Source organism: Sphingomonas hankookensis, assembly GCF_028551275.1.
Classification (GTDB): Bacteria; Pseudomonadota; Alphaproteobacteria; order Sphingomonadales; family Sphingomonadaceae; genus Sphingomonas; species Sphingomonas hankookensis_A.
Window position 1 is genome coordinate 847,146 of the sequence record NZ_CP117025.1, and the last position, 456,176, is coordinate 1,303,321.

General features: G+C 68.2%; 406 protein-coding genes, 6 tRNA genes and 4 pseudogenes (1 of these 416 only partly in view). 212 read left to right on the forward strand and 204 right to left on the reverse strand.

The genetic code is table 11. The features are described 5' to 3' along the window. Positions 1-354 carry the 3' portion of a hypothetical protein gene (locus tag PPZ50_RS04095; RefSeq protein WP_066688948.1) on the forward strand. Its footprint begins 30 nt before the window's first position, so only the last 354 of its 384 coding nucleotides appear in the window; its start codon lies beyond the left edge, outside the window; it ends in the stop codon at positions 352-354. 352 nt (positions 355-706) lie between these two features. On the opposite strand, the gene PPZ50_RS04100 is transcribed toward PPZ50_RS04095, so the two are convergent. Further along, positions 707-1,630: a TraB/GumN family protein gene (locus PPZ50_RS04100; RefSeq protein ID WP_241215493.1), complete on the reverse strand. Its 924-nt coding sequence runs from the start codon at positions 1,628-1,630 to the stop codon at positions 707-709. Positions 1,631-1,795: 165 nt separating this feature from the next. Between PPZ50_RS04100 and PPZ50_RS04105 the strand changes: the two genes are divergently transcribed. Both PPZ50_RS04105 and PPZ50_RS04110 read left to right on the forward strand, forming a co-directional pair. Further along, positions 1,796-4,942 carry a helicase-related protein gene (locus PPZ50_RS04105; protein WP_066688943.1) on the forward strand — a complete coding sequence of 1,049 codons (3,147 nt, stop codon included), beginning with the start codon at positions 1,796-1,798 and terminating at the stop codon, positions 4,940-4,942. 41 nt (positions 4,943-4,983) lie between these two features. Further along, positions 4,984-5,748, forward strand: coding sequence for an SDR family oxidoreductase (locus tag PPZ50_RS04110; protein WP_066689037.1), 765 nt, complete (start codon positions 4,984-4,986; stop codon positions 5,746-5,748). 116 nt (positions 5,749-5,864) lie between these two features. On the opposite strand, the gene PPZ50_RS04115 is transcribed toward PPZ50_RS04110, so the two are convergent. Continuing rightward, on the reverse strand, positions 5,865-6,152 hold the full coding sequence (locus PPZ50_RS04115) for a 4a-hydroxytetrahydrobiopterin dehydratase (RefSeq protein ID WP_056456550.1): 288 nt from the start codon (positions 6,150-6,152) through the stop codon (positions 5,865-5,867). Positions 6,153-6,199: 47 nt separating this feature from the next. Here PPZ50_RS04115 and PPZ50_RS04120 point away from each other — a divergent pair, with 47 nt between their 5' ends. From PPZ50_RS04120 to PPZ50_RS04130, 3 genes are read left to right on the forward strand one after another with little or no spacing between them, the layout of a single operon-like run. Then, entirely contained in the window at positions 6,200-6,595 is a 396-nt protein-coding gene (locus tag PPZ50_RS04120) for a metallopeptidase family protein (RefSeq protein ID WP_126014401.1), read from the forward strand. Beyond that, a complete protein-coding gene (gene ccmA, locus PPZ50_RS04125; protein WP_066688939.1) occupies positions 6,592-7,155 on the forward strand; it encodes a heme ABC exporter ATP-binding protein CcmA in 564 nt (187 codons plus the stop codon). Before PPZ50_RS04120 ends, ccmA begins: the two co-directional genes overlap by 4 nt. Next, entirely contained in the window at positions 7,152-7,787 is a 636-nt protein-coding gene (locus PPZ50_RS04130; RefSeq protein WP_066688937.1) for a heme exporter protein CcmB, read from the forward strand. The genes ccmA and PPZ50_RS04130 overlap by 4 nt, the downstream gene beginning before the upstream one ends. A 139-nt stretch (positions 7,788-7,926) precedes the next feature. Here PPZ50_RS04130 and PPZ50_RS04135 read toward each other — a convergent pair whose 3' ends face one another. The 13 genes from PPZ50_RS04135 to coxB all read right to left on the reverse strand — a co-directional run bounded on the left by PPZ50_RS04135 (position 7,927) and on the right by coxB (position 22,777). Then, complete coding sequence (locus tag PPZ50_RS04135) at positions 7,927-8,793, reverse strand: class I SAM-dependent methyltransferase (RefSeq protein ID WP_066688936.1); 867 nt, start codon at positions 8,791-8,793, stop codon at positions 7,927-7,929. After that, entirely contained in the window at positions 8,793-10,187 is a 1,395-nt protein-coding gene (thrC, locus tag PPZ50_RS04140) for a threonine synthase (RefSeq protein WP_066688934.1), read from the reverse strand. Before thrC ends, PPZ50_RS04135 begins: the two co-directional genes overlap by 1 nt. Positions 10,188-10,197: 10 nt before the next feature. Beyond that, entirely contained in the window at positions 10,198-10,806 is a 609-nt protein-coding gene (locus tag PPZ50_RS04145; protein ID WP_066688932.1) for an SURF1 family protein, read from the reverse strand. Next, positions 10,803-11,186, reverse strand: a complete 384-nt coding sequence (locus PPZ50_RS04150; RefSeq protein ID WP_066688931.1) for a DUF983 domain-containing protein — start codon at positions 11,184-11,186, stop codon at positions 10,803-10,805. Before PPZ50_RS04150 ends, PPZ50_RS04145 begins: the two co-directional genes overlap by 4 nt. Then, positions 11,186-12,100: a cytochrome c oxidase subunit 3 gene (locus PPZ50_RS04155; protein ID WP_066689035.1), complete on the reverse strand. Its 915-nt coding sequence runs from the start codon at positions 12,098-12,100 to the stop codon at positions 11,186-11,188. Before PPZ50_RS04155 ends, PPZ50_RS04150 begins: the two co-directional genes overlap by 1 nt. A gap of 52 nt (positions 12,101-12,152) precedes the next feature. Then, positions 12,153-12,635, reverse strand: a complete 483-nt coding sequence (locus PPZ50_RS04160; RefSeq protein ID WP_232307883.1) for a cytochrome c oxidase assembly protein — start codon at positions 12,633-12,635, stop codon at positions 12,153-12,155. Between the two features lie 47 nt (positions 12,636-12,682). Further along, positions 12,683-12,817 carry a hypothetical protein gene (locus PPZ50_RS04165; protein ID WP_268794971.1) on the reverse strand — a complete coding sequence of 45 codons (135 nt, stop codon included), beginning with the start codon at positions 12,815-12,817 and terminating at the stop codon, positions 12,683-12,685. After that, a complete protein-coding gene (locus PPZ50_RS04170) occupies positions 12,814-13,713 on the reverse strand; it encodes a heme o synthase (protein ID WP_066688925.1) in 900 nt (299 codons plus the stop codon). The genes PPZ50_RS04165 and PPZ50_RS04170 overlap by 4 nt, the downstream gene beginning before the upstream one ends. Positions 13,714-14,030: 317 nt before the next feature. Beyond that, a complete protein-coding gene (locus tag PPZ50_RS04175) occupies positions 14,031-16,337 on the reverse strand; it encodes a TonB-dependent receptor (protein ID WP_066688923.1) in 2,307 nt (768 codons plus the stop codon). A 169-nt stretch (positions 16,338-16,506) separates the two neighbouring features. Beyond that, a complete protein-coding gene (locus PPZ50_RS04180) occupies positions 16,507-17,898 on the reverse strand; it encodes a DUF1501 domain-containing protein (RefSeq protein ID WP_232307875.1) in 1,392 nt (463 codons plus the stop codon). After that, positions 17,895-19,664, reverse strand: a complete 1,770-nt coding sequence (locus PPZ50_RS04185) for a DUF1800 domain-containing protein (protein WP_272815718.1) — start codon at positions 19,662-19,664, stop codon at positions 17,895-17,897. The genes PPZ50_RS04180 and PPZ50_RS04185 overlap by 4 nt, the downstream gene beginning before the upstream one ends. 265 nt (positions 19,665-19,929) lie before the next feature. Then, positions 19,930-21,579: a cytochrome c oxidase subunit I gene (gene ctaD, locus PPZ50_RS04190; RefSeq protein ID WP_066688922.1), complete on the reverse strand. Its 1,650-nt coding sequence runs from the start codon at positions 21,577-21,579 to the stop codon at positions 19,930-19,932. A gap of 1 nt (position 21,580) precedes the next feature. Beyond that, positions 21,581-22,777: a cytochrome c oxidase subunit II gene (gene coxB, locus PPZ50_RS04195; protein WP_066688921.1), complete on the reverse strand. Its 1,197-nt coding sequence runs from the start codon at positions 22,775-22,777 to the stop codon at positions 21,581-21,583. A gap of 204 nt (positions 22,778-22,981) precedes the next feature. On the opposite strand from coxB, the gene pyrE reads away from it, so the two are divergent. From pyrE to PPZ50_RS04235, 8 genes are read left to right on the forward strand one after another with little or no spacing between them, the layout of a single operon-like run. Beyond that, positions 22,982-23,563 (forward strand): orotate phosphoribosyltransferase, encoded by a 582-nt coding sequence (gene pyrE / locus PPZ50_RS04200; RefSeq protein ID WP_066688920.1) that lies wholly within the window; start codon positions 22,982-22,984, stop codon positions 23,561-23,563. Further along, entirely contained in the window at positions 23,560-24,288 is a 729-nt protein-coding gene (locus PPZ50_RS04205; protein WP_066688919.1) for a pyridoxine 5'-phosphate synthase, read from the forward strand. The genes pyrE and PPZ50_RS04205 overlap by 4 nt, the downstream gene beginning before the upstream one ends. 7 nt (positions 24,289-24,295) lie before the next feature. Next, entirely contained in the window at positions 24,296-24,703 is a 408-nt protein-coding gene (acpS, locus tag PPZ50_RS04210) for a holo-ACP synthase (RefSeq protein WP_066688917.1), read from the forward strand. Between the two features lie 8 nt (positions 24,704-24,711). Continuing rightward, positions 24,712-25,665, forward strand: coding sequence for a signal peptidase I (gene lepB, locus PPZ50_RS04215; RefSeq protein WP_084401361.1), 954 nt, complete (start codon positions 24,712-24,714; stop codon positions 25,663-25,665). Continuing rightward, positions 25,662-26,300: a maleylacetoacetate isomerase gene (maiA, locus tag PPZ50_RS04220; RefSeq protein ID WP_066688915.1), complete on the forward strand. Its 639-nt coding sequence runs from the start codon at positions 25,662-25,664 to the stop codon at positions 26,298-26,300. The genes lepB and maiA overlap by 4 nt, the downstream gene beginning before the upstream one ends. Before the next feature lie 42 nt (positions 26,301-26,342). Beyond that, on the forward strand, positions 26,343-27,257 hold the full coding sequence (locus PPZ50_RS04225) for a hypothetical protein (RefSeq protein WP_066688909.1): 915 nt from the start codon (positions 26,343-26,345) through the stop codon (positions 27,255-27,257). Then, positions 27,257-27,769 (forward strand): DUF2141 domain-containing protein, encoded by a 513-nt coding sequence (locus tag PPZ50_RS04230; RefSeq protein ID WP_066689027.1) that lies wholly within the window; start codon positions 27,257-27,259, stop codon positions 27,767-27,769. The genes PPZ50_RS04225 and PPZ50_RS04230 overlap by 1 nt, the downstream gene beginning before the upstream one ends. A gap of 12 nt (positions 27,770-27,781) precedes the next feature. Continuing rightward, positions 27,782-28,975 (forward strand): glycosyltransferase, encoded by a 1,194-nt coding sequence (locus tag PPZ50_RS04235; protein WP_066688907.1) that lies wholly within the window; start codon positions 27,782-27,784, stop codon positions 28,973-28,975. A gap of 115 nt (positions 28,976-29,090) precedes the next feature. Here PPZ50_RS04235 and pepN read toward each other — a convergent pair whose 3' ends face one another. Continuing rightward, entirely contained in the window at positions 29,091-31,679 is a 2,589-nt protein-coding gene (gene pepN, locus PPZ50_RS04240) for an aminopeptidase N (protein WP_066689025.1), read from the reverse strand. A 97-nt stretch (positions 31,680-31,776) separates the two neighbouring features. Between pepN and PPZ50_RS04245 the strand changes: the two genes are divergently transcribed. From PPZ50_RS04245 to PPZ50_RS04255, 3 genes are all read left to right on the forward strand, one after another. Beyond that, a complete protein-coding gene (locus PPZ50_RS04245; protein WP_066688906.1) occupies positions 31,777-33,450 on the forward strand; it encodes a M28 family metallopeptidase in 1,674 nt (557 codons plus the stop codon). Positions 33,451-33,585: 135 nt separating this feature from the next. Then, positions 33,586-35,199, forward strand: coding sequence for a M28 family metallopeptidase (locus tag PPZ50_RS04250; RefSeq protein WP_066688904.1), 1,614 nt, complete (start codon positions 33,586-33,588; stop codon positions 35,197-35,199). Between the two features lie 120 nt (positions 35,200-35,319). Then, positions 35,320-36,147, forward strand: coding sequence for an NAD(P)-dependent oxidoreductase (locus PPZ50_RS04255; protein ID WP_066688902.1), 828 nt, complete (start codon positions 35,320-35,322; stop codon positions 36,145-36,147). Here the strand turns inward: PPZ50_RS04255 and PPZ50_RS04260 are convergent. The 4 genes from PPZ50_RS04260 to PPZ50_RS04275 all read right to left on the reverse strand — a co-directional run bounded on the left by PPZ50_RS04260 (position 36,057) and on the right by PPZ50_RS04275 (position 40,810). Continuing rightward, positions 36,057-36,968: a DMT family transporter gene (locus PPZ50_RS04260; RefSeq protein ID WP_066688898.1), complete on the reverse strand. Its 912-nt coding sequence runs from the start codon at positions 36,966-36,968 to the stop codon at positions 36,057-36,059. The two genes, PPZ50_RS04255 and PPZ50_RS04260, sit on opposite strands and share 91 nt — an antisense overlap. After that, entirely contained in the window at positions 36,965-37,966 is a 1,002-nt protein-coding gene (locus tag PPZ50_RS04265) for a threonine aldolase family protein (protein WP_066688896.1), read from the reverse strand. The genes PPZ50_RS04260 and PPZ50_RS04265 overlap by 4 nt, the downstream gene beginning before the upstream one ends. Before the next feature lie 685 nt (positions 37,967-38,651). Next, complete coding sequence (locus PPZ50_RS04270) at positions 38,652-40,574, reverse strand: transglycosylase domain-containing protein (protein WP_272815719.1); 1,923 nt, start codon at positions 40,572-40,574, stop codon at positions 38,652-38,654. Further along, positions 40,541-40,810, reverse strand: coding sequence for a hypothetical protein (locus tag PPZ50_RS04275; protein WP_272815720.1), 270 nt, complete (start codon positions 40,808-40,810; stop codon positions 40,541-40,543). Before PPZ50_RS04275 ends, PPZ50_RS04270 begins: the two co-directional genes overlap by 34 nt. Before the next feature lie 262 nt (positions 40,811-41,072). Between PPZ50_RS04275 and PPZ50_RS04280 the strand changes: the two genes are divergently transcribed. Beyond that, positions 41,073-41,435, forward strand: a complete 363-nt coding sequence (locus PPZ50_RS04280) for a DUF4440 domain-containing protein (RefSeq protein ID WP_066688891.1) — start codon at positions 41,073-41,075, stop codon at positions 41,433-41,435. Between the two features lie 27 nt (positions 41,436-41,462). On the opposite strand, the gene PPZ50_RS04285 is transcribed toward PPZ50_RS04280, so the two are convergent. After that, positions 41,463-41,909, reverse strand: a complete 447-nt coding sequence (locus PPZ50_RS04285; protein WP_066688884.1) for a DUF3291 domain-containing protein — start codon at positions 41,907-41,909, stop codon at positions 41,463-41,465. Beyond that, a complete protein-coding gene (locus PPZ50_RS04290; RefSeq protein WP_066688883.1) occupies positions 41,906-42,472 on the reverse strand; it encodes an HNH endonuclease in 567 nt (188 codons plus the stop codon). Before PPZ50_RS04290 ends, PPZ50_RS04285 begins: the two co-directional genes overlap by 4 nt. A gap of 56 nt (positions 42,473-42,528) precedes the next feature. On the opposite strand from PPZ50_RS04290, the gene gluQRS reads away from it, so the two are divergent. The 6 genes and pseudogenes from gluQRS (at position 42,529) to PPZ50_RS04320 (ending at position 47,331) form a co-directional block, all read left to right on the forward strand. Further along, entirely contained in the window at positions 42,529-43,428 is a 900-nt protein-coding gene (gluQRS, locus tag PPZ50_RS04295) for a tRNA glutamyl-Q(34) synthetase GluQRS (RefSeq protein WP_066689020.1), read from the forward strand. A gap of 9 nt (positions 43,429-43,437) precedes the next feature. Beyond that, positions 43,438-43,665, forward strand: coding sequence for a twin transmembrane helix small protein (locus PPZ50_RS04300; RefSeq protein ID WP_066688881.1), 228 nt, complete (start codon positions 43,438-43,440; stop codon positions 43,663-43,665). A gap of 8 nt (positions 43,666-43,673) precedes the next feature. Beyond that, positions 43,674-44,240: a cob(I)yrinic acid a,c-diamide adenosyltransferase gene (locus PPZ50_RS04305; RefSeq protein ID WP_066688879.1), complete on the forward strand. Its 567-nt coding sequence runs from the start codon at positions 43,674-43,676 to the stop codon at positions 44,238-44,240. A 9-nt stretch (positions 44,241-44,249) separates the two neighbouring features. Next, a pseudogene (gene egtB / locus PPZ50_RS04310) lies at positions 44,250-45,506 on the forward strand (ergothioneine biosynthesis protein EgtB). Then, positions 45,506-46,480: an L-histidine N(alpha)-methyltransferase gene (gene egtD, locus PPZ50_RS04315; protein ID WP_066688875.1), complete on the forward strand. Its 975-nt coding sequence runs from the start codon at positions 45,506-45,508 to the stop codon at positions 46,478-46,480. The pseudogene egtB and the gene egtD overlap by 1 nt, the downstream one beginning before the upstream one ends. After that, positions 46,477-47,331 (forward strand): endonuclease/exonuclease/phosphatase family protein, encoded by an 855-nt coding sequence (locus tag PPZ50_RS04320; protein ID WP_232307874.1) that lies wholly within the window; start codon positions 46,477-46,479, stop codon positions 47,329-47,331. The genes egtD and PPZ50_RS04320 overlap by 4 nt, the downstream gene beginning before the upstream one ends. 13 nt (positions 47,332-47,344) lie before the next feature. On the opposite strand, the gene PPZ50_RS04325 is transcribed toward PPZ50_RS04320, so the two are convergent. Continuing rightward, the gene (locus PPZ50_RS04325) at positions 47,345-48,403 is read right to left on the reverse strand and encodes a DUF1176 domain-containing protein (RefSeq protein ID WP_066688873.1); all 1,059 of its coding nucleotides are present in this window, start codon (positions 48,401-48,403) and stop codon (positions 47,345-47,347) included. Between the two features lie 88 nt (positions 48,404-48,491). Here PPZ50_RS04325 and PPZ50_RS04330 point away from each other — a divergent pair, with 88 nt between their 5' ends. The 3 genes from PPZ50_RS04330 to PPZ50_RS04340 all read left to right on the forward strand — a co-directional run bounded on the left by PPZ50_RS04330 (position 48,492) and on the right by PPZ50_RS04340 (position 50,033). Then, entirely contained in the window at positions 48,492-49,361 is an 870-nt protein-coding gene (locus PPZ50_RS04330) for a 3-hydroxyacyl-CoA dehydrogenase NAD-binding domain-containing protein (protein ID WP_066688872.1), read from the forward strand. A 65-nt stretch (positions 49,362-49,426) separates the two neighbouring features. Continuing rightward, positions 49,427-49,840: a hypothetical protein gene (locus PPZ50_RS04335; protein WP_066689018.1), complete on the forward strand. Its 414-nt coding sequence runs from the start codon at positions 49,427-49,429 to the stop codon at positions 49,838-49,840. Then, complete coding sequence (locus tag PPZ50_RS04340; RefSeq protein WP_066688870.1) at positions 49,833-50,033, forward strand: helix-turn-helix transcriptional regulator; 201 nt, start codon at positions 49,833-49,835, stop codon at positions 50,031-50,033. The genes PPZ50_RS04335 and PPZ50_RS04340 overlap by 8 nt, the downstream gene beginning before the upstream one ends. A 134-nt stretch (positions 50,034-50,167) precedes the next feature. On the opposite strand, the gene PPZ50_RS04345 is transcribed toward PPZ50_RS04340, so the two are convergent. From PPZ50_RS04345 to PPZ50_RS04355, 3 genes are all read right to left on the reverse strand, one after another. Then, on the reverse strand, positions 50,168-50,470 hold the full coding sequence (locus PPZ50_RS04345; protein ID WP_084401359.1) for a YggT family protein: 303 nt from the start codon (positions 50,468-50,470) through the stop codon (positions 50,168-50,170). A 126-nt stretch (positions 50,471-50,596) separates the two neighbouring features. Further along, complete coding sequence (argB, locus tag PPZ50_RS04350) at positions 50,597-51,493, reverse strand: acetylglutamate kinase (RefSeq protein WP_066688868.1); 897 nt, start codon at positions 51,491-51,493, stop codon at positions 50,597-50,599. 289 nt (positions 51,494-51,782) lie between these two features. Beyond that, the gene (locus tag PPZ50_RS04355; protein ID WP_066688867.1) at positions 51,783-52,451 is read right to left on the reverse strand and encodes a queuosine precursor transporter; all 669 of its coding nucleotides are present in this window, start codon (positions 52,449-52,451) and stop codon (positions 51,783-51,785) included. 131 nt (positions 52,452-52,582) lie between these two features. Here PPZ50_RS04355 and PPZ50_RS04360 point away from each other — a divergent pair, with 131 nt between their 5' ends. Together PPZ50_RS04360 and PPZ50_RS04365 are read left to right on the forward strand one after the other, a co-directional pair. Beyond that, positions 52,583-53,845: a NupC/NupG family nucleoside CNT transporter gene (locus PPZ50_RS04360; protein ID WP_066688866.1), complete on the forward strand. Its 1,263-nt coding sequence runs from the start codon at positions 52,583-52,585 to the stop codon at positions 53,843-53,845. A 104-nt stretch (positions 53,846-53,949) separates the two neighbouring features. Continuing rightward, positions 53,950-54,354, forward strand: a complete 405-nt coding sequence (locus PPZ50_RS04365; RefSeq protein ID WP_084401357.1) for an Hpt domain-containing protein — start codon at positions 53,950-53,952, stop codon at positions 54,352-54,354. 232 nt (positions 54,355-54,586) lie between these two features. On the opposite strand, the gene bfr is transcribed toward PPZ50_RS04365, so the two are convergent. From bfr to purL, 4 genes are all read right to left on the reverse strand, one after another. Further along, positions 54,587-55,078 carry a bacterioferritin gene (bfr, locus tag PPZ50_RS04370; RefSeq protein ID WP_066688864.1) on the reverse strand — a complete coding sequence of 164 codons (492 nt, stop codon included), beginning with the start codon at positions 55,076-55,078 and terminating at the stop codon, positions 54,587-54,589. A 102-nt stretch (positions 55,079-55,180) separates the two neighbouring features. Beyond that, a complete protein-coding gene (locus tag PPZ50_RS04375) occupies positions 55,181-55,351 on the reverse strand; it encodes a (2Fe-2S)-binding protein (protein ID WP_084401356.1) in 171 nt (56 codons plus the stop codon). A 90-nt stretch (positions 55,352-55,441) separates the two neighbouring features. Then, positions 55,442-56,668 (reverse strand): DUF418 domain-containing protein, encoded by a 1,227-nt coding sequence (locus PPZ50_RS04380; protein ID WP_066688862.1) that lies wholly within the window; start codon positions 56,666-56,668, stop codon positions 55,442-55,444. Positions 56,669-56,710: 42 nt separating this feature from the next. After that, entirely contained in the window at positions 56,711-58,933 is a 2,223-nt protein-coding gene (gene purL, locus PPZ50_RS04385) for a phosphoribosylformylglycinamidine synthase subunit PurL (protein WP_272815721.1), read from the reverse strand. A 242-nt stretch (positions 58,934-59,175) separates the two neighbouring features. Between purL and PPZ50_RS04390 the strand changes: the two genes are divergently transcribed. Then, on the forward strand, positions 59,176-59,415 hold the full coding sequence (locus PPZ50_RS04390) for a hypothetical protein (protein ID WP_066688857.1): 240 nt from the start codon (positions 59,176-59,178) through the stop codon (positions 59,413-59,415). Between the two features lie 44 nt (positions 59,416-59,459). Here the strand turns inward: PPZ50_RS04390 and PPZ50_RS04395 are convergent, their stop codons facing one another. The 6 genes from PPZ50_RS04395 to aroQ form a co-directional block, all read right to left on the reverse strand. Further along, positions 59,460-59,717: a hypothetical protein gene (locus PPZ50_RS04395; protein ID WP_272815722.1), complete on the reverse strand. Its 258-nt coding sequence runs from the start codon at positions 59,715-59,717 to the stop codon at positions 59,460-59,462. Between the two features lie 30 nt (positions 59,718-59,747). After that, positions 59,748-61,343, reverse strand: coding sequence for a phospholipase D-like domain-containing protein (locus tag PPZ50_RS04400; RefSeq protein ID WP_272815723.1), 1,596 nt, complete (start codon positions 61,341-61,343; stop codon positions 59,748-59,750). Positions 61,344-61,860: 517 nt separating this feature from the next. After that, a complete protein-coding gene (gene arsC, locus PPZ50_RS04405) occupies positions 61,861-62,196 on the reverse strand; it encodes an arsenate reductase (glutaredoxin) (protein ID WP_066688849.1) in 336 nt (111 codons plus the stop codon). A gap of 195 nt (positions 62,197-62,391) precedes the next feature. Continuing rightward, on the reverse strand, positions 62,392-63,741 hold the full coding sequence (accC, locus tag PPZ50_RS04410; RefSeq protein ID WP_066688847.1) for an acetyl-CoA carboxylase biotin carboxylase subunit: 1,350 nt from the start codon (positions 63,739-63,741) through the stop codon (positions 62,392-62,394). Position 63,742: 1 nt separating this feature from the next. Next, a complete protein-coding gene (gene accB, locus PPZ50_RS04415) occupies positions 63,743-64,264 on the reverse strand; it encodes an acetyl-CoA carboxylase biotin carboxyl carrier protein (RefSeq protein ID WP_066688845.1) in 522 nt (173 codons plus the stop codon). Between the two features lie 41 nt (positions 64,265-64,305). Then, the gene (gene aroQ / locus PPZ50_RS04420; RefSeq protein ID WP_066688843.1) at positions 64,306-64,740 is read right to left on the reverse strand and encodes a type II 3-dehydroquinate dehydratase; all 435 of its coding nucleotides are present in this window, start codon (positions 64,738-64,740) and stop codon (positions 64,306-64,308) included. 125 nt (positions 64,741-64,865) lie between these two features. Here aroQ and thiS point away from each other — a divergent pair, with 125 nt between their 5' ends. Further along, positions 64,866-65,873 (forward strand): sulfur carrier protein ThiS, encoded by a 1,008-nt coding sequence (gene thiS, locus PPZ50_RS04425; RefSeq protein ID WP_084401354.1) that lies wholly within the window; start codon positions 64,866-64,868, stop codon positions 65,871-65,873. Positions 65,874-65,962: 89 nt separating this feature from the next. Beyond that, positions 65,963-66,145, forward strand: coding sequence for a CsbD family protein (locus PPZ50_RS04430; RefSeq protein WP_066688841.1), 183 nt, complete (start codon positions 65,963-65,965; stop codon positions 66,143-66,145). Between the two features lie 86 nt (positions 66,146-66,231). On the opposite strand, the gene PPZ50_RS04435 is transcribed toward PPZ50_RS04430, so the two are convergent. Next, the gene (locus PPZ50_RS04435; protein WP_066688840.1) at positions 66,232-66,900 is read right to left on the reverse strand and encodes an outer membrane protein; all 669 of its coding nucleotides are present in this window, start codon (positions 66,898-66,900) and stop codon (positions 66,232-66,234) included. Between the two features lie 61 nt (positions 66,901-66,961). After that, positions 66,962-68,614 (reverse strand): thiamine pyrophosphate-binding protein, encoded by a 1,653-nt coding sequence (locus PPZ50_RS04440; protein ID WP_272815724.1) that lies wholly within the window; start codon positions 68,612-68,614, stop codon positions 66,962-66,964. Between the two features lie 217 nt (positions 68,615-68,831). Here PPZ50_RS04440 and PPZ50_RS04445 point away from each other — a divergent pair, with 217 nt between their 5' ends. From PPZ50_RS04445 to PPZ50_RS04455, 3 genes are all read left to right on the forward strand, one after another. Continuing rightward, positions 68,832-69,533, forward strand: a complete 702-nt coding sequence (locus PPZ50_RS04445; protein WP_066688837.1) for a CoA transferase subunit A — start codon at positions 68,832-68,834, stop codon at positions 69,531-69,533. Positions 69,534-69,604: 71 nt separating this feature from the next. After that, complete coding sequence (locus PPZ50_RS04450) at positions 69,605-70,540, forward strand: 5'-nucleotidase, lipoprotein e(P4) family (RefSeq protein ID WP_332307266.1); 936 nt, start codon at positions 69,605-69,607, stop codon at positions 70,538-70,540. 4 nt (positions 70,541-70,544) lie between these two features. Beyond that, positions 70,545-71,180, forward strand: a complete 636-nt coding sequence (locus tag PPZ50_RS04455; protein WP_066688835.1) for a CoA transferase subunit B — start codon at positions 70,545-70,547, stop codon at positions 71,178-71,180. A gap of 277 nt (positions 71,181-71,457) precedes the next feature. Here the strand turns inward: PPZ50_RS04455 and PPZ50_RS04460 are convergent, their stop codons facing one another. Continuing rightward, positions 71,458-72,696 carry an MFS transporter gene (locus PPZ50_RS04460; protein WP_084401348.1) on the reverse strand — a complete coding sequence of 413 codons (1,239 nt, stop codon included), beginning with the start codon at positions 72,694-72,696 and terminating at the stop codon, positions 71,458-71,460. Between the two features lie 142 nt (positions 72,697-72,838). On the opposite strand from PPZ50_RS04460, the gene leuC reads away from it, so the two are divergent. The 10 genes from leuC to phbB all read left to right on the forward strand — a co-directional run bounded on the left by leuC (position 72,839) and on the right by phbB (position 82,470). Further along, a complete protein-coding gene (gene leuC / locus PPZ50_RS04465; protein ID WP_066688834.1) occupies positions 72,839-74,275 on the forward strand; it encodes a 3-isopropylmalate dehydratase large subunit in 1,437 nt (478 codons plus the stop codon). A 163-nt stretch (positions 74,276-74,438) separates the two neighbouring features. Further along, a complete protein-coding gene (locus PPZ50_RS04470; protein ID WP_198158501.1) occupies positions 74,439-75,230 on the forward strand; it encodes an N-acyl homoserine lactonase family protein in 792 nt (263 codons plus the stop codon). Continuing rightward, entirely contained in the window at positions 75,230-75,859 is a 630-nt protein-coding gene (gene leuD, locus PPZ50_RS04475; RefSeq protein WP_066688833.1) for a 3-isopropylmalate dehydratase small subunit, read from the forward strand. The genes PPZ50_RS04470 and leuD overlap by 1 nt, the downstream gene beginning before the upstream one ends. Continuing rightward, a complete protein-coding gene (locus PPZ50_RS04480) occupies positions 75,822-76,817 on the forward strand; it encodes an NADPH:quinone oxidoreductase family protein (RefSeq protein WP_198158498.1) in 996 nt (331 codons plus the stop codon). Before leuD ends, PPZ50_RS04480 begins: the two co-directional genes overlap by 38 nt. A gap of 184 nt (positions 76,818-77,001) precedes the next feature. Then, positions 77,002-77,325: a DUF1476 domain-containing protein gene (locus PPZ50_RS04485; RefSeq protein WP_066688830.1), complete on the forward strand. Its 324-nt coding sequence runs from the start codon at positions 77,002-77,004 to the stop codon at positions 77,323-77,325. Position 77,326: 1 nt separating this feature from the next. Next, positions 77,327-77,563, forward strand: coding sequence for a BolA/IbaG family iron-sulfur metabolism protein (locus PPZ50_RS04490; RefSeq protein ID WP_066688828.1), 237 nt, complete (start codon positions 77,327-77,329; stop codon positions 77,561-77,563). Positions 77,564-77,594: 31 nt separating this feature from the next. After that, the gene (gene grxD, locus PPZ50_RS04495; RefSeq protein ID WP_066688826.1) at positions 77,595-77,915 is read left to right on the forward strand and encodes a Grx4 family monothiol glutaredoxin; all 321 of its coding nucleotides are present in this window, start codon (positions 77,595-77,597) and stop codon (positions 77,913-77,915) included. A 277-nt stretch (positions 77,916-78,192) separates the two neighbouring features. Next, positions 78,193-80,439 carry a xanthine dehydrogenase family protein molybdopterin-binding subunit gene (locus PPZ50_RS04500; RefSeq protein WP_272815725.1) on the forward strand — a complete coding sequence of 749 codons (2,247 nt, stop codon included), beginning with the start codon at positions 78,193-78,195 and terminating at the stop codon, positions 80,437-80,439. Positions 80,440-80,708: 269 nt separating this feature from the next. Further along, positions 80,709-81,716 carry a ferrochelatase gene (gene hemH, locus PPZ50_RS04505; RefSeq protein WP_066688822.1) on the forward strand — a complete coding sequence of 336 codons (1,008 nt, stop codon included), beginning with the start codon at positions 80,709-80,711 and terminating at the stop codon, positions 81,714-81,716. 31 nt (positions 81,717-81,747) lie between these two features. After that, a complete protein-coding gene (gene phbB / locus PPZ50_RS04510) occupies positions 81,748-82,470 on the forward strand; it encodes an acetoacetyl-CoA reductase (RefSeq protein ID WP_066688820.1) in 723 nt (240 codons plus the stop codon). A gap of 41 nt (positions 82,471-82,511) precedes the next feature. Here phbB and purU read toward each other — a convergent pair whose 3' ends face one another. From purU to dacB, 3 genes are all read right to left on the reverse strand, one after another. After that, the gene (gene purU, locus PPZ50_RS04515; protein WP_066688996.1) at positions 82,512-83,363 is read right to left on the reverse strand and encodes a formyltetrahydrofolate deformylase; all 852 of its coding nucleotides are present in this window, start codon (positions 83,361-83,363) and stop codon (positions 82,512-82,514) included. A gap of 495 nt (positions 83,364-83,858) precedes the next feature. Beyond that, positions 83,859-86,876, reverse strand: a complete 3,018-nt coding sequence (locus PPZ50_RS04520) for a TonB-dependent receptor plug domain-containing protein (protein WP_126014280.1) — start codon at positions 86,874-86,876, stop codon at positions 83,859-83,861. 164 nt (positions 86,877-87,040) lie between these two features. Then, a complete protein-coding gene (gene dacB / locus PPZ50_RS04525; RefSeq protein WP_066688813.1) occupies positions 87,041-88,444 on the reverse strand; it encodes a D-alanyl-D-alanine carboxypeptidase/D-alanyl-D-alanine endopeptidase in 1,404 nt (467 codons plus the stop codon). Positions 88,445-88,518: 74 nt separating this feature from the next. Between dacB and PPZ50_RS04530 the strand changes: the two genes are divergently transcribed. Continuing rightward, the gene (locus PPZ50_RS04530; RefSeq protein ID WP_272815726.1) at positions 88,519-90,354 is read left to right on the forward strand and encodes an amidohydrolase family protein; all 1,836 of its coding nucleotides are present in this window, start codon (positions 88,519-88,521) and stop codon (positions 90,352-90,354) included. Here PPZ50_RS04530 and fucP read toward each other — a convergent pair. The 5 genes from fucP to PPZ50_RS04555 are packed head-to-tail and all read right to left on the reverse strand — an operon-like array spanning position 90,345 to position 94,897. Further along, complete coding sequence (gene fucP / locus PPZ50_RS04535) at positions 90,345-91,655, reverse strand: L-fucose:H+ symporter permease (RefSeq protein WP_232307872.1); 1,311 nt, start codon at positions 91,653-91,655, stop codon at positions 90,345-90,347. The genes PPZ50_RS04530 and fucP overlap by 10 nt on opposite strands. Beyond that, positions 91,652-91,996, reverse strand: a complete 345-nt coding sequence (locus tag PPZ50_RS04540; RefSeq protein ID WP_066688809.1) for an L-rhamnose mutarotase — start codon at positions 91,994-91,996, stop codon at positions 91,652-91,654. Before PPZ50_RS04540 ends, fucP begins: the two co-directional genes overlap by 4 nt. Next, entirely contained in the window at positions 91,993-92,724 is a 732-nt protein-coding gene (locus PPZ50_RS04545) for an SDR family oxidoreductase (protein ID WP_066688807.1), read from the reverse strand. The genes PPZ50_RS04540 and PPZ50_RS04545 overlap by 4 nt, the downstream gene beginning before the upstream one ends. After that, positions 92,721-93,728, reverse strand: a complete 1,008-nt coding sequence (locus PPZ50_RS04550; RefSeq protein WP_084401343.1) for an aldo/keto reductase — start codon at positions 93,726-93,728, stop codon at positions 92,721-92,723. The genes PPZ50_RS04545 and PPZ50_RS04550 overlap by 4 nt, the downstream gene beginning before the upstream one ends. 59 nt (positions 93,729-93,787) lie before the next feature. Continuing rightward, a complete protein-coding gene (locus tag PPZ50_RS04555; protein ID WP_066688805.1) occupies positions 93,788-94,897 on the reverse strand; it encodes an S-(hydroxymethyl)glutathione dehydrogenase/class III alcohol dehydrogenase in 1,110 nt (369 codons plus the stop codon). A 100-nt stretch (positions 94,898-94,997) separates the two neighbouring features. On the opposite strand from PPZ50_RS04555, the gene PPZ50_RS04560 reads away from it, so the two are divergent. Together PPZ50_RS04560 and PPZ50_RS04565 are read left to right on the forward strand one after the other, a co-directional pair. Next, positions 94,998-95,465, forward strand: a complete 468-nt coding sequence (locus tag PPZ50_RS04560; RefSeq protein WP_066688804.1) for a hypothetical protein — start codon at positions 94,998-95,000, stop codon at positions 95,463-95,465. Beyond that, complete coding sequence (locus PPZ50_RS04565) at positions 95,462-96,010, forward strand: septal ring lytic transglycosylase RlpA family protein (RefSeq protein WP_066688802.1); 549 nt, start codon at positions 95,462-95,464, stop codon at positions 96,008-96,010. Before PPZ50_RS04560 ends, PPZ50_RS04565 begins: the two co-directional genes overlap by 4 nt. Positions 96,011-96,420: 410 nt before the next feature. On the opposite strand, the gene PPZ50_RS04570 is transcribed toward PPZ50_RS04565, so the two are convergent. Further along, complete coding sequence (locus PPZ50_RS04570) at positions 96,421-96,573, reverse strand: hypothetical protein (RefSeq protein WP_157092687.1); 153 nt, start codon at positions 96,571-96,573, stop codon at positions 96,421-96,423. A gap of 134 nt (positions 96,574-96,707) precedes the next feature. Continuing rightward, positions 96,708-97,319: a 30S ribosomal protein S4 gene (gene rpsD / locus PPZ50_RS04575; protein ID WP_066688799.1), complete on the reverse strand. Its 612-nt coding sequence runs from the start codon at positions 97,317-97,319 to the stop codon at positions 96,708-96,710. A 197-nt stretch (positions 97,320-97,516) separates the two neighbouring features. On the opposite strand from rpsD, the gene PPZ50_RS04580 reads away from it, so the two are divergent. Further along, the gene (locus PPZ50_RS04580; RefSeq protein ID WP_066688797.1) at positions 97,517-97,822 is read left to right on the forward strand and encodes a chorismate mutase; all 306 of its coding nucleotides are present in this window, start codon (positions 97,517-97,519) and stop codon (positions 97,820-97,822) included. 150 nt (positions 97,823-97,972) lie between these two features. On the opposite strand, the gene PPZ50_RS04585 is transcribed toward PPZ50_RS04580, so the two are convergent. From PPZ50_RS04585 to rpiB, 5 genes are all read right to left on the reverse strand, one after another. Beyond that, positions 97,973-99,031: a TrmH family RNA methyltransferase gene (locus PPZ50_RS04585; protein WP_084401341.1), complete on the reverse strand. Its 1,059-nt coding sequence runs from the start codon at positions 99,029-99,031 to the stop codon at positions 97,973-97,975. Between the two features lie 205 nt (positions 99,032-99,236). Continuing rightward, positions 99,237-99,698 carry a transcriptional regulator NrdR gene (nrdR, locus tag PPZ50_RS04590; protein ID WP_066688793.1) on the reverse strand — a complete coding sequence of 154 codons (462 nt, stop codon included), beginning with the start codon at positions 99,696-99,698 and terminating at the stop codon, positions 99,237-99,239. A 58-nt stretch (positions 99,699-99,756) separates the two neighbouring features. Then, positions 99,757-99,909 carry a hypothetical protein gene (locus PPZ50_RS04595; protein WP_164523862.1) on the reverse strand — a complete coding sequence of 51 codons (153 nt, stop codon included), beginning with the start codon at positions 99,907-99,909 and terminating at the stop codon, positions 99,757-99,759. A 12-nt stretch (positions 99,910-99,921) separates the two neighbouring features. Next, entirely contained in the window at positions 99,922-101,217 is a 1,296-nt protein-coding gene (gene glyA / locus PPZ50_RS04600; protein ID WP_066688792.1) for a serine hydroxymethyltransferase, read from the reverse strand. A 486-nt stretch (positions 101,218-101,703) separates the two neighbouring features. After that, complete coding sequence (gene rpiB, locus PPZ50_RS04605; protein ID WP_066688791.1) at positions 101,704-102,144, reverse strand: ribose 5-phosphate isomerase B; 441 nt, start codon at positions 102,142-102,144, stop codon at positions 101,704-101,706. 72 nt (positions 102,145-102,216) lie between these two features. Between rpiB and PPZ50_RS04610 the strand changes: the two genes are divergently transcribed. The 3 genes from PPZ50_RS04610 (at position 102,217) to PPZ50_RS04620 (ending at position 104,076) form a co-directional block, all read left to right on the forward strand. After that, positions 102,217-102,687, forward strand: coding sequence for a hypothetical protein (locus tag PPZ50_RS04610; protein WP_126014000.1), 471 nt, complete (start codon positions 102,217-102,219; stop codon positions 102,685-102,687). Continuing rightward, positions 102,680-103,159: a DUF3429 domain-containing protein gene (locus tag PPZ50_RS04615; RefSeq protein WP_241215468.1), complete on the forward strand. Its 480-nt coding sequence runs from the start codon at positions 102,680-102,682 to the stop codon at positions 103,157-103,159. The genes PPZ50_RS04610 and PPZ50_RS04615 overlap by 8 nt, the downstream gene beginning before the upstream one ends. 83 nt (positions 103,160-103,242) lie before the next feature. Continuing rightward, positions 103,243-104,076 carry a GGDEF domain-containing protein gene (locus PPZ50_RS04620; protein ID WP_066688785.1) on the forward strand — a complete coding sequence of 278 codons (834 nt, stop codon included), beginning with the start codon at positions 103,243-103,245 and terminating at the stop codon, positions 104,074-104,076. Positions 104,077-104,219: 143 nt separating this feature from the next. Here PPZ50_RS04620 and hemA read toward each other — a convergent pair whose 3' ends face one another. Together hemA and murI are read right to left on the reverse strand one after the other, a co-directional pair. Further along, the gene (gene hemA, locus PPZ50_RS04625) at positions 104,220-105,464 is read right to left on the reverse strand and encodes a 5-aminolevulinate synthase (protein WP_066688783.1); all 1,245 of its coding nucleotides are present in this window, start codon (positions 105,462-105,464) and stop codon (positions 104,220-104,222) included. Positions 105,465-105,666: 202 nt separating this feature from the next. Beyond that, positions 105,667-106,464 (reverse strand): glutamate racemase, encoded by a 798-nt coding sequence (murI, locus tag PPZ50_RS04630; protein ID WP_066688779.1) that lies wholly within the window; start codon positions 106,462-106,464, stop codon positions 105,667-105,669. Positions 106,465-106,524: 60 nt separating this feature from the next. Here murI and plsY point away from each other — a divergent pair, with 60 nt between their 5' ends. The 4 genes from plsY (at position 106,525) to topA (ending at position 111,662) form a co-directional block, all read left to right on the forward strand. Further along, the gene (gene plsY / locus PPZ50_RS04635; protein WP_084401340.1) at positions 106,525-107,163 is read left to right on the forward strand and encodes a glycerol-3-phosphate 1-O-acyltransferase PlsY; all 639 of its coding nucleotides are present in this window, start codon (positions 106,525-106,527) and stop codon (positions 107,161-107,163) included. Beyond that, entirely contained in the window at positions 107,156-108,280 is a 1,125-nt protein-coding gene (dprA, locus tag PPZ50_RS04640; protein ID WP_066688776.1) for a DNA-processing protein DprA, read from the forward strand. Before plsY ends, dprA begins: the two co-directional genes overlap by 8 nt. Before the next feature lie 59 nt (positions 108,281-108,339). Beyond that, the gene (locus PPZ50_RS04645) at positions 108,340-108,990 is read left to right on the forward strand and encodes a hypothetical protein (protein WP_066688773.1); all 651 of its coding nucleotides are present in this window, start codon (positions 108,340-108,342) and stop codon (positions 108,988-108,990) included. Between the two features lie 92 nt (positions 108,991-109,082). Further along, the gene (gene topA, locus PPZ50_RS04650) at positions 109,083-111,662 is read left to right on the forward strand and encodes a type I DNA topoisomerase (RefSeq protein ID WP_066688772.1); all 2,580 of its coding nucleotides are present in this window, start codon (positions 109,083-109,085) and stop codon (positions 111,660-111,662) included. A gap of 295 nt (positions 111,663-111,957) precedes the next feature. On the opposite strand, the gene PPZ50_RS04655 is transcribed toward topA, so the two are convergent. The 6 genes from PPZ50_RS04655 to PPZ50_RS04680 form a co-directional block, all read right to left on the reverse strand. After that, positions 111,958-112,251 carry an SEL1-like repeat protein gene (locus tag PPZ50_RS04655; RefSeq protein ID WP_066688985.1) on the reverse strand — a complete coding sequence of 98 codons (294 nt, stop codon included), beginning with the start codon at positions 112,249-112,251 and terminating at the stop codon, positions 111,958-111,960. A 215-nt stretch (positions 112,252-112,466) separates the two neighbouring features. Continuing rightward, positions 112,467-112,895 (reverse strand): TIGR01244 family sulfur transferase, encoded by a 429-nt coding sequence (locus PPZ50_RS04660; RefSeq protein ID WP_066688771.1) that lies wholly within the window; start codon positions 112,893-112,895, stop codon positions 112,467-112,469. A gap of 172 nt (positions 112,896-113,067) precedes the next feature. Further along, entirely contained in the window at positions 113,068-114,834 is a 1,767-nt protein-coding gene (recQ, locus tag PPZ50_RS04665; RefSeq protein ID WP_066688770.1) for a DNA helicase RecQ, read from the reverse strand. Positions 114,835-114,877: 43 nt separating this feature from the next. After that, entirely contained in the window at positions 114,878-115,684 is an 807-nt protein-coding gene (locus tag PPZ50_RS04670; RefSeq protein ID WP_066688768.1) for a class I SAM-dependent methyltransferase, read from the reverse strand. Next, entirely contained in the window at positions 115,657-116,589 is a 933-nt protein-coding gene (locus tag PPZ50_RS04675) for an alpha/beta fold hydrolase (RefSeq protein WP_066688766.1), read from the reverse strand. Before PPZ50_RS04675 ends, PPZ50_RS04670 begins: the two co-directional genes overlap by 28 nt. A gap of 72 nt (positions 116,590-116,661) precedes the next feature. After that, entirely contained in the window at positions 116,662-118,479 is a 1,818-nt protein-coding gene (locus PPZ50_RS04680) for an ABCB family ABC transporter ATP-binding protein/permease (RefSeq protein ID WP_198158497.1), read from the reverse strand. A 94-nt stretch (positions 118,480-118,573) separates the two neighbouring features. Between PPZ50_RS04680 and PPZ50_RS04685 the strand changes: the two genes are divergently transcribed. Together PPZ50_RS04685 and PPZ50_RS04690 are read left to right on the forward strand one after the other, a co-directional pair. Continuing rightward, positions 118,574-118,810, forward strand: coding sequence for a hypothetical protein (locus tag PPZ50_RS04685; RefSeq protein ID WP_066688762.1), 237 nt, complete (start codon positions 118,574-118,576; stop codon positions 118,808-118,810). A gap of 67 nt (positions 118,811-118,877) precedes the next feature. Then, entirely contained in the window at positions 118,878-119,627 is a 750-nt protein-coding gene (locus tag PPZ50_RS04690) for a Coq4 family protein (protein WP_066688761.1), read from the forward strand. A gap of 127 nt (positions 119,628-119,754) precedes the next feature. Here PPZ50_RS04690 and PPZ50_RS04695 read toward each other — a convergent pair whose 3' ends face one another. Continuing rightward, positions 119,755-120,096, reverse strand: coding sequence for a hypothetical protein (locus PPZ50_RS04695; protein ID WP_066688760.1), 342 nt, complete (start codon positions 120,094-120,096; stop codon positions 119,755-119,757). A 127-nt stretch (positions 120,097-120,223) separates the two neighbouring features. Here PPZ50_RS04695 and recF point away from each other — a divergent pair, with 127 nt between their 5' ends. Continuing rightward, the gene (gene recF, locus PPZ50_RS04700; RefSeq protein WP_066688759.1) at positions 120,224-121,291 is read left to right on the forward strand and encodes a DNA replication/repair protein RecF; all 1,068 of its coding nucleotides are present in this window, start codon (positions 120,224-120,226) and stop codon (positions 121,289-121,291) included. 174 nt (positions 121,292-121,465) lie between these two features. Here recF and PPZ50_RS04705 read toward each other — a convergent pair whose 3' ends face one another. Together PPZ50_RS04705 and PPZ50_RS04710 are read right to left on the reverse strand one after the other, a co-directional pair. Next, positions 121,466-121,870, reverse strand: coding sequence for a response regulator (locus PPZ50_RS04705; protein ID WP_066688757.1), 405 nt, complete (start codon positions 121,868-121,870; stop codon positions 121,466-121,468). After that, complete coding sequence (locus PPZ50_RS04710; RefSeq protein WP_066688755.1) at positions 121,863-122,954, reverse strand: GAF domain-containing protein; 1,092 nt, start codon at positions 122,952-122,954, stop codon at positions 121,863-121,865. The genes PPZ50_RS04705 and PPZ50_RS04710 overlap by 8 nt, the downstream gene beginning before the upstream one ends. A gap of 264 nt (positions 122,955-123,218) precedes the next feature. Between PPZ50_RS04710 and PPZ50_RS04715 the strand changes: the two genes are divergently transcribed. After that, positions 123,219-124,679 carry a DEAD/DEAH box helicase gene (locus PPZ50_RS04715; protein WP_066688751.1) on the forward strand — a complete coding sequence of 487 codons (1,461 nt, stop codon included), beginning with the start codon at positions 123,219-123,221 and terminating at the stop codon, positions 124,677-124,679. Positions 124,680-124,710: 31 nt separating this feature from the next. Here PPZ50_RS04715 and PPZ50_RS04720 read toward each other — a convergent pair whose 3' ends face one another. After that, positions 124,711-127,203: an ABC transporter permease gene (locus PPZ50_RS04720; protein WP_272815727.1), complete on the reverse strand. Its 2,493-nt coding sequence runs from the start codon at positions 127,201-127,203 to the stop codon at positions 124,711-124,713. A gap of 157 nt (positions 127,204-127,360) precedes the next feature. Then, positions 127,361-128,056: an ABC transporter ATP-binding protein gene (locus tag PPZ50_RS04725; RefSeq protein WP_066688745.1), complete on the reverse strand. Its 696-nt coding sequence runs from the start codon at positions 128,054-128,056 to the stop codon at positions 127,361-127,363. Between the two features lie 15 nt (positions 128,057-128,071). Here PPZ50_RS04725 and PPZ50_RS04730 point away from each other — a divergent pair, with 15 nt between their 5' ends. Both PPZ50_RS04730 and PPZ50_RS04735 read left to right on the forward strand, forming a co-directional pair. After that, positions 128,072-128,803 (forward strand): arylesterase, encoded by a 732-nt coding sequence (locus PPZ50_RS04730; RefSeq protein ID WP_066688983.1) that lies wholly within the window; start codon positions 128,072-128,074, stop codon positions 128,801-128,803. Between the two features lie 185 nt (positions 128,804-128,988). Beyond that, positions 128,989-129,516, forward strand: coding sequence for a putative immunity protein (locus PPZ50_RS04735; RefSeq protein WP_066688743.1), 528 nt, complete (start codon positions 128,989-128,991; stop codon positions 129,514-129,516). A gap of 61 nt (positions 129,517-129,577) precedes the next feature. Here the strand turns inward: PPZ50_RS04735 and PPZ50_RS04740 are convergent, their stop codons facing one another. After that, the gene (locus tag PPZ50_RS04740) at positions 129,578-130,759 is read right to left on the reverse strand and encodes a M24 family metallopeptidase (protein WP_066688741.1); all 1,182 of its coding nucleotides are present in this window, start codon (positions 130,757-130,759) and stop codon (positions 129,578-129,580) included. 109 nt (positions 130,760-130,868) lie between these two features. On the opposite strand from PPZ50_RS04740, the gene PPZ50_RS04745 reads away from it, so the two are divergent. After that, the gene (locus PPZ50_RS04745) at positions 130,869-132,323 is read left to right on the forward strand and encodes a glycoside hydrolase family 125 protein (RefSeq protein WP_198158496.1); all 1,455 of its coding nucleotides are present in this window, start codon (positions 130,869-130,871) and stop codon (positions 132,321-132,323) included. A 170-nt stretch (positions 132,324-132,493) separates the two neighbouring features. On the opposite strand, the gene tagH is transcribed toward PPZ50_RS04745, so the two are convergent. Beyond that, positions 132,494-133,297: a type VI secretion system-associated FHA domain protein TagH gene (gene tagH, locus PPZ50_RS04750; RefSeq protein WP_272815728.1), complete on the reverse strand. Its 804-nt coding sequence runs from the start codon at positions 133,295-133,297 to the stop codon at positions 132,494-132,496. 159 nt (positions 133,298-133,456) lie between these two features. On the opposite strand from tagH, the gene PPZ50_RS04755 reads away from it, so the two are divergent. Further along, complete coding sequence (locus tag PPZ50_RS04755; protein WP_272815729.1) at positions 133,457-133,741, forward strand: hypothetical protein; 285 nt, start codon at positions 133,457-133,459, stop codon at positions 133,739-133,741. Here PPZ50_RS04755 and PPZ50_RS18920 read toward each other — a convergent pair. Both PPZ50_RS18920 and PPZ50_RS04760 read right to left on the reverse strand, forming a co-directional pair. Continuing rightward, positions 133,687-133,908, reverse strand: a pseudogene (locus tag PPZ50_RS18920) (FHA domain-containing protein); the annotation flags it as partial. The gene PPZ50_RS04755 and the pseudogene PPZ50_RS18920 sit on opposite strands and share 55 nt — an antisense overlap. Next, positions 133,905-135,950 carry a type VI secretion system Vgr family protein gene (locus tag PPZ50_RS04760; protein ID WP_066688734.1) on the reverse strand — a complete coding sequence of 682 codons (2,046 nt, stop codon included), beginning with the start codon at positions 135,948-135,950 and terminating at the stop codon, positions 133,905-133,907. The pseudogene PPZ50_RS18920 and the gene PPZ50_RS04760, both read right to left, overlap by 4 nt. Before the next feature lie 236 nt (positions 135,951-136,186). Between PPZ50_RS04760 and PPZ50_RS04765 the strand changes: the two genes are divergently transcribed. The 20 genes from PPZ50_RS04765 to PPZ50_RS04860 all read left to right on the forward strand — a co-directional run bounded on the left by PPZ50_RS04765 (position 136,187) and on the right by PPZ50_RS04860 (position 163,884). After that, on the forward strand, positions 136,187-136,882 hold the full coding sequence (locus PPZ50_RS04765) for an OmpA family protein (RefSeq protein ID WP_084401338.1): 696 nt from the start codon (positions 136,187-136,189) through the stop codon (positions 136,880-136,882). A gap of 23 nt (positions 136,883-136,905) precedes the next feature. Continuing rightward, on the forward strand, positions 136,906-137,895 hold the full coding sequence (locus PPZ50_RS04770; RefSeq protein ID WP_066688731.1) for a type VI secretion system protein TssA: 990 nt from the start codon (positions 136,906-136,908) through the stop codon (positions 137,893-137,895). Between the two features lie 70 nt (positions 137,896-137,965). Then, complete coding sequence (gene tssB / locus PPZ50_RS04775) at positions 137,966-138,502, forward strand: type VI secretion system contractile sheath small subunit (RefSeq protein WP_066688729.1); 537 nt, start codon at positions 137,966-137,968, stop codon at positions 138,500-138,502. A gap of 26 nt (positions 138,503-138,528) precedes the next feature. Further along, positions 138,529-140,016 carry a type VI secretion system contractile sheath large subunit gene (tssC, locus tag PPZ50_RS04780; protein WP_066688728.1) on the forward strand — a complete coding sequence of 496 codons (1,488 nt, stop codon included), beginning with the start codon at positions 138,529-138,531 and terminating at the stop codon, positions 140,014-140,016. 50 nt (positions 140,017-140,066) lie between these two features. Continuing rightward, positions 140,067-140,561 (forward strand): Hcp family type VI secretion system effector, encoded by a 495-nt coding sequence (locus tag PPZ50_RS04785; RefSeq protein WP_066688726.1) that lies wholly within the window; start codon positions 140,067-140,069, stop codon positions 140,559-140,561. A 4-nt stretch (positions 140,562-140,565) separates the two neighbouring features. Beyond that, entirely contained in the window at positions 140,566-141,357 is a 792-nt protein-coding gene (locus tag PPZ50_RS04790) for a type VI secretion system accessory protein TagJ (RefSeq protein WP_066688724.1), read from the forward strand. A gap of 4 nt (positions 141,358-141,361) precedes the next feature. After that, positions 141,362-141,895 (forward strand): type VI secretion system baseplate subunit TssE, encoded by a 534-nt coding sequence (gene tssE, locus PPZ50_RS04795; RefSeq protein WP_066688722.1) that lies wholly within the window; start codon positions 141,362-141,364, stop codon positions 141,893-141,895. Positions 141,896-141,899: 4 nt separating this feature from the next. Then, positions 141,900-143,777 (forward strand): type VI secretion system baseplate subunit TssF, encoded by a 1,878-nt coding sequence (gene tssF, locus PPZ50_RS04800; protein ID WP_232307871.1) that lies wholly within the window; start codon positions 141,900-141,902, stop codon positions 143,775-143,777. Continuing rightward, the gene (gene tssG / locus PPZ50_RS04805; protein WP_084401334.1) at positions 143,741-144,781 is read left to right on the forward strand and encodes a type VI secretion system baseplate subunit TssG; all 1,041 of its coding nucleotides are present in this window, start codon (positions 143,741-143,743) and stop codon (positions 144,779-144,781) included. The genes tssF and tssG overlap by 37 nt, the downstream gene beginning before the upstream one ends. After that, complete coding sequence (locus PPZ50_RS04810; RefSeq protein WP_066688720.1) at positions 144,778-145,692, forward strand: N-acetylmuramidase domain-containing protein; 915 nt, start codon at positions 144,778-144,780, stop codon at positions 145,690-145,692. The genes tssG and PPZ50_RS04810 overlap by 4 nt, the downstream gene beginning before the upstream one ends. Positions 145,693-145,703: 11 nt before the next feature. Further along, positions 145,704-146,342, forward strand: coding sequence for a hypothetical protein (locus PPZ50_RS04815; RefSeq protein WP_066688719.1), 639 nt, complete (start codon positions 145,704-145,706; stop codon positions 146,340-146,342). A gap of 43 nt (positions 146,343-146,385) precedes the next feature. Further along, positions 146,386-149,010, forward strand: coding sequence for a type VI secretion system ATPase TssH (gene tssH, locus PPZ50_RS04820; RefSeq protein WP_066688718.1), 2,625 nt, complete (start codon positions 146,386-146,388; stop codon positions 149,008-149,010). A 54-nt stretch (positions 149,011-149,064) separates the two neighbouring features. Beyond that, complete coding sequence (locus PPZ50_RS04825; protein ID WP_066688715.1) at positions 149,065-149,556, forward strand: tlde1 domain-containing protein; 492 nt, start codon at positions 149,065-149,067, stop codon at positions 149,554-149,556. Continuing rightward, complete coding sequence (locus PPZ50_RS04830) at positions 149,556-149,780, forward strand: hypothetical protein (RefSeq protein WP_066688713.1); 225 nt, start codon at positions 149,556-149,558, stop codon at positions 149,778-149,780. The genes PPZ50_RS04825 and PPZ50_RS04830 overlap by 1 nt, the downstream gene beginning before the upstream one ends. Further along, the gene (locus PPZ50_RS04835) at positions 149,684-150,739 is read left to right on the forward strand and encodes an NlpC/P60 family protein (protein WP_084401332.1); all 1,056 of its coding nucleotides are present in this window, start codon (positions 149,684-149,686) and stop codon (positions 150,737-150,739) included. Before PPZ50_RS04830 ends, PPZ50_RS04835 begins: the two co-directional genes overlap by 97 nt. Before the next feature lie 14 nt (positions 150,740-150,753). Beyond that, positions 150,754-151,281 (forward strand): hypothetical protein, encoded by a 528-nt coding sequence (locus PPZ50_RS04840; RefSeq protein ID WP_066688709.1) that lies wholly within the window; start codon positions 150,754-150,756, stop codon positions 151,279-151,281. A 59-nt stretch (positions 151,282-151,340) separates the two neighbouring features. Further along, positions 151,341-153,074 (forward strand): ShlB/FhaC/HecB family hemolysin secretion/activation protein, encoded by a 1,734-nt coding sequence (locus PPZ50_RS04845; protein ID WP_157092684.1) that lies wholly within the window; start codon positions 151,341-151,343, stop codon positions 153,072-153,074. Between the two features lie 9 nt (positions 153,075-153,083). Beyond that, the gene (locus tag PPZ50_RS04850) at positions 153,084-160,004 is read left to right on the forward strand and encodes a two-partner secretion domain-containing protein (RefSeq protein WP_272815730.1); all 6,921 of its coding nucleotides are present in this window, start codon (positions 153,084-153,086) and stop codon (positions 160,002-160,004) included. Beyond that, positions 160,001-163,105, forward strand: a complete 3,105-nt coding sequence (locus PPZ50_RS04855) for a CHAT domain-containing protein (protein WP_157092683.1) — start codon at positions 160,001-160,003, stop codon at positions 163,103-163,105. The genes PPZ50_RS04850 and PPZ50_RS04855 overlap by 4 nt, the downstream gene beginning before the upstream one ends. 2 nt (positions 163,106-163,107) lie before the next feature. Beyond that, positions 163,108-163,884: a CPBP family glutamic-type intramembrane protease gene (locus tag PPZ50_RS04860; protein ID WP_084401330.1), complete on the forward strand. Its 777-nt coding sequence runs from the start codon at positions 163,108-163,110 to the stop codon at positions 163,882-163,884. Positions 163,885-163,886: 2 nt separating this feature from the next. On the opposite strand, the gene PPZ50_RS04865 is transcribed toward PPZ50_RS04860, so the two are convergent. Next, positions 163,887-165,194: a M23 family metallopeptidase gene (locus PPZ50_RS04865; protein ID WP_066688699.1), complete on the reverse strand. Its 1,308-nt coding sequence runs from the start codon at positions 165,192-165,194 to the stop codon at positions 163,887-163,889. Positions 165,195-165,316: 122 nt separating this feature from the next. Here PPZ50_RS04865 and tssK point away from each other — a divergent pair, with 122 nt between their 5' ends. From tssK to PPZ50_RS04895, 6 genes are read left to right on the forward strand one after another with little or no spacing between them, the layout of a single operon-like run. Then, positions 165,317-166,651 (forward strand): type VI secretion system baseplate subunit TssK, encoded by a 1,335-nt coding sequence (gene tssK, locus PPZ50_RS04870; protein ID WP_232307870.1) that lies wholly within the window; start codon positions 165,317-165,319, stop codon positions 166,649-166,651. Then, positions 166,648-168,012, forward strand: a complete 1,365-nt coding sequence (icmH, locus tag PPZ50_RS04875; protein WP_066688975.1) for a type IVB secretion system protein IcmH/DotU — start codon at positions 166,648-166,650, stop codon at positions 168,010-168,012. The genes tssK and icmH overlap by 4 nt, the downstream gene beginning before the upstream one ends. Beyond that, positions 168,009-171,506, forward strand: a complete 3,498-nt coding sequence (tssM, locus tag PPZ50_RS04880) for a type VI secretion system membrane subunit TssM (RefSeq protein ID WP_232307869.1) — start codon at positions 168,009-168,011, stop codon at positions 171,504-171,506. The genes icmH and tssM overlap by 4 nt, the downstream gene beginning before the upstream one ends. Then, positions 171,506-171,943 carry a type VI secretion system-associated protein TagF gene (gene tagF, locus PPZ50_RS04885; RefSeq protein ID WP_066688696.1) on the forward strand — a complete coding sequence of 146 codons (438 nt, stop codon included), beginning with the start codon at positions 171,506-171,508 and terminating at the stop codon, positions 171,941-171,943. The genes tssM and tagF overlap by 1 nt, the downstream gene beginning before the upstream one ends. Beyond that, positions 171,940-172,695, forward strand: coding sequence for a PP2C family protein-serine/threonine phosphatase (locus PPZ50_RS04890; RefSeq protein WP_066688694.1), 756 nt, complete (start codon positions 171,940-171,942; stop codon positions 172,693-172,695). The genes tagF and PPZ50_RS04890 overlap by 4 nt, the downstream gene beginning before the upstream one ends. Then, positions 172,692-174,497 carry a serine/threonine-protein kinase gene (locus PPZ50_RS04895; RefSeq protein ID WP_126013974.1) on the forward strand — a complete coding sequence of 602 codons (1,806 nt, stop codon included), beginning with the start codon at positions 172,692-172,694 and terminating at the stop codon, positions 174,495-174,497. The genes PPZ50_RS04890 and PPZ50_RS04895 overlap by 4 nt, the downstream gene beginning before the upstream one ends. A 45-nt stretch (positions 174,498-174,542) precedes the next feature. Here PPZ50_RS04895 and PPZ50_RS04900 read toward each other — a convergent pair. From PPZ50_RS04900 to PPZ50_RS04940, 9 genes are all read right to left on the reverse strand, one after another. Continuing rightward, positions 174,543-174,618 (reverse strand) — tRNA-Phe (locus tag PPZ50_RS04900). 29 nt (positions 174,619-174,647) lie between these two features. Then, on the reverse strand, positions 174,648-174,848 hold the full coding sequence (locus PPZ50_RS04905; protein WP_066693964.1) for a DNA gyrase inhibitor YacG: 201 nt from the start codon (positions 174,846-174,848) through the stop codon (positions 174,648-174,650). Next, complete coding sequence (locus PPZ50_RS04910) at positions 174,826-175,800, reverse strand: ribonuclease (protein ID WP_066693961.1); 975 nt, start codon at positions 175,798-175,800, stop codon at positions 174,826-174,828. Before PPZ50_RS04910 ends, PPZ50_RS04905 begins: the two co-directional genes overlap by 23 nt. Beyond that, entirely contained in the window at positions 175,793-176,362 is a 570-nt protein-coding gene (locus PPZ50_RS04915; RefSeq protein ID WP_066693959.1) for a Maf family protein, read from the reverse strand. Before PPZ50_RS04915 ends, PPZ50_RS04910 begins: the two co-directional genes overlap by 8 nt. A gap of 29 nt (positions 176,363-176,391) precedes the next feature. Next, positions 176,392-176,610: a translation initiation factor IF-1 gene (gene infA / locus PPZ50_RS04920; protein WP_003049127.1), complete on the reverse strand. Its 219-nt coding sequence runs from the start codon at positions 176,608-176,610 to the stop codon at positions 176,392-176,394. Between the two features lie 285 nt (positions 176,611-176,895). Next, a complete protein-coding gene (locus PPZ50_RS04925; protein ID WP_066693957.1) occupies positions 176,896-178,830 on the reverse strand; it encodes an alpha/beta hydrolase family protein in 1,935 nt (644 codons plus the stop codon). Positions 178,831-178,966: 136 nt separating this feature from the next. Then, positions 178,967-181,141, reverse strand: coding sequence for a sodium-translocating pyrophosphatase (locus PPZ50_RS04930; RefSeq protein ID WP_066693955.1), 2,175 nt, complete (start codon positions 181,139-181,141; stop codon positions 178,967-178,969). A 232-nt stretch (positions 181,142-181,373) separates the two neighbouring features. After that, positions 181,374-182,249, reverse strand: coding sequence for a thiamine-phosphate kinase (thiL, locus tag PPZ50_RS04935; RefSeq protein WP_066693981.1), 876 nt, complete (start codon positions 182,247-182,249; stop codon positions 181,374-181,376). Continuing rightward, entirely contained in the window at positions 182,246-183,277 is a 1,032-nt protein-coding gene (locus PPZ50_RS04940; RefSeq protein WP_066693952.1) for a DUF2332 domain-containing protein, read from the reverse strand. Before PPZ50_RS04940 ends, thiL begins: the two co-directional genes overlap by 4 nt. Positions 183,278-183,327: 50 nt before the next feature. Here PPZ50_RS04940 and hisG point away from each other — a divergent pair, with 50 nt between their 5' ends. The 3 genes from hisG (at position 183,328) to nusB (ending at position 186,055) form a co-directional block, all read left to right on the forward strand. Beyond that, positions 183,328-183,978, forward strand: a complete 651-nt coding sequence (gene hisG, locus PPZ50_RS04945; RefSeq protein ID WP_066693950.1) for an ATP phosphoribosyltransferase — start codon at positions 183,328-183,330, stop codon at positions 183,976-183,978. Next, complete coding sequence (gene hisD / locus PPZ50_RS04950; protein WP_066693944.1) at positions 183,975-185,282, forward strand: histidinol dehydrogenase; 1,308 nt, start codon at positions 183,975-183,977, stop codon at positions 185,280-185,282. Before hisG ends, hisD begins: the two co-directional genes overlap by 4 nt. 305 nt (positions 185,283-185,587) lie before the next feature. Continuing rightward, positions 185,588-186,055, forward strand: coding sequence for a transcription antitermination factor NusB (gene nusB, locus PPZ50_RS04955; RefSeq protein ID WP_066693942.1), 468 nt, complete (start codon positions 185,588-185,590; stop codon positions 186,053-186,055). A 259-nt stretch (positions 186,056-186,314) separates the two neighbouring features. On the opposite strand, the gene PPZ50_RS04960 is transcribed toward nusB, so the two are convergent. From PPZ50_RS04960 to PPZ50_RS04975, 4 genes are read right to left on the reverse strand one after another with little or no spacing between them, the layout of a single operon-like run. Then, positions 186,315-187,223: an alpha/beta fold hydrolase gene (locus PPZ50_RS04960; RefSeq protein WP_066693940.1), complete on the reverse strand. Its 909-nt coding sequence runs from the start codon at positions 187,221-187,223 to the stop codon at positions 186,315-186,317. Then, positions 187,220-188,122, reverse strand: coding sequence for a pirin family protein (locus tag PPZ50_RS04965; protein ID WP_066693935.1), 903 nt, complete (start codon positions 188,120-188,122; stop codon positions 187,220-187,222). The genes PPZ50_RS04960 and PPZ50_RS04965 overlap by 4 nt, the downstream gene beginning before the upstream one ends. Continuing rightward, positions 188,122-188,826 carry a glutathione S-transferase gene (locus PPZ50_RS04970; protein ID WP_066693933.1) on the reverse strand — a complete coding sequence of 235 codons (705 nt, stop codon included), beginning with the start codon at positions 188,824-188,826 and terminating at the stop codon, positions 188,122-188,124. Before PPZ50_RS04970 ends, PPZ50_RS04965 begins: the two co-directional genes overlap by 1 nt. Beyond that, positions 188,823-189,113, reverse strand: a complete 291-nt coding sequence (locus tag PPZ50_RS04975; RefSeq protein ID WP_066693931.1) for a BolA family protein — start codon at positions 189,111-189,113, stop codon at positions 188,823-188,825. Before PPZ50_RS04975 ends, PPZ50_RS04970 begins: the two co-directional genes overlap by 4 nt. 36 nt (positions 189,114-189,149) lie before the next feature. Between PPZ50_RS04975 and PPZ50_RS04980 the strand changes: the two genes are divergently transcribed. Continuing rightward, the gene (locus PPZ50_RS04980) at positions 189,150-189,764 is read left to right on the forward strand and encodes a J domain-containing protein (RefSeq protein WP_066693923.1); all 615 of its coding nucleotides are present in this window, start codon (positions 189,150-189,152) and stop codon (positions 189,762-189,764) included. Between the two features lie 177 nt (positions 189,765-189,941). Here PPZ50_RS04980 and PPZ50_RS04985 read toward each other — a convergent pair whose 3' ends face one another. The 5 genes from PPZ50_RS04985 to PPZ50_RS05010 are packed head-to-tail and all read right to left on the reverse strand — an operon-like array spanning position 189,942 to position 192,997. Continuing rightward, on the reverse strand, positions 189,942-190,403 hold the full coding sequence (locus tag PPZ50_RS04985; protein ID WP_126014013.1) for an SRPBCC domain-containing protein: 462 nt from the start codon (positions 190,401-190,403) through the stop codon (positions 189,942-189,944). After that, positions 190,400-191,167 carry a VOC family protein gene (locus PPZ50_RS04990; RefSeq protein ID WP_272815731.1) on the reverse strand — a complete coding sequence of 256 codons (768 nt, stop codon included), beginning with the start codon at positions 191,165-191,167 and terminating at the stop codon, positions 190,400-190,402. The genes PPZ50_RS04985 and PPZ50_RS04990 overlap by 4 nt, the downstream gene beginning before the upstream one ends. Continuing rightward, positions 191,164-191,889 (reverse strand): DUF1428 domain-containing protein, encoded by a 726-nt coding sequence (locus tag PPZ50_RS18980; protein WP_084401815.1) that lies wholly within the window; start codon positions 191,887-191,889, stop codon positions 191,164-191,166. Before PPZ50_RS18980 ends, PPZ50_RS04990 begins: the two co-directional genes overlap by 4 nt. Continuing rightward, positions 191,886-192,575 carry a glutathione S-transferase family protein gene (locus PPZ50_RS05005; protein WP_066693914.1) on the reverse strand — a complete coding sequence of 230 codons (690 nt, stop codon included), beginning with the start codon at positions 192,573-192,575 and terminating at the stop codon, positions 191,886-191,888. The genes PPZ50_RS18980 and PPZ50_RS05005 overlap by 4 nt, the downstream gene beginning before the upstream one ends. Then, positions 192,572-192,997 (reverse strand): VOC family protein, encoded by a 426-nt coding sequence (locus PPZ50_RS05010; protein WP_066693912.1) that lies wholly within the window; start codon positions 192,995-192,997, stop codon positions 192,572-192,574. The genes PPZ50_RS05005 and PPZ50_RS05010 overlap by 4 nt, the downstream gene beginning before the upstream one ends. Positions 192,998-193,067: 70 nt before the next feature. Here PPZ50_RS05010 and PPZ50_RS05015 point away from each other — a divergent pair, with 70 nt between their 5' ends. From PPZ50_RS05015 to PPZ50_RS05030, 4 genes are all read left to right on the forward strand, one after another. After that, entirely contained in the window at positions 193,068-193,745 is a 678-nt protein-coding gene (locus PPZ50_RS05015; protein ID WP_066693910.1) for a winged helix-turn-helix transcriptional regulator, read from the forward strand. A gap of 63 nt (positions 193,746-193,808) precedes the next feature. Next, positions 193,809-194,807: a cobaltochelatase subunit CobS gene (cobS, locus tag PPZ50_RS05020; protein ID WP_066693907.1), complete on the forward strand. Its 999-nt coding sequence runs from the start codon at positions 193,809-193,811 to the stop codon at positions 194,805-194,807. A gap of 211 nt (positions 194,808-195,018) precedes the next feature. Further along, entirely contained in the window at positions 195,019-195,405 is a 387-nt protein-coding gene (locus PPZ50_RS05025) for an acyl-CoA thioesterase (RefSeq protein WP_055758154.1), read from the forward strand. A 124-nt stretch (positions 195,406-195,529) separates the two neighbouring features. Further along, the gene (locus PPZ50_RS05030; RefSeq protein ID WP_066693904.1) at positions 195,530-195,823 is read left to right on the forward strand and encodes a hypothetical protein; all 294 of its coding nucleotides are present in this window, start codon (positions 195,530-195,532) and stop codon (positions 195,821-195,823) included. 59 nt (positions 195,824-195,882) lie between these two features. Here PPZ50_RS05030 and PPZ50_RS05035 read toward each other — a convergent pair whose 3' ends face one another. Together PPZ50_RS05035 and PPZ50_RS05040 are read right to left on the reverse strand one after the other, a co-directional pair. After that, on the reverse strand, positions 195,883-196,587 hold the full coding sequence (locus PPZ50_RS05035; RefSeq protein WP_066693903.1) for a GNAT family N-acetyltransferase: 705 nt from the start codon (positions 196,585-196,587) through the stop codon (positions 195,883-195,885). Continuing rightward, a complete protein-coding gene (locus PPZ50_RS05040; protein ID WP_232308061.1) occupies positions 196,584-198,401 on the reverse strand; it encodes an AcrB/AcrD/AcrF family protein in 1,818 nt (605 codons plus the stop codon). Before PPZ50_RS05040 ends, PPZ50_RS05035 begins: the two co-directional genes overlap by 4 nt. A 105-nt stretch (positions 198,402-198,506) precedes the next feature. Here PPZ50_RS05040 and PPZ50_RS05045 point away from each other — a divergent pair, with 105 nt between their 5' ends. Continuing rightward, positions 198,507-198,926, forward strand: a complete 420-nt coding sequence (locus tag PPZ50_RS05045; protein WP_232308060.1) for a GtrA family protein — start codon at positions 198,507-198,509, stop codon at positions 198,924-198,926. 1 nt (position 198,927) lies between these two features. Continuing rightward, complete coding sequence (locus tag PPZ50_RS05050; protein ID WP_066693899.1) at positions 198,928-199,650, forward strand: class I SAM-dependent methyltransferase; 723 nt, start codon at positions 198,928-198,930, stop codon at positions 199,648-199,650. Here PPZ50_RS05050 and PPZ50_RS05055 read toward each other — a convergent pair. Genes PPZ50_RS05055 through PPZ50_RS05065 form a run of 3 tightly spaced genes read right to left on the reverse strand, consistent with a single transcriptional unit; the run spans position 199,631 to position 203,119 of the window. Next, the gene (locus PPZ50_RS05055) at positions 199,631-200,956 is read right to left on the reverse strand and encodes a S41 family peptidase (RefSeq protein ID WP_066693898.1); all 1,326 of its coding nucleotides are present in this window, start codon (positions 200,954-200,956) and stop codon (positions 199,631-199,633) included. The genes PPZ50_RS05050 and PPZ50_RS05055 overlap by 20 nt on opposite strands. Positions 200,957-200,960: 4 nt before the next feature. Then, on the reverse strand, positions 200,961-202,187 hold the full coding sequence (locus PPZ50_RS05060; protein WP_066693897.1) for an ABC transporter permease: 1,227 nt from the start codon (positions 202,185-202,187) through the stop codon (positions 200,961-200,963). After that, positions 202,184-203,119 (reverse strand): ABC transporter ATP-binding protein, encoded by a 936-nt coding sequence (locus PPZ50_RS05065; protein WP_066693894.1) that lies wholly within the window; start codon positions 203,117-203,119, stop codon positions 202,184-202,186. The genes PPZ50_RS05060 and PPZ50_RS05065 overlap by 4 nt, the downstream gene beginning before the upstream one ends. Before the next feature lie 59 nt (positions 203,120-203,178). On the opposite strand from PPZ50_RS05065, the gene queG reads away from it, so the two are divergent. Continuing rightward, positions 203,179-204,234, forward strand: a complete 1,056-nt coding sequence (gene queG / locus PPZ50_RS05070; protein WP_066693892.1) for a tRNA epoxyqueuosine(34) reductase QueG — start codon at positions 203,179-203,181, stop codon at positions 204,232-204,234. On the opposite strand, the gene PPZ50_RS05075 is transcribed toward queG, so the two are convergent. The 3 genes from PPZ50_RS05075 to PPZ50_RS05085 all read right to left on the reverse strand — a co-directional run bounded on the left by PPZ50_RS05075 (position 204,214) and on the right by PPZ50_RS05085 (position 206,796). Next, on the reverse strand, positions 204,214-205,677 hold the full coding sequence (locus tag PPZ50_RS05075; RefSeq protein WP_164523863.1) for a GGDEF domain-containing protein: 1,464 nt from the start codon (positions 205,675-205,677) through the stop codon (positions 204,214-204,216). The two genes, queG and PPZ50_RS05075, sit on opposite strands and share 21 nt — an antisense overlap. Positions 205,678-205,726: 49 nt before the next feature. Then, positions 205,727-206,386, reverse strand: coding sequence for a peptidoglycan-binding protein (locus tag PPZ50_RS05080; protein WP_126014019.1), 660 nt, complete (start codon positions 206,384-206,386; stop codon positions 205,727-205,729). Between the two features lie 68 nt (positions 206,387-206,454). Continuing rightward, positions 206,455-206,796 carry a hypothetical protein gene (locus tag PPZ50_RS05085; protein WP_126014021.1) on the reverse strand — a complete coding sequence of 114 codons (342 nt, stop codon included), beginning with the start codon at positions 206,794-206,796 and terminating at the stop codon, positions 206,455-206,457. Positions 206,797-206,892: 96 nt separating this feature from the next. On the opposite strand from PPZ50_RS05085, the gene PPZ50_RS05090 reads away from it, so the two are divergent. Further along, on the forward strand, positions 206,893-207,909 hold the full coding sequence (locus PPZ50_RS05090) for a glycosyltransferase family 2 protein (RefSeq protein ID WP_126014023.1): 1,017 nt from the start codon (positions 206,893-206,895) through the stop codon (positions 207,907-207,909). A 253-nt stretch (positions 207,910-208,162) separates the two neighbouring features. Here PPZ50_RS05090 and PPZ50_RS05095 read toward each other — a convergent pair whose 3' ends face one another. Continuing rightward, entirely contained in the window at positions 208,163-208,414 is a 252-nt protein-coding gene (locus PPZ50_RS05095; protein WP_126014025.1) for a ribbon-helix-helix domain-containing protein, read from the reverse strand. After that, positions 208,411-210,243: a cobaltochelatase subunit CobT gene (gene cobT, locus PPZ50_RS05100; protein ID WP_126014027.1), complete on the reverse strand. Its 1,833-nt coding sequence runs from the start codon at positions 210,241-210,243 to the stop codon at positions 208,411-208,413. Before cobT ends, PPZ50_RS05095 begins: the two co-directional genes overlap by 4 nt. A 98-nt stretch (positions 210,244-210,341) precedes the next feature. Here cobT and PPZ50_RS05105 point away from each other — a divergent pair, with 98 nt between their 5' ends. Further along, complete coding sequence (locus PPZ50_RS05105) at positions 210,342-210,779, forward strand: hypothetical protein (protein ID WP_066693871.1); 438 nt, start codon at positions 210,342-210,344, stop codon at positions 210,777-210,779. Between the two features lie 236 nt (positions 210,780-211,015). Further along, entirely contained in the window at positions 211,016-212,374 is a 1,359-nt protein-coding gene (locus PPZ50_RS05110; protein ID WP_126014029.1) for a PepSY-associated TM helix domain-containing protein, read from the forward strand. A gap of 2 nt (positions 212,375-212,376) precedes the next feature. Here PPZ50_RS05110 and PPZ50_RS05115 read toward each other — a convergent pair whose 3' ends face one another. The 4 genes from PPZ50_RS05115 to PPZ50_RS05130 all read right to left on the reverse strand — a co-directional run bounded on the left by PPZ50_RS05115 (position 212,377) and on the right by PPZ50_RS05130 (position 219,287). After that, entirely contained in the window at positions 212,377-213,348 is a 972-nt protein-coding gene (locus PPZ50_RS05115; RefSeq protein ID WP_066693868.1) for a haloacid dehalogenase-like hydrolase, read from the reverse strand. Next, a complete protein-coding gene (locus PPZ50_RS05120) occupies positions 213,348-215,396 on the reverse strand; it encodes a phosphocholine-specific phospholipase C (RefSeq protein WP_066693865.1) in 2,049 nt (682 codons plus the stop codon). The genes PPZ50_RS05115 and PPZ50_RS05120 overlap by 1 nt, the downstream gene beginning before the upstream one ends. Before the next feature lie 122 nt (positions 215,397-215,518). Beyond that, the gene (locus PPZ50_RS05125) at positions 215,519-217,897 is read right to left on the reverse strand and encodes a TonB-dependent receptor domain-containing protein (protein WP_066693863.1); all 2,379 of its coding nucleotides are present in this window, start codon (positions 217,895-217,897) and stop codon (positions 215,519-215,521) included. Positions 217,898-218,054: 157 nt separating this feature from the next. Next, the gene (locus PPZ50_RS05130; protein WP_206432970.1) at positions 218,055-219,287 is read right to left on the reverse strand and encodes a DUF5690 family protein; all 1,233 of its coding nucleotides are present in this window, start codon (positions 219,285-219,287) and stop codon (positions 218,055-218,057) included. 122 nt (positions 219,288-219,409) lie between these two features. On the opposite strand from PPZ50_RS05130, the gene PPZ50_RS05135 reads away from it, so the two are divergent. Further along, complete coding sequence (locus PPZ50_RS05135) at positions 219,410-220,405, forward strand: ligase-associated DNA damage response exonuclease (protein WP_066693858.1); 996 nt, start codon at positions 219,410-219,412, stop codon at positions 220,403-220,405. 451 nt (positions 220,406-220,856) lie between these two features. Here the strand turns inward: PPZ50_RS05135 and PPZ50_RS05140 are convergent, their stop codons facing one another. Then, entirely contained in the window at positions 220,857-221,558 is a 702-nt protein-coding gene (locus tag PPZ50_RS05140) for a hypothetical protein (protein WP_126014038.1), read from the reverse strand. A 275-nt stretch (positions 221,559-221,833) separates the two neighbouring features. Between PPZ50_RS05140 and PPZ50_RS05145 the strand changes: the two genes are divergently transcribed. The 5 genes from PPZ50_RS05145 (at position 221,834) to PPZ50_RS05165 (ending at position 226,429) form a co-directional block, all read left to right on the forward strand. Further along, the gene (locus PPZ50_RS05145; RefSeq protein WP_066693854.1) at positions 221,834-222,268 is read left to right on the forward strand and encodes a DUF3576 domain-containing protein; all 435 of its coding nucleotides are present in this window, start codon (positions 221,834-221,836) and stop codon (positions 222,266-222,268) included. A 10-nt stretch (positions 222,269-222,278) separates the two neighbouring features. Then, positions 222,279-224,774: a leucine--tRNA ligase gene (gene leuS, locus PPZ50_RS05150; RefSeq protein WP_066693852.1), complete on the forward strand. Its 2,496-nt coding sequence runs from the start codon at positions 222,279-222,281 to the stop codon at positions 224,772-224,774. Further along, complete coding sequence (lptE, locus tag PPZ50_RS05155; RefSeq protein WP_066693850.1) at positions 224,771-225,256, forward strand: LPS assembly lipoprotein LptE; 486 nt, start codon at positions 224,771-224,773, stop codon at positions 225,254-225,256. Before leuS ends, lptE begins: the two co-directional genes overlap by 4 nt. After that, positions 225,253-226,257, forward strand: a complete 1,005-nt coding sequence (gene holA / locus PPZ50_RS05160; RefSeq protein WP_066693848.1) for a DNA polymerase III subunit delta — start codon at positions 225,253-225,255, stop codon at positions 226,255-226,257. The genes lptE and holA overlap by 4 nt, the downstream gene beginning before the upstream one ends. Positions 226,258-226,342: 85 nt before the next feature. Further along, positions 226,343-226,429 (forward strand) — tRNA-Leu (locus PPZ50_RS05165). Between the two features lie 46 nt (positions 226,430-226,475). On the opposite strand, the gene PPZ50_RS05170 is transcribed toward PPZ50_RS05165, so the two are convergent. Continuing rightward, complete coding sequence (locus PPZ50_RS05170) at positions 226,476-228,002, reverse strand: hypothetical protein (protein WP_066693845.1); 1,527 nt, start codon at positions 228,000-228,002, stop codon at positions 226,476-226,478. After that, positions 227,999-229,705 (reverse strand): Hsp70 family protein, encoded by a 1,707-nt coding sequence (locus PPZ50_RS05175; protein ID WP_272815732.1) that lies wholly within the window; start codon positions 229,703-229,705, stop codon positions 227,999-228,001. Before PPZ50_RS05175 ends, PPZ50_RS05170 begins: the two co-directional genes overlap by 4 nt. A gap of 149 nt (positions 229,706-229,854) precedes the next feature. On the opposite strand from PPZ50_RS05175, the gene PPZ50_RS05180 reads away from it, so the two are divergent. From PPZ50_RS05180 to PPZ50_RS05190, 3 genes are read left to right on the forward strand one after another with little or no spacing between them, the layout of a single operon-like run. Further along, complete coding sequence (locus PPZ50_RS05180) at positions 229,855-232,593, forward strand: TonB-dependent receptor (protein WP_066693840.1); 2,739 nt, start codon at positions 229,855-229,857, stop codon at positions 232,591-232,593. Between the two features lie 33 nt (positions 232,594-232,626). Then, complete coding sequence (locus PPZ50_RS05185) at positions 232,627-234,444, forward strand: methyl-accepting chemotaxis protein (RefSeq protein ID WP_066693837.1); 1,818 nt, start codon at positions 232,627-232,629, stop codon at positions 234,442-234,444. A 5-nt stretch (positions 234,445-234,449) separates the two neighbouring features. Further along, on the forward strand, positions 234,450-235,460 hold the full coding sequence (locus PPZ50_RS05190; protein WP_066693835.1) for a DUF2332 domain-containing protein: 1,011 nt from the start codon (positions 234,450-234,452) through the stop codon (positions 235,458-235,460). A 14-nt stretch (positions 235,461-235,474) separates the two neighbouring features. Here the strand turns inward: PPZ50_RS05190 and PPZ50_RS05195 are convergent, their stop codons facing one another. Next, on the reverse strand, positions 235,475-236,026 hold the full coding sequence (locus PPZ50_RS05195) for a phosphoribosyltransferase (RefSeq protein WP_066693833.1): 552 nt from the start codon (positions 236,024-236,026) through the stop codon (positions 235,475-235,477). 98 nt (positions 236,027-236,124) lie between these two features. Beyond that, positions 236,125-236,198 (reverse strand) — tRNA-Gln (locus PPZ50_RS05200). Positions 236,199-236,363: 165 nt separating this feature from the next. Between PPZ50_RS05200 and PPZ50_RS05205 the strand changes: the two genes are divergently transcribed. The 4 genes from PPZ50_RS05205 to PPZ50_RS05220 are packed head-to-tail and all read left to right on the forward strand — an operon-like array spanning position 236,364 to position 239,450. Continuing rightward, entirely contained in the window at positions 236,364-237,404 is a 1,041-nt protein-coding gene (locus tag PPZ50_RS05205) for a Ppx/GppA phosphatase family protein (protein WP_066693830.1), read from the forward strand. Beyond that, the gene (locus tag PPZ50_RS05210; RefSeq protein WP_066693824.1) at positions 237,401-238,102 is read left to right on the forward strand and encodes an RlmE family RNA methyltransferase; all 702 of its coding nucleotides are present in this window, start codon (positions 237,401-237,403) and stop codon (positions 238,100-238,102) included. Before PPZ50_RS05205 ends, PPZ50_RS05210 begins: the two co-directional genes overlap by 4 nt. Before the next feature lie 56 nt (positions 238,103-238,158). Further along, the gene (locus tag PPZ50_RS05215; RefSeq protein WP_066693821.1) at positions 238,159-238,665 is read left to right on the forward strand and encodes a hypothetical protein; all 507 of its coding nucleotides are present in this window, start codon (positions 238,159-238,161) and stop codon (positions 238,663-238,665) included. Beyond that, on the forward strand, positions 238,662-239,450 hold the full coding sequence (locus PPZ50_RS05220) for a hypothetical protein (protein ID WP_126012990.1): 789 nt from the start codon (positions 238,662-238,664) through the stop codon (positions 239,448-239,450). The genes PPZ50_RS05215 and PPZ50_RS05220 overlap by 4 nt, the downstream gene beginning before the upstream one ends. A 54-nt stretch (positions 239,451-239,504) precedes the next feature. On the opposite strand, the gene rpoZ is transcribed toward PPZ50_RS05220, so the two are convergent. Further along, complete coding sequence (gene rpoZ, locus PPZ50_RS05225; RefSeq protein ID WP_066693817.1) at positions 239,505-239,849, reverse strand: DNA-directed RNA polymerase subunit omega; 345 nt, start codon at positions 239,847-239,849, stop codon at positions 239,505-239,507. Positions 239,850-239,973: 124 nt separating this feature from the next. Here rpoZ and PPZ50_RS05230 point away from each other — a divergent pair, with 124 nt between their 5' ends. From PPZ50_RS05230 to PPZ50_RS05240, 3 genes are read left to right on the forward strand one after another with little or no spacing between them, the layout of a single operon-like run. Continuing rightward, positions 239,974-241,122 (forward strand): phospholipase D-like domain-containing protein, encoded by a 1,149-nt coding sequence (locus PPZ50_RS05230; RefSeq protein ID WP_157092800.1) that lies wholly within the window; start codon positions 239,974-239,976, stop codon positions 241,120-241,122. 43 nt (positions 241,123-241,165) lie between these two features. Then, a complete protein-coding gene (locus tag PPZ50_RS05235) occupies positions 241,166-241,501 on the forward strand; it encodes a hypothetical protein (protein WP_066693811.1) in 336 nt (111 codons plus the stop codon). Positions 241,502-241,535: 34 nt separating this feature from the next. Further along, positions 241,536-241,871 carry a hypothetical protein gene (locus PPZ50_RS05240; protein ID WP_066693809.1) on the forward strand — a complete coding sequence of 112 codons (336 nt, stop codon included), beginning with the start codon at positions 241,536-241,538 and terminating at the stop codon, positions 241,869-241,871. Positions 241,872-241,990: 119 nt separating this feature from the next. Here the strand turns inward: PPZ50_RS05240 and PPZ50_RS05245 are convergent, their stop codons facing one another. Next, the gene (locus tag PPZ50_RS05245) at positions 241,991-242,476 is read right to left on the reverse strand and encodes a TlpA family protein disulfide reductase (protein ID WP_332307362.1); all 486 of its coding nucleotides are present in this window, start codon (positions 242,474-242,476) and stop codon (positions 241,991-241,993) included. 121 nt (positions 242,477-242,597) lie between these two features. Here PPZ50_RS05245 and argH point away from each other — a divergent pair, with 121 nt between their 5' ends. The 5 genes from argH (at position 242,598) to PPZ50_RS05270 (ending at position 247,323) form a co-directional block, all read left to right on the forward strand. Continuing rightward, the gene (gene argH, locus PPZ50_RS05250; RefSeq protein ID WP_066693805.1) at positions 242,598-243,962 is read left to right on the forward strand and encodes an argininosuccinate lyase; all 1,365 of its coding nucleotides are present in this window, start codon (positions 242,598-242,600) and stop codon (positions 243,960-243,962) included. Then, a complete protein-coding gene (locus PPZ50_RS05255; protein WP_066693803.1) occupies positions 243,959-244,198 on the forward strand; it encodes a lipoprotein in 240 nt (79 codons plus the stop codon). Before argH ends, PPZ50_RS05255 begins: the two co-directional genes overlap by 4 nt. Positions 244,199-244,355: 157 nt before the next feature. Then, positions 244,356-245,621, forward strand: a complete 1,266-nt coding sequence (lysA, locus tag PPZ50_RS05260) for a diaminopimelate decarboxylase (protein WP_066693801.1) — start codon at positions 244,356-244,358, stop codon at positions 245,619-245,621. Beyond that, a complete protein-coding gene (locus tag PPZ50_RS05265) occupies positions 245,612-246,373 on the forward strand; it encodes a precorrin-2 dehydrogenase/sirohydrochlorin ferrochelatase family protein (protein WP_066693975.1) in 762 nt (253 codons plus the stop codon). The genes lysA and PPZ50_RS05265 overlap by 10 nt, the downstream gene beginning before the upstream one ends. Then, a complete protein-coding gene (locus PPZ50_RS05270) occupies positions 246,370-247,323 on the forward strand; it encodes a zinc transporter ZntB (protein ID WP_066693790.1) in 954 nt (317 codons plus the stop codon). Before PPZ50_RS05265 ends, PPZ50_RS05270 begins: the two co-directional genes overlap by 4 nt. A gap of 25 nt (positions 247,324-247,348) precedes the next feature. Here PPZ50_RS05270 and PPZ50_RS05275 read toward each other — a convergent pair whose 3' ends face one another. From PPZ50_RS05275 to PPZ50_RS05370, 20 genes are all read right to left on the reverse strand, one after another. Further along, a complete protein-coding gene (locus tag PPZ50_RS05275) occupies positions 247,349-247,696 on the reverse strand; it encodes a GIY-YIG nuclease family protein (protein WP_084401807.1) in 348 nt (115 codons plus the stop codon). Positions 247,697-247,759: 63 nt separating this feature from the next. Further along, complete coding sequence (locus PPZ50_RS05280) at positions 247,760-248,293, reverse strand: NADPH-dependent FMN reductase (RefSeq protein WP_066693788.1); 534 nt, start codon at positions 248,291-248,293, stop codon at positions 247,760-247,762. A gap of 200 nt (positions 248,294-248,493) precedes the next feature. Beyond that, complete coding sequence (fliS, locus tag PPZ50_RS05285; RefSeq protein ID WP_066693785.1) at positions 248,494-248,895, reverse strand: flagellar export chaperone FliS; 402 nt, start codon at positions 248,893-248,895, stop codon at positions 248,494-248,496. Beyond that, a complete protein-coding gene (gene fliD, locus PPZ50_RS05290) occupies positions 248,895-250,400 on the reverse strand; it encodes a flagellar filament capping protein FliD (protein WP_066693782.1) in 1,506 nt (501 codons plus the stop codon). Before fliD ends, fliS begins: the two co-directional genes overlap by 1 nt. 51 nt (positions 250,401-250,451) lie before the next feature. Further along, positions 250,452-251,579, reverse strand: coding sequence for an EscU/YscU/HrcU family type III secretion system export apparatus switch protein (locus tag PPZ50_RS05295; protein WP_126012997.1), 1,128 nt, complete (start codon positions 251,577-251,579; stop codon positions 250,452-250,454). Continuing rightward, on the reverse strand, positions 251,576-252,358 hold the full coding sequence (gene fliR / locus PPZ50_RS05300; protein ID WP_066693777.1) for a flagellar biosynthetic protein FliR: 783 nt from the start codon (positions 252,356-252,358) through the stop codon (positions 251,576-251,578). The genes PPZ50_RS05295 and fliR overlap by 4 nt, the downstream gene beginning before the upstream one ends. 265 nt (positions 252,359-252,623) lie before the next feature. Then, positions 252,624-252,896 carry a flagellar biosynthesis protein FliQ gene (gene fliQ, locus PPZ50_RS05305; RefSeq protein ID WP_055788675.1) on the reverse strand — a complete coding sequence of 91 codons (273 nt, stop codon included), beginning with the start codon at positions 252,894-252,896 and terminating at the stop codon, positions 252,624-252,626. 4 nt (positions 252,897-252,900) lie between these two features. Next, the gene (fliP, locus tag PPZ50_RS05310) at positions 252,901-253,752 is read right to left on the reverse strand and encodes a flagellar type III secretion system pore protein FliP (protein WP_084401817.1); all 852 of its coding nucleotides are present in this window, start codon (positions 253,750-253,752) and stop codon (positions 252,901-252,903) included. Positions 253,753-253,835: 83 nt separating this feature from the next. Continuing rightward, positions 253,836-254,090 (reverse strand): FliO/MopB family protein, encoded by a 255-nt coding sequence (locus tag PPZ50_RS05315; RefSeq protein ID WP_066693775.1) that lies wholly within the window; start codon positions 254,088-254,090, stop codon positions 253,836-253,838. Continuing rightward, on the reverse strand, positions 254,090-254,386 hold the full coding sequence (gene fliN / locus PPZ50_RS05320; protein ID WP_055758402.1) for a flagellar motor switch protein FliN: 297 nt from the start codon (positions 254,384-254,386) through the stop codon (positions 254,090-254,092). The genes PPZ50_RS05315 and fliN overlap by 1 nt, the downstream gene beginning before the upstream one ends. Next, positions 254,383-255,336 carry a flagellar motor switch protein FliM gene (locus PPZ50_RS05325; RefSeq protein WP_066693773.1) on the reverse strand — a complete coding sequence of 318 codons (954 nt, stop codon included), beginning with the start codon at positions 255,334-255,336 and terminating at the stop codon, positions 254,383-254,385. The genes fliN and PPZ50_RS05325 overlap by 4 nt, the downstream gene beginning before the upstream one ends. Before the next feature lie 6 nt (positions 255,337-255,342). Beyond that, on the reverse strand, positions 255,343-256,026 hold the full coding sequence (locus tag PPZ50_RS05330; protein WP_066693771.1) for a flagellar basal body-associated FliL family protein: 684 nt from the start codon (positions 256,024-256,026) through the stop codon (positions 255,343-255,345). An 11-nt stretch (positions 256,027-256,037) separates the two neighbouring features. Next, positions 256,038-258,617, reverse strand: coding sequence for a flagellar hook-length control protein FliK (locus PPZ50_RS05335; RefSeq protein WP_272815733.1), 2,580 nt, complete (start codon positions 258,615-258,617; stop codon positions 256,038-256,040). Positions 258,618-258,648: 31 nt separating this feature from the next. Continuing rightward, positions 258,649-259,077, reverse strand: a complete 429-nt coding sequence (locus tag PPZ50_RS05340) for a hypothetical protein (protein WP_232308057.1) — start codon at positions 259,075-259,077, stop codon at positions 258,649-258,651. Beyond that, a complete protein-coding gene (locus tag PPZ50_RS05345) occupies positions 259,070-260,398 on the reverse strand; it encodes a FliI/YscN family ATPase (protein WP_066693764.1) in 1,329 nt (442 codons plus the stop codon). The genes PPZ50_RS05340 and PPZ50_RS05345 overlap by 8 nt, the downstream gene beginning before the upstream one ends. Beyond that, a complete protein-coding gene (locus PPZ50_RS05350) occupies positions 260,398-261,159 on the reverse strand; it encodes a FliH/SctL family protein (protein WP_066693762.1) in 762 nt (253 codons plus the stop codon). Before PPZ50_RS05350 ends, PPZ50_RS05345 begins: the two co-directional genes overlap by 1 nt. Then, the gene (gene fliG / locus PPZ50_RS05355; RefSeq protein ID WP_066693760.1) at positions 261,152-262,159 is read right to left on the reverse strand and encodes a flagellar motor switch protein FliG; all 1,008 of its coding nucleotides are present in this window, start codon (positions 262,157-262,159) and stop codon (positions 261,152-261,154) included. Before fliG ends, PPZ50_RS05350 begins: the two co-directional genes overlap by 8 nt. Then, complete coding sequence (gene fliF / locus PPZ50_RS05360) at positions 262,156-263,856, reverse strand: flagellar basal-body MS-ring/collar protein FliF (RefSeq protein ID WP_066693758.1); 1,701 nt, start codon at positions 263,854-263,856, stop codon at positions 262,156-262,158. Before fliF ends, fliG begins: the two co-directional genes overlap by 4 nt. 1 nt (position 263,857) lies before the next feature. Next, positions 263,858-264,223: a flagellar hook-basal body complex protein FliE gene (fliE, locus tag PPZ50_RS05365; protein ID WP_066693756.1), complete on the reverse strand. Its 366-nt coding sequence runs from the start codon at positions 264,221-264,223 to the stop codon at positions 263,858-263,860. Next, complete coding sequence (locus PPZ50_RS05370; RefSeq protein WP_066693967.1) at positions 264,220-265,503, reverse strand: sigma 54-interacting transcriptional regulator; 1,284 nt, start codon at positions 265,501-265,503, stop codon at positions 264,220-264,222. The genes fliE and PPZ50_RS05370 overlap by 4 nt, the downstream gene beginning before the upstream one ends. Before the next feature lie 245 nt (positions 265,504-265,748). On the opposite strand from PPZ50_RS05370, the pseudogene PPZ50_RS18925 reads away from it, so the two are divergent. Together PPZ50_RS18925 and PPZ50_RS18930 are read left to right on the forward strand one after the other, a co-directional pair. Beyond that, positions 265,749-266,108 (forward strand): annotated as a pseudogene (locus PPZ50_RS18925) (flagellin N-terminal helical domain-containing protein); the annotation flags it as partial. A gap of 1,332 nt (positions 266,109-267,440) precedes the next feature. Then, a pseudogene (locus tag PPZ50_RS18930) lies at positions 267,441-267,740 on the forward strand (flagellin); the annotation flags it as partial. 675 nt (positions 267,741-268,415) lie between these two features. Here the strand turns inward: PPZ50_RS18930 and fliA are convergent. From fliA to PPZ50_RS05415, 8 genes are all read right to left on the reverse strand, one after another. Continuing rightward, positions 268,416-269,162 carry an RNA polymerase sigma factor FliA gene (gene fliA / locus PPZ50_RS05380; RefSeq protein WP_066688139.1) on the reverse strand — a complete coding sequence of 249 codons (747 nt, stop codon included), beginning with the start codon at positions 269,160-269,162 and terminating at the stop codon, positions 268,416-268,418. Continuing rightward, positions 269,159-271,255 carry a flagellar biosynthesis protein FlhA gene (flhA, locus tag PPZ50_RS05385; protein WP_198158486.1) on the reverse strand — a complete coding sequence of 699 codons (2,097 nt, stop codon included), beginning with the start codon at positions 271,253-271,255 and terminating at the stop codon, positions 269,159-269,161. The genes fliA and flhA overlap by 4 nt, the downstream gene beginning before the upstream one ends. Then, the gene (locus PPZ50_RS05390; protein WP_066688141.1) at positions 271,255-272,163 is read right to left on the reverse strand and encodes a flagellar biosynthesis protein FlgJ; all 909 of its coding nucleotides are present in this window, start codon (positions 272,161-272,163) and stop codon (positions 271,255-271,257) included. Before PPZ50_RS05390 ends, flhA begins: the two co-directional genes overlap by 1 nt. 194 nt (positions 272,164-272,357) lie before the next feature. Next, the gene (locus PPZ50_RS05395) at positions 272,358-272,696 is read right to left on the reverse strand and encodes a hypothetical protein (protein ID WP_066688143.1); all 339 of its coding nucleotides are present in this window, start codon (positions 272,694-272,696) and stop codon (positions 272,358-272,360) included. Continuing rightward, entirely contained in the window at positions 272,683-272,991 is a 309-nt protein-coding gene (flgM, locus tag PPZ50_RS05400; RefSeq protein WP_066688144.1) for a flagellar biosynthesis anti-sigma factor FlgM, read from the reverse strand. Before flgM ends, PPZ50_RS05395 begins: the two co-directional genes overlap by 14 nt. Before the next feature lie 236 nt (positions 272,992-273,227). Next, positions 273,228-273,758, reverse strand: coding sequence for a hypothetical protein (locus PPZ50_RS05405; RefSeq protein ID WP_066688146.1), 531 nt, complete (start codon positions 273,756-273,758; stop codon positions 273,228-273,230). Beyond that, positions 273,755-274,321, reverse strand: a complete 567-nt coding sequence (locus PPZ50_RS05410; RefSeq protein ID WP_066688148.1) for a hypothetical protein — start codon at positions 274,319-274,321, stop codon at positions 273,755-273,757. Before PPZ50_RS05410 ends, PPZ50_RS05405 begins: the two co-directional genes overlap by 4 nt. Next, on the reverse strand, positions 274,318-274,971 hold the full coding sequence (locus PPZ50_RS05415; protein WP_232307849.1) for a motility protein A: 654 nt from the start codon (positions 274,969-274,971) through the stop codon (positions 274,318-274,320). Before PPZ50_RS05415 ends, PPZ50_RS05410 begins: the two co-directional genes overlap by 4 nt. 191 nt (positions 274,972-275,162) lie before the next feature. Here PPZ50_RS05415 and flgB point away from each other — a divergent pair, with 191 nt between their 5' ends. The 13 genes from flgB to PPZ50_RS05480 all read left to right on the forward strand — a co-directional run bounded on the left by flgB (position 275,163) and on the right by PPZ50_RS05480 (position 286,297). Next, complete coding sequence (flgB, locus tag PPZ50_RS05420) at positions 275,163-275,513, forward strand: flagellar basal body rod protein FlgB (protein WP_066688150.1); 351 nt, start codon at positions 275,163-275,165, stop codon at positions 275,511-275,513. A gap of 4 nt (positions 275,514-275,517) precedes the next feature. Further along, the gene (gene flgC, locus PPZ50_RS05425) at positions 275,518-275,925 is read left to right on the forward strand and encodes a flagellar basal body rod protein FlgC (RefSeq protein ID WP_066688151.1); all 408 of its coding nucleotides are present in this window, start codon (positions 275,518-275,520) and stop codon (positions 275,923-275,925) included. A 2-nt stretch (positions 275,926-275,927) separates the two neighbouring features. Continuing rightward, complete coding sequence (locus PPZ50_RS05430; RefSeq protein ID WP_066688152.1) at positions 275,928-276,602, forward strand: flagellar hook assembly protein FlgD; 675 nt, start codon at positions 275,928-275,930, stop codon at positions 276,600-276,602. A 42-nt stretch (positions 276,603-276,644) separates the two neighbouring features. Then, complete coding sequence (locus PPZ50_RS05435) at positions 276,645-277,952, forward strand: flagellar hook protein FlgE (RefSeq protein WP_066688153.1); 1,308 nt, start codon at positions 276,645-276,647, stop codon at positions 277,950-277,952. 213 nt (positions 277,953-278,165) lie between these two features. Then, a complete protein-coding gene (locus PPZ50_RS05440) occupies positions 278,166-278,918 on the forward strand; it encodes a flagellar basal body rod protein FlgF (protein ID WP_066688154.1) in 753 nt (250 codons plus the stop codon). Positions 278,919-278,930: 12 nt separating this feature from the next. After that, a complete protein-coding gene (gene flgG / locus PPZ50_RS05445; RefSeq protein ID WP_066688155.1) occupies positions 278,931-279,719 on the forward strand; it encodes a flagellar basal-body rod protein FlgG in 789 nt (262 codons plus the stop codon). Continuing rightward, entirely contained in the window at positions 279,700-280,389 is a 690-nt protein-coding gene (locus PPZ50_RS05450; RefSeq protein WP_084401264.1) for a flagellar basal body L-ring protein FlgH, read from the forward strand. Before flgG ends, PPZ50_RS05450 begins: the two co-directional genes overlap by 20 nt. Before the next feature lie 8 nt (positions 280,390-280,397). After that, a complete protein-coding gene (locus PPZ50_RS05455; protein WP_066688156.1) occupies positions 280,398-281,492 on the forward strand; it encodes a flagellar basal body P-ring protein FlgI in 1,095 nt (364 codons plus the stop codon). Between the two features lie 2 nt (positions 281,493-281,494). Then, entirely contained in the window at positions 281,495-281,848 is a 354-nt protein-coding gene (locus PPZ50_RS05460; protein WP_232307850.1) for a rod-binding protein, read from the forward strand. Next, the gene (flgK, locus tag PPZ50_RS05465) at positions 281,845-283,182 is read left to right on the forward strand and encodes a flagellar hook-associated protein FlgK (protein WP_066688163.1); all 1,338 of its coding nucleotides are present in this window, start codon (positions 281,845-281,847) and stop codon (positions 283,180-283,182) included. The genes PPZ50_RS05460 and flgK overlap by 4 nt, the downstream gene beginning before the upstream one ends. Positions 283,183-283,190: 8 nt before the next feature. After that, on the forward strand, positions 283,191-284,312 hold the full coding sequence (locus PPZ50_RS05470; RefSeq protein ID WP_066688165.1) for a flagellin N-terminal helical domain-containing protein: 1,122 nt from the start codon (positions 283,191-283,193) through the stop codon (positions 284,310-284,312). A gap of 131 nt (positions 284,313-284,443) precedes the next feature. Then, positions 284,444-285,307, forward strand: a complete 864-nt coding sequence (gene motA, locus PPZ50_RS05475) for a flagellar motor stator protein MotA (protein ID WP_066688170.1) — start codon at positions 284,444-284,446, stop codon at positions 285,305-285,307. Positions 285,308-285,310: 3 nt separating this feature from the next. After that, entirely contained in the window at positions 285,311-286,297 is a 987-nt protein-coding gene (locus tag PPZ50_RS05480; protein ID WP_066688172.1) for a flagellar motor protein MotB, read from the forward strand. 153 nt (positions 286,298-286,450) lie between these two features. On the opposite strand, the gene PPZ50_RS05485 is transcribed toward PPZ50_RS05480, so the two are convergent. From PPZ50_RS05485 to PPZ50_RS05495, 3 genes are all read right to left on the reverse strand, one after another. Continuing rightward, positions 286,451-289,213 carry a TonB-dependent receptor gene (locus PPZ50_RS05485; RefSeq protein WP_272815734.1) on the reverse strand — a complete coding sequence of 921 codons (2,763 nt, stop codon included), beginning with the start codon at positions 289,211-289,213 and terminating at the stop codon, positions 286,451-286,453. A 100-nt stretch (positions 289,214-289,313) separates the two neighbouring features. Then, positions 289,314-289,691, reverse strand: coding sequence for a PaaI family thioesterase (locus PPZ50_RS05490; protein ID WP_066688176.1), 378 nt, complete (start codon positions 289,689-289,691; stop codon positions 289,314-289,316). Continuing rightward, positions 289,688-290,131, reverse strand: a complete 444-nt coding sequence (locus PPZ50_RS05495) for a PaaI family thioesterase (RefSeq protein ID WP_066688320.1) — start codon at positions 290,129-290,131, stop codon at positions 289,688-289,690. The genes PPZ50_RS05490 and PPZ50_RS05495 overlap by 4 nt, the downstream gene beginning before the upstream one ends. Positions 290,132-290,264: 133 nt before the next feature. On the opposite strand from PPZ50_RS05495, the gene PPZ50_RS05500 reads away from it, so the two are divergent. The 5 genes from PPZ50_RS05500 to PPZ50_RS05520 are packed head-to-tail and all read left to right on the forward strand — an operon-like array spanning position 290,265 to position 293,759. Continuing rightward, positions 290,265-290,420 (forward strand): hypothetical protein, encoded by a 156-nt coding sequence (locus PPZ50_RS05500; protein WP_157092671.1) that lies wholly within the window; start codon positions 290,265-290,267, stop codon positions 290,418-290,420. Between the two features lies 1 nt (position 290,421). Continuing rightward, positions 290,422-291,366, forward strand: a complete 945-nt coding sequence (locus PPZ50_RS05505; protein WP_066688178.1) for a hypothetical protein — start codon at positions 290,422-290,424, stop codon at positions 291,364-291,366. Next, entirely contained in the window at positions 291,354-292,262 is a 909-nt protein-coding gene (locus tag PPZ50_RS05510) for a hypothetical protein (RefSeq protein ID WP_066688180.1), read from the forward strand. Before PPZ50_RS05505 ends, PPZ50_RS05510 begins: the two co-directional genes overlap by 13 nt. Positions 292,263-292,294: 32 nt before the next feature. Beyond that, positions 292,295-292,948 carry a winged helix-turn-helix domain-containing protein gene (locus PPZ50_RS05515; RefSeq protein WP_066688181.1) on the forward strand — a complete coding sequence of 218 codons (654 nt, stop codon included), beginning with the start codon at positions 292,295-292,297 and terminating at the stop codon, positions 292,946-292,948. Between the two features lie 37 nt (positions 292,949-292,985). Continuing rightward, entirely contained in the window at positions 292,986-293,759 is a 774-nt protein-coding gene (locus tag PPZ50_RS05520; protein WP_066688182.1) for a crotonase/enoyl-CoA hydratase family protein, read from the forward strand. A gap of 113 nt (positions 293,760-293,872) precedes the next feature. Here the strand turns inward: PPZ50_RS05520 and aguB are convergent, their stop codons facing one another. From aguB to PPZ50_RS05535, 3 genes are read right to left on the reverse strand one after another with little or no spacing between them, the layout of a single operon-like run. Beyond that, positions 293,873-294,718 (reverse strand): N-carbamoylputrescine amidase, encoded by an 846-nt coding sequence (gene aguB, locus PPZ50_RS05525; RefSeq protein WP_066688183.1) that lies wholly within the window; start codon positions 294,716-294,718, stop codon positions 293,873-293,875. An 8-nt stretch (positions 294,719-294,726) separates the two neighbouring features. Further along, positions 294,727-295,077, reverse strand: coding sequence for a DUF3147 family protein (locus PPZ50_RS05530; protein ID WP_066688186.1), 351 nt, complete (start codon positions 295,075-295,077; stop codon positions 294,727-294,729). Continuing rightward, positions 295,074-296,042 carry an agmatine deiminase family protein gene (locus tag PPZ50_RS05535; RefSeq protein ID WP_066688191.1) on the reverse strand — a complete coding sequence of 323 codons (969 nt, stop codon included), beginning with the start codon at positions 296,040-296,042 and terminating at the stop codon, positions 295,074-295,076. Before PPZ50_RS05535 ends, PPZ50_RS05530 begins: the two co-directional genes overlap by 4 nt. Before the next feature lie 198 nt (positions 296,043-296,240). On the opposite strand from PPZ50_RS05535, the gene fsa reads away from it, so the two are divergent. Further along, the gene (gene fsa, locus PPZ50_RS05540) at positions 296,241-296,894 is read left to right on the forward strand and encodes a fructose-6-phosphate aldolase (protein WP_066688193.1); all 654 of its coding nucleotides are present in this window, start codon (positions 296,241-296,243) and stop codon (positions 296,892-296,894) included. Positions 296,895-296,937: 43 nt separating this feature from the next. Beyond that, positions 296,938-297,819 carry a tyrosine recombinase XerC gene (locus PPZ50_RS05545; RefSeq protein WP_066688195.1) on the forward strand — a complete coding sequence of 294 codons (882 nt, stop codon included), beginning with the start codon at positions 296,938-296,940 and terminating at the stop codon, positions 297,817-297,819. A gap of 223 nt (positions 297,820-298,042) precedes the next feature. Here PPZ50_RS05545 and PPZ50_RS05550 read toward each other — a convergent pair whose 3' ends face one another. The 9 genes from PPZ50_RS05550 to PPZ50_RS05590 form a co-directional block, all read right to left on the reverse strand. Then, positions 298,043-298,294: an ATP synthase F1 subunit epsilon gene (locus PPZ50_RS05550; protein WP_066688197.1), complete on the reverse strand. Its 252-nt coding sequence runs from the start codon at positions 298,292-298,294 to the stop codon at positions 298,043-298,045. 123 nt (positions 298,295-298,417) lie between these two features. Continuing rightward, positions 298,418-299,890 (reverse strand): F0F1 ATP synthase subunit beta, encoded by a 1,473-nt coding sequence (atpD, locus tag PPZ50_RS05555; RefSeq protein WP_066688199.1) that lies wholly within the window; start codon positions 299,888-299,890, stop codon positions 298,418-298,420. Continuing rightward, the gene (locus PPZ50_RS05560) at positions 299,890-300,477 is read right to left on the reverse strand and encodes a hypothetical protein (protein WP_066688201.1); all 588 of its coding nucleotides are present in this window, start codon (positions 300,475-300,477) and stop codon (positions 299,890-299,892) included. Before PPZ50_RS05560 ends, atpD begins: the two co-directional genes overlap by 1 nt. Next, positions 300,474-301,352, reverse strand: a complete 879-nt coding sequence (locus PPZ50_RS05565) for a F0F1 ATP synthase subunit gamma (protein WP_066688203.1) — start codon at positions 301,350-301,352, stop codon at positions 300,474-300,476. Before PPZ50_RS05565 ends, PPZ50_RS05560 begins: the two co-directional genes overlap by 4 nt. Before the next feature lie 122 nt (positions 301,353-301,474). After that, positions 301,475-303,004, reverse strand: a complete 1,530-nt coding sequence (gene atpA, locus PPZ50_RS05570; protein WP_066688204.1) for a F0F1 ATP synthase subunit alpha — start codon at positions 303,002-303,004, stop codon at positions 301,475-301,477. Positions 303,005-303,006: 2 nt separating this feature from the next. Then, positions 303,007-303,582 carry a F0F1 ATP synthase subunit delta gene (locus PPZ50_RS05575; RefSeq protein ID WP_066688322.1) on the reverse strand — a complete coding sequence of 192 codons (576 nt, stop codon included), beginning with the start codon at positions 303,580-303,582 and terminating at the stop codon, positions 303,007-303,009. A gap of 331 nt (positions 303,583-303,913) precedes the next feature. After that, positions 303,914-305,446 carry a S1C family serine protease gene (locus PPZ50_RS05580; RefSeq protein ID WP_066688324.1) on the reverse strand — a complete coding sequence of 511 codons (1,533 nt, stop codon included), beginning with the start codon at positions 305,444-305,446 and terminating at the stop codon, positions 303,914-303,916. Between the two features lie 170 nt (positions 305,447-305,616). Then, on the reverse strand, positions 305,617-307,782 hold the full coding sequence (locus tag PPZ50_RS05585) for a primosomal protein N' (protein ID WP_066688209.1): 2,166 nt from the start codon (positions 307,780-307,782) through the stop codon (positions 305,617-305,619). A 165-nt stretch (positions 307,783-307,947) separates the two neighbouring features. Next, positions 307,948-310,080 carry a TonB-dependent receptor gene (locus PPZ50_RS05590; protein WP_066688211.1) on the reverse strand — a complete coding sequence of 711 codons (2,133 nt, stop codon included), beginning with the start codon at positions 310,078-310,080 and terminating at the stop codon, positions 307,948-307,950. A gap of 140 nt (positions 310,081-310,220) precedes the next feature. Between PPZ50_RS05590 and PPZ50_RS05595 the strand changes: the two genes are divergently transcribed. The 5 genes from PPZ50_RS05595 to PPZ50_RS05615 all read left to right on the forward strand — a co-directional run bounded on the left by PPZ50_RS05595 (position 310,221) and on the right by PPZ50_RS05615 (position 318,865). Continuing rightward, on the forward strand, positions 310,221-311,036 hold the full coding sequence (locus tag PPZ50_RS05595; protein WP_066688326.1) for an IclR family transcriptional regulator: 816 nt from the start codon (positions 310,221-310,223) through the stop codon (positions 311,034-311,036). Positions 311,037-311,346: 310 nt separating this feature from the next. Beyond that, on the forward strand, positions 311,347-312,630 hold the full coding sequence (locus tag PPZ50_RS05600; RefSeq protein WP_066688212.1) for an L-fuconate dehydratase: 1,284 nt from the start codon (positions 311,347-311,349) through the stop codon (positions 312,628-312,630). Between the two features lie 281 nt (positions 312,631-312,911). Further along, complete coding sequence (locus PPZ50_RS05605; RefSeq protein ID WP_232307851.1) at positions 312,912-314,120, forward strand: efflux RND transporter periplasmic adaptor subunit; 1,209 nt, start codon at positions 312,912-312,914, stop codon at positions 314,118-314,120. 3 nt (positions 314,121-314,123) lie between these two features. After that, the gene (locus tag PPZ50_RS05610) at positions 314,124-317,315 is read left to right on the forward strand and encodes an efflux RND transporter permease subunit (protein ID WP_066688213.1); all 3,192 of its coding nucleotides are present in this window, start codon (positions 314,124-314,126) and stop codon (positions 317,313-317,315) included. After that, positions 317,312-318,865 carry an efflux transporter outer membrane subunit gene (locus PPZ50_RS05615; protein ID WP_066688214.1) on the forward strand — a complete coding sequence of 518 codons (1,554 nt, stop codon included), beginning with the start codon at positions 317,312-317,314 and terminating at the stop codon, positions 318,863-318,865. The genes PPZ50_RS05610 and PPZ50_RS05615 overlap by 4 nt, the downstream gene beginning before the upstream one ends. Before the next feature lie 102 nt (positions 318,866-318,967). Here PPZ50_RS05615 and PPZ50_RS05620 read toward each other — a convergent pair whose 3' ends face one another. Next, positions 318,968-319,411, reverse strand: coding sequence for a hypothetical protein (locus PPZ50_RS05620; protein WP_066688216.1), 444 nt, complete (start codon positions 319,409-319,411; stop codon positions 318,968-318,970). A 49-nt stretch (positions 319,412-319,460) separates the two neighbouring features. After that, the gene (locus PPZ50_RS05625; RefSeq protein ID WP_084401268.1) at positions 319,461-320,177 is read right to left on the reverse strand and encodes a hypothetical protein; all 717 of its coding nucleotides are present in this window, start codon (positions 320,175-320,177) and stop codon (positions 319,461-319,463) included. A 124-nt stretch (positions 320,178-320,301) separates the two neighbouring features. Between PPZ50_RS05625 and PPZ50_RS05630 the strand changes: the two genes are divergently transcribed. Both PPZ50_RS05630 and rarD read left to right on the forward strand, forming a co-directional pair. Continuing rightward, on the forward strand, positions 320,302-320,523 hold the full coding sequence (locus tag PPZ50_RS05630; RefSeq protein ID WP_066688220.1) for a hypothetical protein: 222 nt from the start codon (positions 320,302-320,304) through the stop codon (positions 320,521-320,523). 5 nt (positions 320,524-320,528) lie between these two features. Then, positions 320,529-321,431, forward strand: a complete 903-nt coding sequence (gene rarD, locus PPZ50_RS05635; protein WP_066688221.1) for an EamA family transporter RarD — start codon at positions 320,529-320,531, stop codon at positions 321,429-321,431. A gap of 4 nt (positions 321,432-321,435) precedes the next feature. Here the strand turns inward: rarD and PPZ50_RS05640 are convergent, their stop codons facing one another. Further along, on the reverse strand, positions 321,436-321,999 hold the full coding sequence (locus PPZ50_RS05640; protein ID WP_157092672.1) for a glycine zipper 2TM domain-containing protein: 564 nt from the start codon (positions 321,997-321,999) through the stop codon (positions 321,436-321,438). 92 nt (positions 322,000-322,091) lie between these two features. Beyond that, entirely contained in the window at positions 322,092-322,916 is an 825-nt protein-coding gene (locus PPZ50_RS05645; RefSeq protein ID WP_066688222.1) for a class I mannose-6-phosphate isomerase, read from the reverse strand. Positions 322,917-323,010: 94 nt separating this feature from the next. Between PPZ50_RS05645 and PPZ50_RS05650 the strand changes: the two genes are divergently transcribed. From PPZ50_RS05650 to PPZ50_RS05660, 3 genes are all read left to right on the forward strand, one after another. Further along, the gene (locus PPZ50_RS05650; protein ID WP_066688224.1) at positions 323,011-323,976 is read left to right on the forward strand and encodes an outer membrane protein assembly factor BamD; all 966 of its coding nucleotides are present in this window, start codon (positions 323,011-323,013) and stop codon (positions 323,974-323,976) included. Positions 323,977-324,280: 304 nt separating this feature from the next. Continuing rightward, positions 324,281-325,945 (forward strand): DNA repair protein RecN, encoded by a 1,665-nt coding sequence (gene recN / locus PPZ50_RS05655; protein WP_066688332.1) that lies wholly within the window; start codon positions 324,281-324,283, stop codon positions 325,943-325,945. Beyond that, positions 325,942-326,286 carry a hypothetical protein gene (locus tag PPZ50_RS05660; protein ID WP_066688226.1) on the forward strand — a complete coding sequence of 115 codons (345 nt, stop codon included), beginning with the start codon at positions 325,942-325,944 and terminating at the stop codon, positions 326,284-326,286. The genes recN and PPZ50_RS05660 overlap by 4 nt, the downstream gene beginning before the upstream one ends. 75 nt (positions 326,287-326,361) lie before the next feature. Here the strand turns inward: PPZ50_RS05660 and PPZ50_RS05665 are convergent, their stop codons facing one another. After that, positions 326,362-326,721 (reverse strand): hypothetical protein, encoded by a 360-nt coding sequence (locus PPZ50_RS05665; RefSeq protein WP_066688230.1) that lies wholly within the window; start codon positions 326,719-326,721, stop codon positions 326,362-326,364. Between the two features lie 453 nt (positions 326,722-327,174). Beyond that, positions 327,175-327,819: a DNA-3-methyladenine glycosylase family protein gene (locus PPZ50_RS05670; RefSeq protein WP_066688231.1), complete on the reverse strand. Its 645-nt coding sequence runs from the start codon at positions 327,817-327,819 to the stop codon at positions 327,175-327,177. 60 nt (positions 327,820-327,879) lie between these two features. On the opposite strand from PPZ50_RS05670, the gene PPZ50_RS05675 reads away from it, so the two are divergent. Further along, positions 327,880-328,197 carry a 2Fe-2S iron-sulfur cluster-binding protein gene (locus PPZ50_RS05675; protein WP_066688334.1) on the forward strand — a complete coding sequence of 106 codons (318 nt, stop codon included), beginning with the start codon at positions 327,880-327,882 and terminating at the stop codon, positions 328,195-328,197. Positions 328,198-328,572: 375 nt separating this feature from the next. On the opposite strand, the gene rlmB is transcribed toward PPZ50_RS05675, so the two are convergent. Further along, positions 328,573-329,322, reverse strand: coding sequence for a 23S rRNA (guanosine(2251)-2'-O)-methyltransferase RlmB (gene rlmB / locus PPZ50_RS05680; RefSeq protein ID WP_066688232.1), 750 nt, complete (start codon positions 329,320-329,322; stop codon positions 328,573-328,575). A 183-nt stretch (positions 329,323-329,505) separates the two neighbouring features. Between rlmB and PPZ50_RS05685 the strand changes: the two genes are divergently transcribed. After that, a tRNA-Tyr gene (locus PPZ50_RS05685) sits at positions 329,506-329,592 on the forward strand. 55 nt (positions 329,593-329,647) lie between these two features. Next, positions 329,648-329,956 (forward strand): YnfA family protein, encoded by a 309-nt coding sequence (locus tag PPZ50_RS05690; protein ID WP_066688234.1) that lies wholly within the window; start codon positions 329,648-329,650, stop codon positions 329,954-329,956. Positions 329,957-329,962: 6 nt separating this feature from the next. Here PPZ50_RS05690 and PPZ50_RS05695 read toward each other — a convergent pair. Then, a tRNA-Gly gene (locus PPZ50_RS05695) sits at positions 329,963-330,036 on the reverse strand. Positions 330,037-330,168: 132 nt separating this feature from the next. Between PPZ50_RS05695 and PPZ50_RS05700 the strand changes: the two genes are divergently transcribed. The 5 genes from PPZ50_RS05700 to PPZ50_RS05720 all read left to right on the forward strand — a co-directional run bounded on the left by PPZ50_RS05700 (position 330,169) and on the right by PPZ50_RS05720 (position 336,175). After that, on the forward strand, positions 330,169-331,509 hold the full coding sequence (locus tag PPZ50_RS05700; RefSeq protein ID WP_066688236.1) for a cation:proton antiporter: 1,341 nt from the start codon (positions 330,169-330,171) through the stop codon (positions 331,507-331,509). A gap of 76 nt (positions 331,510-331,585) precedes the next feature. Then, complete coding sequence (gene hisS / locus PPZ50_RS05705; protein ID WP_066688238.1) at positions 331,586-332,932, forward strand: histidine--tRNA ligase; 1,347 nt, start codon at positions 331,586-331,588, stop codon at positions 332,930-332,932. Next, complete coding sequence (gene prfA / locus PPZ50_RS05710) at positions 332,929-333,999, forward strand: peptide chain release factor 1 (RefSeq protein WP_066688239.1); 1,071 nt, start codon at positions 332,929-332,931, stop codon at positions 333,997-333,999. The genes hisS and prfA overlap by 4 nt, the downstream gene beginning before the upstream one ends. Positions 334,000-334,224: 225 nt before the next feature. Then, the gene (gene prmC, locus PPZ50_RS05715; RefSeq protein WP_066688241.1) at positions 334,225-335,043 is read left to right on the forward strand and encodes a peptide chain release factor N(5)-glutamine methyltransferase; all 819 of its coding nucleotides are present in this window, start codon (positions 334,225-334,227) and stop codon (positions 335,041-335,043) included. Between the two features lie 244 nt (positions 335,044-335,287). After that, positions 335,288-336,175 carry a DUF4167 domain-containing protein gene (locus tag PPZ50_RS05720; protein WP_198158484.1) on the forward strand — a complete coding sequence of 296 codons (888 nt, stop codon included), beginning with the start codon at positions 335,288-335,290 and terminating at the stop codon, positions 336,173-336,175. A 208-nt stretch (positions 336,176-336,383) separates the two neighbouring features. On the opposite strand, the gene PPZ50_RS05725 is transcribed toward PPZ50_RS05720, so the two are convergent. Further along, the gene (locus PPZ50_RS05725) at positions 336,384-338,105 is read right to left on the reverse strand and encodes an acyl-CoA dehydrogenase (RefSeq protein ID WP_066688247.1); all 1,722 of its coding nucleotides are present in this window, start codon (positions 338,103-338,105) and stop codon (positions 336,384-336,386) included. A 46-nt stretch (positions 338,106-338,151) separates the two neighbouring features. Between PPZ50_RS05725 and PPZ50_RS05730 the strand changes: the two genes are divergently transcribed. The 9 genes from PPZ50_RS05730 (at position 338,152) to PPZ50_RS05770 (ending at position 353,911) form a co-directional block, all read left to right on the forward strand. Continuing rightward, positions 338,152-339,111, forward strand: a complete 960-nt coding sequence (locus PPZ50_RS05730; protein WP_066688249.1) for an L-threonylcarbamoyladenylate synthase — start codon at positions 338,152-338,154, stop codon at positions 339,109-339,111. 104 nt (positions 339,112-339,215) lie between these two features. Beyond that, the gene (locus PPZ50_RS05735; protein WP_066688251.1) at positions 339,216-340,673 is read left to right on the forward strand and encodes a globin-coupled sensor protein; all 1,458 of its coding nucleotides are present in this window, start codon (positions 339,216-339,218) and stop codon (positions 340,671-340,673) included. A gap of 349 nt (positions 340,674-341,022) precedes the next feature. Then, positions 341,023-343,512, forward strand: coding sequence for a circularly permuted type 2 ATP-grasp protein (locus tag PPZ50_RS05740; RefSeq protein WP_066688255.1), 2,490 nt, complete (start codon positions 341,023-341,025; stop codon positions 343,510-343,512). Continuing rightward, positions 343,512-344,396, forward strand: coding sequence for a transglutaminase family protein (locus PPZ50_RS05745; protein WP_066688337.1), 885 nt, complete (start codon positions 343,512-343,514; stop codon positions 344,394-344,396). The genes PPZ50_RS05740 and PPZ50_RS05745 overlap by 1 nt, the downstream gene beginning before the upstream one ends. 265 nt (positions 344,397-344,661) lie before the next feature. Continuing rightward, on the forward strand, positions 344,662-345,453 hold the full coding sequence (locus PPZ50_RS05750) for an ImuA family protein (protein WP_232307852.1): 792 nt from the start codon (positions 344,662-344,664) through the stop codon (positions 345,451-345,453). Then, complete coding sequence (locus PPZ50_RS05755) at positions 345,338-346,894, forward strand: Y-family DNA polymerase (RefSeq protein ID WP_232307853.1); 1,557 nt, start codon at positions 345,338-345,340, stop codon at positions 346,892-346,894. Before PPZ50_RS05750 ends, PPZ50_RS05755 begins: the two co-directional genes overlap by 116 nt. 276 nt (positions 346,895-347,170) lie before the next feature. Further along, positions 347,171-350,494: an error-prone DNA polymerase gene (locus PPZ50_RS05760; RefSeq protein WP_272815735.1), complete on the forward strand. Its 3,324-nt coding sequence runs from the start codon at positions 347,171-347,173 to the stop codon at positions 350,492-350,494. Between the two features lie 161 nt (positions 350,495-350,655). Then, positions 350,656-353,586 (forward strand): PAS-domain containing protein, encoded by a 2,931-nt coding sequence (locus PPZ50_RS05765; protein ID WP_272815736.1) that lies wholly within the window; start codon positions 350,656-350,658, stop codon positions 353,584-353,586. Further along, complete coding sequence (locus PPZ50_RS05770; RefSeq protein WP_272815737.1) at positions 353,492-353,911, forward strand: response regulator; 420 nt, start codon at positions 353,492-353,494, stop codon at positions 353,909-353,911. Before PPZ50_RS05765 ends, PPZ50_RS05770 begins: the two co-directional genes overlap by 95 nt. Positions 353,912-354,350: 439 nt before the next feature. On the opposite strand, the gene PPZ50_RS05775 is transcribed toward PPZ50_RS05770, so the two are convergent. After that, complete coding sequence (locus tag PPZ50_RS05775; RefSeq protein WP_066688263.1) at positions 354,351-354,968, reverse strand: response regulator; 618 nt, start codon at positions 354,966-354,968, stop codon at positions 354,351-354,353. Between the two features lie 108 nt (positions 354,969-355,076). Next, positions 355,077-357,011 (reverse strand): acetate--CoA ligase, encoded by a 1,935-nt coding sequence (gene acs / locus PPZ50_RS05780; protein ID WP_066688265.1) that lies wholly within the window; start codon positions 357,009-357,011, stop codon positions 355,077-355,079. A gap of 161 nt (positions 357,012-357,172) precedes the next feature. On the opposite strand from acs, the gene PPZ50_RS05785 reads away from it, so the two are divergent. Further along, on the forward strand, positions 357,173-358,828 hold the full coding sequence (locus PPZ50_RS05785) for an MFS transporter (protein ID WP_066688267.1): 1,656 nt from the start codon (positions 357,173-357,175) through the stop codon (positions 358,826-358,828). Positions 358,829-359,088: 260 nt separating this feature from the next. On the opposite strand, the gene PPZ50_RS05790 is transcribed toward PPZ50_RS05785, so the two are convergent. Next, the gene (locus PPZ50_RS05790) at positions 359,089-359,277 is read right to left on the reverse strand and encodes a YbdD/YjiX family protein (protein ID WP_066688269.1); all 189 of its coding nucleotides are present in this window, start codon (positions 359,275-359,277) and stop codon (positions 359,089-359,091) included. Continuing rightward, positions 359,261-361,339, reverse strand: a complete 2,079-nt coding sequence (locus PPZ50_RS05795; RefSeq protein ID WP_066688271.1) for a carbon starvation CstA family protein — start codon at positions 361,337-361,339, stop codon at positions 359,261-359,263. Before PPZ50_RS05795 ends, PPZ50_RS05790 begins: the two co-directional genes overlap by 17 nt. A 211-nt stretch (positions 361,340-361,550) precedes the next feature. Here PPZ50_RS05795 and PPZ50_RS05800 point away from each other — a divergent pair, with 211 nt between their 5' ends. Beyond that, the gene (locus tag PPZ50_RS05800) at positions 361,551-362,021 is read left to right on the forward strand and encodes a low molecular weight protein-tyrosine-phosphatase (RefSeq protein WP_066688275.1); all 471 of its coding nucleotides are present in this window, start codon (positions 361,551-361,553) and stop codon (positions 362,019-362,021) included. A gap of 237 nt (positions 362,022-362,258) precedes the next feature. On the opposite strand, the gene PPZ50_RS05805 is transcribed toward PPZ50_RS05800, so the two are convergent. From PPZ50_RS05805 to PPZ50_RS05820, 4 genes are read right to left on the reverse strand one after another with little or no spacing between them, the layout of a single operon-like run. Continuing rightward, positions 362,259-362,882 carry a DUF1190 domain-containing protein gene (locus PPZ50_RS05805; RefSeq protein ID WP_066688277.1) on the reverse strand — a complete coding sequence of 208 codons (624 nt, stop codon included), beginning with the start codon at positions 362,880-362,882 and terminating at the stop codon, positions 362,259-362,261. A gap of 11 nt (positions 362,883-362,893) precedes the next feature. After that, complete coding sequence (locus PPZ50_RS05810; RefSeq protein ID WP_066688279.1) at positions 362,894-363,307, reverse strand: DUF350 domain-containing protein; 414 nt, start codon at positions 363,305-363,307, stop codon at positions 362,894-362,896. Positions 363,308-363,318: 11 nt separating this feature from the next. Further along, complete coding sequence (locus PPZ50_RS05815) at positions 363,319-363,957, reverse strand: DUF2491 family protein (RefSeq protein WP_198158485.1); 639 nt, start codon at positions 363,955-363,957, stop codon at positions 363,319-363,321. Next, on the reverse strand, positions 363,954-364,958 hold the full coding sequence (locus PPZ50_RS05820) for a potassium channel protein (protein ID WP_066688285.1): 1,005 nt from the start codon (positions 364,956-364,958) through the stop codon (positions 363,954-363,956). Before PPZ50_RS05820 ends, PPZ50_RS05815 begins: the two co-directional genes overlap by 4 nt. A gap of 95 nt (positions 364,959-365,053) precedes the next feature. Here PPZ50_RS05820 and PPZ50_RS05825 point away from each other — a divergent pair, with 95 nt between their 5' ends. Genes PPZ50_RS05825 through PPZ50_RS05835 form a run of 3 tightly spaced genes read left to right on the forward strand, consistent with a single transcriptional unit; the run spans position 365,054 to position 367,405 of the window. Then, a complete protein-coding gene (locus PPZ50_RS05825) occupies positions 365,054-365,485 on the forward strand; it encodes a YjfI family protein (protein ID WP_066688287.1) in 432 nt (143 codons plus the stop codon). A gap of 13 nt (positions 365,486-365,498) precedes the next feature. Beyond that, positions 365,499-366,242, forward strand: a complete 744-nt coding sequence (locus PPZ50_RS05830) for a PspA/IM30 family protein (protein ID WP_066688289.1) — start codon at positions 365,499-365,501, stop codon at positions 366,240-366,242. Further along, entirely contained in the window at positions 366,242-367,405 is a 1,164-nt protein-coding gene (locus tag PPZ50_RS05835) for a glutathionylspermidine synthase family protein (protein ID WP_066688290.1), read from the forward strand. Before PPZ50_RS05830 ends, PPZ50_RS05835 begins: the two co-directional genes overlap by 1 nt. Before the next feature lie 313 nt (positions 367,406-367,718). Here the strand turns inward: PPZ50_RS05835 and PPZ50_RS05840 are convergent, their stop codons facing one another. Continuing rightward, positions 367,719-368,030, reverse strand: a complete 312-nt coding sequence (locus PPZ50_RS05840) for a DUF167 domain-containing protein (protein ID WP_126014198.1) — start codon at positions 368,028-368,030, stop codon at positions 367,719-367,721. A 77-nt stretch (positions 368,031-368,107) separates the two neighbouring features. Here PPZ50_RS05840 and PPZ50_RS05845 point away from each other — a divergent pair, with 77 nt between their 5' ends. After that, complete coding sequence (locus tag PPZ50_RS05845; protein ID WP_066688293.1) at positions 368,108-369,778, forward strand: MFS transporter; 1,671 nt, start codon at positions 368,108-368,110, stop codon at positions 369,776-369,778. A 108-nt stretch (positions 369,779-369,886) separates the two neighbouring features. After that, positions 369,887-373,282, forward strand: a complete 3,396-nt coding sequence (locus tag PPZ50_RS05850) for an acyl-[ACP]--phospholipid O-acyltransferase (RefSeq protein WP_232307854.1) — start codon at positions 369,887-369,889, stop codon at positions 373,280-373,282. A 350-nt stretch (positions 373,283-373,632) separates the two neighbouring features. Here PPZ50_RS05850 and PPZ50_RS05855 read toward each other — a convergent pair whose 3' ends face one another. The 3 genes from PPZ50_RS05855 to PPZ50_RS05865 all read right to left on the reverse strand — a co-directional run bounded on the left by PPZ50_RS05855 (position 373,633) and on the right by PPZ50_RS05865 (position 379,040). After that, entirely contained in the window at positions 373,633-375,318 is a 1,686-nt protein-coding gene (locus PPZ50_RS05855; protein ID WP_157092673.1) for a DUF4139 domain-containing protein, read from the reverse strand. Positions 375,319-375,461: 143 nt separating this feature from the next. After that, the gene (locus PPZ50_RS05860; protein WP_126014194.1) at positions 375,462-376,877 is read right to left on the reverse strand and encodes a DUF4139 domain-containing protein; all 1,416 of its coding nucleotides are present in this window, start codon (positions 376,875-376,877) and stop codon (positions 375,462-375,464) included. A 372-nt stretch (positions 376,878-377,249) separates the two neighbouring features. After that, entirely contained in the window at positions 377,250-379,040 is a 1,791-nt protein-coding gene (locus PPZ50_RS05865) for an IlvD/Edd family dehydratase (protein ID WP_066688297.1), read from the reverse strand. Positions 379,041-379,260: 220 nt separating this feature from the next. Here PPZ50_RS05865 and PPZ50_RS05870 point away from each other — a divergent pair, with 220 nt between their 5' ends. Both PPZ50_RS05870 and araD1 read left to right on the forward strand, forming a co-directional pair. Next, positions 379,261-380,577, forward strand: a complete 1,317-nt coding sequence (locus PPZ50_RS05870; protein WP_066688299.1) for a sugar MFS transporter — start codon at positions 379,261-379,263, stop codon at positions 380,575-380,577. A 10-nt stretch (positions 380,578-380,587) separates the two neighbouring features. Further along, positions 380,588-381,574 carry an AraD1 family protein gene (gene araD1, locus PPZ50_RS05875; protein WP_066688304.1) on the forward strand — a complete coding sequence of 329 codons (987 nt, stop codon included), beginning with the start codon at positions 380,588-380,590 and terminating at the stop codon, positions 381,572-381,574. Positions 381,575-382,168: 594 nt separating this feature from the next. Here the strand turns inward: araD1 and PPZ50_RS05880 are convergent. After that, a complete protein-coding gene (locus PPZ50_RS05880) occupies positions 382,169-382,624 on the reverse strand; it encodes an NUDIX domain-containing protein (RefSeq protein WP_066688305.1) in 456 nt (151 codons plus the stop codon). A 135-nt stretch (positions 382,625-382,759) separates the two neighbouring features. On the opposite strand from PPZ50_RS05880, the gene PPZ50_RS05885 reads away from it, so the two are divergent. Both PPZ50_RS05885 and PPZ50_RS05890 read left to right on the forward strand, forming a co-directional pair. After that, complete coding sequence (locus PPZ50_RS05885; protein WP_066688342.1) at positions 382,760-383,350, forward strand: alpha-ketoglutarate-dependent dioxygenase AlkB; 591 nt, start codon at positions 382,760-382,762, stop codon at positions 383,348-383,350. Further along, a complete protein-coding gene (locus PPZ50_RS05890) occupies positions 383,343-383,744 on the forward strand; it encodes an HIRAN domain-containing protein (RefSeq protein WP_084401271.1) in 402 nt (133 codons plus the stop codon). Before PPZ50_RS05885 ends, PPZ50_RS05890 begins: the two co-directional genes overlap by 8 nt. 154 nt (positions 383,745-383,898) lie before the next feature. Here the strand turns inward: PPZ50_RS05890 and gspN are convergent, their stop codons facing one another. Then, complete coding sequence (gspN, locus tag PPZ50_RS05895) at positions 383,899-384,609, reverse strand: type II secretion system protein N (protein ID WP_232307856.1); 711 nt, start codon at positions 384,607-384,609, stop codon at positions 383,899-383,901. On the opposite strand from gspN, the gene PPZ50_RS05900 reads away from it, so the two are divergent. The 3 genes from PPZ50_RS05900 to PPZ50_RS05910 are packed head-to-tail and all read left to right on the forward strand — an operon-like array spanning position 384,609 to position 387,030. Beyond that, positions 384,609-385,622, forward strand: a complete 1,014-nt coding sequence (locus PPZ50_RS05900) for an ABC transporter substrate-binding protein (RefSeq protein ID WP_066688311.1) — start codon at positions 384,609-384,611, stop codon at positions 385,620-385,622. The genes gspN and PPZ50_RS05900 overlap by 1 nt on opposite strands. Then, positions 385,619-386,152, forward strand: a complete 534-nt coding sequence (locus PPZ50_RS05905; RefSeq protein WP_066688312.1) for a type II secretion system protein GspJ — start codon at positions 385,619-385,621, stop codon at positions 386,150-386,152. Before PPZ50_RS05900 ends, PPZ50_RS05905 begins: the two co-directional genes overlap by 4 nt. Next, complete coding sequence (locus PPZ50_RS05910; RefSeq protein ID WP_066688313.1) at positions 386,149-387,030, forward strand: general secretion pathway protein GspK; 882 nt, start codon at positions 386,149-386,151, stop codon at positions 387,028-387,030. Before PPZ50_RS05905 ends, PPZ50_RS05910 begins: the two co-directional genes overlap by 4 nt. A gap of 200 nt (positions 387,031-387,230) precedes the next feature. On the opposite strand, the gene PPZ50_RS05915 is transcribed toward PPZ50_RS05910, so the two are convergent. The 5 genes from PPZ50_RS05915 to PPZ50_RS05935 all read right to left on the reverse strand — a co-directional run bounded on the left by PPZ50_RS05915 (position 387,231) and on the right by PPZ50_RS05935 (position 390,027). Then, on the reverse strand, positions 387,231-387,803 hold the full coding sequence (locus PPZ50_RS05915; protein WP_126014178.1) for a hypothetical protein: 573 nt from the start codon (positions 387,801-387,803) through the stop codon (positions 387,231-387,233). After that, complete coding sequence (locus tag PPZ50_RS05920) at positions 387,788-388,171, reverse strand: YraN family protein (protein ID WP_272815738.1); 384 nt, start codon at positions 388,169-388,171, stop codon at positions 387,788-387,790. The genes PPZ50_RS05915 and PPZ50_RS05920 overlap by 16 nt, the downstream gene beginning before the upstream one ends. A gap of 39 nt (positions 388,172-388,210) precedes the next feature. Further along, positions 388,211-389,266 carry an extracellular catalytic domain type 1 short-chain-length polyhydroxyalkanoate depolymerase gene (locus tag PPZ50_RS05925; RefSeq protein ID WP_066693719.1) on the reverse strand — a complete coding sequence of 352 codons (1,056 nt, stop codon included), beginning with the start codon at positions 389,264-389,266 and terminating at the stop codon, positions 388,211-388,213. A 79-nt stretch (positions 389,267-389,345) separates the two neighbouring features. Then, positions 389,346-389,882: a GNAT family N-acetyltransferase gene (locus PPZ50_RS05930; protein WP_232308054.1), complete on the reverse strand. Its 537-nt coding sequence runs from the start codon at positions 389,880-389,882 to the stop codon at positions 389,346-389,348. Between the two features lie 68 nt (positions 389,883-389,950). After that, positions 389,951-390,027, reverse strand: a tRNA-Pro gene (locus PPZ50_RS05935). Positions 390,028-390,191: 164 nt separating this feature from the next. Here PPZ50_RS05935 and lepA point away from each other — a divergent pair. From lepA to PPZ50_RS05965, 6 genes are all read left to right on the forward strand, one after another. Continuing rightward, the gene (gene lepA, locus PPZ50_RS05940; protein ID WP_066693741.1) at positions 390,192-392,000 is read left to right on the forward strand and encodes a translation elongation factor 4; all 1,809 of its coding nucleotides are present in this window, start codon (positions 390,192-390,194) and stop codon (positions 391,998-392,000) included. A 605-nt stretch (positions 392,001-392,605) separates the two neighbouring features. Next, entirely contained in the window at positions 392,606-392,914 is a 309-nt protein-coding gene (locus PPZ50_RS05945; RefSeq protein WP_066693708.1) for a phasin family protein, read from the forward strand. A gap of 39 nt (positions 392,915-392,953) precedes the next feature. Then, the gene (modA, locus tag PPZ50_RS05950; RefSeq protein WP_066693706.1) at positions 392,954-393,712 is read left to right on the forward strand and encodes a molybdate ABC transporter substrate-binding protein; all 759 of its coding nucleotides are present in this window, start codon (positions 392,954-392,956) and stop codon (positions 393,710-393,712) included. Beyond that, positions 393,712-394,401 carry a molybdate ABC transporter permease subunit gene (modB, locus tag PPZ50_RS05955; RefSeq protein ID WP_066693703.1) on the forward strand — a complete coding sequence of 230 codons (690 nt, stop codon included), beginning with the start codon at positions 393,712-393,714 and terminating at the stop codon, positions 394,399-394,401. Before modA ends, modB begins: the two co-directional genes overlap by 1 nt. After that, on the forward strand, positions 394,391-395,011 hold the full coding sequence (locus PPZ50_RS05960) for an ATP-binding cassette domain-containing protein (RefSeq protein ID WP_066693701.1): 621 nt from the start codon (positions 394,391-394,393) through the stop codon (positions 395,009-395,011). The genes modB and PPZ50_RS05960 overlap by 11 nt, the downstream gene beginning before the upstream one ends. A gap of 56 nt (positions 395,012-395,067) precedes the next feature. Continuing rightward, positions 395,068-395,772, forward strand: coding sequence for a hypothetical protein (locus PPZ50_RS05965; RefSeq protein ID WP_272815739.1), 705 nt, complete (start codon positions 395,068-395,070; stop codon positions 395,770-395,772). On the opposite strand, the gene PPZ50_RS05970 is transcribed toward PPZ50_RS05965, so the two are convergent. The 3 genes from PPZ50_RS05970 to PPZ50_RS05980 are packed head-to-tail and all read right to left on the reverse strand — an operon-like array spanning position 395,763 to position 397,035. Further along, entirely contained in the window at positions 395,763-396,182 is a 420-nt protein-coding gene (locus PPZ50_RS05970; protein ID WP_066693694.1) for a hypothetical protein, read from the reverse strand. The genes PPZ50_RS05965 and PPZ50_RS05970 overlap by 10 nt on opposite strands. After that, positions 396,170-396,619, reverse strand: coding sequence for a hypothetical protein (locus PPZ50_RS05975; RefSeq protein WP_066693692.1), 450 nt, complete (start codon positions 396,617-396,619; stop codon positions 396,170-396,172). Before PPZ50_RS05975 ends, PPZ50_RS05970 begins: the two co-directional genes overlap by 13 nt. Then, complete coding sequence (locus PPZ50_RS05980) at positions 396,616-397,035, reverse strand: hypothetical protein (RefSeq protein ID WP_272815740.1); 420 nt, start codon at positions 397,033-397,035, stop codon at positions 396,616-396,618. The genes PPZ50_RS05975 and PPZ50_RS05980 overlap by 4 nt, the downstream gene beginning before the upstream one ends. 313 nt (positions 397,036-397,348) lie before the next feature. Here PPZ50_RS05980 and PPZ50_RS05985 point away from each other — a divergent pair, with 313 nt between their 5' ends. Then, on the forward strand, positions 397,349-399,865 hold the full coding sequence (locus PPZ50_RS05985) for a PhoX family protein (protein WP_066693688.1): 2,517 nt from the start codon (positions 397,349-397,351) through the stop codon (positions 399,863-399,865). 299 nt (positions 399,866-400,164) lie between these two features. On the opposite strand, the gene gspD is transcribed toward PPZ50_RS05985, so the two are convergent. The 5 genes from gspD to gspG all read right to left on the reverse strand — a co-directional run bounded on the left by gspD (position 400,165) and on the right by gspG (position 404,535). After that, positions 400,165-402,213 carry a type II secretion system secretin GspD gene (gene gspD, locus PPZ50_RS05990; protein WP_066693686.1) on the reverse strand — a complete coding sequence of 683 codons (2,049 nt, stop codon included), beginning with the start codon at positions 402,211-402,213 and terminating at the stop codon, positions 400,165-400,167. Positions 402,214-402,336: 123 nt separating this feature from the next. Further along, positions 402,337-403,005 carry a type II secretion system protein N gene (locus PPZ50_RS05995; protein WP_272815741.1) on the reverse strand — a complete coding sequence of 223 codons (669 nt, stop codon included), beginning with the start codon at positions 403,003-403,005 and terminating at the stop codon, positions 402,337-402,339. After that, on the reverse strand, positions 403,002-403,334 hold the full coding sequence (gene gspI / locus PPZ50_RS06000) for a type II secretion system minor pseudopilin GspI (protein WP_232308053.1): 333 nt from the start codon (positions 403,332-403,334) through the stop codon (positions 403,002-403,004). Before gspI ends, PPZ50_RS05995 begins: the two co-directional genes overlap by 4 nt. A gap of 155 nt (positions 403,335-403,489) precedes the next feature. Further along, positions 403,490-403,918, reverse strand: coding sequence for a prepilin-type N-terminal cleavage/methylation domain-containing protein (locus PPZ50_RS06005; protein WP_066693679.1), 429 nt, complete (start codon positions 403,916-403,918; stop codon positions 403,490-403,492). Positions 403,919-404,049: 131 nt separating this feature from the next. After that, complete coding sequence (gene gspG, locus PPZ50_RS06010) at positions 404,050-404,535, reverse strand: type II secretion system major pseudopilin GspG (protein WP_066693677.1); 486 nt, start codon at positions 404,533-404,535, stop codon at positions 404,050-404,052. Positions 404,536-404,569: 34 nt separating this feature from the next. Between gspG and gspL the strand changes: the two genes are divergently transcribed. From gspL to glsA, 5 genes are all read left to right on the forward strand, one after another. Next, entirely contained in the window at positions 404,570-405,655 is a 1,086-nt protein-coding gene (gene gspL / locus PPZ50_RS06015; protein ID WP_232308052.1) for a type II secretion system protein GspL, read from the forward strand. Then, positions 405,652-406,149: a type II secretion system protein GspM gene (gene gspM, locus PPZ50_RS06020; protein ID WP_066693674.1), complete on the forward strand. Its 498-nt coding sequence runs from the start codon at positions 405,652-405,654 to the stop codon at positions 406,147-406,149. Before gspL ends, gspM begins: the two co-directional genes overlap by 4 nt. Then, complete coding sequence (locus PPZ50_RS06025) at positions 406,146-407,627, forward strand: GspE/PulE family protein (RefSeq protein WP_420038517.1); 1,482 nt, start codon at positions 406,146-406,148, stop codon at positions 407,625-407,627. The genes gspM and PPZ50_RS06025 overlap by 4 nt, the downstream gene beginning before the upstream one ends. A 163-nt stretch (positions 407,628-407,790) precedes the next feature. Continuing rightward, positions 407,791-409,017: a type II secretion system F family protein gene (locus PPZ50_RS06030; RefSeq protein ID WP_066693671.1), complete on the forward strand. Its 1,227-nt coding sequence runs from the start codon at positions 407,791-407,793 to the stop codon at positions 409,015-409,017. 142 nt (positions 409,018-409,159) lie between these two features. After that, complete coding sequence (gene glsA, locus PPZ50_RS06035; protein WP_066693667.1) at positions 409,160-410,077, forward strand: glutaminase A; 918 nt, start codon at positions 409,160-409,162, stop codon at positions 410,075-410,077. A 287-nt stretch (positions 410,078-410,364) separates the two neighbouring features. Here glsA and PPZ50_RS06040 read toward each other — a convergent pair whose 3' ends face one another. Then, positions 410,365-411,693: an amidohydrolase gene (locus tag PPZ50_RS06040; RefSeq protein WP_066693663.1), complete on the reverse strand. Its 1,329-nt coding sequence runs from the start codon at positions 411,691-411,693 to the stop codon at positions 410,365-410,367. Positions 411,694-412,104: 411 nt separating this feature from the next. Here PPZ50_RS06040 and uvrB point away from each other — a divergent pair, with 411 nt between their 5' ends. The 3 genes from uvrB (at position 412,105) to PPZ50_RS06055 (ending at position 415,638) form a co-directional block, all read left to right on the forward strand. Continuing rightward, positions 412,105-414,306 (forward strand): excinuclease ABC subunit UvrB, encoded by a 2,202-nt coding sequence (uvrB, locus tag PPZ50_RS06045; protein WP_066693660.1) that lies wholly within the window; start codon positions 412,105-412,107, stop codon positions 414,304-414,306. Between the two features lie 286 nt (positions 414,307-414,592). Beyond that, the gene (locus PPZ50_RS06050; protein WP_066693654.1) at positions 414,593-415,117 is read left to right on the forward strand and encodes a hypothetical protein; all 525 of its coding nucleotides are present in this window, start codon (positions 414,593-414,595) and stop codon (positions 415,115-415,117) included. After that, on the forward strand, positions 415,105-415,638 hold the full coding sequence (locus PPZ50_RS06055) for a hypothetical protein (RefSeq protein ID WP_272815742.1): 534 nt from the start codon (positions 415,105-415,107) through the stop codon (positions 415,636-415,638). Before PPZ50_RS06050 ends, PPZ50_RS06055 begins: the two co-directional genes overlap by 13 nt. Before the next feature lie 597 nt (positions 415,639-416,235). On the opposite strand, the gene PPZ50_RS06060 is transcribed toward PPZ50_RS06055, so the two are convergent. From PPZ50_RS06060 to rpoB, 4 genes are all read right to left on the reverse strand, one after another. Next, the gene (locus PPZ50_RS06060) at positions 416,236-417,012 is read right to left on the reverse strand and encodes a formate/nitrite transporter family protein (RefSeq protein WP_066693649.1); all 777 of its coding nucleotides are present in this window, start codon (positions 417,010-417,012) and stop codon (positions 416,236-416,238) included. A gap of 57 nt (positions 417,013-417,069) precedes the next feature. Next, the gene (locus PPZ50_RS06065) at positions 417,070-418,143 is read right to left on the reverse strand and encodes a DUF5694 domain-containing protein (protein ID WP_066693646.1); all 1,074 of its coding nucleotides are present in this window, start codon (positions 418,141-418,143) and stop codon (positions 417,070-417,072) included. A gap of 243 nt (positions 418,144-418,386) precedes the next feature. Continuing rightward, entirely contained in the window at positions 418,387-422,667 is a 4,281-nt protein-coding gene (gene rpoC / locus PPZ50_RS06070) for a DNA-directed RNA polymerase subunit beta' (RefSeq protein WP_066693644.1), read from the reverse strand. A 129-nt stretch (positions 422,668-422,796) separates the two neighbouring features. After that, the gene (gene rpoB / locus PPZ50_RS06075; protein WP_066693643.1) at positions 422,797-426,942 is read right to left on the reverse strand and encodes a DNA-directed RNA polymerase subunit beta; all 4,146 of its coding nucleotides are present in this window, start codon (positions 426,940-426,942) and stop codon (positions 422,797-422,799) included. A gap of 358 nt (positions 426,943-427,300) precedes the next feature. Here rpoB and PPZ50_RS06080 point away from each other — a divergent pair, with 358 nt between their 5' ends. The 7 genes from PPZ50_RS06080 (at position 427,301) to PPZ50_RS06110 (ending at position 433,618) form a co-directional block, all read left to right on the forward strand. Then, positions 427,301-427,459: a hypothetical protein gene (locus PPZ50_RS06080; RefSeq protein WP_157092795.1), complete on the forward strand. Its 159-nt coding sequence runs from the start codon at positions 427,301-427,303 to the stop codon at positions 427,457-427,459. A gap of 370 nt (positions 427,460-427,829) precedes the next feature. Further along, complete coding sequence (locus PPZ50_RS06085; RefSeq protein WP_066693641.1) at positions 427,830-429,002, forward strand: hypothetical protein; 1,173 nt, start codon at positions 427,830-427,832, stop codon at positions 429,000-429,002. Between the two features lie 73 nt (positions 429,003-429,075). Next, positions 429,076-429,597 carry a DUF2975 domain-containing protein gene (locus PPZ50_RS06090; RefSeq protein ID WP_066693630.1) on the forward strand — a complete coding sequence of 174 codons (522 nt, stop codon included), beginning with the start codon at positions 429,076-429,078 and terminating at the stop codon, positions 429,595-429,597. Beyond that, positions 429,597-429,827, forward strand: a complete 231-nt coding sequence (locus tag PPZ50_RS06095) for a helix-turn-helix domain-containing protein (RefSeq protein ID WP_055789110.1) — start codon at positions 429,597-429,599, stop codon at positions 429,825-429,827. Before PPZ50_RS06090 ends, PPZ50_RS06095 begins: the two co-directional genes overlap by 1 nt. Positions 429,828-429,847: 20 nt before the next feature. Continuing rightward, on the forward strand, positions 429,848-431,272 hold the full coding sequence (locus tag PPZ50_RS06100) for a M16 family metallopeptidase (protein ID WP_206432973.1): 1,425 nt from the start codon (positions 429,848-429,850) through the stop codon (positions 431,270-431,272). A gap of 1 nt (position 431,273) precedes the next feature. Beyond that, the gene (locus PPZ50_RS06105) at positions 431,274-432,686 is read left to right on the forward strand and encodes a M16 family metallopeptidase (protein WP_272815743.1); all 1,413 of its coding nucleotides are present in this window, start codon (positions 431,274-431,276) and stop codon (positions 432,684-432,686) included. Next, complete coding sequence (locus PPZ50_RS06110) at positions 432,686-433,618, forward strand: alpha/beta hydrolase (protein ID WP_066693626.1); 933 nt, start codon at positions 432,686-432,688, stop codon at positions 433,616-433,618. The genes PPZ50_RS06105 and PPZ50_RS06110 overlap by 1 nt, the downstream gene beginning before the upstream one ends. 271 nt (positions 433,619-433,889) lie before the next feature. On the opposite strand, the gene rplL is transcribed toward PPZ50_RS06110, so the two are convergent. Next, entirely contained in the window at positions 433,890-434,270 is a 381-nt protein-coding gene (rplL, locus tag PPZ50_RS06115; protein ID WP_066693624.1) for a 50S ribosomal protein L7/L12, read from the reverse strand. A 49-nt stretch (positions 434,271-434,319) separates the two neighbouring features. After that, positions 434,320-434,835 (reverse strand): 50S ribosomal protein L10, encoded by a 516-nt coding sequence (gene rplJ / locus PPZ50_RS06120; RefSeq protein WP_066693622.1) that lies wholly within the window; start codon positions 434,833-434,835, stop codon positions 434,320-434,322. A gap of 380 nt (positions 434,836-435,215) precedes the next feature. Between rplJ and PPZ50_RS06125 the strand changes: the two genes are divergently transcribed. Next, the gene (locus PPZ50_RS06125; RefSeq protein ID WP_066693618.1) at positions 435,216-435,959 is read left to right on the forward strand and encodes a copper homeostasis protein CutC; all 744 of its coding nucleotides are present in this window, start codon (positions 435,216-435,218) and stop codon (positions 435,957-435,959) included. 24 nt (positions 435,960-435,983) lie between these two features. After that, positions 435,984-438,881 carry a beta-galactosidase GalA gene (galA, locus tag PPZ50_RS06130; RefSeq protein WP_336314565.1) on the forward strand — a complete coding sequence of 966 codons (2,898 nt, stop codon included), beginning with the start codon at positions 435,984-435,986 and terminating at the stop codon, positions 438,879-438,881. Positions 438,882-439,062: 181 nt separating this feature from the next. On the opposite strand, the gene PPZ50_RS06135 is transcribed toward galA, so the two are convergent. From PPZ50_RS06135 to PPZ50_RS06165, 7 genes are all read right to left on the reverse strand, one after another. Further along, positions 439,063-440,964, reverse strand: coding sequence for an alpha-L-fucosidase (locus tag PPZ50_RS06135; RefSeq protein ID WP_272815744.1), 1,902 nt, complete (start codon positions 440,962-440,964; stop codon positions 439,063-439,065). Continuing rightward, a complete protein-coding gene (locus PPZ50_RS06140) occupies positions 440,961-443,081 on the reverse strand; it encodes a hypothetical protein (protein WP_066693612.1) in 2,121 nt (706 codons plus the stop codon). The genes PPZ50_RS06135 and PPZ50_RS06140 overlap by 4 nt, the downstream gene beginning before the upstream one ends. A 374-nt stretch (positions 443,082-443,455) precedes the next feature. Next, positions 443,456-445,750, reverse strand: a complete 2,295-nt coding sequence (locus tag PPZ50_RS06145) for a GH92 family glycosyl hydrolase (RefSeq protein ID WP_066693611.1) — start codon at positions 445,748-445,750, stop codon at positions 443,456-443,458. Next, a complete protein-coding gene (locus PPZ50_RS06150; RefSeq protein WP_066693609.1) occupies positions 445,747-448,329 on the reverse strand; it encodes a glycoside hydrolase family 3 C-terminal domain-containing protein in 2,583 nt (860 codons plus the stop codon). Before PPZ50_RS06150 ends, PPZ50_RS06145 begins: the two co-directional genes overlap by 4 nt. Then, a complete protein-coding gene (locus PPZ50_RS06155; protein WP_066693607.1) occupies positions 448,326-450,938 on the reverse strand; it encodes a beta-mannosidase in 2,613 nt (870 codons plus the stop codon). The genes PPZ50_RS06150 and PPZ50_RS06155 overlap by 4 nt, the downstream gene beginning before the upstream one ends. Next, positions 450,935-453,223 carry a beta-N-acetylhexosaminidase gene (locus tag PPZ50_RS06160; protein ID WP_084401793.1) on the reverse strand — a complete coding sequence of 763 codons (2,289 nt, stop codon included), beginning with the start codon at positions 453,221-453,223 and terminating at the stop codon, positions 450,935-450,937. The genes PPZ50_RS06155 and PPZ50_RS06160 overlap by 4 nt, the downstream gene beginning before the upstream one ends. Before the next feature lie 139 nt (positions 453,224-453,362). Further along, complete coding sequence (locus PPZ50_RS06165; protein ID WP_126014120.1) at positions 453,363-456,086, reverse strand: TonB-dependent receptor; 2,724 nt, start codon at positions 456,084-456,086, stop codon at positions 453,363-453,365. Between the last annotated feature and the right edge of the window lie 90 nt (positions 456,087-456,176).

The following is a 456,176-nucleotide window of genomic DNA, read 5'->3' on the forward strand; positions in this document are numbered from 1 at the left end:
GCCGCGGCCTTCGCCCTTTCGGCCTGCGGTCAGCAGCAGCCGGAACAGCTCGACACCCGCGCGCCCGATCCGCTGGCATCGCAGCTCGCCAACCGCGCCCCCGTGGAACTTCCGCCGCCCGTCAAGGCGAGCGTGACCTTCCGCTGCAAGGACAACAGCCTCGTCTATGTCGACTTCTTCGAAGGCGACACCCAGGCGAACTTCCGCGCCAAGCAGGGCGACATGCCCGTCCGCCTGAAGGCCGAGGAAAAGGGCAAGCCCCTGACCGGCGAAGGCGGCTACAGCCTGACCGGCAGCCCCAAGAGCATCACCCTGACCCAGCCGGGCAAGGGCGCGCAGACCTGCAACGCCTGATCCGATTACCGGTGGCGGCTAGCTTCCGGGCCGCCATCGTTCGACAGACTGACGGCCGGCGGAGCGATCCGCCGGCCGTTTCTTTTTTGGTGCTGGACTTCGCCCAAAGCCACCTGTCACCCCGGGCTTGACCCGGGGTCCCGCTTTCTTGCCGTGACGGGAGAAAAAGAAGCGGGACCCCGGGTCAAGCCCGGGGTGACGGTGTGGGGGGGGAGTTTGCTGTCCTTCCCAAGGACGTCACCTCAGCCCAGGGTGAGGTCTCTCGCGGCTCCTGCCGCGCCCGATTACCGGGAGACCCCAGCCTGCGCTGGGGTGACGTATGCGGCCGGCGGGATGTGCGTGAAAGCAGCCCTCAATACTTCACCCGCGTTGCGCGAAGCTTGTAGCGCTTGAGCGCGTCCTGCACGCTGCCGCTGCCCGCCAGATGGCCGGCACCTACCGCGACGAACACCGTGCCCGGGCGCTTCATCCGCTCCTCGATCCACTTGGCCCAGCGGGCGTTGCGATCGGTGAGCAGCACGCGCTTCAACTCGGGCGAGACGGTCATCTCCTCGTTCATCGTCGCCGCCAGCGCGTCCGGGTCGCCGCGGCGCCACTGGTCGACCATCTTGTCGATCGACTGGCCGGCGGTCGGCAGTTCCTTGATCGTCTCGGTCAGGAAGGTGACCTGTGCGGCATCCGACAGCGAATCGAAAAAGCCGAACTGCTGCTCCAGCGTTTCCAGCCCGGTAACCGGCTTGCCCGCCGCCTTGGCCGCCTGCGAGATCGCCTGTTCCGCGCCGCTTGCCGGATCGTAGCCTTGTTTCTGCAGCGTCACCAGCGTCAGCGTCGACGCGGCGAACCACGGGTCGAGCTGTTCCAGCGCACCGGCGGGCAGGCCGGCATCGGCCACCGCCTTGGCATAGGCCGGGCGCTCCGCCTCGGGCAGCTTTTCGCTGAGCTTCGGGCCGGTCACGTTCACCGCCGACTTCATCACCGCCGCCTGCGCTTGTTCCTGCGTCGGCATCGGGATTTCCAGCACGACCTCGTTCGATTTGTCGAACGCGCTACGCACGGCTTCGTCGAACCACGACAGGCCGGGCTTCAGGACGTGGATCGTCCCGAACAGATAGATGGTCGTGTCCTTGTCCTTGACCACCCACAAAGCGGGATCGGCCTCGCCCGCCGGCAGGTCGGCGATCGGGGTTGTCGGCTTGGGGGCGGCCTGTCCCCAGACGGGCGCAGCGGTCAGCAAACTGAATGCGGCGGCGAAACGCAGCAGGATCGAGGACATCATCGTCTCCATGGCGCCGGCAGGGCCGGCAGTTGCACCGTCATAGCAGCGCCGCCGGGGACGCGACACAAGATTTGCCGTTCATCGATAACGCAGGAACGTCCGTGCCGCTCCCATCGTTGAGGCCGTCCATATCCCTGATTTCAGGGCCTTGCCGGGAATTCCGCGATGTCGAACGCCTCTGCCCCCGATCCGTCCGACAACAAGCCGCGGCGGGTGCCGATCGGTCCCCTCGCCGCCGCGCTGGCCAGCAAGGTCGAGGCAGCGTCGCTGCTGTTCATCGCATCGGACGAGGTGCGCGCGGCGGCGCTGGCGGACGTGCTGGCGGCTTTCGCGCCCGATGCAACGGTCGTGCACCTGCCGGCAAGCGACGCCCTGCCCGGGGACGATGCGCCGGCATCGCCCGGCAATGCCGGCGCGCGGGTCGCGGCGCTCCGCCGGCTGCGGATCGCGCATGGCGAGGGCCGCGCGGTAGCGTGCATGACTACGCCGGAGGCAACGGCGTTGCGCATCGCTGCGCCCACCGATTTCGATGCCGCGCCGCCGGTCTTACGCGTCGGCGAGGCGATCGACCTGTCCGACATGGCCGCGCGGGTGGAGGAACTGGGGTATGTCCGCGACGACCGGGTCGACGAACCGGGCGAGGTCGCGGTGCGCGGCAGCGTGATCGACATTTTTCCCGCCGATGCCGAACAGCCGATCCGCGTCACGGTGGAGGAGGATCGCATCGCATCGATCCGCAGCTATGATCCGGTGACCCAGCGCGGGCATGCCGAGCTGGGCGAGGTCACCATCGGTCGTGCGGCCGAACCGCCGGTGGGGAAGGGCGCAACGCTGCTCGACCACCTGCCGGGTGCCGCGGTGGCGATGGATGGCGATGCCGCCGGACGGCGCGAGCGCTTCCTCGACCTTGCACAGGACGCCACCCGCCGTCGTCGTCGCGATGCCGCATCGCTGGTCGATAGCGCGAGCTGGGATGCGCTGCTCGGTGAGCGGGAGCGGATCGCATTGCCCGAAGCGGTGGCTGAACCCCCTCGCTTCGTCACCGCCCGTGCCCCTGCGCGTGCGTTCGGCAAGTTCGCTCGCCAAGTACTGGAGGAACAGCGGCTCGTGTTGGCGGGCAGCCCGCGCGACCTGCGGTTCCTGCGCAAGAAGCTGGCGAAGCTCGCCCGGACCGAACCGGTGACGATTACGTCGTGGGATGAAGCGGTAGCGGCCAAGCCCGGCACCGCGATGCTGCTGACCGCGCCGCTCGATCGCGGGTTCGTGATCGACGGCGTGACCGTAGTGACGGGCGGCGACCTGCTGGGCGGACGCGCGCGCGGCGACGAACTTGCCGGTGCCGGCGCCAATCCGCTGTTTGCCGAGGCGGGCGAACTGCGCATCGGCGACGTGATCGTGCATGAGGATTTCGGCATCGGCTGCATCGCCGGGCTGGAGCAGCTGCCGGGTGAGGCGGCGGGCGACGCCATCGTGCTGACCTATGCCAAGGCCGCGCGGCGGCTGGTGCCGGTGATGGAGGCCGACCGTATCTGGCGCTATGGCGCGGACGGCGATGCGGTGACGCTCGATGCGCTGGACGGGGCGAGCTGGCAGAAGCGGCGCGGGGCGATCGACACCGCCATCGCCGACAGCGCGCGCGAACTGGCGGCCATTGCCGCGACACGGGACCAGCAGCGGGTCGCACCGATCGAGGTCGACATCGCCGCCTATGAACGCTTCGCCGCCGGATTTCCCTTTACCGAAACCCCCGATCAGGCGCGCGCCATCGCCGCCGCCCGCGCCGATCTGGCCGCCGGTCGCCCGATGGACCGGCTGGTCATCGGCGATGTCGGCTATGGCAAGACCGAGGTGGCGCTGCGCGCCGCAGCGATCGTCGCCTTGTCCGGGCGGCAGGTCGCGATTGCCGCGCCGACAACGGTGCTGGTCCGCCAGCATGTCGAAACCTTCCGCCGCCGATTCGAGGGCACGGGGATCGAGGTTGCCGGCCTGTCGCGTCTGTCCGATGCGGCGGAAAAGAAACGGGTGAAGGCCGGCCTGGCCGACGGATCGATCGGTGTGGTCGTCGGTACGCAGGCGGTGGCCGGCAAGGGTGTCACCTATCACGACCTCGCCCTCACCGTCATCGACGAGGAACAGCGATTCGGTGCGAAGGACAAGGCGCGCCTACGCGAGATGGCCGACCATGTGATGACATTGTCGGCGACGCCGATCCCCCGCACGCTGCAAAGCGCGTTGATCGGCCTGCAGCAATTGTCGGTCCTCGCGACCCCGCCGGCCCGCCGCCAGCCGATTCGTACCGCCGTCGCCGCGTTCGACGAGGTGACGGTGCGCACCGCGCTGCTGCGCGAACGCTCGCGTGGCGGGCAGAGCTTCGTCGTGGTGCCCCGGATCGAGGATATTGCCCCGCTGGAGGAACGGCTGCGCAAGCTGGTCCCCGACCTCGACCTGATCGTCGCCCATGGCAAGATGCCGGCGGCGGAGATCGACGCGGCGATGGTCGGCTTTGCCGAGGGCGAGGGCGACGTGCTGCTGGCGACCAACATTATCGAGGCGGGGCTGGACGTGCCGCGCGCCAACACGATGATCGTCCACCATGCCGACCGCTTCGGCCTGTCGCAGCTCCACCAGCTGCGCGGGCGGGTCGGGCGCGGCGGGCGGCGCGGGCAGATATTGCTGCTGACCGATCCGGACCAGTCGATCGCGGACGCCACCCTGAAACGACTCCGCACCTTGCAGGCGTTCGACCGGCTGGGCGCGGGCTTTGCCATCAGCGCGCGCGACCTCGACCTGCGCGGCGCGGGCGACCTGGTGGGTGAGGCGCAGGCCGGGCACATGAAGCTGATCGGCATCGACCTGTACCAATATCTGCTCGGCCGCGCGCTCCGGGCCGAACGCGGCGAGAATGTCGACCGGGTCGTGCCTGAACTCCATGTCGGGATCGCCGGTCGCCTGCCGGAGCATTGGATACCCGAGGCCGAAGTGCGGCTGATGCTCTATGGCCGGCTGGCGCGGATCGAGGAGGAAGGTGCGCTCGATGCGTTCGAAGAAGAGTTGGAGGACCGGTTCGGTGCGCTGCCCGACGAGGCGCGGCTGCTGATCGAACTGGCCCGCGTCCGCCTGCTGGCGCGAGGGGCGGGCGTGGCGAAGGTCGATGCCGGCCCCGCGGCGATCGCACTGACCCCGCAGCATCGCGGGGACGCGCCCGAGGGGCTGACCGAGAAGAACGGTCGCTGGATCATGGCCGCGCGGATCGACGATGCGGAGGAACGGCTGACCAAGGTCGGTGAGGTATTGGAGGCGGTGGCGGCATAACTTCGCTGGCGTTGGCGGCGATCCTGTCCGATGCTGTCCGCATGACGAAAGCGATCTTCATCACCGGCGGCGGATCGGGCATCGGGCGGGCCGTCGCGCAGTTGTTTGCCAGCAGGGGCTGGCGCATCGGCCTTGCGGATGTGAACGCCGCCGGCCTGGCGGAAACGGCGGCGCTGTTGCCGAACGGTGCCGCGACGTTCGTGTTCGACGTGACCGATCGCGCGGCATGGGACGCGCCGCTCGCGGCATTTGCCGATGGCGGCGGGATCGACGTGCTCTTCAACAACGCCGGCATCGCCTCGGGCGGTGTCTTTGCCGAGATGACGCCGGACGCGGTCGAGCGGACCATCGCCGTCAACCTGACCGGTGTGGTGCACGGCGCCCATGCAGCCCATCGCTACCTGAAAGCCAGTGGCGGGTGCCTGCTCAACACCGCGTCGGCCGCCGGCATCTATGGCACCGCCGGTGCGGCCGTCTATTCGGCAACCAAGTTTGGGGTGCGGGGGTTGAGCGAGGCGCTGGATGGCGAATGGTCGGCGGATGGTATCCGCGTGCGGTCGCTGATGCCGGGGTTCATCGACACGCCGCTGCTCGACGCGTCGCTGGCCGGGACCAATTACAATGTCCGGCAGCAGGTCCGCGCCGCCGGACTGGAGTTCACGCCCGTCGAAATCGTCGCGCAGGCGGCATGGGACGCGGTGCACGGCGACGCCGTCCACACGCCCGTCGGGCCGACCGCGAAGCGGATGCGCTTCGCCGCGCGGTGGCTGCCGGGAAAATTGCGGCAGCAGATGCGGCGGCGATAGGCTCCGCACAATCGTCATCCCTGCGAAGGCGGGGATCCATAGCCGCTGACCTTTGCGCCTTTATCGCGACGCTGGCGTGTATGGATTCCCGCCTGCGCGGGAATGACGAATTTTGGCTATTCCACCAGCGCGTCGATCGCCTGCGCCATGTCGATGTCGCGGTCCGACAGCCCGCCCGCGTCGTGCGTCGTGAGCAAAATGTCGACGCGGTTGTAGACGTTCGACCATTCGGGATGATGGTCCGCCTTTTCGGCGAGCAACGCGACCTGCGTCATGAATGCGAACGCCTGGCTGAAATTGTCGAAGGTGAAGCTGCGGACGATCGCGTCGCGCCCGGCGTCATGGTCCCAGTCGGGCAGGCCGTCCAGCGCATCGGCGCGCTCTGCCTGGCTCAGCGGTTCCATCGTCCCTCCCTTGTATCTGCCTCGGCGCAATGCCTATGGTTTGCGCCATGTCCGATCAAGCGCGAACCGCCCCGAGTGCCGAAGCAATGGAAGCGCTCGCCCGTGCCGCGCTGGCGCGCATTCCCGAACCCTTTGCCGGCCACCTGTCCGACATCGTGCTGCTGGTCGAGGAATTCGCCGACGACGATACGCTGGCGGCGATGGAAATGGAGCCGTACGAGCTGACCGGCCTGTACCATGGCAGCCCGGTCGGCGAGAAGTCGGCGTTCGACGGCATGCGCCTGCCCGACCGCATCCATTTGTATCGCCAGCCGCTGCTGGCCGAATGGTGCGAGACCGGGGTCGATCTGGGCGATCTGATCCGGCATGTCGTGGTGCACGAGGTCGGCCATCATTTCGGCCTGTCCGACGACGACATGCACGCGCTGGAAGACTCTGTTTGATCCTGTCCCTTGCGCACGTGACGGGCCGGCGCGGCGGGCGGGCGCTGTTCCGCGACCTGTCGTTCGACCTTTGCGCGGGCGAGGCGGTATTGGTGCAGGGGCCGAACGGCGTCGGCAAATCGACGCTCGTACGGATCGCCGCCGGACTGTTGCCGCCGGCGGAGGGCAGGGTTGCGCGCGACGGTGCGGTCGCGTTGCTGGCCGAGGCCGCGGCGCTGGACGCTTCGGTGTCGCTGGGGACGGCACTGGACTTCTGGGCGGGACTGGACGGCGCGCGGGACCGGCTGCCCGCCGCGCTGTCGGCGATGGACATCGCTTCGCTGGCGGACGTGCCGGTGCGGATGCTGTCGACCGGGCAGAAGCGCCGCGCCGCCATCGCCCGCGTCATCGCCAGCGGCGCGCCGCTGTGGCTGCTCGACGAACCGGCCAACGGGCTGGACGCGGCGTCGCTCGACCGGCTGGAGACGGCGATCGCGCGCCATCGCGACGGCGGCGGGGCGGTGCTGGTCGCCAGCCATGTCGCCGTGGCGCTCCCGCACGCGAAGGTCGTGACGCTGTGATCGCGCTGATCCTGCGCGAACTGCGTATCGCGTGGAGCGGCGGCGGGCTGTTGCTGCCGGTCGCCTTCTTCCTGCTGGTCGCGACGCTGTTCCCCTTCGCGATCGGTCCCGATGCGGCATTGCTGGCACGGATCGGCGGCGGGGTGGCGTGGGCGGCAGCGCTGCTGGCCGCGTTGCTGCCGCTCGACCGGCTGGTCGCGCCCGATATGGAAGCCGGGGTGGTCGATCAGCTGGTCTTACGCGGATGGAGCGAAACGAGCGTCGCCGCCGCCAAGACGATCGGTCACTGGCTGGGCTTTGCGCCGGCGGTGATGCTGGCGGCGGCGCTGTCGGCGGCATTGCTGGGGATGGACGGGCCGACCTTGGTCGCGCTGGAGATCGGGTTGCTGCTCGGCACGCCGGGGCTGGCGGCGCTGGGCGTGGCGACGGCGGCACTGACCGCCGGCCTGCGTGGCGGGGGCGCGGTGGCGGGCCTCGTGATGCTGCCGCTGGCGCTGCCGCTGGTTATCTTCGGGGCGGGCGGGCTGGAGGGTGGTGCCGGCGCGATCAAGCTGCTGGCGGCGACCAGCCTGTTGCTGTGCGTCGGCGCCCCGGTGGTGGCGGGCGCGGCGATGCGGATCGGGCGGACCTGAGGTCCTCCCCGCTATGCGGGGAGGGGGACCAGCCGCAGGCTGGTGGAGGGGCATTGCCCCCTGCGCTGCGTTCGCGGTGACGCCCCTCCACCCCTCGCTACGCGAGCGGTCCCCCTCCCCATCGAAGATGGGGAGGATCTTAGCGGGACCACCGCGCGAAAATCGCTGTCGGCAGGACCAGCCCGCGCGTCTCCTCGCGCACGCCCAGTTCGCCGCATTCGACCGTGCCGCCCAGATCGCCGAGCGACTGGCGCAGCAATTCGCCGATCGCCAGCGCCGACATCCGCACCGCGTACACCGTCAGGAACAGGAACCGCGACTTGCCATCGAGCAACTGGCGGCAATCGGCGATCAGGCCAGGGAGGTGCTCCTCCAGCTTCCACACTTCGCCATTCGGCCCACGGCCCCATTTGGGCGGGTCGAGAATGATGCCGTCATAACGCCGTCCCCGCCGCACCTCGCGGCCCACGAACTTGGCGGCGTCCTCGACCAGCCAGCGGACCGGCTTGTCGGTCATCTCCGACAGCGCCGCATTCGCGCGCGCCTGCTCGACCGACTTCTTCGACGCATCGACATGGACGACGCGCGCGCCCGCGTTGGCAAGCGCGAGGCTGCCGACCCCGGTATAGCCAAACAGGTTCAGGCATTCCGGATCACTCGCCCCGTCCAGCCGCCCGCGCATCCAGTCCCACACCGGCGCCATGTCGGGAAAGAAGCCGAGATGGCGGAACGGCGTGTTGCTGGCCGAAAAGCGCACCTCGCGCCACGTCAGCGGCCAGTCGCGCGGAGGCTGCTTGAAGAATTGCCAGCGCCCGCCGCCATCCTCGTCCGATCCGGGCACGAACTCGCCATGCGCGTCCCACCGGTCGAGTGCCGGCGCCCACATCGCCTGCGGCTCCGGCCGGATGAAGCGGAACGGGCCATAGCGTTCCAGCTTGCGACCATGGCCGCAATCGATCAGCCCGTAATCGCCCCATGGCTCGCCGATAAGTGCGATCGGGTCCATTACGCGCGGGGCGTCGCCCGTTCGGCGATCCAGGCAGTTACCGCTTCGAAGGTAGCGGGCAGGGTGACATAGCGTTCCTCGCGCTCGAACAGGTCGCCGACGCGCGGGGGCAGCGGGGCGCGGGTGCCGATGGCACGTTCGACCGCGTCGGGGAACTTGGCCGGGTGCGCGGTCGCCAGCGTGACCATCGGCGCGTCGATGCCGCTGTCGAGCGCGGCGGCAAGCGCGATGGCGGTGTGCGGGTCGATCGTCTGCGCGGCGTTGTCGCATGCCCAGCGCATCGCCTGCGCCATGCGGTCGGCATCGACGCGCGCGCTCTGGAACAGCGAGGCCGCGCCCTGTTGCTGCGCATTGGTCAGCCGCATCGCCCGGCTCGATTCGAACCCGCGCATCTGGTCGCCCAGCGCCAGCCCGTCGCGCCCGCCCAGATCGTGCAGCAGTCGTTCGAAGTTCGAGCTGACCTGGATATCCATCGACGGGGTGGCGGTCGGCGTTACCGTCGCGCTCGAATAATCGCCGGTCGACAGCGCGCGGTGCAGGATGTCGTTGACGTTGGTCGCGACGATCAGCCTGGCGATCGGCAGCCCCATCTGCGCCGCGACATAGCCTGCGAACACGTCGCCGAAATTGCCGGTCGGGACCGAGAAGGCGATCGCCTTGTCCGGTCCGCCCAGCCGTACGGCGGCGTAGAAATAATAGACCACCTGCGCCATCAACCGCGCCCAGTTGATCGAATTGACGGCGGACAGGCGGAAGCGCCCCGAGAAGCCGGGATCGTTGAACATCGCCTTGACCAGCGCCTGCGCCGTGTCGAAGTCGCCTTCGATCGCGATATTGTGGACGTTGGGCGACAGCACGGTCGTCATCTGCCGCCGCTGCACGTCGGACACGCGGCCCGCCGGGTGCAGCATGAAGATGTCGATATTCTCGCGACCCGCCACCGCGTCGATCGCGGCCGATCCGGTGTCCCCGCTGGTCGCGCCGACGATCGTCAGGCGTTCGCTGGTGCCGGTGAGGAAACGTTCGAACAACAGCCCCAGAAGCTGCAATGCAACGTCCTTGAACGCCAGCGTCGGGCCGTGGAACAGCTCCAGCAGCCACTGGTCATGGTCGAGCTGTACCAGCGGGGTGACGCCCTTGTGGCTGAAGCGGCCATAGGCGGTTTCGCATAGCGCGCGCAGTTCGTCTTCCGACAGCGAGTCGCCGACGAACGGCAGCATCACCCGCACCGCCGTTTCGGCATAGCTGAGGCCCGCCAGCGCCGCGATATCGTCACGGGTCAGCGTCGGCCACTCGGTCGGGACATACAGCCCGCCATCGCGTGCCAATCCGGCCAGCGTCGCGCCGGCGAAGTCGAGTTCGGGCGCATCGCCCCTGGTGCTGACATACCGCATGGGGGTGCGGTTAGCGGCTACGACGACGAAGTGCCAGCAAGTATATGATGACCGCGGCCAAGGCGAAGCCGAACCATTGCAGCGCATAGCCCAGATGATTGTCGGGCAGGCTGGCCGGATCGGGGCGCTGGCTGGGCGACAGGCCCGGTGCGGCGACGTCCGACACGATCATCGGCGCGGGTGGCGCGGCATGGCCGGTCATCCGGTCGAGCAGGGTCGGCCCGCCCGGCGCGTGGCTCAAGGTGCCGGCGACCGCGCCGCCGGCCCAGACCGGGCGCAGCTTCGGGTCGGTCGCGACACCCATGTCGACGCGGAAGCGCTGGCCGGTCGGTGACTGGCAGGCGGCGATATGGCGATAGCCCGAGGTGCCGTTTGCCGTGCGGCCGGCGCCCATCGTCCACCCCTCGACCCGGGCACAAGTGGCGGTAACGCGCGCGAACAGCAGCTCGTCGGCGATCCGCGGCGGCAAGGGCTGGGCCGGGCGGTCGAGATTGGCGGTGGCGCGCGCGATCAGCGCGGCCTTTTCGGTACGGCGCTGCAACTGCCAGACGCCGAGCGCGATCATGGCGGCGACCGCGAGCAGGACGATAAGGGTCGGCAGGACGGGCAGGCGCTTCATGGGCGGGGGGCGATTTTGCCTTCGCGCGCGGCGTTGCGATATTCGAGCGCCAGCAGCATGCCCTTGGCGATCCGGAGCGACCCGACCACGCCGCCGATGGTCAGCGGTATCCACAGCAGGGCATGGACCCACCACGGTGGCCCCACCTTCAGGTCGAGCCAGATGGCGAGGATGGTGACGATGCCGCCCAGGATCAGCGTCAGGAACGCCGCCGGTCCGTCGCCGACATTGAACGCCGAGAAATCAAGGGCACAGGCGCCGCACCGGTCGGCAAAGGCGACGGGGCCACGGAACAAGGTCGTGGCCCCGCAGCGCGGACACAGGCCGCGCATGCCGCAATCGAAGGGCGCGGGACCGCCCGCGCCCACCGGATCAGGCATCAGCCACCATGGATCGGCGCGCCCCAGCCGCCCCAGACATAGATGACGACGAACAGGAACAGCCACACCACGTCGACGAAATGCCAGTACCAGGCGGCCGCTTCGAAGCCGAAATGCTGCTTGGGCGTAAAGTCGCCCTTGTAGGCGCGGATCAGGTTGACGGCGAGGAAGATGGTGCCGACGAGCACGTGGAAGCCGTGGAACCCGGTCGCCATGTAGAAGGCGGCGCCATAGTTCAGCCCCGCGAACGGCATCGGCGCATGGATATACTCATAGGCCTGGATGCACGAGAACAGCGCGCCCAGAAGGACGGTCAGCCACAGCCCCTTCTTGACGCCGTCATTCTCGCCCACGCCGATCGCGCCCCACAGCCCCTTGAGCTTGCCGCCGCGCTGGTTGTGGATCAGCGCATGGTGTGCCCAGGTGACGGTCGTGCCCGACAGCAGCAGGATGAAGGTGTTGAGCAGCGGCAGCTCGAACGCGTTAAGCACTTCGAGGCCCGCCGGCGGCCATTGCGCGGTGACCGCGGTGTTGCCTGCCTCGATCAGCGAGACGCCGTCCTCATGGCTGTACTGGATCGCGGCGGGGAACAGCGAAAAGTCGAACCACGACCAGAACCAGCCGACGAAGAACATCACTTCGGACGCGATGAACAGGATCATGCCGTAGCGCAGGTGCAGCTGCACGACCGGGGTATGGTCGCCGGCCTTCGCCTCGCGGATGACGTCCGCCCACCAGAAGCCCATGCACGACAGCGTGGCGATCAGCCCCGCGCCGAACACCAGCCCGCCCAGCGCCGCCTCGTTCATCCACATGACCCCACCCGCTGCCAGCGCGAACGCGGCCAGCGAACTCGCCAGCGGCCAGATGCTGGGGGGAAGGATGTGAAAATCGTGGTTCTTCGCGCCTGCCATCATCCATCCCTATATGCGTCGCGCCTGTGCCGGTGCGTAATTCTGCGCGATCCTAGCTGGTCGTCGCGGCCGAATCCACCGGGTAAAATGTGTAGGACAGCGTGATCGCGCGAATGTCCTTCGCATCCGGGTCGTCATGGATCTTCGGATCGACGAAGAAGATGACCGGCATCCGCACCTTCTCACCCGGCTGCAGCGTCTGTTCGGTGAAGCAGAAGCACTGGATCTTCGTGAAATATTTTCCCGCCTGACTGGGCGTCACGTTGAAGGTCGCGGTGCCGGTGACCGGGCGGCCCGACACGTTCTTGGCGGTGAAGAACGCCATGTCGCGCGCGCCGATATCGACGGTTTCCGATGCGCGTTCGGGCTTGAACTCCCAGCCAAGTGCGGGGTTCGAGTTGGCGTCGAAGCGCACCACGACCTTGTCGCCGATGCCGCCGGGCGCTGCCTGCCCGCGCTGCGTCGTGCCGTTGAACCCGGTCACCTGACAGAACATGCGGTAGAGCGGCACGCTGGCGAAGCCGACCCCGGTCATGCCGACCACGGCCGCGGCGGCGAACAGGGCGGTGCGCAGGTTGCGGGTCACGCGCCCATCCCGGCGCGAATCTTGACGATGGTGATCGCGAACATCAGCAGCACGAACGCGCCGAGCAGCCACGCCATCACCTTCGCCCGTTCGCGCTGGCGCGCGCGGATGCGGTCGTCGTGCTCGCTCATGCCGCCACCCACCGGTCGGCGACCAGCGCGCCGAACATCGCAAAGAGATACAGGATCGAGAAAGCGAACAGCCGCTTTTCGGGCTTCATCTTGTCTTCGGGGCCGGTCCTGCGCGTCGCGACCTGCACCGCCAGCACGCCGAAGGTCGCGGTCAGCAGGCACGCGGCGATGCCGTAGATCGGACCGGTGAGGCCCAGCGGCCATGGCGCCACCGCGACGGCGGCCATCGGGATGGTGTACAGCCCGATCTGCGTCCGCGTCACCCGCTCGCCCGCCACCACCGGCAGCATCGGCACACCGGCATTGGCGTAATCGGTCTTCACGAACAGCGCCAAGGCCCAGAAATGCGGCGGCGTCCACAGGAAGACGAGGCTGAACAGCAGGAACGGCAGCAGCGCGACATCGCCGGTCGCCGCCGCCCAGCCGATCAGCGGCGGAAACGCCCCCGCCGCGCCGCCGATGACGATGTTCTGCGGCGTGCGGCGCTTGAGCCACACGGTATAGACCAGCACGTAGAACAGGATCGAGACGGTCAGGATGATCGCGGCGGGGACATTCACGGCCAGCCCCATCAGCACGACCGAGAAGATCGCGAGGCCGACACCGAAATGCAGCGCCGATTCGCGCTCCATCCGCCCGGCGGGCAGCGGGCGGCCCTGCGTCCGCTTCATCTTCGCGTCGAGATCGGCCTCATACCATTGGTTCAGCGCACCGGCGGCACCTGCACCGAGCGCGATGCACAGCACGGCGGTGAAGCCCAGCACCGGATGGATCGGCACGGGGGCTGCCAGCATCCCGCACAGGCCGGTGAAGACGACCAGCGTCATCACGCGGGGCTTGGTCAGGGCCAGGAAGTCGCGCCAGTCGGCGGGCAGGGTGATCGTCTGCGCGGTCATCGCCGCTGTATAGAGAGTTGTGCGGGCGGGGGAAAGCGGGTGTGAGGTTCGCGGTGCCCACCCCCGTCGTCATTCCCGCGAAGGCGGGAATCCATAGACGCAACGTCCATGATTCCCAACCAGCGCCAGCGGTTATGGACCCCCGCCTGCGCGGGGGTGACGATGGGGGTAGGGCGAGACCTTACCATCCCACCCCGTCATCCCGGCGAAGGCCGGGATCCATTGTGTCGGAAGCTGTCGAAAGAACCGCGACCGTCCCCCCATCCATGGATTCCGGCCTCCGCCGGAATGACGAACGGGGGGAAGCGCTCAGCCCCTTACCGGAACCTGCCCGACAGCGAGACACCGATGATCCGCGGATCGTTGAACACCGCGGCCATGTAATTCTCGATCACGCCCTTCAGGTTCTTTTCGTTGGTGATGTTGCGCGTGAACACCGACAGTTCCCACGCGTCGGACGGCGGAGCGTAACCGATCTTCAGCCCGCCTTCGAAATTGCCGTTCGCGGTGAATTCGGGCGCCCGGTACAGGGTGAACTGGGTATAGCCCTGCAGATTCCAGTCGGTGGCGATGAACACCCGCGACCCGTCGTTGAGCGGCTGATCCCAGCGCGCGGTCAGGTCGAGCGTATATTCGGGCGCATTGGGCAGCGGTTCGCCGTCGATCTGGGCAAAGGTGTTGGCGCCGACGCGGATCGTCGGGTTGTATACGGTGCAGACCACCTGTCCGTTCAGCGCACAGACCTGCGCGAACACGCGCTTGTCGCGGATCGCCGAATGCAGCCAGCTGCCGCCCAGGCCCAGCGTCAGCTGCGGCACCGGCTTCCAGTCCAGCTCGGCTTCGACGCCGTATGCCTGCGCCTTGTCGGCGTTGAACAGCACGCCGTTGCCGTTCGAATCATTGCCGTTCAGCTGGATGTCCTTGACCCGATAGCCGAAGACGGTGGCGTTCAGTCGCAGCGTGTTGTCGAGCAGGTTGCTCTTGAACCCGGTTTCAAACGACAGGATCGTTTCGGAATCCGCCGTGGTGAAATCGGCGTTGAACACCGCCGAGCGCCCCTGGATCGTCGGCCCGCGGAAGCCGCGCGCGACGCGCGAATACAGGCTCAATTCGTCGCTCGCCTTGTACAGCAGGCTGACGTCCCAGCTGGGTTCGGTCGACGACAGCTTGACGTCGGTGCGACCGCGATAGGTGACGACGTTCGCCGCGGTGTTGGCCGTCTTCACCAGCCGGGTGCGCTTCGTATCTTCGGTGATGCGCGCACCGGCGGTCAGCGTCAGCCGGTCGGTGAAGTCGTAATGCGCCTGTCCGAACGCCGCCCACGACGTGTTGGTATCCCGCAGCCGGACCCAGTTGTTGGGATTGCGCGCTGCCGTCGTCAGGAAGAATCCGCGCTGGTAGAATTCGGTGACGTCGCGATTGTCGAAATAGAAACCGCCGAGCTGGAAGCCGAACGGGCCGCTGCCGGTCGAGGCAAGGCGCAGTTCCTGCGACCATTGGTCGAGGTCGCGGATGTTGCCGCGGCTCTGACCGAAGCCGTTGGGCACGCCGTTCACCGGGAACAGCGCCGCCGCGCCGCCATCGGTATCGCCCCGGCTATAGCCGCTGGTCGTTTCGTACGCGGTGATCGAGGTCAGCTCGACCGGACCGAAATCGAACGCGGCGCGAGCCGATGCGCCATAGGTGTTGTACGCCTGCGGATTGTTGCCGCCTTCGTCCAGCGCCACGCGGTCGCGGGGTTCCGCCGACACGTCGTTCGACCCGCGCTTCAATGCCGCGCGGTGGAAGATGGTCGAGGTGCCCTCATACCAGCGGGCATGGCCCGACAGGTCGAGGGTGATCGCATCTGTCGGCTGCGCGCGCAGCTGCAGGCGCAGGTTGCGGTCGTCGAAGCCGCCCATCGCGTTCTTCTTGGGCGTCTGCGTATTGTCGGCGCTGAAGCCGGTATAGCTGTTGTCGACCCAGTCGTCGCGGTGCTGGACCAGCGCCGACACGCGCACCATCAGCCCGTCGGCGATCGGCCCGCCGACCCCGGCGTCGAAGCTGGCGCTGTTATAGGTGCCGTACGACGCCTGTGCGCGGCTCTGGAAGGTGGCCGTCGGGCGGATCGTATCGAACTTGATGATGCCGGCGGTGGTGTTGCGGCCGAACAGCGACCCCTGCGGCCCGCGCAACACTTCGACCTGCGCCACATCATAGACCGGGTTCGACTTCAGCACGACATGTTCGAGGATCACGTCGTCCTGGATGACGGTGACCGGCTGCGACGCGCCGAGATAGAAGTCGATATTGCCCAGACCCCGGATGTAGAAGCGCGGGAAGATGCGGCCGGTGGTCGTCTCCGCATAGAGGCCGGGGATGCGACCCGACAGCGACAGCAGCGTGTCTTCGCCGCCCGACTGGAACTGGCGCAGGTCGTCGCCGCTCGCGACACCGACCGACAGCGGCGTGTTCTGCAACCGCTCTTCGCGGCGTTCGGCGGTGACGACGATGTCGCCGAGACCGGCATCCTCGCCCGGCGTGGCGGAGGTCGCGTCGGTCGGCGCATCGGCGGTCTGGGCGAATGCCGGCGTCGCGAGCGCGACGAACGCGGCGCTGACGAGCAGCGGCAGGCGGGTCTTCATTGGGTTTTCCTTCCCTGTGGTCGACCGCCCGAACGCCAACGCAAAGCCGCCCGGCGGTTCCCCCGAACCACCGGGCGGTAATCTGCTCGCATCGCGCCGCGGGCCGTCCCTGCCGCGCGCGCTAGGCGTATTTTATTTCGTTTCGATGACAGCCATCGGTCCGCTGCGCTCAGACGAAACCCTGCGACCAGCTCGACCGGTCGTAATTGCCGATATTGGGCAGTACGGTCGACAGGTCGCCGTCCGACACGCCGAACCACCGCGCCAGCGTCGAGGCATATTGATCGACCGCCATCGTCGGGATCAGCCGCCCCTGGCCGACATCGTCGCTGGTATTGTGGCCGATCGCCGGCGGCGCGCCATAGAGCCGCTTGCCCTTCACCGCGCCGCCCATGACGAAGTGCATCGACCCCCAGCCATGGTCGACGCCATTGCCGTTCGACGTCAGCGTCCGGCCGAAATCGGACCCGGTGAAGGTCGTCACCTTGTCCGCGACGCCCAGCGCGGCGGTGGTGTCGTGGAACGCGCGCATCGCATCGGCCAGCCGCCCGAGCAGCACCGGCTGCGACGTCGCCAGATTGTCGTGCAGGTCGAACCCGCCCATCGCGACGAAGAAGATCTGCCGCTTCGCACCGATCTGGCCCGAAATGGCGATCATCCGCGCGACCATCCGCAGCTGGTCGGCCAGCGAATTGCCGGTCGGGAACAGGTTGAGTGTCGATTCGGGCACGCCGGCCAGCGCATTGGCCAGTTGCGCCTGGGTATCCATCGCCCGCTTGTTCACCCGCGCATATTCGCTAGCGAACATGTGCGGATTAGTTTCGGACATCAGCCGCGCCAGCGTCTGCGCCGCGGTCGCCGATCCGTAGAGCGACGTCGCCCCGCGCAGCAGCGATACCGGGCCGCCGGTGCCGACATTATACTGGATCGCCTGCCGCCCGGTCAGGAAGACCGCATTGCCCGACGCGTTGATGCAGGTCAGCGTCGCCGACCCGTTGCCCGACTGGTACAGGTCGCCGATCCGCCCGCCCCAGCCCGATGCCGCGCCTTCCGGGCTGGAGGCCTGGAAAAAGCTCTGCTGGTCGTTGTGCGAAAACAGCTTGGGCGGCACGCGCACCGACTTGTTCAGATATTGCGCGCGCGTCGTCGGCTGGATCAGCGTCCCGACGTTCAGCGCGACCGCCAGCCGCCCCGCATCGAACAGCGGGTTGAGCTTCGCCATGGTCGGCGCCAGCGCATAGGCCCGCCCGCCCAGGTCGTTGTCGGGCAGCAGCGCCGTCGCCTGCAACGCATCGCGCGCCAGCGCGACGGTGCTGCGCGCGGTGCGATATTGCCCGTGCGACGTCGGGTCATAGGGGACCAGCGTGTTGTAATGGTCGTTGCCGCCCTGCAGGAAGATGCAGACCAGCGCCTTGTAATCGGTGGCGGTCGCCGCCGCCGCCTCGCCGATCGCGCCCAGGCTGGTGACGAACGGTGCGGCGACCCCCGCCATGCCGAGCGCGGCGGTGCGTTGCAGAAAGGCGCGGCGCGAGACGTCGTGCAGCATCGTCGGAGCGTTCATTTCAGCACCAGATAATCGGGCGAGGCGAGGGTCAGCAGGATCGCGGCCCCCGTGCGGTTGAGCGTCGCGTTGTTTGCGGTCAGCGGGATACTGTCGACCGCGGTGCGGATCGCGGTGACGGTCGCGCCGCGCAGCTGTCCGGCGGCAAGGATCAGGTTGACCTCGTCGACCAGCTTCTGGCTGTCCGACGCCAGCGCCATCATCGGCGCATAATCGGCCTTCACATCGCCGGTGCCGCCGCCGACCAGCGACTGCATATAGTTGATATAGGCGATGTTGGTCTGTTCGGTCGCGATCTGGAACTCGGGCGCGGTCATCCCGGCCTGCGCCATCGCGGTGCCGGGCGGGGAATAGCCCGGCCGCATGAAGCCGAATACGCTGGACGCGCGGCCGATCGACTGGCCCAGCCGCAGCGTCGTGTTGCTGGTATCGCCGATCGCCCAGGCGTCGCTCGGCGACGTGACGCCGAACGCGCGCGCCCAGTTGGTCAGGCGCTGGACGGGATCGCGCAGCCGCCCGGCGGTCGTGCTGGCCAAGGCTGCGGCATCGTCGCGGGCTTCGGGGTCGAGCAGGATCGCGCGGATCACCGCCTTCATGTCGCCGCGCACGCCGCTGCCGTTATTGGCGAAGGCGGCGGCGACCCGTCCGACATAGCCGCGGCTGGGGTTCGACGTCACCAGCCGCTGGATCAGCTGCTTCGATACGAACGGCGCGATGTTGGGATGGCGGAACAGGATGTCGAGCGCGGCATTGACCGCCGCCATCCCGCCGCCCGACACCGTCGCGCCCAGAAAGGTCGCCGATCCGGTTTCGTTGGCGGTGACCCAGATCCGCATCGGCGTGCGCATCCGTGCCGGGGTGCTGTTGTCGAAATCGACCGTGTTCAGCCCGGTGAACACCCGCGCGAGCTGCGACACATCGTCCAGCGTATAGGTTTCGAGCGGCACGCCGTTCGAGGTGCGGACGCTGCCATCCTGTTCGAGCTGATAGACGCCGAGCGTGAAGAGCTGCATCAGCTCGCGCGCGAAATTCTCGTCGGGCATCGACCCGTTCGACGCATCGGCCTTGCGGCTGCCCGCCGAACTCAGGAACGATCCCATCGCCGGGCTGAGCGCGACCGCACCCAGCAGGTCGCGATAATTGCCGAACGCATGCTCCAGCAGCACGTCATGATACGCCCCCATCGAAAAGGCGCGCCACGGCATGTTCAGCCCGCCGATCCCGACGACGAGGAAATCGAGCAGCGCCAGCGACACACGCTGCCGCAACGGATCGTTGCCGGCGATCGCCTGGCGCCAGACGCTGGCGTCATAGCCGTTCTGGCCGTTGAGGTTGGCGTTGACCGCGGCGTCGTTGAACCCCTTGGCCATCAGCCAGTCCCAATGGCTGGTATCGCGCGGCAGGGCGAACTGCGCGTCGATCCAGCCGGCGATGCCGCTGTTCAGCACCGCATCGATCGAGGCGCGGGTCGCACCCATCGTCGCCTGCGCCAGAAAGCGGCTGGCGCCCTGTGCGGTCAGCGCAGCGACGGTCGGGGTGGGGCTGGGCGTGGGGGTTGGGGCAGGCGTCGGGTTCGTTACCGTCACCAGTCCGCTGCCGCTGCCGCTCGACCCGTCGGACCCGCATGCCGCCAGCAGGGCCGACGCACTTACTATTCCGTGGGTTTCGAGCCGCGTTCGGGGCTTTGGCGCGGGATGGCCCTCGCCGTCCGACCCTGAAAGCGTCTCTCCTTCCAAATCGTCAAAACTCGACGGATCGCCCAACATCGGCATTCCCCTACGCACCCTGCCCGCGGTGGTAGCGCCGTTATGGTTGGGAAATGCTTAATGGAATGATTCGTCTGAAAAAAATGCGCAACAACGCGCGTCAGGTGCGAATTGTTCCAAGGCCTGGCAAATAATCATTACGATATCGTACTGAGCTTGCAGCGGCAGAAAGGCGCTGAACACCATTACCGTCTTTGCCGTTACCAAAAGAAAAACGCCCCGGATTGCTCCGGGGCGTCCTTTCGTTTCGATGCTGCAATGAAGATCAGTCGATCTTGGGCAGGGTTTCGAACTGGTGGAAGGGCGGGGGCGAGCTGAGCGTCCATTCCAGCGTCGTGGCACCTTCGCCCCACGGATTGTCCGCCGCCTTGCGTCCGGCCATCAGCGAGATGACGATGTTGACGAAGAAGAACACCATCCCCAGCGCCATGATGCCGTATCCGGCCGAGGCGATATGGTTGAAGAAGGCATAGGCGTCCGGATAGTCCGGGTAACGCCGCGGCATACCCTGCGTGCCGAGGAAGTGCATCGGGAAGAACATGACGTTCACGCCGATGAAGAACACCCAGAAGTGCAGCTTGCCGAGCAGTTCGTTGTACATCCGGCCCGACATCTTCGGGAACCAGTAGTAGAAGCCGGCGAATAGCGCGAACACCGCACCCAGCGACAGCACGTAGTGGAAGTGCGCGACGACATAATAGGTGTCGTGCAGCACGTCGTCGACGCCGCCATTGGCCAGCACCACGCCGGTCACGCCGCCGACGGTGAACATGAAGATGAACCCGATCGCCCACAGCATCGGCGTGGGGAAACGGAGCGACCCGCCCCACATCGTCGCGATCCACGAGAAGATCTTGATGCCGGTCGGCACCGCGATCAGCATCGTGGCGGCGGTGAAGTACATCTTGGTATTCACGCTGAGGCCGGTGGTGAACATGTGGTGCGCCCACACGACGAAGCCGACCGCGCCGATTGCGACCATGGCATAGGCCATGCCGAGATAGCCGAACACCGGCTTCTTGCTGAACGTCGCGACGATGTGGCTGATGATGCCGAAGCCCGGCAGGATCATGATGTAGACTTCGGGGTGACCGAAGAACCAGAAGAGGTGCTGGTACAGGATCGGGTCGCCACCGCCGGCGGGATCGAAGAAGGTCGTGCCGAACTTGCGATCGGTCAGCAGCATCGTGATCGCGGCGGCCAGCACGGGGAGCGCCAGCAGCAGCAGGAAGGCGGTGACCAGCACCGACCATACGAACAGCGGCATCTTGTGCAGGGTCATGCCCGGCGCGCGCATGTTGAAGATGGTAGTGATGAAGTTGATCGCGCCCAGGATCGACGACGCACCGGCCAGGTGCAGCGACAGGATCGCCATGTCGACGCTCGGCCCCGGTTCGCCATAGGTCGACAGCGGGGCATAGACCGTCCAGCCGGTGCCGGCGCCGCCGCCGAACATCGTGCTGCCCAGCAGCAGGAGGAAGGCGGGAATCAGCAGCCAGAACGAGATGTTGTTCATGCGCGGGAACGCCATGTCCGGCGCACCGATCATGATCGGCACGAACCAGTTGCCGAACCCGCCGATCATCGCCGGCATCACCATGAAGAACACCATGATGAGGCCGTGGGCGGTGATGAGCACGTTCCAGAAATGGAGCGCCTGATCGCCTTCATGGCCCGACAGCCAGGGCAGCCACTGAATGCCCGGTTCGGCCAGCTCGAGGCGCATGATGCCCGAAATCGCACCGCCGATGATCCCCGCGACGATCGCGAAGATCAGGTACAGCGTGCCGATGTCCTTGTGGTTGGTCGACATGAACCAGCGGGCGAAGAAGCCCGGCTTGTGGTCCGCGTCATGATGATGCGCATGATCGTCGTGCGCGAACGCGTTATGGCCGGGAAGGGCGGTATCGGTCATCTTACTGGTCCACATTGCCGACGCCGCCGCCGTTGCCGGTGGCGCGCTGGGTGGAGGGAGAGGCGGCTTCGGTCGCGTTGACCACCGGGGTGCCCGCGTCGCTGGCGGTGTTGCCCGCCGCCGACGTGGCGTCGGCGGTATCGGCGCCCGGCTGCGGGATCACGGCGTTGCTGGGCGCGGCGGCTTCGGCGGCGCCGGGCAGCGTGCCGCCCTTGGCCTGGATCCACTGGTTGAACTGCGCCACCGGCACGGCTTCGACCGCGATCGGCATGTACGCATGGCGCGCGCCGCACAGTTCGCTGCATTGGCCAAAATACAGGCCGGGCTTGTCGATGGTGAAGCTGGTCTCGTTCAGCCGTCCCGGCACTGCGTCGAGCTTTACCCAGAAAGCGGGGATCGCCCAGCTGTGGATCACGTCGGTCGCGGTGGTGATCAGGCGGATCGGCACGCCGACCGGCAGCACGATCCGGTTGTCGACCGCCAGCAGGCGGGGGCCATCGGCATCGGTGCGATACCGCTGTCCGGCGGCGACCTCGTTGCGTTCCTTCAGCATGTTGGCGGTCACCGACACGCCGCCATAATCGGGATATTCGTACGACCAGAACCACTGGTTGCCGATCGCCTTGATCGTCACCGCATTGTCGGGCGCCGGCTTGAACTGGCGCGCGAGCAGACCGATCGACGGCACCGCGATCGCGGCGAGGATCAGCACCGGCGCGGCGGTCCAGATGATTTCGATGGCGGTGTTGTGCGACGTCTTGGACGGAACCGGGTTCGCCTTTTCACGGAACCGGATCACGACATAGGCGAGCAGGAACAGCACCAGCAGCGAGATGGCGACGATCACCGGCATCAGGATGTGGTTGTGAAAGGCTTTCGCCTCCTGCCCGTTCGGCGTGAACTGCGCCTGCAGGTCGACGGCGCGGTCGGACGGCTGACCGACATGCGGCACGGCGATCATGCGTGGCGAACCATCGCTGTTGAGCGTCGGGTCCTGCACCGCGGCCGGCGCGGGCGCATCGGCGGTCGCGGCGGGCGCCGCCTGTCCGGTCGGGTTGGCGGCGGCCGATCCGGGGGGCGGTGCGCCCGCCTGCGGCGCGGTCGCGACCTCGCCGGACCCCGGCGTCACCGCTTTCGGCGCGGCGGCGTGGGCGCCCCCGGCCAGCGCGGCGGCGGCCGCAAGTACCAACATCCTCATCCCAATGCTTCGCATCGTGTCGTGTCACCCCGTTAGTGGGCACGCGGCACGCTTCTTGTTCGGCGTGGTCGCGTGCGGCGGGCGTTTGGAAACCCTAACCCACCGGGCTATACGCGGCATGTCGCCTGGCCTCAAGCGATGGTTGCGAACGGGCGCTACGCGGGTTTAGAGCGGCGCGCGCAATCAACCGGTGGACGACAGCCCATGAACGACGACGCGATCCTCGACGAATTCCGTGCTGCGGAGGCGCTGCTGGAGGGGCATTTCATCCTGTCGTCGGGCCTCAGGTCGTCACGCTACCTGCAATGCGCCCGTGTGCTGATGGACCCGCGCCGCGCCGCGCGGCTGTGCGACGAACTCGCCAGCCGCTTTCCCGCCGGGTTGCGCGAACGAATCGACGTGGTGATCTCGCCGGCGATGGGCGGGGTGATCGTCGGCCATGAAATGGGTCGGTCGCTGGGCGTGCCCGCGATGTTCCTCGAACGGCCGACCGGCACCTTCGAATTGCGTCGTGGCTTCCGCATCGATCCGGGCACTCGCGTGCTGATGATGGAGGATGTGGTAACCACCGGCCTGTCCTCGCGCGAAGCCATCGCCGCGATCCGGGCGGCGGGCGGCGACGTGGTCGCTGCCGCGTCGCTGGTCGACCGGTCGAACGGCACCGCCGATCTGGGCGTGCCGTTCCACCCGCTGATCCGGCTCGACGTGCCGAGCTATCACCCCGACGCACTGCCCGCCGACCTCGCCGCGATCCCGGCGATCAAGCCGGGGAGCCGGGCGGCATGACCGCGCCCCTGCGGCTGGGCGTCAACATCGATCACGTCGCGACGGTGCGCAATGCGCGTGGGTCGGGCTATCCCGATCCGGTGCGCGCGGCGCTGCTGGCGGCGGAATTTGGCGCGGACGGGATCACCGCCCATCTGCGCGAGGATCGCCGCCACATCACCGATGGCGACATCGCCCGGCTGTCGAGCGAACTGACGCTTCCGCTGAACCTCGAAATGGCGGCGACCGAGGAGATGCTGGGCATCGCGCTCAAGCACCGCCCGCACGCCGCCTGCATCGTCCCTGAGAAGCGCGAGGAGCGCACGACCGAAGGCGGGCTGGACGTCGCCGGGCAGCAGGACAAGCTCGCGCCGATGGTCCGCGCGCTGGCCGATGCCGGGGTGCGGGTGTCGCTGTTCATCGAACCCGACGCCGCGCAGATTTCCGCAGCCGTGGCGCTCCGCGTGCCGGTGGTCGAACTGCACACCGGGCGGTACGCGGAACTGTCGGGCGAGGAACAGGTCGTCGAACTGCGTCGCATCGCCGATGCCGCCGCGCTCGCCGCCAAGAACGGGATCGAGGTCCATGCCGGCCATGGCCTGACCTTCGACAATGTAATGCCGGTCGCCGCGATCCCGCAGGTGCGCGAGCTGAACATCGGTCATTTCCTGATCGGCGAGGCGATCTTCGGCGGGCTTGGCCCGGTCGTGCGGCGGATGAAGGAATTGATGGAGACCGCGCGGTGACGCTCGCATGATCCTCGGCCTCGGCTCCGACCTCTGCAACATCGAGCGGATCCAGAATTCGCTCGACCGGTTCGGCGACCGCTTCGTCCAGCGGGTGTTCACAGCCGTGGAACAGGCCAAGGCCGACAAACGCCCCTTCACCCGCGCCGGTACGCTGGCCAAGCGCTTCGCCGCCAAGGAAGCCTTTTCCAAGGCGGTCGGCACCGGATTTTCGCGCGGCGTGTTCATGCGCGACATCGGCGTGGTCAACGCCCCCTCCGGCGCACCGACGCTGCACCTGACCGGGGGTGCGAAAGCACGGCTTGACGCGATGACGCCCGAGGGCCACGTCGCGACAGTGCATCTGACGATGACCGACGACCATCCCTGGGCCCAGGCGTTCGTCATCATCGAGGCGCTGCCCGAGACAGAGTAGGACGTTTGATGGCCGATCATCTGGCGCTGGAGGACAACATACCCGCGCCGTCGCAGCCGACCCCCGCCGCCAACACGTCCGCGCCTGCCCGCAGGCGGCTCGACTGGAAGGGTGAATTGCGCGGGCTGTTCTGGCTGTTGCTGGTGGTGCTGGGCTTCCACAGCTTTATCGCCAAGCCATTCTACATCCCGTCCGAATCGATGCTGCCGGGCCTGCGCGTCGGCGACCGGCTGGTGGTCAGCAAATATGCCTATGGCTGGTCGTTCGTGTCGCCGACCATTCCCAATCCGGTCGCGATGTTCCGCGACATCGTGCTGCGCCAGCCGCAGGAGACGTGGAGCGTCCAGCTGCCGGCATGGCATGGCCGCATCTGGGGTTCGATGCCCGAGCGCGGCGACGTGGTGATCGTGAAGCCGCCGGGCAGCAATACGGACCTGATCAAGCGCGTCATCGGCCTGCCGGGCGACCGGTTGGAGGTGGCGGGCGGTGTCGTCTACATCAACGACGTCGCCATCCCGCGCAAGGCGATGGGCGACGCGATGATCCCGGTCGACGCCAACACCAAATGCGATCCCGACCAATATCCGGGTGCGCTCGTCCGCACCGACAAGGGCGCCTTCTGCCGCCTGCCGGTCTATCGCGAGACGCTGCCGAGCGGCCGGCAATATGACACGATCGATTTCCGCTATTCTCAGGGCGACAATTTCCCGGCGATCGTGATCCCGGCCAACCACCTGTTCCTGATGGGCGACAATCGCGACAACAGCGCCGACAGCCGTTTTTCGGAGGCCGAGCGTGGGCTGGGTGGCCCGGTGCCGTGGGAGAATATCGGCGGCCGGGCGGAGTTCATCACCTTCTCGCTCGACGGCACGACCAGCCTGAACCCGGCGACGTGGTTCAGCTCGTTCCGCAGCGGCCGGGCCGGCACCTCGCTGGTCCCGGCCCGGGGCGACGGGCAGTGAGCGGCTACACGCTCTACGACTATCACCGATCCTCGGCGGCGTACCGCGTCCGCATCGCGCTGAACCTGAAAGCGGTCGAGTGGCAGGGGGTGCCGGTGTCGCTGCTCAAGGGTGAGCAGCGCTCGCCCGAGCATCTGGCGCGCAGCCGCCAAGGACTGATCCCCGCGCTCGACATCGGCGGCGGCACGATGCTGACCCAGTCGCTGGCGATTCTCGACTGGCTGGACGCGACGCATCCGGAGCCGCGGCTATTCCCCGCCGACCCGCTGGAGCGCGCCCGCGCGATGGCGCTGGCGCTGGTGATCGTCGCCGACATTCATCCGATCGACAATCTGCGCGTGTTGCAGCGGCTGGAGGCACAGTTCGGCGCCGATGTTGCCGCCAAAGCCGACTGGTATCGCCACTGGATTGCAGAAGGGCTGGGGGCGCTGGAGGTGGCGGCGCCCGAGCGCGGCTTTTTCGGTGGTGAGACGCCGGGCGTCGTCGACTGCTGCCTCGTGCCGCAACTCTACAATGCGCGGCGGTTCGAGCTCGACCTGTCGCCCTGGCCGAAGCTGGTCGCGATCGATGCGCGGGCGGCTGGGCTGCCCGCGGTGGCGGCGGCGCGCCCCGATGCGGTGGCGCCGGTCGCATGACGCTGGCGACTACGGGCGCGAACGGGTAGGACGTCGCGCGACATGGTAAGTGATGCCGAAGCTGCGGACGCGCGTCCCGACCTTGCCGGGCTGGAGCCGCTCGACCGGTCGCGCCCGCGCTGGCCGCGCATTCTCGGGGCGATCCTTTCCGGATTGATGATCCTCGGGCTGTCATGGGAGCTGTTCGACCATGGCTGGGCCGGGGTCGAACTGGCCGCGCCGGATTCGCCGTGGTTCTATCTGTTCTTCGCGCTCGCCTATTTTGCGCCGCCGCTGTTCGACTTCATCATCTTCCGGCGCCTGTGGCGGCTGCCGTTCGACGGGTTCGGGGCACTGGTGCGCAAGCGGATCGCGAACGACGTGGTCATCGGCTATTCGGGCGACGTGTTCTTCTATGCCTGGGCCCGCGCCCGGTTGAAGATGGTGACGGCGCCGTTCGGCGCGGTGAAGGACGTGACGATCCTGTCGGGTATTGCCGGCAATATCGTGACGGTCGGCATGCTGGGCGTAGCGCTGCCCTTCGCGTTCGAACTGTTTCCGCCGGCGCAACTCCGGATGCTGGCATGGTCGTCGGCGGTGGCGGTCGGGATTTCGGGCGTGCTGCTGCTGTTCTCGCGCCGGGTCTTTTCGCTGCCGGGCGCCATGCTGCGCTGGATCTTCGGCGTGCATTGCGCGCGGCTGGTGCTCGGATCGCTGGCGTTCGGCATTGCCAGCTATTTCGCGATGCCCAATGTCTCGATCACCTGGTGGCTGTTCCTTGCTGCGGGTCGACTGGTCGTGGCGCGCCTGCCGCTGTTGCCGAACAAAGACCTTCTTTTCGCCAACTTCGCGATTATGTTTATCGGGCATGGCGAAGCCCTGTCCGACCTGGTCGCATTCATCGCGACCCTCACCCTGTTCACGCACGTGGTGCTGATGGCGGCATTCGGGCTTCCTGCGCTCGCAAGGAAAGAATGATGAAATTGCCCCTGACGCTGCTCGGTGCGGCGTTGCTCGCGGCCAGTCCCGCCGCCGCCCAGTCGATCGGCAGCGATGCCGCCGCATGCAATGCGAACCAGGGGCCGGCGATCCGCGTCAACGTGGTAGGGCTGAAGGACCGCACCGGCCGGCTGAAGCTGGAACTCTATCCGGCGAACGACGACGATTTCCTGAAGGACGACCGCGACCTGCGCAAGGAGGGCAAGTTCTTTCGCCGGGTCTGGGCCACCATGCCCCAATCCGGCGCGGTGCAGTTGTGCATCCGCGCGCCGTCGCCCGGCCGCTATGCGCTGTTGTTCACCCATGACCGCGACGGGCGCAACAAGTTCAATTTCATGCGCGACGGGGCGGGCTTTCCGGGGCCGGCAAAGCTCGGCCGTGCCCGCCCGAAGCTGGCGCAGGCGATCGTCACCGTGCCCGCCGGCGTCACGACCACGACGGTGCGCGCCCAGTATCTGCGCGGGCTGGGCGGTTTCGCCCCGCTCGACTGAGCCGAACCCCCGATGCGCGTCGTCGACGTCAACGAATTCTACTCGCCGACCGGCGGGGGGGTCCGCACCTATATCGACCACAAGATGACGATCATGGCCGAGCTGGGCCATGAACTGATCGTCATCGCCCCGGCCAAGGAGAATGCGGTCGAGGAGCGGCCCGGCGGCGGGCGCATCCATTGGGTCAAGGCGCCGACGCTGATCCTCGACCCCAATTACGGCATCTTCGTGCGCGGCGGGGCGATCCATGCCCTGCTCGACGAACTGCATCCCGATGTGGTCGAGGCGTCGAGTCCGTGGCGCCCCGCGACCATCGTCGCCGACTGGCCCGGCCATGCGGTGAAGGTGTACTTCGCGCATAACGACAATGTCGGCGCCTATCCGCTGCGCTGGTTCGAACGGATGGCGAGCCGCGAACGGATCGAGGAGGCGTTCATGTGGTGGACGCGCTACATGGCGCGCTACCTCGACAAGATGGACGCGTTCGTCACCAACGGCCCGGCGCTGGAAAAGCGCCACGCCGCGCGTGGGCTGACCGTCCATGCGTCGATGCCGCTCGGCATCCAGCGCGGGTTCTTTTCACCCGAGCATCGCGACGAGCAGTTGCGGGCATCGCTGCTCGACCAGCTCGGCCTGCCGCCCGAAGGGCATCTGCTGCTGGGGCTGGGGCGACACCATGCCGAGAAACGCTGGCCGATGATCTTCGACGCGGTCGAGATGGCGGGCGAGCATCTGCCCGTCGGGATGATCCAGATCGGCAGCGGGGTGCATACCCGGCGCCTGGAACACCGGTTGAAGAACAGCCCGCATATCAAGCTGTTCCGCCCGGTCTATGACCGCGTCCGCCTCGCGCGGATCATGGCCAGCTGCGACGCGCTGATCCACGGATCGGATGCCGAGCCGTTCGGGCTGGTCGGGCTGGAGGGGCTGGCATCGGGCCTGCCGTTGATCGTGCCGGACGAGGGTGGCTGTGCCGAGATCGCCGAGCCGGCATTCGCCGAAACCTATGCCGCGCGCGATCCGCGCTCGGCGGCGGATGCGATCGAGCGGATGTTCGCGCGGGACTATGACGTGGTCAAGGCGGCGGCGAATGAAGCGGCGGCGCGGGTCCGGACCGACCGCGACCATGCGGTCGACCTGATGCGCTATTATGAGGGGTTGGTGGCGGAGAAGGCGCAGCGGTTCCCGGAGTGGTTCGCGAAGTAATCGATACTCGGTTCTGGACGTCACCCCAGCGAAGGCTGGGGTCTTTTGCGGCTCCTGCTGCGCGCCGTCACCAAGAGATCCCAGCCTTCGCTGGGATGACGCCCGTTGCTCGGAATCAGCTGAGCGACTTCCCCACCTGTTCCAGCATATCCTTCGACAGCCCCGGCACCGACAGGATCCGGTCGAGCTGCGCCCGCATCAATTCCCCGCGCGTGCGGTCGAACCGGCGCCAGCGGCCGAGCGGTGGCAGCATCTTGGCGGCGGTCTGCGGATTGATCCGGTCGAGTGCGATCAGCTGGTCGGCGAGGAACCGGTATCCGGCACCGTCGGCGCGGTGGAACGCCTTCTGGTTCATGCTGAACGCGCCGATCAGCGCGCGGGCACGGTTGGGGTTGGTGAGCGTAAAGTCGCGATGCCCGGCCAGCTCCTCGACCTGCTCGAACGTATCGGCACGGGTCGACAGCGCCTGGGTGGTGAACCATTTGTCCAGCACCAGCGGATTGTCGCGGTAGCGGTTGTAGAAGATGTCGAGCGCGGCGATCCGGTCGTCGGAGTCCGAATTGACCAGCGTCATCAACGCGCCCTGACGGTCGGTCATGTTGTCAGCCTGCTCGAACTGGGCAAAGGCGATCGCGTCGGCGTCGCTCGCCCCCGATGCGGCGATATAGCCGAGCGCCACGGTGCGCAGCCGCCGCTTGCCCTTGGCATCGGGAGTATATTCGAACGCATCCGCCTCCGTCGCGGCATAGGCGGCGCGCCATTCGGGCAGCAGCGCCCGGCCGATATCGCTGCGCAGCGCCTCACGCGCGGCAAAGATCGCGTCGGGATCGACCACGCCCATCTGGTCGCCGATGAAGCTGTCCGAGGGTAGCAGGACCGCTTCCGCGACGAACGCCCGGTCGAGGCGGTCGTCGGCCAAGGTGTTGGCGATGGCGTCGATCACCGCCGCGTGATCGCCATGGCCGCTGGCGACCGAGGCGACCAGCGTGTCGAGCATCAGCTGCTGCATCGCTTCGTAGCGGGCGAAGGGATCGTCGTCGTGCGCGCTGAGGAACGCAAGGTCGGCCGACGTCCGATCGGTCTCCACGATCACCGGCGCCGAGAAACCGCGATTGATCGACAGCACCGGGCGTTCGGTGACCGTTTCGAAAGTGATCGTCGCCGCGTCCTGATCGAACAGGAACAGCCGTTCGTCGCTCAAGGGACGGCCGGTTTCCGCACCGAACAGGCGGAGTTTGAGCGGCAGCACCATCGGTTGCTTGGTCTGCTGGCCCGGCGTCGGCGGCACCGCCTGGCGTAGCGACAGCGTGGCGCGACCGCCGCCGGGGAAATGTTCGAGCGTCGCGGACACGCGCGGCGTACCCGCCTGTTCGTACCAGCGGCGGAAGGCGGACAGGTCGACGCCCGAAGCATCCTCCATCGCCACCACGAAATCCTCGCAGGTCGCCGCCGTCCCGTCATGGCGGCTGAAATACAGGTCGGTGCCGGCACGGAATGCCGTCGGCCCCAGGATCGTGGCGATCATCCGCACGACTTCCGCGCCCTTGTTATAGATGGTCGCGGTGTAGAAGTTGCTGATCTCCTGATAGGCGTCGGGCCGGATCGGATGGGCGAGCGGCCCGGCATCTTCGGGGAACTGCGAGGCGCGCAACGACCGCACATCCTCGATCCGCTTGACCGCGGCCGACCCCTGATCGCCTGAGAATTGCTGGTCGCGCAGGACGGTGAAGCCTTCCTTCAACGACAGCTGGAACCAGTCCCGGCAGGTGACGCGGTTGCCCGACCAGTTGTGGAAATATTCGTGGGCGACGACGGCGGCGATCCCATCATAGTCGTAATCGGTCGCTGTATCGGGGTCGGCGAGGATGTAGCGGCTGTTGAAGATGTTCAGCCCCTTATTTTCCATCGCCCCGAAATTGAAATCGTCGACCGCGACGATGTTGAACACGTCGAGGTCATATTCGCGACCATAGACCCGCTCGTCCCACGCCATCGAGGTCTTGAGCGCGCGCATCGCATGGTCGGTCTTCGCCAGATCGGGCGCGCGGACCCAGATGCCGAGCTGCACCTCGCGGCCCGAAGCGGTGACGAACTGCGCGCGATTGGCGACGAGGTCGCCGGCGACCAGCGCGAAGAGATAGCAGGGCTTGGGGAAGGGGTCCGACCATTCCGCCCAGTGGCGGCCGTCGCCCAGATCGCCGGACGCGACCGGATCGCCATTGGCGAGCAGTACCGGGAAGCGCGCCTTGTCCGCGACCATCCGTACCCGGTAGCGGCTGAGGATATCGGGGCGGTCGGGGAAGAAGGTGATGCGGCGGAAGCCCTCCGCCTCGCACTGGGTGCACAGGTTTCCGCCCGAGGCGTAGAGGCCCATCAGCTGGGTATTCGCCTGCGGTTCGATGACGACTTCGGTGGTGATTTCATGGGCGTCGCCGGGCAGGTCGAGCACCAGCGCGCCATCCTCCAGCCGCCAATCATTGTGCGGCGTGCCGTCGACCAACACCGATCGCGGCGTCAATCCGTCGCCGTCGAGTCGCAACGGACCTTCGCCGTTCCGGGTCACCGACAGCGTGGCGGTCACGCGGGTCGCCTGCGGATCGAGATCGAAATCCAGCGCGATTTCCGGCACATGCCATGCCGGCGGGCGATAATCGCTGCGGCGGATGACGGGCGGGGTCATCGGGGTACGCGTCGCATCGACCATCATTATCCTCGACTCTCAATCCATGTCGGCGCCCGCGTTGCGCGGGGCCACGGCACAAGCTACGCCTGTATCTATGGTCGCTTGTCGAAGGATTCCAATGTTCCGTCCAGCCTTGTTGCTCGGTCTTCTCATCAGCACCGCCGCTATCGCGCAGGATGCGCCGCCGGCTCCCGCTCCCGCCGCCCCCACCGCCGCGGAAAGCCAAGCGCGCAATGCCGAGCTGAACGCCGTCCTGCCGCCCGCGCAGGCGGCGATGAAGGCGCATGTCATGTTCCTGGCGAGTGATGCGATGCGCGGTCGCGACGCCGGCTCGCCCGAATATGATATCGCCGCCAATTACGTCGCGTCGCAATTCTATGCGGCGGGGCTGCGCCCGGCGGGCGACGATGGCAGCTATCTGCAGAAGGTGCCGCTGATCAAGGTCGGCCCGGCGGACATGGGCAAGCTGAGCCTGAACGGGCAGGCGCTGACCTTCGGCCAGGATTATCTGCCGGGGGTCAATCCGGCGTCGGCGGAGACGACGCTGGCGGCGCCGGTGGTCTATGTCGGTTACGGCGTGTCGTCGCCGACCCGCGACGACTATGCGGGCCTCGACGTGCGCGGCAAGATCGTGGCGGTGGTGCGCGGTGCGCCCAGCGGCCTCGACAGCGAGGAAGCGGCGCATTTCGGCGGCCTGCCGACCAAGGCGGGGATCGCCAGGGCAAAGGGCGCGGTCGGCATCATCGCGCTCCAGACCCCGGAGGTTTCCGCGCGGATGCCGATGGCCAAGACCGTCGCCACCGCCCAGCCGACCAGCGTCACCTGGGCCGAGGCCGACGGCAAGGGGCACATCATCGGCGGCGGCGTGCCGACTCTGGCGACGCTGAGCGCGGCCGGTGCCGAAAAGCTGTTCGCCGGTTCGGGCACCAGCTGGGCCAAGGCGGCGAGCGCGCTGTCGGGCAAGGGCAAGTTCCGCGGGCTGACGCTGAAGCCGCGTCTCGACGTGGCGATCAAGACGGTCACCACCCCGCTGCCGAGCTACAACGTCGCCGGCATCCTGCCGGGCAGCGATCCGGCCGTCGCGCCGGAAACGGTCATCCTGTCGGCCCATCTCGACCATGTCGGGGTCGGCACGCCGAACAAGAAGGGCGACACGATCTATAACGGGGCGATGGACAATGCGGTCGGCATCGCCTCGCTGATCGAGGAGGCCAAGCGGTTCAAGGCGGCGGGCAAGGCGCCGCGCCGCTCGATCCTGTTCCTGGCGGTCACGGCGGAGGAGAAGGGGCTGGTCGGTTCCGATTACTTCGCCAACAATCCGACGATCGGAAAGGCGCGGATGGTCGCCAACGTCAATCTGGACATGCCGATCATCACCTACAAGTTCAGCGACGTCATCGCGTTCGGCGCGGTGCGATCGAGCCTGGGCGACATCGTGAAGCGTGCGGCGACGACGGCGGGCGCGGCCTTCTCCCCCGATCCGATGCCCGACATGGCGCTGTTCGTGCGGTCGGACCATTATCGGTTCGTGCAGCAGGGCGTGCCGTCGGTGTTCCTGTGGCCGGGCACGTCGGGGCCGGGCAAGGCGGCGGTCGATGCGTTCTTCGCCAATAATTACCACCAGCCATCGGACGAGGTGGTGCAGAGCCCGCCGATCGATTGGGAATCGGGCGAACGCTTCATCAACGTCAATTACCAGATCGCCCGCGACATCGCCGACGCAGCCCAGCGGCCGGCGTGGAACAAGGGCGATTTCTTCGGCACGCTGTATAACGGGTACGGCGCGAAGTAACCCCGGCTAGCCACGTCATCCCGGCGAAGGCCGGGATCCAAGGTTCCGCAAGCGCCGAAGCGTTCGGTTATGCGGCACGGTGGATCCCGGCCTTCGCCGGGATGACGAATTTGGATGACGTGATTGAGGATTTTCATGCGCCTTCTTCCGCTTGCACTGTTGCTGGCATCTACGGGCGCCCTTGCCCAGACCGCGCCCCTGACCCCGGAAGAGGCGGCGATGCGGGCGCATGTCGCGTTCCTCGCGTCGGACGACATGAAGGGCCGCGCGCCCGGTACGCCCGAATATGATCGTGCCGCCGCCTATGTCGCCGAGCAGATGCGCGCCGCCGGCCTGCAACCGGCGGGCGACAACGGCACCTATCTGCAGAGCGTGCCGCTCGCCTCGGCCGTGCCGGCGGGGAAGGGGAGCCTGACCGCCGCCGGGCGGCCGGCACTGACCTTCGGCAGCGATTATCTGACCTCGACCAGCTTCCTCGAACCCGATTTCCGCCGGTCGGGCGAGGTGGTGTTCGTCGGGCGCGGCGTGGTCGATGCGGCGAACGGCATCGACGATTATGCCGGGCTGGACGTGCGCGGCAAGATCGTCGCCTATCTCTATGGCGCGCCGGCCAGCCTGCCGAGCGAGATCCGCGCGCATCTGGCGAGCGGCGATACCAAACGGGCGACGGCGGCGGCCAAGGGCGCGATCGGCGTGATCCAGATCGAGAATACCGAACAGACGCATCGCTATCCCTTCAGCTATCTGATGTCGGTCTATCGCAGCCCACGCATGACGTGGGTCGGCAAGGACGGGCGTCCGCATGTCGCGGGCAGCGGCGCGCCGTCGATCGCGTCGCTCAGCGCGACAGGGGCCGCCAAGCTGTTCACCGGATCGGCGCTCGACTGGGCCGCGGTGGTGAAGGCGGATGCCGCCGGACAGGCGATGCCGCGCGGCGCCACCGGCGTGCGGGTGTCGACGAAGCAGCGCTCCAGGGTGACGCGCTTCACCAGCAGCAACGTCGTCGGCGTGTTGCCGGGCAGCGATCCGGCGCTGAAGGGCGAATATGTCGCGCTGTCGGCGCATCTCGACCATATCGGCATCTCGACCGATCCGACGCTGCCCAAGGGCGCGGACCGGATCAACAACGGGGCGATGGACAATGGCGTCGGCACGGCGGCGATGATCGAAGTGGCGAAGCAATTCGCCGCCGATCCGCGCAAGCCCCGCCGCAGCCTGATCTTCGTCAGCGTGACGGCCGAGGAGAAGGGGCTGATCGGCAGCGAATATTTCGCGCTGCACCCGACCGTGCCCCAGGGGTCGATCGTCGCCGACGTCAATCTCGACATGCCGATCCTGTCCTATCGCTTCGAAGACATGGTCGCGATCGGTGCCGACCATTCGACCGTGGCGCAGGCGGTGGCGCGGGCGGCGGGCAAGCGCGGGATTGCGCTCAGCCCCGATCCCGAGCCGGAAGAGGCGATCTTCGTGCGGTCCGACCATTACAGCTTCGTCAAGGCGGGGATTCCGGCGGTGTCGCTCGACACCGGATGGAAGGGGCCGGGCAAGGCGGCGGTCGCCGATTTTCTGGAGCATCGCTATCACCAGCCGGGCGACGACATGAACCAGACGTTCGACTGGACGGCAGGGCGGATGTTCGTTGCGATCAACCACGACATCGCGCTCGACCTGGCCGATGCGGATGCGCGGCCACGGTGGAACAAGGGCGATTATTTCGGGGTGTTGTATAACGGTTATGGGGCGAAGTGAGCCTGAGCGGCCCGCTGCCGTACCCCCGCGCAGGCGGGGGTCCAGAGCCAGGCAGGACGCCGTTTCGATCGTAATCCTGGACCCCCGCCTGCGGGGGTACGGCGTAGCTGGAGTATCGCTGTGCGCCTGCTGATCTTCGGGTTGGGATATACGTCGCGGGCGATTGCGGCGCGGCTGGAGCCTAGGGGCTGGCGGGTCGTGGGCACGACGCGGGACGGGCGCGACGGCAGCATCGCCTTTGCCGACCGCGACCGGGTGCGGTTCGAGGCGGAACAGGCGACCGCGATCCTGTCCAGCGTGCCGCCGGACAAGGACGGCGATCCGGTGCTGGAACGGTATCGCGACGTGCTGGGCGGGCGGACGCTCGCCTATCTGTCGTCGACCGGGGTGTATGGCGATGCCGGCGGCGGCTGGGTCGATGAGAGTGCGCCGATCGCCGGGCGGCGGGCGAACCGCAATGCGGCGGATGCGGCATGGCTGGCGCTGGGGGCGCGGGTGTTCCGGCTCCCGGGCATCTATGGGCCGGGACGATCGCCCTTGGAGCGGGTGGCGGCGGGGGAGGCGCACCGGGTCGATTGTCCGGGACAGGTGTTCAGCCGGGTGCACGTGGCGGATGTTGCCAAAGGTGTGGCGTATGGCCTCACAAAACCGGCAGGATCGTATAACGTATCCGATAATCTGCCGGCGTCGCAGAACGAAGTGGTGGAATATGCCGCGCGGCTGCTGGGCGTGGCGCCGCCGCCGTTCGTGCCCCTGGAGACGCTGAGTCCGATGGCGCGGGCCTTTTATGGCGAGAACCGGCGGGTGGCGAACGGCAAGGCGAAGCGGCTGCTGGGCTGGGCGCCCGACTATCCCGATTACCGGTTCGGTCTGCGCGCCTTGAGCGCCACCACCAGCCCGGCCAAGGCCAGCGCCGCACCCGCCCCGGCGAGTGGCGACCAGCGATAATCTTCGAACAAAGTTGACAGCAGCATCGCGATGACCGGCACGACGACGCCGTTATAGGCCGCCTTGGCCGGGCCGATCGTGCGAATAAGCCCGTAATACAAGGTGAAGGCGACCGCCGAGGCGATGATGCCGAGGTAGAGCAGCCCGCCAACATAGGACCAGCGCCAGTCGAACACCGGCGGCCCGACGGTCAGGCTGGCATAGGCGGCGTCGATGGCGGCCCCGATCAGCATCGCGACGCCGAGCAGCGGCACCATCGGATAGGCCCGCGCGGTCGGTGTCGCCTGCATGACGTTGGCGACCGATGCCGCGAACACGCCGGCGAGCGCAATGCCCAGCCCCAGCACGACCGCCGGGCCGTTTTCGGGATGCTCGCGCGCTTCGTGGAGGAACAGCAGGGCGACGCCGGCCAGCGCGATCGCCGATCCGACCAGCAGCTGCCGCCCCATGCGCTGCCCGAGGAAAATGCGCGCGAGGATCGAATTGGGCACGACCAGCAGCGCATACATCAGCGCGACCAGCCCCGAGGTGACATATTGTTCGGAGCGGTAGACGAAATTGAAGTTGAGGCAGAATTGCGCAAGGCCAAGGCCGGCGGCGAACAGCCAGCCGCGCCGGTCGAGCCGCACCCGGTCGCCGCGCCACCAGCCCCAGGCGAGCATCGTCACGCCCGCGATGACGAAGCGATAGGTGACCGACCACGACGCCGGCACCACGCCCAATTGGTCGCGGATCACGATCCAGGTCGATCCCCAGATCAGCGTGACGATGGCGAAGGGGATCAGGACCGCCGGGGTCGCCGAACGCGGGGTGTCGCTCATAGCGCGGCGATCGCTTGTGCCAGCGGGGCGACGGTCGCCGCGTCCTGATCCCATGCCACCACCAGTCGCGCTTGTCCCACGCCCCAGTCGTAGAAATCGAACCCCTGCGCGCGCAGGGCGGCGGCTTCGTCGGCGGTAAGGCGCAGGAACACCTCGTTCGCCTCGACCGCATGGACCAGCCGGTCGCCCGCTGCCTGCGCCAGCATCGCCGCCCCGGCATTGGCGACGCGGGCATTGGCGAGCCAGACATCGCCGTCGAGCATCGCCAGCAGCTGCGCGGCGAGGAAGCGGCCCTTCGACGCGAGCAGCCCGGCACGCTTGCGGCGATAGCGGGCGACCTTGGCGAGTTCGGGGCGGAAGAAGACCAGCGCCTCGGCTGACATGCCGCCATTCTTGATGAAGCCGAACGACAGCGCGTCGACGCCCGCCTGCCACGTCACGTCGGCGGGGGTGCAGCCGAGATGGGCGATAGCGTTGGCGAAGCGGGCGCCGTCCATGTGCAGGCCGAGGTTGCGGGCCTTGGCGAGCGCGCCGATCGCGGCGACCTCGTCCGGGGTATAGACCCGGCCGGCCTCGGTCGCCTGGGTGATCGAGACGGCGTGCGGCTGCACCTGATGTACGTCGTCGCGGATGGTCGACAGGAAGGCGTCGATGGTCGGCGCGTCGAGCTTCGCGCCGTCGCCGTCCAGCAGCATCAGCTTGGCGCCATGGGTGTAGAATTCGGGGGCGCCGCCCTCGTCATTCTGGATGTGCGCTTCGGCGTGGCAGACGATGCCGCCATGCGGCGGGCACATCGCGGTCAGCGCGAGGCAGTTGGCCGCCGTGCCGCTCGGCACCCACAGCACCGCCACCTCGCAGCCGAACAGGTCGGCGAAGCGCGCGTCGAGGCGGCGGCTCAGCGCGTCGCCGTCATAGGCGGTGTCCTGTCCGTTCGCGGCGACGATCGCGTCGAGGACGGCGGGACAGGCGGGGGCGGCGTTGTCGGAAAAAAAGCGCATGCCAATGCCTTGGGCGGATCGGGGTTGGGGGTCAACCGGGGGTGCGGAGTCGTTCGCTATCCCGGCGCAGGGCGTGGCTCCGGCGCGCTGCCACATCCCCGCGCAGGCGGGGATCCAGGGTGACATGCGCAACGCTTCGGTCTGGCTGGCGCTGGCCCCCCGCCTGCGCGGGGGTGCGGTCGGTGAGACGTCGAGCTTCCGGTTCGACGGTCGCGGAAGAAGCGGGACCCCGGGTCGAGCCCGGGGTGGCGGGGGGGGTGCTTTCCCGCCATCGTCACTCCCGCGGAGGCGGGAGGCTATTGGCGCTGGCGTTCGGGATGGACGCGCCGGCGTTGCGTCTATGGATTCCCGCCTGCGCGGGAATGACGATAGGGACGCTATGAAGCGCCACATCCCCGCGCAGGCGGGGATCCAGGGTGACATGCGCATCGCTTCGGTCTGGCTGGCTCTGGACCCCCGCCTGCGCGGGGGTACGGTCGGTGGGAACGTCGAGCTTCAGGTTCGGCGGTCGCGGAAGAAGCGGGACCCCGGGTCGAGCCCGGGGTGACGGGGAGGGGGGCGGTGCTTCCCGCCATCGTCACTCCCGCGGAGGCGGGAGGCTATTGGCGCTGGCGTTCGGGATGGACGCGCCGACGTTGCGTCTCTGGATTCCCGCCTTCGCGGGAATGACGAGGGTGCGTTCGCCCTATTGCTCGTCCTCTTCCGGCGGGCGGCGGTCTTCGGGCGGGGGCGGTTCTTCCTCGCGGCGGCGGCGGTCGTTGGGGCCGATGCGGACCTGGCCGTCGCGGTCGAGCGAGACGTCGAAGCCCGGCCCCTCGATCGTCGGCGGCGCGTCGAACGGGTTGCCGAGCATGTCCTGTACCGCGTCGATCGCATTGTCGATCGGTTCGGGTTCGGGCGCCGCGACCGGCACCGGATCGCGCAGGTTCAGCGCCTGTCGCATGAAGTCGCGCCAGATGCGCGCGGGCAGGCCGCCGCCGGCCAGCCCCGGATTAGTGCTGTTGTCGTCATTGCCGAGCCACACCCCGGCGACGATCCCGCCGGCATAGCCGATGAACAGCGCGTCGCGATTGTCCTGCGTCGTGCCGGTCTTGCCGAACGCATCGACCGGCAGGTTGGCGGCGATGCCGGTTCCCTGTCGGATCGAGGCGGCGAGCAGGGTGCGCATCCCCTCCAGCTCGTCACGCGACAGCGTGCGCCGGGTCGAACGCAGCCGGTCGAGCCAGGTCGGTTCGTCCTGTTGCGCCAGGCCGCGCGGGATCACCGGTGCCTCGCCCGCCGCGATCGCGGCATAGGCGCTGGTCAGTTCGAGCAGCGACGTGGTCGAGGTGCCGAGCGCGATCGACGCTTCGTTGGCGATCGGCGTGGTGATGCCGAGGTCGCGGGCGGCGCGGATGACGTTCTTGACGCCGACTTCCTTGGTCAGGCGGGCGGCGGCGACGTTGCTCGACCGCTGGAACGCGCGTTCCAGCGTGATCGTGCCGAGATAGCGCCCGTCGCTGTTCTTGGGGCTCCATTCGCCGATGGTGACCGGTTCGTCGAGCACCTGGCTCTGCGGATTGAGGCCCGATCGCAGTGCGGCGAGATAGACGAACAGCTTGAAGGTCGATCCGGGTTGGCGCCGCGCCTGTACCGCGCGGTTGAACGGGCTGGCGGCGTAATTCTTGCCGCCGACCATCGCGATCACCCGGCCATCGGGGCGCATCGCGACGATCGCGACCTGGGTCTGGCGAAGGCCGGCGTTGCGCACCGCGCGTTCGGCGGCGCGCTGCATGCGGATTTCCAGCGTCGTCGTCACCTTGCGATCCGCGCCGACGCCGCCTTCGCGGTCGCGCGCCTGCGGCAGCACCCAGTCGGCGAAATAGGTGCCCGAGGGCAGGGTGCTGTTGCCGGTGACGCGCAGCACGGCGGGCTTGACGCGGTTCGCCTCGGCCGGGGTGAGGTAGCCCGCGTCCTCCATCGCGCCGACGACGACCGCCTGCCGCGCACGCGCGCCCTTCAGGTTGCTGGTCGGGGCGAGGCGCGAGGGCGCTTTCACAAGGCCTGCCAGCATCGCCGCCTGTCCGACGGTCAGGTCCTTGGGCGCGCGGCTGAAATAATGGCGCGCGGCGGCGTCGAGGCCGTACGCATTGTCGCCGAAATAGGCGTTCGACAGGTAACGAGACATGATCTCGTCCTTGGTCAGCCACGCCTCCAGCCAGAAGGCGATAAGCACCTCGCGAATCTTGCGCGCGGCGGTGCGGTCCGAATCGAGGAACGCGTTCTTCGCCAGCTGTTGCGTGATCGTGCTGGCGCCCTGCCGCACGCCGCCCGCCGCGGTGTTGGTCCACATCGCCCGCGCGATCCCGCGCGGGTCGATGCCCCAATGGGTGCGGAAGCGGCGGTCCTCGATCGCCATGAACGCTTCGGTGACGTGCGCGGGCAGCCTGGCCGCGTCGACCGGCTTGCCGATGTTCGCACCGCGCTCGGCGATCGGCGTGCCTTCCGCCGACAGCAAGGTGATCGACGGCGGGGCGGGCGGTTCGAGCGATTTGGACATCGGCGCGGTGAACGCGAGCCAGCCGATGGCGAGGATCAGCAGCAGGATGAACACGCCCAGCCCGCGCATGGCCCAGCGCAGCCACCAGCGAAGCGGGCGCCGCTTCCTTGCGGCGGGGGGCTTCGGGGGGGCGGGGGCGGCGTGCCCGCGCCGGGGAAGCTGCGGTCATAATCCGCCAGCGCGTCGTCGAACGCGGCCAGCCGCCGGCGCCGCTCCAGTGCCTCGCCGGTCAACGGGGTCGACAGGCGGCCGATCCGGCTGGGATCGATCGGGCCGGAGGGCGGGGACGGGGGATCGTAAGCCATGGTACCGGCCGTGTATTACCGGTCTGATACAGCCTCGGCAAGCGGACTTGCGGTGGGGTGAGGGTGATGTTTTCGATCCAGCGTTGCCGGATGAGGGCGGTGCCGGCCCGCTCCCCCACCCGGCCACCCACACGGTATCCTCGATGGGTGGCCGGGTGGGGGAGCGGGCCGGCACCGCATCCGCCGTGAGGCGGACGAACATGCCGCACGGAACCGGCAGATGGCCCAAACGCTAAACGCCGGCAACGACAGGAGAATCGCCGTGGACGACGATCGTATCTGGAATTTCGAGGAAAGCCTGTGGACCGCCGACGCGGCGCATTACGAGGAATCGGTCGACGACGCATGCCTGATGGTGCTGCCGACGCCGCCGTTCGTGTTCACGGGGCAGCAGGCCATCGACGCGGTCAAGGACACGCCGCGCTGGGAACAGGTGTCGCTGACCGAGCGCCAGGTCGCGCGGCCGCAGGAAGGGCTGATCGTCGTCGCGTACAAGGCGGAGGCGCACAAGGGAGGCGAGGCGTACACGGCGTACTGCACCTCGACCTATCGTTGGATCGAACATGGCGTGTGGACGGTGGTGCAGCACCAGCAGACTCCGCCGCTGACGTCGAAGGGCGAATAGACCGCGACGCCAAATCGTCACCCCGGGTCAAGCCCGGGGTGACGTTGAGTTTGGCGGTAGGTCGACGCCGGCTGTGACGCGTGGCGGCGTGAACGTCATCGGATCATGACCGGTCGCCGGACGATGTACCTTCGATACGCGACCTTCCGCCCGCATCCGGCGGTCGGCATCGTTCCAGTCGGGTAGCGTCGCATCGTCCTGTACCCAATGCACGATGCTCGCCTGATCGCACCAGCGCATCAGTTTCGGCATCGCGCGACGGTGCGGCCCGGCGGTCATGTACGCACGCATCGACGCAGCATCGTCCCACGCGGTCATCGTCCAATAGGTCTGGCGACGATCGGCCAGCATCCGCCCGCCGCGATAGCCCTCGGCGCGCCTTACCTGCCGCGCGCTCAACCACGTATCGATCAGGAACGCCGGCAGGAAGCGCGCGGACCGGATGCGCAGCCGGGTGATGCTGACGAAGGTCACGCCTCCAGCTCGACGTCCCAGTAGAGCCAGTCGTGCCAGGTTTCGTGCAGATGGTTGGGCGGGAAGCGGCGGCCCTGTTCCTGCAGCTGCCAGCTGGTCGGGCGGATCGGCTGGACATGGAGCGGCATCGCCGCCTGTTTGGGCGTCCGGCCGCCCTTGCGCAGGTTGCACGGCGCGCAGGCGGTGGCGACATTTTCCCAGGTCGTCCGCCCGCCTTGCGCGCGGGGTACGACGTGATCGAAGGTCAGGTCGTGGGTCGCGCCGCAATATTGGCAGCTGAACCGGTCGCGCAGGAACAGGTTGAAGCGGGTGAAGGCCGGGAATTCCGACGGCCGCACATATTGCTTGAGCGCGATGACCGAGGGCAGCTTGATCCGTGCGGTCGGGCTGCACACTTCGCGGTCATATTCGGCGACGATATCGACCCGGTCGAGGAATACGGCCTTTACCGCCGTCTGCCACGGCCACACGCTGAGCGGATAATAGCTCAACGGCGTATAGTCCGCGTTGAGCACCAGCGCGGGGCAGCCATCGGGATGGCGGAGGCGATCGGGATGGTACATGAAGTCCCCCTCGCGTAAACGTCGGCGCCGATATGATCGGCAACGATGACGCGGACATGACAGCACGGCGCGATACCCAAAGTCAAACCGGCGAGGTCGTCACCCGGTTCGCGCCCAGTCCTACGGGCGCGCTGCACGCGGGCCATGCGGTTGCGGCGATCGCGGCGCATGACCGGGCGCGGACGGCGGGCGGGCGGTTCCTGCTGCGGATCGAGGATATCGATACCGGCCGCAGCCGGCCGGAGCATGTCGCGGGCGTCCTGCGCGATCTGGAATGGCTGGGGCTGGCATGGGACGGGGAGGTCGTGTTCCAGTCGCAGCGGATGGCGCGCTATGCCGATGCGCTCGACCGGTTGCGGGTAGCGGGCCTCGTCTATCCGTGTTTCTGCACCCGCGCCGATATCGCCCGCGAACTGGCGGCGAGCGCGTCGGCGCCGCATGGGGTCGATGGCGCGGTCTATCCGGGGACATGCCGCGCGATCCCGCCGGAGGTCGCCGCCGCGCGGCTGGGCGAGCCGCATGCGTGGCGGATCGATATGGCGCGGGCGGTGGCGCTGGCGGGGCCGCTGACATGGACCGACGAGCTGGCCGGCACGGTCGTGGCCGATCCGCTGGCACAGGGCGACGTGGTGCTGGCGCGCAAGGATGCGGGCACCAGCTATCATCTGGCGGTGACGGTGGACGATGCGGCGCAGGGGGTGACCCATGTCGTGCGTGGGCTGGACCTGTTCGCCGCGACGCATATCCACCGGTTGTTGCAGGCGCTGCTCGACCTGCCGGTGCCGGTGTGGCGGCACCACCCGCTGCTGCTGGGACCGGACGGGCAGCGGCTGGCCAAGCGCAACGGTGCGCCGACGCTGGCGGCGCTCCGGGACGGGGGCGTCGACGGGCGGGCGTTTGCCGATGATCTGCGGGCCGGTCGACTCCCCATTGGCTTTGCGCTGGCAAGTGCTTAGCTTGGCGTCATGAACACCTTCCTGGTCCTGTTGCTGATCGCGGCGATGATCGCGGTCGTCGTCGCGTTGATACGCGGCATCGTGTCGTTCCTGGCGCAGGGCAGCGCCGAGGCGCGGGGCGAGGGGCCGAGCGAACATGCGCTGAAATCGAACAAGATGATGCAGGCGCGCGTGCTGTTTCAGGCGATCGCGATCCTGATCGTCGTCGTGCTGCTGTTCTTCGCCGGACGCACCTGACCACGACGATGGTGAAGCTGACCAAGATCTACACCCGCACCGGCGACGGCGGGACCACCGGGCTGGTCGACGGATCGCGCGTGGCGAAGGACGCCGCGGTGATGCAGGCGATCGGCGATGTGGACGAGGCCAATTCGGCGCTGGGCGTCGCCATCGCCGCGCTGGGCGAGCATCCCGACACGAAGACGCTGCTGACGATCCAGAACGACCTGTTCGATCTGGGCGCCGACCTGGCCACCCCGCCGTCGATCGACGGGGCGCTGCGCATCGTGCCGGAACAGGTGACGGCGCTCGAACAGGCGATCGACCGGGCCAATGCCGGCCTGTCGCCGCTGACCAGCTTCATCCTGCCCGGCGGGTCGGCGGCGGCGGCGGCGCTGCATCTGGCGCGCGCGATCGTGCGCCGGGCGGAGCGATCGGCGGTGGCGGCGTCGCACGATGCGCCGCTTAACCTGCATCTACTGGCCTATCTCAACCGGCTGTCGGATTTTCTCTTCGTTTTCGCGCGGCTTGTGAACCAAAGTGCCGGTGGAGACGTTTTGTGGGTACCGGGCGGGGAGCGTCCGGCACCCTAGGAGACGATCATGCGAGCGACACCGGCCGACCGGTCCGACCATCCGCTCGCACATCGTTACCGCACCGTCCGATCGCTGACCGATTCGCTGGCGGCACCGCTGTCCGATGCCGATGCCACCGTTCAGTCGATGGACGATGCGTCGCCGGCCAAATGGCATCTGGCGCACACCACCTGGTTCTTCGAAACCTTCGTCCTGCGCGACCATGTGCCCGGCTATACGCTGCACGACGACCGTTTCCCGTTCCTGTTCAACAGCTATTACGAGGCGGAAGGCCGGCGCCATGCGCGCAGCCGGCGCGGGATGATTACCCGCCCCAGCCTGGACGAGGTGCGCGGCTATCGCGCGGCGGTCGATGCCGCCCTGCTCGCCGCCTTGCCGACCCTGTCGGAGGCCGCGCAGGAACTGGTGGCGCTCGGCTGCAACCATGAGGAGCAGCATCAGGAATTGCTGCTGACCGACATTCTCCACCATTTCAGCGAGAACCCTCTGGAGCCGGCGATGTTCGCGCCCGAGCCCAAACGCCCGGTGGCGGTGCCGCCGCCGACCGGCTGGATCGAGCATCCAGGCGGGATCGTGCAGGTCGGCCATGGCGGACAGGGCTTCGCGTTCGATTGCGAAGGGCCGCGGCATGACGTGCTGCTCCACGCCCATGCCATCGCCGACCGGACCGTCACCAATGGCGAATGGGCGGCGTTCATCGCGGATGGCGGCTATCGCGACGCGCGGCTGTGGCTGGCCGATGGCTGGGCATGGGTGCAGGCGAACGGGATCGACGCGCCGCTCTATTGGGAGCGGCAGGGCGAGGTCTGGACCCGGTTCGGGCTGGACGGGCGGCGCGCGATCGATCCCGCCGCGCCGGTGACGCATGTCAGCTTCTTCGAGGCGGATGCCTATGCGACCTGAGCCGGTGCCCGCCTGCCGACCGAGTTCGAATGGGAGGCCGCCGCCGCCGCCCATGATCCGGCGGGCGGCAACCAGCTGGACCATGCCCATGCGGTCGAACCGCGCCCGTCGAGCGGCGGGCCGGCGTTCTTCGGCGATGTGTGGCAATGGACCGGCAGCGCCTACCGCCCCTATCCCGGCTTCCGCACCGTGGAGGGCGCGGTCGGCGAATATAACGGCAAGTTCATGAGCGGGCAGTTCGTGCTGCGCGGGAGCTCCTGCGCCACGCCGCGCGGCCATGCGCGCGCCTGCTACCGCAATTTCTTCTACCCCCATCAGCGCTGGCAATTCACCGGCGTCCGCCTTGCAAAGGATCTGTGATGCTGCTCAGCGACGACGTGCCGATGGTGACCCGTGCCGACCCCGCGTTCCGCGCCGATGTGCTGGCCGGGCTGTCGCTGTCGCAAAAGGCGATTCCGGCGCGCTGGTTCTATGACCGCAAGGGGTCGGAGCTGTTCGAGGACATCACCGCGCTGCCCGAATATTATCCGACGCGCGCCGAAACCGCGATCCTGAAGACGATCTGCCCCGAACTGGTCGGCGCGGTCGGCGACGGCGTGGCGGTGGTGGAGTTCGGATCGGGATCGTCGGTCAAGACGCCGATCCTGCTCAACTGCATCGAACCGGCCGCCTATGTCCCGATCGATATTTCGGGCGATTTCCTGCGGTCGTCGGCGGCGACGCTGAGCGGGCAGTTTCCGGGGCTGCCGGTGCTGCCGGTCGAGGCGGACTTCATGCATCCGGTGCCGTTGCCCGATGCGGTGGCGGACATGCCCAAGCTCGGCTTCTTCCCCGGATCGACCATCGGCAATATGGAACCGCTGGCGGCGGGTACGCTGTTGCGCGCAATGCGCGACTGGCTGGGCGAAGGCGCGATGCTGCTGATCGGGATCGACCGCGTGAAGGACGAGGATACGCTGGTCGCCGCCTATGACGATGCGGCAGGCGTGACGGCTGCGTTCAACCTGAACCTGCTCGACCGGATCAACCGCGAGCTGGCCGGCACGGTGCCGGTCGACGCGTTCGCGCACGAAGCGCGCTGGAACGACGATGCCGCGCGGATCGAGATGCATCTGCGCGCGACCCGCGACGTGGGTTTCACGGTCGACGGGCGATCGTTCGCGATGCGCGCCGGAGAGACGATCCATACCGAGAACAGCCATAAATATGGCGACCGCGACGCGCGGCTGTTGCTGCGCAGCGGCGGGTGGACCCCCCAGCAGCAATGGTGCGGCGACGATGGCGCGTTCTGCGTGATCCTGGCCGAAGCGCAGACGGTGCCGATCGCCCCGTGATCCGTCTTGTCCTGACGATGGTGGCGCTGGCGGCGGCGGTGCCGGCAGCGGCGCGCGACCTGACCGTGATGAGCCTCAACATCCGCCTGCCCGCCGAGGGCGACGGGGCAAATCGGTGGGAATTGCGGCGTGACCTGACCGCCGCGACGATCCGCCGGGCCGATCCGGACGTGATCGGCATGCAGGAATTGTTCAAGCTACAGGCCGACGACGTGGTCGCCCGGCTGCCGCGCTATCGGTGGATCGGCGTCGGGCGCAGCGGGACCGGCCGGGCAGAGGACGAGCATATGGGCGTCTTCTACCGCGCCGACCGGCTGCAGGTGGAGCGCTGGGGCAATTTCTGGCTGTCGGACACGCCCGAAGTGCCGGGCAGCATCAGCTGGGGACACCCTTATCCGCGCATGGTGACCTGGGCGATCTTCCGCGAGCGGGACGGCAATCGGTTCGCGATGTTCAACACGCACCTGCCGTACCGCGCCGAGGACGAGGCGGCGCGCGAGAAGGGCGCGGCGCTGCTCGCGGCACGAATCCCGGGGATCGCCGGCGACCTGCCCGTCGTGCTGACCGGCGATTTCAACACCGTGCCCGACAGCCCGACTCATCGCCGGCTGGAACGCGATCTGAGCGATGCATGGGTCGCGACCAGGCGCCGTAGCGGACCGGAGGCGACCTTTCACGGCTTTACCGGCACGCCCGACCGGCGGATCGACTGGATTTTCACGCGCGGCTTTACGCCGGTGTCGGTGACGACGATCGATACGCGCCGGGGCGATGTGTTTCCCTCGGACCATTATCCGGTGGTCGCGGTGCTGCGGCGCGCTCGGCAAGGTTCTGCGTCACCCCGGACGTGATCCTGGGCGAAGCCTAACGGATCACCCGCGCGGTCCACGTCCGGATGAAGTCGGGATTGCCGTGACAGTCGTCCATCTGGCGCTGCTCGATCAGGCGGAAGCGGGTGCCGTCCCATGCATAGCGTTGCGTCATGCCGCAATCTCCCAGCCCCCGCCCCTTGGCGAAGGTGTCGAGGATGCCGTCCTCGAACGTCGCGTTGTACACCAGGTCGCCGTCGGAATCGCCGGCGACCGGCATGTCGAACGAGGCCGGCATCGCCTCGCCCCGTTCGATCACGAACAGCGCGGACAGGATGTTATAGGCCCCGGCGGCGCAGGGCACGATCGCCAGCGTGCGCGGGCCGTCCAGCGTCTTGGTGGTGACGTCGGGCAGGTCGTGGTCGTCGCAATCGGCCTGTTGGCGCATCCGGGTGATGAGCAGCGGGTCGAGCAGCGCGGCCTCCCCCCGGATGGTCGCGGCGCGGACGACCGGCAGCGGCGGGGCGGGGCGGGTATCGGGCTTCGTGCCGCGCGCGACGATCGCGCCGGTGGTGCCGACGCGCCCCTGCCGGTCGTCGATCCAGCGCAAGGCCGCCGACGCGCCGGTCAGCTTCAAGGGCGCGATGCTCTGGCCACCGGCGGCGATGAGGGTCAGCGTCCGGCCAATGGCGAGCTTCGCGGCGAGTGCCATTGCCGGAGCGCCGGTCAGGACGATGGCATCGTCCTGCTGCGTGCCGCCGCGCGCGACCGGTTCGTCATCGACCGTGGCGGTCAGCGGGAGCGCGATGTCGTCCTGGCTGCGCAGGCGGATCGCGACCGGGGCGTCGGCGCCGGGACCGCGTTCGATCGACAGGGTCAGGGCGGGGGCGTCGCCCTCTTCGGGCATCAGCGATCCCGCCTGGCAGGTGCCGCCATTGTCGCAGCCGACCGCCCAGTCGCCGAAGCGCTTGAGGGCCAGGGGGCGGGGCGGGGTGGCGGTGTCGGTGAGCGGCGTGGGCGAAGGCGATGCGCTCGGCGCCGGGGCGGGCGGTGCCGACGCGCCGTTGCAGGCGAACAGCGACAACGGCAGGGCGAAGGGCAGGAAACGGCGCATGGGGGTGCGATACCGGCATGCACCCGTGATCGAAAGCCGCTATTGCCGCGTTCGAGCCGGGAAACGGCATTTATCGAGAGGAAGCAGGATGAAGACGATTGGCGTGATCGGCGCGGGCCAGATGGGGGCCGGCATCGCGCAGGTATCGGCGCAGGCCGGCTATGACGTGCTGCTGTCCGACGTGTCGGTCGAGCGCGCGCAGGGCGGCAAGGACGGTATCGCCAAGCAACTGGCGCGCGCGGTGTCGAAGGAAAAGATCACGCAGGGCGATGCCGATGCGGCACTCGGGCGGATCACGCCGGTCGGCGACCTTGCGGCGATGGCCCCATGCGACCTGGTGATCGAGGCGGCGACCGAGCGGGAAGCGATCAAGCGCCAGATCTTCGAGACCGTGGGCAAGGCGCTGTCCGATACCGCGATCCTCGCCAGCAATACCTCGTCGATCCCGATCACGCGGCTGGCGCAGGCGGCACCCGACCCGGCGCGCTTCATGGGGGTGCATTTCTTCAACCCGGTGCCGGTGATGGGCCTGATCGAACTGATCCGCGGCCTTGCCACCAGCGACGCGACGGTCGCGGCGGTCGAGGCGTTCGGGCAGAGCCTGAACAAGCGGATCGTCCATGCCAATGACGCACCGGGCTTCATCGTCAACCGCGTGCTGATGCCGATGCTGAACGAGGCGTGCTTCGCGCTGGGCGAGGGCGTGGCGACGATCCCCGATATCGACGCGGCGTGCCAGCTGGGGCTCAATCACCCGATGGGGCCGTTCACGCTCGCCGACTTTATCGGGCTGGACACCTGTCTGGAGATTACCCGCGTCCTGTTCGAAGGGACCGGCGACCCTAAGTTCCGCCCCGCGCCGCTGCTGGTCAAATATGTCGAGGCCGGCTGGTACGGGCGCAAGGTCAAGCGCGGCTTTTATGATTATTCGGGCGAGGAGCCGGTGCCGACCCGGTAAAGGACGCTTGACGTAAAGCGAGCTTGTCATGTAAAGCGTCCTTCACAATAGTGGAGGACGCCGTGATGTCGATGCCGCCTGAAATGAAGCGCTATACCGTGCGGCTGATGAGCGTGATGACGCTGTACGGGGTCACGCTGGTCGGGGTGAATCTATGGTTCCGGCACGCGCCGCCGACAGGGGCGCTGGCCTATGTCGCGGCGGTACTGCCGGCGGTACCGATCGCGCTGGTATTCGTGGTGATCGGGCGGCTGCTCGTCGAGATGCGCGACGAGTATCTGCGGGCGCAGATGGTGCGTGATCAGCTGATCGCGACCGGAGTCACGCTGTCGATCACGACCGCCATGGGCTTTCTCGAAGGGTTCGGCATGATCGGCCATGTCGAGGGCTATTATGCGGCGACGATCTGGTTCGGCGCATTGGGGCTTGCCGCCTGCCTGCGCGGCATCGGCCGGTTGCGGGAGCGGGCCGATGGATAATCATCTGCGTACGCTCCGGGCCGAGCGTGGCTGGTCGCAGCAGCATCTGGCCGAACGGCTGGAGGTGTCGCGCCAGAGCGTCAACGCGATCGAAACCGGCCGCTACGACCCGTCGCTGCCGCTCGCCTTTCGGATTGCCGAGCTGTTCGGGCTGACGATCGAGGACGTCTTCGTCAGCTCGACGCGGGGTTAGCGCTCGAGTCATCCATCATGGGAACGTCACCCCAGCGAAAGCTGGGGTCTCAGGCGACTCTTGCTGCGCGCCCTTACCGGGAGATCCCAGCCTTCGCTGGGATGACGTCGGGTCCGAGTGCAAGCGACCGAACCTCAGATAAACGTCGCCACCGTCGCGCGGTAGATGGCCGGCAGGATGATGCCCTGCAGGATGCCGATCAGCACCAGCACCACGAACGGCGCGAAGTCGAGCGCGCCGAAATCGGGCAGGATGCGCCGGATCGGGCGGTAGATCGGCTCCGTCACCACCATCAGCCCGCGATAGAGCGAGCGGATGAAGTCGTTATGCGTGTTGATGACGTTGAACGCGATCAGGATCGACAGGAGCGCCTGTACGATGATGATCCACCACAGGACGTTCAGCAGTACCTGAATGATATCGAGCAGGACGTTCAACGCAGGGGGCCTTTCGCGAATGGCTCTCGACTATAGGGATGCGGACGCCCGGGTCCAAGCCTTGTCAGGTCGGTTCGGGGCCGGCGTGTTGTCGGTGCAACACAGCCGGCTGCCGTTCGTTCCTTGTCAGGCGTGGACCAGCGTGCCGGCGCCCTGTTCGGTGAAGATTTCGAGCAGCATGGCGTGCGGCACGCGGCCGTCGAGGATGACCGCCGCGTCGACGCCCTGCGCCACCGCCGATACGCACGTCTCGACCTTCGGGATCATGCCGCCGCTGATCGTGCCGTCGGCCTTAAGCTCGGCGATGCGCGCCGCGTCGAGGTCGGTCAGCAGCTCGCCGCTCTTGTCGAGCACGCCCGCGACATCGGTCAGCAGGAAGAAGCGCGAGGCGCCCATCGCCCCGGCGATCGACCCGGCCATGGTGTCGGCGTTGATATTGTAGGTGTCGCCATCCGCGCCCAGCGCGACCGGCGCCACGACCGGAATGAAGCCGTCGCGCGCGAGGCTGTGCAGGATCGTCGGATCGACCGCGACCGGCGTACCGACAAAGCCCAGGTCGACATGGCGTTCGATCCCCTGCGCGCGGTCGGGTTCGTTGCGGCCGACCTTTTCGGCGGTGACGAGGCGCGCGTCCTTGCCCGAAATGCCGACCGCCTTGCCGCCCGCCGCCGCGATCCAGGCGACGATTTCCTTGTTGATCTTGCCGGCCAGCACCATTTCCGCGACCTCGGCGGTGGCGGCGTCGGTGACGCGCAGCCCGTCGACGAAGCGCGATTCGACGCCCAGCCGCTTGAGCATCGCCCCGATCTGCGGACCGCCGCCATGGACGACGACCGGATTGATGCCGACCTGCTTCAACAGCACGACATCCTCGGCGAAATCGCGCGCCAGTTCGGGATCGCCCATCGCGTGCCCGCCATATTTCACCACGAAGGTGCGACCGGCATAGCGCTGCAGATAGGGCAGCGCCTCGGTCAGCGTTTCCGCCTTGGCGAGCATCTTCGGATCGGGTGCGTGGGTCATGGATGGGCGCTTTAGCGGGGTCGGGGGGCGGAAGGAAGAAGTTGGTTCACGCGGAGGCGCGGGGCGGCGGGAGAAAGAGATTTATTCGCGCAGAGGCGCAGAGGGCGCAGAGATAGTGCGCTCGCCGCGACAGCGGCTCTCCATCATCGGCTGCCGATAGAGAAGAGGCTGCGCCAGACCGGCCGCCATCGCCGGCACCACAACCTCTCAGCGCCCTCTGCGCCTCTGCGCGACAAAACCCCTTCTTCTTCTCCGCGCCTCCGCGCCTTCGCGTGAACCCGAATCCTTCTTACCGCGCCCGGTCCAGCCAGCGCCCCAGCCCGACAAAGGCATAGATCAGCGGCGGGACCAGCACGATCGACAGCACGACCTTGGCCAGCATCTGTCCGACCACCAGCTGCCCGATCGGGAACACGCCATAGAAGGCGACCGTCACGAAGATCAGCGTATCGACGATCTGCGACAGCACGCTGGCGATCGCCGCGCGCAGCCAGAGCAATTTGCCTTCGCCGCGCTTCAGCCAGCCGAAGATCGTGACGTTGAGCGTCTGCGATACGCCATAGGCGATGATCCCCGCGCCCCAGATGCGCCACGTCGCGCCGAGGATGATCTGGATCGCATCGCGATTGACCGGCAGCATGTCCGCCGATGCGGGCAGCGCCCACACGATCCATGACAGGATCATCGAGGTGATGAGCGGCACGAAGCCGAACCACACCAGATGCTTCGCGCGCCCCGGGCCATAGAGTTCGGCGATCGCGCTCGACACCACGACCAGCAGCAGGAAGGCGAAGATGCCCGCCTCCACCGCCAGCGGGCCGATCGCGACCTGCTTGTTGCCCAGCACGCCTGCGACGCAGACCATGCCGCCATAGAAGATCGAGAGGATGAACAGCGCGCGGGGCAGGGTGATCGTCGCGGACGCAGGTGCGGTCGCGGGCGGGGCGGGTGTCGTCATGACCCTTGCTAGTCCCGAAATCGGCCGATGGCAAAAGCGTTTGTCGCCGCTGGCGTCGCTGGCCGTGGCATGGCATGTCACGACGGTTTGGGCCGTCCGGGGCGGGCGGCGGGGCAGGGTAAGCGTTCAACATGACTCGTTTTCTGATCGGCATCGCCGGCATCGTCGTGATTCTGGGGATTGCCGTCGCATTGTCGACCAACCGCCGGGCGATCCGGCTGCGCGTGGTGGGGGCCGCGTTCGCGTTGCAGGTCGGGATCGCGGTGCTGGTGCTCTATACGCCATGGGGCAAGGGCGTGCTGGGCTTCCTGTCGGGCGGGGTCGCCAACCTGCTGGCCTATGCCAATGCCGGCACCTCGTTCCTGTTCGGGCCGCTCGCCCGGCCGGAAATCGGCGGGCAGAGCTTCGCCATCGCCGCGCTGCCGGTCATCATCTTCTTCGCGTCGCTGGTGTCGATCCTCTATTATCTGGGGATCATGCAGCTGGTCGTGCGCTGGATCGGCGGCGGCATCGAAAAGGTGATCGGCGTCAGCAAGGTTGAATCACTGTGCGCCGCCGCGAACATCTTCGTCGGCCAAAGCGAATCGCCGCTGGTGATCCGCCCCTATCTGGCAGGCCTGACCCCGGCACAGCTGTTCACGGTGATGACCAGCGGCATGGCGGGCGTCGCCGGCACGATCCTCGCGGCCTATGCGTCGATGGGCATCCGCATCGATTTCCTGCTGGCGGCCAGCTTCATGGCGGCGCCGGGCGGCATATTGATGGCCAAGATCATCATGCCCGACACGCCCGAACCTCCCGCCGGCGAACTGCCGCTGGGTGACGACCGCGAGGCGGAGGCGATCGCGCTGGCCGAGGCGACGCATGACGAGGAACGCCCGGCCAACATCATCATGGCGGCGGCCCAGGGCGCGCAGACCGGCGTGAAGCTGGCGGTGGCAGTCGGCGCGATGGTGCTGGCGTTCGTCGCGCTGGTGGCGCTGGCCAACGGGCTGCTCGGTGGCATCGGCAACTGGTTCGGCGTGGCGGACCTGAGCTTCCAGCGGCTGCTCGGCTATGTCTTCGCACCGGTCATGTATCTGCTGAACGTGCCGTGGAACGAGGCGGGGATCGCCGGCGGGCTGTTCGGGCAGAAGGTCGTGCTGAACGAGTTCGTCGCCTATATCTCGCTGGGCGAGGCCGGCGCGCAGCTGTCGACGCGGACGATCGCGATCATCACCTTCGCGCTGTGCGGCTTCGCCAATTTCTCGTCGATCGCGATCCAGATGGCGGTGACCGGCAGCCTGGCGCCGAACCAGCGGCCGATGATCGCCAAGCTCGGCATCCGCGCGCTCGTCGCCGGCAGCCTCGCCAACCTGATGTCAGCGGCGCTGGCCGGGCTGCTGCTCGCCTGAAATCCGGTCGGACGCGCCGGGTATCAACGCTCTGTTTACGATGGGTCGGCTAGATTCGACCCATCGTGCCGGACGCGGCGCGTTGAGTGACAGGACGGACAAAGATGCACCAGGGACTGATCGACGAGCGGACGCTGGCCAACGCGCGCGCGGAACTGGGCGCGAATTTCGTCCGCATTCTCGGCTATTTCAAGGAAGACGGCGTCAAGTCGCTGATCGCGATCGAACAGGCGATGCGGCAGCAGAATGCGGCGGCGATGGTGCTGCCGGCGCATACGCTGAAAGGGGAGTCGCGCCAGTTCGGTGCCGACACGCTGGCCGACCTGGCCGAGGTGATCGAGACGATCGCGCGCAACTGCGTCGAGACGCGCGACGTGCCGACCGAAGCACTGGAACATGTCGCGCAGCTGCGCCCGACGTTCGAGGCGACGCTGGGCGTGCTGGATCGCGACAGCAATCCGCTGGCGCAGCGGCGCAACGGGTTCGGAAAGCGGCCGGTCGCGCTGTAGGGCGATACGCTTAAGGACCACCCAAGGCCGAGTCCCGCCGGCGGTGAATCCGGCTGCGCTTTGACGTCACCCCAGCGAAGGCTGGGGTCTCAAGCGGCTCCTGCCATGTGATCCTACCGGGATATCCCAGCCTTCGCCGGGATGACGTCTGGTTCAGGCAGGGGGGGGGCAGGCCCTAATGCACCGGTCCCGGGCCAACCGGCCGCGCGTCCACGCGGCCGGTCGCGTCGGGTCAGCCGCCGTGCTTGTCCAGTTCGGCGACCGAGTTGAGCTGCACGTAATTCTGGATGCCCATCCGCTCGATCATCTCGAACTGGGTTTCGAGCGTGTCGACATGCTCTTCCTCGTTCATCAGGATCTCGGCGAACAGGTCGCGGCTGACGAAATCACGGATGCTTTCGCAATAGGCGACGGCTTCGCGCAGCTGGGCGACGGCCTCGACCTCGATCGCCAGATCGGCTTTCAGCACCTCTTCGACGGTCTCACCGACGCGCAGGCGGCCGAGCAGCTGGAAATTGGGCAGGCCGTCGAGGAACAGGATGCGCTCCGCCAGTCGGTCGGCGTGCTTCATCTCGTCGATCGATTCGTGACGTTCGAACTGGGCCAGCTTGTAGACGCCCCAATGGTCGAGCAGGCGATAGTGCAACCAGTACTGGTTCACCGCCGTCAGCTCGTTCTTGAGCGCTTCGTTCAGAAATTCGATGACCTTGGCGTCGCCCTTCACGTCGTTCGTCCTTATATGATGACGAACCGCCCATACGCGTTTCGGGGCTTTGGCGACAGGGTAAAAATGGCGGATTTCCGCCGTTTTCGGCAGCTGCGAACGTTACGCAGCCGCGCGTTCCGCATCGATAATGGCTCGCGCGAACGGCACGCATTGCCCGCATTTCGCCTGGCATCCCAAGGCCCGGTACGCCTGGCAGGCGCTGCTGGCACCGCCCCGTGCGGCCGCGCGGACATCGCGTTCTTTGATGGCATTACAGACGCATACGACCATGTTCGACCCTCGCTCTGACGAGTCGATCAATAGTAGTAATGAAACTCGTTCGCAAGAGTTATTGCGGATGACTCGCACGAACGGCGGCGATCAGCGGATGCGGATCGGTTGCAGCTGCCACCGGGCGAGCGACCGCCACAGCCATTCGAACGGGCCGAAGGGGAACCGGGCGAGCCACCAGGGCGACCACAGCAGCATCAGTCCGCACATCGCCAGCACGGGCAGGTACAGCGTGGCGCGCGACCAGAAGCCGAACTGGCCGAGGCCCCAGCCATGAAAGACGAAGCACATGACGATGGTGGTCGCCAGATAGTTGCTGAGCGCCATGCGCCCGACCGCTGCGCACCGGGCAACGATGGCGCCGCCGCGCTGCGCGAGCAGCAGGATCGCGGCGGCATAGCCCGCGATCATCACGCCCCGGAGCGGCGGGGGAAGGGCGAAGGCGCCGATGATGACCGAGCGGGCATCGATGCCGTGCGAGAACATCCATGCGGCGATCATGGCATAGCCCGCCACGCCGATGCCGATCCCGACGCCTGCCCAGCGCCACAGCCGGGCGCGGGACCATGTGCCCGTCAGCATCCCGCTGCGCAGCGCCGCCATGCCGAACAGCATATAGGCGAGCGTCTCGATGCCGATGAAGATGGTGTTGTAGAGCGTCGTCGCCAGCTCGACCAGATTATGGTGCACGATGCCGGCATAGCTGCCGCGAAACAGCGCGATCTCCTGCGCCAGCACGGCGGGCGTCGGGATGCCGAAGCCGTTTTCGAAGTCGCGCAACCCTTGTGCGGCGGCAGGCGTGTCCGCACCCTTCATCGCGACGAACGACAGCGCGATCGCGCCCAGCAACAGCCATTCGAGCGCCGCCAGCGCGATGCCGCATGCGACCATCCGCCGTACCGAGCTGGCGCGAAAGCCATAGGCGACGCTGCCGACCAGCGCATAATGCATCAATATGTCGCCCGGCCACAGCAGCACGGCATGGGCGAGCCCCAGGACGAACAGCCAGGCCATCCGCCGGTAATGCACCGCCGCCGGGTCCGCGCCGCCGGCTTCCGCCCGGTCGACGACCAGCAGCAGCGAGGCCCCGAACAGGAAGGAGAACAGCCCGCGCATCTTGCCGTCGAACGCGATCATCGTCGCGAAATAGGCCCATAGGTCGGCGGGACCGGTCATGCCCCACGCATGGGGGCTGAGCCGCGCGGTGTCGGGCAGCGCGAAGCTCAGGATGTTGACGAACAGGATGCCCATCACCGCAACCCCGCGCACCACGTCGAGGGTGACGATGCGGTCGGCGGCAGGGCGGGGGTCGGTCATGGGAAATTCTCCTGCCCGATCGCGCGGGCAGGGGGAAGGTGGTTAGGCGAGCGCCGCGTCGGCACCCATCAACGCGGGGAAGAAGCCTTCATGTGCCTTGCGCAGGTCGTCCAGGGACACGGCGAAGTCGCCATCGGTCAGTTCGAAGATGATCCGGCTGCCGATGGTGCGGCCGATCGGTTCGGCATCGACCCCGGCCTTTTCGGCGCCCTGCAGGAATTCGAGCAGCGCGTGGTCGTGCACCGTGACGATGTAATTGCCCTGATCCTCACCGAACAGCGAGCGGGCGATGTCGTCGAACGGCAGCTTGCGGTCGAGGATCGCGCCGACATTGCCGGCGAGCGCCATCTCCGCCACCGTCACCGCGACGCCGCCATCCGACACATCGTGGCAGGCGGTGATCTTGCCCGACAGGATCGCCTGGCGGATATAGCCGCCGGTACGACGCTCGCCGTCGAGATCGACCGGCGGCGGCGGGCCTTCCTCGCGGCCATGGACTTCGCGCAGCCATAGCGACTGGCCGAGCGAGCCGGTGCGGTCGCCGACGCGCAGGATGATGTCGCCGGTCTGCTTGAAGGCGATGGTCGCCGACTTCTCCCAGTCGGCCAGCAGCCCGACACCGCCGATCGCCGGGGTCGGCAGGATCGCCGAGCCGCCGCCGGTCGCCTTCGATTCATTGTAGAGCGAGACGTTGCCCGACACGATCGGGAAGTCGAGGGCGCGGCAGGCCTCGCTCATCCCGTCGAGGCAGCCGACGATCTGGCCCATGATCTCGGGGCGCTGCGGGTTGGCGAAGTTCAGACAGTTGGTGACAGCGAGCGGCGTCGCGCCGACCGCGGTCAGGTTGCGATAGGCCTCGGCAATCGCCTGGCGACCGCCCTCGACCGGATCGGCGAAGCAATAGCGCGGGGTGCAGTCGGTGGTCATTGCCAGCGCCTTCTGCGTCCCGTGCACGCGCACCACCGCCGCGTCGCCGCCCGGGCGCTGCACGGTGTCGGCGCCGACCATGTGGTCATACTGTTCCCAGATCCAGCGACGCGACGCGATGTCAGGCGATCCCATCAGCTTGAGCAGGTCGGCGGCCGGATCGGTGCTTTCGGGCACGTTTGCCAGTTCGGCGGATTTCGGCGTCGGGACATGCGGCCGGTCGTAGAGCGGGGCTTCGTCCGCCAGCGGGGCGAGCGGGATGTCGGCGACGACGTCGCCCTGCCACTTCAGCACCATGCGGCCGGTGTCGGTGACATGGCCGATGACCGCGAAGTCGAGTTCCCATTTGTCGAAGATCGCCCGCGCGAAGTCCTCGCGGCCGGGCTTCAGCACCATGAGCATCCGCTCCTGGCTTTCCGACAGCATCATCTCGTACGGGGTCATGCCGCGTTCGCGCTGCGGCACGTCGTCCATGACCAGTTCGATGCCGACGCCGCCCTTCGACGCCATTTCGACCGAAGAGGAGGTGAGGCCGGCGGCGCCCATGTCCTGAATCGCGACGATCGCGTCGGATGCCATGAGTTCGAGGCACGCCTCGATCAGCAGCTTTTCGGTGAAGGGGTCGCCGACCTGCACGGTCGGACGCTTTTCCTCGGCATCCTCGCCGAAATCGGCCGAGGCCATGGTCGCGCCGTGAATGCCGTCGCGGCCGGTCTTCGACCCGACATAGACGATCGGATTGCCGACGCCGGAGGCGGCCGAATAGAAGATCTTGTCGGTATCGGCGATGCCGACGGTCATGGCGTTGACGAGGATGTTGCCGTCATAGGCCGGGTGGAAATTCACCTCGCCGCCCACGGTCGGCACGCCGACGCAATTGCCATAGCCGCCGATGCCATGGACCACCCCCGCGATCAGGTGGCGCATCTTCGGGTGATCGGGCCGGCCGAAGCGCAGCGCGTTGAGGTTCGCGATCGGCCGCGCGCCCATGGTGAACACGTCGCGCAGGATGCCGCCGACGCCCGTCGCCGCACCCTGATAGGGTTCGATGTAGGACGGGTGGTTGTGGCTCTCCATCTTGAAGATCGCCGCCTGCCCGTCACCGATGTCGATGACGCCGGCATTCTCACCCGGCCCGCAAATGACCTGACGTCCGGTGGTCGGCAGCTTCTTCAGGCGGATGCGGCTGGACTTGTAGCTGCAATGTTCCGACCACATGACCGAGAAGATGCCCAGTTCGGTCAGGTTCGGTTCGCGCCCCATCGCGTGCAGGACGCGCTCATATTCTTCGGGGCTCAGGCCGTGTTCGGCGACGATCTCGGGCGTGATCTGGGTCATGGGCGAGCCTCTAGCGCGCACGCGCCTGTGGTGCCAGCCGGTTTGTTGGCCGCGGCGACGTAACAGAAGGGCAATGTTGCGTTGCCGAATAGATACAGTGGTGGAACAAATTTCGTTCGAAAGGATTAAAGCGCTTCGGAATCATGCCGGTGCGTGGGAACCGTTCGCCACGCTGGGAGTCGGTGCGGTGCATCGTCGGACTCGGCGTAGCATGGCATGATGCCGAGCAAGGGAGAATGTGAATGGTTTCGAAGTTTCTGACGGCAATCGCCGCGACCACGCTGGCCGCTGCTCCGGTCGCCGCCAATGCCGCGCAGAACGCGTCGGCCCTGTCGGTCGCCAAGTCGGTCCGCGCGTCGGCTCCGGCCAAGGGTGGCCAGAAGCTCGCCGGCGGCGGCATCGTGTTCGCGCTGCTGGCAGCCGCGATCGTGGCCGGTGGCGTGATCATCGCCGTCGACGACAACGATTCGGACAGCAACTAAGTCCGATTGCGGGGCGGGGGCCGGTGTCGGTCCCCGCTTCCGTTTCAGGCCGACTCTTCGGTCTGTGCACGATCGCGGCGTTCCGCCCAGCGCGCGATACCGTCGTTGCCGAACACGCCGGAAAGCATGATCCACCATGCCGGGTTGCTGTCGAACCGCAGCTCGCCGGACCAACGCCACCATGTCATGATGGCCAGCGGATCAGTGCGGTAACCACGAATATCTGCCGCAGCCGCTGGGCGCCGGGATGGCGGGATGAGGCCGTTGCCGATCCCGATCAGTCCCGCTAGCGCCCGCATCACCGAGCGGCCCCGATCCGCTTCGAAAGCGGTTCAGCCCTTCCGCTGCTTCCACGCATTCCAAAGCATCATGCCGATCAGCGTGCCGCCGGCGACGGTGCCGCCGACCGCTACCGCGGTGACTACAGGCGACAGCGTGTTGTCGGCGCGGTGGAGATGGGGGCGGTGCTTCTTCAGCTTCTTGAGCAGCGGGGTGCGCGCCGACAGCGCCTCGAACATCTCGCCCGGCCCTTCCGGGTCGAGGATCTTGTTGTCGGCGAGCCATTCGGTCACCGCCCCCAGATCGGGAATTTCGTAGGGGCGTAGCGAGCGGCCTTCCCCACGCAGTTCCTCGATCGTCGCAATCAGCGAGTTGGTGCGCTCCAGCGTAGCCTCGATCGTCTCGCAATCCACCCCAAGATGCTCGGCGAGCAGCGAATCGCGGATGCCGGCGATGGTGCGGCGTTCGTCGGCATTGGCGTGGCGAGTGGCGTCGACCGTCACGTCGCATTCGGTGTCGAGCCTGAGCGAGCGGTTGTTGAAGTTGGACGATCCGACCCGCAGCAGCTGGTCGTCGATCACCGTCACCTTGGCATGGACATAGATCGGCGTGCCGCCGGCGGTGAAGGGATGGTAGAGCCGCAGCCGGTCGTGGCGGTCGCGTTCCTTCAAAGCCTGGAACAGGCGCGCGCGGGCCGAATCCATCGCGACGGGTTCCAGCCAGCCCTCGGCCGTGGTCGGGTTGACGATCACGATCTCCGGGCCGTCCGGCTCGTCGAGGCGTCTCGCGATCGCTTCCGCCACCTTGCGCGAGGCGAAATACTGGCTCTCGGCATAGAAGAAGCGTTCGGCACGCGCGATCAGGTCGAGGTACAGCGTCTCGATCTCGTGCACCGGTTCCTGGTCGGTCATCTCGGGCACGGTGCGGGCGATGGCGACGTCGATCTCGGTAAAGTCGGCGTCGAGCCCGGTCGGCCAGCAGCCGCCGACGCCGGTCGGCGCGGGCAGGGCGTCGCCGCCCGAGATTTCCCAGCGCTGCCGGCACATGTCGCCCAGCGCTGCCGCGACCGGCCCCTCCAGCGCGGTGGTGACGTCGTGCCAAGGCTGGTAGGGCGTGCCGTCCGGTTCGATCCGGCGGGGATCGTCGTCACGATGCTCGCGCGTGTCCCAGCGGTCGACGGTCATGTCGATCCCGCCGCAAAAGGCGACGTCGTCGTCGATCACCACGACCTTCTGGTGATGCGAACCGGCGACCGGGTGATGGGTGTCGAGCCGCATGTGCACCTGCGGGTCGGCGATCCATTTCGCGATGCGCACGAGGGTGCGGCCATGGAACAGCGTCTTGATCGCGCCGGTGTCCCAGCGCAGGATATGGACCTGCAGCCCCGGTGTCCGGCGGACCAGCCAGCTGATAAATTCGCCAACCTTTTCAGGGCCTTCGCTGGCAGGGTCGGTCTTGAAGCGGATGCGGGCGTCGAAGTCCCAGCCGATCAGCAGGATCTGCCTTTTCGCCTTCAGCATCGCGTCGCGGGCAGGGGTGAAATAATTGTCGGCATCGACCAGCACGGTCGCGCGCGTGGCACGCTCGATCCGCCAGCAGTTGCGACCCGGTTCGAGTGGTGGGGTGTGACGGACCATGGGGACAGCCATGGCACCCTATCGTTGCAGTTCCAAGCGATTGCGGTCGGTCGGTTGGGTTTCGGCGGTCCAAAGTTCACTAAGTTCACACTCGTGCGCTGTTTGCGGCGTGGCGCGCGGGGTGGCGTTTGGGCGGGCGGGGGCGCGGACGATGGGAAAGAGCGGGGACGATGCTGGCAGGTTGGGTGCGTGTAGGAAAGGGGGGACATCGTCCCCGCGACGGGGACCGATAGACGTTGATGGTTCGGTCGGAGGTGCTGCTGCTGCGCGTGTGGATACCTGCCTTGGCGAGACCGTTGCGAACGTCCGCTTCACCGTATCCCCGCGAAGGCAGGGATCCAGGGTCGCATCCGCAAAGCTTTGTTTTGCTTGGCTCTGGACCCCCGCCTGCGCGGGGGTACGGCGAGTATGTGACTGAGCCCGAGACTTTCGGAGAGGCCTCGCCTTCGCGGGAATGACGACGGGGTGTTGTCGTGCCTCGCCATTGGCATCGGGCACCCAGATTACGTTCGGCGTGACGGTGGCAGGGTCAGAGGATGTCGTGGACGCGCTCGGGTGGGCGGGCGAGGACGACGCCCTTCGCCGTTTCGACGATCGGGCGTTCGATCAGGATCGGGTGCTCTGCCATCGCATCGAGGATCGTCGCATCGTCGGCGGTTTTGAGCGGTTTGGCTTCGGTCTCGCCGGTGCGCAGGGCTTCGCGCGGGGTCAGGTCGGCGCGGGTCAGCAGGGCGGCCAGTTCGTCGCGGGTCGGTGGGGTTTTCAGATATTCGACGATGGTTACGTCGGCGCCGGCTTGCGTGAGGAGCGCGAGGGCGGCGCGGGACTTCGAGCAGCGCGGGTTGTGGTAGATCGTGGCTTGCATGGTTCCTCCCCGGCACGGGGAGGAGGACCGCCGGCGCAGCCGGGTGTGGAGGGGGTTGGCCAGTTCCACCACGGTTGCGTCTGCGGAGGCCCCCCTCCACCATGCTACGCATGGTCCCCCTCCCCGCGAGCGGGGAGGATCTTGGGTGTTTGTTCGGGCCTGGTGCCCTCCCCGCGAGCGGGGAGAAGCTTCAGGTCAGTCGTTTTTCGCCAGCCATTCTTCCAGCCACTTGATCGTGTAGTCGCCCTGCTGGAACTGCGGGTCGTCGAGCAGCGCCTGGTGGAGCGGGATGGTGGTCTTCATCCCCTCGATCACGAACTCTTCCAAGGCGCGGCGCAGGCGCATCAGGCAGCGTTCGCGGCTGGTGCCGTAGACGATCAGCTTGGCGATCATGCTGTCGTAATAGGGCGGCACCTTATAGCCGGCGTAGAGCCCGCTATCGACGCGGACGTGCATGCCGCCGGGCGCATGGAAATGCTTCACCGTGCCGGGCGACGGCGCGAAGGTGCGCGGGTCCTCGGCATTGATGCGGCATTCGATGGCGTGGCCGGTGAAGCGGATCTGCTCCTGCTCGCATGACAGGCCATGGCCCTCGGCGACGCGGATCTGTTCGCGGACCAGGTCGATGCCGGTGATCATCTCCGTGACGGGATGTTCGACCTGCAAACGGGTGTTCATTTCGATGAAATAGAACTCGCCATCTTCCCACAGGAATTCGATCGTGCCCGCACCGCGATAGCCCATATCGGCCATCGCCTTGGCACAGATGCCGCCGATCCGTTCGCGATCGGCCTGGCTGAGCACGGGGGAGGGGGCTTCCTCCAGCACCTTCTGGTGGCGGCGCTGGAGCGAGCAGTCGCGCTCGCCCAGATGGACCGCCTTGCCATTGCCGTCGCCGAAGACCTGGATCTCGATGTGGCGCGGGTTGCCAAGATATTTTTCGAGATACACCGTGGCGTCGCCGAACGCGGCCTTTGCCTCGCTGCCGGCCTGCTGCATCAGCGTTTCGAGTTCGTCCTCGGAATGGCACACCTTCATGCCACGGCCGCCGCCGCCCGACGCTGCCTTGATGATGACCGGATAGCCGGCCTTGGCCGCGATCGCCTTCGCCTCGGCGATGTCGCTGATCGCGCCGTCGCTGCCGGGGACGAGCGGCAGGCCGAGCGCGCCGGCGGTGCGCTTCGCCTCGATCTTGTCGCCCATCGTGCGGATATGTTCGGGCTTCGGCCCGACGAAGATCAGGTTGTGCAGCTCGACGATCTCGGCGAACTTGGCGTTTTCCGACAGGAAGCCATAGCCCGGATGGATCGCGTCGGCGCCGCTGATCTCCGCCGCCGAAATGATATTGGGGATGTTGAGATAGCTGTCGGTCGCCGAGGGCGGGCCGATGCAGATCGCTTCGTCGGCAAGGCGGACGTGCATCGCGTCGGCGTCCGCAGTCGAATGGACCGCGACCGTCTTGATCCCCATTTCATGGCACGCGCGGTGGATGCGGAGCGCAATCTCACCCCGGTTGGCGATCAGCAGTTTCTTGATTTCGGGCATGTTATTCCACGACCACCAGCGGCTGGTCGAATTCGACCGGCTGGCCGTTCGACACCAGGATCTGCGTCACGGTGCCGGCGGCCGGGGCGACGATCGGGTTCATGACCTTCATCGCCTCGACGATCACCAGCGTGTCGCCGGCGGCGACCTTCTGCCCGACCGACACGAACGGCTTCGCTTCCGGGTTGGCGGCGAGATAGACGGTGCCGACCATCGGCGAGGTGACCGGGGGCACGCTGCTGACCGGCGCGACGGCGGCGCCGGCCTCGATCGTGGTGGTCGCTGCGCTGGCCAGCTGCGGTGCGGGCGCGGGGGCGTAGGCCGGGGCGGGGGCATAGCTTGCCGCCGCCTGTACCGGGGCGGGCTTGCGCACCACGCGGACCTTGCGCGCGCCGTCCTCCACCTCGACCTCGGTCAGGTCGGTTTCGTCCAGCACCTGCGCCAGCGCGCGGACGAGGTCGATGTCGACGCGCATCGCGTGGCTGGTGAACGGCGTTCCTTCGCCCTGATTGTCGTCTGCCATGGTAACCCCCAATGGTGTATTCTTAAAAAACCGCGCCCTTGTCAGATGCGGGCGGCCGCTTCAAGCGCGACCAGATAGGAAAGCGCGCCGAACCCCGCCACCGTGCCGCGCGCGGCGCGCCCGACATAGCTGACATGGCGAAACTCCTCGCGCTTGTGCGGATTGGACAGATGGACCTCGATCACCGGGGTCTTCACCGCCTTGATCGCGTCGTGGAGCGCGATCGACGTATGGGTATAGGCGCCGGCGTTGAGCAGGACGGCCTTCGCGCCTTCCGCCTGCGCCTCGTGCAGCCAGTCGACCAGATGGCCTTCATGGTTCGATTGGCGCAGGTCGATCTGAAGCCCCAGCTCGCGGGCGCGATCCTCCAGCATGCCGGCAATGTCGTCGAGCGTGTCCGACCCGTAGATTTCCGGCTCGCGCAGGCCGAGCAGGTTCAGGTTCGGGCCGTTGAGGACGAAGACGGTGGCGGTCAAGCGGGCAGGCTTTCGGTTGCGGGCGCGTGTGCGCGGTCCCTATATGCAGCGCACCATAGCCGGACCGGGCACCCCAAGTCGAGACGAGCAAGTCGAGACAGGGGGGCGCCCCGACAGGAGACGACATGCACAGCGACGGCACCATCACCATCACGGTCAACGGCGATCACATGCGGATTCGCGACGGGCTGACCATTGCCGAGCTGGCGGCACAGATCGGGCTGGTGCCGGAAAAGGTCGCGGTCGAACGCAATCTGGAGGTCGTGCCGCGCTCGACGCTGGCCGACGTCCGGGTCGAGGATGGCGACGAGCTGGAGATCGTGCATTTCGTCGGTGGCGGCGACCATCAAACGGTCGGGCAGGCGGCCGATACGTGGAGCGTGGCGGGCAAGACCTTTACCTCGCGGCTGATCGTCGGGACCGGCAAGTACAGGGATTTCGAACAGAATGCCGCGGCGGTGGCGGCATCGGGCGCGGAGATCGTGACCGTGGCGGTGCGCCGGGTGAATGTCAGCGATCCCAAGGCGCCGATGCTGACCGACTATATCGATCCGAAGAAGGTCACCTATCTGCCCAATACCGCCGGCTGTTTCGATGCCGACAGCGCGATCCGCACGCTGCGGCTGGCGCGCGAGGCTGGCGGCTGGGACCTCGTCAAGCTGGAGGTGCTGGGCGAGGCGCGGACGCTGTATCCCGACATGGTGGAAACGCTGCGGGCGACCGAGGTGCTGGCCAACGAAGGCTTCAAACCGATGGTGTACTGTGTCGACGATCCGATCGCGGCCAGGCGGCTGGAGGATGCCGGCGCGGTCGCGATCATGCCGCTGGGCGCACCGATCGGATCCGGCCTCGGCATCCAGAACCTCGTCACGATCCGGCTGATCGTCGAAGGCGCGAAGGTGCCGGTGCTGGTCGATGCCGGCGTCGGCCAGGCGAGCGATGCGGCGGTGGCGATGGAGTTGGGCTGCGACGGGGTGCTGATGAACACCGCGATTGCCGAGGCGAAGGACCCGGTGCTGATGGCGCGGGCGATGAAGTCGGCGGTCGAGGCGGGGCGGATGGGCTATCTGGCCGGGCGCATGCAGCGGCGGCGCTATGCCGACCCGTCGAGCCCGCTCGCCGGACTGATATGAATCAGATTCAATGGAACCCGCAGGTCGGGCTGCGCTTTGTATAATCGCAATCCAGCGAGGGCAACCTCGCCAACCTACAGGAGCCTTTCATGGGTGAATTCACCGACAAGCTCGCCGCCGCTGGCAACAAGGTCGCCGGCAACGTGAAGGAAGCCGTTGGCAAGGCGACCGACAACGAGCGCCTGGAAGCCGAAGGCCAGGCCCAGCAGGCCAAGGGCACCGGCCAGGACGTGAAGGGCAGCGTCAAGGGCGCGCTCGGCGACAAGATCTGAGCTGATCGGACACCGCGTACCGCCGGGTAGTTGGCGGATGGTGTCGAAGGGGCCGTTCCGGGAAACCGGGGCGACCCCTTTTTTGGTCAGAAGCGGTAGCCGAGGCCTGCGACGACATGATGGCGCTCGACGCCGTTTTCGAGAACGGTCTGGCCGATCGTCTCGCGGTCGGCGGCATAGTTGGCGTAGCGATATTCGAGCTTGCCATAGGCGCGGCTGGTCAGGCCGAATTCGCCGCCCGCGCCCAGGTGGAAGCCGTCCAGCCGGCGTCTGGCGCGGTAGCTGAACGCAGGGTCGGTCAGGTCGCGGACGTCGCGGCGGACTTCGCCGTTGCTGTAGCCGCTCTTGAGATAGACCAGCGAATTGGGGCCGGTGATGAAGCCGATGCGCGCGCCGACATCGATCTCGCGTCCGGTCGACAGGCAGTCACGCGCGACCACGGTCGCACCGAACGACAGGTCGTCGCACGTCTCCAGCGTCGATTTCGACAGGCCGGCATAGACGCCGAGCACCGAGGCGCGCGACAGCACCATGTCATAGCCGACTTCGCCGCCATAGGTGATGCCGCTGTCGCCGGCGCTGGTTTCGCTGCGCTCGGTGCCGTCGCGCACCTCGGTCACGACATCGACCCGGTCCCAGCCGACGCGCAGTTCGATGCGGGGGCCGAGCGGCGTGTCGACGATGTCCTGCGCGGCGGCGGGTGCGGCGATGGCGACGGCAAGCGTGGCGGCGGTGATGGTCGCGACGGTCTTCACGGAAATCCCCCGGAGATTGAATGTCTTGGCCGAGGGATAGGGTCGAATCGATACGATAGGCTTAACGCGCGCGCATCGCGGCGATGGTGGTGCCGTGGGTGATGACGTTCATGTCGGTGCGCAGGTGGAGCAGCCGCACGCCGTCCCGCGCCAATGCCCGGTCGAGCGCGGGGGCGAATTGCTCGGTCGTCTCGACCGTTTCGGCCCAGGCGCCATAGGCGCGGGCGAGCGCGGCGAAATCGGGGTTGGTGAGCGCGGTGCCGCTGACCCGTGCGGGATATTCACGCTCCTGATGCATGCGGATCGTGCCGTAACCGCCATTGTCGACCAGCAGGACCAGCAGGTTCGCCTGCGTCCGGATCGCGGTTGCCAATTCCTGTCCGTTCATCAGGAAATCGCCGTCGCCCGCAATTGCCACCGCCAGCTTGTCCGGGCAGCGCAAGGCGGCGGCAACGGCGGCGGGCGTGCCGTAGCCCATCGCGCCGCAGGTCGGGGCCAGCTGCGTGCCCGACCAGCCATAATGCCAGTAGCGATGCCACCAGCCGGAGAAATTGCCCGCGCCGTTGCAGATGATCGTGTCGTGCCCCGAAAGCCGCTCGCGCATCGCCGCGACGCACGGACCGAGGTCGAGGGTGACGTCGCGCGGTACGGGGGTGGACCATGCCAGCCATTCGCCATGCGCCTCGGCCATTGCCGGGCGAGGCTCGACGGGCGGTTCGGCGCGGGCGAGCATGGCGGCGAAGGCGTGAGGATCGGCAGCGATGGCGAGGTCGGCGCGGTACACCCGGTCGAGTTCGGCCGGGTCGGGATGGACGTGGATCAGCGTCTGCCCGGGATGGTCGGGGGTGACGAGGGTGTAGCCGTCGGTCGTCGCCTCCCCCAGCCGCGCGCCGATCACGAGCAGCAGGTCGGCGGCCTTGATCCGCTGGACCAGTTTGGGCGAGGGGCCGTAGCCGAGATTGCCGGCCCATGCCGCGCTGTCATTGGCGATGGCGTCCTGTCGCCGGAACGCGCCCGCGACGGGGATGCCCCAGCGCTCGGCGAAGGCACTGAACGCCGCGCCGGTCGCTTTGTCCCAGCCCGCGCCGCCGACGATCGCCACCGGCCGCTCGGCCCCGGCGATGCGATCGAGCAGGTCGGTGAAGTCGGCGGGATCGAGGGTGGTTGCCAAGGGGACGAGCGGCGGCCGGTCGGCGACTTCCGCGCGTTCGCACAGCATGTCCTCGGGCAGCGCGATCACGACCGGGCCCGGCCGCCCGGAGGTGGCGGTGCGCCATGCGCGGGCGACATATTCGGGAATGCGCGCCGGATCGTCGATGCGCAGCACCAGCTTGGCGAGCGGGGCGAACATGGCGAGGAAGTCGACTTCCTGAAAGCCTTCGCGGTCGCGCATCCCGCGGTCTACATCGCCGATGAACAGCAGCATCGGCACCGAATCCTGCCGCGCGACATGCACCCCGATCGACGCATTGGTCGCACCGGGGCCGCGCGTGACGAAGGCGACGCCCGGCCGGCCGGTCAGCACGCCATCGGCGCACGCCATGAAGCCGACCCCGCCCTCCTGCCGGCAGGTCACCAGATCGATCGTCGGCGTGTCGTGCAGCGCGTCTAGCACGGCGAGGAAACTTTCGCCCGGCACGTGGAAGATGCGGTCGCAGCCTTGCAGGGCAAGGGCGTCGACAAGGATACGGCCACCGGTGCGCGACTCTGTCATTTTTGCAGGCTAACGCGGGGTCGGGCCGGGCGCCAGTACCGGGTCTTTGTGGACTGGTTCCCGACGTTGGCCGGCTGGGGGTGACGGGTGGGGCAAGGGTGTCGCGCATCATCGGCGGGGTCGCGGACGATGTCGCCAAGTTGAAAGCTGGTTCAGGTTCTTGACCCGCCCCGGCGGCCATGCGTAATCCGCCTGAACGGAAGTTGGGAGAGTGGCGATGAAGAAGCTGTACCCGAATGCGGAGGCTGCGCTCGACGGGCTGCTGCACGACGGCATGACGCTGTGCGCCGGTGGGTTCGGCCTGTGCGGCATTCCCGAACGGCTGATCGATGCGATCGAGGCATCGGGGGTCAAGGATCTTACCATCGCCAGCAACAATGCCGGGATCGACGGGCAGGGGCTGGGCAAGCTGCTGCGCAGCCGGCAGGTGAAGAAGATGATTTCCAGCTATGTCGGCGAGAACAAGGAGTTCGAGCGGCAATATCTGAGCGGCGAGCTGGAGGTGGAATTCTGCCCGCAGGGGACTCTGGCAGAACGCTGCCGTGCGGGCGGGGCGGGGATTCCCGGCTTCTATACCAGGACCGGCGTCGGCACGCTGATCGCCGAGGGCAAGGAAGTGAAGCAGTTCGACGGGGAGGATTATATCCTCGAACGCGGCATCCGTGCCGACCTGTCGATCATCAAGGGGTGGAAGGCCGACGAGGCCGGCAACCTGATCTTCCGCAAGACCGCGCGCAACTTCAACCAGCCGATGGCGACCGCCGCCAACATCTGCGTCGCCGAGGTCGAGGAAGTGGTGCCGGTGGGGTCGCTCGACCCCGATGCGATCCACCTGCCGGGGATTTACGTGAAGCGGATGATCGTCGGTGCGCCCTATGACAAGCAGATCGAGTTCCGCACGGTGCGGGAGCGGGTTTGATGGTGGCTCGCAGAAGTCGTATTCCCGCGCAGGCGGGAATCCAGGGTTATGATACGCCGACGTCTGCGCCTGTGGCTCTGGATCCCCGCCTGCGCGGGGATACGGTCGGGGCGGTGGTCAAGGCCCTGACCCTCGCCACCGCCGCCTTCGCCCTGTCGGGCTGCGTCGTCGCGGTCGGCAACCAGTCGCCCGCCCCGGTTGCGCCGGCCACCGTGGCGGGCGTGCCGGCGGGGATGCAGTATCTCTACGGATCGGGCGAGGCCGTTGCCGCCAGCCGGCAGACCTATTCGGCGCTGGTCCGCTATGTGCAGCAATATCAGCGCGACCGCACGACGCTACGCCGCATGCCGCTACAGGCGGTGCTGGCGCCCGGCGCGACGCTGGCCCAGCCGACGCAGCTGACCTGTACCGGCAAAGCGGCCGTCGTGTTCGATGTCGATGAAACCGTGCTGCTCAACACCGGCTATGAATATTCCGACGCGCGCGGTGGGCTGAGCTATGACGCCAGCCGCTGGGAACGGTGGGAGCGGTCGGACGGGCGCGCGACGCGGGCCGTGCCGGGCGCGGTCGAGGGGCTGGCGGCGCTGCGCGCGGCGGGTGTGACCGTGGTGTTCAATTCGAACCGCAACGCCGCGACCGCATCCTATACCGAAGCGGTGCTGAACCGCGCCGGCCTCGGCCCCGCCAGGCATGGCGAGACATTGTTCCTGAAGGGCGATGCGCCGGGCGGGTCGGGCAAGGATGCCCGCCGGGCGCTGATCGCGGCGAAATATTGCGTCGTCGCGCTGGTCGGCGATCAGCTGGGCGACTTTACCGACCTGTTCAATGCGGGCCTCAAGCCCGCCGAGCGGCGCGCGGCAGCGGATTCGCCGGCGATCGCGCCGCTATGGGGCAATGGCTGGTTCCTGTTGCCCAACCCGGTCTATGGCACCGCGCTGGCCGGTGATTTCGACGACGTCTTCCCCAATGATCTGCGCTGGAGCGATCCCGGCGCGCCCAAGGAGTAATCGCATGGCCTGGACCCGCGACGAAATGGCGGCACGCGCCGCGCGCGAGCTGAAGGACGGTTTCTACGTCAACCTCGGCATCGGCATCCCGACGCTGGTGGCGAACCATATCCCGGACGGGGTCGAGGTGACGCTGCAGTCGGAAAACGGGATGCTGGGCATCGGCCCGTTCCCCTATGCCGGCGAAGAGGATGCCGACCTGATCAATGCCGGCAAGCAGACGATCAGCGAATTGCCGCAGTCGGTCTATTTCAGCAGCGCCGACAGCTTCGCCATGATCCGCGGCGGGCATATCGACCTGACCGTGCTCGGCGCGATGGAGGTGTCGGAAAAGGGCGACATCGCCAACTGGATGATCCCGGGCAAGATGGTGAAGGGCATGGGCGGCGCCATGGACCTGGTCGCCGGGGTCAAGAAGATCATCGTCGTTATGGAGCATACCTCCAAGAACGGCGACCCGAAGTTCATCCCGGAATGCACCCTGCCGCTGACCGGGCTGGGGGTGGTCGACATGATCATCACCGATCTCGCGGTGTTCGCCCGCGACGATCATGCCAGCCCGTTCCGGCTGATCGAAACTGCTCCGGGCGTGAGCGCGGAGGAAGTGCGGTCGAAGACGACGGCGGCGTACGAGGGATAAGGTCTAAGAATTGGTTCACGCGAAGGCGCGGAGGCGCGGAGAGAGAAGAAGGTAGTTTTCGCGAAGAGGCGCAGAGGACGCAGAGGGGCTGTGGGCGCGGCGGTTGCAGCCTGTCCGGCGCAGCCTCTCTTCCTGTTGCGACGAAAGCTGAAGGCCGCTGGTGCGGCGGGGCTTCACCGCGAACGCCACCCCTCTGCGTCCTCTGCGCCTCTGCGCGAACCAATTCTTCTACTTCTTCCTCCGCGTCTCCGCGCCTTCGCGTAAAAACAACCTTCTTTCACTGTCGCGAAGCCGTCTCCGGCATCTTCCACCAAAGCAACCCCAGCCCGACCGCCGCGATCCCCGCCAGCAGCAGGAACGCCGCGTCGTATCCGCCGCGCACGATCATCACGCCCGCCAGCGTGGTGCTGAGCGCGCCGCCCAGCCCCTGCACCGTCGCCACCGCGCCCTGCGCCGCGTTGAACCGGCCGGTGCCGCGCATGATCGCCGCGACGACCACCGGCAACAGCGCGCCGAAGATGCCCGCGCCGATCCCGTCGAGAAGCTGCACGCCCAGCAGCCAGGCCGGCGCATCGGCCACGCTATAGAGCACGCCGCGCGCCACCAGCACGCCCATGCCGACCAGCAGGATCGGGCGGTGGCCCCAGCGATCGGCGTTGCGCCCAACGACGATCGCGACCGGGACCATCACCAACTGCGCCCCGACGATGCAGGCGGCGACCAGCGACGTCGCCTGTCCCGCGCCGACCTCGCGCCCCAGCAACTGCCCGACGGCGGGCAGCATCGCGGCATTGGCGAGGTGGAACAGGAACGCCGCCCCGGCAAAGATCGCCAGCGCCGGATTGCCGGTCAGCGTGGCGAGCAGCGAGGGCGTGGGCGCGCAGGATTCGTCCGGCTTCCCCTCGCACCCGCGCGCGACGTCATGGTCGATCGCATCGCCATCGACCCACAGGATCGCGGCAATGCTGCACGCCGCCAGAATACCCATCAGGTAGAAGACGACCACGGGGCCGAACTTCCACGCGAGCAGCCCGGCCAACGCGGCGGCGACGGCGTTGCCGGCATGGTTGAACGCTTCGTTGCGCCCGACGCGGCGGGTGAATGCCTTCGGTCCGACGATCCCGAGCGAAATCGCGGCGATGCCCGGCGCGAACACCGCCCCCGCCACTGCCGCGACCGACTGGGTAGCGGCGACCGCAAAGAAGCCGGAAACGATCGGCAGCGAAATCGACGCCAGCGTCACCAGCAGCGCGGCGACGACCAGCAGCGCGCGCTTCGCCTTCACGCGGTCGACCAGCGCGCCCGCCGGGGTCGTCGCCAGCAGCCCGGCGATCCCGGCGATGGTCATCACCATCCCCGCCGTCGCCTCGTCCCAGCCATGGGTCGGCCCTCGGACCGACACGAGATAGATGGCGAGATACGGTCCCAACCCGTCGCGAACGTCGGCCAGAAACGCGTTCATCGCATCGAGGGCGCGGGCGTTGCGGCCATGGGCGGGATCGGGATGGGGCGGCATGGGGCGATCCCGTAAAGGAGGATCGCGCAGGAACGTCGATTGCCTGCGAAGGGTCCGCGGATCGAATACGAAATTTGCCAAGGCTGGTAATAAAATGTCGCCAGACCTTTCGTTCGCGGCTGTTTTCGGTTAACGCGCGGCCATGAGTAGCCGTCCGCAAACCCTGTACGAGAAAATCTGGAACGACCATGTCGTCGAGCGTCGCGCCGACGGCACCTGCCTGATCTATATCGACCGGCATCTCGTCCACGAAGTCACCAGCCCGCAGGCGTTCGCCGGGCTGCGCGCCAATGGCCGCACCGTGCGCCGGCCCGATCTGACGCTGGCGGTGCCTGACCACAACCTGCCGACAACGCCGCGGGTCGATGCGGCGGGCAACCGCCTGCCCACCGTCGATCCGGCCAGCGCCAGCCAGCTCGCCGCGCTGGAAAAGAACGCGCCCGATTTCGGCATCCGCTATATCGACGCGACGGCGGCGGAGCAGGGCATCGTCCATGTCGTCGGGCCGGAACAGGGTTTCACCCTGCCTGGCACGACCCTGGTGTGCGGGGACAGCCATACCAGCGCGCACGGCGCGCTGGGCGCGCTGGCGTTCGGCATCGGCACCAGCGAGGTCGAGCATGTGCTGGCGACCCAAACGCTGTTGCTGCAGCAATCGAAGACGATGGAAATCCGCGTCGACGGGACGCTCGGCTATGGCGTGTCGGCCAAGGACGTCGTGCTGGCGATCATCGGCAAGACCGGGGCGGCAGGCGGCACCGGCTATGTCGTCGAATATACCGGCGACGTCATTCGCAGCCTGTCGATCGAAGGGCGGCTGACCGTCAGCAACATGTCGATCGAGGGGGGCGCGCGTTCCGGCCTGATCGCACCGGACGAGACGACCTTCGCGTACCTCAAGGGCCGGCCGATGGCACCGAAGGGCGACGCGTGGACCCAAGCCGTCGAATACTGGCGGACGCTGCCGAGCGATGCGGGGGCGGTGTATGACAAGGTGGTACAGCTGCACGCCAGCGACATCGCCCCGTCGCTGACCTGGGGCACCAGCCCCGAGGATGTCGTGCCGATCACCGGCGTGGTGCCGTCGCCCGACAGCTTCGCCGATCCGAGCAAGCGCGTCGCGGCGCAGAAATCGCTCGACTATATGGGCCTGACGCCCGGCACGCGGATGCAGGACGTGCCGGTCAGCTACATCTTCATCGGCAGCTGCACCAACAGCCGGATCGAGGATCTGCGTGCGGCGGCCAGCGTCGTGAAGGGGCGCCATGTCGCGGGCGGGATCAAGCAGGCGCTGGTCGTGCCTGGATCGGGGCTGGTCAAGCGCCAGGCCGAGGCCGAGGGGCTGGACCGCATCTTTACCGAAGCCGGCTTCGAATGGCGCGAGCCGGGCTGTTCGATGTGCCTGGCGATGAACCCGGACAAGGTGCCGCCGGGCGAACGCTGTGCTTCCACCAGCAATCGCAATTTCGTAGGACGGCAGGGACCGGGCGCGCGGACGCACCTCGTCTCCCCGGCGATGGCGGCGGCGGCGGCGGTGACGGGGCGGCTGGCCGATGTACGCGATTTGGTGACGGAGTAAGGCGGATGAAGCGGGTTCTGATCGCGTTGATTGCGGGCGCGGTGCTGAGCGGCATGGCGGCCGCCTATGCCTCGGTCCGTCCGGCCAAGGCGGCGGCCCCGTCGCGGACGGACGCGCGGCAGTGATCGCACGCCTCGCGGCACTGGCCGCACTGGTGCTGACGATGGCGCAGGCACCGGCACCCAAGCCTGCCGCCGACGTCGAGCTGTGGCGGCTCGATTGCGGCGGTGTGCAGGTCAACGACCTCAACGCCTTTTCCGACACGCTGGCCTATAGCGGACAAAGCAAGCGGCTGGTCGCCAGCTGCTATCTCATCCGCCACGGCAGCGACTATATGCTGTGGGACACCGGCCTGCCCGAGGCGGTGATCGGCCAGCCGGTGAGCAACACCGACGCGATGTCGCCGATCCTGACGACGACGATCAAGCGGCAGCTGGCGCAGATCGGCGTGAAGCCCGAACAGATCGGCCGCGTCGGCATCAGCCATTATCATTTCGACCACACCGGACAGGCGGCGGGCTTTCCGGGCGCGACCTTGCTGATCGGCAAGGGCGATGCCGATGCGCTGAGTGCCGGCAAGCCCGGCACCAGTGCCGAACCGCTCAAACCCTGGTTCGGTGGCGGCGCGAAGATCGAGGCGATCGATGCCGACAAGGACGTGTTCGGCGACGGCAGCGTCACCCTGCTGAACCTGCCGGGCCATACGCCGGGGCATCACGCGCTGCTGGTCGTATTGAAGGGGAAGGGGCCGGTGCTGCTGTCCGGCGACCTTGCCCATTTCCGGGAAAATTACGACACGAACGGGGTGCCGCCGTTCAACACCGATCGCGCGGCTACGCTCGCCTCGCTCGACCGGTTCAAGAAGCTGGCGGGCAATGTGAAGGCGACCGTGATCCTGCAACATGAACCGGGCGATGTCGCCAAGCTGCCGGCCTTCCCGGCATCGGCGCGCTGATGGAACCGATCACCAAGGTCGAAGGGCGCGCCTATCCGTGGGGCGCCAAGAATATCGACACCGACATCATCATCCCGGCGCACTGGCTGAAGACCACCACCCGCGAAGGGCTGGGCAAGGGCGCGTTCGAAAGCGTGCGGGCGGAACCGGACAATATCTTCGACGATCCGCGCTATGCCGGCGCGCCGGTGCTGATCGCGGGCGAGAATTTCGGCTGCGGGTCGAGCCGCGAACATGCCGCCTGGGCGCTTACCGACATGGGGGTCAGGGCGGTGATCGCGCCGAGCTTTTCCGACATCTTCTCCGGCAACGCGATCAAGAACGGGATCGTCACCGTTGTCCTGCCACAGGACGCGATCGATCGCCTGGTCGAGGTCGCGAAGACCGACATGGTTGCCGTCGATCTGGAGACGATGACTGTCACCACCCCGTATCAGGATCGTTTTCCCTTCGAGCTCGACCCCTTTCGTCGCCAATGCCTGATGGAAGGGCTGGACGAGATCGGCATGACGCTGGCACAAGATACCGCGATTTCGAAATATGAGTCCGGCGTGGCCAGTGCCCGACCGTGGCTCCACCAGGAGAGCGGACATGCGGGCGTTGCTGTCGAAGGAAACGGGCGGACCTGACACGCTGACCATCGGCGACCTGCCGGACCCGGTCGCGGGCCGGGGTCAGGTCGTCATTGCGGTCAGGGCATGTGCGGTAAACTATCCCGACCTCCTGATTATCGAAGATAAATACCAGTTCCGCCCCGAACGCCCGTTCGCGCCGGGTGGCGAAGTGGCGGGCGTGATCGACAGCATCGGCGACGGCGTCACCGGCTGGGCGGTCGGCGACCGGGTCGTGGCGGTCACCGGCCATGGCGGCATGGTCGAGAAGCTGGCGGTGCCTGCCGCCGCGCTCCACCGCCTGCCACCAAACCGCAGTTTCGAAGATGGCGCGGCGCTGCTGCTGACCTATGCCACGTCGATCCATGCGCTGCTCGATCGCGGCCGACTGGGCGAGGGGCAGACGCTGCTGGTGCTGGGCGCGGCAGGCGGCGTCGGCCTTGCCTCGATCGAACTGGGCAAGGCGTTCGGCGCGCGGGTCGTCGCGGCGGTATCCTCGGAAGAAAAGGCGGCGGCTGCAAAGGACGCGGGCGCGGACGAGACGGTCGTCTACCCCCACGCCCCGCTCGACAAGGACGCATCGCGGGCGCTGGCCGAGGCGTTCAAGGCGGCGGTGGGGCCCAAGGGCGCGGACGTGGTGTTCGACCCGGTCGGTGGCGACTATGCCGAACCCGCGCTGCGCAGCGTCGGGTGGGAGGGGCGCTATCTGGTCGTCGGCTTCCCGGCGGGCATCCCGAAGCTGCCGCTCAACCTGACGCTGCTGAAAAGCTGCGACGTGTGCGGCGTGTTCTGGGGCGCGTTCGCGATGCGCGATCCGGCGGCGAATGCCGCGCACGTCGCGACCTTGTTCCGCCTGTGGGACGAGGGCCGGATCGCGCCGCGCGTGACGGGCACGTTCCCGCTGGAGCGTGGTGGCGAGGCAATTGCCGCGCTGGCCGCGCGCAAGGTCATCGGGAAGCTGGTGGTGGTGATCTAACCGTATCCCCGCGCAGGCGGGGATCCAGGGTTAGCGGGCGCCAGCGCCGGTTCTACCTGGCTCTGGACCCCCGCCTGCGCGGGGGTACACCGACTGTCGAGGTCCGCTCCGCCCGACACCTGTGCCGTTGCGCGTAACCCCGTCGCATCCTATCTCGCGAAGGAGGGATGAGTAGGGGAATGCGATGACGACGTTCGACGACCGGGAACGTGCCTTTGAAGCCAAATTCGCCCGCGATGGCGAAATGGCGTTTCGGGTGACGGCACGGCGCAACAAGCTGCTGGGCCAATGGGCGGCCGAGCGGATGGAGCTGACCCCGGCCGAGACCGATGCCTATGCGACCTCGGTCGTGCAGGCCGATTTCGAGGAAGTCGGCGACGACGACGTGATCCGCAAGCTGCTGTCCGACCTCGCCGCCGCGGGTGTCGATACCGACGAAGCGCAGATTCGCCAGGCGCTGGCCGATTGCGATGTCGAGGCGCGTCGCCAGCTGCTCGGAAGCATCTGACATGCCGATGGAAGCACAGGCGATCGAGGCATTGATCGTCGCCGCGATCCCCGATGCCGTGGTCGAGATCACCGATCTGGCGGGCGACGGCGACCATTATGCCGCGCGGGTCGTGTCGGGAAGTTTCCGGGGTAAGCCGCGCATCGCGCAGCAGCGCGCGGTCTATGCCGCGCTCGGCGGGCGGATGGGGGGCGAACTCCATGCGCTGCAACTGACCACTGCCGTTCCCCAGGATTGAATCGCCGACACGGCGCCAAAAGGAAATGACAATGACCGACGATACCCATGCCCGCATCGACGCGGTGGTGAAGAACAACCCGGTGGTGCTGTTCATGAAGGGCAGCCCGCTATTCCCGCAGTGCGGCTTTTCCAGCCGCGCGGTTGCAATCCTTAACCACCTGAACACCCAGTTCGAAAGCGTCGACGTGCTGCAGGACCAGGGCATCCGCCAGGGCATCAAGGCCTATTCGGACTGGCCGACCATTCCGCAACTCTATGTCAACGGCGAATTCGTCGGCGGGTCTGACATCATGATGGAAATGTACGAGAGCGGCGAGCTGGCCGAGCTGCTGGGCGGCAAGGCGGCGTAAAAGCCGCCTCTCCCGGAACCCTCCGTCACCCCGGGCTCGATCCGGGGTCCCGCTTCTTCTTCCTGACGGCACCCCAAACCGTCGCCCCAGCGAAGGCTGGGGCATCGAGCGGCTCCTGCCCCGTGCTGCAACGGGGAGATCCCGGCCTTCGCTGGGGTGACGTTCACGGCGAGGCTCAGCAAGCGGGACCTCGGGTCAAGCCCGGGGTGACGTTTGAGGCGGAAGGGTTCACGACCTAACCCGCCACCCCACGCCCCCTCCCCACATCGGGGAGCATTTGCTACGGCAACCCCATGGCCGAACCGACCACCCCCGCATCACCCGTCGCCGCCTGCTGATCGGGGGCGGGGCCGGGGTCGGGTTGATTGTCGCCTGGGGGCTGTGGCCGCGGCGCTATGGCGTCAATCTCGCGGCGGCGGAGGGGGAGAGCATCTTCGGCCCATATCTCAAGATCGGCGCCGATGGGCAGGTCACCGTCGCCGTGCCACAGGCGGAGCATGGGCAGGGCGTCTATACCGCCCTGCCGCAGATCGTCGCCGACGAACTGGGCGCGGACTGGCGCACCGTCGCGGTGGAGGCGGCGCCGATCAACCCGCTCTACGCCAATCCGCTGGCCGCTGGCATCCTGTTTGGTGACGCGCTGGCGCTGCTGCCCGCCGCTACCCGCGCGGCCCATGCCGAACGCACCGCGTTGATGCTGACCGCCGGGTCGACCTCGATCCGCCGGTTCGAAGCGCCGCTCAGGGAAGCCGGCGCGGCGGCACGCGTGTTGCTGTGCAAGGCGGCGGCGCGGGCATGGGGTGGCGACTGGCGCAGTTGCGGGACGGCGGACGGCTTCGTGGTGATGGGCGAACGCCGCGAACGCTTCGGCGTGCTGGCGGCAGCGGCGGCGGGCGAAAGCCTGCCCGGCGGCGAACTGCCCTACCGCGTCGGCGACGAAAAGCGGCTGGTCGGCACGGCGCAGCCGCGACTGGACGCCCCGGCCAAGGTCGATGGCAGCGCGACCTTCGCCGCCGATGTGCGCAAACCCGGCATGGTCTTCGCCTCGATCCGGCAGGGGCCGATCGGCGACACGCGGCTGCTGAGCATCGACAAGCCGGCGGCGGATGCCGTGCCGGGTGTCGTCAGCGTGGTGGAAACCGACCGCTGGGTCGCCGCTGCGGCCACGACCTGGTGGGCGGCGAACCGCGCGGTCGATGCGATGGCGCCGCGTTTCGAAACGCACGGGCTGGTCGACAATGCGTCGATCGCCACCGCACTCGACACCGCCTTGTCGGGGGAGGGGGCGCGGGTGCACGAGGCGGGCGACATCGACGCCGCGTTCACCGGCGGGCGGACGCAGACCGCGACGTACCGCGTTGCCGCCGCGCTGCACGGCGCGATCGAGCCGACCAGCGCCACCGCCGACTGGAGCGACGGCACGCTGACCCTGTGGATGCCGACCCAGGCGCCGACGCTGGCGCGTGCCGCCGCCGCCCGCGCGATCGGCATCGCTGAGGATCGGGTCGTGCTGCACCCGACCATCGCCGGCGGATCGTTCGGCGCGAACCTCGACCATCGCGTCGCCGAACAGGCGGCGGTGCTGGCGCGCAAGCTGGAAAAGCCGGTGCAGCTGACCTGGTCGCGCGGCGAGGATTGCCTCGCCGATCGCTACCGCGCGCCCGCCGCCGCGCGGATGACCGCGCGGTTGGGACGGGGCGGCACGATCCTGGGCTGGCGGGCACAGGTCGCGGCGCCGCGCACCGGCCGCGACCTGGCGCGGCTGCTGCTCGGCGGCGATGTCGCGGCGTCGCTGGCGATGGCATTGCCCGGCGACCGCGGCGATGCGCTGGCGACCGATGGCGCGGTGCCGCCCTATGGCATCCCCAACCTTGCGGTCGACCACCACCCCGCCGACCTGGGATTGCCCGCCGGATGGTGGCGGTCGGGCGCGCATAGCTACACCGCGTTCTTCACCGAATGTTTCCTCGACGAACTGGCCGGGTTCGCGGGGATGGAGGCGCATTCGTTTCGCATCGCGATGCTGGGCGGCGACGTGGCGCTGGCCCGCTGCCTGTCGACCGTCGCCACGATGGGCGGCTGGCAGGGCGGGGTGCCGGGCAGCGCGCAGGGCATCGCCTGCCACCGGATGCGGGGATCGGCCATCGCCTGCATGGCGGAGGCGCATATCGGCGACAACCAGCGGGTGAAGGTCGACCGGCTGGTCGTCGCGGTCGATTGCGGGCGGGTCATCAATCCTGACCTTGTGCGCCAACAGATCGAGGGCGGGCTGTTGTTCGGCATGGCGATGGCGACCGGCGCTTCGACCGGCTTTGCGGCCAATCTGCCCGATGTGCGCGGGTTCGGCGGCATGAACCTGCCGCGGCTTGCCGACAGTCCGGAGATCATGATCGAGATCGTCGACTCCGACGCCGATCCGGGCGGGGTCAGCGAACTGGCGGTGCCGGTGGTCGCCCCCGCCATAGCCAACGCGCTCCACGCCGCTACGGGTCGGCGCTATCGGTCGCTGCCGTTGCTGGGGTGAGGGCGGCGTAACGAAGAAGGATTAGATTTCGTGCAGAGACGCGGAGGCGCAGAGAGGTTGCGTTTGCAGTGCCGTCTCGTGATCGGAAGACTATGGTGGCCGCTATGCCATGGTGCTGCATGCGCTTACGCGCGAAACGATGCCGCCGGCGCATCCCCTCTGCGCCTCCGCGTCTCTGCGCGAACCACTTCTTCTTTTGAAATTGGGCGCGTAGCCCGCCCCAAAATACAGCTTGCCCCGAACCCCGGCGTCGCGCGTTAAACCGGCGCATGGAACGCCCCTCGAATCACCCCGCCATCCCGAAGCGCCGCATCGGCGTGCTGCTGATGAACCTCGGCACGCCCGACGATCCGTCGCCGCGCTCGGTCAAGCGTTACCTGGCGGAGTTCCTGTCCGACCGGCGCGTCGTGGAAATCCCGCCGATCGCGTGGCAGCCGATCCTGCGCGGCATCATCCTGAACACCCGCCCGAAGAAATCGGCCCATGCCTATCAGCAGGTATGGAGCGAGCACGGCTCCCCGCTCGCGGCGATCACCCGCGCGCAGTCGGAAGCGATGCAGGGGGCGTTCGGCGACGGCGTCGTGATCGACTGGGCGATGCGCTACGGCAATCCGTCGATCGCCAGCCGGATCGAGCATCTGCGCGAACGGGGCTGCGACCGCATCCTGCTCGCCCCGCTCTACCCGCAATATTGCGCAGCAACGACCGCGACGGCGAACGACAAGGCGTTCGCGCATCTGGCGAAACTGCGCTGGCAGCCGGCGATCCGCACCCTGCCGCCCTATTATGACGACCCGCTCTATATTAACGCGCTGGCGACGACGCTGCGCGAGGATCTCGCGAAGCTGACCTTCGAACCCGATGCGATCGTCGCAAGTTTCCATGGCATGCCCAGGCGTACCCTTGAAATCGGCGATCCCTATCACTGCCATTGCCAGAAGACCGCGCGGCTGGTGTCGGAGGCGCTGGGCCGTCCGCTGACCGTCGCGTTCCAGTCGCGATTCGGCCCGGCCAAATGGCTGGGCCCGGCGACCGACGAGACGCTGGTCGAACTGGCCAAGGCCGGCAAGCGCCGCGTCGCGATCTTCGCGCCGGGCTTTTCGGCCGACTGTCTGGAGACGCTCGAGGAACTGGCGATCCGCGGCAAGGAAAGCTTCGAGGAAGCCGGCGGGACCGATTTCGCCTATCTTCCGTGCCTGAATGCCGAGCCGACCGGTAATAAAATGTTGCGCAACATTATCGCGCGCGAACTTGCGGGTTGGATCGACCCGGCCTAGCAGGGGGTCAAACTTTCGTAGGAGAGAATGCATGGCACGGGTAGCGATCGTCACCGGCGGCACGCGCGGGATCGGTGAGGCGATCAGCCTTGCGCTCAAGGACATGGGCGTCACCGTCGCCGCCAACTATGCCGGCAACGACGAAAAGGCGAAGGCGTTCACCGACCGCACCGGCATTGCTGCCTTCAAGTGGGACGTGGGCGATTTCGAAGCGACCCAGGCCGGCGTGAAGGCGGTCGAGGAAGCGATCGGCCCGGTCGACATCGTCGTCAACAATGCCGGCATCACCCGCGACGGCACGCTGCTGAAGATGACGTACGACATGTGGGACGATGTCATCCGCACGAACCTGGGCGGCTGCTTCAATCTTGCCAAGGCGACCTTCCCCGGCATGCGCGACCGCAAATGGGGCCGCATCGTCAACATCGGCTCGATCAACGGGCAGGCGGGCCAGTACGGCCAGGTGAACTACGCCGCCGCCAAGTCGGGCATCCACGGCTTCACCAAGGCGCTGGCACAGGAAGGCGCGCGCTTCGGGGTCACGGTGAACGCGATCGCGCCGGGCTATATCGATACCGACATGGTCGCGGCGGTCCCGGCCGACGTGCTCGAAAAGATCGTGGCGAAGATCCCGGTCGGTCGCCTGGGTCAGGCGAGCGAGATCGCGCGCGGCGTCGCGTTCCTGTGTTCGGAAGAGGGCGGCTTCGTCACCGGCTCGACGCTCAGCATCAACGGCGGCCAGCACATGTACTGACCGGGCGGCGCGGGGCGGCCATCGCCGTCCCGCTCTCCCCTTCAGCCGCGAAACACCACCGTCCGCGCGCCGTGCGGAAACACCCGGTCGTTCAGGTGCAGCCGCACCGCTTCGGCCAGTACGCGCCGTTCGATATCGCGGCCCTTGCGGATCAGGTCGTCGGGCGTGTCGGCATGGCTGATCGGCTCGACATCCTGATGGATGATCGGTCCCTCGTCCAAATCCGCCGTGACGTAATGCGCCGTCGCGCCGATCATCTTCACGCCCCGCGCATGCGCCTGATGATAGGGTTTCGCGCCCTTGAAACCGGGCAGGAAGCTGTGATGGATGTTGATGCAGCGCCCCGACAGGAACGCCGCCAGATCGTCCGACAGGATCTGCATATAGCGCGCGAGGACGACCAGTTCCGCGCCGCTATCCTCGACCAGCCGCTTGACCTGCGCCTCCTGCGCCGCCTTCGTCTCTCGCGTGACGGGCAGGTGGTGGAACGGAATGTCGCCGATCAGCGACCCGTGCAGCAATTCGCGCGGATGGTTGGACGCGACCGCGACGACCTCCATCGGCAATTCGCCCAGCCGCGCGCGATAGAGCAGATCGACGAGGCAATGGTCCCATTTGGACACCATCAGCAGCACCCGCTTGGGTGTCGCCTGATCGCGCAGCGACCACTCCATGCCCGACGCCTGCGCTATCGCCGCGAACTCGGTACGTAACTGGTCGATCGGCACGTCGGCGGTGAACGCGACCCGCATGAAGAACTGGCTGGAGAGCGCATCGTCGAACTGCTGCGCATCGACGATATTCGCGCCGCGCTCGGCGAGGAACCCGGCCACCTTCGCCACCAGCCCCGGCCGGTCCGGGCATTGCAGCCGAAGCGTGTAGATGCTGGTCAAGAAGCGTCCCCCCGTGTCGACCGGTGCTTGCGGTCGGTTGCGCCGCTGTGGCTGCATCGCGGTGGCGGGTAAAGATAGCGTTTGTATCGGGTGGGGTGGCGGGGTGTTGCCCTGCCTCGGTCCACGCGGGAAGGTGACGCCTCGGCCCCATGCCGTTCGGTTCGAGCAGCTTCGAGCTTGTCGAGAAGCGTCGGTCGAGAACCCGGTGCTTGGGGCAGCCCCTTCTCGACTTCGGTTCTCGACAGGCTCGAACCTGCGCTCGAAGCAAACGGATTGGGATGAGGGCAGCGTCAGGACGGCTGGCTCCATGGCCAGCCGGTTGTATATCGCGCGCGCCCGAACTCTGAGGATACGATGGAACCGTTCGTCCTGAGTAGCCGCTGAGCTTGTCGAAGCGGCGTATCGAAGGACCGCTGTGCGCAGATGCTTAGATACGGGTCTTCGACTTCGCTCAGCCCCTACTCAGCACGAACGGTCCTACTCAATGCTGCCCCCCTAGAACTTCACATCCGCCTGCACCGTAAACGCCCGGCCGCGCGGATCGGCGACGCGCGGTTCCCATGCGCCGCCCGACCCGGTGTTCGAATCATAGGTGATCGCAAATGGCGGATCGACGTCGAACAGGTTCTTCACCCCCAGCGTCAGGCGCGTCGCCTTGTTGCCGAGATTCAGGAAGCTGACCGCGAGGTTATAGGTCACATAGGGCTTCACATATTCGTTGAATCCCGGCCGCGTGACCGTGCCCGCCGCGATGCCCGGCAGCGCCTGGTTCTTGTATCCGTCGCGATACAGCTGGGTCAGCGCGATCGTCACCGCATCGTTGGTATAGCTGACGAACGCGTTGTGCTTCCACTTGAGGCTCAGGTCGCCGGCAAAGCTGAACACACCGATCAGGCTGGGACCATAGGGCGAATTCTCGGTCAGCTTTTCGCGCCGGCGCAGCATGTAGGTGCCGTCGATCCCGGCGAGGAAGCTGCCGCCCAGCCCGTCGACGCCGCCGCGCGCAGTCAGCTCGAGGCCCTGGGTGCGGCGCGCACCGGCATTGATCCAGCGCCGGTCGATCACGACCAGCTCGCCCGCCGGGTTGCGGAGGAAGCGATCGGCGAACAGTCCGGCATTGTCGATCAGCTCGCGTTCGGTCAGCAGCTGGATCGTGTCGTCGACATTGATCGCCCAGAAATCGACCGAGGCGCTGAACTTGGGCGCCGGCTGGATGACCACGCCCGCGCTGAACATCTTGGCGCTTTCCGGCCCCAGGTTCGGATTGCCGCCGGTATAGATGTTGGGCTGCACCGCCTGGCAGGCCGGGTTGGTCGTGTTGGGGATGCCGCCGGGGCAGCGCACCGGATCGGCGAGGTCGCGGCCCGAATAGGGCGAATCGGTCAGGCCGTTGAAGATCTGGTTGAAGGTCGGCACGCGGAACCCGGTGCTGAACGATCCGCGGAACATCAGCGGTTCCCACGGACGCCACTTCGCCGACACCTTGGGATTGGTGCTGGTGCCGAAATCGCCATAATCGTCGATGCGTGCCGCCGCGTTCAGTTCGAACCCGCGGAACAGCGGCAGCAGCAATTCGGCATAGGCGGCCTTCACCTGCCGGTTGCGCCGGCGCAGCGCGTTCACATTGTCGAATGCCGCGAGGAAGATGACCGGCGCGGCGGCGGCCGCCGCTTCCGATCCGTTGAAGCTGTAGGTTTCGCTGCGGAAATCGATGCCGGCGGCCAGCTGCGCCTTGCCGCCGGGCAGGCGGAACAGCGGGCCGGCGATCGAATAGTCGATCTGCTTCACCTCATAGCGCCCGCCGTACAGCGTCGCCCCTTCGGCCGACACGGCGGCAAGCCCCGCCAGCGCGGCGTCGCTCTGGTTGATCGAGAAGGGGTTGAGGATGCCGCTGTTGAGCAGCCCGGCAAGGCCCGGCCCGCTCGCCCCCGGCGCGGTCGGCGCCAGCGGGTCATAGGCGCCGCTGTTCAAAGTGCCGCGATAATAATAGCCGCTGCCCAGCGTCGAGCTGGCCTCGCTCTTGGCGTACGACCCGCCCGCGCGATAATCCCATCCGGCCCACAGCGGCCCTTCGGCGGCCAGCGTGACGCGAATCGTCTTGGTATCGGTTTCGTACTCGCGCGGGCCGCAGGCGATGCAGCGCCAGCGGAAGGCGATCGGCTTGCCGTAATTGGCGGCGACCGCCGGGAAGGTGCCGCGGATCGCATTATAGACCGCGTTATAGGTCGGCGCGGTCAGGCCGTTGAGCGGATACGCGACCTGGAAATTGGTCGTGTTGCTCGACACCTGCGCGTTGGAGAACAGCTTGGCCGAATTGGCGTTGGACCCGGTGACCTCGACCGAGAGCTGGTGATCCTCCGCCACGCGCGCGACGGCGCGGGCGAGGTAGGTCAGCGTCTTGATCGGCTGCTGGATCACCGCCGCGCGGCCCGTATCCCACGCGCAGGCATAGCGCGCCGACACGTTGTTCCACAGCGCGTCGTCATACGCCATGCCGCCGTCCATCGACTCGCATCCCGCCCCGCCGGGCAGGTCGAGGATGTTGATGCCGCCGGTCGCCGCCGTGGTGGTGCCGGGGATGACGAGGCCGTTCAGCAACTGCGCGGTTGCAGTCCCGCCCAGCAGCGTGCCGCCCGCCAGCGTGCTGCCTTGCAGGGTGGAGCGATTGAGCGGAAAGGCGGTGGCGATCGGCGTGCCGCGCGTGTCGACCGACAGGCCGCGCTCTGGCTGGTTGCCGTTCACGAAGTCGCGATTGGCGCCGAACAGGATGTTGTTCCAGCGATAGGCGACCGCGCCCATCACGTTGAACCCCTGATCGTCCAGATCGCCATAGCCGGCGATCGCCGACACGCGGTAGATCGCGCCATCGCCCTGTTCGGTGATGTCGCTCGCCCCCATCGCGCCGACGCCCTGGTAATCGGTGCGGGTGATGAAGTTGATGACGCCGCCGATCGCGTCGGTGCCATAGATTGCCGAGGCGCCGTCCTTCAGCACCTCGACCCGCTCGATCGCGGCGAACGGAATCTGGTTCACGTCGACCGCTGCGCCGGACAAGCCGTGCGCCGCGACGCGGCGGCTGTTGAGCAGGACGAGGGTCGCCGCCGACCCCTGACCGCGCAGGTTCGCCGCCGACAGCCCGTTGGTGCCGCGCTGCGCGCCTGTCGTCACATCGGCGTTGGAGGCGAGGTTGTCGGCGCCGGTGCCGTTGCTGGTCAGCAGGCCGATCAGCTGTTCCGGGCTGGCGATCGCGTTGCGTTCGATTTCGGCATTGCTGATGATCTGCAGCGGCAGCGAACTGTTATTGGGGTCGCGCTTGATCCGCGAACCGGTGACCAGGATTTCGCCGTCGTCCGCCTTCGACGCTTCCGAAGTTTGCACCGCGACACCGGTCGGCGTGGCCGCCTCCTGCGTCGTGACCCCCTCGCTGACCGTCTGTGCGCCAGCGCTTCCGGTCGCCATCATCGCGGCGAACAGCGATCCGCCCACCAGCATCATTGCCTTGCCAGCCCGCATAGTCTTGCCCCCAAGCCTGCGCCGCCATTCCCCGTGAGCGGCTGTCAGCAATAGTAAGCAACAAAAGCGTGGCGGTGCGGAAGGGGGCGTTCAGCGAGTTTTCATGGAACCGTAGCGTTACGGTAACACTCACCCAAATTTGATGGGAACGCCATAACGCCCGGCTATAGCGCGGCCGCCGCCGCCAGCAGCGCGGCGTCCATCGTCGGCGTGGCGGAGGTGCCGTCGGGATTGTCGTTGGCATAGAGCGCGAAGGTCAGCGTCTGCCCGCTCGCGGCCGTCATCGTGCCGGCCAGTGCCGACACGCCGCTCAGCGTGCCGGTCTTGGCGTGGATCTTCCCGGCGAGCGGCGTGTCGCGGAACCGGCGCGACAGCGTGCCGTCGACTCCGCCGACCGGCAGCGTCTCGATCCACCGCGCGCCCCAGGGTTGCGCCTGCGCCCAGGTCAGCAGCGTCACCATCGCGCGCGGGGTGACCCGGTTATAGGTCGACATGCCCGACCCGTCCGACAGGTCCCATGCGGACCGCGGTACGCCGGCCGATGCCATCATCGCCTCGACCCGCTTCAACCCGTCGCCGATCGACCCGCCGCCGCCGACGCGTCCGATCCGGCGCAGCAGCAGTTCGGCGTGCAGGTTCTGGCTGGCCTTGTTGGTGACCGTCACATCCTCGATCAGCGGTCCGGGCTGCAGGCGTGCCAACATCGGCGGCAAAGTGGCACCTTCGACGACCCCGCCATCCTCCTCCGCCCGGTGCGGCCGGTGGCGGACCGCCACGCTCCCGGTCACCCGGACACCCCGCTCGCGCAACAACTTCGCGAACATCCACGCCGCATGATGCGCCGCGTCCTCCACCCCGGTCCTGACCGTCACCCCCGGCCCCGGCGCGACCGTCCCCGACAGCCGCAACACGTCGCTCCCCGGCATCCGCTCGAACGCCACCGCATTGGTCGTGCCCACCCGTATCCGGTTGTCGATACGGTAATAATCCGACCCGCCGACTACCGCGCGGTCGCCCTTAGCGGTAACGGTCAGGACCAGTTCGTTGTCGTCCAGCGTCAGCGCGGAGGTGGCGGTGCCATAGCGCCCGGCCATGTTGTTCCACCCCATGCCGGGCGACCAGCGCTGGTCGGGAAAGCGGCTGTCGTCGCCGATCACATCGCCCACCACCCGGGTCTTCGCCGCCACCGCATCGGCCAGCGTCGCCAGGCAGTCGACCTGGCAATCCGCCGCGCTCGACAGCCGCGCATCGCCCGCCCCCACCAGCACGACGTCGCGTCCCTCCATCCGCACCCCCGCGCCGCCATCGTCGGCGGCGTCGAGCGGCAGGGTGGCAAAGCTCGCCAGCGTCGTGAAAATCTTGGTATTCGAAGCAGGTACGAAGCGCCGGTCCGGCTCGATCGCTACCTGTTCGACGCCCGCGGCATCGCGCACCACCATGCCGAAACGGGTGCCGGCCGGTGCCTTGGCCAGCGCCGCGCGCACCGCCGTCTCCACCGCCGGATCGGGCGCCGCCGCCGCCAGCATGGCGCCCGCCGCTCCGATGATGATCGCTTGTATCGTCTGCATGAGCGGCATCCTACGCCGCCCCCCGGTCCGCGCAACCGTTGGACGCGCGCGGTATAGCCGGTACACATGGAGCCATGCTCGTCCGTCTCCTGCTCGCGCTGCTGCCCCTGCTGCTGATCGCTGCCGACCGGCCGGCGGCCGGCGCGGAGGCGGTGCTGATCCGGGGTGCGCGGGTGTTTGACGGCACCGGAGCGCCGGCGGTGGCGGGGGATGTGCTGATCGTCGGCGACCGGATCGCTGCGGTCGGACCCCGGCTGAAGCGACCGCGCAGGGCGCGGGTGGTCGATGCGCGCGGGCTGACGCTGCTGCCCGGGCTGCACGACCTGCACACCCATTTGCGCGCGTCGGGCTATGGCAGTCCCGACGATCTGGGCAAGGCGTGGGGCTCGCATCTGGCGAACGGGATCACCAGCGCCAACGATTTTTCGCTGTCGGGTGAGATGCTTGCGCCGATCCGCGCCATTGCCGCTGACGGGACCATTCCCACGCCGCGGCTGAACCTCGCCATCCGGTTGGGTGTGCCGGGCGGGCATGGCACCGAATATGGCTGGGGCAGCTTCTTCACGCTGACCGCGACGACCCCGCGCGCGGCGCATGTCGCGATGAATGCCGCGCTGGCGTACCGGCCCGACGTCATCAAGGTGTTCGCCGATGGCTGGCGCTACGGCCGCTCGCCCGATCTGGCGAGCATGAACGTGCCGACACTGGCGGCGATCGTCGCGGATGCCCATGCGGCGGGGCTGCCGGTCATTACCCATACGGTGACGCTGGCGGGGGCGAAGGTCGCCGCCGCCGCCGGGGTCGATGCGCTGGGGCATGGCATCGGCGACGCGCCGGTCGATGCCGAGCTGATCGCGCTGATGAAGGCGAAGAACGTCGCCTATGTGCCGACCCTGGTGGTGTACGAACCGCAGCAGAACCGGACGTTCGTACCGCTGGAGTGGCGGCACCTCGCCGCGCCGGAACGGGCGGCGGAGGCGGCGCGGATGGCCCGCCCGGTCGAGGCGATCCCCGAACTGGAATCGAAGCGCTGGGCGATCATGGAGGCCAATGTCCGCGCGCTGCACGCGGCGGGTATCCGCATCGGCGTCGGCACCGATGCGGGGATCGGCGGGGTCTATCACGGGTCGAGCGCGGTGCGGGAGACGCGACTGCTGGCCGGACTAGGGCTGACGCCGGCCGAGGCGCTGGTCGCGGCGACCGGCGGGGCGGCGGACATCTTGCGCCAGCGCGACCATGGCCGGATCGCGGTCGGTCAGCGGGCCGACCTGATACTGGTTGGCGGGCGGCCGGACGTGTCGATCGACGACCTGCACGACGTCCGCAGGGTGTTCGTCGCCGGGCGAGAGATGCTCCTGACCGAAGTACGGCAGCGGATCGATTCGTCCGAGGCGACGCCGATGCCGGTGCACGCGATGGCCGGGTCGATCGATACCGGCGCGCGGGGCGACGGGCGGACCGATCTCGACACGCTGCCGGTCGAAAGCACCGAGCCGGGGACCGATCACAGCCGGCTCGACATCGTGCGTCCCGACCGTCCGCACGATCCGCACCTGTTCGCGGTGGCGCGGCTGGGCGCGGCGGACCGGCCGTTCGCCGCGTTGGTGCTGCCGTTGACGAAGGGGGCGATCGACGTTGCCGACGCACGCGGCTTTACCGGTATCGCGTTCGAGGCGCGCGGGGCCGGCCGCTACGGTGTCGCCTTCGACGTCTATGGCGCGCGCGGAGCGGGGCGGGCGTTCTTCGAAGCGAGCGGCGAGCGGCGGGAAATCCGGCTGCCGTTCAGCGCCTTTGCCAGTGGCGACGCGCCGCTCGACGTCACCCGGCTGCGCAGCGTCGCCTTTCGCCTGACCGGGGAGCCGGACGGGCGGGCGTGGTTGGAACTGGCGAAGGTCCGCTTCTACCGCTGAACGCTACGGGGCACGGTCAGCGCAAAGGCCAGCACCACCGCGAAGGACAGGCACGGCACCAGCATCGCGGTTTGGATCGAGACGATGCCATGGCTCAGCCAGCCCATCAGCGGTGGGAACACCGCCCCTCCGATCACCGCCATCACGATCAGCGGCGCGCCGAGCGGCGCGCGAGGTCCCAGGTCGCGGACGCCGAGCGAGAAGATGGTCGGGAACATGATCGACATGAAGAAGCTGCTGAGCGCCAGCGCATAGATGGCGGTCATGCCATGGGCGAGGGCCGCGACCAGCATCAGCGCGACATTGACGATGGCGAAGGCGGCCAGCAGCCGCGTGGCGGCGATGCGGTGCATCAGGATCGTGCCGATCAGCCGTCCGGCGAGGAACAGCGCGAGGCTGATCGACAGTAGATAGGCCGCCTGTCGTTCGGGCGTGGCCGGGCTGATCGTCTTCACCACGTCGATGAAGAAGCTCCACACCCCGACCTGCGCTCCGACATAGAAGAATTGCGCGACGACTGCCCAGCGCAGGGCGCGGACGCCCCATACCGACCGCAGCCCCTGCCAGGTGTTGCCGCCGGTCTCGCGCGGCACGTCGGGCAGGCGGACGATGGCGACGGCGAGCGCGATCAGTACGACGATGCCGGCGAGCACGAGATAGGGCAGCTGCACCATCTGCGCCTCGGCCGCGCGATAGGCGGCAAGGGCGGCGGGAGACATGGCGTCGAGGGTCGCGCTGTCATGCTCGACGCCCGAGAAGATGAAGCGGGCGCCGATGACCGGGGCGATCGCGCCGCCGAGGCCGTTGAACGCCTGCGCGAGGTTCAGCCGCTGTTCGGCACGCGCCGGATCGCCGAACGCGACGATATAGGGGTTGGCGGCGGTTTCGAGGAACGCCGCGCCCGAGGCGATGACGAACAGCGCGCCCAGGAACGCGGCATATTCGCGGACCTCCGCCGCCGGATAGAAAAGCAACGCGCCGACCGCGTAGAAGCCGAGCCCCGCGAGGATGCCCGCGCGATAGCCGAAGCGGCGCAGCACCAGCCCGGCGGGCAGCGCCATCACGAAATAGCCGATATAGAAGGCGAACTGGACGAGGCCCGCCTGCGCGCGATTGAGGTCCAATGCCTTCTGGAATTGGCGGATCAGCAGGTCGTTGAAATTATTGGCGACCGCCCAGAGGAAGAACAGGCTGACCACCACCGCGAAGCCGGCGGCATAGCCCGGCATCACGAAGCGCCGCCCGGTCCCGGTCCCGGTCCCGGTGTCGGCGGCGGCGGGCGGGGCGGCGGGGGGCATCATGGATGGTCGCTCAGGGCGAAGATCGGCGTCATCGGCGTCCAGCGGCTGCCGTCCGGCGCGGCTGGCAGCGCGCGTTGGAACCGGCCCATCCGCGCCTCCCATGCCGCGACCTCTGGATCGGCGGCGTCGGCATTCGCCTTGGCCGCGGGATCGAAATCGGGGGCGATGGTCATCGTCATTACGAGGCGCGTACCGGTGCGGAAAATCTCCATCTCCTGAACCCCCGAAGCGCGGATCGCGGCCAGCACGGGCGCGGGCACGTTGCCGGGCTGGTGCCAGCGTTCATACTCCGCGATTGCCGCCGCATCGTCGACCAGGTCGAGGGTCAGGACGCGGATCATGCGTTCGACCAGCCGCCGTCGATCACATGGACCGCGCCGGTGGTGTAGGACGATGCGTCGGAGGCGAGGTACAGCGCCAACTCGGCAATCTCCTCGGCACGGCCGAGCCGCCCCATCGGCTGGCGCGCGGTAAACGCGGCGCGGGCGGCCTCCGCATCGCCGGTCGCGGCCATGCGTTCTTCGAGCGAGGGCGACTGGACCGTGCCGGGGCAGATCGCGTTGCAGCGGATACCAGACCCCACGAAATCGAGCGCGACCGATTTGGTGAGGCCGATTACCGCCGCCTTCGACGCGGTATAGACGAAGCGGTTCGGCACCGCGATCACATGGCTGGCGACCGAGGACATGTTGACGATCGATCCGCCACCGTTCGCGATCATGGCCGGCAGCAGCGCGCGGATCAGGCGATATTGCGAGCGGACGTTCAGGTCGAAGCTGAAGTCCCAATCGACTTCCTCGGTCGTCAGGATCGTGCCGGCATGGACGAAGCCCGCGCAGTTGAACAGGACGTCGACCGCGCCGACCTGCTCGGCAAAGTCCTTGATCGCCTGGCCGTCCATCAGGTCGACGGCATGCGCCTCGCAGCCCTCCAGCGTCGCCAGCGCGTCGGCGTTGATGTCCAGTGCGAGGACGCGGGCGCCTTCGCGGACGAACAGTTCGGCGGCAGCGCGGCCGATGCCCTGCGCCGCGGCGGTGACGATGGCGGTCTTGCCAGACAGGCGGGTCATGCGGTCTCCGTAGGGATGGGGGCGTCGGCGCGGATCAGGCCGGCGTCGATCAGGTCGGTCCATAGCGCGGCCGGCAGCGGCATTGTCGCCAGCGTCGTCGCCTGCGCCACCTCGTCCGCGTCCGCCATGCCGGGGATCACCGCCGTCACGACCGGATGCGCCATCGGGAATTGCAGCGCGGCGGCGGCCATCGGGACCGCATGGCGCGCACAGATCGCGGCGATGGCGTCGACCCGGCGGGTGACGTCGGCGGGCGGCGCCTCGTAATTGTAGCGCGCATCCGGCCCGGCGCCCGAGGCGAGGATACCCGAATTATAGGGGCCGCCGACGATCACCTGCACGCCCTTGGCCGCACAGCGCGGCAGCAGCGTGTCGAGCGCGGCCTGTTCGAGCAGCGTGTAGCGTCCGGCGAGCAGGATGACGTCCAGTTCGATCCGGTCGAGCAGCTCCTCGCACACCGCGATCTCGTTCACCCCGATGCCGATCGCGCCGACTACGCCGGAATCGCGCAGGCTGCGCATCGCCGGATAGCCGCCGTCGAGGAAGGTCGCCATCTGCGCCGCCGCGTCGGCGCCATGGGTCAGCGCGCCCAGATCATGCGCCAGCAACAGGTCGATCCGGTCGCGGCGCAGCCGGTCGCGGCTGGCGTCGAACGAGGCGAGCACGCCGGCGCGCGAATAGTCGAACGCGCTTTCGACCGGTTCGGGGGAGACGAACCCCTGTCGCTCGGCGGACAGGTCGCGGTCGGGGGCCGGGCGCAGCACCCGGCCGACCTTGGTCGAAACGAATGCCTGCCCATCGGGGTCGAGCGCGGCCAGCGCATTGCCCAGCCGCCGTTCGGACAGGCCGAAGCCGTAATGCGGCGCGGTGTCGAAGCACCGAATGCCCCGATCCCATGCGGCGTCGATCGTGGCACGGGCGGCGTCATCACCGACCGGCCGATACAGGTTCCCGATCGCGGCCCCGCCAAAACCCAGCTTGGCGGGGACCAGCCCGTGCATCATCGCCTATCCTCTCTCCGCATATACTCGCGAAGAAATTTCACCTGTCAAAACGATTTGGATCAGTAGACGACGACCGAGCGGATGCTTTCCCCGGCATGCATCAGGTCGAAGCCCTTGTTGATTTCCTCTAACGACAGGACATGGGTGATCATCGGGTCGATCTCGATCTTGCCGTTCATGTACCAGTCGACGATCTTCGGCACGTCGGTGCGGCCCTTCGCCCCGCCGAACGCGGTGCCGCGCCAGTTGCGCCCCGTGACCAGCTGGAACGGGCGGGTGGCGATCTCCTTGCCCGCTTCGGCCACGCCGATGATGATGCTGGTGCCCCAGCCACGATGGCACGCCTCCAACGCCTGGCGCATGACGTCGGTATTGCCGGTGCAATCGAACGTATAGTCCGCCCCACCATCGGTCAGCGCGACGAGGTGCTGGACGAGGTCGCCGGATACGTCCTTCGGGTTCACGAAATGGGTCATGCCGAAGCGACGGCCCCATTCCTCGCGGTCGGGGTTGATGTCGACGCCGACGATCATGTTCGCGCCGGCCATCTTCGCGCCCTGCAGCACGTTCAGCCCGATACCGCCCAGGCCGAAGACGATGATATTGTCGCCCGGTGCGACCTTGGCGGTGTTGACCACCGCGCCGACGCCGGTGGTGACGCCGCAGCCGACATAGCAGCTGGTCTGGAACGGCGCGTCCTCGCGGATCTTCGCGACCGCGATCTCGGGCAGGACGGTGAAGTTCGAGAAGGTCGAGCAGCCCATATAATGGTAGATCGGCTGCCCCTTGTAGCTGAAGCGGGTCGTGCCGTCGGGCATCAGCCCCTTGCCCTGCGTCGCGCGGATTGCGGTGCACAGGTTGGTCTTGCCCGACAGGCACGACTTACACTGGCGGCATTCGGGGGTGTAGAGTGGAATGACGTGGTCGCCGACCGAGACACTGGTCACGCCGGCGCCGACTTCGCGAACGATGCCCGCGCCCTCATGGCCCAGCACGCTGGGGAAGATGCCTTCCGAATCCAGCCCGTCGAGCGTGTAGGCGTCGGTATGGCAAATGCCGGTCGCCATGATCTCGATCAGTACCTCGCCGGGCTTCGGGCCTTCGAGGTCGAGCTCGACGATTTCGAGGGGGCGCTTCGCTTCGAAAGCGACGGCGGCGCGGGTCTTCATGGGGCGTCTCCTTATCGCGTGCGGCGTAGCGGGCGGGGATGGGTATCGGCAAGGGGCCGCCGGGGCTATCGTTCGCACGATCGGGCGGAAGGGAGGACAGATGCGCAGGATTTTCACGATCGCCATGCTGGTGCTGGGCGGATGTGCGACGGGGGACGGCGGGGTGCCGATGACCGCGATCTATTCGCCGCCGGTCCGGCCGGGCGGTACGGGGCAGATGATGTTCCTGCCGACGGGCAAGCCGCTGGCGCTGCCGATCGAGGCGTTGCCGCACGCATCGGCATTCGTCGGTGGCAAGGGCGTGTTCGGCGGCGAACCCGTGCTGGCCGATGCCGCAACGTGCCGGGCGCGGCTGACCGCCATCGCGACGCGGGCGGCGCGGCGTTATCCGGCGGCGAGCGGGATCACGATGATGCGGGAGGATGAACTGACGATCCTTGGCCCCTGGACGCAGCCGATGCGGGTGTTGCGGTTCCGTTGCGAGGGTGAGCGGATGGTGCGCGAGGACGGCATGGTCGTGCCGCATGCCCAGATGCCGTCGCCGCCACCGGTCGCCATCCGGCGATGAAGCACGGCTGGGTTCTGCTGGCGGCGGCGCTCTCGGGGTGTGCCGGCGGCGACTATCGGCCGGTCAGCGATGCGGCGGTCAAGATCGGCGCGCCGTACCGGGTGCGGGGGACGACCTATGTCCCGGCGGTCGATCCGAGCTACGACATGCTGGGGCTGGCCAGCTGGTATGGCAGCGAGTCGGGCAGGCGGACGGCCAATGGCGAGCGGTTCCGGCCGGGCGGGGTGAGCGCGGCGCACACCACGCTGCCGCTGCCGAGCTATGTCGAGGTGACCGCGCTCGACACCGGGCGGCGGATATTGGTGCGAGTCAACGATCGCGGGCCGTTTGCCGGGCGGCGGCGAATCCTCGACCTGTCGAAGGGTGCCGCCGAGGCGCTGGGCGCGCGCGGGCAGGGTGTAGTCCCGGTTCGCGTGCGGGTGGTGTCGCCCAGCGAGCGCGACCGGGCACGGCTGCGCCGGGGCAAGGCGGCGCGCGAATTGCCGCCGGTGGACGAGGCGACGCGGGCCAATTTGCGGGCGCAGCTGCGGGCGAGCGGGCTGTAGCGGCGGTCCAAAGTTCACTAAGTTCACACTAGTGACGTAGTTGCGTGGCGTTCGGTTCGGGGGCGGGGTCTGCTGACCGGCAGGCCGCGGCGTGGGTCAAAGTTCACTAAGTTCACACTCGCCGCGTTTTCGTCGCGTGTTCGCATCAGGCGCGCCGGAGCGACAGGCGGGCGATGCTCCAGGTCGGGACGCGCACCGCGAACATCGTCGTCACCCCGGGCTCGATCCGGGGTCCCGCTGATCCCGCTGCCGTTGGAGAGAAGCGGGACCCCGGGTCGAGCCCAGGGTGACGGGAGGTAGTGCCGAATTGCCGACCGTATCGGCTTCGGTTGTATGGCGGCGATGTCAAAGAGCGTCGGGTAGACGAGCCCGGTGCGATCGTGTCGTGCCGGCGCGTTGTAGGAAAGTGGTTATTGGGCCTGCATGCCGGCCAGCCTTTTGTCCTGTTCGGCCTGTACCGGGACGCCGAGCGCGGTGCGCAGACGCAGAAAGGGCGGCCTCTTGCGGGGCCGCCCTTTTTTTCTGCCAGCGCCATGGGCGAAGCCGGCTTCGAGGTCGACCATGCCCCCGGCATGGTCTGCGGAATGCGGGGCATTCCGCACCTCGAAACCCGTCGGTCGGGGCCTCGGCCCCGCCGGCCGGTCGCGCTGAGGTGGTGCCTTGGTCCAGCTTTGCTGGACCTTGGCTCAGCGCGACGTCAGCGCGAGTAGAATTCCACCACCAGGTTCGGTTCCATCTTCACCGGATAGGGCACTTCGTCCAGCGTCGGAACGCGGGTGAAGGTGACCTTGGTGCCGTCGGTGCCGATGTACTCGGGCACGTCACGCTCGGCGAGGGTCTGCGCTTCGAGGACCAGCGCCATTTCCTGCGCCTTGGTGCCCAGCGAGATTTCGTCGCCGACATAGCAGCGGCGCGACGCGATGTTGCACTTCACGCCGTTGACGCGGACGTGGCCGTGGCTGACCAGCTGGCGCGCGGCGAACACGGTCGGCGCGAACTTCGCACGGTACACGATCATGTCGAGGCGCTGTTCGAGCAGGCCGATCAGGTTCTGACCGGTGTCGCCCTTCATGCGCGACGCTTCTTCATAGGTGCGCTTGAACTGCTTTTCGGTGACGTCGCCGTAATAGCCCTTCAGCTTCTGCTTCGCGCGCAGCTGGATGCCGAAGTCCGACATCTTGCCCTTGCGACGCTGACCGTGCTGGCCGGGGCCATATTCACGCTTGTTCACCGGGCTCTTGGGACGACCCCAGATATTCTCGCCAAGGCGGCGATCGAGCTTGTACTTGGCGCTGGAGCGCTTCGACATGGGTATTTCCAATGCAATCTGGTATGACGTTTGACCGTCCGGGGACGATCGCGGCTCCCGGTCTTCGCCTCCGACCTGGGTCGGGGCCACCGCTTCACCGGGAATGCGGGGCCGAATTGCGAAGCGGCGCGGTTAGCCGGGTGCGTGCAAGGAGTCAAGCTGGACAGGGCGGGCGTGGCACGCCACAGCATTCGGCCATGACGATCCTTCCCGGCCCCCAGTGCACCACCATGACCGAAGTCCGCGCCGGCGTGGACGCCCTCGACCGCGAACTGGTCGCGCTGCTGGCCCGGCGCTTTGCCTATATGGACGCGGCGGCGCGGATCAAGCCGGGGCGCGAGGCGGTGCGGGACGAGGGGCGCAAGGCTGAGGTCATTGCGAACGCGCGGGCGGCGGCGGTCGCGATGGGCGTGCCGGAGGATGTCGTGGCGGAGCTGTGGGAGCGGCTGGTCGAGGGGTCGATCGCGTATGAGTTGGCGCGGTTCGACGCTATGCGGGGGTAGGTCCTTTCCCATTCCCTACTCCGTTTGCTTCGAGCGCAGGTTCGAGCCTGTCGAGAACCGTAGTCGAGAAGGGGGTGCCCCAAGCGGCGCGTTCTCGACGGACGCTTCTCGACAAGCTCGAACCTGCTCGAACCGAACGGATTTCGAGTATTATCGCCGCCGTTTCGCCCCATCCAGCGCCGACAGCACCCCGCGCATCGTCCGCACTTCCTGCGACGTCCAGCCGGCCTTCGTCAGCAGCGTCCTGAGCGTCCGGCGCGAGGTCGCCGCGCGTTCGGGGGGATAGAAGAAGCGCGCGGCTTCCAGCATGTCGTCGAGCTGGCCGATCATGCCCTCCAACTCCTGGTGCGGGGCGGGGGCGCCCAGGTCGACGGTCGGCGGGCTGGCCAGCCCTTCGCCCTTCGACCATTCGTACGCGACGAGGATCACCGCCTGGGCGAGGTTGAGCGAGCCGAATTCGGGGTTGATCGGTACGGTCAGGATGGTGCGGGCCAGCGCGACGTCGTCGGTTTCGAGGCCGGAGCGTTCGGGGCCGAACAGGATCGCCGAGCGGCCCGGTTCGGCGCGGATCGCCTGCGCGGCGGCTTCTGGGGTGACGACCGGCTTGGTGATGCCGCGCTTGCGGACGGTGGTGGCGTAGACATGCGCGCAGTCGGCGACCGCTTCGGCGACGGTGTCGTAGACGGTGGCGTCACGCAGCACCTGGTCGGCGCCGCTGGCGGCGGGGCCGGCTTCGGGATTGGGCCAGCCGTCGCGCGGGGCGACGAGGCGCATTTCGACGAGGCCGAAGTTCAGCATGGCGCGCGCGGCCTTGCCGATATTCTGGCCGAGTTGCGGGCGGACGAGGACGATGACGGGTGGCTTCCCGACATCTTCGGCTTTCTCGCCGTTTGTCCTGAGTAGGGGCTGAGCCTGTCGAAGACCCGTATCGAAGGACTTGCGGGCAAGCGCGCTGACGGTAGCCCAATCGGCACCTATCAGCGCTTTTTTCTTCGCACGCGACCATCCCTTCAGGCGGGTTTCGGCGGCGACTGCTTCCTCGCGCGTGGGGAAGCTCTCGCTCCAGACCAGTTCGACGGGCAGCCGGCTGGCAGTAAAACCCGGAATTTCGCCGGACTGATGCTGTGCGATCCGCCGTTCCAGATCGTCCGTATGCCCGACATAATATTTTCCGTCGGCGCAATGGAGCATGTACGTGGCGAAACTCATGGCGGTCCTTCGATACGCGTCTTCGACTTCGCTCAGCCGCTACTCAGGACGAACGGTGGCGGGAAGGCTGATGTCCTACTGCCCGAACCGGATGGGGGGAAGGGGGTGCCCCAAGCGACCTACCCCTCTTCTCGACAGGCTCGAAGCTGCTCGAACTGAACGGAGTGGGCAGGGGCAGGGGCAGGGGCAGGGGCAGGGCAGGGGGTTACCCCTTTGCCGCATCCCCGACCGTGCCCGCAAATTCCTCGAAATCCTTCGCCTCGCGGAAGTCCTTGTAGACGCTGGCGAAGCGGATGTACGCGACGGGATCGAGACCCTGCAGCCCTTCCATCACCAGTTCGCCAATCCGGCCCGAGGGGACTTCGCTGTCGCCGGTGGTCTCCAGTTGCCGCTGTATGCCTGACACCAGCCGTTCGACCTGTGCCGGGGTGATCGGCCGCTTGCGACAGGCGGTGGCGACCGAGCGGAGCAGCTTGTCGCGGTCGAAGGCCTGGCGGCGGTCGCCGGACTTCACGACGGTCAGGTCGCGCAGCTGGATGCGTTCGAAGGTGGTGAAGCGCGCGCCGCAGCCCGAACATTGTCGGCGGCGGCGGATGGCGGCGCCGTCGTCGCTGGGGCGGCTGTCTTTTACCTGACTGTCTTCATGGGCGCAGAAGGGACAGCGCATCGATCTTCCTGGAAAAACCGCCCGCGCCACCATTTGGCGGCGCGGGCGGGGTGCCGCGTCAGTAGCGCGGCTTCTTGTTCGCCTTGTAATAAGCATAGCCGGCGCCGGCGGCGGCGCCGATCAGCGGACCGACAAAGGGAACCGGAATCGCGATCACTGCGCCCAGAGCACCCCATTTCGCCATGCTCTTGCCGACCGACTTGTCCTGCATCTTTCGAACTCCTTACAGACCCGGATAGATCGGGAACCGCTCGCACAGCGCCCGAACCCGTGCCTTAACGTCCGCCTCGACGGCAGGGTCCCCGGCCTCGCCCTTGTTGCGCAGGCCGTCGAGCACGTCGGCGACCATGTGGCCGATCTCGGCGAATTCGGCCTTGCCGAAGCCGCGGGTGGTGCCGGCGGGCGACCCGACGCGGATGCCGCTGGTCTTGACCGGGGGGAGGGGATCGAACGGGATGCCGTTCTTGTTGCAAGTGATCGCCGCACGCTCCAGCGCTTCGTCGGCATCCTTGCCGGTGACGCCAAGCGGGGTGAGGTCGATCAGCGCGAGGTGGGTGTCGGTGCCGCCCGCGACGATGTTCGCACCGCGATCCTTGAGGGTGGCGGCCAGCACCTGCGCATTTTCGACGACGGCGCGGATATAGTCCTTGAACTCAGGCCGCAGCGCTTCGCCGAACGCGACCGCCTTGGCCGCGATCACGTGCATCAGCGGGCCACCCTGCAGCCCCGGGAACACCGCCGAGTTGATCTTCTTGGCGATGGCTTCGTCGTTGGTCAGCACCATGCCGCCGCGCGGGCCGCGCAGCGTCTTGTGCGTGGTGGTGGTGACAACATCGGCATGGCCGAACGGGGTCGGGTGCAGGCCCGCAGCGACGATGCCGGCGAAATGCGCCATGTCGACCATGAACTTGGCGCCGACTTCATCGGCGATCGCGCGGAACTTGGCGAAGTCGATATGGCGCGGATAGGCCGAACCGCCGGCGATGATGAGCGTCGGACGGTGTTCGCGGGCGAGCGCCGCGACCTGATCGTAATCGATCAGGTGCGTCTCGCGGTCGACGCCGTACTGGACCGCGTTGAACCACTTGCCCGACATCGCCGCCTTGGCACCATGCGTCAGGTGACCGCCGGCGTCGAGGCTCATGCCCATGATCGTGTCGCCGGGCTTGGTCAGCGCCAGCATCACCGCGCCGTTCGCCTGCGCACCCGAATGCGGTTGGACGTTGACGAAGCCGCAGCCGAACAGCTGCTTGGCGCGGTCGATCGCCAGCTGCTCGACCTCGTCCGAGGGGTGGCAGCCCTGATAGTAACGCTTGCCGGGATAGCCCTCGGCGTACTTGTTGGTGAAGACCGAGCCTTGCGCCTCAAGCACCGCCTTCGACACGATGTTTTCCGACGCGATCAGCTCGATCTGGTAGCGCTCGCGCTCCAGTTCGTGGGTGACGCCGGCGAACACGGCGGGGTCGGCATCGGCGAGGCTGGTTTCGAAGAAACCGTCGGGGCGGAACTGGTCGGTCATGGGGCGCGGCTCCCGCTGAGAAAGAGGTCGCGCGCGCTTTAGGGTCCAAACGTCATCAGAACAAGGTCGTGACGGAGCGGATTTTGCTGCCAGGCAAGGAGCAAGGAGCGGAGCGATGCTCCAGCATCGTGACCGACGCGCGACGCCGCTTGGCAGCAAAATCCGCCCGCCGCTCCGCGGTCGATCAAGGAAGGTCATCCACCGCGTCGCTTGCTTGCGCGTAGCGTCGGCTACGCGACTACGCTGCGCTTCTTGTAGATGACCTTCCTTGATCGATCACGATCCTTGTTCTGATGACGTTTGGACCCTTTGTCCGGGTGTCATCGAATTGCCACCCGGGGAATCGGGTTTCGGCGGTGTTCCGCGCTTCCCTATCCGTCGTCACCCCGGACTTGATCCGGGGTCCCGCTTTTTACTGCCGTCGAGAAGAAGCGGGACCCCGGGTCAAGCCCGGGGTGACGGTAAGAGGCGGTCGTCGACGCCCGATCAGGCCGGCGGATTGCCGAGCTTGTCGACGCGGCGCTGGTGGCGGTCGCCGCCGAACGGGGTGGCGAGGAAGGCGGTGAGGCAGGCCTTCGCCATCTCGGCGCCGATCAGCCGGGCGCCCATCGCGATGACGTTCGCATCGTTATGTTCGCGCGCCAGCGACGCCGACAGCGGTTCGGACACGAGCGCGCAGCGGCAGCCGGCCACGCGATTGACCGCGATCGAGATGCCGATACCCGATCCACACAAGGCGACGCCGAAATCGGCCTCGCCGCCGCTAACCGCTTGAGCGAGCTTGTAGCCATAGTCGGGATAATCGACGCTGGTCGTGTCGTGCGGCCCCAGATCGGCGACTTCGTGCCCCTGGTCGTGCAACCAAGTGGCGAGTTCTGCCTTGAGCGTCAGGGCGGCGTGGTCGGATGCGAGTGCGATGCGGGCCATGGCGCCGCTTCTAGCGGTCGGGATACGGCAGCGCTAGGCTGTGTCCAACGACAGGCAGGAAAGGATGAAGGGATGCGTGGAACGATCATCGTAGCGGCTTTGGCGTTGAGCGCGTGCGGCGCCGACGAGCGACGCAGCGAAGGGGCCGCGACCCAGGCCGAGATCGAGAACAGCGCCGCGACGCCGCTGCCCGCCCCGGTGCCGCCGCGCGCACCCAGCCCGACCCCGACCCCGACGCCGACCGCCACCGCCACCGCGACGCTGGGCGCCAACCATTATCTCGGCCGCTGGATCGGGGTGGAGGGTATGTACCTGAACGTCACCGAACCGGCGCAGGGCGAGGTCAAGCTGGAGATGCAGTACGACCTCGACAACAAGGGCACCTATACCGGCACGATCACGCCCGAAGGCATCCGGTTCCAGCGCGGCGGCGAAACGCTGCTGCTGCGGCCGAGCGACGGCGATGCCACCGGCCTTAAATGGCTGGCGGGCAAGAAGGACTGCCTGACCGTCAAGCCGAGCGAAGGCTATTGCCGTGACTGATCCCATGGCCGCATCGACCCCGATCCGGGCGCGGCCGCCGGTGGCGGCGCTGGCGCTGGGCTATGCCGGGTTGCTGCCGCCGGCCATCGGCATCGCCTGGCGGTTGCTCGACCCGGCCAAGGGCGGCGCGGCCAATGCGCTGGGGCTGTTCTACGCCGCGCTGATCCTGAGCTTCCTGGGCGGCATGTGGTGGGGCGCGGCGGCGGCGCGGCTGAGCGGGGCGGCGCTGACGCTGTGGCTGGCGATCGCGGTGGTGCCGTCGCTGGTCGCGCTGGCGGCGGGCGCGGTGCTGTTCACCTCGGTCCTGTCGGGCGCGGCGATCGTCGCCGCCGGGCTGCTCGGATCGCTGCTGGTCGATATGGCGCTGGTGCGCGCAGGCCATGTTCCGCCGTGGTGGATGCGGCTGCGCGTGCCGTTGTCGGTCGGTCTGGCGGCGCTGACGCTATGCGCGGGGCTGCTGGCTCAGTCATGAGTCGCGCGCATTAACGAACTTGCCGTATTTTGCGTGTAGTTCGCTGATTTAAGAGGCAAATAACCCCCGATATCGGTGTGTTCATGCGGATAGAATTCGATCAGGCACGCAATGCGCTGGCCTTTTTGCAATATCATCGACTTGAACCGAGCGCGGTCAATTATCAGACCGCGCTCGTTCATCTGTCCAGATCGTACCATCCGTTGTACGAAGAGGTCGTTGCCGCGGTCGATGACGCGCAACTGACCGATGCGAAGTTCGCCGAATTGGCGAAGGTCCATGCGTCCGGTATCGCCGATTGGGCGAGGAATGGCGGCGTGGCGGCGCCCGATCCGTCGGTCGCGGAGCGGTTGAGCACGACCGAGCAGGGCCTGGCCGCGCTGCGCGAACAGGTGGCGGCCCTGACGGCGCGGATCGAGGCGGGCGGCGTCGGCGTGGTCGATGCCGAGCATGACGAATTGACCAAGGCGCTGAACCAGACCGGCGCGCGGCGCGTGCTGGACCAGGTCGCGACGGGCGACCAGCGTTATGTCCTGCTGATGTTCGGGATCGACCGGCTGGTCGGGATCAACCGCGAATATGGCAATTCGGTCGGCGACAACATCCTGAACGCCTTTGCCAGCAAATTGGCCAATACCTTTCCCGAACATGAGGCGATCCGCTGGGCCGGTAACGAGTTCATCGTCGCCATTCCGGGGCAGACGATGACCGCGGTGCGCGCGCGGGCGGAGGAGGCGCTGCAATTGCTGGAGCGGCGCAAGTTCAAGCTGCGCGAGTCGGGCGAGGCGATCGGCACCGTCACCGCATCGGCGGCGATGGTGTCCGATCAGGGCAACGACATCGAATGGGTGATCGAGGAGGCCCGCGCGAAGCTGCAGGGGGCGATGCTGTCGGGGGGTAACCGGGTCGCGGTGTAGGGACGAATCCTCCCCGGTACGGGGAGGGGAACCGTCGCCGGAGGCGATGGTGGAGGGAGATGGCCCCGCAACGCAACCGCTACGTATGCCGACCGCCCCCGCCACCAGCTTCGCTGGCCCCCTCCCCGTGCCGGGGAGGATTGTTACGCGGCTTTCTTCAGTTCGAGGCGGCCCCAGATTTCGACCAGCGCGGCGGTGAGTTCACGCATCATCGCCTCGTCATGCGCCGGGCCGGGGGTGAAGCGCAACCGTTCGGTGCCGCGCGGGACGGTCGGGTAATTGATCGGCTGCACGTACACGCCATATTCGCGGAGCAATATGTCGCTGATCCGCTTGGCCTTGACCGGATCGCCGACCATCAGCGGCACGATATGGGTGGTGGTGTCCATCACCGGCAGCCCGGCTTCGGCGAACAGCACCTTCAGCATCGCGGCGGCGGCCTGTTGCCCGTCGCGCTCGGCGGGCGATGCCTTCAGGTGGCGGACGCTGGCCAAGGCGCCTGCGACCAGCACCGGCGACAGCGAGGTCGTGAAGATGAAGCCCGGCGCATAGGAGCGGATGACGTCGATGACGGTGCGGTCGGCGGCGATATAGCCGCCCATCACGCCGAACGCCTTGCCCAGCGTCCCTTCGATGATCGTCAGGCGCGATGCAGCTTCGTCGCGTTCGGAAATGCCGCCGCCGCGCGCCCCGTACATGCCGACGGCATGGACCTCGTCGAGATAGGTCAGCGCGTTGTATTTGTCGGCAAGGTCGCAGATCGCGTGGATCGGCGCGACGTCACCGTCCATCGAATAGACGCTTTCGAACGCGATCAGCTTGGGCACCGCCGGGTCTTCGGCGGCGAGCAGTTCCTCGAGATGCGCCAGGTCGTTGTGGCGGAACACCCGCTTTTCGCAGCCCGAATGGCGGATGCCGGCGATCATCGACGCGTGGTTCAGTTCGTCGGAAAAGACGATGCAGCCGGGCAGGATGCGCGCCAGCGTCGACAGCGTCGCTTCGTTCGAGACATAGCCCGACGTGAACAGCAGTGCCGCTTCCTTGTCGTGCAGGTCGGCCAGTTCGCCTTCGAGATCGATGTGATAGTGGGTGTTGCCGCCGATATTGCGGGTGCCGCCCGACCCTGCGCCGACATCGTGCAGCGCTTCCTCCATCGCGGCGATGACAGCGGGATGCTGGCCCATCGCCAGATAGTCGTTCGAGCACCATACGGTGATCGGCTTCGGCCCGTTATGCCCGGCGAAGCAGCGCGCATTGGGGAATTGCCCCTTGTTGCGCAGGATGTCGATGAAGACGCGGTAGCGCCCTTCCTCGTGCAGGCGGTCGATCGCCTGTGCGAAGACACGGTTGTAATCGACCGAGCGGGCCGGAACTGCGTCGATGCTCATGGGGCGGGGGTGTACCTGTTGGGGCGGCCCGTTTCCAGCGGATAAAAGCGGTTATGGTGATCGGCGGGGTTGGACATATTGTCCAAGGGGGGCGGTTTTTCTCCTTCGTCATCCCAGCGAAGGCTGGGATCTCCCGGCGACGAAGCGCGCGCCTCGCCGCAGAAGGCCCCAGCCTTCGCTGGGGCGACGGACCAGAACAGGTCTACAGCGCCTCGACCGAAGCGAAGCCCTGCGACTCCAGCCCCGCCGCGATGGTGCGTTCGCGCTCGCCAAGCCTGGTGAAGACGAGCCGGCCGGGAACCGGAGTCGCGGGGAACGCCTGTCCCTGCGTCAGCGCGACGATGCGCCGGGCGATGCCGGGGCCGCCATCGACGAACGCGATATGCGGCGCGACGGCCAGCATCGCGTCGGCCAGCAGGGGGAAATGGGTGCAGGCGTTGACGATGACGTCGATCCGGTCGCCGCCCGGTTGATCGAACAGCCCGGCCAGTTCGCGCGCGATGGCGTCGCGCGGGGGCGGGGTGCCGGCCAGCGCGCCCTCCGCCAGTTCGACCAGCGCCGCCGATCCGTGGCGCAGCACGGTGCAATCGGCGGCGAAGCGGGTGGCGAGGTCGTCGACATAGGGCTGGCGCACCGTGGCCTGCGTGCCCAGCACGCCGATCACTCGGGTGCCGCTCAACCCCGCCGCGACCTTGATCGCGGGCACGGTGCCGACGACCGGCACGTCGAGCGCGGCGCGCACCACCGGCAGCGCGATGGTCGAGGCGGTGTTGCAGGCGATGACGACGAGGCGCGGGCGATAGCGCTCGACCAGCCGGCCGAGCAGCGCGGGCACCCGCGCGGCGATTTCGCCCTCGGTCCGGGTGCCATAGGGGAAGCCCGCCGAGTCGGCGGCATAGACGATCGGCGCGGTCGGCAGCAGGGCACGGGTGGGCGCCACGACCGACAGGCCGCCGACGCCCGAATCGAAGAACAGGATCGGTTGCGCCGTTTCGGTCATGGATGGTCCCGTAGCCGCCGCTCGCCGCGTTGCAAGCCGCCGCCGAACCCCTTACCCTGCATGGCACAGACGGCAAGTTACACGGGGGCGATCCTGCCGAGCGAAATTCTCTGGTTCCCGCCGGTGGCGGCGTTGCTGATCGGCTATCTGCTCGGATCGATCCCGTGGGGCATTTTGCTCACGCGGATCGCCGGGGCGGGCGATCTGCGCTCCATCGGGTCGGGCAATATCGGCGCGACCAACGTGCTGCGTACCGGGCGCAAGGGGCTGGCGGCGGCGACGCTGCTGCTCGACCTGTTGAAGGGCGCGGCGGCGGTGTGGATCGTCGCGGCGTGGTTTCCGGGTGAGGAACTGGTCGCGGGTGCGGCGGCGTTCGTCGGCCATTGCTATCCGCTGTGGCTGCGGTTCCGGGGTGGCAAGGGCGTGGCGACGATGATGGGCGTCGTGGTGGCGCTCAGCCCGATGGCGGGGCTGGTCTATGCGGTCGTGTGGCTGGGGTTGCTGGCGACGATCCGCATTTCGTCGGTCGCGGGCATGGCGGCGGCGGTCGCCGCGCCGGTCGCGGCGGCGGCGCTCGGCCGGTTCGACCTGGTGGTGCTGTTCCTCGGCCTCGCGCTGATCGTGCTGTGGAAGCATCGCGAGAATATCGAGCGGCTGGTGGCGGGGACGGAGCCGAGGATCGGCCGCAAGCGTGGGTGAAGGGTCGGTAGGCGAGCGACCCGGCGCCGCCGACCAGAACGCCGCCCGGTTCGCGGCGCTGCGGCTGATCCGGTCGGCCAATATCGGCCCGGTCACGTTTCGCGCGCTGATCGAACGCTATGGCGATGCGGTGGCGGCGATCGAGGCGTTGCCGATGCTGGCGGCGCGGGGCGGTGGTCGGGCGCCGGCGCTCGCGGACGAGAGCGTCGTGCGGCGCGAGATCGCGACCGTTCGCGCCCTGGGTGGGCGATACCTGCTGCTCGGCGACCCGGACTATCCCGCGCTGCTGGCGGAGATCGATAGCGCGCCGCCCGCGCTGATCGTCCGGGGCGAGCTGTCGCTGCTGGCGCGGCCGGCGGTGGCGATGGTCGGGGCGCGCAACGCGTCGGCGGCGGCGTGCCGCTTCGCGCGCGGGCTGGCCGAGGAACTGGGCGCGGCGGGTTATGTCGTCGTGTCGGGACTGGCGCGCGGGATCGACACGGCGGTGCATCAGGGGGCGATCGGCCATGCCACGATCGGGGTGATCGCGAGCGGCATCGACGTGGTGTTCCCGCCGGAGAATGCCGCGTTGCAGGAGGACGTCGCCACGCGCGGGCTGCTGGTCGCCGAACAGCCGCCGGGGACGCAGCCGCTGGCCCGCCATTTCCCGTCGCGCAACCGGATCATCGCCGGCCTGTCGCTGGGGACGGTAGTGGTGGAGGCGGCACCCCGGTCCGGGTCGCTGATCACCGCCCGGCTGGCGGGGGAGGCGGGGCGCGAGGTGATGGCGGTGCCCGGATCGCCGCTCGACCCGCGGGCGCAGGGGTGCAACGCGCTGATCCGCGAGGGCGCGACCCTGGTCCAGAATGCGGCGGACGTGGCGGAGATGCTGCGGCCGATCGACGCGCGGGCGGTGCGCTCGCCGGGATCGGGCTATCGGCCCGAGCCGGTGGCGGCGGACGCGAGCGAGGCGGAGCGTGCGCGGATCGCCGGGCTGCTGGGACCGGTGCCAGTGGCGGTCGACGAACTGGTGCGGCAGTCGGGCTGTCCGACGATGGTGGTGCAGACGGTGCTGCTCGAACTGGAGCTGGCCGGGCGGCTGGAGCGGCACGCCGGGGGGCGGGTCGGCTTGGCGTAGCGTTTGATCGTTTGTTTGGGGCCCCGCCCTCATGCTGGCCGGAACGGTTGGAGAATAGCATGACGGTTGATTTGGCACGAGCGGAGGGTCGCAGGGCTCGGGCGTTCTGGCAGCGCGAGGGCGAGCGAATCCGCCGGACGATCGGCACGCCGCAATGTGTCCGGCTGCACGGTAACGATATTCGCAACATCGACGTCCGCCACATCCATAATCGATTTGGCTACCAGGCCGGCGGGGGTACGCTGTGCTCGGGTGCGCTGTATCGTACCGAAGACTTCATGGGGCTGCCCGAAGCTGAGCGATGCGGCACCAAGGCGCTAGGCCAGACGGTTCACATCGAACACACCGTGCCGGTCGCGACGTTGACTCGGAATATCATCGGTTCCGATCGGATCGATCCGCACGATACCGTACTGTGGGTACTGACCCATTCGGTCGCGACGGGTGTCACGGACGGTCCGACAGGGGAACGACATCGAATGGTTCGACGCGGTCAGGCCAGGCGATCCCATGCGTTCACGCCAGATCATGCCGATCATGACCGTCCTTTCCGACGCTATGATCCCGCCGGACACAGTCCGATCTGGGATGTGGTACGGGGCGAACGGATCGATCCGGAACGGTTCAGCTTTGCGGACCATCGGGAAAATATCGCAATGGCGTTGGGTTGGGCGGCGTTGGACGATTGGGCCGCACGCGTGGCGGCGTGATCGTCATACGGCATTAAAAACCTGCGGCTTGACGTAGCGGTGCCTGCCTCCCCACTCTCGCGTACGTACGCACAAGGACCGACCGCCACATCATGCAGCTCGTCATCGTCGAATCGCCCGCCAAGGCGAAGACCATCGAAAAATATCTGGGGTCCGATTACCGCGTCCTCGCCTCCTATGGCCATGTCCGCGACCTGCCGCCCAAGGACGGGTCGGTGAACCCGGACGACGGCTTCGCGATGGATTGGGAGACGTACGCCGACAAGACGAAGCAGCTGAAGGCGATCACCGACCTCGCCAAGACCGCCGACCGCCTGATCCTCGCCACCGACCCTGACCGTGAGGGAGAGGCGATCAGCTGGCATGTGCAGGAGGTGCTGAAGAAGCGTCGCGCGCTGCCCAAGGAAGTCGAGCGGGTCACGTTCAACGCGATCACCAAGCCGGCGATCCTGGCAGCGATGAAGGCTCCGCGCGACCTCGATACCGATCTGATCGATGCGTACCGGGCGCGGCGGGCGCTCGACTATCTGGTCGGGTTCACCCTGTCGCCGGTGCTGTGGCGCAAGCTGCCGGGTGCCAAGTCGGCGGGCCGGGTGCAGTCGGTGGCGCTCAGGCTGCTGGTCGAGCGCGAGCGCGAGATCGAAACCTTCATCGCGCAGGAATATTGGTCGGTCATTGCCAAGATGGAGGCCGACGGCACGCCGTTCGACGCGCGCCTCGTGAAACTCAAGGGCAAGAAGCTCGACAAGCTGTCGCTGGGCGATGCCGGGTCGGCCGAGGTCGCGAAGGCGGCGGTGGTCGATGGTCGCTTTACGGTCGTCAATGTCGAGACGAAGCCCGCGACGCGCAATCCACCGCCGCCCTTCACCACCTCGACCCTGCAGCAGGAAGCCGCGCGCAAGCTGGGCTTCTCGGCCAGCCACACGATGCGGGTGGCGCAGTCGCTCTATGAGGACGGTGCGATCACGTACATGCGGACCGACGGCGTGCAGATGGACGGGTCGGCGATCGATGCCGCGCGCGGGGCGATCGCCAACCGCTATGACGGCAGCTACGTCCCTGACAAACCGCGCCAGTACCAGACCAAGGCCAAGAATGCGCAGGAAGCGCACGAGGCGATCCGCCCGACCGATTTTTCGAAGGATCGCGCCGGGTCGGGCGATCATGCCCGCCTGTACGACCTGATCTGGAAGCGGGCGCTGGCCAGCCAGATGGCGTCGGCGCGGATGGAGCGGACCGCCGTCGAGCTGGAGGACCAGACCGGGCAGACGGCCTTACGCGCCACCGGCCAGGTCGTGCTCTTCCCCGGCTATCTCGCGCTGTACGAGGAAGGGCGCGACGACGCGGCGGACGAGGATTCGCGCCGCCTGCCGCTGCTGCGCTCGGGCGATGCGCCGGCCAAGAAGGACGTGGTCGCCGAACAGCATTTCACCCAGCCGCCGCCGCGTTTCTCGGAAGCGTCGCTGGTCAAGCGGCTGGAGGAACTGGGGATCGGTCGTCCGTCGACCTATGCCTCGATCATCCAGGTGCTGAAGGATCGCGGCTATGTCCGCGTCGAGAAGAACCGGTTTTTCGCGGAAGAGACCGGGCGGTTGCTGACCGCGTTCCTCGAACGCTTCTTCGAGAAATATGTCGGCTACGACTTCACGGCGGGGTTGGAAGAAGAGCTGGACGACGTGTCGGGCGGGCGGGCCGAATGGCAGGCGGTGCTCGAGGCCTTCTGGCGCGATTTCAAGCCGCGCACGTCGGAGGTGATGGAACAGCAGCCGAGCGCGATCACCGCCGAGCTCGATCAGTTTCTGGGATCGTACCTGTTCCCCGAAAAGGCGGACGGGACCGATCCGCGGCTGTGCCCGAATTGCGGCGAGGGACGCCTGGCACTGCGTGGCGGCAAGTTCGGCGCGTTCATCGCCTGCTCCAACTATCCCGAGTGCAAGTACACTCGCCGCTTCGCGCAGCCGGGCGGCGAGGATGGTGGCGATACCGGACCGGAATCGCTGGGCAAGGACCCGGAAACGGGGCTGGAGGTCGAGCGCAAGTCGGGGCGGTTCGGGCCGTACATCCAGCTGGGCGAGGGCAAGGACGCCAAGCGCGCGTCGATCCCCAAGGATATCGGCGAACTGAACCTCGAATGGGCGCTGAAGCTGCTGAGCCTGCCGCGCACCATCGGCAACCATCCGGAGACGGGCGAACCGATCGAGGCGGCGATCGGGCGCTATGGCCCGTATCTGAAGCACGCCGGCAAGTACGCGCGGTTGCAGTCGACGGCGGACGTGTTCGAAACCGGCATGAACGCGGCGGTGGTGAAGCTGGCCGAGGCGGCGGCGGGCGGCGGGCGACCGGCGCGCGGCGCGGCGAAGGAACCGCTCAAGGTGCTGGGCAACCATCCGCGCACCGAGCTTGAGATCAAGCTGATGGAGGGGCGCTATGGCCCCTATGTTACCGATGGCACGACCAATGCGACGATCCCGAAGTCGGTCGAGCCGAACGCGCTGACGCTGGAGGAAGCCGCGCAGCTGATCGACGACCGCGCGGCGGCGGCGCCGGCCAAGGGCAAGAAGAAGCCGGCGGCCAAGAAGGCCGCGCCGAAGAAGGCGGCGGCGAAGGATGCACCCGCCAAGAAGGCGCCTGCGAAGAAGGCTCCGGCGAAGAAGCCGGCGGCCAAGGCCTAATCGTCACTCCCGCGTAGGCGGGAGTCCATAGGCGCAAGCGTTGCGGATCGGGTCCGGGCGTCGGTGCTTATGGATTCCCGCCTTCGCGGGAATGACGGAAGGGAAGGGTAAGGTGACCCCGGCTCTGTGCTGGTCACGGGACTATTGTCGCAGACGCGACCCCAGCCATTCCCGTCACCCCGGGTCAAGCCCGGGGTGACGAACGGAAGAATGTCTCGCGCTTGTCGCCGACGAGTTGCCTGCCCCCGGCTCGGACGGCGTCAACCGTCGCAGCCGGACCCGTCAGCGGCGCCGATCAGTTCGGCCGCGCGCCCGCCTGCAAAAACGCCCGCGCCGCTTTCTGCGCATCGGCGATCTGGCGCGGAGTCATGTCGCAGGCGATTTCCGCGCGCCATGCCTGCGCTTCCTCGACGCCCGACATGGCGGCGAGGTTGAACCATTTATGTGCCTCGACCAGGTCGATCATCGCCCCGCCGGTACCGCTGGAATAGCAGATGCCGAGATCGAACCACGCCGTGCTGTTGTTTGCGCTTGCGTCTTCCACCCGGCTTTCCGAGAGGAAGCGGGCGCCTTTCTGACTAATGCCCATGTTCAGAACCCCCATTGGTACAGGCACGAAATTGCCGGCTGGGGGTTGCGATTTGGTTAACGCCAGAAACCGGAGCGGTTCAGTGCGTTAACGTACCGCCGATTAAGCATGTCGGAACGGATGCCGCTTATCCATGCAGGCGTTCCCCCGCGCTGGGCCGCGTCGTTGCCGGGGTATGGCAACGGGCCCAATGGCGGGGGACGTCTGTCGCGCCGTCAGCCCCGGGCGAGGGCGTCCAGCGTCGGGCGGATTCCCGACAGGTCGTAGCCGGCGGCACCGCCCGAGGCGACCAGATGGGCGGGGTCGCCACCCTGCTTGGCGCTGGCGAGCGCCCACAAATTGCACGACCGCGTGCCCGAGCGGCAATAGGCGAGGATCGGGCCGTCCGCCTGCTCGAGGATCTGCGCCATCGCGTCCAACTGCGGGTGGCTGAACCCGGCATGGGTGATCGGGATCGCGTGATAGGCCAGCCCCGCCGCTGCCGCCGCGTCCGCGATCGCGTCGCCGGCGGGCTGGCCCGCTTCCTCGTCATCGGGGCGGTTGTTGACGATGGTGGTGAAGCCTTGCGCCTTCAGCGTCGCGACATCGTCGGCGGTGATCTGCGGGCTGACCGAAATGCGGTCGTCGATACGGCGGATGTGCATGGGGGGAAGATAGCGGGGCGGGTCGTCCCAAGCAAATCCTCCCCACAACGTGGGGAGGGGGACCAGCCGCAGGCTGGTGGAGGGGCGAGGGCCAAAGAGGTTGCGCTTGCCGCTTCCCCCCTCCACCACTCGCTGCGCGAGCGGTCCCCCTCCTCACGTTGTGGGGAGGAATTTAGTGCTGCTTGATGACGCTCAGGAACGCGTCCCCGTACGCTTGCAGCTTCTTCTCGCCCACACCGGTGATCCGCCGCATGCCGCCGATCGTCTGCGGCCGGTCCGCCGCCATTTCGCGCAACACCGAATCGTGGAAGATGACATAGGGCGGCACCCCGGCCTCCTGCGCCAGTTCGCGGCGCTTGGCGCGCAGCGCCTCGAACAGCGGATCGCCGGTCGGGTTGGGGGTGGCGGAGCCGCCGCCGCGCCGGCGCCGTTCGCGCTTGGGCGGCACGATCATCGACAGCGTGTCGCCGCCCTTCAGCAGCCCGCGCGCAGCGGGGCCGAATTCCAGCCCGCCATGATCGTTGGCACGCAATGCGTCGCGCAGCTGCAGCGCGCGGCCGACCGGTTTGAGCAACGCGACGTCGTCGCCATCGACGATGTTCCACACCGACAGCTGTTCGTGCCCGTTCATCAGGCTGCGTTCGGTCGACTGACCGGTCAGCACCTGTTCGATATAGGTCGCGCCGAACATCATCCCGGTGCGGAACACGGCGGACAGATATTTCTGCGCCAGTTCGGTCGCGTCGACCGCGTTGGGCGGCGACAGGCAATTGTCGCAATTCCCGCAATAGTCGCCCGGCTGTTCGCCGAAATGGCGCAGCAGCATCGCGCGGCGGCACCCGGCGGTCTCGACCAGCGCGCCCAGGGCATTCAGCCGCTGGCGTTCGCCCGGCTGGCGCGCCGGTTCGACCTCGCCGATCCGCTGGCGGGCGCGGGCGAAGTCGTCGGCGCCCCAGAACAGATGCGCCACCGCCGGATCGCCGTCGCGGCCCGCACGGCCGGTTTCCTGATAATAGGCCTCGATCGATTTCGGCAGCCCGGCATGGGCGACGAAGCGCACGTCGGGCTTGTCGATGCCCATGCCGAAGGCGATGGTCGCGACCATCACCATGTCTTCGGACGCGACGAAATCATGCTGGTTGCGCTGGCGGACGGCGGGGTCGAGTCCGGCATGATAGACGCGGACCGGGCGGCCGGTCCTGGCCAGCGCCTCGGCCAGCTTTTCGGTGCCGGCGCGCGACTGGACATAGACGATGCCGGGGCCGGGGGTGGCGGCGATGACGTCGGCGATCTGGCGCGTGCCCTGATCGCGCGGGGTGATATGGTAGCGGATATTGGGCCGGTCGAACCCGGCGACGATCAGCCCGTCCTGCGGGATGCCCAGCTGTTCGAGGATGTCGGCGCGGGTATGCGCGTCGGCGGTCGCGGTGAGTGCGAGGCGCGGCACATCGGGAAACTGGTCGAACAGCGGGCGCAGCAGGCGGTAATCGGGGCGGAAGTCGTGGCCCCATTCGCTGACGCAATGCGCCTCGTCGATCGCGAACAACGACAGGTTGCCGCGCGACAGCAACTCGCGGAAATCGCTGCCCGATGCGCGTTCGGGCGCGACGTAGAGCAGGTCCAGCTCGCCATCGAGGAACCGGCCGCGCGTCTCGGCCCGGTTGTCGTCGGCGCTGGTCAGCGTCGCAGCGCGGATGCCGACGGCGGTCGCGGCGCGCAGCTGGTCGTGCATCAGCGCGATCAGCGGCGACACGACGACGCAAGTGCCCGGCAGCATCTGCGCCGGCAGCTGATAGGTCAGCGACTTGCCGGCACCGGTCGGCATCACCGCCAGCGTGCGCCGCCCGCCTAGCACCCGGTCGACCACCTGCCGCTGGACGCCGCGAAAGTCGGGAAAGCCGAAGGTCGATTGCAATACGGGGATCGGGTCGAGCGCCATCGGGCCTCACCTAGGGATGCGGGGCGGGCGCGTCGAGGGGTGGTCAGTCGACCCGCGTCGCGCGCCAGCCCTTGCCGGTGATGGCTGCCTCACCGACCGAGCCGGTGTAGCTGGCGCCGTCGATCACGACGTCCAGTTCGGTGCCGCGCAGCCGGCCGGCGACAAGCTTTCCGTCGAAGCTGCCCGTCACGAACTGGAACCGCTGGTCGAGGTGTAGCACTCCCGAACGCCCGTCGGGCAGGGTCATCCGCCAATTGCCGCCGGCGACGGCCGGCACGATGTAGAGGTAGATGGAGCGTTCGGCGACGAGGCCCCATTCGTCCGCCTGCCAGTCGCCCATATCGAACGCATGGGTGACGATGCGCGTGCCGGGGCGGAGTTCGGTCAACAGCTGCGGACGCAGCGCCATGTTGATGCGCGGCAGCAGGTACATCGTCACCACGCTGGCATCGCGCAGCGGCGTGTCGAACAGGTTGGCGGCGGAAAAGCGGGCGCGGTCCTGTAGCCCGTGGAGCGCAGCATTGCGGCGCGCACGCTCGACCAATGTCGTGTCGATCTCGACGCCACGCGCATTCGCACCCAGGCGGGCAGCGGCGATGGCGATGCGGCCGTCGCCCGAGCCGAGGTCGATCAACGTGTCGGTGGGGCCGACCTCCGCCAGGGCAAGCATCGCATCGACCACCGGTTCGGGGGTCGGGACATAGGGCACGTCATAGGTCGGCTCGCGCGCGGCGATGCCGGTGCCGCGCAGGATATCGCCCATCCCGTCGCCATAGGCGCTGCACCCGCCGAGCAGGACGGCGAGCAGCAGCGCCCGCCGCTTCACGCCGCTGCCGCCGTGCGCAGCCACGCGGCGGTTTCGGCCGGGTGGGTCACCGGGATCATGTGCCCGCCGCCGATCTTCGTCAGCACGGCGCCCGGAATTTCCCCGGCGGTAACGTCGCCTTGGCTGTGCGGGTCGAGCAGTTCGTCGTCGCGACCATAGAGGATGACGACCGGCAGTTTGATCGCACCGTAGCGCGGGATCATCGTCGACAGCGCGCGGTTGGCGTCGCGCAGCTCGACGGCGCCCGCCTCGAAGCTCGACGGGCGCAGCGCGGCGAGGCCCCCGCCGCGCGTGCCGAAATCCATCGGCACGGCATCGGGCGCGAACACCTGTTTCGACACCGCCGGCCCGGTCAGCGTGGTCAGCGGTACGCCGACCGTCCACGCGGCGAGGCCGCGCACGGCCGCGGGCGGGGCCTTGCCCCGGAACACGCCCGGCATTTCGGTCACCCGCTGGGTCAGCGGGGCGATTAGCGCGACGCCGCGGATCTTGGCCGGCTGGTTCACCGCCATCGCCAGCGCGACCGCGCCGCCCATCGAATGCCCGACCAGCAGCGGACGGTCGAGGCCGAGCGCATCGATCAGGTCGGCGACCATCCGCGCCTGCGTCTCGATCGTGGGATGCTCGCCCTCGACGGTCGAATGGCCCCAGCCGGGCCGGTCGACCACGATCAGTCGGTGGTCCTTCAGCTGATCGGTCAGCGCATAGGTGAAGTTGCGCAGCTGGCCGTAGATGCCGTGGAGCAGCAAGATCGCCGGGCCGTCGCCGCCGGTATCGACATAGTGCAGCCGCGCGCCGGGCACGTCGACGAAATCGCCATCCGCCGGGACCAGCATCTCCGACGCGCCGGCCGCCAGCGTGGTCCACAGCGCCAGCGCGCCGCCGACCCATGCGGTCGTGGTCGCCGCCTTCTTCAGGGTATCCTTCATGCGTCTTCCTCCCGCAATGCGTCGGGGATACGCGTCAGCGCGGTGGAGTGTCCATCGCATACGACAAAGCGGTTACGCCTCGGCCAGCGCGGCCTCGCGCTCCGCCGCCTGTCGCGCCCACATCTCGGCATAGGTGCCGCCCAGGCGCAGCAGGTCGGCATGCGATCCGCTTTCGACCACGCGTCCCCCCTCCAGCACGACGATGCGGTCGGCATGGACCACGGTCGACAGGCGGTGGGCGATGACGATGGTCGTGCGCCCGCGCTCGATCGCCTCCAGCGTGTCGAGGATGTCGGCCTCGGTCCGGCTGTCGAGCGCGCTGGTCGCTTCGTCGAGGATCAGGACCGGCGGGTTCTTGAGCAGGGTGCGGGCGATCGCCACGCGCTGCTTCTCACCGCCCGACAGTTTCAGGCCCCGTTCGCCGACCCGGGTGTCGTAGCGGTCGGGCAGGCTGGCGATGAACGGCGCGATCGATGCGCCGCGGGCTGCCTCGGCGATCTCGGCCGCCGTCGCATCGGCGCGGCCATAGGCGATGTTGTAGCCGATCGTGTCGTTGAACAGCACGGTATCCTGCGGCACGATGCCGATCGCGCTGCGCAGCGATGCCTGCGCCACCTGGGCGATATCCTGTCCGTCGATCGTGATCCGCCCGGCGGTGGGATCGTAGAAGCGGAACAGCAGCCGCGCGAGCGTCGACTTGCCCGCCCCCGACGGCCCGACCACCGCCAGCGTGGTGCCCGGCGGAATGTCGAGGTCGATACCGTTCAATATCTGCCGCCCATCACCATAGTCGAAGCCGACCCCTTCGAAGCGGACATGACCGCGCGTGACGGTCATTGGCGGAGCGTTGGCCACATCGACGATCTCGGCGGGCGCATCGATCAGGTCGAACATCGCGCCCATGTCGACCACCCCCTGCCGGACGGTGCGATAGACCATGCCGAGCAGGTCGAGCGGGCGGAACAACTGGGTGAGCAGCGTCGACACCAGCACCACGTCGCCTGGGGAAAAGCGCCCGCTCGACCACCCGAACACGATCAGCGCCATGCCGCCGCCGAGCATCAACGCGGTGATCAGCGCCTGCCCGATATTGAGCAGCGCCAGCGAGTTTTCGGACTTCACCGCCGCATCGGCATAGCCGGCGATGGCGCGGTCGTAGCGCTGCGCCTCACGCTCCTCCGCGCCGAAATATTTGACCGTCTCGAAATTCAGCAGCGAGTCGACCGCATGCGCCACGGCGCCGGTGTCGAGGTCGTTCATCCGTTCGCGAAGTGCCGAGCGCCAGTCGGTGACCCAGCGGGTGAAGACGATGTAGAATACCACCATCGCCACCGTGCCGCCGACCAGCCACCCGCCGAAGCGCGTGCCGAAGATCGACAGGACCAGCGTCAGTTCGAGAATGGTCGGCGCGATGTTGAACAGCAGGAAATACAGCATCGTGTCGATGCTCTTGGTCCCGCGCTCGACCACTTTCGTCACCGCGCCGGTGCGCCGTTCGAGGTGGAAGCGCAGCGACAGGGCATGGAGGTGGCGGAACACCGATGCCGCCAGCCGCCGCGTCGCGTCCTGTCCGACGCGTTCGAACACGACGTTGCGCAGATTGTCGAACAGCGTGCCGCCGAAGCGCGCCGCCGCATAGCCCGCGACCAGCGCCACCACCAGCCACAGCGCATCGCGCGATCCCGCCGCCATGGTGTCGATCGCCCCCTGCAATGCGAACGGCGCGCCATAGACCTGCACCAGCTTCGACGCGACGACCAGCAGCAGCGCGGCGATGATGCGCGCCTTCAGCCCCGGCGCCCCAGCGGGCCAGAGATAGGGAAGGAAACGGCGGAGCGTCGCCAGCATCGGTCGGGTCGGACCGGAGGCGGAAATGGTTTCGGGAGGCATGGCAAGCGCCATTTGGGGAGGCGGGCGCAGATAGGCAACGCTTCGTCGGAACAAGGTGCTTACCAATGTATTGAAACCATCGAGGAGATGGGACATGGCACCTCTTGTCTATGTGATGGCGATCCTGGGTTGCGGCGACGATGGCGCGACCTGCACCCGCGAGCGGGTGGCCCCGGCAAGCTACCAGTCGATCGCCGAATGTCAGGCGGCGATGCCGCTGATGCTGGCGCAGAATACCGACCTGTCCTTCCCGGTCATCAGCGCGTCGTGCGAACGCGGCGGGCGCTTCGTCGTGGACAATGGCAAGCCGACCAAGCCCAAGGCGGGGTAAGCGCACCGCGGCTTGACGACGATCGGGCGCCGCTATACTTACATCATTGTAAGTAACGGAGGCGGTCATGGCGGCGCATGGACTCGACACCATCCAACCATTGCGGCGCGACTGGGGCACGGCATGGGCCGCGCTCCGGCGACTGCTCGCCGATGGCAACGATACGGTGCAGGTGTTCCGCATCATGCGCGCGCTGAACGCCGATACCAGCCACCGCAACTATGCCCGGTTGTTACAGGAACCGGGCGGCGGGCGGATCGCCTATGACCATGTCGAACTGGCGAAGCGTTTCTCCGACCGGGCCTGGGTCGATGCATTGCCGGAGGGAAGCGTCGGCGCGCATTATCGCGCCTTCCTCGACCGCACCGGCTTTTCGGCACAGGGCCTTGCCGACATCAGCTATGCCGATGGCGAGGGCTGGCAGGACGCCGCCCATCCGGTCGCATGGTTCGGCCGGCGCGAGCGCGACGTCCACGACATCTGGCACATCCTGACCGGCTATACCGCTGAGGAACATCTGGGCGAGGCGTGCCTCGTCGCCTTCTCCTATGCCCAGACCGGCGGGTTGGGCTGGGCGGCGATCGGTCTGGGCGCGGCGCTCAAGTCGCTGCGGATCACCGGCGAGCGGGCCTTCGCCAAGGCGGTATGGGAAGGATATCGCCACGGCCGCAAGGCGCGCTGGCTGCATGCCGAGGATTATGAGGCGCTGCTGGCCGAGCCGCTCGACGCGGCGCGCAGGCGGCTGAATATCGCCGAGCCGGTGGCCTATCACGCGGCGCAGAAGCGGCTGCGCGAGCAGGGGCTGGCGGGGATTTAAGGGCGGAACGACACCCACCACGGCACCCCGGACTTGATCCGGGGTCTCGCTTCTTCTTCTATCCCGACCGCAGCAAAAAGCGGGACACCGGGTCGAGTCCGGGATGGCGAATGTGGGAGGGACGGCCTTACTTCGCCAGCGCCGCGCTCGCCTGCGCGTCGCCCCGGTCGCGAACCGCTTTCGCGCGCGCTTCGGCCTGCTTCTCGACCAGCTTGGCTTCCTCGCGGATCGCCTCGGCGCGGACCTTCAATCGTTCGGCGTCATAGCCACCGGCCTGTCCCGCCTGATTGACCAGCCCTTCCGCCTCGACCTTCATCTGCGCGGTCTGGTTTTCGGCGGCCGCCTCGATCGCATCGGCTTCGGCATCGGCCTGATCGCGCAGCTGGTCCGCGCGCTGCTGTTCGGGGCTTTGCGAGCCGCAGGCAGTCAGCGCGAAGGCGGCGGCGGCCATCAGGACGAAACGGGGCATCGGCGGTTCCTGTCGTAAGTCGAACCATCCAAATCCCCGAACCTGCGGAAAGTTGCGTTCGTATAACAAAGCGGCGGCCGCCCAAGGGTTTCGCGGCGGCCTTCGCACCGCTAACGATCACGGACCGATGCTGACCCGCCTGACCCTCACCGATTTTCGCAACCATGCGGACGGCACCATCGAACCGGGTGCGGGTTTCGTCGTGCTGAGCGGACCCAATGGCGCGGGCAAGACCAATGTGCTGGAGGCGGTGTCGCTGCTGGCGCCGGGTCGCGGGCTGCGCCGCGCCGCCCTGTCCGACATGGCGCGCGAGGGCGGGGCGGGCGGCTTCGGCGTCGCAGCCGATCTGGGCGACGATGTCCGGATCGGCACGGGGACGCAGGCGGGTGCGCCCGAACGGCGGATCGTGCGGATCAACGGCGCGGGCGCGGCGGCAACCGCGCTGGCCGAATGGCTGTCGGTACTGTGGCTGACCCCGGCGATGGACCGGCTGTTCGTCGAGCCGGCCGGGGAGCGCCGCCGCTTCCTCGACCGGATGACGCTAGCGCTGAACCCGGCCCATGCGACGCAGGCGACGCGCTACGATGCGGCGATGCGCCAGCGCAACCGGCTGCTGGCGGAGGAAGGGTCGCCCGATCCCGACTGGCTGGCGGCGCTGGAGGCGCGGATGGTCGAACATGGGCTGGCGCTGGGTGCGGCGCGGGCGGAGTGCGTTGCGATGCTGGGCGACCGGATCGCTGCCTTGCCGGCGACCGATTTCCCGCGCGCCGCGCTGGCGCTGGAGGGGTGGCATGGCGATGCGGCGCTGTTCGCGCGCGAACTGGCGGCGGGGCGTGCGCGCGACGCGGCGGCGGGGCGGGCGCTCAGCGGACCGCACCGCGCCGACCTGATCGTCACCGACCGCGACCGGGGGATGGCGGCGGCGCGCTGTTCGACCGGCGAGCAGAAGGCGCTGTTGCTGGGGCTCGTGCTGGCGCATGCCGAGCTGGTGGCAGAGCGTGCCGGGCGGCGGCCGATCCTGTTGCTGGACGAGGTTGCCGCGCATCTCGACCCCGGCCGGCGCGCGGCGCTGTTCGCACGGGCTTGCGGCGCGGGGCAGGTATGGCTGACCGGGACCGAGGCCGCTTTGTTCAGCGACATTCCGGGCGATGCCACCCGCTATCATGTCGCGGACGGGCGGATCGAGCGGGTGTAGCGCGTGCGGGGCATGCAGCGAACCGGTGCCCCGTCGTCACCCCGGACTCGATCCGGGGTCCCCCTTCTTCTTCTCCACCGCCGTAAAAAGCGGGACCCCGGGTCAAGCCCGGGGTGACGGAAATGACTGTTACGTCGACCGCGTCGATGCCGATCATCGACGGGCAAGTCGCAACTAGTAAAAGCGCAACTCGGCCGGCACGCGTTCCGGTTCGCCGCCGTGCAGCCGGATCAACGCAGCCTCGATCACCCGCCCCAACGCGGCGGTGTGGAACGGCTTGGCGACGCAGCCCAGGATCAGCGGATGGTCGGAGCTGTCGGGGCAATTGCCGCTCAGGAACAGGCAGGGAATGCCGCGTTCCGCCAGCGTCGTCGCCACGTCGCGACCGCAATCGCCGCGCGCCAGCCGCACGTCGCACAGCGCCAGGTCGGGACGATCGGCATCGGCCAGCGCCAGCGCATCGGCGCGGGTATCGGCGATGCCGGTGACGACATGGCCGTGCAGGACCAGCGCGTCCTCGACCAGCATCGCGACCAGCGCTTCGTCCTCGACCAGCAGGATGCGCAAGGGGTCAGCCATAATGCGGCACCGGCACGGCGATGGTCAGCCGGTCGCCGCCGTCGCGCGCCACCTCGGCCCGCAGCTGCCGTGCCAGCCCGCGGACCAGCCGCCCCTCGTCCAGTGCCGGGCGCGCCGCTCCCATGCCCGGCCCGGTCAGCGTGATGCGCAGCAGATCGGCCGCCATGTCGATCGCGACATGGGTCACGATATCGGGATCGGCGGCTAGGAAGGCGTGGGTCAGCAGCGCGACCGCCGCCGCCTGTTCGACCGGCAGGGTCGGGGTGCCGCTCACCGTGACCTCGACCACTTCGTCGTCGCTGCGATCGACGAGCGATTCGATCAGCGCGGCGATATCGATCCGGCTCGGGCTGTCGGTCGCATAAAGCGGGCGATGCGCGGCGGCGAGCACTTCGAGCCGTTCGGCCGCCCCTGCCAGCGCGGTGCGCGCGGCATCGTCGCTGCTGTCCGCCGCGCCCAGCCGGACGACCGCCACCGCCGCCTGCAACGCGTTGCGTACGCGGTGGTTGAGTTCGCCCAGCAGCCGTTCGCGCGACGCGATCCCCTCGCGCAGCTCCGCCTCGATCTTCAGCCGGTATTTGGCCAGCGCGACATAATGGCAGATGGTGTGGAGGAAGGTCAGTTCGTCGGCGTCGAACTGATCGGTCCAGCGCCGCCCGAAGCCCAGCGTGCCGAGCAGTTCGCTGCCATGCACCAGCGGGGTACAGGCATAGGCGTCGATGCCCAGCAGGCGCACGAAATCGGTCAGCGGGTCGTCGGACGACTGGATGCCGAACGCCTGGATCGGGCGGCGCTGGCGCGCGGCGCAACCGCAGACTGCCTGACCCACGGCCAGTTCCGCGCCCGATGCCGCTTCCGCCTCGGTCAGTCCGGCATGGGCGACCAGCGTCAGCACTTCGCCGTCGAGCCGATAGTTGAAGAATACGTCGAGCCGCAGTTCCTCGGCGATCAGCGCGAAGAGGTCGTCGACCATCCCCGCCGGGTCCTCCGCCGCGAGCAGCCGGTCGGCGGCCTCGCCCAGCAGACGCAGGTGACGGCGGGGCAATTCTTCGACGGGAATGTCGGCCGATACGGTTTCGGACATGCGGTGCTTCTAGGCGCGAGAATCCGCCGTTGCCAGCGCGAATTGGCGGTGGCGTACAGCATCTTCTTGACCTGCGTCAGGGTTTCGCCTATTTGCCGCAGCGCAGCGACGCTTTTTCAGGCAGCGTGATCGGACCTTATGGTCTCGGCTCCGCGTCGCTTAACCCGGCTTCCCTAGTCACGCGGGTCGCAATTTTTTGCCCCGCCATCCGTGCGCCATTGTCGTCGGCGTCCACGGCTGCCGGACCTATTTGCAGGAACTGTCATGTCCTTCCAGTCGCTTGGCCTGTCGAAGTCGATCCTCGACGCGCTCGCCGCCAAGAATTACGAAACCCCCACCCCGATCCAGCGCGATGCCATCCCGCTCGTGCTCGAAGGGCGCGACCTGCTGGGCATCGCCCAGACCGGCACCGGCAAGACCGCCGCGTTCGTGCTGCCCTCGATCGACCTGTTGGTGAAGGCCAATGTCCGCCGCCGCCCGATGCGCTGCCGCATGCTGGTGCTGGCCCCGACCCGCGAACTGGTCAGCCAGATCGCCGACAATGCCCGCGCCTATGCCAAGCACAGTAAGCTGACCGTCGCGACCGTGTTCGGCGGCGTGCCGGTGCCGCGCAACATCCGCGATGTGGCGGCAGGCGTCGACATCCTCGTCGCGACGCCGGGCCGGTTGCTCGACCTGATCGACCAGAAGTGCCTGGGGCTGGGCGAGCTCGAGATCCTCGTCCTCGACGAAGCCGACCAGATGCTCGACCTGGGCTTCATCCACGCGCTGCGCCGCATCGTGTCGATGGTGCCGAAATCGCGCCAGACGCTGTTCTTCTCGGCGACGATGCCCAAGGACATTCGCGAGCTGGCCGACAAGTATCTGACCGATCCGGCGACCGTGCAGGTGACGCCGGTATCGTCGACCGCCGAACGCGTCGAGCAGTACGTTACCTTCGTCCAGCAGGCGGAGAAGCAGACGCTGCTGACCATGTTCTTCCGCAATACAAAGATTGACCGAGCCCTGGTATTCACCCGCACCAAACACGGCGCCGACCGCGTCGTGAAGCTGCTGGCGGCCAACGGCATCGCGTCGAACGCGATCCACGGCAACAAGTCGCAGCCGCAGCGTGAGCGGGCGCTGGCGGCGTTCCGCGACGGCACGGTGCCGATCCTGGTCGCCACCGACATCGCCGCGCGCGGCATCGACGTGTCGGGCGTCAGCCATGTGGTGAACTTCGAACTGCCCAACGTCTCGGAGCAGTACGTCCACCGCATCGGGCGCACCGCACGCGCGGGTGCGTCGGGTGTGGCGTTCAGCTTCTGCGCGGACGACGAGCGGCCGTACCTCAAGGGCATCGAGCGGCTGACCAAGCAGAAGGTCGAGGTCGTGCCGCTGCCCGACGATTTCCTGCAGCAGAGCGCGCAGATCAAGGCGAGCCGCGCGCCCTATGCCCCGGATCGGCCCGAGCGCCTGCCCAGCGAGCGCGGGCCCGCGCGGCCGCGTGCGACCCATGCCCATGGCGCCAAGCCGGTCCATGGTCGCGGCGGTCCGGTCGGCAATCCGGCACGCGGCGGCGGTCAGCCGCAGCGCGGTGAGGGGCAGGGCGGTGGCGGTCGTCCGCCGCGTGAAGCCGGTGCCGGCGGTGGCGGGCGTCCCGGTGGCGGTGGCCGTCCGGGTGGCGGCGGCGGTCGCGGCCGTGGCGGCCGTGGTCGCGGCGGCGCTCCGCGCGCAACGGCGTAATCCCAGACCCTCCCCGCCGTGCGGGGAGGAGTTACAGCTCCCTGAGCGCCCGCGCCGGCCGCGCGCTCAGGATCGGCAGCACCCCCAACAACCCGATCCCCACCGTTACCCCGACCCCGACCGCCAGCGTCGCGGCGATCGCGCCGTAGTCGGGCAGCCAGTCGAACGCGAACAGCTCGACCACGACATACCAGGCGCCCGCAATCCCGATCGCCGCCGCCAGCGCGGCGAGGATGACCGCCAGCAGCAGATATTCCAGCGCCTGCGCCGCCAATATCTGTCCGCGCGTCGCGCCGAGCGTCTTCAGGATCACCGAATCATAGGTCCGCGTCTCGCGCGCGGCGGCGATCGCGCCGACCAGAACGGCGATGCCGGCAAGGATCGCGATGCCCGCTGCCGCTGCGATGGCGGTCGCCATCTGCGAGACGATGGTGCGGACCTGCCCGATCACCTCGCGCACCTCCACGACCGAGGTCGAGGGGAAGCCGGCGGACAGCGCGCGGACGACGTCGCGCTCGCGGCCCGGAGGCATGGTAATCGTCGCCGCGAGATTGTGCGGCACGTCGGACAGCGCGTTGGGGCTGAACACCATCACGAAATTGAAGCCCATCGTGTCCCACGCGATCTTGCGCAGCGAGGCGATGCGCGCGGTGCGTTCCTGTCCGGCGACGCTGATCGTGAGCGGATCGCCCAGCTTCAGGTCCAGCGCCTGCGCCATGCGTTCGTCGACCGAGACGAGCGGCGGGCCGGTATAGTCGGCCGGCCACCATGTGCCCGCGACCAGTTCGCTGCCCGGCGGGAGGGTGGCGGCGAAGGTCAGGCCGCGTTCGCCGCGCAGTGCCCAGGCGCCTTCGGGAATGGTCTTCAGGTCGGCGACGCGGGTGGTGCCATAGGCGGTGATGGTGCCGCGCATCAGGGGCACGGTCTGGACGTCGCCGTCGGGCTGGATGTTGGCGATGGTGTCGCGAAACGATGATTCGCGGGTCGGGGGCACGTCGAGGGCAAAAAGCGCGGGTGCGCGCGCCGGAACGGTCCGTTGGATGTTGGCGTCCAGGCTGGTGCGGATGGCGGCCAGCAGCACGAACAGGGTGAGGCCGAGGCCCAGCGCCACGACCAGCGCGCCGGTGCGGGCGCCGGGGCGGTGGAGCGCGGCCACGGCGAGGCGCCATAGTGGCCTGCGCGAGCGGGGCAGGCGGGCGGCCAGCCTGCGGATCAGCCAGCCAAGTGCCGACAATAGCAGGAGAAGTCCGCCCGCCGCGCCGAGGAATGCCGCGCCGAACCAAGGGCGTTCGCTAGTCGCGAGCACCAGCGCGACGATGCCGGCAAAGGCCGCGCCCATCCACGCCGCCGCCTTCCACCGGGGGGCGGAGCGCCCGTCATGGACCCCGCGCAGCAGCCCGGCGGCGGGCACCGCGCCTGCCGCCAACAACGGCGGGGCGGCAAAGGCCAGCGCGATCAGCAGGCCATAGGCGGCGGCCTGAACCAGCGGCAGCGGATGGATCGCGAAGGCCGGCGCGACCGGCAGGACATCGCCCGCCAGCGCCACGATCAGCGGCACGGCCGCGATTCCGATCGCCAGCCCGATCGCGATGCCGATGGCGGAAACGGCAACGATCTGAAGCAGATAGACCCGCGCGATCAGGCCGGAGGTGGCGCCCAGCACCTTTAGCGTGGCGATGCTGGAGCGACGGGTGGCGAGGTAGCTCGACACGCCGTTGCCGACCCCGATGCCGGCGATGACCAGCGCGGTCAGCCCGACCAGCACGAGGAATTCCCCCATCCGCGTCAGGAAGCGTTCGGCACCGGGCGAGGCGCGGTCGCGGGTGCGGCTGTCCCAGCCCTGCGCGGGATAACGCTTTGTAAATGCAGCGATAGCCTGCGCCGGATCGTAGCGGCTGGCGATGCGGTATTTGCTCTCGTACAGGCTGCCCGGCGCGATCAGGCCGGTGCGTTGTAGCCCGTCGAGCGACACCAATGCCACCGCGCCCAGCGTGAAGCCTTCGCTCAGCCGGTCGGGTTCGTCGGCGATGATCCCGGCGACGGTGAAGCACGCCGTGCCGTAGCGGACGGAACCGCCGACGCGCAGTTTCAGCCGTTCGACCAGTGCCGGTCCGACATAGGTCTCGGTCGGCGACAGCGGACGGGCGGCGCCGTTTTGCAGGGTGAGCGTGCCGTAGAGCGGATAGGCGGTGTCGACCGCCTTCAGCTCGATCGGGGCGGTCTGGCCGTCGAAGTTGACACCCATCGACTGCATGCGCAGCGTTTCGGACACGCGGCCGAGCTTCGCCATCGCCCGGCGCTCGGCGGGATCGGCGGGTCGCTGCGACACGGAGAGTTCGAGATCGCCGCCCAGCAGGCTCTGCCCGCGTGCGGCGAGTTCGCCGGTGATGGAGCGGGTAAGGCTGCCGATCGCCGCCAGCGCGCCGACGCCGAGGATCAGGCAGACGAGGAGGAGGCGCAGGCCGCGGAAGCGCGCGTCGAGTTCGCGGCGGGCGAACGTCCATGCGAGGCGCCAGTCGGTCATGCGGCGGCTTCGCAAGGGTCTGCTTCACCGTATCCCCGCGCAGGCGGGAATCCAGAGCCGCCTAGACCACCGGTTGTTTTGCTTGGCTCTGGACCCCCGCCTACGCGGGGGTACGGGTTCGTTTTGAAACAGGTCGGAGCCTTTAGCACCGCGCCCGTCATACCCCGCTATCCCGCGCGATGCGGCCGTCGGCCAGTTCGACCACCCGGTCGCAGCGTTCGGCGAGCGCCGGGTCGTGGGTGATGACCAGCAGGGTCGCCTTGGTCGCGGCGCGGCGTTCGAACAGCAGGTCCATGATCGCATGGCCGGTCGCGCGGTCGAGATTGCCGGTCGGTTCGTCGGCGAAGACCAGCGCCGGCCGCCCGGCGAGCGCGCGGGCGATGGCCACGCGCTGCTGCTCGCCGCCCGACAGCTGCGTCGGATAATGGTGGAGGCGGTGGCCAAGGCCGACCGACGCCAGTTCGGCCTCGGCCCGCGCAAAGGCGTCGGCGACGCCGGCCAACTCCATCGGCACCGCGACATTTTCGAGCGCGGTCATGGTGGGGAGGAGGTGGAACGCCTGCAACACGATGCCGATCCGCCCCCGCCGGGCACGCGCCAGATCATCCTCGCCCATCGTGCCGAAATCGGCCCCGGCGACCCGCACCTGCCCGCCGCTCGCACGTTCGAGGCCGGAAAGGACCGCCATCAGCGACGACTTGCCCGAACCGGAGGCTCCCAAGAGTGCGACGCTGGTCCCTGAGGGGACGGCCAGGTCGATGCCGTGGAGAATGCGGGTGGCAGCGTCGCCGGTGCCCAGCGTCAGGGTGACACCGCGCGCGTCGATGACCATATCGTTCGAAACGGATTGCATGAAAGGTTGTCGCCGGTGACGAAGCAGGGACCCATATATGCTGGCGGCATCGCGCTTCTCCAAGGCGCTTTGCTGCTGTCGGGCTGTGGCGGGCCGGATTTGTCGGAAACGAACGACGCGACGGCGGTGAACGTCGCCACCGACGCGACTCCGATACCGGCCGGATCGCAGGCGCCGGTCGCGGGGCCGGAGCGGCTGGTGCTGGCGTTCGGCGACAGCCTGTATGCCGGCTACGGCCTCGGGCGCGGCGACAGCCTGCCCGACGACCTGCAGGACGCCTTGCGTGCCGACGGGATCAATGCGCGGGTGGTGAATGCCGGGATTTCGGGCGACACGAGTGCGGCGGGGCGGCAGCGGCTGGCCTTCACGCTCGACAAGCTCGACCGCAAGCCCGACCTCGTCCTGCTGGGGCTGGGCGGCAACGACCTGCTCAGGCAGATTCCGCCGGCCGAGACCCGGGCGAATTTCGTCTCTATGCTGGACGAACTCAAGAAGCGCGACATTCCGGTGGTGCTGACCGGCATGATGGTGCCGCCCAATCTGGGGCCGGACTATGCCGCGCAGTTCAACCGCATCTGGCCGGACCTGGCAAAGCAATATGACGCGACGCTCGATCCGTTCATCCTGGCCGGGGTCATCGGCAACCGGGCGCTGATGCTGCCCGACGGCATCCACCCGAATGCGCAAGGGGTCGACCGGATCGTGGCGCGGCTGGGCCCGGTGGTGGCGGGGCGGTTGCGGGGGTAGGGCTTCCCGTTTTGCCGTGCGGACCGGCGGTTGCGGGAATTTGGAAGCGAGAACAGGTTTTGGGAAATAACAACCCGCAGGCGGCCGTGAGCGCGACCGGCGCGGCCGGATTCTCGTTGTTGGTTCCCAATCGGGAATGAAGGGTGGGGCTTCAATGCTTGCCGAGGCGGGGGTATCTCCGGACTATGACAGATGTTGCGAGGGTCGATCTTGAGTTGAATGATTGCCGGGCGGTCGCGGGGTATGCGGCGCTGTGCGCTCATTCTGTCCTTTCGGTTTTCGAGCAACTGCACCCAAACGATCAGCGGCTGCACGATGCCATTGACGCCGCGCAACTGTTCGCGGGAGGCGCAAAACGAACCAAGGTCCTCCGGGACAGGGCTTGGTCTGCGTTACGGGCTGCGGGCGAAGCGGCCGAAAACGGCGAGATTGCTGCTAGCGAGGCAGCGCGGGCCGCCGTTGCGGCCGCCGGCGCTGCCTACCTGCATCCGCTGGCTAAGGCGACTCAGGTAAAGCACATTCTTGGATCGGCGGCTCATGCAGTGCGGGCAATCGAACTTATACGCCCGAGCAATGCGGAATTGCATTTAACGATGTTGGTTGGCCTCGCCACGTCGCAGGTGTCGGAGGTTCTCCGCCGCTATCCAGCCGCCCCTTCGAAAGGCGGTCGCATTGGCGAACTGGTTCGCGAGATCGACGCGGCGCTTCGTTGATCGGTATGTGACCAGCAGACGCAGATTTCCCGAAAATCGATCCTTTGCGGGAAACCCGCCCCTACCCGAACGGCCGGTCGATCGATGGCTGCGGCTGGGTGAACCACTGCGCGCCGGTGTCGGTGACGTGGAAATGATCCTCCAGCCGGATGCCGAATCGGTCGGGGACGACGATCATCGGTTCGTTGGAAAAGCACATGCCGGGCTGGAGCGGGGTCGTGTCGCCGCGCACCAGATAGGCGGGTTCGTGGATCGACAGGCCGATGCCATGGCCCGTGCGGTGCGGCAGGCCGGGCAGGCGGTAGTCGGGGCCGAGCCCTTCGCGTACCAGCACCGCGCGCGCGGCGGCGTCGACCGCTTGCGCCGGCACGCCGGGGGCGGCGGCGGCGAAGGCGGCGGCCTGTGCGGCATGTTCGATGTCCCAGATAGCGCGGATGTCGTCATCGACCGCACCGAAGGCATAGGTGCGGGTGATGTCGCTGTGATAGCCCTCCACCCGGCAACCGGTGTCGATCAGCACCAGTTCGCCTTCGTTCAGCGCGCGGTCGCCGGGCAGGCCGTGAGGAAAGGCGGTGGCGCGGCCGAACTGGACGATGCAGAAGGTGGAGCCCCCGCCGCCGATCGCGCGGTGCGCGTCGTCGATGAAGCGGACGACCTCGCTGGCGAGGATGCCGGGGCGCAGGATGCGGGCGGCGGCGGCGTGGACCGCCAGCGTCATGTCCTTGGCCTGTTGCAGCAGGGCGAGTTCGGCAGGCGACTTGATCCGGCGGCAGCCATCGATCGCGGGCGCGCCATCGGTCAGGGTCAGGCCATGGGCGGCCAGCTTCTGCCCCCAGGCGAAGGGCAGCAGCGGATCGACAGCCAGCGTCGCGCCGGCGGGAAGCGCATCGCGGACCAGCGCGGTCGGGTCCTCATCCTCCTCCCACAGCAGCAGGTCGGCGGCGATGGTCAGGTCCGCCTCCAGCGTGCCGCGCTCGAACGCCGGGCAGAGGATGCGCGGGCGACCGGTAACGGGCAGCAGCAGCGCGACCATCCGTTCGCTCGCCCCCCACGGAATCCCGGTGAAATAGCGCAGCGAATCGCCGGTATGGACCAGCAGCGCCTGCGCACTCGACGCTTCGGTCAGCGCGCGGGCACGCTCGATCCGGGCGAGGCGTTCGGCGGGGGTGATGGCGGGGGCGGGCGTGGCCCATGGGGCTATCGCCGCCAGTTGCTGCGCCGCGTTCGATCCGCCGATGGTCATGGTCCGCCCTTTCGATCCCGTTCCGCCTCGCTGTAGCGGCGCGCGCGCGGCATTGCCACGCCGGGTGCGCGTATCCTAGCTGGGCGCGACGCTATCGGAGACCGAATGCATGCTGACCGACCGCCGTACGATGATGATGCAGGGCGCGCTGCTGGGGGTCGGGCTGGCGAGCGGAGGGCTGGCCGGGGCGCAGAGCAAGGCCGCGTTTCCGAGCAGGCGCCCGGCGTCCGCCGACCGCCGCTTCGTCAGCAAGGCGGTCGAGCAGGAGATTGCGCGCGTCAGCCGTATGATCGCCGATCCGGAACTGGCGTGGCTGTTCGCCAACGCCTATCCCAACACGCTCGACACCACGGTGCGGATGGGGACGGTCGGCGGCAAGCCCGACAGCTTCGTCATCACCGGCGACATTCCCTGCCTGTGGCTGCGCGATTCGGCGGCGCAGGTGAAGTCGTACCTGCATCTGGCACCGCGCGACGCGAAGCTGCGCGAGCTGTTCCGCGGGCTGATCGCGCGGCATGCGCACAGCGTGCTGATCGACCCCTATGCCAACGCCTTCATGGAGGACCCGACCGCGCGGACGTCGCTGTCGTGGGCGAAGGAGGATGTGACCGAGATGAAGCCCGGCGTGGCCGAGCGGAAATGGGAGATCGATTCGCTGTGCTATTCGATGCGGCTGAGCCACGGATATTGGACGACGACGCGCGATGCGACGCCGTTCGATGCCGAGTGGTCGCAGGCGATGCGCGCGATCGTCCGCACCTTCCGCGAACAGCAGCGCAAGGACGGACCGGGCCCCTACAAGTTCCAGCGCGCCAGCCGCCAGCCGACCGAGACGCTGCTGGCCGGTTATGGCGCGCCGACGCGCAAGAACGGGATGATCCATTCGGGTTTCCGCCCGTCGGACGATGCCTGCCAGTATCTGCTGTTCGTGCCGGCCAATCTGTTCGCGGTGACGACGCTGCGCGAGATGGCACAGGTCGCGAACGAAGCGCGCAACGATGCGGCGCTGGCCAACGATGCGACCGCGCTGGCGAACGAGGTCGCGGCCGCCGTGGCGCAGCACGGGACGATGCGGCTGGCCGATGGCAGCGACGTATGGGCCTATGAAGTCGACGGCTATGGCAATGCGATCTTCATGGACGACGCCAATGTTCCGTCGCTGTCCAGCCTGGCATGGCTCGGCTGCGTGCCCGCGAGCGATGCGCGGTGGCAGCGGACCGCGAAGGCGGCGTGGAGCGAGGCGAACCCGTGGTTCTTCAAGGGGCGCGCGGGCGAGGGGATCGGCGGGCCGCATCAGGGGATGGACTATATCTGGCCGATGTCGCTGATCGTGCGGGGATTGAGCGCGACCGACGATGCGACGATCCTGCAATGCCTCGCCACGTTGAAGCGCACCCATGCGGGTACGGGCTTCATCCACGAGGCGTTCGAGAAGGACGATCCGGCGAAGTTCAGCCGCGACTGGTTCGCCTGGGCCAATGGCCTGTTCGGCGAGTTCATCCTGCATCTGGCGGCGACGAGGCCGAAGCTGTTGCAGGCGCCGCTGGAGAATGTCCGGGTCTGAGGGGGCACCATCATCGACTGCCGATCGGCATGCATGAAACCGTCGCCCCAGCGAAGGCTGGGGCCTCTTGCGGTTCCTGCTGCGCGCTACAACCGAGAGATCCCAGCCTTCGCTGGGATGACGCTCGGGTGAGGTCGATCAGGCTCCAAGAAGCGCGCACCCCCCCCCGATCACGGCCGTAGGCCCACACCCTGCGCGTTGTAGGCGTCGCGAAATTCCTTGGCGAACATGTCGAGGAACGCTTCGTCCGAGCCCTGCGCCACGCCGCCGAACTCGCGTTCATAGGCCTGCCACAGCGCGGCGTCGCGCGCCGAGGGGAGGACGCGTTCGAGCACGCCGCCGTCCTTGGCCCGCGCGCGGATCGCCGACGGCGCGAAGCGTTCGAGCGTGGTGCGCAGCGCCCCCTGCATCGCGCGCAGCGTCGCGACCTGATGCGATTGCAGGTCGCGAAACGCATCCTCGACCGCGCGGTCGGGGGGCATGAAACCGGGCTGTTCGGTGCCCAGCAGCATCGCCAGCGCATCGTCGGGGCTGCGCGCGAATTTCAGCGGGTTGTGGCCTTCGGGACTATAGGCGGTGGCCTCGGCCCCCAGTTGCGCCTTCGCCCGTGCGCGGGCCTCCAGCATCACCACCAGCCCTGCCACCAGCTTGCGGAACAGCAATGCGCCGCGTTCGGCGGCGTCGGGCGACAGCTTCGCCGGATCAAGCCCGAGCGCGGCGAGGAAGGCATCGCCGGCGCCGGTCGCAGGCGGCGGCGGGGGCGCGGCCGGCGTTGGAGTAGCCTGCGGGGCCGGTGGCGGCGGGTTGAGGCCCAACGGATCGCGTGGCGGTTCGACCGGCTGGCCGAAGCCCCCACGCGCCCAATCGACGACATTGCCCTCCGCGATGCGGCCCCACAGATCGTCGGGGGAGGGCGCGGGCGGGCGGTCGGGTGCGGCGCTGGACCAGGCGGAGGCCGGATCGGGCGCGGGCATCGCGCTGTCCCAGGTCGATACCACCGGCGCGGCGGGGGTGGCAGGGGCGGGCGCGGCCAGCCCGATGCGCGCTCGGGCGGCGGACCCCAGCCGGTCGCCGGGGCGCGATGTGCTTCGGGGCGGGCGAGCGACGGGCCGGTCTGCGGTTGCCAGCCGGCATTGCCGCCGCTGCGGGTCGCGGCGGGGAGCGGGCCCCAGCCGGCGCTGGCCCCGCCGCCGGTGTCGGCGGGTGCCCAGCCGTCATGGGGCGAGGATGGAGCGGGCGGCGCGGTGTCGTTCCACCCGCTCCACCCGGTCGCCGCGCCGCCGGAATCGATCCGGGCGAGGATGGTGAACGGGCCGGCGGTGAAGCGGTCGCCGTCGCGGATCAGATGGTCGGGCGACACGCGCTGGCCGCTATCGGCCAGGAAGGTGCCGTTGGTACTGCGATCGGTCAGGCGATAGTCGCTGCCGTCGAAGCGGATGTCGAAATGGCGCGACGACAGATGCCGGGTCGGATCGGCCAGCATCCAGTCGCATCCCTCCGCCCGGCCGATCGTGGCGGAGCGACGGTCGATGGCGAGCGGCGCGGCGGTGGCGGGGCCGGCGACGACCGACAGGGTCAGCGTCATCGGCTGCCATCACCCGCCGCCGGGCCGAGCGCTTCGGGCGCGCCGAACGAACCGCCGCCATCGGGATTGATGTCGGTCCGCCCGCCATTCAGCAGCAGCGTGGCCGAACCATTGATCCGCGTGTCGGGCGCGTTGACGACCGCCTGATCGTTCGCCTGCACGTTGATCGTCGGCGACTGGATGGTGATGCTGTCGGGACCGATGGTGATCTTCGAATTCTTCACGCGGATGGTGATCGCCGTCTTGGATTCGATCGACAGCGCGCCATCGACCAGCAGGCCGTCGGTGCCGATGACATGCGTCTCGCGCTTGCCCTGCACCTCGGTCTTGCTGTCGCCGACGACGGTGCGGGTTTCGTTGCGACCGATGGTGCTGGTATCGTCGCGACCGATATTGGTGGTGCGGTCCAGCCCGACGCGACGGTCCTGGTTGTGGCCGACATGGCGCGATTCATCGAAGCGGACGCGGCTGTTCATGTCGCGCTCTGCATGGATGAACAGTTCCTCCTGCCCACCCTTGTCCTCGAACCGGATTTCGTTCGACGTGCGCGTCTGCCCGCTGTCGAGCGCCTCGGTCTCCGGATAGTCGCCCGATGCGCCATAGGTCAGCGTGCGCCACACCGCGCGCGTCTTGTTGGCGGGCAGGTCGTAGACCGGCATGTGCGACCGGTTGAACACGCGGCCCATCACGATCGGCCGGTCGGGATCGCCGTCGAGGAAATCTACCAGCACCTCGTGCCCGACGCGCGGCAGGATGACGTTGCCCAGCCCCCCGGTCTGCGACACGCGGATCCAGCAGGTCGATCGTTCGCCCGGCGTGTCGGCACGGTCCCAGGGGAAGCGGACCTTCACCCGGCCATATTCGTCGGTGTAGATCGTCTCGCCGGTCGGCCCGGTAACCATCGCGGTTTCGAGACCGGTGGTGCGGGGGCGCGGCGTCTGCGGCGGCGACTGGTACACGGTGTCGGCCGGGATCGCCTCGAACCGGACGTTGTACGGCTCCTCATCCTCCTGCTCGCCCGAGCGATAGGCTTCCGCGGCGATCGAATGGGTCGCGGCGATCACCATGTACGATCCGTTCAGCCGGTCGGCGGGATGATCGGCCACGTCGAGCCGCTGTCCGGTGGTGATGCCCGATGCCTGGCTGGTGCCGGTGAACACGCGACGGTTGGCGCGCTGTGCATCGAGCAGCGTCTGCCCACGCTCGCGCCCGACCTGTTCCTGGTCGCCGCGCCCGGTCTTTTCGCGGACATGGCGGCCGGGATAGACGAAGATTTCGCGGTCGTCGCGCGGGTGGCCGCCCTGTCCGGCGGACTCGCTGGCGAGCGGCTGGTCGGGCGATTCGAAGTCGTAGTCGCGCACCGTCACCCGTGCCTGCCCACTCGATGCGACGCGTTCGACCCAGCTCTGCAATATGTCGCGCGGGGCGTCGAAGCGGCTCTTCGAATTGGCGGTGAACACCGACATCGCGTTGGCATTGAAGCGCAGCTGCGGCGGGTTGCCCGGCTGGTGCGACGCCGGCCCCTCGCACAGCACCATCACGTGCCGGTCGGCATCGTGGCGGAAGAAATAGTAGATGCCTTCCTCTTCCATCAGCCGCGACACGAAGTCGAAATCGCTCTCGCGATACTGGACGGTATAGCCCCGCGTGATGCGCGGCTTGGCGAGGCGGGTATAGTCGACGTCCTGGATGCCGGCGCCCTCGATCACCTCCTGGATGATCTCGACCGCGGTCTTGTCCTGAAAGATCGCCATCTGGCGGTTCTGCGCCAGATAGTAGGTCCAGGGTTCGATGCGGAGCCGGTAATGATGGCCGTCGGGCTTTTCCTCGACATATTCGCCCGCCGTCACCAGGCCGTGGAAGCGGCGGAGCAGTTCGCCATCCTCCAGCACGGCGAGGCCGGCGGGCTTGCCGAGATGGGGATAGAGGTCGAGTTCGAGCGGCGAAATGATCGTCGCCTGTACCAGAAAGGGACGGCCGAGCCGTTCCTCGCTTTCGATCCGTTGCAGCACGACCTGTTCGTCGCCCACGTCGATCGACATCTGGGTAAGCCGTTGCCCTGCGTCCGCCACCGGTTACTCCTGTGTGCGACAGCCTGCGATCCGCGGCTGTGAACTGCTTGGTTCTCCACCGCAAACCTATCGGTCTGGCCGTCGCCGTACAATGCCTTGCCAAATCAAACGGTCGTTTCGGGATTGTGATCCATCGCGAATCGCGGCTAGAATATGGCAACAGGGCGGGGGCCTAATCGTATCGGAACCGATAAGGGGACGAGACTATGACGCTACGTATCGCACTGGTTTCCATGGCAGCGCTGATCGCGACTCCGGCACTGGCCGGACAGGCGCCGGCCGCGCGGACACCGACGGTAGAGGGCTATTTGTGCACCTTTGCCGGCAAATGCGACGGGGCGACGCCCGACCGGGTCACCCGCGACGCACCGGACACGCGCGGCTTCCGCCTCGCCCGGCCAGGCGAGGGGTCGGAGGCGTCGTCGGCGACCCCCGCACCGGTCGCGCGGACCCAGCGCCGGCCGGCGCGCGGCGCGGTCGCCGAACGCTCGGGGCGTAGTGGCCGCAGCGTCGGCACGCGCGCCTATGCCGCCGCCGCCGCGCCGACCGCCAACCCCGGTTCGGGCCGCCGGGCCGACCTGATGATCGGGTTCGAACTCAATTCCGACCGGCTGACCCCGCAGGGCGAGGCGGCGGCGCAGGTCTTCGCCCGGTCGCTGCTGATGCCCGAACTGCAGGGCCGCCGCTTCCGGATCGAGGGGCATACCGACGAGCGCGGCGGGCGCGGCATCAACGTGCCGCTGTCGGTCCGCCGGGCGCAGCGGGTCGCCGACTATCTGATCGCGCGCGGCGTCGCACCGTCGCGGCTGGAGACGCGCGGATTCGGATCGTCGCAGCCGCTGCCCGGACGCAGCGCCACCAGTCCCGCCAACCGCCGGGTCGAAGCCGAGCTGATCTCCTGATCGCGCCGGCGGCGGCCGTGACCATGATCGACCGGGAAACCCTGTTGCAGCCGGTGTCGGACGACGCGCCGGCCGGCCCCGACCTGTCCTACGACCCCGCGCGGGAAGTGATCGAACAGGCGTTCGCATCGCCACCGGACGAGGTCGACTGGGACGCGACGATCCGCGCGATCGTCGCGCAGATGGGCGAGACCCGCGACCTGTGGCTGGCGGTGTATCTGGCGCGGGCCGGCGCGCGCGCCGGGCGGCTGGCGGTGGTCGGCGACGCGCTCGACCTGCTGGCGGGCTATGTCGAGCGCTTCTGGGACAGCGTGCATCCGAGCGTCGAGGAATATGGCGTCGAGGGGCGGCGCGGGGCATGCGAATCGCTGGTGCGGATCGGCGAGTTTCTCGCCCCGCTGCGCCGGGTGCCGCTGATCGACCATCCGCGGCTCGGCAGCTTTTCCGGCGGCGATTTCGAACGCTTTGCCGCGGAGGGCGCGGCGGCCGACGGCTATGGCCCGTTCCGCGCGGCGCTGGCCGATACGCCGGTCGACCGCATCGTCGAGGAACGCGAACAACTGGAAGCGCTCCGTGCCGCGATCCTGCGCACCGACCGGGTGTTGTCCGAACGGTCGGAAGCGGTCGGGCAGACCGGCACCAACTTCGCCGCGACCTATGACACGATCGATTCGATCCTCGACGCGATGCGCAGCTTCGGCGCCGCCGAACCGGCCGAACCCGCGGCAGGGGACGCGGGCGATTCGCCCGCAATTGCAATCACATCACCTGCATCGGCGCCAGGGCGGATCGCGTCGCGCGACGATGTGGCAAGGGCAATCGATTCCATCATCGACTATTACGGACGTGCCGAACCATCCAGCCCGATTCCGATAGCACTCGTCCGAATCAAGGGGTGGATCACAATGGACTTCGTTTCGATCCTAGATGACATTGCACCAGGGAGCCGAAACGAGGCCTTGAGCGTATTACGTTCCAGAAACGAAACGGACGGGGGATCCGACCTCATGTGATTCCGGTGCGACAGCAGGGCGCCGGGTCAGAGTTCTGGTCCGGCCGAAACGTCAGAAGGGATGCGGATACATGGCGATCAAGAGCGGGCAGCGTTTCATCAGGGAAAATCGCAAGCCCCGGGTGCATATCGAATACGAAGTGGAAACTTACGGCGCGCGCCAGAAAGTCGAACTTCCTTTCGTCATGGGCGTGATGTCCGACCTGTCGGGCAAGAGCCTGAAGGACAAGAAGGCCGCCGAATCCCGCGAATTCGTCGATTTCGACATGGACAATTTCGACCAGCGGATGGAGGCGATCGCTCCGCGCGTCGCCTTTGCCGTCGACAACACGCTGACCGGCGAGGGCAAGCTGGCGGTCGACCTGACGCTCAATTCGATGAATGACTTTTCGCCCGGACAGATCGCCAAACGTATCGAACCGCTCGCCAAGCTGCTGGAGGCCCGCACCCAGCTGGAGGACCTGCTGTCGTACATGGACGGCAAGCACGGGGCGCAGGACCTGCTCGACAAGGTGCTGAACGACCCGGCGCTGCTGAAGGCGCTGCTCGCCGAACGCGCGGCGGCCCGGAGCGAGGCTGACGGCGCCCCGTCGGCACCCCAGGCCTGAACCCCGGTAGCGAACAGGAGCGGACCATGGCCCAGGAAGCCTTCAGCCAGAGCAACGACACCGCGCCCGCCACTTCGGAAGAAGTGAGCGATTTCCAGGCGCTGCTGCAAAAGGAATTCAAGCCCGCGACCGAGGAACGCCGGTCGCGCATCGAACAGGCGGTGCAGACGCTGGCCGAACAGGCGCTGTCGAACGCGCAGATCGTCGGCGGCGACGTGTTCGCGACGGTCGACGCGATGCGCGCGGCGATCGACCGCAAGCTGACCGAACAGATCAACCAGATCATCCACCATCCCGAATTCCAGGCGATGGAATCGGCATGGCGCGGCCTCAACTACCTCGTCATGAACACCTCGACCGGCAAAGACATGAAAATCCGCGTGATGAACATGTCGAAGGAAGAGGCGCGGCGGATGTTCCGCCAGTATCGCGACGCGGCGTGGGATCAGAGCCCGCTGTTCAAGAAGATCTACGAGAACGAGTTCGGCCAGCTGGGCGGACAGCCCTATGGCGCGTTCGTCTGCGACTACAGCTTCGACCATAGCGCCCCCGATCTGGAGGTCATGCGCGGGCTGTCGCGGATCGGGGCCGCGGCCCATGCGCCGTTCATCGCCGCCGCCGCGCCGTCGCTGCTGGGCATGGACAGCTGGACCGAGCTGTCGAACCCGCGTGATCTGGGCAAGCTGTTCGACGCGACCGATTACGGCGCATGGCGTTCGTTCCGCGCGTCGGAGGACAGCCGCTATCTGGCGCTGACCCTGCCGCGCTTCCTCGGGCGTCCGCTATACGGTGCCAAGACCGAACCGGTCGAGGAATTCGATTTCGAGGAGGATGCCGGCGGCGCGCACGACCATCATCTGTGGTTGAACGCCGCCTATGCGATGGGCACGCGCATTACCGAAGCGTTCAACACCTATGGCTGGACCACCCGCATCCGCGGCGTGGAATCGGGCGGCACCGTGGAGGAGCTGCCGACGGCGGCCTTCCCGACCGACGAGGGCGGCATCGATTACAAATGCCCGACCGAAATCGCCATTTCCGACCGGCGCGAGGCGGAGCTGTCCGCCGCCGGGCTGATGGCGCTGGTCCATCGCAAGAATACCGACCAGGCGACGTTCATCGGCGCGCAGACCGTCCACCGGCCCGCCGCCTATGACAAGAAGGAAGCGACCGCCAACGCCAATCTGTCGGCGCGCCTGCCCTATATCTTCGCCAGCTGCCGCTTTGCACATTATCTGAAGTGCATGGTGCGCGACTGGGTCGGCGGATCGCGGGAAGCCGAACAGCTTCAGCGCGATCTCAACAATTGGGTCCTCCAATATGTCGACGGTTCGCCGACGACGTCGAACGAGGAGACCAAGGCCCGCCTGCCATTGAAGCAGGCCAAGATCGAGGTGATCCCAGACGAGGAGAACCCGGGATATTACAAGGGGAAGTTCATGTTCGTGCCGCACTACCAGCTCGAAGGGATGGATGTGGCGCTAAGCATGGTTTCACGCTTGCCCAAGTCCTGACGTAACCTTTTTCCGTCCGGGCTTTCACGGTTTGTAACGGGAGTAAGTCAATGGCAGTCGATCTGTTTCTCAAAATTGACGGTGTCCAGGGTGAATCGTCCAAGAAGAACCACCAGGGCGAAATCGATATCATCTCGTTCGATTTCGGCGCGGTGCAGCATGGTTCGTTCCACAGCGGCGGCGCCGGCGGTGGTTCGGGCAAGGCCGAAATCTCCGACATCCGCATCCAGAAGGAAGTCGACAAGTCGTCGCCGCTGCTGTTCAAGCATTGCGCTTCGGGCAAGCACATCAAGGAAGCGATCATCTATTCGCAGAAGGCGGGCGACGGCAACAACCCGCTGACCTATTACAAGATCAAGCTCGAAGACATCATCGTGTCCGACATCCATAACAACGGGGCGTCGGGCGGCGATGCGATCATGGAATCGGTCACGTTCAACTGTGCGAAGGTGACGTTCGACTATCAGGCGCAGAACGCGCAGGGTGGCAAGGACGGCGGCGTCGTCACCGCCTATTACGACATCCGCCAGAACGAGGCGGGCTGACGCGATGGCGGCGGTCGTCGATACTGGTTCGCAGGCCGACGACCTGCTGCGTGCCGGCGACTTCGACGGGGCGCGCCGCGTCCTGGTCGAAGTCGTCAAGGCCGATCCGGGCCATGTCCCGACCCGGCTGTTCCTGTGGCAGTTGCTGGCGGTGCAGGGCGACTGGGCCAAGGCCAAGACCCATCTCGCCGCGCTGGCGCAATTGTCGCCCGAGGCGCAGATGCTGTCGGTCGTTTATGGACAGGCGATCGATGCGGAGGCGACGCGCGCGGCGGTGATGGCCGGTCGCGAACGCGCAATCATTCATGGCGGATCGGACTGGGCCGATGGGGTGGCAGAGGCGCTGCAATTGGCGGCGACCGGTGCCGCCGAACAGGCCGACGACGTCCGCGCGGCGGCGTTCGACGACGCGCCGAACACGCCGGGCACGCTGGACGGCGTGGCGGTCGACTGGATCGCCGATGCCGACCCGCGCTTCGGCCCGGTGATCGAGGCGATCATCGGCGGGCGGTATGGATTGCTGCCGTTCGATGCGGTGGCGAAGATCACGTCGGAAGGGCCGAAGGACCTGCGCGACATCGTGTGGTATCCGGTCGAGCTGACGCTGAAGGCCGGACCGCGCATCGCCGCGCTGCTGCCCGCGCGCTATCCCGACCTGTCCGCCGATCCGGCTGAGCTGGCGGCCAGGGCGACCGGATGGCGCGATGACGGGCATGGCGTGGGTCAGCGGCTGTGGACCGCGTCGGATGGCGAGGATCGCGGGCTGTTGTCGGTCCGCTCGGTCGAGCTCGGCTGACCCCGTGGCGGTGCAGCAACGGCTGACGCCGACGCTTTACGACAAGCTGGTCGCCGATCTCGATATCTCGGGAATGCGCGACGATGACGAGGCGGTGCCGGCGGTCGCGCGCGAGAAATTCCGCTATTATTCGGTGCCCAAGCTGGAACGGTTCAACGAAACCGCGCTACGCGCCACGATTCGGCGCGATCTGGCGTGGCTGTTCAACACCACCAGTCTCGAATCGCTGGTCGACCTCGAACCCTATCCGCACGTTCGGGAATCCGTGCTCAACTATGGGCTGAGCGACCTTGCCGGCCGCACGCTCGACCGGCGCGCGGTGCTGGCGCGCGCGCGGGAGATCCGGCGCGCGATCCGGCTGTTCGAACCGCGCCTGTCGCGCGAGGGGCTGACGGTCGATCCGGTCGAGGACCCGAGCGATCCGCACGCGCTGACCTATTTGATCCAGGGCGATATCACCGCGGCGGCGCAGACGATGCCGGTCAAGTTCCGTACCGAGGTCGAGGCGGAAACCGCGTCGGTCAATGTCCGCGAATGAGCGCATGACCACCGGCATCGATCCGCGCCTGCTGCGCTATTACAACGACGAACTCGCCTATCTGCGCGAAGAGGCGCGGGCGTTCGGGATCGAACATGAGGCGGTGGCCGGGCGGCTGGGGCTGAAGACGCCGACCGATCCCGACCCCTATGTCGAACGTCTGCTGGAGGGGGTCGCCTATCTGGGTGCCCGCGTACAGCTGAAGATCGCGGACCAGTATCCCGAATTCACCCATCACCTGCTGCATGCGGTCCAGCCGCATTATCTGGCGCCGACGCCGTCGATGTGCATCGCCGGGTTCGAGCCGAAGGACGGCGATCCCATCCTGACCAAGGGCTATGTCGTCCCGCGCGGCACGCCGCTGACCGCGACCGCGACCGAACAGAATGGTGTGGCGGTCGAATTCCGCACCGCGCATGACGTGACGCTGTGGCCGCTGAAGATCACCCAGGCCGAATATCTCCCCAGCCGTGCGGCGGTCGCGCCCTTTGCCACCGCCGCCGATGTGCGGGCGGAGGCGGGGCTGCGGCTGCGGTTCGAGGCGACCGGCGGCGCGGCATTGCCGCAGGTTCTGCCCGATACGCTGCCGCTCTATCTGGCGGGGTCGGAGGCGGTGCCGGCCGAACTCTATCGCCAGATCGTCGGCGAAACGGTGGCGACCATCGCCCGGTCGGCCGATGCGGCGGCGGGGCCGGACGGGTGGATGCGGTTGCCCGAACCGGGCCAGGTCGGGTTCGACGACGATCAGGCGCTGTTGCCACCCGAATTGCGCTCGTTCCGCGGCTATCGGTTGCTGACCGAATATTTCGCCTGTCCCGAACGTTTCCTGTTCGTCGACCTGAAGGGGCTGGGCCGGGCGTTCCGGGTCAGCCCGACCGCGTGCGACGTGGTGCTGCTGTTCTCGCGATCGGCGCAGATCCTGTACAATGCGCTCGACCCGTCGAACTTCCGCCTGTTCGCGACGCCGGCGATCAACCTGTTCGAAAAACAGCTGGGCCGGGTGCGGGTGTCGCGTTTCGAACATGAACATCATGTCGTGCCCGACCGCGCCCGCCCGCTGGATTACGAGGTGTTCCGCATCCTCGATGTGCAGGCCTATGCCGCGAACAATGTCGATGCACGCACCGTCGCTCCGCTCTATGCGCCGGGCGCGTTGCTGTACGACTGGAACGAGGCGCTGTTCTACACCACGCAGTTGCGGCCGCGCCGGCTGTCGACCCGCGAACGGCGGCTGCGGCGGCGCGGGGAATATACCGGGACGGAGACATGGATCGCGCTGACCTCGCCGGGCGATGCCGCGCGGCTGGACGGGGTGGACGAACTGGCGGTGCGGGCGCTGGTGACGAACCGCGAGCTGCCCGAACTGCTGACCTTTCGCGGCGACCATCATTTCACCGTGTCGGGCGTGCCGGCGCGCACCGTCAGCGTGCTGCGCGCGCCGACCCGGCCGCAGCCGCCGATGGGGCTGGGCGATGCGGCGTGGCGGCTGATCGGCCATCTGACGCCCAACTACACGACCCTGGCGCCGCAGGACGGCAGCGATCCGGGCGTGCTGCGCGATCATTTGGCGCTTTATGGGCGGCAGGACGATGCCGCGTCGCGGCGGCAGGTCGACGGGGTGACCGCGATCCGATCCGAACGGGTCGCGCGGCGGGTCCCGGGGATGGACCGCATGTCGATCGCGCGCGGGCATCGCATCCATGTGACGCTGGACGACGCGGCGTTCGACAAGGGGCGGATGTTCCTGTTCTCCGCCGTCCTCGAACGCTTCCTGGCGGAATTCAGCAGCATCAACAGCTTCACCGAAACCTGGGTCACGAGCGCCAATGAAGGGGAGTTTCAGCGATGGCCGCTGAGGATCGGTCGCCGACCGACCATCTGACCTTCCTGGGCGAGGCGGCGGCCGAAACCAAGCGGTTCGGCCTGTTCCCGATCGTCCGGGGGGCCGAGGCGCGGGCGCGGCACCTGCCGCGGGTCGGGCGGGCGCGGCGGCCGGCGCAGAGCGTTGCCGACCTGACGCAGGTGCCTTCGCTCGCCTTCCCCGATTCGACGCTGGCCGAGGTCGAAATCCGCGACGGGCGGGCGCGGGTCGGTGGATATTGGCTGGGACTGACCGGGCCGATGGGGCCGTTGCCGCAGCATATCACCGAGTTCGCGACGTTCGAGCGGCGCTACGCCCGGTCGCGGCCGTTCGGTCGCTGGCTCGACCTGCTGGCCGGGCGCATGCTGCAATTCTTCTTTCGCGCGTGGAGCGATTCACAGCCCGCCGCGCAGGCCGACCGGCCGGAGGATGACCGCTTCGCCCAAGGGCTGGCGCGGCTGACCGGGGCCGGCGACGGCGTGCGGCCGGATGCTGCGTTCCCGGCGGCGGGGCGGGTGCATTATGCCGCGTTGTTCGCCGGACGGCGCAGCGCCGGGGCGATCGAGGACGCGCTGACGCATCTGCTGGGGCAGGCGGTGCGGATCGAGGAATATCAGCCGCGCTGGCGCGACATCGATGCCGACGACCGCACCCGGCTGGGTCGGCAGTTCGCGCGGCTGGGTGACGAGGTGATGCTGGGCGGGCGGGCCAAGGTGGTGAGCGATGCGTTCCGTGTCGTCATCCGGGCAAGGTCGCCGGCCGATTATGCCGCGCTGCTCCCCTCGGGCAGCCGCTTCGCGATCCTGTCGGAGGCGCTCGACGCCTTCGCGCCCAGCCATCTGGAGAAGGACGTCGCGCTGGAGATCGACGCGGCACATGCGACGCCGGCACGGCTGGACGGCGCGACGCGGCTCGGGTGGAGCGGCTGGCTGGGCGGCGGTGGTGCAGGGGTGCGCCGTGACGCGCATCTCAGGCGGGGTGGGGGCGTGGCAACGGGGGCGACACGAAAGGAAGCGGAACGATGATGATCGCAACGCCGGTTGGTCCACGGCGACCCAATCGCACGGCCGATGTCCGCACGATCCAGAGCCTGTTGAACCGCGCGCGCGGGCGTGTTGCCGGACAGGAAGTCCTGCGCGAGGATGGCATTTTCGGCCCGCGCACCGCCGCCGCGATCGCGCGGTACCAGGCGCAGGTGCTGCGCTTCGGCAAGCCCGATGGCGTGGTCGATCCCGGCGGCCCGACCTTGACCGCGCTCAGCCGCGCGCCGGCGGGGCCACGTCCGGCCGCCCCGCCACCCGCACCACGACCGGCAGGTGGCGCGCCCGCGACCCCCGCACCGCGGCCGGCCGCTGGCGGAAAGGCAGGGCCGGGCGGGATCAGCGAGGCGACCTATGTCGACATCGCCGCGCGGCTGGGATGCGAAACGGCAGCGGTGAAGGCGGTGGTGGAGACCGAGGTCGCCATTCGCGGTCCGTATGACTCGCAGGGCCGCCCGACGATCCTGTTCGAACGCCACAAATTCCACAAACACACCAATGGCCGCTTTGCCGCCGCCCATCCCGATATCTGCAACGCAACGCCGGGTGGCTATGGCCGCGATTCCGAACAATATCCCAAGCTCGAGCGGGCGATGGCGCTCGACCGTGCCGCCGCGCTGAAATCGGCGAGCTGGGGCGCGTTCCAGATACTGGGCGAAAACCATGTCCAGGCGGGCCATTCGTCGGTCGAAGCGTTCGTCGCCGCGATGAAGAAGTCGCTGCTGCTGCAGGTCGAGGCGTTCATCGCCTTCGTTCGCGCCGACCGGCGGCTGTTGTCGGCGATCCGCAACCGCAGCTGGTCGGAGTTCGCGCGCATCTACAACGGGCCGAGCTACCGGAAATACAAATACGACGAAAAGATGCGGACCAATTACCAGAAATATGCCGCGCAGTGAGGAGGCCGATCATGCCCAAATTCATGCTGTATCTGGCCGGGCTGTCGCTGGCCGCCTGTGGCGCCGCGCCGGAGGGCCAGTCGGCCGAAGGGGTCGCCGACAATGCCGCGTCGCCTGCGGTCGTCGACGAAACGCCAGCGCCGGCACCCGCCCCGACACAGGCGGCGACGACGGTCAAGCTGTCCGGCGCGGCAAGCGCGGCCAGCCTCGCCGCGGCCGAAGCGGGCGCCAGGCGCAATGGATGGAGCGAGGTAGAGGTGAGCCGGTCCCAGTCGTTCCGGTTGGTAGCGGGTGAGCGCGAGGTCGCGACGCTGGTGACGGGCGAGGCGACGCTGGCGCCCGATGTGCCGGGATGCTTTGCGGGCGTGATACAGGGCGACCGCGTCACGCTGGTCCCGACGATCGGGCAGGGCGATTATGAAGCCACCGCCTGCGGCGGGCCGGTCGCGGCGGGCATATTGTCGCCCGGCGAACCGACCAGCATCGGCGTGGTGTTCAAGGCCTATTCGCCGAATGCCGAGGTGCTCGAACCGATCGCCTTTACCTGGGACGCCGCGACCAACCGCTTCGCGATCGATGCCGCGCGGTCGGAACAGGCGTCGCTGGCCGGCGCACAGTCGATCGCCGACATGAAACGCACCGTGCGATAACCCGTCCGACCCGCGTCCCGCCCATCGACCGACAAGGATCCGCATGACCGATATCAGCCGTACCGCCCTGTTCGGCCGCCTCGACGCCAGCGCGCTGCAGGCGATCGAATCCGCCACCGGCTTCGCCCGGATGCGTGGCAACCCCTATGTCGAGCTGGTCCATTGGCTGCATCTGCTGGTCCAGGATTCGACCGGCGACATTGCCGCGATCCGGGCGGCGTTCGGCATCGACGATGCGGTGCTGGCGCGCGATATCGTCGGTGCGCTCGACATATTGCCGCGCGGGGCGTCGGCGATCTCGGACTTCGCGCCGCAGGTCGAGGAGGCGATCGAGAAGGGCTGGCTCTATGCCTCGCTGCAATTCGGTGCGGGCAAGGTGCGCACCGGGCATCTGCTCTACGGGATGCTGCGCACGCCGACGCTGCGCAACGCGCTGTTCGCGACGAGTGGCGAGTGGCGCAAGATCGCCGCCGACCGGCTGGGCGCGGAGTTCGATGCGATCGTGAAGCCATCGGCCGAGACGACGTCGGTCGCGTCGATCGAACCGGGCGCTCCGGCGGCGGCGAGCGGTCCGGCCCCGGCGGGCGAGGCGCTGGCGCGCTACTCCAGCGACCTGACCGCCAAGGCGCGTGCCGCCGAAATCGACGCGGTCGTCGGGCGCGACGGCGAAATCCGCCAGCTGATCGACGTGCTGCTGCGGCGGCGGCAGAACAACCCGATCCTGATCGGTGAGGCAGGCGTCGGCAAGACCGCGGTGGTAGAAGGGTTCGCGCGGCGCATCGCCGATGGCGACGTCCCGCCCGCGTTGAAAGGAGTGACGCTGCGCGCACTCGATGTGACACTTATGCAGGCCGGCGCGGGCGTGAAGGGCGAGTTCGAGAAGCGGCTGCGCCAGGTGATCGACGAGGTCGAGGGCGCGGCCAGCCCGGTGATCCTGTTCATCGACGAAGCGCATACGCTGGTCGGCGCGGGCGGGCAGGCGGGGACGGGCGACGCCGCCAATTTGCTGAAACCGGCGCTGGCGCGCGGGCGGCTGCGCACCATCGCCGCCACGACCTATGCCGAATATCGCCAGTATTTTGAAAAGGACCCGGCGCTCACCCGCCGGTTCCAGCCGGTCGACGTGGCCGAGCCGGAGACGGATGTCGCGGTCGACATGCTGCGGTCGGTGGTCGGGGCGATGGAGCAGCATCACGGCGTCGTCGTGCTCGACGAAGCGGTGAGCGCGGCGGTCACCCTGTCGCAGCGTTACGTGCCCGCGCGGCAACTGCCCGACAAGGCGGTCAGCCTGCTCGACACCGCCGCCGCGCGCGTCGCGGTGTCGCAGCACGCCACCCCGGCGGCGGTCGAGGACCGGCGGCGGCGGCTGGAACTGCTGGAGGCGGAACGCGGCGTCGTCGAGCGCGAGACGCAGCAACGTTATCGCCGCGACGACCGGCTGGCTGAACTGGACGAGGCGATCGAAGAGGCGCGGGCTGCGGTCGAGGCGGTCGAGACGAAATGGACCGCCGAGCGCGAGGCACTGGACGCGGTACGTGCCGCGCGGGAGGGCGATGACGGCGATGCGCTGGATGCTGCGCTGACAGCTGCGCGTGAGGCGGCGGGCGACGATCCGATGGTCTTCGGCGTGGTCGATGGCGATGCGATCGCGGCGGTCGTCGGCGACTGGACCGGCATCCCGGTCGGGCGGATGGTCAAGGACGAGATCGAAAGCGTGCTGACGATCGGCACCGCGCTGAAGGCACGGGTGATCGGCCAGGATCATGCGATGGACGCCATCGCCAAGCGCATCCAGACCAGCCGCGCGAAACTGGACAATCCGGCCAAGCCGGTCGGCGTGTTCATGCTGTGCGGCCCGTCGGGCGTCGGCAAGACCGAGACCGCGCACGCGTTGTCCGAGCTGCTGTTTTCCGGCGACGATTCAATGATCGTCATCAACATGAGCGAGTTTCAGGAGGCGCATACCGTCTCGACGCTGAAGGGCGCTCCTGCCGGCTATGTCGGGTATGGGCAGGGCGGGGTGCTGACCGAAGCGGTGCGGCGGCGGCCCTATTCGGTGGTGCTGCTCGATGAGGTCGAGAAGGCGCACCCCGACGTCCATGAGATGTTCTTCCAGGTGTTCGACAAGGGGTTCATGAACGATGCCGAGGGGCGGCATATCGATTTCCGCAACACGGTGATCCTGCTGACCTCCAATGTCGGGACCGACCTGATCGCGACACTGACCGAGGATGAGGAAACGGCGCCGACGCCCGATGCGCTGGCGACGGCGCTGCGCCCCGAATTGCTCAAGGTGTTTCCGCCGGCGTTGCTGGGGCGGCTGTCGGTGCTGCCCTATTATCCGCTGAGCAAGGACATGCTTGCGGGGATCGTCCGGCTGCATCTCGGCCGGATCGAGCGGCGCATCCGCGACAATCACGGCATCGCGCTCACCATCGATCCGGCGGTGGTCGACCATATCGTCGAACGCTGCACCGAAGCGGCGTCGGGCGGACGGATGATCGATGCGATCCTGACCAATTCGATGCTGCCCGACATGTCGGTCGCGCTGCTCGAACGGCGGATGCGCGGGGACGAGGTGCGCTCGATCGCGGTCGCGGTGGATGGCGACGCGCTGACCTATCGGTTCGATGGTGCTTCCGGCGCGGCGGATGGGGCGGTCGCGTGATTGCAGCGAGTTACGGTCGCGACCTATCCTCGGGGGGATCGAGAGGAGCGTTATATGCCTCAAGACCGATATGCGCATGAGCGCGGCGATCCGGCGGTGCCGCAATGCGGCCGGTCCCCGGTGCATATCCTGTTCGACGGGCGCACGCTGACCCTGCGTGGACCCAGGCTTCAATATTCATGGTCCGCGGTATCGGGAAGGCCCGATGCGCGCGGCAATTTCGACTACTCGGCCGAACGACAGCGTCTGGGCGGCGAGGGACCGATCCCCGCCGGTGAATATTGGATCAACCCGGCCGAACTGTGGGAACGGTCCTGGTATCGCTACGATCAGGCCGCGCCTTGGGGCGATTACCGCGTCACGTTGCACGTCATGCCGGCGACCGTGACGCACAGGCGCGGCGGCTTCTTCATCCATGGTGGTTCGACGCCGGGCAGCGCCGGCTGCATCGACCTGACCAACGACATGAGACGTTTCGTGGCGCGATTGCGGGAGATGGTCGGGCCGTCGCCCGATTGCTTCGTGACGGTCACGGTGCGTTACTGATGCGCGTGCTGCGCTGGATATTGGCGGCGCTCATGGTCGCCGGGGCGGTCTGGATCAGCGCAGACATGCTGAACGAGGCCTATGGCGCCGGGCCACCCTATTACGGGCGGACGGTCAACATGGACAAATGGACCAGCCCTTGGCTGGCGCTGGTCGCCATCGACTCGCTGGTGCTGCTGATCGCGCTGACTCTGTTGCGGGGGCGGACCGACAAAAGACGGTAAATGATGCATCCATTGCGAAGGCGGAACGTTCAACGTTGCGCCTATTGAAAGGCGGAGACGGAATCGTGCGATTTGGAGAGATCGATCGAGGCGCCCGGGGCCAGCAGGTCCAGATGTTGCAGCATCTGTTGAACACGACGGCACGTCCCCGCCCACCGTTGGACCTCGACGGCGTGTTCGGCACGGCGACCGAGCGTGCAGTTCGCAGTTTTCAGCAGAGCCGCGGGCTGGAGGTCGACGGCGTGGTCGGTGCGAAGACGTGGTCCAGCCTGGGCATTACCGGTGCCGCGCTGCCCCGCACGCCGTCCGCCGCGCGATCCTCTACCGGCACGCCGACCCGTGCGGTGACGGCGCCGTCGATCCGCAACCTGCCGATCGGCGATGCACCTTTGGGGCGCGGGATGGGCGGTACAGCGACCGCGACCCGGCGTGCACAGGCGCGTCCCGCAGCCGCTGCACGTCCGGCACCGCATCGCAGCGCGCAGCTGGAGCCGCCCGGATCGACCATCGGTGCACCGTGGATGCGGGTGGCGTTGGCCGAGAAGGGCGTGTCCGAAGTCGCCGGGCGCAGCCATAATCCGCGCATCGTCGAATATCACGCCACCACCACGCTGGCCGCCAAGACCGACGAGGTTGCGTGGTGCGCGTCGTTCGTGAACTGGTGCCTCGAACAGGCCGGCATTCGCGGCATCCGCAGCGCGCGGGCGGCGGATTGGGGCAAGTTCGGCACGGCGCTGCGCGAACCGCGCTATGGCTGCATCGTCCATATCTATCGCACGCCGCGCGGTGTCGACGGCGCGACCGGATCGTCGTCGGGAAATCACGTGGCGTTCTTCGTCGGGCAGACCGCGACGCATATCCAGTTGCTGGGCGGCAATCAGGGGAACCAGGTAAAGGTCTCCAGCTACCCGCTCAACAAATATACGGTGAAGGCCATGCGCTGGCCGGAGGGACGATGAAGGGACCGGGAACGATGACGATCGGGCTGGGCGCGCTGCTGTTGCTGTCAGCTTGTGGCGGCGCAGAAACGGCGGTCGAGGCGAACGCGACGGACGCCGCGGTGCCAGTGGAGGCGCCGGCCGAGGCCCCGGTCGCGCCGGTTACGCCGCCGGTGGAGGCGAGTGCGACCCCGTCCGCTGCGGCGACGGGCCAGTCGTTGGACGAGTTCTGGGCCAGGTTCCGCACGGCGGCGCTGGCGAACGATGCAGCGGGGATTGCTGCGCTCAGCGCACCGACGGTGATGCAGCATGGCGATCTGGACGACAGCCCCAAGCATCGCCTGACGCCTGCTCAGGTCGGGCCGGTGCTGAAGAAGCTGCTCGACAACCCGAACAACGTCGATGGTGAGGGCCAGACCCAGCGCCAGCTGCTTGAAGCCACGCGCACGGTAAAGGTGGATCCGACCTGGGCGAAGGACCGCATTCGCATCGGCGACATGGAGTTCGCGCTGGGCAGGAACGGGTGGCAGCTCGATCAGATATATTACGAAGACTACGATTAATCGGGCAAAGATCGTCGGCGACACGGGGTCAACCGGCGCCGGCAACAAGGGGGAAGATAGTGTTGCGGAAGCCGGGTTCGGGACGTTGGAAGCTGCTGGCGGGGGCGGTCGCGTTGGCCGTTCCCGCGACCGCATGGGCGCAGGTGGCACCACTGCCCAGCCGGCAGGAGGTGACCCCGCCCGTGCCGGAAACGGACCGGGCGCCGCGCGCCGATGTGGATTCGCGCGGTGCGTTCGCGATCGGCAACTGCCCGTTCGCGGACTCGCCGCTGCGCGTGTCGCTGAACCGGGTGGCATTCAGCCGGGCCGATGGCGCACCGTTGCAGCCGGAAATCGCCCAGGCGCTGACCAAGGTGCAGGCACCGACTGGTGACCAGTCGATCGCCACGGTGTGCGAGATCCGCGACCGCGCCAACGCCGCGCTGCGGTCCGAAGGCTGGATCGCGTCGGTCCAGATTCCGGCGCAGGAGATTACGGGCGGCGTGCTGCGGCTGGAGGTGGTGACCGCGCGCATCGTCGAACTGCGTGTGCGCGGCGATGCCGGACGTTATGAACCGTTGCTGCGGCGCAGGCTGGCGCAGATCCAGGCGATGGACCCGCTGAACGAGCGTGAGGCGGAGAGGCTGCTGCTGCTGGCCGGTGACGTGCCGGGGCTCGACGTGGCGCTGTCGCTGCGCGCGTCGGGCGGCAAACAGGGCGATGTGATCGGCGACCTGACGGTCAGCTCGCGCCGCTTTGCCCTGTTCGCCAATGTCCAGAATTACAATTCGGCGTTGCTCGGTCGCGAAACGGTCTATGCGCGCGGTGAGCTGTACGGGCTGACCGGGTTGGGCGACATCACCTATCTGGGCGCGTCGGCGGCGGTCGATTTCCCCGAACAGTTCATCGTGCAGGGCGGCCATATCTTCGAGGTCGACAGCGCCGGCACCAGCTTCGGCGCGCGGGCAACCTATGCATGGTCGCGGCCCGATCTGGGGGCGCTCGACCTGCGCACCAATACGCTGATCGCCGGGTTCGACGTCGCGCGGCCCTTGGCGCGGTCGATCCGGTCGAATGCGCGGGTGCGCGGCGGGCTGGACTATATCGACCAGATTTCGCGCGTCGGCGGTGGCAGCGATGCGGTGACGCTGACCCGCGACAAGCTGCGCGTGGTGTTTGTCGGGCTGGATGGCGACAAGCAGTTCGTCGATGCGAACGGCAATGTCTGGCTGTCGATCGCGGCGAGTGGCGAGCTGCGCAAGGGGCTGGGCATCCTCGACGCCAGCGAGCGTGGCTTCGCCGACGGTGTGCTGACGTCGCGGCTGAACGGCAACCCGCAGGCGCTGGTGTTCCGCAGCGCGGTCGACGCGACCGTCAGCGTGGGGCCGATTTTCAGCATCGCGGCGCAGGGGCAGTTCCAATGGTCGAACGACCCGCTGCTCAATTACGAGGAGTTTGCGCTGGGCAGCCTGACGATCGGGCGCGGTTATGATCCCGGTTCGAACAGCGGCGACCATGCGGTCGGCGGCCGGTTCGAGGCGCGGGCCGATGTGCCGCTCTGGTCGCCGGTCCAGGCACAGTTCTTCGGCTTTTACGACCATCTGTACCTGCGCAATCTCGACCGTACCGCGATCGAGGGGCCGCGCAATTTCAAGAGTGTCGGTGGCGGCGTCCGGCTGTCGCTGCCCGGCAGCGTCGTGCTCGACGTCGCCTATGCCAAGCCGCTCGACAAGGCGCTGCTGCTCGACGAACGTCGTCCGCCAGCGCGTGTGCTCGTTTCGTTGACCGCGCAGCTGCGCGATCGCGCCCGATAGGAAATGCCGATGCCCGTCGTCGCCACCGCCCGCCGCCTTCGCGCCGCTCTCGTGCTCACCACCGCCTGCGGGGCGCTGTTCCCGGCATTGGCGGTGGCGCAGAGCGCGCAGGTGCGGTTGCCGACCGAAAGCGACGTGCGCGACGTACGGACCGACGGGCTGCGGCCGGATTTCAAGGACAGCAGCAACCGGTTGCGCGTCGACCTGCGCGGGCGGAACACCGTCATCGACTGGAACGGGTTCAACATCCCTGAAAGCAAGGAGGTCAACTTCACCGACGGCCGGCTGCTCGGCGGGCTGCGCGGGGATATTGCGGTGCTGAACCGTGACGTGTCGGGCAACCCATCGCAACTGCTCGGCAAGCTGACCAGCGATGCCAATGTCGCGGTGTGGGTGCACAATGCGAACGGCATCCTGGTCGGGTCGAAGGCGGCGTTCAACACCGGGTCGCTGGTGCTGACCACGCTGGACATATCGCCTGAGGATTTCGTGCGGGCAGGCGACAGCTATCGGTTGCAGGCCAGCGCAGGCAGCCAGTCGGCGATCACCGTCGAACAGGGCGCGAAGCTGCGCGTCGACGGCAGCACGCGCGGGCTGGTGATGCTGGCCCCCAAGATCGACGCGCATGGCGAGTTCGTGGCGGAGGGACAGGATGTCGCCTTCGTCACCGCCAGCGACGTGACGCTCGACTATCGTTCGGGCAGCCCGTTGTCGGTGACGATCAACCGGGGCAGCGCGGTCGCGGGCACCAGCCAATATGTGCGCGGCACGGTGGCGGGCAACAACGCCATCTTCGCGCTGGCATCGCAGGATACGCTGACCGATTCGCTGCTGCAGGTGTCGGCGGCGGTGACCACCGCCAGCGCCGGGTCGCGCGGGATCGTCCTGTCGGCGGGCAAGCCGGCGGCGGCGGTCAACGGCGTGACGGTCGCGGGCGATGCGGCGGCGACCGGCGGCGTCGCCCGGCTGCTGGTCGACGGCGCGCTGCGCGCCGACAATCGCGACGCGGACATCGTCGCCGGCGCCAGCGGTTCGGCGAGCTTTGGCGGCGCGGTGCAGACCCGCGACGACTTTTCGGTCGCATCGGGCGGGGCGCTGAGCATCGCCGGCAACGTCACCGCCGGTGGCGACGTGCTGCTGTCGGGACGCGGCGTGACGCTGGGCGCGACGGACCCGGTGACGCAGCGCGCGGGTGGCCAGTTCCGCGTCAGTTCGACCGATGGCGATATCGTCGGGATCGGTACGGTGACGCTGCGGTCGGGTGATACCGGTGATGACGGCCTGCTGCTCGAAACGCTGGGTAGCAGCGCGGGGAATATTCGGCTGGGAAGCCGCAGCCGGTTGATCGCGGGCGACGACCGGCGTGGCGGGCTGACGCTGGCGCGGCGGGACGGTGCCACTGCGATCGATATCGGATCGGTCGAGGCGCGGGCACTGCGCGGCGCGGTGGGCAGCGGTGCAATCGGCACCGGCGATGTGAACCTGCGCGAGGCACTGTCGATCGGCGGGTCGACCATCGTCACGGGCGATCTGGCATCCGACCGCGCGATCGACGTTCGCGGCAGCGGCGCGGTGACGACCGGCGGGATCGATAGCGGTGCGGGTGCGACCGTGGTCGCGGGCACTGCGCTGACTGTCGGCGGCGATGTTGCGGCATCCGACGGCGTCAGCCTGCGCGGCGGTTCGGTCACGCTGGGTGGCAGCGCGTTGCGCAGCGGCGGCGGGATCGACGTCACCGCGTTGACCGGGGGTATTACTGGCTCGCGCGCGCTGGCGATCGCGTCGGGCAGCAGCCGGCGCAGCGACGTCATCAAGCTGCAGGCGGCGGGTGCGGACGGTATCGTGCTGGCCGATGGCAGCACGATCACCGGCGGCACCAACCGCGCGCTGGACGTCCGGGTCTTTACCGCCAGCGAAGCGCCGCTGAAGCTCGGCGACGTGACCGCACGGTCGCTGGGCACCATCGCGACGCTCGACGGCGATACGGGGCCGGGCGGTGCGTTCCGGTCGGCGGGATCGCTGACCTTCGGGCGGCTCGATCTGGTCGACGGCTTCGCGGCGGAAAGCACCGGCGGCAATCTGACGGTCGGCCGGATCGCGGTCAGCGGCGCGTTGCAGGGAATCGATCTGCGCGCGGCGGGCACGCTGTCGGTACAGAGCGATATCAGCACCAGCGGCGCGGTGACGCTGGCGAGCGGGACGGCGCTGACGCTCGGCACGATCGAGAGCCGCGACCGGGCGGTGACGCTGACCAGCGGTGGCACGTTGCGTGCGGGGCGCGTGTCCGGCGCGACCGGCGTGACCGCCAGCGGGACGGCGGTGACGCTGGGCGATGTGCGCGGTGGGACCGGGGCGGTGACGCTGGGTGCGACATCGGGCGACTTGTCGGTGGCGAGTGCGGCCGGACGCCGGGTCGCGCTGGATGCCGGGGGTGGCATCGGCGTGACCGGCACCCTGACAGCCGATGCCGGCGCGGTAGAATTGAACGCGGGCGGTGCGATTGCGGTCGCGGGGACGATCCGCAGCACGGGCGGCAATGTCCGCGTCGTGTCGACCGGCGGTAGCGTGGGAGTGACCGGCGGGCTGACGTCGGACGGGGCGGCAACGCTGTCGGGAACGGCCATCACGCTCGGCGGCACGCAGACGGCACGCGGCGCCTATAGCGCGACCGCGTCGGCCGGGGGGATTACGCGCAGCGGCAATGCGCTGTCGATCCGCGCCGACAGCGATGCGACCGGTGGCGAAGGCGTCACGCTGGGCGCGACCGGTGGTGCAATCGACTTGGGCGACAGTCGGATCGATGCCGGCGGCACGGTGCGGCTGACCACCGATGGGCAGGGGATCACGATCGGCGGCGTGCAGGCCGCCGGACTGGTGGCGACCGGAGCGACCACGACCGGGGCAGCGATCCGCACCGGCGACCTGCGTCTCGGCGGACCGGCAACGCTGCGCGCGGCGGGCGACGTGACGACCGGCGCGATCAACACCGATGGCGCAGTGACGCTCGGCGGCAATGCGGTGCGGTTCGGCAATGCGCGCGCGGCGAGCCTGTCGGCGATCGCCGCCGGGGGGGTGGTCACCGGCGGCAATATCGACACGAGCGGCGATGTGCAGGTGCAGGCGGCGAATGGCGTGCTGACCCTGGGGCGGATCGCGACGACCGGTGGCGACGTCGCGCTGGGCGCGCTCGGCCCGGTGTTCGTGCAGGGCGTTGCGTCGGCTGGAACCGCGTCGGTGATCGGGACGGGTGCCGGCAACGACGTGTCGGTGGCCGATGGCGTCGCCGCCAACGGCGCGGTCACGGTGCGATCGGGCCGCGACATCCGCACCCCGTTCGTGCGCAGCGCTACGGGTGCGCTGACGGTGGCGGCGCCCAATGGACGACTGGCAGGGTTCGTCACGGGCACCGGGACCAGCCTGTCGGCAGGCGCCGGCCAGCCCTTCTCGCTGACGGTCGGCACCGATGCGGTGCTGGGCGATGTGGTCGGCGGCAATATATCGATCACCGCGACCGCGATCACCGCCAACCGGATCGATGGCGGCAGCTTGCCGGTCGCGCTGCGGGCGACGGTGGGCGACCTGACGGTTTCCGGGCCGGTGACGGGCAGCACGGTATCGCTGACGGCGGCGGGACGGGCGCTGCTGGGATCGGTCGATGCGTCGGGCGCGGTGACGTTGGGCGGGGCGCAGGGGCTGTCGTTTGGGCGCGTGTCGGGTGCGTCGATCGACGCGAGCGGCGGTGCAATCCGCGGCGATGCGCTGTCGTCGACTGGTGCGATCACGCTGAGCGGCGCCGACGTGACGCTCGACCGGATCGACGCGGGGACACTGACTGCCGATGCGACGGGTACGCTGGCGATCGGTACGATCGAGGCCACGGGCGACGCGGTACTGACCGGCGCTTCGGGCAATTTCGGCGACGTTACCGCCGGGGGAGCGCTCGGCATCACGACGAGCGGCGCGACGCGCTTCGGCCGGTTGACCGGACAGAGCATAGCCGCCACGGCGCGGGGTGGCGCGCTCATCGGAACGGCGGTGGTCGCGCGCGGCAACGCGACGCTGACCGGGCAGTCGATCGATCTGGGTTTGGCCGAGAGTGGTGGATCGCTGTCGGCGAAGAGCGACGCCGCGCTGGCGATCGGCACGGTCCGGGCGACCGGGGATGCGACCCTGACCGGCGCGACCGGCACTTTCGGTACCGTCACTGCCGGCGGAGCACTCGGCCTTTCGACGACGGGTGCCACGCGCTTCGACCAGCTGACCGGGCAGACGGTCACGGCGACCGCGCAGGGCGGGGCGCTCAATGGAACGGCGGTGGTCGCGCGCGGCAATGCGACGCTGGCGGGCCAGTCGATCGATATCGGGTCGGTCGATAGCGGCGGGGCGCTGTCGGCCACGACCGGCGGAGCATTGACGCTCGGTACCGGCAAGGCGGTCGGCGACGCGGTGTTGTCCGCCGGTACGACCGGCAATTTGGGTACGGTGACGGCCGGAGGCGCATTGCGAGCGACGTCGGCCGGCGCGTTACGGTTCGACCGGTTGGCGGGACGGGCGGTCACGGCGGCGTCGCAGGGCGGTGCGCTGAGCGGCGGCACGGTGAGCGCGACCGGCGATGTTACGCTGGGCGGCCAGTCGATCGCGGTCGGGCCGGTCGCCGGAGCCGGCTCGCTGGCTGCCGATTCGACAGCGGGCGCGTTGCAGCTTGGCGCGGTGGCGATGGGCGGGAACGTCACCGTCCGGGCGAGCGGCGCGGCGACACTGGCGAACGGCGTGACCGCTGGCGGTGCGTATCGGGTGACCGCAGGATCGATCGCGCTGGGCGGTGAGCAGCAGGCGGGCGGCGAGGTTCGGCTGAGCGCGACGAACGGCGCGATCGGCGGGGCGTCGGGGCTGACGCTGGTGAGCGGTACGGCAGGCGGTACGGCACCGATCATACTCGACGCTACCGCCGGCATCGACCTGTCGGGCGCGAGCTTGCGCACCGGGGCGGGCTCCGCGCTGGCGCTGCGGGCAGGGCGCGGGCAGGCGATCCGGCTGGGATCGGTCGAGGCAGGGTCGCTCGGCGGCTTCGACGGGAGCGCGCCGGTCGACCGGCTGACCCATGATGGCAGCGTGACGACCGGTGACCTGACGGTCGGGCGCATGGCGGTGACGCTGAGCAGCGGCGACCTGACGACCGGACGGATCAGCGCGACGGGGCCGGTGTCGTTGATCGCGAGCAGCGGTTCGGTTCGGGGCGGCGACCTGACGGCGGGCACGCTGGAGGCGAAGGCCGGATCGACATTGGCGCTCGGTACGGCGACGGTCGGTGGCACGGCAACGCTGGAAGCGGGCAATATCGACCTGCGCGCGCTGACCGCGCAGGCGCTGACGATCAAGACCGCCGGGACGCTGGGTGCCGGGAATGGCGGCGCGACGGCGCTGCGCACGACCGGCGGCGATCTGACGGTGGAAGCGGGAACGGCGCGGCTGGCCAGCGTCGAGTCCGCCGGGTCGGCGACGTTGCGCGGAACCGCGGTCGAGGTGCGGGACAGATTGTCGGCGGCACGGGCGCTGCTGGTCGAGGCGCGTTCGGCGCTGACGCTGCAGAATGCGGCGGCAGGCGGTGATGTGTCGCTCGCATCGACAGGTGCGGTGAATGCGGGTGAAGTGTCGGCGGGTGGCGCGCTGTCGGTCGATGGCGCCGGCGTTACGTTGGGCGCGGTGCGGGCCGGCGGGGCGTTGAAGGCGACCAGCAGCGGCGGACTGTCGCTGGCGTCGGGTAGCGGCAACGGCATCACGCTGGATGCGGTCGGGTTGGTGCGCGCGGGTGCGCTGAGCGGCGGGCCGTCGATCGCGATCCGCGGTGCCGATGCCGAACTGTCCGGCGCGATCCGGGGGAGCAGTGTCCGCTTCGCCACGCGCGATCCGGCGACGACCGCGCTGCGCATCGGTGACGGGACGCAGGCCAACGGCTTTCGCCTGTCGGCGGCGGAGGTCGCGCAGGTCGCGGCCGACAGCGTCGCGTTCGACGGCGGCGCGGGCGCGATGGAGATCGGCAGCGTCGCGCTTGCCCCCTCCGTTGGGCGATCGGTCGAGATGCTGTCGACCGGCGATGTCCGCGTGACCGGACAGGTAAGCGCGACCGGGGCCGGCCGCAGCATCCGCATCGGCGGCGATGGCGCGAACGGCAATGCCGCGACGATCCACCTGATCGCGACCAGCGATGCGGGCGGTCGGCTGTTGGTCGGCGACAACGACCTCGACCTGCGCGGCAACCGGATCGCGGCGGGGCTGTCGACCGGGTTCCTCGATACGTTGCAGCCGGGCGATGCCGGACGCGCGCAGGCGCAGGCGCTGATCGGCAACCCCAATTCGGCGCTGTACAATACGCAGCTGGGCGGCGGCTTCTTCGCGCCCGATGCGACGACGATGATCGCCGCGCGGTCGCTGACCGTCCGGTTCGGCGATTATGCGCTGTTCCAGAATACGGCGGTGCCGGGGCGGTCGTCGGGCGTCTCCGTGGGATCGCTGACCGCGCCGGTCACGCCCGCGCTGCGCATCGCGACCTATGGCACGCCAGCGGCGGCCAGCTTCGCGTTCTTCGGCGACATCAACGGCATCACCGGGGCGGGCGCGGCGCTGCTCGGAAATCCAGTGATCGATATCCAGCCGCAATTGTTGCCCAACAGCCGGATCAACGGCTGTCTGGCCGGGTCGGGTGCCGGGTGTCTGACGACGATCGTCATCCAGCCGACCTTGCAGGTGTTCGATTGGGACAGCCAGGCGGTGTTCGGCATTTTGCAGGACGTGTCGCTGCCCTTCACCCCGATCATCGGCGGCAATAACGAAGCGTTGCTGAGCGGGCTGCCGGCACTAGTACCCGAAACGCCCGCCGATGCCGCCGCGCCCGCCCCGACCGTCGTGCCGTCGCAGGAGCCGAAGCCTTGATCCGTCGCCCCATCGTCCCGTTGCTGTCGGGTGCTGCCGCCGCCGTGCTGGCAGGATGCACCGCCACGCCGCCCGCGCGGCTCGACAGTTTCAACCTGGGCAGCAATGCCGCGGGCGAGCGGTGCGCGGCGGCGCGCAACTGGAGCGACGCGGCGACACCCGATCCCTTCTCGCGCGCCTATGCCATCACCTGTTCGAGCGTCGCGGCGAGCCGGCCGCTGGGCACCGTCCGGATCGTGCCGGCCGAAGCAGCGGCGATCGAGGCGGTCGATGCGCAGTTCGATTGCGGCGACCGCCGCGACCTGACCATCAGCGGCAATCCCGCCACCGCGGCGCGGTGTTTCGACAAGCAGACCGGGCTGGAATCGATCCGGCTCGACCTGACGCGCGGACAGCGGCGCTATGTCGCGGCGGGCACCCCGGCGATCCTGCCGCAGGTCGAGGAGGCGCTGGCCATCGCTGCCGGGCTGCGCCAGCCGGCGGTCGCCGCGACCTATGTCGCGACCGCGAGCGTCGATGCCGCCAGCCTGCCCGTGCGGGCAGGGGCGCTGGCGGCCGATGCCGCGCCCGCCCAACAGGCGACCGCCAGCGCCGCGCTGACGCAGGGCATCGCGCTCAACCACAAGGGGCTGCATGTCGAGGCATCGCGCGTGCTGAACGATGCGCTCGCCCGGCTGACCCCCGACGCACCGCCTGCGCTGAAAGCCGAATTGCTGCTGGAAGCGGGCCTTGCCGACTCCAACATCCGCTTCCCCGACGCCGCCGCCCAGCATTTCGAGGGGGCGCGCGCAATCTTCGTCGCGGTGCCGGCGACGCGCACGCCGTTCCTGCTGCGCAAGCTCGACACCTATCGCGCGCTCGATGCGATCAACCGCGCCGCGTTCAACGAGGCGCTGGCGACGCTCGACCGCAGCGGCGGGACGCCCGGCGCGACCGACCGGCCGCTGGAGGATGCGGCGACGCTGGTCGCGCTCAACCAGCCGGCGGCGGGCGATCGGGGGATGCCGGCGCTGGCCGATACCGCGCAGCTGTCGCGGCTCGTGCTCGATGCGCAGTCGCATTATGCGCGCAGCATCGCATTGCTGGGGACCGGTGATCGTCCGGGAGCGCTCAGGGAAATCGATGCTGCCGCCGCCATCTATCGGCCGCTGACCAACCAGCGGCTCGACCAGACGCAGCTCTATTGGCTGGGTGCTCGGATCGCGCGGCAGCAGGGGCGGTTGCGCGCGCAGGCGGGGGATTATCGCGGCGCGCTCGACCATTATACGACGACGGTCGAGTTGCTGCGGCGCGGGTCGATCGCCAATGCCGGGACGGGCAGCGAGCCGGCGATTGCCGAGGCGGAACTGGAACGCGCGGCGGTCTATGCCCGGGCGGGTGCATCGCGGGCCGAAGCGCGCAGCGCGTTCCGCGATGCGGTCGATGCGGTGATCGCGTCGGGTGGGACCGCGCCCAGCGGCGCGATCGGCATGGAGGATTATCTCGACCTGCTGGTCGCCGAATCCGCCAGGCCGGCGGCGGACACCTATGACCTGTTCTTCCGCGCGGTGCAGGCGGCGGGCGAGCCGGCGGTCGCGCGGCAGATCACCGAACTCCGCGACGTCGTCACCGCCGATCCGGCGGTGGGCGCGGCGGTGCGCGAGCGGGCCGATCTGGAGCGTGAACTCACCCGGTTGCGCTTTGCGCTGTCGAGCGGGGGCGAGGGGGCGCCGGGTAGCTCGACCGCCGAACTGAACCGCGCGCGGGAGGCGGCGGAGAACCGGCTGCTCGCGGTCGATGCGCAGCTGGCCGCCGATCCGCGCTACCGCACGCTCGACGAAAGCCCGGCGACGTTGGCCGAACTGCGCGCCGCGCTGCGCCCGGGCGAGACGTTCCTGAAACTCACCACGCTCAACCGCCGCATCTACGGCATGGTCGTCACCGCCGACCGGACCTATCTGTATCAGGTCGCCGAGAGCGAGGCGGCGCGCGGTGCGGTGCTCGAACTGGCCGGGCAGTTGCGGCAGTCGATCGATGGCGATCTCGGCTTGGGCAAGCTGGTGCCGTTCGATGAAGCCCGCGCCTATACGCTGTACCGGCTGGTCAGCGGGCCGGCGGCACCGGTACTGGCGGCGTCGCGCGCGATCGTGGTCGATCCGTCGGGACCGTTGCAGCAATTGCCGGTCGGGGTGCTGGTGACGCGCTATGCGGCTGATGCGTCGAAGAGCGATCCGTTCGACTTCTCGCGCACCGCGTTCCTGGCGGCCAATGCCTCGATCTCGACCGCGTTGTCGCCACGATCCTTCCTCGTGTCGCGTGCGCTGCCGGCGTCGCGGGCGCAGCGGGCGTTTCTGGGCTTCGGGCAGAACCAGCCCGGATCGCCGGTGCCGGCACCCGGCTCGAACGGCCAGATTCGCGTCGGCTTCGGCTGCATGGTCGCCGCCGACCGGTTGAACAGCATCGCCCGCTCGCTAAAACCAATCGACGCCCGCGAACTTAACATTGCCGCCGGGGCGCTGGGCGCGCGCGATGCGCAGTTCGTCACCGGTCGGGCGTTCAGCGATACCGGTGTGGAGGGACGCCAGGACCTCGACCAATATGAGGTCGTCCATTTCGCGACGCATGGCATCGAGGAAGGGCTGTGGGGCTGTTCCAAGTCGCCGCCGGCGCTGGTCACGTCGTTCGGGCAACCGGGGTCGGACGGGCTGCTCGACTTTTCCGAGATCGCAAAGCTGAAGTTCGACGCGAATCTCGTCGTGCTGTCGGCATGCGACACGGCGGCAGGCGTGCGGGGCGAGGCGCTGCGCCGCGCGGTCGGGCAGGAGGAGCCGGGATCGACGCTGGAAGGACTGGTCCGCGCGTTCCTGACCGCCAATGCCCGGTCGGTGCTGGCAACCTATTGGCAGGTGTCGGCCGAGCAGGAGAGCAAGGAGTTCATGCGCAGCTTCTATAGCGAGGCGCGGACCCACAGCATCGGCGAAGCGCTGCAACGCGCGCAGCGGACGTTGATCGCGCAGCCGCAATATTCGCATCCCTTTTACTGGGGGCCGTATTTCCTGGTCGGCGACAGCGCGAAGTCGATGCTGAGTGGCGGGGCGGGCGCACGGATCGCGGCGCGCTGATCATGCGCGCGATCGCGCTGGCCGGGGCCGGGGTGCTGGCGACCTGGATCTGCCTGTGGGGGGCGGCACCGTTCGCCGACCATCTGGTGCAGGGCCTCTCGCCGGTCGCGGCGGACGCGGGGTTCGGCGTGATCGTGTTCGGGGCGATCCTGATCCTCGCGCTGGGTCTTGCGAGGGTGGCTGGCGTGCCGTTGCGGCCGGTGGCGCTCAAAGGATTTGGCGGCGGTTTCGCCATTGGTCTGGCCGGGTTGCTGCTTGCGATCGGCTATTGCGCGCTGGCAGGGACGCTGGGGCGGGGTATCGGACCTGCGGCACGGATCGCGCTGCCGCTGGGCGTGCTGCTGGTGCTGCTCCAGGTGACGGCGGAAGAGGTCATGTTCCGGGGCTATGTCCAACCGCTGCTGATCCGCGGGGTCGGGGCGGGCGTGGCGGTGCCGCTGACGGCGCTCGCGTTCGCTGCGTTGCATGCGCTGTCCGGCGGCGTCGAGCCGGTGATGCTGACGAACATGCTGCTGGGCGGCGTGCTGTTCGGGTTGCTGGCGCTGGTTCGCGGGCTGGGTGCGGCGATCGGCGCGCATTTCGCGTGGAATGTCGTCGAACAGCTGGGCGTGGGGCTGGACCCCAATCCCGGCACCGGCGCGTTCGGATCGGTGATCGACCTCGACCTGGTCGGCGCTTTGCGGTGGGGCGGATCGGCGGCGGGGTTGAACGGCAGTTTCGCCATGGGGATCGCGCTGCTGGCCGTAATCCTGCTCGTCGTCGGGCGGCGACCGGTATGAGGCTACATCGTCTCCGCCCGTTTCGCGTCGATCGCGTCGCGAATCTTGCGGAACCCGACCATCGCAGCGGTGGGAATCGACCGGCCGCCGCCGGTTTCGATCGACATCGGGTCGACCGCCTGCCCGTCGATATGCACTTCGTAATGGAGGTGCGGGCCGGTCGAGCGGCCGGTGGTGCCGACCTCGCCGATCTGCATCCCCTGCGCCACCCGGCTGCCCGGGATGATCGCGGGCGCGATGCGGTTCATGTGCAGGTAGAGTGTTTCCCAGCCATTGTCGTGGCGCAGCCGGACGAAATTGCCATTGGCGCCCTTCATGCCGGCAAAGCTGACCGTCGCGTCGCCCGCCGCGAAGATCGGCGTGCCGGTGGGGGCGGCGAAGTCGGTGCCGCGGTGCATCTTGCGAAAGCCCAGAATGGGGTGACCGCGCATCCCGAAGCCCGAACTGATCCGCGCCGCATCGACCGGGGTGCGCATCAGCGCGCGGCGGCTGCTGCGTCCGCTGCTGTCGAACCATTCCGCCTCTGCATCGCCGGGCAGCTGGTACAGGTAGAGCGCGCGCGTCTTGGCGGCGGTGGCGAGCGAGGCATAGACGAGGCGCGGCGCGCCGACCGGTTCGCCATCGGCGTTGACGCGCTCCTCGAACCCCGCTTCGAAGATGTCGCCCGGCGCGACCTCACGCTGGATGTCGAAATCGTAGCGAAAGGCGTTGGCGAACGGGCCGACCAGCACATCGCTGACCCCCGCCGCCACGGCCGAGCTGTAGAAGCTTTCGCCATCCAGCTCGCCGCGCACGAAGCGCAGGCGACGGGTGAGTTTCGCCGACAGCGGCTTGGCGGCGAGCGTCCCGTCGCCGGCCCGCTCGATCGCGACGCCGCCGCCATCGGCATGGGTGAGCGTGGCGGCGTGCAGATTGCGGCCTGCCAGCGTGACGTCGAGCCGGAGCAGGCCCGGTGTGTCGCCCAGTGCAGCCTGCCCCAGTTCGGCAGCGCGGGTGGCGTCGGCTTCGGCTACGCCCAGCGAGCGGAGGGTCGGGGCGATGGCGGCAGGGCCGGCGATGTTGAGCACGCGCTGGTCGTAGGATGCGCCAGGCGTGGCGGTGGCGGCGGGGCTGGCGAGGTCGTCGCCTGCCGGTCTTGCCGTGTAGGCGAGGATCGCTCCGCCCAGGGTTACCACGACGCTGGCGATCAGCGGCGTCCGGCTTCGCCCGCGCGCGACCGGTATCGGCGGTGGTGGCGGGACCGGCGCGGGACGCGGGCTACCCCAGGAGCGCGGGTCGTAGGACGGGTCGGAATCGTCGCGATGCTGCATGGCCTGCCCTTGGAACCAATAGCAGCGTCGGGCGTCACCTTGGCAGCTATTGCTGTGGCGAAACGATCTGGCATGCACTTGGCTCCGGCGCGCTGTTTCCGGCCAGAAGGGGGGAGAGGTTGGTGAAGAACCGGGTGGCGTGGTCCGAGGGTATGTTCCTGCGACCGCAGCATTTTCAGGCGCAGGACCGCCATGCCGAAGCGCAGCTGAACGCCCGCATCGCCTCGATCCGCCCTTGGCCCTGGGGGCTGACCGAACTGGTCATCGACGAGGATGTGGCGACGCTCGGCAAGTTCGCGGTGACGCGCGCGACCGGCATCCTGCCCGACGGCACGCCCTTCGCCATTCCCGACGATATCCCGCCGCCTCCGCCGCTCGATATCCCCGCCGATGCGCGCGACGCGCTGATCTCGTTGACCCTGCCGGTCGCGCAGCCGGGTGCCGTGCAGTTTCGCGAGGCGGACAGCGACAGCCTCGATGCGCGCTTCCTGGTCGACGATGCCGAGGTCGCCGACAGCTTTTCCAGCGACCGGACGAGCGAGCCCGTCGGCCTTGCCCGCCCGAACCTGCGCTTCGGCGTAACCCGCGACCAGACCTATGGCCGGGTGACCCTCGGCCTCGCCAAGGTCCGCGAGGTGCAGAACAAGCGGGTGATGCTCGACGACCGCTATATTCCGGCGACGCTGGACATTGCGGCGGCGGCGCGGTTGCGCGGCGGGCTGTCGGACATTGCCGGGCGCGCCGGACAGCGCGCCGGCGAACTGGCGCTGCGTGCGGTCGAGGCGACCGATGGCGGGTCGGACACCTTTGCCGGGTTCCTGCTGCTGCAGGCGCTCAACCGCTGGCTGCCGGTGCTCGACCATCTCCAGCATCTGCCGATGGTGCATCCCGAACGGCTGTTCGAGGCGCTGGTGTCGATGGCGGGCGAGCTGGCGACGCTGATCCGCCCCGAACGCCGCGCGCCGCCGCTGCCGCGCTACGACCATGTCGATCCGCAGCAATGTTTCGATCCGGTGTTCGACCTGCTCCAGTCGATGCTGTCGGCGGTGTTCGAACGCTCCGCCGTGCAGCTGCCGCTCGATCAGGCGGGGCCGGGGGCCTATGTCTCGCGGATCACCGACCACGCGCTGTACCAGACCGGCTATTTCTACCTCGCGGTATCGGCCGCCGCGCCGGTCGAGGAAATTCGCGGGCTGTTCCCCTCGGTCGCGAAGATCGGCGCGGTACAGCGGATGCGGCAGATCGTCGATTCGGCGCTGCCCGGCGTGCCGCTGCGCCATACCCCGACGCCCCCCCCACAGCTGCGGGTGTTGCCGGGCTTCGTCTATTTCGAGCTGGATCGCGGCGTGCCGGACTGGGCCGAGTTCCAGCAGGCGACGGCGCTGGGCCTGCATGTCGCGGGTGACTGGCCGGGGCTGAAGCTCGAACTATGGTGCGTGAAGCGGAGCGCGCGGTGACCGAAGACGGCGACGAGGGCGACAAGACGGTCTTCCGACCGTCGCCATTGCAGGGGCTGCGACAGAATGCGGCGTCGGGCGCGGGCTATGGCGCGCCGCCGCCTTTGTCGCGGACCGGCCATGCACCGGGCAGCGCCCCGCTCGCGCCATCGCGGCTGGCCGATGACGACGTGCCGCTGCCCGCGACACCGCCAAAGGTCCGCAACATCATGCTGGCCGAGGCCGAGCCGGTACTCGCGCTGCTGGCGGCGGTGCGCGCCGGGCGGGTGCGGATGCCGATGCCCGAATTCCACCGCGAATGCGCCAAGGCGATTGCGACGTTCGAGCGCGCTATCGCGCCGCACTATCCGGAGGAAAAGCGCCAGCGCGCCAAGTATGCGGTCTGCGCCACCGCCGACGACATCGCGCAGAACCTGCCCGGCATCGGCACCGATGGCGCCGAATGGGCGCGGCGGTCGATGGTCGTGCAATTCTTCCATGAGAATATCGGCGGCGACCGGTTCTGGCAGCTGGTCGACGACATGCTGCGCACGCCGAACGACAATCTCGACCTGATCGAGCTGTTCCATGCGTGCCTTGCGGCCGGGTTCGAGGGACGGTTCCGCGTCATGCCCGACGGGCGGCGGCGGTTGCAGGAGATCATGACGCGGCTGTACGGCGCGCTGCCGCATGTCCGCGCGCTGTCGCAGGTCGAACTGGTCCCGAACTGGCGCGGGGAAAAGGCCCCGCCCGCGCGGATCGGGATGAATATCCTGGCACTGGCGGCGGCGGGCGCGCTGGCGCTGCTGGTGCTGGCCTATGCCGTGTTGCGGCTGATGCTGGCGTCGAGCGGCGACTTGCCGACCGATCGGCTGGCCGCGCTCAACCCCGACAGCCGACTGACCCTGTCGCGTCCGGCCGAGGCGATGGCGGCGGCGCGCAGCGAACAGGCATCGCGCCTCGCCAAATTCCTCGAACCCGAAATCCGCGAAGGGCTGGTGACGGTCGAGGAGGATGCGCAGACGGTGCGGGTGCGCACCACCGTCGGGCAGCTGTTCGAATCCGGATCGGACGAACTGGAGGCCGGCCGCGAGACGCTGTTCCATCGCATCGGTCGCGCGATCGAGGGAGAGCGGGGGTCGGTGCTGATCGAGGGCCATGCTGATAACGACCGCGTCGCGACGGTCCGCTTCCCCGACAATATGGCGCTGTCGGAGGCGCGGGCGGAGACGGTAGGGCGGCTGATCCGCGACGACCTGTCCGATCCGTCGCGCGTGACGACCAAGGGGCTGGGGGAAAGCGTGCCGATCGCGTCCAACGATACGCCGGAGGGCAAGTCGCAGAACCGCCGGGTCGAGATCATCGTGCCGAGGCGTTCATGATGCGGCGGTTCTTCACCAACTGGTATGCGGTGACGCTGCTATCGGCGCTGGTGCTGGCGCTGATCATTGTCTTCGCACTGCCGCTGTTCTTCGCCTTCTTCCGGCCGTGGAGCGTCCGGATCGCGTTCGTCATCGGCATCGCGCTGCTCTGGGGCGCATGGTGGGGTTGGCGGCGGTGGCGCGCGAAGAAGCGGTCCGACGCGATCGCCAAGGAACTGGCCGGACCGGACGCGGCCGAGGAAGAGGGCAAGGCGCTGGGCAGCCGGATGGGCGATGCGCTGGCCAAGCTGCGCAACGCGTCGGGCAATCGCCGCGACTATCTCTACAGCCGCCCCTGGTATGTCATCATCGGCCCGCCGGGTGCGGGCAAGACGACGGCATTGCTCCATTCGGGCCTGCGCTTCCCGTTCGTCGAACAGGCGGCGAAGGGCGTTGGCGGCACCCGCAACCTCGATTTCTGGTTCGCCGACGAAGCGGTGCTGGTCGACACCGCCGGCCGCTATACGACGCAGGATTCGGACGCGACCGTCGATGCGGCGGGGTGGAGCGCGTTCCTGAACCTGCTCAAGCGCCATCGTCCGGCACAACCGATCAACGGCATCATCGTCGCGATCGGCGTCGATACGCTGGTCGGCAGCGACTGCGCCGCGATCGACGCGCATGCGAGTGCCGTGCGGCGGCGGCTGGTCGAGCTGCGCCGCACGCTGGAAACGGCGGTCCCGGTCTATCTGATCGTGACCAAGGCCGATCTGCTCGCCGGGTTCGGCACCTATTTCGACGATCTGGATGTCGAGGGTCGACGCGCGGTGTTCGGTGCGACGCTTCCCTACGCCGATGGTCGCCCGAGCGCCGAGGCGCTGGCGCAGGCATTCGACATATCGGCACAGGCGATCGCCGACCGGCAGGCGCGGCGATTGTTCGAGGAAGTCGACCAGCGCCGCCGCGGCATGATGCTGGGCTTCCCGGCGCAGTTGCGTAGTCTGCGCGCGCGGTTGATGCGCTTTGCCGAGGGCGCGTTCGTCGCTGGGGACGATGCCCCGGCGCAGTTGCGCGGTTTCTATTTGACCAGTGGCGTGCAGGAAGGGGCGCCGCTCGACCGTATCCTCGCCGCGATGGGCGATGTGTACGAAACGCCTGCCGGGGGGATGGAGACGCGCAGCCGCGCCTATTTCCTCAACCGGCTGTTGACCGAGGTGATGTTCCCCGAAGCCGGGTTGGGGGCGACCGACCTGCGCGCGCGCACCCGGCACCGCGCGCGGCTGATCGCGGCGTTGGCGGCGATCGGGATCGTCACCGCGCTGGTGCTGACCGCATGGGGCATCAGCTATGCCCGCAACCGGGCGTTTCAGAACGAATTGGCGGCACGCGCGCAGCTGGCCGAGAACCAACTGCGCGAGGCAGGGGTCGATCTGGTGCAGGTGCGCGAGGATGATGCCGATCTGCGCGCGGCGCTGCCCGCGCTCGACACGCTGCGCAACCTGCCGCGCGGCTATGCCGAACGGCGTGCGGGCGGACCGCCGCTGATGATGACCTTCGGGCTGTACCAGTCGAGTCTGAGCCAACAGGCCGAGGAAAGCTATCGCGTGGCGCTGCGCCGGATCCTGCTGCCGCGCCTGTTGCTGCGGCTGGAGGCGGTGATGCGTGCCGATGGGCGCGATCCGATGCGGCTGTACGAACCGCTCAAAGTCTATCTGATGCTGGGCCAGCAGGGGCCGATGGATGCGAAGGCGGTCAAGGCATGGGTCACCGCCGACTGGGCGGGCGAACTCTATCCCGGGGCCGACAGCCAGGCCGAGCGCACCGCGCTGACCAAGCATCTCGACGCGCTGCTGGAGGATCGCGACATTGCGTCGGTGTGGCCCAACCGTCGCCCGCCGCTCGACGCCGGGCTGGTCGCGTCCGCCCGCGCGGCGGTACAGACGCTGAGCCTTGCCGACCGCGCCTATGCGGTGATGCGGCAGAAGGCGGCATCGGCGGGTCCGGCGTGGGAGGCGGCGAACATATTGTCGCAGGGCGATGTGCTGGCCTTTGCCAATCCGGACGCGGTCGCGGCCTATCGCATCCCCTATTTCTTCACGCGCGCGGGTTATGAGAAGGCGTATCTGCCGGGATTGGCGACGGTGCAGCAGGATCTGAAGCGCGACCTGTGGGTGCTGGGCGGTGCCGGGGAAGCCGGGGTCGGCGAGGAATTGTCGAACGTCCGGCCGGGCGTCGCCGGCCTCTATGCCAAGGACTATATCGCGGCGTGGGACGGCATCATCGCCGCAATGAAGCCCGGCGCCTATTTCCGCGATCCCGCCGCGTTCGGGGCGCTGACCAAGAGTCCGTCGCCGCTGAAGCGCGTGCTGCTCGAACTGCGCAAGAACACGATCTTTACCGGCGGGGTGCAGGCCGGGCTGGCGCGGGCCGGGCGCTATGGCATGAATCGCTCGCGGCTGGGCCGGGTCGCCAACGAGATCGGCCGCGATCGCGCCAGCGGGATCGATGCGGGCGACGAGATCACCGCCTATTTCGCCACCCTCCACGAATATGTCGGCGACGGGCGCGGTTCGGCCCCGGTCGACGAGTTCATCGGCGGGATCAAGGCGGCGGGACAGGCAGTGATCGCGGCGCAGTCGGTCGGCGGCGGCGGCGGATCGGATGCGACTCAGGCGGCGATGGCCACCGCACTCGCCACGGTCAAGGCATCGGCGGCGCAGGCTCCGCCGCAGTTGCAATCCTTCGTCAATGCGGCGGCAGGTGGCGGGGCGGCGGCGCAGATCGGCGCGGCGAGCGGCGCGGTGACCGATGCCTATGCCCAGAGCGTCCTTCCAGCCTGTCAGGGGGTTGCCCAGGAGCACTACCCTTTCTTCGCAAATGCCCCGGACGCGCCGATGGCTGAAACGCTGCGCGTGTTCGGGATGGGCGGGGTGATCGATTCCTTCGTGCAGCAGCGGCTGGCGAAGATGATCGACACCGGCGGGCCGGTGTGGCGCTGGCGTGAGGGTGATCCGGTGGCGGCGGCGCTCAACCCCGCGACGCCGGAAGCCTTTGCGCGAAGTGCCGAGCTGCGCGACCTGCTGGCCGGCGGGCTGCCGATCAAGGTCGCGGTGGCGCGGTTCGGGCAGGGGGTCGGCACGGTCGAACTGTCGAGCGGCGGCACCCGCTATCGCTTTACGCCTACAGCCAACCAGCCACGTCCGCTGCTGTGGTCGGCCAATGGTGGCCTGCCCGAGGCGTCGCTGATCCTCTACGGCCCCGCGACGCCGGGTGCCGCGCCGGCTGGGGGCGATGCGCCGCCGGGACCGGAGATCGCGCGGATCGAGGCGGAAGGGCCGTGGGCGCTGTTCCGGTTGATGGACCGTGCCGAGAAGCGCAATGCCGGCGAGCAGCGGATCGAGGCCGGGTTCGGCGACGGCGCGGCGCGCAGCACGCTGGCCATCGCGCTGCCGACGAAGCGTAACCCGTTCAGCCGCGCCGGGCTGTGGTCGTTCCGTTGCCCGAGGGCGCTATGATGGCATGGGTTTTCGGCAAGCTGCCCGCGCATGGCGATTTCGTGGCGCGCGGCATGGATGCGGCGACCCGCGGGATGCTGGACGACTGGCTGGCGGCGGCGATGGAGGCGGCGCGGGTGCGGTATCCGGATTTTGCGGACCGGTTTGACGCGGCGCAGCCGTGGCGTGCGGAGGGTAATGGCGTAGCCGGGGCGATCGCCGCGTCCCAGGATGCGGTGGGTCGGCGCTTTCCATTGCTGCTGCTGACCGATGGCGACCGCCATGATCCGGCGGCGTGCGAGGAACTGCTCTACGCCGCGATCACCGAAGGCTGGGACGTGGACCGGCTGGCGGCGGTGGGGGCACCCCCTCGCCGCCCGGTGGCACGCTGGATCGGCGAGGACCGTTCGCTGAATGGTGCTCGCCCGGTCGACCTGATCGGCGAGATGCTGGCATGAGCGGCGCGGTCCGTGCGCGCGGGGTCGCCGCGACCCATCCGGGGCTGAAGCGCCGCATCAACGAGGACCGCTTCTGCGCCCGCCCCGATCTGGGGCTGTGGGCGGTGGCCGATGGCATGGGCGGCCATGCCCATGGCGACTGGGCCTCGAACGCGGTGGTCCAGGCTTTGGAAGGGGTGGCGCTGCCCGCCGATTTCCACGACGCCACGCGCACGGTTGCCGATGCGGTGCACAGCGCCAACCGCCGTATCTGGGCCGAGGCGCAGCGGCGGACGCAGCAAATGGGGTCGACCGTCGTCGCGCTGCTGGTGCAGCAGGGCTGTTTCTCGGCGATCTGGGTCGGCGACAGCCGCGCCTATGTCCTGCGCGACGGTGTGCTGCACCCGCTGACCCGCGATCACAGCCAAGTGCAGGAAATGGTCGATCGCGGGCTGATCTCGCCCGAACAGGCGCGCGACCATCCGCGCGGCCATGTGCTCGCGCGCGCCGTCGGCGTGGGCGCGCGGCTGGAGGTCGATGTCGTGACCGACGATGCGCTGCCGGGCGACCTGTTCCTGCTGTGCAGCGACGGGCTGACTGCGACCACCGACGAGGCGACGATTGCCGCCGTGATGGCGATGCCCGACCGGCAGGCCGCGCTCGACCGGTTGATCGAAGGTGCGTTGGCAGGCGGGGCGCCGGACAATGTGACGATCGTGCTGGTCGCGGTCGAGGAAGCGACGACGCTGTCGCTCGGGCGAGGCGTCGCATGATCGGCGAGGATGACCACGACCGCACCGTGTTTCAGCCGGGCGACGGCGATGGCGATCGCACCGTGTTCGAACCCGTAGGCGGCACGGTGTCGCAGCGCAGCGCCCATATCCAGCCCGGCGACGTCCTGAACCACATGTTCGTCGTGCGCCGTTTCCTGGCACGTGGCGGCATGGGCGAGGTGTTCGAGGGCGCGAACCTTGCCACCGACGAACGCGTCGCGATCAAGGTGATGCTGCCCGCGCTGGCCGCCGATCCGAACGTCATCACCCTGTTCAAGCGCGAGGCGCAGACGCTCACCCGGCTGCATCACGAGGCGGTGGTGCAGTACCGCGTACTGGCGATGGAGCCGGAACTGGGCGTCCTCTACATCGTCACCGAATATATCGACGGGACCAGCCTGTCGGACATGCTCGCGACGCTGAACCCCGATCCGGCGGCGCTGGGCGCGCTGTTGCGGCGGCTGGCATCCGGCCTTGCGGCGGCGCATCGGCTGGGGGCGATCCACCGTGACGTGGCACCCGATAATGTGCTGCTGGGCGGCGGCGACCTGAAGCGGGCAAAGCTGATCGATTTCGGCATCGCCAAGGACCTCGACCCCGGTACGGCGACGATCGTCGGCGACGGGTTCGCCGGCAAGCTGGGCTATGTCGCGCCCGAGCAACTGGGCGATTTCGACCGGGCGCTGGGGCCGTGGACCGATGTCTATAGTCTCGGGCTGCTGATCCTCGCGGTCGCGCGCGGCGCGGATCTGGGGCTGGGTGGCACGCTGGTCGATGCGGTCGACAAGCGACGCGCGGGGCTGGACCTGTCCGCCGTCCCGCTGCCCTTGCGCGGCGTCGTCGAGCGGATGGTGCGACCCGACCCGGCGCAGCGGCTGCGCGATATGGATGCGGTGCTGGCGGCACTCGACGCGGCGGAAGTGCCGGGGGCCGCGCCGAGCGGTCTGCCGCGGCGCTGGCTGTGGCTGGCGGGGGCGGCGCTGCTCGCCATCGTCGTAGCGGTCGCGCTGTTCCTGTCGGGGCGGGGGGGCGACGATCCTGCCGAGGGCGGCACGCCGGTCATGGTGCCGGGCGACCCGGTGCAGAACGCGCGCTCCGCGATCGATTCCGCGCTGCCGTCGGTCGGCTGTACGTGGCTGAGCATTACCGACATCGCGGCGGCGGGCGGTGGGGTCGATGTCGCGTTGACGGGCGTGGCGGGCGACCCGGCACAGGCGCAGCGCGAGATTGCCGAGACGCTGCGCGATCGGGGCATCGCCGCGCGCAAGATGGATTTCGCCGACGTCGCCGTCATCACCCCGGCGGGATGCGCCGCACTGGACGCCTATCGTCAGATCCGCGCGAACGGTCGCAACCGGCTGAGCGTGCCGCAGCGCCGGTTCGAGATGCGGGCGCAGGACGACGGGTCGGCCTATGCCGGGCGGCAGGCGGCGAGCGCGATCGTCGGGATCGATATCGGCGATCCGACGCTCGACTTCGCGCTGCTCGGGATCGAACCGTCGGGGCGGATCGCGATGCTGATCGAGAATCGCCGTGCCTTTGCGGAGGCGCTGCGGGCGTCGCGCAACGAGGTGCCGATCAAGGACCTGGGCAACGATCGCTACCGGTTGCAGATCGACCTGGATCATGCCGGATGGTCGGGGCTGCTGCTGGTCACCGGCAAGGGGCCGTTCGAACCGGCGGTGCTCGCCCCGCCGCTCGGCAGCCGCGGTAGCGACTGGCGCGACAAGGTGGCGACGCTGGCGGGCGAGCGCGGCTGGCGCACCGAGATGATCTGGTTCGAATCGGTCGCGTCGCGCTGAGACTGTCGCTCAGCCGGATGGGTCGCTTCATCGATGGGGAAGTGATGGTGCCCAGGGACGGGATCGAACCGCCGACACTGCGATTTTCAGTCGCATGCTCTACCAACTGAGCTACCTGGGCACGCCCGGATGTCCGGGAGAGCGCGCCTGTTAGCGTTGCGAATCGTCGCTGTCCAGCCCGGTTTCACCTTTTTCGTCGGACGAGGCGGCCGGACCGGGAATCCGATATCCCTCCCCCATCCAGTTCAACATGTCGCGGTCGCGACAGCCGCGGCTGCAAAAGGGACGATAGGCAGCGTCCGTCGGTGCGGAACACAGCGGGCAGTTGTTACGGGAAGCGGGCCTGGACATGGCCGGCGGATATGGCGAGGCCGGCGTCGCCCCGCAAGGCGAGCGTGGCGCCGAGCGTGCGTTCGACCGCCTGCACCCAGTCGGGCCGCGCGGCGATGGCGGCGATGACGGAGGGATGTGCGGTGAGCGTGCGTTCGCCGCTGCCCCGGTCGCGCTCCGCCTGACGCAGCAGCGCGCGGGCATGGGCGGGGACATGGGCGAACAGTTCGGGCAGCGACGCGCGGCTGCGGCGGCGGACGATCTGGAGAAAGCCGAAGCCGTTGACGGCGGTCCGCTCGAAGGGTTGCGGCAAGGTGGCGTCGATCGCCTCGGCGGCAGCGAGGCGCACGGCCTTGTCGCCGACCGTCGGCAGGTCGATGCCGATCGATCCGGCAAGGTCGAGCCGGGCGATGGCCCGCGCCGCCGCGCGCGCGCCGGTAATCGCGAGGTCGGCGGGGGCCACGTCGCCGTCAACGTCGATCAGCGTCATGGCGGGGGTGAGCGATATGCTCAGCGCCCCGCCGGGAAAGCCGACCTGTCCGGTCATCGCCTCCTCGATCAGCAACGGCCAGCCCGCCTCGCCCAGCAGGTCGCGGTCGAACGGGCCGACGATGCGGGCACCAGGCAGAGCAGCGAGCGAGGGGCCATCGCCCGGAAAGGCGTCGGGCAGGGCGGGGCGGGCGCGGGCGCGCTTGGGCTTGCCGGGTTCGGGGGTGGCAGGCCGGGTAATCTCGACCAGCAGCGTCGCCCCTTCGGTAACCGCACGGGGCAGGGGGTGGAGCAGCGCCTCGCCGCCGTCCCACGCGACGATGCCTTCGTTGCGCACGGTAATGCGGCGGACGAGGCGGGCGGGGAGAATCGTGCCGGCGAGCAGCGCGTCGTCCGGTTCGATCCGTGCTTCTACGATCTCGTCATCGACGATGCGGGCGGCACGGATTTCGCCGATGCCGCGCTCGACGATCCAGTCAGCCAAGCGGGACGCCGGCGGTTTCGAGCAGCGCGCGCGTGTCGAACAGCGGCAGGCCGATCACGCCTGAATGGCTGCCCGACAAGAATCGGACGAACGCTTCCGCGCGGCCCTGGATCGCATAGCCGCCGGCCTTGCCCAGCCCCTCGCCGCAGGCGATGTAGGCGTCGATCTCACGCGGCTCGAGCCGCTTGAAGGCGACGATGGTGTCGGCAATGCGGATTCGCGCCTTGCCATCGGGCATCAGCACGCAGACGGCGGACAGGCAGTGGTGACGCCGGCCCGACAACAGTCCGAGCAGTTCGCGCTGGACGTCTTCGGTGGTGGCGGGCGGCAGGATGCGGCGCCCAAGCGCGATGGTCGTGTCGCCGGCCAGCACGACCGCGCCGTCCTGAGGCCCGATCGCGCGCGCCTTCGCCTCGGCAAGGCGCAGGGCGTAGGGGCGCGGGAGTTCGCCCTTCAGCGGATTTTCGTCGATATCGGGTGCCTCGACCCGATCGGGCACCGCACCGATCCGCGCCAGCAGGTCGCGGCGGCGGGGCGAGGTCGAGGCGAGAATCAGGCGCATGGCCGTCGGTCCGGACACGCGGGGGCCGCTTACTTGAAGCGGTAGGTGATGCGACCCTTGGTCAGGTCATAGGGGGTCAGTTCGACGAGGACTTCGTCGCCGACCAGCACGCGGATGCGGTTCTTGCGCATCTTGCCGGCGGTGTGCCCCAGGATCTCGTGATCGTTCTCGAGCCGGACGCGGAACATCGCGTTGGGCAGCAGTTCGACCACCTGGCCGCGCATTTCGAGAAGTTCTTCCTTCGCCAAACAGATACCTCGTGAAATTATGGCGCACCGGCAACCGGGCGGGTTCCCATAGGCGCTAAACGCAAAAAAGGAAAGCACGAACGACCGGACCCGTGGCTGGCACGGCCGGTCGATGCTGTGGGGGGTGAAATAGGGGCGGCGGCGGGGAGGGCAAGGGTGGCTTCGGGTTTCCCGTCAGCCGTCACCCCGGACTTGATCCGGGGTGACGCTTTTCCAACCGTGCCAGAAGAAGCGGGACCCCGGGTCAAACCCGGGGTGACGTGCAGGGTTCAGCTAGTGTCATCATCACGACGGATTATGCTCCTTCAGGAACGCGGTCATCTCGGTGAGGAATTGCAGCCGGTCTTCGCTGCGCGAGAAGAAATGGTCGCCCAGCGGCTGTTCGATATAGCGATAAGGCTTGCCCGCCTTCTTCAGTTCGGCGGCGAGGGCGCGCGACTGGGCGACGGGGACGCGCTTGTCGACCTTGCCGTGCATCAGCAGGATCGGGGTCGAGAAATCGGCGGCGTGGAAGCGCGGCGAGATCAGCTGGAAATCGGGCGCCTGGGTCTTCAGCCAGTCGCCGATGGTGCGGCCGTTCAGGAACTGGCTGTCATAGCGGCGCAGCGCCGCCAGGTCCGATACACCGGCATAGCTGATCGCGCAGCGATACAGGCCGCCGTCGCGCTGCGCGGCGCGCATCGCTGCATAGCCGCCATAGGATGCGCCGACCATGCAGACGCGCTTGGGATCGGCGATCCCCTGCTTGGCCAGATGGGTGACCGCGTCGTTCAGGTCGTCCTGCATCTTCAGGCCCCATTCGCCCTCGCCCTTCTTGGCAAAGGCGCGGCCATAGCCCGACGATCCGCGATAATTGGGCTGGACGACAACATAGCCGATCTCGGCCAGATATTGCGTCCACCAGTCCCAGCCCTCGCTGTCGCGCGCAAAGGGGCCACCGTGCGGCAGGACGATCAGCGGCAGGTTCTTCTGCCCGATCCGGTGGCGCGGCATGGTCAGTACGGCTTCGATCGGCGTGCCGTCGCGTGCGGCGTAGCGGATCGTGCTGACCGGCGAGAGGCGGCGGCCCTGCAACGACTGGCTGTTCCAGGCCAAGCGGTTCATCTTCGCATTGCGGGTGTCCCAGAAATAGAGCCCGCCGGGCTGTGACGGCGTGCCGACCTCGACGAGGAAGCGGGTCTGGGTGCGGTTCCACGACACGATACGGGCGCGGCGGTCGCCGACCGATCCGTCGATCGCTTCCTGCAATTCCTTCAGCGTCTGGTCGAACCAGACCGAATGGCCGTGGCGGTCGGTGACCTGCGCGCCGATGACGTCGTTTTCCTCCGCGTTGTCGAGGATGCCGTCGACGTCGTAACCATCCAGCGCATAGAGCTTCTTGCCGAGTTTCAGGTCGGGCAGCGAGACTTCGTAGAGCGCGGTGAAGCCGCCTTCGTCGTCGAAGGCGACGGCGCTGGTGCCGTCGGCACGGAAGGTGAGCGGGATGGTCATCCCGTCCTCGTCCTTGCGCACGCGGCGGGCGATGGGGCGGAACGCCTCGCCATTGTTCGCGCGGTAAAGCAGCACCGAGCCGCGCGTGGCATCGTTATACTGATAGCCGGCGCGGACCTGCCCGTCGCCATCGGCATACCATTTGTGCACGTTGGGACGCCCTTCGGCGACGCGGCGGGTCTTGCCGGTCGATACGTCGATCTCGAACACCGAATATTGGAAATCGGCCTCGGTATCGATGCCGGTCTGTTTCGACAGCAGGATGCGCGGCGAACCGTCATGCGCCACCCACAGTACGTCGTCGGCATAGACCCCGGACCGGGTCCAGTCGAGCTTGCGCGTGGTCTTCAGGTCGGTGCTGATCGCCAGCACGCGGGTGACGTAGATTTCCTGACCGAAATAATCCTGCTGTGCACCCAGCCCGATCAGCACCCAGTCGTCATTGACCCAGCGCCACCAGTTGATGTCGGTATCCTCGGGCGCGCCCATCGTGTGCCGCTGCTTGGGATCGATCAGCGAGGTGAGCAGCAGCGCCTGCCGCCCGTTCACCGCGCCCTTGGCCAGCAGGCGGGAGCCATCCGGCGACAGCCTGGGCGATTCGAGCAGGGGAAGCTCGGCGAAGGCGGCGATCGGGACGGGTGTTGCCGGATCGACGGCGGGTGCAGCCGGCGGGCTTTGCGCCGGCAGGGCGGTGGCGAGCGCTAATCCGATCCATGGCAACAGCCGCATTCTGGTCCCCCGTGTGCGGCGGGGCGGGCGGCACGCGGCGCTGCCCCCCGGCAACGTCCGTCCGTCCTGATCGAAAAGCCCCCGCCGTTCGGGCGCGATGGTAGCGCGCGCCCGGCGGGGCGCAATCCGCTTTTCGTTACGCCGCGCCACCCCCGGCGAGCGCGGCGAGCAGTAGCAGGGCGACGATGTTGGTGATCTTGATCATCGGATTGACCGCCGGGCCGGCGGTGTCCTTGTACGGATCGCCCACCGTGTCGCCGGTGACCGCCGCCTTGTGCGCCTCCGATCCCTTGCCGCCATGATTGCCGTCCTCGATATATTTCTTGGCATTGTCCCAAGCGCCGCCGCCGCTGGTCATCGAGATGGCGACGAACAGGCCGGAGACGATGACGCCGAGCAGCATTGCGCCCAGTGCCGCGAAGCCCTGCGCCTGCCCGGCGACCCACATGACGATGTAATAGACGGCTACCGGTGAGAGGACGGGGAGGAGCGAGGGTATGATCATCTCACGGATGGCGGCGCGGGTGACGATGTCGACGGTGCGGCCATATTGCGGGCGGCTGGTGCCGGCCATGATGCCGGGGTCGGCGGCGAATTGTGCGCGGACATCCTCGACCACCGACCCCGCCGCGCGACCGACCGCGGTCATGCCGAACGCCCCGAACAGATAGGGGAGCAGCGCGCCGAGCAACAGCCCGACGATGACATAGGGGTTGGACAGCGAGAAATCGACGGTCAGATCGGGAAAGAACAACCGCAAATCGGTGGTGTAGGCGCCGAACAGGACGAGGGCGGCAAGGGCTGCGGAGCCGATCGCATAGCCCTTGGTCACCGCCTTGGTCGTGTTGCCGACCGCGTCCAGCGCGTCGGTGCGGTGGCGGACCTCGTCGGGCAGCTGCGCCATTTCGGCAATGCCGCCGGCATTGTCGGTGACCGGGCCATAGGCATCCAAGGCGACGACCATGCCGGCCAGCGCCAGCAGCGCGGTCGCGGCGAAGGCGACGCCGATGATGCCGGCCAGCTGGTAGGAGGCGACGACGGCGACGACGATCACCAGCGTCGGCAGCGCGGTCGATTCGAGACTGATCGCCAGCCCTTGAATGACGTTGGTGCCATGGCCGGTGACGCTCGCCCGCGCGATCGACTTGACCGGGCGATAGGCCGTGCCGGTGTAATATTCGGTGATCCATACGAGCGCGGCGGTCACGCCCAAGCCGATCATCATGCACCAGAACAGGTCCATGCCGGTGAAGGCGGTGCCGGCGACCGGGGCCTGCGCGCCCATCGCCCCTTCGACGGTCAGCGTGTCGCCGCCGGGATCGAGGAAGCCCGCGCCGCCAATGACGGCGTTCAGGTCGCCCAGCGCCCAGCTGGCGGCGAAATAGATGGCGGGGACGGCAAGCAGCGCGGTGGTCCAGAATCCCTTGTACAGCGCGCCCATGATCGACTGGCCCTTGCCCAGCCGGACCATGTAGGTGCCGAGGATCGAGGTGATGATGCACACCCCGCCGACCACCAGCGGCAGTGCCATCAGGCGGAGCAGTTCGGCGGGCGGTGCCTGCACCAGCAGCGCGATCGACACCATGGTCAGGCCGATGGTCACGACATAGGTTTCGAACAGGTCGGCGGCCATGCCGGCGCAGTCCCCCACATTGTCGCCGACATTGTCGGCGATGACGGCGGGGTTGCGGGGGTCGTCCTCCGGGATGCCGGCTTCGACCTTGCCGACCAGATCGGCGCCGACGTCCGCCGCCTTCGTAAAGATACCGCCGCCCAGCCGCGCGAAGATCGAGATGAGCGAGGCGCCAAAGGCCAGCGCGGTCAGCGCCTCGACCACTTCGCGGTCGCCCGGACCATGGCCCGCGATGGCGACGAGGTACCAGAAGATGCCCGCGATCGCGAACAGGCCGAGCCCGGCGACCAGCATGCCGGTGATCGCGCCCGATCGGAACGCCATGGTCAGGCCACCCTGCAACGACCCGCGTGCGGCCTCCGCGGTGCGGACATTCGCGCGGACCGAAATCTCCATCCCGACATAGCCCGCCACGCCCGACAGCACCGCGCCGATGACGAAGCCGACGGTCGACAGCGCGCCAAGTGTGGGAAACAGGATGATCGCGACGATCACGCCGACGATGGCGATGGTGCGGTACTGGCGGCCGAGATAGGCCTTGGCCCCCTCCTGGATGGCGGCGGCGATGTCCTGCATCCGCGTATCGCCGGCCGGTGCGCGCAATACCTGCATACTGGTGAAGATGCCGTAGAGCACGGCGAGCGCCGCGCATGCCATGGCCAGATAGACGATCGTCATCCGCAAACCCCTCCCTGCGTGGGGCGGCCCGGCTGTCTCGTCGGGTCGATGCCCTTGAAGGGACGCAGCTTATGCCGATGGGCGGGGGGCGCAAGGGATATTACGGGGGAGAAACCCGACCCTGTTATGCTACAACTCGCGTCATCCCAGCGAAGGCTGGGATCTTCCGGCGATAGCACGCCGCAAGAGTGGCTTGAGATCCCAGCCTCCGCTGGGATGAGGCCAAGTTTCGTCAGTGCTGGTAGCCCAAGCGGTCGGGCAGGGGGATGGGCTGACCGTTCTGGAGCGGGTGCAGCCCTTCGCCTGTCGCAAACGTGCCGATCCGCGTGGCGGCGACCGGTGGCTCGCCGTCGCAGGCGAAGAGCAGTTCGTAATCGTCGCCGGCGGTGGCAGCGGTCAGGGCGTCGTGGCCGAATGCCTTGAGGTCGTCCGACACGGGTACGTCGGCGAGGTCGATCGTGACCGCAAGGCCGCTCGCCGAGGCCATGCGTCGCGCGTCGATCAGCAGGCCGTCGGACACGTCCATCATCGCGTGGACGATCGGCGCCAGTGCCTGTCCTTCGGCGAGGCGCGGGATCGGGCGGCGGTAGCGGGCGAGGAGTGACGCCGGTCCCGCCGCACCTTGCGCGATGGCGAGGCCCGCGCCGGCATCGCCGATCGTGCCGGTTATCCACAGGCCATCGCCGGCGCGCGCGCCGTCGCGGCGGGGGGCATGGGCGCTGCGGCCAAGGGCGGTCAGCGAGAGGATGCGGGGGGCGTCGGGCGGGAGCTTCACCGTGTCGCCGCCGAGCAGCGGGCAGCCGAAGGTGCGCAGTACCTCGTCGAGGCCGGCGAGGAACGCGCGGTCCCACGCCTCCTCGCCGATCGGGTAGCCCAGCATCACCCCGAGGGGCACCGCGCCCTTGGCGGCGAGGTCGGACAGGTTGGTCGCGACCAGTTTCCACGCCACGTCGGCGGGCGGGTCGTCGGGCAGGAAATGGACGCCGGCCACGACCATGTCCTTGGTGAGGATCAGGTCGCCCAGATGTGCGGCATCGTCGGTGAGGCCATGTGCCCCGGCATGGAGCGGCAGGCGGCGTAGCGCGGCGAGGAAGTCGGCTTCGGTCACACGCCCGCGATCCACGCGCCATGGGCGTGGGCGGTGGCGAGCATCCGGCGATCGCCATGGCTGAGCCAGCTTTGCACGATCAGCTCCTGGCGTTGCAGCACGCGATCCGGCTCCATCCGGACCCAGGCGAGCGGGCGGTCGGACGTGGCGCGGGCGGCGGCTTCGTCGATCATCGCGGTGATCGCGGCGCGGCGGGCGTCGCCGAGATATTGCCAGACGACCGAGTGCATCAGGACGCGGGTGACGCCCGCTGCCTGCGGTTCGGCAAGGCGAGCGCGGAGCCAGTCGACCGCATCGCCCTGCACCAGATCGACCGGTCGGGCGCGTTGCATGGCGATGGCCGCCGCCAGCCGTTCCTGCCGTTCGGGCTGGTCGGCCCAGATATAGCCGGCGAGGCGGGTGGCGATGGCAGGATCGGTGGCGTCGAGCGGCTGGATGTCGACGCCGCGCACCGACGCGATGTGCAGTAGGACGGCGGGTGGCGGCGGCCCGTTCCATTCGGGACGGATGGTGACCGGGGCGTCTTCGGGACCGACTGTCGTACCGCCCAGATCGAACCGGTAGCGGTCGATCAGCAGGTTGAGGCCGGCGCTCGACCCGATCTCCAGCAGCTCGACCGCCGGGCCGTGGCGCTTTGCAACCTCCAGCAGACCGGCCATCAGGACGCCTGAGCGCATCGGTTCGTTGGTCTGTGGCGGGCCGTCGAGCCACGGCAGCAGCGCGGCGTCGTGTTCGACCAGCACGCGGCGCAGGATCGCCTGCGGCTCGCCTTCGCCCGCGAACAGCGCGGTCAGCTCAGGATCGATGCCGGACCGGGCCAGCGCGTGGAGACCTCCGACGAGGCGGAGCGGCAGCGCATCGGGGATCGGGTCGCCCGGCCAGTCGAGCGTGCGCCGGCCCGTCGCGCCGTCGCGCGACAGGGCGTCGGCCAGCGCCTCGCACACCCGCGCGGTGATCGGCGCGTCCATCGCCGCGCAGAACGCGGCCTGCTGGCGAAAGGCTTGGCGATTCGTCGGTTCGTCGGCCATGGGGCGTCTGTTGCGCCCGCCCCGCACCCCAAGTAAAGCCCGCCGTGCCCATGACCGATCCCATCATCATCGCCGTGCCCAAGGGGCGTATCCTCGACGAAGCCATGCCGCTGCTGGCGCGCGCCGGCATCGTGCCCGAAGCGGCGTTCCGCGATCCCGACAGCCGCGCGCTGCGCTTCAGGACCGACCGGCCGGACATCGACCTGATCCGCGTGCGCGCGTTCGACGTGGCGACGTTCGTGGCACATGGCGCGGCGCAGCTGGGCATCGTCGGGTCGGACGTGCTGGCCGAGTTCGACTATTCGGAGCTGTACGCGCCGGTCGACCTGAAGATCGGGCATTGCCGCATCTCGGTCGCAGAACCGGCGGGCATGGCCGCGACCGACGATCCGCGCGGGTGGAGCCATGTGCGGATCGCCACCAAATATCCGCACACGACCCAGCGCCACTTCGCGGCGCGGGGCGTTCAGGCGGAGTGCGTGAAGCTGAACGGCGCGATGGAGCTGGCCCCGGTGCTGAGCCTCGCGCCGCGCATCGTCGATCTGGTATCGTCGGGCCGCACGCTGAAGGAGAATGGGCTGGTGGAAGTCGAAACCATCGCCGAGGTGACGTCGCGGCTGGTCGTCAACCGTGCGGCGTTCAAGACGCGCGAACAGGTCGTGCCTTTGGTCGATGCGTTCCGCCGGGCGGTGGCGGCATGATCCGGCTGGACGTGAGTGCGGCGGGGTTCGCCGCCGACTTCGCCGCGCTGGTCGATGCGCGGCGCGAGGCCGACAGCGACGTGGCGCGCGACGTGACCGCGATCCTGCGCGCGGTGCGCGAGGAAGGGGATGCGGCGGTCCGGGCCTTTACCGAGAAGTTCGACGGGCATGATCCGGATGCGACCGGATGGCGGATCGAGCTGGCCGACTGCCGCGCGGCGCTGGACGGGCTGGACCCGGAGCTGCGCGCGGCGCTGGAACTGGCGCATGACCGGATCGCGGCGTACCACGCCAAGCAGCGGCCCGAGGATCGCGACGAGGTCGATGCCGATGGCGTCCGGCTGGGTGCCAGGTGGAGCGCGGTCGCGGCGGCGGGGGTCTATGTGCCCGGCGGGCGTGCCGCCTATCCGTCGTCGGTGCTGATGAACGTGGTCCCGGCCAAGGTCGCCGGGGTCGAGCGGATCGTGATGGTCACGCCGACGCCCAAGGGCGAGGTGAACCAACTAGTCCTCGCTGCCGCTGCGCTGGCCGGGGTGGACGAGGTGTGGCGGATCGGCGGGGCGCAGGCGGTCGCGGCGCTCGCCTATGGCACCGACCGGATCAAGGCGGTCGATGTCGTGACCGGCCCCGGCAATGCCTGGGTCGCGGAGGCCAAGCGGCAGCTGTACGGCGTGGTCGGGATCGACATGGTCGCCGGGCCGTCGGAGATCGTGGTCGTGGCGGACGGGCAGAACGATCCGGCATGGATCGCCGCTGACCTGCTGAGCCAGGCCGAGCATGATCCGACCAGCCAGTCGATCCTGTTCACCGACGATGCCGGCTTCGGCGATGCGGTGGCGAAGGCGGTCGATGACCAGATCGCGCAGCTGGCGACCGGACAGGTGGCGCGGGCGAGCTGGGATGCGAACGGCGCGATCGTGATCGTGCCGACGCTCAGCGATGCGATGCCGCTGGTCGACCGGCTGGCGCCCGAGCATCTGGAGCTGGCGGTCGGCGATCCCGAGCCGCTGTTCCGGGCGGTACGGCATGCCGGGTCGGTGTTCCTGGGGCGCTATACGCCGGAAGCGGTCGGCGATTATGTCGCGGGGCCGAACCATGTACTGCCGACCGGGCGGCGGGCGCGCTTTGCGTCGGGGCTGTCGGTGCTGGATTATATGAAGCGGACCAGCTTCCTGGGGCTGGATGCGGCGGCGCTGGCGAGGATCGGGCCGGCGGCGGTCACGCTGGCCGGGGCGGAAGGGCTGCCGGCGCATGCGCGGTCGGTGGCGATCCGGTTGGACGCGCCGGGCAACGGGGCAGCGTAGCTGCACCGAGCCGCACGAAGCGCGTCCGGCCGGCGGCGCGGGCAGCGCCGTCCGACGGCACGGGCTTTGCCCGTGGCGGCCCTGGGTTGCGGCTTTCGGTAGCGGCGCGGCTACTCCCGCGGCAGGGGGAAGGTTTCGGTTCAAAGTTCACTAAGTTCACACTCGTGCGCGATTGGGGCGCCGGGGGGACTGGCGTGTTCGCGGGGCGGACGGTTCAAAGAGCGGTCCCATCCTGTCACCGTCCGCGGCTGTAGGAAAGCGCCCCCTCGACTTGCCACCCAAGGTGGCGCTATGGGGCGGCGCTTATGACCAGCAAGACTTCCCGTCCGCGAGGCGCCCGTCAGGCCCGCGCCGCCGCCCGGTTGGCCGCCGTGCAGGCGCTGTACCAGCATGAGATGGAAGCGACGCCGATCCCGGCGCTGCTCCACGAATTCCACCAGCACCGGCTGGGCGCGACGATCGAGGACGTCGAATATGCCGAGGCCGACGTCCATTTCTTCGACGATGTGGTCAAGGGCGTCGATGCCCGCCGCGAGGAGATCGACGCGCTGATTTCGACCAAGCTGTCGTCCGGGTGGACGATCGAGCGGCTGGACAAGCCGATGCGCCAGATCCTGCGCGCGGGGACCTATGAGTTGCTGGCGCGGGCGGATGTGCCGGTGGCGGCGGTCATCAGCGAATATCTCGACGTGGCGGATGCGTTCTACGACCGGCGCGAGAAGGGGTTCGTGAACGGGCTGCTCGATTCGGTGGCGAAGCAGGTTCGGGGGTAGTTTCTCCCGCCCCTCCGTTTGCTTCGAGCGGAGGTTCGAGCTTGTCGAGAACCGTAGTCGAGAAGGGGGTGCCCCGAGCGACCGGGTTCTCGACGGACGCTTCTCGACTTCGCTCGAAGCTGCTCGAACTGAACGGGTGGGTGGCAAGAGGGGCGCCTATCCCGACCGTTCATGCTGAGTAGGGGCTGAGCGCAGTCGAAGACCCGTATCGAAGTACCTGTCGAGGTCCTTCGATACGCCATTTCGACAAGCTCAATGGCTACTCAGGACGAACGGGTCTGTCCGCCGCAGAGCCGAGCCACCCTCGCAACGCCGCATTCACCGCCTCCGGTGCCTCCCACGGCACGAAATGCCCGGCTTCCACCTTCACCACGCGCAGGTCGGGGACATAGCCGGGCAACGCGTCGAGCTGCACCGGCAGCAACGCATGGTCCTGCATGCCCCAGATCACCAATGTCGGCTGGGGTATCGGCGGGAAGGGGCCGTCGAGCCATGCCGGGCGGTCGGGCTGTTCGCCGGGCGCGGGGACGATGATCGGGGAAGCGCGATACCAGTTGAGCATTGCGGTCATCGCGCCGGGATTGCCCCATTCGTCGAGATAGGCCGCCTTGTCCTCGCCCGCGATGGCGCGGGTGACGAACCGGGCGAAGCCGTTCGTGAAGAAATGTTCCAGGCCGGTCCCCGTCAACCCCTTGTCCAGCGACGTATCGCGGAACCGGGTCATATACTGGCTCGCGGCACGCTGATCGGGATCGTCGAACAGCGAGCGCTGGAAGACCAAAGGATGCGGGGCGTTGCAGATCACGAGCCGCTCGATACGGTCGGGATGGTTGAGCGCGGCCATCCATGCGATCGCGCCGCCCCAGTCATGGCCGACCAGCGTGAAGCGGGCGATCCCGAGCGCGTCGGCCAGTGCGATCAGGTCGGCGACGATGCGCGCCGGGGCATAGTCCGCGACTGCCGGCGGCTTATCGGACTTGGCGAAGCCGCGCTGGTCGGGGGCGACGACATGATGGTCGCGGGCGAATTCGGGCAGCTGGTGCCGCCATGTCCGGTGCGATTCGGGAAAGCCGTGGAGGAAGATCAGCGCCGGATGCGCGGGGTTCCCGGCGATCGCCACATCGAGCGCGACGCCGGTCGACAGCGCGATGCGGCGCAGTTCGGTCATGGATAGCTCACCGTCTTGGGAATTTCGGGAATCGGAATGAACTCTTCCGAATCGTCGGGCACCTTCGGGAAGTTGCCCGCCTTCCAATCCTGTTTCGCCTGATCGATGCGGTCGCGGCGCGAGGAGACGAAATTCCACCACACGAAGCGTGGGGTGGTGAAGGCTTCCCCGCCGCACAGCATCACGCGTGCGCCGGCGGACGAGCGCAGCGTGGCGGCGATGCCGGGGCGCAGCACGTAGAGCGTCATCGGTTCGAGGTTCACACCGTCGAGCGCCGCATCGCCGTGCGTCAGGTAGAGCGCGCGTTCGTCGGCGCCGGCGTCGATCGGGATCGCGCCGTTCGGCTCCAGCACGATATCGGCATAGATGGTCGCGGCGTACTGGGTGGTCGGGGCCGACGCGCCCCACAAATCGCCCATGACGACGCGCGCGGTCGCGCCGCTGGCGGAGACGACCGGCAGCTTCGCAGCTTCGACATGTTCGAACGCGGGGTCCATTTCCTCATGGGACTCCGGCACCGCCAGCCACGTCTGGATGCCCGAGAGGAGCGGGCCGCCGGCACGCTCGTCGGCAGGGGAGCGTTCGGAATGGACGATGCCGTGGCCGGCGGTCATCAGATTGACCGCGCCGGGTTCGATCCGGGCGAAGGTGCCCAGCGAATCGCGATGGTCGATCGCCCCGCCGAACAGATAGGTGACGGTGGCCAAGTTGATGTGCGGATGGGGGCGCACGTCGATCCCTTGTCCGGGGTCGAGTTCGGCCGGGCCCATCTGATCGAAGAAGATGAACGGGCCGACCATCGTACGGGTCCTGGTCGGCAGGGTGCGGTGCACCTTGAACCCGCCGAGATCGTGGGTGACCGGCTGAATCGTCTGAAGGAAGAAGCGGTCGTTTTCCATCAGTCGGCGTCCAGTTCGGTATAATGGCGGAAGATGCCGTCCGTATTGAACGCGATCCGGCGGTCGCTGGCAAGATAGGCGGCGATTCCGGGCAGTTCGGCGACCCGGTCGCGAATGTCGATCAGGCGCGGGATGTCGCCGGTGAGCGTAGCCATGCGCTGCGGAAAGGCGTAGCGCAGCCCCTCGACCAGCTGGAACAGCGAGGTGTCGACATAGGTCCAGCGATGGTCGATCGCCCATGCCCCGCCATGTTCGCTGATCAGGGTTTCGAAATAGCCCAGATATTTGGGCAGGCGTTCCTGCAGGAACTGCTGCGCCGCGCGCGCCGATTCCGGGCGCTGTTCGTCATAATAGGCCGACATGGCGACCGGGTGATGGACCGCGTGCACTTCGGCGATCAGATCGGCGATGGTCAGCTGCCACTGGTTCGCCCATTGCCGGTCGCGGATGCTGGAGAGGGCAAGGCCGTGGCGCTCGCCCAGATATTGCAGGATGTTGGCGACCTGCGCCAGGCGCATCCCTTCGAGTTCGAGGAAGGGCGGGGCGAAGGGCGCGCGGGGCTGGCGTGCGAGGTGGCGCTGCATCGCCTCCACCCCCTCAATCCGGGCGCAGTCGCGATAGTCGATGCCGGCGGCCTCCATCGGCAGGCGGACGAACTCGCCGCGCCCCTGGATGGTGGGCCAGTACCACAGGTCGTAGATCAATCGGCGTCTCCGGGCGCGCGGGCGCGGATCGCCAGCGCATGAATGCGGGTCGCGAGCAGATCGGCCAGCGCGCGATTGACCAGCCGCTGCCGCGCGACGCGCGACTGTCCGGCAAAGGCATCGGCGACGATATCGACCGAGAAATGGGTCTCTCCCGTACCGTCGTCGCCCATATGGCCGGCATGGTGGTGGCTGTCGTTGGTGACGGTGAGTGTTGTCGGCGACAGGGCATCCGTCAGGCGGGTGGCGATCAGGTCGGCGAGCGGAATGGTGGCGGTGTCGGTCATGCGACCTATATAACGCGCTTTGCCAGAGGGAGTCGCGTGGCGCGCGAGAGAATATCGAAGGATCGCCCCAATGCCCGGTTCCATGGGCGGGTCGAAGCGAACGGGCGGCCGTGTGAGGTGCCGGGGTGCCCGGAGGCGGGCGAGTTCCGCGCGCCGCCGCTGGAGGGCGCACCGCAGGGCGGCGACCGGCCGAGCGCCTATCGCTGGTTCTGCCTCGACCATATCCGCGCGTTCAACGCGGGGTATAACTACTTCGCCGGCATGACCGCGGAGGAGATCCACGATGCGCAGCGGCCCTATGCCGGATGGGAGCGGGAGACGCGCGCCTTTGCACGGGCGGGAACCGATCCGGGGCCGGCCTGGGCCGACTTCGCCGATCCGCTGGATGCGATCGGCGCGAAGTTCCGGGGTGTGCGCGAGGCGCGGGCCGAGCGGCAGGACGGGCGGCCGCTCAGCCCGGCGGACCGGTCGGCGCTGAAGGTCATGGGGCTGGCGGTCGATGTCGACCGGACGGGCCTGCGCAAGCGCTATTCGGAGCTGGTGCGGCAATATCATCCCGACCGCAATGGCGGGGATCGCAGCCATGAGGCGGCGTTGCAGAAGGTGATTGCGGCGTATCAGCAGTTGAAGGGGGCGGCTGCGTTTGCGTGAGGGGCTTACTGCCCCCCATTACCCACCCCGTTTGGTTCGAGCAGCTTCGAGCTTGTCGAGAAGCGTCCGTCGAGAACCCTGTGTTTGGGGCAACCCCTTCTCGACTTCGGTTCTCGACAGGCTCGAACCTGCGCTCGAAGCAAACGGAGTGGGGAAATGGTGACTGGTGAGGGTGGCTCACCCCAACCCGAGCGCCACCGCCTCCAGCTGTTGCGCGACCATCGCCCAGCCGCCCTCGAACCCCATTTCGGCGTGCATCTTCGCCGTCTCGTCGTCCCAGTGCCGGGCCGCGGCGCGGTAGAGGGTGGCGCCGTCGCCATCGGCTTCGAAGGTGAAGACGCCGACGAAGGTCAGCCGCTGCGGCTGCGGTATCCAGCCCGGTGCGAAGGCGTTGGTGAACACGATGCGTTCGTGGGGCACGACGTCGAGGATCACGCCCTCGCCGGTCATCGCCTCGCCATTGGGCCCGCGCATCGTGGTGGCGAAACGGCCGCCGGGTACGAGGTCGAGGCCGAGCAGTTCGGTCGTCCACGGACGCGGCGCCCACCATTTGGGCAGATGGTCGGTCCAGGCCCGCCATACGGTTTCGACGGGGGCGGGGATGCGGCGTTCGATGGCGAGTTCGTGTTCAGGGATCATGGGCGTGATCCTACCAGTCCGAAGTGTGCTCCCATAGGGTCGCTGGCGACGACCGAGTAACTGCCGCCGGGGATCTGGTCGGGACCCTGCAGGATCGTGCCGCCGCCCGCCGTGATCCGTGCCGCGGCATGGTCGATATCGGCGACCATCGCATAATATTGCCAGCCGGGCTGGGCGCCGGGGAAGGTGCCCATTGCCGCGCCGATCGCCGTATCGCCGCTCAGCAGGAATTTATACTCGCCGAGCGGACCCATCGGCATCGCACCTTCCTGTCGCCAGCCGAAGCGGGCGGTATAGAAGGCGATGGCCCGGTCCTGATCGGGGGCGGTCAGTTCGTTCCATACGAAATGGCCGGGCGTCGCGCCGTTCGCATCCTGAAACGATGCGCTGGGTTCGGCGCTTTCGCTGCGCATCAGGTAGAGCGCGGCGCCCTGCGGATCGGTCAGCATCGCCATGCGGCCGACGCCGGGCATCGACATGGGCGGCATGTGCTGCGTACCGCCGTTCGCGACGAAATCGGCCGCGGCCGCATCGACATCGTCCACCGCGACATAGCCGAGCCAGGTCGAGGCCGGCATGCCCGGCGGCATCGCCATCAGCCCGGCGACGGGAATGCCGGCGGCGGTGGTGAACAGGCGATAGTCGATGCCGGGCGTGCCGGAATCCTGCACGGTCCAGCCGACGACGTCCCCATAGAAGGCGGCTGCCGCATCGACGTCGCGGGTCAGCAATTCGTACCAGACGAAATCGCCCCGGCGGTTCATGCGCCTGCTCCCATGTGTCGATCGAAGATGGGGGTGAAGCCGCCATAGACCATGCGCTTCCCGTCGAAGGGCAGGGCGCGGTCGGCCATGCGCGGGTCGGCCATCATCGCCTGCCAGCCGCTGTCGCGCACGTCCTTTGACGGCCATTCGATCCACGAATAGCAGGCGACCTCCCCATCCCGGAGATCGACGGCGCGGGCATAGTCGGTGTGCTTGCCCGGCGGCACGTCGTCGCCCCAACCCTCCACGACGCGCAGCGCACCGTGATCGCGGAAGACCTGCGCCGATTCGGCCGAGAAGGCGAGATAGGCGTCCTGGCTGTCGGCCGGGACCGGGGTCAGGCAGCCATCGACATAGCCGGGCGTGGCGTCGTCGCCGCTGACCATCACCCCGTCGAACCCGCCATAGATCATGCGCTTGCCATCGAACGGCATGTCGAGTTCGGCCATGCGCGGATCGGCCATCATCGCCGCGCCGACGCGGTCGCGGGTCGCACGGTCGGGATATTCGATCCAGCTGAACAGCACCTCCTCATCATCGGCCAGCGCGACCGAGCGCGCGAAGCCGGTATGGGTGCCCGCCGGCACGTCGTCGCCCCGGCATTCGACCAGGCGCGTCGCGCCGAGATCGGCAAAGATCGCCGCCGCCTGCGCGACATGGGCTTCGTAAGCCGCGCGGTTGGCGCGTGGCACCGGGGTCACGAACCCGTCGATATAGGTCATGCACAGTCTCCCTTGGCCACCCATTCGGCATAGCCGGCGGGCGGTTTGCCGGTGAACCCGGCCAGTTGCGCGGCGAGCGCGCGGTGAAAGGCGGGGCGGGCGGTGCCGCGTTCGACATAGGTGACGAGCGTCGGATGCGCGGCGAGCTGTTCGCTGCCCTCCATGATCCGCAGCACCGCGACCATCATCAGGTCGCCGATGCTGAACGCGCCGTCATACCATTCCCGGTCGCCCAGCCGCGCCGCGACCTCGCCAAAGCGTTCGGCGATGCGCGCGTCGATCGCGGGCAGGCGCGGTTTCGACCAGGGTTCGTCGCGTTCGAACAGGGTGGCGACGGCATGGTCCATGATCGGCGGTTCGACGGTATTGAGCGCGGCGAACAGCCATTCGGTCGCGCGTGCCTTGCCCGCCGGATCGGTCGGCAGCAACACGCCGTGGCGTTCGGCAAGGTGCAGCACGATCGCGCCCGATTCGAACAGCGTCAGGTCGCCGTCCTGATAGGTCGGCACCTGTCCGAAGGGCTGGCGCGCGCGGTGGTCGGAACGCTTCTGCGCGCCCTGCGACAGATAGTGGACGTCATAGGGCCGGCCCGCTTCCTCCAATATCCAGCGGACGCGCAGGTCGCGGACCTGGCCCTGCGCGAAATCAGGCACCCAGTCGAAGGCGGTGATGACCGGGCGGGTCATGCCGCGCCCTCCGCATGGGCGGCCTCCGCCGCCGCCATGTCCATGGTGAACGGACCCCAGCCATGACCGTCGAGGTCCTCGAACGCGCGGCTGTACATATAGCCTTCGTCCTCGGGATCGTGCAGTTCGCGCCCGCCCGCCGCCAATGCGGCCTCGGTGATCGCGTCGACGCCGGCACGGTCGTCGAACGAGAGGGCGAGCAGCACGCCGCTTTCGGTCTTCGCATCGATGATCCGCTTGGGCGTGAAGGTCGCGTAGAAGGCGCGGTCGAGCAGCATGACGTGGATGCTCTCCGACCAGGTCATGCCCGACCCGCGTTCGTTCGAGAATCGGCCGTCCTTCACGAAGCCGATCGCTTCGTAGAAGCGCGTCGCCGCGGGCACATCGGCGACCGCGAGGTTCACGAAAATCATCTTCGGCATGGCACCCTCTCCCCGGCTCAACCGAATCGCTGTTTGTATTGGATGCGCGTCGGGGTTAGAAAAAGCAACGATGGAGTTAGAAAAAGTAACTATTGATGCCAAGCGGCGCTATGACGATGCCTGCGGCGCGGCGCTGGGCATGGAATATGTCGGCGAACGCTGGGCGCTGCTGCTGATCCGCGAGCTGCTGCTGGGGCCGCGCCGGTTCGGGGAGATACGCGCCGGCCTGCCCGGGATCAGCGCCAACGTCCTGACGCAGCGGCTGGCGGGACTGGAGGCGGCGGGGATCGTCGAGCGGCTGCGCCTGCCGCCGCCCGCCAATGCGCAGGTCTATGCGCTGACCCGCTGGGGCTATGAGGCGGAGCCGGTGGTGCTGGCGCTGGCGAAATGGGCGCTCCGGTCGCCGACGCACGATCCCTCGCTGCCGTTTTCGGCGGTGTCGCTGATGCTGGCGCTGAAGATGCTGCTGGTGCCGGAGCGGGCAGGGGACTGGTGCGCGACGGTCGCGTTCCGGCTGGGCGACGATCCCTATGTCGCCGAACTGGCGTCCGGGGCGCTGTCGGTGACGCGGGGGCTGGGAGCGGCGGACGCAACCTTGTCCGGCCGCCCTTCGGCGTTCCTGCCGGTCGTGTTCGGCGCGAAGCCTTTGTCGGCGGCGGTGGCCGAAGGGGCAATCGCGCTGGAGGGGAACCGCGCCATCGCCGAACGGTTCACGACGCTGTTCCGATTGCCGCCGAAGGTTGAGTAGGCGGCCCGCTTCGTCCTAAAGACCGCTGCGGCGCATCAATACGCGCCCACGCGAAAGGCCCGCATGACCACCGATACCCTGCCCCAGCCGTCCGAAACCACGATCCTGAGCGCGCCCGACCGGATGGTGAAGGTGCGCGAGATGTTCGGCATCGACAGCGACCTCGAAGTCCCCGCCTTTTCGGTCGCCGACGAACGCGTGCCCGATGCAGATCCGGCCTATGTGTTCGATCCCGACACGACGCTGGCGATCCTGGCGGGCTTTGCGCACAACCGGCGGGTGATGGTGCAGGGCTATCACGGCACCGGCAAGTCGACCCATATCGAACAGGTCGCGGCGCGGCTGAACTGGCCGTGCATCCGCATCAACCTCGACGCGCATATCAGCCGGATCGACCTGATCGGACGCGACGCGATCGTGCTGAAGGACGGGCAGCAGGTCACCGAGTTCCGCGAGGGGTTGCTGCCCTGGGCGCTGCAGACGCCGACCGCTTTGGTGTTCGACGAATATGACGCGGGCCGCCCCGATGTGATGTTCGTGATCCAGCGCGTGCTGGAGACCGAGGGCAAGCTGACGCTGCTCGACCAGAACCGCGTGATCCGGCCGAACCCGTATTTCCGGCTGTTCGCGACCGCCAACACGGTCGGTCTGGGCGATACGAGCGGGCTGTATCACGGCACGCAGCAGATCAACCAGGGGCAGATGGACCGGTGGAACATCGTCGTCACGCTGAACTACCTGCCCGCCGCGACCGAGGCGCGGATCGTGCTCGCCAAGTCGGGCGAGTACGACAAGGTCGGCGGCAAGGAGACGGTCGAGAAGATGGTGCGCGTGGCCGACATGACCCGGCGCGGCTTCGTCAACGGCGATATCTCGACGGTCATGTCGCCGCGGACGGTCATCACCTGGGCGCAGAACGCGCTGATCTTCGGTGACGTCGGTTTCGCGTTCCGCCTGTCGTTCCTGAACAAGTGCGACGAGGCGGAGCGGGCGCTGGTCGCGGAATATTATCAGCGGGTGTTCGGCAAGGACCTGCCCGAGAGCGTGGTGGGCAAGGCGTAACCTGTTCCGTCACCCCGGGCTTGACCCGGGGTCCCGCTTTTACCGACAGCAGCAGAAGAAGCGGGACCCCGGATCAAGTCCGGGGTGACGATAGGGTCGGGTAGTCGCGGCAGGGATAGTGGCCGGCGCGGGCCGTCATAAGGGTGTCGCAATCGCCCAATCCGCCGCGACTCTCATTGACTCCCGTGTCAGCAACCCCCACGCTCTCCCCATGGCACATCAGCATCCGCTTGCCGTCGCTCCGGGCGACATCGACCATATGGGGCACGTCAACAATGCCGTGTACCTGTCATGGGTACAGGACGCGGTGGTCGCCTATTGGGAGCGGGTCGCCCCGGCCGATGCGGTCGCCAAGCATCTGTGGGTCGCGCTGAAGCACGAGATCACCTATCGCCGGCCCGCCTTCCTCGACGATCCGATCGTCGCCACGGTGGTGGCCGAACGGGTGGAGGGCGTGCGGGCTTATTTCTCCACGCTGATCAAGCGCGGCGAGGAGGTGCTGGCCGAGGTGCAGAGTACCTGGTGTTCGCTGGATGCCATCACCAAGCGTCCGGCGCGGCTGGCGCGCGACGTGGTGCATCGTTTCCTGCCCGAATAACGATTTCGTTTTCTGCAATTGCGGTAAGAACCTGTGCAGTTGCGATGTTGCGCTGCACCAATCATATCTCCGGTCAACGAACGACGCCCGAGCGTCGAACCTTCAACCGACCGGAGACAGACCCATGCGCAGCTTTGCCGCCGCCGCCGCCTTTCGCGTTGCCCTCGTCGCTGCGGGCATGTTGATCCCGACCCTCGCCTCGGCCAACGAGATCGAGCGCGACGGGTACAAGTTCGACTATAATCGCAGCGTCACCGACAAGGGCGAGACCGTCCTCTCGGGCACCGTCAAGACGACCGGCGAACCGTTCCGCCTGGTGGTGCGCGACCGCACCGTGACCGGCGACGTCGGCGGCCGCGCGGTCCGCTTCCGCATCGCCAAGCCGCTGCCGAGCGCCGCGGTGGTTGCCGCCCGCTAAGCGCGACGACCTTCCCGGGTCGCGACGCCCGTCCCTGAAAAGGGGCGGGCGTTTTGCGTTCAGTCGTGCGGCGTGCGGATGACTTCCCATTCGCCGAGCGATTCGAACCCGGCCGATCGGGCGAGGGCGATCGAGGCGAGATTGTCGGTCTGACAGCGATATTGCGGTTCCAGCCCCGACTCGACGGCATGGTCGGCGATCGCGCCGACGACCGCGCGGCCCAGACCGCGACCGCGCGCCTCCGGCAGGGTCAGCACGCCGAGATCGCCGAGCGGGCTTTCGTGCCAGCGCAACATGCTGGCGGCGCAAACGATCCGGTCGCCGTCGAACCCGCCGAACACGACTGGATGGTCGAATTCGACCCATGCTGCGTCCATGTCCTGCGCCGAGGCTGCGTCGCGAAATTGCTCGAACGCGTGGCGGTCGCCGGGGCCGAGCCGGCGGACGGTGTGCTGCCCCGACGAACGTCCCGGTGAGGGCACACGATAGAAGAGGTGATCGGGATCGTGCAGGCGTATGCCATGCTCCGACAGCCTCGCCCGGATCGCGGCGATCCGCATCGGCGTCGTGTCGGACAGGCCGGTGCGCCGGGCAAGCGCCGGGGCGATGGCGACCGCCGCCGTCCCGTCGCGCCGCGTCAGGATCATGACATAGGTTTCGCCGAGCGACTCGTCGCTGCGCAGCGAAACCCGGCCGTCGTCGAATACGCATCGGCCGCTGCCGAACGCCTGTTGCCAATACTCGATAACGGCGGGCGGGATCATCGATAGTCGATCCGCCACAGCTTGAGCGGCGACCCCTTGGGCAGCGGCACCGGGGTCAGCCATCCCGGCACCTTGCCATGCGCCAGCAGGTCGTAGAAGCCGCCGGGCGAGCGGGCGCGGTAAACGGTCGTCTCCGCCATGTTGGGGCAGGTCAGCAGATAGGTCGCGCCATGCCGCCGGGCGATGGTGCGGAAATTGTCCGGATCGCCCTGGAACGCGTGATGCACGTCGAGGATCGCGTCGCCGTTGCGATGGTACGGGCCGGTGATGCCGTCATGATGCGTCGCGACGATCAGGCGGGGCCCGAGATCGACATGGGTGAACATTACCGCCGCCGGAATCCGGTTCAGCGCCTGTAGCGCGGGCAGGCTGGCGCAGCGGGCGCCCGCGCGGAGCACCTGCTTGGTGCGGGCGTCCTGCGGCTTGATGCGCACGCTCTTGCCGACACCGGCGGCGGGCAGGCTGGAGAGTGCACGCACCACCGGATCGACCGCGAAGCTGCCCAGCACCAGCACCGCCGCGACGCTGCCGAGTACCCGCACGATCGCACTATTGCGCGACAGCAGCCATGGCAGCAGCACCCAGGCGAGGGCGACCGCGCCGGGCACCGCCAGCAGCTGTGCCGCCGGGCCGGCGCGGATCTGCCAGAACAGCATCGCGACGGCGAAGGCGGTGAACAGCGTGATCGCCGCCCATGGCACGAGCGTCGGCGACCGGCGTGCGCGCCACGTGGCGAAGATGGTGCCGAGGAGGCCGATGATCGGTCCGGTGACGATCGGCAGAATGGTGCGGCCGGGCATCGAATAGAGCGGCTTGGCCTCGCGCACATTGTTCAGCCAGGTGCGGGCCAGCTCCTCCGACACGCCTTCGGGACGTTGCAGGCATTGCGGGAACAGCGCGGCAAAGGCGCCGGCCAGCGCGCCGCCGGCGACCAGCGCCAGCGCGAGACGGACGAGGCGGTTTTCGGGCGCGATCCATGCCAGCAGCACCAGCAGCGCGCCACCCGCGACCACCGCCGACAGCCACACCGGGGTCAGCGCGTCGCAGCGCATCGCGTAATTGGCGTTGGAGGCGAAGGCGACGAAACCGATCGCGCTCGCCCCCGCCAGCGTCGCGCCATAGACGGTCAAGCGGCGTGCCTCCGCCCGCTCCCAGACCCAGCGCAGGGCGACGATCGCACCGGCCATCGCGCAATAGGGCAGGAGTTCGAGCCCGATGGTCAGCGATAGCGCCGAGGACAGGCCGACGACCATGCCGCCGCGCGCCTGTTTCGGATCGGCAAGGCCGGCGACCGTCCAGGCGAGGCAGGCGAGCTGCCAACCATGATGGTCGATGCGTTCGGGCATGAACATCAGCAGCGTCGACGAACAGCCGAGCAGGAACAGGATCGCGAACGGCCATGCCACCGGCGACACCAGCCGCCGCACCGTCACCGCCAGCGCCGCCATCGCCACGCCCATCGGCAAGAGCGGCGCGATGCCGACCGCGAGCTTTTCTGCCCAGACCGGCCCGGCAAAGGGCTTGAGCAACAGGATCAGCCCCGCGATCGGCAGGTCGACCAGGCGCGACCAGTGGATGTCCAATCCCCCCGGCGGGTTCAGCCGGTATTGGCGCAGGTCGTACCAGCCCTGACCGCCCAGCCACGCACGCACCTGCATCAGGCGCATATTGTCGTCGGTGTCGGACAGGGCCAGCCAATGGACTGCGTTCCAGCGTTGCCACAGGAACCACGCGGCGATCACCACCCAGGCGAGCAGCAGCCAGCGCCGCCAGTGACGGTCGAGTTCGGTGAGGCGCGCGGGCGTGTCGGTCAAAATCGCTTTCCCCAAGCCGCCACGCATTCTACGGCGGCTGTCCTGCCATGGTGGCAACAGGCGCGCTGTATCGGATGGCGCGCAAAGGACAAGGGTGGCACGCGGGTGATCGCGCGGATCGAACGGTTGATGGCGGATGGGGTGCTGGGGCAGTTGATCCGCTTCGGCATCGTCGGACTGTTGGCGACGGCGGTCTATTCGGCGGTGTATCTGCCGCTGGTCTATCATGTCCTGCCGACCGGCTATGCGTTCGTCGCGGTGATCCCGGCCTTCGTGGTCGCGGCGACCTTCGGCTGGTTCGCGCACGGCCGCTGGAGCTTTCAGGGCCATGGCACGCGGACCGAGGGTGCCGAACAGCCGATCAAGTTCGTGCTTGTGCAGGGGTTCGGCATGGTGCTGAACGGCCTCTTCACCTTCGGCATGGTCGATCTGGGCGGGTTGCCCGACTGGAGCCCGCTGGTCCCCGCCGTGCTGGTCACGCCCTTCGCCACCTTCGCGCTCAACCGTTCATGGGTATTCGGATAAGATGGACCGCATCGTTTATGACCGCATGGCGGCGCACGACTCGACGCATTGGTGGTATCGCGCGCGGCGCGAAATCCTGGCCGACTATGTCGAGCGCTATGCCGGGTTGAAGCCGGGCTCGCGCATCCTCGAGATCGGTTGCGGCACCGGGCACAATTTGCCGATGCTGGGGGCGTTCGGCGAGGTCGACGCGATCGAGATCGATCCGGCGGCGCGCGCCATCGCCAGCGAGCGGCTGGGCAAGCCGGTCGGCACCGCGCCGCTGCCGACGCTGGCGGGGGTGACTGGCACCTATGACATGATCGCGGTCCTCGACGTCGTCGAGCATATCGAGGACGATGTCGCGACGTTTCGCGGCATGGCCGAGCGGTTGGCACCCGGCGGCAAGATCCTGGTCACCGTCCCGGCGCACCAGTGGATGTGGAGCGCACACGACGTGGTGAACCATCATCATCGCCGCTATTCGAAGGCGACGCTGGCCAAGGCGATTGCCGATGCGGGCCTGAAGCATAACGGCCTGCGCTATTTCAACTCGCTGCTGTTTCCCGCCGCCGTCGCGGCGCGGGTCGCGGGCAAGCTGACCGGCAAGGACGACAGCGACGACTCGCCGCCGCCCAAGCCGCTGAACAAGGCGTTCGAGGCGATCTTCCGGCTGGAACGGCATCTGCTGGGGCGCTTGCCGATGCCGCCGGGGCTGTCGATCGTTACCTTGGTGACCAAGTAGCGTCCGTCATCGCCGAGGCGAGGCGGGCGACGACGCTGGCATGGTCGGGCAGGAACGGGGATAGGGCGCGGGCCGGCGGAATGCCGGTGCCTTCGTAGAATTTCCCGTCGGCAGCGCGATAGGCTTCGGCGGGGAGCGTCAGGCTCCAGCCGTTCGGTAGCGGCTTCACCAGTTGGTCGGACAGCGCGCCGCGGGTCCGGCCGCCGACATGCCGGACATGGGGCAGCGCGCGCATCGCGAGGGTGAAGGTTTCGCCTGCGCTGACGGTAATGTCGCTGGTCAGCAGCGTCACCCGGCCGGCGTAGCGCATCCGCGACGACGGTTCGACGCGGAACGGCTGCCATCTATTCGTTCCGACCGGGGCCTTGGCAAAGCCGAGGGTCGGGCGGCTGGCGAATCGTCCGGCGATCCGCAGACTGACGCTGTCATAACCGCCGCGATTGTTGCTGACGTCGACGATGACGCCGGGCAGGTCGCGGAAATCGGTCAGTGCCGCATCGAGTGCGGCGTCCAGCGCGGCCAGTTCGCCCTGCCCCTGTTCGGCGAACCCGCCCATGGTCAGGATGTTGATATAGCCGATTCGGCCGATCCGCCCCCACAGGATGCGGCGACGCGCGACGAGATGGCCGCCGCCGTCCAGCAGGGCGGTGATGCCGGTGCGATAGCGGTCGTTCCACGCGCGCTCGCGGGCGGCGGGATCGGCGCCGAGCGCCGGGTCAAGCCGGGCGGCACGCAGCGTCGGCGCCTCGCCGCTCTCCATGCTTCGGTCTTCGCCGTCGATCGTTGCCGACAGCGAGACGTGCGCGTCGTCCAGCGGATCGAGTGCCGCTGCCAATCGGTCGTACAGCGTTGCGGGGGTGCTGTCGGTCGGGATCGCGGAAAGCCGCTTTGCGAGCTGTCGACGGTGGCGCTTGCGTGGGGGTGTCCGGGGGTAGAGGTCGGCGAAAGTCGCCGCGACGAGGCTGGCGATGTCGCTGCTGGACCAAGAGCGCGCGGTCCAGCAGGCGGCGGGCAGGGCGGCGATCCGCCGGTACACATAGCGCGTCTGGCCCTGGCCTTCCGAAAACGCGACTTGGTCGGGATCGAGCATCGTCGCGTCCTGATCGACGATCGTCTGCCCGGCATCCGTATCGGGGTCAGGGTAACAATAGGGGCCGGCGACATGGTAGAGCGCCGGGCGTCCGGCCGTTACCGTCAGGAGCTGGCCATAGCCTTCCGCCCGCCATGTGCCGGTGAGATCGGCGGGCGCTGCTCCAAGCGTCAGCGGCAGAACCGCCAGGGCGATCAGGCGTCGGGCGAATGGCAAGCGCTCAGCCCCGCCGGAACCATTTGAACTTCGGACCTGCCGATTGCAGCACGCCATGCCGGAACAGGCGCGCGCCCAGACTGATCGTGATCGCGACCCATAGCAGTTGCCATGCAAGGGCGGCGACATGCGGCCAGATGTCGGCGCTGGTCGCGGCGCGGCCGGCCATGGCGAAGGGGCTGCTGAACGGGAACAGCTCGGCTGCCGTCGCGATCCAGGTGCCGGGCCGTCCGATCGCGGCCAGCGCGAAGGCGAACATCGCCATCTGGAAGATGGTGATCGGTAGCGACAGCATCTGGATCTCGCGCGGGGTCGATGCCTGCGCGCCGACGGTCAGGAACACCGATCCGAGCAGCATATAGGCGAGCGTGAAATAGAGGATGTACAGCAGCACGAACCCGGGAAAGCCGATCGCGGGCGCGATGCCCGACAGGCCTGCGGCGAATTCGGGCGGCAGCAGCGCGCCGATATTCGCCCCGACCGCCGCCCAGAAGGCGAGGAACAGGATCGCCACGCCGAACATGCCGATCAGCTTGCCGAGGAACACCGATTCCAGCGGCACGGCGGCAGCCAGGACCTCGATCACCTTGTTCGAGCGTTCCTCCGCCATGGTGCCGACCGCCTGTCCCGCCAGCATCAGCGTGACGACGAACAGGGTGACGACGGCGAAGGTGCCCGCTGCGCTCTTGCCGCCGAGCGACGTGCTGTCGCGTTCGACGCGGGTGAAGGTCGGTTGCGACAGCGGCGCTCCGGACAGGCCGGCACGCCGGTCACGCACCGCCTGTTCCGCGATCGCCGCCAGATATCTCGCGGTGGTCGACGTGATATTGGCGTGGATCAGCTGCGGTGCCTCGAGCGGGCCATAGAGGACCGAGGGCACGTCGACGTCGGGATCGGACAGCAAGGCGCGCGCCTGTGCGGCAGGATCGGCGGCGGGCGCGACGGTCGCCAGCGGCGGCAAGCCGCGTTCGCGGGCAATCGCCGGGCGGATCAGCGCATCGGCGGCGCGCAGCCGCGCGGCATCCTCCGGCGTGGCGATGGCGTAGAGCTTTTCCTTGCCCTCCGCGCCCTGACCCACGGTCATCGCGCCGAGGCTGCCCATCGCGCCGAACCCGGCGAACAGCAACGGGGCGAGCAGGAAGAGGAGGAACATCGGCGTCATCACCGTCGCGGCAAAATCGCGGCGGGCGATGGTCATGGTCTGGCGGATCAGCTTGGCGGTGTCGCTCATGCCGCTTCCCCCCGCGCGGCGTCGCCGACGATGCGGACGAACGCGTCGTGCAGCCCGGGCCGTTCTATCGAGAGGCCCGAAATGCCGTAGCCCGCGTCGATCAGCCGCACCAGCATCCCCTCTATGCCGTCCGCCGGCAGCGTGAAGCGCCAGCCGCCGCGATCCTCCTGCGCATCGGCGGGCAGCAGCGCGGCGATGCCCGGTGCGGGGTGGTGCGGCACGTAATGCGCCTTCATCGGCAGCAGCGCGCGGGCGTCGTCGACAGTCCCCTCGAACCGGCGACGGCCGCCGGCGATGACGCATAGCCGGTCGCACAGCCGTTCGGCATGGGCCATGACGTGCGTGGAAAACAGGATGGTCGCGCCCCGGTCGCGCTCGGCGCGGATCAGCGCTTCCAGCCGTTCCTGGTTGACCGGGTCGAGACCGGAAAAGGGTTCGTCGAGGACAAGAAAATCGGGCTGGTGCACGACGCTGCCGAGCAGCTGGACGAACTGCGCCATGCCCTTGGACAGCTTGCGGATCTTCGAATCGACCGCATGGCCGAGGCCGGCCTGTTCGAGCATCGCCGCCGCCCGCTTGCGCCCGGCCGACCAGTCCAGCCCACGCAGCGCGCCCATGAAGGCGATCGCCTCGCGCGCCTTCATGCCGGGATAGAGGCCGCGTTCCTCGGGCAGATAGCCGACCCGATCGGACGCGTCGCGCGGGGAGCGGCAGCCCAGCAGCGTGCGCGATCCTTCGTCGGGTTCGATGATGCCGAGCAACATGCGCAGCGTCGTCGTCTTGCCCGCGCCATTGGGGCCGAGCACGCCGTACACTGCGCCGGTCGGCACCGACAGGTCGATGCCGTCGACGACCCGCCGGTCGCCGAACCGCTTGACCAGCCCGGTCGCGTGCAGGGCCAGGTCATTCCGGGCAAGATGATCGTCGCGCAACCGCTATCCCCTCCAACGACGCTCTTTAGCGTGCGCATGGAAAAGCGTAGCGGGGGGAAGTGATCCAAGACAAGGCCATCCCGAGCGATATTGTTGACCGTATCCGGGTCAAGGCGGCCGAATGCGGGTTCGTCGCCTGCGGCATCGCCCGCGCCGATGCCGCGCCGCGCACCGCCGAACGGCTGCGGCAATGGCTGGACGAGGGACGTCACGGGTCGATGATCTGGATGGAGGAGCGTAGCCAACAGCGCGGATCGCCCGCCGGATTGTGGAGCGAGGTGCGCTCGGTCATCGCGCTCGGCATGAGCTATGCCCCCGCCACCGATCCGCTGGCGCTGGCGGGTGTGGGAGACCGGGGGCGCATCTCGGTCTATGCGCAGGGCGGCGACTATCATGATGTGGTCAAGAAGGCGCTGAAGGCCCTTGGCCGCTGGCTGGCGCAGGAGTCGGGCTGCGATCTGAAGGTGTTCGTCGATACCGCGCCGGTGATGGAGAAGCCGCTTGCCGAGGCGGCGGGGCTGGGGTGGCAGGGCAAGCATACCAATCTGGTCAGCCGGACCCATGGCAGCTGGCTGTTCCTGGGCGCGATATACACCACGCTGGACCTGACGCCGGACCGGGCGGGACGCGATACGTGCGGGTCGTGCGATGCGTGCCAGCGGGCGTGCCCGACCGATGCGTTTCCCGCGCCCTATCGCTTGGATGCGCGGCGCTGCGTCTCGTACCTGACGATCGAACATGCCGGGCCGATCCCGCACGAGCTGCGCGAAGGGATCGGCAATCGCATCTATGGCTGCGACGATTGCCTGGCGGTGTGTCCGTGGAACAAGTTCGCGGCGGCGGCAGCGGCGAACCGGGCGTTCGCGGCGCGCGCCGAACTGGCGGCACCGCGCCTCGCCGATCTGATCGCGCTGGACGATGCCGGGTTTCGGGAGGTCTTTCGCGGGTCGCCGATCAAGCGGATCGGGCGTAACCGGATGGTGCGCAACGCGCTGATCGCGGCGGGGAATAGCGGGGATGCGGCGTTGATCGGCCCGGTGCGTGCGGCGTGTAGCGATCCCGATCCGGTGGTGGCCGAAGCGGCCACGTGGGCGTTAGGCCGCCTGTCGGGTTAGGTCGGCATCGAGCCATTCGATCCGGTTCCGCCCGCCATGCTTGGCGCGGTACAGCGCCTCGTCCAGCCCGCGCAGCAGCGCCGGCGGATCGACCGGCCAATGGTCGAGATGATGGGCGCCGATGCTGGCGGTCACGCGGATCGCGGTGCCGTGTCCGTCGATGCGCAGCGCGGCGATGGTGCTGCGCAGCCGTTCGGCGATGAGCGCGCCCGCCTGCGCATCGGGTGCGACGAGCGCGAGCGCGAATTCCTCGCCGCCCAGCCGGGCGCACAGATCGTCTTCGCGGCAGCAACCCTCGATGGCGGTGGCCACCGCTCGCAGCACCGCGTCGCCCGCCGGATGGCCATGGCGGTCGTTGATCGATTTGAAATGGTCGAGATCGAGCCAGAGCAGCGTCAGCCCGCCATCGTTGGCGCTCGCCTCCAGCCGGCGGTGGAGCCGGTGTTCGAACGCCCGGCGGTTGAGCAGCCCGGTCAGCCCGTCATGGTCGGCAGCCTGCTGCAACTGCGCCATCAGGTCGTCGCGCACCGCCATCGCGCTGCTGATCGTGAGCGGCACGAGCGCGAGGAACGCGACGGCGATGCGGATCGACACGACCATGCGCGGGATCGACAGGTCCTGTCCGATATCGACCATCCCCAGGCCGATGGTGATCATGCACCCGCTGCCCAGCGCCATGGTGACGAGCGCGGCGGTCGACACCGAATAGGTCATCGCGCACAGCAGCAGCGCGGGCATCGGGAACATGATGCTGCCGGGTCCGTCGAAATAGACGGCAAGGACGCAGGAGACGGCGAGCAGGAGCAGCGGCCAGAGCGGCTTGGCCGCGGCGGCGGTCGCGACGCGCCGTTCGCGCCGCCAGGGCGGCTGCACGGTGAGCATCGCGGGCAGGAAGATCAGGTAGTTGGCGATCTCGCTGGCGGTCCAGGTCATCACCGTCTGGGTCGGCGATCCGTGGAACTGCACGACGACCATCACCGCGCCGGTCAGCGCGGCGACGAGGCTGCCGGGCAGCAGGCCGACCGAAATGCGCATTACCGAATGGACCCGCCGCAAGCGCAGGTCGCGCGACGCGAGGCGGCGCAGCGCCAGTACCGCGACGAAGGTCCCCGACACATTGGCGGCAGCGAACCAGCCGCTGAGCGCAGGGCTCTGGCCGAAGAGCAGGTCGGCGAGGACGAAACCGGCGCCGGCACCGAACCAGCCGGCCGGGCGGTGCAGATGCGGCGCGCGCACCATGGTACCGACGAGGATCGCATTGGCCGGCCAGAAGGCGACGGAGAAAGCGTGGCGGGTGATCAGCCCCAATGCCGCGCCACCGCCGACCACGGCGCAGACCAGCAGCATGGCGCGGACCGCATCGACCATCGGCCCCCGCCCGGCAAGCGGGCGCGCGGTCCATGGGGGCGCGCCTTGCGCGCCGGACGGAACGGTGGTCGGCATCGCGCGCGATTCTAGGGCGTGGCGGTAAACAAGCGGTAAGGGGCGGGCGTCATGCACCGCTTTCGCGACGAACCGCGGCCAGATCGCCATTGGGCCGCCCCTGAACATGGGCCCAGTCGCGGAATTTCCAGTCGCCGCCCCAGACCAGCCCCTCCGCCTTCGCCGCCTTGCCCAGCGCGCGGAAAAAGACATGGGCGTCGGGTTCGCGCCAATACCAGCGTTCGTCGACCAGATCGGCGGCCCAGGCGGCGGGAATGCCTTCCGGCGTCTGGGCATTGTGGAAGCTGAAGCGCACCTTGCTGGACCCGGCACGGAACAGGCGCTGTTGGACCTCGACCGACCGCCAGCCATAGACGACGACCGGGCGGAACCGCTCGGTGCGCAACCGGGCGATGACCGCGACGACGCGCGGGCGGAAGCGGGGGTGGAGGCTGGCGAGCTTGCGCTCCTGCGGCCAGTTGCTGCTGTCGCCGTCCCAGTGCGCCGGGGCGGCGCGCAGGCGGGCGAGGGTGGCGCCGCCGGGATCGACCCGGCCATCGGCGTCGATCCCGAAGCGATCCTGTGCACTACGGATCGCGGCGATCAGGCGCGGACCGGCGATGCCGTCGATCCCGCCCGGATCGATCCCGATGCGCAGCAGCAGCCATTGCACCGCGCGCACATCGCCCGCGCGGTTCACGCCGCCTTCCCCGACCGCCGCCTCGATCATCGCCCTACCCCTATCCTGTTCATCGCGCGGGGACGCTGGCGGGCGAAATCCTACATTTCAAGCGCGGTTCAGCGGCGCCGGGCGCGTGCTGCCGCGACCTGTGCGCCGAATGCGCGGGCCCGTTCGTCGAGCGCCGTGGTGTTCGCCCAGGCCGGGCCGCCGGCTCGCGCCTGCTTCGCAAGGCGTCCGATCATCGCACTTTCGGCGCGCAGGGTACGCGCTTCCGCCCGGCTGAGGTCGCCACGCCGCCGTCCGTCGCGGATCGAGCGGTTCGCGTCGTTCAGGTCGCGATCGAACGAGGCGCTGGGCGCTGCCGGCATTTCGCGCACGGCGGAACGGCCCCCGTCCCAGATTTGCGCGCTGGCGGGTGCGGCGATCGCAAGCAGGAGGATCGGCAGGATCACACGCATCGGCATTCTCCTTCATCTACGCGCATCCTATCGTCGCGGCACCATCCGCGCCATCCGGCTTTTCCTGTCGCGCAGCTTGGGGTAACGCCAGCGCCCATGATCCGTCCTGCCCTGTCCATCGTCGTTCCCTGTTACAACGAGGCCGCCTGCCTCGACGTGCTGCACACCCGCATTTCGGCGGCGGCGCGCGCGGTGGTCGGCGACGATCATGAAATCGTGCTGGTGAACGACGGATCGCGTGACCAGAGCTGGGCGGTGATGGAGCGGCTGGCGGCGTCCGATCCGCGGCTGGTGGCGATCAACCTGTCGCGCAACCACGGGCATCAACTGGCGCTGACCGCGGGGCTCGACCTGTGCGCGGGCGAGCGCATCCTCATCATCGATGCCGATCTGCAAGACCCGCCCGAATTGCTGGCGGACATGCTCGCGACGATGGAATCGGAAGGCGCCGATGTCGTCTATGCCGTCCGGCGCAAGCGCGAGGGCGAGACCTTCTTCAAGAAGCTGACCGCCGCCGGCTTCTACCGCGTGCTCGACCGGGTGACCGATACCCCGATCCCGCTCGACACCGGCGATTTCCGGCTGATGAGCCGGCGGGCGCTCGACGCACTGCTGAGCCTGCCCGAACAGGCGCGCTTCATTCGCGGCATGGTGGCGTGGGTCGGGTTCCGGCAGGTGCCGTTCCCCTATGACCGCGACGAACGGCTGGCGGGCGAGAGCAAATATCCGCTGGGCAAGATGATCCGCTTCGCCCTCGACGCGGTGACTGGTTTCTCCACCGCGCCGCTCCGCCTCGCCAGCCATATGGGGCTGGTGCTGACCGGGCTGTCGCTGCTGCTGTTTGCCTATATCGCGATCGGCTGGTTGTCGGGCAGCGCGGTGCAGGGATGGACGTCGACGATGCTGGTCGTGGTGTTCCTGGGCGCGGTGCAGATGTTCGTACTGGGGATGATCGGCGAATATCTGGGGCGGCTGTACGTCGAATCGAAGCGGCGGCCGCTCTATCTGGTGGCGGACGTGGCCGGGCCGGTGAAGGGGCGGGCGAGTCTGGGGTATCGGGCCGGGGACCGGGGCGAGGTTACGGTGTCGCCGGTGCTGCCCGAGCAGTCGTAGAAGGTCGGGTTCACGCGAAGGCGCGGAGACGCGAAGAAGGAGATAGATTTCGCGCAGAGACGCGGAGGCGCAGAGAGGTTGCGGGCGCGGACAGGTTTTCCGCGATAGCGGCCTCACTCGTCGTTGCAGCGAAAGATGTCGTCTCCCGGTCGCGTGCGCCTGCCGGGTACGAACCCGCTCTGCGCCTCCGCGTCTCTGCGCGAACCCATTTCTTCTTTTTCTTCGCGTCTCCCCGCCTTCGCGTGAAAACGACTTACCGCGCACCAACCTCGCCCAGCAACCAAGACCGGATCGCACTGGCCAAATTGGGCGGATCGTCCCCCTCGATCCGAACCGCATCGATCGCCGCCACCAGCGCCGACAACGGCAGCGACCGCCGTGCCGCGGCATCCTCCAGCGCCGTCCAGAAACCGGGTTCGAGGCTGATCGAGGTCGCGTGCCCGGCGATGGTGATCGACCGCTTCACCGGCCCGCGAAAGCCGCCCGGCGGCGCGACCGGCTTCATTCGCTGTCGAACAGCGACGCCAGCTGCTCGATCATCGTGCCGGCCAGCTGCTCGGCGTCCATGATCGTGACCGCGCGATTGTACCAGCGGGTCACGTCATGACCGATGCCGATCGCGACCAACTCGACCGGCGACTTGCCCTCGATATAGGCGATCACCTGCCGCAGGTGCCGCTCCAGATAGCTGCCCGAATTGACCGACAGGGTGGAATCGTCGACCGGCGCACCGTCCGAGATCACCATCAGCACCTTGCGATCCTCGGGCCGCGCGATCAGCCGGCCATGCGCCCACAGCAGCGCCTCGCCGTCGATATTTTCCTTCAGCAACCCTTCTCGCATCATCAACCCAAGCGACTTCTTCGCCCGCCGCCACGGCTCGTCGGCCTGTTTGTAGACGATGTGGCGGATGTCGTTCAGCCGACCGGGCTGGGGCGGGCGACCGGCGGCGAGCCACGCCTCGCGGCTCTGTCCGCCCTTCCACGCGCGGGTGGTAAAGCCGAGAATCTCGACCTTCACCCCGACGCGTTCCAGCGTGCGGGCGAGGATGTCGGCGCTGATCGCCGCGATGCCGATCGGGCGGCCGCGCATCGACCCCGAATTGTCGATCAGCAGCGTGACGACGGTATCGCGAAACTCGGTATCGCGCTCGATCTTGTAGCTCAACGACTGCGCCGGATTGATGACCACGCGGGCCAGCCGCGCGGCGTCGAGCAGCCCTTCTTCCTGGTCGAAGTCCCATGACCGCGACTGTTGCGCCATCAACCGGCGCTGCAACCGGTTGGCGAGCTTCGTCACCACCCCCTGCAACTGCACCAGCTGCTGGTCGAGATAGGCACGCAGCCGCTCCAGCTCGTCGGCCTCGCACAGTTCGGTCGCGGCGATCACTTCGTCGAACTTGGTGGTGAAGGCGCGATAGTCGAACTGGGTGTTGAGGTCGGCAAAGGGGCGGTTGGGGCGCACGGGCATCATGCCGCCCTCGTCCTCGCCATCGGCCATGTCGTCGCCCTGCGCATCGACATCCTCGGACATGTCGTCCGACTGGCCATCGGACTGCTCGTCGTCGCTGCGGTCCTCGCCGCGCGCCTCGACCTGCCCTTCGCCGCCCTGCTGTTCGCCTTCGTCCTCGCCGTCGTCCTGCGGGGTTTCCTCGTCCTCGCCTTCGGAATCGTCGCCGCCGTCATCGGCCTGTTCGGGCTCGACCTCGCCCTCGACCAGCTCGAGGTCCTGCAGGATGCGGGTGATGCCGCGCCCGAACGCCGCCTGATCGCCAGCCAGCGCGGACAATGCGTCGAGCTGGGCGCCGGCACGTTCCTCGATCCAGTCGGTGATCAGCGCCATGGCGGGGATCGCCGCGGCGGGCGGCATCCGACCGGTCAGCCGTTCGCGCACCATCAGCTGTACGGCGGTCGACAGCGGCACTTCGGCGCGGGTGCGTGCGCGGGTGATCGGGTCGGAGCGCATCCGCATCGCCAGCGCCTGATCCAGATTGTCGGCGATCCCGTCATAGCCCGCCGACCCGATCGCATCGACCCGCGCCTGTTCGACCGCATCGAACACCGCGCGCGCCACCGCATCGCCCGGCGCCGCGCGGGCGTGAAGCGCGGTGTCGTGATAGCGCATCTTCAGCGCAAACCCGTCGGCCAGGCCCCGGGCCTCCGCCACCTGATCGGCGGGCAGCGCGCGCGCGGGCATAGGCACCTTGATATGCTTGCCTGATGCGACCGGCGCGTCGGCGGTAAAGCCCAGTTCCACTTCCGGCTCCTCGGCAAGCGCGCGCGAGGTGCCGCGCAGGACGTCGCGAAACCGGTCGAGTGGAGATTCCTGTGCCATGGCGCCTGCTTTGGGGATTGCCCGGAGCAAGGGCAAGGGGGTGGTGGCGGGGCAGCAACGCAAATGACAAGCGCTTCCGCCTCCGGTAGAAGAACGCGGTGGCAATCCTCCGACGCCTGATCCTGACCCATAAGGCAGCGGCGCTGCTGGCAATCGCCATCGCGTTAGCGATGAAGGCGATCGTGCCAGCGGGGTTCATGCCCATGCTGGTCGAGGGGCGCGTTGTTATCGCGCTGTGCCCCGGCAGCAGTCCAGCTGTAACGATGGCCCACCCCGCCGCCATGGCCTATCATGAGATGACGGCCGTACAGCACGGCGGCCACAGCAAACCCGACACCCCCCAACACGACAACAAGCCACAACCCTGCGCCTTTGCCGGATTGACCGCGCTGTCGCTGGCGGGGGCGGACCCGGTGGTGTTGGCGGGGGCCATCGCCTTCGTCCTGGCGCTGGGGTTGCAGATCGTCGTTGCGCTGCCGACGATACGGCCCGCCCGGCTGCGGCCGCCGTTGCGCGGGCCGCCTGTGATCGCCTGACATCGTCCGGTGCGGTTGGCCTCGTCGCTGCTGGCGGCGGGGCTGTCGCGCTGCTGTCTGGACGGAGTGCCGCACGCCGCTTTCGGTCGTGCGCAGGCTCCCAGCGATCATCAGGAACACCCTGTCATGCCACCTCACACGGCCGCGTCTGCGGCCCCATCTTGCCGTGCGCCGGTCGCGTCGCGGCGAACGCGCCGGCCCTATGGACCGCTCCATCGCCCACCGGGAGGCCGGCGATGAGCGATCCGCGCCTTTATCGCACGATCTGGCGCTGGCATTTCTATGCCGGGCTGATCGTCGCACCGTTCCTGCTGATCCTGAGCATCACGGGCACGATCTATCTGTTCAAGGACGAGCTGAACGATGCGCTGATGCCCGATCTGCAGATCGTCGCGCCGGTCGCTCGTCCGCTCCCGCCGTCGCGGATGATCGCGGCGGCGGTGACGGCGGTCCCTGGCGTGCCGACGCGGATCGACCTGCCCGAGGCGCCGACCCGTCCGGCAAAGGTGTGGATCGATGCCGCAAGCGGCGAGCCGCGACAGGTGATGGTCGACCCGGCATCGGGACGGGTGCTGGGCAGCTATGTCTACGCCCATACGCTGGTCGGGTTCGCCGACGTCATGCACGGGTCGCTGACCTTCGGGCCATGGGGCGATGCGGTGGTGGAGCTGGCGGCGTGCTGGGCGCTGATGCTGATCGCGTCGGGGCTGTTCCTGTGGTGGCCGCGCGGGCGGCGGTCGATGGCGGGCGTGTTGTGGCCGCGGCTGCGGGCGCGGGGCCGCGTGTTCTGGCGTGACCTGCATGCGGTGACGGGGGTGTGGAGCGTCGCGCTGATCGCGTTCCTGCTGCTGACCGGGCTCCCCTGGGCGGTGGTGCAGGGGCCGCTGGTGCGCGGCGCGTTCACCGCGATGGGCATCGGTAACGAGGCTGCCCGCTTCGACCGTGTCTCGCCACGCAGCACGCCGATGGCGACGCTGGGTGGCGTGCCGTGGAGTCAGGAGACCGCTCCGATGACGGCATCCGACCCCGCCCATGCCGAGCATGGCGGCGGCGGGCATCACGCCGACGCGGACGATGCGGCGGTCGCCGGCGCCGACGCGATCGCCGCGAAGGCACAGGCGGCGGGGATCACCGGGGGCTATCGCCTGTACCTGCCGTCCGGCCCGACCGGCATCTACACCGTGATGGTCACCCCCCGGCATCCCGAGGGACAGCGCACGCTGCAATATGACCGCTGGTCGGGGCGATTGTTGTGGGAGAATGGCTGGAACCGCTACGGCATCGGGGCGAAGGCGGTCGAGCTGGGCGCGCAGATCCATATGGGCCGTTATTTCGGGCTGCCCAACCAGCTGCTGATGCTGCTGCCATGCATCGCCATCATCCTGCTGGTGGTCAGCGGCGTGACGATGTGGTGGCGCCGGCGCCCCAGGGGCAGGCTGGCCACGCCACCGCCGGTCAGCGGGGCACGGCTGCGCGGGGCGATCACGCTGCTGGCCGTGGCGGGCGTGTTCCTGCCGCTGTTCGGGGCGTCGCTGCTGGTGCTGGCGGTCGTCGACCGGATCGTGGCGACGCTGCGCCGACCCGCGGTCGCGTGAGGTCAGTCGACCGGCGCCAGCGCGCGCCGGTCGACATCGATCCAGCGGTCCTTGCCCTCGCCGCCGCGTGCGTCGCGCATGGCGCGCAACCGCCGGGTGGTCGGCGCGTCATGGTCCATCCACAGCCGCACGCCACCCGAATGAAACAGCATCGCCCAGTCGCTGCCGCTGTCGCCGGCGACCAGCATCGGGCGGCGGACCGGGTCGATACAGGCCATGATCGCGGCGACCTTGCCCTCCTGCCACGGGAGCGGGGTCCAGAGCGTCGTCATCGGCGTGAGCGCGGCGCGGGCGGACCAATAGCCGGGGCGGGCCGCCGTCCCCTGCGCAATGTCGCGCCGCGCGGTCGAGATCTGGCCGGCGGCATCGCGCAGCAGCATGGTCGTGCCGATCACCCGTTCGGGCGGGATCGACAGGCCGTAGCGCGGGTCGGACGCGACCATGCGCACGACCTCTTCCTGCGACGCGCTGACGATATAGACCGCGACGCCACGTGCCTTCAGCGCCGCGATCAGCGCGCGTTGTGCGGCATAGATGCGGGGGGCTTCGATCGTCTCGTCCACCTGTCGCCCGTCGCGGACATAGCGGACCGGAATGCCGCCACGATGGGCGAGGAGAGCATCGAAGCGCTGTTTCAGAACGCCCAGCGGTTGCCCGGCAAAGACCTGCGCGCTCCACGGCAGGCACAGCTTCGCATCGAAATCGCACAGCCGCCGATAATAACCGTAGAGGCTTTCGCCCGGATCGAGGGGCATGGGGCGCAACTCCGGCGGCAGGCGGTCGACCGACAGCCAGCCCTGCTGTTCGAAGAAGGCGATGCCCGCTTCCTCGATATCGCTGCTCCACAGCGTCCCGTCGGCGTCGAACACGGCATAGTCGCCGGGCCGGGCGGCGGCGACGGCGCGGTCGAGTTCGGCCTGGACCGGGGCGGGCCATGGCGTTGCGGCGGCGAACATCAGCGCGAACAGGAGCATTACGACAGGCTTTCGACAAAGGGATCGCTGACGCTCGCTTTTCCCGCACGGTCGTGGCGCCCGGTGATGCGGCGGCGCCACGCGGGATGGTCCGCATGGGTCAGCGTCAGGTCATACCAGCCGAGCGCCTGTTCGAGCGACCAGCGGTGGCGGCCCGTGCCAAGCGCTTCCTCGGTCGCGCCGCCGCCGGGGGTGAGGCGACGCAGGCGCAACCCGGTGCCCGGCGTGATGACGGCAAGGCCGGCGTCGCCGACCGTCCAGGCGACCGGCGGCACCGTGTCGCCCCGCGTGCCGACGAAATGGCGGTGGAAGCCGTTCGGCCCCAGCACCCACAGGTCGTACCGACCGTCCGCGTCGAACGGCCAATGCCCCTCGATCCGGCTGCCTGCCCCCACGACGTAGCGACGCGGCGGGTGGTCAAGCGCGTGCCGGTCGTAGACGTGGAACACGGCGCCCGCGCCATCGGCGGCGAAGCGCAGGGTCAGGCCGGTATCGGCGACGCGCTCGGTCGCCTCCAGGCGATAGGGCAGCGCGCGCGAGCGGCGGACGCCCGGTTCCTGCCATGGCGCGGCGGCGGGCGGGGCGGGGGGATCGACCTGTCCTTTCAGTGCGGCGGCGCGCCGCGCGTCCGCGCCCGGATCGGGCAGGCGCGGCGCGGCGGTGTCGCTTGCCGCAAAGTCGAACGCGCTGGTCAGGTCGCCGCAGATCGCCCGCCGCCACGGCGCGATATTGGGTTCGTGAAACCCGAAGCGCGTTTCGAGGAAGCGGATGACCGAGGTGTGGTCGAAGGTCTGCGAATTAACCCAGCCGCCCCGGCTCCACGGCGATACGACATAGAGCGGCACGCGCGGGCCGAGGCCATAGGGGCGACTGCGATACTCCGGCAGGTCGATGTCCTTGTCGCCGATGCTCGGCATGTCGTGATAGGCGCCGGCCAGATCGACGGTCGATCCGCCGAGCAGCTTGCCGTCCGTCCCGCGCGACGGCGGGGCGGGGGGCGGAACGTGGTCGAAAAAGCCGTCATTCTCGTCGAACATCACCAGCAGCACGGTGCGCGCCCAGACCTTCGGGTCGGCGGTCAGCGCGTCGAGGATGCTTGCGACATAGTCCGCGCCCTGTGCCGGGCTGGAGGGGCCGGGATGTTCGGACCCGGCGGCGGTGGCGATGACATAGGACACTTGTGGCAGGTGGCCGGCGAGCACGTCGGCCTTCAACTGCTCGGGGCCACGCGTGGTCAGCGCCCGGTCCTTCAGCTCAGCATCGCCGCGCCCGGCATGCGCCTCGCGAAACGCCGCGAAGCCGGCCAGCGGATTGTCGGTGAAGTTATCCGCCATGTCCTGATAGATGCGCCAGTCGATGCCGGCCGCCTGCATCCGCTCGACCGTGGTGGTCCAGCGATAGGGATCGGGGGCGCCGCCCTGATCGACGAAATTGTCGTGCGAATTGCCGATCGCCGGGCCGCCATGGGTGCCGGCGGGGTCGTTGGTGCCGGTCCACAGCACCAGCCGGTTGGTGTTGGTCCCGGTCTGCGTCGCGCAATGATAGGCGTCGCAGATCGTGAACGCCTCGGCCAGCGCGAACTGGAAGGGGATGTCGGCGCGGGCGTAATGCCCCATCGCGCGCGGGTGCTTGGCCTCGGGCCAATGCGCCATGCGGCCTTGGTCCCATGCCCGCTGTGCATCGGGCCAGGCGTGCGGCGTGCCCTCCATCCGCATCAGTTCGAACTGACGGCGGGTATCGAGATGGAAGGGGCTGGTGACGCGCGGACCGCCCGGCGCGGTGCGGTCGCTCTGTTGCCAGACAGTGCCGCCGGGCGTCGGGATCGGGAAGCGGTCGCCGAACCCGCGCACCCCGCGCAACGTGCCGAAATAATGGTCGAAGCCGCGATTTTCCTGGCACAAGATCACGACATGCTGGACGTCGGCGATGGTGCCCGTGCGCCGGTCGGGCGCGATCGCGGCGGCACGGGCGATCGACGCGGGCAACGCCGCCGCCCCGACAAGAGCGGCACCGGTGGACAGGAGGGTGCGGCGTGACAGGTCGACCATAAGGGTACTCGATAGCTTGTCGTCGTCCCCGTGCAGGCGGGGACCCATGGACGCTGACGTAGCGGCGCAATGCGAAACGTCGGCGGCAACGGATCCCCGCCTGCGCGGGGATGACCGGTAGGTCAGAAGTCGAACGTCAGCGCCGCCGTGACCGTGCGCGGCGTGCCGAGGAACGCCGACCCGCCGTCCGCGCCGGCCAGGTAGCGCCGGTCGGCAAGGTTGGTCGCCTGCACCGTCAGCGACATGCCCTTCATCACCGCATTGACCTCGCCCAGGTCGATGCCGGCATAGGCGTCGACCGTGGTGAAGCTGGGCGCGGTCGCATCGCCGTCGCTGCCGATGAAGCGGTCGCCGACGAACTTGGCGGCTGCGCCGACCTTGAACACGCCGCGGGCATAGTCGGCCGCCGCGACCCACATGTTGCGGGGGCTATTGATGACCTGCCGCCCCGGCGTCACGCCGATATCGGCGTCCTGCGCGGCATTGCCGGTGCCGATATAGGTCGCGTGGTTGTAGGTATAGTTGCCCGACAGGGTCAGCCCCTGCGTCACCCGGTACGCAAGCGCCGCCTCGATCCCGCGGCTCTTGATCCCGCCGACGTTCAGATAGACGCTGTCCTGCTCCTCCAGATAATCGATGCCGGTGACGAGGTTCGCCGAGATCGACTGGATGCGGTTGTTGAACTTGATGTCATAGGCGGTCAACGACGCCTTGACCCGCGGCGTCGAATAGCGCGCGCCGATTTCGATGTTGTTCGCGGTTTCGGGCTTGATGCGGGCGATCACCTCGCGCGGTTCGCCGAGCGGCCCGTTGCCGATCGCGGCGAAGTTCTGCGAATAGCCGGCGAACGCCTCCAGCCCGTCGATCGGCGCATGATAGACGATGCCGGTCGAGATCAGCGGGCGGCTGTTCGAATTCAGCTCGGTCACGGCACGGCCGTTCAGCAATTCGGCGCGCCGCTGGTCGAGGAAGAACTGCTTCACCCCGAACCGCGCGGTGAGCGGGCCATAGGTCACCGCGTCCTCGACATAATACATGATCTCGTCGAGGTCGTAGTCGGTGCTGAACTGCTGGTAATAGGGCTTGCCGTCGAACGCCGGGCCGACCAGCGCGTTGGTGATCTTGTGCCAGTCGCGCAGCTGGTTGGCACGGCCGCGTTCCCACCACAGGCCGCCGCGCAGCGTGTTCTGGAACGCGCCGAAATCATGCGTCCACGCCGCATCGGCGGTCAGGCCGCCACGGTCGTTTTCATAATGGGTGTGGCGGTACGACATGACCGGGGTCGACCCTACCGCGTAGCAGCGGGGCGCATAGACCGCCGGGATCGCCGCCGTGCCGGTGCAGCCGGTGAGGAAGGTCGCCTTCGCACCGGTCGGGTCCACGAAATAATAGCGGCCGAGATTGCCGCCGCCGATCACGGTCGGCTGGCTGCCGGTGAACTCGCTTTCCGGGTTGCCGGCGCCGTCGTTGCGGACATCGACCAGATAGGGCGGTGCGAAATCGCCGCGCCCGCGCATGCGGTGATAATAGCCCGCACCCGACAGCTTCACTTCGCCCAGATCGGTCTCGCCACGCAGATAGGTGAAGAAATTGCGGCGCAGCGCGCGCGAGGTCGAGCGATAGCCCTGGTCGATGTACGGAATGCCGGTCCAGTTGTCGGTATAGGCATCGTGGTTCGGATCGTTGGCGAACATTTCGGGGCTGACCGACCCGAATTCCGCTTCGTCGGCATCGTCATAGCTGACCCAGCCGGTCAGCTTCACCCGGTCGATATGGCTCACGATCTTCGCATCGACATGATCGCGGCGCGTCTCGCCCGATCCGCCGATCCAGTCCTTCACCCGGCTGGTCGAGGCGCTGACAAAGGCGCGGGTGTCGCCGGCGAACTGGCCGGTATCGACCCGGCCATAAATCTTGCGCGCGCCGAAATCGCCGCCGGCCAGCGTGAAGCGATAGCGGGTGTCGCGCGTCGGGTCGGTGGTGACATAGTCGAGCGTGGCGCCCAGCGCCTCGTTCGAGCGCGACGAGATGTCGGCGGTGCCCTGCGACACGGTCACCGTCTTCAGGTTCAGCACGTCGAGATAGCGGTTGGCCCGCGATCCGCCACCATAGCCCGAACCGCCATTGGGCAGGCCGTCGATGGTCGAGCCGATCTGCTGGCCGCCGCCGCCGCCCGAGCTGAAGCCGCGGATGCTGATCGAGGTCGCCCAGTCGGACGAACCGAACGCGTCGCCTTCCGCCACGAACACGCCGGGCAGTTCCTTGATGACGTCGTTGACGCTGGTCAGGGCCGACTGGCGGTCGAGCATCGGCTCGGTCACCTGCGTGTTGGCGAAGGTCGTCGCGCGGCCGGTCACGACGATCTCGCCGCCGCTGCGTGCCTCGTCCTGCGTGCCCCCCGACACTTCGGCCGTCGCCGCATCGGCCGGAGCCGTCTGCGCATGGGCGTGCGTCGTCCCCGCCGCGATCGCCAGGATCGCCGCACCCGTGATGAACTTCATGATGTCTCCCTTGGCGGGCGTGCCGCCTTGTCCCGGCCGTTGTCCGACCCCGGACGCGCCTTTGGCGGGAATTGATGACGCGTGTGTGACATTTGATGATATTTGCGGAGTAACGTGAATAATTGGCGGAGTGATCTGTCACATCAACGCAATATCATCATTTGTGCAGCGAAAATCGTCGCCAGAACCACAGACCCGACACGGTCGCCCCGCCGCCCAGCATCAGGGCGGTCGTCAGCGTCGCGCTGGTGAAGAAACCGAGCCACGGCGCGCGATTGTCGGCCAACTCACGCAACAGCATCAGCGCGACGCTGCCGGCATAGCCGAACGAATCGGCGAGATAGATCAGGAAGCCGGCATTGCCCGGCGACTTGCCCAGCGCCATCATCCGGTCGAACAGCACCGCGCTGAACGGGGCATAGGCGCTGTAGATGCCGATGCCGATCCACACCGTCCACGCGACCGGCCCGATCCAGCCGAGCCGGAACAGGAGCGTCGCGCCGCCCAGTGCCAGCGCGCCGAACAGGATCGCGCCATGGATCGCCAGCAGCGCGCGCAGATTGCTGCGGATCGTCGCCAGCATCGCCATGCCGATCAGCACCACGATCGTTACCGGCACTTCGGTGATCGAAAACATCGCCGCCGGCGCGCCGTTGCCGAGATCGCCCCAGATTTCGGCGGCGAAATTGTCGCGAAAGTCGCGCAGGCCGGTCAGCAGCGTATAGCCGAGGATCAGCAGCGCAAGCGGCAGGGCGTGCGCGCGGACATAGGCGCGGCGTGCCGGGCCATCCATCGCCACGCGCGTCCCGCGCGCCGCACGATCGGCGGCATCGGGCGGCGGGGTCCGCGCCAGCACCGCCAGCGCGGCGACGAGGACCGGCGCGAACACCAGCCCCGTCACTGCCGGCATCCAGAAGGGTGACAGCCCGTGCTGGACGAGCAGCGCTCCCGCCGTCCGGGTCGCGCCCGACGACAGGATGAAGCTGGCGGTCAGCATCGCCGCCAGCATTTCCGACACGCGCCGCCCCTCCAGATAGCGAAAGACGAGGCCCCAGATCATGCCGAGCGGCAGGCCGTTGAGGAACAGGCATAGCGGCCCGGCCCAGGCGGGTAGCAGCGCAAAGCCCAGCAGCGCGAGCCACGCCGCACCGATCAGCGACAGGATCAGCCGCGCCCGCCGGTCGGCGCGGTGCTCGGCGACCACCTTCACCCCGACCATCTTCGACAGGGCATAGCCGACCGCCTGCGCCAGGATCAGCGTCGCCTTGTAATCCAGCAACTGCCACAGCGGCGCCTGATCGGCGAAGGCGACCGCCATGACCGGTTTGCGAAAGGCGTACATCGCGAAATAGACGCAGAACGCGGCCAGCCCCGCCGCGAACAGGGGCACACGGGAAGGGGCTGGCGTCGACAAGCTGCTGACAATCGCTACGAAACAGCTGCGCTCCTAGGGCACGGATATGTCGGTTCGATGACCTTGGCACTGGCGTCCCCACGCCCCATGTCGACCCCATGGCCCTTGCCCGATGGATCACCCCGCATCCCAGCGGCATTCACCTGCCCGCGATCGACGTCTGGATCGATCCGTCGGAACCGGTCGAACGTGCGCTCGTCACCCATGGCCATGCCGATCATGCGCGTGGCGGGCATGGACAGGTCTGGGCGACGCCGGAGACGCTGGCGATCATGGCGACGCGCTATGGCCCGCAAAACGGGGTGCCGATCGCCTATGGCGAGAGCATCCGCATGGGCGACTACGACATATCCTTCGTGCCCGCCGGTCATGTGCTGGGATCGGCGCAGATCGTGCTCGACCATGGTGGCGAACGCGTCGTCGTGTCGGGCGATTACAAGCGCCGGCCCGATCCGACCTGTGCGCCGTTCCAGCCGGTGCCGTGCGACGTCTTCGTGACCGAGGCGACCTTCGGCCTGCCGGTCTTCCGCCATTCCGAAACCCGCGACGAGATCGACAAGCTGCTGGCGGCGCTCCGCATGGAGCCGGAGCGTTGCGTGCTGGTCGGCGCCTATGCGCTGGGCAAGGCGCAGCGGGTGATCGCCGAGGCACGGGCGATGGGGTTCGACGACCCGATCTACCTCCACGGTGCAATGCAGCGGCTTTGCGACCTCTATGTCGAACTGGGCGTCGATCTGGGCGAACTTCGTCCGGTCGCGAGCGCTTCCAAGGCGGAGTTGCAGGGCCGCATCATCGTCGCACCGCCTTCCGCTTTGGGCGACCGCTGGTCGCGGCGGCTGCCCGACCCGATCACCGCGATGGCCAGCGGCTGGATGCGGGTTCGCCAACGCGCCCGGCAGCGCGGCGTCGAACTGCCGCTGATCCTGTCCGACCATGCCGACTGGGACGAACTGACGGAGACCCTGACCGAAATCGCGCCGAAGGAGGTGTGGGTAACCCACGGCCGCGAGGACGCGCTGGTCCATTGGTGCATGACCCGCCAGATCAAGGCCCGCGCGCTCGACCTAGTCGGCTTCGAGGACGAGGATGATTGAGGGGGCGGGGCAGCGGTTGGGGCCGTCGCTTAGGTTCCCGGCGGATCGCCTCAGACGTTCGGACAGGATGGATCAGCGTGCGGCAGCCACGATGACGCCCTTACGCGCCTGATGGGACTTAGACCGGTCACCCCACCGTCACCCCGGACTTGATCCGGGGTCCCGCTTCTTCTTCTCCGGTCGACGGAAGGCGAGCCCCCGGCTCAAGGTCGGGCTGCCGGGCAGGCGGATGTCGCGCCATCAGCCATTTCGAAATCTTACGAAAGAACGGCCGGTCGACCGGAAATCAACCGAACCACGCCCCCACATCCGGGGCGCGGCTAACTACGATGCCCGTACCGCGCCTATCGACCAGCATCAGCATCTACGAACAGCCGACCCGCAAAACGGCCCGCTTCGATCACCACTTACGGAAAGCTCGCTCCGGCAACGCCCGAAACGCCGTCCCGCCTCAGAACCGGAACGCCGTCCCCACATAGATCGCCTGCCCCTCGCGGCGATCCGGCGACACGCGCAGCATCCGCTCGCGGTCGGTGCGGCTGCGCATGCCCGCGGTCACGTCGAGGTTGCGGGTCAGCTTCAACGATCCGCCGCCATCGAGCGAATAGCCCGAGGTGTCGGTGATCATCTTCGGCTGGTCGGTCAGCGCATGGTCGACCGTCAGCGGCGCGCGCGTGCCGAACTTGCGCGCCGAATAGCCCATGCCGACGGGATCGCGGCTGCCCGGCTGGGTGCCGAGATCGAGTCGGGTCAGGTCGCCGATCGCGGCCAGCCGCTTGCCGCCGACCGATCCGCCCAGATTATAGGTGACGGGGTTCAGCGCCAGCGTCGGCGTGACGGCGGCGACACGGTCGGTCGGGCGTTCCGCCTGCATGGTCGCGCTGCGGACCGCGGCCTTGATCGCACGGCTGCCGATGACGGCGCCTTCGGACGGCGTGAACTGGAACCCGGTCGGGTTCAGCGCGGTGCGCGACAGCGCAGCGGCGAGTCGCGGGTCGGCCGAGGCCGGCGTGAACGAGCCGAAGCCCGCCAGCGGCATGCGGTCGAGATCGAGCTTCTTGAGGACACGCGGCGCGCGCTGTTCCTGCGCGAACAAGGCAGGCGACGCACCAAGCCCGGCGGCGATCATCGCCCCCAGTCCAATGCCAGCCAAGATCCTGCCACCCGTCATGTCAAACCTCACTCCCCGCTAATCGCGATATCATGATTCGGTTTCCCGTATCCACCGCCTCCGGTCGCTTTCCCGGCTAGTGTTGCATCGAACACACATATTTGTCCGACCAAAGCGGTGGCGGGCCGGAACGGGGCGTCGGCGGGCCGATTGCGCACCCTTGCCGGTGCGGATCACCAACCCGCTTGCCGCGTCCGCGCCACCTCCTATAGAAGCGGGCCGAACTGCCATATTGGCCTGTAGTCAAGGAACCGCCGATGAACCGCCCGCTGCTGATCGCGTTGCTGGCAACGCTTGCCCTGCCGATGGCCGCGTGCAGTGGCGGCAAGGGCCGCGTCGCGGGCGACCTTGCCGCATCGAAGGTCACGACGATCGGCGTGAACAGCTATCTGTGGCGCGCTAGCCTCGACACGCTGTCGTTCATGCCGATGGCGCAGACCGACTCGAACGGCGGCGTCATCGTCACCGATTGGTACGTCAATCCGGCGGTGCCGACCGAACGCACGAAGGTGACGGTCACGATCCTCGACCAGGACCTGCGTGCCGACGCGCTGCGCGTGGCGCAGATCCGCCAGGTGAACCAGGGCGGCCAGTGGGTCGAGGCGCCGGTGACGGCCGCCACGGTGCAGAAGCTGGAAGATATCATCCTGACCCGTGCGCGCGACCTGCGCCGCGGGGCCATCACGGGCTGATCCGACGACCATGACTCCGCGTTTTTCGCCGGCCGAGGCCGATGCCCGCTGGCAGGCGGCATGGGATTCGGCGCAAACTTTCGTCGCCGACGACCACTCGCCCAAGCCCAAACGCTATGTGCTGGAGATGTTCCCGTACCCCTCGGGACGCATCCATATGGGGCACGTTCGCAACTATACGATGGGCGACGTGCTGGCGCGCTTCCTGCGGATGACCGGCCATGAGGTCCTGCACCCGATGGGGTGGGACGCGTTCGGCATGCCCGCCGAAAATGCGGCGATGGAAAAGAAGGTCCATCCCGGTGAGTGGACCTATGCCAATATCGCGGCGATGAAGGCGCAGCTGAAGCGGCTGGGCCTCGCCTTCGACTGGTTGCGTGAGTTCGCCACCTGCGATCCCGACTATTACGGCCACGAACAGGCGCTGTTCCTCGAACTGCTCAAGGGCGGGCTGGTCTATCGCAAGGAGTCGGCGGTCAACTGGGACCCGGTCGACATGACCGTACTGGCCAACGAACAGGTGATTGATGGGCGCGGCTGGCGCTCGGGCGCGCTGGTCGAGAAGCGCAAGCTCAGCCAGTGGTTCCTGAAGATCACCGATTTCGCCGACGACCTGCTCGCCGGCCTCGGCACGCTCGATCAATGGCCCGACAAGGTCCGGCTGATGCAGGAAAACTGGATCGGCAAGTCGGAAGGGCTGCAATTCTCCTTCGCGCCGGTCGCGCCGTTCGATCAGCGGATCGAGGTCTATTCGACCCGTCCCGACACGATCTTCGGCGCCAGCTTCGTCGCGATCGCCGCCGATCACCCGATCGCGCGGGCGCTGGCCGACGCCAAGCCGGACGCCGCCGCGTTCATCGAGCTGTGCAAGCAGGGTGGGACCACCGCGGCCGAGCTGGAAACCGCGGAAAAGCTGGGCTTCGACACCGGCTACCGGATGCAGCATCCGTTCGCTGCGGGCGTCGAACTGCCGGTCTATATCGCGAATTTCGTGCTGATGGACTACGGCACCGGCGCGGTGATGGGCGTGCCGGCGCATGACCAGCGCGACCTCGACTTCGCGCGCAAATATGGCCTCGACGTCCGTCGCGTCGTGGCTGACGGCGACCTGACCGATCCGGTATTCGATGGCAGCGAAGCCTATACCGGCCCCGGCCGCCTCGTGAACTCCGACTTCCTGAACGACATGGACGTCGCCGCTGCCAAGCGCGCGGTGATCGACCGCGCCGAAGCCGGCGGTTGGGGCAAGGGCACGACCGTGTGGCGCCTGCGCGACTGGGGGGTGAGCCGCCAGCGTTACTGGGGCACGCCGATCCCGATCGTGCATTGCGGCGCATGCGGCGTGGTGCCGGTTCCGACCGACCAACTGCCGGTCAAGCTGCCCGAGGACGTGTCGTTCGACATCCCCGGCAACCCGCTCGACCGCCATCCGACCTGGAAGCATGTCGATTGTCCGTCGTGCGGTGCACCGGCGCGGCGGGAGACCGACACGCTCGACACCTTCGTCGATTCGTCCTGGTATTTCATCCGCTTCGCCAGCCAGCCCGACGACAAGCCGTTCGATCGGGCGGTCGCCGAAAGCTGGCTGCCGGTCGACCAGTATATCGGCGGGGTCGAGCATGCGATCCTCCACCTGCTCTACGCACGCTTCTGGACCCGCGCGCTCAACCATGTCGGGCTGATCGACCTGAAGGAGCCGTTCGCCGGCCTGTTCACGCAGGGCATGGTGACGCACGAGACGTACAAGTCGGCGGACGGCCGCTGGCTTGCGCCGTCCGAAGTGACCGACGGTATCGAAACCGCGACCGGTGATGCGATCACCATCGGCCGCGTCGAAAAAATGTCGAAGTCGAAGAAGAATACGGTCGATCCCGAACCGATTCTCGATCGCTACGGCGCCGATGCCGCGCGCTGGTTCATGCTGTCCGACAGCCCGCCCGAACGCGACCTGCCGTGGAGCGAAGCGGGGATCGAAGGCGCCGAACGCTTCGTCAAGCGCGTGTGGAAGCTGGTCGCGAATCACACGGCCGGCGGCACCAGCCCGGAGGCGCTGACCCGCGCTGTCCATCGCACGATCGCCGGCGTCGCGGACGACATCACTGCGCTCCAGTTCAACAAGGCGGTGGCGAAACTCTATACGCTGCTGGGCGAGGCGGAGAAGGCGAAGGGCATGTCGGACGCTGACATGGACGCGCTGCTGCTGCTGGTCAGCCCGATGATCCCGCATCTGGCGGAAGAGGCCTGGTCGCAGCTTGGCCGCCCCGGGCTGATCGCCGATGCCGCCTGGCCGCTGGTCGATGCGGCGATGCTGGTCGAGGCGGAATCGACCATCGCGGTGCAGGTCAACGGCAAGCTGCGCGACACCATCGTGCTGGCCAAGGGTGCGCCCAAGGAAGACGCCGAGGCCGCTGCCCTTGCGAGCGAGAAGATCGTCCGCGCGCTGGAGGGCAAGGCGCCGCGCAAGGTCATCGTCGTGCCCGACCGTCTCGTGAACATCGTCGCATGATCCGCGCCGCCGTCCTCGCTGCCGCGTTCCTATTGGGTGGCTGCGGCCTGCGCCCGCTCTATGCCGGGGGCGAGGGCGGGGTGGTGCGCCAGACGCTATCAGGCGTCGAGGTCGCGCCGATCGCCGGGCAGAATGGCTGGCTGGTCGCCAATGCGCTGCGCGACCGGCTGCGCGCCGAAGGGCCGGCGCGCTACCGGCTGGAGATCAAGCTGGACGATGACATCACCGGTCTGGGCGTGCGGCGCGACGATTCGATCACGCGCGAACGGCGGACGCTGCGCGCGCGCTATCAGCTGATCGACCTGTCGAACGGCGCTGTGACGCTCGACGCGACGGCGGGGTCGGATGCCGGGATCGACGTGGTGCGGTCCGAATATGCGACCATCACGGCGGAACGCTCGGCGCTCGAACGGCTGTCGGTGATCGTCGCGGACCAGATCGTGACGCGGATCGCGCTGAACCTGCCCAAGAACGGCTCGTGAAACTCCGGCCCGAGCAGGTCGCGGCCAAGCTCGACCGGCCCGGCCCCGATATCCGGCTCTACCTGTTCCACGGTCCCGACACGGCCGGCGCGCTGGCGCTGGCCGCGCGACTGGCGAAGGGCGTGGGCGAAGGGGCCGAGCGGGTCGATATGGACGGCGCGATGCTGAAAGGGCGCCCCGGCCTGCTCGCCGACGAATCCGCGTCGATGTCTCTGTTCGGCGATGCCCGCTTTATCCGCGTGACCGGCATGGGCGAGGAATCGGTCGAGGCGGTGACGCTGCTGCTCGCCGCCGAACGTGCCGGCAATCCGGTCGCCGCCATCGCGCCGACGATCAAGGGCACGTCGAAACTGGTGAAGCTGGTCACCGCGTCGCTCAACGCGGTTGCCGTCGCCTGCTACGTGCCCGATGCGGCGCAGGCGGCGAAGCTGGCGGTGGCGATGGCGCGCGACCATGGGTTGCGCCTGCTGGGTGACGTGCCCGACCGGCTGGCGGCGGTGACGGCGGGCGACCGCGCGGTGCTGGCCAGCGAGATCGAGAAGCTGGCACTCTATCTCGACGCGTCGCCCGAACGGCCGCGCGATGCCGATGGTGAGGCGTTCGACGCGATCGGCGCGTCGATCGCCGATGCGGAGATGAACGGCATCGTCAGCGCGATGATCGCGGGCGATGCAGCCGCGGCCGCGCTGCCCGAAATGCCCGGCGGACCGATCCCGCTGTTGCGCGGCGTCGCCCGGCGGCTGTTGTCGCTCGCCGAAATGCGCGCCGAAATCGATGACGGCGAAAGCGTCGACCGCGTGATGGAGCGCCACCGCGTGTTCTTCAAGGAACAGGCCGCCACCGCGCAGGCGCTGCGCCGCTGGGACGCGCCGCGCCTCGCCCGCGCTCTGGAACGGGTGCGCGATGCGGAGCGTGCGGCGCTGTCGGGCAGCGGGCTGGGCGAAGTGATGACCGCTGCCGAAGCGATCGCCATCGCCCGCGCGGCGGCGCGTGGGCGATAATGCATAAAAGCATTTGCACGACCGCAAACGCGCTGCTAGGGGCACGCTCCTGCCAGCCAAGGGGGCGACCCCAAGGTGTTCACGTGCGGTCGTGGCGGAACTGGTAGACGCGCAACGTTGAGGTCGTTGTGGCCGAAAGGCCGTGGAAGTTCGAGTCTTCTCGACCGCACCATTTCCCGTTCCGTGATCGGAACGGGGCTATCTTGAAATCGGTATCTTTACTGCAACTGGGTTTGCTGCTGTTTCACCACCAACGGCTGCAGATTGCGTAGCAATTCCATCCCCATGCCGTTCTGTGCCGCAAGGCCCGCCTCGCGCAGCGCGATCTCCAGCGTACAGCGCGCGGCCATATCCTTGTCGTCGCGCAACACCTCCCGAACCCGGGACACCGGCCATCCGGTCCGCTTCGCGACATCGTCGATGATCGCACCGGGTACGGTGAACCGCTGTTCGCCATTCGGCGACGGATAGTTGTTGGTATGCAGGATCACCTCGCGCAGCAGCGCGCGCTGTTCCTCGCGCAGCGGTTCGGGCAGCGGGGCGGGGTCGACCGCGACAGTGGCGGACGGGCAGGCGGCGGGCGACCGCTGTTGCAGGATGCGCATCGCGGCGAGGTCGAACCGGGTGAGCCGCACCAGCAGGTCGTCGGGCAGCTGGCTCATGCCCGCTCGCAACCGCTTGTCGGTCAGCTTGCCGATGATCGCGCTGTTGGTGACCGGCTCGCCACTGCCACCTTCCGCCGGTTTGGCGTTGGCGACTTCGAAAACGATATCGACCGCCAGACCGGGATTGATCTTCTGCAACTCGGCCAGGTCCCTGCCGGTCAAGGTCTGCGCGATATAGTTTGCATCCGGCTCACGGGAGGGCTGCGACCACCAACTCATGCCGATCCGCGCCGCGACGACGATCAGGATCAGCGCGATCCACACCCGCAGCGAAATGCGCGGATTGTCCTTCGGCGGCGTGCGGCACTGGGCGACCCTGTCCGGGTCCAGCCACTGTTCGGCGGCGGGATAGCGTTCGCGAATGACCTGCAGCAGTTCGCCCGTCCGTGGATCGTGATTGAACCATTTGAACGACGCGTCCCGCTCACCCGACAGGCGTTGCCAGGCTTTGTGGAACCGATGGTCGGGCTGCGACACCAGATGCGCGAATCGCGTCGCGCCGATCCGTTCGACGATGGCGTGCGCTTCTGCCGACAGGGCGTAGTCGTTCCGCCGCTCGATCCAGCCGAACACCGCCGCCGCCGGTTCGAGCAGCGGGTCGGAGCGCGGGATGCTGGCCGCCAGCGTTTCCGCGAACCAGCGTTCGGCACCCGTCGCGAAATCCAGGTTTTCAAGCCGCGGATCGGCCAGCAGTGCGCAGCCGTGACGGTCGATTTCCGCCAGTTCCTCTGCGGTGGGTGCCGCATCGTGGCCGGGGAAGAGCAAGGCCTCGAGCGCGTGGAAATGCGCGTTCATCGCCTCGGCCAGTGCGTCGACTTCCGCCTCCGGCTCTTGCTCCAGCGTGAACTCGGTCATGGGGGCGAGCGGAGCGTCGGGGAGATCGACGGCCGCTATGTCCATGTCCGCCACTGGGTCGGCCACCTGTGCCAGCGCAGCGTCGCGAGCGTCGCGCAGTGCCTCGAACGCGTCGGGGTCGGCATCGACGTCCATCGCCTTCAGCCGCGCGGCATAGGCGCGGCGGATTGCGCCGCGATCGCTGGTCGGATCGCAGTCGAGCGTGGCCCAGATGCCGCGCCTCACAAGAACCGCTCGCCTTCGATCTGGTCGAGCGCCGCGCCGAACGCCGCCCGCGCCTGTGCGATCATCCGTTCGTCCTGTGTCGCCAGCGTGCTTTCGAACTGGCCGAGCATATGGCCGATCGCCGCGCGGGTATCGCCCAGAAACGCCTCATAGGCGCGCCGGGCACGCGCCAGCAGCGCGGCGTTGACCGCATCGTCGCGCGGATGGACCTTGAGCGCCGCCAGCGCCGCGCGGCGCTTTTCCAGCTCGACGGGATCGGGCGCGTCCTCGTCGTCGACGATCACCAGATTGCGGGTCATGCCCGTTTCCGGCACCGCAATATCGACCTCCAGCAGCCCCGAACTGTCATAGCTGAAGCGGCATTCGATCGAAACGGTGCCGGCGGCGCGGGGCGGCACAGGGACGGTGACCTCGCCCAGCTTGACGTTGCCCGACACCTCGCGCGCTTCGCCCTGATAGATGCCGAAGTTCACCTTGCGCTGCTGGTCGACGACGGTCGAAAAGCTCGACACGCGGCTGATCGGCACCGCCGAATTGCGTTCGATGATCGGCGAGAACAATCCGTTGCGAAAGCCGCCGCGCCCGTCCGGCTCGCTGGTGTCGACGCCCAGCGTGAACGGACAGACATCGGTCAGGCGGATTTCGTCCAGCCCGGCATCGCGCGCCAGCAGCCCGGCCTGCACCGCCGCACCCATCGCGACGGCATGGTCGGGATGCACCGTGGCCGCGGGAAAGCGGCCGAACATCCGGGTGACGGCCCGGCGCACGACCGGCATCCGCGTGGCGCCGCCGACCAGCACCACCTCCGACAAGGTGGCGGCGACGATGCCGCTGTCGCGCAGCGAGCGCAGCACCGGTTCGCGAATCCGCGCCAGCAGCCCGGCGGCATGCTCCTCGAACGCAGCGGCGGTGACCGGGGCGGTCAGCGCCGTGTCGTCCACCGTTACCGTCAGTTCCGCCTCGTCCGCTTCGCTGAGCGCCCGCCGGCACCGCTCCGCCGCCTGCGCCAGCAGCGCCGCCGAACGGTCGGGCGGCAGCTTGCCCAGCACGCCATCGGGGTCGAGCACCGGGCGGGCGAGATCGATCAGGCAGTCGTTGAAATCGTCGCCGCCCAGCCGGTTGTCGCCGGCCGATGCCCGCACCTCGATCACCCCGTCGAACATCTCGACGATGGATACGTCGAACGTGCCCCCGCCCAGGTCGAAGACGAGGAACGGTTCGCGGTCGCCGCGGTCGGCAATGCCATAGGCGAGCGCGGCGGCGGTCGGTTCGTTGATCAGGCGTTTGATCGGCAGCCCGGCCAGATCGCCGGCGCGCCGTGTCGCCTTGCGCTGGCGATCGTTGAAGTAGGCGGGTACGGTCACGACCGCGCCGGTCACCGTTTCGCCGGTGAACGCCTCGGCATCGCGCTTCAGGCTGGCGAGGACCAGTGCCGACAGTGCCTCCGAATCGAAGTCGCGCTTCGCCAGCCGTGCGGTTTCACGGGTACCGATTCGGCGCTTGAAACTGGTGACGGTCCGGTCGGGATGCGTCGCCATCCGGTCGCGCGCGGCGCGCCCGACCAGTACGGCATCGTCGTCGCCGATGCTGACCGCCGACGGCGTCAGAAACTCGCCCAGCGCATTGGGAACCATCACGGGCTGGTCGCCCTGCCACACGGCACAGGCGCTGTTGGTGGTGCCAAGGTCGATGCCGACGATCATGTCCCGCCTCTTGTCGTTTCGCGATCGATGTAACGTGTGGTGTGCCGGTGGCAACGCCCGATGGGAATCGCGGCGTTAACCAACTGGTATCCTCCTGTCCCGTAAGGATTCATGCTGAGGACGATGGGTCCGGGGGGGGGACACGTAAAATGCGTAAAAGCGGGATATTGCTGGCGGCGACCGCATGTGTGACCGTGGCGATGCCGGTGTCGGCGCAGGGCCTGCGCGGTGTCGTGCCGTCGGCCGGGGACAAGACCGACGGCAAGCCAGCCGAGGAACAGTCCGCCAACACCGCCGATATCGTGGTGACCGCGACCCGCCGGTCGCAGCGCCTGTCCAACGTGCCGATCGCGGTCAGCGCCTACAGCACCGCCGCGCTGCAAAATTCGGGCGCGACCGACATCCGCCAGATGGCGCAGCTGTCGCCGTCGCTGATCGTATCGTCGACCGGATCGGAAGCGAACGCGACCGCCCGCCTGCGCGGCATCGGCACGGTCGGCGACAATCCCGGCCTCGAAAGCTCGGTCGCGGTGTTCATCGACGGCGTCTATCGCAGCCGCACCGGTTCGGGCCTGAACGACCTGGGCGAAGTCGAGCGGATCGAGGTACTGCGCGGGCCGCAGGGCACGCTGTCGGGTCGTAACTCCTCGGCCGGCGCGATCAGCATCTACACCAAATATCCCTCGTTCGATTTCGGCGGCTATGGCGAGGCGACGTACGGCAATTTCAACGCGGTCCGCCTGGCGGGCGCGCTGACCGGCCCGATCGTCAAGGACAAGCTGGCGTTCCGCGTCGATGGCGTGTTCGGCAAGCGCGACGGCTTCTACCGCGATGTCGTCAACGACACCGATTACAACGACCGCAACCGCTATTTCGTGCGCGGGCAGCTGTTCTTCAAACCGGTCGACAATTTCTCGGTCCGGCTGATCGGCGACTATACCTATCGCGACGAGAAATGCTGCGGCGCGGTCTATCTGAACACGCAAGAAAAGCTCGATCCGACGCCGGGCGTCGAAGGCGACTATGTTCCCGCCGCGCAGAACCGCATCGTCGCCATCATGCGCAGCCTCGGCGCCGTGCTGCCGAGCGACGGCGATCCGTACAACCGCCAGATCGCCAATACGCGCGGTCGTGCCTATTCGAACGTGACCAAGGATTATGGCGGCTCGGCCCGCATCGGCTGGACCTTCTCCAACCTGCAGCTGATCTCCATCACCGCCTATCGCGAATATAAGGCGGGCGGTGCGGCCGATGTCGATTACGGCAGCCTCGACATCGCCTATCGCCCCGATGACGGCAACGCCTATCGCGAGTTCCGCACCTTTACCCAGGAAACGCGGCTGAGCGGCGGGCTGTTCGGCAACCGGCTCGACTGGATGGTCGGCGGCTATTACGCCCATGAAAAGCTGGAGGTCGCCGACAATCTGCGCTTCGGCGCCGATTTCGGTGCCTTTGCCGCCTGCCGGGTGGTCGCGACGATCAACCCGCTCGCTGCCCTGCGCGCGCCGCGGGCATCGGGGTGCCTCAGCGCGGTCGGACGTGCCGCGCTGACCCCGGCGGTCGGGCCGACGGTCATCGGCGGCATCGACCGGCTGTCGACGTTGAATGACCTGGGCAGCATCCGCGACCTGTATGACCAGACCAGCAGCAACTATGCGTTCTTCACCCACAATATCTTCAAGGTGACCGATACGCTCAGCCTGACCGGCGGTCTGCGCTATACCCATGAATCCAAGCAGCTGGACGCCAGCTTCGTGAACAACAACACCGTCTGCCCGGCGCAGCAGGCGGCACTCGGGCCGTTGCTCGGCAGCAGCAACGCGACGCTGCGGTCGCTGGCGGTGGGCATCATCACGCTGACCTGCACCGGCAATTCCACCGCCGCGCTGACCGGCGTGCCGATCCGTGATTCGCTGACCGAGGGGCAGGTGACCGGGACGACCGTGCTGTCGTGGAAGCCGGCGCCCAGCACGCTGCTCTATGCGTCCTATGCGCGCGGCTACAAGGCGGGCGGCTATAATCTCGACCGGTCGGACCTGTCGGCAACCGTGTTCGCGACGCCGACCGCCGCCAGCGCGTCCAACCTGCGCTTCGACCCGGAAACGGTGCAGGCGTTCGAAGTCGGCGTGAAATACAGCTCGGCGAAGTTCACCGCGAACCTCGCCGCCTTCCATTCGGCGTTCCGCAATTTCCAGCTGAACACCTTCAACGGCACGAACTTTATCGTGCAGAATATCAGCGCCTGCGCGGACTCGCTGGGCGGTGCGGATCGCGACAATGATCCGAACACCGGCCGCTGCACCGGAAAGGTCGGCGCGGGTGTCGTGACGCAGGGCTTCGAACTGGAAGCCGGTGCCTATCCCGCGCCCGACCTCGCCTTCAACATCGGCTATACCTATGCCCATACCCAATATCGCCGGAACCTGGTGGGCAGCGAATCGGGCGAGCCGCTGAACAACGCGCTGTTCCTGTTGCCGGGCAACCAGATGTCGAACGCACCGCGCCACACCATCACCAATTCGGCGGTGTGGACCCCGGCGGTCGGCCGTAACCTGACCGCGCTGTTCTATGTCGATAGCCGCCTGTCGAGCGACTATAACACCGGGTCCGACCTGTTCGCCGAAAAGGAACAGGACGGCTTCTTCCTGATGAACGCCCGTATCGGCCTGCGTGGTCCGGAGCAGCGCTGGGCGATCGAGTTCTGGGGTCAGAACATCCTCGACACCGATTATCAGCAGGTCGCCTTCTCCGCCCCGTTCCAGGGATCGGGCAGCGTGTCGCAGGTGACGCGCTTCGGGTCGCCGGCCTTTGCGGCCGGCAATGCGATCACCTCTTCCTACCTCGCCGAACCGCGCACCTACGGCATCACGCTGCGGTCGCGGTTCTGACATGATCGTCCTGCTGCAAACGGAACGTTCCCGATGAAGATACCCCGCAAGCTCGGCCTGTCGTTCCTTGCGATCAATGCGTCGGCGGCGGTCGTGATGCTGGTGTTCCTCGCCAGCATCCTGATGATCGCGCGCACGACCGAGCGGAACAACCACAGCCAGGACGTCTATGCGAAGGCATTGACGCTGGAGACCGCGATCCTGAGGCAGAACAGCCAGTTTCGCGGCTTCCTGGTCACTGGTGATACCAGCTACCTCAAATCCTATGAGGAGGGGCGCACCGAGTTCGACGCGACGGCGGTCGAGCTGGCGAGCATGCTGACGGTCCCGTCGGAACAGGCCCAGCTGGCCGAAGCACGGCGCGAGACGCTGGCGTGGCGGCGCAACTGGGGCGACCGGCTGATCGCCAAGGTCAAGGCCGGCGACCGCGAGGGCGCGCAGCAGGAAGTGCGCGACGCCGGGCAGAAGGTGCTGGTCAGCAAGATCGCGCTGCCGCTGCGCGCGCTGCGCGCGACCGAGACCGAGGCGATGGCGGCCCATGCCGACGATCAGAGCGGCGCGATCCGCATGGCGCTGATCGCGCTGGTCATCGGCGGCATCGCGCTGATCGCGATCGCCGTCGCGCTGGCGATGCTGCTCAGCCGCCAGATCGCCCGGCCGATCACCGTCCTGACCCAGGCGATGGGCGACCTCGCCGCCGGTCGGCACGATATCGATGTCGGGGCGGCCGGCCGCACCGACGAACTGGGCGACATGGCGCGTGCGGTGCTGGTGTTCCGCGACGCGGCGGTCGCGAAGATCGCCGACGATCGCGACCGGGAAGCGGCGATGACCGCGATCGGCGGCGGCCTGCGCAGCCTGTCGCAGGCCGACCTGACCGCGCGACTGGCCGATGTGCCGGCGGCGTTCCGCGCGCTGTCCGACGATTTCAATCTGGCGACGGCCAGCCTGAACCAGGTGCTGGGCGACGTGCGCGGCAGCGTCGATTCGATCAAGCTCAACTCCGGCGAGATCGCGCAGGCGGCCAGCGACCTGGCCGAACGGACCGAGCGCGAGGCGGCGGCGTTGCAGGAATCGTCCTCGGCGCTGGACGAGGTGACGCGCTCGATCCGCGAAGGGGCGGTCGCGGCGATCGACGCCAGCAGCGCGATGGCCGATACCCGCGGCGAGGCGGAGCGCGGCGACGCGGTCGTGCGACAGGCGATCGCGGCGATGCACGGCATCGAACAGGCAAGCGACGAGATCGCGCAGATCATCACCCTGATCGACGGGATCGCGTTCCAGACCAATTTGCTGGCGCTGAACGCCGGGATCGAGGCGGCCCGCGCGGGCGAGGCGGGCAAGGGCTTTGCCGTCGTCGCGTCCGAAGTCCGCGCGCTGGCGCAGCGTTCGGCCGATGCCGCGACCGAGGTGAAGGAAAAGGTGAAGGCCGCATCGACCCATGTCGGCGCGGGCGTCGAGCTGGTCGAACAGACCGGCGAGGCGCTGGCGCGGATCATCGAGCGGGTGGCCGGTGTCGGCGGGTCGATCGACGCGATCGCGCGCCAGTCTGACCATCAGGCGACCAGCCTCGGCCAGATCAACGTCGCCATCGCCGAAATGGACGCGATGACGCAGCAGAATGCGGCGATGGTCGAACAGACCTCCGCCGCCTCGCGGCAGCTGGTCGCGGAGGCGGAAGCATTAGCCGCGTCAGTCGCGACCTTCGCGATCGATGCGCCCGACGCCGCCGCGCCGCGCGCGGCGACGAACGTGACGCCGCTGCAGCCCAAGCGCTCGCCACGCCGCTGGGTTACCCCGCCCGAGCCGGCACCGCTCAAGGTCGCCAATGACGACTGGGACGCGTTCTGATCGTCATGGCAGGTCCCTTGGCCCGGCAGGCGGAGGTCGTGCGTGCGCTCGGCTCCGGCTTCGTCGCGGCGATCCTCGAGGCAGGCGAGCGCCAGCTGCATCGCGCGCCGCTGACCGCGCGGCTGATCGACGGCTGGCCGGGCGATCCGGCCGCCGATGCCTTGGCGATGCGCTTCAACGGCGCGCTGAACGCGCTGGCGCGACGCGGCGACCGTCCGGCGCTGTCGACGCTCTATGCCGATCGGGCCGGCGCGTTCGATGCGGTGGTCGGCGAGGTGCTGGCCGATGCGGACGCCTTCATCGCCGACTGGATGCGCGAGCCGCCACAGACCAACGAGGTCGCCCGCAGCGCGGCGATCATGGCGGCGCTGATGACCCTGCGGGCCGAGGTCGACCTGCCGGTCGAACTGCTCGAACTGGGGGCCAGCGCCGGGCTCAACCTCAATCTCGGTCGCTATCAGTTCAATTTGGGCGGGGTGCAGATCGGCGATCCCATGTCGCCGGTGCGTATCGCGCCCGAGTGGCGCGGCCCGCCGCCGTCGGCGCGTCCGGTCGAGATCGTCGGCGCGCGCGGCGTCGATCTGCGGCCGCTGTCGGTCACCGATCCCGCGGCACAGGAGCGGCTGATGGCCTATGTCTGGGCCGACCAGCCCGACCGCGCGGAGCGGCTGCATCACGCGCTGGCCATCGCCCATGCCCATCCGCCGATGCTCTCGCGTGGCGACATCGCCGACTGGCTGCCGCGCGAACTGGCCCGGTCCGCGCCGCCGGGCGTGTGCCGCGTGGTCGTCCACGCCATGTCGCAGCAATATTGGGGAGCGGCCACCCGCGCGACGGTCGCGGCCGCGCTGGCCGATGCCGATATCCCGATCGCCCGCATCGGTTTCGAATGGACCGACGCGCGCGACGCCGTGCACCTGACGCTCACCACCTATCCCGACGCGCGGGCCCGGCATCTGGCGACTTGCCACGCCTATGGCCACTGGATCGACTGGCATGGAGCCGCCGCCGCCTGACCGGCGGCGCCCGCTCAGCGCAGGATGATGTCCGCCCCATGCTTGTAGGCGCGAATCTCGTCTTCGCTCAACCCGTTGATCTCATGCGGAAAGATCAGCCAGTCGTTCGTCTGGTGCACGAAGAAGTCGGGTGCCAGGTCGGTCACGTTGCGCGCCGGCTTGTAATAGACCGTCGCGACCTTCACCGCGCCGGGCAGGGCATCGCCGCAACGTTCGCGCAATTCGGCCAGCACCGCCCGGATCGACCGGCCTGAATCGAACACATCGTCGATCAGCAGCAGGCGATCGTCGGGCGTCAGCACATCGACCAGATAACCGAGACCATAGACCCGGACCTCGGCATCCTGCCGGTCGATGCCGCTATAGGAAGCGGTACGGATCGCGATATGGTCGCTGTGCACCCCGCGATATTCCAGCAGTTCCTGCACCGCGATCCCGACCGGCGCACCGCCGCGCCAGATGCCGACGATATGGGTCGGGTGGAACCCGGCGTCGAAGACCAGATTGGCCAGGCGGAACGAATCCTCCAGCAGGCGGTCGGCCGACAGATAGACTTTGGTAGTCATGCAATTCCCGTCATGGCTGAAGGGCAACGGACGCGGCCGTCACGCGACCGGGAGGCGGTCGGACGTCACCGGAAAGATCGGATCGGAGGGAAGGTCGCTGGATGCCCCGTGAGGATTCGAACCTCAATTAACGGAGTCAGAGTCCGTGGTCTTACCTTTAGACGACAGGGCAGCACCGCAGCGAGGGCGGTCCGATAGGCCGGCTGTTTTGCCATGTCAACGCCGAATCGTTCGATTCGTCGCAATGCCTTGTCGCGGACGGCGGGCTTCGCTAGGTTGATGGCCAAGCACCGAGCGGCGTTCGGCCGTGACGGATAGAACATAAGTGAGTGACGGCATGGGGGATCTCTCCGCCCGGTTGCCGCACCGGGGGGCGCGTGGCGCTCCTCGAAAGGCAGCCTCTTCGCCGGCGCGGCCGCGCTGGCCGGGTGCGCGTCATTACGCCGCGCTCGACCTTGGCACCAACAACTGCCGGCTGCTGATCGCCCGGCCGCAGGGCGACGGCTTTGCCGTGGTCGATGCGTTTTCGCGCATCGTCCGGCTGGGCGAGGGGCTGGCCGCTACCGGCCGCCTGTCCGACGCGGCGATGGATCGGACCGTCGCCGCGCTGAAAATCTGCGCCGAGAAGCTCAAGCGCCGCGACGTGACGCTCGCCCGATCGGTCGCGACCGAGGCATGCCGCCGCGCCAGCAACGGTCCGGCCTTTGTCGAACGGGTGCTGGAGGAAACCGGCATCCACCTCGACATCATCACGGCGGAGGAGGAGGCGCGCCTCGCGGTGCTCGGCTGCCATGCCTTGCTCGAACCGGGGGACGGGCCGGCTTTGGTGTTCGACATCGGCGGTGGATCGACCGAGCTGGTGCTGCTCGACGCATCGGGCCCGGTGCCGCGCGTGCTCGACTGGCATTCCGCACCCTGGGGCGTGGTGTCGCTGACCGAGAGCCTGGGCGCGGGCAAGGAAGCACCGATGGCGTCGGGCGCCTATGCCCGGATGCGCGCCTGCGTGACCGAAAGCTTCGCACCGTTCGCCAAGCGGCTGCCGCAGACGACCGAGCCGCGCCGGCTGCTCGGCACCAGCGGGACGGTGACGACGCTCGCCAGCGTGCATCTCGGCCTCGCATCCTATGACCGCTCGCAGATCGACGGGCTGATCGTGCCGGCCGAATCGATGCTGGCGGTCAGCCAGCGGCTGGCCGGCATGAGCCTGGCCGAACGCGGCACGGTGCCGTGCATCGGCAGCGAACGCGCCGATCTGGTGGTCGCGGGTTGCGCGATCCTCGAAACGATTCTGGCGCTCTGGCCCGCCGAGCGGCTAGGGGTCGCCGACCGTGGGATTCGCGAAGGAATCCTGCGCCGATTGATGGCAGGAACCCGATGACCCGCGGAAGCCCCCCCGGACGCCAACGTGTACGCACCGCCCGCTCGCGCTCGGCCCAGTCGACGCGCTGGCTGGAGCGTCAGCTCAACGACCCCTATGTGAAGAAAGCACGCGCGGAAGGCTATCGCAGCCGCGCGGCGTACAAGCTGATCGAGCTGGACGAACGCTTCAAGCTGCTGCGCGGCGTCAAGCGCGTCGTCGACCTCGGCATCGCGCCGGGCGGCTGGACCCAGGTCGTGCGCAAGGTGCGGCCGGAATGCACCGTGGTCGGCATTGACCTGTTGCCGGTCGATCCAATCGATGGCGTGACGATCCTGCAGATGGACTTCCTCGCCGATCATGCGCCCGACCGCCTGCGCGAGGAATTGGGCGGCGAGGCGGACCTCGTCCTCTCCGACATGGCGGCCAATACGGTCGGCCATCCGCAGACCGATCACCTGCGCACCATGGCGCTGGTCGAGGCGGCGGTGATGTTCGCCTGCGAAGTGCTGCGTCCCGGCGGCGATTTCGTGGCGAAGGTACTGGCGGGCGGTGCCGACAACGAACTGGTCGCGGAGCTGAAGCGCAATTTCCAGACGGTGAAGCACGCCAAGCCCCCGGCCAGCCGCAAGGATTCGTCGGAATGGTACGTCATTGCGACGAACTTCAAGGGGCGGCGGGAGAGCGAAGAATCGACAAAACGTCCGTCCGACGAATGATGGACGATCCCCTAGCCGTCCGATAGGATGGCGACGGCTTCGGGGGAGGTTGCTCGATGGGCTGGTGGGCGCTTGTGGGCATGGTCGCCATGGCGGGGCAGGCGGGGAGCGACGCCGACCGCGTCCGAGCCGATCCCTATTGCCGCGACATTTTCGGCATCGTCGCCGCCAGCGGGCAGGGTTTCGCGCCGATCAAGGGCGCGTGGCGCACCGATGACGACGAATGGGTCTCGCTCATCACTCTGCCAGGCGCCGATGAATGCAGCATCCGGCCCTGGACCGAACAGGATCTGGAATTCGCTTGCAAATGGGCGGTTGCCGACACCGCGACCGCCAATGCCACCGCCCGCACGATGGCGGACAAGCTGCGATGGTGCGCCTGGCATGGTCTGGATTCGCCGTCCGGTCCGCTGGCCGACATGCGGTCCCCGACCGCGCGCGGCGTGACCTTTCTGTGGGAATTGTGGCTGTCGCGAACCATGACGAAGGTCACCGTCGAGGCGCGCCAGAGCCCGCGTTCCGGCGCGGCCAGCGTGCAGTTCCGCGTGGAGCGGCGGCGATGATCGCGCGGCGGACAGTCGTCGGCGGGCTTGCCCTATGCGGATCGGGACTGGGATGCGCGGTGCATGCGCAATGGCCGAACAGCGGTGCGGGTGCGGCACCCACGACGCGGGTCGACGTGCCGGTCGGTGGCTGCGGCATGAACCTGGCGGAAGCGCGGCAATTCGCTCAACAATGGCGGATCAGCGAGGACCTGGACGCCGACCCCGATGACGAGGCGGCATCGCGTGCCGCGCTCGTGCTGGAGCGATATTTTGCGCAGTGCTCGTTCGCGGGCGAGGACTGGTTCGGGGTGAAGCCGCGCTTCGGCTTCTTCGACGACGGCAAAAGCCCCAATGCGTTCGCCACGCCGTTTCCCTTGTTCGGCAACCGCGCCGATGTCGACGGGACGGTGGTGTTCGGTCGCCGCCTGCTGGCTCAGCAACTCCAGCGCGGCAACGCGGCGTTCGCCGCGATCATGGTCATCGTCGCGCACGAATATGCCCATGCCTACCAGTTCCGCCAGCGTCGTGGCGGCAAATGCCCCGAAATCGAACTGGAAGCCGATTTTCTTGCCGGATGGTCGCTCGCCTGCGAAGCGGGCAAGCGACAGGGGCGGCGGTTGAGCGTCGATCTGGCATCGTCCGCTGCGACGATGTTCGAATTCGGCAGCTATGATTTCAACAATCCGAGTTTTCACGGCACGCCCGAACAACGGCGCGACGCGTTGCTCGCCGGCTATCGCGCCGGTGACTCGGGCATGTCGCTGGCCGACGCCTATCGCACCAGCATCCGTTCGACCGCATAGCAAAAGGGCGGCCCCGCAGGACCGCCCTCTTCGCATCAGAAAGACCCGACAGCCTCAGCCGTCATAATCCCCACCGACATTCTGGTTGCGCGGCGGGGCGGCGGCGGTGAGGCGGAGCGCCTCTGCCGATGCGGCCAGCGAGCCCAGTTCGTCCGGTGCTTCCTCATCGTCGATCTGCACCTTCTGCATCGAGGTGATCACCGCCTCGCGCAGATGGTCCGGCGTGATGTTTTCCTCGGCGATTTCACGCAGCGCCACGACCGGGTTCTTGTCGCGGTCGCGATCGAGGGTGAGTTCGGCACCGCCCGAAATCTGGCGGGCGCGCTGGGCGGCCATCAACACCAGGTCGAAACGGTTGGGGATCTTGTCGACGCAATCCTCGACGGTGACGCGCGCCATGAAACGCCTTCCTTGCAAAACGGAGGGTATCGGAAAGCCCGCTGCCTACGCGGGGACGGGCGGAAAGTCAATGAAACTTGGGTGCCGCCCGGCCGTTACGCCATGGCAACGGATGGGAGCGGGCATGCACGACGGCCAGGAGCCGACCTTCACCGTCGCCGGAAACCGGCTGACGCTGTTGACGGAAGGGCCGGAGCGGCTGTCCGCGCTGCTGGCGCTGATCGACGGCGCGCGCCATTCGCTGCGCTTCCTGTTCTATATCTGGGAAGAGGATGCGTCCGGCGTCCGCGTCCGCGATGCGCTGGTCGATGCCGCCAGGCGCGGGGTACAGGTGTCGCTGATCGTCGACGGGCTGGGTGCGGAGGCGGCAGCCAATCGCCGTTTCTTCGAACCGCTGCGCGCGGCGGGCGGCGATGTCTGCGTGTTCGTGCCGCGCATCGGCCGGCGCTATCTGCTGCGCAATCACCAGAAGCTGGCGCTGGCCGACGACGCACGGGTGATCGTCGGCGGTTTCAATATCGAGGACGCCTATTTCGGCACTATCGAGGATCAGGCGTGGCGCGACCTGGGGCTGATCGTCGAAGGTCCCGCCGCCGGGCGGCTGGCCGGTTATTTTGATGCGCTGAAGGCATGGACCGCGCTGCCCGGCGCGCCGCTTCGCAAATTGTCGCGCCTGCTGAACGAATGGAGCGAGGATAGCGGCCCGATCCGCTGGCTGCTCGGCGGGCCGTCGCGGCGGCTGTCGCCCTGGGCGCGAATGGTGAAGTACGAAATCCGCCATAGCGAGCGGATCGACATGATCGCCGCCTATTTCGCGCCCGGCCCGCTGATGACCCGCCGGCTGGACCGGGCGGCGCGGCGGACGCGGCTGCGCATCGTGGTGCCGGCCAAGACCGATCATGCCATCGCGCTGCTGGCGGCGCGCTTCACCTATCGCAGCCTGCTGCGCCATGGCGCCGAACTCTATGAATATCGCCCGACCAAGCTGCACACCAAATTGTTTGTCGCCGACGATGCGGTGCATATCGGATCGGCCAATTTCGACATGCGTTCGATGTTCCTGAACATGGAACTGATGCTGCGGGTCGAGGATGCCGCCTTCGCTGCCCATCTGCGCGCCTATATGGACCGGGAGGTCGCGCAGTCGCAGCGGGTGACGCGCGAATTGAACCGCGCGCGCGCCGGCTGGTGGACGCGGACGAAGCAGGCCGGGGCCTATTTCGTGATGGCGGTGCTCGATCCCGAAATCACCGTCTGGCTCAACCGCGACTGATGCCGCTTGAGGTACGCGCGACGCTGGTCCATCGCGTAGCCGCATGGATATTCCCGCATTATACGCACAGCTGATTCAGGAAATCGGCGATGGCACCGGCATGGCGGACAGCCTGTTGCACGTCCATGCCGGCATGGCGGTGCTGCTGACCACCCGCGTGCTGACCGGGTATCGCCTGTCGACACCGGTGCCGCTGGCGGTGGTGGCGCTGGCCGAACTGGCCAACGAGGTGCTCGACCGGCTGCATTACGGGTCGTGGCGCTGGGACGATACGCTGCTCGATATCGTCAACACGATGTTCTGGCCGACGATGCTGTTCATCGGCCTGCGCCTGCGCAACCGGTTCGAACCGCGGGACGAGCCGGGGAACGCCGGCTGACCCGCAGCGGTTATATTGGCCAAGGAGAACCACCATGGCCGACACCCCCGCGCATCCCCAGGTCGATCCGAAGCGGACCGAGCCGCTCAACGCCTTCGACAACCCGATTGGCTATTCGGGCCAGGAATATGACCGCGAGCGGCAGGCACGACAGGCCGCCGCCGAAGCCGGTGCTCCCGGCTTCGTGCCATCCGACGACGGCCGCGAAATCCCGCCCGAGGCCGGCCACCGCGCCTCGATCGGCCCCGATGGCGAGGTCCATGGCAGCGGCGCCAATGCCGGCGGCGGCGCACAGGGCGAGAATTTCGACGACGACGCACCGGGCGAGGGGGCAGGGGTGCCGCCCGCAGAACGTGCGCCGGATCGGTGAGCAAGCCGCCCTCTAACCGTCACCCCGGACTTGATCCGGGGTCCCGCTTCTTCTGTTGCGGCGGTCAGTAGAAAGCGGGGCCCCGGGTCAAGTCCGGGGTGACGAGATAGGCCGGTAGCTTACCCTCGTGCCTCGCCGATCAGCTTCGCCGCGTTCGCCCCGGCCCAGTCCATCCCCCCGGTGACCCGCCACAATTCCTTGCCCGACGCATCATACAGGATCGTCGTCGGCAGGCTGACGCCCATGCCGGTCGAGAATTGCAGCTCCGGATCACGATAGGCAACCAGGTTCGCCAGCTTTCGCTCGGTCAGGAACGGCTGCACCTTCCCGGGCTCCATGTCCTGCGACACGGTCAGCACGTGCAGCGACGCCTTCTCCCGCGCCGCCAGCGCATCCAGCGTCGGCATCTCGCGCACGCACGGCGCGCACCACGTCGCCCACAGGTTCATCAGCACCGGCTTCCCCCGAAAATCGGCCAGTGTCACCGGCTTGCCTGCGCCGTCCTGAAAGGCGAACGCCGGCATCGCCTCGCCCTTGTGGCTGCGGTCGATCTTGCCCGCCGCTTCGGGCGCGGCGTCGTTGGCGGGCGTATCGACGTCGGGCACGGTGCCGTCGCCTTCCGCAGCCGCTTGCTCCGGCGCGGCCGCTCGCTTATCGCAAGCGCCGACGAACAGGCTCAGTCCAAGGAGAAGCGCGATTACCGGGCGCATGGAAGGCTCCAACAGCATGTGGGGCGGGCGCTTCGCCGAAGGCCCGTCGGCGGTGATGCGTGAGATAAACGCCTCGATCCCCTTCGACAAGCGGATGTGGCGACAGGATATCGCCGGGTCCAAGGCGCACGCAACGATGCTGGGCGCGCAGGGCATCGTCGACCAGGCCGATGTCGCGAAGATCCTCGACGGACTGGACGCGGTCGCGGCGGACTATGCCGAACAGGGCGTGCCCGACGATCTGACGCTCGAAGATATTCACATGCTGACCGAGGCGCGGCTGGCCGAAAAGATCGGTCCGGTCGCCGGGCGGCTGCATACCGCGCGCTCGCGCAACGATCAGGTCGCGACCGATTTCCGCCTGTGGACCCGCGATGCGATCGATGCGGTCGATGCGGCGCTGGGCCAGTTGCAGGCCGCGCTGCTGGTGCGCGCCGAGGAACATGCCGCCACCGTCATGCCCGGCTTCACGCACCTTCAGGTCGCGCAGCCGGTAACGCTCGGCCATCACCTGATGGCCTATCACAGCATGATCGCGCGCGATCGCGGGCGCTTTGCCGATTGCCGCGCGCGGCTCAACTACAACCCGCTCGGATCGGCGGCGCTGGCCGGGACCGGCTTCCCGCTCGATCGCCATGCGACGGCCAAGGCGCTGGGCTTTGCCGGGCCGACGGTTAATTCGCTTGATTCGGTGTCCGACCGCGACTTCGCGATCGAATATCTGACCGCCGCCGTACAATGCTCCCTGCACCTGTCGCGCCTGGCGGAAGAGTTCGTGATCTGGGCGTCGCAGATGTTCGGCTTCGTGTCCTTGAGCGACCAATGGTCGACCGGCAGCTCGATCATGCCGCAAAAGCGCAACCCCGACGCCGCCGAGCTGGTGCGCGGGCATAGCGGGCGGATCATGGGCTGCATGACGTCGCTGATGGTGACGATGAAGGGCCTGCCGCTCGCCTATTCCAAGGACATGCAGGACGACAAGCCGCCGGTGTTCGAGGCGACCGATCTGCTGGCGCTGTCGATCGCGGCGATGACCGGCATGGTCGAAAGCGCGACCTTCCGCCCCGATCGCATGCGCGCGGCGGCCGAAACCGGCTTTTCGACCGCGACCGATCTGGCCGACTGGCTGGTGCGCGAAGCGGGCGTGCCGTTCCGCGAGGCGCATCACATCACCGGCCGCGCGGTCAAGCTGGCTGAGGAAAAGGGCTGTCGCTTGGACGGCCTGACCATCGACGACCTGACCGGCATCGACGACCGCATCCATGCCGGCATCTTCGACGTGCTGAGCGTCGATGCCTCGGTCGCCAGCCGCAAGAGCTTCGGCGGCACCGCGCCCGATCGGGTCCGCGAAGCCATCGCCGCCGCGCGGGGGCAGGGGTGAGCCGCGCGCTCGCCCTCGCCGTCGTCACGCTGGCCCTCGCCGGCTGTGGCCAGCGCAGCGACCTGCGCCCGCGCGAGAATGCGTCGCTGCCGCCCGCGCCCTATGGCGCGACCGCGACGCCGACCCCGGCCGAACTGCTCGACCCGACGACGCAGCAGCGGCCGTCGCGCAGCGACGAATTGCTGACCGAATCGAAGGCGCGCGGCGACGATCCCTTCGCTCTGCCGCCACGCTGACCACGCGCTCCATCGTCACCCCCGCGCAGGCGGGGGTCCATACACGCTACCCGCGCGATGGAGTCGCCAAAGCCTGCGTCTATGGATTCCCGCCTTCGCGGGAATGACGAGCGGGGACCCATTCTCAACCCGCCCCCGTCGTTCTAAAGGGCCAGTCATGGATAATTTCACCCTTCGCGACGGCACGCTCCATGCCGAGGATGTCAGCCTGCCCGCCATCGCAGATGCGGTCGGCACGCCGGTCTATGTCTATTCGACAGCGACGCTCGAACGGCATGTCCATGTGTTCCGCGATGCCGTCGCGGGCCTCGGCAAGGGCGAACCGCTGGTCGCCTTCGCGGTGAAGGCCAATCCGAACAAGGCGGTGCTGGCCACGCTTGCCCGCGCCGGCATGGGCGCGGACGTGGTGTCGGGCGGCGAGCTGTACCGCGCGCTCGACGCCGGCATGGACCCCAACAAGGTCGTATTCTCCGGCGTCGGCAAGACCGCGGACGAAATGGCGCAGGCGCTGAACGCCGGCATCGGCCAGTTCAACATCGAATCCGAACCCGAACTCGACATGCTGTCGGCGGTGGCGACCCGGCTGGGCAAGGTCGCGCAGATCGCCATCCGCGTGAACCCCGACGTGATAGCCGGCACCCATGCGAAGATCTCGACCGGCGGCAAGGAGAACAAGTTCGGCATCGACTATCACGCCGCCCCCGCCGCCTATGCCCATGCCGCATCGCTGCCGGGGATCAGGGTACGCGGCGTCGCGGTGCATATCGGCAGCCAGCTGACCGACCTGCTGCCGCTCGAAGCCGCGTTCGGCCGGGTCGGTGCGCTGATCCGCGACCTTCGCGCCGCGGGGCACGACATCACCCACGCCGATCTCGGTGGTGGCCTCGGCGTCCCCTACGACCCCGCCAGGCCGCTGCCGCCCAGCCCGGCCGAATACGGCGCGATGGTCGCCCGCGCGACCGCCGGCTGGGATGCGCGGCTGATGTTCGAACCCGGCCGGCTGATCGTCGCCAATGCCGGCGTGCTGGTGTCGCGCGTCATCCGCGTGAAGCAGGGCGCGACCGCGCCGTTCGTCGTCGTCGACGCGGCGATGAACGACCTGCTGCGCCCCAGCCTCTACGACGCCTATCACGACATCCGCGCGGTGACCCCGACCGGCGAGCGGGCGGTGACCAACATCGTCGGCCCGGTGTGCGAGACCGGCGATACCTTTGCCCTGGGCCGCGAGATGGACGTGGTGGCCGCCGACGATCTGGTCGCGTTCATGACCGCCGGCGCTTACGGCGCGACCATGGCCTCGACCTACAACTCACGCGCTTTGGTGCCCGAGGTACTGGTGGCCGGCGACCGGTTCGCGGTGGTGCGCGAACGTCCCCCGATCGAGGCGCTGGCCCAGGCCGACCGCCTGCCGCCCTGGTTGTGAACGGGCTGCCGATCCTGCTGCGCACCGCCGGGCGCAGCGTGATCCTGGTGGGGGAGGGTGAGGCGGCCGATGCCAAGCGCCGCCTGCTCGAACGCACCGGCCTGACCGTCGTCGCCGATGCCGCCGACGCCCGCATTGCCGTCGTCGCCGTCGAGGATGACGGCGAAGCGCGCACCGCGATCGATGCGCTGAAGGCCCGCGGCATCCTCGTCAACGCGGTCGATCGCCTGGCCGATTGCGACTTCACCCTGCCGGCGATCGTCGACCGTTCGCCGATCCTGATCGCGATATCGACCGGCGGCGTGTCGGCGGGGCTGGCGGCGGCGATCCGCCAGCGGCTGGAAGCGATCCTGCCCGCCGGGGTCGGGCGACTGGCCGAAGGGCTGGGCGCCGCCCGCGCCGCCCTGCGCACGCGCTTCCCCGACGGAGGCGACCGCCGTCGCGCCATTGGTGCTGCCATCGCCGCAAATGGTCCGCTCGACCCGATGATCCCGCATCCCGACGATGCGGTCGAACGGTGGCTCGACGGCGCCGCCCCGGTCGCCGGCCGCGTCGAGACAATTCGCCTGCGCTCGCCCGATCCCGACGATCTGAGCTTACGCGAAGCCCGCTGGCTGGGGCAGGCCGACCGCATCCACCACACTGCGGACGTTCCCGCAGCGATCCTCGACCGCGCCCGCGCCGATGCGGTGCGGATCATGGGGCCGCTGCCCGCCGATCCGCTTCCCGGCCTGACGATCGACCTCGCATGACCTGTCGCGCGTGGCATATCGAGGGCGGGCGGGCGACGCCGATCGATCCGCTGGCGGCGGTCGATGCGACCGGCGGCTTCACCTGGATCCATCTGCATGGCGAGGGGGAGGTGGTCGCCAAATGGCTGCGCGACCATGCCCATCTGCCCGATTACGTCATCGACCCGCTGACCGCGGTCGAGACCCGCCCGCGCTGCGATGCGATCGGCAAGGGGGCGTTCGTCAACCTGCGCGGCCTGTCCGACGATGTGCTCAGCAGCGCCGATCCGCTCGCCTCGGTCCGCCTCTATGCCAGCGCGGGCCGCGTCCATTCGGTCACCCGGCGCAAGCTGACCGCGTTCCACACCGTCGTCGACCGGGTCGAGCGTGGCGAGGTGGCCGATCCCGGCGACCTGATCGTCGCCTTCGCCAGCGCGATCACCGAACAGCTCGACCCGCTGATCGCCGATCTCGGCGACACGCTCGACGAATGCGAGGAGGCGCTGGACCCCACCCGCATCTTCGAACAGCGCCGTGCCGTCACCCATACCCGCGTCCGCGCGATTGGCTATCGCCGCTTCCTCGTGCCGCAGCGTTCGGCGCTCGAAAAGCTGGGGCAACTGCCCGGCGACTGGCTGCAGGCCGACGACCGCCTCCACCTCGCCGCCGCCGCCGACCGCGCCGCGCGCATGGCAGAGGAGGTCGATTCGATCCGCGAACGCGCCGCGCTGGTCCACGAAACGCTGACCGACCTGCGCGCCGAACAGCTCGACCAGCGCTCGCTCCAGATCGCGATCGTGGCGATGGTGTTCCTGCCGCTGACCTTTCTGACCGGCCTGCTCGGCATGAACGTGAAGGGGATCCCCTTTGCCGACGAACCCTGGGCGTTCGCCGGGGTCGTCGGTCTGTGCGTGGCGATGAGCGCAGGGATCGTGGCGTGGTTCGTCCGGAAACACTGGATCGGGCGGTAGGGCAACCGTTGCGCCACCCACTACGTCACCCCGGACTTGTTCCGGGGTCCACCGGGCGGCTGGGCGATGGCAGGGGTTCGAAGCCCAATCCTATCGCAAGGTCGTTCCAAGCGGGGTTGTCCCGTTCGATCAGGTTGCGCTTCCAGTCCCGCCGCCACCGTTTGACAGTTTTCTCACGATAGATGGCAGCTTCCATCGTGGCGGCGATTTCCCAATAGACGAGCCGTTTGATGTTTTTCTCGGCAGTAAACCCGCCAAAAGTGCCTTCGCGATGCTGCGCTATCCGGCGCACCAAGTCGGACGTGACCTCGGTGTAGAGCGTTCCATTTCGGGCGCTGGCGAGAATATAGACGCAAGGTAGGCGTTCGACCATGAACGACTTCCTTATTCTTGCGGTGGGCCCCGGAACAAGTCCGGGGTAACAAGAAAAAGCGCCCTACCGCGCCACGAAGCCGATCATCTGCTCGACCATCAGCCGCAGCTGCCCGTCGGCCTTGTCGATCGCGCCGTCCTCGACGGTGTTGATCGCCACCCCGACCGGCGTCGGCCAGCCGCGCAGCGCGTGGGCGACGGTGCGCAGGGTGGTCATCGTCGCCACCGCTGCCTGCCACCCGGCCGCCGTCGCGACGATGCCGACCGGCATCCCGTCGAAATAGACGCGGTCGTCGCGGCGCAGCAGTTCGACATGGTCCAGCGCGTTCTTCACCAGCCCCGACAGCGTCCCGTGATAGCCCGGCGACCCGATGATGATCCCGTCGGCATCGCGCAGCGCGCGCAGGAACGACTGGATGCGCGGATTGCCGCCTGCCGCCTCGGGTTCGTAGTTCGGGAAGTCGATCGCCGGCCCGGTCAGCAGCGTGGTGCGCGCGCCCAGCGCCTTGGCATGGGTCAGCGCCCGTTCCAGCGCGGCGGCGGTGCCCGAAGTCGGGCGCAGCGTGCCCCCCAGCGCGACGATATGCGGTTGCTTCATGCGCGCACCGCTAGCGGATCACGGGGCGCGATGCCACCGTTGAGAAGGGGCGGTCGGGGAGGGATGCGAGTGCCACCGCCTGCCAAAACGTCACCCCGGGCTTGACCCGGGGTCCCGCTTCTTCTTCTGCGGGTGACCGATAGCGGGACCCCGGATCAAGTCCGGGGTGACCAAGAACGTTGCGATCCGAGCCGTCCGCCCTATCGCGGCCGGACCGCTTCCCACGCCTCGGCAATGTCGGTCAGCGACGCGGCGGCGTTCAGGAACGGCTGGGCATCCTGCCCGATGCTCGCATTGACGATCTGCTCGCGCAGGCCGGTGTAGAGCCGCGACAGCGTCTGCGACAGGTCGCCGCCCTTTTCGTAATCCAGGCCGGCTTCGAGCGCGAACAGGATCGCGGTCGCGCGGGTCACCCGTTCGCCCTTCATCGCATATTGGCGATTATTGGTCGCCCAGGCGGCGGAGCGCAGCGCGCGGATCGCTTCCTCGTACAGCAGCGACACCAAAGCATGCGGATCGGCGCCGCCGGTGCGGGCGGCCAGGTCGACCGAGCGATAGGTCTGGGCGGGATCGCCCGCCAGAGCGGTGGCATAGCGGGTCATTATTCGCTCCGCGTCCACATCTTGATCTGGTTTTCCATGAAGGTCTGCTGTGCCTTGTACGCGGCGACCCGCGCTTCCGACGCCGCGAATTGCTGCGTCATGCGGGTGGAGGTCGCCTCGGTCTGTTCGGCGACCTTGGCCTGTTCCTTGGCGAGCGCGCCCTGCGCCTCGGCATAGCGCTTGTCGCTGGCGCCCAGCCCCAGCGTGGTGCTCTTGGCGGTGGCCGCGATCCGGTTGAGCGCGGCGGGCAGGCTCTTGCCGGTGGTGCCGTCGCTGCCGGTCGCGGCGGCGAACATCGCCTCGACCGCATCGGGATTGTTGGCGATGGCGGAGGCGAGCAGCGTCTTGTCGACCCGCAGCGTCCCGTCATTGTTCGTCGCCACGCCGATCGCCGCCAGCGTGGTCGGGGTGCCGTCGGTCTTGCCGGTCAGGTCGGCGCTGGTCAGCTTCTGCAACGACCGCTTCATCGCCTGCGCCGCCGGGTCGGCGCGCAGGTCGCCGGTGATCGCATCGGTCGCCTTGTTCACCGACGCCAGCATCTCGTTATATGCCGCGACGACATTGTTCACCGCTTCGGTCAGCGCCTCGGTCGGCTTGGACGAACTCAGCGTCACCGGGCCATCGGTCGTCACCGCCTTCAATTCCAGCGTGACGCCGTCCGCGCCGGTGATCTTGTTGGACGCGCTGACCATCGGCACGCCGTCGATGCTGAACACCGCGTTGCCCGCCCGGGTCACCACTTCGGCACCATCGGTCGTGCTGCTGTCGAAATCGACGTTCAGCCGTTCGAGGCCCGGCGAGACGCTGCCGCTGTCGGGTGTCGCGGTCAGGGTGAATGCCTGGTTCGCGCCATCGGTGCTGCGCAGCACGAGCCGCTGGCCATTGGCGTCGGTCACGACGCTGGCGGTGACGCCCGCCTTGGCGGCGGTGATCTTGTCGGCGACCTTCTGCAGCGACGCCGCGTCGCTCGACGTGATGGTGATCGGCGGGATGGTCGTGCCGTTCGCGGCGAAGGTGCCGTCCTCCTTCACGCTGCCCAGTTTCAGCTGGAGCGTGCCGGTGCCGACCGATCCGGTGGTGCTGAACGATTCCTTGGTCACTGCGACCTGCGGCGTGGCGAGCCGGGCGACGCTGACGCTGGCGTTCAGGCTTGCGACCGTCGCACCCTTGGCGGTCGACACCTTCACCGCCGCGCTGCTGCTGGTCAGCTGGGTGGTCAGCCCGCCGCTTTCGGACAGGGTGGTGAGCGCGCTGGCAAATCCGGTGATGCCCGATTTCAGTTCGGACACGGCGGACACCTGCGCGGTCAGCGTTTCGGCCTGCCGGGTCAGCCGGGCGTTCTTGTTGGCGAACTGCGCCTCGACCAGGCTCTTGACCAGCGCGGCGGTGTCGACGCCCGATCCCGCGCCCAATGCGTTGGCGAGGTTGGGGGTGGTCGCCTTGGTCGTGGTCGTCGTCTTGGCCGTGGTGGCGGTGGCCGTCGCACTGCTCGTCGTGATCGCCATCGTGGGTCCCCGGTCCGTCTCCCCCATCGAACGGCACCGTGGCCTGAATCTTTAGGGGTTTTTTACCGCAAGATTGCCGTTCTCGTCATAGCGCGCCTCGGGCGGCACGGTCACCGGCGGCTGGATGCCGCCCGCCTGCCGGTTGACCCCCATGACGAAGGCGAGGACGGTGGCGATCGCAAGGTACAGGTCGTCGCGGATCTCCTGCCCCTGGCGGCTGGTGTAATAGACGGCGCGGGCGAGCTGCGGATATTCAAGCATCGGCACCTTGGCCTCCGCCGCCAGCTCGCGAATGGCGAGGGCGGTCGCCCCGCGTCCCTTGGCCACCACCACCGGCACCTGGTCGCGGCCATGGTCGTAGCGCAGCGCGACCGCGAAGTGCGTCGGGTTGGTCAGAACGACCTGCGCCTCGCCCACCGCCTGCCGGAAGCCGCCCTTCAGGATCTCGTGGCGGCGTTGGCGGATCTGCGCCTTCACATGCGGATCGCCATCGCTTTCCTTATGCTCGTCGCGCACTTCCTGCTTGGTCATCTGCAGGCGCTGCATCCGCTGGAAGATCGCCAGCGGCACGTCGAGGCCCGCGATCAGCACCAGTCCGCCCGCCATCACGAACAGCAGCGTCAGGAACGTGCCGCCGAGATCGCCGACCGCCTGGTCGACATTCGACGACACGAGGCCCACCGAGCTGACGGCCGCTTTCTTCAGCATGACATAGCCGATGGCGCCGAGCAGGACGACCTTCAGCAGCGACTTGCCGAGTTCGATCCAGCCCTGTGTGCCGAAGATGCGCTTCATCCCCGATGCCGGGTTGATCCGCGATCCCTTGGGCGCCAGCGCGCCGCCGTTGAAGCGGATGCCGGTCAGCCCCGCCTGCGCAAGGATGCTGGCCGAGACGGCGAGCGCGAGGATACCGCCCAGCGACGGCAGCAATTTCCACCCCGCCTCGACCAGCGGGCGCCAGGGCTGGAAATCCTCCACATCGGCGCGGCCGAAACTGAAACTGGCGGTCATGATCGCCTTGCAGGCGCCCACCAGCGAGGGGCCGAGCAGCGCGAGCCATGCACAGCCGGCCAGGATGACGAGCGCCGCGCCCAGTTCCTTGGACTTGAGGATGTCGCCGTCTTCGCGCGCCTTGTCGAGGCGCTTCTGGGTTGGGCTTTCGGTTTTGTCCTCGCTCACCGCACGCCTCCCAGCACCAGCGTATTGGCGGCGTCCAGCGCCTCCTGCACGATGACCAGCATATAGTCGGTCATCGCCGGCAAGGCGACGAACAAGGCGACGACCCCGACGAACAGGCTGGCGGGCAGGCCGACCGCGAACAGGTTGAGCGCGGGCGCCGAGCGCGACAGCATCCCCATGACGAGGTTGAGGCACAGCAGCAGGAAGCCAACGGGCAGGGCGAGGAGCAACCCCGACAGGAACGCATAGCCGCCGAAGATCGCGATATTCTCCAGCTTGGCGGGCGACAGCCACGCGGCACCCGGCGGCAACAGCTCATAGGAGCGCACGATCAGGTCGATCAGCAGCAGATGCCCGTCGAGCGAAAGGAACAGCAGCGTCAGCAGTACCGACAAAAAGGTGCCGAGCGCCGGGCTTTGCGCGCCGTTCTGCGGATCGACCATCGCCGCGAACCCGATGCCCATCGAGATGCCGATGATCTCGGCGGCGATGACGGGTGCGGCGAACGCGATCTGGAGGACGAGGCCGATGGCGAGGCCGACCAGCCCCTCGGCGGCGATGCTGAGGAAGGTGGTCAGCGAAAAGACTTCGGTCGGGATGGCGAAGGGCTGCGCCTTCAGCACCAGCACCGCGATCGCCCCCGACAGCAGCACCCGCACCTGCACCGGCATCGCCACCGCGCCGAACAGCGGCGCGACGATGAACGCCGCCCCGATGCGGACCATGGTGAACAGCAGCGCCCACAGCTGTGGCTCGACGGCGAGGCCGAAGCCTAGCATGGAGAGGATGCCCCCGACGCCATCCAAGCGCGCACCCGTGTCGCCGCGTAGGCGGGGGTACGCCAACGGTAGGTATCGCCCTTGAAGCGCACCCCGGCCTCCGCCGGGGTACGGCTATTTGAGGGCAGGCGAGCCGCCTCACCAAACCCGTCATTCCGGCGACGGCCAGAATCCATTGTGTCCCGCGCCGTCGAGTGACCGCAAACGTCCCTGCATCCATGGATTCCGGCCTCCGCCGGAATGACGGAAGGAGAGCGCGCAAACGTCACCGAACCAGATCCGGAATCCGCTCGAAGATGCTCGTCGTGAAATCGCTGAGCAGCCCGAGGATCATCCCCCCGAACACTGCCAGGCTGATGCCGACCACCGCCAGCTTCGGCACGAACGAAAGCGTCTGTTCGTTGATCGACGTCGCCGCCTGGATCATGCCGAGGATCAGACCCGACAACAGCGCCGGAATCAGGATGGGTGCCGCGACCAGCGCCAGCACCCACATCGCCTCGCGCGCGACGGTCATGAAATAGCCTGCGTCGACCATGGCGTTACGTCCCGAAAGAGGCGGCAAGGCTGCCCATCGTCAGCGCCCAGCCATCGACCAGCACGAACAGCAGCAGTTTGAACGGCAGCGAGATGATCGTCGGCGACAGCATCATCATGCCGAGCGACATGAGCACCGTCGCGACCACCAGATCGATGACGATGAACGGCAGGAAGATCAGGAAGGCGATCTGGAACGCGGTCTTGAGTTCCGATGTGACGAAGGCGGGCAGCAGGATGGTGAACGGCGTGTCGGCCGGCGTCGCGATCGGGCCGATCTTGGCCATCTGCGCGAACATCGTCACGTCCTTGGTCCGGGTCTGCTTCAGCATGAACGAATGGAGCGGCAGGCTGGCCGCCTCGATCATCTGCGTCGATGTGATCTGCCCGGCGGCATAGGGCTTGATCGCCGTCTCGTTGATGCGGCCGATCACCGGCGACATGACGAACAGCGACAGGAACAGCGACAGGCCGATCAGCACCTGGTTGGGCGGCGTCTGTTGCAGGCCCAGCGCCTGGCGCAGCACCGCCAGCACGATGATGATCCGGGTGAAGCTGGTCATCATCAGCAATATGCCGGGCAGGACCGACAACAGCCCCATGATGATGAGGATCTGCAGCGACAGCGCCATCGGCGCGTCGTTCGCCCCGCCCAGTTGCCCCAGCGCCCGGTCGAGCGCATCGGCCGCCCCCGGCGTCGGCGCAGGCGCGGCGGGCGCTCCCTGCGCCATTGCCGGCATGGCGAGGAACAGCATCAGCAAGATGCCCACCACCGCCAGCGCGACTTCGAACCGCCAGTGCGGCAGCGTGCGCGCCGGGCGACGGACCTTCACCGTGTGTGCCGGCACGGTCGCCATCGTCCGCCGGCGCGCGGCGGCGATCGGCGACGGGCGATACCGCATCCGCGCCAGGACCGGCGCGATCTTCCCCCCCGCGAAATTCACTTGTCGCCCCGGTCCAGCAGCGTGACCCCGTTACGGCCGACCGATACCAGCAGCAGCCGGTCGTCGAATTCCAGCACGGCCAGCTTGGTACCGGTCGACACCATCATCGTCTCGCGTACCTTGACCAGCCGTTCGCCCTGATTGCCCGGCATCCGGGCTTCCAGCCGACGCCACAGATACAGACAGCCGATCATCAGCCCGCAGACCAGCGGCAGCAGGATGACCAGCTTCAGGATGTACGACCACATCATCAGCGGCTGACCCGCTTGTCCGGGCTGACCAGTTCGGTCATGCGCACGCCGAAGCGGTCGCCGACGGTCACCACCTCGCCGCGCCCGATCAGCGTGCCGTTGACGAACACGTCGAGCAGTTCGTTGGCGGCGCGGTCCAGCTCGATCACGCTCGATTCGCTCAGCGCCAGCAGTTCGCGCAAGGTGAGCTGCGTCGACCCGATCTCGACGGTCAGGCGGACGTCGACATCCTGCAACAGCTTGAAATTGGCGGCGAGCGACGCTTCGGCGGGGAAGCCGCCGGTCATCTCGTTCATTGGAATTCCTCTTCGAAACCGGGGTCGATGGTGTTGAGCTTGATCGCGGCCTGTCCGTTGGCGGTGCCGACCGTGCCGGTGCCCAGCCGCCGGTTGGATACCCATACCGGCACCTGCGGGCCGAAGCTGATCGGGATGATGTCGCCTTCCTTCAGCTCCAGCAGCATGGCGAGCGACACGACCGGTTCGGCCAGCACCGATCGCACCGGCAGCTTCACCGACATGACCGCACGGGTCAGGCCCGACAGCCATTTGGGATCGGGCGCGCTCTTGCCATGGACCTTGGTCGACAGCTGCGGCGCATGGGGCTTCAGCGCGGCGACGGGATAGAGGATATCGATGAAGGTCGGCTCCGCATCGCCCGCCGCGATGCCGAACCGGGTCGCGATCACCGCGTCCTCGCCATCGATCGCGCCCATCATCGCCGCGTTCGATTCGGGGTTGCCCGGTTCGAAGCTGATGCCCGCCAGCGGTCCCCACGCCTCGCTCAGCGGCTGGGCGATCGCGCCTGCCAGCCGGCGCAGCATCGCCTCGGCCGCCGGGGAAAACTCGATCGGCAGCGGGGAGGGGGCCTCGCCGAACCCGCCGAAGAAGATATCGAGCACTTCGAGCAGGAACGCGCCGTCCAACACGATGATCGCCGGGCTTCCCCCGGTCGACAGCGTAAGCGGCACCCAGCCGGTCAGCCGGTCCTTGCGCCGCGCGGCGATATAGCCCGCGAATCGATCCACCTCGACCGGCTCGGCCCAGCTGCGCACGCCCCGGCGCAGCAGCGGTTCGAACACCTGCCGCATCGACCGCGCCATCCGCGCCGACAGATGCTCCAGCGCGTGGAGATCGCCGAACGGATTGAGGTTCGCCGCGCCGAGCGTCGGGACGTGCGACGCCGCCGGACTCCGGCGGCTCCGTTCGCGGCGCTCGGGCGCGGAGGTGGATGGCGCGTTAACCATGCGCGTTTACTGAACGACAAATTGGGTAAAATAAACGTTACCGATGCCGCCAAAGCCCTCTTTCTGCTCAAGTGTGTCGTTGATGGCCTTTTTGATCCGCAGCGACAGCTGTTTCTTGCCCTCGGCAGTGAACACCTGATCCTCGGTCGTCTCGCCGAGCGCCAGCAGGATCGCCGAGCGAATCGCGATCTCGTGGGTCTTCAGATTGTCGAGGACCTTGTGATCGTAGGAGGTCGAGATGGCGACGCCGACCTGGATGAAATGCGTGCTGTCCGCCAGGTTGGAGGTGAACTCCTTTTCCATCGCGTAATAGCTCGATGCATAGCGGTCACCGCCTTCCATCTCCGGCGTCGGGCGGCCGCCTTCGCCGTTATTGGCCGCGGCCTCGCCGCCGCCTTCACCGCCCTCGCCGCCGCCATGGCCGCCGCCTTCGCCGCCACCCTCGCCGCCGCCGGCGCTCGCCTTCACTTCCTCGGACTTGGGGACCAGCTTGGGCAGGTCCTTCTTGACCTCCTCATGCTCGCCTTCCTTGCCATGCCCGCCGCCGATCAGGCCCGACGAACTGGCATACAGCCCGGCGCCGACGCCGCCGCCCAGCAGGACGATGACGCCCACCGCCATGACGATGATCTTGCCGAGCTTGCCCTTCTTCTTGGCCGGTTTTTCCTCCGGCGCGTCCTTGTCGCTCATGTCATGCTTCCTCAGGCGATACGATCATCGGATCGGGTGGTTTGCGTGTTTGCTTGTGTGGTGGCGGGGCGTGGCGCGCGGGGGGCGGGATTGCCCTGGTCCTGCGCCTGGCGCTGCGATTGCTGCGATCCGACATCGACCTGCATGCCGCCCAGCTTCAGCCCGCGCGCCTCGGCCATCTGGACCAGGCGCGGCTGCGCTTCGGCCAGCAGGCGTCCGGCATCGGCATTGTCGCTGGCGAAGTGGACATGCAGCTTGCCGTCATCACCCATCCGCACCGCCACCTCGACATCGCCCAGAGCGTCCGGCGACAGGCGGATGCGCGTTTCGCCGCTATTGCTGGCGCTCGATTCGCGCAGCGTCTGGATGCGGTCGATCATCCCCTCGACCCATTGCGGCTGGCGGGTGTCGAGCGTCGGCTGGGCGGCGTGCGACGTGGGCGCGACCGGACGCAGCACGGCGGCGTCGGCGGCTTGCGGCGCGCCGGTCGTCGGAACCGACAGGTCGTCGTCGCGCCGCGGGCGCGGGGCGAGCGTGTCGGCATCGACCGGTGCCACGTCGATCGCTGCCACGGCATCCGGCACCGGAGCGGGGGCGAGGCGGGTGATTGGCGTCGTCGCGGGTGCGGCGGCCGGCGCATCGACGGCATGGCGGACGGTCGTACCGTCGACCTTCGCCTCGACCACCGGAGCGGTATCGCTCGGCTGGGTCCGCGCGACGCGCATGACCGGGGGCGTTGCCGGCGCGACGGTCGGCGCATCGATCGCAGCGTGGACGGTCGTGCCATCGACCGTCACCCCAACCACCGGCGCGGTATCGCTCGGCTGGGCGGGCGCGAGGCGGGTGACCGGCGCGCTGTTCGGGACCGGCTGCGCTGCGGGCGCGGCGACCAGCGTGACCGAGGCGGCGGCTTCGCCGTTGATCGGCGCGCGATCGGCCTGCACGGCTTCGCGCGACGTAACCGGCGTGGCGTCCGGCAGCGATGCCGTTGCCGGCATAGCGGACCTGATCGGCTGCGATTCGGCACGTGCGACCGGCGGCACGGACGCGGGCGTCGTTTCCGCCAACGGGCGGAGGGTTGGGGCAGTGCGTCGGGCTTCAACGGCAATATCGGCGACAACGGCGTCAGTGACCACCGGACGAAGCTCCGCGGCATCCGGCAACGGAACCGATGCCACGATCGCCTCGCCCGCCGCAGTGCCCGCCGGTCGCACGGCTATCGCGATCGGATCAGCGACGAGGGACGGCGTCGGCCGTGGTTGGATCACGTCGCCCGGAACGGCTTGCGGAATGGCGACGGCCTCGCTCGGCAGCACGACCGGGCGAGCCGGGATCGATGCCGAACGCGCAGCCTCGGGCGGGCGACTGCCGTCGGTCGCGACCAACGGACGCGTGCGCGGTGCGGCGAGGTCGGCCGGCGGCTGGCGCAACGGCATCGACTCGACCGCGACCGCGACCATGTCCGCCGCGTCGGAAACGGGGGAGGCAACCGCTTGGGCGTCGGCAGAGGGCGCAGGCGACACGGCAGGCGCCGATGTTGCGGACACGACCGGCGACGCGACCGGTCGGGTATCGACGGCATCGCGCGATGCGACGGATTGCAGGGGCATCTGCGCTGCCGACACGCCCGGCCGCGCAGGCGGTGCGGCATCGCCGGCAACCGGCTTCGCCGCCATCGGTGCGGCGTCGTCGGTTGCTTGCGGCACGACGACATGGACCGGCACGACTCGGTCGGTGTCGAGCGGCGTCACAACGCCCACGGTCGGATCGGCGGTGCCGGTCGGTGGGGCAGGCACCTGCGCCATAGCGGGAGCCGCAGCGGCACCCCGTTTCGCCATCCGCATCGGTGGAGTCGCGGCAGCGGGTTCCGCCGCGACGACCTGCCCCTGTTCGATGACCACCGCCGCCGTTGCGTCCTGCCGCGCCGGCACTGGCCGTTCGGCGATCGGCGGGGCGGGCGGCAGGAGGATTGCCTCCCCCGGCTCGGGCGTCGGCTGGGGCGCGGGCAGAGCCACTTCGCCCTGTGCCGCCGGCTGGTCCGGTTCGTCCGCCTCGTCCTCGCCGGGAAGCGGCACTGCGTCGTGCGGCGGGGTTTCAGACCGCTTCACACGCGGCTGGGGTGCGGCGAAGCGGGTCGGCACCGGCATCGGCAGGGTACGCAGCGCGACATCCTCGGTACGCGGCGGGGCTTCGACCGTCTCTTCCTCAGGCAACACGCTCGCCAGCACGCCGATCGCTGCCGTCGCCGCCAGCACCGGCGCGACCGCCGGCTTGGCGACGGGCGCGTCCGCCTCGACCGGGAGCATCAGCACCGCCTCGGTCGCCGAGGCCGGCAGGGGCGGCGTGACCGCGGGTGCCGCGACGACGGGCATCTCGACCAAGGCGACCGGGGCGGCAATCGCCACCGGCAATCCGTTGCCGCCCAGGGCAGCCGCCTGCCGCTCGACCGGGCCGGTCGCAACTGCCGCATCCCCCGCCGGCACCATGTCCGCGATCAACGCGGCGAAGTCGCCCGCCGGCGATCCGACAAGCGGCATCACCTGCATCGCAAGCGGGGAGGTGGTGCTGGAAAGGGCCGAGAGAAGCTGCATAGGTCGATCCGTCAAGCGTTCGACCGGTCGATCAGCAAGGATCGTGCCGATTGGGCCGACGGACCGGCGGCGCGTTTTCCAGCGCGCGCAATTCCCGCAGCGCGCGGGCGGCATGGGCGCGCTCCAGCAGCTTTTCGACCGCGCTCTGGTCGCGCTTGGCGGCCATCGTCGCCGACCGGGCGCGGGTCAGGCCGTCATCGGCCTGCGCCACGCGATGCTCGACCACCCGCGCGGTCGCATGCAGCTTTTCGCGATAATGGGCGGCGGCGCCCAGCGTCTGTGCGCTGGCGCTCGGCGTCGGCACCGGCGACACCGCCTGCGCCAGATTGAGGATACGGTCGCGCAGCGCGATCTCTTCCGCCACGCGGGCGGCGGCGCGCGCCTCCTCGGCTTGCGTCAGGTTCAGCTGCATGGTGCGCACGCGCAGCACGCGGGCGAGGCGCTTGGCCTTTTCAGCCACCGAACACACCCACCAGCTCGGCGACGGCATCGTCCAGCGACACGACCTCGTCCGAATCCTGCTTCACATATTCCATGACCGCCGGATGCGCCGCCAGCGCCCCGTCGATCGCCGGATCGGTGCCGGGGCGATAGGCGCCCATCAGCACCAGATCGCGATTTTCCTCATACGTCGCCAGATGCCGGCGCAGCACCCGCGCGGCGGCCAGATGCGGCTTGTCGGCAATGTCGGTCATCACCCGGCTGACCGAGGGTCCCAGGTCGATCGCCGGATAGACGCCGCGCTCGGCCAGCTGACGGCTCAGCACGATATGCCCATCGAGGATCGAGCGCGCCGAATCGACCACCGGATCGCTGTTATCGTCGCCATCGGCCAGCACGGTATAGATCGCCGTGATCGACCCGCCGGTGCGCACGCAGGTGCCCGCCCGCTCGATCAGCCCCGGCAGCATCGCGATGGCCGAGGGCGGATAGCCGCGTGCCGACGCCGGCTCGCCCAGCGCCAGCCCGATCTCACGGCCGGCATGGGCGACGCGGGTCAGCGAATCGATGATGAGCAGGACCTTCTTGCCCTGTTCGCGAAACGCCTCGGCAATCGCGGTCGCGCGCAGCGCCCCGCGGATGCGCAGCACGGGCGAATGATTGGCCGGCACCGCGACCACGACCGACCGCGCCCGCGCATCGCCCTTCAGCTTGGTTTCGAGGAAGTCGGACACCTCGCGGCTGCGCTCGCCGATCAGCCCGACGACGATCACGTCGGCCTTGGCGGCGCGGACCATCATGCCCAGCAGCACCGACTTGCCGACGCCGGAGCCAGCCATGATGCCGACGCGCTGGCCCTGACCGATGGTCAGCAGCCCGTTGATCGCGCGCACGCCGACATCCATCGGCTCCAGCACGCGGCCCCGGTCCAGCGGCGACTGGATACGCCCCGCGAGCGGCCAGCGGCCCGCACCCCGGATCGGCCCCTTGCCGTCGATCGGCTTGCCCGCGCCATCGACCACCCGGCCGAGCATCGCGTCGCCGACCTCGGCCTCGCCCGGCTTGTCGCCCGGCCGCACCAGCGCACCGGGCAGCAGCGGTGCCGGGCCGCCCAGGTTCATCATCAGCGTCCGGCCGTTGCGGAAACCGATTGCCTCCGCCTCGACCATGCCGCCATCGCCGGTGCCGACCTGGCACACGGTCCCGACCGGTAGCGACAGCCCGACCGCTTCCATCAACAGCCCGTCATAGCTGGCGAGCTTGCCCGCCACCCGCGCGCGCGGACGGAAGTCGGTCGGGGCCAGCGCGCCCAGATAGTTTTCGGCGAAACGGTTCAGCATCAGCGGGGCACCGGTACGGTTTCGATTTCCGCGCCAAGCTGTTCCAGCCACAGCGACGGGCCATCCTCGACCACGGTCGAGGCGGATTCGAGGATGAAGCCGCCGCGCTCGACATGGGCGTCGGCGACCGGGAACACCGCCTTGGGCAGCTTGCCCTCGACCAGCGGCACATCCGCTTCGTGCATGCGCAGGATCGCGGATTCGGCGCCATCGGCCAGCAGGTCGGCGGCGGCGTCGATCCGTTCGATCAGGTGGTTGGCTGATACGCCGACCTCGCCCACGATCTGCCGCACCAGCGTCAGCACCGTCTCGCGCAGCCGCGCGGCCATCGCCTCGCGGTCGATATGGGTCGCGGCGCCCAGCGCTTCGGCCAGCTTCGCCAGCAGCGCATGGTCGCGCGCCGTGTCGGACTGGCTGGCAGCGGCCGCCGCGGCCAGCCCCTCGGCATAGCCCGCCGCATGCGCCTCTGCGACCGGATCGAGCGCGTGGACGCTGTCGTCCACCACCGCGCTGAACGGGTCCCATCCCTCGGTCGGGTTGGCATCGGGATCGGCCGGGCGGAAATGCTTCGGGCCGACCGGCTGCTGGGCAGCGGCGGTCGCGCCGGAATCGGCCGGACGAACCGGCACGACGCCGGTCGCCGCGAACGGATCGGGCGTACCGAAGGCGCGGGCCAGGATGTCCGCCGCCGCGACATGGCGGCTGGCGAAGCCGGCGACGAAGCCGTTGGCGGGGGCGGGGGAGGCGGCGCTCTCAAACATAATCGTCGTCGCCGCCGCCCATCATGATCGTCCCGTCCTTGGCCAGGTTGCGCGCGACGGTGATGACGCCTTTCTGCGCATCGAGCACCTCGGCCAGCTTCATCGGGCCGCGTGCCTCCATCTCGTCGCGAATGCCGTCGGCGGCGCGCGCCGACATGCAGCCGAGGAAGCGGTTGCGCGCATTCTCGTCCACGCCCTTGAGCGCCCGGACCAGCAGGTCGCTGTCGACGTTGCGGATCAGTACGCCCAGATTCTTGTCGTCCATCTCCAGCAGATTGTCGAAGACGAACAGCTGGTCCTCGATCTGGCGGGCGATGTCGCGGTCGATCTTGGCCAGCTTGGGCATGACCCGCGTCTCGGTCGCCTTGCGGCCCGACGACAGGATTTTCGCGGCATCCTTCGCCCCGCCCAGCTGCACGCCGGTGCCGCTGGTGCGACCGGTCGAGCGGCGCGCGACCATCGACTTCAGCGTATCGATCGCCTCGGGCGTGATCGGGCCCAGCTTGGCGATACGGTGCAGAATCTGCGGCTGCGACGCTTCGGGCAGTCCTTCGAGCACCTGCGCCGCGACGCTCGGGTCGAGGTTGGCGAGCAGGACGGCAGCGATCTGCGGATGCTCGTCCTTGATCAGGCTGACGATCTCGGCCGCATCCATCCAGTCGAGCAGCTCGATCTGGCACGCGGTCTCGACCGGCGTGATCTTGGCCAGCACGCTCTCCGCCTTGTCCTGGCCCAGCGCCTTGTTCATCACCGTTTCGATGTGCGGGCGCGGATCGAAGCCGACCGTGGTGCGCTCGCGCGCCTTCTCGACGAAATCGTCGAGCACCACCGACACCTCGTCCTCGCTGACATCGGCGACGCTGAACATCGCCTTGCCCAGCTGCTGCACCTCTTCGGGTTCCAGCTTCTGCAGGATGGCGGCGGCTTCCTCCTCGCCGACCAGCATCATCAGGACGGCGGCGCGCTCGACGCCGCTCTGGATACGGACGGGGGCGTTCACTGCTTGGTATCCGACTGGATCATGTCACGAATGGCGAGCGCGGCGCGCGTCGGATTGTCGCGCGTGAAGCCACGGACGAGGCCGACCCGGTCGTCGTAATTCTGCGCGGTTTCCAGCATCTCCATGCTGACCGGCGCTGGTCCGGCGGGGGCGTTGAGCGCGGCCTGCGCGGCAGCTTCGGCGGCGGCGACGCGGGCGGTCTCGGCGGCGGCATCGGCCTTGCGCCGCTCGTTGATCGCCTTGACCATCGGGCGGACGCCCATGAAAAGCACCAGCAGCGCGATGATGAGCGCGGTGCCGTTGCGCGCCGCCATCGGCACCCAGTCGGCATCGTACCACGGGCGGGCGACGTCGCCGGCGACCGCCTCGGGCGAGAACTTGCGGCTGATGACCGTCACCGTGTCCTGGCGCTGCTGGTTATAGCCGACCGCCGCCTTCACGAGGTCGTTGATCTGCTGGATTTCGGCCGGGGTACGCGGCTTGGCGCCTTCGGGTTCGCGCAGCAGCACGGCGACCGACAGGCGACGGATCGATCCCGGCGCGGCGCGGGTCACCGACACTTCCTTGCCCAGGTCATAGGCGCGGCTGAAATTCTCGGTGGTCTTGACCGGCGGGGTGGCGCCGGGCGCGGTGCCGGGCTGCACCGTCGCACCCGCCGGACCCGGGGTCGCGGTCGCCAGCGTGGAGGCGGCGGGCGGGGTGTTGCTCAGCGCGCCGGGCACGCCGCCGGGGGCGGTTTCGCCGGGCGTGTTGCCGGCCCAGTTGCCCTGTTCGGCGCGGACGACGCCCTGCTTGTCATAGCTTTCGCGCGTCGCCTGGCTCTGGTCCAGATCGACATCGGCCTGGATCTCGGCCGAGAAATTGCCGGCGCCCAGCAGCGGGGTCAGCAGCGTGTTGAGCTGCGCGCGATACTTGTCCTCGATACGGCGCTGATAATCGATCCGCTCGTCCGACAGGGTCGATCCTTCCGACCCGTCGGTCGGCTTGCTCAGCAGCGCGCCCATCTGGTCGATGATCGTCACCTGATCGGCCTTCATCCCCGGCATCGAGGAGGCGACGAGGTTGACGATCGAACGGACCTGCGCCTGGGTCAGGCTGCGGCCGGGTTCGAGGCGGACGATGACCGAGGCGGAGGGCTGCGCATTGTCGCGCACGAACACCGAGCTTTCGGGCATCGCCAGGTGGACGCGCGCATCCGCCACCGATTCGATCTCGCCGATCGACTTGGCCAGTTCGGTCTCGCGCGCCTGGCGCAGCCGCTCGCCCTCGACGGCGCGCGACACGCCCATCGGCAGCTGGTCGAGGATCGCATAGCCGCCCGGCGCCGCCTTGGGCAGGCCCTGTCCGGCCAGCAAAATCCGCGCGCGGTGATAATCGTCCTCGGCGACGGTGATGCCGCCCGAATCGTCCACGCTGCTGCTGATCTTCGCCGCGCCCAGCGCGTCGACGACCGCCTGCTTGTCGCTGTCGGGCAGCGACGGGAACAACGTGCGCTGCGGCGGAGTGGCGAGCGCCATCCACGCCAGCGCCGCCGACAGCACCAGCCCGACGACGAAGATCATCGGCAGGCTGCGCTTGACGGCGGGTTGCTTCATCAGCCCGCCGATCTGGGTCAGCGGGTTAGCGAATTTGGCGGGCGCTGCGGGGGCGGGGGCGGGAACGCCGCCTGCACCGGTGGTGGCGAGAGCGTTTTCCATATCAGACCGGCATGCTCATGATGTCCTTGTAGGCGGACAAGAGTTTGTTCCTGACCTGCATCGTGGCTTCGAAGCCGACCGATGCCTGCTGGCGCGCCATCATCACCTTGGCGATGTCCACGGTCTCGCCGCGTTCGTACATCGCCGACAATTCGCTCGCCTTGTTCTGCTGCGCGTTCACGCCCTTCAGCGCGTCGCCCATCGCCTCGACGAAGCTGGTCGGCTTCGCCGGTTCGGCCTGCACCGGGGCGGCCGCGACCTGCGCATTCGCCTTGGACAGCGCCTGGTTGCGCTCGAGGATCTGCGCGCGCAGCGCCATCACCCGGTCGACGCCCATCGCGCCGCCGACACCGCCGACGCCGCTCATGCCGACGCCGCCATCGACTGGGTCGCCGAAGCGGCCAGCAGCTCGCCGGCCTCACGCGCCTTGGCGAGGCGGTAGCGCAGCGTACGCTCCGAAATGCCCAGCCGGCGGGCGGTCTCGATCCGGTTGCCGCCGCATTCCTCCAGCGTGCGGCGGATCGCCGCGAACTCGTGGATCTGGACGATGTTGGTCAGCGTCGCCGCCACCGGCTCGACCGCGCGCGGGGCAGCGGCGGCGGCGGAGGTGCTGGCGCGATCGAACACGATATCGTGCGCCTCGATCCGGTCGCCCATGCCCAGCAGCAGCGCGCGCTGGATCACATTTTCCAGCTCGCGGGCATTGCCCGGCCAGTCGTGGCGGCCGAGCATCGCCAGCGCCTCGTCCGAAATCCACGGCAGCGTCGAACGCATGCCCGCATGGCGCACCACCATCGCGGCAGCGAGCGCAGCGATGTCGCCCGGCCGGTCGGCCAGCGCGCGGGTGGTCAGCGGGAAGACGCTGAGGCGGTAGTAAAGATCGGCGCGGAAGCGGCCGGCGGCGACTTCGTCCTGCAGGTCGCGATTGGCGCAGGCGACGACGCGGACATCGACCGCCTCGGCCTGGGTCGCGCCGATCGGCACGACTTCGCGTTCCTGCAACACGCGCAGCAGCTTCGCCTGCAGCGGCAGCGGCATTTCCGCGATCTCGTCGAGCAGCAGCGTGCCGCCATGGGCCGCGCGGAAAAAGCCTTCGCCCGCCGCACCCGCGCCGGTGAACGCGCCCTTCACATGGCCGAACAGCATCGCTTCGAGCATGGTTTCGGGCAGCGCCGCGCAGTTGATCGCGACGAACGGGCCGTCGGCGCGGGCGCTTTCGGCGTGGATGGTGCGGGCCAGCACTTCCTTGCCGGTGCCGGTCGGGCCGTTGACCAGCACGGTGATGTCGGCGCCGGCGACGCGGCGGGCCAGCGCCTGAAGGGCCAGGCTTTCCGGATCGGCGGCGACCGCCTCGTGCCGGCCGCACAGCAGGGCTGCGGCAAAGGCATGGGCCAGTTCGGTATCGGCATGCGAATAGGACAGGCGGGCCGGGCGGCCGTCCGCAAACGGCGTCGCGGCGGCGGGACCATCGGCCAGCACCAGCGTGCGCGCCGCGATCGGCGGCACTTCGCCTTCCATGACCAGGAACACGTCGTTCGGCCCCGGCTTCTGTCCGGCATTGGCCAGGGCGAAGCCCTGCGCACGCAGCGACGAAACCAGCGTGAACTTGGCGCCAAGCACGGCAGCGGATGGATAGATCGAGCGCATCGTTTCGGACATTCCCCCTGAACGGCACCCTTTTGCCGGCAAATGGTTAACGGCCGGTAAAATCCACCCCGATTCGGCTCTGTACTCCGCGTACGCCCTCGTGCGCGCGCGAGGGGCCGCAAAATGCCGGAACTTTTTTCCTTAACCCGGTCCGCTGCGTGCCGTTTCTCCGGGCAGCAGCTTCGATCCCGATCGCTTCAAGGGGGGACGCGGGGCGCTGGAAGTCAGACTGGAGGACACACCCAATGACCGTTATCGGATCCAACATCGGATCGCTCCGCGCCGCCAACGCCTCGTCCGCTGCCAACGACGCCCTGAAGGCTTCGATGGAGCGCCTGTCGACCGGCAAGCGTATCAACTCGGCCAAGGACGACGCCGCCGGCCTCGCCATCGCCAGCCGCATGACCAGCCAGATCAAGACCATGGCAGTCGCCGCACGCAACGCGAACGACGGCATCTCGATGGCGCAGACCGCCGAAGGCGCGCTGGGCGAAGTCACCAACATGCTGCAGCGCATGAAGGAACTGGCTGGGCAGGCGGCCAACGGCACGCTGGGTTCGGCGGAACGCAAGTCGCTCCAATCGGAAGTCGGTCAGCTGACCGCGCAGATCAACGACATCGCGAACAAGACCAACTTCAACGGCATCAACCTGCTCGACGGCACGGTGAAGGCCGTGACGCTGCAGACCGGTTCGCAGGCCGGCCAGACCACTTCGGTCAGCCTCACCAGCACCTCGGCCACCGCGCTCGGCCTGAACGGCTACCGTGTCGAAGGCCAGGCGACCACCGGCCGCATCAACGCCGCGTCCGTCGCGGTCGGCGACGTACAGTTCAACGGCAAGAACGCGCTCGGCACTGCCTTGACCACGGCTGACGCCGAAACGACCGCTGCCAGCATCAATGGCAACACCGGCCAGACCGGCGTGTCGGCCAAGGCATATAACACTCTGTCAGGCGGTCCGATCGCGGCGGGCGGCATCACCGCGACCGGCAGCCTGACCATCAAGGTCGGTGCGAACGCAGCCGTCGACATCACCGGCGCCAACGGCCAGGAACTGGTCGACAAGATCAACCGCGACGTGGGCGGCATCAGCGCGCAGCTCGACAGCGAAGGCAAGATCGTCCTGTCGAACGACACCGGAAAAACGATTGAAATCGCCGGTTCAGCAGCGGGCAAGGCGGGCTTCACCAACGGCACCTATGGCGGCTTCGTCGCCCTGCAGAGCTCGACCGGCGAAGCGATCGACATCAAGCGCAGCGCGACTGGCGCAGCGGCGAGCTTGACCGCGCTCGGCTTGAACGAAACCACCTCGAATGAAGGCGTAAAAGGTACCGCTGTCGGCGATACTGCACTCTCCGTTACCGACGACGTGAAGATCAACGGCGTTGCCGTGGGTGCCTCGAACGACGCATCGGCCGCATCGAAGGCCGCCGCGATCAACGCCGTCAGCGACAAGTCGGGTGTCACCGCAACCGCTACGACCAAGGCGACCGTTGCACTGGCAGCCGGGAAGATCGTTGCCTCCAACACCTTGGTTGTCAACGGTTCGACGGTGACGCTTAGCGACTCGGACGGTGTTAGCGGTATGTCGATGTCGGACGTGGTGAAGAACATCAACGGTGCCGGCATCAGCGGCCTGGTCGCGTCGAGTGACGAGAAGGGCAACCTGATCCTCACCTCGTCGACCGGCAACGACATCACGCTGAAGGACGGCACCGGCGGTACCTCGGCGGGCTTGGTCATCGACATGAAGGGCGATGACGGCGGTGCCTCGACCGGCGCGATCGCCACCGGCCTGACCCTGCGTGGTCGTGTCGAGCTGAAGTCGGACACCGGTGCGGAAATCCGCGTCGAAGGTTCGGGCGGTCCGACCGGCTCGCTCGCCAAGGTCGGCCTGTCGGCCCAGGGCGGCTCGGCCGATACGGTCGGCGGCGCGCTGAACGTCTCGACCCAGGCGAATGCCGCGGTGGCGATGAACGCCATCGACAAGGCGCTCGACAAGGTCTCGGCGATCCGCGGCGACCTCGGTGCGGTGCAGAACCGTCTGCAGGTCACCGTCAACAACCTGACGACCACCTCGTCGAACCTGCAGGAAGCGCGCAGCCGCATCGAAGACACCGACTTCTCGGCGGAATCGACGGCGCTCGCCAAGGCGCAGATCCTCGGCCAGGCCTCGACCGCGATGCTGGCGCAGGCCAACCAGTCGCAGCAGGGCGTGCTGAAGCTGCTCGGCTAATCGGGCTCCGCCGCCGCCGTTCCCCCTTGATGAAGGCGGCGGCGGCGGGACTCCCGGCAACGGGCCAGCCCCCGGTGACCATCACGGTCACCGGGGGTTTCGGCGTTCCGGAGCACGGCCGACAGACTCTATATATAGGGGCATCGACAGACGCGCCGCGGCCTGCACGTCGCGCAACCCCGATCCTCCCCGCTCCGCGGGAGGGGGACCGTCCGCAGGACGGTGGAGGGGGGCGTCCACGAACGCCCCGGCTTCCTTCGTATCCCTGCGAAGGCGCAAATCCGGAATGCAAGGCATTGCCCGTCCGGAAAAGCCTTGTCCGTATCCCCGCGTAGGCGGGGATCCAGAACCTCAAACGCAACGCCGGCGTCCAAAAACCCTGGCCCCCCGCCTGCGCGGGGGTACGTCCCAAGAGCAACGGCAACGGGCTAGCCCACTTTCCTACAACCAACCCGCTACGCTAAACTCAACGTCCCGATCCTTCCCATCCGCCAACCTCCCACGTCACCCCGGGCCAGACCCGGGGTCCCGCTTCTTCTTCTCCGACCATCTCCGACCCACCACCCAACGCCCAACGCAAAACGCGCACGAGTGTGAACTTAGTGAACTTTGGCCACGAAAAAGGGGCCGAACCCCTGGTCCGACCCCGCTCAAGCGTTTGGAAATAAAAGAAAACTACCCCGAAGCTCGCGCCAACGCCCGTTTCAGCTTCTCATGCGCCGCCTTCTTGATCTGGCAGATGCGCGCTGCGCCGACGCCCAGCACCTGCCCGATCTCCTCGAGGTTCAGTTCCTCGACATAATAAAGCTGGATCACCTGCGCCTCCCGCTCGGGCAGCGCGGCGATCGCGGCGATCAGCGTGCTCCGCAACTCACCCTCGGCCAGCGCCTCGAACGCGTCGGGGCCGTCGTCCATGAACCACGGCGCCTCGTCGGTATAGACGTCGTCGATCGAATCGAACTGCACCGACTGGACATCGGCATAATCGACCCGCAGCCGCCCCAGCGGCACGCCCAGCCGGTCGGCGATCTCCGCCGGCACCGGCGCGCGGCCCAGCTCCACCGTCAGGCTCGACACCGCCTTGGCATAGTCGCGCCGCCGCTTCATCGCCCCGCGGCTGATCGTCGCCTGTCGCCTGAGTTCGTCGATCATCGCCCCGCGCAGCCGGGTGGCGAGATACTGCTCGAACGTCACCGTGCCGCGATCCTCGAACATCGGCACCGCCTCGACCAGCGCGACGAGGCCGACCTGCACCAGGTCCTCGACATCGACCATCGTGCTCATGTGACCATGGACGTGCCACGCGATCCGGCGGACCAGCGGCAGGTGGCGGCGGACGATCGCGTCGCCGTCGTTCGGTTTCGCATGCCGGGTATAGACCGGCGTGCTCAGCTCGGGCTGGGGGAAGAAGGGGGCGTTCATGCTGCGATGGCCTCCGGGGCGCCGATGACGGCGACGACTTCGACTGCCTTGTCCTCGGGAACTTCGAAGAAGCTCATGACGGGGGTGTCGGGCAGGTAGGACTTGATCAGCTTGCGGATCGCGACGCGGATCGACGGCTGCACGACCAGCGCGAACGGCTTGGCCTCGGCCATCAGCGGCTGCGCAGCGTTGGTCAGCGCGTCGACGATGCGACGGCCCAGATCGGGTTCGATCGCGTGGCGGCGGCTGGGATCGTTCCGCATCGCCTGGCCCAGCAGCGCCTCCAGCTGCCCCTCGAGCGTCATCACCCGCAGCGGCTCGCGCACCCCGCACAGCTTCTGGATGATGAGGGCGCCCAGTTCCGGCCGGATCAGCTCGACGATCTCGTCGGCATCCTGCGTCCGCTGGGCGACCACGACGATCGCGGCGGCGATACGGCGGAATTCCTTGAGCGTGATATTCTCGGCCAGCAGCGCGCGCAGCACCTGCGTCAGCGTGGTGAGCGTCAGCGGGTTGGGGCACAAAGCCGCCACCAGATTGGCGGCACGGTCCTTGAGGCCGTCGAGCAGCGCCTGCACCTCGTCCGGACCCAGCAGCTCGGTCGCATTGACGGTCAGCACATGGTTCAGGTGCGTGGCGATGACGGTCCCGGCATCGACCACCAGATAGCCGGCACCCGTCGCTGCATCGGCGTCGCCCGGCTGGATCCACACCGCGTCCAATCCGAAGGTCGGGTCCTTGGCGGTTTTGCCGTTCAGCATGCCGACCGCCTGGCCCGTGTCGAGCGCCAGCATCTCGGTCGCCGACGCCATGTCCTCGCCGACGACCACGCCGCCGATCGAGATGCGATAGGTGTAGGGGGCGAGGTTGATATCGTCGCGCACCTTCACCTGCGGCACGACGAAGCCCAGTTCCTTGGACAGCTGGCGGCGGACCCCGGTGATCCGGCTCATCAGCGGCGCGCCCTTGCGCTCGTCGACCAGCGGCACCAGGCCATAGCCGATGTCGAGCATGATGTGGCAGGTGTCGGCCACTTCCTCCCAGCAGATCTTCGACAGGTCGGCTGCTTCGGGCAGCGCCTCGACCGGCGGCGGGGGCGGGGGGGCGTTCTTGATCTTGCCCAGTTTCCACGATGCGAAGCCCGCAATGCCGGCGGCGGGCGCCAGCACGAGGAACGGCATCCCCGGCAGCATCGCCAGCAGCCCCAGGATACCGGCGACCGGCGCCCAGGTGCGGTGCGACGCGAACTGCGTCCCGATCTGGCCGGCCAGATCCTGCGAAGACGTGGAGGTGACGCGGGTAACGATGGCGGCGGCGGCGATCGACAGCAGCAGCGAGGGGACCTGCGCGACCAGCGCGTCGCCGATCGCGAGCAGGACATAGGTCTGCGCCGCTTCGCCGACCGCCATCTGGTGGCTGACGACGCCGAGGATCAGGCCGCCGACGATGTTGATCGCGAGGATCAGCAGGCCGGCGACCGCGTCGCCCTTCACGAACTTCGACGAACCGTCCATCGCGCCGTAGAAATCGGCTTCGGCGCCGGTCTCGATCCGCTTGTTGCGGGCTTCGTCGGGGGTGATCAGGCCGGCGTTCAGGTCGGCGTCGATCGCCATCTGCTTGCCGGGCAGGGCGTCGAGGGTGAAGCGCGCCGAGACTTCGGACACGCGGCCCGCACCCTTGGTCACCACGATCATGTTGATGATGATCAGGATCGAGAAGACGAAGAGGCCGACGACATAGTCGCCACCGATCAGGAACGTCCCGAACGCCTCGATGACATGGCCCGCCGCCGCTTCGCCTTCATGCCCGTGCACCAGCACGACGCGGGTCGACGCGACGTTGAGGCCCAAGCGGAACAGCGTCGCGAACAGCAGCACGGTCGGGAAGGCGGAGAAGTCGAGCGGCTTCTGCGCATTCAATGCGACCATCAACACCGCGATCGAGATCATGATGTTCATGACGAAGAAGATGTCGAGCATGAACGCCGGGATCGGCACGACCATCAGCAGGACGAGCAGCAGGATCGCGGCGGGCAGCGCCGACCCGCGCATCGCGGGCAACAGGCTCTTGGGATTGCTCAGGATCGCCTGCATCACGCGTTACCCAGATTGGCGAGGATCGAATAGGCGAGGCGCGCCGATTCAGGGGTCGGGCGGTAGAGCGAGGCCATCTGCACCTGAGGCGTCGTCGCGTCGCCGCTGCGGCTGCGCACGACGTTCAGATTGGCCAGCGTCGTCGCCAGCCACGCCTCGTCATTGCCCTGCGCCTCGTTGCCGAGGATGACGTCGCCGTCGAAGCCGTTCATCATCACCGCCGGCTGCATCCGGTTGACCGGAAAGCCGCCCATCATGTCGCCCATGTCGACGCCGCTGCCGCCGCCGGCCCTCGCGCCGCGGTCCAGCTTGGTCGCCATCTTGTCATAGATTTCGGCGAGCGAGCGCGGCTGGCCGCCGGCGCCGTAGAAGATGGTCCGGTTCGCGCGGGCGGCGGCGGGGAACATGCCGGCGGCCGAACGGTCGGGATTGCTCTGCATCGTCGTCAGGAACTGGCGCGCACCGCCCAGCCCCAGGAAATGCGCCATGTACAGGTCGGTGCCGGTGGCGGAGCGGCCCAGCGCGGTCTCCAGCGCGGCCTTGTTGTCGGCGGCATGCTCTGCGGCCATCAGCGACGATGCCTGCGGGTCGTTGCGCAGGTTCAGGATCGCGCGGCGGGCGGCCGGATCGGCGACATAGTAACGGCCGTTGCTGCCCTGGCGGATGCTGTCGGATGCCCAGCCCATGCCGTGTTCGGCGCCATGTGCCTTCACCACGCCCAGCCAGCTTTGTTCGACGAACTGGTACAGCCCGGTGGCCGACGACGTCCCGGCACGCGCATTGGCCTGCAGGCCGCTTTCGACCTGCGCCTGGCCCAGCAGGTAATTGAAATCGACACCGGTCCGCGCGCTCGCCTTCGCGATCGCGCTATGGACATAGGATCGGGCTTCTACCGGAACGACACTCATCGGGCTGTACTTCGCTTCCCCTGTTCAGGAGCGAGAAAAGCAAGCGGCGTGCCAGTTTGGGATCGGGTGCGCAGTCAGGCTCGCCACGAGCGTCATCCCGGCGAAGGCTGGGATCTCCCGGTTGCAGCGCGGGACAGGAACCGCAGCAGACCCCAGCCTGCGCTGGGGTCACGCTTTGGAGAGCGGGAACGAACCTACCGATACGCCGCCGCAGCCATGCGCTGCGGGGTGCCGGCAATTCCCGGCCGGTAGGCCGGCAAACCGCCGCCGGCCAGCTGGTCGATCCGCCGGCGGACATTGGCCGCCATCAGGTTGACGTAGATGCGGGCGGTCTCGTTCAGCCGCTGCGCCTCGCGCGCCAGCGTCTCCAGCTCGGCGTCGAGCGGCAGGTCGTCATTGGCGGCGACCGCCTCGATCCCCTGCAATTTCATTGCGGTGGCGGTCTCCAGCGCGATGATGTCGTTGGCCTGCAACGCCGCGATCTCGGCATGCAGGCTGTCGATGATCTGGATCAGCGCATCACGCCGGTTCATTGCTGTTCCAATCGAGTTTCAGGGCGATGAGCCGGTCGGCGATGGTGGCGGGCGACAGGGGGAAGCGTCCTTCGGAAATCGCCTTGCGGATCGTCGCGACGCGGTCGGTATCGACCGGCGGCGACGACGCCATCGCCTGCGCGGTGGTCCCGCCGGACAGCAGCGCCACGCCGCTCTTGGGCGCGCCCGTATCCTGCGGCGCTTGTGCCGTTTCCGTGCGTGCCTGCCCCTCGGTCCGCGCGACACCGCGCCCACCGATCGACGTAACCAGCCTTGATCCGACAGAATCCACCATGTCCCCGTCCTTCACGAACTGCTGACATGAGGAGAAACGGCGGCACCGGCGACTTCTTTAGCAAAAATTACTGGGGGGTTATTTTTTCGGATTTCATGGGGGCGGGAACGCCCACCGGTCCGCATTTGAGCCGTACCCCCGCGCAGGCGGGGGTCGAACGACGGCCTGCGCCTGCCGCCCTGGGCCCCCGCCTGCGCGGGGGTACGATGCGGATTGGGCAGACGTATCGGCTCAGCCTACCCTGTAAAACCCGGCAGCGCCGCCCGGCCCGATTCCAGCGCGATCGCCTGGATCGGCGGCCTGGCCGGATCGACCTTCACCATCAACCGACCGCCGACCGGGGCATCGCCCATCGCCACGCCGTCACGCGTGATCGAGAAGCCGGGTGCGCCGGCCTCGACCATGATCGGGTCGCCCCGGCGGATGACCGGTTCGGGCTTGGCGGCGACGACCGCGACCGGCGCTGCCGCCGGGCGTTCGGGGGCGACGCGGGTCATCCGGCGGACCGGCACATAGACTTTCCACGCCGGCGCCATGCAGCTGATGACCACCGCATCCTGCCGGTCGGACAGCCAGCCGAATTGCGGCATGGCACAGCGCGCGAGCTTCAGGCGCGGATCGACGGGCATCTGCGCGCCGCCGTCCATGCCGATGCTGGCACCGGTGAACTGCACCACCGCCTCGTCGAGCTGGGCGGTCGATTGAAAGGTCTGCGCGGTGGCAGGGACCGCGATCAGCATCGCGGCGAACAGGCTGTGGCGAATCATTTCGTCTCTGCTCCATCGGCAGGGGCGGCAAGCGGCGCTTGCCGGTCGGCAACGGCTTGCCGCTCACCGGCAAAGCCCAGATCGATGAATACGCCCCGCCCGCCGGTTCCCGGCGGTGCGAAGGCGATTTGCGCGGGCGTCGCCGCGCCTTCGCGCACCAGCAGCGCGGCGACGGCGCGCGCGCGGTCGGTGGCGAGGATCGCGGCGCTGCCGGTCGTCGGGTCGACGTCCTTGCCGGCTTCGGGGCCGTCGGTCCCGCCGGTCAGCGTGACGGCGATGCGCCGGTCGGCGGCGGCACCGCGCACGAACTCGACGCTGTTGGCGCTGCCGGCGGGCAGGGCGGCCGATCCGGGCGCAAAGCCTTCGATCACCGCGCGTTCCACTGTCATCGGGATCGGTTCGGCATCGAATCCGGCGCGGATGCCGGCAGTCAGCGCGCGTTTGTCGACGGCCTGCGCCGCCTGCAGGAACACGAAGAACCCGACCAGCAGCAGCGACAGGTCGGCCAAGGTGGTCAGCCATAGCGGGCGACCGGGGGCGGGGTCGAAACGTTGGATTCTCATTCTGCGGCCTCCCGGAATTGTGGTCGCTCCCGCCTGGCGAGCGCGACCAGAGGTGCCTCGAAACGGGCACGTTCGAATGCTTCGGCGCGACCCAGCCGGCGCAGCCGTCCGGCGATCGGCATGCCGACCAGCGCGGCCAGCACCGCGCCGTATAGGGTGGACAGCAACGCGACGGCCATCGCCTGCCCGATCGCGGTCGGATCGGTCATCGCCATGAACATCCGCACCAGGCCGACCAGCGTACCGATCATGCCCAGCGCGGGGGCCAGTTCGGCCACCGCCGTCCACATGTCGGCGGCGGCGAGGTGCCGTTCGGCGCGTGCCTCGTTGCGGTGGCGCAGCGTCGCCGCCACGCCGTCGGGGCCGACGCCGTCGACGATCGCGGCGATGGCGTCGGCGATGTCGGGATCGGTGATCCGCGACCGGTCGAGCGTCATCACGCCATGCCGCTTGGCGATGCGGCCCAGCGCGGCAATCTGGCCCAGTCCTTCCTCGGCCGAAAAGGGCTTGCGGCCCAGCGTGCCGAGCGCGCGGATCGCGCGGGCAAGATCGGCCGGCGGCGTGCGGATCAGCAGCGCGACGAAGGTGCCGCCGACCACGAAGGCGGCGGCGACCGGATCGGCATAGGGGGCGAACATGGATGCGTCCATGGCCGCTTCCCTGCAAACACGGTGCCAGTTTTCGTGCCGGCAATGGCTTGCCGGATGCGGTTGCCGCTTGCCGGTCGGCGGCGGCAAAAGCGGCAATTGGACCATGGGTGGCGGGTTTCGCGAAAACTGGCACGCCCTTTGCTGTGTTTCCGTGTGACGCGCATCCGGCGCGCCGATTTGGGAACCGTCCGATGGCCGACAATGCTCTGTTCGGGATACACGGCGCCGCGCTGCAGGTGCGGGCGCAGCGCATGGGTATGCTCGCATCGAACATCGCCAATGCCTCGACGCCCGGCTTCAAGGCGAAGGACGTCGACTTCCGCGCGGCGCTGGCCGGCGCGCAGCAGAGCGGCAATGTCGACCGCTCGATCGACAGCAACACGCTCTACCGCCGTCCGCTCCAGCCTTCGCTCGACGGAAACACCGTCGAACTGGTCACCGAACAGACCGCCTTCGCCGAAAACGCGGTCGCGTATCAGACGACGCTCGCGTTCCTGAACGGCCGCATTTCCACCATCACCCGCGCGCTGAAGGGCGAGTAAACAAATGCCCCAACCCATGAGCATTTTCGAAGTCTCCGGCCGCGCCATGTCCGCGCAGCTGGTGCGGATGAACACCACCGCCTCGAACCTCGCCAATGCCGGTGCGGTCTCGAAGACTGAGGCTGGCGCCTATCGCACGATGAAGCCGGTGTTCCGCACCACTTTCGATGCCGCCAGCGGCCTCGCCACGGTCGATGCGGCGCAGGTCGTGACGGCGGGCGAGGCGCCGGCCAAGCGCCACGATCCCGGCAACCCGCTGGCCGATGCCGAAGGCAATGTGTGGGAAGCCGCCGTCGATGAACCGCGCGAGCTGGTCGACATGCTCGATGCCGCCCGCACCTATCAGAACAATGTCGAGGTGATGTCGACCGCCAAGTCGCTCATCACCGAAACGCTGCGCCTGGGACGCTGATCATGACCACCACCGCCATCCAGAACATCCCGACGGTAAAGGGCGCGAACGACGCCGCGGCGAAGGCGAAACTGGGCCAGCGCTCGCTGGGCCAGGACGATTTCCTGCGGCTGATGACCGCACAGCTGCAATATCAGGACCCGTTCAACCCGACCGACAACGGCCAGATGGTCGCGCAGATGGCGCAGATGTCGTCGCTGTCGGGCATTACCGAAATGAGTTCGACCCTGAAGACGCTGTCCGCCCGCCTGGCCGGCAGCGGTGCGAGCGACGCGGTGTCGTGGATCGGCAAGGCCGTCCTGACCGACAGCGCGACCGCCACCGCCGATACCAAGGGCAATGTCACCGGTGCGGTCGAGCTCGATGGCGACGCCGCGCAGGTGAAGGTCGAGATTCGCGATGCCAACGGCAATCTCGCCCGTGCCGTGTCGCTGGGTGCGCAGCCTACCGGCATGGTCGATTACCAGTGGGACGGAAAGACCGAGGACGGCAGCGCCGCCGGCGCCGGCCCCTACACGATCAGCGTCGCGGCCAGCGATGCCAGCGGACAGGTGGTGAAGGCTCGCAACCTTGCCTGGGCCGGGGTCTCCTCCGTCATGCCCAATGGCGGAAAACCGATGCTGACGCTGTCCGACGGTCAGCAGGTGCTGGCCGATACCGTTCGCAAGATCGCCTGAAATTCCAACCCTTTCATCTGAATTTTCGCAGGAGCAAATCCCATGTCCTTCTACACTTCGCTCTCCGGTCTGAAGGCTTCGCAGGTCGACATGGCGTCGATCTCGCACAACCTCGCCAACGTCGGCACCACCGGCTTCAAGAAGAGCCGCGCCGAATTCGCCGACGTGATCGCGTCCAACCTGTCGGTCGCGCCGACGCAAATGGTCGGGTCGGGTACCGTGGTGAAGGGCAACCGCCAGCAGTTCGGCGAAGGCAACCTCGTCCAGTCGTCCTCGTCGCTCGACATCGCGATCGCCGGCGACGGCTTCTTCGCGCTGAAGCCCGATCCCACGAAGGACGGCCTGACCTTCACCCGCAACGGCTCGCTGCGCGTCGATTCGAACCAGTTCGTCACCGATGCGCAGGGCGCGCGGCTGCAGGTCTATCCGGTCGACGGGTCGGGCAACGTCGTGTCGACCACCCGCGATTCGCTGGCCGACCTCGTGTTGTTCGAAACCTCGGGCAAGCCGACCGGCACCGAGGATGTGAAGCTCGGCCTCAACATGAACGCCCGCTCGGTCAAGCCGACGACGACCCCGTTCAACCGCTTCGATTCGACCAGCTACAACGAAGCGGTGACCACGACCGTCTATGACGGCGCCGGCAACCCGATGACCATGACCACCTATATGGTCCGCACCACCGCGCCGCAGGCGGACCCGACCGATCTGTCGAGCACCTGGGAAGCCTATAGCTTCGTCGGCGACAAGGCGATGGAAGTGGGCGGCACGCCTGCGACCGGCACGACCCCGGCGGTGCCGGGAACGCAGGCGGTGACGATCACCTTCGATGCCACCGGCAAGTTCACCACCCCGGTCGCGACGACCTTCGACTCGTTCATGCCGGCCAGCGGCGTGGCGCAGCAGCAGATCAAGCTGACCTTCCCGACCACCACCGTCGCGACGACCAAGCCGTTCAAGCTGGAAACGCAGCAGCAGGACGGCGTCGCCGTCGGCCGGTTGCAGGGCGTGACGATTAACGAAAAAGGTATCGTCACCGCCAGCTATTCGAACGGCGATACCAAGGCGCTGGGCCAGGTCGCGATCGTCAACTTCTCGAACTCGGCCGGTCTGCGCCAGATGGGCAACAGCAACTGGCAGGCGACCGGCCTGTCGGGCGACCCCAGCTTCGCCAGCTCGGGCGAAAACGGCGCGGGTTCGCTGATGTCGGGCATGATCGAAGGGTCGAACGTCGACATCACCGAGGAACTGGTCAGCCTGATCGCCGCACAGCGCAACTTCCAGGCGAACTCGAAGGCGCTCGACACCTCGAACCAGATCACGCGGTCGATCCTCGATCTGCGTGCGTAATAAGGCTGTTTGAAAACGCGCGAAAGAGCGCGTTTTGAGGCGGCACCAGCCCGCTCCCCCACCCGACCACCCATCGAGGATACCGTGTGGGTGGCCGGGTGGGGGAGCGGGCTGGTGCCGCAAAATGCGTCTCGACGCATTTTCGAACAGGCATAACCCATGAAACTGGCATGACCCTTGCTGTGTAGCGAGGGTCATACTTGGGAGGTTTCGATGGACCGGCTGGTCTATACCGCAATGTCGGGGTTGCGCGGCCACATGGCGTCGCAGGCGACGATCGCGAACAACATCGCGAACGCCTCGACCATCGGGTATCGCGCGGACAAGGTCGATTTCGAACAGTTGTTGCTGAAGGGCAAGAACGGCGAACTCGAATCCCGCTCGCCCTCGTCAGAGGAAGTGCGCGACATGGACCGGCGGGCCGGCGCGATCCTCGCGACCGGCCGCCCGCTCGACATCGCGATGGAAGGCGACAGCTGGATGGCGGTGCAGGCGCTGGACGGCACCGAAGCCTATACCCGCCGCGGCGACCTGCAGGTTTCTGCCGCCGGCACGCTGGAAACCGGCGATCGCTTGCCGGTCATGGGCGCGACCGGGCCGATCACCGTGCCGCCCTACCAGGCGATTTCCGTCACCGCCGATGGCCGGGTGATGATCGTGCCGCAGGGCGCACCCGCCGGCACGCCGGACCAGGAAATCGGCCAGATCAAGCTGGCGAGCACGGCGGGCAGCCAGACGGTCAAGGGTATCGACAATCTGCTGCACGTCCGCGGCGGCGGCGTCCTGCCCGGCGACATGACCGCCAAGGTCCGTTCGGGTTCGCTCGAACAGTCGAACGTCAACATGACGCAGGCGCTGGTCGACATGATCGAGAACCAGCGGTCGTACGAAGTGCAGGCGGGCATGCTGAAGCAGGCGAAGGAGATGGATGAATCCTCCGCCAACCTGATGCGCGTCCAGAGTTAAGGAGAAGACACGATGGCCAATGCCGCACTCCATATCGCCCGCACCGGGCTGGACGCGCAGGACACGCGCATGCGTGTCATCTCGAACAACCTGGCGAACGTCAACACGACCGGGTTCAAGCGCGACCGCGCCTCGTTCGAGGCGCTGAGCTACCAGATCGTGACTGCACAGGGCGCCGCCTCGACCGCGGAATCGCGCTATGCCACCGGCCTGAACCTCGGCACCGGCGTCAAGATCCAGGGCACCGCCAGCATCCAGACGCAGGGATCGCTGTCGTCGACCGGCAACACGCTCGACATGGCACTCGAAGGCGACGGCTTCTTCCAGGTGCAGCTGCCCGGCGGCCAGCTCGGCTATACCCGCGCCGGCAATTTCAGCCGCTCGCCAGAGGGCATGCTGGTCACGACCGAGGGTTATCAGGTGATGCCCGGCATCACCCTGCCCGAGGGGGCGACCTCGATCACCATTGGCGGTGACGGCACGGTCAGCGCGACGATCCCGAACCAGACCGAAGCGACGCCGATCGGCCAGATCCAGGTGTCGACCTTCGCCAATCCGGCCGGTTTGCAGCCGATCGGCGACAATTTCCTGATCGAAACCGGTGCATCGGGTGCGGTGCAGACCGGCGTCGCCGGCCTCGATGGCCGGGCTCGCATCCGCCAGGGGATGCTGGAGGGTTCGAACGTCAACGTCGTCGAGGAACTCGTCGACATGATCGAGACGCAGCGCGCCTATGAGGTCAATTCGAAGATGATCTCGGCCACCGACGAGATGCTGAAATATGTCAACCAGAACATCTGAAGCCGTGCGCAGCCTCGCGCTCGCCGCGGTCGTGCTGGCGGCAATGCCGGCAACCGCCCGCCCCCTGTTCGGCAGGAAATTGCCGCCCGAGGATTATTCGGCATCGCGCCCCGCGCCGCCGGTGGCCACGGTCGTCGCGACCGGTGCGATCTTTCAGGCGGATCAGGGCTATGCCGCCCTGTACGAAGGCTGGCGCGCCAAGAAGGTCGGCGACCCGCTGACGATCGTGCTGGTCGAACGCACCAGCGCGTCCAAGTCGGCCGGTTCGAAGCTGGACAGCGGCGGCGGCTTCGGCATCACGCCGCCATCGGTCGGGCCGCTGTCGTTCGACCCGAACATCGCGTCGGCATCGGGCAAGCGCAACTTCAACGGCGGCGGATCGGCCGACCAGACGAACGCGCTGTCGGGCGAACTGTCGGTGACGATCGCCGAAGTCTATCCTAACGGCACGATGCTGGTGCAGGGCCGCAAGCAGGTGACGCTCAATCGCGGGGACGAATTCGTCGCGATCAGGGGCATCGTCCGCATGGCCGATGTCGATGCCAACAACCGCGTGCCGTCGACCCGCGTCGCCGATGCCCGCATTTCCTACACCGGCAAGGGCGATGTCGCCCGCGCCAGCCGGCAGGGGTGGCTCAGCCGCTTCTTCCAGGTCGTCAGCCCGTTCTAGGACAGCCCATGCGCCTCCTATTCGCCATCCTCGCCGCCGCCTTCCTGATGGTCCAGCCCGCTTCGGCGGAACGGGTCAAGGACCTCGGCCGCTTCCAGGGCATCCGGTCCAACCAGCTGACCGGCTATGGCATCGTCGTCGGGCTTCCCGGCACCGGTGACGACAATCTCGAATACACCGTACAGTCGGTGAAGGCGATCACGTCGCGCATGGGGCTGCAACTGCCGCAGGGGATCAACCCGGGGCTGAAGAATGCCGCGGTGGTGATGATCACCGCCGAACTGCCCGCCTTCGCCAAGCCCGGCCAGCGGATCGACGTCACCGTCGCCTCGATGGGCAAGGCCAAGTCGCTACGCGGCGGTGCGCTGGTGATGACCCCGCTGATGGGTGCCGACGGGCAGATTTATGCGATGGCGCAGGGCAATCTCGCGGTCGGCGGTCTGGGTGCCGAAGGCGCCGACGGGTCGAAGATCGTAGTCAACATCCCCTCGACCGGTCGCATCCCCGACGGGGCGACGGTCGAACGCACGGTCGACACTGGCTTCGCCACCGCGCCGACGCTGACCTTCAACCTGGCGCAGGCCGACTTCACGACGGCGCAGAATGTCGCGAGCGCGATCAACCGCCGCTTCGGCGCCGGCACCGCGACCGCGATCGACGCGGTATCGGTGGCGATGCGCGCGGCGCCGGGTGCCGATACCCGGTCGATGCTGATGAGCGAGGTCGAGAATCTTCCGGTCCAGCCGGCCGAAACGGCGGCACGCGTCATCGTCAACGCCCGTACCGGGACGATCGTCATCAGCTCTGCAGTCCGGCTGGCGCCATCCGCGGTCACGCATGGCAAGCTGACCGTGAAGATCGACGAGAACCAGCGCGTCAGCCAGCCCGCGCCGCTGAGCCAGGGTCAGACCGCGCTCGAACAGAAGAGCGGTGTGACCGTCGAGCAGGAAGTCAAGCCGATGTTCCTGCTGGCACCCGGACCGCAGCTCGCCGACGTCGTGAAGGCGATCAACGCGATCGGCGCGTCGCCGGCCGATCTGGTCGCGATCCTCGAGGCGCTCAAGGAGTCGGGTGCCCTGAAGGCCGAGCTGGTGGTCCTGTGAGCGTGATCGGCGCGACGACCGGCATCGGGGTCGACACCAGCCGCCTGGGCACCGACAGGAACCTGAAGGCCGCAGGCGAACGGTTCGAAGCGGTCTTCACCGGCATGATGCTGAAATCCATGCGGCAGGCGAAGCTCGCCGACGGCCTGTTCGAGAACAAGGCCGGTACCCAGTTCCGCGACATGTGGGACCAGAAGCTCGCCGAGAACATGGCGGTGACGACGCCGATGGGGATCGGGAAGGCGATGACCGAGTTTCTCGCGAAGGCAAACAAGGTTACCGAGGCGGATACCGTCAATTCGACGCAAGCCGCACCGCAATCTGCCGTTAACCCCTCTGAAGGGAAGAGCGGATGAGCGACCTGCTGTCGATCGGGGCGAGCGGCGTCAGGGCCTATCAGTCGGCGCTGACCACCACGTCGGATAACATCGCGAACGCCGGCACCCCCGGCTATGTGCGCCGCACGACCACGCTCGCCGAAATCGGCGTGGGGTCGTCGGTGCAGCTGACCGGCAGCGGCGTGACCGTTGCCGGCATCGCGCGTTCCGCCGATGCCTTCCGATCGGCGGATGTCCGCCAGACGACCTCCGACGTGTCGCGCAGCGATGGCGGCATCGTATGGATGGAACGGATCGAGGATGCGCTGGGCAGCCGCGCGCTGACCACGCGCATGACCTCGTTCTTCAACGCCGCGACGACCCTGTCGTCCGACCCCTCGGCCGATGCACCGCGCCAGGCGATGATGGAGGAGGCCGAAAGCGTCGCTCAGTCCTTTTCCGGCACGATCAAGGCGCTGGACGATGCGGCGACCAATCTCGACGCGATGGCCGGCAACGTCGCCGAAAAGCTTTCGAACAACGCCGCCGCCCTTGCCCGCATCAACGACGGGCTGGCACGCGTCGCGCGCGGATCGGTCGGCGAGGCGCAGCTGCTCGACCAGCGCGACCGGACGCTCGACGAAATGAGCGAGATGATCGACATCGACGTCCAGTTCGATCCGGTCGGCCGCGTCACCGTCCGCGCGGGGGCGGGGGATACCCCGCCACTGGTCCACGGCATCCAGGCATCGACCGTGCGGGTGTGGCGTGACGACGACAGCGGCGTGCCGGTCTTTGCCGCGATGCGCGACGGGAAGGAAACCGTGCTCAGCCCGCGCGGCGGAACGACGGCCGGCATGATCGACGGTGCGCAGCGTATCAAGGAAATGCGCGCCGACGTCCGCGACCTCGCGCAGAAGTTCGTCGATGGCGTGAACGGCGCGCTGACCCAGGGCGAGGACCTCAAGGGCAATACCGGCGACGCCAACAAGATGTTCGCCATCGACGCGGATGGCCGCGTCACTCTGGCGTTCGACGATGCGAGCAGGATCGCGGCGGCACGGGTCGGCAAGGGGCCGCGCGACAGCGGCAACCTGGGCATATTGGCCGAGGCACGGCGCGCGGGTGCCTGGGAAACGCAGCTGGTCGCGTTGCAGTCGAGCAACGGGTCGGCGCTGGCCGCGCGCAAGACCGTGGCGGAGGCGCAGGGGTCGATCCGCGATTCCGCGATCGATGCCCGCGACATGTCGGCGGGCGTCAATCTCGATCAGGAAGCGGTCAACCTGATGAAGTTCCAGCAGGCGTACCAGGCGTCCAGCCGCGTGATCCAGGTCGCGCGCGAGACGCTCGATGCGATTCTCGCGATCCGATAGGACGTAGCATGCAGATCTCCACCGCCAGCTTCTATAACCGCTCCGCCGCGCAGATGTCGCGGCTGAACGCCGATCTGAACCGCTATACGAGCGAACTGGCGACGAAGAAGCTGAACGTCGCGTCGCAGGATTCGACCGCGTGGATGATGCTGGGCGGCATCAAGAAGGACGAGGCGGACGCGACGGCCTTTCGCGCCAACATTACCCTGTCGCGCGGCTTGCTGGCACAGGCCGACACGGCGCTCGGCAATGTCGACGACCGGCTGGTCCGCGTCCGCGAACTGGCGACCCGGGCCGGCACCGAAACGCTGAACGATGCCGATCGTATGTCGATCGCGACCGAACTGGGCCAGCTGCGCGAAGGGCTGCTGGCGCTTTCCAACACGCGCGACGTGCGCGGCCATGCGATTTTCGGCGGCCTGGGCGACGTCGCCTTTGCCAAGGATGCCGACGGCGCGATCAAATATACCGGCATCGATGCGACCGGCGCGACGGTGGTCGATGTCGAATCGACGGCGCAGATCCGCATCGGCGACGCCAGCCAGATCCAGGTCGGCATCGATGGCAGCCGCGTCTTCGGCGGCGCGACCGGCGCGACCGACATCTTCAAGCTGATCGACGACCTGAAGGCGGCGATGGAAATGCCGCTGACCGCCGCCGCCGCCGAAGCCGCCGGATCGACCGGGACGGGTGGGGCCGGCGGCACGACCGGCGGGACGGGTGGCACGGCCGGAGGTACGGGCGGCACGGCCGGAGGTACGGGCGGCACCGGTGGTACGACCGGAGGTGCCGGTACGACCGACCCCGCTACCCCCGTACCGTTCGACGCGGAGGCCGCGCGCAGCAAATATGCGCTGGCGATCAGCTCGGCACTGAACAAGCTCGATTCGGCCGAGGCGCAGGTCACCGCCGCCCGCGCCGCCAACGGCGCCCGCGCGGCGCGGCTGGAGATCGAATCGACTCAGCTGGAAACGGTCGGCATCGACCGCGAAGAGGCGCGCAGCTCGCTGGAGGACGTCGATATCGCGACGATGACGGTGCAGTTCCAGAAGACGCTGACGATCCTCAACGCGACCCAGGCGACCATCTCGAAGCTCGCGAACCTGTCGCTCTTCAACTATCTGAAGTGACCGATTTGCGCCGTGCGACCCCTGAATTCGGGCACGGTAACGATTTCTCGACGTCTCTCGCGCAAAAGGGGTTTCGTATGACGCGCCGCGACCGGCGGGGCGCCATTTAGTAACCCAGGGGCAAGCGCCATATGTTTCCGGCCATCGGCTTCGTCGTCCTTATCGCCATGGTGTTCGGCGGGTTCGCCTTCACCGGCGGTTCGCTCGGTCCCGTGCTGCACGCCCTGCCGCACGAAATGCTCATCATCGGCGGTGCGGCGGTCGGCGCGCTCATCATCGGCAATTCGGGCCGTGAGCTGAAGGGCATGGGCAGCGGCTTCATGAAGGTGCTGAAGGGGCCCAAATACAAGAAGCAGGATTATCTCGACGCGATCTTCCTGGTGTCCAAGCTGATGAAGATGCTGCGCGCCGAAGGGCCGATCGCGCTGGAACCGCATGTCGAGGACCCGAAATCGTCGTCGGTGTTCAGCGAATATCCGCGGCTGATGAAGGACCATACGCTCATCAACCTGATCGCCGACACGCTGCGCCTGATCGTCGTATCGTCGGGCACGCTGGACGTGCACGCTGTCGAGGAGGTCATGGACAACGCCATCAAGACCCACCATCACGAGGAACAGGGCCCGCAGGCGACGCTGCAGGGGCTGGCCGACGCGCTGCCCGCACTCGGCATCGTCGCCGCCGTGCTGGGCGTGGTGAAGACGATGGGGTCGATCGACAAGCCGCCCTCGATCCTGGGCGGCATGATCGGGTCGGCGCTGGTCGGCACCTTCCTCGGGATTCTGCTCGCTTATGGTCTGGTCGGGCCGCTGGCCGGCCGGTTGCAGCAGGTGATCGATGCCGACGCCGCCATCTATCACACCGTCAAGCAGATCATCATCGCCTCGCTCCACGGCCATCCGCAGCCGCTGGTGATCGAAGCGGCGCGCTCGGGCATTCCGCACCACAACCAGCCGGGGTTCGCCGAAGTCTTTGACGGCCTGCGCGGGCGTTGATCCATGGCGAAGGCACCGCACGGCAATAACCAGCCGCCCCCCGTCATCATCGTCAAGAAGATCATCGCCGAGGGCCATGGCGGCCATCACGGCGGTGCATGGAAGGTCGCCTATGCCGACTTCGTGACGGCGATGATGGCGTTCTTTCTGCTGATGTGGCTGCTGGGCGCGACCACCGAGAAGCAGCGCAAGGGGCTGGCCGACTTCTTCGCACCGACCCTGGTCGAGGTGAAGGCGGGCGCCGCCGGATCGAACGGGCTGTTCGGCGGCGAATCGATCGTCGACCAGGACAGCTATCCCCATCGCGCCGCGCAGACCGGCACCCGGTCGCTGACCATTCCCGTCGACGCCAATGGCGGTGCGAAGGAAGGGGCGGGCGACAAGGGCCGGTTGAAGAACAAGTCCGAACTGACCCAGTCCGACAAGAAGGCGTTCGAGCGCGTGAAGCGCGAACTGGCGCGCAAGCTCGCCACCAACGGCGAGTTGCGCAAGCTGGCACGCAACGTCCGCTTCGTGCCGACGCGCGACGGGGTGCGGATCGACCTGGTCGACAATGCCGATTATTCGATGTTCGCGCTGGGCACCACGGCAATGGCGCCCGAAGCGGCCAAGCTGATGGCGTTGATCGCGCAGACGGTCCGCGACCTGCCCAACACGATCATGATCCGGGGGCATACCGATGCCGTCGCCTATGGCCGGCCGCAGGACATGAACAACTGGATGCTGTCGTCGGGCCGGGCGGAGGCGACGCGTCGCCGCCTAGCCATGGGAGGCGTCGGCGAACGCCGCTTCGAACGGATCGAGGGCGTGGCCGACCGCGAGCCGATGATCGCCAAGGACCCGTACGACCCGCGCAACCGCCGCGTGGCAATCACGCTCCTCTATCAGGCGACCGAAGGCTTTGGCGGCTCGCGCATGGCCAGCATCGACAGCGGCCCCGCCGACCGCGCCGACGTGCCGCGGCCGGGCCGGGAGACGCCGGCGCATTGAGGGGGGCGTGCCGGGACAGGAATTTCCTTTAGTAGAACCTGACCCCCGTACCCCGGCGCAGGCGGGGGTCCAGGAGCGTCATAAGCGACGTTTGTCGCGCTTGGCCCTGGCCCCCCGCCTGCGCGGGGGTACGGTCTGTATGTCGACCCGACTTTAGAAGAACAGCTTCCGGAACGTCAGCCGTATGACGCGACCATTGGGGTCGAGATAGCCCGGCTGGTAATTGATCGGCACCACGCCACTGGCATCGGTCACACGCTGCCGCGCATTGAACAGATTGTCGATGCCCAGGCTGATCCGCGACCCCCGCAGCCAGCGATTGTTGCGGACCAATGCGGGCTGCTGGCCCAGATCGGCGAACAGCCGCAGCCCGACCGTGGCGAGGCTGCCGAAGTTCAACCGCTGCGTCGCGCCGGCCGCACCGCCATCGACCTCGGTTCCCGACTGCCAGTTGACCACCAGCCGCGAACCGATGCCATCGCGGGTATAGCCGCTATTGAACTGCACCTGATGGCGCGGCTGGCCACCGGTGTCGCTGATCGCCGATCCGTTGAGCAGGTCCAGCTCGGGCAGGCCCGGCCGGATCAGGATCGTGTTGGTGAGGGCGACCGTATGGTACAGGCTGGCCCAGATCCGCCCGCCGCCACCACCGCCGCCGCGTCCGCCGAAGCCTCCGCCGCCGGGACCGCCAAAGCCGCGTCCGCCACCCGGACCGCGGCCTTCACCACCCGGACCGCGGCCTTCACCACCCGGACCGCGGCCTTCGCCACCGGGGCCGCGACCTTCACCCGGCGGCGGCGGTGGCGGTGCATCGCCCGGCGGCGGCGCGCCATTGGCTTCCGCTGCTTCGCGTGCCGCACGGCGCTGTTCCATCCGCTGCTGGCGCAGTGCCTCGAACTGGCGCGAGCGCGCGGTCGTCACCCGCTTCGAGAAATTGATGCCCCAGCGCAGCTGGCTGCTGTCGGCGCGGGCGAAGTTGATCGGACGCGTGTCTACGCTCAACAGCGTGCCACCGCGCACGAACCGGTCGGGAAACGCCGCCTGGATATCGGCGGTGATCGCCGGGAAGCTCTGGATCGGATTGTCGATCCGGCTGTCGGTATAGTCGAACTGGAGCGAGATATCGCGCTCGGTCCACGGCTTCACGTTCAACCCCAGCTTGATGACCCGGCTGTCGCTCGACACCAGGTCGGGATTGCCGCCGGTGATGGTGGTAACGTCGACCGTCGTGCCGCTGACATAGTCGAACGTCCGGACGAAAGGCGTGGTGATGAGCGGGTTGCCCAGCTGCTGCTGCGTCGGGGCGTTCTCTTCGTGGCTGACCGACGCCAGCAGGCGGATCGCGGTGATCGGCTGCCAGTTGATGCCATAGCCGAGCGTCGTCAGCGTGCCGAAGTCCGACAGCTGCTCGACCTCCGCATTGGCGTTGAGCGACAGCCGGCCGAGCGCCGACAGCACGTCGCGTGCGGCATTGGCGATCGGCAGGTCGATATTGGCGCGGATCGACGCGGTATCGCGGCCGAGGCTGGTCGAATTGGCGATGCCGGCACGCAGCGAATCGCTGGTGAAGTCGGTCGTCGTCGCCGCCACCCGGATGCTGCTATTGGCGTCGCCGGCGGGCAGCGAGAAGGGGGACCCAGCGATCAGCGCGTTCAGCCCGGCCGCGCTCGACACCGATTTCGCGCGGTCGGCGGTGCGGATCAGGTTGCCCAGATCGCCGAACGGGCTGAACGCGCCGGCGGTCACCGCGCTCTGGACGTCCGACACATCGACGCCGCGTTCGGTGCGGGTGCTGGTTTCGGTCCGGTCGTAATTGCCGTTCACCGTCCAGCGCCACCGGCCGATATCGCCGTTCAGCGCCAGCGCGGCATTGGCCGTCGTCGTCTCGGCATTGCGCATCAGCGGATCGGTATCGGCGAAGCGCCGGACGATCACGTCGCTGGCAAAGGGCGAGAAGGGCGTATTGCCCGGCAATGTCAGCGAGACGCCGGGCAGGCCCAGCAGCGATTCCGTGCGGGTATGTTCGACCCGCGTCGTGACGGTCGCGGCGACATTGCCGAAGATGCTGCGCGCATAGACGCCGTTCGCCGAAAGCCGGTCGGTTGCGCCGGTCAGGGTGCGGAACGGCGTGGTGTCGGTGATGTTCGGATTGTTCGCCCCGGCCGCAAAGCCTGCCAGCGTCGGCGTGCCCGTCGGTACTGCCGCGACGATGACCGGCGTGCCCGCCAGCGCGCTGAGTGTCGGATCGACCGGCGCGCCGCTGACCGTCGAGGTCACGTTGCCGCGCAGGTCGAAGGGTGTGCCGCTGGTGTTCGGGATGATCCCGCGTTCGCTTTCCAGCAGGTTGGACGTGGTTTCGGCCTGCAGGTTCAGGTTGAAGCGCTTGTCCTGGTCGATGCGGACCAGACCGCCCTCGACCTCGAAGTTGCTCGACCCGCCATCGGTCGGCGCGCCGCCCTGCAACTCGCCGGTATAGCTGCGGAAGCGCGGGCGCAGCACGAAGTTGATGACCTTCTGGTCCGAGCGATAGCCATATTTGAGCGCGACTTCCTCGGGCAGGATGTCGACGCGCAGGATCGCTTCGGTCGGCAGGTCGCGAATTTCCTGGAAACCGGCCGAGCGGCGGCCATTGACGAGGAACACCGGCTGGCCGCCGCGGACCGACTGCAATTGCGGAGCGAGTTCGGTGACCAGTTCGGCGACCGAGCTGACACCATAGGAGCGGATGTCGGCAGGGGAGAGCTGCAATTCGGGCTTGATGTCGCCCGGCACCGTTCCGGGCGGCAGGCGGCCGGTGACGACGATCTCTTCCGCGTCGCTTTCGGTGTCGGTGCCGCCGGCGCCCGCCGATCCGGTCGAACCCGGATCGGCGGGCGCGGTGCCCAGCGCCAGTATCAGTAACGTCCACCGCGCCATGCGCATTCCTTCCACACCCTGCCCGCCATCTGCGGTAACAGGGCCACTACGGTCCAAATGTCGCACAACTATCGCGGCCGGCGAAAATATCCGGGTAGATTCAGCGCTTCAGCAGATAGTTCAGCCGCGCTCCGGCGATCGGGCGGTCGCGGTCGTCCTGCCATGCGATCGCCGTGACATTGGCGATGCGCCCACCCAGCCGCGTCACCTCGCCGGCGGCGAAGGTCGTCCGCTCGCGCCCGCCGCGCATATAGTCGATGGTGACGTTGATCGGCTTGATGACCGTTTGCTCTTCACCCAGCGCGGCGCGGAGCGTGGCCCATGCCGCCATTTCCAGCATCCCGCCGATCGCGCCGCCATGCAGGAAGCCGGGGCGGCCGAGCAGGTCGTGGGCGAACTCCATCGTCACCAGCGGATGGCCGCGATTATCGGTGCCGAAGGTCAGGCCGAGCAGTTCGGCATAGGGCGACACGGTCATGCGAACGAGTCCAGCAACATGAAGGTGCCCGCGACATGCGCCACCGGATCGTCCGGGTCGCCGTCATGGGCAATGCCGCGCACGAACGCGACCTGCCGCGCGACGCGGTAGCATTCGCCGCGCCCGACGACGGTCCGCTCTGGCGTGGCCGGGCGCAGATAATCGATCCGCAGGTCGAGCGTGGCATGGGGCAGGAACGCGCCACGCTTCAGCCACACCCCGACGCTGGTCGCCATGTCCATCAGCGTCAGGATCGGTCCCGATGCCAGCACGCCGCGCGCCGGATCGCCGATCAGGTTGGGGCGGAACGGCAGCAGCAATTCGCACCAATCGGCGCCATGCGCCTGATATCCGATGCCCAGCCGCGTGCCATGCCCGCCGATCCGTGCGGAAAAGAAGCGGGCCGGATCGAAGCCGGGCGAAGGGGCGGGGGCAGTCATGCTCCGGTCCATAGGGCGGAACGCGGCCGGAATGAAGCGGCCTACCATAACAGCCTTGTAACTATGGCTTGGGCCGGCACGGCCATAGGATCCCGCTCGCGGCGCACGACCGTCGCGTCACGGGGGGAAGAACATGCCGATCGTCACCATCCCACTTGCCGAGATCGTCGATCTGGGAACGCAGGTTGCGACGACCGGCGCGATCCGCGTGGCGGAGGCGTCGGGCGATCAGGTGTTCGAATATATCATCGCCGTCGCGATGCTGGTGTACGAGATGTATCCGAACTGAGATGCCGGCACCGATCGATGGACAGTTGCGCGATGCGATCGCGGCGGCGCGGGAGCGGTCGCTCGCGGTGGCGCGCGACTGGACCGACGATGCGGCGGTTCGGGCGGTAACGGCGCGCTTCGCCGATGTGACGACGCTGGCCGAGGGAGAGGCCGCTGCGTGCGCATTGGTGCAGGATGCCGGCTGGGTCGGTGCCCTGCTCGCCCCGTGGATCGCAAGGCTGCGGGACGATCCCCTGCTTGAACCGCCGTTCAAGAGCCAGCGCGACGCATTGCGCACCGGCATGGTGCTGGTCGAGACGGCGGCTGCCAGCGTGACGATGGCGGTGATCGACCACCTTGCCCCGGCGGCCCGCGTCATGCCCGATACCGTCGTCGTTGGCGGGCGGGTGTCGTGGACGCGCTACCTGCGCGGGGGCGAGGCCCGGCTGTGGCGATGGCGGGCCGACGCGATCGACGATGGCTGGCACGGTGCCATCGCCGCACCGGCGCGGCCATTGGCGGTGCAGCCCCTGGCCGATGGCGCAGTGGTGCGGCTGGACGGACGGACCGACGCGATGTTGCTGGTCGAACCGGTCGGCCCCATCGTGTCGGTGACGATCACGCTGCGCCACGGTGCCGCGCCGTTCATGCGCGAATATGACCGGGCGGGCGGTGGGCTGGTGCGCGTGGCGACGCTGGACGACGCGGCGGCGCGCAGCACGATGCTGCTGACGCTGTTGCGCGAACTGGGACAGGCGGACGAAGAGGTGTTCGACGCGCTGTCGCGCGACCCCGCCTTCTTCGTGCGCTGGGACGCGATGCGCGAATGGCTGGCCTGCGATGCGCGTGCCGCCTTGCCCCGGCTGCGCGCGATGACCGACGATCCGCACCCCGACGTCCGATCAGCGGCCCAGGCGATGCTGCCGGTGGTGGAAGCGCGCATGGGGGCGGCATGGCACGGGTGATCGACCCGGGCAGTGGCGATGCGATCGGGCTGGACGATCTGGTCGACCTGCTCGCCACCGAACCGGTCGATGTGCGCGACGAGGAGGCGTTCGCGTCGCTTGGCCCGGCACTCGCCCGGCTCGGGCGCAACCGGACCTTCCTTGGCGAACTCGCGCTGGCCGAACTCAAACAGCGGTGCCGCGGGCAGGTCGACGGCAATGCCTATGGTGCACAGGTGTTGCTGCTGCGCCCGCCTGATGGCCGCTTCGTTCTGCGTGCGAATTTCTGGCCGGCGGCGCAGGATCGCGCGCTCCGGGCCGGCGGGCGGGGCGCCTATTTCTACGACCTGCCGCACGACCATAATTTCCCGTTCCTGACGGTCGGCTATCATGGGCCGGGCTATTGGAGCGACGATTACCGCTACGACGTCACCGCCATCGACGGCAGCATCGGCGAACCGGCGGGTCTGCGCCATGTCGGGCGCTCGCGGCTCGATCCGGGCAAGGTGCTGCTCTACCGGATGCGCGACGACGTGCATGTCCAGCTGCCGCCCGATGCCTTTTCGGTATCGCTCAACATCCTGGGCTATGACGCGGCTCAGCCCTGGCTCGACCAATATCGCTTCGACATTCGCGGCAACAGCATCGCGCAGGTGCTGACCTCGACGCCGGCGGAGGCGCTGGTGACGCTGGCCGTCGGGGCTGACCTGCCCGACGCGCTCGACCTCGCCGAGAGTTTTGCCACGCGCCACCCGTGCGACCGGATGCGGATCACCGTGCTCGACGCGCTGGTCCGGTCCGGACCCGATCCGCTGGCCGCGCTGGAGCGCGCGGCGGACGACCCGTCGCGGCGGATCGCCGGCCATGCCCGACAGCTGCTGGCACAGATCGATCCGGATCGGACGCGGTTGTCCTAAGCGGCTGGCGATGGGCGGGTAGGGTGTCGTCGATGCATGTCGTCGTCGCCCTTGATCCGGTTCCCGCGCTGGTCGTTCCGGCGCGTCGGCGGGGCATCGTGCTGCGCTCGCTGCCCGAGGCGCCCCATGCCCCGGTCCGGTTGGCGCGCTGGCACCGGGGGGAGGGGTGCGCGCCGGGGCGGCTGCGGACGGTACGTGGCGGCGAACGGTCGGTGCGCGCGATGCTGCTGGTCGAGGATGCCGATGCGCTGGCCGCCGGGCTGGATGCGGGCGCCGACGATGCGGTGCTGGAACGCGCGCACCCGGTCGAGATCGTCGCACGGATGCTGGCGCTGCTGCGCGACAGCCGCCGCGACGGGCTGCTGACCATCGGCGACCTGACTATCGACCGCGCCGCGCACCGGGTGTGGCGCGGAGGCACTAGACTGCATCTGTTGCCGCGCGAATATGCGGTGTTGCTGCATCTGGCCGAACATGCTGGCCGCGCGGTGTCGCGTACGGCGCTGTTGCGTGCGCTATGGGACCGGGATTTCGATCCCGGCACCAATGTCGTGCAGGTGCAGATGTCGCGGCTGCGCGCGAAGCTCGATGCGGCCGGTCCGCCGATGCTGCACACTGATCGCGGCCGGGGCTACCGGCTGGGGGACGTGTCGTGGCAACTATCGCCGGCCGGCGACGATCGATAGCATAGGTCCCGAAACAAAACGGGATGAGGGGTGCCGCATGACGCGGGTGACGATTTCGACGGTCGACGGCATTGCCGATGTGCGGCTGACGCGCGGCGACAGGATGAATGCGATCGATCTGGAAATGTTCGATGCGCTGATCGACGCAATCGATACGCTGCGCGATTCATCGATGCGCTGTGTGGTGTTGTCGGGGGAGGGGCGGGCATTTTGCGCCGGGCTGGACATGGCGAGCATGGCGGCCGGCGCGGCGGGCATCGACCTTGCGACGCGCAGCCATGGCATCGCCAATCGCGTGCAGCAGGTGGCCTGGGGCTGGCGGACGCTGCCCATGCCGGTGATCGCTGCGGTGCATGGCCTCGCCTTCGGCGGCGGGATGCAGATCATGGCCGGCGCCGATATACAGATCGCCGCACCCGACACCCGCTTCTCGATCCTCGAAGCCAAATGGGGCCTGGTCGCCGACATGGCCGGCTTTGCGCTGTGGCGTGACGTGCGGAGCGATCTGCTCAGGGAACTGGCCTTTTCCGCGCGCGAGTTCACGGCGGAAGAGGCGGTGCGTGCCGGCTTCGTCACGCGACTGGCCGACGACCCGCACGGGGCGGCTATAGTCCTCGCCCGCGCGATCGCCGCACGCAGCCCGGATGCGGCACGTGCGGCCAAGCGGATGGCGAACCTGGCCGACGAAGCGGATGCCGCGACGATCCTCGCTGCGGAGAGCGCCGAGCAACAGGCGCTGCTCGGCAAGCCCAATCAGGTGGAGGCGGTGCGCGCCGGCATGGAACGGCGCGCGCCATCGTTCCAGGATTGATCCGACCAAATTCGTCGCCCCAGCGAAGGCTGGGGCCTGGCGCGGCTCTTGTCCCGCCCATTCCCGAGAGATTCTAGCCTTCGCCGGGATGACGTCCAGTCAGACCGGACGGTTCAGATGTCCTGCACCAGCCGCCCGTACAGCTCCGGCCGGCGGTCGCGGAAGAATCCGAACGCCGCACGGTGGCGCTTTACCCGGTCGAGGTCGAAGGTCGCGGTGATGACGCCCTCCTCCTCGCGGTCGAGTTCGGCAACGATGTCGCCGCGCTCATCGGTGATGAACGACGTCCCGTAGAAGGTCTGGCCATGTTCGGTGCCGACCCGGTTGGCGGCGACGACCGGCACGACGTTCGACACGGCGTGGCCGACCATCGCCCGGCGCCACAGCCGCGCGGTGTCGAGGCTGGTGTCGTGCGGTTCGCTGCCGATCGCGGTCGGGAAGAACAGGACCTGCGCCCCCATCAGCATCAGCGCGCGCGCGGTTTCCGGGTACCATTGGTCCCAGCAGATGCCGACGCCCAGCTTCGCCGGGCCGTCCCACACCTTGAACCCGGTATTGCCGGGGCGGAAATAGAATTTTTCCTCGTACCCCGGCCCGTCGGGGATGTGGCTCTTGCGATACACGCCCTGGATGCGGCCATCGGGGTCGATCATCGCCAGGCTGTTGTAATGATGATGGCCGTCCAGTTCGAAGAAGCTGGTCGGGATCGCGATCTTCAGTTCGCCGGCGAGTTCCTGCATCGCGCGCACCGCCTTGTGCTCGGCCACCGGCTTGGCGTTGGCGAACAGCCCTTCGTCTTCGATGCGGCAGAAATATTCGCCTTCGAACAGTTCGGGCGGCAGCACGACCTGCGCGCCCCTGGCCGCGGCTTCGCGGACGAGCGCCGAGACATTGGCGATGTTGCGGTCGATATCGGCGGTGAAGCCGAGCTGGAGCGCGGCAACGGTGATGTCGGTCATGGACGGTCCTAAAGCGTGACGCCGAAACGGGCGGCAACGGGGATAATGGCCAGATACAGCAGGATCGTGACACCGCAACCGGCGACGAGCGCCCACCAGAAGCCGATGCCGTGCCGCAGCAGCGCGGGCACGATCAGGAACATGGGAAGCGAGGGCAGCACATACCAGAAGGTCGCCTCCGCATGGGTCGCCAGCCGCACCGCATCGCCCGTATCGCGCCACAGCCAGATCATGCCGAGCAGCGAGACCAGCGGCAGCGACGCGACCAGCGCCCCCGCCGCCGGACTGCGCCGGGCGATCAGCGCCACGGCGGCGACGATCAGCCCGGACAGCGCGGTGCGGAGCGCAAACGCGATCAAGCCGCCGGAATCTGCTGGCTGATGCAGTGGAAGCTGCCGCCGCCGGTCAGGATATGATCGGCGCGCAGGCCCACGACTTCGTGGTTCGGGAAGAGCTCGGCAAAGGCCGCGACGGCCGCATCGTCGGTCCCGGTGCCGTAGAGCGGTACGACCACCGCGGCATTGCCGATGTAGAAATTCATGTGGCTGCCCGGAATGATCTCCTCATCCGGCGACAGCACGCGGCCGGGCGAGGGAACCAGCACCACCTCCACGCCGAACGCCTTCGCGCGGGCGGCAGCGTCCTGATAGATGCGCCAGTTCGGGTCGTTCTCCGCCGCTTCCGGGATCGCCAGCCGGTTCGGCCCGACGAAGCGGGCGAGATTGTCGACATGGCCATCGGTATGGTCGTTGAGCAACCCGTCGCCCAGCCACAGCACCCGGTCATAGCCCAGATCCTCGCGCAGCCGCGTCTCGGCATCCGTGCGGTGGAAATCGACATTGCGGTTGCGGTTGAGCAGGCATTGTTCGGTCGTCACGACCAGCCCGGTGCCGTCACCGTCCAGCGCGCCGCCTTCGACGATCCAGTCATGCTCGGCGACCGGCAGGCCGCGCTCGCGCGCCAGCCGCAGGCCGATATCATCGTCGCCGGGCAGGTCGTATTTGCCGCCCCAGCCATTGAAGCCGAAGCAGCGCGCGGTGCCCTCGCCATCGATGATCGGGCCGGTATCGCGCAGCCAGATATCGCCGAACGGTTCGATGATGACCTCGGCGAACGGCGCGCGCTGCCGCGCATCGTCGGCGGCTTCGATATCGGCGGCGACCAGCAGCACCTTTTCACCCCGGCCGTCGGCATGGACGGCGCGGGCAAAGGCGACGACTTCGTCGCGGGCGGGGTCGAGGTCCTCCAGCCAGAGTTCGGCATGGCTGGGATAGCCGATCCATACGGCGGCGTGGGGGGCCCATTCGGGTTTCGGCGCGGTCATGCGCGCGCAAATACTGAATCGCGAGCGCTAGGAAAAGGGGCGGGCTCGTGCTGAGATGACACCAGTCGTTTTCGTTACCCCGGATCAAGTCCCGGGTGACGTAGCGTGTCTCCTTGTCATCCCCGGCAAACCTTGCCCCGGCGGCGGCGATGCGCGATGGGGCGCGCATCGCCTCCATCCGCCAGGAACCCGAGTCCCATGAAATTCTTCGTCGACACCGCCGATACCAACGACGTCCGCGAACTGGCCGATACCGGCCTGCTCGACGGCGTCACCACCAACCCGTCGCTGATCCACAAGTCGGGGCGCGACTTCCTCGAAGTGGTCGCCGAAATCTGCTCGATCACCCCCGGGCCGGTATCGGCCGAAGTGGTCGCGCTCGACCATGAAGGCATGATGCGCGAGGCCGAAATCCTGCGCAAGATCGCCGACAATGTCGCGGTGAAGGTGCCGCTGACCATCGATGGCCTGAAGACCTGCAAGGCACTGACCGACGACGGCACGATGGTCAATGTCACCCTGTGCTTCTCGGCCAACCAGGCGTTGCTGGCCGCCAAGGCCGGCGCGACCTTCGTCTCGCCCTTCGTCGGCCGTCACGACGATATCGGCTTCGACGGCATGGGGCTGATCAGCGACATCCGTCTGATCTATGACAATTACGACTTCGGCACCGAAATCCTCGTCGCCAGCGTCCGGCATCCGATCCACGTCCTCGAATCGGCCAAGCTCGGCGCCGATGTGATGACCGCCCCGCCGTCGGTCATCCGCGCGCTGGTCAAGCATCCGCTGACCGACAAGGGCATCGAAGGCTTCATGGCCGATTGGGCCAAGTCGGGCCAGAAGATCGGCTGATCCGGGTTCGACAGCGGCTGCGGCATGGCGCTATCATTCGGCCATGACGCAGCCGCTGCCGCTGGCTTTCGCCACCCATCTCGCCCGCGACCGTCGCCGATCGACGCATACCGTCCGGGCCTATGCCGCGACCGCCGAACGGCTGATCGCCTTCCTGCAGGGGCATTGGGGCGGGGCGGTTGATGCCGCCGCGCTGCATCACCTCACCGCCGCCGACCTGCGCGCCTTCCTCGCCCATCGCCGCGAGCAGGGCTTGGGTAATGCCGCCGCTGCGCGCGAATTGTCGGCGGTGCGGGCCTTCATCGCTTTTACCGGGGGCGAAGCACCGCCGCTGCGTGGTCCCCGCGTCGCGAAGAACGTTCCCCGCCCGATTTCGCCCGACGACGCCGTCGCGCTGGCTGAAGAAGTAGCCGATGCTGCCGCCGAGCCATGGATCGGCGCGCGCGATTGGGCGATCCTGCTGCTGCTCTACGGTGCCGGCCTGCGCATCGGCGAGGCGCTGTCGCTGACCGGTTGCGTGCTGCCGCTCGGCGAGACGCTGGTCGTGACCGGCAAGCGCGACAAGACGCGCATGGTGCCGCTGCTGCCGCCGGTCCGTGCGGCGGTAGAGGCTTATGTCGCGCAGCAACCATGGGGCACCGCGCGCGATGCGCCGCTGTTCCGGGGGGCGAAGGGCGGCCCGCTTGACGCAGGCGTGGTGCGCAAGGCGGTGCGCACCGCGCGCGTCGCGCTGGGGTTGGGCGACCGCACCAGTCCCCACGCGCTGCGCCACAGCTTCGCGACGCATCTGCTAGGGCGCGGCGCGGACCTGCGCTCGCTGCAGGCGTTGCTGGGCCATGCCAGCCTGTCGTCGACGCAGATTTATACGGCGGTCGATGCCGCGCATTTGCTGGACGTGTACCGGAATGCGCATCCGCGTGGGTAGGGCGGTGCGGGAAACCTGACGTCTGACCCATTCTCAACGTCACCCCGGACTTGATCCGGGGTCCCGCTTCTTCTTCGAGCCGCCGCAACAAAGCGGGAGCCCGGGTCAAGCCCGGGGTGACGAAGGGGGGCAATGTGTCCCTCGACCGCTAGCCCAAAACACGAACGCCGCGCCGAACCTCGGTCCGACGCGGCGTCCGCCTTAACCCGATACCGGAAAGCCGTTACCCGGCCTGTTCGGCGAGGATCGTCAGCCCCTTGGCGGTCACCTCCGCAAAGCCGCCACGGATCGCGATGCGTTCCGCCTCGCCCTTTTCGGAGCGCTGGATCAGGACGTCGCCGTCACGGATCGTCGACATGAACGGGGCATGGCCCTCCAGCACGCCGAAGTCGCCTTCGGTGCCCGGTACGGTGACCATATAGACCGATTCCGACCGCACCAGCTTTTCGGGGGTCACGAGTTCGAAGTGCAGCATAGTTAGAACCTCACTCCCTCTCCCCTTCAGGGGAGAGGGCAGGGGAGAGGGGGTTTCGGCCGAGAGGTTCCGACTGCCCCTCTCCCCGACCCTCTCCCCGCAAGCGGGGAGAGGGAGATCGAATTACGCGTCCTGCGCCATCTTCTGCGCCTTGGCGACGACCTCGTCGATGCCGCCGACCATGTAGAAGGCCGATTCCGGCAGATGGTCATATTCACCTTCGACGACCGCCTTGAACGACTTCACCGTGTCTTCCAGCGCGACGAACTTGCCGCTGATGCCGGTGAAGACTTCGGCGACGTGGAACGGCTGGCTGAGGAACTTCTGGATCTTGCGGGCGCGGGCGACCGTGACCTTATCCTCTTCGCTCAGCTCGTCCATGCCGAGGATGGCGATGATGTCCTGCAGCGACTTGTAGCGCTGGAGCAGCGACTGCACGGCGCGCGCCGTGTCGTAATGCTCCTGCCCGACCGTGCGCGGTTCGAGAACGCGGCTGGTCGAATCGAGCGGATCGACCGCCGGATAGATGCCGAGTTCCGAGATCGCGCGGTTGAGCACGGTCGTCGCGTCGAGGTGGGCGAACGAGGTCGCCGGCGCCGGATCGGTCAAATCGTCCGCGGGGACGTAGATCGCCTGCACCGAGGTGATCGAGCCCTTGTTGGTCGAAGTGATGCGTTCCTGCAGCGCGCCCATGTCGGTCGACAGCGTCGGCTGATAGCCCACCGCCGAGGGAATGCGGCCGAGCAGCGCCGACACTTCCGAGCCCGCCTGGGTGAAGCGGAAGATGTTGTCGACGAAGAACAGCACGTCCTGCCCTTCGACGTCGCGGAAATATTCGGCGATCGTCAGGCCCGACAGCGCGACGCGCGCGCGGGCGCCCGGCGGCTCGTTCATCTGGCCGTATACCAGCGCGACCTTCGACCCCTCGCTCGTCGGATTGCCCTCGGCATCCTTGGCGATGACGCCCGCGTCGAGGAATTCATGGTACAGGTCGTTGCCCTCGCGGGTACGCTCACCGACGCCCGCGAATACCGACGTGCCGCCATGGCCCTTGGCGATGTTGTTGATGAGTTCCTGAATGAGAACCGTCTTGCCGACGCCCGCGCCGCCGAACAGGCCGATCTTGCCGCCCTTCGCGTAGGGGGCGAGCAGGTCGATGACCTTGATGCCGGTGACGAGGATCGCGCTCTCGGTCGACTGGTCGACGAATTCCGGCGCCTTGGCATGGATCGGGGCGGTGGTTTCCGCGCCGACGGGCCCGCGCTCGTCGATCGGCTCGCCGACGACGTTCAGGATGCGGCCGAGCGTCTTCGGGCCGACCGGAACGCGGATCTGCGAACCGGTGTCCTTGACCGACTGACCGCGCGTCAGGCCTTCGGTCGCGTCCATCGCGATCGTGCGGACGGTGTTCTCGCCCAGATGCTGCGCGACTTCGAGGACCAGCCGGTTGCCGTTATTGTCGGTTTCGAGCGCCGACAGGATGGCGGGCAGTTCGCCGTCGAACGTCACGTCGACGACCGCGCCGATCACCTGGCTGATGCGGCCGGTATTGTTGGTGCTGCCCTGCGGGGCGTAGGTGTCTGCGGCGGTTGCCATTACGGGTTCCTCGGGTGGCTGTCCCCGGCTTGGCGGCCGGGACGGGTAAAGGTCACGATCAGGCGACGTCCGCCGTCGATCGGTTCACGGGTAACTGTATAGTCCGCGCCGGGCAGGTTGCCCGAGGCGGGGCTTTCGGTACGGATCGCCTTTTCGACGACATCCTGCCCCGGCAGCGCCATCGATGCCAGCGGCCGGTTCACCCAGCGGATGAACTGGTCCTTCGCGAACGGGCTGGAATCGAGGTTCACGATGTCGAGCGTGAAGCGCAATTCGCCGATCCGCTGGGCATCGCCGGTCACGCTCAGGTTGGCGGTATTGACCGGCTTGATCGACGGGTCGGCCATCGGCGTCGGCTGCGCCGTGGCGACGAAGGCGCCGCCCTCCGGCGCATAGGCCGACAGGCGGAAACCCATGCCGTTCAGCAGCTCGATCGTGCGCGGCGCGTCGCCGAGCACCGTCGCCCAGCCGCCGGTGACGAACGGCGTCGGCGTCGCGCGCGGCTTCTCCGCCGCCTTGTCGGCAGCAGGCTGACCGCAGCCGGCCAGCATGGCGACGAGCGCCAGCAGGACGGCACGGCGGATCACAGCGCTTCGGCGCCCGAGATGATCTCGACCAGTTCGGTCGTGATCGCGGCCTGGCGGGTGCGGTTATATTCGATGGTCAGGCGGTTGATGAGGTCGCCCGCATTGCGCGTGGCATTGTCCATGGCCGTCATCTTCGACCCCTGCTCCGACGCCGCATTCTCGCGGATCGCGCGATAGATCTGCACCGCGATGTTGGTCGGCAGCAGGCTGTCGAGAATTGCTTCCTCGCTCGGCTCATATTCGACCACCGCGTCGGCGGCCGGCGCCTTGGTCGCGTCGGGAATCTTGACCGGGATCAGCTGCTGCTCGGTCGGCTCCTGCGTCAGTACCGTCTTGAACGTGGCGTAGAACAGGTGCGCGACGTCGAACTCGCCCGCTTCGTAGCGGCGGATCAGGTCGTCGGCATAGCCCTTCGCATCGGCGAAGGTCAGCTTGCCCAGATCGCCCGGCTCGACCGCATGGACGAACCCGTCGCGGAACTGGCGGGCCAGCACCGCGCGACCCTTGCGACCGATGGTCAGGAACTTGACGGTCTTGCCCTCGGCCTGCAGCTCGAGCGCACGACGACGGGCGAGACGGGCGATGTTCGAATTGAACGCGCCGGCCAGCCCCTTGTCCGACGTCGCGACGACGAACAGGTGAACCTGATCGCGGCCGGTGCCGGCGAGCAGCGGCGAGCTGCCCTCGGTGATCTGCGCGGTGCTCGCCAGGCTGGCGACGACCTGTTCGACCCGCTGGGCATAGGGGCGACCGGCCTCGGCCGCCTCCTGCGCACGGCGCAGCTTGGCGGCGGCGACCATCTTCATCGCCTTGGTGATCTTCTGCGTCGACTTCACCGAGCCGATGCGCAGTTTCAGGGCCTTGAGACTAGCCATTTGTCTTCCCTACTCCCTCTCCCCGCCTGCGGGGAGAGGGTCGGGGAGAGGGGGCTGTCGCAACGACGGTCCCGCTCGCCCCTCTCCCAACCCTCTCCCCTGGAGGGGAGAGGGCCTGATGGTTACGCGAAGGTCTTCGCGAACTGGTCGAGCGCGGCCTTCAGCCCCGACTTCGCCTCGTCGCCCAGATCCTTGGTGTCGCGGATCTTGGCCAGCACCTGCGGGTGGTTCGCCTTCAGATCCGACAGCATCGCCTGTTCGTAGCGGACGACGTCGTTCACCGGAACGGTGTCGAGATAGCCCTGCGTGCCGGCGAAGATCGACGCGACCTGCTCCTCGAACGGCATCGGTGAGAACTGCGCCTGCTTGAGCAGCTCGGTCAGACGCGCACCGCGGTTCAGCAGCTTTTGCGTCGACGCGTCGAGGTCCGAGCCGAACTGCGCGAAGGCGGCCATTTCGCGATACTGGGCCAGCTCCAGCTTGATGCTGCCCGCGACCTTCTTCATCGCCTTGGTCTGCGCGGCCGAACCCACGCGGCTGACCGAGAGGCCGACGTTGATCGCGGGGCGGATGCCGGCGAAGAACAGGTCGGTTTCGAGGAAGATCTGGCCGTCGGTGATCGAGATCACGTTGGTCGGGATATAGGCCGACACGTCGCCCGCCTGGGTTTCGATGATCGGCAGCGCGGTCAGCGAGCCGCCGCCATTGGCGTCCGACATCTTGGCGGCGCGCTCCAGCAGGCGGCTGTGCAGGTAGAACACGTCACCCGGATAGGCTTCGCGACCCGGCGGACGGCGCAGCAACAGCGACATCTGGCGATAGGCGACCGCCTGCTTCGACAGATCGTCGAACACGATCAGGCCGTGCATCCCGTTGTCGCGGAAATATTCGCCCATCGCGGTGCCGGTGTAGGGCGCAAGGTACTGCAGCGGAGCCGGGTCCGACGCGGTTGCGGCGACGACGATCGAATATTCCATCGCGCCGTTTTCTTCGAGCGTGCGCACCAGCTGGGCGACGGTCGAGCGCTTCTGGCCGACCGCGACATAGACGCAGTACAGCTTCTTGGATTCATCCGAGCCGGCATTCGCCGTCTTCTGGTTGATGAAGGTGTCGATCGCGACCGCCGACTTGCCGGTCTGACGATCGCCGATGATGAGTTCGCGCTGGCCACGGCCGACCGGCACGAGGGCGTCGATCGCCTTCAGGCCCGACTGCATCGGTTCGCTGACCGACTGGCGCGGGATGATGCCCGGCGCCTTCACGTCGACGCGGGCGCGCTGTTCCGAAACGATCGGCCCCTTGCCGTCGATCGGGTTACCCAGACCATCGACCACGCGACCCAGCAGGCCCTTGCCGACCGGAACGTCGACGATGGTGCCGGTGCGCTTGACGGTGTCGCCTTCCTTGATCGACGAGTCCGATCCGAAGATCACGACGCCGACGTTATCGGCTTCGAGGTTCAGCGCCATGCCCTGGATGCCGCCGCCGAACTCGACCATTTCGCCCGCCTGGACGTTGTCGAGCCCGTGGATGCGGGCGATGCCGTCACCGACCGACAGCACCTGGCCGACTTCCGAAACCTGCGCTTCGGTGCCGAAATTGGCGATCTGGTCGCGGATGACCTTCGAGATTTCTGCGGCGCGGATATCCATGTTCAGCCTTTCATCGCGTGCGCGAGCGTGTTCAGTCGGGTCTTGATCGAGCTATCGATCATCTGGCTGCCGATCTTCACGACCAGTCCGCCAAGGAGAGTGGGGTCGACCTTCAGGTCGATCGCGACCTCGCGGCCGACGCGGTGACGCAGCTGCTGCTTGAGCGCGTCGACCTGAGAATCGTCCAGCGGGTGGGCCGAAACGACTTCCGCATTGGTCTCGCCCCGCGAACGGGCGGCGAGGTCGCGGAACGCGCGGATGATCGCGGGCAGGTCGCCCAGGCGACGATTCTGCGCCAGTACGCCGAGGAAATTGGCGGTCAGCGGGTCGAGGCCCAGCACCGGGACCAGCGCGGCAATGGCGCGGGCCGCGTCGTCGCGACCGACCAGCGGGCTTTTCACCAGCGCCGACAGGTCCGCCGACTCGGTCATGGCCGACGACACCGTCTTCAGGCTCGATTCGACAGCCGTCAGCTGGCCCTGCTGCCGGGCGAGGTCAAACAGCGCGGTCGCATAGCGGCCGCCCAGGCTCGCCTGGATCGTACCGCCGCCACCAGTAGTTCCGCCGGATGTCTCCACGCGCGCGTCCTTGTCAGGGGTCAACTTCAAAATCCCATGCATGAAAGGGGGCCGCCATTCCAACCGCCGTCGCGACCGATGTCGCGCCGCTGACCGGCCCATGCGCCCCCGATGGGTCGTGGGGCCGCTAGCATCGGTGTCACGATTTCGCAAGCTTTGTGGGAGGTCGGTTCGCTCAATCCGATTCGAACCCAAGCTGAACGGGGAATGACATGTCCCGATTTCGGGTCAGCTCGTATCCCCGCGCAGGCGGGGATCCAGAGCCGCGACCGGCAGCGCTTGTAACGCTGGACCCCCGCCTACGCGGGGGTACGGTAATGCCCGGAGAAGGTTACTTCGCCGCCGTGCAGCGATACACCAGCCGTTCGTTCACCTGCGCGGGCAACGCCGTCCGAATCGCCGATTGCTGCGTCGCCAGCGCGGCGCGTCCGCCGGTGTCGGCGGCGCAGGCCTTTTGCTGTACCTGTCCGCGCAGCGTCCGCGCCCGCTCCATCGCGTCGGCCGACAACAGGTAACGGCTGTTGGTATAGCTGCCGCTGACCGGATCGAAGCGCAGAACCGACACCGTCGCATCCTCGTTCGGCACGAGAATCCGTTCCCAGCCGCCGCCCGGGGCCTCGGCATATTGGGTGCGGCCGTTCATGCACCCGTCCGCCCGCCAATCGAAGCGGACGGTTTCGACTGGCGGCTGGATGATCCGGCTGCGTTCGGGCACCAGCGCGCATTGCAGCGCGCCCGACAGCGGCGTCGCACGGGTCGCGGCGGTGCTGCCCGATTCGTCGGCGGGGGCAACCGATTCGGGATCGAAATCGGGCCGCAGCACGAACGTCGCGACCGCCGCGACGAAGAACACCCCGCCCGCGATCGCCGCCAGCCGCGCCTGCCGCTTCTGCTTCTTCAGCCGCCGCGTTGCCAGCATCCCGGCATAGCCGGCTGCCAGCACCGACAGCGCCAGCAGTACGGCGGCGATGGCGATCATGTTCTCGCGAGTCTCGGCATTGTCGGCGCGGGCCTTTTCCAGCGCGGCTTCGCGGTCGTCGCGGGCGCGTTCGGCGGCGGCACGGGCGCGCTCGCGATCCTCGATGCTCTGCCGTTCGGCATCGGCTCGGTCGCGCGCATCGGCATCGGCCAGCGTCAGGCAGGGGGTGGTGATGGTCGAGACGGGCTGGCTCGCCTCGCGCAGGAACGCGATTAGTTCGGCGTCCGCAATGGCGAAGGCGAAGCTCGCGTCACCCTCTTCGCCGCGGGTCAGCGCAGAATTGACGCCCAGCACCCGGCCGCACCGGTCGAGCAGCGGCCCGCCAGAATTGCCGCGCGCGATGCTGGCGGTGTGGACCAGCACGGCGGTCCCCTCCAGCGTGCGGTTGCCCGACATCACGCCCTGCGAGCGCACCGGCGCGGTCGGCGTTACGAAATCATCCGCTGACCGGGCGGTGGCGAGATCGACATTCCCCGGATAGCCGAGCGCGATCAGCGGATCGCTCTCGCCCAGCGGCCCGGTATAAAGGGTGAGCGGGGGCAGGCGCACGCCGCCGACCTCGATCAGCGCCAGGTCGCGCGACTTGTCGATGCGCAGCACGCGGCCCTCGAACGACTTGTCGCCCTCCGACGGGACCACGCCGACGACCGCTTCGCCGGGATAGCGTTCCAGCAGTTCGACGACATGCGCGTTGGTGACGATCCGGCCGGGCGCGATGGCGAAGCCGGTGCCGTGTTCGACATCGACCATTTCGCCATCGACGGTCGCGATCACCACGACCCGCACGACGCCGCGCGCCGCCGCCGACACATCGTCGGCGTGGGCCGGTGCGGTGAACACCAGCAACGCGGCCAGCGCCGCCAGCCAGCAGGTCAGCAATCGCATGATCGGCATCCCGTCTTTCCCCATGACGCCGCCGTTTCGGCGAAAGTAGGGCGCGGGGCAAGGGGGGGCTCGTTTCCGTATCCCCGCGCAGGCGGGGATCCAGAGTAACAAAGCGTGACGTGAGTGGCTCTGGACCCCCGCCTGCGCGGGGGCACGGATCACGCAGGAAGCTACACGAAACTATACGGATCGACGTCCACCGCCACCCGCACCTTCGTCCCCCATTCGACCCCGTCCAGCCAGTCGCGGATCACGTCCTGCACGTCGAGGCTGCGGGTGGCATGCACCAGCAGGCGGAAGCGGTGCCGCCCGCGCAGCATGGCGAGCGGCGCGGGGGCGGGGCCATAGACGTGACACCCCTCCACCTGCGGTGCGGCGCGGCCGATCGCGCGGGCGGTCGCCTCCGCCGCGCCCTTGTCCTCCGACGACACGATGATCGCGGCATAGCGGCCGAAGGGGGGCACGCCCGCCTCCTCGCGCGCTTCGGTCTCTGCGGCATAGAAGCTGTCGGCATCGCCCGAGATCAACGCCTGCATCACCGGCGCGCCCGGCTGCGTCGTCTGGATATAGACATGGCCGGGCTTGGTCCCGCGCCCCGCCCGACCCGCCACCTGCGCGATCTGCTGGAACGTCCGCTCCGACGCGCGCAGGTCGCCGCCCTGCAGCCCCAGATCGGCGTCGATCACCCCGACACAGGTCAGGTTGGGAAAATGATAACCCTTGGTCACCAGCTGCGTGCCGACGACGATGTCGATGTCACCCGCCTCCATCCGGCCCACGAACTCCGCCGCCTTGGCCGGGGACCAGATGGTGTCGGAGGTGACGATGGCGATCTTCGCGGTCGGCCACAGCGCCGCCGCCTCGTCCGCGATCCGCTCGACGCCGGGACCGCACGCGACCAGCGCGTCCTCCGCCTGGCATTCGGGGCAGGCGCGCGGCGTCGGAATGACATGCCCGCAATGATGGCACGACAGCCGGTGGATCAGCCGGTGCTCGACCATCCACGCCGTGCAATTGGGACATTGGAAGCGATGCCCGCACGAGCGGCACAAGGTCAGCGGCGCATAGCCGCGCCGGTTGAGGAACAGCAGCGCCTGTTCGTGTCGGCCCAGCGTCTCGTCGATCGCCTTGACCAAAGGTGCCGCGATCCAGCGACCGCGTTCGGGCGGTTGCTCGATCAGGTCGATCGCCTCGATCGTCGGCAGTTGCGCCTTGCCATAGCGACCGGGCAGCTTCACCTCGGTATAGCGGCCCTGCACCACCTGTTGCCGCGTCTCGATCGCCGGCGTGGCGCTGGCAAGGATCACCGGGCATTTCTCGAACAGCCCGCGCATCACCGCCACGTCGCGGGCGTGATAATGCACCCCTTCTTCCTGTTTGAAGCTCGTCTCGTGCGCTTCGTCGACGACGATCAGCCCGAGATTGGCATAGGGCAGGAACAGCGCCGAACGCGCGCCGACCACGACCTTCGCCTGTCCGCTGGCGATGGAGCGCCACGCCCGGCGCCGCTGGGTCGAGCGCAGGTCGCTGTGCCACGGCACCGGCTCGCAGCCGAAGCGCGCGGTGAAGCGCTTGAGGAACGGTTCGGTCAGCGCGATTTCGGGGAGCAGCACCAGCACCTGCCGATCCTGCCGGATCGCCGCCGCGACTGCTTCGAAATACACTTCGGTCTTGCCCGATCCGGTGACGCCGTCGAGCAGGAAGGGGTGGAAGGCGTGCGCATCGACCGCCCCGGTCAGCCGGTCGGCGGCCGCCTGCTGGTCGTCGGAAAGTGCCGGCTGGTGATGGTCGGGGTCGGGGGTCGGATAGGGCTGGTCGATATCGACCGACACCGCCTCGATCGCGCCGAGCTTGACCAGCCCCCGAATCACCGCGTCGGACACATCGGCGATGGCAGCCAGTTCGCGCACCAGCCCGCGCCGCTCGCCGATCCGCTCCAGCGCCTGTTCGCGTTGTGCCGTCATGCGGTCGGGCACCACGCCGGTCGCACGATATTCGATGGCGAGCTTCGCCCCCTCCAGCGCCGAGGTGGAGGCAAGGCACATGCGCAGCACCGATGCCGGCGCGGCGAGATAATAGCCCGCCGTCCACTCCACCAACCGGCGAAGCGGCGCCGCGATCGGCGGCACGTCGGCGGCCGCCAGCAGCGGGCGCAGCCGGTTGTCGCCGACCTCTTCCGCCGCCAGCCGCTCGGCATCCCACACCACGCCCAGCAACTGCCGGGGGCCGAGCGGGGCGGTGACGATCGAGCCGGGTTCGACGGTCATGCCATGCGGCACGCGGTAGTCGAGCGGCCCGAGTGCAGCGTTGAGCAGGAGGACGCGGGCGCGGGACATGGACAGGTAGATAGGCGCGCGGCGGCGAATGGGGAACCATCGCCGGACCGTAAAGAGAACGTGCCCCCGCGAAGGCGGGGGCCCAGAGCCCAACCGAGCCGAAGCCTCGTGGCCATAACCCTGGACCCCCGCCTGCGCGGGGGTACGGATCGTTGTTGCCAGGCCTTACAGCGCCAGTCGCGCCGTCACCCGGATATCGCGCCCGGCCAGCGGAGCGAAGTCCTTGAGGAAGCTGGCATGCCGCCGCGCCTCGACGTCGAAGATATTGTTCGCCGACACCATCAGCGTCGTCTTGCTGTCGCGCCCGAACGGCCGCAGCGAGACCGAGGCGTTGACCATCGTATAGGCCGGCGTCACCGTCTCCAGCTCGGCGACACGGTCCTGCGCGGTCACATGCTCGACCTCGCCGCGCACCTGCACCAGCCGGCCCTGCGCCTCGACACCGCCCAGCACGCGCAGCGGCGGGATGCGCGGGGCGGGGCCGCGATCGACGATCGTCGCGCGGGTATAATCGGCCAGGCCGTCGATATTGATCGCCGTCTCGCCGAAGGTCGCGACGCGCGCCGATGCCTCCGCCTCGAACCCCCACAGCCGCGCATCCGCCTGCGAATATTGGAACACCGGCAGGTGATCTTCCTCCTCGCCGGTCGGGTTCTCGTAGATGAAGTTGCGGAACCAGTTGTGATAGGCCGACAACCCGAAGCTGTAGCCGTCGCCCGACCCCTTCAGCGTCGCTTCCAGCCCGTCGCTGATTTCCTTGGCAAAGCCCGGGTTGCCGATTTCGAACGCCTGCGTGCCGGCATGCGGGCCGTTGGCGAACAGTTCCTCGGCCGAGGGCGCACGTTCGGTATGGCTGGCGTTCAGGCCGAAACGGACATTGTCCGCCAGCCCGACACTGGCGCCGAGCGAGCCGGAAAAGCTGTTGAAGCGGCGGCGGATATTGTCGTTGCCGAGATCGATATCGGCCGCGGCGCGGGCGACCGAATATTCATAGCGCCCGCCCGCTTCGGCACGGAACGCGCCTAGGTCGAACGACTGGAGCGTGAACAGGCCGAATTGCTGCGTCTCGCTTTTGGGAATGAATTTCTCTTCGCCGATGATGTTCAGGTCGCGGATATACATCTGCCCGCCGAACGCGCCGCGCCATGCGCCGCGTGCCGCCTGCACCGCCTCGACACGCGCTTCCAGCCCGCGATTGTAGAAGCTGGTGCCGATCTCGCCGGTATCCTCGATCTCGTCATGGCGGTAATCGGCGATGCCGCCGCGCACGCGCAGCTTTTCGATGAAGCCGTCGCCGGTATTCACCTCGGCGCGCATGTCGGCGCGGGTCTGGCGGACGTGCAGCGTCACCTGCTCGTGGCCGTGACCCTCTTCCTCGCCCCCTTCTTCGCCTTCATGGTCGTGGTCATGCTCGGCGACGTCGAACCGCTCGGGCACGCCGTAGCGATTGTCGAGATGGCTGACCGAGAAGCCGAGATTGCCGGTATCGGTCACGATCGCGGCACCGCCGGCCACTTCCCACATCCGCGACTGCGAATTGGGCAGCCGCCCGCGCAGGTCGGCCAGCTCGCGCACCTCCGCCTCGTCGCTCGCCGCCGCCTGCGCCCGCAACGGGCGCGACAACAGGTAGCCGCCGGTGCGCAGGTCGTCGGTCTTGCCATAGGTGCCGTCGAGGTGGAACACGACCTTGTCGGTCACCGGCACGTCGACCGCCGCCGACGCATTGCGCTCGTTCGCGGCGGAGCCATAGGTGGCGATCGCGTCGACATGGATCGGTTCGTCGGGCACCCGGCGCGGGATGCGGCTGTCGATGACGTTGACCACGCCGCCGATCGCCGACGACCCGAACAGCAGCGCCGAGGGGCCACGCAGCACTTCGATCCGGTCGGCGGTCAGCGGATTGATCGCGACGGCGTGGTCGACCGAGGTGTTGGACACGTCGAAGCTGCCGATGCCGTCGGTCAGCACGCGCACGCGCTCGCCCTGCAGGCCGCGCAGCACCGGGCGCGACGCGTTGGGGCCGAAGCTGGTCGCCGATACGCCGGGCTGGCGGGCCAGCGTCTCACCGATGGTCGGGCGCAGTTCGCGGGTCAGATTCTCGCCGCTCAGCACGCTGGTGCCCGACAGGATATCGGCCTGGTTGCGCTGATAGGGGGCAGTGATGATGATCTCGGGCGGGGCCTCGCTATGATAGCCGTCGGTCGTCGTCGCGGTGCCCTGCGCGGTCGTGCTCTGGGCAAAGGCGGCGGCGGGCAGGGCCAGGGCGGTGGTCGACAGCCACAGGGCGGGACGGAACATTGCGAAGCACTCCAGTTTATCGAGACTCGATCCGGTAGCGTAATATGATACAACATACCACGACTTTGTGCATCGCAGCGGTGATGGCGTCGCGCACCCTCGGGTTGCGTACCCTTTCGTTTCCGGCAAAGGTCCGCGCCATGACGAGCAAGACCGCCGCGACGCCCGCCGACACCGCCGATGCCGAAGCCGCCGACGACCGCCGCTACCGCGCGCCCGCGCTGGAAAAGGGGCTCGACATCCTCGAACTGCTGGCCGGGGTGACGACCCCGCTGACGCTGACGCAGATCGTGCAGCGCTTGGGCCGATCGCATGGTGAGCTGTTCCGCATGGTGCAGGTGCTGGAATATCGCGGCTATCTGACGACCGAGGCGGGCGGGGACGGCTATACGCTCAGCGACCGATTGTTCTCGCTCGGCATGAACCAGCCGCGCACCCGCTATCTGATCGAGGTCGCGCTGCCCGAGATGCGGCAGCTGGCGCAGGAAACCGGCCAATCGTGCCATGTCGCGGTGCACACCATGGGCGACATGGCGGTCATCGCGCGGATGGAATCGGCCGACCAGCTCGGCTTCTCGGTCCGGGTCGGCTATCGCCGGCCGCTGTTGCAGGCGGCGTCGGGCGTCGTGCTCTACGCCTTCCAGCCCGACGATGTGCGCGCGCGGTGGGAAGCGATGCTCGACCCCAGGCCGACGCCCGAGGCGCTGGCGACCTTCCGCACCCATGCCGAGGAAGTCCGCGCCGCCGGGATCGAGCGCACCCCCAGCCGCTTCGTCAGCGGCGTGACCGACCTGTCGGCGCCGATCCTGCGCGGCGGCGTCGCGGCGGCGGCGCTGACCATGCCCTATCTGTCGAAACTGGGCGAGGCCGACACGACCGACGCGGCGGCGGCGGCGGTACAGGCGGCCGCAGCACGGATTTCGGAACAACTGGTCGACGATGACCATCATCCCTGAAGGGCGCCGACAACCGTTCCGTACCCCCGCGCAGGCGGGGGTCCAGAGCCGAGCAGAACAACAGGTTGCGTTTGCCGCCCTGGACCCCCGCCTGCGCGGGGGTACGGTCGGGCATAGGGCTATTCTCGCGGGCCAAGCCGTGACTCCTGGCTGCACGGGGGTACGGTGTTTGACGTGTGCCTCCCCGCCCACCACGCTTTCCAGTTGCATGAAAAACTACGTTCAAATATGAAAACACTTCGGCGTCGGGGATGACGACCGGAACGGGGCGGATCGAACATTCACGGGCGGCGCCCCATGGGGGCTGCGTATGACGATCATCACCCGGCTATCGGTCCACGACATCCGGTTTCCGACCTCTGCCTTTCTCGACGGCTCCGACGCGATGAATCCGGAGCCGGACTACTCGGCGGCCTATTGCATCCTCGAAACCGACACGCCGGGGCTGGAGGGGCACGGCCTGACCTTCACCATCGGGCGCGGCAACGACCTGTGCTGCGCGGCGATCGCGACGCTGGCGCCGTTGATCGAGGGGTTGGCGCTCGACGATATTCGCAAAGACGGTGCCGGCTTCTGGCGACGGATCACCGGCGACAGCCAGCTGCGCTGGGTCGGCCCGGAAAAGGGGATCATCCACCTCGCCACCGGCGCGGTCGTCAATGCGGTGTGGGATTTGCTGGCCAAGGCGGCGGGCCTGCCTTTGTGGGACTATATCGGGTCGATGACCCCGGCCGAGATCGTCGGGCTGATCGACTTCCGCTACATGACCGACTGCATCGCCCCCGACGAAGCGGTCGCGCTGCTGGAGGAACGCGCGATCGGCAAGGCGGAACGGCGGGCGACGCTGCTGGCGGAGGGTTATCCCGCCTATACCACCTCGCCCGGCTGGCTCGGCTATTCCGATGAAAAGCTGGTCCGCCTGTGCAAGGAAGCGGTCGCCGAGGGCTTCACCCACATCAAGCTGAAGGTCGGCGGCGATCCCGCCAACGATCGCCGCCGCGTGGCGCTGGCCCGCGAGACGGTCGGGGCGGACATCGACCTGATGATCGACGCCAATCAGGTCTGGGAAGTGTCGGAGGCGATCGCCCGCGTCAACGACCTCGCCTTCGCCAAGCCCCGCTTCATCGAGGAGCCAACTTCACCCGACGATGTCGAGGGGCATCGCGCGATCCGCGAGGGGGTGAAGCCGGTGCAGGTCGCCACCGGCGAGATGTGCCAGAACCGCATCGTCTTCAAACAGTTCATCATGCGCCACGCATTGGACGTGGTGCAGATCGACGCCTGTCGCCTGGGCGGCGTGAACGAGGTGCTGGCGGTGCTGCTGATGGCCGCGCGCTTCAACCTCGCCGTGTGGCCGCATGCCGGGGGCGTGGGGCTGTGCGAATATGTCCAGCACCTCTCGATGATCGACTATCTGTGCTTTTCGGGCGTGAAGCACGACCGCGCCGCCGAGTTCGTCGATCACCTGCACGAACATTTCCTCGACCCCTGCGTGGTCGAAAACGGCGCCTATCGCGCGCCGACGCGGCCGGGCTATTCGATCGAGATGAAGCCGGAATCGATGGCAGCGCATCGCTGGACGGGTTCGCGCTGACCTCAAGTCGTTCGCCGTCACCCCGGCCTTGAGCCGGGGTCCCGATTCTTCTTCTGCTAGGGGTGAAAAGCGGGATCCCGGGTCAGGCCCGGGGTGACGGTGGAGAGCGACACGCTTCTGTCGCAAATCGCGCTTCGTTGCCTGTCCGCGACAAATTGCGACAACCTTCGCATTGCGCCATTCGACGTGGCGCGTATGAAATCGCATCTGAAACTTTCGGATGTGGCGATGGTTGTGCGTCGGCGCATCCGCGCCGCTTTCCTGTCGCAAAGGTTGTCGCCTTGATCCGATCCGCGTCGCCGCGCGTCCGCCCGTTCCTGTTGCTGCCCGTCCTGATCGCGCTGTCTGCCTGCGGCGGTGGAGAGGAAAAGGCGACGAAGAACGGCCGCGGCAACCAGGGACCGGCACAGGTCGGCTTCGTCGTGGTGCAACCCACCAGCGTCGCCCAGACCGCCGATCTCGCCGCGCGGGTCGTCGCGTTCCAGCAGTCGGAGGTCCGTCCGCAGGTCGCCGGGCTGATCCGCAAACGCTATTTCACCGAAGGCGCGTTGGTCCGTGCCGGACAGACGCTCTACCAGATCGATCCGCGCCTCTATCGTGCGCAGGCCAATGAAGCGGTCGCCAACCTCAACAGCGCCCGCGCCAATGCCGAGGCGACCCGCGTCCGCGCCGAACGCTACCGCCCGCTGGCGGAGATCGAGGCGGTCAGCCGCCAGGACTATACCGACGCCGCCGCGCAGGCGCGTCAGGCCGCCGCCGCCGTCGAACAGAGCCGGGCGCAGTTGGAGACGGCGCGCGTGAACCTGTCCTTCACCAACGTCCCCGCACCGATCACCGGACGGATCGGGCGCAGCTATTTCACCGAAGGCGCGCTGGTCACCACCAACCAGGCCGATCCGCTGGCGGTGATCCAGCGGCTCGACCCGATCTTCGTCGATATCCAGCAATCTGCCGCCGACCTCCTTGCGCTGCGTCGCGAGCTGGCCAGCGGCGGGGTGGTCCCGGCATCGGCCGCTGTCCGCCTGAAACTGGAGGACGGCAGCGACTTCGGCCAGACCGGCACGGTCCAGTTCGCCGAGGTGATGGTCAATGCCCAGACCGGCACGGTGACGCTGCGCGCCCGCTTCCCCAATCCCCAGGGCATCTTGCTGCCCGGCATGTTCGTCCGCGCGCAATTCGCGCAAGCGATCGACCAGCGCGCGATCCTCGTGCCCCAACAGGCGGTGAAGCGCGATCCCAAGGGGCAGGCGACCGTCTTCGTCGTCGGCCCGAACGATACCGCCGTGCAAAAGACGGTGCAGGCCGACCGCACCCAGGGCGAATTCTGGGTCGTGACCGGTGGCCTCAACCCCGGCGACAAGGTGATTACGCAGGGGACCGCGAACCTGCGCCCTAACGCGAAGGTCCGGCCGGTCCCGGCCAATACCCCGCAACGCGTTCAACCCAAGCCGCAGGGCGACAAGGCTGCCACGTCACAGAAGGCGGGATAAGCCATGTCACGTATCTTCATCGACCGCCCGATCTTCGCATGGGTGATCGCGATCATCGTGATGCTGGGCGGGCTGGGCGCGATCCTGTCGCTGCCGATCGCCCAATATCCTGACGTCGCCCCGCCACAGGTCAATATCCGCGCGACCTATCCCGGTGCGAATGCGGAAACGATCCAGAACTCGGTCACCCAGATCATCGAACAGCAGCTGACCGGCATCGATGGCCTGCTCTATTTCAGCTCGCAAAGCAGCTCGCGCGGGCAGGTGACGATCAGCGCGACCTTCGACAAGGGCGTCGATCCCGATATCGCGCAGGTGCAGGTGCAGAACCAGGTGCAGCAGGCCCTGTCGCGCCTGCCGCAACAGGTCCAGCAGCAGGGTATCCGCGTCACCAAGTCGAACCCCGACTTCCTGATGATCGTCGGCATTTTCGACGAAACCGACCAGCGCACCAATGGCGACGTGTCGGACTATATGGAGGCGAACCTCGTCGAGCCGCTGGCGCGGATCAACGGCGTCGGCGAAACCAACGTGTTCGGATCGCAATATGCGATGCGCATCTGGCTCGACCCGGCGAAGCTCGCCTCCTTCTCGCTGATGCCCGGCGATGTCATCACCGCGATCCAGAACCAGAATACCGAAGTCGCCGCGGGCGAACTGGGCGGCCAGCCGTCCGGCCCCGAACAGCAGTTGAACGCCACCGTCACCGCCCAGTCGCGGCTCCAGACCCCGGCGCAGTTTCAGGCGATCATCCTGAAGACGTTGCCCGACGGCTCGACCGTGCGGCTCGCCGATGTCGCGCGCATCGAACTGGGCCAGGAAAACTACGCGGCGTTGAGCCGGGTCAACGCCCATCCCGGCGCCGGCCTCGCCATCAGCCTCGCGCCCGGCGCCGACGCGCTGGAGACCGCCGAGCTGGTCAAGGCGGAGGTCGAACGCCAATCGGCCAAATTTCCCGCCGGGCTGACCTTCGCCTATGCCAACGACACCACCGCCTTCATCAAGCTGTCGATCGAGGAAGTGGTCAAGACGCTGGTCGAGGCGGTCATCCTCGTCGTCATCGTCATGTTCGTGTTCCTGCAGAGCTGGCGCGCGACGCTGATTCCGACGATCGCGGTGCCCGTCGTGCTGCTCGGCACCTTCGGCATCTTCTATCTCTTCGGCTTTTCGATCAACACGCTGACGCTGTTCGGACTGGTGCTCGCCATCGGCCTGCTGGTCGACGACGCGATCGTCGTGGTCGAGAATGTCGAGCGCCTGCTCGAAGAAAATCCCGACATGTCGCCGCGCGATGCGACGATTCAGTCGATGGAGGAAATCCAGGTCGCACTGGTCGCGATCGGCATCGTGCTGTCGGCGGTGTTCCTGCCGATGGCGTTCTTCGGCGGGTCGACCGGGGTCATCTATCGCCAGTTTTCGGTGACGATCGTCGCCGCGATGGTACTGTCGGTGCTGGTCGCGCTGATCCTGTCGCCGGCGCTGACCGCGACCCTGCTCAAGCAGAAGAAGCGCGGCGAGGACGGCAGCCTCGAGGGCGGCTGGCTGGAACGCAAATTCCCGCGCGTCGCACATTTCGGCGAACGGCTCCGCGTCGGCTTCAACACCCGGTTCGACCGGGGCGTGGCGAAGTATGAACGCGGCGTCGTCCATGTCATCGACCGCAAATGGCTCTATCTGCTACTCTATGCGGCGGTGCTCGCCATCCTCGCGCTCCTCTTCTTCCGCCTGCCGACCAGCTTCCTGCCGACCGAGGATCAGGGGGCGGCGACCGTCCGGTTCCAGCTGCCCGCCGGGTCGACGCGCAGCCGGACCGAAGAGGTGCAGCGCGCGGTCGAGAAATATCTGCTGACCTATGAGAAGGACAATATCCGCACCATCCTGACCGTCGCCGGCGGCGGCGGCGGCAGTTCGGGGCAGAATACCGGGCAGGGGTTCATCAACTTCACCGACTGGGCGGAACGCAAGGGCAAGGAAAACAGCGCCGACGCGATCGTCGCGCGCGCCTCCGCCGCGTTCGGCGGCTTGCGCGATGCGCAGGTCTTCGCGCTGCTGCCTCCCGCGGTGCGCGGCCTGGGACAGGCGAACGGCTTCACCATGGAGCTGCAGAACGCCAGCGGCATGACCACCGCCGAATTTGCCGAAGCGCGCGACAAGCTGCTGGCCGCCGCCAATGCCGATCCGATGCTGACCGGGGTGCGCCTGTCCGAACTGCCCGACATCGCGACGCTGAACGTCGATATCGACCAGCAGCGGCTCTCCACGCTCGGCCTGACGCAGGGCGATGTGAACAACACGTTGTCGACCGCCTGGGGCGGCCGCTACGTCAACGACTTCATCGATCGCGGCCGGGTGAAGCGCGTGTTCGTTCAGGGCGACGCGCCCTATCGCAGCGAACCGACCGACCTCAGCCAATGGTTCGTGCGCGGATCGAACGGGCAGATGGTGCCCTTCTCCTCCTTCTCGCGCACCGGCTGGACCGTCGCCCCGACCACCCTGTCGCGCTTTCAGGGCCTGCCCTCGTTCGAATTTCAGGGGCAGGCGGCACCCGGCGTCAGCTCGGGCGAGGCGATGGAGCGCATCGCCGAACTCGCTGGCCAGATTCCGGGCACCAGCGTCGCCTGGGCCGGGCTGTCGTTTCAGGAGCGGCTGTCGTCGGGGCAGGCGCCGATCCTCTACGGCCTGTCGATCCTCGTCGTGTTCCTCTGCCTCGCCGCACTGTATGAAAGCTGGTCGATCCCGATCGCGGTGCTGCTGGTCATCCCGCTCGGGCTGATCGGGGCGATCGCCTTCGTCACGCTGCGTGGGCTGGAGAACGACGTCTATCTCCAGATCGGGTTGCTGACGACGATGGGCCTCGCCGCCAAGAACGCGATCCTGATGATCGAATTCGCCGAACAGGCGGAAAAGAAGGGCGCGCGCGTCATCGATGCCGCGCTGGAGGCAGCGCGCATCCGCCTGCGCCCGATCCTGATGACGTCGCTCGCCTTCATCTTCGGCGTGCTGCCGCTCGCCATCTCGACCGGGGCGGGGGCCAACAGCCGCATCGCCATCGGCACGGCGGTGATCGGCGGCATGTTCACCGCGACGGTGCTGGCGATCTTCTACATCCCGCTGTTCTTCGTGATGGTCCGGCGCGGGGTGCGCGACGGTCTCGCCAGGCTGCGTCACAAGCCACAAAAGGAGGCCGAGGCATGAAGCGGCTGACCATCCCGCTCGCCGCATTGCTCGCCGGCTGTTCGATGACCCCGGCCTATGAACGGCCGACCGCGGTCGTGCCGCCGTCATGGCCGGTCGGCGACGCCTATCTGCGGCAAAGCGAGGCGAGCCTGCCCTCGCTGACCTTCGAACAGGTCTTCACCGCGCCGGGGCTGCGGACCCTCGTCCAGCAGGCGCTCGCCAACAACCGTGATCTGCGCATCGCCGCCGCCAATATCCGCGCGGCCCGCGCGCAATATCGCATCCAGCGCGCGGACCTGTTGCCGCAGGTCGATGCGTCGGCCCGTTACAGCTATCGCGGCACCGGCGACGGTGCGTCGACCATCGCCGTGCCGGGCACCGGGACGGGTGGCGGCGGTACGGGCACCGGGACCGGACAGCCGGGAACCGGCACCGGCGGGACCGGGGGCACCGGCGGTACGGTCGTCACCAGCGGTCGGTCGCCCAGCAGCTTCTCGCTCGACCTCGGCGCGACCGCGTTCGAACTCGACCTGTTCGGCCGCATCCGCTCGCTGACCGAGGCGGAGCAGAACCGCTATTTCTCGACCGAAGCCGGTGCGCGCGCCACGCGCCTGACCTTGGTCGGCGACATTGCCGAAGCATGGGCGACCTATGGCGCCGACCGCAGCCTGATGGCGGTGGCGGAGGCGACGGCGGCCAGCGCGCGGCGCAGCGTCACGCTGACCCGCGCCCGGCTGCAGGGCGGAATCGCCCCGCGCACCGACGTGCGCCAGGCCGAACAGATCCTCGCCACCGCCGAAAGTGACCTCGCCGAACAGCGCACGCAACTGGCGCAGGACATCAACGCGCTGCAACTGCTGGTCGGTGCGCCGATCGATCCCCGGCTGCTGCCCGCCTCGATCGATGTCGCGCTGCCGACCATCGCGAACCTGCCGGCGGGAATCGACTCCTCGATCCTGCTGCGCCGTCCCGACGTGGTGCAGGCGGAATATGAGCTGCTGGCGGCCAATGCCGATATCGGCGCGGCACGCGCGGCGCTGTTCCCGCGCCTGTCGCTGACCGGGCTGGTGGGGTTCGCCAGCGACGCGCTGCGCACGCTCTTCACCGGCGGCGCGTTCAACTATTCGGTCGCGCCCTCGCTCAGCTATCCGATCTTCCGCGCCGGCGCCGGCCGGGCAGGGGTCGAGTTCAGCAAGGCGCAGCGCGACGCGCTGCTCGCCACCTATGAACGCACCATCCAGTCGGCGTTCCGCGACGTCGCCGACGCGCTCGCGCGGCAGGGGACCATCGCCGACCAGACCCGCGCCGAACAGGCCAATCTGGTCGCCGCGCAGGACACGTTCCGCCTGACCGAGGCCAGATACCGGGGCGGCATCGACACCTTCCTCACCAGCCTCGACGCGCAGCGCAGCTATTACAGCGCGCAACGCCGCCTCGTCGCGACGCAGCTGGTCGCGGCGACCAACCGCGTGACGCTGTACCGTTCGCTGGGCGGCGATTCGCTGCTGGAGGCGGGGCCAAACGGCCCGGTGCCGGTGACTCCCGCGACGTCCGCCCAAATGCGTTGACCGTACCCCCGCGTAGGCGGGGGTCCAGGGTCTAGAACGCAACGTCTGTTTGCGGGGCTCTGGACCCCCGCCTGCGCGGGGGTACGAGGTGGGCAGCTAACTTTAAGCCGCCGCCCCCCACCCCGCCGGCTCATCATCATTCGCCGCCTTCCGCGCCACCCGCACCCGCCGCGTCCGCCGCCCCCGCGACCGGGGCAGCACCCGCGCCACCCACAGCTTGAGCGACGCCCCCCGCACGGCGCCTGCCACCGCCAACGCCGCCAGCATCGCATCGAGATAGGCGGCGACATCGACCGCCATCAGCACCCCGGCCAGCTCGGGCGACCCCATCGCCGATACGATAATCATGTCGCCGCCCATCCAGACGATGGTCCCCGCCGCCGCCGACAGCATCGCGAACAGCAGCCAATGCCCCGGCGTCAGCGACGCGAACCGCCGCGCCACCGGCAGCACCAGCAGTCCGGCCAGCACCCGCGCCACCGGCAGCTCCGGCCACAACCGCAGCACGACGATACAGGCGACGAAGGTAGCAGCGACGATCGGCATATGTTTCCCCTCCGCAACGACATGGGGAGCCGACCACCGGCCGTAAAGATCAGCCGCCGTCGACGATCAGGTCGACCGACGTACCCCGCCCCTCGGGTGACAGGAACACGGCATAGGCGGCATTGCCGCGCGTACCGCCCAGCACGTGCTGGCCGCCCTCGGCCTGATGCTCCGCCGAATAGCCGCCCTTCCTGGCGCGGGTGTAATACCAGTCGACCATGCGATCGACCGGCTGGGCGATGGTGAAGCTGACCACCCGCATCCGGCAGCCATCGGCATCGGTGCCGGCCGCTTCGGACAGCCGCGCATCGGGGTGGAGGGCAAAGGCGGCTGGCAGGCGGTTGGCCCAGGCGGCGCTATAGGCGACCTTCGCCGCGCATTGCCGGTTGCCGGCCTTCTGCACCGCGGCCAGTTCCCCCAGCGTCAGCGCCTCGCGCCCGCCCTTGCACGACGGACAGGCGCCGGGCTTCGGCGCGGATTGCAGCGATTCGGCCTGCGCCCCGCTGCCCGACGCGACATCGGCGGCCGGGGCGGCGGCGCTGTACGGCTTGTCGGCCGGACGCACCGCGCCATTGCCCGATTGCCCGGTCAGGCTGGGGTCGACCATGATCTGGTCCTGCAACGCCGCGGTCACCGCCGGATCGCCGGCATTGCCGCGCAGCAGTTCGGCGTCGAGCGTGTCGACATTGTTCGCGGGCGCATCGCCGCCCCTGTTGCACGCACTCAGCAGCGCCAGCGGCAACAGCATGGAAACAGGACGAATCATCGGCGACGCACTCCGCGGGGTCAGGGCCGCCGGACGCTACGCCCGCGCGGTTAAGATTCCATCGTAACCGAAAATCACCCCGCCGCCATTGCCGTGGGCGTCATGCGGGGCCATGTGCTGTCCCATGTTGAACATCGTCTCGATCCTGATCGGTCTCGTCGCGCTGGTGATCGCCATCCCCGCGCTCATCCCCGTCGTCTCGCTGATGAACTGGATCGCCTTTCCGATCGCGCTGGTCGGGTTCGTGGTCGGGCTGCTGTCGTCGAAGAATACCGGCCGCAACCTCAACCTCGTGATCCTGATCGTGGCGGGTCTCCGCCTGTTCCTGACCGGCGGCCTGATCTAATCTCGATGGACGAGGGGGTGGACCGGCGCGGGCTGGCGTTCGGCGTCGGCGCCTATGCGCTGTGGGGGCTGTTGCCGCTCTATTTCCGGCTGCTGGGGCCGATAGACGCGGGGGAGATCGTGGCGCAGCGCGTGCTGTGGTCGGCGCTGCTCGTCGCGGTCATCGTCGTCGCGGTCGGGCGCGGCGCCCAGTTGCGCGCGGCCTTTGCCGATCGCCGCGCGCTCGCCAACCTCGTCGCCAGTGCGGCATTCATCGCGATCAACTGGCTGGTCTATGTCTGGGCGGTGCTCCACGGCGAAGTGCTCGCCGCCAGCCTCGCCTATTTCCTGAACCCGCTGCTCAACGTGCTGCTGGGCGTCGTTCTGCTCGGCGAACGCATGAACCGGACGCAAGGCGCGGCGGTGGCGTTGGCCGGGGCAGGGGTGGCGCTGTTCGCCTTCGGATCGTCGTGGATCGCGCTCGGCATCAGCCTCAGCCTCGCGATCAGCTTCGCGCTCTATGGCCTGATCCGCAAGACGGTATCGGTCGGCGCGCTCGAAGGGCTAATGGTGGAGACCACGCTGTTGGCACCCGTCGCGCTCGGTTATCTGCTGTTGCTCAGCACCACCCAGCCGCTGGCATTCGATCAGGGCGCGGGCATGGCCGCATTGTTGGTCGTTGCCGGAGCAGTCACCACCGCGCCGCTGCTGCTCTTTTCCGCCGCCGCGCGCCGGTTGCGGCTGGCGACGATGGGAATGCTGCAGTTCCTTGCGCCCTCGCTGCAGTTCCTGATCGCCATCTTCGTGTTCGGCGAAACGCTGACGCCGGTGCGCATGGGCTGTTTCGCGCTGATCTGGGCCGGCCTTGCCGTCTATGTCGTCGGCGGGCGCAGGCCGGGGCGGCGCGATGCCACCCCGACCCGGGCCTGAAGGCTTAGCGGCAGACCACCTGCCCGCGATCGACCGAGCGGCCGAGCAGCGCACCCGCACCGCCGCCGATCAACGTGCCCAGCAGGCTCGACTGGCCGCCGGCAATGACATTGCCCAGCACGCCGCCACCCAGGCCACCGATGATGAGTCCAGTGGTGCCGTCGCTGCGGCGGCAATAATAGCGATTGTCCTGCCCGCGATAGATGCGGTCGTTCCGGGTCAGCCGGCGCGGCTGGTAATAGCGGCCGTCGCGATAGTAACGGTCGGCCCAATAGCGGTTCTGGCCCGGTTCGAACCGGTTGTAGTTATAGTTGCGATAGGCGCGCCAGTCGCGCTGGTCGCGACGCAGGTCGCGCCGGGCATCGTTCACGTCGCGGCGGTATTCGCGCTCGGCACGGCGCACGTCGCGGGGGCTGTCGGCATTGCGCAGGTCGCGGCGATAGTCGCGGCGGGCGTCGCGCACTTCGTCGCGATATTCCTGGCGCGGGGTCTGCGCCATCGCGGGGGCGGCGGCGATCGTCGGCAGGGTCACGGCCGCAACCATCGCGGCGAGGATCGGAGTACGCATCATTCTACTCCTGTCCAGAGGATGGGCGGTAGAACGACGCGACCTCGATCGCGGTTGCGTGAACGGAAAACTACTTCCCGTTCATTTTCACGTCAGGCGTATTGCTGACCAGGATAGGCGAACAACAGGTCCGAGTCCTCGCTCGCCTGCAACTGCACTTCACCTTCGAAGGTCAGGCAGTCGCCGGCGGTCCATTTCGTACCGTCGGCCGTTCCATTGCCGGTAACGGGAACGAACCAGCCCTTTACGCCTGCCGGAACTTTGACGCTGCGGTCGCCACCGGTCCAGCGTTCCAGCACGAACTTCGGCCCGTTGACCAGGATCGCGCGGTTCTCCGCGATCTGGCCCGGCGCTTCCGGCGCCACGAACGGCCGCGCGTCCGACACCGCGACGCCATCCTCCAGATGCAGCTCGCGCGGGCGGCCATAATCGTACAACCGGTACGTCGTTTCCGAATTCTGCTGGATCTCGATCAGCGTGATGCCGGCGCCGATCGCATGGACCGTGCCCGACTTGGCATAGAAGAAATCGCCGGCCTTCACCGGCTTCCAGTCCAGCTTCTGCTCGATCGACCCGTCGAGCGCCGCATCGCGCAGCTGCTCGGCGGTCATCGGTTCGAGGGTGCCGAGCGCAATGGTCGAATCGGGCTCGGCCGCCAGCAGCGTCCAGCACTCGTCCTTGCCGCGCGGCAGGCCGCGGGCCTGCGCCTGGCGGTCGTCGGGATGGACCTGCACCGACAGTTTTTCCGAGGTGAAGAGATATTTCACCAGCAGGTCGGGGGTGTCGTCGCCCGGCGTCTTGTACCAGATCTCGCCGACCGGATCGGCATCGGCCGGCTGATCGGCGAAACCGAAGCCGAGGGAATGGCGGCCCCACGGCTTTTCGACGCGGTGCATTTCGAGCTTGGTGACGGGCATGGGATCGCTCCGGATCGTCGTTGAACGGGTCCGCGTGCTCATGCGCGAAAGGGACTGTTCGCGCTACCCCTGTGGCAGTAGAAGCATCGCCAATATGCGTACCGTATCGACCCGCGCGTCTGCGCTCATCCTCGTCGCCATCGCCGGTCTCGGCCTGTCCGCCTGCGCCCGTGGCGGCGGCGGCGCGGGCCGCGACCTGCCCTATGTCGCGCGCGACGTGGGCACGCTCTACACCGCCGCGAAGGACCGGCTCGACCGCCATCAGTACAAGGTCGCGGCGGCATTGTTCGACGAGGTCGAGCGCCAGCACCCCTATTCGGTCTGGGCCCGCCGGGCGCAGCTGATGGGCGCGTTCAGCTATTATCTGGACGCCGACTATACGAAGGCGATCGCCGGTGCGCAGCGTTTCCTGTCGGTCCATCCCGGCAACCGCGACGCGCCTTATGCCTATTATCTGATTGCGCTGAGCTATTACGAGCAGATCAGCGACGTGACCCGCGACCAGAAGATCACGATGCAGGCGATGGACGCGCTGGGCGAACTCTCGCGCCGCTATCCCAATACGCCCTATGCCGCCGATGCCCGGCTGAAGCTCGATCTGGTGCGCGATCACTTGGCCGGCAAGGAAATGGAGATCGGCCGCTTCTATCAGCAGCGCGGGCAATGGCTGGCGGCGTCGATGCGCTTCCGCTCGGTCGTCGATCAGTATCAGACGACCACCCACGCACCCGAGGCGCTGATGCGCCTGACCGAAACCTATCTGGCGCTGGGCGTGCCGGCAGAGGCGAAGAAGTCGGCCGCCGTGCTCGGCGCCAACTATCCGGGCACCGACTGGTATCAGCGCGCCTATGACCTGATCAACGACAAGACGCCCCCGCCGCCCAAGCCGATCCCGGTCAAATACGCCCCGCCGCCCCCGCCGCCGACCGGCACGGTGACGGTCGAACCGGGCGACGACCCCACGCCCGCCCCGCAGACTCCGCCGGCAGTAACCCCGTCGCCGACCGGCCCGACGACCGGCGGCACGAATACGGGTGCGGGCACCCCGTCGGGGAACTGACTCGACTCCGTCACTCCCGCGCAGGCGGGAGTCCATAAACGCTATCGTCGCGACTCCGGCCGAAACGCCAGCGGCAATGGATTCCCGCCTTCGCGGGAATGACGAACAGCTACCACGATCGTCACCCCGGGCTTGACCCGGGGTCCCGCTTCTTCTTCTTCGCCGACCAGCAAAAAGCAGGACCCCGGATCAAGTCCGGAGAGACGAAGAAGGACCACGGATCGAACCCCGCCCCCAACCGTTCGCCCCGCATGCCGCACATAGCCATTTGTTCTTGCGCTGTTCCGCGGCTATGGAGGGCGCGATGCTGACGGCGCTTTCCATCCGTGACGTGGTGCTGATCGAGGCGCTCGACCTCGATTTCGCCGCTGGCCTGGGCGTGTTGACCGGGGAGACCGGCGCGGGAAAATCGATCCTGCTCGACGCGCTCGGCCTGGCACTGGGCGCCCGGGGCGACACCGCGCTCGTCCGCCATGGCGCGAAACAGGCGGCGGTCACCGCGATCTTCGCTGCGCCCGTTCCCGATGGCCCGGTCGCCCGGCTGTTCGACGATAACGGCCTCGACCTCGAACCCGGCGAACCGCTCATCATCCGCCGCATCGTAAAGGCCGATGGCGGCAGCCGCGGCTTCGTCAACGACCAGCCCGCCTCGGCCGGCCTCCTGCGCGACCTCGCCCCGCATCTCGTCGAAATCCACGGCCAGCACGACGATCGCGGCCTGCTCAACCCGCGCGGCCACCGCGCGCTGCTCGACGGCTTCGGCCGGATCGACACCGCAACCCTCACGCGCGCCTATCGCGACTGGCGCGATGCCGAAGCGGCGCTGGGCGCGGCGCTGGCCGAGATCGAGGTGGCACAGCGCGACCGCGAATGGCTCGAACATGCCGTCGCCGAACTGACCGCGCTCCGCCCCGAACCGGGCGAGGAGGAAACCCTCGCCGAACGCCGCCGCTCGATGCAGCGCGCCGAAAAGGTCGCGGGCGACCTGACCCAGGTCGAGGAACGGCTCGACGGCCCCAACGGCGCGCTGTCCGCGCTGCGCCAGGCCGCCCGCGCCCTCGAACGCATTGCCGAGGCGCATCCCGCGCTCACCGAATCGCTCGCCGCCGTCGACCGCGCGCTGGTCGAGGCGGAGGCGGCCGAGGTCGCGCTGCGCGAAGCGAGCGATGCGCTCGCCTTCGACGCCGGCGCGCTGGAGGACGACGAATCCCGCCTGTTCGCGCTGCGGGCGATGGCGCGTAAGCACCGCGTCCAGCCCGACGACCTCGCGACCCTCGCCGAGGAGCTCGTCGGCCGCCTCGCCCTGCTCGAATCGGGCGAAGCCGGTCTCGGCAAGCTGGAGGCCGCGGTCACCAAGGCGCGCGCCGCCTATCAGAAGGAAGCCGACCGCATCCACGCCGCCCGCCTCGACGCGGCGGCGCGCCTCGATGCGGCGGTGGCCGGCGAACTCGCCCCCCTGAAACTCGACGCCGCCCGCTTCCGCACCGTCGTCGCCGAACTGGACGACGGACAATGGTCGTCCTCTGGCCGCGACCGGGTGGAGTTCGAGATTTCGACCAACCCCGGCGCACCCTTCGCGCCGCTCGCCAAGATCGCGTCGGGCGGCGAACTGTCGCGCTTCATCTTGGCGCTGAAGGTCGCGCTCGCCGAAGAGGGCGGGGCGGCGACGATGATCTTCGACGAGATCGATCGCGGCGTCGGCGGCGCGGTCGCCTCGGCGATCGGCGACCGCCTCCACCGCCTGTCGCGCGCCACGCAATTGCTGGTCGTCACCCACAGCCCGCAGGTCGCGGCACGCGGCGACCGCCACCTGCTGATCGCCAAGCGCCACGACGGCATCGTCACCCGCACCGGCGTCCGGCCGCTGTCGAGCGACGAACGCCGCGAGGAAATCGCGCGGATGCTCTCGGGCGCCGAAATCACCGACGAGGCGCGCGCCCAGGCCCGGCGGCTGATCGAGCCGGCATGACGCAGCCGCCACGCACGCCCGATGGCCGCTATATCGTGGTCGACGGCGTGCTGTGGCGCGCCACCCGTCCCGACCTGTCCAACACCGAGCGCGAACGCCTCGTCCACGCCCTGATGGACGCCCGCCGCGCGGTGGGCGTGGCCAAGCGCGCCGGCGACGACGCAGCGGTGGCGACGGCCCGCAAGGCGGTCGATGCGGCGAAGATCGCGCTTGGCGAACGCGGCCCGGTCTGGTGGGCCGACGGCGCGCCGGACTATAACCGGCACAAGGTCGAGAACACCCCCTATGCCGCCTGGTGGGCGGTGCGGCAGCCATCCCTCCCAACGTCACCCCGGACTTGATCCGGGGTCCCGCTTCTTCTTCTACCTGGACCCCGGATCAAGTCCGGTGCGACAGTAACGCGAGAAACCGCGAACCTACTCCCGCCGCGCGTTCCAGTTGAACAGGAACCGGCGATGCTCGGCCCATGTCTGCCCCTCGACCATCCCGCCACGCAGGCAGCCGCTGCTGTGATACGGCCCGACGCCGTCGCTGGTCCGGAAACTGACGCAGGTCCGCCCGCGATCGGTCTTCCACCGGCCGCCCTCGATGTCGCTGTCATAGAAACGGCCGGTGACCGACCCGTCCGCCGCCAGGTGCAGCTCCATCGTCTTTACATAGGGTTTGGTGGGATCGTTGCTCAGGTCAACCTGCCACCTGCCTTCCAGTGGGTTGACCGGTTCGGCAGCGGCCAGCGGTGCGGTGATCAGTATCGCGGAAAGCAGCATTCGGCGCATGGCGTTCCTCCATGGAAACGGGTCTACCGCAAGCGAACCGGACGGTGTCCCGGCGCAGGTCAGGATCTCCTCATGATAGCATGAGACGCGAACCGCACGAGGCCCGGTCTTCGGAGGCCAATTTCTATCCAGAAGGTCATCGGCGCAGCCGGTCCGCACCCGCCAATCCCCCGCTTTCCTACAGGGAGTCGGCCTGTCAATATCGCTCCGCTCTTTGACAAGTGGACCGCTATTGCGCGGCAATTGCAAATTTTGCGCGAAACCGTGGTTAGTGTGAACTTAGTGAACTTATTTGGGAAAACCGTTTGTTTTCAATGGTGCGACACCGGCAAAGCCAGCGTCGAGGTCGATCGTGCCCCCGGCACGATCTGCGGACTGCGGGGCAGTCCGCACCTCGACGCTCGTCGGACGGCGCTTCTCGCGCCGCCGGCCGGACGCGCCTCACCCGGCGCGTCAGATCGCGCTGTTCTTCGCCGCCTTCGTCTCCGGATCGAACATATAATGGTGCCACGCGAACACCGTCGCCGCGCTGCGGTGCGGGCGCCACCCCTCCGCCAGCTCGCGGATCTGCTTCTCGCTCGGCCGCTCGGGCAGGCCCAGGATGCGCCCGATCTCGACCTGCACCGCCAGGTCGCCCGCCGGCCAGACGTCCAGCCGCCCCTCGGCGAAGAGCAGGTAGATTTCGGCCGACCACCGCCCGATCCCCTTCACCCGCACCAGCTGCGCGATCGCTTCCTCGTCATCGTCGGGCAGGTTGGCAAGGTCGAGTCGCCCGCTCAGCACCTCGTCGGCAAGACTGCGGGCATAGCCGCTCTTCTGCCGCGACAGCCCGGCGGCGCGCAGTTCCTCGTCGGTCTTGGTCGCGATTCGCGCGGGATCGCTGGCATCGCCCAGCAACGCCTCCAGCTTCTTCCACACCGCATCCGCCGCCTTGTAGCTGACCTGCTGCCCGACGATGGTCCTCAGCAGCGTCACATAGCCCCGCTCGCGGATGCGCGGTTCGGGATAGCCGGCATAGGCCAGCGCCGCCGCGAACGCCGGCTCGCGCTCGGCCAGCGCATCCAGCGAGGTGCGCAGCTGTTCGGCGGAAAGTCCCATGGCCGGTCCTTGAAAAGCGCCGGTCGCCCCGGCATGGGGCGGCGGACAGGAGAAGATTCGATGCCAACGATTACCGTCGTCGACCGTGCCGGGAAAGAACGAACCGTGGACGCGGAGGTCGGGCTGTCCGTCATGGAAGTGCTCAAGATCAACGGCTTCGACGACATCCTCGCTTTGTGCGGCGGCTGCTGTTCGTGCGCGACCTGCCACGTCCATGTCGACGCCGCCTATCTCGACCGCCTGCCGCCGGTGAGCGAAGACGAGGACGACCTGCTCGATGCGGTCGAGGATCGGGATGCGACCTCGCGGCTGTCGTGCCAGTTGCCAGTGAGTGAGGCGCTGGAAGGGATGAGGGTCACCATTGGGGCCGAGGATTGAAGACGAAGCAGCGATAGCTGGTTCGCATCAATGCCGGCACGGCCGGCGGGGCAACGCCCCGACCGACGGCATGGGCTTTGCCCATGCCGCGCCCCGTATGCGGAGAGGCGTTCTCGATACGGGCTCTCGACAAGCTCGATCCCTACTCGAACCGAACGGGGAGGGAGGGAAGGCTTGGTAGGGCAGGGGACCCGCCCACACCCACCCCGTTCAGTTCGAGCAGCTTCGAGCCTGTCGAGAAGCGTCAGTCGAGAACTGAGAACAGAGAACCCCGCACCCCCAAACCCCGCCATGGGCAAAGCCCATGCCGTCGGTCGGGCTAAAGCCCGCCGGCCGGCACGGGGATGATGCGAACCAGCTATTGCTGCTCCGTCTTCATCCCTCGTGCGTCGCCACCGCATACAGCGCGATCGCCGCCGCATTCGACACGTTCAAGCTCTCGATCCGGTCCGAAATCGGCAGCTTGGCAAGGATGTCGCAATGCGCCGCGGTATTCTGCCGCATGCCCTCGCCCTCGGCCCCCACCACCAAAGCGACCCGCTTCGGCCCCAGCGCCTGTGCCAGCGTCGTCTCGGTATGGCCGGTCAGCCCGACGCGCCAGTACCCGGCATCGCCCAGCTCGACCAACGCCCGCGACAGATTGACCACCCGGACCCACGGCACGCTCTCCAGCGCGCCGGAAGCCGAGCGCGCGACCGTACCCGATTCGGGCGGCGCATGCCGGTCCTGCGTCACCACGCCCAGACAGTCGAACGCCGCCGCCGACCGCAGGATCGCGCCGACATTATGCGGGTCGGTCACCTGGTCGAGCAGCAGGATCGGCCGGTCGTCGTCGCGCCCCTGTTCGATCAGGTCGGCCAGCCAGATATCCTCCAACGGATCGGCCTCGACCACGATCCCCTGGTGCGGCGCGTCGGAGGGGACGAGGCGGGCGAGGTCGGCGGCCTCGGCGAATACCACCGGCACGCCTTCGGGCAGGACCAGCTGCGACCCCATTTCGCGCGTGCACCAGATCTTGCGGATCACCCGCTCGGGATTGTCGAGCGCGGCGAAGGCGGCGTGCCGGCCCCAGAAGCGGGGGCGTTGCGGCGATGCCTTGCTGGGGCGGTGTCCTTTGCGGGCCATGACGGTCTTTCGTGTGTTCAAGGGAGTGCGGCCGGGGTCGGCACAGCTGATCGCCGCGTCATAGCCGCGACGGGCGCATGGGCGCAAATCGGCAACAAAGTTGCAGGCAGGCGTTGACAGCGCCGCGCGGGAGCGGCAATGGGCGCCCTCGCTCGAGCGGCATGGCCCGTTTGAGTGGCGGCTGGACAGGTGGCCGAGTGGTTAAAGGCAGCAGACTGTAAATCTGCCCGGGTTTCCCGTACGCTGGTTCGAATCCAGCCCTGTCCACCACCGCCCGCGCACTGGCGCGGCGGTGCCCCAGCGGGAGGCAGTCATCCCGACCCCCATGATCTTCGTCCTTGCCGCCCTGTGCGAGATCGCGGGCTGCTTCGCCTTCTGGGCATGGTGGCGGCTCGACCGCTCGCCCTGGTGGCTGATCCCCGGCATCGCCGCACTGATCGCCTTCGCCTGGCTGTTGGCGCAGAGCGACACGGGCGGAGCGGGGCGCGCCTATGCGGCCTATGGCGGCGTCTATGTGCTGGGCGCGGTGCTGTGGGGCTGGGCGGTCGAAGGGCTGGTGCCCGACCGGTTCGACCTGATCGGCGCCACCTTGTGCATCGCCGGCTGCGCCGTGATCCTGTTCGGACCGCGATAAGGGGGTTGGAGCGGGTAACGGGAATCGAACCCGTGTATTCAGCTTGGAAGGCTGCTGCACTACCATTGTGCTATACCCGCCCACGCGCTTGCGTGTCAGGGCGATGCCCCTGCCACAGCAATGCGGGGCAGGTCAACCGCCCCCTTGCAACGCCTTGCTTTTGCAGCGGATGACCCTATTGCTCCGGCCATAAGGTGCCGGGGGAGGGCGCGATGGTGAACGAAATGGTGGCCGCGCTCGGCGATGTGCTGAACCCGCATGGGCCAGCGGTACAGGCGGCCAAGAGCTATGCGCCGTCCGATTACTCGATCCACTTCTTCCTGCAATTGGCGGTGATCCTGCTCGCCTGCCGCGTGGTCGGCTGGGCGGGCAAGCGCTTCCTGAACCAGCCGCAGGTGGTGGGGGAGATGATCGCGGGCGTGGTCCTCGGTCCCTCGCTGCTCGGCCTGTTCTTCCCCGATCTCCAGGCGGCGATCTTCCCCAAGGAAACGCGTGGGCTGCTCTATGCGGGCGCGCAGCTGGGAGTCGGCCTCTACATGTTCCTCGTCGGCCTGACGCTGCGGCTCGACCATTTCCAGACCAAGGCGAAGAGCGCGGCGATGGTGTCGGCGGCGGGCATCGCCATGCCGTTCCTGCTGGCGGTGCTGGTCACGCCGATGCTGCTCACCGTGCCGGGCCTGTTCGCCGAAGGCATCTCGACCGGCAGCGCGACCCTGTTCATGGGCGCCTGCATCGCGCTGACCGCCTTTCCGATGCTCGCGCGGATCATTCACGAACGCGGCCTTGCCGACACGGCACTCGGCACGCTGTCGCTGACTGCCGGCGCGTTCGACGATGCGGTGTCGTGGTGCGTGCTGGCGATCGTGCTCGCGACCTTCGGTGCAGGCGCGGGCGTCGCCATCGTCGCGATCGGTGGCGCGGTGCTCTACGCCGCCTTCCTGATCCTGTTCGGCAAGCAGTTGCTCGCCCCGCTTGGCCGCGCGGTCGAGGCGAAGGGCGAGATGAGCATGACCGTGCTGTCGATCACGCTGATGCTGTTCTGCCTGTCCGCCTTCTTCATGGACGCGATCGGCATCCATGCGATCTTCGGCGGCTTCATCCTCGGCGTGTTCATGCCCCGCGGGCTGTTCGTCGAGGAGCTGAAGCGAAAGGTCGAGCCGCTGGCGGTCGTCCTGCTGCTGCCGATGTTCTTCACCTATTCGGGGCTGAACACGCGGATGGATACGGTGAGCTCGCTGCCCCTCCTGCTGATCGCGCTGGGCATATTGACGGTGTCGATCCTCGCCAAGTTCGGTGCCTGCTGGGCCGCCGCACGGATCGCCGGCGAGGACAACCGCACCGCGCTCGGCATCGGCGCGCTGATGAACTCGCGCGGGCTGATGGAGCTCATCATCATCAATATCGGCCTGCAAAAGGGGATCATCGGCCCGACGCTGTTCGCGATGCTGGTGCTCATGGCGATCGTCACGACCGTCATGGCGACCCCGTTGTTCGAGGCGGTCTATGGCAAGCGGGCGCGGGCCAGCGGCGAACTGGGCGGCGTTCCGGCCTGAGCTTGGCCTACACTTTGGTGCGGCCATGCGTTCTGCGCTGGCGTTCCCCTTCAGGACGCCATAAATCGCGCGCACAATGGCAAAGATCACGACCCCGCGCCCGGTCCGCGGCACCCAGGATATTTTCGGCGACTTCGAACGGCGCTTCACCCATGTCGCCGAGACGTTCGAGCGCGTGCGCCGTCTCTACTGCTTCAGCCGCGTCGAAGTGCCGGTGTTCGAATCGACCGCCGTCTTCGCCCGATCGCTGGGCGAGACGACCGACGTCGTGTCGAAGGAAATGTATTCGTTCGAGGATCGCGGCGGCGATTCGCTGACGCTGCGCCCCGAATTCACCGCCGGTATCGCCCGCGCATATCTGACCGAGGGCTGGCAGCAATATGCGCCCTTGAAGCTCGCGACGCACGGCCCGGTCTTCCGCTACGAACGCCCGCAAAAGGGCCGCTATCGCCAGTTCCACCAGATCGACGCCGAGGTGATCGGCGCGGCCGAGCCGATGGCCGATGTCGAACTGCTGGCGATGGCCGACCAACTGCTCAAGGAACTGGGCATCGCCGATGGCGTGACGCTGCAGCTCAACACGCTGGGCGATGCCGCGACGCGCGACGCATGGCGCGCCGCCTTGGTCGAGCATTTCGACAGCCATCGCGGCGAGCTGTCCGAAGACAGTCTCAAGCGGCTCGACAAGAATCCGATGCGCATCCTCGATTCGAAGGACCCGCGCGACCGGCCGATCGCCGATTCGGCGCCTGGGATCGATTCGTTCCTGACCGCCGAAGCCGCCGATTTCTTTGCGGCGGTCACGTCCGGGCTGGACGCGGCGGGGGTCGCATGGACCCGCAATGACCGGCTGGTGCGCGGCCTCGACTATTACCGCCACACCGCGTTCGAATTCGTCACCGACCGACTGGGCGCGCAGGGCACGGTGCTCGCCGGTGGACGCTATGACGGTCTGATCGAAAGCCTTGGCGGGCCGGCGACGCCGGGCGTCGGCTGGGCGGCGGGGATCGAGCGGCTGGCGATGCTGCTGGAGGAGCCCGAAGCGCCGCGCGCCGCCGTCTGCGTCATCCCGCGCGAGGGCGGGGCGGATGCCGCCGCGATGACGTTGTTGCAGGATCTGCGCGCCGCCGGTGCCGTCGCGGACATGGCCTATCGCGGCAACCTCAAGCGGCGCATGGCGAAGGCCGATGCGCAGGGCGCGTCGATGGTCGCGCTGGTCGGTGCCGACGGGGCGGTGACGGCGAAGCTGCTCGCCAGCGGCAAGCAGGTCGACCTCGCCAGCGAAGACCGCGACGCGTTCCTCCACGCCGCTACGCTCTATTCGGACGGGATCGCCGATAGTGACGTCGAGGGTGATTCGGTGCTGGAGGAAATGATCGGCGAGTGGCGTCAGGGCCTCTGGCAGGTATCGGACGACGAATGACCATCGCCCCCGAACGCATCGCCCAGATCGAGGCGCGGCGCGACGAACTGGCGGCGCAGATGGCGACCGGCGACCTGCCGGGCGACCGCTTCGTCGCGGTGTCGAAGGAATATGCCGAGCTCGAACCCGTCGCGGCGGCGGCGGGCGAGGTCCGGCGGCTGCGCGCCGAGAGCGAGAGCCTGACCTTCATGACGCAGGACGCCGATGACGACCTGCGTGCGATGGCGGTGGAGGAACTCCACGCCAACCGCGCCCAGCTGGAGGCGGCGGAACGCGCGCTGGCACTTGCTCTGTTGCCGCGCGATGCGGCCGACGAACGCGCCGCGATGCTGGAAATCCGCGCCGGCACCGGTGGCGACGAAGCCGCCCTGTTCGCGGGCGACCTGTTCCGCATGTATCAGCGCTATGCCGACAATCGCGGCTGGCGGGTCGAGCTGATCTCCGCCTCGGTGTCGGATGCGGGCGGTTATAAGGAAGTCGTCGCCAGCGTCACCGGCGCGGGCGTGTTCGCGCGGATGAAGTTCGAAAGCGGCGTCCACCGCGTACAGCGCGTGCCGGCGACCGAAAGCGGCGGTCGCATCCACACCAGCGCCGCCACCGTCGCCGTCCTGCCCGAGGCCGAGGATGTCGACGTGCAGATCGACGACAAGGACCTGCGGATCGACGTGTACCGCTCGTCGGGACCGGGCGGCCAGTCGGTCAACACCACCGATTCGGCGGTACGCATCACCCACTTGCCGACCGGGCTGGTCGTCATCCAGCAGGACGAGAAGTCGCAGCACAAGAACAAGGCGAAGGCGCTGAAGGTCCTGCGCACCCGCCTGTACGAGGCCGAGCGCCAGCGGCTGGCCGACGAGCGTGCCGGCACCCGCCGGTCGATGGTCGGCTCCGGCGACCGCTCGGAGCGCATCCGCACCTATAATTTCCCGCAGGGGCGGGTGACCGACCACCGCATCAACCTCACCCTCCACCGCCTTCCCGAAATCCTTGAGGGCGAGATGGATGAACTGATCGGCGCGCTGATCGCGCAGGACGAAGCGGAGCGGCTGGCGACGCTGGATGGCTGATGCGCGCACGAGCGTAAAACAAGAAGAAAGGAAGGTCGTTTTCACGCGAAGGCGCGGAGACGCGGAGAAGTTGCGTTGCGGGCAAGGTCCTGTGCCGTCAGGCACTTCATCTCTTGCGGACAGTATGCGAAGCGCGGGATCGCTGCGCGATCGGTATCGGCGAACGCTGATCCTCCGCGTCTCCGCGCCTTCGCGTGAAAACGACCTTTTCTTTAGCGTCCGCCCATGACCACGCTTCGTCACGCACTGACGCAGGCAACGGCCCGCATCGCCGACGTCTCCGACTCCCCCCGCCTCGATGCCGAACTCCTCGCCGCCCATGCGCTAGGCTGTACGCGCGAGGCGATGCTGCTCGCCCGCCTCGACGATCCGGTTCCGGCCACCTTCGCAGCGCTGGTCGAACGCCGCCTGACCCAAGAACCGGTCGCCTATATCACCGGCAGCCGCGCCTTCTGGACGATCGACCTGCTGGTCGGCCCCGGCGTGCTGGTCCCCCGCGCCGACAGCGAGACGCTGATCGAGGCGGCGGTCGACCATTTCGCCGGCCGCGCCCCGCAGCGCATCCTCGACTTGGGCACGGGCCCCGGCACCTTGTTGCTCGCCGCACTCGACGAATGGCCCCAAGCGACCGGACTGGGTGTCGACGCCTCGGAAGTCGCGCTCGACTATGCGCTGCGCAATGGCGCTGCGCTGGGAATGGCGCAGCGGGTGGCGTGGCGACAGGGCGACTGGACCGCCGGCATCGACGGCCGCTTCGACTTGATCCTCGCCAACCCGCCCTATATCGGCACCGACGAACCACTGCCGCGCGAGGTCGTTGGCCATGAACCGGCGGCGGCGCTCTTCGCCGGGCGCGACGGGCTCGACGATTACCGCCGGATCGTCCCCGAACTGCGCCGGCTGCTGGCACCCGATGGCATCGCCGCGATCGAGATCGGGTACGAACAGGGCGACGCGGTCATGGCGCTGGTGCGCGCCGCCGGGTTGCCCGCGCGGCTGGTGCGCGATCTGGGCGATCGGCCGCGCTGCGTAATTACGGGTTGATCCCGTCATACGCGGACCCCATCTTTCCGCTTGGAGAACCCCGCAGCAGCCGCTAAGACCGGCAGCGGGGCAGGCACCATCGACCACGGCGTCGATCGCGGGGCGTGGCTCCTTCCATCGTCATCAACCACTGTCGTCCGGTGGTCATGGCAGGCGGACGGTGCCCGTGCATCGTTTCGCGAAGTGGCTCGCACCCGGGATCGCGAGATCGACGGACAGGTAAGGACAGGACAACCAACCCTTGATGAACAATCGTCAGGCCGGCCGCCGTCGCGGTCGCGGTGGCCAGCGTCAGCCGGGAAGCGGCGGCGGTGGTCCGCGGGACAACGGCAACCGCATCGACAACCGTGCGCGTGGTAACGCCGCGCAATTGCTGGAAAAGTACAAGAACCTCGCCGCCGATGCGCAACGCGCCGGCGACCGGGTGAACACCGAATATTACCTTCAGTTCGCCGATCATTATTTCCGCGTGCTCGAAGCCGGGCGGTCGCGGGTCGAGGAACAGCGCCGCAGCCGCGACGAGTTCGACGGCAACGACGAGGATGATTTCGACGGCGACGGCGACAATGGCGCCGAGACCGGCGGCCAGGATCGCGGCCAGCGCGACGACCGTGGGAATCGCGACGATCGCGGCCAGCGCGAAGATCGCGGCAATCGCGACGATCGTCAGCCGCGCGCCCAGCGTGAGTATCGCGACGACCGTGGCCCGCGCGAAGAACGCCAGCCACGCGAGGAACGCCAGTCGCGCGACGATCGCGGCCCGCGCGAAGACCGCCCGCAACGGGAAGACCGTCCGCAGCGCGAGCGCCTGCGTCGTGACGGCGGCCGGACCACCGCGCCCGCCAATGACGGTGCGGAACTGCGCGGCGTAGAGGGCGAAGTCGGCACGCAGCAGAACGACGTGGCCGAAGCAGCCCCCGAAGTGGTGGCCGAGGCCAAGCCGGTCCGCCGCCGCACGACCCGCACCCGCGTCGATGCTGCCGCTGCCGAACCGGCCGCCGAAGCGGCTCCGTCGATCGAGGCGGACCGCCTGCCGCCGGCACTGTCGGCGAACGACGATGCGGCCGAACGCCCGCGCCGCCGTCGCCGCGTCCGTGCCGAAGAGGAAGAGGCCGTACCGCCCGCCGCCTGATCGGGCGACGCAGGTCGGACTGAAGGGGCCGGTATCGCTTGCGGGCGATACCGGCCCTTTTCGTTGGGGGTAACAGACAGTCCCGTCACCCCGGACTTGATCCGGGGTCCCGCTTCTTATCAACGGTTGCAGAAGAAGCGGGACCCCGGGTCAGGCCCGGGGTGACGAGGAATCGCATGGTAGCGAACGGTCGAACCGCCCTGCGCCTTTACCCCGCGGCGAACTGGTCGGCGCTGAGCGAATACAGCCCGCCGGTGCCGGCCATCGCCGCCATGCCCAGTCCGCGTGCTTCCGGCACGATCCGGTCCAGATAGAAAGCAACCGCCGCCCGCTTGCGCGCCACGAAGTCGGGGTCGGCCACCTGGTCCAGCGCGCGGCCCTGTCGCTCCAGCAGCCAGCCGCAGGTGCAGGTCGCCAGCATCGTCAGGAACGGATAGCTGCCGGCCAGACGGTCGTCGACATCGGCCTCCAGCATCCAGCGGGCGACCGCGCGCGTGTCGTTCAGCAGGTCGCGCAGCGCGGCATGGCCGACCTCCGCCTCCATCTCGGTGAACAGCGCCTCGACGCCCGCGCCGCCGTCGCCAACCAGCTTGCGCCCGACCAGATCGGCGGCCTGGATACCGTTGGTGCCTTCGTAGATCGGCGTGATCCGCGCATCGCGATAATATTGGGCGGCACCGGTTTCCTCGACATAGCCCATGCCGCCATGGACCTGCACGCCGAGGCTCGCGACCTCACAGCCAATGTCGGTGCCGTGCGCCTTGGCCAGCGGCGTGACCAGGTCGAGCCGGGTCTTGGCACCTTCGACGCCCAGGGTCGCGCGGTCGACCTGTCCGGCGGCGTAATAGACCAAAGCACGCGCCGCCATGGTCTGCGCGGTCATGCGCAGCAGCATCCGGCGGACATCGGGATGGTCGATGATCGCCACCGGCGCGCCGCCGGTCGAGGCACGGGCCGACTGCACCCGTTCGCGGGCATAGGCGACGGCGCGCTGGGTAGCGGCCTCCGCGACCTGCACGCCCTGAAGGCCGACATTCAACCGGGCATTGTTCATCATCGTGAACATGGCGCGCATGCCGGCACCCTCCGCCCCGATCAGTTCGCCGATGCAGTCGCCATTGTCGCCGAACGACAGGACACAGGTGGGGGAGGCATGCAGCCCCATCTTGTGTTCGATCGACACCACGCGAATGTCGTTCGGTGCGCCGGGATTGCCATCGGCATCCAGCCGGAACTTGGGGACCAGGAACAGCGAGATCCCCTTAGTCCCTGCCGGGGCGCCCGGGGTGCGGGCGAGGACGAGATGGACGATATTGTCGGCCATGTCGTGATCGCCGAACGAGATGTAGATCTTGGTACCCGTGATCCGCCAGTTGCCGTCGCCAACCGGTTCGGCCCGCGTCGTCAGCGCGCCGACGTCCGATCCGGCCTGCGGCTCGGTCAGGTTCATCGTGCCGGTCCATTCGCCGGTCGCGAGCTTCGGCAGATAGCGTGCCTGCTGCTCGGCGCTGCCATGATGGGTCAGCGCCTCGATCGCGCCGACGGTCAGCGTCGGCGCCAGCGCAAAGCCCATATCGGCGGTGCCGAGCGTTTCGAGCACCGCGGTCGCCACGGCGAAGGGCAGCGCCTGTCCGCCATATTCGGCGGGCGATCCGATCGTGCCCCAGCCCCCTTCGACATAGGCGCGATAGGCGGCAGGATAGCCATCGGGCATCACCACGCCCTCGGGCGTCCAGCGCGCGCCGACCGTGTCGCCCTTGCGTGTCAGCGGCCGCCATTCGCCGGCGGCGAAATCGCCGATCCCGGTCAGGATCGCGTCGAGCAGATCGGGGGTCGCATCGGCGAAGCGCTCTGCCTCGGCCAGGGTTTCGATCCCGGCGGCGTGGGTCAGCACGAAACGCTGTTCGGCGGTGGCGGGGGTCAGGTCCATTTGCCCTCTCTCGATCATTGGTTTTTGGCGGTATAGGCACCGAACCATGACCGCTTCAAACGCTTCGATCACGACCGTTTCCTTACCCTACGGCACGGCGGGAATCGCGGCGGCGGCAAAGGTGATCGCGGGCGGCGGCTGCGTCGCGGTGCCGACCGAGACGGTCTATGGCCTCGCCGCCGACGCGACCGATTCGCGCGCGGTCGCCGGCATCTATGCGGCCAAGGGGCGGCCGGGGTTCAATCCGCTGATCGTCCATGTGCCGGATCGCGCGGCGGCCGAGGCGCTGGCGGTGTTCGACGATGCCGCCGCTCGCCTTGCCGATGCCTATTGGCCGGGGCCGCTGACGCTGGTGCTGCCGATCCGCGCAGGGAGCGGGATCGCGTCGCTGGTGACGGCGGGGCTGCCGACCGTCGCGATCCGGGTGCCAGCGCATGACGCGATGCAGGCGCTTTTGCGCGCGACCGGCCGGCCGCTGGCCGCGCCCTCGGCCAATGCCAGCGGATCGATCAGCCCGACGCGCGCCGAGCATGTCCTGCGCAGCCTGGACGGGCGCATCCCGCTGGTGATCGATGCCGGGCCGACGACGCAGGGCATCGAATCGACGATCATCGCCTGTGTCGACGGACAGGTGCGGCAACTGCGCCCCGGACCGATCCCGCACGAGGCGGTCGCCGGGTTGCTTGGCGTCGACATCGGCGGCGCGGGGGAAGGGATCGAGGCGCCCGGGCAGCTGGCGAGCCATTATGCCCCGTCCAAGCCGGTCCGGCTGAACGCGACCCGCGCCCAGGACGGCGAATGGCTGATCGGGTTCGGTGCGGTCGCGGGCGACGATACGCTGTCGGCGAAGGGCGATCCGGTGGAGGCGGCGGCACGGCTGTTCGACGCGCTGCATGTCGCGGACAGCGCGGATCGCCAGCGGATCGCGGTGGCGCCGGTGCCGGAGGCGGGGCTGGGCGCGGCAATCAACGACCGGTTGCGTCGCGCTGCGGTGCCGACGGGGTAGGGCTCAGGCGTTCCGCACCTTGCAACGCTTCTTCGTTACCCCGAGGCTACCCATCTTTAACGCTTTGTCCCGTAACCATTCTTGGTACGAAAAGGACCAAGTTTGTGAGCGGACAGGACCATATCGATTTCGAACAGCGGCTGGCGGCGTTCGACTATGACGACCGCAGCTATGGCGCGTTTCCGCGGGTCAAGCGCGCGATCGAACGCCATGCGCCCGCGGCGCTGACTGCGTTGTACCGCCATATCGCCAGCACCGCGTCGCTGCGGGGGATGTTCGCGTCGCAGGCGCGGATGGACCATGCCCGCGACAAGCAGATGGAGCATTGGCGCAAGCTGTTCTCCGGTCCGATCGATCGCGACTATGCCGCCGCCGCGACCAATATCGGGCAGGTGCATGCCCGGATCGGGCTGGCTCCAACCTGGTATATCAGCGGCTATGCCCGGATGCTGGAACATGTCCTGCCCCGGCTGGTGCTCGGGCGGCTGGGGCTGCCGTTCGGAGCGCGGGCACGGGCGCGAGCGGTGACCGCGCTGGTCAAGGCGTCGCTGATCGACATGGACATCGCGCTCGCCGCCTATTTCACCGCCGAACAGGCGGGGCGCCGCGCGGTGATCGAGCGGTGCGGCGCCGCGTTCGAGCGGATGGCGCAGGGTGACCTGACGGTATCGCTCGACGGGCTCCCGAACGAATATCAGGCACTGGCCGACAGTTTCGAAGCGATGCGGGCGCAGATGTGCGAGACGCTGGGCATGGTCACCCGCTCGGGCGAGCAGATCCGCATCGGATCGGGCAATATCCGCCACGCCTCCGACGACCTGTCGCAGCGGACCGAGCAGCAGGCGGCGAGCCTGGAGGAAACCGCCGCGGCGATGGACCAGATCACCAGCACGGTGCGCCAGACCGCCGATGGCGCGTCGCGTGCCGACCGCATCGTCGGCGAGGCGCGCAGCGAAGCCGAGGAATCGGGCCGGATCGTGCAGCAGGCGGTCGATGCGATGGGCGGTATCCAGCGGTCGTCGGCGGAGATCAGCGAGATCATCAGCGTCATCGACGGCATCGCGTTCCAGACCAACCTGCTGGCGCTGAACGCCGGCGTGGAGGCGGCGCGGGCAGGCGATGCCGGCAAGGGCTTCGCGGTGGTCGCGTCCGAAGTGCGTGCGCTGGCGCAACGCTCGGCCGATGCCGCCAAGGACGTGAAGGTCAAGATCACCGCATCGTCCGATCAGGTCGAGGCCGGGGTCGATCTGGTCAACGCCACCGGACAGGCGCTGCAACGGATCATCGGCCGGATCGGCGAGATCAGCGAGCTGGTGTCGGGCATCGCCACCTCCGCCGCGCAGCAGTCGATCGGGCTGCAACAGGTCAATACCGCCGTGTCGGAAATGGATAACGTGACCCAGCGCAACGCGGCGATGGTCGAGGAAGCGACCGCCGCCGCCCGCGTGCTGGCGCAGGAGGCCGAGGTGCTGGCCACCGAGGTCGCGCGCTTCCGGGTCGATGGCGGGGCGGGGCCGGTCAACGAAGTGCACCGGATGCAGCAGCGTATCGCGGCGGCCTGACCGGGCGACTGTTCGTCGTCGGCTTGCAAAGGCGGGTCTGAATTTGGAAACGGGCCTCTTGGAATTAGGGCGGATCGACATGCGCCCTCAAACCTCACCCCGGACTTGTTCCGGGGTCCACGGTGCGGCGATCTGTGCGATTAACGCTTCTTGCGACAGCGTTCGCGGTCCGGTGGACCCCGGAACAAGTCCGGGGTGACGGGATGGGGATAACCTGACCCCGCCTTCCGGGGTGCGGTAGCCGGGGCCGGGGCGGCCGGAAATCCGTGCTGTATCCGTACCCACTCCTGCAAACCGGTTGCGCCGCGGCGATGCGCGTGCTTGGGATCGCACGGGATCGGGAAGCAGTATGGCCAGCCGCGCAATCAATGGACGGGTCGAGGCTGGCGCGACGGGTACGCGCTGGCTGGACGACTATCGCGCGCTGGCGCCGCAGGGCGACATGCTCGCCGCGGCCGAGAGGCTGGACCGTGCCGCATGGGAGGCGGCGTTCGAGGAACTGGCGGCGCTGCCCGGCAACGGCCTGTCCGGCGCGCGCGAGCGGGCGCAGCGCCATGCCGACGATATCGGCACCGCCTACCGCGCGGCGGGCGAGAATGAGGAGCGCCGCTGGCCACTCTCCCCCGTCCCGCTGCTGATCGGCGCGGAGGAATGGCGCGGCATCGCCGAGGGGATGGCCGAGCGCGCCGACCTGTTCGAGGGTGTCATCGCCGACATTCATGGCGAACAGCGGCTGGTGGCCGAAGGCGTGCTGCCGGCGATGCTGGTGACGGGATCGCCGCTGTTCCTGCACCCGATGGTCGGGCTGACCCCACCGGGTGGGCACCAGCTGCATTTCGTCGCCGCCGATCTGTGCCGCGGACCGGACGGGCGCTGGCGGGTGCTGGCCGATCATCTGCGCGTGCCGGTCGGGGCGGGCTATGCGCTCGAAAACCGGCTGGCGATGGGGCGGACGCTGGGCGGATTGCCGTCGCGGATGAATGTCGAGCGGCACGCACCCTTCTTTGCCGCGATGCGCGCCGGGATCGCCGCCGCCTGCCGCCGGGCCGAGCCGCGCATCGGGCTGCTGACGTCGGGCAAGCTCAACCCCAGCTATCCCGAACAGGCGCATCTGGCGCGCTATCTGGGGTTCCTGCTGGTCGAGGGCGCCGACCTCGCCGTGCGCGACGACCAGCTCTATGTCCGCACCATCGCGGGCCTGAAGCGGATCGACGCGCTGTGGCGGCGGATCGACCCGCGGCTGATCGACCCGCTGGCGTTCGATGCCAATTCGACCATCGGCGTGCCCGGCCTCGTCGATGCGATGGCGGCGGGCAATGTCGTGATCGCCAATGCGCCGGGCGTCGGCGTGCTCGAATCGCCAGCCTTCGCGGCGTTCCTGCCGGCGCTGGGCGAGCGGCTGCTGGGGCGGGCGCCGTCGCTGTCGTCGATCGGGACATGGTGGTGCGGCGACCCGGACGCACGCGCGCAGGTGCTGTCGTCGCTCGACCAGCTGCTGATCGGCCCCGCCTTTGCGGGGCCGGCGGTGGCGGGGTTACCTGATGGCGCGGTGCTGGGTGCTACCCTGGACGGTGCGGCGCGGGAGCGGCTGGCGGCGGCGATGGCACTGCGGCCGCAGGATTATGTCGGGCAGGAGGTCGCCGAACTGTCGACCATGCCGACCGCGTGCGGTGAGGGGCTGCTGCCGCGCCCCTTCTCGCTGCGCGTGTTCGCGGCGCGGGGGGGAGACGGGCGCTGGGTCGTGCTGCCCGGCGGCTTCGTGCGGATCGGCGACCAGCCCGACGCGCGGGCCGCCGTGATGGGTGAAGGATCATGGTCCGCCGACGTTATCGTCCATGGCCCCGATCCGGTCGCGCCGGTATCGCTGCTGCAACCGACCGACAGCGTGGAACTGCGCCGCAATCCCGGCACGCTGCCCAGCCGGGTCGCCGACAACATGTTCTGGCTCGGCCGCTATCTGGAGCGGGGCGAGGCGCTGCTGGGCGTCATCCGCGTGCTGTTCGGCCATTCGATCTCCGCCGACACCGGCGCCGCGCTGGCGCCCGAAACCGTTGAGCGGCTGGTGACGATCATCGCCGATACCGGCGCGGCGGAGCGTCCGCCCAGCCATCGCCGCCGCGACCTGGTCGATTTCGGGCGCGAGGCGATGGAGGCGGTCGACGGCTGGGGCAGCGTCCGCGCAATCAACCGCATGGCGACCGGCATCGGCGGCGTGTCGCGCGACCGGCTGTCGGCGGACATGGTGCGCCTGCTCGATGCGCCGCATCCGACCACCGGCACGCTGCTCGACCGCGCGGGCACGTTGCAGCGCCGCTATGCCGCGCTGGCCGGGCTGTCGGCCGAACATATGGGGCGGACCGATGCGTGGCGCTTCCATGACCTTGGTCGCCGGATCGAGCGGGCGCTGGCGGTGACGCGCACGCTGCTGGCGGTCGACCTGCGTCGCGCCAATGCCGAGGATCTGTCGACCCTGCTCGACCTCGCCAACAGCCAGATCAGCTATCGCCAGCGCTATCTGATGGGCTTTGCGCGGGTGCCGGTGATTGACCTGATCGCGCTCGACCCCGGCAATCCGCGCGGCATCGCGTTTCAGGTGGAGACGATCGTCGGCCATCTGGCGAAACTGCCGGTGCTGAACGATGCCGGCATCGCCGAACCGCAACAGCGTATCGCCGCGCGCCTGACCGCGGGCATCGCCATGGCATCGGCCGAACGGGTCGATCGCGGCTGGGTGCTGGAGATCAACCAGCAGTTGCAGAAGCTGTCCGACGCCATCGCCACCCGCTATTTCCTGCAGGGGGCGCAGGCGCTGCGCGAAGCCGGGCTGACGCTGGCATGATGCGCTACGCCATCCGCCACATCACCCGCTTCGATTATGAGGAAGCGGCGGGGTTCGCGCGCTGCAACCTCAGGCTCCGCCCGATCCTGTGGTCGGGGCAGACGCTGGAGGACTATGCGCTGCTGGTCGAACCGGGCGGTCATACCCATCCGGCGCGGGCGCAGGCGGGGCTGGCCAATGTCACACGGCTGGTGGTCGAACGGCCCGAACGCACGCTGACGATCGAAAGCCGCGCGACGGTGTGTGTCGAGCGGCCGATCCCGGTGCCGTCGCCGACCGACCCGACGCTGGCCGATATTCGCGCCATGGTCGCAAAGGTCGCCGATGCCGGTCCGGCCAGCCCGGTCAGCTACTTGTTCCCCTCCGCCCATGTGCCGATCGTGCCGGAAATTGCCGAGTGGTGTGCCGAGGATCTGGCCGACGATCGCGGCATCCTCGACGCGGCGATCGCGCTCGCCCGTCGCATCCAGCGCGACTTTGCCTTCGATCCGACCGCGACCCTGGTAGACACGCCGCCCGCCGAAGCCTTCGCCAAGCGCGGCGGAGTGTGTCAGGATTTCGCGCAGATCATGCTGTCGGGGCTGCGCGGCGCGGGGCTGCCCGCCGCCTATTGCTCGGGCTATCTGCGCACCCTGCCGCCGCCGGGGCAGGAGCGGCTGGTCGGCGCGGACGCTACGCATGCGTGGGTGCTGGTGTGGGCCGGTCCCGAACTGGGATGGGTCGGCGTCGATCCGACCAACGGCATCTGGATGGCGGAGGATCATGTCGTGATGGCGATCGGCCGCGACTATGCCGACATCGCCCCGATCGACGGCGTGGTGCTGGGGTCGGGGGCGCAGACGATGCAGGTGTCGGTCGATGTGGAGCCTTTGCCGGTCGGGTAGTTGGTTTGCGATAGGAAGAGGGTTTCACGCGGAGGCGCGAAGACGCGGAGGGGCTCCGCTTGGCGCTGCTTCTCCCGCGCCAGCGGCCCTATTCCATGGTTTCTGCGTAGAGCGTCTGCCGGGGGCACAGGCTCGCCAAGCCGCGCAACCCCCTTCGCGTCTCCGCGCCTTCGCGTGAAAACAATCTTACTTCTTGGTACCCATGGTGAACCCCACCCAACCCGGATTGACGAATCCATAAGGGTTGGGGGATAAAGAACAAACCATGAACGCAGAGTCGTCCACCCTGTCCGCGCTGAAGCGGCAAGTCGCCGCCATGGAGCGGCGCGCGCCGATAGGCAAGGCGGTGCGGGTGGCGACCGGGCATGGCGACATCGACGCCGCGCTGGATGGCGGCATCGCGCGCGGGCGGCTGCACGAGATTTTCGCGGCAGAAGCGGGCGATGCCGGTAGCGCGACCGGCTTTGTCGGCATGCTGTCGATTCGGCTGGGCGGCGGTATCGTCTGGCTGCGCGAGGAGGCGGCGGTGCGCGGGGGCGGGCATCTCCATGCGCCGGGACTGGTCGAGATCGGCGTCGATCCCGCGCGGCTGCTGCTGGGGTTCCTGCCCGATGCGCTGTCGGTGCTGCGCGCGGCGGCCGATGTCGTGCGCTGTGCCGGGGTCGGGGTGGCGGTGATCGAACTGCACCGCGATCCGAAGGCACTCGACCTGACCGCCAGCCGCCGCCTCGCGCTGGCGGCGGAGGAAAGCGGGGTGACGGCGCTGCTGCTGCGCATCGCCGCGACTCCGGTGGCGAGTGCCGCCGATACCCGCTGGGCGGTGCGGTCCTGCGCGTCGCAACCCCTGCCCGCCAATGCGCCGGGCCATCCGACCTTCGACCTCGAATTATTGCGTCAGCGCGGCCGGAGTGCCGATGGCCGCTGGCAAGTGGAGTGGAACCGTGAGCAAGCCGTCTTCACCAGCCCGACCCAGCGGTCGGCGCCATCTGGCGCTGTGGTGGCCGTTCCTGCCGAGCGACCGCTTGCTGCGCCAATACCCCTGCGTCGTGCCGGATGATGCGCCGTTCGTCTGTGTCGAAACGGTGCGGGGGGCCTTGCGCATCGCATCGGTCGACCGCCACGCGCTGGACAAGGGTCTCACCCCCGGCATGGCGCTGGCCGATGCGCGGGCGCAACTGCCTGATCTGGTCGTGGTCGATGCCAATCCGTTCGCCGATCATGGCTGGCTGGAACGGATCGCCGATGCCTGCGACCGGTTCACGCCGCTGGTCGCGCTGGACGGCGGCGACGGGGTGACATTGGACATTACCGGCTGCGCGCATCTGTTCGGCGGCGAGGCGGAGCTGGTGGCGGAGGTCGAGTCGCGCCTCGCCCGGTTCGGGACGCTGCGCCACGCACTGGCCGATACGCCCGATGCGGCGCAGGCGCTGGCCCGGTTCCAGAGTGCCCCGGCGGCAAGCGAGGCGGCTGCGATCCGGCGGCTGGGCGTGGCGGCGCTGCGATTGGACGACGAGATTGCGGTGGCGCTGCGCCGGGCGGGGCTGCGCACCATCGGCGACCTTGCCAGCCGCCCGACCGCGCCGATCGCGGCGCGCTTCGGGGAAGAGACGGTGGCGGCACTGGCGCGCTTGCTGGGCGATGCCGACCAGCGGTTGCGCCCGCGCCGGGCGCTGCCGGCCTTGTTCTTCGAACGGCGCTTCGCCGAACCGATCGCACGCGACGCTGATGTGCTTTCGACGATCGGCGAGCTGGCGACGGAGGCGGAGGCGGAGCTGACCGCACGCGACCGTGGCGGGCGGCGGTTCGCGGTGCGGCTGTACCGGGCCGATGGCGCGCTGCGCGATCTGGCAGTCGAAAGCGGGTTGCCGATGCGCGATCCGCCCTCGATCCTGCGGCTGTTCCGCGAACGGATCGACGCGCTGGCCGACCCGATCGATCCTGGGTTCGGCTTCGACATGATCCGCATGAGCGTGCCGGCGCTCGAACCGCTGGCGCCGACACAGTTGCAGCTCGAAGGGGGAGCGGTCAGCGAGGAGGCGATGGCGGCGCTGGTCGATCGCCTCAGCACCCGGCTGGGGCGCGGGCGGATCGCGCGGGTCGCGCCGGGCGACAGCCATCTGCCCGAACAGGGGGTGCTGACCATCGACGCGATCGACGCGCCGGTGCCGACCGGCTGGGACGCACCCGAAGCGGGCGAGCCGCCGCTGCGTCCGATCCACCTGTTTGACCCGCCACAGCGGATCGAGGTGATGGCCGAAGTCCCCGACGGCCCGCCGCACCGCTTTCGCTGGCGGCGGGTGCTGCATGACGTGATCCGCTTCGAAGGGCCGGAACGGATCGCGGCGCAGTGGTGGCGCAGGGGGCAGACGAAGGTGCGGACGCGGGACTATTACCGGGTCGAGGATGTGCGCGGGCGGCGCTACTGGATCTTCCGGCACGGGCTGTACGATCGCGAGACGCCCGATCCGCTATGGTATGTGCATGGGGTGTTCGCGTGAGCCGCGCGACATCCGGCATCCTCCGCCCCAATCGTCACCCCAGCGCGGGCTGGGGTCTCCTTGTGGCTGGCGCTGCATCCTTGTCGCAGGAGATTCCAGCTTGCGCTGGAATGACGTTCGGGGTGGGCGGGTCAAGGTTGGGCGTTCGCCAAATCGTCATCCCGGCGCAGGCCGGGATCCACCGTGCCGCAGACTCAATGGCTTCGGCGATTGCGGAACCTTGGATCCCGGCCTCCACCGGGATGACGGGTGGGGCGGGCGAGGCCCGTCCGTGAGATGGCCTTTGCCGAACTGATCGCCGCGACGCACTTCTCGTTCCTGCGCGGGGCGTCGCCGCCGTGCGACATGGTCGGCCAGGCGAACGAGCTGAAAATGGCCGGGATCGGGATTGCCGACCGCAACACCGTGGCGGGGGTGGTGCAGGCGTTTCTGTCGCTCAAGAAGGCGAATGAGGGGCTGGTCGAGCAGGGATTGCCGCCCAACGACTTCGACCTCGTCGTCGGTGCGCGGCTGGTGTTCGCCGACGGGACGCCGGACATCGTCGCCTATCCAACCGACCGCGCGGCATGGGGGCGGCTGACGCGGTTGCTGAGCGGCGGCAATCTCAAGGCGAAGAAGGGGGAGTGCCACCTCGAATTGAGCGACCTGCTGACATGGCAGGAAGGGTTGCTGCTGATCGTCACCGCGCCGGATGCAGCGTTGCTGACGCGGCTTCGCGATGCCTGTCCGGGGCGGGTATGGCTGGCGGTCGCGATGCCGCGCGGCGGGCGCGATCGGCGGCGGCTGGCGGGGCGGATCGCGCTGGCCGGCAGGATCGGCGTCCCGTTGCTCGCGACCAACGACGCGCTCTATGCGACGCATGAGCAGCGGCCGCTGCACGATGTGCTGACCTGTATCCGCGAGGGCACGACCCTTGCCGCTGCCGGGCGCAAGCTGGCGGCGAATGCCGAGCGGCACTTGAAGGCGCCCGAAGAGATGGCGCGGCTGTTCCGCGATTGCCCCGAAGCGGTCGAGGAAAGCGTGAGGCTGTTGAGGCGGATCGAGTTTCGCCTGACCGACCTGAAGTACGAATATCCGCATGAGCCGGTACCGGCAGGGTGGGAGGCACAGGACTGGCTGGAACATCTGACGATGACCGCCGCGGAGGAGCGCTATGGGCCGGACCTGCCGGTCGGGGTGCGCAAGCGGCTGGATGAAGAGTTCGCGCTGATCCGCAGCCAGAAATATGCGCATTATTTCCTGACGGTCCATGATCTGGTCCGGTTCGCGCGGACCTGCGATCCGCCGATATTGTGCCAGGGGCGCGGGTCGGCGGCCAATTCGATTGTGTGCTTCCTGCTCGGCGTGACCTCGGTCGATCCGAACGAGCATGATCTGCTGTTCTCGCGCTTCGTGTCCGAACAGCGCGGCGAGCCGCCCGATATCGATGTCGATTTCGAACATGAACGGCGCGAGGAGGTGATCCAGTATATCTACCGCCGCTATGGCCGCGAGCGGGCCGGGATCGCCGCGACCGTCATCCATTATCGGCCAAGGAGCGCGGTGGGCGAGGTCGGCAAGGTGCTGGGCCTGACCCGCGACGTAACGCAGCGGCTGGGCAGTACCGTGTGGGGCAGCTTTGCCGGGCAGATGGAGGCGCGGCGCTATACCAGCGCGGGGTTCGACATCGACAATCCCGAGATCGCGCAGCTTCGCTGGCTGGTCGACCAGATCCTCGAATTTCCCCGCCATCTGTCGCAGCATGTCGGCGGGTTCGTGCTGACGCAGGGGCGGCTGGACGAGATGGTGCCGATCCATAACGGCGCGATGGAGGGGAGGACCTTCATCGAATGGGACAAGGACGATATCGACGCACTGGGGTTGATGAAGGTCGATGTGCTGGCGCTCGGCATGCTCACCTGCATCCGCAAGGCGTTCGACCTGCTCCGGCACCACGGGCTGGGCGAGCATGACCTGACCGTCGACCTGAAGGCGGACGACGCGGCGGTGTACGACATGCTGCACAAGGGCGACAGCATCGGCGTGTTCCAGGTCGAGAGCCGGGCGCAGATGAACATGCTGCCGCGGCTGAAGCCCACCTCGCTCTACGACCTGTCGGTGCAGGTGGCGATCGTGCGGCCGGGGCCGATCGAGGGGGATATGGTGCACCCCTATCTGCGGCGGCGATCTGGGCAGGAGGCGATCACCTATCCGTCGCCCAAGCCGCCACATGATCCGGACGAACTGCGCACCCTGCTCGGGCGGACCTTCGGCGTGCCGCTGTTCCAGGAACAGGTGATGAAGCTCGCCATCGTCGCCGCCGACTTCAGTCCGAACGAGGCGAACGAACTGCGCCGGGCGATGGCGACCTTTCGCAATCCGGGAACGATCGAGAATTTCCGGCGGAAGCTGATCGATGGCATGACCGCGCGCGGCTATGAACCCGACTTCGCCGAACGCTGCTTCCGCCAGATCGAGGGGTTCGGCAGCTACGGCTTTCCCGAGAGCCATGCGCTGTCCTTCGCGCGGCTGGTCTATGTGTCGTCGTGGATCAAATGCCATCACCCGGCGGTGTTTGCGTGTGCGCTGCTCAATTCGCAGCCGATGGGGTTTTACGCCCCGGCGCAGATCGTCCGCGATGCGCGCGATCATGGGGTCGCGGTGCTGGGCATCGATGTGAATGTCAGCGACTGGGATAACAAGCTGGAAGGATTAGCCTGTGATCGTCACCCTGCGTTTGATCCAGGGTCCCGCTTTCTTGTCGACGTCGCTGAAGAAGCGGGACCCCGGGTCAAGCCCGGGGTGACGGAGGAGGGGATACCCCTCGCGCTCAGGCTGGGGTTTCGGCAGATGGACGGGTTCCGTCAGCATTGGGCCGAGGCGATCGCCGCCGGGCGGCCCTTTGCCAGCGTCGAGGAACTGGCGCGGCGGGCGCGATTGCCGCAGCGGGCGCTCAGGCTGCTGGCCGATGCCGATGCCTTCCGATCGATCGGGTTCGACCGGCGTGAGGCGTTGTGGGAGGTGCGGCGAACCCCGGATGCCGAGCTGCCGCTGTTCGCCCATGCCAAAGCCGCCGAACTGGGCGCGGAGCCGGACATGACATTGCCCGCGATGCCGGCGGTCGAGCATGTCGTGACCGATTACCAGACGCTGCGGCTGTCGCTGCAGGGGCATCCGATGCAGTTCCTGCGCGGGCGGCTCGACCGGATGGGGGTGACGAGTTGCGCCGGGATCATGGCGGCGAAGGCAGGCGCGCGGGTCACCGCCGCCGGCCTCGTCCTCGTGCGGCAGCGGCCGGGCAAGGGCAATGCGATCTTCGTCACGCTGGAGGACGAGGGCGGCATCACCAATGTCGTGCTGTGGGCGCGATTGTTTGAGGCGTATCGGCGCGAGGTGATGGGCGCGCGGCTGATGCTGGTCGAGGGCGAGGTGCAGCGCAGCCGCGAGGGGATCGTGCACCTGATGGGCGCGCGGGTGTGGGACCGCAGCGACCTGCTCGACACACTGGGCGAGGCGCCGCCGCCGGTGTCGTCGTCGCGGGGGGACGAGGTGGTGCGCCCGGTCGCGTCGCGCCACCCGCGCGACGTGCGGCTGGTGCCGAAGTCGCGCGATTTCCACTGACATCGCCCAGCCGCCCGGCGTAGGACGGTCCTACTTTTTCGTCACCCCGGACTTGATCCGGGGTCCCGCTTCTTCCCCACGGTGGCGAGGAAAGCGGGACCCCGGGTCAAGCCCGGGGTGACGGAGAAAGAGCTGAAGGTCGATCGCTGCCTTGGAGGGCCATGAACGGGTTGCTGCTGTTCGTCGTCGCGATCGGCTATGCCGCGCTGCTGTTCGCGGTGGCGTGGGTCGTGCGGCGGCGGGGGATCGCGCCGGGGCGGCGGCGGGCGGTCTATACGCTGGGGCTGGCGGTCTATTGCAGCAGCTGGACGTTCAATGGCGCGGTCGGCAGCGCGGTGGCCGAGGGGTGGACCTATCTGCCGATCTATCTGGGGCCGGTCCTGCTGTTCGTCTTCGGACGGCGGTTGCTGGTACGGCTGGTGGGGGCGGTGCAGGCCGATGGGGCGACGTCGATCGCCGACTTTATCGGCGGGCGGTTTTCGCGCAGCCGAGGGGTAGCGGCTTTGGTGACGCTGATCGCGCTGACCGGGACCGTGCCCTATGTCGCGTTGCAGCTGCGGTCGGTCGCGACCAGCTATGGCGCCCTGGCCAACCTGGGCGACACGACGCGGCCGATGATCGTGACCGCGATCGTGCTGGCCGCCTTTGCCATCGGCTTCGGGACGCGCGGCGATGCCAAGGAGCGGGCCGATGGCGGGCTGCTGGCGGCGGTCGCGGTGGAGTCGCTCATCAAGCTCGCGGCCTTTGCCGCCGTCGCGCTGTTCGCGTTGTGGCTGGTCGTGGAGGCGGCACCGGCGGAGCGGGCGGCGGGGATGGCGCGGCTGGGCAGCGGCTTTGCCCGGCCACCGGCGGCCGGAGACTTCGCCATTGCGACGTTGCTGGCGATGGCGGCGATGCTGTGCCTGCCGCGCCAGTTCCATGTGACGGTGATCGCCGCGCACGACCGCCACGACCCGGCGCGGGCGCGCTGGCCGTTCGTCGCCTATCTGGTGCTGACCGCGTTGCTGGTCGTGCCGATCACTTGGGGCGCGCTGGTGCAGGGCGGCGCGACGCGGCCCGACCTGCTGGTGATCGCCATGCCGCTGGCCGCCGGAGCGCCGGCGATCGCGCTGCTGGGGTTCGTCGGCGGCTTTTCAGCGGCGACGGCGATGGTGGTGATGGAGACGGTCGCGCTGGCGACGATGGTGTCGAACGACCTGATCGCGCCGCTGTTGCTGCGCCACCCGCGCATGGCCGCAGCGGCGCATGTCGGGCGGACGCTGCTGTGGGTGCGCCGCGCCGTGATCGTCGGGATCATCGGCGTGGCGTTGATGAGCGCACTGCTGATCCCGATGACGCGCGGGCTGGCGACGATCGGGCTGGTCGCCTTTGCGGCGATGGCGCAGTTCGCGCCCGCGCTGCTGCTGGCGGTGGCCGGGGGTGGGCGCGATCCCTTGGCGGCCAAGGCGGGGCTGGCGACGGGCCTTGCCGGATGGACGCTGCTGCTGTTCGTGCCGACGCTGAGCGGAGCGCCGCTGCCGATCCCGGCGATGGCGGGGATGGGGGCGGTCGCAGCGGCGGCGGTGGTGACGCTGGCGGCGAACCTGATCGTCCACGCCGCCGTCGCCCTGTCGCGCGCGCCGCGCCTGCCCTTCGTCCGCGACGACCGGGTGCCGCCGGTGCGCGACCTGTCCGAGCTGACCCAGCTGGTCGCGCGCTTCGTCGGCGAGGAGCGGGCGAGGGCGGAGCTGGGCGAGGGCAGCCATGTCGATGCCCGCGCCGCGCGCCGGGCCGAACGGCTGGTGGCGCAGGTGGTCGGGGTGTCGTCCGCACGGCGGCTGGTGGCGTCCGCACTGTCGGGCGAGGGACTGGGCGCGGACGATGTCGCGCGGATGCTGGACGAGAGCGGGCAGAGCCTGCAATTTTCCAAGGGGCTACTCGCCGCCACACTGGAGCATATCGATCCGGGGGTCAGCGTGGTCGATGCGGAGCTGAACCTGGTCGCGTGGAACCAGCGCTATCTCGACCTGTTCGGGTTCCCGCCCGGCATGATCCGGGTCGGCGCGCCGGTGGCCGATGCGATCGCGTTCAATGCGCTGCGCGGTGATTGCGGCCCCGGAGAGGTCGACGACCATGTCGCGCGGCGGCTGGCGCATATGCGGCGGGGGACGCGGCACAGTTTCGAACGGGTGCGCAGCGACGGGCGGGTGCTGAAGACCGTGGGCGGGCCGATGCCGGGCGGCGGCTATGTCATGTGCTTTTCGGACATCACCGCCGAGGCGCAGGCATTGCGTGCGGTGGAGACGGCGCGGGCCGAGCTGGAGCGGCGGGTCGAGGAGCGGACCCGCGCGCTGTCCGACGCCAATGCCGCGCTGGCGCGGGCGACGGCGGACAAGACCCGGTTCCTGGCCGCCGCCAGCCACGACCTGTTGCAGCCACTCCACGCGGCACGGCTGTTCACGGCCGCGCTGGCGCGGGGGGCGGACGATCGGGCGAAGCCGCTGGCCGAGCGGATCGACCAGTCGATCGCGGCGGCGGACCAGTTGCTGCGGGCGCTGCTCGACATATCGAAGCTGGATGCCGGGGGGATCGTGCCGGTGCCGACGCGCTTCGGGGTCCGGGGCCTGCTGGTCGAGCTGGTCGACAGTTTCGCCGATCAGGCGCGGGCAAAGGGGCTGGTGCTGCGGATCGGGCCGGGGGATGCGGTGGTCGAAACCGACCGGGTGCTGCTGCGCTCGATCGTCCAGAATCTGCTGGGCAATGCCGTGCGCTATACCGCGCGGGGCGGGGTGATGATCGGGGTGCGTCGGCGGGGTGGCGTGGCGCGGATCGAGGTGGTCGACAGCGGACCCGGCATTGCCGAGGCCGACCGGGCGCGGGTGTTTCGCGAGTTCGAGCGGCTGGCGACGGCCGAGGATGCCGGGCTGGGGCTGGGCCTTGCCATCGTCGCGCGGACGGCGGCGTTGCTGGGGGCGGAGGTCGACCTGAACAGCCGGGTCGGGCGGGGAGCCGCTTGCGGTGACGCTGCCGATGGTCGAGGGCGTGGCGACGGCGGTGCCGGCGCGGGTGGCGGTGCGCGACGTCGGGCCGCTGTCGTGTCTGATCGTCGATGACGATGCCGGGGTCCGGCGCGCGATGGCGGCGCTGGCGGTCAGCCGGGGGCACCGGGTGCGGGTGGCAGCGACGGTCGAGGAGGCGCTGGCCGGGGTGTGCGAGGAGGTGGCGTTCGTCGACCATGATCTGGGCGGCGAGGTCGATGGGCTGGCGCTGATCGGGATGCTGCGCGCGGTCAGGCCGGCGCTGCGCGCGGCGCTGGTGACGGCGGATGCGAGCCGGACGCTGGCGGAGGCGGCTGAGGCGGTGGGCGTGACGGTGTTGCTGAAGCCGTTGGCGGGGGAGGTGTTCGACGCGTGGGTAGCCGCGCCGGGCGAGCAGTAGCGCAGCTACTGCAAGCCACCCGAGGCGCGGCCGGCCGGCGGCGCGGGGAGCGCCGTCCGACGGCACGGGCTTTGCCCGTGTCGGGGCCGTGCCACCAAGCCAAAGTTCACTAAGTTCACACTAACCGCATGTTTGCGAACGCGGGGAAGGAGGCGGTTGATGCCCCAGCCTTCGTTCTGGCGCCAGTTGTTTAAAGGTGCGTGTTGTTGTCTGCCACCAGTCCCCGAAACCCGCGGAAAATCGCCAAAGGTCACTAAGTTCACACTCGTGACGTGTTCGTCGCGGGGCCGGATGGGGCGCGGTGGGGTAGCGAAGCCGACGATGGGAAAGAGCGGGTTCGATACTGGCAGGTTGGTGGCTTGTAGGACAGGGTTTCCTGTGTGGGCGGGGAAGAAGAAGCGGGACCCCGGGTCGAGCCCGGGGTGACGGGGAATAGGGCCTAGCCCGTGACTTCCAGTCCGAGCGCGCGGGCGGCGACGGCGGCTTGCGTGCGGTTGCCGACGTCGAGCTTGCGCAGCACGGCGGTCATGTGGACCTTCACGGTCGTCTCGGCGATGCCGAGGTCGTGGGCGATCTGCTTGTTCAGGCGGCCGGCGAGGACGCCGAGCAGGACGCGAAGCTGCATCGGAGTGAGTGCGGCGACGCGGGCGGCCATGTCGTCTTCGGGTGCGGTGTCGGGGGCCATGCGGTCGCCGGCGAGCGCGGCGGCGATGGCGGCCTCGATCGATTCCAGTGCCGCATCCTTGCCGACGAACCCGACCGCGCCGAACCGGGCAACCTGGGCGAAGGCGGCGGCGCGATCGGCGCCGGAGACGACGAGGATGGGGACGTCGGGGGCTTCGGCATGGAGCAGGGCCACGCCGCTATAGCCGACCGCGCCGGGCATGTTCAGGTCGAGCAGGATCAGCGCGAGCTTGTCGGCGTCGCGAATGGCCTGGACCGCGCGGTCGAGCGAGCCGGCTTCGACGATATGCGCGTCGGGGCGGACTTGCAGGACGGCGAGGGTCAGGGCCTGACGGAACAGCGGGTGGTCGTCGGCGACGAGGATGGTGGTCATCGCGCGTTCTCCAGCGTCACCCCGGGCTTGACCCGGGGTACCGCTTTTTACCGACGGCAGAAGAAGAAGCGGGACCCCGGCTCAAGGCCGGGGTGACGAGAGTGGGCATCACGCCGGCCGGATACGCTCGGCGACCAGCGTGTCGACCACCGACGGATCGGCGAGCGTCGAAGTGTCGCCCAAATTGGACGTGTCGTTCTCGGCGATCTTGCGGAGGATGCGGCGCATGATCTTGCCCGAGCGGGTCTTGGGCAGGCCGGGCGCGAACTGGAGGGCGTCCGGGGTGGCGACCGGGCCGATTTCCTTGCGGACCCATTGCCGCAGTTCGGCGCGCAGGTCGTCGGTCGGTTCGTCGCCCGCGTTCAGGGTCACATAGGCATAGATGCCCTGGCCCTTGATGTCGTGCGGCATGCCGACGACCGCGGCTTCGGCAACTTTCGGGTGGGCGACGAGCGCGCTTTCGACCTCGGCGGTGCCCATGCGGTGGCCGCTGACGTTGATGACGTCATCGACGCGGCCGGTGATCCAGTAATAGCCATCGGCATCGCGGCGCACGCCGTCGCCGGTGAAGTATTTGCCGGGATAGGTGGTGAAATAGGTCTGGAAGAAGCGGTCGTGGTCGCCCCACACCGTCCGCATCTGGCCGGGCCAGCTGTCGGTGATGCACAGATTGCCCTCGGTCGCGCCCTCCAGCTCCTTGCCCTCGGCATCGACGATCATCGGTTGCACGCCGGGCAGCGGCTTCGTCGCGCTGCCGGGCTTCAGGTCGGTGGCATAGGGGAGCGGCGAGATCAGGATGCCGCCGGTTTCGGTCTGCCACCAGGTATCGACGATCGGGCAGCGCCGGTCGCCGACGACGCGGTGATACCAGTCCCATGCCTCCGGGTTGATCGGTTCGCCGACCGAGCCGAGGATGCGCAGCGATTTCCGGCTCGATTTCGTGACCCAGCTGTCGCCCTCGCGCATCAGCGCGCGGATGGCGGTGGGGGCGGTGTAGAAGATGTTGACGCCCAGCCGGTCGATCGTTTCCCAGAACCGGCCATGGTCGGGATAGTTGGGCACGCCGTCGAACATGACCGTCGTCGCGCCGTTCGACAGCGGGCCGTAGACGACATAGCTATGCCCGGTGACCCAGCCGATATCGGCGGTGCACCAGAACACCTCGCCGTCGCGATAGTCGAACACGTCGCGGAAGGTGGTGTGTGCCCACACCAGATAGCCGCCGGTCGTGTGGAGAACGCCCTTGGGCTTGCCGGTCGATCCGCTGGTATAGAGGATGAACAGCGGGTCCTCGGCGTCCATCGGCTCGGCCGGGCAGTCGGGCGAGGCGTCGGCGAGGAGGTCGTGGAGCCAGAAATCGCGGCCCTCGACCATCGGCACGTCGGCACCGCTGCGGCGGATGACGATGACGGTGTCGACGCCGGGGGCGTGGTCGAGCGCCTTGTCGACATTGGCTTTCAGCGGGATGCGCTTGCCGCCGCGACAGCCTTCGTCGGCGGTGATGACCAGCCGGCTGTCGCAATCGACGAGGCGGTTGGCGAGGCTGTCGGGCGAAAAGCCGCCGAACACGATCGAATGGATCGCGCCGATGCGGGTGCAGGCGAGCATCGCGGCGGCGGCTTCGGGCACCATCGGCAGATAGAGGGTGACGCGGTCGCCCTTCTTCACGCCCTTCGATTTCAGCACGTTGGCGAAGCAGCACACTTGGCTGTGGAGTTCGCGATAGGTGACCTTGCGCGTCTCGCCCGGTTCGTCGCCTTCCCAGATGATCGCGGTCTGGTCACCGCGCGTCTCGAGATGGCGGTCGAGGCAGTTGACCGACACGTTGGTCTGGCCATCGGCGAACCAGCGGATGCGGAAATCGGCCTCGTCGAACGAGGTGTCCTTCACCTCGGTATAGGGCCGCGACCAGTCGATGCAGCGGCCGCCCTCGCGCCAATAGGATTCCGGGTCCGCGACCGATGCGGCGTAGCGCGCGTCATATTCGGCCTTGTCCACCTGGGCGACGGCGTCGTGCGGGGCCGCGTGGATCGTCTGGGTCATGTTTCTCTCCTGTGCGCCTGATGTGCGGTCGCGGGTACGCGCGTCAAGCGGTCGGCCCCTACTACCAAGGTCGTACTGGCCGCCATGGCGCGTGCAGATGACACTGGCGCGGCACGAGGTGTGGCGACAGACTGCACCGGACAAGACGAGAGGATGCCGCCATGGCAGAGGCTGTAGCCGTGCCCCACAAGGGCCAGAACGAGAAGCTGGTGATCGCGGCGTCGTCGCTCGGCACCGTGTTCGAATGGTACGACTTCTACCTGTACGGGTTGCTGGCGACGTATATTTCGAAGCAGTTCTTTTCGGGCGTGAACGAGACGACCGGGTTCATCCTGGCGCTGGGCGCATTTGCCGCCGGGTTTGCGGTCAGGCCGTTCGGGGCGCTGGTGTTCGGGCGGATCGGCGATCTGGTCGGGCGCAAGAACACGTTCCTCGTCACGATGGGGATCATGGGCCTGTCGACCTTCGCGGTGGGCCTGTTGCCGAGCTATGCCAGCATCGGGGTGGCCGCACCGGTGATACTGGTATTGCTGCGTATCCTGCAGGGGCTGGCGCTGGGCGGGGAATATGGCGGGGCGGCGACCTATGTCGCGGAACATGCGCCCGATGGGAAGCGGGGGCTGTACACCAGCTTCATCCAGACGACGGCGACGATGGGGCTGTTCGCGGCGCTGCTGGTCGTGATCGGGTTCCGCACCGCGCTGGGCGAAGAGACGTTCGGCGGGTTCGGGTGGCGGCTGCCGTTCCTCGTGTCGATCCTGCTGCTGGGCGTATCGATGTGGATCCGGCTGCAATTGTCGGAAAGCCCCGTGTTCCTAAAGATGAAGGAAGAGGGCAAGACGTCGAAGGCGCCGCTGACCGAGGCGTTCCTGCGCTGGCCGAATTTGAAGGTCGTGCTGATCGCGCTGTTCGGCGCGGCGATGGGGCAGGCGGTGGTGTGGTATACAGGCCAGTTCTACGTCCTGTTCTTCCTCGAAAAGATGATGAAGGTCGATGGCGCGACGGTGAACGTGCTGCTGGCCATCGCGCTGGCGCTGGGGACGCCGTTCTTCGTGTTCTTCGGCTGGTTGTCGGACAGGATCGGGCGGAAATGGATCATCATGGGTGGCTGTGCGATTGCGGCACTCACCTATTTCCCGCTGTTCGGCGCGCTGACCGATGCCGCCAATCCGGCGCTGGCGGCGGCGCAGGTCGCGTCGCCGGTTCGCGTCACCGCGCATGACGCGGATTGTTCGGTCCAGTTCGATCCGATCGGGCGCAACAAGTTCGATGCGAAGAGCTGCGACATCGCCAAATCCTATCTGGCGAAGAACGGCATCAGCTACACCAATGTCGAGGCACCGGCGGGGACGATCGCGAGCGTCGCAGTCGGCGACCGCGTGCTGGTGGCGCCCGATCCGGCGAAGGTGAGCGGACCGGCGCGGGCGGCGGCGATCACCGCCTATCAGGGCGAGGTCGCGTCGGCGCTCAGCGCAGCGGGCTATCCGGCGAAGGCCGATCCGGCGGCGATCAACAAGCCGCTGGTGGTGCTGATCCTGTGGTTCATGGTGATCCTGGTGACCATGGTGTACGGCCCGATCGCGGCGCTGCTGGTCGAACTGTTCCCCAGCCGCATCCGCTATACGTCGATGTCGCTGCCCTATCATATCGGCAATGGCTGGTTCGGCGGGTTCCTGCCGACGACCGCCTTCGCGATGGTCGCGGCGACCGGCGATATCTATTACGGGCTGTGGTATCCGGTGGTGCTGGCGGTGGTGACGCTGGTGCTGGGGGTGCTGTTTTTGCCAGAGACGTTTCGGCGGAATATCCGGGATTAGGTACGACCGTTTGGCAAGATGTACCCCCGCGCAGGCGGGGGTCCAGGGCGGCATACGCGATCGTCGTTTGCCTGGCTCTGGACCCCCGCCTGCGCGGGGGTACGGTTGTGTCTGGGGTTTAGGCAAGGTGCCGATGCGGGTCCGAGCATCGCAAACTTCGTCACCCCGGGCCTGATCCGGGGTCCCGCTTCTCAACCACGGCCGCAGAAGAAGCGGGACCCCGGATCAAGTCCGGGGTGACGGTGGGTAGAGGTTCGCGATCAGCAACATCTTGGCGGGGCGCCGGGGCCGGTGCCGTAGCGCCTTGCCACCCGGTCGCGGTGGAATTCCTTGAGCGTCATGATCGGTTCGCCGGGGTGGTGCGCCGTGCGATGCGCGACGTAGCGGTCGTAATCGGGGACGCCGACCATCAGCCGCGCCCCCTCCGCCAGCTTATGCAGGAAGCGCATCGCCGACCTCCTGCGTGGTGGGGGTGGGGACGGCCTTCGCCTTGCGGATCGCGCCGATGCCATAGGCGAGGATCGACAGCACCACGACGATGAACAGCACGCACAGCGCGGCGTCGATGCGGTCGTTGAGGATGATCCGCTGCATCTCCGCCGCCGATTTGGCGGGGGCGAGGATATCGCCACGCGCCAGCGCTTCGGAAAAGACGTTGGCATGGGCGAGGAAGCCGATCTTGGGATTGGCGTCGAACAGCTTCTGCCACCCCGCCGTCAGCGTGCAGATCAGCAGCCATGCGGTCGGGACCATCGTCACCCAGGCATAGCGGTCGCGCTTCATCTTGAAGAGGAGGACGGTCGACAGGATCAGCGCGATGGCGGCGAGCATCTGGTTCGAGATGCCGAACAGCGGCCACAGCGTGTTGATCCCGCCCAGCGGATCAGTGACGCCGCTGTAGAGGAAATAGCCCCAAGCGGCGACGGCGAGCGCGGTGCCGATCAGGTTGGGGCCGAGCTTCTGCGTCTCCTTCATTGCCGGAATGAAGCTGCCGAGCAGGTCCTGGATCATGAAGCGGGCGACGCGGGTGCCGGCATCGACGGTGGTCAGGATGAACAGCGCCTCGAACAGGATGGCGAAGTGATACCAGAAGGCCATCATCGCCTGTCCGCCGATCACTTGGCTCAGGATGTGGGCCATGCCGACCGCGAGAGTGGGGGCACCGCCGGCGCGCGACAGGATGCTGCTCTCGCCGACGTCGCGGGCGAGCTGGTCGAGCATGTCGGGGGTGACGACGAAGCCCCAGTTGGCGATGGCGCTGGCTGCCGATTGCGCGGTGGTGCCGATCAGCGCGGGCGGGGCGTTCATCGCGAAGTAGACGGCCGGATCGAGCACGCAGGCGGCGATCAGCGCCATGATCGCGACGAAGCTTTCGGTCAGCATCGCGCCATAGCCGATGAAGCGCAGGTCGGCCTCGCTCGCCACCATCTTGGGCGTGGTGCCGCTGGCGATCAGCGCGTGGAAGCCGGAGACGGCGCCGCAGGCGATGGTGATGAACAGGAACGGGAACAGCTTGCCCGAAAAGGCCGGGCCGGTGCCGTCGATGAAGCGGGTGACAGCGGGCATCTCCAGGTCGGGGCGGACATAGAGGATGCCGAGCGCGAGGCCGGCGATCACCCCGATCTTGAGGAAGGTCGAGAGATAATCGCGCGGGGCCAGCAGCAGCCAGACGGGTGCTACCGAGGCGACGAAGCCGTATGCCATCAGGATCAGCGCCAGCGCCGGGCCGGAATAGGTGAACATCGGCGCGAAGACCGGCGAATGCGCCACCGGCTCGCCGCCGACGATCGCCGCCATCAGCAGGACGAAGCCGATCACCGACATTTCGGCGATCTTGCCGGGCCGCAGGAAGCGGCCATAGAGGCCCATCAGCACCGCGATCGGGATGGTCGCGAAGACGGTGAAGGTGCCCCAGGGACTGCCGGTCAGCGCCTTGACCACCACCAGCGCCAGCACCGCCAGCAGGATGATCATGATCATCAGCACGCCGACCAGCGCGATGGTGCCGGGGATCAGCCCCATTTCGCTGCGGATCATGTCGCCCAGCGACCGCGCGTCGCGGCGGGTGGAGAAATAGAGGATCAGGAAATCCTGCACGGCGCCTGCGAACACGACCCCGGCGAGCAGCCAGAGCGTGCCGGGGAGGTAGCCCATCTGCGCGGCGAGCACCGGGCCGACCAGCGGGCCGGCGCCGGCGATGGCGGCGAAATGGTGGCCGAACAGCACGCCCTTATGGGTCGGGACATAATCGAGCCCGTCGTCGCGGCGCACCGCCGGGGTCGGGCGGGAGGGATCGACGCGCAGCACGCGCGACGCGATGAACAGGCCGTAGAAGCGATAGGCGATGGCGTAGACGCAGAGTGCTGCGACCACGATCCACAGCGCGTTGACCGGTTCGCCGCGCATCAGCGCGATCCAGCCGAGCGCGATGGCGCCGACGATCGCCACGGCGGCCCAGCCGATCCGTTCGCGCGCGGTGGTCGGTGCGATCGGTGTGGTTGCGGTTGCCATCGGCGTCTCCCCTGTTTGGGATACTATTGGCGGAAGGGGGCGGGGGATGCCAAGGGTTTCGTCACACTTGGTTCACCCGTTTGCTTCGAGCGCAGGTTCGAGCTTGTCGAGAACCGAAGTCGAGAAGGGGGTGCCCCAAGCGACCGAGTTCTCGACGGACGCTTCTCGACAAGCTCGAAGCTGCTCGAACCGAACGGGTATGGAGAGGACTATGCCGAAACCACCCAACCGCTCTTTCCTGCTCGTCTGCCTCGGCAATATCTGCCGCTCGCCACTTGCCGAGGCGGCGCTGCGCGATGCGGCGGCGCGGGCGGGGGTGGCGATCACCGTCGATTCCGCCGGGACCGGGGCGTGGCATGTCGGGAACCCGCCCGATCCGCGGTCGCAGGCGGTCGCGCGGGCGCATGGCATCGATATTTCGGGCTATCGCGCGCGGCAGGTGACGGCGGCGGATTATCGGCGGTTCACCGATATCCTCGCGCTCGACGGCGATAATCTGGCGGAGCTGCGGCGGCGCGCGCCGAGGGATGCGACCGCGCGGATCGGCCTGCTGATGGATGCGGTGCCGGGGCGGACAGGGCAGGCGGTGGCCGATCCCTATTATGGCGATGCCGCCGGGTTCGAAGTGACATGGGCCGATGTGTCGGCGGCGGCGGAGGCGATCATGGCGGGGTTGCGGTAAGGCCGTCGCGTGACGTTTGCGGAGCGCGCGATCAAGGCTTCGCATTTCAGCCTGATCGCGCGCACTTTCGCGGCGACACCTGTCACCTGGCCGTACACGTCACCCCAGCGAAGGCTGGGGTCTTTCAGTAACCGCGCGGGACAGGAGCCGCGAGAGGCCCCAGCCTGCGCTGGGTGACGTGCGTGGTCGGGGGGCGGAGTTCAGGTCGGTCAGGTCGGACCAGCCCCCGAAAACGTACTACCCCCCGAACGAACGACCCCCACCCCAGCCGCCGCTGGAGCGCGCGCTCACCCGGCCGCCGAAGCCGCCGCGCGAGACGACCGAGCTGCGCGTCTGGATGCGCTGGGTCGTGACCGGGGTCGTGATCGCCTTGCTGCCGACATTGTAGCGATAGCCGTTGTTCGGGCTGAGATAGGCGCCCGAGCCGGTGTACCAGCCGCCGTCGCGGTCGCGGCGGTCGCGGTAGAGGCCGCCATAGGTGTAGCGCGACGAATTGTTGTTGAGGAGCTGCCCGATCAGGAAGCCGGTGAGCAGCGGCGTGAAGAAGCTCTGTCCGCCTTCGCTGCGGCGCTGGCACTGGGCGGCGCCGAACTGTTCCTCGCACAATTGCTGGCTGTCGAAGCGCGGCGCGGCCTTGCCGTCCTCGTTGAACGCCTTTTGCTGGGCGGCGACGCAGGTGTCGCGGTCGAACTGGCCGCTGTCGACGCATTGCTGCACCGTCTGGAACGCCGCGACCTCGGTCGGGGGGCCGAAGCGGGCCTGTTCGTTATTGTCGTCGCAGCCCGACAGCATCGCGACCGCGCCGACGGCGGTCAGGCCGGCAGCGACCGAGCGTTTGCGGCGGGGGGGCAGGGTGGTCATGGACAGGCCCTTCAATAGGTCATCGACGCGGCGTTGAGCAGCCCGACGCCGATCGAGGTCGCCGCGCTGTAGATCGCGCTGGCGACGTTGCCGCCTTCGATCCGCGCCGCCATGTCGCGCACGATCACGCGGCGGATGATGAAGGCGGCGACGATCTGGATCACGCCCGCCAGCAGCGCCCAGGCGGTGAATTCGACGACGCTGATCGTGACGCTGAGCGCCGAGGCGAGGGGGAGCGCAAAGCCGATGATCGCGCCGCCCAGCGCCACCGCCGCCGCGACGTTGTTCGCGGAGATCAGCGCGCGTTCGTCATAGGGGGTCGAGACCTGATACAGCCATTTGAAGACGGTCAGGAACAGGCAGGCAAGGCCGAAGGCGACGATGAAATGCACCGCCCCGTTCATGAAATAGGCAATATCGAACATCCCGTTCCCCTTCAGGCGTTGAATTCGGCAGGCAGCAGCGGCAGCCCGACCATGATTTCGTGCGTCAGGTCGCCGCCCTCGGGCTGCATCGCCAGCGCGAGCAGCAGTTCCTGTCCTTCGGGCGGGACCTCGCGGGCATAGAGCATGCAGGTCTGCTTGATATGGCGGACCGGGCGGGCGGTGCGTTCCTCATACACCGCTTCCCAGAGTTCGACCGGCGGCTGTACGCGGTCGTCGTCGGGGTACCAGAAACGGTCGAAGCGGGCGAGGCCGGGTTCATCCCACACCGGCTGCGACAGGCGGCCCCGGAACGCGCCGGTATCGGCCCAGTCGGTCGGATAGGTCGACGACCAGGGGCGGAACAGCGTGAAGTCGTCGGCGTCCGACCCGTCGGCGCGCTGGCTGACCGCCTGCAACATCAGTTCGTCATCGGTGTAGAACCGATGGACATGGCTGCCATCATCCAGCCGGATCAGCCCCTGCGCGGTGATTTCCAGCGTGTCGCGCTCGAGGGTGAAGGCCGCACCGGTCAGCCGCCGCCAGGCCAGCACGTCCAACCGCACCTGCCGCCCGATGGTGATGTTGCGGACCACCGCCACGGCGGGGGTTTCGTCCTTGGGAGCGCCGCCGAACAGGCTGCCGAAAATCATGCCGCGATCCTTGTGCGCGCGATGTAGAACAGCCGGTCGCCGGCCGCGACCTGACCGTCGGGGTCGAATACCGGCGAATTCTGTCCTGCGCCACAGCTGGCGACCAAAATTCCGCCCCTTGCGCGCAGATCGCGGGCGGCTTCGTCGAAGCTGCCGGCGGTGCGCGCGGTGGTGGCATAGAGCGTGCCGCCATCGTCGGTATGGCTGGCGAGCTGGGCGATCAGGCGGCTGGAGCCGGGGTCGCTCAGTGCCTTTACGACCAGTTCGACGGTCGGGGTCAGCACGACCTCCACCTGCGGGCAATGCGCGGCGAGCAGCCCGGCGGTGTCGGCATCGCGCAGGAAGCAGACGACATGACCGGTTTCGTTGAGCGCGGTGACCGCCAGCGTCGCCGCCAGCGTGTCCGGGTCGGACGGGCCGTAGACGATGACCCGCTCGGCGGTAGCGACTCCGGCGCGGCGCAGGTCGGCGGGGGCGGTGAGCGAGGGGACGCGCACGAAGCGGTGGGTCGCGGCGTCGACCGCCAATTCCTGCGTCGCGACCAGCACCAGTTCGTGACCCTGCCCGTCGGCGACGATCTCCGCGATCATGCGGGGCGTGCGGTCGGGGTCGTAGCCGACGAGGACGATATGACCACGCATCGCCTTATAGTCCCCCAACCCCAGACGCCGCCGACGCCAGCGCGCCGACACCCCGGCAAAGGCACGCGCGATCGACACGGTGAACAAAGCGATCGCGCCGGGCATGACGAACAGCGCGGTGACCACCCGCCCGGCATCCGATTTCGGCGACAGGTCGCCGTAACCGACCGTCGAGGCGGTCGTCGCATACCAGTAGAGATAGGCCGAAGGGCGCAGCAGGTCGGTTTCGCCGGCGAAGGACAGCAACTCCCACGAGATCGTCATGTGCAGCACCAGCAGCGCGAGCAGCACCCCGCGATGCAGTTCGCTGGCCGCGAGATAGAGCCGGCGAAGATAAGCGCCCAGACTGAATGGCTTCATTCCTCGACTGCCCCCGCACCTTGCTTTTTGGTCGCGCCTTATGCTTGGGGTGTCAAGCGCGGCCAACACACCGGGCCGGCGTTTCGGAGGGATGAATGGACGAAGCACCCCGTAGCTGGACGACCAGTGGCCTTGCCGAGGCCCTGCGCGGCGCCGAGTTTGCCGACGAACTGAGCGTCGAGCGGATCGAGCAGGCCGAACCGGTGCTCAAACTGACCATGCATCATTTCGGTGACCTCGCCATCTTCGCCTCGGTCGCGGGTGGGCAGATCATCGTGTCGACGCTGTTGTGGCCGGTCGACGAACAGGCGGACCAGCACGCGTTCAACCGGTTCCTGCTAAAGACGCAGAAGCTGGTGCCGCTGTCGAATTTCGCCATCGCCGAAGTCGGCGGACGCGAATATTATGAACTGGTGGGTGAGCTGTCGGTCGAATCGTCGCTGCGTACCGTGCTGATCGAACTGCGCGTGCTGGCGCAGAATGCGATCGAGGCGGCGTCCGAGCTGCGCACCGAATTTGCCGCGTAACGGAGTTTAGTCGATGTCGATGTGGAAGAATCTGGTCGCGCTGGTCCGCGGCACCGCGCATGAAACCGGCCAGTCGATCGTCGATGCCAAGGCGCTGACGATCCTCGACCAGCAGATCCGCGACGCCGGATCGCTGCAGGCGAAGGCGCGCGACGATCTGGCGACGCTGACCGCCAAGCGGCGGATGATGGAAAAGGAGCTGGAGGCGCTGACGTCGCAGCGCGACAAGTATGAATCGTCGGCCCGCGCGGCGATGGCGCGCGGCGACATGGACCTGGCGCGCGAAGTCGCCCAGCGTCTCGCCACGATCGAGCAGGAACAGTCGACCAAGACGCCGCAGATCGCCGACATGCGCGCGGCCGAGGACAAGATCCGCGGCATCATCAAGACCGGCGACAGCAAGATCGACGCGCTGCGCCGCGAGGTCGACGTCGTCCGCGCGAACGAGAGCGTGCAGAAGGCGCAGGCCTCGGTCGCCAGCAGTTATGGCGGGGCGACGGCGTCGCTGGGGTCGGCGGCGGACAGCCTGGCGCGGTTGAAGGAACGCCAGGCGATCCGCGAGGAGAAGTTCAAGGCGCAGGCCGAGCTGGAGGACATGCGCACCGGCGCCGACCTCGATGCGAAGCTGCAGGCGGCGGGGCTGCTGCCCGGCCATAGCAGCGCCGACGACATCCTCGCGCGCCTGTCGCAGCCCAAGGACGCCGCGCCGCGCCTGTCGGACGGCACGCGCGACGGCGGGACGATCGGGCGCGATTGATGGAACGCCGCACGGTCGCCCCCCGTCCCGACTGGCGGGCGACCGCCGAGCGGATGGGATTCACCTTCCACCATCAGGACGGGCAGAAATATTGGGAGGAGGAGGCGTGGTACGCCTTCTCGCTCGACGAGGTGGAGCAGGGGATCGAAGGCCCCAGCGCCGAACTCCATGCGCTGTGCCGCGATCTGGTGGACGAGGTGGTCGGCAGCGACGCGCTGATGCACCGCCTCGCCATTCCCGACGATATGCGCGACGTGGTGGCGGCGTCATGGAAGGCACATGCGCCGTCGCTCTACGGGCGGTTCGATTTCGCGTTTGACGGTTCCGGTCCGGCCAAGCTGCTGGAATATAACGCCGACACCCCGACCAGCATCTTCGAAACCGCGCTGTTCCAGTGGCAATGGCTGGAGGATCGCATCGCCGACGGCACGCTGCCGGCCGGCGCCGACCAGTATAACCGGCTGCACGATGCGCTGGTCGAGCGCTTCGGCGCGCTGTTCACGCGCGGCAGCACGGTGCATTTCGCGTCGGTCGACGATCATGTCGAGGATCGCCAGACGGTCCGCTATCTGGAGGATGTCGCGCGGCAGGCGGGGCTGGACCCGGCGTTCGTCGCGATCGACCGGATCGGCGTCGACGGCGACGGCGCGTTCGTCGATGGCGACGACGTGCTGATCGCGGCGCTGTTCAAGCTGTATCCGTGGGAGGATATGCTGCGCGAGCCGTACGCCAAGCAACTGGCGGCGACGAAGACGCTGTTCTTGGAGCCTGCGTGGAAGGCGTTGCTGTCGAACAAGGGGATTTTGCCGCTGTTGTGGCAGCGGCATAAGGGGCACCCGAACCTGCTGCCCGCCGCCTTTGCCGATGATGCGGCGGCGCTGGCGGAGATTGGCGATGCCTATGTGCGCAAGCCGATCTTTTCGCGCGAGGGCTGGGATATCGAACTGGTCGATGGCAGCACCACCGCGCGCGGGCCGGATGGCGGCTATGGCGAGGAGGGGCATGTCGTGCAGGCGCTGGCGCGGTTGCCGGTGTTCGATGGCAATCATGCGGTGGTCGGATCGTGGATCGTCGGCGACGAGGCGGTCGCGCTGTCGGTGCGCGAGGATGACGGGCCGATCACGCGCGATCTGGCGCGGTTCGTGCCGCATGCGATTGTTTGAGGGGGGCGGTTCTCTCACACGCTCCGTCGTTCCGGCATGGTGGGTCGCGGGTTCGCTCTCCGCAAACGCTCCGTCATTCCGGCGTAGGCCGGAATCCATGGATGTGCCACGTAGCGTTTTTGTCGATGCCGCCCGACACAATGGATCCCGGCCTCCGCCGGGATGACGATGGGGGCGCGGCGGTGCGTCACCCACTCCGTCGTTCCCGCGGAGGCGGGCACCCATTGCCGCTGACGATCATGATGGAGCCGCAGCGTTGCGTGTATGGATTCCCGCCTTCGCGGGAATGACGATCAGGGTGCGGGAATGACGATTAAGACAGGAGTGCCCGCAACGCGGCCTCCAACGCCACCACATTCCCCACGATCCGCAGCCTTTTCACCCGGCTAGGTTGCCCCGCAACCAAAGTCACCGATCCTCGCCCGACCCGCAGCTGCTTCGCGACGAAGCGCACCACCTCGTCATTCGCTGCGCCGTCGACCGGCGGGGCGGCCACCCGCAGGCCGAGCGCGGTCGTGTCGCCTTCCAGCGCCACGACGCCGGTGACCGCCGTCTTCGACGCCTTCGGCGTGGCGCGGATCGTCAGCGTGGCGCCGTTGGTGTCGAGGGTGAAGGGATCGCGCATCGCCCAACCCTTGCCGTCGCGGCGGCCGAGGATGCAAGTCGCTTGGCACAAAGCGGCGCGCGGCGCATTCACCCGTCATGGCATCCTCACCCGTAACGACCGCGACCGCGACGCATAGCTCGCCGTTGTCGATCCCGATCTTTCGCGCCATCTGGATCGCGTCGATGGCATCGAACTTCGGCGGGCTGATCCAGTCGGTCGGCGCGTCGTGGATGATGACGTCGCTGGCCGCGTCGCCGCAGATGATCGCGCTGGTCCAGGCATCGACCACGCTGCCGATCATGCTGCTGTCGCTCTGGGCCGGGGCGGTCGCCGACAATCTCGACCGGCGGCGCGTGATGCTGGCCGCGCAGAGCTTCATGCTGACCGTGTCGGTCGCCCTGGCAGTCTGCGCGTGGCTGGGGTGGCTGTCCCCATGGCTGCTGCTGTCGTTCACCTTTCTGATCGGGTGCGGCACGGCGATCAACGGGCCGGCGTGGCAGGCATCGGTCGGCGACATGGTGCCGCGCAGCGTCCTGCCCAGCGCGGTCGCTCTCAATTCGATGGGCTTCAACATCGCGCGCAGCGTGGGCCCGGCGTTAGGCGGGGCGATCGTCGCGGCGGCGGGGGCGGCAGCGGCGTTCCTGACCAATGCGCTCAGCTATATCGGGCTGATCGCGGTGCTGGCGCGGTGGAAGCCGGACTATGCGCCGCGCCTGCTGCCGCGCGAGACGCTGGGCCTCGCGATGGCGGCGGGGGTTCGCTACGTCCGCATGTCGCCGTCGCTGCGCACGGTGCTGATGCGCGCCGCCCTGTTCGGCATCGCCGCCAGCGCGGTGCCGGCGATGATGCCGCTGGTCGCGCGCGATCTGGTGACCGGCGGGCCGTTGACCTATGGCGCGCTGCTCGGCGGGTTCGGGGCGGGTGCGGTGCTGGGCGCGCTGGGCAGCGTGCGGTTGCGGCGGCGCTGGAGCCCGGAGCGGCTGGTGCGGGTCGCGGCCACCGTGCTGGCAAGCGGCGGGGCGATCGTGGCGATCAGCCCGTGGTTGCCGCTGACGCTGGTCGCGCTGGTGCTGGCCGGGGCGGGGTGGGTGTCGGCGCTCAGCACCTTCAACGTATCGGTCCAGATGGCGGCGCCGCGCTGGGTCGTGGCGCGGGCACTGGCGCTGTACCAGATGTCGGCGTTCGGCGGGATGACCATCGGCAGCTGGCTGTTCGGATCGCTCGCCGAACGGTCGGGCGTGCAGGAGGCGTTGCTGGCGGCGGCCGCGGTGCAGATGCTGAGCGTCGTCGCCGGGTTCAGGCTGCCGTTGCGCGATATCGAGACCGCCAATCTCGCCCCGCGCGGCTGGGAGACGCCGGATACCGAGGTGCCGGTGGAGGCGCGCTCCGGCCCGGTGGTGGTCACGATCGACTATCGCATCGCGCAGGAGGATGTGATGACCTTCCTGAGCGTGATGAACGAACGGCGGCGCATCCGGCGGCGCGACGGGGCGCATCACTGGGCGTTGCTGCGCGACCTGAACGATCCCGAGCTGTGGATCGAACGCTATCATGTGTCGACCTGGCTCGACTATATCCGCCACAACCAGCGCCGGACCGAGGCGGACCGGGCGAACAGCGAGGCGCTGCTGGCGCTGCACCGGGGCGACGGTCCGCCACGCGTGCACCGCATGATCGAGCGCCAGACCGGATCGCTGCCGATCAGCCGTCTGTCCACCCCGCGCGAGATGGCCGATCCGCTGACCGATCCGACCCGGTCGAACTGATATTGAACACTGTTATTTTTTTGATAGCTTGACGCGGACGGTTCGAGGCGCGGCTATGCGTGCATGTCCGCGTCGCGGACCCAGGTTGAACCCGTTTGGGGTAAAGGCATGTCCGCACCCGATTTCTCGCTGCTGACCCGGCGTCGTTACGCACCGTTGTTTACCGTGCAGTTCCTGACGGCGATGAACGACAATCTGTTGAAGTTCGCGTTGCTGTTCCTCGCCAACTTCACGCTGTACCGCGCCGATCCGGCGAAGGCGGCGACGCTGGCGACGGTGTCGACCGGCCTGTTCATCCTGCCCTATTTCCTGTTCTCCGGCCTTGCCGGGCAGATGGCGGATGCGTGGAACAAGGCGTGGCTGATCCGAGCGGTGAAGGGCGCGGAGATCGCCATCATGGCGCTGGCGCTGGGCGGATTCTGGATCGAATCGGTGCCCGTACTGCTGACCTGCCTGTTCCTGATGGGCGTGCATTCGACGATTTTCGGACCGGTCAAATATTCGATCCTACCACAGCATTTGCGCGCGCATGAGCTGATGGGCGGGACAGGGCTAGTCGAGGCGGGGACGTTCGTCGCGATCCTGACGGGGCAGCTGGTCGGCGGGATCGTTCCGCCATGGGAAGCGGGTGTCGCGGCGTTCGGGTTCGCGGTGCTGGGATTCCTCGCCGCGCTGGCGGTGCCGAGCGCGCCGTCGGCGGCGCCCGATATGCGGATCGACCTCAATCCGTTTCGCAGCACCTGGGCGATCCTGCGCGCGGCGCATGGCGGGCGGGGCGTGTGGCTGGCGATCCTGGGGATCAGCTGGTTCTTTTCGGTCGGCGCGGTCGTGCTGTCGGAGTTCGCGCCGCTGGTCGCGGGTACGCTGAACGCCGCACCGGAGGTGGTGACGCTGTTCCTGGCGGTGTTCAGCCTGTCGGTCGCGGCGGGGTCGCTGCTGGTCAACCGGTTGCTGAAGGGCGAGGTGTCGGCGCGCTACGTGCCGGTCGCGGCGATCGGGCTGTCGGTGTTCCTGATCGACCTGTGGCTGACCAGCGGGCGGTTCGTAGTGGAGACGCCGGGGGCGGACATCGCCGCGTTCGTGGCGACGCCGGGCAGCTGGCATCTGCTGGTCGATCTGGCCGGCATCGCGCTGTCGGGCGGGGTGTTCGTGGTGCCGCTCTACGCCATCCTCCAGACGTGGAGTGCGCCGGAGAAGCGCTCGCAGATCATCGCGGCGAACAATGTCATCAACGCGATCGTCACCGTGCTGATGGTCGCGGTGGTGACGGCGATGCTGGCGGGCGGGAGCAGCGTGCCGGGCATCTTCGGGGCGCTGGGGTTCGCCACGCTGTCGATCGCGCTGATCTCGTGCTGGCTGTTGCCGGAGACGGTGTTCAAGTCCGTCGTGCGGATGCTGCTGCGCATCGCCTATCGCGTGGAGGTGGCGGGGGTCGAGAACATGCCGGCGCCGGGCGAGCGGGCGGTGGTGGTGGTCAACCATGTGTCGTTCCTCGACGGGCTGCTGCTGGCGGCGTTCCTGCCGGGCAAGCCGACCTTCGCGATCCACAGCCGGTTCGCGCAGGCGTGGTGGATGCAGCCGCTGCTGAAACTGTTCGACGCATTCCCGGTCGATCCGACCAACCCGATGTCGGCCAAGGCGATGGTGAAGGCGGTGCGCGAGGGGCGGACTTTGGTGATCTTCCCCGAGGGGCGGATCACCGTCACCGGCGCGTTGATGAAGATTTTCGACGGCCCCGGCATGGTCGCCGACCGCGCCGATGCGCCGATCGTGCCGGTCAGGATCGACGGGGCGCAATATAGCCGCTTCTCGCGCCTGAAGGGGAAGGCGCGGCTGCACTGGTTCCCGAAGATCGAGTTGACGGTGCTGCCGCCGTGCCGGTTCCAGCTGCCCGAGGGGATGAGCGCGCGCGAGCGGCGGGCGATTGCCGGGCGGCGGCTGTACGACGTGATGAGCGAGATGATCTTCGCGACGTCGGATACCGACCGCACGCTGTACGACGCGCTGATCGATGCGCGGCACCTGCATGGCGCGGACATGGGCGTGGTCGAGGATGTGCAGCGCGTGCCGCTGACCTATGACCGGCTGATAACGGGGACACAGGCGCTGGCACGGCCGCTGGCCGCCGGGACGGCCAAGGGCGAGGCGGTCGGGGTGTTGCTGCCCAACGTCAATGGGGTGGTCATCACCTTCTTCGCGTTGCAGGCGACGGGACGGGTGCCGGCGATGCTGAACTATACCGCCGGCCTCGCCAATTTGCGGGCGGCGTGCACCTCGGCGCAGATCCGGACGGTCATCACCGCGCGGGCATTCGTCAGCCAAGCGAAGCTGGGCGAGGTCGTTGCCGGGCTGGCCGGGGAGGGGATCAAGGTCCGCTATCTGGAGGATATCCGGGAGACGATCGGCGCGGGGGCGAAGATCATGGCGCTGGTCCGGTCGCGGATGGCGGGGCGGTTGCACCGGCGGCAGCGGGTGGCAGCGGACGCGCCCGCCGTCATCCTGTTCACCAGCGGGTCGGAGGGGGTGCCGAAGGGGGTGGTGCTGACCCATCGCAACCTGCTGAGCAACTGTCTGCAGCTGTCGTCGCGGATCGATTTCAACCGGGCGGACGTGGTACTGAACGCGCTGCCGGTATTCCACAGCTTCGGGTTGACCGGGGGTACGTTGCTGCCGGTGCTGTCGGGGGTGAAGACGGTGCTGTATCCCAGCCCGCTGCATTACCGGATCGTGCCGGCGCTGGCCTATGATGCCAATGCGACAATCCTGTTCGGGACCGACACCTTCCTGTCGGGCTATGCGCGGATGGCGCATGGCTATGATTTCTATGCGCTGCGCTACATCTTTGCGGGCGCGGAGCGGGTGCGGCCGGAGACGCGGGCGGTCTATGCCGAGAAGTTCGGGCTGCGCATCATGGAGGGCTATGGCGCGACCGAGGCGGCGCCGGTGATCGCGGTCAACACGCCGATGCACTTCAAGGCGGGGAGCGTCGGGCGGCTGCTGCCGGGGATCGAGGCGCGGCTGGAGCCGGTGCCGGGGATCGCGGAGGGCGCAAGGCTGGCGATCCGGGGGGCGAACGTGATGGCGGGGTATCTGAAGGTCGAGGCGCCGGGCGTGGTACAGCCGCCGGAGGAGGGCTGGCACGATACCGGCGACATCGTGACGATCGACGAGGCGGGGTTCGTCACGATCCGCGGGCGGGCCAAGCGCTTCGCCAAGATCGGCGGCGAGATGGTGTCGTTGCCGGCGGTCGAGGGCTATGCGGCGAAGGTCTGGCCGGGGGCGGAACATGCGGTGGTGACCCGACCGGATGCGAGGAAGGGCGAGCAGCTGGTGCTGTTCACGACGCAGGCCGGGGCGGCGGCGGGAGAGCTGTCGGCGTGGGGCCGGGCGAACGGGGTGTCCGAACTGGCGCTGCCGCGCGACGTGCGGATGGTGGATGCGCTGCCGGTGCTGGGCACGGGGAAGCTGGATTATGTGACGATGGGGGCGATGGCCGCCGGGTAGCGCGGAAGTTGGCGAAGGTTGCGGTGCGTTCGGTTTTTGTCGGGGGTGGTTTCGTTTTATTTCAAAGGGTTGGGTGTAACCTTTGCGCTGGAAGTTGACGCTTTGTGTGTTTGTCGCCGGTATGGGGTGGCGATGAGGGGGCGGGGACGATGAGAAGGAGCGGGGTGGAGTTTGGCACCGTGTTCCGTTGTAGGAAAGGGTGGGGCCGGGTTCTCGACGGACGCTTCTCGACTGGCTCGAAGCTGCTCGAACTGAACGGTTTTCTTTGTCGTGGGGTGCCGATTTTAACCGGCACCGCCGAAGAAGAAGCGGGACCCCGGGTCAAGCCCGGGGTGACGAAAAGGCAGTCTTCAATACCGATAGTCGAGCGTTGCGGTGTCACCGGGGGCGACCGTCACCCGCCAGGTCATGATGCCGTCGATCCGCTCCAGCCCGGCGGCTTCCACCTTCCCGCCGGGATAGCCGATCGGCAGTTCGACATCGACCGGCACGGCGCGGGTGTTGGTGACGGTCAGGCGGGCGGACTGGTTGGGGAGCGGGGTCTGGGTGACGAGCACCTGCCGGCTGGTGCCGGCGCCGATCAGCAGCGTTTCGCCTTCCGCCCGGTCGGTCATCGTGCCGGTGCCGACCAGCAGCGACGTGTCACCATGCGCGGCGTAGAGCGCGGTGGTGCCGGCGGGGAGCGGGATGCCGAGACCGTCGGCCTTTTCGTTGCGGACGCGCAGCACGATGTCGACCGCGCCGGCCTCGATCGGCTGGGCTACGGCCACGCGGCGGCGATAGACGCGGGTATAGGCGACGCCGTCCTGCCGCAGCAGCGCGACCTGCTTCTGGCCCTTTGTCGCGACGGTGGCGCGGCCGGGCACGCGGTAGAGCTTCACGTCGCCCAGATTTTCCGGGGCGGGCGGTGCCGGCGGTGCCGGTGTCTCGACCACCATCGGCGGCGGCGGCGGTGGGGGGATGCCCATGCGCGCGCCGGTCACGATGATCTCTTCGGCCGCCTCGAACGTCCGCATCTGTAGATCGGAGGTCGTCGTGCCGAGCGGATAGCAGCGCAGTTGCAGCCGGGTCGCCGCCGCTTCGAGCGGGGCGACCCATTGCCGGTTCAGCCGCCCGGCAACGACCTGCACCTCGGCATCGGCGAACCCCTCCGCATTGCCGTTGGCGAGCGTGGTCCACGCGAACAGGTCGAGTCGGTCGCCCCTGAGCGTGCCGACATAGCTGGCCGACCAGTCGAAGCCGGTGGCGAGATAGGACAGGCGCACGGTAACGGTGCGGCGCGACGGGCTGTCGGTGGTGACGCTCAGGACCGGCTTGGCGGCGAGGTCGGCGGGCACGCGCGCATATTTCAGGCTGTCGGCGAGGCCCGCGCAGCCGAGCGCCTCCACGCCGTTGGGCGTGCGGACGACCACGCCGCCGGTCGGGCCGGACAGGATCGTCGCCTCCTCGTCGCGCATCACGCCGCTCGCGCGGTCGGTGCGGCGCAGCGTCACGCGGTTGCCGAGCGTGCCGTCGACCAAGGCGGCGGGCGAAAGGAGGCGGGCGTCGCGGTTCTTTTCGACCGTGCCGCCGGGCAGACCGTCGACGACCGCGCTGACGGGGATGATGCCGCCCGCGACCCCTTCGAATCGGAGCACGGCGCGACCGCGCGGCAGGGTGATGCGACGGGTTTCGGTGACCAGCGCATAGCCTTGCGGGTTGCGGACATCGACCGGCTGGCGCGCGGGGCGATAGGGCGCGCGGTAGAGGGTGACGGCGATGCTGGCCGGGGCGGGGGAGGTGATGGTGGTGGGTGACGGGGCGTCGGTGATGGTGATGCGGCGGTTTTCGCCGAGGGCGCCCGCGCCGCTGCCGACCCGCACCCCGGCGGAGGCCGGGGTCCAGTGGGGTGAGGGTTGCGATCCCGCACCGGCGTCCGCCGACTGGGCCTTCGCCGGGGTGCGGGTGAGTGGGGTGTCGCGTGCCGTGAGGGGCGTGGTGGCGGTTGCTAGCAGGGACAGGGTCAGGGCGGTGCGCCACTTAGCCTGCCCTGCCATTGCGTATCCCCGCGCAGGTGGGGGGGCAGAGCCAAGCCAGCCGGCGTCTGCGTCAACCAACCCTGGATCCCCGCCTGCGCGGGGGTACGGCAATGGGCGGGGCGGGCGGTCGTTCGCCTGTCGCAACCGGCGCGGCCTGCGCATCAGAAGCGGGTGTCGAAGGTCGCGGTGACGGTGGCCGATCCGTTGGCCGGGACCGGCACCTGCCACACCGCCTGTCCGGCGTCGCTGCGCTCGCTGGGGCGGCTCTGTTCGGTGATGCGGGTGTCGGTCCAGTCGAGCCCGGCCTGCGCCAGTTCGACGCTCACGGCGGCGGGGGTCGCGTTGGTGAGCGTGTAGCGCATCTTCGTCTGCCAGCGGCTGGCGTTGATGCGGGTGCGGCTTTCGACCACGGCGCGCACCTTCACGTCGAAGGCGTCGCCGGTGGCGAGCGCGATCTTCGACCCTTGCGGCGTATGGTCGATCGCGGCTTCGCCGGTGAATTGCGGCTGGCCGCGCGCGTCGCGCATATAGACGCGGATCGTGCCGGCGGGTAGTGCGTCCCCGAGGCCGCCCTTCGCCGCATTGCTGAACCGCACGATGCTCTGCGCGCTTGACGGCTGCTCCGTGGTGCCGAGCCAGTTGTTGACGAAGCGATAGCCGGTGGTCGCGGCCGCACCCTTGACGTCGAGGAAGCTGACCTGCTTGGTCTGTTTGTCGGCGATCGTCGTGCGTTCGGGCAGCGGATAGAGGTAGAAATCGCCCAGCTGCTCGCGGTTCGCGGTTTCGGTGCCGGGCTGCATCACCGGCCGGGGGCGGCGCGGGCGGCGGGGGCGGTAGTCGTTGTCGTCGTCCTCCGACCCGACCTCTCCGGCGACCAACAGGGTGCGCGCGTTGGTGAAGGTGGTGCCGGTGTTGTTGGTGAGCGTCACCCAGCCCTGTACGTCGATCGTGCCGCTCTTGCGGTCGAGCAGCGCGACATAATCGGCTTTCCAGCTGAGGCCCCGGCTGAGGTAGGAGAGCGTTGCCGCTCGGGTGCCCGAGCGGCTGCTGTCGAGCGTCACCGACAGGGTCGGGCGGGCGCGCAGCGACGGCGGGACCTTGTCGAAGATCGCGCGGACCGGCAGGCCGTCGTCGCGCAGTACCTCGATCCGCTCGCCGATCTGGAGGACGACGCCGCCGTTCACCGCCAGCACCTTGGCGCGTTCGCGGGTTTCCGCGCCGGTCGCGGGGTTGGTGCGCAGCAGGGTGATGGTTTCGCCGACCGCCTTCTCCATCAGGCTGGAGGGGGAGAGCAGGTCGAAGTCGAAATTCTGTTCGACGATCCGCGCGTCGGGCACGGCGAGCGAGACGGTTTCGGGGCGGATCTGTGCGCTGACGTCGGGAAAATCCTGTCGCACCGTGCCGGTGTTCAGCGGCAACGCTCGGACGTCCTGGATCAGCGCAACGTCGCCATTGTAGATGGTGACCGAGACGTCGCCTTGCGCCGAGGGAGCGATGGCGGGCGGGGTGGCGGCGTCCTGCGCCAGTGCGGGCAGGGGGGCGAGGAGGCTCGCCAGCAGCAGCCAGTTCGGTTTCATGTGTGTCCCCCGTTGTTTGGGGGGAGTGTGGCGGGGGAGTGTTGCGTTGGCAAGACGGGGGGTGTCCGCCGCTTGACCTATTCCCCCTGGCCCCTCCGTTTGCTTCGAGCGCAGGTTCGAGCCTGTCGAGAACCGAAGTCGAGAAGGCGTTGCCCCAAGCGAGCAAGTTCTCGACGGACGCTTCTCGACAAGCTCGAAGCTGCTCGAACCGAACGGGGTGGGTGGGGTGACGGTGTTACCCTGCCGTTCGTCCTGAGTAGCCGCTGAGCGAAGTCGAAGCGGCGTATCGAAGGACCGTCGCAGGTGCTTCGATACGAGCCTTCGACTTCGCTCAGTCGCTACTCAGCATGAACGGCCGGGGGGGGGCTGCGCTTAGTGATTGTCGCGCGGCAGGCCCCTGGTCTGGGCGATCTGCTGGAACGCCTCTGTTCCTTCGAGGATCGCGCCGGTCGACATCTGGCCGACGACCGAACGCTGGATCGCCTGCCACGGGGTCTGCGATGCCGGGTACTGATAGCCGCCGGCGGCTTCCAGTTCCTGACGGCGTGCGGCCAGTTCCTCGTCGGACAGCAGCACGTCGGCGCGGCCCTTGCCGAGGTCGATGCGGACGCGGTCGCCGGTGCGCAGCAGCGCGAGGCCGCCGCCCGCCGCCGCTTCGGGCGAGGCGTTGAGGATGGATGGGCTGCCCGACGTGCCCGACTGGCGACCGTCGCCGATGCAGGGGAGCGCGTGCACGCCCTCCGTAATCAGATATGCCGGCGGGCGCATGTTCACGACCTCGGCCGCGCCCGGATAGCCGATCGGCCCGGCGCCGCGCATGAACATCAGCGTTTCGGGGGTGATGCCGAGCGCCGGATCGTCGATGCGGTGGTGGTAATCCTCCGGCCCGTCGAACACGACCGCCGGCCCTTCGAACGCTTCGGGATCGTTGGGGTTGGACAGATACCGCTCGCGGAATTCGGGGCCGATGACGCTGGTCTTCATCACCGCCGCGTCGAACAGATTGCCCTTGAGGACGATGAAGCCGGCCTCTTCCTTGAGCGGCTGGCCGAAGGGGCGGATGACCTTTTCATCCTCGATCACGGCGTCGCGGCAATTGTCGCCGATCGACTTGCCGTTCACGGTCAGCGCGTCTTCGGCGATCAGGCCGGCGCCCATCAGTTCCCGGACGACGGCGGGCACGCCGCCCGCGCGGTAATAATCCTCGCCCAGATATTCGCCGGCGGGTTGCAGGTTCACCAGCAGCGGGACCTTGTGGCCCTGTTCCTGCCAGTCCTCGATCGGCAGGTCGACGCCGATATGGCGGGCGATGGCCGCCAGGTGGATCGGCGCGTTGGTCGAGCCGCCGATCGCCGAATTGACCTTGATCGCGTTGTGGAACGCGTCCCGGGTGAGGATGTCGGAGGGCTTCAGGTCCTCGCGCACCATGTCGACGATGCGAAGACCCGTGCGGTACGCGATCTCCTGCCGGTCGCGATACGGGGCGGGGATCGCGGCGGAGCCGGGCAGCTGCATGCCGAGCGCCTCGGCAAGGCTGTTCATCGTCGTCGCGGTGCCCATCGTGTTGCAATAGCCGGTGGACGGCGCGGAGGAGGAGACGAGGCGGATGAATTCCTTGTTGTCGATCTCTCCGGCGGCCAGCATCTGCCGCGCCTTCCACACGATCGTGCCCGACCCGGTGCGCTCGCCCTTGTGCCAGCCGTTCAGCATCGGGCCGACCGACAGCGCGATGGCCGGGATGTTCACCGTCGCGGCGCCCATCAGCATCGCCGGCGTCGTCTTGTCACAGCCGATGGTCAGCACCACGCCGTCGAGCGGATAGCCGTAGAGCACCTCGACCAGCCCGAGATAGGCGAGGTTGCGGTCGAGCCCCGCGGTCGGGCGCTTGCCGGTTTCCTGGATCGGATGGACCGGGAATTCCAGCACGATGCCGCCCGCTTCGCGGATGCCTTCGCGCAGGCGTTCGGCGAGCACGAGGTGGTGGCGGTTGCAGGGCGACAGGTCGCTGCCGGTCTGGGCGATACCGATGATCGGCTTGCCCGATTGCAGCTCCTCCTGGCTCAAACCGAAGTTCAGATACCGTTCGATATACAACGCCGTCATGTCGATATTGTCGGGATTGTCGAACCACGCACGGCTGCGCAGGGGGGGCATGTCGGTCATCGAAGTTCCGGTTCACCAGGGGGTGGGCACAAGGCATCTCGGGCAGGGCGGGGCGTCCGGCGGCCGCGATCCGGTATCCCGGACCGATCCCCGCCTTCTCCCCCCTCACCGCCGTTGACGCCGTGCGTTGGCCTATATAGTCAGACAAAATGCATTAGGGCAAGCGATGCGACGGAACAAACCGTCCCGCGATGCCGACACAAGAGGGAGAAGACCTGAGATGCCGGCCCCGATTTCCGCGCGCTCCGTGGAGAGCACGTCCGCTCCCGCCGGGGCCAGCTACGCCCCCGCGCTGACGCTGCTCGCCAGCCTGTTCTTCATGTGGGGCTTCATCACCGTCATCAACAACACGCTGCTGCCGCATCTGCGCAGCGTGTTCGACCTGAACTATACCCAGACGACGCTGATCGAGAGCGTGTGGTTCATCGCCTATTTCGTCGCGTCGATCCCCTCGGCCAAGCTGATCGAGCGAATCGGGTATCAAAAGTCGCTGGTCGTCGGGCTGCTGGTGATGGCAGCCGGGTCGCTCGGCATGGTGCTGGCGGCCAGCCTGCCGTCCTATGGCGTGACGTTGGTCATGCTGTTCGTGATCGCCAGCGGCATCACGCTGCTGCAGGTCGCGGCCAATCCCTATGTCACCGTCATCGGCCCGCCCGAGACGGGATCGTCGCGGCTGAACCTGGTGCAGGCGTTCAATTCGCTCGGCACCACGCTCGCGCCGATCTTTGCCGGCTATCTGATCCTCGGTCGCTCGGTCGGCGGCACGACGCAGGATCGCGTGCTCACGCAGGCGGAGCGGCTGGCCGACGCGCAGTCGGTGATCCTGCCCTATGTGCTGGTCGCAGGCGTGCTGGTCGTGCTGGCGGTCGTGATCGCCCGATTCCCGCTGCCCGCGATGGGATCGGCGACCAGCCGCGTCGCCAAGGAGGAACGCAAGAAGCATTCGCTGTGGAACCACCGCAACCTGGTGTTCGGCGTGCCGGCGATCTTCATCTACCTGATCGCCGAGATCGGCGTCGCCAACCTGTTCATCAACTTCGTCTCGCAGCGCGATATCGCCAACATCACCCAGGCGGAGGCGTCGCGCTACCTGGCGCTGCTGTGGGGCGGGATGATGGTCGGCCGCTTCGCCGGTTCGCTGCTGATGCAGAAGATCGCGGCGGAAAAGGTGCTCGCCTTCTTTTCGATCGGGGCGTTCGTCGTGATGCTGGGCGCCACCTTCCTGTCGGGGCCGGCGGCGATGTGGTCGCTGATCCTGGTCGGGCTGTTCCATTCGATCATGTTCCCGACGATCTTTTCGCTGGGCATCAAGGGGCTGGGGCCGCTGACCGAGGAAGGGTCGGGGCTGCTGATCATGGCGATCGCCGGCGGTGCGCTGGTGGTGGTGCAGGGCTGGCTGGCCGACCGCTACGGCCTGCAATGGTCGTTCCTGCTGACCGCCGTGTGCGAGCTGTACATCCTGTTCTATGCCGTGTGGGGATCGAAGGTGACCAACCCGATCGACGACGTCCCCGCCGACAACGACGTCTTTGCATAAGGAAATTCCGATGACTCTCCGCCTGTTGCAGCGCGTCGCACCGACGCGCGCCGTGATCGCCGCGACCGATGCGGGGGCGCATGTCGTGCCCGGCGTCGACAGCATCCGCGTGCTGGCGCTGCGCGCGATCGATGCCGGCCACAGCATCGCCGACGAGGTCGCGGCGCTGGGGCAGGGCGAGGCGGTCGATATCGCCCAGCTGCTCGACGCCGGTGCGATCGGATCGCCGATCGACCATGAGGACCCGGCGCATGTCATCATGACCGGCACCGGCCTGACGCATCTCGGATCGGCCGAAGGGCGCGACAAGATGCACCGCGCCGCCGCCGAGGCGACGACGCAGACCGATTCGATGCGGATGTTCCTCGAAGGGGTCGAGGGCGGCAAGCCGGCCGAGGGCGAGGTCGGGCAGCAGCCCGAATGGTTCTACAAGGGCGATGGCGGGCAGATGGTGGCGCCGGGCGGCGACTTCACCATGCCGCATTTCGCGCAGGACGGCGGCGAGGAGCCGGAGCTGGCGGGCATCTATGTCATCGGCAGCGACGGTACGCCGCATCGCATCGGCCTTGCGCTCGCCAACGAGTTTTCGGACCATGTGACCGAGCGGCACAATTATCTGTGGCTGGCGCACAGCAAGCTGCGCCAGGCATCGCTCGGGCCGGAACTGCTGGTCGGCACGCCGCCCGAGCATGTCGAGGGGACGAGCCGTATCGTGCGGGACGGCGAGACGATCTGGGAAAAGCCGTTCCTGTCGGGCGAGGCGAACATGTCGCACAGCTTGGGCAACCTCGAGCATCATCACTTCAAATATGCGCTTTTCCGCCGGCCGGGGGACATTCATGTCCACTTCTTCGGGACGGCGACGCTGTCCTTTGCCGATGGGGTGCGGACGGAAGAGGGCGATGTGTTCGAGATTCAGGCGGCGCCGTTTACCCTGCCGCTGAGGAACCGGTTGACGCGGGCGGATGCGGTGCCGGTGGCGGTCAGGGTTTTGTAGACGGCTTTCGTTGTCCCCGGGGGCATTGTTTCGAGTGGTTTCGATGGAGGCGTGAACGGGCCGTTTCCGTGGATCCCGGCTTTCGCCGGGATGACGGGTGGGAGTGTGCGGGGGCGCTTCCTTGCGTTCGGCACTCCTGCGGAGGCGGGAGTCTATTGGCGCTGGCGCTGCGGGTTTGCCGAGACGGTGGCGTGTATGGATTCCCGCCTTCGCGGGAATGACGGTAGGGGCGGGGCGCGTTCGAGGTTTGCCGCTCGCCGCTTGCTGCTTGTCACCGACGCTCGCCGCTTGCCACTTGTCACCGACGCTCGCCGCTCGTCGCTTGCTGCTTGCCGCTTGCCGCTCGTCGCGCGCCGCTCGCCACCGACGCGCACCGCTCGCTACTCACGCTCGCCTGAATTGCTGCCCGTCTTTCCTATCCGTTTCTGCTTTCCTTCCCCCACGCTCCCTTCCGTTTGCTTCGAGCGCAGGTTCGAGCTTGTCGAGAACCGTAGTCGAGAAGGGGGTGCCCAAAACGACCGGGTTCTCGACGGACGCTTCTCGACAGGCTCGAAGCTGCTCGAACCGAACGGGGATTTGAGGAAGGGAGGACGGCTACCCCAGCAGCGGCTCGATCCGGTCGAGCAGCGGCAGCTGGCTCTTCAGCATCATCATCCGTGCCTCGGCGACCGGCATCCACCTAGCCGCGTCGACTTCGGGGAAGCTCCTGCGCCTGCCGCTGCGGGGCGGCCATTCCAGTTCGAAGGTCATGCTGGTGATCGCATGGGTGTCGACATCCTGTTCGGCGGCGAAGGCCGAGACCGACTTGCCACCCGCCTGCCGTACCGTGCCCAGGGGCGCCAGCGGCGCGACGACCGCGACGCCCAGTTCCTCGGCAACTTCGCGCCGGGCGGCGTCCTCGACCGCTTCGTCCGGTTCGACCTGGCCCTTGGGAATCTGCCACGCGCCGACCTGCCGCCGCGCCCAATAGGGGCCGCCGGGATGGACGAGCAGCACCGCCGGGCTGGGCGTGCGGCGATAGAGCAGGATGCCTGCGCTATGCTGGGGCATGAAACGGTCCCTGTTCCTGGCCGGCGATCGTATCCGTCGCCGATTGTTGATGGACAGACGCCGCCGACCCATGTTGCGTTCCATGGCCATGTCATCGGACCGTTTCGCACCTTTTCCGACGCCGGTTCGACGCAGATGACGCAGTTCGACCTGTTCGCCGCCGCGCCGGCATTGCCCGGCCTCACCCATGCGCCGGGCGTGTTGCCGGAGGGCCGGTTGGCTGCTTTGGCCGAGGCGATCGATGGCGCGCCGCTCACTCCGTTCCGGTTCCAGCAATGGACCGGCCTGCGCCTGACCGCCTCCTATGGCTGGCATTATGATTTCGAGGCGGGCCGGGTGGGACAGGCCGAACCGATGCCCGACTGGCTGCTGGCGGTGCGCGACATTGCGGCGGGCTTTGCCGGCGTGCCGGCCGATGCGCTCGTGCAGGCGCTGCTGATCCGCTACGATGCCGGCGCCGGGATCGGGTGGCATCGCGACCGGCCGGTGTTTGAACATGTCGTCGGGCTGTCGATCGGTGCGCCGGCGACGCTGCGCTTCCGGCGGCGGCGGGCGGATGGGTTCGACCGGTTCGCGCAGGCGCTGGCGGCGGGCGATGCCTATCATCTGACCGGCGAGGCGCGGTGGGACTGGGAACATGGCATCGCGCCGATGGCGGCGACGCGCTGGTCGATCACCTTTCGCAGCCTGACCGAGCGATTCCGCAGGGAGATCGGGGTTGCGTGAGTTGAGCCTGCATGTGGTCGGCGCCGACCATCCCAATCGCGGCGGCGGCAATCGGCGGTTCGAGATTTTGCTCTGCTCGCCGGGCGAGGGCGTTACGCTGGTCCCCGAACCGCGCAACCCGGTCGATCCCAACGCGGTGATGGTGCTGAGCGCGCGGGGAGTGCAGATCGGCTATCTGACCGCCGACCGCGCGGCATGGATCGGCGCGATGCTGCGCCAGGGGCGCGAGGTGGCGGCGGTGTTCCAGCAGGCGACGCCGATGGGCGCGGCGGTGCGGGTCGCGTTCGACGGCGCGGTGCCGGTGGTGCCGGTGGTGCCGGCGGTGCGGGAGGTCGGAGAGGATGCGGAGCCGGAGTTCTGGCCGGACGAGGTTTGGCCGGAGGAGTGGGAGTAAGTCTACTTCCGCTCCCGTTTGGTTCGAGCAGCGATCGAGCCTGTCGAGAGCGCGTGTCGAGAACGGGGTTCCGCTGGGTAGTCGTTCTCGACAGACGCTTCTCGACAAGCTCGAAGCTGCTCGAACCAAACGGGGTGGAGAAGGAGAAGGGGACCTAGAAACTCCCCTGCACGCTCGCGCCCGCCGGGATGCCCGCGAAGGGCAGCACCGCCGCGCCGTCCCCGGTCAGGGCGAAGCGCAGCGTGCCGTCCTCGTTGATCGTCGCGTCCATCAGCGTCCGGCGGCGCTGGTCGGCGGGGACGAGGCGGACGCGGGTCTGCGTGCCGATATGCTCGGCGGTCAGCAGCAGGGCGGGGGTCGGCGTGGCGACGTTGCCGGGTTTGGTCGTGCAGGTGCCCGGATCGATCGCGATGCGGCCATCGGCCATGGCCGATCCGGCGATGGTCGAGAGGACCGGCAGATCGACCTGCCACGTCGAATCGCAGGCGAAGGGCAGGTTGGGCTGAAGCGCGGACAGCAGCGAGGCGTCGGCCGATCCGCTGACCCGGTCGAGCCGCACGCCGCCGGGGCGGAGCAGCGCCTGTCCGCCGAGATCGGTGTCGGCGCCGGTCGCGGTCCAGTCGACTGCGAAGCCGAGGCTGGTGAGGCTGCGAAGCGGCGCGAAATGCCATTCGAGGCGACTGCCGCCGGCAATGCCGACCTCGCCATTCCAGACCGTGCCGCCGACGCCGCTGCGCCAGTCGGTGTTGCCGGCGATCAGGCTGGCAGGCAGGGTGACGATCATCGCGACCGCGAACGAGGCTATGCCGAGCGCGGCGAAGCGGATACTACGCCGCCGTGCCTGTAAGCGGGAAGGACTCGACAATGCGATCGCGGCGCTCGACGCTCGGACTGGTTCGCGATGCGGTGCTGCTGTCGTCATTGGCATCGGTCGCGTCCCCCCTGATGGCTGCGAAACGGAGCAAGCGCTCCGCCGCGTTGCTGGTTCCGCTGACCGGAGACCGCGCGGCGCTGGGCCTTAGCATACGCAATGCGGCGATGCTTGCCGAAAGCGACGCGGGCGCGCTCACCGTACTCGATACCTGCGGCACGGCGGCGGGGGCGGCGAGTGCGGCGCGCGCGGCGGTGAAGCGCGGGGCGGCGATGCTGCTGGGGCCGTTGTCGGCGGCGGAGACGCGGGCGGTGGCCGGCGCGGTCGGCGTGCCGGTCGTGGCGCTGACCAATGACGCGGCGGCGCGCGGCGGGTCGGCCTTCGTGTTCGGGATTACCCCGGCACAGGCGACGGCGGCGATCCTCGGCTATGCGCGGTCGCGCGGCGTGCGGCGGGTGGTGGCGGTCGATGACGGCACGCCATGGTCGCAGGCATCGGTCGTGGCGGCGCGGGCGAGCGAGGCCGATCTGGGGCTGACGATCGTGCCGGTGACCGGCGGCACCATCCCGCCCGGCGTCGAGGGCGATGCGGCGTTCGTGCCCGGTTCGGCGGTGGCGATCGCGCCGGTCCTGAAGAACCGGGGGATGCAGCTGCTGGCGACGATGCAGACGCTCGATTATCGGCCCGATGCGCTGACCGCGCTGGAGGGGGCGTGGATCGCCAGCCCCGATCCGGCGAAATTCGCGAGCTTCGCCAGCGCCTATGCGGCGCGTAATGGCGGGCGGCCGGGCGCCATTGCGGCGCTGGGTAACGATGCGGCGCTGATCGCCAAGGCTTTGCGCGACAGCGACCAGATGACGCGCGAGGGGGTGCTGCGCGAGGCCGGGTTCGACGGGGTGACCGGGCCGGTGCGCTTCCGTTCGGACGGCAGCTGCGCGCGCGACTTCGCGATCCTGGTGCCGACGAACGGCGTGTACGACAAGGTGGCGGAGAGCCGCGGGGCATGAGCCGGCCGCGCGCCGGGGAGGGTGGCTTCACCCTGCTCGAACTGATGATCTCGCTGGGGCTGTTCGCGCTGATCGCGGTGGCGGGGCTGGCGCTGGTCGATAGCGTGATCGGGGTGGACGGGCGGACCGAGGCGCGGCTGGACCGGGTCGCCGACCTGCAGCGCGCGATGGTGGTGATCTCCAGCGACCTCGACCAGATCGCGCCGGGGCCGATGGGCGGCGACGGTGCGGGCCTGCGGTTCCGGCGGAGTGCGCCCGGTGTCGGCGGGCCGCCGATCGGGGTCGGATACCGCGTGGCCGACGGGCAGTTGCAGCGGGTGGTCGACGGGCGCGCGCAGCTGGTGCTGGATCAGGTGAGCGCGGCGCGCTGGCGTTATTTCGACGGTGGCTGGCGCGACAGCTGGCCGCCCGCGCCCGACCGCTCGCTCGACTGGCCGCGTGCGGTGGTCGTGGAGTTGCAGGTCGGCGGGCCGGGCGGGGGCAATCTGCGGCGGATCGTGACGCTGCCGATCGCGGCGAAGACGACATGAGCGCGCGGGTGCCGGAGCCCGAGCAGGGCATGATCCTGGTCAACGTGCTGATGTTCGTGGCGATCGCCAGCGGCCTCGTCCTGCTGATGATCAACCGCGAGGAGGTGGCGCTCGACCGCTCGATCCGCTCGCGCGAGGCGGCGCGGGCGCTGGCGATCGTGCGCGGGGGCGAGCTGTCGGCGCTCTCCGCGCTGCAACGCGACGCGCGGGTGGCGCCCGAGGCGGACTATCCGGGCGAACCCTGGGGCGCGATCAGCGAGAATGGCATCGCGATCGAAGGCGGCCGTTTCGACCTGGCGATTGCCGATGCCGAGGGGCGCTTCAACGTCAATTCGGTGCGGCGCGAGCTGGACCCGATCCCGCAGCTGCTGTTCCTGCGTATCGCCAAGGCGGCGGGGATCGAGGAGGCAAAGGCGGTCGCCGCCATCGCGCTGATCCGCGAGCGCGGGCCGGTGCAGGACCTGCGCCCGCTGGCGGTGTTCCTGCCCCCCGAACAGGCGCAGCTGCTGGCGCGGATGGTGACCGCGCTGCCGGGCGATACCGCGATCAACCTGAACGCGGCGACGCCCGAATTGATGGCGGTGCTGTTCGATCCCGACAAGGCCGGGCGGCTGGTCGCGATCCGCAACCGGCAGGGCTATCTGTCGAAGGACGACCTGACGCGCGAGGACGTGACGCTGCCCGGCGGCACGCGGTTCAAGTCCGACCATTTCTGGGTCCGCACCCGCGCGACGATCGGCGGCACGGTGCAGCAGGGCGCGACGCTGATCCAGCGGGTCGAGCGGAAGGAGGGGGCGCAGTCGGTGCCGGTTGCGGTGCCGGTGGAGCGGTGGCGCAATGCGGCGATCCCGCCGGAGGTGCCGGGGTTTGGCGGGTAGGGTGGCCAAAGTTCACTAAGTTCACACTCGTGCGCTTGTCGTGAGCAGGGCGATTTGGGGCCGAGCGGCGGTGTCAAAGAGCGGGGGCGGTGGGCGGCCAGCGAGGATGATCGCAGGCCTGGCGACTGTAGGAAAGCGGGAATGGCCAGCTACGGGGGAAAGCTGCCGCGCGCTCATTCGGCAACTCCCGAATCGCGTGCCTAGCAGAAGCTTGGGGCCTGATATTGACGCCGATATTCCGAACTGCCCTCGCCTAGTAAAGCGATGCACTCCGCTAGGTCAGGGTAGAACACATCCCCCTTGATTACGCCCAAATATCTCCAACGCTGCGACTCCGTGTCACGCTCCCTTTCCCGGCGCTCCGTTAGTGCTTCGGGTGGACTGTCATCAGGCAAAGCAAAAAAAGCATCCCCGCCACCCTGTTCGATTACCACAAGCTGGCGGGCTGGTGTCAGATAAATATTGCTCCTCCTATGATCGTTAACAGCAAAAATAGTGTCTGAAGCGCTGCCAAATTGATTGCGAACGGTGACTATCCACTCGCTCCCGCTAAAGTTCGAGCTAACATTGACAGAAATTTTGCTATCAGCCACGGGTACGACAGGGCCGTTGGAGCAGCCTCCGGCAAGGATTGCCGCCAAAGCATATTGAGCGCCGCGAAGTCTTCCCATCTCGGGATAATGCGGGAGTGCCGGGTTACAAGCAACTCTGCCTTGCCGCTGATACGTCTGCTTTTGGACGAGCGTCGCGACATCGCTCAATAGCCAATCCACGCATTCTCGATATGGCGGGGCGGGGTCCGCGGTGCGAGGAGGATGACGTCGATGCGCACATCGCAGCCATCCGCATAGGTCGGCGCGAGTATTTCCGCCGCTGCTGCCACGCGGGCGAGGCGGCGTTCGTCGATGGCGTGGTCGAGGTCGGCGGTGGTCGCTCGGGTCTTTACCTCGACGAAGGCGACGACATTGCCGCGCCTGGCGATCAGGTCGACTTCGCCGGCCTTGGTGCGGACGCGGCGGGCGAGGATGCGCCAGCCTTTCAGGCGCAGCCACCAGCCGGCGATGCGTTCGCCGCGGCGGCCGGCATCGTCGGCGGCGATGCGGGAGGCGCGGGAGCGGGGGCGGGGCGGGCGGGTGAGCACGGCCGGACTGTGCCGTGCCGTCCGCTTACCGACAAGGCGTCAGCGCAGCAGGCCGGCGGCGCGCAGGGCCTTTTCGATCGTCGCCTGGACGCCGTTGCCCGGCACCGCCGGAGGTTCCGGCGTCAGGCGCTCGAGCCTGGGCGAGGGTGGCGCGGACGCCTGTGTCGGTTCGGCGGCGACCAGTCCCCAACTGCGCGCGATCTCCAAGGTGCTCGACAGGCCGACGTCGAGCATGAACGGGCCGGTCGCGCCGATGCCGCTGCGGCTGTCGACGGGGACGCCGTGCCCCATGCCGGTGATGCGCCATTCCTCGACCAGGGGATTGCCGTGCGGATCGCACCATGCGCGGTGCGACCAGTTGGGGCCGTTTGCGCCCTTGCGCGGTTCCGCCGGCAGCGCGTGGACGTCACGCCATTGCCGGACCAGCGCGTCGCTGTTGGCGATCACGACGGTCGGGTCGGCGGTGCCATGCCAGATGGCGACGCGCGGCATGCGGGGGCCGGGGGCGATGGCGAGCGTATCGGCGGCGGCGATCCCGCGCATCCGCTCCAGCGCGGCACGGACGCCGAGGGCGGTGCCATAGGGCAGGCCGCCGATGATCGCGCCCGCCGCGAATGTTTCGGGCCAGGTCGCGAGCATCACGGCGGTCATTGCACCGCCCGCCGAGAGGCCGGTGATGAATATGCGGGCCGGGTCGATGGCGTGGGTAGCGACCATGTGCTCGATCATCGCTGCGATCGATTCCGCCTCTCCGCCGGTGCGGGCGATGTCGGCGGATTCGAACCAGTTGAAGCACAGGTTCGGGTTGTTGGCGCGGCGCTGTTCGGGGAGCAGCACGGCAAAGCCTTCGCGGTCGGCCAACGTCGACCAGCCGGTGCCATGATCGTACACCGCCGCATCCTGCGTACAGCCGTGGAGAGCGACCACCAGTGCCGCGCCGGGACGCAGCGTTTCGGGCACATAGGCCCGCGCGCGCAGATTGCCGGGATCGGGGGCAAAGCCGGTCAGGTCGTGCAGCCGGTCGGGAACCGTCGGTCTGCCATGGGCGGCGCGCATCCGCTGCAATTGCTGGATCGTATCGGACAGGGCCGGCATGGCGCGAAACCTCTTCAACCGCGACGTCGATCGGCCGCTGTTGGAGAATGGGGCTTCATGCTGCATTGCACAATGGGTTTCAGGCGAATCCTGCCGGTTGCAGGACCAGACGCACCGTCGACACGGGCGCGCCGGTGGCGAGACAGTCGCCCATTTGCCGCCCGGTCTCCACGAAACCGAGCTTGGCCAGCACGCGGCCGGAGGCGGGGTTCGCTTCGAAATAGCCCGAGGTGATGGTGGACAGGCCGAGCGTGTCGAAGCCGTAGCCGACGACGGCACCGGCGGAGCGGGGCATGATGCCGCGCCCCCAGTGCTCGCGTGCCAGCCAATAGCCGAGTTCCGCCGAGGCCGGATCGTCCCCTGGCGTCAGGCCAACCACGCCGATCAGCGTATCGTCGCCGTCCAGCGTGATCGCCCACACCCATTCGTGCGGCACGACATGGTCGAGGAAGAAGGCGGCGTCGGTCGCGCCATAGGGATGCGGCACCCGCGCCAGCCGCCGGGCGATCTCCGCATCGCCGCAGATGCGGACGATGGCATCGCTGTCGCGTGGCTCCGGACGGCGCAGGATGAGCGGCGGGGCATGGAGGACGGGGCGATCGAACGGGCGCGTCATGGCCGACATCGTACCGGACCGGACGGCGGGCCGCCAGCGCGGCGAAATATCGATATGTGACGATCCAATGGTCGGGGAGAGAGGATTCGAACCTCCGGCCCCTGCCTCCCGAAGGCAGTGCTCTACCAGGCTGAGCTACTCCCCGACGGAGTATCGGCCGGGCCGTTCGGGGCGCCTGCCGTTGCTTGGAGGCGCGCCTATAGCGCTCGGATTCGGGGTCCGCAAGCGGGATTCGTATGTCGTGCTGTTTGGCTTTGGCGGGGAAGCTGCTAGGGGCGCTGCAATCCTACTCTTTTCGAATGTGTGACCGTGGCCACTCCGCTCGACAAACTGCGTAATTTCTCGATCATCGCCCATATCGACCATGGCAAGTCGACGCTGGCCGACCGGCTGATCCAGCGGACCGGCGGCCTCGCCGAGCGCGAGATGTCGGCACAGGTGCTCGACAATATGGATATCGAGAAGGAACGCGGCATCACCATCAAGGCGCAGACCGTGCGCCTCGAATGGAAGGGCCATGTCCTGAACCTGATGGACACGCCGGGGCATGTCGACTTCGCCTATGAAGTGTCGCGGAGCCTTGCGGCGTGCGAGGGCGCGCTGCTGGTGGTCGATGCGGCGCAGGGAGTCGAGGCGCAGACGCTGGCGAACGTCTATCAGTCGATCGAGCATGACCATGAGATCATTCCGGTCATCAACAAGATCGACCTGCCCGCCGCCGAACCGGAACGGGTAAAGACCGAGATCGAGGATATCATCGGCATCGACACGTCGAACGCCGTGCTGGCATCGGCCAAGTCGGGCATCGGCATCGACGAGATCCTCGACGCGATCGTGGCGCATATCCCGCCGCCCAAGGGCGATATCAATGCGCCGCTCAAGGCGATGCTGGTCGATAGCTGGTACGACCCGTATCTGGGCGTGGTCATTCTGATCCGCGTGATCGACGGGTCGATCCGCAAGGGCCAGCAGATCAAGTTCATGAATGCCGACACGACGCACCTGGTCGACCGGGTCGGCGCGTTCCGGCCGAAGATCGAGCAGCTGCCCGACCTGGGGCCGGGCGAGATCGGCTTCATCACCGCGCAGATCAAGGAAGTGGCGCAGACGATGGTCGGCGACACGATCACCGACGCCAAGCGCCCGACCGCCGAACCCCTGCCGGGGTTCAAGGAAGTGCAGTCGGTGGTGTTCTGCGGCCTGTTCCCGGTCGATGCCGCCGATTTCGACAAGTTGCGCGAATCGATCAGCAAGCTGCGGCTGAACGATGCCAGCTTCACCTTCGAGATGGAAAGCTCGGCGGCGTTGGGCTTCGGCTTCCGCTGCGGGTTCCTGGGGCTGCTGCATCTGGAGATCATCCAGGAGCGGCTGACGCGCGAATACGACCTCGACCTCATCACCACCGCGCCGTCGGTGGTGTACCAGATCGAGCTGACCCATCCCGATCCGGCGGGCATCACGCAGATCGACCTGCACAATCCGGCCGACATGCCCGACGTCAACAAGATCAAGACGATCAGCGAGCCGTGGATCCAGGCGACGATCTATGTCCCCGACGAGTATCTGGGCGGTATCCTGAAGCTGTGCCAGGACCGGCGCGGCATCCAGATGAACCTGACCTATGTCGGCGGACGCGCGCAGGCGGTGTACGAACTGCCGCTCAACGAGGTCGTGTTCGACTTCTACGACCGGCTGAAGTCGCTGTCGAAGGGCTATGCCAGCTTCGATTACGAACAGATCGGCTATCGCGAGGGCGACCTCGTCAAGATGAGCATCCTGGTGAATGAAGAGCCGGTCGACGCGCTGTCGATGATCGTCCACCGCAGCACCGCCGAGACGCGCGGGCGCGGCATGGTGGAGCGGTTGAAGGAACTGATCCCGCGCCACCTGTTCAAGATCCCGATCCAGGCGGCGATCGGCGGAAAGGTGATCGCGCGCGAGACGATCAGCGCGATGCGCAAGGACGTGACCGCCAAATGCTATGGCGGCGACGCCAGCCGCAAGCGCAAGCTGTTGGACAAGCAGAAGAAGGGCAAGGCGAAGATGCGCGAATACGGGTCGGTCAGCATCCCGCAGGAAGCCTTCATCGCCGCGCTGCGCATGGGTGACGACAACTGAGGCGACAGCGGCGCGGAACCGGCGCCGTTCGTCCAAACGAAAAGGGCCGGCGCTATGGCAAGCGCCGGCCCTTTTTGTGTCGGGAAGCGACGCCCTTAGGCGAGGATGCGCATCACCATCTGAACGGTCAGCGCGACACCCGCCCAGCCCAGCGCGGTCATGCCGGCGAGGGTGACGATCGTCGTACGACCCGAATACTTGCTGTGCATCCTCTCAACCCTCCTGTTTTTCTCTTGCGACAAACTGTCCCAAAAAAACGACGATTGCAAATTTATGAAAGGCGCAAATCGGACGAAACCTGCTGCGATCAGGCCATATTTCGTCACAATTCCGGAAGCGTTGCTGCGGTGCAAAATCGTTGATGTGGAGGGCATTGTTCTAAAATGGTACAAATGCCGACAGGTCATTTCGCAGCTGCGATGTTGCGTTTTCCGTACGGGACGAGCCGAAACTATTTTTTCACGGCAGTCAGGAAACTGACAGAATCGGCGCTCCGCCAGCCGATCTGCGCACGGAATCGTGGGAATCGGGAAGTCGGTCAGGAACTTCCGGGCACTACGAGGGTTGGGCGCTAAGGAAAATTTTATCCATAGCAGGAGCAGCCGATGGCCGAATCCGATTCGAATCCCGCCGCCGCCGCGACCGAGCGGATGCGTGTCGCCGGCAGCGCGATGACCGAGCAGGGATCGCAGCTCGGCCTGACCATCTTGTCGCAGGCGGAAGCGAATACGCAGGAGGCATTCCGCGCGATGCGCGCGGCGGCGCAGGCCAGCGACCTGAACGAGGTGATGCGCATCCAGTCGGACTATCTGCGCGACCAGGGCGCACGATCGATGGCCCAGGCGCGCGAAGTGAGCGAGATGATCGCCAATTTCGGCCGCAACGCCATCGGGCAGATGACCGGGCGCAATTGATCGCCGGCCCCGGGCGGGCGGTGTGATGAAGGGGGGACGATGATCCGGCGATTGGTATTCGCGCTGGCGGGCCTGTTGCTCGCCGCGCCGGCGAGCGCGCAGTCGCGCCCGCCGATCGTGCTGGCGGCCGCCAGCCTGCAGGAATCGATGAACGCCGCCGCCGATGCCTGGGCAAAGCGCGGCCATGTCCGCCCGACGCTGTCCTTCGCCGCCAGTTCGGCGCTGGCGCGGCAGGCGGCGGCGGGGGCGCCCGCCGACCTGTTCATGTCGGCCGATGTCGAATGGATGGACGATCTCGACCGGCGCGGGCTGTTGGCGAAGGGCAGCCGGGTCAATCTGCTGGGCAACCGGCTGGTGCTGATCGCACCGGTCGACAGCCGGGTGCGCGTGACCTTGCGGCCGGGCGTCGATCTGCGCCCGGCGCTCAGCGGCGGGCGGCTGGCGATGGCCGATCCCGATGCGGTGCCCGCCGGACGCTATGGCAAGGCGGCGCTGACCCGGTTGCGGGCATGGGACGGCGTGGCGCCGTCGGTGGTGCGGGCGGAGAATGTCCGGGCGGCGCTGGCGCTGGTCGAACGCGGTGCGGCACCGCTCGGCATTGTGTACGCGACCGATGCGAAGGCGTCGACCAAGGTGCGCGTGGTCGGCGTGTTCCCGGCCGCCAGCCATCCGCCGATCACCTATCCCATCGCCCGGCTGAAGGCTTCGCAGAATGTCGAGGGCGAGCGGTTCCGCCGCTTTCTGGTCAGCCCGGCCGGCAAGGCGATCTTCGTTCGGTACGGATTCAGCCCGCGCTGATGCCGGATGGCGCCGAATGGGCGATCGTCCTGCTGTCGCTCAAGATCGGTGGCGTGGCGATGCTGGCGGCATTGCCGGTCGCCTATGCGCTCGCCTGGGTGCTGGCGCGGGGGCGGTTTCCGGGCAAGGTGCTGATCGACGGGATCGTCCATCTGCCGCTGGTGCTGCCGCCGGTCGTCACCGGTTGGCTGCTGCTGCTGGCGTTCGCGCCGGCCGGACCGGTCGGCCGGTGGCTGGAGGCGTGGTTCGGGGTCAGCGTGCTGTTCCGCTGGAGCGGGGCGGCGATCGCGGCGGCGGTGATGGCGCTGCCGCTGATGGTACGCGCCATCCGCCTGTCGATCGAGGGCGTCGATCGGCGGCTGGAAAGCGTGGCGCGGACGCTGGGCGCCAGTCGGGCGCGGGTGTTCTGGAGCGTGACCGCGCCGCTCAGCCTGCCCGGCGTGCTGGCGGGAATGGTGCTGGGGTTCGCCCGCGCGCTGGGCGAGTTCGGCGCGACGATCACCTTCGTATCGAACGTGCCGGGCGAGACCGCGACGCTGCCGCTGGCGATCTATAGCGCGTTGCAGGTGCCGGGCGGCGAGGCGAGCGTCGTGCGGCTGGCCGTCATGTCGGTCGCGCTGTCGCTGATCGCGCTGGTCGTGTCGGAATGGCTGGTGCGGCGGGGCGGGCGGAGGGTCCATGTCCTTTGACATCGACGTGACCGTCCGGCTGGGCGAGGCGGTGGTCGGTGCGGTCGTGCCCGACGACGGACAGGATAGCGGGCTGACGGTGTTGTTCGGCCCGTCGGGCGTGGGCAAGTCGAGCGTGCTGAACATGGTCGCCGGGCTGCTGCGACCGGCGGCGGGCCATGTCCGGGTCGGCGGCGTCACGCTGTTCGATGCGGCGGCGGGGATCGACGTGCCGGTGCCGGTGCGGCGCTGCGGCTATGTGTTTCAGGAGCCGCGGCTGTTCCCGCACCGCCGGGTCGCGGCCAATCTACGCTATGGCATGGGGCGCGGCGCGCCGCCGATCGGCTATGACGACATGGTCGCGCTGCTCGGGTTGAAGGACTTGCTTCACCGCTGGCCGGCGACGCTGTCGGGGGGTGAGGCGAAGCGGGTGGCGATCGGGCGGGCGCTGCTGTCGGGCGCGCGGTTCCTGTTGATGGACGAGCCGCTCGCCTCGCTCGACCGGGCGCGGCGCGAGGAGGTGATGGCGACGATCGAGCGGCTGCGCGACGCGCTGCGCCTGCCGATCCTGTACGTCACCCACGATGCGGCGGAGGCAGAGCGGCTGGCGACACGGATCGTCGCGATGTGACCATCATGCCGCCGCAATCCCGAAGCGATATCGCATCCGTAACGATCGGGAGTGCGGTGATGCGGTTGGTGATGGCGGGCATGGCGTTGTCGGTAGCGGCTCCGGCGACGGCGCAGGACGTCCAGCCGGACGGTCCCGATATCGTCGTCACCGCCGGCAAGCCGCTGAAGCTGGATGCGAAGGTGTTGCGCGCGGGGCAGCGCCGCTTTGCCGAGGATCGCGCGATGCTGTCGCCCGAGGGAAGCCTGCGGTTCGAACTGTGGCGCGGCGGGCGGCGGATACCGGCGGGGATGGTGCCGATCGTGCTGAGCGACGGCAAGGGGCACGACCTGCCGGTCACGATCGACGGCGACGGGCGGATGGTGTTCGCGAGCCTTCCCGAGGGGCGCTGGTTCCTGACCGCACCGGCGCAATCGCAGGGGATGCATCTGCGGCCGATCGTGCTGTCGCGCGGCACCACGACCGAGGACCGGCGGCTGGGCGATATCCGGGCGCAATGCCATGTGATGATATTGATGGGAAAGGCGCAGGCCACGCTGCTGGAATGGCCGCTGATCGGCCTGTTCGAGGCGGTCGGCGCCTGCGAAAGCAAACGGTTCCATATGTTCCATCAGGCCGAGCATCCGATCGCCAGCGCGAAGGCGATGACACCGCACGGCGAACGGGAACTGCGCCTTTCCGAAAAGGGTACGTCCTATGTGCCGCCCATGTCCGATCGGACGCTCGGCAACGATGTGCGGGTGCGGATCGCCTATCGCTGATCGTCGCTGCCGGGCATCGGCACGCGGGCGCTTTGCCCGCCGCGGGTGAAATAGGCGGCGTCGATGGCGAGGCTGCGCAACTGCCAGCCGTCGATGCTGTCGCCCGGCGACAGGGTGCGGGTGCCGTCGCTACCGCGGACCATTGCCACCGCGTCGCGACCGAGGCGACCGACCACGCCCAGCAGCTCCGGCGTATCGGCGGGGAGCGCGTCGGTGGCGGGCGGCGCGAACAGCGTGCGGGCAAAGGCGGCACGGAGCGGCGGCGGGGGCGCGGGGGCGGCGAGCGGGGCGAGCGCATTCGTCGGCGAAGCGGTCGGAGCCGGTTCGCGCAGCAGCCAGAGCGGCACGGTCAGCGCGACCAGCGCCGCGCCGGCCAGGAGTGCGTGCTGGCGCAGGGTCAGCCCCGCCATGGTGCCACCAGCGTCGCATCGAGCCGCACGCCGCCCGGCGCACTGGTCAGCCGCCATGCCCGCATCCGGATCGCCGGGTGCGTGCGCTCCAGCGTATCGGCAAAGGCGACCACCGCCTTCTCGGTGCCCGACGCGCGGAGGGACAGTTGGGTGAGCGGTGCGGGCGCGGCGGGATCGGGGGCGAGCGTTTCGATCAACACCCCGCCGCGGGCGGCATCGGCACGGACCAGTGCGCCGAGGCGCGCGCGGGCGTCGGCGGCGCTGTCGGCCGGGAAAGCGGAGTCGGCGGTGGCGAGCGGCGGGATGGTGGCGCCTGCGTCGATCCGGGCGGCATTGCGCGCGGCGCGGGCGGCGGCGAGGTCGCCCAGCGCGCCATAGGCGGGGATGGCGAGCAATGCGGCGACGCCGGCTGCGATCAGCGGCAGGCGCGGAGTCATGGGCGCTGCTCCAGCGTGACGCGCATCCGCCCGTCACCATCGGCGCGCGCCTGCGCGGTGGCGCGCAGGCCGGTGAGGACCGGATCGCGCCGTAGCGCGGCGAGCAACCGGTCGGGATCGGGGGCGGCGACCTCGATCGCGATCATGCCGGCCGCATTCCGCTCCGCCCGCAGCAGCGCGGCATCCGGTGGCAGGGCGCGGGCGAGCGATTCGAGCGTGGTGCCAAGCGGCGCCCCGCGCCATGCCTGTTGCAGCAGGGCGCGCGTCTGCTGGGCCGCCGCCTGTTCCGCCATCACCGGGGCGGCGCGGCGGGCGATGGCGCGGCCTTCGTCCTGCGCCCGTGCCGTCAGTATCGCCGCGCCGCCCCAGGTGATGAGCGGGGTGGCGACGATCGCGACGGCGAGCAGGGCGGACACGCGGTCGATCGGCGGGCGGGGTGCGCGCGGGGCAGGGGGCGCGGGGGCGGTGTCGGATCGCGCCGGGCCGCCTCCACCGCGCGATCGAACAGGCTGGGCCGGATCGGCGCGCTGTCATTGGCGGGGCGGGGGTCGGCGGCCATGCCCTGTCCCTACGCCCGCCGTCGCATGCGGCACAAGCCAGTCATCATATTGTCGTCGTTTCGCCATGCCGCTTTCATCGAACCGCAACCGCCCTGTCGCAGCGATGCGCCAACGACAGCCGCAGGGAGGGTGCCGGCACGGTCGGCGTCCAACGAAGCGGGGAATCTCCATGGCGAACAACGACCTGACCATCGGTTATGACGATGGCGATATCGAAACCAATCCGAGCACCGGGCCGAGCCTGCAGGACCTGGTCGACCAGCGTTATTCGCGGCGCCAGGCGCTGCGCGGCGGCGCGTCGACTGCGGCGGTCGCCGTGTTCGGCGGATCGCTGCTCGCCGCATGCGACGACAAGGTCCAGGGCATCGACAATACGCCGCCGGTCGTCGGCGGCACCTCGACCGGCGCGACCAGCGCGGGCCGGGTCGTCACGCTGACCGGGACCGCGACCGACGACAATGCGATCGTCAGCCAGACCTTTACCCAGGTGTCGGGCCCGACCGTCGCCCTGTCGAGCACGACGCCGGGCACCGCGACCTTCATCGCGCCGGCCGTATCGGCGGCGAGCAACCTCGTCTTCCGCTACACCGCGACCGACGTGAAGGGCGCGAGCAGCAGCAGCGACATCACCGTCGCGGTATCGCCGCCGGCGCTGGGCTTCACCGCCGTCGCCAAGAGCCTGGCCGATGTGGTCAGCATCCCGTCGGACTATACCGCGACCGTGGTGTACCGCCTGGGCGATCCGATCAACGCCGCCACGTCGGCCTTTGCCAATAACGGCACCGACAGCGGCTATTCGGCGCGCGCGGGCGATCATCACGACGGCATGAGCTATTTCGGGCTGGCGGCCAGCGGCACCACGCCCGACGCGAACAATTCTACGCGCGGCCTGCTGGTGATGAACCACGAGAATATCTCGGAACAATATCTCCACGTCGCCGGGCAGACGGTGGTCAACGGCGCGCGGCCGACGTCCGAAGTCGTCAAGGAAATGGAATGCCACGGCGTGTCGGTCATTGAGGTGACGCAGAGCTCGGCCGGCTGGAGCTATGTCCAGGGATCGTCGCTGAACCGCCGCATCACCCCCTATACGCCGATGGTGTTCAGCGGCCCGGTGAAGGGCAGCGCGCTGCTGTTCACCGCCTATTCGCCCGACGGCACGGCGGGACGCGGCACGATCAACAACTGCGCCAACGGCCATATGCCGTGGGGCACCTACATGACGTGCGAGGAAAACTGGGCGGGTTATTTCCGGCGCGACAGCGGCGACAATGCGCAGCGCACCGCGCTGGTCGGGGCCAAGTCGACCCAGGCGTTCACCCGCTATGGCCTGTCGCAGCGCAGCGGCAATTACGGCTGGACAACGGCGGCCGAAGCGACCGCCGGCGCGACGCTGATCGGCAAGTTCAACGCGACGATCGACCCGACCAAGCCGGTGAGCGGCACCGGCGATTTCCGCAACGAGCCGAACCAGTACGGCTGGTGCGTCGAGATCGATCCCTATGATCCGACCTCGACCCCGCGCAAGCGCACCGCGCTCGGCCGCATGAACCATGAGGGCTGCTGCCCCGGCCGCGCCATCGCCGGCGTGAAGCCCGCCTTCTACATGGGCGACGACGCGCAGAACGAATATATCTACAAGTTCGTGTCGAACACGGCCTGGGTCGCGGCGGATGCGACCGCCAGCAACCGGCTGGCCATCGGCGACAAATATCTTGATTCGGGCACGCTGTACGTCGCCAGGTTCAATGCCGATGGTTCGGGCGAGTGGATCGCGCTGGTGTTCGGGCAGAACGGCCTGACCGCCGGCAACGCGCTCTATCCCTTCGCCGATCAGGCCGATGTGCTGACCCATTGCCGTCTGGCGGGCGATGCGGTGGGCGCCACCCGGATGGACCGTCCGGAATGGACCGCGGTCAATCCGGCGACCGGCGAGATGTACTGCACGCTGACCAACAACTCGTCGCGCTCGCCGGCGCAGGTCGATGCCGCCAACCCGCGGTCCTATATCGACCCGAAGGTCAACAGCACGTCGCGTTCGACCGGCAACGCCAACGGCCATATCATCCGCCTGCGCGAAGCCGGCGACACGACCGAGGCGACGCGCTTCACCTGGGACGTCTATGCCTTCGGTGCGGGATCGGACCTCGACCCGACCAACATCAACCTGTCGGGCCTCGACGCCACCAACGACTTTTCCAGCCCCGACGGGCTGTGGTTCGGCAAGCCGTCGAACGCGTCGGGCCAGGTCACGCCGGTGCTGTGGATCCAGACCGATGACGGCGCGTACACCGACGTCACCAACTGCATGATGCTGGCGGCGATGCCGGGCAGCGTCGGCGATGGCGGCACGCGCACCATCACCAATACCGGCGTGTCGGCGACCAGCACCGCGACGACCCGCATCGGCAAGGCGCCGGGCACCGCGCTGCGCCGCTTTCTGGTCGGACCGGTCCAGTGCGAGATCACCGGCATCGAATCGACGCCGGACGGCCGGTCGCTGTTCGTCAACATCCAGCATCCGGGCGAAGGCGGCAATTTCGACAAGCCGACGAGCAACTGGCCGGCGCTCCCGACCAGCGGCAGCAGCGTGATCCCCGCGACGTCGGCCGGCACCGCGGGCACCCGTCCGCGTTCGGCGACGATCGTCATCACCAAGAAGGACGGCGGCGTCGTCGCGCTGTAACCGACCTGCCCAGCGCAGTCGGGACGGGCGGTGGTCTGAGGACCGCCGCCCGTTTTGCGTTCAAAGTTCACTAAGTTCACACTCGTGACGTTTTGCGCGTCGGGCGGGTTCTGGTTGGTTGGGTGCGGGCGCGGGCAGGGGATGCATCGTGCCAGCGGCGCGGCGTGTAGGAAAGTCCGGGGGGGCGGGGGCGCGTCTCAACGCCCGGATTTATCCGGGGTCCCGCTTCTTGGCGGCCGAAGAAGGAGAAGCGGGACCCCGGGTCTAGCCCGAGGTGACGGTTGGTGCGGTGGTTCCGCTCAGTAAATTCCGTCGATTTCCATCGTCAGGCGCGGGGCAGGGGGATTAAGGAGCAGGCTGCGCTTGTCGCCCTGCAGCACCTCGTCGCGACGCAGCCGGTCGTAGCGCGCGCGCGCCGCTGCCGACGCATCCGCGCCGTCGCGCAGGATGGTCGGTTTCAGGAACACGAACAGGGTGCGCTTCTGGCGGCTTTCGGTGCGGCCCTTGAACAGTTCGCCGATCACCGGAAGGCTGCCGAGGATCGGCACCTGGCTGCGGAGCCGCTGATAATCGTCGCTGGTCAGGCCGCCGAGCACGATCGTCTGGCCATTGTCGGCTAGGACGGTGGTGTTGGCTGAGCGCTTGTTGGTGATGATGTCGGCCGCACCACTGACCTGGGTCGGGGCGATAGAGGATGCTTCTTGGCTCACCTCCAGCCGGATCGTGTCGCCGGCATTGATGCGCGGCAGGACGCGGAGGGTAATGCCGACGTCCTTGCGTTCGATGGTGGTGTAGGGGTTGGCGGTGCCGTTGCCGGTCAGGATCGAACCCGTCACGAACGGCACTTCCTGCGCCACGACGAACTCGCCGAGCTTGTTGTCGAGCACGGTGATTTGCGGGGTCGAAAGGAGATTGGCCTTGGTCGAGGTGCTGAGTGCCTGCACGAGGATCGAGAAATCGTTGCCGATGCCGATATTGGCGGAGAGGCCGCCGCTCAGTAGGCCGGCGGCGGGTACGCCCAGCACGCCGAGGATCCGGCCGAGCGATGCGCCGCCATTGTCGAACGATGTGCCGGCGCCGCTCACCTGCGTCAGTGCTGCGCCCGCCGTACCGATCTGCACCGCCAGTTGTTCGGCGTCCTGCCCGGTGATCTCCGCGATCGCGGCTTCGATCAGCACCTGCGGGCGGCGGACGTCGAGGTCGGGGATCAGGCGTTCGATCTGGGCGATGGCGGTCGGCGTGCCGCGTACGACGACGGCGTTGATGTCGGGCGCGGGCTGGACGGTGATGTCGGGAGTGGTGAAGCCCTGCGCCGGGGTCGTCTGCTGATTCTGGCCGACGGTGCTGATGCTGCCGCCAACCCCGGTGGCGCCCAGGCCACCCGCGGCACCGGCCAGCGCGCCGGCATTGGTGCCGCCGCTGGCGATCAGGCCCGACAGCGCCTGCCCGGCATTGTTACGCTGGCTGACGGTCGAGAGGCTGCGCGCGACCGGATTCGTCGCCGACTGCTGCTGGCCGAGAATGCCGCGCAACACGTCGGTCACGCTTTCGGCATCGGCGAAGTTCAGGCGGAAGACGCGGGTCGACATGGTCGCGCTGCCGCCGCGTGCGTCGAGCGACTGGGCGATGCGGCGCGCCTCCGCGACGCTGGCGGGCGTACCGCGCACGAGGATGGTGTTGCTGCGCGGATCGCCCGCGACGCGCGCGCCGCCTTCGCCCAGCACCGCCTGCATCGCGGTGGCGATGTCGGCGGCGTTGCCGTTGGTCAGCGTGATGGTGGCGAAGGTCGATCCGCCGCCGCCGTCGAGCGACCGGGCCAGCGCCTCGATCCGGCGGACATTGTCGGCATAGTCGGTGACGACGATCGCATTGGGCTGGGTCAGCGGCTCGACGCTGCCGAAGCTGGCGACCAACGGCCGCACGATCCGCGCGGCATCGGCCGAGGGGACGTTCGAGAGGCGCACCATCCGCGTGGTCAGTTCCTGCCCGCCGACGCCGCGCGTGCGCACCCCGCCGTCGCGCACCGCATTGGCCTGCGGAATGATGCGCCATGCCGATCCGGAGCGGACGGCGGCGAAGCCGTTGGCGCGCAGCACCGACTGGAACAGCTCCCACACGCCCGCCGGGGACAGCGGTTCGGCGGAGGTGACGGTCACCTGCCCCTTGACGCTAGGGTCGAGGATCAGCGTGCGGCCGGTGATGCGGCTGATCTGATCGGCGACGTCGGCGATCTCCACGCCGCGCATGTTGACGACGATGTCGGCGGCCTGGGTCTGAGCGATAGCCGGCGACAGGCTGGTTGCGGCGAGCGCGAGGGAGAGGAAGGCGGAGGCGAAGCGGTGGCGCACGGGGAAGACCCTAACGGATGGGAATGGAGACGGTGATCGGCTTGCCGTCGCGAAGGATGGTGACCTGCGCCTGCCCCGATGCGGCGGCGCTGGCGATGGCCGCATTGACCGCCGACGGGTCGGTCATGGCGGCGCCGTTGACCGACTGGACGACATCGCCCTGCCGCATGCCCGGCGGGGCGTTGGCGCCGATGGCATAGCCGCCCGCGACCGGCGTGGCGTTGAGGCGCGAGAGGACCGCCTGCGCCGATGGCGGCGGCGGGGCGGCGGCGGCGGGTGCGGGCGGGGCGAGCGGCTGTCCGGGCGCAGGCGCGGGGCGGTGCCCGGCGTCGGCGTCGCCTGACCGAAGGGATCGGGGAAGGCGAGATATTCCAGCCGCCCGCCATTGTTCAGGATGATGCGGTCGCGGCGGATTTCGGTCACCTGCGCGCCAGCCAGCGCGTCGCCGACCTTGTACGGCTTGGCCGGTTCGTTGCCGAGCGACACGAACGAGATCGACAGTTCGGCCGGGCGGGCGAAGACGACGCCCTTCAGGATCGCCTGAATGCCGGTCGGCGAGGTCGCATCGGCGGCGGTCGGGCTGCCGAAGGGCGACCAGGCGATGGCCGGGCCGCTGTCGACCGTCACCGCACGGGCGCGCGCTTCGGAAGGCACGGTGATCGCGCCGGTATCGGCGTGGCCCGCGATCCGCCAGACGAGGCCGGCGAGCGCGAAGGCGACCGACACGATCGCGGCGGCGGCGAGCCAGTCGACCCAGCGTTCGCGGAAGCGAAGGCGTTCGACGACGATCATGCCGCGTCCTTGCGCAGGAAGCCGTCGAGCCGGGCCATGGGCGCAGCTTCGCCGACGGGGGCGACGGTGATCGTCACCCGGTCGAGCGCGGGGTCGCTGGTCGCGGTCCGGTTCACGCCCACGCTCCATTGCCGCCCCAGCATGTCCACCGTTTCCCCATTCGCCTCCGGCGTCCCCACTTCCAGATCGGCCAGCCGGTTTTCGGCGACCCACATCGCGATCGCGCGCCGTTCGACGCCACGGGTCGAATCGATGTGCTGCTCGACCGCGCCGATCAGCCCTACCGTGGCGATCGCCAATACCGCCAGCGCCACCATTGCCTCGATCAAAGAAAAGCCGGCTTGTGGTTCCTCCCCGCTGCGCGGGGAGGGGGACCGGCCGCACGCCGGTGGAGGGGCGTCGCGGCGCAACGCGACGGTTACGCGGGCGGACACCCCCCTCCACCATGCTGCGCATGGTCCACCTCCCCGCGGAGCGGGGAGGATCATGGGGTCACCTTCGTGGCGCGGGCGGTCACGCCGTCATACTGCACCCGCCAAGTCTGGTCGCCGCCGGTCACCGTCGCGCCGAGCGGTTGCCCGGTGCCGTCGACGCCCAGGATCACCGGTGGCGCGGTGTCGAGTGCCATGACCATGCCGCCTGGCAGGGTATGGAATGCCAGCGCGTCGTCGGTGATCGGCGTCAGCCCGCGCGGGCCGACCCGGGCGAAGCCATAGCCATGGGTGTCGGTGGTCAGCGCGATGAGCTGGTCGCCGAGCATCGCATCGTCCGCCGCCGCTTGCAGCCGGACGGCGAGGCGGCGGGCTTCCGCTTCAACGTTCGGCGCGCGGGTGGCACTGCCGATGCCGAGGCTGACCGCCCCCGCCGCTACGCCGATGATGGCGAGGACGATCAGCATTTCGATCAGGGTCATGCCGGATTCGGAATCACGGTCCGTCACGCCCGCGCAGGCGGGGGGCCATACACACCGACCGTGCGACTCTATCGCAGGCGTCGGCGGCAATGGATTCCCGCCTGCGCGGGAATGACGGAGGAAGGACTGACTCAGCGGGTCGTCCCGTCGATATCGGCGTCCAGCCCCTCGCCACCCGGCTTGCCGTCCTTGCCGAGCGATTTGATCGTAAAGCGCCCGCCGGTCGATTCGTAGACGTACGGATTGCCCCATGGGTCCTGCGGCATCTGCGACAGATAGCCGTCGGGCGGATAGGCGCCGGGGACGGGCGGCTGTGTCGGTTTCTCGACCAATGCCTTCAGCCCCTGTGTCGTCGTCGGGTAATCGCCATTGTCCAGCCGGTACATTTTGAGCGCGGCGGAAATCGACTTGATGTCGGTGCCGGCGGTCGTCACCCGCGCCTGATCGGGGCGGTTGATGACGTTGGGCACGATCAGCGCGGCGACCAGCGCGATGATCGCCAGCACGACGATCATTTCGACCAATGTCAGCCCCGCCTCGCGGTCGGGGACAGAAACCTTGCGGGCGGCGGGGTTCGCGGCCAAGGTGTCACGAAACTTTCGGAATAAGATGCGCATCCACGCCCCAATGCGTCCACACGATGAAGCCATTGTGACAATCGAACCCGCCCCCGCCGGTCCGGCCGCCGGCGTGTGGGCTGTCGCGGGCGGCGAAGCCATATTAGTCGATGGGACGGTGGCGGCAACAACCTTGCTCGTGCCGTCCGAATCGGTCCTTCTCCTCGCCGTCGACCTGCCGCTGCCCAACCGGGCGAAACGGCTGGCGGCGTTGCCCTTTGCGATCGAGGACCGGATCGCCGACCCGATCGACGCGGTGCATCTGGCGCTCGGCGATGCGGCCGGCGACAAGCGCTATCTGGTGGCGGTGGTCCGGCATGGGGTGATGGCCGAATGGCTCGCGTTCGCTGAGGCGGCGGGTATCGCCGGGGCGGCGTTCGTGCCCGATGCGCTGATGCTGCCGGTGCCGGTCGAGGGGTGGAGCGTCGATGTGACGGCCGGGCGCGCGCTGGTCCGCGCCGCCGACGGCACCGGATTCGCGCTGCCGCTCACCATGCTGGTGGCGGCATGGGAGGCGGCGGGGCGGCCGAAGGTGGCGGCGTCGGGCGATCCCTTGCCCGAAGCGATGGCGGGGGATGGCGCGGCCTTTCCGCTTGCCTCGCTGGCCGACCGGGTCGCGGCGGCGCCGATCGATTTGCGGCAGGGGGCCTATGCCCGCCGCCGGACGGCATGGCCGAGCACGACGCGCAAGGTCGCGATGATCCTTGGGCTGGCAGCGCTGGCGCATGGCGTGATCGCGGTGGCGGATACGCTGATGCTGCAACGGATCGCCGAGCGGCGTTACGACGCGCTGCAGCAGCTGGTCGCGACGACCGCGCCGGCGGTGCCGACCGGGGGCGATGATTTCATGGTGCGGGTCGCCGACCTGCTGCCGCGCCCGACCGGCACCAACCGCTTCGTGCCCTTGCTGTCGCGCGTCGGCGGGGCGCTCAGCCCGATCGGGCCGGTGCTGGTGGTGCGGAGCATGAATTTCGAAGGAAATGCGCTGACCATCGACTGTGAATCGCCCGAAACCGGCATGGCCGACCGGGTCCGCGCCGCCCTGTCCGCAGCGGGCGTCGCGGCGCAGGTCGTCGTGGCCCCCGGCGGAACGCTGCGCATCGTGGCGCGCGGCGCATGATCGTGCTGCTCAAACGCAACGCCCGGATCGAGGCGGCGCTGGGTCGCTTCGACAGCTGGTGGCAGGGGCTGTCGACGCGCGAGCGGGTGCTGGTCGGGACGCTGGCGGCGCTGCTGGCCGGGGTCGTGCTGGTCTATGGCGTGGTGAAGCCGGTGCAGGCGGCGCGGGCGCAGGCGCGAGCCGATATTCGCCAGGCCGAGACGCTGATGGCGCGGGTGCGCGCCGCCGGGCGGCTGGAAAGCGCGCCGCAAACGATCGCCGCCGGGCCACCGCAGGCCGTCATCAGTTCGACCGCCGCGACCGCCGGGTTGCAGCCGGTCGTGGCGGAGGCGAACGGTGCGATCACTGCGACGCTGACCGATTCGCCCTATCCGGCGGTGGTGACATGGCTGAGTTCGGTCGCGTCGACCAGCACCATCGGCGTGCGGCGGGTGTCGATGCAACGCGGCGCGACGTCGGGCCGGGTCAATGCGAGCGTGGAGTTCCAGCCGTGACCGACACGCTGCTCCATGCCGAACCGATGCGGCTGCCCTATGGCTATGCGCGCAAGGGCGGCGTGCTGATCCGGCTGGGCAAGGCGGGCATGGAATGCGTCCACCGCGCCGACGCGACGCTGGACGCGATGCTGGAGGTGCAGCGGGTCGCGCCGGGCATCCCGTTCGTGGCGCTGGACGACGGTGCGTTCGATGCGGCGTTGCAGGCGAGCTATGGCGGCAGCGCATCGACCGCCGCCGACATCGAACTGGCCGAAACCGATCTCGCGGCACTGGCCGACAGCGCCGCAGCGGTCGACGACCTGCTCGACGCGCGCGACGACTCGCCGGTCATTCGCCTGATCAATGCGCTGCTGCTGGAGGCGATCAAGGAAGGCGCGTCGGACGTGCATGTCGAGACGCAGGAGAAGCGCCTGGTCGTCCGTTTCCGCATCGACGGCGTGCTGCGCGATATCGTCGAGCCGCCCCGCGCGCTCGCCCCGCTGCTGGTCAGCCGGATCAAGGTCATGGCGAAGCTCGATATTGCCGAGCGCCGCACGCCGCAGGACGGCCGCGTGACGCTGCGCATCGGCGGGCATGACGTCGACGCCCGCGTGTCGACCATGCCGACGCAGCATGGCGAGCGGGTAGTGCTGCGCCTGCTCGAACGCGGGGGTATGATGCTCGACCTCGCCGGCCTTGGCATGTCGGAGCGCGACGAGAGCGTGTTCGCACGGTTGCTCGAACGGCCGCACGGGTTGCTGCTGGTGACCGGGCCGACCGGTTCGGGCAAGACGACGACGCTCTATACCGCGCTGACCCGGCTGAACGATCGTCGCCGCAACGTGATGACGGTCGAGGACCCGATCGAATATGAGCTGGCCGGCATCGCGCAGACCCAGGTCAATCCGCGCACCGACATGACGTTTGCGCGGGGACTGCGCGCGATCCTGCGGCAGGACCCCGACGTCATTATGGTCGGCGAGATTCGCGATCAGGAAACGGCGCAGACGGCGGTGCGGTCGTCGATGACCGGGCATTTCGTGCTGTCGACGCTGCACACCAACACCGCGATCGGATCGGTCACGCGGCTGATCGACATGGGGGTCGAACGCTATCTGCTGGCACCGATGCTGGTCGGGCTGGTCGCGCAGCGGCTGGTGCGGCGGTTGTGCGTCGAATGCCGCTGGCAGGATCGCGCGACCGAGGCGGACAGCGTGCTGCTGGGCGGGGCGATCAAGCCGGGCAAGAAATTGTGGCGCAAGGGCGGCTGCGAGGCGTGCCACCACGAGGGCTATCGCGGGCGTGCCGGGCTGTACGAGGTCGTCGCGGTCGACGACCGGTTGCAGGCGATGATCCATAACGGCGTGGCCGAGGCGGAACTGGAGCGGGCGGCGCGGGTGGATAATCCGGCGTTGCTGGATGATGGCGTGGCGAAGGTGCGGGCCGGGGTGACCACGGTCGAGGAGGTCGCGCGGGTCGTGCGGGATGAGGGGTGATTTCCAACACCCTTAGTCTCACCCGTTTGGTTCGAGTAGCGATCGAGTTTGTCGAGAGCGCGTATCGAGAACGGGGTCCTGCTGGGCAGGAGTTCTCGACGGACGCTTCTCGACAGGCTCGAAGCTGCTCGAACCAAACGGGAATTTTGACGGGGGTAGGCCGGTGACAGCCTACACCTACCGCGCCGCCTCCCGCACCGGCGCCACCGTCAAGGGCGTCATCGAAGCGTCCAGCCCCGCCGCCGCCCGCGCGCTCTTGCGCGAGCGCGGCGAACTTCCGCTGTCGGTCGAGGAAGCGGCGGAAAAAGGTCCGAAGCTCGGCAGTGTCCAGCTGCCCCGGCTGTTCCGGCGCGGCGTGTCGGCCAAGGCGCTGGCGACGCTCACCCGGCAGATCGCGACGCTGGTCGGCTCCGATATCTCGATCGAGGAATCGCTGCGCATCGTCGCGGGGCAGGCGGACAATGCCGCGGTCAATGCGCTGCTGCTCGACGTGCGCGCCGCGATCCTTGACGGGCGCAGCTTCGCGCAGGGGCTGGGGCGGCATCCCAAGGCGTTTCCCGAATTTTACCGCGCGTCGGTGGCGGCGGGGGAACAGTCGGGGCGGTTGCCCGACGTGCTCAACCACCTCGCCAATTTCGTCGAGACCCGGCAGGCCAATGGGCAGAAGATGCAGCTGGCGTTGCTGTACCCGGCGCTGCTGGCCAACGTCAGCTTCGGCATGATGGTGTTGTTGATGGTCTATGTCGTGCCCGACATCGTCCGCGTGTTCGTGTCGCGCGGGGCGGAACTGCCGTTCCTGACGCGAGCGCTGATCGCGCTGTCGGCGTTCATCCAGAAGTACGGGCTGGTCGTCGCGGTCGCGGCGCTGGTGCTGTTCCTGATCGGTGCGCGCTGGTTGCGGGTGCCGGCCAACCGGCTGCGGGTCGACCGGCGGCTGGCGACGCGCCGGCCGTTCCGCCGGTTCAGCCGCCAGCATAATGCGGCGCGCTTTGCGGGCAGTCTCGCCACGCTGGTCGGCAGCGCGGTGCCGCTGGTCGAGGCGCTGCACGCCGCCGCCGCCGTCACCCCCAACCGCTTCGTGCGCGACAAGGCGCTGACCGTCGCGGCGCGGGTGCGCGAAGGCTTGTCCTTGCGCGCGGCGATGGCGGAGGCGGAGATTTTTCCGTCGATGCTGGTGGCGATCGTCGCTTCGGGCGAGACGTCGGGCAAGCTGGCTTCGGCGCTCGACCGCGCGTCGGGCGAATTGGAGCGCGAACTCGACGCGCTGGTCGCGACGCTGGTGGCGCTGGTCGAACCGATGGTGCTGCTGCTGATGGGCGGGCTGGTGCTGATGATGGTGCTGGCGATCCTGCTGCCGATCATCAACCTGAACAATCTGGTGTCGATCTGACAGCCCTATCCCCGTGCAGGCGGGGATCCAGGGTCGCCGGCGCGGCCGTTTGTGGCTCTGGACCCCCGCCTGCGCGGGGGTACGGTTCGCCTTTGGCAGGTGCGCGTGCTACCCGGTGATCGTATAGCAACAAGGAACTGCCATGACCGACCTCGCCCGCATCGTCGCCGAGGTGACGGAGGAGATCACCACCAACGCCGCCGAGATCGAGCAGGCGGCCGATGCCGGTCTCGACTATCCGCCCGACTGGTTCGGCATGGCGGTGGCGACGCCGGATGGTGGGCTGTTCCATGGCGGCTATTCGCATATCCGCTTTCCGGTGCAGAGCATCGCCAAGGTCTTCGCGCTGGAACTGGCGCTGGAGGCGTGCGGGGACAAGGTGTTCAAGCGGGTGGGACGCGAGCCGTCGGGCGATCCGTTCAATTCGATCGTCGACCTCGAACGCAACAAGGGCGTGCCGCGCAATCCGTTCATCAACGCCGGCGCGCTGGTGGTGTGCGACATTCTGGTCGAGCATAAGGGCGACGATGCCTCGGCACGGGCGGTGGTCGAGTTCGTGCGGCGGGAGGCGGGCCTTGGCGAGGTCGTCCTGAACGACGACGTGCTGGAAAGCGGGCGCAAGGGCGGCGACCTGAACCGTGCGATGATGAGCTTTGCCAAGCATCACGGCAATCTGCATTGCGACATCGACGAGGTGATGGAAGCCTATGTCCATCAATGCGCGATCGAGCTAAGCGCGCAGTCGCTGGCGAAGGCGGGGCTGTTCCTGACCCGCACCGCGCGCACCGGCGATGCAGAGGACGACAAGCGCGCCAAGCGGACGCGGCGGTTGCTGTCGCTGATGACGACCAGCGGGCAATATGACGGGTCGGGCGACTTCGCGTACCGCGTCGGGCTGCCGGCGAAGAGCGGCGTGGGTGGCGGTATCCTCGCCATCGTGCCGCAGGTCGCGTCGATCGCGGTGTGGTCGAACAATCTCGACCGGCAGGGAAATTCGATCCTGGGGGTGAGGGCGCTGGAGTTGCTGGCGGACAAGGCGGATTGGTCGGTGTTTGGGTGATCATATCCGTTCGTCCTGAGTAGCCATTGAGCTTGTCGAAAGGGCGTATCGAAGGACCGCGACAGGTACTTCGATACGGGTTTTCGACTTCGCTCGGCCCCTACTCAGCACGAACGGTTGTGTTTACGCTTCCGCCCGTCCGCCCCCCTTCCGTTTGCTTCGAGCGGAGGTTCGAGCCTGCCGAGAACCGTAGTCGAGAAGGGGGTTGTTCCAGGCAACCGGGAGTTCTCGACGGACGCTTCTCGACAGGCTCGAAGCTGCTCGAACCGAACGGGGTAAGGAGCAGGTCAGTTACCCGACTGCGGCCCCAGCAAATCCAGCACCGCTGCGGTCATCGCGATCGTTCCTGTCACGATCGATGGCTCCGGCGCGACCTTGAACAGTGGCGAATGGTGCGACGGCACCGGCGCCCCGCCATTCCGGGCCGCGACGATGTCCGCCATCGGCGTGCCGCCGACCGCGAAATAATAGCCTTTTACCTTGGAATCGGGCTGGACCAGATAGGCGAAGTCCTCCGCGCCCATGCCGGTCTGTTCGAACGGCACGACATTCTTCGGGCCCAGCGTCGCCGCCATCACCGCGTTGAGGCGGCGGGCGAGGGGGCCGTCATTGATCGTGGTCGGCGTGCCCTCGATCACCTTGGCGGTCGGCATCTTGTCGGCGGGCATGCCGTTCAGCGTGCCGATGCCGGTGGTCACACGCTGGATGCCGTCGAGCAGTTGCTTGCGCGTGCCCTCGTCATTGGCGCGGACGGTCACCTGCAATTTGGCCATGTCGCTGATGATGTTGTGCTTCAGCCCGGCATGGAACGAGCCGACGGTGATGACGCCCGGGTCGAGCGGCTGGCGTTCGCGGCTGATCAGGCCCTGCAAAGCGATCACCAGCTGCGACGCCATATAGACCGGGTCCTTGCCGGCATGCGGACTGGCGCCGTGCGCGCCGATGCCGGGGACGTCGATGTCGACCGAGTCCGACGACGAATACTGGATGCCCTCCGACGCCGACACCATCCCCGCCGGCAATCCGGCGGCGACGTGGAAGGCGAGCGCGTAATCGGGCTTGGGAAAGCGACTGTAAAGGCCGTCGGCGAGCATCGCCTTCGCCCCGCCGACGCGTTCCTCGGCAGGCTGGACGATGAAGACGATCGTACCCTTCCACCGGTCCTTCAGCGCCGCCAGCCGGCGGGCGGTGCCGACCATCGCGGTGATATGGGTGTCGTGGCCGCAGGCGTGCATCACCGGTGCCTCGACCCCGTCGACGCCGACCTGTCGCGCCTTGCTGGCATTGGGCAGGCCCGATTTCTCCTCGACCGGCAGGCCGTCCATGTCGGCGCGGACCAGCACGGTCGGCCCGGGGCCGTTCTTCAATACGCCGACGACGCCGGTGCCGCCGATGCCGGTGGTGACCTGCATCCCGGGCACGGCGCGCAGCTCGGTCGCCATGCGTTCGGCGGTCTTCACCTCCTTGAACGACAATTCCGGATTGCGGTGGAACCAGTCCCACATGCTGCCCAGCGACACCTTGTAATCGGCGCGCACCGCTGGGGCCCAATCGGGTTCGGCCATGGCCGGCGTCGTGGCGAACAGGCAGGCGGCGGTGGCGATCAGTTTGCGCATGGTTCGGGTCCCCTTTGGGGCGTCAAGCTATCGGGTTCGGGGCGGGTGTCGAGAGGGTTTCGGTTCGGGCGAAGGTTGCGAAGAAGAAGGTCGTTTTCGCGCGGAGGCGCGGAGGCGCGGAGCAGGTTTCGTGACCGGCCAGCGCTTGTCCCGCCCCGAACGTCACCCCAGCGCAGGCTGGGGTCTCCTGGTTGTGAAGCGCGCGCCTCGCCGCGCAGATGCCAGCCTTCGCTGGCATGACGATATCCGGCGTTCGGCGGCGCAACGAGGGACGGTTCCACCAGCGCAACCCCTCCGCGTCTCCGCGCCTCTGCGCGAACCAGTTCCTTCTTCTTCGCGCCGTCGTGTGAATCGCAAAACCGGCCACCCCGAATGTTGCCGTCCCGTTCTGCGACACCCATATTCGGACCCATGGCGATCATGATCCGCACCGACCTGTCCGAGCCGGAAACCGGGCAGACCTTCATCCCCCACCGCCCGGCCCGGCCGGAGAAGGTGGATGCGGGCAAACGCTTCGTCATCAAGTCCGATTACCAGCCCGCCGGCGACCAGCCGACCGCGATTCGGGAACTGGTCGCGGCGGCGAAGGGGGGGGAGAAGGATCAGGTGCTGCTTGGCGTTACCGGGTCGGGCAAAACCTTTACCATGGCCAAGACCATCGAGGAATTGCAGCGCCCGGCGCTGATTCTCGCGCCGAACAAGATACTTGCGGCGCAGCTGTACGGGGAAATGAAGTCGTTTTTCCCCGACAATGCCGTCGAATATTTCGTCAGCTATTACGACTATTACCAGCCCGAAGCGTACGTTCCGCGTTCGGACACGTACATCGAGAAGGAAAGCTCGACCAACGAGGCGATCGACCGGATGCGCCACTCGGCCACCCGCTCGCTACTCGAGCGCGACGACGTCATCATCGTCGCGTCGGTGTCGTGCCTGTACGGTATCGGATCGGTCGAAACCTATTCGGCGATGATCTTCGACCTGAAGAAGGGCGATGTCGTCGACCAGCGCGAGATCGTGCGCAAGCTGGTCGCGCTGCAATACAAGCGCAACGACGCCGCGTTCCAGCGCGGCAATTTCCGCGTGCGCGGCGACAGCCTAGAGCTGTTCCCGTCGCACTATGAGGACAGCGCGTGGCGTATCACCTTTTTCGGGGACGATATCGAGGAGATTACCGAGTTCGACCCGCTGACGGGCAAGAAGATCGCCAATCTCAATTCGATCCGCGTCTATGCGAACTCGCACTATGTCACCCCCGGCCCGACGCTGAAACAGGCGGCGGAGGCGATCAAGCATGAGCTGGCCGAGCGGCTGAAGGAACTAGTGACGGAGGGCAAGCTGCTGGAGGCGCAGCGGCTGGAACAGCGCACCAATTTCGACCTGGAGATGATCGCCGCCACCGGTAGCTGCGCGGGGATCGAGAATTACAGCCGCTTCCTGACCGGCCGCCTGCCGGGCGAGCCGCCGCCCACTTTGTTCGAATATCTGCCCGAGAACGCGCTGCTGTTCGTCGATGAAAGCCACCAGACGATCGCCCAGATCAACGGCATGTCGCGCGGCGACCATCGCCGCAAGATCACGCTGGCCGAGTACGGATTCCGCCTGCCCAGCGCGATCGACAACCGCCCCTTGCGCTTCAACGAATGGGACGCGATGCGCCCGCAGACGGTGTGCGTGTCGGCGACGCCGGGCGATTGGGAAATGGAGCAGACCGGCGGCGTGTTCAGCGAACAGGTCATCCGCCCGACCGGGCTGATCGATCCGCCGATCACGATCCGCCCGGTCGAGGAACAGGTCGACGACCTGATCCACGAGGCGAAGGAGACGGCGAAGCTCGGCTATCGCACGCTGGTCACGACCCTCACCAAGCGCATGGCCGAGGATCTGACCGAGTTCATGCATGAGGCGGGCCTGAAGGTCCGTTACATGCACTCGGACGTCGAGACGCTGGAGCGTATCGAGCTGATCCGCGATTTGCGGATGGGGGTGTACGACGTGCTGGTCGGCATCAACCTGCTGCGCGAGGGCCTCGACATTCCCGAATGCGGGCTGGTCGCGATCCTCGATGCCGACAAGGAAGGGTTCCTGCGCTCCGAAACCTCGCTGATCCAGACGATCGGCCGCGCGGCGCGCAACGTCGACGGGCGGGTGATCCTCTATGCCGACCGCATCACCGGCAGCATGGAGCGCGCCATCGCCGAGACCGATCGCCGTCGCGAAAAGCAGCGGGCGTATAACGAGGCGCACGGCATCACGCCGACCACGATCAAGCGCCAGATCGGCGACATCATCGCCGACGTCGCGTCGCGCGATCAGGTGACGGTGGAGATCGACGAAGAACGGCCGCATATGGTCGGCCATAACCTGCGGTCCTATATCGAAAGCCTCGAAAAGCAGATGCGCGAGGCGGCGGCGAACCTGGAGTTCGAGACTGCCGGGCGGCTGCGCGACGAAATCCGTGCGCTCGAAAGCGAGGAACTCGGCCTGCCGGCGAGCGAGCACAAGGCGCCGGTCATGGGGCGGTCGAACGAGGGCAAGCCGGGGACGCGCAAGACGCGCTATGGCAAGCAGAAGGCGATGCGGATGGCCGGCGGGGGCGGGCGGCGGCGGTAGTTCGCCTGTCGTTCGCGCGAAGTCGGGAATCCATAAACGTCGTCGTAGCGGCTGGAATCGCAATGCCAGCGCATCTGGCCACCCGCCTTCGCCGGGGTGACGACGGAGCAACTGTCCTCATCCCGGCGAAGGCCGGGATCCATTGTGTCGGGTGTTCTCGGCTCCATCGCGACGTTCCGTGACCATGGATTCCGGCTTTCGCCGGAATGACGAAGGGGACGAAGGACGGCGCAGGGCGGCCCCATCCCCGGTTGAGGCTGCCGCCCGCATCGCCCATAAGGGGGGCATGCGTATCCTGTTCCCCCTTTCCGCCGTCATCCTGCTGGCCGGGTGTGTACCGCCCGGTGCGCCGCCCGGGACCGAAGAGGTGCCGGCGCCCGCACAACGTCCGGTGCCGGTCCGGCCGACTCCGGTGGCACCGGTCGCCGACTGGCGCGACCTGCCGCGTACGCCGGGCGACTGGCAATATCGGGGCTTAAGCGGCGGATCGGCGGCGAGCTATGGCGTGCGCGGTGCCGCGCCGCTGGCGACGCTGACCTGCGACCGGGGGGCGGGTCAGGTGACGATGCTCTTTGCCACCGCGCGCCCCGTCGCCGGCCCCGTCACGATCCGCACGACCAGCACACAGCGGACACTGAACGTCCAGCTGATGGCGGGCGGGGTCGGGGTGGCGCTGCCCGCCAGCGACCGGTTGCTCGACGCGATCGGGTTCAGCCGGGGGCGGTTCGTGGTCGAAGGGACGCCGGTCGGGCGCCTGGTCCTGCCCGCCTGGGCCGAGGTGCTGCGCGTGACCGAGGATTGCCGCCGCTGATGCGGGGGCGGGCGCTGGTCGCGCTGCTGGCGCTGGCAGGCTGTTCGAGCGAACCGCCGCCGCCTGCGCCCAAGCCCACTGCCCGCGCGACACCCGCACCCCGCCCGACTCCGTCGCCGCGTGTGCTCAGGCCCGGGCAGTTGCCGACGCCCGAACTGGACGGGGCGGTGTCAGTGACCGGAACGTGGTCGGCGAAGCCCGGCGCGGCGACCTTTTCCGACGAGCAAGGCATCGTCTTCGCGATTCGCTGCGACCGGTCGGGCCGGCAAATCCTGCTTTCGCGCGGCCCCTTCGAGGGCGATTCGATCCGCCTGTTCACCGATGACGCCGCTGCGACCTTTCCGGCACAGATGGTCGACGGCGCGTTGGAGGCGGCGGTCAGCACCGGCCAGACCTTCCTCGACGCGCTGGCCAAGGCGGAGCGGTTCGGGATCACGTCGGGCAAGACCCCGGTGCTGCAGGTGCCCGGCAACAAGGCGATCGGTGCGGTGGTGCGGGGATGTCGCCCGGCGGGGCGCTGAACGCGGCCCGGGCGGTCGAGTATGGCGGAAACATCGTGCAATACAAGTCTTGTACGCAGGCCGCGGATGCCCCACGTTCGGGATGCGCACCGGTCGGTGCGTAACGGCTTTAACTAGCGAAAGGAGGTGATCCGATGTCTCATGGTTCAGCAATGGGGTCGGTTCAGTTCGTTCGGGAGACGCGCCGCTAAAGCGGGTCGGCCGCGTGCGGGGGGTATCCTCCCCCAGTCAACGCCGTGGCCCCATGCAAGCGGCTCGCATGGTCTCCCGGGCTGGAGCTTCCGGCCGCTGACCATGCTTGAGGTCGCCGGGCGTCGAGAGACCCCGGCGGCCTCTTTCATATTTGGGCGCGGGCGATCGTAACGGTCGCGACCGACCAACGACAGGTGGTTACCGTTCTCGTCATCCCGGACTTGATTCGGGGGGCCGCTGTATCGCCGACGTCGCAGAAGAAGCGGGACCCCGGATTAAGTCCGGGGTGACGGTGGAGCGGTTTTCCCGACGTCCCACAGACGTCGCCCCAGCGAAGGCTGGGGCCTCGAGCGGCTCTTGTCCCGTACGGTCATGGGGAGATTTGCCGGGGCGGGCCGGCGACGGTTACTTCGCCAGCACCCGATGCCCCGCCGCGAGGGTGATCGCCACCAGCGACCCGCCGACGATATTGCCCGCCGTCGCCAGTAACAGATTGCCGAGCAGCGGCCCGACCGGCACCGCCGCATGGTCCAGCGCCCAGGCGATCGGCAGCAGCGTCATGTTCGCCACCGAATGTTCGAACCCCGCCGCGACGAACAGCGTGACCGGGCCGATCACGGCGGCGATCTTGCCCGCGACGGTCTTGGCCCCCGTCGCCATCCAGACCGCGAGGCAGACCAGCATGTTGGCGAGCACGCCCGATGCGAGGAGTTCGCCCCAGTCCTTCGCCAGCTTGGTATCGGCGGTCTTCAGCGCCGCCTGTGCGACCGCGCCGTCGATCGCCTGCGGAGCGCCCGATGCGACGAACAATGCCGCGATGGCGAGGCTGCCGATCAGGTTCGCGACCCACACCACGCTCCAGTCGCGCAGCGTCTCGCCGATGCCCAGCCGATCCTGCGCGGCGGGCAGGACCAGCATCGTGTTGCCGGTGAACAGCTGCGTGCCCGTGACCATCACCAGCATCAGCCCGACCGAAAAGGCGATGCCCGACAGCAATCGCGTCCCGCCACCCGGCGTCATCCCGGCCTGCGCGACCAGATAGCCGATCGCACCGAAGCCGATCTGCGCCCCCGCCGCGATGCCCAGCAGGACCATCGCGCCGAGCGGCGGGCTGGTCTTGGCCAGCATGGCGTCGTCGACGCTGTCGGCCAGCGTGTCGGCGGTTGCGTCGTCCTGCGCCATGGCATGTCCTCTCCTGTTATCCAGCGGACAACGACCGGACGCCGCGCCGGCTCCGGATCAGCGCAGCAGCGGCATCACATCGACGATGCGGACGTCGTGCATCTGGTGCAGATACGCCTCCAGATACGGCTTGTGCGACGCGCCGACGATGACCAGCGCGCGCATCCCCGGCGCCTCGCCCAGCATGTCGCGGATGTTGGCGGCCATGCGCAGGTTGCGGGTTTCCCAATAGGCGACATATTGCCGGCCGAAACGCTGGGGGGAGGGTTCCTCCAGCGCGGCGCCGAAGTCGCTGTCGAACGCGATCTGCCCCTGACCTGGCGCGTTATAGCCGCGATAGGTGGTCAGCACGCCTGCGCTCGTGGCCAAATCGCCCTGCATCGCGTCGATCGCCGCCATCCGCCGCTTGAGCACCGGATTGTCCCATGCGGCTTGCATCGCCTTGCCATAGGCGGCTTCCTCCGCCTTCGGCATCGCGCGATCGGCGCTATGGTCGTCCATCGCATAGACGCGCTGGAGGCCGAGCCGCACGGCCAGTCGTGCCGCGATCATCAGGCTTTCGTCGCGGCGGGTCTCCAAGGTGGTCAGTCGCGCGACCAGCACGGCGTCCAGCCCGTCGCCGGCCTTGCGCTCGGCGACCGGCAGCCGCAGCCACTGCACCAGCGCCGATGCCGGTTCGCCGCCGGCGAGGAACAAGGCCGCCAGCTTGCGCCGGTCGGCCGGCCTGGGCGTGGCCGGCAACGTCGCCAGCAACGCTTCGAACTCCGCATTGGCGGCGGGCACATCGAGCCCCGTCGCGGCTCTGGCCGGTGCCGGGTCCCAGCAATAGTCCGGCACGGTATCGGCATAGCGATAGGGGTAGCGGCGCAGTTGATCGCATTGCGCGCCTGACAGCGCCTCGATCGCAATCGCCTGCGGCTTCCACGCCGCCAGCCGGTCGAGCAGCGGGGCGAGCGCCTCCGGGCGGAACCGGTCGGGCAGTTGCGACAGATGCGGCGAGCCGAGCACCATGACGTCGTTGGCCGGGCCGGAGCGTGGCCCCTTGTGCGCCGATGGGTCAAAGTCGGTGCGATAGGTCTGGGCGGCCGCCGGCGCGGCGAGCAGCAGGAGCGCGAACAGGATGCGGTGCATGGGTCCCCCTTGGTTCGCGGCAGGGTAGGACGCGCGCGCGGGGGAGGGAAGGTGGCGCCGAACCACCGTCACCCCGGACTTGATCCGGGGTCCCGCTTCTTCTTCACGGCGGCAGGAAAGAAGCGGGACCCCGGGGCAGGCCCGGGGTGACGTGTTGGTGTGTGCGGTGCCTTGCTCCCCAAAACGAAACCGCCGCCCGGTTGCCCGGACGGCGGTTCGTTCAACGCACGAAGACCCGAACGATCAGTCGTTCAGATACTCGCCCGCATCGGCGTCGGTGCCGGTGCCCGAGGGCACGACATCGGCCAGCGGATCGCTGACGCCCTGGCCGTCGCGGGGCGAACGGGCCAGTTCGGCGGCATGTTCTTCCTCGGCCGAGTTCGGCGCGATGAAGCCCGCCAGCGCCCGCTGCTGGGCACGCAGTGCCGCATCGCGCGACGAGGCCGCGACGCGCAGGCGGTTCATGCCGGCACCGGTGCCCGCCGGGATCAGGCGGCCGACGATGACGTTTTCCTTCAGACCGTTCAGGCTGTCGATCTTGCCCTGCACCGATGCTTCGGTGAGGACGCGGGTCGTTTCCTGGAACGATGCGGCCGAGATGAAGCTGCGGGTCTGCAGCGACGCCTTGGTGATGCCGAGCAGCACCGGCTTGCCCTGTGCCGGGGCCAGACCCGGCGCGAGCTTTGCATTGGCTTCGTCCATCTCGTCACGGTCGAGCTGTTCGCCGGCGAGCAGGGTGGTGTCGCCACCGTCGGTGATCTCGACCTTCTGCAGCATCTGACGAACGATCGTCTCGATGTGCTTGTCGTTGATCTTCACGCCCTGCAACCGGTAGACGCCCTGGATTTCGCTGACGAGATATTCGGCCAGCGGCTCGATGCCGAGCGTTTCCAGAATGTCGTGCGGGTTCGGCGAACCCCCGATCAGGTTGTCGCCGCGCTTGACGTAATCGCCTTCCTGAACGTCGATCACCTTCGACTTCGGGATCAGATACTCGACGACCTCGCCGCCATCCTCGGGCTGGATGCCGATCTTGCGCTTCGCCTTGTAATCCTTGCCGAACACGACGCGGCCCGAAACCTTGGCGATGATCGCCGCCTCCTTCGGGATGCGCGCCTCGAACAGCTCGGCGACGCGCGGCAAACCGCCGGTGATGTCGCGGGTCTTGGCCGATTCACGGGCGACACGGGCGAGAACGTCACCCGCCTGTACCTGTGCACCGTCCTCGACCGACAGCACCGCGCCCGGCGCCAGCATGTAGCGCGCGGCCTCGCCCGAATTCGCGTCGAGCAGGGTCATGCGCGGACGCAGATCCTCCTTCGACTTCGACGTCGCGCGATATTCGATGATCTCGCGCTGGGCGATACCGGTCGCTTCGTCGACGCGCTCGGTGACCGTCTTGTTCTCGATCAGGTCGATGAACTTCACGGTACCGGCGGTTTCGGTGATGACCGGGGCGGTGAACGGGTCCCATTCCGCCATGCGGTCGCCCTGCGAAACGATGTGACCATCGTCGAACAGCACATACGCACCATAGGGGATGCGGTGGACCGACAGGTCGCGGCCGTCCATGTCGACGATCGCGATCTCACCCGAACGGCTGAGCACCACCCGGCGCCCGCGCTGATCCTCGATCAGGCGCAGGTCGCGGAACTCGACCGTGCCGTCGACCGGCGCTTCGAGGTTCGACTGTTCGTTCAGCTGTGCCGCACCACCGATGTGGAAGGTACGCATCGTCAGCTGCGTGCCCGGCTCACCGATCGACTGCGCCGCGATGACGCCGACCGCTTCGCCGATGTTCACCGGCGTACCGCGGGCGAGGTCGCGGCCGTAGCAGGTGCCGCAGACGCCGACCTTGGCTTCGCAGACCAGCGGGCTGCGAATCTTCATCGCCTGAAGGCCCATCGCCTCGATCTTCGCGACCATGGCTTCGTCGAGCAGCGTTCCGGTCGGGAACACGACTTCGCCGGTCTTCGGATCGACCACGTCCTCTGCCGTGGTCCGGCCGAGGATGCGTTCGCCGAGCGACGCGATGGTCGCGCCGCCTTCGATGATCGAGCGCATTTCGAGCGCACGCTGGGTACCGCAATCGTCCATGATGACGACGCAGTCCTGCGACACGTCGACGAGACGGCGGGTCAGGTAACCCGAGTTCGCCGTCTTGAGCGCCGTATCCGCAAGGCCCTTGCGGGCGCCGTGGGTCGAGTTGAAATATTCAAGGACGGTCAGGCCTTCCTTGAAGTTCGAGATGATCGGCGTTTCGATGATCTCGCCCGACGGCTTGGCCATCAGCCCGCGCATGCCGGCCAGCTGCTTGATCTGCGCCTGCGAACCGCGGGCACCCGAGTGGGCCATCATGTAGATCGAGTTGATCGGCTTCTCGCGACCCTTCATCGGACCTTCCTCGTAGCGGCGGACCGCCTTGATTTCGTCCATCATGCTGGTCGCGACCTGATCGCCGCAACGGCTCCAGGCGTCGATCACCTTGTTGTACTTTTCCTGCTGCGTGATCAGGCCGTCCTGATACTGCTGCTCGAAGTCCTTCACCTGATCGCGGGTCTCGTCGACCAGCTTGTCCTTGTCCGGCGCGATCAGCATGTCGTCCTTGCCGAACGAGATGCCGGCACGGAACGCGTGGCGGAAGCCCAGCGCCATGATCGCGTCGGCGAACAGCACGGTCTCCTTCTGACCGGTGTGGCGATACACCTCGTCGATGACGTCGCCGACGTCCTTCTTGGTCAGCAGGCGGTTGACCGTGTCGAACGGCACCTTGTGCGACTTCGGCAGGCATTCGCCCAGCAACATGCGACCCGGGGTGGTCTCATAGCGCTTGAGATACTGCTGACCATTCTCGTCGGTTTGCGGAACGCGGCTGACGATCTTGGTGTGCAGCGTGACGGCGCCGGCGTGCAGTGCCTGATGCACCTCCGCCATGTCGCCCAGCAGCATGCCTTCGCCCGGCTCGCCGGTCTTTTCCATCGACAGATAGTAGAGACCCAGCACCATGTCCTGCGACGGCACGATGATCGGCTTGCCGTTGGCGGGCGACAGGATGTTGTTGGTCGACATCATCAGGACGCGCGCTTCCAGCTGCGCTTCGAGCGACAGCGGAACGTGCACGGCCATCTGGTCGCCGTCGAAGTCGGCGTTGAACGCCGAGCAGACCAGCGGGTGCAGCTGGATCGCCTTGCCCTCGATCAGCACCGGCTCGAACGCCTGGATGCCCAGACGGTGCAGCGTCGGCGCGCGGTTCAGCATGACCGGGTGCTCGCGAATGACTTCGTCGAGGATGTCCCAGACTTCCTTGCGTTCCTTCTCGACCCACTTCTTGGCCTGCTTCAGGGTCATCGACAGACCCTTGGCGTCCAGACGCGCGTAGATGAACGGCTTGAACAGCTCGAGCGCCATCTTCTTCGGCAGGCCGCACTGGTGCAGCTTGAGTTCCGGGCCGGTCACGATGACCGAACGACCCGAATAGTCGACGCGCTTGCCGAGCAGGTTCTGGCGGAAGCGGCCCTGCTTGCCCTTCAGCATGTCGGACAGCGACTTCAGCGGACGCTTGTTGGCGCCGGTGATCGTGCGGCCGCGACGGCCGTTGTCGAACAGCGCGTCGACCGCTTCCTGCAACATGCGCTTTTCGTTGCGGACGATGATGTCCGGCGCGCGCAGTTCCATCAGCCGCTTCAGGCGGTTGTTGCGGTTGATGACGCGGCGGTACAGGTCGTTCAGGTCCGACGTCGCGAAGCGGCCGCCGTCGAGCGGCACCAGCGGACGCAGTTCGGGCGGAATGACCGGCACGACGTCGAGGATCATCCATTCGGGACGGTTGCCCGATTCCAGGAAGCTCTCAACGACCTTCAGCCGCTTGATGATCTTCTTGGGCTTCAGTTCCGACTTGGTGACGGCCAGCTCTTCGAGCAGGTCCCGCTTTTCACCCTCGAGGTCGAGGTCGATCAGCATCTGCTTGACCGCTTCGGCGCCGATCCCGGCCGAGAACGCGTCCTCGCCATACTGGTCCTGCGCGTCGAGCAGTTCGTCCTCGGTGAGGAGCTGATACTTTTCCAGCGCGGTCAGGCCCGGCTCGATCACGATGTACGATTCGAAGTACAGCACGCGCTCGAGCTGCTTGAGCTGCATGTCGAGCAGCAGGCCGATGCGCGACGGCAGCGACTTCAGGAACCAGATGTGCGCGACCGGGGCGGCCAGTTCGATATGGCCCATCCGCTCACGGCGGACCTTCGACACCGTGACTTCGACACCGCACTTTTCGCAGACGATGCCCTTGTACTTCATGCGCTTGTACTTGCCGCACAGGCATTCGTAATCCTTGATCGGACCGAAGATGCGCGCGCAGAACAGGCCGTCACGTTCCGGCTTGAACGTGCGATAGTTGATCGTCTCAGGCTTCTTGATCTCGCCGAACGACCACGAGCGGATGCGCTCCGGCGAGGCGATGCCGATCTGGATCTGGTCGAAGGTCTCCGGTTTGGCCACCGGGTTCGCGAAATTGGTCAGTTCGTTCATGATCTTACCTCATAGCCCTCTCTCCTTCAGGGGAGAGGGTTGGGAGAGGGGAAGTGCGGAGAGGGTAGCGGGCTGGACTGCCCCTCTCCCCGACCCTCTCCCCGCGAGCGGGGAGAGGGAGAAGGTCGCTTATTCCGCCGCCTCGGCCAGTCCGTCATTCTCCTCCAGGCTGCTCAACTCGATGTTGAGGCCCAGCGAGCGCATTTCCTTGACCAGCACGTTGAAGCTCTCGGGGATGCCGGCCTCGAAGGTGTCGTCGCCCTTGACGATCGCTTCATAGACCTTGGTGCGGCCGACCACGTCGTCGGACTTCACCGTCAGCATTTCCTGGAGCGTGTAGGCGGCGCCATAGGCTTGGAGCGCCCACACTTCCATTTCCCCGAAGCGCTGGCCACCGAACTGCGCCTTGCCGCCCAGCGGCTGCTGGGTGACGAGGCTGTACGGCCCGATCGAACGCGCGTGGATCTTGTCGTCGACCAGATGGTGCAGCTTCAGCATGTAGATGATGCCGACGGTGACCATCCGGTCGAACTGGTCGCCGGTCCGCCCGTCGAACAGCACCGACTGACCCGAGCTGTGCAGCCCGGCCAGCTGCAGCATGTCCGACACGTCGCTCTCACGCGCGCCGTCGAACACCGGGGTGCCCATCGGAACGCCCGTGCTGATGTTCTGGACCAGCTCGGCCAGCTGCTCGTTCGAACGCGTGTCGAGGTCCTCGGCATAGTGATCGCCGTAGATCTCCTTCAGGCGATCCTTGACCGCCGCCGGCATTTCGCCCGCGACCGCATCCGGGTTCGCCTCGCGCCAGTCGCGCAGCGACCGTGCGACCTGCATACCCAGGTTGCGCGCCGCCCAGCCAAGGTGCGTTTCGAAGATCTGCCCGACGTTCATGCGCGACGGCACGCCCAGCGGGTTCAGCACCAGGTCGACCGGCGTTCCGTCTTCGAGGAACGGCATGTCTTCCTGCGGCAGGATGCGCGAGATGACACCCTTGTTGCCGTGACGGCCGGCCATCTTGTCGCCCGGCTGCAGCTTGCGCTTCACCGCGACGAAGACCTTGACCATCTTGAGCACGCCCGGCGGCAGCTCGTCGCCACGCTCCAGCTTCTCGCGGCGGTCGTGGAACTTGTCGGTGATACGCTTCACCGCCTCGTCATACTGCGCCTTGATCGCTTCGAGATTGCCCTGCGCCGCGTCGTCGGCGACGGCGAAGCGCCACCACTCATGCTTTTCGACGCTGTCGAGCAGGTCGCGGTCGATGACCACGCCCTTCTTGACGCCCTTGGGCGCGGCCGTCGCGGTCTGCCCTTCGAGCATCTCGCGCAGGCGCGACCACGTCGCACGGTTGAGGATGCCGCGCTCGTCGTCCGAGTCCTTCTTCAGGCGCTCGATCTCCTCGCGCTCGATCGCCATCGCGCGCTCGTCCTTGTCGATGCCGTGACGGTTGAAGACGCGGACGTCGACGACCGTACCCGACACGCCCGGCGGCAGGCGCAGCGAGGTATCGCGCACGTCGCTGGCCTTTTCACCGAAGATCGCGCGCAGGAGCTTTTCCTCCGGCGTCATCGGCGATTCGCCCTTGGGCGTGATCTTGCCGGCGAGAATGTCGCCCGGCTCGACCTCGGCACCGATATAGACGATGCCCGCCTCGTCGAGGTTGCGCAGCGCTTCTTCACCCACGTTGGGAATGTCGCGGGTGATGTCTTCCGGCCCGAGCTTGGTGTCGCGGGCCATCACCTCGAACTCGTCGATATGGATCGACGTGAACACGTCGTCCTTCACGATCCGCTCGCTGATGAGGATCGAGTCCTCATAATTGTAGCCGTTCCACGGCATGAACGCGACGAGCGCGTTGCGGCCCAGCGCCAGTTCGCCGAATTCGGTCGACGGGCCGTCGGCGATGACTTCGCCCGCCTTCACCACGTCGCCCACCTTCACCAGCGGACGCTGGTTGATGCAGGTCGACTGGTTCGAACGCTGGAACTTCATCAGCGTGTAGATGTCGACGCCGCTCTCGGTCGCATCGACCTCACCGGTCGCGCGGATCACGATGCGGGCCGCATCGACCTGATCGACCACGCCCGCCCGCTTGGCCGAGATCGCCGCGCCCGAATCGCGCGCCACGGTCTCTTCCATGCCGGTGCCGACGAACGGCGCTTCCGCCTTCACCAGCGGCACCGCCTGACGCTGCATGTTCGAACCCATCAGCGCGCGGTTGGCGTCGTCGTTTTCCAGGAACGGAATGAGCGACGCGGCGACCGACACCAGCTGCTTCGGGGACACGTCCATCAGCGTGACGTTCTCGGGCAGCGCCATCAGGAATTCGCCGGCCTGACGTGCCGACACCAGTTCCTCGGCGAAGCTGCCGTCGTCGTTCAGCGCGGCCGACGCCTGCGCGACGGTGTGCTTCTGCTCTTCCATCGCCGACAGATACACGACCTCGTCCGAGACCTTGCCGTCGATGATGCGACGATAGGGGGTCTCGATGAAGCCGTACTTGTTGACGCGGCTGAAGGTAGCCAGCGAGTTGATCAGACCGATGTTCGGGCCTTCCGGCGTTTCGATCGGGCAGATGCGGCCATAGTGCGTCGGGTGAACGTCGCGGACCTCGAAGCCGGCGCGCTCACGCGTCAGACCACCCGGCCCGAGCGCCGAGACGCGACGCTTGTGCGTCACTTCGGACAGCGGGTTGGTCTGGTCCATGAACTGCGACAGCTGCGACGAGCCGAAGAATTCGCGCACCGCGGCGACCGCCGGCTTCGCGTTGATGAGGTCGTTCGGCATGACCGTCGATACGTCGACCGACGACATGCGCTCTTTGACCGCACGCTCCATGCGCAGCAGCCCGACGCGATACTGGTTCTCCAGCAGCTCGCCGACCGAACGCACGCGGCGGTTGCCGAGATTGTCGATATCGTCGACTTCGCCCTTGCCGTCCTTCAGGTCGACCAGCGTCTTGACCACAGCCAGAATGTCCTCGCTGCGTAGCGTGGTCACCGTGTCCGGCGTGTCGAGGTCGAGCCGCATGTTCAGCTTGACGCGGCCGACGGCCGACAGGTCGTAGCGCTCGGGATCGAAGAACAGCCCTGCGAACAGCGCTTCGGCGGTTTCCAGCGTCGGCGGTTCGCCGGGGCGCATCACGCGATAGATGTCCGACAGCGCCTGTTCGCGCTCCTCGGCCTTGTCGACGTTCAGCGTGTTGCGGATCCACGGACCGGTCGACACATGGTCGATGTCGAGCAGTTCGATCCGCTCGATGCCGGCCTGGTCGAGCAGTTCGAGATTCTCGGGCGAAACCTCGTCACCGGCTTCGATATAGATCTGGCCGGTCTGTTCGTTGATCAGGTCATAGGCGCTGTAGCGGCCGAAGATTTCCTCGGTCGGGATCAGCAGGTCGGCCAGCCCGTCCTTGCCCGCCTTGTTGGCGAGGCGCGGCGAAATCTTGGTGCCGGCCGGGAACACGACTTCGCCGGTGTTGGCGTCGACGATGTCGAACGCCGGCTTCTGGCCACGCCAGTTTTCCGGCGCATACGGAATGCGCCAGCCGCCTTCGCCACGGACGAAGGTCACGCGGTTGTAGAAGTGGTTGAGAATGTCCTCGCCCGTCATGCCCAGCGCATAGAGCAGCGACGTCACCGGCAACTTGCGCTTGCGGTCGATGCGGACGTTGACGATGTCCTTGGCGTCGAATTCGAAATCGAGCCACGACCCGCGATACGGGATCACGCGCGCGGCAAAGAGATACTTGCCGCTGGCGTGGGTCTTGCCGCGGTCATGGTCGAACAGCACGCCCGGCGAACGGTGCATCTGCGACACGATCACGCGCTCGGTGCCGTTGATGAAGAAGGTGCCGTTCTCGGTCATGAGCGGCATGTCGCCCATGTAGACGTCCTGCTCCTTGATATCGAGGACCGAGCGGGCCTCGGTATCGGCGTCGACCTCGAACACGATCAGGCGCAGCGTGACGCGCATCGGTGCCGCATAGGTGATGCCGCGCTGACGGCATTCCTCGACGTCGAACTTGGGATCTTCCAGTTCGTAGGTGACGAAGTCCAGCTCGGCGGTGCCGGCGAAGTCGCGGATCGGGAATACCGACCGCAGCGTCTTCTCAAGCCCGGAAACATAGCCGATCGACGGGTCGCTGCGCAGGAACTGTTCGTAGCTCTCGCGCTGAACCTCGATCAGGTTCGGCATCTGCACCACTTCGTGGATGTCGCCGAACACCTTGCGGATGCGGCGCTTGTGCGTGCCGGTTGCGGTTGCCTTGGTCGCCATGGGGTCGTGGGCCTCGCTTGCAGTCAAATCTCGTGCCCGGTGGCCACCGGGCTGGCGTGCAAACAGGACGACGAAAGCCGCGTCACCCACCGGGGGCCGCAGCTGATCGAGCGTCCTGGAATGGCGACAGGCCCATACATGCAATGCGCTGCGCGACGACGCATTCTTTCCCGGTCCTGAAGCAAGCCAGCCATATAGAAGCCGGGGCGGGGCCTGTCAACGCGGTGGAACTTTTTGGGTAGTGTCTCAGTTTGAAAATCGATGTTGATCCGGTGGCATCCGGCACTCGTCTCCTGTATGCTTAGCACATGTGCCGAACAGTGATGTCGAGCGCCAGAATCTCATGGTTCGCAGGCTCATGCGCTGGTTCATCCGCGTCGCCTACGCATTCTCCAAAAAGTTCGACAACCACGTCCATGCGTCGTCGCTCTACTTCGTGTTCTACAACTTCGGCCGCATCCATAAGACCCGGCGCATGTCGTCCGCGATTGCCGTTGGTCTAACTGACCGCCTGTAGTCGTCGGACGATGTAATCGCGCGGATTGACGTGGACGCACCACCGCCTAACTGTCGAGGGCGATGCAAGAAGCGGGGATTGGCGGTATGAAGCCCGGCCGGGTCAAAGCCGACCTAGAGCGCCGTCTAGGGCGTTCGCTTACGGAAGAGGAAGACAAAGTCCTTCGCGGGCAACGCATCTATGGCGTAACGGCCGGACGGTCTGCGAAGGAAACAGGACGAGCGATGCGGAAGGCCGTTTTGAGCTGTCGAAATCAAAGCTGAGGCACTATCGAACCATTCTCTCGGTTGGGCGCGCATTCGGCTCGCTTCGTCGTATCCGGGGCCAGGGCAGGCTGACGCGGAGGCAAAAACCCCGGTTGAGGGCTGTCATGCAGTTCCACCTTCCGCTCGCGGCGCTCGTCGCGATCCTCGCCGTGCCCGCCGCCGCGCAGCAGACGTCGCCCGGCGGGTCGATCCCGATCTACGACATCACGCCGCAGGCGGTGCCGACTCCGTCGCCCACGCCGACCGCGTCGCCGACTCCGCGCGCGACGCCCACGCCGACGCCGCGCCCGACCGCAGCCGCCGCACCCCGGCCGGTCGCGATCCCGACCCCACGCGCGACCGCCACGCCCGCCGCGCCGCGCCCGACGCCCAGCCCCACGCCCGCGCCCACTCCGCAGGCGGAACCGGTGCCGGCTGCCGAGCCGACCTATGTCGGGCAACCGGTCCTGCCGCTGCCGACGCCCGAGCCATCGGCACAGCCGGCACCGGCACCGACTCCGTCGCCCGAGGCGACACTGGCCGCGCCGGCGTCGACGGCCGACACGGTGCCGTGGTGGCTGTGGTTCCTCGGCGGTGTCGCCGTGGCGAGTGGCGTCGCCTTCGCGCTGAGCCGTCGCCGCAACGCGGCCGAGCCACACTACGAGCCGGCGCCGTTGGTGCCGGAACCGCCCGCGCCGCCGCCCGTGCCACCGGTTCCGGTCACCCCGGCGCCGCAACCCGTCCGCCCGCCCGTCGCCCCCGCTGCTCCGGTGACGCCGCCCACGCCGGTCGCACCGACGCCCGGACCGTTCCTCGAATTTCAGCTCGCACCGCTCAGGGTCGGGCTGGAGGGGGATCGTGCGCTGCTCGATTTCGACCTGACCGTCGGCAATCCGGCATCGATGGCGGTGGCGGAGGTCCGCATCGCCACGCTGCTGATCACCGCCAATGCGCAGCAGGACGAACAGATCGCGGCATTCTTCTCCGACGCCGACAAGCGCGGGCTCGACCCGTTCCCGCTGGGGGGCGGCGAACGTCGCCATCTGGAAGCGACGATGGCGCTGCCGCGCGCGGCGGTGAACATCGTGCAGGCCAACGACCGCGCCTTCTTCGTGCCGATGATCGCGATCGACGCGCGCTATCGCTGGGACGACGGTCGCGAATCGCGCACCACGGCGGCGTTCATGGTCGGTCCGGCCGCGCCGCAGGGCAAGCTTGCCCCGATCTTTGCCGATCGCGGCGACCGCATGGTCGATCGGCTGGAAGTACGATTGCACGGCCAGGTCCGCCGGACGTAAGCCGGATCGCATCGGCTATTGCCGATTATCGATATCCGGCCTAGCGTTCGGTTCAACGGGAGAAGGGGGCGGCATGGTGCGGCGTGACCGGATATTGCGATTCACCGTCGCGGTGCTGCGCGTCCTGCTGGTCCTCAACATCGCCTTTGCGTTCGCGTTCCTGATCGGAACGCTGGCCAGCTTTCCGTTCCACGACCTGCTCGCCGGGCGCATCGCCGTGAAATATCCGGCCGCCGATGTCGAACGGGTCGTCGGCGGCATCCGGGCGCTGCTGTTGCTGGGCGTCGCGGCCTCGGTGCCGGCGCATGTCATCTTTTCGCGGCTGATCGCGATCATCGGCACCGTATTGGCGGGGGAAACCTTCGCGTCGCCCAATGCCCGGCGGGTGCGGGCGATCGGCTGGGCGCTGCTCGCCATCCAGTTGCTCGACGTGCCGCTATGGCTGATCGTGCCGAGCTTTGCCGGCATGAACATCCGGCTCGACGGGTCGTCGGTGTCGATCGGCGGCTGGCTGTCGGTGCTGGTCGCCTTCATCCTCGCCCGCGTGTTCGCCGAAGGGGCGGCGCTGCGCGAAGATCTCGAGGGAACGGTCTGATGGCGGTGCTGGTCCGCCTCGACGAGGTGCTGCAGGCCCGGCGCATGACGCTGACCGAACTGGCGCAGGCGGTCGACATCACGCTCGCCAACCTGTCGATCCTGAAGACGGGCAAGGCGCGTGCGATCCGCTTCACGACGCTGGACGCCATTTGTCGCGTGCTGGAATGCCAGCCGGGCGATATTCTGGTCCATGCCGATACGGGCGAGGAATCCGATACCGACGACTGAACAGCAAAGGGGGGACGGACATGACGGGGTTGATGAAGCGGCTGTTGCTGGGGGCGGCGCTGGCCGCATTGCCGGCGATGGCGACCAGCGCGGCGGCGCAGCAGCGCCCGACCGCCGCAACCGCTGCCGCCGCGCCGGCGAAGCTCGCGATCGACATGCGCTACCTGACGCTGCCCAACGAGCTGCGGGTCGTGCTCTCGCGCGATACGCTGGCCCCGACGGTCACCGTCGGCGTCTATTACGGCATCGGCTTTCGCGTCGAACCGCGCGACCGCACCGGCTTTGCCCATCTGTTCGAACATCTGATGTTCCAGGGGTCGCAGAACGCGCCCAAGGGCGTGTTCATCAGCACGATCAGCAACGCCGGCGGCGTGCTGAACGGATCGACCCGGTTCGACTTCACCAATTATTTCGAGATCGCGCCGTCGAACGCGCTGGAGCGCATCCTGTGGCTGGAGGCCGACCGCATGGCGCGGCCGGTCATCGACGATACGGTGCTGAAGAACCAGCAGGGCGTCGTCGGCAACGAGGTGAAGGTCAACGTCCTCAACCAGCCCTACAGCACCTGGCCATGGATCGACCTGCCGATGCTGGCCAATACCAACTGGTATAACAGCCACAATTTCTACGGCGACCTGAAGGAGATCGAGGCGGCGACCGTCGCCGATGCGAAGCAGTTCCATTCCGCCTTCTACCGCCCGAACAACGCCGTCCTCGTCGTCGCGGGGGACATCGACTATGCGCAGGCCGAGGCGATGGTCCGCAAGCATTTCGGCCCCCTGCAAAAGGGTGCGCCGGTCACGTTGCCCGACCTCAGCGAACCGCGCCAGACGGCCGAGAAGGTGCGCAGCCGCGTCGATGCGCTGGCGCCCAAGCCCGGCTGGGCGGCGGGCTATCACATGCCGCCGCGCGGCACGCCCGAATGGTATGCGATGGGGCTGATCGACCAGATGCTGGTGCAGGGCGACGACAGCCGCCTGGTCCGCAAGCTGAAATCGGAAACCGGCATCACCGGCGACCTGTCGGGCGGGATCAACGCCTATCTGGGCACCATGTATAACTACAACGGCCCGATGCTGTGGGCGTTCAACTTCACCCACGACCCGAAATTCAGCGATGCGCAGATCCGGCAGGCGGTCGATGGCGTGATCGACGGGTTGCGCACCACGCCGGTCACCCAGGCCGAACTGGACCGCGCCCGCACCAAGCTGCGCTCCGACCTCTATTCGTCGGTCGATGGCGGGATGCGGATCGGGCTGATCGACCTGCTCGCCGTCTATGCGCTGTTCGACAATGATCCGCAGGCGGTGAACCGCATCGAATCCGGCTTCGCGAAGGTCACGCCTGCGCTGATCCAGAAGACGGCGGTTGAATATCTGCGCCCCACCAACCGCTCGATCTACACCATCCAACCCGGCACTGCCGCAGCCCAGGGAGCCAAGTGAGATGCGCCGTTCGATCCTTCTCGCCGGCCTCGCGCTGATCGCCGCGCCGCTCGCCGCGCAGACCCAGCCGCCGGCCTTGCCCGCACCGCCGATCGGTGCGCCCAAGCGGTTCAGCGTTCCCGCGTCCGAAAGCTATCAGTTGCCCAACGGCATGGGCGTGACGCTGATCCCCTATGGCAATGCGCCCAAGGTCACGGTCGTGCTGCAGGTCTATGCCGGCAATTTGGAGGAAGGTCGCGATACGTGGCTGGCCGACCTGACCGGCGACATGCTGAAGGAAGGGGCGGGGGCCCGCGACTCCGCGGCGCTCGCCACCGCCGCCGCCGGCATGGGCGGCAATCTCGGCGTGCGGGTAAGCTCGACCGGAACGTCGATCAGCATGAGCGGGCTCAGCGAATTCGCGCCGCAGGCCGTGGCGCTGGTCGGCGATGTCGCGCGGCGCCCGGCCTTTCCGGCCAGCGAGTTCGCGCGGGTCAAGGCGAACAGCGCGCGGTCGCTGGCGCAGATGCTCGCCCAGCCGGGGATGCTGGCCGATTACGCGCTGGCGCGGGCGACCTATGGCGACCATCCCTATGCCCGGACCATGCCGACGCCGGCACAGCTCGACGGCTATACGCTCGACCAGGTGAAGCGCTTCTACGCCACGAATTTCGGGGCGCAGCGCGCGCGGCTCTATATCGCCGGGCGGTTCGATCCGGCGGCGGTCAAGGCCGCGGTCCGCCAAGCGTTCGGTGATTGGCAGAAGGGGCCGGCGCGGCTGTCGCTGGTGCCGACCGCTGCGCCGGGGCCGCGCATGGTGCTGGTCGACCGGCCGGAGGCGCCGCAATCGACGATCCGGCTGAGCTGGCCGGCGCCGCTGGCGGGTAGCGAAGGCGACATTCCGATGCGCGTCGCCAATGCGCTGCTCGGCGGCAGCTTCTCGTCGCGGATCACCCGCAACATTCGCGAGGACAAGGGCTATACCTATTCCCCCGGTTCGGGCATCAGCCAGCGCCCGGGCGACGCCGCCTGGACCTTCGACGCCGATGTGACGACCGCAGTGACCGGCCCGTCGCTGAAGGAAGTGTTCCAGGAAATCCGCACGCTGCAATCGACGCCCCCCGGCGATGCCGAGGCGGCGGGGATGCGCAGCTACAATGCCGGCCTGTTCGTGCTGCGCAGTTCGGACAGTGCGTCGCTGATCGGACAGCTGGCGACGCGCGACGCGCTGGGGCTGCCGGCCGACTGGCTCGACCGCTACGTCCCGGCCACGATGGCGGTGACCGATGCCCAGTTCAGCAGCGCGATCCGGGATGCCCTGCCGCTCGACAAGTTCACGCTGGTCGTGGTCGGGGATCTGGCGAAGGTGAAGCCGCAGCTCGACGCGCTACCCGAACTGAAGGGCGTGCCGGTGCAGACGGTAACGGTGCCCTGATGCGCGCGGCCGGGGCGGTGCGGTCGCCCCGGTTCCGGGAGAATGCCATGCCCCGCTGGATCGCCTTCCTTATCGCCATGACGGCGGCGCCGGCGGCGGCGCAGGTCGTTCCGGCGGGACGACCGGTCGAGATCGGCACCAGCTATCAGATCGCTGCGCCGACGCTGGGCGACGAGCGGCAGGTCAATGTCTGGCTGCCGCCCGGCTACGACCGCTCGCAGGGGCGCTATCCGGTGGTCTATCTGCTCGACGGTGCGGTCGATCAGGATTTCGGGCATGTGGCCGGGCTGGCGAGCCTCGCCTCGCTCAGCTGGACGTTCGGGCCGTTCATCGTAGTCGGAATCCAGACGAAGCAGCGGCGGGCGGAGCTTACCGGGCAACCCGTCGACCCGCGCTACCGCTCCGCCTTTCCCGAAAGCGGCGGGGCGACACGGTTTCGCCGGTTTCTGCGCCAGGACGTCATCCCGTTCGTCGAGGCGCGGTTCCGCACCGATGGGCGGCGGGCGATCATGGGCGAGTCGCTGGCCGGGCTGTTCGTGATCGACACGCTGCTGAACGAGCCGGCGCTGTTCACCGACTATGTCGCGATCAGTCCCAGCCTGTGGTGGGACGATCGGCGGGCGCTGCGAACCGGCCTCTCGGAACGCCTGTCGCGGGCGGCGGGCAAGCGCCTGTTCGTTGCGGTCGCCGACGAAGGCGGGACGATGCAGGATGGAGTCGACCGGTTGCGAGCGGCGGTGGCGGCCTTGCCACCCGGGCGGGTGACGTTGCGCTATGCCGATCACGGCAGGTCGGCGACGCATGGCACCGTGTATCACCGCGCTGCGGAAGAGGCGCTGCGCTGGCTCTATCCCGCCGAGCCCGATGATGCCGGGCCGACGCCGTGGTTCATGATCGAGGGGGCATCGCCGCCAGCTGTCACGGCGCGGTGACGCGGCTGGCCGTTGTTCGCCGACGCCTTGCGCATGGGAGGGGTTGTCGCCGCCGGTTTTGGTGACGGCCGCTGCCGGTTGATCGGCGTGCCGGAGCCTGGGGCGCATCATCAAAAAAGGGGCAGCCCGTTGCCGGACTGCCCCTTTTTCTGGTCGAGCCGGGATGGAAGTGAATTCCATCCCGTCGGTCGGGCCGTTCGGCCCGCCGGCCGGCCTTGTGGGAGTGCGGGGCAGCAGCGCTGCTCCGCCTCTCCGCCTCTCCCACTGCGGCTTACTTGACTTCGACGGTCGCGCCGGCGCCTTCGAGCTGCGCCTTGATCTTGTCGGCTTCGTCCTTCGACACGCCTTCCTTGACGGCCTTCGGAGCGCCTTCGACCAGCGCCTTGGCTTCGGTCAGGCCGAGACCGGTGATGGCGCGGACTTCCTTGATGACGTTGATCTTCTTGCCACCGTCGCCGGTGAGGATCACGTCGAACTCGGTCTTTTCTTCAGCGGCAGGCGCGCCACCGGCGGCGCCACCGGCGGCCGGAGCGGCGGCAACGGCAGCAGCGGCCGAAACGCCCCACTTTTCTTCGAGCAGCTTCGACAGTTCAGCCGCTTCGAGGACGGTCAGCTCGCTCAGCTGTTCGACGATCGCGTTCAGGTCAGCCATGATATTCTCCGTAAATCAGATAGGGTTGTGTTGGTGCAGAAGCGCCCGATCAGGCGGCTTCCTTCTCCGCATATGCCGACAGCACGCGCGCGATCTGGGCCGCGGGTGCCTGCGTGATGGTCGCCAGCTTCGTTGCCGGGGCAACGATGAGGCCGACCAGCTTGGCGCGCAGTTCGTCGAGCGAGGGCAGCGAGGCCAGGGCCTTCACGCCGTCCGCGTCGAGGATCTGGCCGCCCATGGCGCCGCCGACGATCTCGAGCTTGTCGTTCGTCTTGGCGAAGTCGTTGATGATCCGCGCCGCAGCGACGGGATCGGTCGACGTCGCCAGCGCCGTCGGGCCGGTCAGCAGGTCCGACAACACCGCGTACGGCGTGCCTTCCGCTGCGATCCGGGCAAGACGGTTCTTCGAGACCTTGTAGCTCGCGCCGGCTTCGCGCATCTTGTTGCGCAGGGCCGTCGACTGGGCGACGGTCATGCCGAGGTTGCGGGTGACGACCACCACGCCGACCTCGTTGAAGGTGCGGTTCAGCTCGGCGACGGCTTCACTCTTCTGAGTGCGATCCATGCCGTTCTCCTTTACTGGGGCGTCACCCGGCAGAACCGGAAACGCCCGCGAACAATCCGCCCGTCGCGGGTTGCGACGACCGGGGCGAAAGTCCGTGAGGGGCATGGTCGCCATGCGGAGCCCGCGCCGATGCGAGGTAACCCTTCATGGCCGGCCCGTCGTGCCTCGGCACGAACAGGCGGAATAACACATTCCCCGTCTCGGCAGGACATTAAGCGGGGAACCCGCACCTGCTGTCTCGGACGGACGTCGCACACAGGACGAATCCCCATGCGACGGCTGGCCGCGCGCTTACGCGTGGCGACCGACCAAGTCAAGCGTGCGAAGCGGCTTGACCCCGCCGCATCTCGCTTCATTAGTCAGATAATTCTGGAGGGGCCATGCCGCGTACGACACTGGAAATCTGCATCGACAGCGTCGCGGGGTGCGGTGCCGCGATCGCGGGCGGGGCGGACCGGATCGAACTATGCGGGGCGTTGTCGGTCGGGGGACTGACGCCTTCGGCAGGGCTGGTGGCGGAGGTCCTGCATCTGGCCGGAGCGGCCGGCGTGCGGGTACATGCGATGGTCCGGCCGCGCGCGGGGGACTTCGCCTATGACGCGCGGGAGCTCTCGACCGCCATTTCCGAGGGGAAGGCGCTGATCCTCGCGGGCGTCGACGGGCTGGTATTCGGTGCCGCACGCCACGGTAGCCTCGATCGCGACGCGCTGACATCGTGGATCAACGCGATGCGGGCGGTGCGCGCCGATATCGACCTGACCCTGCACCGTGCGGTCGATCTGCTCGCCGATCCGGTCGCGGCGGTCGAACAGGCCATTACATTGGGATTTCAGCGTATCCTGACTTCCGGTGGCGCAGTCCGCGCCATCGATGGCGCAGGGATGATCCGGGCGATGCGCGAGCAGGCGGCGGGACGGATTGCGGTGATGCCGGGATCGGGCGTCCGGCCCGACAATGTTGCGACGCTTCTGGCTGCAACCGGGGCGGAGGAGGTCCATGCCTCCGCCAGCGCCCCGGTCGTGCAGGACGATCCGCGCGTGCAGGCGCTGGGCTTTGCCGGGCCGGGACTGGCGCGGACCGATGAAGCGATCGTGCGTGCGCTGCGCGCGGCGATCGACGCCTGACGGGGGAGGGAAAGAATGAACTTCGTGCCGATCGATCGCCGGACGCTGCTGGCGGGAACTGCGGGGACGCTCGCGACGGCCGGGCTGCCGCTGTCGGCACGGGCGGCGCGGCGCGATGCGGAGCCGAGCGGACTGCTGCACGGTCTGTCGCCGCGCCCGGGCCTGCCCGAACGGTTGCCGGCCGAGGACCCGTCGCGCACCCTGCTGTCGCACGGCTGGTTGTTCCACGAAGGCGATATCGTGCCGCCCGCGCCGCAGACGCATGACGAGACCTATACCAATGCCAAGGCCGGCAATGCGCGCGGCGCGGCGGCGATGGATTATGACGATACCGACTGGGCACAGGTCAGCGTGCCGCACGACTGGGCATCGGCGCAGGGCTTTGTCGAGACGGCGAATGTCGCGCAGGGGTATCGCCCGCGCGGGATCGGCTGGTATCGGCGCACGCTGCGGCTGGAGCCGGAAGACCGGGGCAGGAAGCTCGAACTCCATTTCGGGGCGATCGCGACCGCCGCGACGATCTGGATCAACGGCAGCGTCGTCGCGCGCAACTTCTCCGGCTACAACGCGATCACCATCGACCTGACGCCGTTCGCGCGGTTCGGGGACGAACTGAACGTCATCGCCATCCGGGTCGATGCCACGGCGATGGAGGGTTGGTGGTATGAAGGTGCTGGCCTGTACCGCCATGTCTGGCTCGCGAAGCGGTCGCCGGTATCGATCGCGACGGATGGCGTGCATTGCGACCCGCGCCTCGGCAGCGACGGGCGTTGGACGGTGCCGGTGTCGGTCGCGCTGGAGAGTATCGCGCGTGCGCCTGCGACCGCGACCATCATGGTCGACCTGCTCGACCCCACGGGCAAGGTCGTCGCCAGCGCGCGCGGACAGGCGCAGTTGCAACCGCTGGGCGGGGTGGAGGTCAGCCTGTCGCTGCCGGTCGACAACCCGCAGCGCTGGTCGATCGAGCGCCCCACGCTCTACACCGTCCGCGTCACCACCGACGCGCCGGGCGGCGGCGACGAACGGCGCATCGCGATCGGTTTCCGCACGATCCGCTTCGATGCGCAGGCCGGCTTCTTCCTGAACGAGCAGCCGGTGAAGCTGAAGGGCGTATGCCTGCATCAGGATCATGCCGGCGTCGGCGTCGCGGTGCCCGACGCGCTGCTCGCATGGCGGTTGCAACGGATGAAGGATACCGGCGTCAACGCCATCCGCTGTTCGCACAATGCGCAGGCCGACGCCTTCTATCAGCTGTGTGATCGGATGGGGTTCGTCGTGATGGACGAAAATCGCATCTTCAACCCCGCTCCTGAGAATATGGCGCAGCTGGAATGGCTGGTGAGGGCGCATCGCAATCACCCCAGCATCATCCTGTGGTCGGTGTTCAACGAGGAACCGATGCAGGGCACCGAAGCGGGCGTCGAGATGGTGCGGCGGATGGCGGCGCGCGTCCATGCGCTCGACGACAGCCGCCCGGTGACGGCGGCGATGAACGGCAGCTTCTACGATCCCCAGAACGTGTCGAGCGTCGTCGATGTGATGGGGTTCAATTACTATCAGGGCGATTACGACAAGTTCCACGCGCTGAACCCCGCCAAGCCCAGCACGTCGTCGGAAGACACCAGCGCGTTCATGACGCGCGGCGCCTATGCGACCGACAGGGCCGCCCATGTCATGTCGTCGATGGATACCGAGGCGGCGCCATGGGGGGCGACGCATCGCCAGGCCTGGGCGGAGATGGCCAAGCGCCGCTTCATCGCCGGCGGGTTCGTGTGGACCGGGTTCGACTATCATGGTGAGCCGACGCCGTTCACCTGGCCGACCATCGCCAGCTTCTTCGGCATCCTCGACCTGTGCGGCTTCCCCAAGACCGCGTACGACATTCATCGCGCCCACTGGATCGACGACCAGCCGGTGGTCGGCATCGCGCCGCACTGGACCTGGCCGGGCAAGGAGGGGCAGCCGGTCGAGCTGCTCGTCACCAGCAATGCCGAGCGGGTGCGGGTGGTGCTGAACGGGCGGATGATCGGCGAGCAGGCGGTCGACCGGATCATGGGGAATGCCTTCACCGTGCCCTATGTGCCGGGGACGCTGGAGGCGGTGGCGCTGAAGGGCGGGCGCGAGGTCGCGCGGGCGGTGCATGAGACGGCGGGGGCGGCGGTCGCGCTGCGGCTGACGCCGGCGCGGCGGCAGATGCTGGGCGATAACGAGGACGTCGTGCCGGTCACGATCGATGCGGTCGACGCCAAGGGGCGGCATGTCCCGACCGAAAACCGGATGACACGCTTTACGATCGATGGCGCAACGCTGATCGGCGTCGGCAACGGCGATCCGAACAGCCATGAGAGTGAGAAGGCGCCCGAACGCTCGCTGTTCAACGGCCTGGCGCAGATGCTGGTGCAGGCGGGCGAGGGGCGTGGGCGGGGGACAATCGTCGCCACCGCCGACGGGCTGCGGCCGGCGCGGCTGGTGATCGACCGGGTGGCCGCGACCCCGCGGGCGCAGGTCGAGGTGACGCCGCCGGGTGCGTTCATCCTCGGCTGGCGACGGTCGAAGTCGTTCGCGACCGCGCCCGATCCGGGCATGACCCCGCCGGTGAACGACAATAACAGCTGGGACTTCACCCGCAGCGGCACGCCTGCTGCGCCGGAGAGCGGGCCGTCGTTCCGTTTGTACCGCGCGGTGTTGCCCGAGCGGCGGCGGGTGATGGCGCAGGGCGGGACGCTGAGCTTCGCGCAGGTCGAGGGGCGGGCGAGCGTCTATGTCGACGGGCGGCAGGTCGGGGCGAAGACCGACCCGGCGGCCGGTGCGCTGGTGGTGCCGGTGCCGGCCGGAGCGAAGGGGGTGGCGGTGCTGATCGAGGCGGTGCCGGGTGCGCGGTCTGGGATTACCGGGGCGGTGCGGCTGGTGCCGAAGGGGTAGGGCGCCCTACCTCCAGTTATCCCCTCCCCCCGTTCGGTTCGAGCAGCTTCGAGCTTGTCGAGAAGCGTCCGTCGAGAACTCCCCGTTTGGGGCAGCCCTTCTCGACTTCAGTTCTCGACAGGCTCGAACCTGCGCTCGAAGCAAACGGGGGGATGGGGGCGGGGAAAGGGCAGAGCCTACCTTACCGGAACGCCCCAATCTCCGCGACCGCGATCGCCGGGGCGGGCACCGCCGGCTGGGGGAAGGCGAAGCGCAGGTAGCGGGCCGGTCGTGCTGTCGTGAACGGCAGCCGCTGGGTCGCCCGCGCGTAATTGATGTTCTGGAACTCGCCTTCGCCGCCCGGCGTCCACGTCCTGCCGTCGACGCTGGTTTCGACGCGATATTTCATCGGTGGCGCAGCGTTCGGATCGACATGGCGGGTCGGCGTCAGGGTGAAGCCGGCCAGCGTTTCGCTGCGGCCCATGTCGATCGTCAGCGATGCGGGCGCGGGGCTGGTCCAGGCGGTGCGTGGGCTGTCGTCGAGGATGGCTTCACCGCCGGGCGCGCTGGCGGCGGTGACCTTCCAGCCGGCGCGGTCGACGATGCTGGCGTCGGTGACCTTCAGCGGCGGCAGGTCGACCGGCGCGACCGAGCGGAACAGCGCGAATTCGCGGAGTGCAGGACCGGCTTCGGCGGCGACGGTGCGGAATCGCACGCGGCGCGGGGTGATCGGGGCGGGCAGGCGGACGAGGCGCTGCGGTCCGACCATGTCCTTCTCCGCCACCGTGGTCCAGCTATCGCCGCCGTCCGACACGTCGATGGCGAAGCGGGTGACGCGCAGGCCGAGCGGGAGCCATTCCTGCAACCGCACCGTGTCGAAGCTGCGGCCGGGTGGTAGGTCGAGGATAATGCTGGCGTTTTTTGCCTCGGGCGGGGCGAGCCAGAAGGTGTCGAGCCGGCCGTCATTGACGTTGCGGGCGGAATTGCCGGGCAGGTCGGCGCTGGCGGTCGCGACCGCGCCATCGGCCCGATTGTTGGCGAAGGTTGCGCGCAACGCGTTGCCGAAGGCGGTCAGGCTGGCGACGTCGCGGTCATGGATGCGGCCGCGGCGGTCGGGGGGGAGGTTCAGGTGGAAGGTGGTGCCATGGCCGACCGATTGATCGTACATCTCCATGATTTTGCTGGGTAATTTTACCTTTGCGTCCTCATCGGCATGGTAGAACCAGCCCGGCCGGATCGAGACGTTGGTCTCCGCCGGCCACCAGAGTTCGGCGCCGCGCACGCCGGTGTTGCCCTTTGCCTGATCATAGGGTTCGTTGGGCATGGTCGGCCAGCAGGGGTCGGCGGCGTGGCCGTCTTCGTTGCCGACCCAGCGGATGTCGGCGCCCAAGGGATCGAAGGTGCAGGCATCGGGTTGCAGGTCGTGGACCAGCTTCACGATCGACGGCCAGTTATAGTATTGAACCGCATCGATTTTCCGCGTCTCGCGCGCGCCGCCATAATAGCCGTCGCCGCCGTTCGCGCCGTCGAACCACACTTCGAACAGCTTGCCATAGCGGGTGCACAATTCGGTCAGCTGCGCGCGGTAATAGGTGATGTAGCTGGGCGTGCCATAGTCCGCGCGGTTGCGGTCCCAGGGTGACAGATACACGCCGAAGTTGATCCCGCCGCGCCGGCACGCCGCCTCCAGCTCGCCGACGATGTCGCCTTTCCCCTGTTTATAGGGGGAATTGCGGATGCAGTGTTCGGTCAACATCGTCGGCCACAGGCAGAAGCCGTCATGATGCTTGGCGGTCAGGATCAGCCCGGTCAGCGCGCCCGCCTTGGCCGCCGCCACGATCTGGTCGGGGTCGAAATCGGTCGGGTTGAACAGCTTCGGGTCTTCGTCGCCGTAACCCCATTCCTTGTCGGTGAAGGTGTTGATCGAGAAATGGACGAAGCCGTACTGGCGATGGTCGTGCCATTTCAGCTGGCGCGGCGACGGCGTGGCACCCCAGGGGGCCGGCGTCTCGGGCGGCACCGGCACGATGCTGTTGTAGCGGGTGCAGGCGGTCCCCCCGGCGATCAGGCTGCTGCCCATCAGGGTGCGGCGGGAAAACTTCATTGCTCTGCTCCGGGATCGGTGGGTGCGAAAGGTTCGGGGATCAGCCAGGTCTGCGCGATCTGATGACCGCGCCCGCCGCCGCCGATGCCCGGCGGGCGGTGCCATTCGAGGGTCAGCGCGCCATCGGCGGTGAGCGATGGCGGGATGGCGGTTTCGACGGTCTCGCGGTCGCCCTGTCGTGCGCGAAAGCCGTGGAGTTCGACGCCGCCGCCGGTCAGGCGCATCGGCAGGGCATAATCCTCGCCCGCCCAGCGCGCGATCAGACGGTAGCGGCGACCCCGCTCCAGCCCGGTATAGCGCAGCCGCACCGGGGTTTCGTACAGCCCCTCCGCATAGCTCAAATCCGCCATGCGCCAGCCCTGGTCGGGGATATGGTCGGCGACGCCGTCGATGGCACTTTCCATCGATTGCGGGTCGGCATCGAAGCCGGGGCCGCGCACCAGATGCGGTTCGGCGGTCGGATCGCCGAGATCGTCGTACAGCGCCATGTCGCGGGTGCGCCAGGGGTCGCCGATCGCGTAGAGGCGGGCGGCGGCGTCGGGACGGGTGAGTGCCTCGGCCATCTCCGCCTCTACCACGGTGCGATCGTTGAGCTGGATGTCGGCACGGTCGAGATTGGCGCCGCGTTCCCAATGGGAGGCCCCATAGCGCGGGACCGACAGCTGCATGCGGGCGCGCGTCCAGAGCCGGTCGGCGATGGCGGTCAGGTCGGCACGCAGCGGGGCGACGATCGCCGGTTCGGGCCGGGCATAGGCGAAGCGCGCGGCGGCGACGGTGGCCTCTGCACCGATCGCCGGGGCCTGTCGCAGCGTCCAGCGTGCTTCGCTTTCATTGGCCTTGGCGGCGATCAGCCGGTGGCGGACCAGCGCGTCATAGGTGGCGCGGTAGCGGTAGAGATCGATGCGCCAGTCGGCCCAGGGGGCGGGGCGCAGGTCGGCGACCAGCCGCGCGGTGGCGTCGATCCCGGCATTGGCCGACGGGTCGCCGCGCCAATTGCCCTCCAGCGCCTCCGGCACGGCGACGAAGGCCATGTCGCCGATGAACATCCGCGCGTAGTCGGCGGCGATGTCGGATGCTGGCGTGGCGGGATGCCAGCCGAGGCGGAACCACTGGGTCACGTTCCAGTCGTCATTGACCCCTTCGCTATAGGTTACGAAGCCGCGCGTGGCCGGCGCGAGATAGGCGAAGATGCGGGTCGTGGCGGCAGGGCGCGGGTTTACGGGCTCGCGCCCTTGCGTGAGCGCGAAGGCCGGATGCCAGTCGGGAATCGGGAATTGCGCGTGCATGGTGTGCGCGGTGTCGGGATAGGTTTCGATCGGGTATCGCCCGGCGATGCGCGCGCGATGCGCCTCGATCCCGTCGCGGGTCTGCGGGCCGACGAAGATGGCGCTGAGCCAGCGCGGGTTTTTGGCGAGTTGTGCGTGGAAGGCGTCGAGCCCGGCGGCGTCGAACCCCTGGGTCGACAGCAGGACTTCGGCTTTCGCGAAACGCTGGCGGAGGGCGGTGGCGATGCGCTGCGCGAGTGGGAACAGCCGGTCGGGCGCGGTATGGCCGGGATCGCCGCCGGGGATGTAGAGCGCGTCGAGCGCGGGGAGCTTGGCGGCCAGCGCGGTGAAGTCGGCGACCTCCGCATCGGCGCTGCCCGGTTTGCCGTAATCGCGCAGCAGCGGGTAGAAGAGCGCGACGTCGAGGCCGAGGCGGCGGGTGGCGCTCGCGACCGCGATCAGCGTTTCGGTGGCCGGCAGCGGGGAAAGCGGCGAGGTCGCGGCGTCGTCGGATACCGGCGCGACGAACTGGATGCGGTTGCCGCCGAGCAGCGCGAAATCCTCGATCCGGCGGGTCAGCATGGGGACGTCCCAGGCATCGTAGCTGTTGTTCTTGGCGCGGTAACCGATCTGGGTGCCGCGGATCGCCATCGCCGGGGCTTCGGTGACGTAGGGTGGCGCGGTGAGGGTGAGATGATCGAGGTGGCGCAGGAGGTAGCCGGCGGCGTAGAGGCGCGCGCGGGTGGTGGCGGCGCGGATGGTGATCGCGTCGCGGCTGGTGGTGATGGTGAAGGCTTCGGGGGCGAGGCGGGCCGGGGCGAAGCGGATGGTGACCGTCTTTTCCCAGCACACTCCGTATCCCCGCGAAGGCGGGGATCCAGGGTGGGACTCACAGCCGTTCGGTTTGCTTGGCTCTGGACCCCCGCCTGCGCGGGGGTACGGACGTGGTTGTGGTTGTGGTTGTGGTTGTGGTTCGGGCGTAGCCTGACCCGCCAACCCGTCATTCCGGCGAAGGCCGGAATCCATGGTGTCGGGGGCTGTCGCTTCCTGCGCGACCGTTTCCCCATTCATGGATCCCGGCTTGCGCCGGGATGACGGGGGGCAGATAGCGCCGCGTTCCGCCAACCGCTCGCGCAGGACCTGCGCCGCCGGGTCGGTGCCGACGACACAGGCGGCGGCCAGCGGCACCGTCAGCGGCGCGGCGGTGGCGAGGAGCGCGGCGGCGATCATGCGTGGCCGGGGCGGTCCTTCGGGTCGCGCCCGAATGCCTTGTTCGGTTCGGCCGCCATGTCGAACACCAGCCGTCCGCCCCGGACCAGATCGGCATGCGCGATCCAGCTTTTCGTCCACGGACGCCCGTTCCAGGTGACGCTGCGGACATAGGGGCGGTCGGGGGCGTTGCCGCGCGCCTCGACGATCAGCCGTTTGCCGCCGCCGACCTGGACGGTCGCGCGGTCGAACAGCGGGCTGCCCAGCACATAGGTCGCGCTGACCGGATCGACCGGATAGAAGCCCAGTGCCGAGAGCAGATACCATGCGCTCATCTGCCCGCAATCGTCGTTGCCGATGATGCCGTCGGGCCGGTCGTGGTACATTTCGGTCAGCAGGCGGCGGACCATCGCCTGCGTTTTCCACGGGCTTCCGCACCAGGCGTACATGTACGCGACATGGTGACTGGGTTCGTTGCCATGCGCGTACTGGCCGACCAGCCCCGAGATATCGGGCGGGGCGTCGGCGGGGAGTTCGGACGAGGCGGTGAACAGGCCGTCGAGCTTCGCTTCGAACGCGGCATCGCCGCCCATCGCCGCGATCAGGCCGGGAATGTCGTGCTGGTTGAGGAAGGTCGCCTGCCAGCCATTGCTTTCGGTGAAGTCGCGCCATTTCTTCGAGTGGCCGAGCGCATTGGGGGCGTAGGGTTCGGCCCAGCTGCCGTCCGCCATCCGGCCGCGGGCGAAGCCGATCCGCTGGTCGAACACGTTGCGCCAGTTGCCCGAGCGCTTGCGCAGGCGCGCGGCCCCGGCGGAGTCGCCCGCCGCGTCGGCGATGAACGCGCCGGCATAATCGTCGTAGGAAAACTCCAGCGTCTTGGACACGCTTTCGAAGATGCGGTCGGCGGGCGCATAGCCGAGTTCGTCATACGCCTTCACGCCGATGCTGTTGTCGAGATTGGGCGTAGTCCAGTCGAACGAGCGCTTCTTCACCCCGCCCCATGCGGCGGCATAGTCGGCGGCGATGCCTTTCGCGCGCGCTTCGGCGAGGACGGGGACGGCGTGCCAGCCGATCATCGTGCCGGTTTCCACCCCCTGTAGCGGCCAGACGGGCGGGCCGAACGGGCTTTGCTGGGTCTGGCGGATCAGGTCGCGGGTGAAGGCCTGGGTCAGCTTCGGGCGGATCAGCGTCTGGAGCGGGTGGAAGGCGCGATAGGTGTCCCACAGCGAATAGGCGCTATAGGCCGCCTCGCCGCGCGGGACGGTGTGCGTCTGGCGGTCGAGGCCGACATAGCGGCCATCGACGTCGGAGAAGAGCGTCGGGCCGATCGAGGCGTGGTAGAGCGCCGACGCCGCGACCACGCGCTGTTGCTCGGTGCCGCCGTCGAACCGGATCAGGTTGAGTTCGCGCGCCCATGCCGACCGGGCGGCGCGGGCGTAGCGGTCGAAGTCCCAATGCTTCGCTTCGGCGGTCAGATTGGCCTTGGCGCCGCCCAGGTCGACGGCGGAGATGCCGGTGCGGATGACGATCGGCGCGGCGCCCGCGTCGTTATAATGGAGCACTGCCTTCAGGCGCTTGCCGGTGACGCCCTTGTCGCCGGCCGGGGTGTCGTTGTCGCTGAAGAACTCGACGCGATCGGGTTTGCGCGACAGCTGCATCGCGAAGAAGATGCGGCGGCCCTTGGCCCAACGGAACACGCGGCGGGTGCCGGTCAGGGTGCCGTCGGGTTCGAGGGTGAGTGCGGCCTCGTCGATATAGGGGCGCTGGTTCGGACCCTCCAACACGAGGTGCGAGAGGTCGATCAGGATATGGCCGGGGCCGGCGGGGAAGCGGTGGCGCTGGATACCGGTGCGGTCGGTAACGGTCAGCTCGGCACGCACCCCGCTTTCGAGGGTGACGGCGTAATAGCCGGGTTCGGCGACCTCCTGGCTGAACCGCTGGCGATAGCCCTTGTCGGGGTCGTCGAGCGGGCCGCCTTCCAGTAACACGGGCCCGCGTGTCGGCACGACCAGCACGTCGAGCATGTCGCCGATGCCGGTCCCCGACAGGTGGGTGTGGCTGAAGCCGAGGATCGAGCCGTCGTCCTTGTGATAGCCCGAACAGGTCGCCCAGCGCGCGGTGTCGGTGTCGGGCGACAGCTGCACCATCCCGAACGGCATCGTCGCGCCGGGGAAGGTATGGCCGTCGCCGCCGGTGCCGACGAACAGGTTCGGGCGGGCAGGGGGCGGGGTGACGGTCGTCGCCGGCAGCGCGGCGGCGACGGCGAGGCCCGCGCTGCTGCCGAGCAGGGCGCGGCGGGAAAGCGTCGTCATTTCGGCAACTCCTGCGTGCCCGTGATGGTGAAGGCGACCTCCTGTCCGGGGGTGCTGCCCGGCTGGCCGCCGCCGAGGAACAAGCGATAGGCGCCCGGCCGCACCGCGCGGGTGCCGTCGAGCGACACGGTGCTGAGCAGGCGCGGGTCGAGGGTGAAGGTCACGGTCTTTGCCTGACCGGGCTTGAGCGCGACGCGCTGGAAGGCGACGAGGCTGTGGCGCAGGACCGGATCGTTCCATGCGCCGATCCGGTTGAGTGCGGCGGGTGCGATCAGATAGGCTTGCGCGACTTCCTCGCCGCTGCGCTTGCCGGTGTTGGTGATGCGGGCGGTGACGGTAAGTGGCTGACCGGCGGTGAGGGTTGTCGGCGCCTTGGCGTCGGCATAGGCGTAGTCGGTGTAGCTCAGGCCGTGGCCGAAGCCCCAGAGCGGCTGGCCGTCGAAATAGCGATAGGTGCGGCCCTTCATATTGTAATCGACGAAGGCGGGCAGGTCGCTGGTGCGGGCGTAGAAGGTGACGGGCAGGCGGCCCGAGGGGTTGGTCGTGCCGTCGAGGACATCGGCGATGGCGGTGCCGCCGACCTCACCCGGATACCAGCCGGCGACGATCGCATCGGCGTGTTGTTTCGCCCATTCCATCGCGACCGCGCTGCCCGAGAGCAGGACGACGATCAGCGGCTTGCCGGTTGCCTTGACCGCTTCGAGCAGTTGTTGCTGCGCCTGCGGGAGCGCGATGTCGGTGCGGTCGCCGCCCGAGAAGCCGGCGACTTCGAGGCGGAGTGCCTCGCCCTCGACGGCGGGGGACAGGCCGACGAAGGCGATAACGGCATCGGCGGATTGCGCGGCGGCAACGGCTTGTGTGCGCTGCGGATCGGCGGGGGCGATCCAGGTCAGGCGGATGCTGTCGTCGGTGCTGGCATGGATCAGGTCTAGGCGGAAGGCTTTGGGCGACGTGTCGGCGAAGTCGAGCAGCGCCTCCATCCGTTCGGACTTGCTGTCGTTCGCGGCGCCTTCGACGGCGGCGGTGCCGGTGGCGCTGAGCACGTCCTTGCCATCGACCCACAATCTCACCGCGTCGCGGCCCGAGCATTTGTCCCAGCAGCGGTTGATGTCGATGCGCAGCGTGTAGCGGCCCGGCCCCGGCGGGGTCAGCGTGCCGGTCCAGCGCACGCCGTAGTGGTCGACGGGCAGGTTCGCGGCGGGGCTGGTGCGCGCCCAGTTGAAATCGATGGTGCGGTCGGTGCGGGTCAGCACCGGTGTGCCGGTCATCGCCGGGTCTGCGAAGAACTCGGCCTTCAGCCCCGAACCGAACGCCGTCTGCGGGACGGGGAGGGGAACGCCCTCGGCCAGTGTCGACCCTTGCGCATAGGTGACGGCGAAGCGGTCGGTCAGCCCTTTGAGCGGCGTTACCGGGGCGGCGGAGGTGCCGTTGTAATTCGCTTCCAGCACGTCGAGGCTGTCGGCATTGGGGCCGACGACCGCGATCCGGGCGCCGCGCTTCAACGGCAGGACGCCGTTGTTCTGGAGCAGGACCAGCGACTTGCGCGCGGCCTCCAGCGCCAGCGCGCGGTTGGCGGGGGTGTGGAGGGCGCTGGTGGGAATCGAATCCCACCGGCTCTTGGCGCCGAACGCATGGCCGAGGCGCTTGCGAGCTTCGAAGGTGCGGGTGAGCGCGCGGTCGATGACCGCCTGTGTCGTCAGGCCGCGTTCGAGTGCCCTGGGCAGCGCGGCGTAGGCGGTGCCGCAATTGACATCCATACCGGCATTGATCGCGGCGGCGGAGCCGGCGGCATTGTCGAGCGCATAACGCTGATAATGGGCGATGTTGCCAATCGCGTCGCAGTCCGACACGACCAGCCCGTTCCAGCCCCAGTCGCGGCGGATGCGATCGTTGAGCAGCCAGTCGGCGGCACAGACCGGCACGCCGTGGACGCCGTTATAGGCGCACATCACCGACTGCGCCTTCCCCTCGGTCAGCGCGCGACGGAAGGCGGGGAGGTACGTCGCCTCCATGTCATAGGGTGCGGTCTGCACGCTGAACGCGTCTCGGCCCGCCTCCGGCCCGCTATGGGCGACCAGATGCTTGGGCGTGGCGATGACGCGGGGTTGCAGCGGGTCGGGGCCTTGCAGGCCACGGACATAACCGACCGCCAGCGCGCCGGTCAGCACCGGGTCCTCGCCATAGGTTTCCATCCCGCGGCCCCAGCGGGGATCGCGGAAGATGTTGATGTTGGGCGACCAGATGGTCAGCCCCTCGTAGCGCCGCCGGTTCTTGCTCGGCAGGGCGTTGTATTTGGCGCGGGCCTCGGTCGACACGACGGTGCCGATCCGCTCCATCAACGGCGCATCCCACGTCGCGGCGAGGCCGATCGCCTGCGGAAACACGGTGGCGACGCCGTTGCGGGCGAGGCCGTGCAGCGCCTCGTTCCAATAGTCATAGGCGGGCAGGACATCGCCCTGCGCCGGGGCGGTGCTTTGCAGTTGCGCCGCCTTTTCCGCAGGCGTCATCGCCGCGATGGTCGCGGCGATCTGCGGGTCGGGTTCGGCCGTGCCGGCGAGCAGGGCGAGGAGAAGGCTCACTTGGCGGCTCCGAGCGTTTGCAGCCGGAGCGCCTTCTTGAGCGAGCCGGCCGATGCCTTGCCCTCGATCGTCACCGTCGCGCTTTCGCCGGGCAACAGGTCGAGGAAATTGTCCGACGCCTGCACGTCGAGCGTGCCGAAGCCGATCCACAGCGCACGGGCGAGGCGGGTGGCGGTCACGGTCAGCGCCGGCTTGCCATCGACCGTCGACCAGCGGGTGACGAGCCCCGGATCGGGCAGCGTCATGTCCTTTTCGGGCAAGGCGGTCACCAGCGCGCGCGACGCGACCGCGCCGTCGACCAGCAGTTCGACCACGGTCACGCTACGCTTCGGATCGGCGCCCTTGAACAGGTCCGCATCGGTCATCGTCGCGACCTTCGTCGCCGACAGCGCGGGCAACTGGATCGCGGTTTCATGCGCCATCGTCACCTTGCCATCCATGTCCATCGTCCGCATCCGCCAGCGCGCGGTGACGGGAGCAGTCCGGTCGGAGATCAGTGTGATGTCGGTGGTGCCGGTCGGCTTGCGCGCCGCCGAGACGGCGAGCGGGGCGTAGAAGCGACGGGCGGCGAAGTGTAGCGCCTTCCACCGGCCATAATAGTCGATGCTCGACCAGGACGCGCCGGGCCAGACGTCGTTCAGCTGCCAGTAGAGCGAACCGCTGGTGACCGGACGGCAGGCGCGGTGGTGCAATGCGCCCAGCTGGATACCGTCGGCCTGCATCACCTGGCTGAGATAGACGAAATCGGCGAAGTCGCGGGGTTCGCGATAGCGCATGCGGATATAGTCGAGCAGCCGCTGTTGCCCCGCGCCCTTCAGGAACTTCTGGTGCGCGGTCATGACGAGGGAGTCGATCGCGTAGTCCGCAGGCTTCGCGAACTTCGCGATGGTCGCCATGTCGGGCATCGCCTGCAGCCCATATTCCGACATGAAGCGCGGGCAGCTGTCGAGATAGGCGGTGGCGGGCTTCTTGCCGCCCCATACGTCCCAATAATGGCGGTCGCCATTGCCGTCCTGATCGGGCTTGCCCTCGTAATTGGCGCTCGGGCTGCCGGGCCAGTAGGGGACGTCGGCGTCTCGGGCGGAGGCGGCGTCACGCAGCACACGATCGAACAGGATCGCCATGCCGACCCCGACGCGTTCCTGTTCATCGGCCCCGACGCGCTTCTTGAAGGCGGTACGGTCGCTCCACCCCTCCCAGCCCGACAGTACTTCGTTATTGCCCGACCAGAGCACGATCGAGGGATGCGCCTGTACCCGATCGACCTGTTCCTCGGCCTCGATCTTCACCGATTCGCGATAGTCGGGATCATAGGGGGTGATCGCGCCGCCGAACATGAAGTCGGACCAGATCATCAGCCCCAGCCGGTCGGCGGTGTCGAAGAAGCTGTCGGGCAGGTACATGCCGCCGCCCCAGATGCGGATCATGTTCATGTTCGCCGCCTTCGCGTCGCCCATGATCTTCGCCATGTATGCATTGGTGACCCGCGGGCCGAAGCTGTCGAACGGGATCAGGTTCGCGCCCTTGGCGAATACGGGGATGCCATTGATGCGGAACAGCATCCCCCGGCCGATCGCGTCCTTCTCGCGGACCAGTTCGACGGTACGGATGCCGGTCGAGCGCTGCTGGGCGTCGACCAGTTCGCCATCGAGGCGGGTTTCGGTCGCGACGGTGTAGAGCGGCTGCGCGCCATAGCCGGCGGGATACCAGAGCTGCGGGTTGGCGATGGTGAGGGGAACGCTAACCCGGTTCTCGCCCGCCGTCACCGCGACGGTGCGGGTGGCGCGGACCTTGGTGCCGTCGGGGGCGGTGACGATCGCATCGACCTGCACGGTCGCATCGCGATCGGCGATCAGGGTGACGTCGGCGGACAGGCGCGCCTCGACCGCCGTCACCGCCTCCTGCTGGACGCGGAGCGTATCGATGCGGACGTCGTCCCACGCATCGATCCTGACCGGGCCGTTGGGACCGACATTGATGATGCGGGGCCCCCAGTCCCAGCCATAATGATATTTGGGCTTGCGGATATAGGGCGAGGTCTGCCGACCTTCCGGCTCGTCGCCAGCGGTCGAGTCATATTCGCCGGGCAGGGGGTTTTCGAGTCCAGCCACCATCGGCTTCAACACGCCCAGCGGCGATTTGAAGAGGATGCGGATCTCGTTCGCGCCGGCCTTCAGCAGCGGCTTGGCGTCGGCGCGCCAGCGGCGATGTGCATTGTCGGCGGCGAGGAGCTTCTGTCCGTTGACGAACACCTCGGCAAAGGTGTCCAGCCCGTCGAACACCAGATCGACATGCCCGCGCGCCAGCAGCAGCGGCGAGGCGTTGAGCGTGCCTTTATACTCCCAGTCGCTGCGCCCGACCCATTGGATGGTGGCTTCGTTCAGGCCGATGAACGGATCGGGCGTGACCTTCGCCGCGATCAGGTCGGTCTGGACATAGCCCGGCACTTTGGCGGGCAACCAGCGTGCGGCCTTCGGATGCTCCTTCGCCGCGGTATCGCCGGGGGCTAGGCGGACCTGCCAGCCCTTGTCGAGCGTCACCGTCTCGCGCGGGGCGGCCCACAGGGCGGCGGGAGCGGCGGCGAGGAGCAGGAACAGGGCAGGCTTCACTTGGCGCTTTCCAGTTGCAGCGTGTCGACCGTGTAGAAGGGGTCGGACAGCGGGGAGGTGAATTGCAGGCACACGTCCGCATCACCCGGCTGTTTCGCGAAGGTCCCGGTAAAGCTGAACCGGTTGGGCGCGGTATCCGGGTCGGGCAGCGGGAAGGTGGCGGCGATGGTGCCGTCGCAGCCGCCGGTCCGCATCACCAGCTCGCCATGTTCGGTCACCGCGAAATGTTCGCGCAGCGCCTTATAGTCATGGGCGAGGCCATAGTGGCGCGGCAGGCGGGCGACCGTCACCGTGAACGCCTGCGCCACGTCGAGCGGCATCTTCTGCGCCTGGGTACAGGTGTCGAAGATGTTGACGTTGTACGCCGGGGCATCGCCCGACTGGCCCGAGACCAGCGGCACGCGCAGGCCCAGGGCGCCCTTCGGACAGGCGACCATGTCGGCCGTGCCGGTCGCGCGCAGCAGCGCCGGGCGGGTCGCGTCGAAGGCACGGGGGCGGGCGAGGGCGTGGCCGTCGCTGGCGAAGGCGGCGGCAGTGATCGTCTGCCCCGGCTTCACCGCGATCGGGGCGGCATAGGCACGCGAGCGGGCGGTCGGCTGGCTGCCATCGGTGGTGTAGCGGATCGTGCCCGCGCCGGTCTGGGTGGTCAGCGCCAGTTTCGGCGCCTTGCCGCGCAGCACGTCGCCCTTCGATCCATCGAGCGCATAGGTCACGGCGAAGGCCGCGTCGGCGGCGGCGATCCCCTGTCGCTCGTACCGCAGCATCTGCGGCTGGAGGCGTTCGACGAAGCCCTTCCAGTCGCGCTTGTCGCGCGGGCTCCAGGTGAATTCGGCGATCGCGGACAGGCGCGGGAAGGTGGCGTGCTCCTTCTGCTTGGCGGTCGCGAGATATTCGGACCAGGCATTGCCCTGCGCGCCCAGCACATGCGCGGCGGCTTCTGCGGTCACGCCGGGGCGGACCGGTTCATAGCCATAGACCATCTCCAGCGTCTGCAGCCCGATGCGGCCGGGCGGTTCGTCGCCGGCGGTCGACTGGATATTGTCGAGATAGAGGTTGGGGGCAGGCGACATGACCACGTCATGCCCCTTGTTCGCGGCCTCGACCGCGCCCGCCTCGCCGCGCCACGACATGACGGTCGCGCTGGTCGGCACGTCGCCTTCGAGAATCTCGTCCCAGCCGATCAGGCGGCGGCCCTTGGATGCCAGATGCTTGCCAAGCTCGGAGATCATCCAGCCCTGCATCTGGTTCTCGGTCTTCAGGCCCAGCGCCTTCATCTGCGCCTGCACCTCCGGCGAGCGCTGCCACTGGTCCTTGATCGCCTCGTCGCCGCCGACATGGATGAACTGGCCGGGGAAGATGTCGATCAGCTCGTCGAGTACGTTCTTGATGAAGGTCATGCTGCGGGGGCTGGGGGAGAAGAGCCATGGATTGACGCCCCAGTCATGGCCGACCGGCGGGCGGTCGCCGAGCACGCCGACCTCCTCAGGGTACGCCGCGACCGCCGCCTGGGCATGGCCGGGCATGTCGATTTCGGGGACGATGGTGATGCCGCGCTCCGCCGCATAGGCGACCAGCTTGCGCAGCTCGTCCTGCGTATAGAAGCCGCCGACCTTCGGGCCCGGCTGTCCCCCGGCGATGGGCGGCACGCGGAAGCCGCCGATTTCGGTCAGCTTGGGGTAGCGCTTGATCTCGACGCGCCATCCCTGATCGTCCGACAGGTGCATGTGCAGCGTGTTGAGCTTCTGCGCGGCCATGGTGTCGATGACCGGATAGAGCGTATCGATCGGCTGGAACGAACGGGTCACGTCGACCATCAACCCGCGCCAGCGGAAGCGTGGGGCGTCGTTGATGGTGGTCGCGGCGACGCGCACCGGCTTGCCGAACGCGGTGTCGGGGCTGAGCAGCTGGGCGAGCGTCATCGCGCCCCAGATCAGGCCGCGGTCGCCGCTGGCGGCGATGGTGATCGCGCGCGGCGTTACGGTCAGGCGGTACGCTTCGTCACCGGCTATGGCCGCGTCGCGGACGAAGCGGATCGGACCGGTCGTGGCAGGCGTCAGGGTCAGGCCGCGATCGACCTTCACCCGGTCGGCCAGCAGGCGCGCGGCGGTGGCGGCACCCTGGTCGGCGGCCGGGGCGGCGATGCCGGCGCCGTTCGCGATGGTGATCGATCCGCTGGCCGGCGTCATCTGTGCGGGGAGGGGCAGGAGGGGGGCGGTCTGTGCCGATGCCGGGGCAACGATCGCGGTGGCGGCAGCGAGGGCTGCCCAGGTCAGACGGTGCTTCACGCGATACTCCCCTTGGGTTGGCAGGCCGATTCGGCTCTGTCCGAAACTCTAGCGGCCCGAACGAAAAAAGGCCCCGGCAAAGCCGGGGCCTTCACGCGAAACGGAGGGCACGGGCCGCACCCCCCGGATCACCGGCCCCTTACATGCGGAAGGTGGCGTTGAGCGAGAACACGCGGCCGTTCTTGTAGACCGAGGTCGGCGCGTTCGGCGTGCTGCTGTACTGATAGTAGGTTTCGTCGAGCAGGTTCGAAGCCTGTGCCGTGATCGACACGCCTTCGGTCAGCGCATAGCTGATCTGCGCGTCGAGCTGGCGATAGGCGTCGGTATAGTCCTGCGACGACTGGCGGCCGAAGCGGTAGAAATACTTCGAGCGGCGGTTGTAGCTGACCCGCGCCTGGAACGGCCCGTTCTCGTAATAGGGCGAGAGCTGGAGCGTGTGGCGCGACAGGTACGGCAGGCCGGTCGCCAGCGAGGCTTCGGCATCGGCGAAGGTGTAGCTGCCCTGGAAGCCGAAGCCCCAGATCAGGTTGGTGTTGCCCGACAGCGAGAAGCCGGTGACCTGCGCGGTGCCGCCATTGACCGGCCGCGAAACGGCATAGGTCGCGTTGCGGGCGAGCAGGACGTTGAACTGCGTCTCGTTGTTCACCTGGTTGACGGTGTAGTTCGAAATGTCGCGGTAGAAGAATTCGGCCGCCAGGAAGCTGGCCGGCGCGAAATACCATTCCGCCGACAGACCATAGTTGGTGGCTTCATACGGCTTGAGCGCCGGGTTGCCGCCGCTGCCCGACAGCTGGTTGTCGTCGAGCGACAGCGAACCGGCAAGGTCGCTGTAGCGCTGGCGGGCCAGCACCTTCGCCGCCGACGCACGCAGCACCACGTCGTCGCCCGCCTGGTAGATCACGTTGGCCGAGGGCAGCAGGCGGTTATAGTCGTTCTTGACCGGCGTGTAGGTGTAGATCGGGAACAGCTGACCCGCGCGGTTGCTGGCGGTGTAGAACTTCGCTTCGTCGCTGGTGTGGGCGAAGCGGACGCCGACGTTGCCGCGGAACTTGCCGGTTTCGAAATTCGCCTGGGCATAGGCGGCCGCGATCTTTTCGTTCACGCCGAAGAATTCGTTGAACGAGAAGCCGCGATCGATCTGCTTGTTGCCGTACTTGGCCAGCGCGGCGATGATGCCGTCCTTGTCCAGCGTGGCGTAAGGCGTGCCGTTCCCCGACACGCCGAGGCCGTTATAGAGACCGCCCGGCAGCACGTAATAGGGCAGGTCGGCCAGCGTGAAGTTCTGGTTGGTGAAGACGGCGTTGCTGTAGGTCGTCTGCTTGTTGTCGTGGTCGACATAACGGCCGCCGAACAGGATTTCCTTGATCGGACCGAATTCGACCGGGTGCTTGAAGTTGATTTCGGCGAACTTTTCCTGGTCCATCGTGAAGCCCGACTGGAGCGGGATGCCACCGATCTGGCGACCGAAGAACTGCTGCCCGCCGTTGCGGGCCAGATCCTGCGCACCGAGATTTTCGCCGCCGACGGCGGTGAAGTTGCTCAGCCACATCGACGGGTCGCTGGCCGGCTTGGCCCAGTTGACGACGGTGTTCTGGCCGTTGGCGCCCGAGGTGAAGCCCTGCTGCGTACGGAAGTCGAGCAGATATTCGGGGTCCTTGCCGCCGGTCGCCTTGGTGCCGCCGACATTGCCGTTGATCGTCCAGTCGCCGGGCGTCCAGTCGACGAGCAGCGTGACCGAATCGTTCTTCAGGCGGGTGCGGCGATAATTGGTGTCGAGCTGGCCGGTCGCGCCGGCCTGGCCGGTCGGGATGCCGGCGAAGGTCGCCGAGGTGACGAGGCCGTCCGACGACTGTGCCGAGATCAGCCGCGAGCCTTCGAAGCCATAGGTATAGGCCGAGTTCGACACGTTGTCGTAATTGCCGCGGATGAACAGGCCGGTCGCGGTCACGGTCAGGTTGTCGGTCGGACGGGCCTGCACCGCACCCGAGAACCCGATGCGCTCACGTTCCTGCTTGAAGAATTCGCGGGCGAGGAACGAGGCGAAGCGCGCGCTGCTGAAGCTGGCGCGTTCGGCGGCGGTCAGCGCGGTGATGTTCTTGCCGTTGATCGTCGCGGTATTGGGTGCGTTGGCGAGCAGCGCGTCGCCGGTGCGATACCAGTACACCGCCGAACCGGCGCGGCTGAGCTGTTCCTTGTCATAGCTGACCGAGCCGAGGAAGCCGATCGTGTCGTCGGCATTGTGCCAGCTGTACAGCGCCGATCCGCGGAAGCTGCCGCGCTTCGCACGGTCGTTATATTCGCCGCCGGCGGTCGCGGCGATCGTGCCCGACTTCAGGTCGAGCGGCTTGCGGGTGACGACGTCGACGCTGGCGCCGATCGCGCCTTCCTGCAGGCGCGCTTCGGGGGTCTTGTACACGACCGCCTGGCTGATGATCGTCGGCGACAGCAGCGAATAGTTGAAGGTGCGGCTCGACCGGTCGGACGGGTTGCCGCCCCAGTCGGCCGAGGCGACCGAGTGGCCGTCGACGGTCAGGCGGTTCAGCGCCGGCTCGACACCCGCGATCGACAGCTGCTCGCCTTCGCCGAACTGGCGGTCGACCGTCACGCCCGGCAGGCGCGCCAGCGAGTCGGCGACGTTCGCGTCGGGAAACTTGCCGACGTCTTCGGCCGAGATGACGTCGACGATCGACCCGGCGTCACGCTTGGTCGCGATCGAGTCCGCGATCGACTTGCGGATGCCGGTGACGGTGATCGTGTCGGCGTCGTCCGTCGTGGTCGGCGCGGGCGCTTCCTGCGCGAAGGCCGGCGTGGCGAGCGCCACCAACGCGGTGGATGCCAGATATGCGAAACGCGAAAATGCCATGGACCCCTACCCCTTAAATCCGAGCGCGAAAGGCGCTCCCCCGATGTGGCCGCGACGGGCGAGACGACATGCGTCCAGCATTGGACCTAT

What these genes read in the sequence shown, in the direction of transcription:
- PPZ50_RS05760 (WP_272815735.1), top strand. Translation starts at nt 347,171, where the DNA reads ATGGCCTTTGCCGAACTGATCGCCGCGACGCACTTCTCGTTCCTGCGC.
- PPZ50_RS05455 (WP_066688156.1), top strand. Translation starts at nt 280,398, where the DNA reads ATGCGCCTCCTATTCGCCATCCTCGCCGCCGCCTTCCTGATGGTCCAG.
- PPZ50_RS04930 (WP_066693955.1), bottom strand. Translation starts at nt 181,141, where the DNA reads ATGACGATCGTCTATCTGGCCATGGCATGCGCGGCGCTCGCCGTGCTC.
- rlmB (WP_066688232.1), bottom strand. Translation starts at nt 329,322, where the DNA reads ATGGCCCGCAAAGGACACCGCCCCAGCAAGGCATCGCCGCAACGCCCC.
- cobS (WP_066693907.1), top strand. Translation starts at nt 193,809, where the DNA reads ATGACCACCGATACCCTGCCCCAGCCGTCCGAAACCACGATCCTGAGC.
- PPZ50_RS05180 (WP_066693840.1), top strand. Translation starts at nt 229,855, where the DNA reads ATGCGTAAAAGCGGGATATTGCTGGCGGCGACCGCATGTGTGACCGTG.
- tagH (WP_272815728.1), bottom strand. Translation starts at nt 133,297, where the DNA reads ATGCCCGCGCCCGATCCGGCCTCCGCCTGGTCCAGCGCCGCACCCGAC.
- PPZ50_RS04925 (WP_066693957.1), bottom strand. Translation starts at nt 178,830, where the DNA reads ATGCGGCTGTTGCCATGGATCGGATTAGCGCTCGCCACCGCCCTGCCG.
- grxD (WP_066688826.1), top strand. Translation starts at nt 77,595, where the DNA reads ATGACCGACGATACCCATGCCCGCATCGACGCGGTGGTGAAGAACAAC.
- flhA (WP_198158486.1), bottom strand. Translation starts at nt 271,255, where the DNA reads ATGCAGGCGATCCTGAGCAATCCCAAGAGCCTGTTGCCCGCGATGCGC.
- tssF (WP_232307871.1), top strand. Translation starts at nt 141,900, where the DNA reads ATGACCACCGGCATCGATCCGCGCCTGCTGCGCTATTACAACGACGAA.
- PPZ50_RS05335 (WP_272815733.1), bottom strand. Translation starts at nt 258,617, where the DNA reads ATGCAGCTTCTCTCGGCCCTTTCCAGCACCACCTCCCCGCTTGCGATG.
- PPZ50_RS04170 (WP_066688925.1), bottom strand. Translation starts at nt 13,713, where the DNA reads ATGACCGCGCAGACGATCACCCTGCCCGCCGACTGGCGCGACTTCCTG.
- purL (WP_272815721.1), bottom strand. Translation starts at nt 58,933, where the DNA reads ATGACCCAGATCACGCCCGAGATCGTCGCCGAACACGGCCTGAGCCCC.
- PPZ50_RS05620 (WP_066688216.1), bottom strand. Translation starts at nt 319,411, where the DNA reads ATGCCGATCGTCGCTGCTACCTTCGTCGCCTGTATCGTCGTGCTGCGG.
- PPZ50_RS04175 (WP_066688923.1), bottom strand. Translation starts at nt 16,337, where the DNA reads ATGAAGACCCGCCTGCCGCTGCTCGTCAGCGCCGCGTTCGTCGCGCTC.
- PPZ50_RS06125 (WP_066693618.1), top strand. Translation starts at nt 435,216, where the DNA reads ATGCCGCGTACGACACTGGAAATCTGCATCGACAGCGTCGCGGGGTGC.
- PPZ50_RS05995 (WP_272815741.1), bottom strand. Translation starts at nt 403,005, where the DNA reads ATGATCGTCGTCGAACGCCTTCGCTTCCGCGAACGCTGGGTCGACTGG.
- topA (WP_066688772.1), top strand. Translation starts at nt 109,083, where the DNA reads ATGCAGCTCGTCATCGTCGAATCGCCCGCCAAGGCGAAGACCATCGAA.
- PPZ50_RS05085 (WP_126014021.1), bottom strand. Translation starts at nt 206,796, where the DNA reads ATGCGTGTGATCCTGCCGATCCTCCTGCTTGCGATCGCCGCACCCGCC.
- PPZ50_RS04100 (WP_241215493.1), bottom strand. Translation starts at nt 1,630, where the DNA reads ATGATGTCCTCGATCCTGCTGCGTTTCGCCGCCGCATTCAGTTTGCTG.
- fliN (WP_055758402.1), bottom strand. Translation starts at nt 254,386, where the DNA reads ATGAACGAGATGACCGGCGGCTTCCCCGCCGAAGCGTCGCTCGCCGCC.
- PPZ50_RS04960 (WP_066693940.1), bottom strand. Translation starts at nt 187,223, where the DNA reads ATGACCGAACTGCGCCGCATCGCGCTGTCGACCGGCGTCGCGCTCGAT.
- PPZ50_RS04380 (WP_066688862.1), bottom strand. Translation starts at nt 56,668, where the DNA reads ATGACCGACCCCCGCCCTGCCGCCGACCGCATCGTCACCCTCGACGTG.
- PPZ50_RS05795 (WP_066688271.1), bottom strand. Translation starts at nt 361,339, where the DNA reads ATGGCAACCGCAACCACACCGATCGCACCGACCACCGCGCGCGAACGG.
- PPZ50_RS04560 (WP_066688804.1), top strand. Translation starts at nt 94,998, where the DNA reads ATGCGCAGGATTTTCACGATCGCCATGCTGGTGCTGGGCGGATGTGCG.
- PPZ50_RS05580 (WP_066688324.1), bottom strand. Translation starts at nt 305,446, where the DNA reads ATGCGATTGCTGACCTGCTGGCTGGCGGCGCTGGCCGCGTTGCTGGTG.
- PPZ50_RS05515 (WP_066688181.1), top strand. Translation starts at nt 292,295, where the DNA reads ATGCATGTCGTCGTCGCCCTTGATCCGGTTCCCGCGCTGGTCGTTCCG.
- nusB (WP_066693942.1), top strand. Translation starts at nt 185,588, where the DNA reads ATGACCAGCAAGACTTCCCGTCCGCGAGGCGCCCGTCAGGCCCGCGCC.
- flgB (WP_066688150.1), top strand. Translation starts at nt 275,163, where the DNA reads ATGGCCGACAATGCTCTGTTCGGGATACACGGCGCCGCGCTGCAGGTG.
- leuD (WP_066688833.1), top strand. Translation starts at nt 75,230, where the DNA reads ATGGAACCGATCACCAAGGTCGAAGGGCGCGCCTATCCGTGGGGCGCC.
- PPZ50_RS05435 (WP_066688153.1), top strand. Translation starts at nt 276,645, where the DNA reads ATGTCCTTCTACACTTCGCTCTCCGGTCTGAAGGCTTCGCAGGTCGAC.
- PPZ50_RS06105 (WP_272815743.1), top strand. Translation starts at nt 431,274, where the DNA reads ATGCGCCGTTCGATCCTTCTCGCCGGCCTCGCGCTGATCGCCGCGCCG.
- PPZ50_RS05270 (WP_066693790.1), top strand. Translation starts at nt 246,370, where the DNA reads ATGACCTGTCGCGCGTGGCATATCGAGGGCGGGCGGGCGACGCCGATC.
- PPZ50_RS04825 (WP_066688715.1), top strand. Translation starts at nt 149,065, where the DNA reads ATGCCTCAAGACCGATATGCGCATGAGCGCGGCGATCCGGCGGTGCCG.
- flgK (WP_066688163.1), top strand. Translation starts at nt 281,845, where the DNA reads ATGAGCGACCTGCTGTCGATCGGGGCGAGCGGCGTCAGGGCCTATCAG.
- PPZ50_RS04400 (WP_272815723.1), bottom strand. Translation starts at nt 61,343, where the DNA reads ATGGCTGTCCCCATGGTCCGTCACACCCCACCACTCGAACCGGGTCGC.
- PPZ50_RS05185 (WP_066693837.1), top strand. Translation starts at nt 232,627, where the DNA reads ATGAAGATACCCCGCAAGCTCGGCCTGTCGTTCCTTGCGATCAATGCG.
- PPZ50_RS04135 (WP_066688936.1), bottom strand. Translation starts at nt 8,793, where the DNA reads ATGGACCCGATCGCACTTATCGGCGAGCCATGGGGCGATTACGGGCTG.
- gluQRS (WP_066689020.1), top strand. Translation starts at nt 42,529, where the DNA reads ATGACAGCACGGCGCGATACCCAAAGTCAAACCGGCGAGGTCGTCACC.
- glsA (WP_066693667.1), top strand. Translation starts at nt 409,160, where the DNA reads ATGACCGACCTCGCCCGCATCGTCGCCGAGGTGACGGAGGAGATCACC.
- PPZ50_RS05005 (WP_066693914.1), bottom strand. Translation starts at nt 192,575, where the DNA reads ATGACCCGCCCGGTCATCACCGCCTTCGACTGGGTGCCTGATTTCGCG.
- accB (WP_066688845.1), bottom strand. Translation starts at nt 64,264, where the DNA reads ATGGCAGACGACAATCAGGGCGAAGGAACGCCGTTCACCAGCCACGCG.
- PPZ50_RS05615 (WP_066688214.1), top strand. Translation starts at nt 317,312, where the DNA reads ATGAAGCGGCTGACCATCCCGCTCGCCGCATTGCTCGCCGGCTGTTCG.
- PPZ50_RS05840 (WP_126014198.1), bottom strand. Translation starts at nt 368,030, where the DNA reads ATGCGCGATCCCTTCACCCTCGACACCAACGGCGCCACGCTGACGATC.
- PPZ50_RS05510 (WP_066688180.1), top strand. Translation starts at nt 291,354, where the DNA reads ATGGCACGGGTGATCGACCCGGGCAGTGGCGATGCGATCGGGCTGGAC.
- PPZ50_RS05075 (WP_164523863.1), bottom strand. Translation starts at nt 205,677, where the DNA reads ATGCCGACCACCGTTCCGTCCGGCGCGCAAGGCGCGCCCCCATGGACC.
- PPZ50_RS04790 (WP_066688724.1), top strand. Translation starts at nt 140,566, where the DNA reads ATGGCGGCGGTCGTCGATACTGGTTCGCAGGCCGACGACCTGCTGCGT.
- PPZ50_RS04265 (WP_066688896.1), bottom strand. Translation starts at nt 37,966, where the DNA reads ATGCGCTTTTTTTCCGACAACGCCGCCCCCGCCTGTCCCGCCGTCCTC.
- PPZ50_RS05725 (WP_066688247.1), bottom strand. Translation starts at nt 338,105, where the DNA reads ATGGACCTGACCCCCGCCACCGCCGAACAGCGTTTCGTGCTGACCCAC.
- PPZ50_RS05630 (WP_066688220.1), top strand. Translation starts at nt 320,302, where the DNA reads ATGTTGAACATCGTCTCGATCCTGATCGGTCTCGTCGCGCTGGTGATC.
- PPZ50_RS05210 (WP_066693824.1), top strand. Translation starts at nt 237,401, where the DNA reads ATGACCCGCGGAAGCCCCCCCGGACGCCAACGTGTACGCACCGCCCGC.
- gspM (WP_066693674.1), top strand. Translation starts at nt 405,652, where the DNA reads ATGATCGTGCTGCTCAAACGCAACGCCCGGATCGAGGCGGCGCTGGGT.
- fucP (WP_232307872.1), bottom strand. Translation starts at nt 91,655, where the DNA reads ATGATGCCCCCCGCCGCCCCGCCCGCCGCCGCCGACACCGGGACCGGG.
- PPZ50_RS05645 (WP_066688222.1), bottom strand. Translation starts at nt 322,916, where the DNA reads ATGCCCGTCACCAAGCTCGAAATGCACCGCGTCGAAAAGCCGTGGGGC.
- PPZ50_RS04205 (WP_066688919.1), top strand. Translation starts at nt 23,560, where the DNA reads ATGACCGCGCCCCTGCGGCTGGGCGTCAACATCGATCACGTCGCGACG.
- coxB (WP_066688921.1), bottom strand. Translation starts at nt 22,777, where the DNA reads ATGAGGATGTTGGTACTTGCGGCCGCCGCCGCGCTGGCCGGGGGCGCC.
- PPZ50_RS05740 (WP_066688255.1), top strand. Translation starts at nt 341,023, where the DNA reads ATGGCCAGCCGCGCAATCAATGGACGGGTCGAGGCTGGCGCGACGGGT.
- PPZ50_RS05370 (WP_066693967.1), bottom strand. Translation starts at nt 265,503, where the DNA reads ATGCGCTCGATCTATCCATCCGCTGCCGTGCTTGGCGCCAAGTTCACG.
- prfA (WP_066688239.1), top strand. Translation starts at nt 332,929, where the DNA reads ATGACCATCGCCCCCGAACGCATCGCCCAGATCGAGGCGCGGCGCGAC.
- PPZ50_RS04150 (WP_066688931.1), bottom strand. Translation starts at nt 11,186, where the DNA reads ATGCCTGATCCGGTGGGCGCGGGCGGTCCCGCGCCCTTCGATTGCGGC.
- plsY (WP_084401340.1), top strand. Translation starts at nt 106,525, where the DNA reads ATGGCACAGACGGCAAGTTACACGGGGGCGATCCTGCCGAGCGAAATT.
- PPZ50_RS04965 (WP_066693935.1), bottom strand. Translation starts at nt 188,122, where the DNA reads ATGGAAAACGACCGCTTCTTCCTTCAGACGATTCAGCCGGTCACCCAC.
- tagF (WP_066688696.1), top strand. Translation starts at nt 171,506, where the DNA reads ATGGCATGGGTTTTCGGCAAGCTGCCCGCGCATGGCGATTTCGTGGCG.
- PPZ50_RS04490 (WP_066688828.1), top strand. Translation starts at nt 77,327, where the DNA reads ATGCCGATGGAAGCACAGGCGATCGAGGCATTGATCGTCGCCGCGATC.
- acpS (WP_066688917.1), top strand. Translation starts at nt 24,296, where the DNA reads ATGATCCTCGGCCTCGGCTCCGACCTCTGCAACATCGAGCGGATCCAG.
- PPZ50_RS05900 (WP_066688311.1), top strand. Translation starts at nt 384,609, where the DNA reads ATGCGATCGCGGCGCTCGACGCTCGGACTGGTTCGCGATGCGGTGCTG.
- PPZ50_RS05750 (WP_232307852.1), top strand. Translation starts at nt 344,662, where the DNA reads ATGAACGCAGAGTCGTCCACCCTGTCCGCGCTGAAGCGGCAAGTCGCC.
- PPZ50_RS05275 (WP_084401807.1), bottom strand. Translation starts at nt 247,696, where the DNA reads ATGGTCGAACGCCTACCTTGCGTCTATATTCTCGCCAGCGCCCGAAAT.
- PPZ50_RS04725 (WP_066688745.1), bottom strand. Translation starts at nt 128,056, where the DNA reads ATGCAATCCGTTTCGAACGATATGGTCATCGACGCGCGCGGTGTCACC.
- PPZ50_RS04115 (WP_056456550.1), bottom strand. Translation starts at nt 6,152, where the DNA reads ATGGAACCGCTGAGCCAGGCAGAGCGCGCCGATGCGCTGGACGGCCTG.
- pyrE (WP_066688920.1), top strand. Translation starts at nt 22,982, where the DNA reads ATGAACGACGACGCGATCCTCGACGAATTCCGTGCTGCGGAGGCGCTG.
- PPZ50_RS05815 (WP_198158485.1), bottom strand. Translation starts at nt 363,957, where the DNA reads ATGATTTTCGGCAGCCTGTTCGGCGGCGCTCCCAAGGACGAAACCCCC.
- PPZ50_RS05975 (WP_066693692.1), bottom strand. Translation starts at nt 396,619, where the DNA reads ATGACTCCGCGCCTGCCGCTGATCGCAGCCGGCGTCGCCGCATTGCTC.
- PPZ50_RS05820 (WP_066688285.1), bottom strand. Translation starts at nt 364,958, where the DNA reads ATGAAGCCATTCAGTCTGGGCGCTTATCTTCGCCGGCTCTATCTCGCG.
- PPZ50_RS06110 (WP_066693626.1), top strand. Translation starts at nt 432,686, where the DNA reads ATGCGCGCGGCCGGGGCGGTGCGGTCGCCCCGGTTCCGGGAGAATGCC.
- PPZ50_RS05880 (WP_066688305.1), bottom strand. Translation starts at nt 382,624, where the DNA reads ATGCCCCAGCATAGCGCAGGCATCCTGCTCTATCGCCGCACGCCCAGC.
- PPZ50_RS05810 (WP_066688279.1), bottom strand. Translation starts at nt 363,307, where the DNA reads ATGTTCGATATTGCCTATTTCATGAACGGGGCGGTGCATTTCATCGTC.
- PPZ50_RS04290 (WP_066688883.1), bottom strand. Translation starts at nt 42,472, where the DNA reads ATGTACCATCCCGATCGCCTCCGCCATCCCGATGGCTGCCCCGCGCTG.
- PPZ50_RS05670 (WP_066688231.1), bottom strand. Translation starts at nt 327,819, where the DNA reads ATGGGACTTTCCGCCGAACAGCTGCGCACCTCGCTGGATGCGCTGGCC.
- accC (WP_066688847.1), bottom strand. Translation starts at nt 63,741, where the DNA reads ATGCCCGAAATCAAGAAACTGCTGATCGCCAACCGGGGTGAGATTGCG.
- modA (WP_066693706.1), top strand. Translation starts at nt 392,954, where the DNA reads ATGATCCGGCGATTGGTATTCGCGCTGGCGGGCCTGTTGCTCGCCGCG.
- flgM (WP_066688144.1), bottom strand. Translation starts at nt 272,991, where the DNA reads ATGGTGGATTCTGTCGGATCAAGGCTGGTTACGTCGATCGGTGGGCGC.
- PPZ50_RS04860 (WP_084401330.1), top strand. Translation starts at nt 163,108, where the DNA reads ATGCGCGCGATCGCGCTGGCCGGGGCCGGGGTGCTGGCGACCTGGATC.
- PPZ50_RS05790 (WP_066688269.1), bottom strand. Translation starts at nt 359,277, where the DNA reads ATGCGCTTCCTGCATAAGCTGGCGGAGGGGGCGCGGCTGATGGTCGGC.
- tssG (WP_084401334.1), top strand. Translation starts at nt 143,741, where the DNA reads ATGGCCGCTGAGGATCGGTCGCCGACCGACCATCTGACCTTCCTGGGC.
- fliQ (WP_055788675.1), bottom strand. Translation starts at nt 252,896, where the DNA reads ATGGTCGACGCAGGCTATTTCATGACCGTCGCGCGCGAGGCGATGTGG.
- fliP (WP_084401817.1), bottom strand. Translation starts at nt 253,752, where the DNA reads ATGGCGACCGTGCCGGCACACACGGTGAAGGTCCGTCGCCCGGCGCGC.
- PPZ50_RS04745 (WP_198158496.1), top strand. Translation starts at nt 130,869, where the DNA reads ATGCTGACCGACCGCCGTACGATGATGATGCAGGGCGCGCTGCTGGGG.
- PPZ50_RS05590 (WP_066688211.1), bottom strand. Translation starts at nt 310,080, where the DNA reads ATGTTCCGTCCCGCCCTGTGGCTGTCGACCACCGCCCTGGCCCTGCCC.
- PPZ50_RS05805 (WP_066688277.1), bottom strand. Translation starts at nt 362,882, where the DNA reads ATGACCACCCTGCCCCCCCGCCGCAAACGCTCGGTCGCTGCCGGCCTG.
- argB (WP_066688868.1), bottom strand. Translation starts at nt 51,493, where the DNA reads ATGACCCACGCACCCGATCCGAAGATGCTCGCCAAGGCGGAAACGCTG.
- recQ (WP_066688770.1), bottom strand. Translation starts at nt 114,834, where the DNA reads ATGGCGCTCGACCCGATCCCCGTATTGCAATCGACCTTCGGCTTTCCC.
- PPZ50_RS04375 (WP_084401356.1), bottom strand. Translation starts at nt 55,351, where the DNA reads ATGGTCGTATGCGTCTGTAATGCCATCAAAGAACGCGATGTCCGCGCG.
- PPZ50_RS05830 (WP_066688289.1), top strand. Translation starts at nt 365,499, where the DNA reads ATGTCGATGTGGAAGAATCTGGTCGCGCTGGTCCGCGGCACCGCGCAT.
- PPZ50_RS05800 (WP_066688275.1), top strand. Translation starts at nt 361,551, where the DNA reads ATGCCGAAACCACCCAACCGCTCTTTCCTGCTCGTCTGCCTCGGCAAT.
- murI (WP_066688779.1), bottom strand. Translation starts at nt 106,464, where the DNA reads ATGACCGAAACGGCGCAACCGATCCTGTTCTTCGATTCGGGCGTCGGC.
- PPZ50_RS04275 (WP_272815720.1), bottom strand. Translation starts at nt 40,810, where the DNA reads ATGGCTTACGATCCCCCGTCCCCGCCCTCCGGCCCGATCGATCCCAGC.
- PPZ50_RS05110 (WP_126014029.1), top strand. Translation starts at nt 211,016, where the DNA reads ATGAGCGATCCGCGCCTTTATCGCACGATCTGGCGCTGGCATTTCTAT.
- PPZ50_RS05545 (WP_066688195.1), top strand. Translation starts at nt 296,938, where the DNA reads ATGACGCAGCCGCTGCCGCTGGCTTTCGCCACCCATCTCGCCCGCGAC.
- PPZ50_RS04120 (WP_126014401.1), top strand. Translation starts at nt 6,200, where the DNA reads ATGTCCGATCAAGCGCGAACCGCCCCGAGTGCCGAAGCAATGGAAGCG.
- PPZ50_RS04555 (WP_066688805.1), bottom strand. Translation starts at nt 94,897, where the DNA reads ATGAAGACCCGCGCCGCCGTCGCTTTCGAAGCGAAGCGCCCCCTCGAA.
- PPZ50_RS04570 (WP_157092687.1), bottom strand. Translation starts at nt 96,573, where the DNA reads ATGGTCGACCTCGAAGCCGGCTTCGCCCATGGCGCTGGCAGAAAAAAA.
- PPZ50_RS04890 (WP_066688694.1), top strand. Translation starts at nt 171,940, where the DNA reads ATGAGCGGCGCGGTCCGTGCGCGCGGGGTCGCCGCGACCCATCCGGGG.
- PPZ50_RS04455 (WP_066688835.1), top strand. Translation starts at nt 70,545, where the DNA reads ATGGCCTGGACCCGCGACGAAATGGCGGCACGCGCCGCGCGCGAGCTG.
- PPZ50_RS05025 (WP_055758154.1), top strand. Translation starts at nt 195,019, where the DNA reads ATGGCACATCAGCATCCGCTTGCCGTCGCTCCGGGCGACATCGACCAT.
- PPZ50_RS04225 (WP_066688909.1), top strand. Translation starts at nt 26,343, where the DNA reads ATGGTAAGTGATGCCGAAGCTGCGGACGCGCGTCCCGACCTTGCCGGG.
- PPZ50_RS04695 (WP_066688760.1), bottom strand. Translation starts at nt 120,096, where the DNA reads ATGCCCCGTTTCGTCCTGATGGCCGCCGCCGCCTTCGCGCTGACTGCC.
- PPZ50_RS05905 (WP_066688312.1), top strand. Translation starts at nt 385,619, where the DNA reads ATGAGCCGGCCGCGCGCCGGGGAGGGTGGCTTCACCCTGCTCGAACTG.
- PPZ50_RS05315 (WP_066693775.1), bottom strand. Translation starts at nt 254,090, where the DNA reads ATGATGTGGTCGTACATCCTGAAGCTGGTCATCCTGCTGCCGCTGGTC.
- PPZ50_RS04760 (WP_066688734.1), bottom strand. Translation starts at nt 135,950, where the DNA reads ATGTCGATCGACGTGGGCGACGAACAGGTCGTGCTGCAACGGATCGAA.
- PPZ50_RS05430 (WP_066688152.1), top strand. Translation starts at nt 275,928, where the DNA reads ATGACCACCACCGCCATCCAGAACATCCCGACGGTAAAGGGCGCGAAC.
- PPZ50_RS05325 (WP_066693773.1), bottom strand. Translation starts at nt 255,336, where the DNA reads ATGGTTAACGCGCCATCCACCTCCGCGCCCGAGCGCCGCGAACGGAGC.
- PPZ50_RS04540 (WP_066688809.1), bottom strand. Translation starts at nt 91,996, where the DNA reads ATGATCCGCGTCCTGACCCTCGACCTGGTCGACGATGCGGCGGCAATC.
- PPZ50_RS05945 (WP_066693708.1), top strand. Translation starts at nt 392,606, where the DNA reads ATGGCCGAATCCGATTCGAATCCCGCCGCCGCCGCGACCGAGCGGATG.
- PPZ50_RS05395 (WP_066688143.1), bottom strand. Translation starts at nt 272,696, where the DNA reads ATGAACCGGCGTGATGCGCTGATCCAGATCATCGACAGCCTGCATGCC.
- PPZ50_RS04685 (WP_066688762.1), top strand. Translation starts at nt 118,574, where the DNA reads ATGGCACCTCTTGTCTATGTGATGGCGATCCTGGGTTGCGGCGACGAT.
- thiS (WP_084401354.1), top strand. Translation starts at nt 64,866, where the DNA reads ATGCACAGCGACGGCACCATCACCATCACGGTCAACGGCGATCACATG.
- PPZ50_RS06060 (WP_066693649.1), bottom strand. Translation starts at nt 417,012, where the DNA reads ATGGCGCAGGACGACGCAACCGCCGACACGCTGGCCGACAGCGTCGAC.
- fliF (WP_066693758.1), bottom strand. Translation starts at nt 263,856, where the DNA reads ATGGAAAACGCTCTCGCCACCACCGGTGCAGGCGGCGTTCCCGCCCCC.
- PPZ50_RS04530 (WP_272815726.1), top strand. Translation starts at nt 88,519, where the DNA reads ATGCTCGTCCGTCTCCTGCTCGCGCTGCTGCCCCTGCTGCTGATCGCT.
- PPZ50_RS05865 (WP_066688297.1), bottom strand. Translation starts at nt 379,040, where the DNA reads ATGACCGACATGCCCCCCCTGCGCAGCCGTGCGTGGTTCGACAATCCC.
- rpsD (WP_066688799.1), bottom strand. Translation starts at nt 97,319, where the DNA reads ATGTCGAAGCGCTCCAGCGCCAAGTACAAGCTCGATCGCCGCCTTGGC.
- lysA (WP_066693801.1), top strand. Translation starts at nt 244,356, where the DNA reads ATGGATAATTTCACCCTTCGCGACGGCACGCTCCATGCCGAGGATGTC.
- PPZ50_RS04430 (WP_066688841.1), top strand. Translation starts at nt 65,963, where the DNA reads ATGGGTGAATTCACCGACAAGCTCGCCGCCGCTGGCAACAAGGTCGCC.
- PPZ50_RS04595 (WP_164523862.1), bottom strand. Translation starts at nt 99,909, where the DNA reads ATGCAGGACAAGTCGGTCGGCAAGAGCATGGCGAAATGGGGTGCTCTG.
- PPZ50_RS05585 (WP_066688209.1), bottom strand. Translation starts at nt 307,782, where the DNA reads ATGTCCCGCGCCCGCGTCCTCCTGCTCAACGCTGCACTCGGGCCGCTC.
- PPZ50_RS05440 (WP_066688154.1), top strand. Translation starts at nt 278,166, where the DNA reads ATGGACCGGCTGGTCTATACCGCAATGTCGGGGTTGCGCGGCCACATG.
- PPZ50_RS05195 (WP_066693833.1), bottom strand. Translation starts at nt 236,026, where the DNA reads ATGACTACCAAAGTCTATCTGTCGGCCGACCGCCTGCTGGAGGATTCG.
- PPZ50_RS06085 (WP_066693641.1), top strand. Translation starts at nt 427,830, where the DNA reads ATGCAGTTCCACCTTCCGCTCGCGGCGCTCGTCGCGATCCTCGCCGTG.
- araD1 (WP_066688304.1), top strand. Translation starts at nt 380,588, where the DNA reads ATGACTCTCCGCCTGTTGCAGCGCGTCGCACCGACGCGCGCCGTGATC.
- PPZ50_RS04355 (WP_066688867.1), bottom strand. Translation starts at nt 52,451, where the DNA reads ATGACGACACCCGCCCCGCCCGCGACCGCACCTGCGTCCGCGACGATC.
- atpD (WP_066688199.1), bottom strand. Translation starts at nt 299,890, where the DNA reads ATGGCAACCGCCGCAGACACCTACGCCCCGCAGGGCAGCACCAACAAT.
- cobT (WP_126014027.1), bottom strand. Translation starts at nt 210,243, where the DNA reads ATGGCACAGGAATCTCCACTCGACCGGTTTCGCGACGTCCTGCGCGGC.
- leuC (WP_066688834.1), top strand. Translation starts at nt 72,839, where the DNA reads ATGAGTAGCCGTCCGCAAACCCTGTACGAGAAAATCTGGAACGACCAT.
- motA (WP_066688170.1), top strand. Translation starts at nt 284,444, where the DNA reads ATGTTTCCGGCCATCGGCTTCGTCGTCCTTATCGCCATGGTGTTCGGC.
- PPZ50_RS05885 (WP_066688342.1), top strand. Translation starts at nt 382,760, where the DNA reads ATGACGCAGTTCGACCTGTTCGCCGCCGCGCCGGCATTGCCCGGCCTC.
- PPZ50_RS06165 (WP_126014120.1), bottom strand. Translation starts at nt 456,086, where the DNA reads ATGGCATTTTCGCGTTTCGCATATCTGGCATCCACCGCGTTGGTGGCG.
- PPZ50_RS06095 (WP_055789110.1), top strand. Translation starts at nt 429,597, where the DNA reads ATGGCGGTGCTGGTCCGCCTCGACGAGGTGCTGCAGGCCCGGCGCATG.
- fliR (WP_066693777.1), bottom strand. Translation starts at nt 252,358, where the DNA reads ATGCTAGGCTTCGGCCTCGCCGTCGAGCCACAGCTGTGGGCGCTGCTG.
- PPZ50_RS05960 (WP_066693701.1), top strand. Translation starts at nt 394,391, where the DNA reads ATGTCCTTTGACATCGACGTGACCGTCCGGCTGGGCGAGGCGGTGGTC.
- PPZ50_RS04110 (WP_066689037.1), top strand. Translation starts at nt 4,984, where the DNA reads ATGACGAAAGCGATCTTCATCACCGGCGGCGGATCGGGCATCGGGCGG.
- glyA (WP_066688792.1), bottom strand. Translation starts at nt 101,217, where the DNA reads ATGACCGACCAGTTCCGCCCCGACGGTTTCTTCGAAACCAGCCTCGCC.
- PPZ50_RS04245 (WP_066688906.1), top strand. Translation starts at nt 31,777, where the DNA reads ATGTTCCGTCCAGCCTTGTTGCTCGGTCTTCTCATCAGCACCGCCGCT.
- PPZ50_RS05785 (WP_066688267.1), top strand. Translation starts at nt 357,173, where the DNA reads ATGGCAGAGGCTGTAGCCGTGCCCCACAAGGGCCAGAACGAGAAGCTG.
- PPZ50_RS05205 (WP_066693830.1), top strand. Translation starts at nt 236,364, where the DNA reads ATGGGGGATCTCTCCGCCCGGTTGCCGCACCGGGGGGCGCGTGGCGCT.
- PPZ50_RS05505 (WP_066688178.1), top strand. Translation starts at nt 290,422, where the DNA reads ATGCCGGCACCGATCGATGGACAGTTGCGCGATGCGATCGCGGCGGCG.
- PPZ50_RS18980 (WP_084401815.1), bottom strand. Translation starts at nt 191,889, where the DNA reads ATGACCTATATCGACGGGTTCGTGACCCCGGTGCCACGCGCCAACCGC.
- PPZ50_RS05485 (WP_272815734.1), bottom strand. Translation starts at nt 289,213, where the DNA reads ATGGCGCGGTGGACGTTACTGATACTGGCGCTGGGCACCGCGCCCGCC.
- PPZ50_RS04985 (WP_126014013.1), bottom strand. Translation starts at nt 190,403, where the DNA reads ATGATCCCTGAACACGAACTCGCCATCGAACGCCGCATCCCCGCCCCC.
- PPZ50_RS04335 (WP_066689018.1), top strand. Translation starts at nt 49,427, where the DNA reads ATGTCGATGCCGCCTGAAATGAAGCGCTATACCGTGCGGCTGATGAGC.
- PPZ50_RS05985 (WP_066693688.1), top strand. Translation starts at nt 397,349, where the DNA reads ATGGCGAACAACGACCTGACCATCGGTTATGACGATGGCGATATCGAA.
- thrC (WP_066688934.1), bottom strand. Translation starts at nt 10,187, where the DNA reads ATGCGGTATGTCAGCACCAGGGGCGATGCGCCCGAACTCGACTTCGCC.
- PPZ50_RS04325 (WP_066688873.1), bottom strand. Translation starts at nt 48,403, where the DNA reads ATGCGCCGTTTCCTGCCCTTCGCCCTGCCGTTGTCGCTGTTCGCCTGC.
- PPZ50_RS04680 (WP_198158497.1), bottom strand. Translation starts at nt 118,479, where the DNA reads ATGCCTCCCGAAACCATTTCCGCCTCCGGTCCGACCCGACCGATGCTG.
- PPZ50_RS05240 (WP_066693809.1), top strand. Translation starts at nt 241,536, where the DNA reads ATGGCCGACACCCCCGCGCATCCCCAGGTCGATCCGAAGCGGACCGAG.
- PPZ50_RS04580 (WP_066688797.1), top strand. Translation starts at nt 97,517, where the DNA reads ATGACGATCCTTCCCGGCCCCCAGTGCACCACCATGACCGAAGTCCGC.
- PPZ50_RS04340 (WP_066688870.1), top strand. Translation starts at nt 49,833, where the DNA reads ATGGATAATCATCTGCGTACGCTCCGGGCCGAGCGTGGCTGGTCGCAG.
- PPZ50_RS04830 (WP_066688713.1), top strand. Translation starts at nt 149,556, where the DNA reads ATGCGCGTGCTGCGCTGGATATTGGCGGCGCTCATGGTCGCCGGGGCG.
- PPZ50_RS06040 (WP_066693663.1), bottom strand. Translation starts at nt 411,693, where the DNA reads ATGCGCAAACTGATCGCCACCGCCGCCTGCCTGTTCGCCACGACGCCG.
- PPZ50_RS06050 (WP_066693654.1), top strand. Translation starts at nt 414,593, where the DNA reads ATGCGTATCCTGTTCCCCCTTTCCGCCGTCATCCTGCTGGCCGGGTGT.
- PPZ50_RS04740 (WP_066688741.1), bottom strand. Translation starts at nt 130,759, where the DNA reads ATGACCATCGGCGGATCGAACGCGGCGCAGCAACTGGCGGCGATAGCC.
- PPZ50_RS04710 (WP_066688755.1), bottom strand. Translation starts at nt 122,954, where the DNA reads ATGTCCGAAACCGTATCGGCCGACATTCCCGTCGAAGAATTGCCCCGC.
- recN (WP_066688332.1), top strand. Translation starts at nt 324,281, where the DNA reads ATGCTGACGGCGCTTTCCATCCGTGACGTGGTGCTGATCGAGGCGCTC.
- PPZ50_RS04390 (WP_066688857.1), top strand. Translation starts at nt 59,176, where the DNA reads ATGGTTTCGAAGTTTCTGACGGCAATCGCCGCGACCACGCTGGCCGCT.
- PPZ50_RS05230 (WP_157092800.1), top strand. Translation starts at nt 239,974, where the DNA reads ATGCACGACGGCCAGGAGCCGACCTTCACCGTCGCCGGAAACCGGCTG.
- PPZ50_RS05220 (WP_126012990.1), top strand. Translation starts at nt 238,662, where the DNA reads ATGATCGCGCGGCGGACAGTCGTCGGCGGGCTTGCCCTATGCGGATCG.
- PPZ50_RS04460 (WP_084401348.1), bottom strand. Translation starts at nt 72,696, where the DNA reads ATGCCGCCCCATCCCGATCCCGCCCATGGCCGCAACGCCCGCGCCCTC.
- PPZ50_RS04975 (WP_066693931.1), bottom strand. Translation starts at nt 189,113, where the DNA reads ATGACCGACACCGCCACCATTCCGCTCGCCGACCTGATCGCCACCCGC.
- PPZ50_RS05610 (WP_066688213.1), top strand. Translation starts at nt 314,124, where the DNA reads ATGTCACGTATCTTCATCGACCGCCCGATCTTCGCATGGGTGATCGCG.
- PPZ50_RS04770 (WP_066688731.1), top strand. Translation starts at nt 136,906, where the DNA reads ATGATCGACCGGGAAACCCTGTTGCAGCCGGTGTCGGACGACGCGCCG.
- PPZ50_RS05175 (WP_272815732.1), bottom strand. Translation starts at nt 229,705, where the DNA reads ATGATCGTCGGCATCGACCTTGGCACCACCAACAGCGCCTGTGCCGTG.
- PPZ50_RS05825 (WP_066688287.1), top strand. Translation starts at nt 365,054, where the DNA reads ATGGACGAAGCACCCCGTAGCTGGACGACCAGTGGCCTTGCCGAGGCC.
- PPZ50_RS05775 (WP_066688263.1), bottom strand. Translation starts at nt 354,968, where the DNA reads ATGACCACCATCCTCGTCGCCGACGACCACCCGCTGTTCCGTCAGGCC.
- fsa (WP_066688193.1), top strand. Translation starts at nt 296,241, where the DNA reads ATGAAATTCTTCGTCGACACCGCCGATACCAACGACGTCCGCGAACTG.
- PPZ50_RS04645 (WP_066688773.1), top strand. Translation starts at nt 108,340, where the DNA reads ATGACGGTTGATTTGGCACGAGCGGAGGGTCGCAGGGCTCGGGCGTTC.
- PPZ50_RS05870 (WP_066688299.1), top strand. Translation starts at nt 379,261, where the DNA reads ATGCCGGCCCCGATTTCCGCGCGCTCCGTGGAGAGCACGTCCGCTCCC.
- fliS (WP_066693785.1), bottom strand. Translation starts at nt 248,895, where the DNA reads ATGACCCGCTATGCCACCGCTCTGGCGGGCGATCCCGCCCAGACCTAT.
- tssB (WP_066688729.1), top strand. Translation starts at nt 137,966, where the DNA reads ATGGCGATCAAGAGCGGGCAGCGTTTCATCAGGGAAAATCGCAAGCCC.
- PPZ50_RS04155 (WP_066689035.1), bottom strand. Translation starts at nt 12,100, where the DNA reads ATGGCAGGCGCGAAGAACCACGATTTTCACATCCTTCCCCCCAGCATC.
- PPZ50_RS04735 (WP_066688743.1), top strand. Translation starts at nt 128,989, where the DNA reads ATGACAGATGTTGCGAGGGTCGATCTTGAGTTGAATGATTGCCGGGCG.
- PPZ50_RS05125 (WP_066693863.1), bottom strand. Translation starts at nt 217,897, where the DNA reads ATGAAGTTCATCACGGGTGCGGCGATCCTGGCGATCGCGGCGGGGACG.
- PPZ50_RS05650 (WP_066688224.1), top strand. Translation starts at nt 323,011, where the DNA reads ATGCGTACCGTATCGACCCGCGCGTCTGCGCTCATCCTCGTCGCCATC.
- PPZ50_RS05410 (WP_066688148.1), bottom strand. Translation starts at nt 274,321, where the DNA reads ATGAGAATCCAACGTTTCGACCCCGCCCCCGGTCGCCCGCTATGGCTG.
- atpA (WP_066688204.1), bottom strand. Translation starts at nt 303,004, where the DNA reads ATGGATATCCGCGCCGCAGAAATCTCGAAGGTCATCCGCGACCAGATC.
- lptE (WP_066693850.1), top strand. Translation starts at nt 224,771, where the DNA reads ATGATCCGCGCCGCCGTCCTCGCTGCCGCGTTCCTATTGGGTGGCTGC.
- PPZ50_RS05860 (WP_126014194.1), bottom strand. Translation starts at nt 376,877, where the DNA reads ATGAAACCGAACTGGCTGCTGCTGGCGAGCCTCCTCGCCCCCCTGCCC.
- PPZ50_RS05660 (WP_066688226.1), top strand. Translation starts at nt 325,942, where the DNA reads ATGACGCAGCCGCCACGCACGCCCGATGGCCGCTATATCGTGGTCGAC.
- PPZ50_RS04235 (WP_066688907.1), top strand. Translation starts at nt 27,782, where the DNA reads ATGCGCGTCGTCGACGTCAACGAATTCTACTCGCCGACCGGCGGGGGG.
- PPZ50_RS04940 (WP_066693952.1), bottom strand. Translation starts at nt 183,277, where the DNA reads ATGGCCGACGAACCGACGAATCGCCAAGCCTTTCGCCAGCAGGCCGCG.
- PPZ50_RS05835 (WP_066688290.1), top strand. Translation starts at nt 366,242, where the DNA reads ATGGAACGCCGCACGGTCGCCCCCCGTCCCGACTGGCGGGCGACCGCC.
- PPZ50_RS04550 (WP_084401343.1), bottom strand. Translation starts at nt 93,728, where the DNA reads ATGATGCACGGGCTGGTCCCCGCCAAGCTGGGTTTTGGCGGGGCCGCG.
- PPZ50_RS05080 (WP_126014019.1), bottom strand. Translation starts at nt 206,386, where the DNA reads ATGATCGAGGCGGCGGTCGGGGAAGGCGGCGTGAACCGCGCGGGCGAT.
- fliE (WP_066693756.1), bottom strand. Translation starts at nt 264,223, where the DNA reads ATGAGCGGCGTCGGCGGTGTCGGCGGCGCGATGGGCGTCGACCGGGTG.
- PPZ50_RS05495 (WP_066688320.1), bottom strand. Translation starts at nt 290,131, where the DNA reads ATGACTGCCCCCGCCCCTTCGCCCGGCTTCGATCCGGCCCGCTTCTTT.
- PPZ50_RS04565 (WP_066688802.1), top strand. Translation starts at nt 95,462, where the DNA reads ATGAAGCACGGCTGGGTTCTGCTGGCGGCGGCGCTCTCGGGGTGTGCC.
- PPZ50_RS05050 (WP_066693899.1), top strand. Translation starts at nt 198,928, where the DNA reads ATGGACCGCATCGTTTATGACCGCATGGCGGCGCACGACTCGACGCAT.
- PPZ50_RS04260 (WP_066688898.1), bottom strand. Translation starts at nt 36,968, where the DNA reads ATGAGCGACACCCCGCGTTCGGCGACCCCGGCGGTCCTGATCCCCTTC.
- pepN (WP_066689025.1), bottom strand. Translation starts at nt 31,679, where the DNA reads ATGGTCGATGCGACGCGTACCCCGATGACCCCGCCCGTCATCCGCCGC.
- PPZ50_RS05215 (WP_066693821.1), top strand. Translation starts at nt 238,159, where the DNA reads ATGGGCTGGTGGGCGCTTGTGGGCATGGTCGCCATGGCGGGGCAGGCG.
- PPZ50_RS04690 (WP_066688761.1), top strand. Translation starts at nt 118,878, where the DNA reads ATGGCGGCGCATGGACTCGACACCATCCAACCATTGCGGCGCGACTGG.
- PPZ50_RS04545 (WP_066688807.1), bottom strand. Translation starts at nt 92,724, where the DNA reads ATGACCCGCCTGTCTGGCAAGACCGCCATCGTCACCGCCGCGGCGCAG.
- PPZ50_RS05145 (WP_066693854.1), top strand. Translation starts at nt 221,834, where the DNA reads ATGAACCGCCCGCTGCTGATCGCGTTGCTGGCAACGCTTGCCCTGCCG.
- PPZ50_RS05690 (WP_066688234.1), top strand. Translation starts at nt 329,648, where the DNA reads ATGATCTTCGTCCTTGCCGCCCTGTGCGAGATCGCGGGCTGCTTCGCC.
- PPZ50_RS05970 (WP_066693694.1), bottom strand. Translation starts at nt 396,182, where the DNA reads ATGGCGGGGCTGACCCTGCGCCAGCACGCACTCCTGGCCGGCGCGGCG.
- PPZ50_RS05765 (WP_272815736.1), top strand. Translation starts at nt 350,656, where the DNA reads ATGAACGGGTTGCTGCTGTTCGTCGTCGCGATCGGCTATGCCGCGCTG.
- PPZ50_RS05550 (WP_066688197.1), bottom strand. Translation starts at nt 298,294, where the DNA reads ATGCTGCACTTCGAACTCGTGACCCCCGAAAAGCTGGTGCGGTCGGAA.
- uvrB (WP_066693660.1), top strand. Translation starts at nt 412,105, where the DNA reads ATGGCGATCATGATCCGCACCGACCTGTCCGAGCCGGAAACCGGGCAG.
- prmC (WP_066688241.1), top strand. Translation starts at nt 334,225, where the DNA reads ATGACCACGCTTCGTCACGCACTGACGCAGGCAACGGCCCGCATCGCC.
- PPZ50_RS05060 (WP_066693897.1), bottom strand. Translation starts at nt 202,187, where the DNA reads ATGAGCGACACCGCCAAGCTGATCCGCCAGACCATGACCATCGCCCGC.
- PPZ50_RS05500 (WP_157092671.1), top strand. Translation starts at nt 290,265, where the DNA reads ATGCCGATCGTCACCATCCCACTTGCCGAGATCGTCGATCTGGGAACG.
- rpoB (WP_066693643.1), bottom strand. Translation starts at nt 426,942, where the DNA reads ATGGCGACCAAGGCAACCGCAACCGGCACGCACAAGCGCCGCATCCGC.
- PPZ50_RS06135 (WP_272815744.1), bottom strand. Translation starts at nt 440,964, where the DNA reads ATGAAGTTTTCCCGCCGCACCCTGATGGGCAGCAGCCTGATCGCCGGG.
- PPZ50_RS04485 (WP_066688830.1), top strand. Translation starts at nt 77,002, where the DNA reads ATGACGACGTTCGACGACCGGGAACGTGCCTTTGAAGCCAAATTCGCC.
- PPZ50_RS05665 (WP_066688230.1), bottom strand. Translation starts at nt 326,721, where the DNA reads ATGCGCCGAATGCTGCTTTCCGCGATACTGATCACCGCACCGCTGGCC.
- PPZ50_RS05470 (WP_066688165.1), top strand. Translation starts at nt 283,191, where the DNA reads ATGCAGATCTCCACCGCCAGCTTCTATAACCGCTCCGCCGCGCAGATG.
- nrdR (WP_066688793.1), bottom strand. Translation starts at nt 99,698, where the DNA reads ATGCGCTGTCCCTTCTGCGCCCATGAAGACAGTCAGGTAAAAGACAGC.
- PPZ50_RS05845 (WP_066688293.1), top strand. Translation starts at nt 368,108, where the DNA reads ATGGCATCCTCACCCGTAACGACCGCGACCGCGACGCATAGCTCGCCG.
- tssC (WP_066688728.1), top strand. Translation starts at nt 138,529, where the DNA reads ATGGCCCAGGAAGCCTTCAGCCAGAGCAACGACACCGCGCCCGCCACT.
- PPZ50_RS05855 (WP_157092673.1), bottom strand. Translation starts at nt 375,318, where the DNA reads ATGGCAGGGCAGGCTAAGTGGCGCACCGCCCTGACCCTGTCCCTGCTA.
- PPZ50_RS05520 (WP_066688182.1), top strand. Translation starts at nt 292,986, where the DNA reads ATGACGCGGGTGACGATTTCGACGGTCGACGGCATTGCCGATGTGCGG.
- PPZ50_RS04445 (WP_066688837.1), top strand. Translation starts at nt 68,832, where the DNA reads ATGAAGAAGCTGTACCCGAATGCGGAGGCTGCGCTCGACGGGCTGCTG.
- lepB (WP_084401361.1), top strand. Translation starts at nt 24,712, where the DNA reads ATGGCCGATCATCTGGCGCTGGAGGACAACATACCCGCGCCGTCGCAG.
- PPZ50_RS06145 (WP_066693611.1), bottom strand. Translation starts at nt 445,750, where the DNA reads ATGACGACGCTTTCCCGCCGCGCCCTGCTCGGCAGCAGCGCGGGCCTC.
- PPZ50_RS04440 (WP_272815724.1), bottom strand. Translation starts at nt 68,614, where the DNA reads ATGACAGAGTCGCGCACCGGTGGCCGTATCCTTGTCGACGCCCTTGCC.
- PPZ50_RS04520 (WP_126014280.1), bottom strand. Translation starts at nt 86,876, where the DNA reads ATGCGGGCTGGCAAGGCAATGATGCTGGTGGGCGGATCGCTGTTCGCC.
- PPZ50_RS04305 (WP_066688879.1), top strand. Translation starts at nt 43,674, where the DNA reads ATGGTGAAGCTGACCAAGATCTACACCCGCACCGGCGACGGCGGGACC.
- PPZ50_RS04905 (WP_066693964.1), bottom strand. Translation starts at nt 174,848, where the DNA reads ATGTCCAGGCCCGCTTCCCGTAACAACTGCCCGCTGTGTTCCGCACCG.
- phbB (WP_066688820.1), top strand. Translation starts at nt 81,748, where the DNA reads ATGGCACGGGTAGCGATCGTCACCGGCGGCACGCGCGGGATCGGTGAG.
- arsC (WP_066688849.1), bottom strand. Translation starts at nt 62,196, where the DNA reads ATGCAAGCCACGATCTACCACAACCCGCGCTGCTCGAAGTCCCGCGCC.
- PPZ50_RS04610 (WP_126014000.1), top strand. Translation starts at nt 102,217, where the DNA reads ATGCGTGGAACGATCATCGTAGCGGCTTTGGCGTTGAGCGCGTGCGGC.
- tssM (WP_232307869.1), top strand. Translation starts at nt 168,009, where the DNA reads ATGATGCGGCGGTTCTTCACCAACTGGTATGCGGTGACGCTGCTATCG.
- hisD (WP_066693944.1), top strand. Translation starts at nt 183,975, where the DNA reads ATGATCCGGCTGGACGTGAGTGCGGCGGGGTTCGCCGCCGACTTCGCC.
- PPZ50_RS04230 (WP_066689027.1), top strand. Translation starts at nt 27,257, where the DNA reads ATGAAATTGCCCCTGACGCTGCTCGGTGCGGCGTTGCTCGCGGCCAGT.
- PPZ50_RS05720 (WP_198158484.1), top strand. Translation starts at nt 335,288, where the DNA reads ATGAACAATCGTCAGGCCGGCCGCCGTCGCGGTCGCGGTGGCCAGCGT.
- PPZ50_RS05925 (WP_066693719.1), bottom strand. Translation starts at nt 389,266, where the DNA reads ATGCCGGCCCTGTCCGATACGATCCAGCAATTGCAGCGGATGCGCGCC.
- hemH (WP_066688822.1), top strand. Translation starts at nt 80,709, where the DNA reads ATGGAACGCCCCTCGAATCACCCCGCCATCCCGAAGCGCCGCATCGGC.
- PPZ50_RS05095 (WP_126014025.1), bottom strand. Translation starts at nt 208,414, where the DNA reads ATGAAGCCGGTCGCGCCGCCGGGCGGCTTTCGCGGGCCGGTGAAGCGG.
- PPZ50_RS04990 (WP_272815731.1), bottom strand. Translation starts at nt 191,167, where the DNA reads ATGAACCGCCGGGGCGATTTCGTCTGGTACGAATTGCTGACCCGCGAC.
- PPZ50_RS04480 (WP_198158498.1), top strand. Translation starts at nt 75,822, where the DNA reads ATGCGGGCGTTGCTGTCGAAGGAAACGGGCGGACCTGACACGCTGACC.
- PPZ50_RS04270 (WP_272815719.1), bottom strand. Translation starts at nt 40,574, where the DNA reads ATGCGCGGGCTGGGCGTGTTCATCCTGCTGCTGATCCTCGCCATCGGC.
- PPZ50_RS05535 (WP_066688191.1), bottom strand. Translation starts at nt 296,042, where the DNA reads ATGACCGCGCCGAAACCCGAATGGGCCCCCCACGCCGCCGTATGGATC.
- PPZ50_RS04850 (WP_272815730.1), top strand. Translation starts at nt 153,084, where the DNA reads ATGCCCGTCGTCGCCACCGCCCGCCGCCTTCGCGCCGCTCTCGTGCTC.
- rarD (WP_066688221.1), top strand. Translation starts at nt 320,529, where the DNA reads ATGGACGAGGGGGTGGACCGGCGCGGGCTGGCGTTCGGCGTCGGCGCC.
- PPZ50_RS05035 (WP_066693903.1), bottom strand. Translation starts at nt 196,587, where the DNA reads ATGATCCCGCCCGCCGTTATCGAGTATTGGCAACAGGCGTTCGGCAGC.
- PPZ50_RS04180 (WP_232307875.1), bottom strand. Translation starts at nt 17,898, where the DNA reads ATGAACGCTCCGACGATGCTGCACGACGTCTCGCGCCGCGCCTTTCTG.
- rplL (WP_066693624.1), bottom strand. Translation starts at nt 434,270, where the DNA reads ATGGCTGACCTGAACGCGATCGTCGAACAGCTGAGCGAGCTGACCGTC.
- PPZ50_RS04720 (WP_272815727.1), bottom strand. Translation starts at nt 127,203, where the DNA reads ATGACCGACTGGCGCCTCGCATGGACGTTCGCCCGCCGCGAACTCGAC.
- PPZ50_RS05120 (WP_066693865.1), bottom strand. Translation starts at nt 215,396, where the DNA reads ATGGTCGACCTGTCACGCCGCACCCTCCTGTCCACCGGTGCCGCTCTT.
- PPZ50_RS04785 (WP_066688726.1), top strand. Translation starts at nt 140,067, where the DNA reads ATGGCAGTCGATCTGTTTCTCAAAATTGACGGTGTCCAGGGTGAATCG.
- PPZ50_RS05415 (WP_232307849.1), bottom strand. Translation starts at nt 274,971, where the DNA reads ATGGACGCATCCATGTTCGCCCCCTATGCCGATCCGGTCGCCGCCGCC.
- PPZ50_RS04655 (WP_066688985.1), bottom strand. Translation starts at nt 112,251, where the DNA reads ATGGGCATTAGTCAGAAAGGCGCCCGCTTCCTCTCGGAAAGCCGGGTG.
- PPZ50_RS05730 (WP_066688249.1), top strand. Translation starts at nt 338,152, where the DNA reads ATGACCGCTTCAAACGCTTCGATCACGACCGTTTCCTTACCCTACGGC.
- PPZ50_RS04330 (WP_066688872.1), top strand. Translation starts at nt 48,492, where the DNA reads ATGAAGACGATTGGCGTGATCGGCGCGGGCCAGATGGGGGCCGGCATC.
- PPZ50_RS05910 (WP_066688313.1), top strand. Translation starts at nt 386,149, where the DNA reads ATGAGCGCGCGGGTGCCGGAGCCCGAGCAGGGCATGATCCTGGTCAAC.
- tssH (WP_066688718.1), top strand. Translation starts at nt 146,386, where the DNA reads ATGACCGATATCAGCCGTACCGCCCTGTTCGGCCGCCTCGACGCCAGC.
- PPZ50_RS05405 (WP_066688146.1), bottom strand. Translation starts at nt 273,758, where the DNA reads ATGATTCGCCACAGCCTGTTCGCCGCGATGCTGATCGCGGTCCCTGCC.
- rpiB (WP_066688791.1), bottom strand. Translation starts at nt 102,144, where the DNA reads ATGGCCCGCATCGCACTCGCATCCGACCACGCCGCCCTGACGCTCAAG.
- PPZ50_RS04185 (WP_272815718.1), bottom strand. Translation starts at nt 19,664, where the DNA reads ATGTTGGGCGATCCGTCGAGTTTTGACGATTTGGAAGGAGAGACGCTT.
- PPZ50_RS05595 (WP_066688326.1), top strand. Translation starts at nt 310,221, where the DNA reads ATGACGAGCAAGACCGCCGCGACGCCCGCCGACACCGCCGATGCCGAA.
- fliD (WP_066693782.1), bottom strand. Translation starts at nt 250,400, where the DNA reads ATGGCGATCACGACGAGCAGTGCGACGGCCACCGCCACCACGGCCAAG.
- PPZ50_RS05345 (WP_066693764.1), bottom strand. Translation starts at nt 260,398, where the DNA reads ATGCTGAACCGTTTCGCCGAAAACTATCTGGGCGCGCTGGCCCCGACC.
- PPZ50_RS04865 (WP_066688699.1), bottom strand. Translation starts at nt 165,194, where the DNA reads ATGCAGCATCGCGACGATTCCGACCCGTCCTACGACCCGCGCTCCTGG.
- acs (WP_066688265.1), bottom strand. Translation starts at nt 357,011, where the DNA reads ATGACCCAGACGATCCACGCGGCCCCGCACGACGCCGTCGCCCAGGTG.
- PPZ50_RS05930 (WP_232308054.1), bottom strand. Translation starts at nt 389,882, where the DNA reads ATGACGCGCCCGTTCGATCGCCCCGTCCTCCATGCCCCGCCGCTCATC.
- PPZ50_RS04765 (WP_084401338.1), top strand. Translation starts at nt 136,187, where the DNA reads ATGACGCTACGTATCGCACTGGTTTCCATGGCAGCGCTGATCGCGACT.
- flgG (WP_066688155.1), top strand. Translation starts at nt 278,931, where the DNA reads ATGGCCAATGCCGCACTCCATATCGCCCGCACCGGGCTGGACGCGCAG.
- hemA (WP_066688783.1), bottom strand. Translation starts at nt 105,464, where the DNA reads ATGAGCATCGACGCAGTTCCGGCCCGCTCGGTCGATTACAACCGTGTC.
- PPZ50_RS04715 (WP_066688751.1), top strand. Translation starts at nt 123,219, where the DNA reads ATGTCCTTCCAGTCGCTTGGCCTGTCGAAGTCGATCCTCGACGCGCTC.
- gspG (WP_066693677.1), bottom strand. Translation starts at nt 404,535, where the DNA reads ATGCGCATCTTATTCCGAAAGTTTCGTGACACCTTGGCCGCGAACCCC.
- PPZ50_RS04360 (WP_066688866.1), top strand. Translation starts at nt 52,583, where the DNA reads ATGACTCGTTTTCTGATCGGCATCGCCGGCATCGTCGTGATTCTGGGG.
- PPZ50_RS04840 (WP_066688709.1), top strand. Translation starts at nt 150,754, where the DNA reads ATGACGATCGGGCTGGGCGCGCTGCTGTTGCTGTCAGCTTGTGGCGGC.
- PPZ50_RS06065 (WP_066693646.1), bottom strand. Translation starts at nt 418,143, where the DNA reads ATGCACCGCATCCTGTTCGCGCTCCTGCTGCTCGCCGCGCCGGCGGCC.
- PPZ50_RS05280 (WP_066693788.1), bottom strand. Translation starts at nt 248,293, where the DNA reads ATGAAGCAACCGCATATCGTCGCGCTGGGGGGCACGCTGCGCCCGACT.
- PPZ50_RS04160 (WP_232307883.1), bottom strand. Translation starts at nt 12,635, where the DNA reads ATGACCGGGGTCGGCTTCGCCAGCGTGCCGCTCTACCGCATGTTCTGT.
- leuS (WP_066693852.1), top strand. Translation starts at nt 222,279, where the DNA reads ATGACTCCGCGTTTTTCGCCGGCCGAGGCCGATGCCCGCTGGCAGGCG.
- PPZ50_RS05115 (WP_066693868.1), bottom strand. Translation starts at nt 213,348, where the DNA reads ATGCTCCTGTTCGCGCTGATGTTCGCCGCCGCAACGCCATGGCCCGCC.
- PPZ50_RS04895 (WP_126013974.1), top strand. Translation starts at nt 172,692, where the DNA reads ATGATCGGCGAGGATGACCACGACCGCACCGTGTTTCAGCCGGGCGAC.
- PPZ50_RS05675 (WP_066688334.1), top strand. Translation starts at nt 327,880, where the DNA reads ATGCCAACGATTACCGTCGTCGACCGTGCCGGGAAAGAACGAACCGTG.
- PPZ50_RS05565 (WP_066688203.1), bottom strand. Translation starts at nt 301,352, where the DNA reads ATGGCTAGTCTCAAGGCCCTGAAACTGCGCATCGGCTCGGTGAAGTCG.
- PPZ50_RS06080 (WP_157092795.1), top strand. Translation starts at nt 427,301, where the DNA reads ATGCGCTGGTTCATCCGCGTCGCCTACGCATTCTCCAAAAAGTTCGAC.
- PPZ50_RS05625 (WP_084401268.1), bottom strand. Translation starts at nt 320,177, where the DNA reads ATGATTCGTCCTGTTTCCATGCTGTTGCCGCTGGCGCTGCTGAGTGCG.
- PPZ50_RS04620 (WP_066688785.1), top strand. Translation starts at nt 103,243, where the DNA reads ATGCGGATAGAATTCGATCAGGCACGCAATGCGCTGGCCTTTTTGCAA.
- PPZ50_RS04300 (WP_066688881.1), top strand. Translation starts at nt 43,438, where the DNA reads ATGAACACCTTCCTGGTCCTGTTGCTGATCGCGGCGATGATCGCGGTC.
- PPZ50_RS05490 (WP_066688176.1), bottom strand. Translation starts at nt 289,691, where the DNA reads ATGACCGTGTCGCCCTATGCCGAACTGCTCGGCCTGACCTTCGGCACC.
- PPZ50_RS04365 (WP_084401357.1), top strand. Translation starts at nt 53,950, where the DNA reads ATGCACCAGGGACTGATCGACGAGCGGACGCTGGCCAACGCGCGCGCG.
- argH (WP_066693805.1), top strand. Translation starts at nt 242,598, where the DNA reads ATGTGGGGCGGGCGCTTCGCCGAAGGCCCGTCGGCGGTGATGCGTGAG.
- flgC (WP_066688151.1), top strand. Translation starts at nt 275,518, where the DNA reads ATGCCCCAACCCATGAGCATTTTCGAAGTCTCCGGCCGCGCCATGTCC.
- PPZ50_RS06090 (WP_066693630.1), top strand. Translation starts at nt 429,076, where the DNA reads ATGGTGCGGCGTGACCGGATATTGCGATTCACCGTCGCGGTGCTGCGC.
- egtD (WP_066688875.1), top strand. Translation starts at nt 45,506, where the DNA reads ATGCTGCTCAGCGACGACGTGCCGATGGTGACCCGTGCCGACCCCGCG.
- PPZ50_RS05850 (WP_232307854.1), top strand. Translation starts at nt 369,887, where the DNA reads ATGTCCGCACCCGATTTCTCGCTGCTGACCCGGCGTCGTTACGCACCG.
- hisG (WP_066693950.1), top strand. Translation starts at nt 183,328, where the DNA reads ATGACCGATCCCATCATCATCGCCGTGCCCAAGGGGCGTATCCTCGAC.
- PPZ50_RS04815 (WP_066688719.1), top strand. Translation starts at nt 145,704, where the DNA reads ATGCCCAAATTCATGCTGTATCTGGCCGGGCTGTCGCTGGCCGCCTGT.
- hisS (WP_066688238.1), top strand. Translation starts at nt 331,586, where the DNA reads ATGGCAAAGATCACGACCCCGCGCCCGGTCCGCGGCACCCAGGATATT.
- PPZ50_RS04810 (WP_066688720.1), top strand. Translation starts at nt 144,778, where the DNA reads ATGATGATCGCAACGCCGGTTGGTCCACGGCGACCCAATCGCACGGCC.
- PPZ50_RS04660 (WP_066688771.1), bottom strand. Translation starts at nt 112,895, where the DNA reads ATGCACATCCGCCGTATCGACGACCGCATTTCGGTCAGCCCGCAGATC.
- PPZ50_RS05015 (WP_066693910.1), top strand. Translation starts at nt 193,068, where the DNA reads ATGGAGTTAGAAAAAGTAACTATTGATGCCAAGCGGCGCTATGACGAT.
- PPZ50_RS05480 (WP_066688172.1), top strand. Translation starts at nt 285,311, where the DNA reads ATGGCGAAGGCACCGCACGGCAATAACCAGCCGCCCCCCGTCATCATC.
- ctaD (WP_066688922.1), bottom strand. Translation starts at nt 21,579, where the DNA reads ATGACCGATACCGCCCTTCCCGGCCATAACGCGTTCGCGCACGACGAT.
- PPZ50_RS05190 (WP_066693835.1), top strand. Translation starts at nt 234,450, where the DNA reads ATGGCAGGTCCCTTGGCCCGGCAGGCGGAGGTCGTGCGTGCGCTCGGC.
- aguB (WP_066688183.1), bottom strand. Translation starts at nt 294,718, where the DNA reads ATGACCGACATCACCGTTGCCGCGCTCCAGCTCGGCTTCACCGCCGAT.
- PPZ50_RS04470 (WP_198158501.1), top strand. Translation starts at nt 74,439, where the DNA reads ATGGCGCAGGCACCGGCACCCAAGCCTGCCGCCGACGTCGAGCTGTGG.
- PPZ50_RS04585 (WP_084401341.1), bottom strand. Translation starts at nt 99,031, where the DNA reads ATGAGTTTCGCCACGTACATGCTCCATTGCGCCGACGGAAAATATTAT.
- PPZ50_RS05090 (WP_126014023.1), top strand. Translation starts at nt 206,893, where the DNA reads ATGATCCGTCCTGCCCTGTCCATCGTCGTTCCCTGTTACAACGAGGCC.
- PPZ50_RS04250 (WP_066688904.1), top strand. Translation starts at nt 33,586, where the DNA reads ATGCGCCTTCTTCCGCTTGCACTGTTGCTGGCATCTACGGGCGCCCTT.
- PPZ50_RS04105 (WP_066688943.1), top strand. Translation starts at nt 1,796, where the DNA reads ATGTCGAACGCCTCTGCCCCCGATCCGTCCGACAACAAGCCGCGGCGG.
- PPZ50_RS04705 (WP_066688757.1), bottom strand. Translation starts at nt 121,870, where the DNA reads ATGGCTGACCCCTTGCGCATCCTGCTGGTCGAGGACGAAGCGCTGGTC.
- PPZ50_RS05235 (WP_066693811.1), top strand. Translation starts at nt 241,166, where the DNA reads ATGGATATTCCCGCATTATACGCACAGCTGATTCAGGAAATCGGCGAT.
- dacB (WP_066688813.1), bottom strand. Translation starts at nt 88,444, where the DNA reads ATGCAGACGATACAAGCGATCATCATCGGAGCGGCGGGCGCCATGCTG.
- PPZ50_RS05350 (WP_066693762.1), bottom strand. Translation starts at nt 261,159, where the DNA reads ATGTTTGAGAGCGCCGCCTCCCCCGCCCCCGCCAACGGCTTCGTCGCC.
- PPZ50_RS04915 (WP_066693959.1), bottom strand. Translation starts at nt 176,362, where the DNA reads ATGCGCCTGATTCTCGCCTCGACCTCGCCCCGCCGCCGCGACCTGCTG.
- PPZ50_RS04675 (WP_066688766.1), bottom strand. Translation starts at nt 116,589, where the DNA reads ATGAAGGATACCCTGAAGAAGGCGGCGACCACGACCGCATGGGTCGGC.
- fliA (WP_066688139.1), bottom strand. Translation starts at nt 269,162, where the DNA reads ATGAACGCCCCCTTCTTCCCCCAGCCCGAGCTGAGCACGCCGGTCTAT.
- PPZ50_RS06100 (WP_206432973.1), top strand. Translation starts at nt 429,848, where the DNA reads ATGACGGGGTTGATGAAGCGGCTGTTGCTGGGGGCGGCGCTGGCCGCA.
- PPZ50_RS05700 (WP_066688236.1), top strand. Translation starts at nt 330,169, where the DNA reads ATGGTGAACGAAATGGTGGCCGCGCTCGGCGATGTGCTGAACCCGCAT.
- PPZ50_RS05640 (WP_157092672.1), bottom strand. Translation starts at nt 321,999, where the DNA reads ATGCGTACTCCGATCCTCGCCGCGATGGTTGCGGCCGTGACCCTGCCG.
- PPZ50_RS06005 (WP_066693679.1), bottom strand. Translation starts at nt 403,918, where the DNA reads ATGACCCTGATCGAAATGCTGATCGTCCTCGCCATCATCGGCGTAGCG.
- PPZ50_RS05745 (WP_066688337.1), top strand. Translation starts at nt 343,512, where the DNA reads ATGCGCTACGCCATCCGCCACATCACCCGCTTCGATTATGAGGAAGCG.
- PPZ50_RS05390 (WP_066688141.1), bottom strand. Translation starts at nt 272,163, where the DNA reads ATGAGTGTCGTTCCGGTAGAAGCCCGATCCTATGTCCATAGCGCGATC.
- PPZ50_RS05030 (WP_066693904.1), top strand. Translation starts at nt 195,530, where the DNA reads ATGCGCAGCTTTGCCGCCGCCGCCGCCTTTCGCGTTGCCCTCGTCGCT.
- recF (WP_066688759.1), top strand. Translation starts at nt 120,224, where the DNA reads ATGCTGACCCGCCTGACCCTCACCGATTTTCGCAACCATGCGGACGGC.
- PPZ50_RS05450 (WP_084401264.1), top strand. Translation starts at nt 279,700, where the DNA reads ATGTCAACCAGAACATCTGAAGCCGTGCGCAGCCTCGCGCTCGCCGCG.
- rplJ (WP_066693622.1), bottom strand. Translation starts at nt 434,835, where the DNA reads ATGGATCGCACTCAGAAGAGTGAAGCCGTCGCCGAGCTGAACCGCACC.
- rpoC (WP_066693644.1), bottom strand. Translation starts at nt 422,667, where the DNA reads ATGAACGAACTGACCAATTTCGCGAACCCGGTGGCCAAACCGGAGACC.
- modB (WP_066693703.1), top strand. Translation starts at nt 393,712, where the DNA reads ATGCCGGATGGCGCCGAATGGGCGATCGTCCTGCTGTCGCTCAAGATC.
- PPZ50_RS05135 (WP_066693858.1), top strand. Translation starts at nt 219,410, where the DNA reads ATGGCCCTTGCCCGATGGATCACCCCGCATCCCAGCGGCATTCACCTG.
- rpoZ (WP_066693817.1), bottom strand. Translation starts at nt 239,849, where the DNA reads ATGGCGCGCGTCACCGTCGAGGATTGCGTCGACAAGATCCCCAACCGT.
- PPZ50_RS04835 (WP_084401332.1), top strand. Translation starts at nt 149,684, where the DNA reads ATGGACCAGCCCTTGGCTGGCGCTGGTCGCCATCGACTCGCTGGTGCT.
- PPZ50_RS05600 (WP_066688212.1), top strand. Translation starts at nt 311,347, where the DNA reads ATGACGATCATCACCCGGCTATCGGTCCACGACATCCGGTTTCCGACC.
- PPZ50_RS05330 (WP_066693771.1), bottom strand. Translation starts at nt 256,026, where the DNA reads ATGAGCGACAAGGACGCGCCGGAGGAAAAACCGGCCAAGAAGAAGGGC.
- PPZ50_RS04165 (WP_268794971.1), bottom strand. Translation starts at nt 12,817, where the DNA reads ATGAGCGAGCACGACGACCGCATCCGCGCGCGCCAGCGCGAACGGGCG.
- PPZ50_RS04145 (WP_066688932.1), bottom strand. Translation starts at nt 10,806, where the DNA reads ATGAAGCGCCTGCCCGTCCTGCCGACCCTTATCGTCCTGCTCGCGGTC.
- PPZ50_RS05010 (WP_066693912.1), bottom strand. Translation starts at nt 192,997, where the DNA reads ATGCCGAAGATGATTTTCGTGAACCTCGCGGTCGCCGATGTGCCCGCG.